387 protein-coding genes, 2 rRNA genes, 2 pseudogenes and 1 riboswitch (1 of these 392 cut by a window edge) are annotated in these 457,252 nt (G+C 73.1%); of the genes and pseudogenes, 208 read left to right on the top strand and 183 right to left on the bottom strand.

Annotated features, from left to right (window positions below; genetic code table 11):
- Positions 1 to 364, top strand: partial view of an MFS transporter gene (locus tag AC060L_RS01955; RefSeq protein WP_483796612.1) — the final stretch only. Its footprint begins 1,379 nt before the window's first position; 364 of the gene's 1,743 nt are visible here — the last part of the coding sequence; its start codon lies beyond the left edge, outside the window; it ends in the stop codon at positions 362 to 364.
- Positions 354 to 914 (top strand): cysteine hydrolase family protein, encoded by a 561-nt coding sequence (locus AC060L_RS01950; protein WP_483796548.1) that lies wholly within the window; start codon positions 354 to 356, stop codon positions 912 to 914. Before AC060L_RS01955 ends, AC060L_RS01950 begins: the two co-directional genes overlap by 11 nt.
- A gap of 58 nt (positions 915 to 972) precedes the next feature.
- On the opposite strand, the gene AC060L_RS01945 is transcribed toward AC060L_RS01950, so the two are convergent.
- Positions 973 to 1,578 (bottom strand): hypothetical protein, encoded by a 606-nt coding sequence (locus tag AC060L_RS01945; protein WP_483796547.1) that lies wholly within the window; start codon positions 1,576 to 1,578, stop codon positions 973 to 975.
- Positions 1,575 to 3,083: an alkaline phosphatase family protein gene (locus AC060L_RS01940; protein WP_483796545.1), complete on the bottom strand. Its 1,509-nt coding sequence runs from the start codon at positions 3,081 to 3,083 to the stop codon at positions 1,575 to 1,577. Before AC060L_RS01940 ends, AC060L_RS01945 begins: the two co-directional genes overlap by 4 nt.
- 187 nt (positions 3,084 to 3,270) lie before the next feature.
- Here AC060L_RS01940 and AC060L_RS01935 point away from each other — a divergent pair, with 187 nt between their 5' ends.
- Positions 3,271 to 3,780, top strand: coding sequence for a hypothetical protein (locus tag AC060L_RS01935; RefSeq protein ID WP_483796544.1), 510 nt, complete (start codon positions 3,271 to 3,273; stop codon positions 3,778 to 3,780).
- 52 nt (positions 3,781 to 3,832) lie between these two features.
- On the opposite strand, the gene AC060L_RS01930 is transcribed toward AC060L_RS01935, so the two are convergent.
- Complete coding sequence (locus AC060L_RS01930) at positions 3,833 to 5,281, bottom strand: MFS transporter (RefSeq protein ID WP_483796543.1); 1,449 nt, start codon at positions 5,279 to 5,281, stop codon at positions 3,833 to 3,835.
- A 170-nt stretch (positions 5,282 to 5,451) separates the two neighbouring features.
- Here AC060L_RS01930 and AC060L_RS01925 point away from each other — a divergent pair, with 170 nt between their 5' ends.
- The 4 genes from AC060L_RS01925 to AC060L_RS01910 are packed head-to-tail and all read left to right on the top strand — an operon-like array spanning position 5,452 to position 8,654.
- Positions 5,452 to 6,285 (top strand): alpha/beta fold hydrolase, encoded by an 834-nt coding sequence (locus AC060L_RS01925; protein WP_483796542.1) that lies wholly within the window; start codon positions 5,452 to 5,454, stop codon positions 6,283 to 6,285.
- Between the two features lie 59 nt (positions 6,286 to 6,344).
- Positions 6,345 to 6,875, top strand: a complete 531-nt coding sequence (locus AC060L_RS01920) for a MarR family winged helix-turn-helix transcriptional regulator (RefSeq protein ID WP_483796541.1) — start codon at positions 6,345 to 6,347, stop codon at positions 6,873 to 6,875.
- Positions 6,868 to 7,788 (top strand): S41 family peptidase, encoded by a 921-nt coding sequence (locus AC060L_RS01915; RefSeq protein WP_483796539.1) that lies wholly within the window; start codon positions 6,868 to 6,870, stop codon positions 7,786 to 7,788. Before AC060L_RS01920 ends, AC060L_RS01915 begins: the two co-directional genes overlap by 8 nt.
- Entirely contained in the window at positions 7,785 to 8,654 is an 870-nt protein-coding gene (locus AC060L_RS01910) for an MOSC domain-containing protein (protein WP_483796537.1), read from the top strand. The genes AC060L_RS01915 and AC060L_RS01910 overlap by 4 nt, the downstream gene beginning before the upstream one ends.
- A gap of 102 nt (positions 8,655 to 8,756) precedes the next feature.
- Here AC060L_RS01910 and AC060L_RS01905 read toward each other — a convergent pair whose 3' ends face one another.
- The gene (locus AC060L_RS01905) at positions 8,757 to 9,470 is read right to left on the bottom strand and encodes a LysM peptidoglycan-binding domain-containing protein (RefSeq protein WP_483796535.1); all 714 of its coding nucleotides are present in this window, start codon (positions 9,468 to 9,470) and stop codon (positions 8,757 to 8,759) included.
- A gap of 838 nt (positions 9,471 to 10,308) precedes the next feature.
- Here AC060L_RS01905 and AC060L_RS01900 point away from each other — a divergent pair.
- From AC060L_RS01900 to AC060L_RS01880, 5 genes are all read left to right on the top strand, one after another.
- Positions 10,309 to 12,645 carry a sensor histidine kinase gene (locus AC060L_RS01900; RefSeq protein ID WP_483796533.1) on the top strand — a complete coding sequence of 779 codons (2,337 nt, stop codon included), beginning with the start codon at positions 10,309 to 10,311 and terminating at the stop codon, positions 12,643 to 12,645.
- Positions 12,642 to 13,067, top strand: a complete 426-nt coding sequence (locus tag AC060L_RS01895; RefSeq protein WP_483796531.1) for a roadblock/LC7 domain-containing protein — start codon at positions 12,642 to 12,644, stop codon at positions 13,065 to 13,067. Before AC060L_RS01900 ends, AC060L_RS01895 begins: the two co-directional genes overlap by 4 nt.
- 75 nt (positions 13,068 to 13,142) lie before the next feature.
- Complete coding sequence (locus AC060L_RS01890; RefSeq protein WP_483796529.1) at positions 13,143 to 14,342, top strand: ABC transporter substrate-binding protein; 1,200 nt, start codon at positions 13,143 to 13,145, stop codon at positions 14,340 to 14,342.
- A 148-nt stretch (positions 14,343 to 14,490) separates the two neighbouring features.
- On the top strand, positions 14,491 to 15,282 hold the full coding sequence (locus AC060L_RS01885) for a class I SAM-dependent methyltransferase (protein WP_483796528.1): 792 nt from the start codon (positions 14,491 to 14,493) through the stop codon (positions 15,280 to 15,282).
- Positions 15,283 to 15,382: 100 nt separating this feature from the next.
- The gene (locus tag AC060L_RS01880; protein WP_483796526.1) at positions 15,383 to 16,135 is read left to right on the top strand and encodes a PIG-L deacetylase family protein; all 753 of its coding nucleotides are present in this window, start codon (positions 15,383 to 15,385) and stop codon (positions 16,133 to 16,135) included.
- Positions 16,136 to 16,189: 54 nt separating this feature from the next.
- Here the strand turns inward: AC060L_RS01880 and AC060L_RS01875 are convergent, their stop codons facing one another.
- The gene (locus AC060L_RS01875) at positions 16,190 to 16,564 is read right to left on the bottom strand and encodes a hypothetical protein (RefSeq protein WP_483796524.1); all 375 of its coding nucleotides are present in this window, start codon (positions 16,562 to 16,564) and stop codon (positions 16,190 to 16,192) included.
- A 190-nt stretch (positions 16,565 to 16,754) separates the two neighbouring features.
- On the opposite strand from AC060L_RS01875, the gene AC060L_RS01870 reads away from it, so the two are divergent.
- Positions 16,755 to 17,990 carry an NAD(P)/FAD-dependent oxidoreductase gene (locus AC060L_RS01870; protein ID WP_483796522.1) on the top strand — a complete coding sequence of 412 codons (1,236 nt, stop codon included), beginning with the start codon at positions 16,755 to 16,757 and terminating at the stop codon, positions 17,988 to 17,990.
- An 18-nt stretch (positions 17,991 to 18,008) separates the two neighbouring features.
- On the opposite strand, the gene AC060L_RS01865 is transcribed toward AC060L_RS01870, so the two are convergent.
- The 4 genes from AC060L_RS01865 to AC060L_RS01850 form a co-directional block, all read right to left on the bottom strand.
- Positions 18,009 to 19,289, bottom strand: a complete 1,281-nt coding sequence (locus tag AC060L_RS01865; RefSeq protein ID WP_483796521.1) for a cytochrome P450 — start codon at positions 19,287 to 19,289, stop codon at positions 18,009 to 18,011.
- A 140-nt stretch (positions 19,290 to 19,429) separates the two neighbouring features.
- Complete coding sequence (locus tag AC060L_RS01860) at positions 19,430 to 21,055, bottom strand: CYTH and CHAD domain-containing protein (RefSeq protein ID WP_483796519.1); 1,626 nt, start codon at positions 21,053 to 21,055, stop codon at positions 19,430 to 19,432.
- A gap of 153 nt (positions 21,056 to 21,208) precedes the next feature.
- On the bottom strand, positions 21,209 to 22,114 hold the full coding sequence (locus tag AC060L_RS01855) for a lysozyme (protein WP_483796518.1): 906 nt from the start codon (positions 22,112 to 22,114) through the stop codon (positions 21,209 to 21,211).
- A gap of 276 nt (positions 22,115 to 22,390) precedes the next feature.
- Complete coding sequence (locus AC060L_RS01850; protein WP_483796516.1) at positions 22,391 to 22,879, bottom strand: MarR family winged helix-turn-helix transcriptional regulator; 489 nt, start codon at positions 22,877 to 22,879, stop codon at positions 22,391 to 22,393.
- A gap of 126 nt (positions 22,880 to 23,005) precedes the next feature.
- Between AC060L_RS01850 and AC060L_RS01845 the strand changes: the two genes are divergently transcribed.
- A complete protein-coding gene (locus tag AC060L_RS01845) occupies positions 23,006 to 23,701 on the top strand; it encodes a GTP cyclohydrolase II (protein WP_483796514.1) in 696 nt (231 codons plus the stop codon).
- 24 nt (positions 23,702 to 23,725) lie between these two features.
- On the opposite strand, the gene AC060L_RS01840 is transcribed toward AC060L_RS01845, so the two are convergent.
- Positions 23,726 to 24,091 (bottom strand): hypothetical protein, encoded by a 366-nt coding sequence (locus AC060L_RS01840; RefSeq protein WP_483796513.1) that lies wholly within the window; start codon positions 24,089 to 24,091, stop codon positions 23,726 to 23,728.
- Positions 24,092 to 24,297: 206 nt separating this feature from the next.
- Here AC060L_RS01840 and AC060L_RS01835 point away from each other — a divergent pair, with 206 nt between their 5' ends.
- Both AC060L_RS01835 and AC060L_RS01830 read left to right on the top strand, forming a co-directional pair.
- Positions 24,298 to 24,888 (top strand): hypothetical protein, encoded by a 591-nt coding sequence (locus tag AC060L_RS01835; RefSeq protein WP_483796512.1) that lies wholly within the window; start codon positions 24,298 to 24,300, stop codon positions 24,886 to 24,888.
- A 170-nt stretch (positions 24,889 to 25,058) separates the two neighbouring features.
- Positions 25,059 to 25,556, top strand: coding sequence for a VOC family protein (locus AC060L_RS01830; protein WP_483796511.1), 498 nt, complete (start codon positions 25,059 to 25,061; stop codon positions 25,554 to 25,556).
- Between the two features lie 81 nt (positions 25,557 to 25,637).
- Here AC060L_RS01830 and AC060L_RS01825 read toward each other — a convergent pair whose 3' ends face one another.
- Positions 25,638 to 26,459, bottom strand: coding sequence for a DUF2785 domain-containing protein (locus tag AC060L_RS01825; protein WP_483796509.1), 822 nt, complete (start codon positions 26,457 to 26,459; stop codon positions 25,638 to 25,640).
- A gap of 38 nt (positions 26,460 to 26,497) precedes the next feature.
- Positions 26,498 to 27,328, bottom strand: a complete 831-nt coding sequence (locus tag AC060L_RS01820) for a DNA-formamidopyrimidine glycosylase family protein (protein ID WP_483796508.1) — start codon at positions 27,326 to 27,328, stop codon at positions 26,498 to 26,500.
- 204 nt (positions 27,329 to 27,532) lie between these two features.
- Between AC060L_RS01820 and AC060L_RS01815 the strand changes: the two genes are divergently transcribed.
- Complete coding sequence (locus tag AC060L_RS01815; protein WP_483796507.1) at positions 27,533 to 28,942, top strand: NADP-dependent succinic semialdehyde dehydrogenase; 1,410 nt, start codon at positions 27,533 to 27,535, stop codon at positions 28,940 to 28,942.
- 69 nt (positions 28,943 to 29,011) lie between these two features.
- Here AC060L_RS01815 and AC060L_RS01810 read toward each other — a convergent pair whose 3' ends face one another.
- A complete protein-coding gene (locus tag AC060L_RS01810; protein ID WP_483796506.1) occupies positions 29,012 to 29,158 on the bottom strand; it encodes a hypothetical protein in 147 nt (48 codons plus the stop codon).
- 193 nt (positions 29,159 to 29,351) lie between these two features.
- On the bottom strand, positions 29,352 to 30,143 hold the full coding sequence (locus tag AC060L_RS01805; RefSeq protein ID WP_483796504.1) for a VOC family protein: 792 nt from the start codon (positions 30,141 to 30,143) through the stop codon (positions 29,352 to 29,354).
- Positions 30,144 to 30,577: 434 nt separating this feature from the next.
- Here AC060L_RS01805 and AC060L_RS01800 point away from each other — a divergent pair, with 434 nt between their 5' ends.
- The gene (locus AC060L_RS01800) at positions 30,578 to 31,621 is read left to right on the top strand and encodes an AI-2E family transporter (protein WP_483796502.1); all 1,044 of its coding nucleotides are present in this window, start codon (positions 30,578 to 30,580) and stop codon (positions 31,619 to 31,621) included.
- Between the two features lie 85 nt (positions 31,622 to 31,706).
- Here AC060L_RS01800 and AC060L_RS01795 read toward each other — a convergent pair whose 3' ends face one another.
- From AC060L_RS01795 to AC060L_RS01785, 3 genes are all read right to left on the bottom strand, one after another.
- The gene (locus tag AC060L_RS01795; protein WP_483796501.1) at positions 31,707 to 33,152 is read right to left on the bottom strand and encodes a class II fumarate hydratase; all 1,446 of its coding nucleotides are present in this window, start codon (positions 33,150 to 33,152) and stop codon (positions 31,707 to 31,709) included.
- Positions 33,153 to 33,301: 149 nt separating this feature from the next.
- Positions 33,302 to 33,730 carry a VOC family protein gene (locus AC060L_RS01790; RefSeq protein ID WP_483796499.1) on the bottom strand — a complete coding sequence of 143 codons (429 nt, stop codon included), beginning with the start codon at positions 33,728 to 33,730 and terminating at the stop codon, positions 33,302 to 33,304.
- Between the two features lie 199 nt (positions 33,731 to 33,929).
- Positions 33,930 to 34,814: a hypothetical protein gene (locus AC060L_RS01785; RefSeq protein WP_483796497.1), complete on the bottom strand. Its 885-nt coding sequence runs from the start codon at positions 34,812 to 34,814 to the stop codon at positions 33,930 to 33,932.
- Between AC060L_RS01785 and AC060L_RS01780 the strand changes: the two genes are divergently transcribed.
- Both AC060L_RS01780 and AC060L_RS01775 read left to right on the top strand, forming a co-directional pair.
- Entirely contained in the window at positions 34,813 to 35,040 is a 228-nt protein-coding gene (locus AC060L_RS01780) for a hypothetical protein (RefSeq protein WP_483796495.1), read from the top strand. The two genes, AC060L_RS01785 and AC060L_RS01780, sit on opposite strands and share 2 nt — an antisense overlap.
- A gap of 16 nt (positions 35,041 to 35,056) precedes the next feature.
- Positions 35,057 to 35,509, top strand: coding sequence for an SRPBCC family protein (locus AC060L_RS01775; protein ID WP_483796493.1), 453 nt, complete (start codon positions 35,057 to 35,059; stop codon positions 35,507 to 35,509).
- 180 nt (positions 35,510 to 35,689) lie between these two features.
- Here the strand turns inward: AC060L_RS01775 and AC060L_RS01770 are convergent, their stop codons facing one another.
- Entirely contained in the window at positions 35,690 to 37,615 is a 1,926-nt protein-coding gene (locus AC060L_RS01770) for a cholesterol oxidase substrate-binding domain-containing protein (protein ID WP_483796491.1), read from the bottom strand.
- 266 nt (positions 37,616 to 37,881) lie between these two features.
- Here AC060L_RS01770 and AC060L_RS01765 point away from each other — a divergent pair, with 266 nt between their 5' ends.
- The 3 genes from AC060L_RS01765 to AC060L_RS01755 all read left to right on the top strand — a co-directional run bounded on the left by AC060L_RS01765 (position 37,882) and on the right by AC060L_RS01755 (position 41,661).
- Positions 37,882 to 38,724 (top strand): alpha/beta fold hydrolase, encoded by an 843-nt coding sequence (locus AC060L_RS01765; RefSeq protein WP_483796489.1) that lies wholly within the window; start codon positions 37,882 to 37,884, stop codon positions 38,722 to 38,724.
- Between the two features lie 400 nt (positions 38,725 to 39,124).
- Entirely contained in the window at positions 39,125 to 40,450 is a 1,326-nt protein-coding gene (locus AC060L_RS01760; RefSeq protein WP_483796488.1) for a S8/S53 family peptidase, read from the top strand.
- Between the two features lie 143 nt (positions 40,451 to 40,593).
- Positions 40,594 to 41,661, top strand: a complete 1,068-nt coding sequence (locus AC060L_RS01755; RefSeq protein WP_483796487.1) for an NAD-dependent epimerase/dehydratase family protein — start codon at positions 40,594 to 40,596, stop codon at positions 41,659 to 41,661.
- A 72-nt stretch (positions 41,662 to 41,733) separates the two neighbouring features.
- On the opposite strand, the gene AC060L_RS01750 is transcribed toward AC060L_RS01755, so the two are convergent.
- Positions 41,734 to 42,906 (bottom strand): sensor histidine kinase, encoded by a 1,173-nt coding sequence (locus tag AC060L_RS01750; RefSeq protein WP_483796485.1) that lies wholly within the window; start codon positions 42,904 to 42,906, stop codon positions 41,734 to 41,736.
- On the bottom strand, positions 42,903 to 43,703 hold the full coding sequence (locus tag AC060L_RS01745) for a response regulator transcription factor (RefSeq protein ID WP_483796483.1): 801 nt from the start codon (positions 43,701 to 43,703) through the stop codon (positions 42,903 to 42,905). The genes AC060L_RS01750 and AC060L_RS01745 overlap by 4 nt, the downstream gene beginning before the upstream one ends.
- A 200-nt stretch (positions 43,704 to 43,903) precedes the next feature.
- On the opposite strand from AC060L_RS01745, the pseudogene AC060L_RS01740 reads away from it, so the two are divergent.
- From AC060L_RS01740 to AC060L_RS01725, 4 genes and pseudogenes are all read left to right on the top strand, one after another.
- A pseudogene (locus tag AC060L_RS01740) lies at positions 43,904 to 44,626 on the top strand (glycosyltransferase family 2 protein); the annotation flags it as partial.
- The gene (locus AC060L_RS01735) at positions 44,606 to 45,247 is read left to right on the top strand and encodes a TIGR04282 family arsenosugar biosynthesis glycosyltransferase (RefSeq protein ID WP_483796611.1); all 642 of its coding nucleotides are present in this window, start codon (positions 44,606 to 44,608) and stop codon (positions 45,245 to 45,247) included. The pseudogene AC060L_RS01740 and the gene AC060L_RS01735, both read left to right, overlap by 21 nt.
- Before the next feature lie 167 nt (positions 45,248 to 45,414).
- Positions 45,415 to 46,020, top strand: coding sequence for a methyltransferase domain-containing protein (locus tag AC060L_RS01730; RefSeq protein ID WP_483796481.1), 606 nt, complete (start codon positions 45,415 to 45,417; stop codon positions 46,018 to 46,020).
- 204 nt (positions 46,021 to 46,224) lie between these two features.
- Positions 46,225 to 46,443 carry a dodecin gene (locus AC060L_RS01725; RefSeq protein WP_483796479.1) on the top strand — a complete coding sequence of 73 codons (219 nt, stop codon included), beginning with the start codon at positions 46,225 to 46,227 and terminating at the stop codon, positions 46,441 to 46,443.
- On the opposite strand, the gene AC060L_RS01720 is transcribed toward AC060L_RS01725, so the two are convergent.
- Positions 46,406 to 47,830, bottom strand: a complete 1,425-nt coding sequence (locus AC060L_RS01720; protein WP_483796477.1) for a glycosyltransferase 87 family protein — start codon at positions 47,828 to 47,830, stop codon at positions 46,406 to 46,408. The two genes, AC060L_RS01725 and AC060L_RS01720, sit on opposite strands and share 38 nt — an antisense overlap.
- 34 nt (positions 47,831 to 47,864) lie before the next feature.
- Between AC060L_RS01720 and AC060L_RS01715 the strand changes: the two genes are divergently transcribed.
- The 3 genes from AC060L_RS01715 (at position 47,865) to AC060L_RS01705 (ending at position 49,762) form a co-directional block, all read left to right on the top strand.
- A complete protein-coding gene (locus AC060L_RS01715) occupies positions 47,865 to 48,065 on the top strand; it encodes a hypothetical protein (protein ID WP_483796475.1) in 201 nt (66 codons plus the stop codon).
- 120 nt (positions 48,066 to 48,185) lie between these two features.
- Positions 48,186 to 49,301, top strand: coding sequence for a molybdopterin-dependent oxidoreductase (locus AC060L_RS01710; protein WP_483796610.1), 1,116 nt, complete (start codon positions 48,186 to 48,188; stop codon positions 49,299 to 49,301).
- A 14-nt stretch (positions 49,302 to 49,315) separates the two neighbouring features.
- Positions 49,316 to 49,762: a hypothetical protein gene (locus AC060L_RS01705; RefSeq protein WP_483796473.1), complete on the top strand. Its 447-nt coding sequence runs from the start codon at positions 49,316 to 49,318 to the stop codon at positions 49,760 to 49,762.
- Positions 49,763 to 49,822: 60 nt separating this feature from the next.
- Here the strand turns inward: AC060L_RS01705 and AC060L_RS01700 are convergent, their stop codons facing one another.
- From AC060L_RS01700 to AC060L_RS01690, 3 genes are all read right to left on the bottom strand, one after another.
- Entirely contained in the window at positions 49,823 to 50,671 is an 849-nt protein-coding gene (locus AC060L_RS01700; protein WP_483796472.1) for an S-methyl-5'-thioadenosine phosphorylase, read from the bottom strand.
- 145 nt (positions 50,672 to 50,816) lie between these two features.
- Positions 50,817 to 51,359 carry a DUF4383 domain-containing protein gene (locus AC060L_RS01695; protein WP_483796471.1) on the bottom strand — a complete coding sequence of 181 codons (543 nt, stop codon included), beginning with the start codon at positions 51,357 to 51,359 and terminating at the stop codon, positions 50,817 to 50,819.
- Positions 51,360 to 51,580: 221 nt separating this feature from the next.
- Entirely contained in the window at positions 51,581 to 51,763 is a 183-nt protein-coding gene (locus tag AC060L_RS01690; protein WP_483796470.1) for a hypothetical protein, read from the bottom strand.
- 392 nt (positions 51,764 to 52,155) lie between these two features.
- Between AC060L_RS01690 and AC060L_RS01685 the strand changes: the two genes are divergently transcribed.
- Positions 52,156 to 55,971, top strand: coding sequence for an AfsR/SARP family transcriptional regulator (locus AC060L_RS01685; RefSeq protein WP_483796468.1), 3,816 nt, complete (start codon positions 52,156 to 52,158; stop codon positions 55,969 to 55,971).
- Between the two features lie 169 nt (positions 55,972 to 56,140).
- Positions 56,141 to 56,545: an RDD family protein gene (locus AC060L_RS01680; protein WP_483796467.1), complete on the top strand. Its 405-nt coding sequence runs from the start codon at positions 56,141 to 56,143 to the stop codon at positions 56,543 to 56,545.
- A gap of 27 nt (positions 56,546 to 56,572) precedes the next feature.
- Here the strand turns inward: AC060L_RS01680 and AC060L_RS01675 are convergent, their stop codons facing one another.
- Together AC060L_RS01675 and AC060L_RS01670 are read right to left on the bottom strand one after the other, a co-directional pair.
- A complete protein-coding gene (locus AC060L_RS01675) occupies positions 56,573 to 57,385 on the bottom strand; it encodes a class I SAM-dependent methyltransferase (RefSeq protein ID WP_483796466.1) in 813 nt (270 codons plus the stop codon).
- Positions 57,386 to 57,390: 5 nt separating this feature from the next.
- Positions 57,391 to 58,299, bottom strand: a complete 909-nt coding sequence (locus AC060L_RS01670; protein WP_483796464.1) for a LysR family transcriptional regulator — start codon at positions 58,297 to 58,299, stop codon at positions 57,391 to 57,393.
- A 73-nt stretch (positions 58,300 to 58,372) separates the two neighbouring features.
- On the opposite strand from AC060L_RS01670, the gene AC060L_RS01665 reads away from it, so the two are divergent.
- The gene (locus tag AC060L_RS01665; protein WP_483796462.1) at positions 58,373 to 58,759 is read left to right on the top strand and encodes a RidA family protein; all 387 of its coding nucleotides are present in this window, start codon (positions 58,373 to 58,375) and stop codon (positions 58,757 to 58,759) included.
- Positions 58,760 to 58,970: 211 nt separating this feature from the next.
- Positions 58,971 to 59,855: an alkaline phosphatase family protein gene (locus tag AC060L_RS01660; RefSeq protein ID WP_483796460.1), complete on the top strand. Its 885-nt coding sequence runs from the start codon at positions 58,971 to 58,973 to the stop codon at positions 59,853 to 59,855.
- Positions 59,856 to 59,943: 88 nt separating this feature from the next.
- Here the strand turns inward: AC060L_RS01660 and AC060L_RS01655 are convergent, their stop codons facing one another.
- Positions 59,944 to 60,519 (bottom strand): GNAT family N-acetyltransferase, encoded by a 576-nt coding sequence (locus AC060L_RS01655; RefSeq protein WP_483796458.1) that lies wholly within the window; start codon positions 60,517 to 60,519, stop codon positions 59,944 to 59,946.
- 341 nt (positions 60,520 to 60,860) lie between these two features.
- Here AC060L_RS01655 and AC060L_RS01650 point away from each other — a divergent pair, with 341 nt between their 5' ends.
- From AC060L_RS01650 to AC060L_RS01615, 8 genes are all read left to right on the top strand, one after another.
- On the top strand, positions 60,861 to 61,973 hold the full coding sequence (locus AC060L_RS01650; protein WP_483796456.1) for a hypothetical protein: 1,113 nt from the start codon (positions 60,861 to 60,863) through the stop codon (positions 61,971 to 61,973).
- 55 nt (positions 61,974 to 62,028) lie between these two features.
- A complete protein-coding gene (locus AC060L_RS01645; protein ID WP_483796454.1) occupies positions 62,029 to 63,531 on the top strand; it encodes a pyridoxal phosphate-dependent decarboxylase family protein in 1,503 nt (500 codons plus the stop codon).
- Between the two features lie 115 nt (positions 63,532 to 63,646).
- Positions 63,647 to 65,170 carry an N-acetyltransferase family protein gene (locus AC060L_RS01640; RefSeq protein ID WP_483796452.1) on the top strand — a complete coding sequence of 508 codons (1,524 nt, stop codon included), beginning with the start codon at positions 63,647 to 63,649 and terminating at the stop codon, positions 65,168 to 65,170.
- A 411-nt stretch (positions 65,171 to 65,581) separates the two neighbouring features.
- A complete protein-coding gene (locus AC060L_RS01635; RefSeq protein ID WP_483796450.1) occupies positions 65,582 to 66,850 on the top strand; it encodes a MurT ligase domain-containing protein in 1,269 nt (422 codons plus the stop codon).
- Positions 66,851 to 67,284: 434 nt separating this feature from the next.
- On the top strand, positions 67,285 to 68,016 hold the full coding sequence (locus AC060L_RS01630; protein ID WP_483796609.1) for a type 1 glutamine amidotransferase: 732 nt from the start codon (positions 67,285 to 67,287) through the stop codon (positions 68,014 to 68,016).
- 373 nt (positions 68,017 to 68,389) lie between these two features.
- On the top strand, positions 68,390 to 69,415 hold the full coding sequence (locus AC060L_RS01625) for a 6-phosphofructokinase (protein WP_483796448.1): 1,026 nt from the start codon (positions 68,390 to 68,392) through the stop codon (positions 69,413 to 69,415).
- Between the two features lie 243 nt (positions 69,416 to 69,658).
- The gene (locus tag AC060L_RS01620; RefSeq protein WP_483796607.1) at positions 69,659 to 70,624 is read left to right on the top strand and encodes a cytochrome c oxidase assembly protein; all 966 of its coding nucleotides are present in this window, start codon (positions 69,659 to 69,661) and stop codon (positions 70,622 to 70,624) included.
- A gap of 198 nt (positions 70,625 to 70,822) precedes the next feature.
- Positions 70,823 to 72,139: a hypothetical protein gene (locus tag AC060L_RS01615; RefSeq protein ID WP_483796446.1), complete on the top strand. Its 1,317-nt coding sequence runs from the start codon at positions 70,823 to 70,825 to the stop codon at positions 72,137 to 72,139.
- Here the strand turns inward: AC060L_RS01615 and AC060L_RS01610 are convergent.
- Positions 72,124 to 73,476 carry an MFS transporter gene (locus tag AC060L_RS01610; protein WP_483796445.1) on the bottom strand — a complete coding sequence of 451 codons (1,353 nt, stop codon included), beginning with the start codon at positions 73,474 to 73,476 and terminating at the stop codon, positions 72,124 to 72,126. The two genes, AC060L_RS01615 and AC060L_RS01610, sit on opposite strands and share 16 nt — an antisense overlap.
- A 65-nt stretch (positions 73,477 to 73,541) precedes the next feature.
- Between AC060L_RS01610 and AC060L_RS01605 the strand changes: the two genes are divergently transcribed.
- Both AC060L_RS01605 and AC060L_RS01600 read left to right on the top strand, forming a co-directional pair.
- Positions 73,542 to 74,102, top strand: coding sequence for a CGNR zinc finger domain-containing protein (locus AC060L_RS01605; protein WP_483796443.1), 561 nt, complete (start codon positions 73,542 to 73,544; stop codon positions 74,100 to 74,102).
- Between the two features lie 55 nt (positions 74,103 to 74,157).
- Positions 74,158 to 74,856: an alpha/beta fold hydrolase gene (locus tag AC060L_RS01600; RefSeq protein WP_483796441.1), complete on the top strand. Its 699-nt coding sequence runs from the start codon at positions 74,158 to 74,160 to the stop codon at positions 74,854 to 74,856.
- A 63-nt stretch (positions 74,857 to 74,919) separates the two neighbouring features.
- Here AC060L_RS01600 and AC060L_RS01595 read toward each other — a convergent pair whose 3' ends face one another.
- The 7 genes from AC060L_RS01595 to AC060L_RS01565 all read right to left on the bottom strand — a co-directional run bounded on the left by AC060L_RS01595 (position 74,920) and on the right by AC060L_RS01565 (position 81,223).
- On the bottom strand, positions 74,920 to 76,404 hold the full coding sequence (locus tag AC060L_RS01595; RefSeq protein WP_483796439.1) for an amidase: 1,485 nt from the start codon (positions 76,402 to 76,404) through the stop codon (positions 74,920 to 74,922).
- Positions 76,405 to 76,479: 75 nt separating this feature from the next.
- Positions 76,480 to 77,277, bottom strand: coding sequence for an urease accessory protein UreD (locus tag AC060L_RS01590; RefSeq protein ID WP_483796437.1), 798 nt, complete (start codon positions 77,275 to 77,277; stop codon positions 76,480 to 76,482).
- Positions 77,264 to 78,016: an urease accessory protein UreG gene (gene ureG / locus AC060L_RS01585; protein WP_483796606.1), complete on the bottom strand. Its 753-nt coding sequence runs from the start codon at positions 78,014 to 78,016 to the stop codon at positions 77,264 to 77,266. The genes AC060L_RS01590 and ureG overlap by 14 nt, the downstream gene beginning before the upstream one ends.
- Positions 78,017 to 78,044: 28 nt before the next feature.
- Positions 78,045 to 78,746, bottom strand: a complete 702-nt coding sequence (locus AC060L_RS01580) for an urease accessory protein UreF (protein ID WP_483796435.1) — start codon at positions 78,744 to 78,746, stop codon at positions 78,045 to 78,047.
- A complete protein-coding gene (locus tag AC060L_RS01575) occupies positions 78,743 to 80,572 on the bottom strand; it encodes an urease subunit alpha (protein WP_483796433.1) in 1,830 nt (609 codons plus the stop codon). The genes AC060L_RS01580 and AC060L_RS01575 overlap by 4 nt, the downstream gene beginning before the upstream one ends.
- Positions 80,565 to 80,924: an urease subunit beta gene (locus AC060L_RS01570; RefSeq protein ID WP_483796431.1), complete on the bottom strand. Its 360-nt coding sequence runs from the start codon at positions 80,922 to 80,924 to the stop codon at positions 80,565 to 80,567. The genes AC060L_RS01575 and AC060L_RS01570 overlap by 8 nt, the downstream gene beginning before the upstream one ends.
- Positions 80,921 to 81,223 carry an urease subunit gamma gene (locus tag AC060L_RS01565; protein ID WP_483796430.1) on the bottom strand — a complete coding sequence of 101 codons (303 nt, stop codon included), beginning with the start codon at positions 81,221 to 81,223 and terminating at the stop codon, positions 80,921 to 80,923. The genes AC060L_RS01570 and AC060L_RS01565 overlap by 4 nt, the downstream gene beginning before the upstream one ends.
- Before the next feature lie 297 nt (positions 81,224 to 81,520).
- Here AC060L_RS01565 and AC060L_RS01560 point away from each other — a divergent pair, with 297 nt between their 5' ends.
- Positions 81,521 to 82,312: a phosphoribosyltransferase gene (locus AC060L_RS01560; RefSeq protein ID WP_483796428.1), complete on the top strand. Its 792-nt coding sequence runs from the start codon at positions 81,521 to 81,523 to the stop codon at positions 82,310 to 82,312.
- Between the two features lie 168 nt (positions 82,313 to 82,480).
- The gene (locus AC060L_RS01555) at positions 82,481 to 83,935 is read left to right on the top strand and encodes a catalase (RefSeq protein ID WP_483796426.1); all 1,455 of its coding nucleotides are present in this window, start codon (positions 82,481 to 82,483) and stop codon (positions 83,933 to 83,935) included.
- 103 nt (positions 83,936 to 84,038) lie between these two features.
- On the opposite strand, the gene AC060L_RS01550 is transcribed toward AC060L_RS01555, so the two are convergent.
- The 5 genes from AC060L_RS01550 to AC060L_RS01530 all read right to left on the bottom strand — a co-directional run bounded on the left by AC060L_RS01550 (position 84,039) and on the right by AC060L_RS01530 (position 88,309).
- Positions 84,039 to 84,659, bottom strand: coding sequence for a TetR/AcrR family transcriptional regulator (locus tag AC060L_RS01550; protein WP_483796425.1), 621 nt, complete (start codon positions 84,657 to 84,659; stop codon positions 84,039 to 84,041).
- A 285-nt stretch (positions 84,660 to 84,944) separates the two neighbouring features.
- The gene (locus AC060L_RS01545; RefSeq protein ID WP_483796424.1) at positions 84,945 to 85,709 is read right to left on the bottom strand and encodes a GNAT family N-acetyltransferase; all 765 of its coding nucleotides are present in this window, start codon (positions 85,707 to 85,709) and stop codon (positions 84,945 to 84,947) included.
- A 72-nt stretch (positions 85,710 to 85,781) separates the two neighbouring features.
- Positions 85,782 to 86,438, bottom strand: coding sequence for an NAD(P)H-binding protein (locus AC060L_RS01540; RefSeq protein ID WP_483796422.1), 657 nt, complete (start codon positions 86,436 to 86,438; stop codon positions 85,782 to 85,784).
- A 77-nt stretch (positions 86,439 to 86,515) separates the two neighbouring features.
- Complete coding sequence (locus AC060L_RS01535) at positions 86,516 to 87,298, bottom strand: alpha/beta fold hydrolase (protein WP_483796420.1); 783 nt, start codon at positions 87,296 to 87,298, stop codon at positions 86,516 to 86,518.
- Between the two features lie 300 nt (positions 87,299 to 87,598).
- A complete protein-coding gene (locus AC060L_RS01530; protein WP_483796418.1) occupies positions 87,599 to 88,309 on the bottom strand; it encodes a class I SAM-dependent DNA methyltransferase in 711 nt (236 codons plus the stop codon).
- A 155-nt stretch (positions 88,310 to 88,464) separates the two neighbouring features.
- Here AC060L_RS01530 and AC060L_RS01525 point away from each other — a divergent pair, with 155 nt between their 5' ends.
- The 4 genes from AC060L_RS01525 (at position 88,465) to AC060L_RS01510 (ending at position 93,081) form a co-directional block, all read left to right on the top strand.
- Complete coding sequence (locus tag AC060L_RS01525; RefSeq protein ID WP_483796417.1) at positions 88,465 to 89,649, top strand: PP2C family protein-serine/threonine phosphatase; 1,185 nt, start codon at positions 88,465 to 88,467, stop codon at positions 89,647 to 89,649.
- Between the two features lie 115 nt (positions 89,650 to 89,764).
- On the top strand, positions 89,765 to 90,883 hold the full coding sequence (locus AC060L_RS01520) for a DegT/DnrJ/EryC1/StrS family aminotransferase (RefSeq protein WP_483796415.1): 1,119 nt from the start codon (positions 89,765 to 89,767) through the stop codon (positions 90,881 to 90,883).
- 26 nt (positions 90,884 to 90,909) lie between these two features.
- Entirely contained in the window at positions 90,910 to 91,875 is a 966-nt protein-coding gene (locus AC060L_RS01515; RefSeq protein WP_483796414.1) for an NAD-dependent epimerase/dehydratase family protein, read from the top strand.
- A 69-nt stretch (positions 91,876 to 91,944) separates the two neighbouring features.
- Positions 91,945 to 93,081, top strand: coding sequence for a glycosyltransferase family protein (locus tag AC060L_RS01510; protein ID WP_483796412.1), 1,137 nt, complete (start codon positions 91,945 to 91,947; stop codon positions 93,079 to 93,081).
- Here the strand turns inward: AC060L_RS01510 and AC060L_RS01505 are convergent.
- Both AC060L_RS01505 and AC060L_RS01500 read right to left on the bottom strand, forming a co-directional pair.
- Entirely contained in the window at positions 93,078 to 93,833 is a 756-nt protein-coding gene (locus AC060L_RS01505) for an SDR family NAD(P)-dependent oxidoreductase (RefSeq protein ID WP_483796411.1), read from the bottom strand. The genes AC060L_RS01510 and AC060L_RS01505 overlap by 4 nt on opposite strands.
- 8 nt (positions 93,834 to 93,841) lie before the next feature.
- On the bottom strand, positions 93,842 to 94,966 hold the full coding sequence (locus tag AC060L_RS01500) for a hypothetical protein (protein ID WP_483796409.1): 1,125 nt from the start codon (positions 94,964 to 94,966) through the stop codon (positions 93,842 to 93,844).
- A gap of 237 nt (positions 94,967 to 95,203) precedes the next feature.
- Here AC060L_RS01500 and AC060L_RS01495 point away from each other — a divergent pair, with 237 nt between their 5' ends.
- Positions 95,204 to 98,284: a LuxR C-terminal-related transcriptional regulator gene (locus AC060L_RS01495; protein WP_483796407.1), complete on the top strand. Its 3,081-nt coding sequence runs from the start codon at positions 95,204 to 95,206 to the stop codon at positions 98,282 to 98,284.
- A gap of 90 nt (positions 98,285 to 98,374) precedes the next feature.
- On the opposite strand, the gene AC060L_RS01490 is transcribed toward AC060L_RS01495, so the two are convergent.
- From AC060L_RS01490 to AC060L_RS01475, 4 genes are all read right to left on the bottom strand, one after another.
- Positions 98,375 to 99,034 (bottom strand): hypothetical protein, encoded by a 660-nt coding sequence (locus tag AC060L_RS01490; RefSeq protein ID WP_483796405.1) that lies wholly within the window; start codon positions 99,032 to 99,034, stop codon positions 98,375 to 98,377.
- A 65-nt stretch (positions 99,035 to 99,099) separates the two neighbouring features.
- A complete protein-coding gene (locus AC060L_RS01485) occupies positions 99,100 to 99,588 on the bottom strand; it encodes a hypothetical protein (RefSeq protein ID WP_483796404.1) in 489 nt (162 codons plus the stop codon).
- On the bottom strand, positions 99,585 to 100,331 hold the full coding sequence (locus tag AC060L_RS01480) for a septum formation family protein (RefSeq protein WP_483796402.1): 747 nt from the start codon (positions 100,329 to 100,331) through the stop codon (positions 99,585 to 99,587). The genes AC060L_RS01485 and AC060L_RS01480 overlap by 4 nt, the downstream gene beginning before the upstream one ends.
- A gap of 107 nt (positions 100,332 to 100,438) precedes the next feature.
- Positions 100,439 to 101,434, bottom strand: a complete 996-nt coding sequence (locus tag AC060L_RS01475) for a helix-turn-helix transcriptional regulator (RefSeq protein ID WP_483796400.1) — start codon at positions 101,432 to 101,434, stop codon at positions 100,439 to 100,441.
- 64 nt (positions 101,435 to 101,498) lie between these two features.
- Here AC060L_RS01475 and AC060L_RS01470 point away from each other — a divergent pair, with 64 nt between their 5' ends.
- Both AC060L_RS01470 and AC060L_RS01465 read left to right on the top strand, forming a co-directional pair.
- Positions 101,499 to 101,954, top strand: coding sequence for a hypothetical protein (locus AC060L_RS01470; protein WP_483796398.1), 456 nt, complete (start codon positions 101,499 to 101,501; stop codon positions 101,952 to 101,954).
- 254 nt (positions 101,955 to 102,208) lie between these two features.
- On the top strand, positions 102,209 to 102,619 hold the full coding sequence (locus AC060L_RS01465) for a VOC family protein (protein ID WP_483796396.1): 411 nt from the start codon (positions 102,209 to 102,211) through the stop codon (positions 102,617 to 102,619).
- A 105-nt stretch (positions 102,620 to 102,724) separates the two neighbouring features.
- On the opposite strand, the gene AC060L_RS01460 is transcribed toward AC060L_RS01465, so the two are convergent.
- Both AC060L_RS01460 and AC060L_RS01455 read right to left on the bottom strand, forming a co-directional pair.
- Positions 102,725 to 105,457 carry an FtsX-like permease family protein gene (locus AC060L_RS01460; RefSeq protein ID WP_483796605.1) on the bottom strand — a complete coding sequence of 911 codons (2,733 nt, stop codon included), beginning with the start codon at positions 105,455 to 105,457 and terminating at the stop codon, positions 102,725 to 102,727.
- A 47-nt stretch (positions 105,458 to 105,504) separates the two neighbouring features.
- Positions 105,505 to 106,293 (bottom strand): ABC transporter ATP-binding protein, encoded by a 789-nt coding sequence (locus AC060L_RS01455; RefSeq protein ID WP_483796394.1) that lies wholly within the window; start codon positions 106,291 to 106,293, stop codon positions 105,505 to 105,507.
- Positions 106,294 to 106,654: 361 nt separating this feature from the next.
- Here AC060L_RS01455 and AC060L_RS01450 point away from each other — a divergent pair, with 361 nt between their 5' ends.
- Complete coding sequence (locus tag AC060L_RS01450) at positions 106,655 to 107,368, top strand: SDR family oxidoreductase (protein ID WP_483796392.1); 714 nt, start codon at positions 106,655 to 106,657, stop codon at positions 107,366 to 107,368.
- Between the two features lie 586 nt (positions 107,369 to 107,954).
- Here AC060L_RS01450 and AC060L_RS01445 read toward each other — a convergent pair.
- Positions 107,955 to 110,174, bottom strand: a complete 2,220-nt coding sequence (locus AC060L_RS01445; RefSeq protein ID WP_483796390.1) for an NADP-dependent isocitrate dehydrogenase — start codon at positions 110,172 to 110,174, stop codon at positions 107,955 to 107,957.
- A 440-nt stretch (positions 110,175 to 110,614) separates the two neighbouring features.
- On the opposite strand from AC060L_RS01445, the gene AC060L_RS01440 reads away from it, so the two are divergent.
- The 5 genes from AC060L_RS01440 (at position 110,615) to lnt (ending at position 118,374) form a co-directional block, all read left to right on the top strand.
- Positions 110,615 to 111,190: a (2Fe-2S)-binding protein gene (locus AC060L_RS01440; RefSeq protein ID WP_483796389.1), complete on the top strand. Its 576-nt coding sequence runs from the start codon at positions 110,615 to 110,617 to the stop codon at positions 111,188 to 111,190.
- Positions 111,183 to 112,172 carry an FAD binding domain-containing protein gene (locus AC060L_RS01435; RefSeq protein ID WP_483796387.1) on the top strand — a complete coding sequence of 330 codons (990 nt, stop codon included), beginning with the start codon at positions 111,183 to 111,185 and terminating at the stop codon, positions 112,170 to 112,172. Before AC060L_RS01440 ends, AC060L_RS01435 begins: the two co-directional genes overlap by 8 nt.
- Positions 112,169 to 114,385 (top strand): xanthine dehydrogenase family protein molybdopterin-binding subunit, encoded by a 2,217-nt coding sequence (locus AC060L_RS01430; protein WP_483796385.1) that lies wholly within the window; start codon positions 112,169 to 112,171, stop codon positions 114,383 to 114,385. The genes AC060L_RS01435 and AC060L_RS01430 overlap by 4 nt, the downstream gene beginning before the upstream one ends.
- Before the next feature lie 450 nt (positions 114,386 to 114,835).
- The gene (tpx, locus tag AC060L_RS01425) at positions 114,836 to 115,405 is read left to right on the top strand and encodes a thiol peroxidase (protein ID WP_483796383.1); all 570 of its coding nucleotides are present in this window, start codon (positions 114,836 to 114,838) and stop codon (positions 115,403 to 115,405) included.
- Positions 115,406 to 115,455: 50 nt separating this feature from the next.
- Positions 115,456 to 118,374, top strand: a complete 2,919-nt coding sequence (lnt, locus tag AC060L_RS01420) for an apolipoprotein N-acyltransferase (protein WP_483796381.1) — start codon at positions 115,456 to 115,458, stop codon at positions 118,372 to 118,374.
- A 28-nt stretch (positions 118,375 to 118,402) separates the two neighbouring features.
- On the opposite strand, the gene AC060L_RS01415 is transcribed toward lnt, so the two are convergent.
- From AC060L_RS01415 to AC060L_RS01405, 3 genes are all read right to left on the bottom strand, one after another.
- Positions 118,403 to 119,023: a hypothetical protein gene (locus AC060L_RS01415; protein WP_483796379.1), complete on the bottom strand. Its 621-nt coding sequence runs from the start codon at positions 119,021 to 119,023 to the stop codon at positions 118,403 to 118,405.
- 125 nt (positions 119,024 to 119,148) lie between these two features.
- Positions 119,149 to 121,890 (bottom strand): SpoIIE family protein phosphatase, encoded by a 2,742-nt coding sequence (locus AC060L_RS01410; RefSeq protein WP_483796377.1) that lies wholly within the window; start codon positions 121,888 to 121,890, stop codon positions 119,149 to 119,151.
- Positions 121,891 to 122,033: 143 nt separating this feature from the next.
- The gene (locus AC060L_RS01405; protein WP_483796375.1) at positions 122,034 to 122,816 is read right to left on the bottom strand and encodes an SDR family NAD(P)-dependent oxidoreductase; all 783 of its coding nucleotides are present in this window, start codon (positions 122,814 to 122,816) and stop codon (positions 122,034 to 122,036) included.
- Positions 122,817 to 123,005: 189 nt separating this feature from the next.
- Here AC060L_RS01405 and AC060L_RS01400 point away from each other — a divergent pair, with 189 nt between their 5' ends.
- Together AC060L_RS01400 and AC060L_RS01395 are read left to right on the top strand one after the other, a co-directional pair.
- Positions 123,006 to 123,581 (top strand): TetR/AcrR family transcriptional regulator, encoded by a 576-nt coding sequence (locus tag AC060L_RS01400; protein WP_483796373.1) that lies wholly within the window; start codon positions 123,006 to 123,008, stop codon positions 123,579 to 123,581.
- 208 nt (positions 123,582 to 123,789) lie between these two features.
- On the top strand, positions 123,790 to 125,991 hold the full coding sequence (locus AC060L_RS01395) for an RICIN domain-containing protein (protein ID WP_483796371.1): 2,202 nt from the start codon (positions 123,790 to 123,792) through the stop codon (positions 125,989 to 125,991).
- A 50-nt stretch (positions 125,992 to 126,041) separates the two neighbouring features.
- On the opposite strand, the gene AC060L_RS01390 is transcribed toward AC060L_RS01395, so the two are convergent.
- Together AC060L_RS01390 and AC060L_RS01385 are read right to left on the bottom strand one after the other, a co-directional pair.
- A complete protein-coding gene (locus tag AC060L_RS01390; RefSeq protein ID WP_483796369.1) occupies positions 126,042 to 127,037 on the bottom strand; it encodes an MASE1 domain-containing protein in 996 nt (331 codons plus the stop codon).
- 87 nt (positions 127,038 to 127,124) lie between these two features.
- A complete protein-coding gene (locus tag AC060L_RS01385) occupies positions 127,125 to 127,973 on the bottom strand; it encodes a PP2C family protein-serine/threonine phosphatase (RefSeq protein WP_483796368.1) in 849 nt (282 codons plus the stop codon).
- Between the two features lie 344 nt (positions 127,974 to 128,317).
- On the opposite strand from AC060L_RS01385, the gene AC060L_RS01380 reads away from it, so the two are divergent.
- Positions 128,318 to 129,628, top strand: a complete 1,311-nt coding sequence (locus AC060L_RS01380) for a glycoside hydrolase family 3 N-terminal domain-containing protein (protein WP_483796367.1) — start codon at positions 128,318 to 128,320, stop codon at positions 129,626 to 129,628.
- A gap of 30 nt (positions 129,629 to 129,658) precedes the next feature.
- Here AC060L_RS01380 and AC060L_RS01375 read toward each other — a convergent pair whose 3' ends face one another.
- A complete protein-coding gene (locus AC060L_RS01375) occupies positions 129,659 to 130,144 on the bottom strand; it encodes a carboxymuconolactone decarboxylase family protein (RefSeq protein ID WP_483796365.1) in 486 nt (161 codons plus the stop codon).
- A gap of 47 nt (positions 130,145 to 130,191) precedes the next feature.
- Here AC060L_RS01375 and pdxR point away from each other — a divergent pair, with 47 nt between their 5' ends.
- The 5 genes from pdxR to AC060L_RS01350 all read left to right on the top strand — a co-directional run bounded on the left by pdxR (position 130,192) and on the right by AC060L_RS01350 (position 136,194).
- The gene (gene pdxR, locus AC060L_RS01370) at positions 130,192 to 131,670 is read left to right on the top strand and encodes a MocR-like pyridoxine biosynthesis transcription factor PdxR (RefSeq protein WP_483796364.1); all 1,479 of its coding nucleotides are present in this window, start codon (positions 130,192 to 130,194) and stop codon (positions 131,668 to 131,670) included.
- Between the two features lie 365 nt (positions 131,671 to 132,035).
- Positions 132,036 to 132,320 (top strand): hypothetical protein, encoded by a 285-nt coding sequence (locus tag AC060L_RS01365; protein ID WP_483796363.1) that lies wholly within the window; start codon positions 132,036 to 132,038, stop codon positions 132,318 to 132,320.
- Positions 132,321 to 132,420: 100 nt separating this feature from the next.
- On the top strand, positions 132,421 to 133,347 hold the full coding sequence (gene murQ, locus AC060L_RS01360; RefSeq protein WP_483796362.1) for an N-acetylmuramic acid 6-phosphate etherase: 927 nt from the start codon (positions 132,421 to 132,423) through the stop codon (positions 133,345 to 133,347).
- A 31-nt stretch (positions 133,348 to 133,378) separates the two neighbouring features.
- Positions 133,379 to 134,917, top strand: a complete 1,539-nt coding sequence (locus AC060L_RS01355) for a PTS transporter subunit EIIC (protein WP_483796360.1) — start codon at positions 133,379 to 133,381, stop codon at positions 134,915 to 134,917.
- Positions 134,917 to 136,194, top strand: coding sequence for a phenylacetate--CoA ligase family protein (locus AC060L_RS01350; protein WP_483796358.1), 1,278 nt, complete (start codon positions 134,917 to 134,919; stop codon positions 136,192 to 136,194). Before AC060L_RS01355 ends, AC060L_RS01350 begins: the two co-directional genes overlap by 1 nt.
- An 85-nt stretch (positions 136,195 to 136,279) precedes the next feature.
- Here the strand turns inward: AC060L_RS01350 and AC060L_RS01345 are convergent, their stop codons facing one another.
- The 4 genes from AC060L_RS01345 to AC060L_RS01330 all read right to left on the bottom strand — a co-directional run bounded on the left by AC060L_RS01345 (position 136,280) and on the right by AC060L_RS01330 (position 141,729).
- A complete protein-coding gene (locus AC060L_RS01345) occupies positions 136,280 to 138,814 on the bottom strand; it encodes an acyl-CoA reductase (protein ID WP_483796356.1) in 2,535 nt (844 codons plus the stop codon).
- Positions 138,811 to 139,989 (bottom strand): LuxE/PaaK family acyltransferase, encoded by a 1,179-nt coding sequence (locus AC060L_RS01340; RefSeq protein ID WP_483796354.1) that lies wholly within the window; start codon positions 139,987 to 139,989, stop codon positions 138,811 to 138,813. Before AC060L_RS01340 ends, AC060L_RS01345 begins: the two co-directional genes overlap by 4 nt.
- Complete coding sequence (locus AC060L_RS01335; RefSeq protein ID WP_483796353.1) at positions 139,986 to 141,143, bottom strand: GNAT family N-acetyltransferase; 1,158 nt, start codon at positions 141,141 to 141,143, stop codon at positions 139,986 to 139,988. The genes AC060L_RS01340 and AC060L_RS01335 overlap by 4 nt, the downstream gene beginning before the upstream one ends.
- Positions 141,144 to 141,516: 373 nt before the next feature.
- Positions 141,517 to 141,729 (bottom strand): cold-shock protein, encoded by a 213-nt coding sequence (locus AC060L_RS01330; protein ID WP_483796351.1) that lies wholly within the window; start codon positions 141,727 to 141,729, stop codon positions 141,517 to 141,519.
- A gap of 174 nt (positions 141,730 to 141,903) precedes the next feature.
- Between AC060L_RS01330 and AC060L_RS01325 the strand changes: the two genes are divergently transcribed.
- Positions 141,904 to 142,614: an HAD family hydrolase gene (locus AC060L_RS01325; RefSeq protein ID WP_483796350.1), complete on the top strand. Its 711-nt coding sequence runs from the start codon at positions 141,904 to 141,906 to the stop codon at positions 142,612 to 142,614.
- A gap of 37 nt (positions 142,615 to 142,651) precedes the next feature.
- Here the strand turns inward: AC060L_RS01325 and AC060L_RS01320 are convergent, their stop codons facing one another.
- From AC060L_RS01320 to gndA, 3 genes are all read right to left on the bottom strand, one after another.
- Complete coding sequence (locus tag AC060L_RS01320; protein WP_483796348.1) at positions 142,652 to 143,449, bottom strand: family 1 encapsulin nanocompartment shell protein; 798 nt, start codon at positions 143,447 to 143,449, stop codon at positions 142,652 to 142,654.
- The gene (locus tag AC060L_RS01315) at positions 143,446 to 144,552 is read right to left on the bottom strand and encodes a Dyp-type peroxidase (protein WP_483796347.1); all 1,107 of its coding nucleotides are present in this window, start codon (positions 144,550 to 144,552) and stop codon (positions 143,446 to 143,448) included. Before AC060L_RS01315 ends, AC060L_RS01320 begins: the two co-directional genes overlap by 4 nt.
- A gap of 77 nt (positions 144,553 to 144,629) precedes the next feature.
- Positions 144,630 to 146,072, bottom strand: coding sequence for an NADP-dependent phosphogluconate dehydrogenase (gene gndA / locus AC060L_RS01310; RefSeq protein WP_483796345.1), 1,443 nt, complete (start codon positions 146,070 to 146,072; stop codon positions 144,630 to 144,632).
- Positions 146,073 to 146,324: 252 nt separating this feature from the next.
- On the opposite strand from gndA, the gene AC060L_RS01305 reads away from it, so the two are divergent.
- Genes AC060L_RS01305 through AC060L_RS01295 form a run of 3 tightly spaced genes read left to right on the top strand, consistent with a single transcriptional unit; the run spans position 146,325 to position 149,970 of the window.
- Entirely contained in the window at positions 146,325 to 146,879 is a 555-nt protein-coding gene (locus AC060L_RS01305) for a PadR family transcriptional regulator (protein ID WP_483796344.1), read from the top strand.
- Positions 146,876 to 147,610, top strand: a complete 735-nt coding sequence (locus tag AC060L_RS01300) for an ABC transporter ATP-binding protein (protein WP_483796342.1) — start codon at positions 146,876 to 146,878, stop codon at positions 147,608 to 147,610. The genes AC060L_RS01305 and AC060L_RS01300 overlap by 4 nt, the downstream gene beginning before the upstream one ends.
- Complete coding sequence (locus tag AC060L_RS01295; protein WP_483796340.1) at positions 147,607 to 149,970, top strand: FtsX-like permease family protein; 2,364 nt, start codon at positions 147,607 to 147,609, stop codon at positions 149,968 to 149,970. The genes AC060L_RS01300 and AC060L_RS01295 overlap by 4 nt, the downstream gene beginning before the upstream one ends.
- A gap of 188 nt (positions 149,971 to 150,158) precedes the next feature.
- Here the strand turns inward: AC060L_RS01295 and AC060L_RS01290 are convergent, their stop codons facing one another.
- On the bottom strand, positions 150,159 to 150,425 hold the full coding sequence (locus tag AC060L_RS01290; protein ID WP_483796338.1) for a hypothetical protein: 267 nt from the start codon (positions 150,423 to 150,425) through the stop codon (positions 150,159 to 150,161).
- A gap of 328 nt (positions 150,426 to 150,753) precedes the next feature.
- Between AC060L_RS01290 and AC060L_RS01285 the strand changes: the two genes are divergently transcribed.
- From AC060L_RS01285 to AC060L_RS01270, 4 genes are all read left to right on the top strand, one after another.
- A complete protein-coding gene (locus tag AC060L_RS01285; RefSeq protein ID WP_483796336.1) occupies positions 150,754 to 151,803 on the top strand; it encodes a glycosyltransferase family 2 protein in 1,050 nt (349 codons plus the stop codon).
- 141 nt (positions 151,804 to 151,944) lie between these two features.
- Positions 151,945 to 152,229 carry a DUF427 domain-containing protein gene (locus AC060L_RS01280; protein WP_483796335.1) on the top strand — a complete coding sequence of 95 codons (285 nt, stop codon included), beginning with the start codon at positions 151,945 to 151,947 and terminating at the stop codon, positions 152,227 to 152,229.
- A gap of 34 nt (positions 152,230 to 152,263) precedes the next feature.
- Positions 152,264 to 153,025: a YoaK family protein gene (locus AC060L_RS01275; protein ID WP_483796333.1), complete on the top strand. Its 762-nt coding sequence runs from the start codon at positions 152,264 to 152,266 to the stop codon at positions 153,023 to 153,025.
- A gap of 149 nt (positions 153,026 to 153,174) precedes the next feature.
- Positions 153,175 to 153,960: an SGNH/GDSL hydrolase family protein gene (locus AC060L_RS01270; RefSeq protein WP_483796331.1), complete on the top strand. Its 786-nt coding sequence runs from the start codon at positions 153,175 to 153,177 to the stop codon at positions 153,958 to 153,960.
- A gap of 86 nt (positions 153,961 to 154,046) precedes the next feature.
- Here the strand turns inward: AC060L_RS01270 and AC060L_RS01265 are convergent, their stop codons facing one another.
- Together AC060L_RS01265 and AC060L_RS01260 are read right to left on the bottom strand one after the other, a co-directional pair.
- On the bottom strand, positions 154,047 to 154,334 hold the full coding sequence (locus AC060L_RS01265; RefSeq protein ID WP_483796330.1) for a hypothetical protein: 288 nt from the start codon (positions 154,332 to 154,334) through the stop codon (positions 154,047 to 154,049).
- Between the two features lie 54 nt (positions 154,335 to 154,388).
- Positions 154,389 to 154,547: a hypothetical protein gene (locus tag AC060L_RS01260; protein WP_483796329.1), complete on the bottom strand. Its 159-nt coding sequence runs from the start codon at positions 154,545 to 154,547 to the stop codon at positions 154,389 to 154,391.
- Positions 154,548 to 154,654: 107 nt separating this feature from the next.
- Here AC060L_RS01260 and AC060L_RS01255 point away from each other — a divergent pair, with 107 nt between their 5' ends.
- The 5 genes from AC060L_RS01255 to AC060L_RS01235 all read left to right on the top strand — a co-directional run bounded on the left by AC060L_RS01255 (position 154,655) and on the right by AC060L_RS01235 (position 161,622).
- A complete protein-coding gene (locus tag AC060L_RS01255) occupies positions 154,655 to 155,299 on the top strand; it encodes a TetR family transcriptional regulator (RefSeq protein ID WP_483796328.1) in 645 nt (214 codons plus the stop codon).
- A 194-nt stretch (positions 155,300 to 155,493) separates the two neighbouring features.
- Positions 155,494 to 155,838 carry a rodlet layer protein gene (locus tag AC060L_RS01250; RefSeq protein WP_483796326.1) on the top strand — a complete coding sequence of 115 codons (345 nt, stop codon included), beginning with the start codon at positions 155,494 to 155,496 and terminating at the stop codon, positions 155,836 to 155,838.
- A gap of 442 nt (positions 155,839 to 156,280) precedes the next feature.
- The gene (locus tag AC060L_RS01245) at positions 156,281 to 158,023 is read left to right on the top strand and encodes a glycosyltransferase family 2 protein (RefSeq protein WP_483796325.1); all 1,743 of its coding nucleotides are present in this window, start codon (positions 156,281 to 156,283) and stop codon (positions 158,021 to 158,023) included.
- A 15-nt stretch (positions 158,024 to 158,038) separates the two neighbouring features.
- Entirely contained in the window at positions 158,039 to 161,194 is a 3,156-nt protein-coding gene (locus tag AC060L_RS01240) for an acyltransferase family protein (RefSeq protein WP_483796324.1), read from the top strand.
- Positions 161,195 to 161,235: 41 nt separating this feature from the next.
- On the top strand, positions 161,236 to 161,622 hold the full coding sequence (locus AC060L_RS01235; RefSeq protein ID WP_483796603.1) for an MmcQ/YjbR family DNA-binding protein: 387 nt from the start codon (positions 161,236 to 161,238) through the stop codon (positions 161,620 to 161,622).
- Between the two features lie 129 nt (positions 161,623 to 161,751).
- Here AC060L_RS01235 and AC060L_RS01230 read toward each other — a convergent pair whose 3' ends face one another.
- The 5 genes from AC060L_RS01230 to AC060L_RS01210 all read right to left on the bottom strand — a co-directional run bounded on the left by AC060L_RS01230 (position 161,752) and on the right by AC060L_RS01210 (position 167,795).
- Positions 161,752 to 162,144, bottom strand: a complete 393-nt coding sequence (locus AC060L_RS01230; protein ID WP_483796322.1) for a transglycosylase family protein — start codon at positions 162,142 to 162,144, stop codon at positions 161,752 to 161,754.
- A gap of 496 nt (positions 162,145 to 162,640) precedes the next feature.
- Complete coding sequence (locus AC060L_RS01225; RefSeq protein WP_483796320.1) at positions 162,641 to 163,384, bottom strand: pyridoxine/pyridoxamine 5'-phosphate oxidase; 744 nt, start codon at positions 163,382 to 163,384, stop codon at positions 162,641 to 162,643.
- A 44-nt stretch (positions 163,385 to 163,428) separates the two neighbouring features.
- Positions 163,429 to 164,352: a pseudouridine synthase gene (locus AC060L_RS01220; RefSeq protein ID WP_483796319.1), complete on the bottom strand. Its 924-nt coding sequence runs from the start codon at positions 164,350 to 164,352 to the stop codon at positions 163,429 to 163,431.
- Between the two features lie 137 nt (positions 164,353 to 164,489).
- Positions 164,490 to 166,628, bottom strand: a complete 2,139-nt coding sequence (locus tag AC060L_RS01215) for a hypothetical protein (RefSeq protein ID WP_483796317.1) — start codon at positions 166,626 to 166,628, stop codon at positions 164,490 to 164,492.
- 396 nt (positions 166,629 to 167,024) lie between these two features.
- Positions 167,025 to 167,795 (bottom strand): SAM-dependent methyltransferase, encoded by a 771-nt coding sequence (locus AC060L_RS01210; RefSeq protein WP_483796315.1) that lies wholly within the window; start codon positions 167,793 to 167,795, stop codon positions 167,025 to 167,027.
- A 313-nt stretch (positions 167,796 to 168,108) separates the two neighbouring features.
- On the opposite strand from AC060L_RS01210, the gene AC060L_RS01205 reads away from it, so the two are divergent.
- Both AC060L_RS01205 and AC060L_RS01200 read left to right on the top strand, forming a co-directional pair.
- Complete coding sequence (locus AC060L_RS01205) at positions 168,109 to 169,515, top strand: serine hydrolase domain-containing protein (protein WP_483796314.1); 1,407 nt, start codon at positions 168,109 to 168,111, stop codon at positions 169,513 to 169,515.
- A gap of 336 nt (positions 169,516 to 169,851) precedes the next feature.
- A riboswitch (cyclic di-AMP (ydaO/yuaA leader) is annotated at positions 169,852 to 169,977 on the top strand.
- Between the two features lie 5 nt (positions 169,978 to 169,982).
- Positions 169,983 to 170,807: an aggregation-promoting factor C-terminal-like domain-containing protein gene (locus tag AC060L_RS01200; protein ID WP_483796312.1), complete on the top strand. Its 825-nt coding sequence runs from the start codon at positions 169,983 to 169,985 to the stop codon at positions 170,805 to 170,807.
- A gap of 197 nt (positions 170,808 to 171,004) precedes the next feature.
- Here AC060L_RS01200 and AC060L_RS01195 read toward each other — a convergent pair whose 3' ends face one another.
- Together AC060L_RS01195 and AC060L_RS01190 are read right to left on the bottom strand one after the other, a co-directional pair.
- The gene (locus tag AC060L_RS01195; RefSeq protein WP_483796310.1) at positions 171,005 to 171,520 is read right to left on the bottom strand and encodes a methylated-DNA--[protein]-cysteine S-methyltransferase; all 516 of its coding nucleotides are present in this window, start codon (positions 171,518 to 171,520) and stop codon (positions 171,005 to 171,007) included.
- A gap of 82 nt (positions 171,521 to 171,602) precedes the next feature.
- Positions 171,603 to 172,175 carry a GNAT family N-acetyltransferase gene (locus AC060L_RS01190; protein WP_483796309.1) on the bottom strand — a complete coding sequence of 191 codons (573 nt, stop codon included), beginning with the start codon at positions 172,173 to 172,175 and terminating at the stop codon, positions 171,603 to 171,605.
- Positions 172,176 to 172,305: 130 nt separating this feature from the next.
- Between AC060L_RS01190 and AC060L_RS01185 the strand changes: the two genes are divergently transcribed.
- Together AC060L_RS01185 and AC060L_RS01180 are read left to right on the top strand one after the other, a co-directional pair.
- Positions 172,306 to 173,067, top strand: coding sequence for a hypothetical protein (locus tag AC060L_RS01185; protein WP_483796307.1), 762 nt, complete (start codon positions 172,306 to 172,308; stop codon positions 173,065 to 173,067).
- A 108-nt stretch (positions 173,068 to 173,175) separates the two neighbouring features.
- Complete coding sequence (locus AC060L_RS01180; protein WP_483796305.1) at positions 173,176 to 173,544, top strand: hypothetical protein; 369 nt, start codon at positions 173,176 to 173,178, stop codon at positions 173,542 to 173,544.
- Here AC060L_RS01180 and AC060L_RS01175 read toward each other — a convergent pair.
- Entirely contained in the window at positions 173,531 to 173,989 is a 459-nt protein-coding gene (locus AC060L_RS01175) for a pyridoxamine 5'-phosphate oxidase family protein (protein ID WP_483796303.1), read from the bottom strand. The genes AC060L_RS01180 and AC060L_RS01175 overlap by 14 nt on opposite strands.
- Before the next feature lie 96 nt (positions 173,990 to 174,085).
- On the opposite strand from AC060L_RS01175, the gene AC060L_RS01170 reads away from it, so the two are divergent.
- Complete coding sequence (locus AC060L_RS01170) at positions 174,086 to 175,018, top strand: phosphatidylinositol-specific phospholipase C (protein ID WP_483796301.1); 933 nt, start codon at positions 174,086 to 174,088, stop codon at positions 175,016 to 175,018.
- A 34-nt stretch (positions 175,019 to 175,052) separates the two neighbouring features.
- Here AC060L_RS01170 and AC060L_RS01165 read toward each other — a convergent pair whose 3' ends face one another.
- The 4 genes from AC060L_RS01165 to AC060L_RS01150 all read right to left on the bottom strand — a co-directional run bounded on the left by AC060L_RS01165 (position 175,053) and on the right by AC060L_RS01150 (position 178,606).
- Complete coding sequence (locus AC060L_RS01165) at positions 175,053 to 176,420, bottom strand: MFS transporter (RefSeq protein WP_483796300.1); 1,368 nt, start codon at positions 176,418 to 176,420, stop codon at positions 175,053 to 175,055.
- Positions 176,417 to 177,007, bottom strand: coding sequence for a helix-turn-helix domain-containing protein (locus AC060L_RS01160; RefSeq protein WP_483796298.1), 591 nt, complete (start codon positions 177,005 to 177,007; stop codon positions 176,417 to 176,419). The genes AC060L_RS01165 and AC060L_RS01160 overlap by 4 nt, the downstream gene beginning before the upstream one ends.
- A 115-nt stretch (positions 177,008 to 177,122) precedes the next feature.
- Positions 177,123 to 178,013, bottom strand: coding sequence for a GNAT family N-acetyltransferase (locus AC060L_RS01155; RefSeq protein WP_483796296.1), 891 nt, complete (start codon positions 178,011 to 178,013; stop codon positions 177,123 to 177,125).
- A gap of 287 nt (positions 178,014 to 178,300) precedes the next feature.
- A complete protein-coding gene (locus AC060L_RS01150) occupies positions 178,301 to 178,606 on the bottom strand; it encodes an antibiotic biosynthesis monooxygenase family protein (protein WP_483796294.1) in 306 nt (101 codons plus the stop codon).
- Between the two features lie 463 nt (positions 178,607 to 179,069).
- On the opposite strand from AC060L_RS01150, the gene AC060L_RS01145 reads away from it, so the two are divergent.
- The 7 genes from AC060L_RS01145 (at position 179,070) to AC060L_RS01115 (ending at position 186,498) form a co-directional block, all read left to right on the top strand.
- Entirely contained in the window at positions 179,070 to 179,990 is a 921-nt protein-coding gene (locus AC060L_RS01145; RefSeq protein ID WP_483796293.1) for a DMT family transporter, read from the top strand.
- A gap of 162 nt (positions 179,991 to 180,152) precedes the next feature.
- Complete coding sequence (locus tag AC060L_RS01140; protein ID WP_483796292.1) at positions 180,153 to 181,079, top strand: nitrilase-related carbon-nitrogen hydrolase; 927 nt, start codon at positions 180,153 to 180,155, stop codon at positions 181,077 to 181,079.
- Between the two features lie 11 nt (positions 181,080 to 181,090).
- On the top strand, positions 181,091 to 182,467 hold the full coding sequence (locus tag AC060L_RS01135) for an aspartate aminotransferase family protein (protein ID WP_483796291.1): 1,377 nt from the start codon (positions 181,091 to 181,093) through the stop codon (positions 182,465 to 182,467).
- Positions 182,464 to 183,864, top strand: coding sequence for a dihydropyrimidinase (gene hydA, locus AC060L_RS01130; protein ID WP_483796290.1), 1,401 nt, complete (start codon positions 182,464 to 182,466; stop codon positions 183,862 to 183,864). Before AC060L_RS01135 ends, hydA begins: the two co-directional genes overlap by 4 nt.
- Before the next feature lie 38 nt (positions 183,865 to 183,902).
- A complete protein-coding gene (locus AC060L_RS01125; protein ID WP_483796288.1) occupies positions 183,903 to 184,913 on the top strand; it encodes a TIGR03842 family LLM class F420-dependent oxidoreductase in 1,011 nt (336 codons plus the stop codon).
- 299 nt (positions 184,914 to 185,212) lie between these two features.
- Positions 185,213 to 185,374: a YqaE/Pmp3 family membrane protein gene (locus AC060L_RS01120; protein ID WP_483796287.1), complete on the top strand. Its 162-nt coding sequence runs from the start codon at positions 185,213 to 185,215 to the stop codon at positions 185,372 to 185,374.
- Between the two features lie 5 nt (positions 185,375 to 185,379).
- A complete protein-coding gene (locus tag AC060L_RS01115) occupies positions 185,380 to 186,498 on the top strand; it encodes a carboxylate-amine ligase (protein WP_483796285.1) in 1,119 nt (372 codons plus the stop codon).
- Between the two features lie 68 nt (positions 186,499 to 186,566).
- Here the strand turns inward: AC060L_RS01115 and AC060L_RS01110 are convergent, their stop codons facing one another.
- The 5 genes from AC060L_RS01110 to AC060L_RS01090 all read right to left on the bottom strand — a co-directional run bounded on the left by AC060L_RS01110 (position 186,567) and on the right by AC060L_RS01090 (position 191,307).
- On the bottom strand, positions 186,567 to 186,776 hold the full coding sequence (locus AC060L_RS01110; RefSeq protein ID WP_483796283.1) for a hypothetical protein: 210 nt from the start codon (positions 186,774 to 186,776) through the stop codon (positions 186,567 to 186,569).
- A 323-nt stretch (positions 186,777 to 187,099) separates the two neighbouring features.
- The gene (locus AC060L_RS01105; protein ID WP_483796282.1) at positions 187,100 to 190,084 is read right to left on the bottom strand and encodes a winged helix-turn-helix domain-containing protein; all 2,985 of its coding nucleotides are present in this window, start codon (positions 190,082 to 190,084) and stop codon (positions 187,100 to 187,102) included.
- A 110-nt stretch (positions 190,085 to 190,194) separates the two neighbouring features.
- A complete protein-coding gene (locus AC060L_RS01100) occupies positions 190,195 to 190,617 on the bottom strand; it encodes a DUF202 domain-containing protein (RefSeq protein WP_483796280.1) in 423 nt (140 codons plus the stop codon).
- A 20-nt stretch (positions 190,618 to 190,637) separates the two neighbouring features.
- Positions 190,638 to 190,994: a YidH family protein gene (locus AC060L_RS01095; protein WP_483796279.1), complete on the bottom strand. Its 357-nt coding sequence runs from the start codon at positions 190,992 to 190,994 to the stop codon at positions 190,638 to 190,640.
- 55 nt (positions 190,995 to 191,049) lie between these two features.
- Entirely contained in the window at positions 191,050 to 191,307 is a 258-nt protein-coding gene (locus tag AC060L_RS01090; RefSeq protein ID WP_483796277.1) for a LapA family protein, read from the bottom strand.
- A 535-nt stretch (positions 191,308 to 191,842) separates the two neighbouring features.
- Between AC060L_RS01090 and AC060L_RS01085 the strand changes: the two are divergent.
- The 9 genes and pseudogenes from AC060L_RS01085 to AC060L_RS01045 form a co-directional block, all read left to right on the top strand.
- Positions 191,843 to 192,145 (top strand): annotated as a pseudogene (locus tag AC060L_RS01085) (sigma factor); the annotation flags it as partial.
- A 5-nt stretch (positions 192,146 to 192,150) separates the two neighbouring features.
- Entirely contained in the window at positions 192,151 to 192,918 is a 768-nt protein-coding gene (locus AC060L_RS01080; RefSeq protein ID WP_483796276.1) for an anti-sigma factor, read from the top strand.
- A gap of 187 nt (positions 192,919 to 193,105) precedes the next feature.
- A complete protein-coding gene (locus tag AC060L_RS01075; RefSeq protein ID WP_483796602.1) occupies positions 193,106 to 194,452 on the top strand; it encodes an NAD(P)/FAD-dependent oxidoreductase in 1,347 nt (448 codons plus the stop codon).
- Positions 194,453 to 194,496: 44 nt separating this feature from the next.
- A complete protein-coding gene (locus AC060L_RS01070; protein WP_483796600.1) occupies positions 194,497 to 195,897 on the top strand; it encodes a class I SAM-dependent methyltransferase in 1,401 nt (466 codons plus the stop codon).
- Positions 195,898 to 196,048: 151 nt separating this feature from the next.
- The gene (locus AC060L_RS01065) at positions 196,049 to 196,876 is read left to right on the top strand and encodes a ferritin-like domain-containing protein (RefSeq protein ID WP_483796274.1); all 828 of its coding nucleotides are present in this window, start codon (positions 196,049 to 196,051) and stop codon (positions 196,874 to 196,876) included.
- Entirely contained in the window at positions 196,873 to 197,715 is an 843-nt protein-coding gene (locus tag AC060L_RS01060; protein WP_483796273.1) for a ferritin-like domain-containing protein, read from the top strand. The genes AC060L_RS01065 and AC060L_RS01060 overlap by 4 nt, the downstream gene beginning before the upstream one ends.
- A gap of 577 nt (positions 197,716 to 198,292) precedes the next feature.
- Positions 198,293 to 198,640, top strand: a complete 348-nt coding sequence (locus AC060L_RS01055; protein WP_483796272.1) for a hypothetical protein — start codon at positions 198,293 to 198,295, stop codon at positions 198,638 to 198,640.
- A gap of 140 nt (positions 198,641 to 198,780) precedes the next feature.
- On the top strand, positions 198,781 to 200,238 hold the full coding sequence (locus AC060L_RS01050; RefSeq protein ID WP_483796270.1) for a DUF4331 domain-containing protein: 1,458 nt from the start codon (positions 198,781 to 198,783) through the stop codon (positions 200,236 to 200,238).
- Between the two features lie 61 nt (positions 200,239 to 200,299).
- Positions 200,300 to 200,662: a hypothetical protein gene (locus AC060L_RS01045; RefSeq protein ID WP_483796269.1), complete on the top strand. Its 363-nt coding sequence runs from the start codon at positions 200,300 to 200,302 to the stop codon at positions 200,660 to 200,662.
- Between the two features lie 36 nt (positions 200,663 to 200,698).
- Here AC060L_RS01045 and AC060L_RS01040 read toward each other — a convergent pair whose 3' ends face one another.
- Both AC060L_RS01040 and AC060L_RS01035 read right to left on the bottom strand, forming a co-directional pair.
- Positions 200,699 to 201,910, bottom strand: a complete 1,212-nt coding sequence (locus AC060L_RS01040; RefSeq protein WP_483796267.1) for an MFS transporter — start codon at positions 201,908 to 201,910, stop codon at positions 200,699 to 200,701.
- A gap of 140 nt (positions 201,911 to 202,050) precedes the next feature.
- Complete coding sequence (locus AC060L_RS01035; RefSeq protein ID WP_483796266.1) at positions 202,051 to 202,917, bottom strand: DUF3626 domain-containing protein; 867 nt, start codon at positions 202,915 to 202,917, stop codon at positions 202,051 to 202,053.
- A 126-nt stretch (positions 202,918 to 203,043) separates the two neighbouring features.
- On the opposite strand from AC060L_RS01035, the gene AC060L_RS01030 reads away from it, so the two are divergent.
- Positions 203,044 to 203,736, top strand: a complete 693-nt coding sequence (locus AC060L_RS01030; protein WP_483796264.1) for a hypothetical protein — start codon at positions 203,044 to 203,046, stop codon at positions 203,734 to 203,736.
- A 188-nt stretch (positions 203,737 to 203,924) separates the two neighbouring features.
- On the opposite strand, the gene AC060L_RS01025 is transcribed toward AC060L_RS01030, so the two are convergent.
- On the bottom strand, positions 203,925 to 204,584 hold the full coding sequence (locus AC060L_RS01025; RefSeq protein WP_483796263.1) for a Type 1 glutamine amidotransferase-like domain-containing protein: 660 nt from the start codon (positions 204,582 to 204,584) through the stop codon (positions 203,925 to 203,927).
- A 179-nt stretch (positions 204,585 to 204,763) separates the two neighbouring features.
- On the opposite strand from AC060L_RS01025, the gene AC060L_RS01020 reads away from it, so the two are divergent.
- Entirely contained in the window at positions 204,764 to 205,057 is a 294-nt protein-coding gene (locus AC060L_RS01020) for an MTH1187 family thiamine-binding protein (RefSeq protein ID WP_483796598.1), read from the top strand.
- Positions 205,058 to 205,097: 40 nt separating this feature from the next.
- On the opposite strand, the gene AC060L_RS01015 is transcribed toward AC060L_RS01020, so the two are convergent.
- Positions 205,098 to 205,997, bottom strand: a complete 900-nt coding sequence (locus AC060L_RS01015) for an amidohydrolase family protein (RefSeq protein WP_483796261.1) — start codon at positions 205,995 to 205,997, stop codon at positions 205,098 to 205,100.
- Positions 205,998 to 206,220: 223 nt separating this feature from the next.
- On the opposite strand from AC060L_RS01015, the gene AC060L_RS01010 reads away from it, so the two are divergent.
- Entirely contained in the window at positions 206,221 to 207,456 is a 1,236-nt protein-coding gene (locus AC060L_RS01010) for a beta-ketoacyl-[acyl-carrier-protein] synthase family protein (RefSeq protein WP_483796259.1), read from the top strand.
- Between the two features lie 112 nt (positions 207,457 to 207,568).
- The gene (locus AC060L_RS01005; RefSeq protein WP_483796258.1) at positions 207,569 to 208,705 is read left to right on the top strand and encodes a hypothetical protein; all 1,137 of its coding nucleotides are present in this window, start codon (positions 207,569 to 207,571) and stop codon (positions 208,703 to 208,705) included.
- Positions 208,706 to 208,764: 59 nt separating this feature from the next.
- Here the strand turns inward: AC060L_RS01005 and AC060L_RS01000 are convergent, their stop codons facing one another.
- Both AC060L_RS01000 and AC060L_RS00995 read right to left on the bottom strand, forming a co-directional pair.
- Complete coding sequence (locus AC060L_RS01000) at positions 208,765 to 209,055, bottom strand: hypothetical protein (RefSeq protein ID WP_483796256.1); 291 nt, start codon at positions 209,053 to 209,055, stop codon at positions 208,765 to 208,767.
- A 138-nt stretch (positions 209,056 to 209,193) separates the two neighbouring features.
- On the bottom strand, positions 209,194 to 209,712 hold the full coding sequence (locus AC060L_RS00995; RefSeq protein WP_483796255.1) for a GNAT family N-acetyltransferase: 519 nt from the start codon (positions 209,710 to 209,712) through the stop codon (positions 209,194 to 209,196).
- A gap of 213 nt (positions 209,713 to 209,925) precedes the next feature.
- On the opposite strand from AC060L_RS00995, the gene AC060L_RS00990 reads away from it, so the two are divergent.
- Both AC060L_RS00990 and AC060L_RS00985 read left to right on the top strand, forming a co-directional pair.
- Positions 209,926 to 210,342 carry a hypothetical protein gene (locus tag AC060L_RS00990; protein WP_483796254.1) on the top strand — a complete coding sequence of 139 codons (417 nt, stop codon included), beginning with the start codon at positions 209,926 to 209,928 and terminating at the stop codon, positions 210,340 to 210,342.
- Between the two features lie 289 nt (positions 210,343 to 210,631).
- Positions 210,632 to 213,355 carry an ATP-binding protein gene (locus AC060L_RS00985; RefSeq protein WP_483796253.1) on the top strand — a complete coding sequence of 908 codons (2,724 nt, stop codon included), beginning with the start codon at positions 210,632 to 210,634 and terminating at the stop codon, positions 213,353 to 213,355.
- 27 nt (positions 213,356 to 213,382) lie between these two features.
- On the opposite strand, the gene AC060L_RS00980 is transcribed toward AC060L_RS00985, so the two are convergent.
- Complete coding sequence (locus AC060L_RS00980; protein ID WP_483796252.1) at positions 213,383 to 214,621, bottom strand: MFS transporter; 1,239 nt, start codon at positions 214,619 to 214,621, stop codon at positions 213,383 to 213,385.
- 437 nt (positions 214,622 to 215,058) lie between these two features.
- Here AC060L_RS00980 and AC060L_RS00975 point away from each other — a divergent pair, with 437 nt between their 5' ends.
- Positions 215,059 to 216,216 (top strand): serine hydrolase domain-containing protein, encoded by a 1,158-nt coding sequence (locus AC060L_RS00975; protein ID WP_483796250.1) that lies wholly within the window; start codon positions 215,059 to 215,061, stop codon positions 216,214 to 216,216.
- Here the strand turns inward: AC060L_RS00975 and AC060L_RS00970 are convergent.
- Positions 216,204 to 219,599, bottom strand: a complete 3,396-nt coding sequence (locus tag AC060L_RS00970; RefSeq protein WP_483796249.1) for an AfsR/SARP family transcriptional regulator — start codon at positions 219,597 to 219,599, stop codon at positions 216,204 to 216,206. The genes AC060L_RS00975 and AC060L_RS00970 overlap by 13 nt on opposite strands.
- A gap of 161 nt (positions 219,600 to 219,760) precedes the next feature.
- On the opposite strand from AC060L_RS00970, the gene AC060L_RS00965 reads away from it, so the two are divergent.
- The 3 genes from AC060L_RS00965 (at position 219,761) to AC060L_RS00955 (ending at position 223,501) form a co-directional block, all read left to right on the top strand.
- Complete coding sequence (locus AC060L_RS00965) at positions 219,761 to 221,044, top strand: NAD(P)/FAD-dependent oxidoreductase (protein ID WP_483796248.1); 1,284 nt, start codon at positions 219,761 to 219,763, stop codon at positions 221,042 to 221,044.
- A gap of 130 nt (positions 221,045 to 221,174) precedes the next feature.
- A complete protein-coding gene (locus AC060L_RS00960; protein ID WP_483796247.1) occupies positions 221,175 to 222,281 on the top strand; it encodes a hypothetical protein in 1,107 nt (368 codons plus the stop codon).
- Positions 222,282 to 222,361: 80 nt separating this feature from the next.
- Complete coding sequence (locus AC060L_RS00955) at positions 222,362 to 223,501, top strand: hypothetical protein (protein WP_483796246.1); 1,140 nt, start codon at positions 222,362 to 222,364, stop codon at positions 223,499 to 223,501.
- 6 nt (positions 223,502 to 223,507) lie between these two features.
- Here the strand turns inward: AC060L_RS00955 and AC060L_RS00950 are convergent, their stop codons facing one another.
- The 14 genes from AC060L_RS00950 to AC060L_RS00885 form a co-directional block, all read right to left on the bottom strand.
- The gene (locus tag AC060L_RS00950; RefSeq protein ID WP_483796244.1) at positions 223,508 to 224,617 is read right to left on the bottom strand and encodes an NAD(P)/FAD-dependent oxidoreductase; all 1,110 of its coding nucleotides are present in this window, start codon (positions 224,615 to 224,617) and stop codon (positions 223,508 to 223,510) included.
- On the bottom strand, positions 224,614 to 225,945 hold the full coding sequence (locus AC060L_RS00945; RefSeq protein ID WP_483796243.1) for a metallopeptidase TldD-related protein: 1,332 nt from the start codon (positions 225,943 to 225,945) through the stop codon (positions 224,614 to 224,616). The genes AC060L_RS00950 and AC060L_RS00945 overlap by 4 nt, the downstream gene beginning before the upstream one ends.
- Positions 225,942 to 227,258: a TldD/PmbA family protein gene (locus AC060L_RS00940; RefSeq protein ID WP_483796241.1), complete on the bottom strand. Its 1,317-nt coding sequence runs from the start codon at positions 227,256 to 227,258 to the stop codon at positions 225,942 to 225,944. Before AC060L_RS00940 ends, AC060L_RS00945 begins: the two co-directional genes overlap by 4 nt.
- Positions 227,255 to 227,836 carry an NADPH-dependent FMN reductase gene (locus tag AC060L_RS00935; protein WP_483796239.1) on the bottom strand — a complete coding sequence of 194 codons (582 nt, stop codon included), beginning with the start codon at positions 227,834 to 227,836 and terminating at the stop codon, positions 227,255 to 227,257. The genes AC060L_RS00940 and AC060L_RS00935 overlap by 4 nt, the downstream gene beginning before the upstream one ends.
- Entirely contained in the window at positions 227,833 to 230,178 is a 2,346-nt protein-coding gene (locus AC060L_RS00930) for a hypothetical protein (RefSeq protein WP_483796238.1), read from the bottom strand. The genes AC060L_RS00935 and AC060L_RS00930 overlap by 4 nt, the downstream gene beginning before the upstream one ends.
- Positions 230,175 to 232,577: a hypothetical protein gene (locus AC060L_RS00925; RefSeq protein WP_483796236.1), complete on the bottom strand. Its 2,403-nt coding sequence runs from the start codon at positions 232,575 to 232,577 to the stop codon at positions 230,175 to 230,177. The genes AC060L_RS00930 and AC060L_RS00925 overlap by 4 nt, the downstream gene beginning before the upstream one ends.
- Positions 232,574 to 234,631 carry a hypothetical protein gene (locus AC060L_RS00920; RefSeq protein ID WP_483796234.1) on the bottom strand — a complete coding sequence of 686 codons (2,058 nt, stop codon included), beginning with the start codon at positions 234,629 to 234,631 and terminating at the stop codon, positions 232,574 to 232,576. The genes AC060L_RS00925 and AC060L_RS00920 overlap by 4 nt, the downstream gene beginning before the upstream one ends.
- Entirely contained in the window at positions 234,628 to 236,970 is a 2,343-nt protein-coding gene (locus AC060L_RS00915) for a lantibiotic dehydratase family protein (RefSeq protein ID WP_483796233.1), read from the bottom strand. Before AC060L_RS00915 ends, AC060L_RS00920 begins: the two co-directional genes overlap by 4 nt.
- A complete protein-coding gene (locus AC060L_RS00910; protein WP_483796231.1) occupies positions 236,967 to 239,273 on the bottom strand; it encodes a hypothetical protein in 2,307 nt (768 codons plus the stop codon). Before AC060L_RS00910 ends, AC060L_RS00915 begins: the two co-directional genes overlap by 4 nt.
- Positions 239,270 to 240,703 (bottom strand): hypothetical protein, encoded by a 1,434-nt coding sequence (locus tag AC060L_RS00905; RefSeq protein ID WP_483796229.1) that lies wholly within the window; start codon positions 240,701 to 240,703, stop codon positions 239,270 to 239,272. The genes AC060L_RS00910 and AC060L_RS00905 overlap by 4 nt, the downstream gene beginning before the upstream one ends.
- Positions 240,700 to 243,009 (bottom strand): lantibiotic dehydratase, encoded by a 2,310-nt coding sequence (locus AC060L_RS00900; RefSeq protein ID WP_483796227.1) that lies wholly within the window; start codon positions 243,007 to 243,009, stop codon positions 240,700 to 240,702. The genes AC060L_RS00905 and AC060L_RS00900 overlap by 4 nt, the downstream gene beginning before the upstream one ends.
- Complete coding sequence (locus AC060L_RS00895; RefSeq protein ID WP_483796225.1) at positions 243,009 to 245,480, bottom strand: lantibiotic dehydratase; 2,472 nt, start codon at positions 245,478 to 245,480, stop codon at positions 243,009 to 243,011. Before AC060L_RS00895 ends, AC060L_RS00900 begins: the two co-directional genes overlap by 1 nt.
- Positions 245,480 to 247,246, bottom strand: coding sequence for a hypothetical protein (locus AC060L_RS00890; RefSeq protein ID WP_483796223.1), 1,767 nt, complete (start codon positions 247,244 to 247,246; stop codon positions 245,480 to 245,482). The genes AC060L_RS00895 and AC060L_RS00890 overlap by 1 nt, the downstream gene beginning before the upstream one ends.
- A gap of 366 nt (positions 247,247 to 247,612) precedes the next feature.
- Positions 247,613 to 247,735, bottom strand: coding sequence for an ammosamide/lymphostin RiPP family protein (locus AC060L_RS00885; RefSeq protein ID WP_483796221.1), 123 nt, complete (start codon positions 247,733 to 247,735; stop codon positions 247,613 to 247,615).
- 135 nt (positions 247,736 to 247,870) lie between these two features.
- On the opposite strand from AC060L_RS00885, the gene AC060L_RS00880 reads away from it, so the two are divergent.
- A complete protein-coding gene (locus tag AC060L_RS00880; RefSeq protein WP_483796219.1) occupies positions 247,871 to 249,199 on the top strand; it encodes an MFS transporter in 1,329 nt (442 codons plus the stop codon).
- A gap of 276 nt (positions 249,200 to 249,475) precedes the next feature.
- Here AC060L_RS00880 and AC060L_RS00875 read toward each other — a convergent pair whose 3' ends face one another.
- The 3 genes from AC060L_RS00875 to AC060L_RS00865 all read right to left on the bottom strand — a co-directional run bounded on the left by AC060L_RS00875 (position 249,476) and on the right by AC060L_RS00865 (position 251,628).
- A complete protein-coding gene (locus tag AC060L_RS00875) occupies positions 249,476 to 249,973 on the bottom strand; it encodes a hypothetical protein (protein ID WP_483796217.1) in 498 nt (165 codons plus the stop codon).
- Between the two features lie 170 nt (positions 249,974 to 250,143).
- Positions 250,144 to 250,740 (bottom strand): NADPH-dependent F420 reductase, encoded by a 597-nt coding sequence (locus AC060L_RS00870; protein WP_483796216.1) that lies wholly within the window; start codon positions 250,738 to 250,740, stop codon positions 250,144 to 250,146.
- Between the two features lie 69 nt (positions 250,741 to 250,809).
- Complete coding sequence (locus AC060L_RS00865; protein WP_483796215.1) at positions 250,810 to 251,628, bottom strand: 3'(2'),5'-bisphosphate nucleotidase CysQ; 819 nt, start codon at positions 251,626 to 251,628, stop codon at positions 250,810 to 250,812.
- A gap of 140 nt (positions 251,629 to 251,768) precedes the next feature.
- Between AC060L_RS00865 and AC060L_RS00860 the strand changes: the two genes are divergently transcribed.
- On the top strand, positions 251,769 to 252,674 hold the full coding sequence (locus tag AC060L_RS00860; protein WP_483796213.1) for a LysR family transcriptional regulator: 906 nt from the start codon (positions 251,769 to 251,771) through the stop codon (positions 252,672 to 252,674).
- Positions 252,675 to 252,868: 194 nt separating this feature from the next.
- Here AC060L_RS00860 and AC060L_RS00855 read toward each other — a convergent pair whose 3' ends face one another.
- Together AC060L_RS00855 and AC060L_RS00850 are read right to left on the bottom strand one after the other, a co-directional pair.
- A complete protein-coding gene (locus tag AC060L_RS00855; protein WP_483796212.1) occupies positions 252,869 to 253,042 on the bottom strand; it encodes a family 1 glycosylhydrolase in 174 nt (57 codons plus the stop codon).
- A 226-nt stretch (positions 253,043 to 253,268) separates the two neighbouring features.
- Positions 253,269 to 253,499 (bottom strand): hypothetical protein, encoded by a 231-nt coding sequence (locus AC060L_RS00850; RefSeq protein ID WP_483796211.1) that lies wholly within the window; start codon positions 253,497 to 253,499, stop codon positions 253,269 to 253,271.
- A gap of 232 nt (positions 253,500 to 253,731) precedes the next feature.
- Between AC060L_RS00850 and AC060L_RS00845 the strand changes: the two genes are divergently transcribed.
- Positions 253,732 to 254,139 (top strand): effector-associated constant component EACC1, encoded by a 408-nt coding sequence (locus AC060L_RS00845; protein ID WP_483796209.1) that lies wholly within the window; start codon positions 253,732 to 253,734, stop codon positions 254,137 to 254,139.
- A gap of 8 nt (positions 254,140 to 254,147) precedes the next feature.
- Complete coding sequence (locus AC060L_RS00840; protein WP_483796208.1) at positions 254,148 to 258,020, top strand: caspase, EACC1-associated type; 3,873 nt, start codon at positions 254,148 to 254,150, stop codon at positions 258,018 to 258,020.
- 375 nt (positions 258,021 to 258,395) lie between these two features.
- Here AC060L_RS00840 and AC060L_RS00835 read toward each other — a convergent pair whose 3' ends face one another.
- Positions 258,396 to 259,754: a GH1 family beta-glucosidase gene (locus AC060L_RS00835; protein ID WP_483796206.1), complete on the bottom strand. Its 1,359-nt coding sequence runs from the start codon at positions 259,752 to 259,754 to the stop codon at positions 258,396 to 258,398.
- Positions 259,755 to 260,442: 688 nt separating this feature from the next.
- Between AC060L_RS00835 and AC060L_RS00830 the strand changes: the two genes are divergently transcribed.
- Together AC060L_RS00830 and AC060L_RS00825 are read left to right on the top strand one after the other, a co-directional pair.
- Complete coding sequence (locus AC060L_RS00830; protein WP_483796204.1) at positions 260,443 to 261,951, top strand: MFS transporter; 1,509 nt, start codon at positions 260,443 to 260,445, stop codon at positions 261,949 to 261,951.
- Complete coding sequence (locus AC060L_RS00825; RefSeq protein WP_483796202.1) at positions 261,948 to 262,511, top strand: TetR/AcrR family transcriptional regulator; 564 nt, start codon at positions 261,948 to 261,950, stop codon at positions 262,509 to 262,511. Before AC060L_RS00830 ends, AC060L_RS00825 begins: the two co-directional genes overlap by 4 nt.
- A 219-nt stretch (positions 262,512 to 262,730) precedes the next feature.
- On the opposite strand, the gene AC060L_RS00820 is transcribed toward AC060L_RS00825, so the two are convergent.
- The 9 genes from AC060L_RS00820 to AC060L_RS00780 form a co-directional block, all read right to left on the bottom strand.
- Complete coding sequence (locus AC060L_RS00820; RefSeq protein WP_483796200.1) at positions 262,731 to 263,834, bottom strand: lactonase family protein; 1,104 nt, start codon at positions 263,832 to 263,834, stop codon at positions 262,731 to 262,733.
- Positions 263,835 to 263,878: 44 nt separating this feature from the next.
- Positions 263,879 to 264,382, bottom strand: a complete 504-nt coding sequence (locus AC060L_RS00815; RefSeq protein ID WP_483796199.1) for an acyl-ACP desaturase — start codon at positions 264,380 to 264,382, stop codon at positions 263,879 to 263,881.
- On the bottom strand, positions 264,383 to 264,658 hold the full coding sequence (locus AC060L_RS00810; protein ID WP_483796197.1) for an acyl carrier protein: 276 nt from the start codon (positions 264,656 to 264,658) through the stop codon (positions 264,383 to 264,385).
- A gap of 56 nt (positions 264,659 to 264,714) precedes the next feature.
- Positions 264,715 to 265,938 (bottom strand): beta-ketoacyl-[acyl-carrier-protein] synthase family protein, encoded by a 1,224-nt coding sequence (locus AC060L_RS00805; RefSeq protein ID WP_483796195.1) that lies wholly within the window; start codon positions 265,936 to 265,938, stop codon positions 264,715 to 264,717.
- A complete protein-coding gene (locus AC060L_RS00800) occupies positions 265,935 to 266,231 on the bottom strand; it encodes an acyl carrier protein (RefSeq protein ID WP_483796194.1) in 297 nt (98 codons plus the stop codon). Before AC060L_RS00800 ends, AC060L_RS00805 begins: the two co-directional genes overlap by 4 nt.
- Before the next feature lie 50 nt (positions 266,232 to 266,281).
- On the bottom strand, positions 266,282 to 267,325 hold the full coding sequence (locus AC060L_RS00795) for a 3-oxoacyl-ACP synthase III family protein (protein WP_483796192.1): 1,044 nt from the start codon (positions 267,323 to 267,325) through the stop codon (positions 266,282 to 266,284).
- A gap of 149 nt (positions 267,326 to 267,474) precedes the next feature.
- Positions 267,475 to 268,521, bottom strand: a complete 1,047-nt coding sequence (locus AC060L_RS00790) for an NAD-dependent epimerase/dehydratase family protein (protein WP_483796190.1) — start codon at positions 268,519 to 268,521, stop codon at positions 267,475 to 267,477.
- Positions 268,518 to 270,116: an AMP-binding protein gene (locus AC060L_RS00785; RefSeq protein WP_483796189.1), complete on the bottom strand. Its 1,599-nt coding sequence runs from the start codon at positions 270,114 to 270,116 to the stop codon at positions 268,518 to 268,520. Before AC060L_RS00785 ends, AC060L_RS00790 begins: the two co-directional genes overlap by 4 nt.
- Positions 270,113 to 271,147, bottom strand: a complete 1,035-nt coding sequence (locus AC060L_RS00780; protein ID WP_483796187.1) for an alpha/beta fold hydrolase — start codon at positions 271,145 to 271,147, stop codon at positions 270,113 to 270,115. The genes AC060L_RS00785 and AC060L_RS00780 overlap by 4 nt, the downstream gene beginning before the upstream one ends.
- Before the next feature lie 325 nt (positions 271,148 to 271,472).
- Here AC060L_RS00780 and AC060L_RS00775 point away from each other — a divergent pair, with 325 nt between their 5' ends.
- Positions 271,473 to 272,870, top strand: coding sequence for a hypothetical protein (locus tag AC060L_RS00775; RefSeq protein ID WP_483796185.1), 1,398 nt, complete (start codon positions 271,473 to 271,475; stop codon positions 272,868 to 272,870).
- 78 nt (positions 272,871 to 272,948) lie between these two features.
- Here the strand turns inward: AC060L_RS00775 and AC060L_RS00770 are convergent, their stop codons facing one another.
- Positions 272,949 to 273,662: an AraC family transcriptional regulator gene (locus AC060L_RS00770; protein ID WP_483796183.1), complete on the bottom strand. Its 714-nt coding sequence runs from the start codon at positions 273,660 to 273,662 to the stop codon at positions 272,949 to 272,951.
- Positions 273,663 to 273,920: 258 nt separating this feature from the next.
- On the opposite strand from AC060L_RS00770, the gene AC060L_RS00765 reads away from it, so the two are divergent.
- The 4 genes from AC060L_RS00765 to AC060L_RS00750 all read left to right on the top strand — a co-directional run bounded on the left by AC060L_RS00765 (position 273,921) and on the right by AC060L_RS00750 (position 277,262).
- Complete coding sequence (locus tag AC060L_RS00765; RefSeq protein ID WP_483796181.1) at positions 273,921 to 274,589, top strand: alpha/beta fold hydrolase; 669 nt, start codon at positions 273,921 to 273,923, stop codon at positions 274,587 to 274,589.
- A 324-nt stretch (positions 274,590 to 274,913) separates the two neighbouring features.
- The gene (locus AC060L_RS00760) at positions 274,914 to 275,645 is read left to right on the top strand and encodes a TetR/AcrR family transcriptional regulator (protein WP_483796179.1); all 732 of its coding nucleotides are present in this window, start codon (positions 274,914 to 274,916) and stop codon (positions 275,643 to 275,645) included.
- A gap of 742 nt (positions 275,646 to 276,387) precedes the next feature.
- Entirely contained in the window at positions 276,388 to 276,531 is a 144-nt protein-coding gene (locus AC060L_RS00755) for a hypothetical protein (protein ID WP_483796177.1), read from the top strand.
- Positions 276,528 to 277,262, top strand: a complete 735-nt coding sequence (locus AC060L_RS00750) for a bestrophin-like domain (RefSeq protein ID WP_483796175.1) — start codon at positions 276,528 to 276,530, stop codon at positions 277,260 to 277,262. Before AC060L_RS00755 ends, AC060L_RS00750 begins: the two co-directional genes overlap by 4 nt.
- A gap of 69 nt (positions 277,263 to 277,331) precedes the next feature.
- Here the strand turns inward: AC060L_RS00750 and AC060L_RS00745 are convergent, their stop codons facing one another.
- Complete coding sequence (locus AC060L_RS00745) at positions 277,332 to 278,543, bottom strand: ROK family transcriptional regulator (RefSeq protein ID WP_483796597.1); 1,212 nt, start codon at positions 278,541 to 278,543, stop codon at positions 277,332 to 277,334.
- Between the two features lie 322 nt (positions 278,544 to 278,865).
- Between AC060L_RS00745 and AC060L_RS00740 the strand changes: the two genes are divergently transcribed.
- Together AC060L_RS00740 and AC060L_RS00735 are read left to right on the top strand one after the other, a co-directional pair.
- Positions 278,866 to 280,317, top strand: coding sequence for an APC family permease (locus AC060L_RS00740; RefSeq protein WP_483796173.1), 1,452 nt, complete (start codon positions 278,866 to 278,868; stop codon positions 280,315 to 280,317).
- Positions 280,318 to 280,453: 136 nt separating this feature from the next.
- Positions 280,454 to 281,536 carry a hypothetical protein gene (locus AC060L_RS00735; protein WP_483796172.1) on the top strand — a complete coding sequence of 361 codons (1,083 nt, stop codon included), beginning with the start codon at positions 280,454 to 280,456 and terminating at the stop codon, positions 281,534 to 281,536.
- A 74-nt stretch (positions 281,537 to 281,610) separates the two neighbouring features.
- Here the strand turns inward: AC060L_RS00735 and AC060L_RS00730 are convergent, their stop codons facing one another.
- Positions 281,611 to 282,945: an MFS transporter gene (locus AC060L_RS00730; RefSeq protein WP_483796170.1), complete on the bottom strand. Its 1,335-nt coding sequence runs from the start codon at positions 282,943 to 282,945 to the stop codon at positions 281,611 to 281,613.
- Between the two features lie 285 nt (positions 282,946 to 283,230).
- Positions 283,231 to 283,656, bottom strand: coding sequence for a MarR family winged helix-turn-helix transcriptional regulator (locus AC060L_RS00725; RefSeq protein WP_483796168.1), 426 nt, complete (start codon positions 283,654 to 283,656; stop codon positions 283,231 to 283,233).
- Between the two features lie 208 nt (positions 283,657 to 283,864).
- Between AC060L_RS00725 and AC060L_RS00720 the strand changes: the two genes are divergently transcribed.
- Positions 283,865 to 284,767 (top strand): SDR family NAD(P)-dependent oxidoreductase, encoded by a 903-nt coding sequence (locus AC060L_RS00720; RefSeq protein WP_483796167.1) that lies wholly within the window; start codon positions 283,865 to 283,867, stop codon positions 284,765 to 284,767.
- A gap of 109 nt (positions 284,768 to 284,876) precedes the next feature.
- Here AC060L_RS00720 and AC060L_RS00715 read toward each other — a convergent pair whose 3' ends face one another.
- Both AC060L_RS00715 and AC060L_RS00710 read right to left on the bottom strand, forming a co-directional pair.
- Positions 284,877 to 285,545: an O-methyltransferase gene (locus AC060L_RS00715; RefSeq protein WP_483796166.1), complete on the bottom strand. Its 669-nt coding sequence runs from the start codon at positions 285,543 to 285,545 to the stop codon at positions 284,877 to 284,879.
- A gap of 85 nt (positions 285,546 to 285,630) precedes the next feature.
- Positions 285,631 to 286,308 carry a DedA family protein gene (locus AC060L_RS00710; RefSeq protein ID WP_483796164.1) on the bottom strand — a complete coding sequence of 226 codons (678 nt, stop codon included), beginning with the start codon at positions 286,306 to 286,308 and terminating at the stop codon, positions 285,631 to 285,633.
- Between the two features lie 225 nt (positions 286,309 to 286,533).
- On the opposite strand from AC060L_RS00710, the gene AC060L_RS00705 reads away from it, so the two are divergent.
- The 6 genes from AC060L_RS00705 (at position 286,534) to AC060L_RS00680 (ending at position 291,747) form a co-directional block, all read left to right on the top strand.
- A complete protein-coding gene (locus AC060L_RS00705; protein WP_483796163.1) occupies positions 286,534 to 287,301 on the top strand; it encodes an SDR family NAD(P)-dependent oxidoreductase in 768 nt (255 codons plus the stop codon).
- 104 nt (positions 287,302 to 287,405) lie between these two features.
- The gene (locus AC060L_RS00700) at positions 287,406 to 288,137 is read left to right on the top strand and encodes a FadR/GntR family transcriptional regulator (protein WP_483796162.1); all 732 of its coding nucleotides are present in this window, start codon (positions 287,406 to 287,408) and stop codon (positions 288,135 to 288,137) included.
- A complete protein-coding gene (gene dgoD / locus AC060L_RS00695; protein WP_483796161.1) occupies positions 288,134 to 289,279 on the top strand; it encodes a galactonate dehydratase in 1,146 nt (381 codons plus the stop codon). Before AC060L_RS00700 ends, dgoD begins: the two co-directional genes overlap by 4 nt.
- A complete protein-coding gene (locus AC060L_RS00690) occupies positions 289,273 to 290,148 on the top strand; it encodes a hypothetical protein (RefSeq protein WP_483796159.1) in 876 nt (291 codons plus the stop codon). The genes dgoD and AC060L_RS00690 overlap by 7 nt, the downstream gene beginning before the upstream one ends.
- A gap of 16 nt (positions 290,149 to 290,164) precedes the next feature.
- Positions 290,165 to 290,785, top strand: a complete 621-nt coding sequence (locus AC060L_RS00685; protein WP_483796157.1) for a bifunctional 4-hydroxy-2-oxoglutarate aldolase/2-dehydro-3-deoxy-phosphogluconate aldolase — start codon at positions 290,165 to 290,167, stop codon at positions 290,783 to 290,785.
- Entirely contained in the window at positions 290,782 to 291,747 is a 966-nt protein-coding gene (locus AC060L_RS00680; RefSeq protein WP_483796155.1) for a sugar kinase, read from the top strand. The genes AC060L_RS00685 and AC060L_RS00680 overlap by 4 nt, the downstream gene beginning before the upstream one ends.
- 68 nt (positions 291,748 to 291,815) lie before the next feature.
- Here the strand turns inward: AC060L_RS00680 and AC060L_RS00675 are convergent, their stop codons facing one another.
- The 8 genes from AC060L_RS00675 to AC060L_RS00640 all read right to left on the bottom strand — a co-directional run bounded on the left by AC060L_RS00675 (position 291,816) and on the right by AC060L_RS00640 (position 299,858).
- Entirely contained in the window at positions 291,816 to 292,721 is a 906-nt protein-coding gene (locus tag AC060L_RS00675; RefSeq protein ID WP_483796153.1) for a class I SAM-dependent methyltransferase, read from the bottom strand.
- Between the two features lie 32 nt (positions 292,722 to 292,753).
- Complete coding sequence (locus AC060L_RS00670; protein ID WP_483796596.1) at positions 292,754 to 293,566, bottom strand: spermidine synthase; 813 nt, start codon at positions 293,564 to 293,566, stop codon at positions 292,754 to 292,756.
- A gap of 125 nt (positions 293,567 to 293,691) precedes the next feature.
- The gene (locus tag AC060L_RS00665) at positions 293,692 to 294,654 is read right to left on the bottom strand and encodes an alpha/beta hydrolase (RefSeq protein ID WP_483796152.1); all 963 of its coding nucleotides are present in this window, start codon (positions 294,652 to 294,654) and stop codon (positions 293,692 to 293,694) included.
- Positions 294,655 to 294,728: 74 nt separating this feature from the next.
- A complete protein-coding gene (locus tag AC060L_RS00660) occupies positions 294,729 to 295,820 on the bottom strand; it encodes an AI-2E family transporter (RefSeq protein WP_483796150.1) in 1,092 nt (363 codons plus the stop codon).
- Between the two features lie 122 nt (positions 295,821 to 295,942).
- Positions 295,943 to 297,172: a winged helix DNA-binding domain-containing protein gene (locus AC060L_RS00655; protein WP_483796148.1), complete on the bottom strand. Its 1,230-nt coding sequence runs from the start codon at positions 297,170 to 297,172 to the stop codon at positions 295,943 to 295,945.
- Complete coding sequence (locus tag AC060L_RS00650; RefSeq protein WP_483796147.1) at positions 297,172 to 297,909, bottom strand: glycerophosphodiester phosphodiesterase; 738 nt, start codon at positions 297,907 to 297,909, stop codon at positions 297,172 to 297,174. The genes AC060L_RS00655 and AC060L_RS00650 overlap by 1 nt, the downstream gene beginning before the upstream one ends.
- A 69-nt stretch (positions 297,910 to 297,978) precedes the next feature.
- A complete protein-coding gene (locus AC060L_RS00645) occupies positions 297,979 to 298,413 on the bottom strand; it encodes a TOBE domain-containing protein (RefSeq protein WP_483796145.1) in 435 nt (144 codons plus the stop codon).
- A 206-nt stretch (positions 298,414 to 298,619) separates the two neighbouring features.
- Positions 298,620 to 299,858: an ROK family transcriptional regulator gene (locus AC060L_RS00640; RefSeq protein ID WP_483796144.1), complete on the bottom strand. Its 1,239-nt coding sequence runs from the start codon at positions 299,856 to 299,858 to the stop codon at positions 298,620 to 298,622.
- Between the two features lie 107 nt (positions 299,859 to 299,965).
- On the opposite strand from AC060L_RS00640, the gene AC060L_RS00635 reads away from it, so the two are divergent.
- Both AC060L_RS00635 and AC060L_RS00630 read left to right on the top strand, forming a co-directional pair.
- The gene (locus AC060L_RS00635) at positions 299,966 to 301,261 is read left to right on the top strand and encodes an MFS transporter (RefSeq protein WP_483796143.1); all 1,296 of its coding nucleotides are present in this window, start codon (positions 299,966 to 299,968) and stop codon (positions 301,259 to 301,261) included.
- 58 nt (positions 301,262 to 301,319) lie between these two features.
- On the top strand, positions 301,320 to 302,042 hold the full coding sequence (locus AC060L_RS00630; protein WP_483796141.1) for a TVP38/TMEM64 family protein: 723 nt from the start codon (positions 301,320 to 301,322) through the stop codon (positions 302,040 to 302,042).
- A 10-nt stretch (positions 302,043 to 302,052) separates the two neighbouring features.
- On the opposite strand, the gene AC060L_RS00625 is transcribed toward AC060L_RS00630, so the two are convergent.
- Positions 302,053 to 302,787 carry an SDR family NAD(P)-dependent oxidoreductase gene (locus AC060L_RS00625; protein ID WP_483796140.1) on the bottom strand — a complete coding sequence of 245 codons (735 nt, stop codon included), beginning with the start codon at positions 302,785 to 302,787 and terminating at the stop codon, positions 302,053 to 302,055.
- Between the two features lie 123 nt (positions 302,788 to 302,910).
- Between AC060L_RS00625 and AC060L_RS00620 the strand changes: the two genes are divergently transcribed.
- The 4 genes from AC060L_RS00620 (at position 302,911) to AC060L_RS00605 (ending at position 306,407) form a co-directional block, all read left to right on the top strand.
- Positions 302,911 to 303,426, top strand: a complete 516-nt coding sequence (locus tag AC060L_RS00620; protein ID WP_483796138.1) for a DinB family protein — start codon at positions 302,911 to 302,913, stop codon at positions 303,424 to 303,426.
- A 263-nt stretch (positions 303,427 to 303,689) separates the two neighbouring features.
- Positions 303,690 to 304,088, top strand: coding sequence for a cell division protein SepF (locus tag AC060L_RS00615; RefSeq protein WP_483796136.1), 399 nt, complete (start codon positions 303,690 to 303,692; stop codon positions 304,086 to 304,088).
- Positions 304,089 to 304,272: 184 nt separating this feature from the next.
- Positions 304,273 to 304,824, top strand: coding sequence for a TetR/AcrR family transcriptional regulator (locus tag AC060L_RS00610; RefSeq protein ID WP_483796135.1), 552 nt, complete (start codon positions 304,273 to 304,275; stop codon positions 304,822 to 304,824).
- A complete protein-coding gene (locus AC060L_RS00605) occupies positions 304,821 to 306,407 on the top strand; it encodes an MFS transporter (protein ID WP_483796133.1) in 1,587 nt (528 codons plus the stop codon). Before AC060L_RS00610 ends, AC060L_RS00605 begins: the two co-directional genes overlap by 4 nt.
- Before the next feature lie 54 nt (positions 306,408 to 306,461).
- On the opposite strand, the gene AC060L_RS00600 is transcribed toward AC060L_RS00605, so the two are convergent.
- The 7 genes from AC060L_RS00600 to AC060L_RS00570 form a co-directional block, all read right to left on the bottom strand.
- Positions 306,462 to 308,942, bottom strand: a complete 2,481-nt coding sequence (locus AC060L_RS00600; RefSeq protein WP_483796132.1) for a SpoIIE family protein phosphatase — start codon at positions 308,940 to 308,942, stop codon at positions 306,462 to 306,464.
- Between the two features lie 144 nt (positions 308,943 to 309,086).
- Complete coding sequence (locus tag AC060L_RS00595) at positions 309,087 to 309,716, bottom strand: TetR/AcrR family transcriptional regulator (protein WP_483796131.1); 630 nt, start codon at positions 309,714 to 309,716, stop codon at positions 309,087 to 309,089.
- 120 nt (positions 309,717 to 309,836) lie between these two features.
- Positions 309,837 to 311,426 carry an AMP-binding protein gene (locus AC060L_RS00590; protein ID WP_483796130.1) on the bottom strand — a complete coding sequence of 530 codons (1,590 nt, stop codon included), beginning with the start codon at positions 311,424 to 311,426 and terminating at the stop codon, positions 309,837 to 309,839.
- A 116-nt stretch (positions 311,427 to 311,542) separates the two neighbouring features.
- Entirely contained in the window at positions 311,543 to 312,724 is a 1,182-nt protein-coding gene (locus tag AC060L_RS00585) for an acyl-CoA dehydrogenase family protein (RefSeq protein WP_483796129.1), read from the bottom strand.
- Positions 312,725 to 312,793: 69 nt separating this feature from the next.
- Positions 312,794 to 314,764 carry an acetyl/propionyl/methylcrotonyl-CoA carboxylase subunit alpha gene (locus AC060L_RS00580; RefSeq protein WP_483796128.1) on the bottom strand — a complete coding sequence of 657 codons (1,971 nt, stop codon included), beginning with the start codon at positions 314,762 to 314,764 and terminating at the stop codon, positions 312,794 to 312,796.
- A gap of 11 nt (positions 314,765 to 314,775) precedes the next feature.
- The gene (locus tag AC060L_RS00575; RefSeq protein ID WP_483796127.1) at positions 314,776 to 316,374 is read right to left on the bottom strand and encodes an acyl-CoA carboxylase subunit beta; all 1,599 of its coding nucleotides are present in this window, start codon (positions 316,372 to 316,374) and stop codon (positions 314,776 to 314,778) included.
- Positions 316,371 to 318,143 (bottom strand): acyclic terpene utilization AtuA family protein, encoded by a 1,773-nt coding sequence (locus AC060L_RS00570; protein WP_483796126.1) that lies wholly within the window; start codon positions 318,141 to 318,143, stop codon positions 316,371 to 316,373. The genes AC060L_RS00575 and AC060L_RS00570 overlap by 4 nt, the downstream gene beginning before the upstream one ends.
- Positions 318,144 to 318,553: 410 nt before the next feature.
- On the opposite strand from AC060L_RS00570, the gene AC060L_RS00565 reads away from it, so the two are divergent.
- Positions 318,554 to 319,240, top strand: coding sequence for an SMI1/KNR4 family protein (locus AC060L_RS00565; RefSeq protein WP_483796125.1), 687 nt, complete (start codon positions 318,554 to 318,556; stop codon positions 319,238 to 319,240).
- 346 nt (positions 319,241 to 319,586) lie between these two features.
- On the opposite strand, the gene AC060L_RS00560 is transcribed toward AC060L_RS00565, so the two are convergent.
- Positions 319,587 to 320,504, bottom strand: coding sequence for a hypothetical protein (locus tag AC060L_RS00560; protein ID WP_483796124.1), 918 nt, complete (start codon positions 320,502 to 320,504; stop codon positions 319,587 to 319,589).
- 93 nt (positions 320,505 to 320,597) lie between these two features.
- On the opposite strand from AC060L_RS00560, the gene AC060L_RS00555 reads away from it, so the two are divergent.
- Together AC060L_RS00555 and AC060L_RS00550 are read left to right on the top strand one after the other, a co-directional pair.
- Positions 320,598 to 321,329: a hypothetical protein gene (locus AC060L_RS00555; RefSeq protein ID WP_483796123.1), complete on the top strand. Its 732-nt coding sequence runs from the start codon at positions 320,598 to 320,600 to the stop codon at positions 321,327 to 321,329.
- 24 nt (positions 321,330 to 321,353) lie between these two features.
- A complete protein-coding gene (locus tag AC060L_RS00550; RefSeq protein ID WP_483796122.1) occupies positions 321,354 to 321,968 on the top strand; it encodes an SMI1/KNR4 family protein in 615 nt (204 codons plus the stop codon).
- Between the two features lie 495 nt (positions 321,969 to 322,463).
- On the opposite strand, the gene AC060L_RS00545 is transcribed toward AC060L_RS00550, so the two are convergent.
- The gene (locus tag AC060L_RS00545) at positions 322,464 to 323,315 is read right to left on the bottom strand and encodes a LysR family transcriptional regulator (protein WP_483796120.1); all 852 of its coding nucleotides are present in this window, start codon (positions 323,313 to 323,315) and stop codon (positions 322,464 to 322,466) included.
- Between the two features lie 94 nt (positions 323,316 to 323,409).
- On the opposite strand from AC060L_RS00545, the gene AC060L_RS00540 reads away from it, so the two are divergent.
- Positions 323,410 to 324,141, top strand: coding sequence for an SDR family oxidoreductase (locus tag AC060L_RS00540; protein WP_483796118.1), 732 nt, complete (start codon positions 323,410 to 323,412; stop codon positions 324,139 to 324,141).
- A 610-nt stretch (positions 324,142 to 324,751) separates the two neighbouring features.
- On the opposite strand, the gene AC060L_RS00535 is transcribed toward AC060L_RS00540, so the two are convergent.
- A complete protein-coding gene (locus AC060L_RS00535; RefSeq protein ID WP_483796116.1) occupies positions 324,752 to 325,576 on the bottom strand; it encodes a Clp protease N-terminal domain-containing protein in 825 nt (274 codons plus the stop codon).
- Positions 325,577 to 325,975: 399 nt separating this feature from the next.
- Here AC060L_RS00535 and AC060L_RS00530 point away from each other — a divergent pair, with 399 nt between their 5' ends.
- Positions 325,976 to 326,566, top strand: a complete 591-nt coding sequence (locus tag AC060L_RS00530; protein WP_483796114.1) for a hypothetical protein — start codon at positions 325,976 to 325,978, stop codon at positions 326,564 to 326,566.
- A 371-nt stretch (positions 326,567 to 326,937) separates the two neighbouring features.
- A complete protein-coding gene (locus AC060L_RS00525) occupies positions 326,938 to 328,605 on the top strand; it encodes an alpha/beta hydrolase (protein ID WP_483796113.1) in 1,668 nt (555 codons plus the stop codon).
- Between the two features lie 82 nt (positions 328,606 to 328,687).
- Here the strand turns inward: AC060L_RS00525 and def are convergent, their stop codons facing one another.
- A complete protein-coding gene (gene def, locus AC060L_RS00520) occupies positions 328,688 to 329,329 on the bottom strand; it encodes a peptide deformylase (protein ID WP_483796112.1) in 642 nt (213 codons plus the stop codon).
- Between the two features lie 178 nt (positions 329,330 to 329,507).
- Between def and AC060L_RS00515 the strand changes: the two genes are divergently transcribed.
- Complete coding sequence (locus AC060L_RS00515; RefSeq protein ID WP_483796111.1) at positions 329,508 to 330,203, top strand: winged helix-turn-helix domain-containing protein; 696 nt, start codon at positions 329,508 to 329,510, stop codon at positions 330,201 to 330,203.
- A gap of 159 nt (positions 330,204 to 330,362) precedes the next feature.
- On the opposite strand, the gene AC060L_RS00510 is transcribed toward AC060L_RS00515, so the two are convergent.
- The gene (locus AC060L_RS00510; protein ID WP_483796110.1) at positions 330,363 to 331,388 is read right to left on the bottom strand and encodes a BUD32 family EKC/KEOPS complex subunit; all 1,026 of its coding nucleotides are present in this window, start codon (positions 331,386 to 331,388) and stop codon (positions 330,363 to 330,365) included.
- On the bottom strand, positions 331,385 to 331,837 hold the full coding sequence (locus AC060L_RS00505) for a MarR family winged helix-turn-helix transcriptional regulator (RefSeq protein WP_483796109.1): 453 nt from the start codon (positions 331,835 to 331,837) through the stop codon (positions 331,385 to 331,387). Before AC060L_RS00505 ends, AC060L_RS00510 begins: the two co-directional genes overlap by 4 nt.
- 164 nt (positions 331,838 to 332,001) lie before the next feature.
- On the opposite strand from AC060L_RS00505, the gene AC060L_RS00500 reads away from it, so the two are divergent.
- Positions 332,002 to 333,270: an MFS transporter gene (locus AC060L_RS00500; RefSeq protein ID WP_483796108.1), complete on the top strand. Its 1,269-nt coding sequence runs from the start codon at positions 332,002 to 332,004 to the stop codon at positions 333,268 to 333,270.
- Here AC060L_RS00500 and AC060L_RS00495 read toward each other — a convergent pair.
- The 4 genes from AC060L_RS00495 to tdh all read right to left on the bottom strand — a co-directional run bounded on the left by AC060L_RS00495 (position 333,225) and on the right by tdh (position 337,562).
- Positions 333,225 to 334,124 carry a Gfo/Idh/MocA family protein gene (locus tag AC060L_RS00495; protein WP_483796593.1) on the bottom strand — a complete coding sequence of 300 codons (900 nt, stop codon included), beginning with the start codon at positions 334,122 to 334,124 and terminating at the stop codon, positions 333,225 to 333,227. The genes AC060L_RS00500 and AC060L_RS00495 overlap by 46 nt on opposite strands.
- A gap of 108 nt (positions 334,125 to 334,232) precedes the next feature.
- Entirely contained in the window at positions 334,233 to 335,141 is a 909-nt protein-coding gene (locus AC060L_RS00490; protein ID WP_483796107.1) for a LysR family transcriptional regulator, read from the bottom strand.
- 96 nt (positions 335,142 to 335,237) lie between these two features.
- Positions 335,238 to 336,431, bottom strand: a complete 1,194-nt coding sequence (locus tag AC060L_RS00485; protein WP_483796106.1) for a glycine C-acetyltransferase — start codon at positions 336,429 to 336,431, stop codon at positions 335,238 to 335,240.
- 99 nt (positions 336,432 to 336,530) lie between these two features.
- Positions 336,531 to 337,562: an L-threonine 3-dehydrogenase gene (gene tdh, locus AC060L_RS00480; protein ID WP_483796104.1), complete on the bottom strand. Its 1,032-nt coding sequence runs from the start codon at positions 337,560 to 337,562 to the stop codon at positions 336,531 to 336,533.
- Positions 337,563 to 337,908: 346 nt separating this feature from the next.
- On the opposite strand from tdh, the gene AC060L_RS00475 reads away from it, so the two are divergent.
- Together AC060L_RS00475 and AC060L_RS00470 are read left to right on the top strand one after the other, a co-directional pair.
- Positions 337,909 to 338,274, top strand: a complete 366-nt coding sequence (locus AC060L_RS00475) for a hypothetical protein (RefSeq protein ID WP_483796103.1) — start codon at positions 337,909 to 337,911, stop codon at positions 338,272 to 338,274.
- Between the two features lie 87 nt (positions 338,275 to 338,361).
- Positions 338,362 to 339,024: a GNAT family protein gene (locus AC060L_RS00470; RefSeq protein ID WP_483796101.1), complete on the top strand. Its 663-nt coding sequence runs from the start codon at positions 338,362 to 338,364 to the stop codon at positions 339,022 to 339,024.
- Between the two features lie 61 nt (positions 339,025 to 339,085).
- On the opposite strand, the gene AC060L_RS00465 is transcribed toward AC060L_RS00470, so the two are convergent.
- Positions 339,086 to 339,859, bottom strand: a complete 774-nt coding sequence (locus tag AC060L_RS00465; protein ID WP_483796100.1) for an enoyl-CoA hydratase/isomerase family protein — start codon at positions 339,857 to 339,859, stop codon at positions 339,086 to 339,088.
- 95 nt (positions 339,860 to 339,954) lie between these two features.
- Entirely contained in the window at positions 339,955 to 341,136 is a 1,182-nt protein-coding gene (locus AC060L_RS00460; RefSeq protein WP_483796099.1) for an 8-amino-7-oxononanoate synthase, read from the bottom strand.
- Between the two features lie 158 nt (positions 341,137 to 341,294).
- Between AC060L_RS00460 and AC060L_RS00455 the strand changes: the two genes are divergently transcribed.
- Entirely contained in the window at positions 341,295 to 343,811 is a 2,517-nt protein-coding gene (locus AC060L_RS00455) for a DEAD/DEAH box helicase (RefSeq protein ID WP_483796097.1), read from the top strand.
- Between the two features lie 91 nt (positions 343,812 to 343,902).
- On the opposite strand, the gene AC060L_RS00450 is transcribed toward AC060L_RS00455, so the two are convergent.
- A complete protein-coding gene (locus AC060L_RS00450; RefSeq protein ID WP_483796096.1) occupies positions 343,903 to 344,664 on the bottom strand; it encodes a hypothetical protein in 762 nt (253 codons plus the stop codon).
- A gap of 343 nt (positions 344,665 to 345,007) precedes the next feature.
- Between AC060L_RS00450 and bioB the strand changes: the two genes are divergently transcribed.
- The 4 genes from bioB (at position 345,008) to bioD (ending at position 348,831) form a co-directional block, all read left to right on the top strand.
- Positions 345,008 to 346,315, top strand: coding sequence for a biotin synthase BioB (gene bioB, locus AC060L_RS00445; protein ID WP_483796095.1), 1,308 nt, complete (start codon positions 345,008 to 345,010; stop codon positions 346,313 to 346,315).
- 64 nt (positions 346,316 to 346,379) lie between these two features.
- The gene (locus AC060L_RS00440; protein WP_483796093.1) at positions 346,380 to 347,675 is read left to right on the top strand and encodes an adenosylmethionine--8-amino-7-oxononanoate transaminase; all 1,296 of its coding nucleotides are present in this window, start codon (positions 346,380 to 346,382) and stop codon (positions 347,673 to 347,675) included.
- On the top strand, positions 347,672 to 348,073 hold the full coding sequence (locus AC060L_RS00435) for a hypothetical protein (protein ID WP_483796092.1): 402 nt from the start codon (positions 347,672 to 347,674) through the stop codon (positions 348,071 to 348,073). Before AC060L_RS00440 ends, AC060L_RS00435 begins: the two co-directional genes overlap by 4 nt.
- Positions 348,070 to 348,831 (top strand): dethiobiotin synthase, encoded by a 762-nt coding sequence (gene bioD / locus AC060L_RS00430; RefSeq protein WP_483796090.1) that lies wholly within the window; start codon positions 348,070 to 348,072, stop codon positions 348,829 to 348,831. The genes AC060L_RS00435 and bioD overlap by 4 nt, the downstream gene beginning before the upstream one ends.
- A gap of 46 nt (positions 348,832 to 348,877) precedes the next feature.
- Here the strand turns inward: bioD and AC060L_RS00425 are convergent, their stop codons facing one another.
- Both AC060L_RS00425 and AC060L_RS00420 read right to left on the bottom strand, forming a co-directional pair.
- Complete coding sequence (locus AC060L_RS00425) at positions 348,878 to 349,303, bottom strand: GNAT family N-acetyltransferase (protein ID WP_483796088.1); 426 nt, start codon at positions 349,301 to 349,303, stop codon at positions 348,878 to 348,880.
- A gap of 140 nt (positions 349,304 to 349,443) precedes the next feature.
- Positions 349,444 to 350,127 carry a class I SAM-dependent methyltransferase gene (locus AC060L_RS00420; protein ID WP_483796086.1) on the bottom strand — a complete coding sequence of 228 codons (684 nt, stop codon included), beginning with the start codon at positions 350,125 to 350,127 and terminating at the stop codon, positions 349,444 to 349,446.
- A 333-nt stretch (positions 350,128 to 350,460) separates the two neighbouring features.
- Here AC060L_RS00420 and AC060L_RS00415 point away from each other — a divergent pair, with 333 nt between their 5' ends.
- The gene (locus AC060L_RS00415) at positions 350,461 to 351,618 is read left to right on the top strand and encodes an ROK family protein (RefSeq protein ID WP_483796085.1); all 1,158 of its coding nucleotides are present in this window, start codon (positions 350,461 to 350,463) and stop codon (positions 351,616 to 351,618) included.
- A 49-nt stretch (positions 351,619 to 351,667) separates the two neighbouring features.
- The gene (locus tag AC060L_RS00410; protein ID WP_483796084.1) at positions 351,668 to 352,102 is read left to right on the top strand and encodes a hypothetical protein; all 435 of its coding nucleotides are present in this window, start codon (positions 351,668 to 351,670) and stop codon (positions 352,100 to 352,102) included.
- Positions 352,103 to 352,180: 78 nt separating this feature from the next.
- Here the strand turns inward: AC060L_RS00410 and AC060L_RS00405 are convergent, their stop codons facing one another.
- Positions 352,181 to 352,978: a GntR family transcriptional regulator gene (locus AC060L_RS00405; protein ID WP_483796083.1), complete on the bottom strand. Its 798-nt coding sequence runs from the start codon at positions 352,976 to 352,978 to the stop codon at positions 352,181 to 352,183.
- Positions 352,979 to 353,337: 359 nt separating this feature from the next.
- On the opposite strand from AC060L_RS00405, the gene AC060L_RS00400 reads away from it, so the two are divergent.
- Positions 353,338 to 354,138: an exodeoxyribonuclease III gene (locus tag AC060L_RS00400; RefSeq protein ID WP_483796082.1), complete on the top strand. Its 801-nt coding sequence runs from the start codon at positions 353,338 to 353,340 to the stop codon at positions 354,136 to 354,138.
- A gap of 87 nt (positions 354,139 to 354,225) precedes the next feature.
- Positions 354,226 to 354,552, top strand: coding sequence for a hypothetical protein (locus AC060L_RS00395; RefSeq protein ID WP_483796081.1), 327 nt, complete (start codon positions 354,226 to 354,228; stop codon positions 354,550 to 354,552).
- Positions 354,553 to 354,637: 85 nt separating this feature from the next.
- On the opposite strand, the gene AC060L_RS00390 is transcribed toward AC060L_RS00395, so the two are convergent.
- The 5 genes from AC060L_RS00390 to AC060L_RS00370 all read right to left on the bottom strand — a co-directional run bounded on the left by AC060L_RS00390 (position 354,638) and on the right by AC060L_RS00370 (position 364,719).
- The gene (locus AC060L_RS00390) at positions 354,638 to 361,210 is read right to left on the bottom strand and encodes an RHS repeat-associated core domain-containing protein (RefSeq protein WP_483796080.1); all 6,573 of its coding nucleotides are present in this window, start codon (positions 361,208 to 361,210) and stop codon (positions 354,638 to 354,640) included.
- Positions 361,211 to 361,354: 144 nt separating this feature from the next.
- Positions 361,355 to 362,308 carry a hypothetical protein gene (locus tag AC060L_RS00385; protein ID WP_483796079.1) on the bottom strand — a complete coding sequence of 318 codons (954 nt, stop codon included), beginning with the start codon at positions 362,306 to 362,308 and terminating at the stop codon, positions 361,355 to 361,357.
- 37 nt (positions 362,309 to 362,345) lie between these two features.
- On the bottom strand, positions 362,346 to 362,864 hold the full coding sequence (locus AC060L_RS00380; protein ID WP_483796077.1) for a hypothetical protein: 519 nt from the start codon (positions 362,862 to 362,864) through the stop codon (positions 362,346 to 362,348).
- A gap of 140 nt (positions 362,865 to 363,004) precedes the next feature.
- Positions 363,005 to 364,000, bottom strand: a complete 996-nt coding sequence (locus AC060L_RS00375) for an AraC family transcriptional regulator (protein ID WP_483796075.1) — start codon at positions 363,998 to 364,000, stop codon at positions 363,005 to 363,007.
- Positions 364,001 to 364,287: 287 nt separating this feature from the next.
- Positions 364,288 to 364,719 carry a MarR family winged helix-turn-helix transcriptional regulator gene (locus AC060L_RS00370; protein WP_483796073.1) on the bottom strand — a complete coding sequence of 144 codons (432 nt, stop codon included), beginning with the start codon at positions 364,717 to 364,719 and terminating at the stop codon, positions 364,288 to 364,290.
- 60 nt (positions 364,720 to 364,779) lie between these two features.
- Here AC060L_RS00370 and AC060L_RS00365 point away from each other — a divergent pair, with 60 nt between their 5' ends.
- Entirely contained in the window at positions 364,780 to 365,580 is an 801-nt protein-coding gene (locus tag AC060L_RS00365; RefSeq protein ID WP_483796071.1) for an alpha/beta fold hydrolase, read from the top strand.
- Between the two features lie 10 nt (positions 365,581 to 365,590).
- Here the strand turns inward: AC060L_RS00365 and AC060L_RS00360 are convergent, their stop codons facing one another.
- Complete coding sequence (locus tag AC060L_RS00360; protein WP_483796069.1) at positions 365,591 to 366,340, bottom strand: dienelactone hydrolase family protein; 750 nt, start codon at positions 366,338 to 366,340, stop codon at positions 365,591 to 365,593.
- 140 nt (positions 366,341 to 366,480) lie between these two features.
- Here AC060L_RS00360 and AC060L_RS00355 point away from each other — a divergent pair, with 140 nt between their 5' ends.
- On the top strand, positions 366,481 to 366,951 hold the full coding sequence (locus AC060L_RS00355) for a hypothetical protein (RefSeq protein ID WP_483796067.1): 471 nt from the start codon (positions 366,481 to 366,483) through the stop codon (positions 366,949 to 366,951).
- A gap of 174 nt (positions 366,952 to 367,125) precedes the next feature.
- Positions 367,126 to 369,171 (top strand): S53 family peptidase, encoded by a 2,046-nt coding sequence (locus AC060L_RS00350; RefSeq protein ID WP_483796065.1) that lies wholly within the window; start codon positions 367,126 to 367,128, stop codon positions 369,169 to 369,171.
- 28 nt (positions 369,172 to 369,199) lie between these two features.
- Here AC060L_RS00350 and AC060L_RS00345 read toward each other — a convergent pair whose 3' ends face one another.
- Entirely contained in the window at positions 369,200 to 370,189 is a 990-nt protein-coding gene (locus AC060L_RS00345; RefSeq protein WP_483796064.1) for an Lrp/AsnC family transcriptional regulator, read from the bottom strand.
- 143 nt (positions 370,190 to 370,332) lie between these two features.
- On the opposite strand from AC060L_RS00345, the gene AC060L_RS00340 reads away from it, so the two are divergent.
- The 3 genes from AC060L_RS00340 (at position 370,333) to AC060L_RS00330 (ending at position 376,395) form a co-directional block, all read left to right on the top strand.
- Positions 370,333 to 371,973 (top strand): FAD-dependent monooxygenase, encoded by a 1,641-nt coding sequence (locus AC060L_RS00340; RefSeq protein ID WP_483796062.1) that lies wholly within the window; start codon positions 370,333 to 370,335, stop codon positions 371,971 to 371,973.
- A gap of 336 nt (positions 371,974 to 372,309) precedes the next feature.
- Positions 372,310 to 375,195, top strand: a complete 2,886-nt coding sequence (locus AC060L_RS00335; RefSeq protein WP_483796061.1) for a glycoside hydrolase family 15 protein — start codon at positions 372,310 to 372,312, stop codon at positions 375,193 to 375,195.
- A 216-nt stretch (positions 375,196 to 375,411) separates the two neighbouring features.
- Positions 375,412 to 376,395: a phospholipase D-like domain-containing protein gene (locus AC060L_RS00330; protein WP_483796059.1), complete on the top strand. Its 984-nt coding sequence runs from the start codon at positions 375,412 to 375,414 to the stop codon at positions 376,393 to 376,395.
- 228 nt (positions 376,396 to 376,623) lie between these two features.
- Here AC060L_RS00330 and AC060L_RS00325 read toward each other — a convergent pair whose 3' ends face one another.
- The gene (locus AC060L_RS00325; RefSeq protein WP_483796057.1) at positions 376,624 to 377,628 is read right to left on the bottom strand and encodes a LysR family transcriptional regulator; all 1,005 of its coding nucleotides are present in this window, start codon (positions 377,626 to 377,628) and stop codon (positions 376,624 to 376,626) included.
- A 163-nt stretch (positions 377,629 to 377,791) separates the two neighbouring features.
- Between AC060L_RS00325 and AC060L_RS00320 the strand changes: the two genes are divergently transcribed.
- The 4 genes from AC060L_RS00320 (at position 377,792) to AC060L_RS00305 (ending at position 380,709) form a co-directional block, all read left to right on the top strand.
- Positions 377,792 to 378,091, top strand: a complete 300-nt coding sequence (locus tag AC060L_RS00320; RefSeq protein ID WP_483796055.1) for a muconolactone Delta-isomerase family protein — start codon at positions 377,792 to 377,794, stop codon at positions 378,089 to 378,091.
- A 91-nt stretch (positions 378,092 to 378,182) separates the two neighbouring features.
- Positions 378,183 to 378,788 carry an alpha/beta hydrolase fold domain-containing protein gene (locus AC060L_RS00315; RefSeq protein ID WP_483796054.1) on the top strand — a complete coding sequence of 202 codons (606 nt, stop codon included), beginning with the start codon at positions 378,183 to 378,185 and terminating at the stop codon, positions 378,786 to 378,788.
- Positions 378,785 to 379,636, top strand: coding sequence for a glycine betaine ABC transporter substrate-binding protein (locus AC060L_RS00310; protein WP_483796052.1), 852 nt, complete (start codon positions 378,785 to 378,787; stop codon positions 379,634 to 379,636). The genes AC060L_RS00315 and AC060L_RS00310 overlap by 4 nt, the downstream gene beginning before the upstream one ends.
- Positions 379,637 to 379,671: 35 nt before the next feature.
- On the top strand, positions 379,672 to 380,709 hold the full coding sequence (locus AC060L_RS00305; protein ID WP_483796050.1) for a zinc-binding alcohol dehydrogenase family protein: 1,038 nt from the start codon (positions 379,672 to 379,674) through the stop codon (positions 380,707 to 380,709).
- Between the two features lie 98 nt (positions 380,710 to 380,807).
- On the opposite strand, the gene AC060L_RS00300 is transcribed toward AC060L_RS00305, so the two are convergent.
- The 3 genes from AC060L_RS00300 to AC060L_RS00290 form a co-directional block, all read right to left on the bottom strand.
- Positions 380,808 to 382,427: a G1 family glutamic endopeptidase gene (locus AC060L_RS00300; protein ID WP_483796048.1), complete on the bottom strand. Its 1,620-nt coding sequence runs from the start codon at positions 382,425 to 382,427 to the stop codon at positions 380,808 to 380,810.
- A gap of 139 nt (positions 382,428 to 382,566) precedes the next feature.
- On the bottom strand, positions 382,567 to 383,244 hold the full coding sequence (locus AC060L_RS00295) for a response regulator (protein WP_483796046.1): 678 nt from the start codon (positions 383,242 to 383,244) through the stop codon (positions 382,567 to 382,569).
- A gap of 8 nt (positions 383,245 to 383,252) precedes the next feature.
- Positions 383,253 to 384,587 (bottom strand): sensor histidine kinase, encoded by a 1,335-nt coding sequence (locus AC060L_RS00290; protein WP_483796044.1) that lies wholly within the window; start codon positions 384,585 to 384,587, stop codon positions 383,253 to 383,255.
- A 249-nt stretch (positions 384,588 to 384,836) separates the two neighbouring features.
- On the opposite strand from AC060L_RS00290, the gene AC060L_RS00285 reads away from it, so the two are divergent.
- Complete coding sequence (locus AC060L_RS00285) at positions 384,837 to 385,415, top strand: DUF2306 domain-containing protein (RefSeq protein ID WP_483796043.1); 579 nt, start codon at positions 384,837 to 384,839, stop codon at positions 385,413 to 385,415.
- Between the two features lie 81 nt (positions 385,416 to 385,496).
- On the opposite strand, the gene AC060L_RS00280 is transcribed toward AC060L_RS00285, so the two are convergent.
- A complete protein-coding gene (locus AC060L_RS00280) occupies positions 385,497 to 386,942 on the bottom strand; it encodes a glyceraldehyde-3-phosphate dehydrogenase (RefSeq protein WP_483796041.1) in 1,446 nt (481 codons plus the stop codon).
- Between the two features lie 326 nt (positions 386,943 to 387,268).
- Between AC060L_RS00280 and AC060L_RS00275 the strand changes: the two genes are divergently transcribed.
- The 10 genes from AC060L_RS00275 (at position 387,269) to AC060L_RS00230 (ending at position 402,809) form a co-directional block, all read left to right on the top strand.
- Positions 387,269 to 390,103, top strand: coding sequence for a type 2 lanthipeptide synthetase LanM family protein (locus tag AC060L_RS00275; RefSeq protein WP_483796039.1), 2,835 nt, complete (start codon positions 387,269 to 387,271; stop codon positions 390,101 to 390,103).
- A gap of 50 nt (positions 390,104 to 390,153) precedes the next feature.
- Positions 390,154 to 390,354 carry a hypothetical protein gene (locus tag AC060L_RS00270; RefSeq protein WP_483796037.1) on the top strand — a complete coding sequence of 67 codons (201 nt, stop codon included), beginning with the start codon at positions 390,154 to 390,156 and terminating at the stop codon, positions 390,352 to 390,354.
- Positions 390,355 to 390,507: 153 nt separating this feature from the next.
- On the top strand, positions 390,508 to 393,453 hold the full coding sequence (locus tag AC060L_RS00265) for a helix-turn-helix transcriptional regulator (protein WP_483796035.1): 2,946 nt from the start codon (positions 390,508 to 390,510) through the stop codon (positions 393,451 to 393,453).
- Between the two features lie 320 nt (positions 393,454 to 393,773).
- Positions 393,774 to 396,554 (top strand): class IV lanthionine synthetase LanL, encoded by a 2,781-nt coding sequence (lanL, locus tag AC060L_RS00260; protein ID WP_483796033.1) that lies wholly within the window; start codon positions 393,774 to 393,776, stop codon positions 396,552 to 396,554.
- Entirely contained in the window at positions 396,548 to 398,443 is a 1,896-nt protein-coding gene (locus AC060L_RS00255; protein ID WP_483796031.1) for a S9 family peptidase, read from the top strand. Before lanL ends, AC060L_RS00255 begins: the two co-directional genes overlap by 7 nt.
- A gap of 107 nt (positions 398,444 to 398,550) precedes the next feature.
- Entirely contained in the window at positions 398,551 to 398,673 is a 123-nt protein-coding gene (locus tag AC060L_RS00250; protein ID WP_483796029.1) for an ALQxL family class IV lanthipeptide, read from the top strand.
- 50 nt (positions 398,674 to 398,723) lie between these two features.
- Positions 398,724 to 398,846 carry an ALQxL family class IV lanthipeptide gene (locus tag AC060L_RS00245; RefSeq protein WP_483796027.1) on the top strand — a complete coding sequence of 41 codons (123 nt, stop codon included), beginning with the start codon at positions 398,724 to 398,726 and terminating at the stop codon, positions 398,844 to 398,846.
- A 50-nt stretch (positions 398,847 to 398,896) separates the two neighbouring features.
- Positions 398,897 to 399,025: an ALQxL family class IV lanthipeptide gene (locus tag AC060L_RS00240; RefSeq protein ID WP_483796026.1), complete on the top strand. Its 129-nt coding sequence runs from the start codon at positions 398,897 to 398,899 to the stop codon at positions 399,023 to 399,025.
- A 215-nt stretch (positions 399,026 to 399,240) separates the two neighbouring features.
- The gene (locus AC060L_RS00235) at positions 399,241 to 401,040 is read left to right on the top strand and encodes an ABC transporter ATP-binding protein (RefSeq protein WP_483796024.1); all 1,800 of its coding nucleotides are present in this window, start codon (positions 399,241 to 399,243) and stop codon (positions 401,038 to 401,040) included.
- Positions 401,028 to 402,809, top strand: coding sequence for an ABC transporter ATP-binding protein (locus tag AC060L_RS00230; protein ID WP_483796022.1), 1,782 nt, complete (start codon positions 401,028 to 401,030; stop codon positions 402,807 to 402,809). Before AC060L_RS00235 ends, AC060L_RS00230 begins: the two co-directional genes overlap by 13 nt.
- Positions 402,810 to 402,843: 34 nt before the next feature.
- Here the strand turns inward: AC060L_RS00230 and AC060L_RS00225 are convergent, their stop codons facing one another.
- Positions 402,844 to 404,508, bottom strand: coding sequence for an APC family permease (locus AC060L_RS00225; RefSeq protein ID WP_483796021.1), 1,665 nt, complete (start codon positions 404,506 to 404,508; stop codon positions 402,844 to 402,846).
- 127 nt (positions 404,509 to 404,635) lie between these two features.
- On the opposite strand from AC060L_RS00225, the gene AC060L_RS00220 reads away from it, so the two are divergent.
- The gene (locus AC060L_RS00220; protein ID WP_483796019.1) at positions 404,636 to 404,821 is read left to right on the top strand and encodes a hypothetical protein; all 186 of its coding nucleotides are present in this window, start codon (positions 404,636 to 404,638) and stop codon (positions 404,819 to 404,821) included.
- Between the two features lie 241 nt (positions 404,822 to 405,062).
- On the opposite strand, the gene AC060L_RS00215 is transcribed toward AC060L_RS00220, so the two are convergent.
- Positions 405,063 to 405,482, bottom strand: a complete 420-nt coding sequence (locus tag AC060L_RS00215; protein ID WP_483796017.1) for an SsgA family sporulation/cell division regulator — start codon at positions 405,480 to 405,482, stop codon at positions 405,063 to 405,065.
- A gap of 262 nt (positions 405,483 to 405,744) precedes the next feature.
- Here AC060L_RS00215 and AC060L_RS00210 point away from each other — a divergent pair, with 262 nt between their 5' ends.
- From AC060L_RS00210 to AC060L_RS00200, 3 genes are all read left to right on the top strand, one after another.
- Entirely contained in the window at positions 405,745 to 406,878 is a 1,134-nt protein-coding gene (locus AC060L_RS00210; protein ID WP_483796016.1) for a carboxylate-amine ligase, read from the top strand.
- A 291-nt stretch (positions 406,879 to 407,169) separates the two neighbouring features.
- Positions 407,170 to 408,438, top strand: coding sequence for a S53 family peptidase (locus AC060L_RS00205; RefSeq protein ID WP_483796014.1), 1,269 nt, complete (start codon positions 407,170 to 407,172; stop codon positions 408,436 to 408,438).
- Between the two features lie 382 nt (positions 408,439 to 408,820).
- A complete protein-coding gene (locus AC060L_RS00200; protein WP_483796013.1) occupies positions 408,821 to 409,288 on the top strand; it encodes an SSI family serine proteinase inhibitor in 468 nt (155 codons plus the stop codon).
- A gap of 139 nt (positions 409,289 to 409,427) precedes the next feature.
- Here the strand turns inward: AC060L_RS00200 and AC060L_RS00195 are convergent, their stop codons facing one another.
- Positions 409,428 to 409,880 carry a MarR family winged helix-turn-helix transcriptional regulator gene (locus AC060L_RS00195; protein WP_483796011.1) on the bottom strand — a complete coding sequence of 151 codons (453 nt, stop codon included), beginning with the start codon at positions 409,878 to 409,880 and terminating at the stop codon, positions 409,428 to 409,430.
- Positions 409,881 to 410,033: 153 nt separating this feature from the next.
- Between AC060L_RS00195 and AC060L_RS00190 the strand changes: the two genes are divergently transcribed.
- The 7 genes from AC060L_RS00190 (at position 410,034) to AC060L_RS00160 (ending at position 419,602) form a co-directional block, all read left to right on the top strand.
- On the top strand, positions 410,034 to 411,554 hold the full coding sequence (locus tag AC060L_RS00190; RefSeq protein ID WP_483796009.1) for an MFS transporter: 1,521 nt from the start codon (positions 410,034 to 410,036) through the stop codon (positions 411,552 to 411,554).
- A 75-nt stretch (positions 411,555 to 411,629) separates the two neighbouring features.
- Positions 411,630 to 413,627 carry an aldehyde dehydrogenase family protein gene (locus AC060L_RS00185; RefSeq protein ID WP_483796008.1) on the top strand — a complete coding sequence of 666 codons (1,998 nt, stop codon included), beginning with the start codon at positions 411,630 to 411,632 and terminating at the stop codon, positions 413,625 to 413,627.
- Between the two features lie 51 nt (positions 413,628 to 413,678).
- Positions 413,679 to 414,008: a hypothetical protein gene (locus AC060L_RS00180; RefSeq protein ID WP_483796007.1), complete on the top strand. Its 330-nt coding sequence runs from the start codon at positions 413,679 to 413,681 to the stop codon at positions 414,006 to 414,008.
- Positions 414,009 to 414,180: 172 nt separating this feature from the next.
- On the top strand, positions 414,181 to 414,993 hold the full coding sequence (locus AC060L_RS00175) for a response regulator transcription factor (RefSeq protein ID WP_483796005.1): 813 nt from the start codon (positions 414,181 to 414,183) through the stop codon (positions 414,991 to 414,993).
- Positions 414,994 to 415,007: 14 nt separating this feature from the next.
- A complete protein-coding gene (locus AC060L_RS00170) occupies positions 415,008 to 416,534 on the top strand; it encodes a sensor histidine kinase (RefSeq protein WP_483796003.1) in 1,527 nt (508 codons plus the stop codon).
- Between the two features lie 391 nt (positions 416,535 to 416,925).
- Positions 416,926 to 417,270 (top strand): hypothetical protein, encoded by a 345-nt coding sequence (locus AC060L_RS00165; RefSeq protein ID WP_483796001.1) that lies wholly within the window; start codon positions 416,926 to 416,928, stop codon positions 417,268 to 417,270.
- Between the two features lie 118 nt (positions 417,271 to 417,388).
- Positions 417,389 to 419,602, top strand: a complete 2,214-nt coding sequence (locus AC060L_RS00160) for an ArnT family glycosyltransferase (RefSeq protein WP_483795999.1) — start codon at positions 417,389 to 417,391, stop codon at positions 419,600 to 419,602.
- A gap of 89 nt (positions 419,603 to 419,691) precedes the next feature.
- Here the strand turns inward: AC060L_RS00160 and AC060L_RS00155 are convergent, their stop codons facing one another.
- Positions 419,692 to 420,588: a hypothetical protein gene (locus tag AC060L_RS00155; protein ID WP_483795998.1), complete on the bottom strand. Its 897-nt coding sequence runs from the start codon at positions 420,586 to 420,588 to the stop codon at positions 419,692 to 419,694.
- Between the two features lie 137 nt (positions 420,589 to 420,725).
- Here AC060L_RS00155 and AC060L_RS00150 point away from each other — a divergent pair, with 137 nt between their 5' ends.
- Positions 420,726 to 421,982: a bifunctional glycosyltransferase family 2/GtrA family protein gene (locus AC060L_RS00150; protein WP_483795996.1), complete on the top strand. Its 1,257-nt coding sequence runs from the start codon at positions 420,726 to 420,728 to the stop codon at positions 421,980 to 421,982.
- A 109-nt stretch (positions 421,983 to 422,091) separates the two neighbouring features.
- A complete protein-coding gene (locus tag AC060L_RS00145) occupies positions 422,092 to 422,391 on the top strand; it encodes a hypothetical protein (RefSeq protein ID WP_483795994.1) in 300 nt (99 codons plus the stop codon).
- A 42-nt stretch (positions 422,392 to 422,433) separates the two neighbouring features.
- On the opposite strand, the gene AC060L_RS00140 is transcribed toward AC060L_RS00145, so the two are convergent.
- The 3 genes from AC060L_RS00140 to AC060L_RS00130 all read right to left on the bottom strand — a co-directional run bounded on the left by AC060L_RS00140 (position 422,434) and on the right by AC060L_RS00130 (position 429,289).
- A complete protein-coding gene (locus tag AC060L_RS00140) occupies positions 422,434 to 425,448 on the bottom strand; it encodes a helix-turn-helix transcriptional regulator (RefSeq protein ID WP_483795993.1) in 3,015 nt (1,004 codons plus the stop codon).
- Between the two features lie 297 nt (positions 425,449 to 425,745).
- Complete coding sequence (locus AC060L_RS00135; protein WP_483795991.1) at positions 425,746 to 425,967, bottom strand: hypothetical protein; 222 nt, start codon at positions 425,965 to 425,967, stop codon at positions 425,746 to 425,748.
- Between the two features lie 121 nt (positions 425,968 to 426,088).
- Positions 426,089 to 429,289 (bottom strand): type 2 lanthipeptide synthetase LanM family protein, encoded by a 3,201-nt coding sequence (locus tag AC060L_RS00130; protein ID WP_483795989.1) that lies wholly within the window; start codon positions 429,287 to 429,289, stop codon positions 426,089 to 426,091.
- Between the two features lie 113 nt (positions 429,290 to 429,402).
- Between AC060L_RS00130 and AC060L_RS00125 the strand changes: the two genes are divergently transcribed.
- From AC060L_RS00125 to AC060L_RS00085, 9 genes are all read left to right on the top strand, one after another.
- Complete coding sequence (locus tag AC060L_RS00125; RefSeq protein WP_483795988.1) at positions 429,403 to 430,224, top strand: AfsR/SARP family transcriptional regulator; 822 nt, start codon at positions 429,403 to 429,405, stop codon at positions 430,222 to 430,224.
- Positions 430,225 to 430,674: 450 nt separating this feature from the next.
- Positions 430,675 to 431,631, top strand: a complete 957-nt coding sequence (locus AC060L_RS00120) for a TauD/TfdA dioxygenase family protein (protein ID WP_483795986.1) — start codon at positions 430,675 to 430,677, stop codon at positions 431,629 to 431,631.
- Between the two features lie 189 nt (positions 431,632 to 431,820).
- Complete coding sequence (locus AC060L_RS00115; RefSeq protein ID WP_483795984.1) at positions 431,821 to 432,675, top strand: NRDE family protein; 855 nt, start codon at positions 431,821 to 431,823, stop codon at positions 432,673 to 432,675.
- 117 nt (positions 432,676 to 432,792) lie between these two features.
- Positions 432,793 to 433,332: a hypothetical protein gene (locus AC060L_RS00110; RefSeq protein WP_483795982.1), complete on the top strand. Its 540-nt coding sequence runs from the start codon at positions 432,793 to 432,795 to the stop codon at positions 433,330 to 433,332.
- A 572-nt stretch (positions 433,333 to 433,904) separates the two neighbouring features.
- Positions 433,905 to 434,771 (top strand): ABC transporter permease, encoded by an 867-nt coding sequence (locus tag AC060L_RS00105; protein WP_483795981.1) that lies wholly within the window; start codon positions 433,905 to 433,907, stop codon positions 434,769 to 434,771.
- A complete protein-coding gene (locus AC060L_RS00100; RefSeq protein ID WP_483795980.1) occupies positions 434,744 to 435,514 on the top strand; it encodes an ABC transporter ATP-binding protein in 771 nt (256 codons plus the stop codon). Before AC060L_RS00105 ends, AC060L_RS00100 begins: the two co-directional genes overlap by 28 nt.
- Before the next feature lie 46 nt (positions 435,515 to 435,560).
- Complete coding sequence (locus AC060L_RS00095) at positions 435,561 to 436,598, top strand: ABC transporter substrate-binding protein (protein WP_483795978.1); 1,038 nt, start codon at positions 435,561 to 435,563, stop codon at positions 436,596 to 436,598.
- Between the two features lie 18 nt (positions 436,599 to 436,616).
- Complete coding sequence (locus AC060L_RS00090) at positions 436,617 to 437,747, top strand: LLM class flavin-dependent oxidoreductase (RefSeq protein ID WP_483795976.1); 1,131 nt, start codon at positions 436,617 to 436,619, stop codon at positions 437,745 to 437,747.
- Positions 437,748 to 437,886: 139 nt separating this feature from the next.
- On the top strand, positions 437,887 to 439,578 hold the full coding sequence (locus AC060L_RS00085; protein WP_483795975.1) for a phospholipase D-like domain-containing protein: 1,692 nt from the start codon (positions 437,887 to 437,889) through the stop codon (positions 439,576 to 439,578).
- Between the two features lie 362 nt (positions 439,579 to 439,940).
- On the opposite strand, the gene AC060L_RS00080 is transcribed toward AC060L_RS00085, so the two are convergent.
- Complete coding sequence (locus AC060L_RS00080; protein ID WP_483796592.1) at positions 439,941 to 440,687, bottom strand: GntR family transcriptional regulator; 747 nt, start codon at positions 440,685 to 440,687, stop codon at positions 439,941 to 439,943.
- Between the two features lie 360 nt (positions 440,688 to 441,047).
- On the opposite strand from AC060L_RS00080, the gene AC060L_RS00075 reads away from it, so the two are divergent.
- Entirely contained in the window at positions 441,048 to 441,755 is a 708-nt protein-coding gene (locus AC060L_RS00075; RefSeq protein WP_483795973.1) for an RraA family protein, read from the top strand.
- A gap of 51 nt (positions 441,756 to 441,806) precedes the next feature.
- On the opposite strand, the gene AC060L_RS00070 is transcribed toward AC060L_RS00075, so the two are convergent.
- From AC060L_RS00070 to AC060L_RS00060, 3 genes are read right to left on the bottom strand one after another with little or no spacing between them, the layout of a single operon-like run.
- On the bottom strand, positions 441,807 to 443,132 hold the full coding sequence (locus AC060L_RS00070) for a cryptochrome/photolyase family protein (RefSeq protein WP_483795972.1): 1,326 nt from the start codon (positions 443,130 to 443,132) through the stop codon (positions 441,807 to 441,809).
- Positions 443,129 to 443,965: a DUF1295 domain-containing protein gene (locus tag AC060L_RS00065; protein ID WP_483795970.1), complete on the bottom strand. Its 837-nt coding sequence runs from the start codon at positions 443,963 to 443,965 to the stop codon at positions 443,129 to 443,131. Before AC060L_RS00065 ends, AC060L_RS00070 begins: the two co-directional genes overlap by 4 nt.
- Positions 443,962 to 444,771 (bottom strand): DUF1365 domain-containing protein, encoded by an 810-nt coding sequence (locus tag AC060L_RS00060; RefSeq protein ID WP_483796591.1) that lies wholly within the window; start codon positions 444,769 to 444,771, stop codon positions 443,962 to 443,964. The genes AC060L_RS00065 and AC060L_RS00060 overlap by 4 nt, the downstream gene beginning before the upstream one ends.
- A gap of 270 nt (positions 444,772 to 445,041) precedes the next feature.
- Between AC060L_RS00060 and AC060L_RS00055 the strand changes: the two genes are divergently transcribed.
- From AC060L_RS00055 to AC060L_RS00025, 7 genes are all read left to right on the top strand, one after another.
- Positions 445,042 to 445,590, top strand: coding sequence for a hypothetical protein (locus tag AC060L_RS00055; RefSeq protein ID WP_483795968.1), 549 nt, complete (start codon positions 445,042 to 445,044; stop codon positions 445,588 to 445,590).
- Between the two features lie 375 nt (positions 445,591 to 445,965).
- A complete protein-coding gene (locus AC060L_RS00050) occupies positions 445,966 to 446,160 on the top strand; it encodes a thiazolylpeptide-type bacteriocin (protein ID WP_483795966.1) in 195 nt (64 codons plus the stop codon).
- Positions 446,161 to 446,362: 202 nt separating this feature from the next.
- Entirely contained in the window at positions 446,363 to 449,047 is a 2,685-nt protein-coding gene (locus AC060L_RS00045; RefSeq protein WP_483795964.1) for a lantibiotic dehydratase, read from the top strand.
- 35 nt (positions 449,048 to 449,082) lie between these two features.
- Positions 449,083 to 450,312, top strand: a complete 1,230-nt coding sequence (locus AC060L_RS00040; RefSeq protein WP_483795963.1) for a hypothetical protein — start codon at positions 449,083 to 449,085, stop codon at positions 450,310 to 450,312.
- On the top strand, positions 450,309 to 452,192 hold the full coding sequence (locus AC060L_RS00035) for a hypothetical protein (RefSeq protein WP_483795962.1): 1,884 nt from the start codon (positions 450,309 to 450,311) through the stop codon (positions 452,190 to 452,192). Before AC060L_RS00040 ends, AC060L_RS00035 begins: the two co-directional genes overlap by 4 nt.
- Positions 452,189 to 454,183: a TOMM precursor leader peptide-binding protein gene (locus AC060L_RS00030; RefSeq protein ID WP_483795961.1), complete on the top strand. Its 1,995-nt coding sequence runs from the start codon at positions 452,189 to 452,191 to the stop codon at positions 454,181 to 454,183. The genes AC060L_RS00035 and AC060L_RS00030 overlap by 4 nt, the downstream gene beginning before the upstream one ends.
- Positions 454,184 to 454,252: 69 nt before the next feature.
- A complete protein-coding gene (locus AC060L_RS00025) occupies positions 454,253 to 454,921 on the top strand; it encodes a DUF1707 SHOCT-like domain-containing protein (protein ID WP_483795959.1) in 669 nt (222 codons plus the stop codon).
- Between the two features lie 16 nt (positions 454,922 to 454,937).
- Here AC060L_RS00025 and AC060L_RS00020 read toward each other — a convergent pair whose 3' ends face one another.
- Positions 454,938 to 455,675 (bottom strand): tyrosine-protein phosphatase, encoded by a 738-nt coding sequence (locus AC060L_RS00020; RefSeq protein WP_483795957.1) that lies wholly within the window; start codon positions 455,673 to 455,675, stop codon positions 454,938 to 454,940.
- A gap of 245 nt (positions 455,676 to 455,920) precedes the next feature.
- On the opposite strand from AC060L_RS00020, the gene AC060L_RS00015 reads away from it, so the two are divergent.
- Positions 455,921 to 456,865, top strand: coding sequence for a DUF5996 family protein (locus AC060L_RS00015; RefSeq protein WP_483795956.1), 945 nt, complete (start codon positions 455,921 to 455,923; stop codon positions 456,863 to 456,865).
- Between the two features lie 61 nt (positions 456,866 to 456,926).
- Here the strand turns inward: AC060L_RS00015 and rrf are convergent.
- Together rrf and AC060L_RS00005 are read right to left on the bottom strand one after the other, a co-directional pair.
- Positions 456,927 to 457,043, bottom strand: a 5S ribosomal RNA gene (rrf, locus tag AC060L_RS00010).
- A gap of 84 nt (positions 457,044 to 457,127) precedes the next feature.
- A 23S ribosomal RNA gene (locus AC060L_RS00005) occupies positions 457,128 to 457,252 on the bottom strand; the annotation flags it as partial.

The raw sequence follows: 457,252 nt of genomic DNA, 5'->3' as shown, positions 1-457,252 counted from the left end.
CTTCGCGACCTTCCTCGGCAACAACCCGGTGGGGCACCTGCTCGGCCCGAGCGGTGTGCTCGACACACTGCCGGCGGCCAACGCGCAGACACTGACCGGGACGCGCTTCTTCCCCGAGCTAGTCTCCGGGCCGTTCCACCACGGGCTGGTCACCGTGTTCGGCGCCGCCGCCGTGCTCGCCCTGATCGGCGCACTCGCCTCGGCGCTGCGCGGCAGCCGCCGGCCGGAGCCCGCCGCCGCCTCGCCGCAGACTGCGCGGACCGGGCCCGACGACCTCCACGACCCCCACCACCAGCACCAGCACCAGCACGCCGGATCGGACAAGCCGACCGGCTCTGTGAAAGGACAGCAGCATGTCGAATAGCGCCCTCCTCGTCATGGACGTCCAGCAGGGCATCGTGAGCCGCTTCGACGGCGACGCGGGCTACCTGCCCCGCCTGCGCGGCGCGATCGACGCCGCCCACGAGGCCGGCATCCCGGTGATCTACGTGGTGATCGGCTTCCGGGCCGGCTACCCGGAGGTCAGCCCGCGCAACAAGGCCTTCAGCGGCCTGTCGCAGACCGGCGCCTTCACCGACGGGCACCCCAGCAGCGAGATCCACCCGGACGTCGCGCCGCGGCCCGGCGACATCGTCGTCACCAAGAAGCGGGTCAGCGCGTTCGCGGGCAGCGACCTCGACCTGGTCCTGCGGGGCGGCGGGATCGACACCCTGGTCCTCACCGGCATCGCCACCAGCGGCGTCGTGCTCTCGACGCTGCGCGAGGCCGCCGACCAGGACTTCGGCCTCACTGTGCTCTCCGACGGCTGCCTCGACGGCGACCCCGAGGTGCACCGGGTGCTCACCGAGAAGGTGTTCCCCCGGCAGGCGGACGTGGTGACCGTGGACGAGTGGGTCATGTCCGTCAAGAAGTAACCACCCGCCACCCGAGTGAGTGGCAGAGCCTGGCGGCCCGTCGTCATTCGACGGGCCGTCAGTCCAGTTCCACCTCGAAGTCCCAGGTGGCCAGCGGCTTGCCGGAGACGTTCCAGCTGAGCGTCGCGTGCCCGGCCGCGAAGGTGCCCGCCAGGTGCAGCACCGCGTCGTGCCCCGGTGTGGCCGTGGCCGTGGTGCCGTCCGCGGTCAGCGGGATCCCGTGGCCGAGCTCGTCGGTGGCCGTCAGCGCGCTCGCGTCCAGCACCTGACTGCCCGCCGGAACCCTGAGCACCACGGTCATGGTGCCCGGCGAGGAGGTGGCCGGCTTGCCGCCCACCGGCGGCGCCGCGTTCACCAGGTCCGGACCGGTCGCGGTGATCTGACCCTGCTGCGGGCCGAGGTCCAGCGCGACCGGGTCGCCCATCGCGACCAGTTGCGCGTGCCCGGGCGCCGCCGTGACGGTGACCGGCGAGGCCGGCGCGGTCGGGATCGGCACCTTGCCCAGGTCCTGCGGCTTCGCCTGCTGACTGCCGCAGCCGGTCAGCCCGGCCGCCAGGCCGCTCGCCAGCAGCAGGGCGGAGAGCACGGCGGCGGGCCGCCGGAACGGACGGCCGAGGCCGTACCCACGAAGGGCACGGCCTCGGCTGCTGGAGCGGTCGATCACTTACCGGCTCCCGGCTTCAGGCTGTCCGTCGCCGCGGTCACACCGGTGAAGTCCGGCGTCAGCACGCTCGGCTGGTGCGGCGGCAGCGTGCTCTTGGCCAGGTAGACGCCGTTGCTGCCCATCGGGGCGGGCTGCATGGCCTTGCCGCTCGGGTTGTTGTAGACGTCCGGACCGAACGGGCGCAGGCCCGGGGCACCGGCGTAGCCGAGGTGGCCGTGGCCGTCGGAGCCGCCGTGGTAGATGCCGTAGAGGTCCTCCATGCTGCGCAGCCAGGAGTAGTGGTTGTACGGCTGGTCGCTGATCGTGCCCGGCTTGACGTAGCGGGAGATCAGCACCGAGCCGGTGATACCGCCACCGGGCGTGGTGTCCTGGCCGAAGGCCTGGTCACCGGGCTGCGGGGTGTTCGGGCCGGGCAGCTCGTTGCAGCACGCGACGATCGACTGCGCGGTGTCGGTCGGGGTGTTCAGCGCGGCGGTGGCGTTGCCGGTGTAGTCGGCCGTCGAGTTGCCGTACAGCTGGTACGGCGGGAAGGCCTCGTCGAAGGTGATGTCGATCATGCCATCGTCCTGGAACGCAGGCGAGGCCATGATCTGCGGGATCCACTTCTGCAGGAACAGGTCCGAGGCGTACAGGCCGCCCTGGTGGTTGTTCGGGTCACCGGACCCGTTGTCGCCCTTGCAGGTGGAGTCGTGCGCGTCGGAGCAGTTGTCCGGCGTGATCCAGGAGAAGGCCGGGGTGGTCTTCTCGCTCTTCAGGTCCTGGGCCAGGCCGCTGACCGCCGGGTGACCCGCGGTGGCCGGCAGGCCGTCGAGCGGGGCGACCTTCGCGCAGTCGCTCGGGTGGTCGATCAGCGAGTGGAACCAGGCGGTGGGGTTGTGCTTGGCCACGTACTGGTCCTGCGCGGTGGCACCGCCCGGGTTCGGCACACCCGCGCCGGACGGGTCGCCGGGGATCCCGCAGTTGTACGGGTCCTCACGGCCGGGCGTGTTGCCCATCTCCTGCATGTACGACTTCCAGCTGACCTTCTTGTCGTCCAGCTGGTTGAAGAGCGTGCCCACCGAGGACGGGTAGACGCAGCCGCTCGCCGCGTTGACCTGGCCGTCGTCGGCCGGCGTGCCGGGCGAGACGTTCTTGTACTGCGCGCAGTCCGCCTGCGTGTCGGGCGCCGGGGCCTGACCGCTGGCGAGGCTGATGTAGTTGTCCAGGCTGTAGTGCCCGGTGCCGTAGTACTGGCGCAGCAGCTCGCCGTACTGCGGCAGCGTCTTCCACAGGTAGCTGTTCTGGTTGAGCCCGGTGAACGCGGCCTCGTAGGACTTGTTCTCCAGCACGATCAGCCAGACGTGCTTGATCTTCGGCGTGTGGAAGTTGTGTGTGTCCGCTGCGGCGGTACCTGCACCGGTGACGCCGACCAGCCCGGTGACGGCGAGCGTCCCGGCGGTCAGCACGGCTGCCGCACGGCGCCGGCCCCCACTCATCCGGCCGAACCGGATTCCCCTGATAGTCATATGAGAGATGTTGACGGCTGATCTACTCGCGTTGCATCCTCGGCAGGCGAATTTGTGGTGAATCTCATGCGTCATCAGTTTACCGACGGGTGGACCCAGCTCCGTGGACGCACGAGTAATCACCCGATTGCTCTCAGTTGTCCGATCTCGCGGACAGCAGCCGTTCGGCAGCGGCACGATGGTGGGCATGGCTCACCTTGAGAACCAGGTCCTGCCACTGATCCAGGCATGCCGCGATCCGGCGATGCTCGTGGAGACGGAGCGGCTGAAGCACCCGGGCTGCCGCATCGTCAGCAGGACCATGCGCCGGGACATCGGCACCGGCGAGTGCGCGAACATCATGTACCTCGCCGCCGGTGCCGCGATCGCCGCCGCGACCGTCACCGAACTCTGCGCCCAGCACAAGGGCGTGTCGCCCGGGATGTTCCTCGACATCCTCGAATCCCAGCTGACCTCCGAGCACGAGAAACAGATGGTCACGGTTCCGCGCAGCTTCTTCGACAGCGGCGGCCCGCAGCCGTCCGAGCTGCTCGGCGAGGCGTGGGAGACGAGCCAGGAGGACTTCTTCGATCTCGTCGTCTCGCTCGGCGAGTTCTCCGGCACGCTGATCAACTCACTGGTCAAGTACGGCGCGTACACCGAGGCGGAGATCCTCGCGGACATCGAGGACGCCCTCGCCGGCTCCGACGAGCCGTAGCCCCGTAGCCCCATAACCCCGCAGTCCCGCAGTCCCGCAGTCCGTACGGCCGTCAGCGGCTCGGCGTTGCCGCGCCGCGCCGGCCGAGCGTGGTCGCGCAGGCGAGCGCCGCGAAGCCGAGCAGCACCAGCGCCGCCGCCCGCGCGCCGGCCGGCCCGCCGATCAGGTGCAGCGTCAGCGTCACGGCGGCGACGCCGACCGCGGTGCCCAGACCGCGGGTCATGTTCACCATGCCGCCCCCGGTGCCCGCCGCACTCGCCGGGATCGCCCGCATCACGAGCGTGTTGTTGGCCGGCGTGAAGACGCCCAGCGACAGGCCGAGCAGCGCCAGCGGGTACGGCAGCGTGCCCGGCCCGGCGGGCAGCGCGGCGAGCAGCGCGAGCGCCAGCACGCAGCCGAGCGCACCCCAGCGGCTGCGCCGGCGGTCCGTCCAGGAGCCGGGCAGCAGCCGGTCGGCCGTGGTGGCGGCGAACGCGAAGCCGAGCGGCAGCGCGGTCAGGACCAGGCCCGTGGTCAGCGGCGCGCTGCCGTGCCGGGCCAGCTCGACCGGCACCAGCACCAGCGGCCCGAACAGCACCAGGTAGCCGCAGAGCCCGGCGAGCAGTCCCGGGCCGAGCCGTTGGGCGCGCAGCAGCGCGAGGTCGATCAGCGGCGCGGCGCAGCGGCTCTGCCGGCGCATGAACGCCCAGCCGGCGCCGCCCGCGGCCGCCGCCAGCGGCAGCGCGGTCCAGGCGGGCAGGCCCAGCCCGGAGGCGATCGAGAGCGCGAGCAGCCCACCCGTGGTGGAGGCCGCCAGCAGCAGCACCCCGGCGGTGTCGATCCGCGAGACGCTCGCGCGCTGCTCGGTGCGGGGCAGCAGGTAGTGGCCGGCCACCAGCGCGACGATGCCTATCGGCACGTTCACGCCGAAGACCCAGCGCCAGCCGAGCGTCGCCACCAGCAGGCCGCCGACCGTCGGCCCGAGTGCGAGCCCGACCGCCTGACCGGCCGCCTGGATTCCCAGCGCGCTGCGCATCCGGTCGGGCGGTGCGCTCGTGGTGACCAGCGCGACGCTGTTGGCCTGCATCATCGCCGCGCCCACGGCCTGCACGACCCGGAACCCGACCAGCGCACCGAGCCCCGGCGCCAGCCCGCACGCGGCCGAGGCCACGGTGAAGACGGCGAAGCCGTAGAGGTACATCAGCTTGCGCCCGCGCACATCGGAGAGCCGGCCGACCGGCACCAGCAGCGCGACCAGCGCGAGCAGGTAGGAGAGCGAGACCCACTCGACCGCGGCCAGGCTGCTGCCGAACTCCGTGCGCAGCGGTTGATAGGTCAGCGTGACGATGCTGGCGTCCAGCTGCCCCATGAACGCGCCGAAGCAGACCGTCGCCACGGCGAGCCGCCAGGCGCCCGGGTACCTGCGGACGAGCTCCGGGCGCGGCCGCTCGGTGGTGAGCAGCGTGCGCACGCCCGTGCCGATCGGACGGTGGCGCTGCGACCGCTCCTCGCGCACCGGCATGCTGACCGTCTCCTCAGGTGGGCCGAATACTCGCCCACAGAGTACATCTGTCACAGACATAGTCGGTAGGGGATGCGTCCCGATCGGGAATACCCGTGCACTTCCCGCTGCGCCTTTGTATATTAGGCGACAACCTAGAGCCCCTAGGAAGCTGTGAAAGGCGGACCCTTATGCGAACCGGAACGCTCGACGTCCCCGGCGCGACCCTCTACTACGAGCTGCGCGGCGCCGGCCCCCTCCTGCTGCTGCTCCCGGGTGCCGGCGGTGACGCGGCGATCTTCGACTGCATCACCGGCACGCTCGCCGAGCACTTCACCGTGGCCGCCGTGGACCCGCGCGGCTACTCGCGCAGTCGGCTGGATCCACCCAGGCCGGTCGACCAGCGGGTCGAGGTGCAGGCCGACGACGCGCTGCGGCTGCTCGACCACCTCGCCCCGAACGGCGAAGCCTCGTACGTCTTCGGCGGCAGCTCCGGCGCGATCGTCGCGCTCGACCTGCTCGCCCGCCACCCCGAGCGGCTGGCCCGGGTCGTCGCCCACGAGCCGCCGTGCTTCGCGATCCTGCCGGACGCGGCGCAGCAGCGGGCGTTCATCGACGAGGTCTACCGGCTGTTCCGCGCCGAGGGGCTCGCGGCGGCGGCCGCGCACTTCGTCGCCGGCATCGGCGGCACGCTCACCGAGCCGTCCACCACCGCCGCCGAACTCCCGCCCCGCGCAACCGAGATGATGGCGCGGCTCATGGCGAACGCACCGCTCGCGATGGAGCACGAGGTGCGGCAGTTCACCGCGTACGTCCCCGACGAGGCAGCGCTCGCCGCTGCTGCGGACCGCCTGGTCCTGGCCGCCGGCCGTGAGACCCGCGGACACCTGCCCTACCGCCCGGCCGCACTGCTGGCGCAGCGGCTCGGCGTCGAACTGACCGAGTTCCCCGGCGCACACAGTGGATTCACCGACGCGCCGCGGGAGTTCGGGGAGCAGCTGGTCGCCGTGCTGACCGCCGAGTAGGGCCTGCCCGGCGTCCATGGGTGTTCCGAAAAATATAAAGGCGGTGTTACAGTCCCGCCGTGGTTGAAGATCAGCACCGACGCACCCTCGGCACCGGCCTGCGCCGGCTCAGCGAACTCCTGGACGGCCAGGTGGAGCGTTCCTACGCCGCCGCCGGGCTCGGCTTCCGGTCCGGCTACACCCCCGTGTTGCGGGCGCTGGCCGACATGCCGTCACTCTCCGTGCGGGAACTCGCCTTCGCGACCGGGACCTCCCACGCCGCAGCAAGCCAGACCGTGCGGCGGATGCGTGCGGACGGGTTGCTGGAGTCGGCACCAGGGAGCGACGGACGCGAACGACGCGTCCGCCCCACCGACGCGGCCCGCCGCCTGCTGCCGGCCGTCGAGCAGCAGTTTGCGCGGACCCAGCGCGCCGCCGAGGCGCTGGACGCGGAACTCGGCCTGTGCCTCAGCGAGGTGGTCAACCGGGCCATCGCCATCATCGAGCGCCGCCCGTTCCTGGACCACGCCGCGGAGCCCACGGCAGAGCTCGCCGAAAAGCCCCCTGCGGCCCCCACGCCGCCACCTACGACAGGACACCCCCGTGCATGAACCGATACTCCGGTTACTCGCCGACCGGATCGAAGAGCACTACGTCTTCCCCGAAGCGGCCGCCTCGATCGCCGAGCAGCTGCGCACCTGGCAGACCGGCGCGCCGGACCCGCAGGCGCTCGTCGCGGAGCTGAAACCCTTCCTGCGCGGCCACGACCGGCACCTGACCCTGCGGTGGCTGCCCGGCGAAGCGGACGCCGAAGGTCCGGCCCGCACCGGCCTGGACGATCCCCGGGCGCTGCGTCGGATGAACTACGGGTTCCGGCAGGTCGGCACGCCGGAGGACGGCGTCGCCCTGCTGGAGCTCTCGCTGATCTGCGACACCGACGACCCCGCCGCGCTGGCAACGGCGCAGGCGGCGATGACGATGACCGCAGGTGCCGACGCGGTGATCATCGATCTGCGCCAGGTGCCCGGTGGCTGGCCGTCCGGCGGCACCCTGCTGCTGGGCCACTTCCTGCCGCCGGAGCCCACCCACCTGCTGACCATGACCTCGCGCCGAGGGGAGCCGGAGCAGGACTGGACCCCGGCGGACAACGCGCTGGGCCACCGCCCGGACACCCCGCTCTTCCTGCTGATCGGCCCCGGCACCGCATCGGCCGGTGAGGCCTTCGCCTACACGGCCCAGAGCCTGGGACGCGCCACCGTCATCGGGCAGCCGAGCGCCGGCGCTGCGAACCCGGGCGACTTCTTCCCGCTGGCCGAGGGCTTCTCCGCGTTCATCCCGACCATGGCACCGGTCGATCCGCGCACCGGGACCAACTGGGAGGGCACCGGGGTGCAGCCCGACGTCACCGCCGCGCCGGACCATGCGCTGCCGACGGCCGTTCAGCTGGCCCGGCGCGCGGCAGCGGCAGCGGCAGCCGGAGTGGCGACGGGAGTGGGAACGGGAGTGGGAGCGGCGACCGGATGACCCTGAGTGCAACTGTGCGGACGATCCACCGCTACCCGGTGAAGTCGATGCTCGGTGAGCGGCTGACCGAGGGCGAGTTCACCACCCTCGGGCTGGCCGGCGACCGCGCCTTCGCGGTCCTCGACGCGGACGGCGCGGTCGGCAGCGCCAAGCACCCGCGCAAGTGGGGGCCGCTGCTGAGCTGTCGGGCCGAGCTGACCGCGTCCGGCACCGTCCGGGTCGTCCTGCCCGGTAGTGCCGAGCGGCAGGACCGTGCCACGCCGGCCGCCGGAACACCGGAGCTGGACCGACGGCTGTCGACCCTGCTCGGCCGCCCTGTGACGCTCAGCGACAAGCCACCGGAGGTCGGCCTGCTGGAGCGTCAGGTGCCCGACTACGAAGGCGGCCTGCCCGAGGCAATGGCCCCGACAGCCGTCACCGACGCCACCGGCGCCTCGATCACCTCGGGCCGCACCGCCGCCGGCACCTTCTTCGACTTCGGCATGGTGCACGTGGTCACCACCGGCACCCTGGACCAACTGCGCCGGCACCACCCGACGGGCGACCTCGACCCGTGCCGGTTCCGCCCCAACCTCGTGCTCGACACCGGCACGACGCCCGGCTACCTCGAAGACACCTGGCAGGGCGCCCGGCTGCGGATCGGCGAGGCGTTGTTCCAGGTCCAGGTGCCGACCCCGCGCTGCGTCGTGCCCACCCTGGCCCACGGCCGACTGCCCGCCGACCCGGCCCTGATGCGCACCGTCGCGCGTGAGCACCGGGTTCCGGTATTCACGCTGGGCAGGCTGGCCTGCGTCGGCCTCTATCTCACCGTGCTGGAGCCCGGGACGGTGCGGTCCGGCGACCCCGTCACGGTGACATCCCGCTAGGACCTGTCCGCGGACAGCCGCGAGTGGCCCCTCTCCGTCACCGGAAAGGGGCCACTCGCTCGTACTGGTTGTGCTCAGCTACTCAGACGTCCGGCGTCAGACTCAGATGCTCAGCAGCTGGCCCGGCATGATGACGTCCGGGTTGGCGCCGATGGTCTGGGCGTTGTCGGCGAAGAGCGCCTGCACGGTGGTGCCGTTGGCGGCGGCGATCGCGCTCAGCGTGTCACCGCTCTTCACCGTGTAGCTGCCGGTGTTCCCGGCGGCCGGCTTGCCGCTCTGCTGCTTCGGGGCGGCAGGCTGCACGGGGGCGGCCTGCTGCTGCGGCGCGGGCGCGCTCTGCTGCTGCGGGGCGGCCTTCGGGGCGGCAGGCGCGGTCGGAGCAGCGGAGGACGAGGAGGTGTCCACGGCCGCGGGCGCGCCACCGGCGGTCAGGCCGGCCTTGACCGAGCAGACGGGCCAGGCACCCGGACCCTGGTCGGCCAGCACCTTCTCGGCGACGGAGATCTGCTGCGCCTTGGTCGCCTGGTTGGCCTGCGCGGCGTACTGGGTGCCGCCGTACGCGGCCCAGGTGGACGGCGTGAACTGCAGCCCGCCGTAGAACCCGTTGCCGGAGTTGATGCTCCAGTTACCGGTGCTCTCGCACTGGGCAACCGCGTCCCAGGTGGACGTCGGCGCGGCGGAGGCCGTGGTGGCCGCGACGAGGCCCGCCACCGGCAGGGCGGCGATGACGCCACCCATGACCGCCATCCGAACGCGGTTGCGCTTCTTGCTGGTGGCAGTAGCGGTGGTGGCGGTGTTCTCGTTACGGAAAGTCAAGGTGCATCCCTTCGACAGACCCCGGGCAGGCAGGCGGAACCACACCCCGTGGAAGGAGTGCCGGTCGATCGCTTGCCGCATCCTGTGGACGGCCGGAGACGCAGGACGCGTTCCGTGCCGGCCCGGCCACCCGCAACACCGGACGCGCCGGTTCGAGCCGGTCTGCGCGGTGGGCACCGAGGCGGTGCGCTGGGGGTGAACCCGGGTGGTGCTCGCTGCACCGAGAACGAACTTAGGCAACGGCCGTCGCCGTCTCAACAGTTATGCGATCCCCCAGGTCAGACCGGGTTACCCAAGGAAACAAAAGCCAAAAATCGGGATATAACCACCGAAAACACGCCTTTCGCCCGCCTCGACCACCCCTTTCTGTGGTGGACGCCACCCCGACGACAGCCCACGCGCTCGACACAGAGTCACTGCCTCAGCTACCGAACGTGAGATTTCACCCCGCCAGTGGCCCCGACCACACCTGGACACCACAGCCCGCGGCACAGCACCCGAGCGGGATCGGCTCGGGTACGACCGACCCGCCCGCACCCCGCCCGCACCCGGCAGCGGCCCCAACCACGAAGCCAGGCAGGGCCGCTGACAGCGAATGAGTACGCTACGCTTCCGCCTGACCTCGCACGGGAAGATCCGTTCGTCTCTCGAACGCGTGCCCACACCCCGCCGTGCACACGATCCCGCGCACCCCGCCGCCCCCGCCCGCAGCCCCCACCCCGCGCCCCGATCCCGAGCAAGACCGCACCCAAGGCCCTGTGATGACCGATCGTCAGCCCCCACCCCCGTCCGCACGCGACGCACGTGCTCAGCTCCCCGCGTGCGGGGGCCCGGCCGGATGAGGATCACCCGCAAACTCGCGCTGCTCGCCACCGTCCCGCTGATCGCGGTGCTGGCCTTCGCCGCGCTCGCGCTGCGCAGCACCGCCGGGCAAGCGCTGGACGCCGCCCGGCTGAAGACGCTGGCCGCACTCGGCGCGCAGGCGGGCGACCTGAGCCGCCGGCTGCAGGACGAGCGCACCACGGCCGCGCTGCTGCTCTCCAGCGATCCCGGGGCGGACCGGACCAACACGTACCTGGAGCAGACCCGCGCGACCGACACCAGCGTGGCCCGCTACCGGGTCCTGCGCGACCGCCTGCAGCGGATGTCCGGGGACACCGACACCCTGCTCGGCACCGTGGACCACGCCCTCGCCCAACTGCCCGCGCTGCGCCAACAGGTGCAGTCGGGGCCGGGCGCCGAGCTCTCCGCGGTCACCTTCCAGTACCGGATCATCGTCGCCGACCTGCTCGACTACCGCGGCGACGTGGCCGAGGCCGGCGGCGCGTCCGCCGGGCTCGCCGACCGGATCAACAGCGCGGTGGCGCTGGCCCGGGCCGAGGAGTACGCGAGCCTGCAGGAGCTGGCCGTGCTGCGCGCCCAGGCCGCCGGCGGCCTGACGCCGGCCGCGCAGGACGCGATCGCCGCCGGCCGGACCGGCTACACCGAAGCGGTCCTGGAGTTCGACCGCACCGCCGCCCCCGAGTGGCAGAACTGGCTGGACGGCAACCTGAGCGGCGACGGAGTCGTCGACGCCCGCCGCCTGGAGGACGCGGTGGCCCGCTCCCGGCCGGGCGACCCGCTGCCCGCGCCGGGCGTCTGGACCGCCGCGATGGACCAGCGGGTCGACCGGCTGCAGCAGGTCGAGCAGCGGATCGACCAGGCGAACCTGGCCGAGGTCACCGCGCTCCGCGACCACCAGCGGCTCTGGACGCTCGGCGAGAGCCTCGCGGTGCTGCTCGTGGTCGCCGCCGCCATCCTGCTCGCGGTGCGGCTGGGCCGTCCGATGATCCGCGAGCTGCGCCGGCTGCGCGACGCCGCGCACGCGGTCGCGCACGAACGACTGCCCGCCGCCGTCGAGGCGTTGACCGCCCGTGGCGCGCTCGGCTCCGCGACCCCGGAGGAGTTCGCCGCCGCGGCGGGCGACCCGATCGAGATCCACGGCCGGGACGAGGTCGCCGAAGTCGGCGCCGCGTTCAACACGGTCAGCCGGGAGGCGGTGCGGATCGCCGCCGAGCAGGCAGCGCTGCGCGACCGGCTCGGCACCGTGCTGGTCGGCCTGGCCCGGCGCGGCGAGCGGCTGACCGGTGCGCTGATCCGCGCGCTGGACGCGGCCGAGCAGCACGAGCACGACCCGGCCCGGCTGGAGCGGCTCTTCGCGCTGGACCACCTGGCCAGCCGGATGGGCCGCAACAACCACAGCCTGCTGGTGCTCGGCGGCGAGGCCTCGGCCCGGGTCCGGGCCACCGACGCGCCGGTGGAAGACGTACTGCGGGCGGCGATCGGCCAGATCGAGCGCTACACCCGGGTGGACCTGGAGTCGCTCGACCCGGGGCTGCTGGTCGCCGGCAAGGCGGTGGACCACGTGGTGCACCTGTTCGCCGAACTGCTGGACAACGCGACCGCGTTCTCGCCGCCCGAGCACCGGGTCACCGTGCAGGCCCGGCTGCTGGCCGACCGGGTCGCCGTGCTGATCTGCGACGAGGGCCTGGGACTTGCGGCCGACCAGTGGGCGCCGGTCAACGCGCGGCTTGCCGCGCCGCCGCCGCTGGAGGTCACCGGCGTGCGGGCGATGGGCCTGGCGGTGGTCGGGCAGCTGGCCTCCTGGTACGGGATCCGGGTCGAACTCCGGCCCCGCCCCGAGGGCGGCACGATCGCCGAAGTGACGCTCCCGACGGGCGTGTTCACGCTCGCGAAGCCGGTACCCGCCGCTGCCGCACCCACCGCCGCCGCACCCACCACGGCCGCCGCCGCGCCGGTCGCCACGGTTCCGGTCCGCTCGCCCGCCGCGGACGCCCGGCCCACCATGGAGCCGTCCGCCACGCCCGGGACCACCGCCACCGGCCTGCCGAAGCGCCGGCCGCGCAGCGGTGACCGACCCGGGCTGCCGACCACGCCCGTCCAGTCCGAGAGCCACACCCACGCCGACACCCTGACCGCCGCCGACACCCTGGCCGCCGCCGACACCGAGCGGCGTGACCCGGCCCAGGTCTCCGCCGCGATGGCCGCCTACGCCCGCGGCATCGGTGCCAGCCGCACCGGCCGACCGGCCCCCACCGCAGCCCTGCTGAACCCGAGCCCCCGCGCGGCGCGTCCGACTGCACAGAAGTCCGAACAGAAGAAGGAAGACCAGTGACCTCGACCACCACCCCCGACCTCAACTGGCTGCTGAACGACTTCGCGGCCCGGGTCCCCGAGGTCACGCACGCCGTGGCGGTCTCCGCCGACGGCCTGCTGATCGCCGCCACCCGCGACGTCGAGACCGAGCGCGGTGACCAGTTGGCGGCCATCGCCTCCGGCCTGGTCAGCCTGCTGGCCGGCGCCGGCCGGCTGCTGGAGGCGGACCCGGTGGTCAGCAACCTCACCGAGCTGCGCGGTGGCTTCCTCTTCTCGATGGCGGTGAGCAGCGGCGCCTCGCTGCTGGTGCTGGCGAGCAAGAGCTGCGACATCGGCCAGGTCTCCTACGAGATGGCCGAGTTGATCAACCAGGTCGGCCCGGCCCTCGCCCCGGCTGCCCGCGCCGCGCTGCTGAACTCCGCCCGGACCAGCAGCTCCTGACGCCAGCCTCCGCTCGCTCAGCGACCAGCTCAGCGACCAGCCCGCCCGACCAGCTCGACCACCTGGAGTTCCGCCATGCCCCCGCGCTCCCGCAGGACGGGCCGCGCCGTCGCCGCCGTGCTGCTCGCCACCGCGCTCAGCACCGGCACGACCGCGTGCAGCAGCGCCGCCGACCCGGCCGTGGCAGCCGCCACGCCACTCAGGATCGGCCTGCTCGCCTCGCTCTCCGGGACGTACAAGGCCGTCGGCACCGACCTGCGGGACGGCTTCCAGCTCTATCTCGACACGCACGGCGGCCAGTTGGGCGGCCACCCGATCGACCTGCTGGTGGCCGACGAGGGCGACGGCGCGCCAACCGCACTGCCGGCCGCGACGAAGCTGGTCGAGCAGGACAAGGTGCTGGCGATGACCGGCATCGTCGGCGCCGGCTCGGTCGCGGCGGTCACCCCGCTGCTCACCGAGCACCGGATCCCGCTGGTCAGTTCGAACGGGCGCCCGGTGGTCAAGGACGTCAGCCGGCAGTGGAGCACCAGCTTCCTGTCGAACGAGCCCGGCGCCGCGATAGCCCAGTACGTCAAGGACACGGCGCAGGGCCCGGTCTTCGCCATCGGCCCGGACTACCAGGGCGGTTGGGACGAGCTGCAGGGCTTCACCGACGCCTTCGCCAAGGCCGGCGGCCAGCTCGCCAACCCGAACGGCAAGGCGCTCTTCACGCCGTTCCCGGCCACCACCGACTTCACGCCGTACCTGACCCAGATCCGGAACTCGCATGCGAAGGCGGTCTACTGCTTCTACGCGGGCAGCGCGGCGGCCGACTTCGTCAAGCAGTACGCACAGTCGGACGTCCGGGACGTCCCGCTCTACGCGGCCGGCTTCCTCACCGAGGGCGGCGTGCTGAACGCCCAGGGCGAGGCGGCCAAGGGCATCCGCTCGGTGCTCAACTACGCGCCCGACCTGGACAATGCGACCAACCGCACCTTCGTCGCCGGCTGGCAGAGCAAGCACCAGGGCCCGCCGACCACGTACGCGATGGCCTCCTACGACGCGGCCGCCGTGCTGGACAAGGCCATCGCCGCCGCCGGCCGGCACCCGACCCCGGACAGCGTCAACGACGCGATCGCCGGCCTCGGCCAGATCGACAGCCCGCGCGGCACCTGGCAGTTCGGCGCCACCACGCACTCACCGGTGCAGAAGTGGTACCTGCGCGAGGTGCAGAACGACGGCCGCACGCTCTCCAACCTGACCGTCCAGGACCTGGCCACCATCGGCGACTGAACCTGCCCACTGAACTTGCCCACCGAACCTGCCCCGGGCGCCTCGCGGAGCTCACCGAGTGGGCCCGGTCAACCGCCGTCCCACCCTTGTCCGCCTCCCGCTCACCTATTCTGACGATCCATCAGTCCTGCTAGCGCCGGAGGATCGAATGCCCGCCGCCCAGTACGCATTTGACAATCGTGCCGACAGCGCCGAAGACCAGTTCAGCACTCTCCAGGACTACTTCGACCCGGCGACCACCCGCAGGATCGACGCCCTCGGCCTGCGCCCGGGCGCCCGCTGCTGGGAGATCGGCGCCGGTGGCGGCTCGATCGCCCGGCTGCTGGCCGACCGGGTCGGCCCGCAGGGCGAGGTGATCGCGACCGACCTCGACCTGCTCCGCTTCACCGACCGGTCCCCCGCGAACCTGACCGCACTGCACCACGACGTGCGGACCGAGCAGCCGCCCGGCCGTGACTTCGACCTGATCCACGCCCGCCTGGTGCTGATCCACCTGCCCGAGCGCGAGCGGGTACTGGCCACCCTGGCCGATGCGCTGCGGCCGGGCGGTGTGCTGCTGATCGAGGAGTTCGACCGCAGCCCGCTGCACGTCCTGAGCGAGACCGACCCGGCCGAGACCGCACTCTTCACCCGGGTGATCGACGCCGTGCTCGCCGTGCTGACTGCCGCCGGCGCCGACCTCTCCTGGGCCCAGCGCGCGCACGCCGCGATGACCGGGCTGGGCCTGACCGAGGTGCTCAGCACCGTCCACGCCGAGAGCTGGTCCCCCGGCGGCGGTGCCCGGCTGCACGAGGCCAACGTGAGCCTGCTGCGCGATCGCCTGCTGGCCGGCGGTCTCACCGAGGCCGAGCTGACGGCCTTCTGCGAGCTGGTCCGGCGCCCCGACTTCCGGGCGCTCTCCTACACGCTGGTCTCGGTGTCGGGCCGCAAGCCTGCCTGACCCGGCGTCAATCGTGCGCCATAGTGGGCTGCGCGCAGCTGATCGACGCACAGATGATCGACGGACGCCCGATCGACCGAGCCAGCAGGAGGCCAGCCCGATGACCGAGCCGACTCAGCCCGAGCCGGAGCCGTACCAGCCGCTCGACGAGGACTGGGAGCGGGCACTCGCGGTGGTCGCGCACCCGGACGACATGGAGTACGGCGCGGCCGCCGCCGTGGCCCGCTGGACGGCGCAGGGCAAGCGCGTCGTCTACGCGATGGTGACCAGCGGCGAAGCCGGCATCGACGCGATGGACCCACGGGAGTGCAAGCCGATCCGGGAGGCCGAGCAGGTCGCCTCGGCGGCGCTGGTCGGCGTGGACACCGTGGAGTTCCTGCACCACCCGGACGGAGTAGTGGAGTACGGGCTGCCGCTGCGCCGCGACATCGCCCGCCTGGTCCGCCGCTACCGCCCGGAGATCGTGCTGACCGGCAACTTCCGGGACACCTACGGCGGCGTCTTCCCCAACCAGGCCGACCACATCGCGGCCGGCCGGGCCACGCTGGACGCGGTGCGCGACGCGGGCAACCGCTGGGTCTTCCGGGAGCTCACCGACGAGGGCCTGGAACCCTGGAACGGCGTCCGCCAGCTCTGGGCAGCCGGCTCGCCGGAGGCCCGGCACGCCGTGGACACCACCGACAGCTTCGCCACCGGCGTCGCCTCGCTGGAGGCCCACGCCGCGTACCTGGCCGGCCTCGGCGGTGCGATGGCAGACACCTCCGGCTTCCTGGAGTCGATGGCCCGCGCCGCCGGCACCCGCCTGGGCACCCGCTTCGCAGCGGCCTTCGAGGTGATCCAGCTGCACTTCTGAACGCCGTTGGTCCCCGCCTCCCACGAGACGGGGACCAACGGCCGACGGACGGACCTAATGTGGGGCCACGTGGTGGCCGTGCTCGACGGCCAGCCGGGCCGCGTAGGTGATCATCGCCACCACCGTGATGCCCCAGAAGATCGCGAACAGCACCAGCACCCAGGTCGTCTCCACCTGTGCACCGACCAGGCCCAGGCCCATCGAGGCCCCGATCAGCGTCAGCAGCGTGGACAGCCGCATGTGGTAGAACGCGTCCCAGCCGCCGCCGATCGTCGGCCCCGGCTGCTTCGCCGCCCGTGCCGCCCGTTGGACGCCGGTCGAACCGCCCGGCACCTTCCCCTCCCGGCCGGGCTCCGCCGTCTGCGCCGTCCGCTGGGTCCGCTCGGTCTGCCGGGCCTGCGGTGTCTGCGGTGTCTGCGGTGTCTCCATCGCTGGCCTCCTCCACGACCCGCCGGCCGCGCCGGCGTGGCAAGGGTGCCTCCATCCTCCCCCCGGACGCGTGTCGGCGCGCGCTTCCGCTGCCCCGGCCGCTCTGATGGACTGGTCGAGCACCTGCAGCGACTACCCGACCACGCACAGCCACAGCCACAGCCACAGCCACAGCCACCAAGGAGCGCGCATGGCAGCCCCCGCCCCGACCCACCCCTACGTCATCGTCGGCGCCGGCCTCGCCGGCGCCCAGGCCGCCCGGACCCTGCGCGAGGAGGGCTACCAGGGCGAGCTGCTGCTGATCGGCGAGGAGTCCGAACTCCCCTACGAGCGCCCGCCGCTGTCCAAGGGCTACCTGCTCGGCACCGAGCCGCGCGAGAAGATCTACGTGCAGCCCGAGGCCTGGTACCGCGAGCAGAACATCGGGCTGCGGCTCGGCAGCACGGTGACCGCACTCGATCCCGCCGCCCACCGGCTGACCCTCGCCGACGGCACCCACCTGCCGTACGCCAAGCTGCTGCTGACCACCGGCTCGGCCCCACGCCACCTGCCGGTGCCCGGCGCCGAGCTGGCCGGTGTGCACTACCTGCGCACCGTCGCCGACAGCGACCGGCTGCGCGCGCTCTTCGCCGGCGTCGGCCGGATCGCGGTGGTCGGCGCCGGCTGGATCGGCCTGGAGGCAACCGCCGCCGCACGGGCCGCCGGGGTCGAGGTGACCGTGCTCGAAGCACTCGACCTGCCGCTGCTGCGCGTGCTCGGCCCGGACGTCGCCCAGGTCTTCGCCGACCTGCACCGCGCGCACGGCGTGGACCTGCGGTTCGGCGTCCAGGTGGCGTCGTTCGCGGGCGAGGCCGGCACGGTGACCGGCGTCCGGCTGGCCGACGGCACCCTGGTGCCGGCCGAGGCCGTCCTCGTCGGCATCGGAGCCGTGCCGAACACCGGCCTGGCCGAAGCCGCCGGACTCGCCGTGCAGAACGGCATCACCACCGACGCCTCGCTCTGCACCTCCGACCCCGACATCTACGCGGCCGGCGACGTCGCCAACGCGCAGCACCCGCTGCTCGGCCGCCGGATCCGCGTCGAGCACTGGGCCAACGCGCTGCACCAGCCCCGCACCGCCGCCCGCGCGATGCTCGGCCAGGAGGCCGCGTACGACCGGCTGCCGTACTTCTTCACCGACCAGTACGACCTCGGCATGGAGTACACCGGCTACGCCGAGCCGGGCGACTACGACCGGGTGGTGCTGCGCGGCGACCCGGCGACCCGCGAGTTCATCGCGTTCTGGACCGCCGGCGGGCGGGTGCTGGCGGGGATGAACGTCAACATCTGGGACGTCACCGACCAGATCCGCGCGCTCGTCCGCTCCGGCCGTCCGGTGGACCTCACCGCCCTCGCCGACCCCGGCGTCCCGCTCGGCGATCTCTGAGGAACGCCCGGGTGACGGCTAGAACGTGAACCGCAGCGTCCGCACCCGGTTGTCGAAGCTGGACGGCACCAGCTCGGGCGCGCCCACCGAGCGGATGTCCGGCAGCCGGGTGAGGAGCTCGCGCAGCAACACCCGCATTTCCTGGCGGGCCAGTTGGGCGCCGAGGCAGAAGTGCGGCCCACCGCCGCCGAAGCCGAGCTGCGGGTTCGGGTGGCGGGTGATGTCGAAGGCGTCGGGGTCGGGGAAGACCGTCTCGTCCCGGTTGGCCGAGCCGAAGAAGAGCGCGACCTGCTCGCCGCGCGCCAGGTGTGTGCCGTTCAGCGTGTGGTCGGCGGCCAGCGTGCGGCGGAACTGGATGATCGGGGTGGCGTGGCGCAGGATCTCCTCGACCGCGCCGTCCAGGCGGCCGTCCAGGTCGGCCAGCAGCAGTTCGCGCTGCTCGGGGTGACTGGTCAGCAGGTGCAGGGCGTGCGCGAGCGCGTTGCGGGTGGTCTCCACACCGGCCACCAGCAGCAGCGAGAAGAACGCGCCGAGCTCACGGCCGGTCAGGCCGCGGCCCTCGACGTCGGCGGTGACCAGCGCGGAGATCAGGTCGTCGGTGGGCCGGCGCCGGCGCTCGCGCCCGAGCTCGGCGACCATCCCCTGCAACCGGGCCAGCGCGCGCAGCCCCTGGCCGGGGACCCGGATCCGCTCGCGCAGCGGGCGCGCGACCCCGGTGTGCGCGGCGGACTGGTCGATCTGCCGCAGGATCGCCGGGCGCAGCTCCGCCGGAATCCCCATCATCGTGCAGATCACCTCGAACGGGAGGACGGCGGCGACGGTCGAGACGAACTCGTCCGGCCGCCGGGCGAGCACCTCGTCGACGATCCGCTCGGCGGTGGCCCGGATGTCCTGCTCGACCCGGGCTAGCAGCCGTGGGGTGAAGGAGCGCGAGACGATCCGGCGCAGCTGGGCGTGGCGCGGGTCGTCCAGGTTGACCATCGAGTCGCCGAAGAGCAGCCGCACCCAGCGGGCCGGCGCCGGGGTGGTGGCGCCGGGCGCGCTGGTGAAGACCTGCGGGTTGCGGCTGGCGGCCACCACGTCGGCGTGCCGGACCAGGGCGTGGAACCCGCGGCCCCGGCCCAGCCGGCCGGCCGGCCGTTCGGCGAAGTACACCGGCGCGGGCAGCGCGCGCAGTTGGCGGAAGGCGGCGGCCTGGTCGGCGGCCGGCAGCCGCCAGAAGGCGGGATCGGCGAGATCGATCGGCTCGCCCCGGTCGAGCGAAGACTGCGGGATCCTCAGGTTCAGCTGCTCGGACACGGTTCCCCTGGCGACGTCTGACGGAGCGTGAGATAGCGGGCACGCAACGCTACCAGCTTTGCGGCCGCGCCGGGTGCGCCACCTGCACAGAAGATCGGCCGGTCAGCCGCTGATCCGCCCACCGGTCACCAGTCCGCCGGTCACCGCAGGCGGGTCAGGCGCTTGCCCCCGGCGCGGCGCCAGGCCGGCACGGCGGCGGCCAACGAGGCTGCAGCGGACGGTCGCTGGGCAGCGAAGAGCAGACCGTAGCCAAACGTTTCCGCACCAGCCGCGTGGGCCTCGCGAGCCAGCCCGGGCAACAACTGCTCCGCGACCACCGCGTCCTGGTACGCGCCCAGCGCCTCCTGCAGCGCGCGCATCCGGCGCGCGAGCTCGGCGCCGCCGGGGCCGACGAGTTCGGCGGTGTACCGGGCCCGCTTCGCCGCCTTCCGCGCCGCGTGCAGCGCCTCGTCGGAGTCCGGACCACCCGGCGTGAGTGCCAGCGCCGCCCGCATCCGCCGGCCGGTCCGCCGCTGCTCGCGCCGCAGCAGCCGCTCCAACTCCGCCACCCCGCGCGCCGCCGGACAGCGCAGCGGCGGCCGGGCGGCGACCGACTCCAGCTCCGCGAGCAGCGCGAAGTACCGGTCGCCGGCCATGACTTCGCGCAGCTCCCGGTACGCCGCCGCGTAGCGGCCGTGGAACTGCCGCTCGATCCGCCCCGCCAACTGCGCCGGCTCGGCCACCGGAGGGAGCCGTGCCGCCTGCGCCGCCAGCCGCTCCCCGATGCTCTCCGCGTCTCTCGCGGCTCCCAACACCGCCCCGAACCAGCGCAGTTCCTCGTTGAGCAGGCCGATCCGCGGTCGCTTCAGCAGTGCCCGGCAGCTCGTCAGCGCACTGCGCAGCCGGCGCGCACAGACGCGCATCCGGTGCACGGAGTCGGGTTCGTCGCGCCGCACCGCGCCGTCCAGCGCCAGCAGTTCGGCGCACCGAACTCGCAGGTACCCGGCCAGTGCCGCACCGGCGGTGCCGGCGGCAGGATCGGCGCCGGTCGGCCCAGCGGCGCTCGCCACCAGCCCGGAACCGCTGCGTCCAGCTGTCGGACGTCCAGCCGTCGGACGTCCGGCCGAGCCGGGCGCGACCGAGCCGGGCGCTTCCGCGTCGGACGCGGCCACCTCCGGCAAGCCGAGCTCGTCGGCCACCGCGGCGAGCAGCCGGCGTCGCCCCCGCCGCAGCCGCAGCTCGGTCTGCGACCAGCCGGCGAGCCGGTCCCGCCGCCGGGGCTCGCCGACGGGCCCCGGCGAGCGGACGAGCGGCTGTGCCAGCACCTCGTCCCGGTCCAGCTCGGCCAGCGTGCGCCCGCGCCGGTCGCGCAACAGCGAGCGCTCGCGGTGGGTGCTCAGCCGCAGCACCGGCCGCAGCTGCCGCCCGGCGGCGTACGCGCACACCCGGTCGGCGACCTCCTCCGGCACCTCGGAGCTCTCGGGCACCTCGGACCTCGCCGGCACCTCGGACCTGGCCGCCTGGGCCGGGAACCAGCTCTCGACACCGTCCGGACCGGTCAGCCGCCACCACTCGCCCGACTCGCCGACCCATCGGCCGAGCGTGAGCCCGTGCGTGCGCAGCCGCCGGCCCGCCGTGTCGTAACGGACCTCGGTCAGCTCCTCGGGCGGCCCGGTGACGACCTCCGCGACCTCCCCGGCGCCGGCTCGGGCGAGGGCCCGCGGGCGCAGCGGCCCGGACGGCAGGCCCTGGTACCTCCGCACGCGCACCCGCTTCGCACTGGCCATGAGACCAAGCTTCGCTCGCCGTGCGCCGTCGTGCACGCCACCGGCCGCCGCCCGCGCGGCAGCAGAACCGGGGCGGCGGGGCCGGGACCGCCACCGCGGCCCCGGCCCCGGCCCCGCCACCCCTGCCGCGGTGCTGACGACCGGCTCCAGCACTCAGCCCGTCGCGAGCGCCTGGAGCCGGGCCACCGAGCCGTTGAAGTAGTCCTGGTCACCGGGGAAGGTCCCGGAGTCGGCGTACTGCCAGAAGGTCTGGTAGGACCAGCCGTTCGGCAGCGTGCCGACCGAGCTGGAGTAGTGGGCGAGCCAGAGCGGGTTGGTCGCACCGAAGCCCGCGTTGTCACCGGTGCAGGTGGTCCACCAGTCGAGCGTGGTGTAGATCGTCGGGTAGCGGCCGGTGAGGCTCTCCACCGTGTTGCTGAAGTCCCTGATCCAGGCGGTCATCGCGCTCTGGCTGAGCCCGTAGCAGGTGGCGCCGTACGGGTTGTACTCGATGTCCAGCGCCGGCGGCAGCGTCTTGCCGTCCGCCGACCAGCCGCCGCCGTGGCCGACGAAGTAGTCGGCCTGGGTCGCCCCGCTGGACGCGTTCGGCAGCGCGAAGTGGTAGGCACCCCGGATCAGCCCGGCGTTGTAGCTGCCGTTGTACTGCTGCGCGAAGTCCGGGTTGGTGTAGCCGGTGCCCTCGGTCGCCTTGACGTACGCGAACTTGGCACCGGCCGCCGCCGTCGAGGACCAGTTGACGGCGCCCTGGTAGCTGGAGACGTCCAGGCCCGGCGTCTGGCCGACCAGCGGCTGGATCGGGCCGGCGCTGCCCCGGCCCTCGTGTGCGACGACGGTGGATCCGGCGTAGTCCCGGTCGGGGTGGCTGGGACGGAACCCCTGAGCAGCGGCGTCGGCCTGCGCCGGGGCGGCCGCGACGGCGCCGAGCAGCAGCGCGCCGAGCACGACGGCGATGCCGGCGGACGTGCGGCTGCGGCCGGCACTGGTGGGGGTGGTGGTGCTGATGAGGGTGGTGGTGCGAGCGGTACGAGATGAGCGGGCCGTGCGAGCAGTGCGGGACATGTTCGCTCCTTGTGGCTGGCCTGACAGGTCGAGGTACCACGCATCCGGAAACGCGAATGTCTGAGACGCATACCAATGATTGGCATGACAGCGCCGAGCGAGCGTAGCGGCCAACACCCTTGCCACGCTAGAGAGATGACGCCCACTCAGCAGTCCGAAGGCCCACCAGGACCCGCGTAGACCACGCTCGCCGCCCAGCGTTCACCCGACCCGGCCCCGACCGTTCACCGCGCCATCACACCCGCCGACCCCCGGGGCCCCTCGCCTCCGAAGCCCTTACTCCCGCAGTCGCCGGGCAACCGTGCCCAGCGCCTCGGCCAGCACGCCGAGCTGCTCCCGGTCCAGCACGTCGATCAGTGCCTCACGGACGGCCGCCACATGCCCGGGAGCCGCCTCCCGCAGCGCCGCCGCCCCCGGCTCGGTCAGATAGGCGAAGACCCCGCGCACATCACTCGGACAGGACCGCCGGCCGACCAGCCCGGCCTTCTCCAACTGCACGACCTGGTAGGTGAGCCCGCTCTTCGAGGTGACCAGCCGCTCGGCCAGGTCGGCCATCCGCAGCGCGCCGTCCTCGGCGGCCGAGAGGTGCACCAGGATCTCGTACTGGGTGTGCGACAGCCCCGCGTCATCCTTGAGCTGCTGCTCCAGGCGACGGGCCACCAGGTTGCTCGCCGCCAGGAAGCCGCGCCAGGCGGCCATCTCCTGCTCGTCCAACCACCGGGGGGAGTCGGCGCGGGACACTGCGGCTTCTGCGGGTTCTGCCATGGGGCCCAGCTTAACGCTGTTGTTCAAATTTGAAGAGCGGTGTACTGTCACCTTCTCACTGACTTCAAATTTGAACTACTTCGCCCGCCATCGCCTGCCAAGGCCCTCGGACGACCGGAGCCCGCCATGCCCACTGCGCCGCCCACCGCGCCCACCACGCTCCCCGTCACCACGCCCGCTGCCGCCGCGCCGCCACCCGCCCGGGTACGGACCACGGTGCGGGTGCCGCTGCGCTTCGGCGACGGCTACCGCGTCGACGCCGACTTCACCACCTTCCACGACCTCGCCGACGGCGCCGAGCACCTGGCACTCGCGCTCGGCAACCCGGACCCGGCCGGCACCCCGCTGGTCCGGCTGCACTCGGAGTGCCTGACCGGCGACGTCTTCGGCTCCGCCCGCTGCGACTGCGGCCCGCAGCTGCGCGAGGCCGCCGAGCGGATCGCCGAGCGCGGCGGCTACCTGCTCTACCTGCGCCAGGAAGGCCGCGGCATCGGGCTCTACAACAAGCTCGATGCGTACGCGCTGCAGGACAGCGGCCTGGACACCTACGCCGCGAACGCCGCGCTCGGCCTGCCCGAGGACGGCCGCGACTACACCGCCGCCGCCCAGATGCTGCACACGCTCGGTGCCGGCCGGATCGACCTGCTCAGCAACAACCCCGACAAGGCCGCCCAGCTCGCCGAGTTCGGCATCACCGTGCAGTCCCGGGTCCCGACCGGCGTGCACGCCTCCCCGAGCAACCTGCACTACCTGCGCACCAAGGCGCACGGCACCGCACTCACCCTCGGCCACGGCCTGGAGCTGCTGCCCGAAGGCGCCTGAGACTCGGCCACGACGGCAGCTCGCTCAGTCCCCGATGAACCAGAGGAAGCTGCCGGGGGTCGCCGCACAGGCCGTCAGCATCCGCGCGAGGTCGTGCACCGCCGCGGTCTGCGCATCGCCGGCGCAGCCGCGCAGCAGGCCGGGCACCTCCTGGAGCGCCGCCTCGGCCTCCGGGCCGTCGAAGAGCGTGTTGTCGTACGGGTCCACCCGGCAGAGCCTCCCCGATCCCCGCCAATCGAGTGAGCCGACCACCCGCGCGAGCGCCTCGCCGTGCTCGTACGACCCGCGCAGCAGCGTTCGCCTGGCGAGCTGCCAGTCGGACCGCACCGGCGGCCCGGAGTGCAGCTCCAGCTCGATTCCCACCATCGCCTCCACTGATCGACCACTCACGCCGGAAACTCCCACACCGGCCTCCCGGCCTCGTGAAGCCGGTCCGCCGGCGCGCTGATTTCCACGCGGGTCCCAGCGTAGGCACCGCCCCCCAGCTGCCGCAGCGCCACTACGGCAGCTGCCGGACCACACCCGCCCACGGGCATCCTGCGTCCTGCCGATCGTGTGATTTGATCACCCGCTGCGGAATCGACAAGGGGTGGGACATGCGGAACAGGCGGACCGGACGGACCGGGCGGCAGGGCAGGGTCGCGGAGGCGGCCGAGCTGGCCGGAGTCGGGCTGATCGCGCTGGCGGCCGGGGTGCTGGTGCTGCTCTGGCTCGGCCGGGCATTCGTGATCGACACCGGAATCACCGGGATCTCGGGTCAGGTCCGGGTCGAGCACTGCGAATCGCAACGCTCCGACAAGTCGGTTTCGTTCAGCTGCAGCGGCCTGCTCCTGCCACCCGCCGCACCGGAACGCAGCACCCGACTCGACGGCCTCTCCCATGACCACCGGGCCGGCGAGCTGGTCGCGGTGCGGTGCGCCGCCGACGCGACCGGCTGCCGCGCGGCGGGCAGCGGACCGGGCGCGGCCGATCTGATCGGGCTGAGCGTCGGCGTCATGCTGGTGGGGGCGGGACTGCTCGCGCTGCTCAAGTTCCTGCGGATCCCGCTCGGCGAGGGGTTCGCCAAGGTGCGCGATCCCCGACGGGCCAAGCTGGTGGTGTCCGCGCTGCTGACCTTCTGGGGAGCGGTCCTGCTCGTACTGTTCGGCAGCCTGGCCGTGCTGATCTTCGCCGGTTCGGGCGGCTGAGCGCGCGGCCGCCTCCGCCCCGCCCCACCCCCAGTCCCACCCACCGCCCGACCGTTGTTCAAATTCGAACCAAGCGGTACGCTGGCGCCAGGCGTTGTTCAAATTTGAACCCGGATGTGAAGCCGGTACGAACCCGAGCAGCAGCGCCCCGGCCCAAGGAGAGAACGAAGATGCCCGTACGCCGCCTCAACCACGCGGTGCTCTACATCCGCGACGTGGCCCGCTCGGTCGCGTTCTACACCGAGGTGCTCGGTTTCAAGGTGGATGTCGAGATTCCCGGACGCGCCGCCTTCCTCAGCGCGCAGGAGACCCAGAACGACCACGACCTCGGCCTCTTCACGGTCGGCGCCGACGCGCCCGGCCCGCAGCCCGGCCGGGTCGGCCTGTACCACCTGGCCTGGGAGGTCGGCAGCCTCGGCGAGCTGGCCGAGATCGGCCGCGAGCTGAGCCGGCGCGGCGCGCTGGTCGGCGCCACCGACCACCTGGTCTCGAAGTCCTTCTACGCGAAGGACCCGGACGGCAACGAGTTCGAGGTGATGTGGCGGGTGCCGCGCGAGGACTGGCCGGCCGATGACGAGTCCGGCATGCGGGCGCTCGACCTGGACGCCGCGATCGCGCGCTGGGGCACCGACCTGCTGACCGGCGCGGCGGCCGGTTCCGCGACCTGACGGCAGCCCCCGGGGAACACCGGGGCGCCCGAAGCCCCCGGGGTCACCCGACGAGCCGCGGCCGCACCGGCATCACCGGCATCACCCCAGGAACGGCGACACGATCGCCAGCACCTGCGCCAGCCGTTCGCGCACCGCGTCCCGGTGCGCGAGCGGTAGCGGCTCACCGTCGGCCTCAGCGGTGAGCCGCACACCCCGGTCCGCGTAGACGTAGAGCATCCAGAGCGTCCGCATGGTGTTGCTGGCGTGGCAGGGCACCGGGCCCGGCTCGCCGGCCCGGAAGTCGTCGGCCACCGCGTCCAGCCAGGCCACCGACTCGGCTGCCGTCAGCTCGGGCCTGGTCAGCGTGCGGGCGAGGGCGCGGGCGAGCCGGTCGTCCTCCATCGCGTCCCAGAGCTGTTCGGTCGGCGCCAGCATCCGCTTCGCGCCGAGGGCCAGCAGCACGCCCGGCTCGGCGGGCCCGTACCGGCCGAACGCGCCGAGCAGATCGGCGCCGTGCGCGACGGCGTGCAGCCACCCGAGCCGCTGGTCGTATCCGCGCAGATCGGTCTCGGCCGGATACCAGCGGGCGAACGCCTCCAGCCAGTGCGGCGCGTACGCGCCCGCCTTGACCAGCGCGGCCAGGATCAACGGCGCGAAGGTGCGGGCCTGGATCTGCGGATCCGTGAACCGCTCGGCCATCGCATCGCCCAGGGCCAGGCGCTGCGCGGGGGCGAGGCGCGGTATCAGCTCCAGCATCGCCGGGTAGGCCTGCTCGTCCCGGATCGCCGGATCGGGCGCGCGCAGCGCCGCACTGAGCTCGGCCACCCTGCGGTCAAGCTCGGGGTCGAGCGCAGCGGCGGCCGCAGGGGCGCCGGTCGCGGGACCATCAAGGGCAAGATCATCGGGAGCAAGATCATCCATAGTCGTGGACGCTACTCCCGGCGATGCCGCGGGTCACGTCATTTCCGGACACGCCGATCTCCGCGCTGCGGCGGCCCGGGCACCGGCCCCTGCTGACAGCGCGGGCACCAGTACGCGACCCGGTCCCGGCCGTCCGCGCTCGCCGGCACCGTCAGGATCCGGCTCCCACAGCGCCGGCACGGCCTGCCCGCCCGCCCGTACACCCAGTGGCTGCGGTCCGGACGGGGCTCGCCGGTGGTCACGTGACCGGGCCGCAGGCGGTTGACGTAGAGCAACCGCTGGGCCTTGGCCAGCACCCGCTCCGGCGCGGGCAGCTCGCCGAACGGGGTCCACGGCGTGACGCCGGCCAGGTAGCAGAGTTCGACGGCGTAGACGTTGCCGATGCCCGCGAGGTTGCGCTGATCCAGCAGCGCCTCGGCGGCCGGCCGGGCCGGCTCGGTCCGCAGGCGGCGCAGCGCCTCGGCCGCGTCCCAGTCCGGGCCGAGCAGGTCGGGACCGAGGTGACCGACGGCGTCCGCCTCCGCGGCCGTCGGCAGCAACTCGACCACCGGCAGGCGGTACCCGACGGCGGTCCGCTCGGCGGTGCCGAGCACCGCCCGGATCTGGTGGGCCGGCCCGCCGGTCCACCGCTCGCCCGGACCGAAGACCTGCCAGCGTCCGTCCATCCGCAGGTGAGTGTGGAGCGTCAGGCCGCCGCTGAGCCGGGCCAGCAGGTGCTTGCCGCGCGGCACGACCTCCAGCACCTGCCGCCCGGTCAGCTCGGCCGTGGCATGGGCCGGGACCCGCAGGTCCGCGGTGGTCAGCACCCGGCCGGCCAAGGCCTCGTGCAACTGCGCGGCGGTCCGGAAGACGGTGTCACCCTCGGGCATGCCTACAGGATGCACCCACCGGAGCCGGGCACCCGCAGCCCCGCACGCGAAGCCCGGCACGCGTGGCCGGGCGCCCGTGGCCGAAACACGCGCCACCGGGCACACCCACGCGCCACCGGGCCGGGGCGCGGTTAGGCTCGAATGAGCGGGCGTGCTGTGTGGCGCCCGCGGACTCCGTGGCCCGCGCTCCCGAGGAGACGACCGATGGCGATCGCTAGCGTGAACCCGGCGACCGGACAGACGCTCAGGACCTTCGAGCCGTACTCCCCCGAAGCCGTCGAGCAACGCCTGGCCCGGGCGGTGCAGACCTTCGCCGAGTACCGGCTGAGCGACTTCGGCCGCCGGACCCAGCTGATGCACCGGGCCGCCGAGCTGCTGGACGCGGACCAGGAGACCATCGCCCGGCTGATGACCACCGAGATGGGCAAACCGGTCACCGCCGCCCGGGCGGAGGCGGCCAAGTGCGCGAAGGCGATGCGCTGGTACGCCGACCGGGCGGCCCAGTTGCTCGCCGACGAGCACCCGGCGGCCTCGGACGTGGTGGACGCGGGTGCGGACAAGGCCTGGGTGCGCTACCGGCCGTTGGGCGTGGTGCTGGCGGTGATGCCGTGGAACTTCCCGCTCTGGCAGGTCGTCAGGTTCGCCGCGCCCGCGCTGATGGCGGGCAACGTCGGGCTGCTCAAGCACGCTTCGAACGTGCCGCAGACCGCCCTCTACCTGGAGGACCTGTTCCGCGGCGCCGGGTTCCCGAACGGCTGCTTCCAGACCCTGCTGATCGGCTCGGGCGACGTCGAACGGGTGCTGCGCGACCCGCGGGTGGCGGCCGCGACGCTGACCGGCAGCGAGGGCGCGGGTCGGGCGGTGGCCGCCGTGGCCGGGGACGAGGTCAAGAAGACCGTGCTGGAGCTCGGCGGCAGCGACGCGTTCGTCGTGCTGCCCTCGGCCGATGTGGCGGCCGCGGCCCGCACCGCCGTGACCGCGCGGGTGCAGAACAACGGGCAGTCCTGCATCGCGGCCAAGCGGTTCATCGTGCACACCGACGTCTACGACGAGTTCCTGGCCGCCTTCACGGCCGGCATGGCAGCGCTGCGGATCGGCGACCCGATGGACGAGGCGACCGAGATCGGGCCGCTGGCCACCGCGCAGGGCCGGGACGAGCTCGCGGAGCTGGTCGCGGACGCGCGGGCGCTGGGCGCCGGGGTGGAGTGCGGCGGCGAACTCCCGAAGGACCTTCCACCGGCCCTGGCCGAGGGCTGGTACTACCCGCCGACGGTGCTGACCGGGGTCACCCCGCGGATGCGGATCCACCACGAGGAGGCCTTCGGCCCGGTCGCCACTGTGTACCGGGCCGCCGACCTGGACGCCGCGGTCGAGCTGGCCAACGACACCCCGTTCGGGCTCAGCTCCAACGTGTGGACCCGTGACCAGGGCGAGCAGGAGCGCTTCGTCCGCGACATCCAGGCGGGCGGCGTCTTCTTCAACGGGATGACCGCCTCGCACCCGGCACTGCCGTTCGGCGGCGTGGGCCGGTCCGGCTACGGCCGGGAGCTCTCCGGGCACGGGATCCGCGAGTTCTGCAACGCGACCACGGTCTGGGTCGCCGCCGGACGGTGAGACGGCTGGTCGGTGGGACGACCGATCGGCGGGATGGCCGGTCGGTCGAGCGGTCAGTTCGCGCTGAGGTCAGTTCTCGCTGAGGACGGCGTACCACTCGGTGTCGCCGCGTTCGAACGGGTCGTTGGACTCGATCTCCTCGGTGACGGCCGCGCTGCGACTGACCTGCTCGCTCCAGATCGCTGACTCACCAGGACCGGTGTTGTCACGTTCCATTCTGGGCCTCCTTCGGCTCGTTGATCGTGCGGCCAGCGGTACCCGGACGAGTCGCACCCAAACCGAGCAGCGGCCTGACCCACCCGATCGGCCGACACTCTCCGGAATTTCGGTATGACTGTCCGACTTCGACGCCACACTCTGGGTACGCACGATCCTGACATGACAATCACCCGGCAGCGAGCTCGACGGCTCAGCCTTCGGCCGGACGGCTGAGCAGCGAGAACCGGCCGCCCTGCGGGTCGCGCAGGTGGGCCACCCGGCCGTACGGGCTGTCCTGCACCTCGCCGAGCACGTCGGCGCCGAGACGCTCGGCCAGCTCGACGGCGGCATCGGTGTCCGGCACCGAGAAATAGACGTTCCAGGTCGGCCGCGCCTCCGGGTCGGTGGCCACCGCGATCGCGGCCACCGTGCGGTTCTCGGTGCGCAGCACCACCCGGTCATGCTCGTAGCGGACCTCCAGCTGCGGCTTCTGCCGGGTGTCCCAGGCGAAGACCTCGCCGTAGAAGAGGGCCGAGTCGAAGGCGTCGAAGGTGCGCAGCTCGATCCAGACCGGCGCGCCCGGGAGCGAGAGGAAGCTGGGGCCGGTGCTCGTGTCCCCCTCCCAGATGCCGAACGGCGCGCCCGCGCGGTCGGAGGCGATGGCCAGCCGACCGGCGTCGAAGCTCAGCGGGCCGATCGCGACCGTGCCGCCGCGGGCCCGGACCCGTTCGGCGACCGCGTCGGCGTCCTCGGCGCCGAAGTGCGTGGTCCAGGCGACCGGGAGCTGCAGGTCGGCGGAGGCACTCAGACCGGCCACCGCCACGCCGCCGACCAGCGCGCGGACGTACGGTCCCCAGCGGTCCGGGCCCCGGCTGAAGGTCCAGCCGAGCAGCGGCCCGTAGAAAGCCTGCGCGGCGTCCAGGTCGCCGGCCGTCAGGGTCACCCAGCTCGGGATCGCCGGCACGCACCGCACCGCCGGGCCGGTCACCGCTGCCTCAGTCATCGCTGCGCCTCCTGCTGTGCTGCTGGTGTGTGCCGTCTGCTCCCGCCGGGAGCCAAGCGCTGTCACCCGACCCGGCTGCACGACCGAGGCACGCGGTTGGGGTGTGCGCCCGAGTGCGCGGCCGAGCCGCTCGGCCACGTCCGCGGGGCCCGGCGTGCCCGGATCCGACCGTACCCGCCGCACGCCCGGGTCGCACGGACGTCGCTGCACGGGCGCGGCAGCGAACTCCGTGCCATCGTGGACAGGCGGCCCTGACGCGTCATCGGCACCGACGCTCCGTCGGGTGACGGCCCCGGTGGTCGCGAAGCTGACGACCGGTCGGCTCGCGCATGGGCGATGGCTGTACCGGCAGCACGTTGTATGGGCAGCACGGAGGGGACGACGCGAGGGTGGCGGCACCGGTGTCCGAAGCACGGCTGAGCGAGGATCGGCCGGTGACCGCCCAGGACGGGCGGGTCCGCCGGTCATGGTTCCCGATCGGCTTCGGACTCTCCCTCGGCGCGCTGGTCGCGTACGTGATCGTGCACGCGGTGCTCCGGATCAGTGGTCTGCTCACGCTGGTCCTGCTCGCGCTCTTCCTGGCGATCAGCCTGGAGCCGATGGTCACCTGGCTGATCCGGCGCGGACTGCGCCGGCTCTGGGCGGTGACCGCACTGGTCCTGGTGGTGCTGGCCGCACTGACCGGCTTCGTGTCGCTCGTCATCCCACCGCTCAGTACCGAGATCAACGCCCTGCTCAAGGCGATCCCCGGCTGGCTGCAGCAGCTGCACGACCACCACTCCGCGCTGGGCCGCCTGGAGGACCGCTACCACCTGATCGACAAGGTGAAGCAGCAGCTCAGCGGGAGCAACACGGCGACCGTGGTGAACGGGCTGCTGGGCGCGGGCCAGATGGTGCTGAGCACGCTGACCGCACTCGTCGTGGTGACCACGCTGACGCTGTACTTCCTCGCCGGGCTGCCGACCATCAAGGCCTACGGCTACCGGTTCGTACCGGCCTCCCGGCGGCCGCGGGTGGCCGGGCTGGTCGAGGAGGTGGTGCTGCGCACCGGGCGGTTCATGCTGGCCAACCTCGCCACCTCGGGCGTCGCGGGCCTGGCCACGTTCCTCTGGCTCGAGGCCTGGAACGTGCCGTACCCGGCCGTCCTCGGCGTCTTCGTCGCACTGATGGACCTGGTGCCGGTGGTCGGCTCGACGATCGGCGGCGTGGTGGTCTCCCTGGTGGCGCTGGTCGTCTCGCTCCCGGTGGCGCTCGGCACCGCGGCCTTCTACATCGTCTTCCGGCTGGCCGAGGACTACCTGATCATGCCGCGCGCGATGAAGTACGCGGTCGCGGTGCACCCGGTGGTGACCGTCCTCGCGGTGCTGGTCGGAGCCGCGCTGCTCGGCATCATCGGTGCGCTGGTGGCAGTCCCGGTGGCGGTCGCGGTGGGGCTGCTGCTGGACGAGGTGGTGTTCCCCCGGCTGGCGCAGCGCTGATCCGGAGCACCGCCGATCCGGATCAGCACCCGCCGAGCGGCGGCCGCCCTGGTCAGAGGCGGGACAGGGCTGGATCAGGGGCGGGTCAGGGGTGCGTCATCCGCAGCACGTCCAGCGCCTCGTCCAGCTGGGCCTCGGTCAGCAGGCCACGGTCCAGATAGCCCCGGTCCAGCACCACCTGACGGATCGTCTTGGACTCCGCGAGGGCCTGCTTGGCCACCTTGGCGGCCTCCTCGTAGCCGATGTACCGGTTCAGTGGGGTGACCACGGACGGCGAGGACTCGGCGTACTCACGGGCCCGCTCGGCGTTGGCCGTGATGCCGGCGACCGTGCGGTCGGCCAGCAGGCGGGCCGCGTTGGCCAGCAGGGCGACCGACTCCAGGAGGTTGCGCGCGATGACCGGGAGCATCACGTTGAGCTCGAAGTTGCCGCTCGCGCCGGCCATCGCGACGGTCGCGTCATTGCCGACCACCTGGGCGGCGACCATCGCGACCACCTCGGGGATCACCGGATTGACCTTGCCGGGCATGATCGAGGAGCCGGGCTGCAGATCCGGCAGGTTGATCTCGCCGAGCCCGGTCCGCGGTCCGGAGGACATCCAGCGCAGGTCGTTGACGATCTTGGTGAAGCCGACCGCGATCGTCCGCAGCTGCCCACTCAGCTCGACCAGCGCGTCCCGTGCGCCCTGCGCCTCGAAGTGGTTGCGTGCCTCGGTGAGCGGCAGACCGGTGGCCCGGGCCAGCTCGGCGATGACGGCGGCGGAGAAGCCGGGCGGCGTGTTGATGCCGGTGCCGACCGCCGTGCCGCCCAGCGGCAGCTCGGCCACCCGGGGCAGCGTAGCGTGCAGCCGCTCCTGCCCGTAGCGGACCTGCGCCGCGTACCCACCGAACTCCTGGCCGAGGGTGACCGGGGTGGCGTCCATCAGGTGCGTCCGGCCGGCCTTGACCACGGTCGCGAACTCGTCCCGCTTGGCCTCCAGTGCGGTGGCGAGGTGCTCCAGCGCGGGCAGCAGGTCCTCGGTCACCGCGGCCGTGGCGGCGATGTGGATCGAGGAGGGGAAGACGTCGTTCGACGACTGGCTCGCGTTGACCTGGTCGTTCGGGTGGACCGAGCGGCCCAGCCGCTCACCGGCCAGTGTGGCGAGCACCTCGTTGGTGTTCATGTTGGAGGAGGTGCCGGAGCCGGTCTGGAAGACGTCCACCGGGAACTGATCGTCCCACCGGCCGTCGGCGACCTCCGCGGCAGCCGATCCGATCGCCTCGGCGACCGGCGGCTCGACGATCCCCAGCTCGGCATTGACCTTCGCGGCGGCGGCCTTGATCCTGGCCAGCGCCGCGATGTGCGCACGGCCCAGGCGCAGCCCGGAGACCGGGAAGTTCTGCACCGCGCGCTGGGTCTGCGCCTGCCACTTCGCGGCCGCGGGGACCCGCACCTCGCCCATCGAGTCGTGCTCGATCCGGAACGCGCCCTCACCCGCGGCGCCGCCTCCGTCGGCTCCGGCCGCCCCGCCCGGCGTCTGCTCGTCTCGCATCGCACCGCACCTCTCGTCGAACACTTCTGCCATCCGGCTTCATCAGTTCCGTCCAGCACAGCCCGGTCCGGCCACCAGGTATTTCCGCCGGACCGCATGATCACCCGTTCGAGCTATCAGCCCAGCCGACGCGACCGGCGGGCGGCGGCTCAGGAAGCGGCGGTCTTCGTCTTCCGGGGTTCGCCCCGGTAAGTGCCGAACGACCAGCGATTGCCCTCGGGGTCGCGGGCGGCGAAGTCGCGCGAACCGTAGTCCGTGTCGTGCAGCGGGGTGAGGATCTCGGCGCCGGCGGCCACCGCCCGGGCGTGCAGCGCGTCGGGATCGGCGGTCACCACGTAGGCGCCGAAGCTGCCCGGCCGCAGCGCCCAGTGGTCGTCGTCGGGATCCTCGCGGACCGAGCCGAGCATGATGCCGCCGCCCGCCGGCCAGCTGAGCTGTGCGTGGTCGACGGTCTCGCCCTCCCCGTAGACCACGGTCTCCTCGAAACCGAAGGCCTCCACCAGGAAGTGGATCAACGCCCGGGCATCACGTGCCCGCAGCGTCGGCCAGACCTGGGGCGCGGGAGCGGAATCGGTCATCGGGACCAGACCTCCTCGGTCGTGCTTCGGTGCTGCAGTGCTTCTGTGCTGCAGCGCGGTATCTCCAGCTTGCCGTCCGGGAGGCTGCTGCGCCTCGGACGTCCCGGCACCGGCGCGCCGCGTATCCGGTACCGCTCGACGGCCGGCACCCGTCGCAGGGGCAGGGCCGCGCCGGGTGCACGTGGCCCAGGAGCTGCGGCTACTGCAGGATGTTGACCGCCCGGGCGACCACCAGCACCACCGTCAGCAGCGATACCGCGGACTGCAGCATCATCAGCAGCTTCGCCCAGAGCGACAACGGCATGGTGTCGGTTGGGCTGAACGCGGTGGCGTTGGTGAAGGCCGTGTAGAGGTAGTCCAGGAAGCCCGGCTCCCACTCCGGCGGCGCGATGCCCTGCTGCTGCATCTGCGGGAAGAGGAAGTCGGGATACTCCGCCGTCCCATGGGCCCGGGCCACCGGGCCACCGCGGTCCCACTCCCAGTACCAGAGGGCGAAGGCGATGATGTTGGTCGCCCAGACCGCGCCGCCGGTGCCGAGCAGTGGCAGTGCGCCGGTGCTTCCGCTGCCGTGCACCAGGTCGTGCACCAGTTTCACCGCCGACCAGCCGTTGGCCAGGCTGATCGCCGCAACCAGGGCCAGGCTGAGCCAGCGCAGCAACCGCGAGCTGCGCTCCAGGCGTCGCGGGTTCATCGCCGTGAGCGCGATCAGCAGGCCGATCTCCAAAGACGGCAGCACCCATCGCGGGTGGATGCTGAGGCGGTCCGGCAGGAAGATCTGCAGAGCCACCGCGCAGAGGATGACCACGGTGACGGACCACCGCTCCTCGCCCTCGGTCTGGGTCTGCCAGACCGGCTTGGGCCGAGCGGCGGCGAGGCCGGGGGTGCCGGGATCGGTCTCCTGGGGCGCATCCAGCAGGGACTCGATCCGGTCGAGCCGGTGGCGCAGCATCTCGGCGAGTTCGTGCGCGCCAGGGGCGGGGCCGGGGGCAGGGGCAGCCTGGCCGCTGGCCGGCTCGCCGGCCGGCCTGCTCCGGTCAGCGGGCGGCGTGGCCGGCACCGGGTCATTCTGGTGATCGTCAGTCATGGCGGACATTCTGCTCGGCCGGTACCACAGCCCGGTCGCGCAGGGCCTGATCAGCACCGATCCGCTGCTGCGGGCCGGGCAGCGGCGGGCCCGGCGGACGGGCAAGAACGGCGCCGGGGCTCAGCCGGTGCCCCGGTCTCTCAAGGGCCGCTCACGGGCACGGCGGTTCGCCGTGCCCGGGCCGTCGGTGTATCGCACACTCGGCGCACTGGAAGAGCATGAGTAGAGCATCGGGAGAGCGCATGGGCCCCAAGCCGAGCTTCGTCTACGTCAGCTACCTCGAAAGCACCCCGGAGCAGGTCTGGCACGCACTGACCGAACCGGCGGCAACGGCCGCGTTCTGGGGCCACAGCAACGTCTCCAGCTGGGAGCCCGGTGCACCCTGGGAGCACCAGCGGACGGACGGTACGCGCACGGCCGACGTCGTCGGCACCGTCCTGGAGAGCGTTCGACCGAGCCGCCTGGTCAGCACCTGGGCGCTGCCCGGAGAGGAGCCGACCGGCGGTCCGAGCCGGGTGAGCTTCGACATCGAGGCCTATCAGGGCATCGTCCGTCTGACCGTCACCCACGAGAACCTGGCCGACGAGGCCGAGCGGGACGTGGCAGCACACGGGTGGGCGGCTGTCCTCTCCAACCTGAAGTCGTACCTGGAGACCGGGTCTCCGCTCCCGGTCAAGCCTTGGTCGATGCCGTAGTCGGCGATTGCCGCAGTCGCCGCGGTCGGCGCGCGGCGCTTTGAGATCACGGTCTGGAGTTGAGAAGGAGCGGTCGGGACCGGGGACCGGGACGCGAGTCGGTCCCCGGTGTCGCTGGGCGGGTGCGGGTGCGCCGCGTGGCCGATGGCCGGTGGCCGGTGGCCGGTGGCCGGTGGGGCGTCAGCGGAGCAGGGTGTCGAGGAACGGGTTTCCGAAGATCCGGTGGGGGTCGTAGCGGTTGAGGGTGGCGACGGCCTGGTCCCAGCCGGGGCCGCCGCCGGCGCGCTGGCTGTCGGGGATCACCCGGCCGATGACGTCGGGATCGGCCCAGGTGGCGTCGGCCGTGTAGGCCCAGCCCTTGGACCACTCGACGCGCAGCGCGGCCCGGGTGCCGTCGAAGGTGCTGAGCAGGTACTGCTCCAGATCGTGGCCGAAACTGTGCAGGCCGGGGGTGCCGGGCAGGGTGAGGACGTCGAACCAGACGGCCGTGTCCCACTCGGGGTGGTCGGGGCGGGGGCGGACGGCGGAGAGCAGCGGCGGGAGCGCGCCGGGGACGCCGCTGACCGAGGGGTCGTCCAGGCCGGTGACGCGGATCTCCACCGCACCGTTGATCGGGAACTGGCCGCGTGACTGGTAGGCCGTCAGCAGGTTCTGGTAACCGTTGGTGACCTGGTTGACCACCCACTGGACGTCGGACCGGCGGGCGAGCACCGCGTATCCGTTGGCCGTCATCCGCAGGGTGGTCGGGCGGACGTACTGGAGCAGCGTGCGGGACGGGCCCCAGAGGTCGGAGCGCAGGCCGTCGCCGAGCAGGTGGGTGACGGCGTCCAGGGTGAGCAGGTCGCGGAGCAGCGTGCCGGAGAGCAGCACGTCGGTGAGGTCCCCGGTCAGGCCGATCTTGGCGATCAGATACTGGAGTTGGCCGAAGACCGGGGCCAGCGCCCAGGATCCGCTGACCAGTTCGCCGGCCAGCGTCGCGACCGGTGTGGGGATGATGTCGGAGAACGGGTAGTTGTACGGCTGGTCGACCGCGCGGGCGGCGAAGGGCTGGTCCGGGGTGATGCTCCAGGACTTGAGCCAGGGGAAGTCGGTGAAGGCGAACCAGATCGCCTCCACCCGGCCGTCCCGCTCCAGGAAATCGGCGAAGGTGTTGCCGCTGTCGGCGCCCGGGGGCGCGAAGAGTTCGGTGGCGGGGATGTCCACCCGGCTGACGCAGCGCAGGTTCTGGTCGGCGCCGGCCCGCAGCACGGCCTCGGTGACGAAGGCCCGGCCGAGGTTCACCAGGAACGCGGCGGAGTCCGGCTCGGAACGGTCGAAGGTGCGCAGTGCGAACCGGCCGGCGGTGTCGTCCCAGACGACGGCGGTCAGGCTGGTGACCAGGTTGCTCACCGAGCCGTAGCCGTGGCCGGGCAGCGGGTTCTCCGCGGCGGCCGGCACGGCGGTGCCGTGGCCGCCGATCGCCAGCACGCCGCCGAGCGTGACATCGCCCGGTGCGGGACAGCTGGTGACGCCGAGCCCCTGGCCGGCCAGGTAGGAGAGGATCTGCTCCATGTCGGCACCGGCCTGGGCCCGCACGGTACCCGGCTGGCCGCCGGCACCGATCGCGGTGAGGTGGACGGTGGTGTCGACCAGCAGGACCTGGGTACTGGCCGGGGTTCCGTCGGCCACGGTGAGTGGGGACCAGGTGTGCCGGAAGCCCTGGGCCCGCAGGCGCCAGCCCTGGGAGTAGGCCCAGTTGGCGAGCGTCACGACGTCATCGGGGGTCTGCGGGGAGCAGGTCCAGAGCTGGTCGGCATGGATCTCGCCGGCCCAGTTCTCGAACGCCTGCCGATAGACCGCGATACCGGCGGGGAAGGCGGGCGGCGGCAGCACGCCGTCGGTGACACCGACGAGCGGCGATGCCGTGCCGGTCGAAGTCGTCTCGGCAACGGCGCGATCCGCAGCGATCGCTCCGCGCAGCAGCCACGCGGCGCCGCCGAGAGCCGCGGAGCCGGCCAGCAACCGACGCCGCGTCAGGCCCGCTCTTGCGTCCGCCACGGACCCGTCGGCGGCCGACCCATCGGCCGTCGCCCCGTCGGCCGGCCCGGTCGAGTACTCCTGTGCCATGTCGCCCTCCCTCGTCACACGCGCTGATCGTCACACGCCCTGAATGGCACCGAACGTAGAGCCGAATGGCTCGGACGCGCCCGAGAGTTCTCGATCATTCATCAGTTCGAGTGAACCGACGCCGCACGAGGAAATTTCCCGTGCAGAACGCGCTGCTTCTCCAGTCACCGGACCGCCCCCGAAGCCCGGCAGCCGAGCCGCCCGTGCTAACGATAAGCAGTCCACACCACACACCCCATAGTCCTGCTCGTCACAGGAGTTGACTCATGGTCACAGCGACCGCCACCGAACTCGCCGTCGGTCCTTACACCTTCGACGCACTCGCGGCCGGCCCCGCCGATGGCGAGCTGGTCCTGCTGCTGCACGGCTTCCCGGAATTCGCCGACTGCTGGCGGGCCGAGATCGAGGCGCTCGCGGCGGCCGGCTTCCGGGCGGTCGCCGTGGACCAGCGCGGCTACTCCCCCAAGGCGCGGCCGACCGAGGTCGCCGCGTACGCGGTGCCGGAGCTGATCGCCGACGTGCTCGGCTTCGCGGACGCACTGGAGGCCGAGCGGTTCCACCTGGTGGCACACGACTGGGGTGGCCTGGTCGCCTGGGCGCTGGCCTCGGCACACCCCGAGCGGCTGCTGACCCTCAGCGTGCTGGCCACCCCGCACCCGCGGGCCCTCGGGCGCGCGCTGGCCGGCGACGGCGACCAGCGGGAGCGCTCGCAGTACATCCAGGCCTTCCGCGAACCGGGTCACGTCGCCGAGCAGAAGCTGCTGGCGGACGACGCGGCCAAGCTCCGGGCCGTCTACCGGGGCGTGCTGTCGGGCGACTTGCTCGCGTCGAACGTGGAACGGCTGGCGGACGGCGCGCTGACCGGCGGGCTCAACTGGTACCGGGCGCTCGGCGAGAACCTGTCGATACCGGCCGGTGAGATCACCGCGCCGACGCTCTTCGCCTGGGGCACCGAGGACCAAGCCCTGGGGCGCGAGGCCGCCGAGCTGACGGCCGAGTACGTGACGGCGCCCTACCGCTTCGCGCCGCTGGAAGGCGCCACGCACTGGCTGCCGGAGGCGGATGCCGATCGGGTCATCCCGCTGCTGCTCGCGCACCTGACGGGCTGAGCCGGACCACCCCGAGCGCGGCCGCCCCCGCCGGCATCCAGGGCAGGGGCGACCCCGCCGCCGCACGGTCCTGCGACCGCTGTGACGCCTATTGACGCGGCCGGTCCCGCGATGTGAGTGTTGCACCGGCACACCGTCCATGCACACATCAACTGCCGTCCGCGCACAGCGAGTAGCCCGTGTGCCGGGCGATGCTGACGGCCCGTCGGCCTGCGGACCGCGGCGCCCACCCGGCGTGGCGTTCCCATCCGTGCCGGCTGCACTTCGAAGCGTACGAGCATCACGAGGTCGATGTTGACGTGTCCGCGCCAACATACGTCGAACGCGCCTGCCCGATGGACCGGCCGCGGTACCCGTACCGGGTCGGTCCGCCGTGCGGTCGGTGAGAGGAACCCTTTTGATGAACTTCCGTAAGGCCGCCGTGGCGGCGTTCGCGGTCGGCGTGTTGGCCACCGCCCCCATCCTGCTGCCCGCCACCGCAGCCCAGGCGCAGGGGCCGGCGAGCCCGCAGATCGGCTCGGCGGCGAGCCTGCCCAGCCCCCAGCTCGTCGGCCGGGGCACGGCCCAGGTCTGTGCGGGCATCGCGCGCGGCCGGTGCATGGCCCAGGTCGTCACCGTGGCTCCCGGTTCGGCCAAGGCGCTCGTGACCGGCACCCCGGCCGGGTACGGACCGGCGGACTTCGCCGCCGCCTACAACCTGCCGGCCGGCAACTCCGGCCCGGCCAACACCATCGCGATCCTCGACGAGGGCGCGTTCCCCACCCTCGAGGCCAACCTCAACGCCTACCGCGCGCAGTACGGTCTGCCCGCCTGCACCGCGGCCAACGGCTGCTTCAAGCAGGTCAACGAGCACGGCGGCGCGCCGCTGGCGGCGGGCACGACCGCCGCCGAGAAGAACTTCGACGAGCAGGTCGGCGTCGAGACCGCGCTGGACGTCGACATGGCATCGGCCGCCTGCCCGAGCTGCCACATCCTGGAGCTCACCGTCAACCGGGACATGACGACAAGTCAGGACCAGGCGGCCGAGGACTTCGGCGTGGCGATGAACACCGCGGCGTCGCTCGGTGCGTCGGCGGCCAGCGTCAGCTACCAGTTCGCCCCGGACGCGACGCTCGACCTCGGCCAGGCGGCCCGCGACTTCTACCACCCCGGCATGGCGATCACCGCCTCCTCCGGTGACGGCGGCTTCGAGGGCACCCCGTCGGGCTGGCCGCAGAACCTGCCCACCGTCACCTCGGTCGGCGGCACCGCGCTCTACCGCAGCCCCGGCGCCGGCCACAACGGCTACACCGAGGTCGCCTGGGACGGCTCCGGCAGCGGCTGCGCCGCCGAACTGCCGCCCGCGCTCGGTCAGCCGACCAGCGTCTCGGCCAACTGCGCCGGTCACCGCGCCGGTTCGGACATCTCCGCGGACGCCGACCCGACCACCGGCGCGGCCATCTACGACGACTACACCCCCTTCTCCGGTCAGGCCCAGACCTGGCTGACGGTGGGTGGCACCAGCCAGTCCAGCCCGTACATCGCCGGCGTGTACGCCCGCGGCGGCAACCTGGCCGACGTCGAGGGGCCCAACACGCTGTACGCCGACCCGTCCGCGGCGTTCAACGACGTCACGCTCGGCCAGAACGCCCCGGCGAACAGCGGCTGCACCGTGCTGTGCACCTCCGGCACCGGCTGGGACGGCCCGACCGGCCTGGGCACGCCCAACGGCCTGTCCGGCTTCTGACAGCGCGACGGTCGTCGTAGACGGCGTGGCATCGGCCCCGGGTCGATGCCACGCCGTCCGTCGGCCGCCGCGCTCCTTACGGAGTTCTGACAGCAGGCCGCAACCGCACCGGATGCCGTCTGCCCGCCGCTAGCGTCAGGGCCATGGAGATTCTGCTCACCGGCGGCGCCGGGTTCATCGGCTCGGCGATCGCGGACCGCCTGGTCCGGGCCGGGCACCGGGTGCGGGTGCTGGACGCGCTGCTGCCCGCCGTGCACCCGGACGGCCTGGCCGGCGTGACGCTGCCGGACGAGGTGGAGTTCACGCACGGCGACGTGCGCGACCGGGAGACGGTCGAGCGGGCGCTGCGCGGCGTGGACGCGGTCTGCCACCAGGCCGCCATGGTCGGGCTGGGCCAGGACCTGGCCGACGCGCCCGAGTACGTGAGCTGCAACGAACTGGGCACCGCCGTGCTGCTGGCGGCGATGGCCGGCGCGGGGGTGCGCCGCCTGGTGCTGGCCGGCTCGATGGTGGTCTACGGCGAAGGGCGCTACAGCTGCGCCGAGCACGGCGTCGTCGCGCCGGGTCCCCGGCTGGAACGGGAGTTGGCGGCCGGCCGGTTCGAACCGCCGTGCCCGCGGTGCGGCGCGGCGCTGCTCCCCGGGCTGGCGACCGAGCAGGCGCCGGCCGATCCGCGCAACGTGTACGCCACCAGCAAGCTGGCCCAGGAGCACCTGGCCGCCGCCTGGGCCCGGGCCTGCGGCGGCCGCGCGATCACGCTGCGCTACCACAACGTCTACGGGCCCCGCATGCCGCGCGACACCCCGTACGCGGGGGTCGCGTCGATCTTCCGCTCGGCGCTGGCCGCCGGGCACGCGCCACGGGTCTTCGAGGACGGTGCGCAGCGGCGCGACTTCGTCCACGTCGCGGACGTCGCGGCGGCGAACGTGCTCGCGCTGACCGCGCTGGACGAACGCCCGGACGGCAGCGCGCGGGTCTACAACACGGGCAGCGGCACGGTGCACACGGTCGGCGAGATGGCCCGCGAGCTGGCGGCGGCCTGCGCGGGCCCGGCGCCCGTGGTGACCGGCGAGTACCGGCTGGGCGACGTCCGGCACATCACCGCCGACTCGCAGCGGCTGCGCACCGAACTCGGCTGGCGCCCGGCGGTCCCGTTCGCCGCCGGGATGGCCGAGTTCGCCGCCGCACCACTGCGCGGGCGCGCGGGCTGACACCGCCTGGTCGCCCGGCCGGCCAGGCAACGTGGCGGCCGGGCAACCAGGCAAGCCCCCCGGCCGCGCGCACTACACCAGCGCGGACGCCGCCGGAAGCGCGATCTCGAAGCAGCAGCCGCCGTTGACGTTGTGCACCGAGGCCCGGCCGGCGTGCGCCTCGACGATGCCCCGCACGATCGCCAGCCCGAGGCCGGCCCCGGTGTCGCCGTGGTGCTGCACCGCTCCGCCGCCCCCGGCCTCCGCCCCGCGCGCCGGGCGCGGCGTGCGGGCGCTGCCGCCGCGCCAGCCCGTCTCGAAGACCCGAGCCAGGTCGCCCTCGGGGATCCCGCCGCAGCCGTCGGTCACCGAGAGCACCACCTCACCGGCCTCACGCCGAGCCGCCACCGCGACCACGCCGTCGGTCGGGGTCGAGCGGATCGCGTTGATCAGCAGGTTGCCGAGCACCCGGGTGATCTCCCGGCCGTCCACCTCCACCGGTGCGGGCTCCACCCGCTCCCCGGTCAGGTGCACGCCGCGCTCACGGGCCAGCGGGTAGGCGCCCGCTATCGCGTCGCCGACCAGGTCGTAGACCGAGACCCGGGACGGCGACAGGGTCAGCGCGCCGGCCTGGATCCGGGAGAGTTCGAAGAGGTCGTCCACCATGCCGGTGAGCCGGTCCACCTCGGTGCGGATCCGGCCGTGGTAGCGGTCCGGATCCTCGGCCACGCCGTCCTCCAGCGCCTCGGCCATCGCCCGCAGGCCGGCCAACGGCGTGCGCAGGTCGTGCGAGATCCATGCGATCAGCTCGCGCCGGGAGGACTCCAGCGCCTGCTCGCGCTCCCGCGACTCGGCCAGCCTGGCGCTGGTGGCGGCGAGTTCGGCGCTCAACTCGGCGAGCTCGGAGCCCAGCGGGCCGGTCGGCGCGGCGAAGCCGCCCTCGCTGCCGACCGTCCGGGCGGCCACGGTGAGCGCCCGGCTACCCGCGACCACCCGGCGGCCCAGCAGCGCGGCGGTGACCAGCGACACGACGGCGGCCATGCAGGTCACCGTGATCACGACGCCGAGGTCGTGGTGCGACAGGAACATCGCCTGCGCCACCGCGAGCGTGCCGGTCGTCATCGCGAGCACGGTCACGACGGCGACCACGAAGAGCGAGAGCGCGAGCGAGCGACGTTGCAGCAGCCGGACGGCCGGCCAGCCGAGCAGGCCGGCCGCGCCCGCACCGAGCGCCGCGAAGAGCGCGATCAGCAGCAGATCCTTCACGCGGACGCACCTCCGGCGGCAGCACCAGCGTCGGGCGCGTCAGCACCGGCCGGCCCCACCCCGGCGACCGGGTCGAAGCGGTAGCCGACGCCCCAGACCGTACTGATCAGCACCGGCGCGGCCGGATCGTCCTCGACCTTCTCGCGCAGCCGCCGCACGTGCACGGTCACCGTGGAGAGGTCGCCGAAGTCCCAGCCCCAGACCTTGTGCATCAGCTCGTCCCGCCCGAAGGCCGTGGCCGGATGCTTGGCGAAGAACGTGAGCAGGTCGAACTCTCGCTGGGTGAGCGCGAGTTCACGGTCACCACGGAAGGCCCGCCGGGCCTGCACGTGCAGCGTCAGATCGCCGACCCGCAGCGGCGCCTCGACGCCCGGCGCCGCGGCCGGGGCGCTCTGCCGGCGCAGCACGGCCTGGATCCGCAGCACCAGCTCGCGCGGGCTGAACGGCTTCGTCACGTAGTCGTCGGCGCCCAGCTCCAGGCCGAGGATCCGTTCGGACTCCTCACCCTTCGCGGTCAGCATCACCACGGCCGGACCGTCCCCGCCGCCGGGCCGCAGTCGCCGGCAGACCTCCAGGCCGTCCATCTCGGGCAGCATCAGGTCGAGCACCACCAGGTCGGGGCGCCCGGCGGCGGCGCGGGCCAGCGCCTCCAGCCCGTCGGCCGCCCGGTCCACGGCGTAGCCGGCCCGGAGCAGGTAGCTGCTGACCACCTCGGCGACCGTCGGGTCGTCATCGACCACCAGGATCCGGGCGGCGGGCCGGGCGGCGGGTCGGGCGGCGAGCGGATTTTCTGTCACGCTCCGAGGATAGGGACCCGACCTGAGTACGCGCGCCGGTGCGGGAGCGCCGTAGGACTTCCGTAAGAAGCCCGGGAGCGCCCCCCACGCACACACACACGCGCCACGGCAGCGGCTCCCGGTGACAGCCCGCGCCCGTACGACTTCCGTAAGGTGCCGTAGCGGTCCCGCGCGGGGTCCGGCTGCCTAGCGTGGAGCCCGTGACCTCTCACCTCCCCCCTCCTTCCGGCGACGTCCCTTCCGTCGACGTCGTCCTGCCGTGCCTGGACGAGGCGGCGGCGCTGCCCTGGGTCCTCGGCCGGATCCCGGCCGGCTGGCGGGCCATCGTCGTGGACAACGGCTCCCGCGACGGCTCGGCCGAGCTGGCCCGCGAGCTCGGCGCGACCGTGGTGCACGAGCCGCGCCGCGGCTTCGGCGCCGCCTGCCACGCCGGACTGCTCGCCGCGGACGCCGAACTGGTCTGCTTCCTGGACTGCGACGGCTCGCTCGACCCGGCCCAACTGCCGCGCGTGGTCGATCCGGTGCTCGCCGGCGCGGCCGACCTGGTGCTCGGACGGCGGCGGCCGACCGCGCGCGGCGCCTGGCCGCCGCACGCCCGGCTGGCCAATGCCGTGCTGGCCCGCCGGCTGCGCGCCCGCACCGGCGCCCCGCTGCACGACCTCGGCCCGATGCGCGCGGCCCGCCGCGAACGGCTGCTCGCCCTGGGCCTCGGCGACCGCCGCTCCGGCTACCCGCTCGAGATGGTGCTCACCGCGAACGCCGCCGGTCTGCGGATCGCCGAGGTGGACGTCGACTACCGGCCGCGCGCCGGGCGCTCCAAGGTGACCGGCACGCTGCGCGGCACCCGGCAGGCGGTCCACGACATGCGCGCGGTGCTCGCCGCGCCGCCGCCGACGCTGCTGGTGATCGCCAAGGCCCCGGTGCCGGGCCGGGTGAAGACCCGGCTGACCCCGCCGTACTCGCCCGAGCAGGCGGCCGCACTGGCCGAAGCCGCGCTCACCGACACGCTGCGCACGCTCGGCACCGTGCCCGCCGGACGCCGGCTGCTGGTGCTCGACGGCGCGCCGGGCGACTGGCTGCCGCCCGGCTGGCAGGTGGTGCCGCAGGTGGCCGGCGGCCTGGACGAACGGCTGGCGGCCGCCTTCGGGCACGCGCCCGCCGAGGCGCCGGCGCTGCTGGTCGGCATGGACACCCCGCAGCTGCGGGCCGAGACGCTCGCCGCACCGCTGGCGGCGGCTGCCCGCGGCGGCGCCGACGCGTGGTTCGGACCGGCCGCCGACGGCGGCTTCTGGGCCCTGGGGCTGGCCCGGCCGAGCGCCGAGCTGGCGCGCCGGGTGCTGCTCGGAGTGCCGATGTCCACCCCGCACACCGGCGCCGCGCTGCTGGCACGGCTGACCGACGCCGGCCTGAGGGTCCGTCAACTCCCGGAGCTGACCGATGTGGACGGCGCGGCTGACGCCGCCGCGGTCGCGCGGCTCGCGCCGGACGGCGCGTTCGCACGCTGCTGGCGGAGCCTCGGCGCAGCGGTCGAGGTCTCGGGGTGACGGCGGCGCCTCAGACAGCACAGCAGGCGGCACAGCAGGCAACACAGCGAACAGCGATCGGCGTCGCCCCCCGCGCGGAGCCGCGGATCGCGCCGCCCCGCTCGCCCCGACCAGCCCGATCACCCCGATCACCCCGGCCATGGACCGACGATCCGTTCGCGGAGGCGATGCGAACCGGGCGCGGGCCGCTCTGGCTGCGCCGCGCGGACGGCGAGCGGCACCTGCTGGAGGTCGAGCGGTGGTGCGCGCCGCCGGACGCCGCGGACCGCAGCCTGCTGCTGCGCTGCCTGGTGGCCGGGCGCCCGGCGCTGGACATCGGCTGCGGTCCCGGCCGGCTGGTGACCGAGTTGCTCGCGCTCGGTCTGCCCGCGCTCGGCGTCGATCTGACCGGCGCCGCCGTCGCCCGCACCCGGGAGGCCGGCGGGGCGGCGATCTGCCGCTCGGTCTTCGACCGGCTGCCCGGCGAGGGCCGCTGGGGCACCGCGCTGCTCGCGGACGGCAACCTGGGCATCGGCGGCGACCCGCGCGCGCTGCTGCGGCGGGTCGCCCAGTTGCTCGCGCCGGACGGCGTGCTGCTCGCCGAGGTGGAGCCGGGCCCGGTGGACGAGCGGGTGCAGGTCCGGGTGGAGGACGCCACGGGGTGGAGCGGACCGCCGTTCGCCTGGGCCCGGCTCGGCGCGGACGCGGCTACGGGCTGCGCGGCGGCGGCCGGCCTGCGCGAGCTGGAGCGGTGGGCGGTGGCGGGGCGCAGCTTCGTCGCCCTGGGCCGGTAACGCGCAAGGGGCGGGCCGACGGTCATCCGTCGGCCCGCCCCCCGGTGTTGGCCCGCCCCCCGGTGTTGCCCCACCTCGCCCAGCAACCCCAGCGCTCCGGCGAGCGGGCCCCGGGCCGATGCGTCACGGTGGTAGCAGCGCCGAATCCGACCGGCCCCGCCGGTCAGGCCCAGGATCTGTCCGGCCCAGTTCACGGGAGCAGTCATGACCGAGCACACCTACCGGGTGACCGAGATCGTCGGGTCCTCGCACGAGGGGACCGACGCCGCGATCCGCAACGCGCTGACCCGCGCCTCGCAGACCCTGCGCAACATCGACTGGTTCGAGGTCGTCCAGGTGCGCGGACACGTCGCGGACGGGCAGATCAAGCACTACCAGGTGACCGTCAAGATCGGCTTCCGGCTCGAAGACCTCCCCGCCTGAGCCTCACCGCCCAGGCCGACCGACCACCCTCGGCCGCTGCCCGACCGGCCGTCCAGCGCACCGCCGCCCCGGCCAGCACGAGGCCCAGCGCCACCGCGTACGCGGGCAGCTGGGCCTGCGTGCCGTACAGGTAGGCGACCTGCCCGGCCGCCGGGACGCCCAGCCACTCCCACCGGCCGTCCAGCCCGACCAGCGCCACCACGAGCAGCCCGTACCACGGGTAACCCGGCGTCAGCGCGAGCAGCGCGGTCCCGCTGACCAGCAGCGCGCCCCGCCACGGCCGGTCCGGGTCGCCCCGGCGCAGCACCACGAACACCGCGAGCAGCACCGCCAGCACCGCACCCGGCGCGGCCAGCCGGTCCGGCAGCAGGACCCGGACCAGGCCGAAGCGCTGCACGTCGCCGCTGCCGTCCTGCTGGTAGCCCTCCTCGTGCAGGTAGCCGGGCAGGAAGCCGAGCACCTTGGTACCCGAGAGCAGCAGGTACGGCAGGTAGCTCAGCAGGAACACCGCGGCGGCGGTGGCGAGCAGCCACACCTGCTCCCGGCGCGAACGCCGGTCCGCACGCCCGTCCGCGCGCCGGGCCAGCAGGCCCGACAGCGCCCCCGGTAGCACCAGCGCCGGAATCAGCTTGACCGCCGCCGCAGCGCCGAGCGCCGCACCGCCCGGCCGACGCCGGCCGCCCGCCGTCAGCGCCAGTCCGGCGACGGTGAGCAGCGCGCCGAGCGCGTCCACGTGTGCGTCGTTGACGGCCCAGACGGCCGTGCCCGGGAACCACCCCCACAGCGCCGCCCGGCGCCGCCGTTCGGGCGGCAGCACGACCAGCAGCAGCGCCGTCGTGCCGACCGCGAGCAGCGCGCCGCCGGCCTGCGCGGCGCGCACCCCGTGCCCGTGCTCGACCGCGTGCAGGCCGAGGAACCAGAACTCCGCCACCGGCGGGTAGATGGTCGGCACGGACGGCCGGTTGACGTGGCTGCAGAAGCCGCCGGCCGCCCGCCGCAGGTCCCAACCGACGCAGTCGCCGCCGGGCGGGAAGAGCGCGGGCGCCTGCGCGCGCAGCCCGGCCAGCTGCGGGGCGTCCGGCGGATACGCGTACGGCGAGTGGCCGGCCGCCTGCACCTGGCCGTCCCACAGATAGCGGTACGCGTCGTCGCTGGTGCGCGGCGCGACCAGCAGCGCGCTCGCCGCGACCGCGACCGCGCCCAGCAGCACCAGCGGGGCCACCCACCGGGTCGGGAGCGCCCGCAGTGCGAGCAGCGCGGCGGCGAAGAGCAGCAGGTCGCAGGGGTACCAGAAGGCGAGCGGCGCGCGGTGGCCGAGCGTGCCGCCGCCGGTGAACGTGACGGCCAGCGCGGCGGTGAGCGCGGCGAGCACGATCGGGCAGAGCACCCAGAGCAGCCGGCGCCACCGGAGACGAGCAGCGGTGACTGAGGCGGAAGACGTGACGGAGGGCGCCGCGGAGGACGCGGCAGCAGGAGCGGACACCTCGTCACCCTCCCACCGCGACGGCGCCCGGCACCCTCGCGACGGCACGCCGTACGACTTCCGTAAGCAGCTCGCCCAGCAGCTCGCCGCACGGCACGGCGCCCGGCACGGTCGGTGGCCCGACGTACGACTTCCGTAATCACGTCGCACCCCCGCAAAGCCGCCACGCGGCGGTCTGATGGTGGACGTGAAACCTCACCTCCCCAACCCGTTCCGCCCCGGCCTGCCGAAACTGCCGAAACTGTCGGAGCTGCCGAGACTGTCGGAGCTGCGCCCCCCGGTGACCGAGGACTCGTTCCGGTCCAAGCTGCACGAGCCGCGCACCGCCGTGGTGATCGGCCGCTGGCTCGGCGCTGCCCTGCTGATCTGCTTCGCCACCGGCCTGACCAGCCACCTGCTCCAGGACCCGCCGAGCTGGCTGCGCGACCACCTGCCCAGCCGCCCGGTGGACGGCTACCGGGTCACCCAGGGGCTGCACGTGATCAGCGGGATCGCCGCGATCCCGCTGCTCGGCGCGAAGTTGTGGACCGTGTACCCCCGGCTCTTCGAGTGGCCGCCGGTCCGTTCCGTGCTGCACGCGCTGGAGCGGCTCGGCATCCTGCTGCTGGTCACGTCGATGCTGCTGGAGCTCTTCACCGGGCTGCTCAACACGCTGCAGTGGTACGTGTGGCCGTTCCCGTTCCGCCAGACGCACTTCTGGCTCGCCTGGGTCGCGGTCGGCGGTCTGCTGCTGCACATCGCCGCCAAGGCGCCGCTGATCGCCGAGAACTGGCGCCGGATACGGCCGGGGCAGGCCGAGCGGCGCGGGTTCCTGACCGCCGTCACCGCCTCGGTCGCGCTCGTCACGCTGACCACCGCCGGGCAGAGCGTGCCGTGGCTGCGCCGGCTGGACCTGTTCGCCCCGCGCCGCCCGGACCTCGGCCCGCAGGGCCTGCCGGTCAACCGCACCGCCGCCGCGGCCGGCACCACCAGCACGCCCGCCGACTGGCGGCTCAAGGTCAGCGGGCCGCAGCCGTACGAGCTGAGCATGGCCGAGCTGCTCGCGATGGACCAGCACGAGGCCGAGCTGCCGATCGCCTGTGTGGAGGGCTGGAGCGCCTCGGCCCGCTGGCAGGGCGTGCGGATCAGGGACCTGGTCGCCCGGGCCGGCGCGCCGCCGAGCTCGCGGCTGCGGATCACCTCGCTGGAGGCCGGCGGGCCGTACCAGGTCACCGAGATGGAGGCGACCTACGCGCGCGACCCGCTCACGCTGCTGGCGCTGCGGGTGAACGGCGAGGTGCTGGCCCCCGACCACGGCTACCCGGCCCGGGTGATCGCCCCGGACCGCCCGGGCGTACTGCAGACCAAGTGGGTCAGCCGGCTGGAGGTGCTGTGATGCGGGGTCCTGTGATGCGACGTGCTGCGGTGCGCACGGTCCGGACGCTGCTCGCGCTGGCCGGAGTCGGCGTGATCGGCTTCGGGATCTACGGCCTACTGCACGACCCGTACGTCAACGACCCGCTCGACGTGCTGGTCTGGGCGGTCGGCGGCGCGGTGCTGCACGACGGGCTCTGGCTGCCGCTGGTCTGCCTGGTCGGCGCCGCACTGCCACGGGTCTCCTGGCACGTGCGCGGCGCGCTGATCGTCGCCGCCTCGGTGAGCGCCGTGGCCGTGCCCGCCGTGCTGCGGCACGGCCAGGGCAGCAACCCGACCGTGCTGGCCCTGCCCTATCTGCGCAACTGGCTGCTGACGCTGGCCGCGATCGCCGTGGTCACCGCCCTGGTCACCCCCCTCAGGTCACTGCTGCTCCGTCTCCGCAAGCGCCGCAGCCGTGGAGACGGGAGGCCTGAGACGTGAGAGCCGGGCCCGCCGCCGTCGTACCCAACGGCGGCGGGCCCGTAAGCAGAAGCAGTCCACTCAGAAGCCGTGCAGCCCGGTGGTCACCCCGTCCAGCGCATGCGAGCAGACGCAGTCCCGCTCGGTCGGCAGCGCCTCGACGGCCTTGAAGAGCACGCCGCGCAACCGGTCCACATTGCGCGCGAACACCTCCAGCACCTCGGCGTGGGTGACGCCCTCACCGGTCTCCACCCCTGCGTCCAGGTCGGTGACGAGCGCCAACGAGGTGTAGCAGAGCCCCAGTTCGCGGGCCAGCACGGCCTCGGGATGACCGGTCATGCCGACCACCGACCAGCCGTTCGCGCTGAACCAGCGGGACTCGGCCCGGGTGGAGAAGCGCGGGCCCTCGATCACCACCAGCGTGCCGCCGTCCACGGGTTGCCAGTCCGCCGAGCGGGCGGCGGCGAGCGCGGCGGCCCGCCCGGGCGGGCAGTACGGGTCGGCGGTGGAGACGTGCACCACCTCGGGAACGCTCCCGTCGGGCAGCGGCAGGCCGTCGTAGTACGTCTGGATCCGGCCGGACGTCCGGTCGATGAACTGGTCCGGGACGAGCAGCGTGCCGGGGCCGTACTCCGCGCGCAGGCCGCCGACCGCGCACGGGGCGATCACCTGGCCGACACCGAGCGCGTGCATCGCCCACAGGTTGGCGCGGTAGTTGATCCGGTGCGGCGGGATCCGGTGCTCACGGCCGTGCCGGGGCAGGAACGCGACCCGGCGACCGGCGATCTCACCGAGGAAGAGCGAGTCGCTCGGCGCTCCGTACGGCGTGCCGACGGTGATCTCGGTGACGTCGTCGAGCAGGGCGTAGAGACCGGAGCCTCCGATCACCCCGATCTCCGCTCGCTGGGCGTGCTCGGCGGTCGCGGTCATGGCGAAGCCCCTTCGTTCGGTGCCGGACGGTTCCATCTGGCACCTTACGAGGGGCTTCGCCCTCTTGCTCCCCTGCCGCTCCTTACCGAATCCTGTCGGTGGCGATCAATGATGATCAGTCATGACCAGTGGTGATTGTTGGTGCTCAGTGATGAACGGTCGGCCGCAGCACGGTCTTGAAGGCCGGCACGTGCCAGCGGCCCTGCAGCTCCTCTTCCTCGCTGAGGTCACCGCCGTGCCGCTGCTGCCAGTACGGGTTGTCGTGCGGCAGATGGCCGCTGACTCTGCCGTACATGCCGAAGGTGGCGATGAGCAGACCGAAGGCGAAGCTGAAGATCACATTGGCCATCCGGAACGCCAGGTGGTTCCAGCTGCTGTCGAGCGCGATCAGGCCGACGAAACCGGCCACGAAGAAGATCCCGCCCACCACCATGTTCAGGTTGGAGGCGAAGTTGCCGCCGACGACGGCGCCGATCATCAGGATCCCGCCGAAGACGATCGACAGGATGCCCAGCGAGCCGTTGCTCGAGATGCCCGCGATTTCCTTGCCGTCGGTGCTCAGATATCCGGGCGAACCGGCCAGCCCGAAGCAGCCCCAGATCAGCAGCAGCAGACCGCCGAGTCCGGCGCCGTACCGGTAGACCTGGGCCAGGCGGTGGTCAACGGGAAGTTCGTCCTTCAGTTTCATGACGGCCTCCACCGGAAGGAGTCGTGACCGGGGCGCGTGAACCGCGCTCCCAGTCCAAGCTACGCCCGCCCGGCACACCCGGCGCGGCGCTCCTGATCCGGCGCTCCCGGCCCGGCCACCGCCGGTCACCGAAGGACACGGAAGGCCACGGAAAGCCACCGCTCGCATGCGGCCCGGTGCCACGCCGGCCGGTGGGGGGCGGCCGACGCGGCACCGAGCGGTCAACGCGGGTACTCGTCGTCGTCGACGGGTACCTCGCGGCTCTGTTCGAAGGCGTCCCCCTCGTCCGCGGCCGAGGCCAGCGGGTGCTCGCCCAGCGGGTGCACCAGCTCGTCGGCGGGCGGCTCCGGGTCCTCCGGATCCAGCGAGTCGACCATGAATTCAGCAGCGGCGTTGTCGGTCATGACCTCACCCCAAACGGTTCCGGGGCCACGGCGGCCACTGCGGCCCCGCGATCCCCGTAACTCCTACCCGACAACACTTACCCGACCCAGCGGCTCCCACTCGGCACCCTCCCCCACGCGTCGGCGTGTTGCCCGGCCCGCGCGGTCCGGCGACCTGCCGGTAACCGGGCGGTGAGTGTCCGGTGAGCGGCTGCGGCGGGGCCTAGGTCCAGGCGGTGTCGCGACGCTTACTGATCATCTGACCGGTCATCAACTGCTCCTCCCTCGAACGACATACTGCGGACACGGAGACCGGCCGGTCGGTGCCTCCCCCCGTAGAGGCACCGACCCGGCCGGACTCGGTCGACCATGACCTTGCCGGAGCCCGCTCACGGGCGGGTAACATCCCGATAATGGACCTTCCACAGGCGCCCTCGGACCCCGCCTCAGCCGCGCTCCCGGCCCCGCTGACCCCGTTGCGGTTCGGCCTGCTGGGCCCGCTGACGGTCCATGACGCAACCACCGGGGCTCCGCTGGCCGTGCGCTCCCCCAAGGTCCGCGCGCTGCTCGCGGTGCTGCTGCTGGAGCCGAACCGGGCGCTCTCCCGGGACCGGCTGACCAGCGCGCTCTGGGGCGCCCGCCCGCCGGCCACCGCCGGCACCTCGCTCAACAACCACGTGGTCCAGCTGCGCCGGCTGCTCGGCCCGGACGGCGCGCAGCGGCTGCGCACCGTCCCGCCCGGCTACCTGCTGCGGGTCACCGAGGGTGAGCTGGACAGCGAGACGTTCGGCGGCCACCTGGCCGGCGCCCGATCCGCGCACCGCACGGCGGACTGGCAGACCGTCAGCAGGCGGACCGGCGAGGCGCTGGCACTGTGGCGCGGCACGCCGCTGGCCGACCTGCCGGGGCTCGCCGAGGAGGAGCTGCCGCTGCTCCAGGAGTTGCAGGAGCTGCGGTTGCAGGCGCTGGAGTGGCGCTTCGACGCCGAGCTGGAGCTGGGCCGCGCGCACGGCCTGATCCCGGAGCTCGGCCGGCTGGCCGCCGAGCACCCGCTGCGCGAGTCGTTCCACCGCCAGCTGATGCTCGCGCTGTACCGCACCGACCAGCGGGCCGAGGCGCTCGCGGTGTACCGGCGGCTGCGGCGGACGCTGATCGACGAGCTCGGCATCGAGCCGAGCGCCGGAGTGCGCGCCGCGCAGCAGCAGATCCTGCGGGCCGAGCCGCATACCGCCACCCCGCAGCCCGGCGCGGCGGCGCCGTCGGCCGCTCCGGCGACCCCGGCCGGCTTCGACCCGGCCGGGCAGCCGACGGCACCGCTGCCGGGCGGCGTGCTTCTCCCTGGCGTCCCGACGCAGGCCGGCCCGCCACTCGACAGCCCGGCGCCCGGCAATGCGGCGCCCGGCGCTACGGCGACGGGCAGCACCGCGCCCAGCGGTACGGCACCCGGCACTGCGGCACCCGGCAGCGCGTCCCCGGCGGACAGCCCGGTGCCGGCCGGTGCCGGGCTGCCGCGCGACGTCGCCGGCTTCACCGGCCGCGACGAGGACCTGCAACGCCTCCTCGCCGCCTGCCGCGCGGGCCTGGCGACCGGCACCGAGGTCGGCGTCCACGCGGTGGACGGGATGCCCGGCGTCGGCAAGAGCGCACTCGCACTGCACGCCGCGCACCGGCTGGCCGGCGAGTTCCCCGACGGCCAGATCTTCCTGCCGCTGCACGCGCACACCCCCGGCACCCCCGCCGTCGAGCCGGCCACCGCGCTCGCCGCGCTGCTGCTCACCGTCGGCGTCCCGCCGCAGCAGATACCGCCCGACCTGGACGCGCGGGCCGGTCTGTGGCGCAGCCGGCTGGCCGGCCGGCGGATGCTGCTGCTGCTCGACGACGCCCGCAGCAGCGAACAGGTGACCCCGCTGCTGCCCGGCGCCCCCGGCAGCCTGGTGCTGGTCACCAGCCGCCGCCGGCTGCCCGCGCTCGGCGACGCGCTGCCGATCACGCTGAACGTGCTGTCGCCGTACGAGGCCGCCGCGCTCTTCACCGCGAAGGCCGGCCGGCCCGACCTGGCCCCCGACGACCCGTCGGTGATCGAGGTGGTCCGGCTCTGCGGCTACCTGCCGCTGGCCGTCCACCTGACCGCCGCCCGGCTGCGGCACCGGCGGGCCTGGTCGGTCGCCGACCTGGTCCCCGACCTGGCCGCGGCGACCGGCCGGCTCTGCTCGCTGCGCGCCGAGGACGTCTCGGTGGCCGCCGCCTTCGACCTCTCCTATCGCGATCTGACGCCCGACCAGCGCGGCCTGTTCCGCCGGCTCGGGCTCTACTTCGGCGACGACTTCGACGCCCGCGCGGCGGCCGCGCTCGCCGGCACCGACCTGGCGACGGCGCGCCGGCTGCTGGAGGAGCTGGAGGACCACCACCTGGTGGACGAGCCGGTCCGCGGCCGTTACCGGATGCACGACCTGATCCGCGAGCACGCCCGTGCGCTCGGCGCCGAGGACGAGCCGGGCACCCGGGCCGCGGCCGTCACCCGGCTGCTCGACCACTACCTGGGCGCCGCGACGGTGGTCCGCCGGCAGCTGACCAGCCGGCGGGCGCTCGGCGGCGAGCCGGGCAGGCTGCCGGAGCTGCCCGAGCTGGGCACCCGCGAGGCGGCCTGCGGCTGGCTGCGGACCGAGCGCGGCAACCTGCACGCCGCCGTCGTCTACGCGGCCGCGCACGACTACCCGTACCACGCGGTCCGGCTGCCCGCCGCGCTGCACGACTTCCTGCGCACCGAGGGGCACTGGAACGAGGCCCGCGCGCTGCACCACATCGCGCTGGAGACCGCCGCGCGCACCGACGACCGGCTCGGCCAGGCCGAGGCGCTCACCCACCTGGGCACCTTCCAGCGGCTCACCGGCGAGCACGAGGTCGGCGCCGCGCACCTGCGCCAGGCGCTCGCGCTCTTCCGCGAGCTCGGCGAGCCGAGCGGCCAGGCCGCGGTGCTGACCCAGCTCGGCGCGATGGAGCGCACCTTCGGCGAGAACGCCGCCGCGCGCGAGTACTTCCGGCGGGCACTGGCGCTCGCCGTCGCCGCCTTCGACCAGCGGGCCGAGGCCGAGGCACGCAGTCAGCTGGGCATCCTGGGCCGGATCACCGGCGAGTACGCCGAGGCGACCGAGCAGGCGGCCCAAGGGCTGCAGCTGTTCCGCGCGCTGGGCGACCGCGCCGGCCAGACCGCCGCGCTCAGCGAGCTGAGCCTGATCCAGCAGCTGACCGGCGACTTCGCGGCCGCCGAGGAGAGCCTGCGCGGCGCGCTGACGCTCTGCCGGATGGGCAGCGACCGGCCCGGCGAGGCGTACGCGCTGGCCAACCTCGGCTCGCTGCAACAGCTCACCGGCGACTACGCGGCGGCCGAGGCGGCGCACCGCCAGGCGCTGGCGCTCTTCCGCGGCCTGGGCAACCGGATCGGGCACGCCAACGCGCTGATGGGCCTGGGCGCGGTCCGGCTGGTCACCGGCCAGTACCAGGCGGCGGAGCGCGACCTGCTGCGGGCCGGCGCGATGTACCAGGAGCTGGACGAGGCTCGCGGACGGATGAACATCGGCGCCTACCTCGGCGTGCTCCAGCAGGCCACCGGGCGGCACGCCGAGGCGGCGGCCAGCCTGCGGCACGCGCTCGGGCGCTACCGCGAGCAGGGCGACCGGCTCGGCGAGTCCCGGGTGCTGGCCTACCTGGGGGACGTGCTGATCTCGCGCGGCGAGTACCCGGCCGCCGAGGAGCACCTGCGGCAGGCGCTGGCGAACTGCCGCGAGCGCGGGGACCGGGTGGGCGAGGCGGAGGCCGGCAACATCCTCGGGCGGCTGCTGGTCCTCCGCGCGGCGGACGGCTCGGCGGACCGCCCCGCCGCCGCACCGGTGACCGGGACGGTCGGCGGAGCGGCGACCGGCTCGGTGACCGGGCTGGTGAGCGGGCCGGCCGGCGGCCCGGCGGACGCTTCGGCGGGCGGTCGGCTGGCGCAGGCGCGGGCGGTGTTCGCGTCGGCGCTGGAGACGGCGGTGGCGGCCGGCTCCCCGCTGGAGGAGGCACGGGCACTGGAGGGCCTGGGCGGCTGCGATCTCGCGGCCGGTGACACCGCTGCCGGTACCGAACGGCTGTCGGCGGCGCTGGCACTGGCCCAGCGGCTCGGCGTGCCGGACGCCGCCCGGATCCGCGGCCGGCTGACCGCCGCGCAGGCGGCGGACTCGCTGGCCTGCTGACCCGCCCGGCGCGGCCATCGGGCGGCCCACCGGGCGCGCAGGACGGGCTCGCAGGCCGGGCTCGCAGGGCGACCGGCGTCACCCCTGGGACCGGTGCGGCTTGCGCCCTGGCGGCGACCGGCGAGGCTGGTAGGGAGGTCCGCCCGCGACGCACCCCGAGGAGAGCGCGTTGAACAGCGCGTTGAACTACGCCCACTGGTCGGTGCGAGTGGTGTCCTTGCTGATCGACCTGCTCGCCTGCGGGGCGCCGAACATCATCGCGGGCGTCTTCGACCCCGACAACGCCGCGCTGCAGGTCGGCCTCGGCGCGGTCTCACTGCTGCTGCTCGGCTACAACCGCTGGTACCTGGCCGGGCGGACCGGGCAGAGCTGGGGCAAGCAGCTGATGAGCATCGATCTGGTCCGGCTGGACGGCAGCGAGCCGGTCGGCGTGCTCCGGTCGTTCCTGCGCGACCTCGCGCACCTGCTGGACACCCTGCCCTGTCTGCTGGGCTGGCTCTGGCCGATCTGGGACCGCCGGAAGCAGACCTTCGCGGACAAGCTCGCAGCCACCGCCGTCCTCGGCGCGCCCTGACCCGCGCCCTGGCCCGTGCCCCGTGCTTTACCGGGCCGTCGGCCGGGTCGCGATGACCACCTCGGTGCGGATCCGCTCCTCGAACCTGCCCGCCGGTTCGAACGCGCTCAGCGCGGCCCGCAGGTCTCGCTCGAACGGCTCCCGGTTCGCGCCGAGTTGGGCGGGGCTGCTGTAGCTGTAGGAGAACTGGAGGCCGACCAGCTGATCGAGGCTGCGGCTGATGGTCCGGTCCCACTGCGCGAACTCCATCCGGGAGAACGGCGATTCGGCCACCACCCGCTCGTGGCGCAGCTCGGGCTGGTAGACGTACAGCCCGGAGCCGGCCCGCCGCTGCGGGCCCAGGTAGCGGGACCGGACCTCGGCGATCACCGCTCCCCAGGACGGCGGCGCGATGTCCTCGTGGTCGGCGCCGACCGTGGTGAGCACCACGGCACCGCCGGGGGCGATCAGGGCGTCCAGATCGCGCAGGAGCCGGGCGCGGTCGGTCCAGTGGAACGAGGCACCGAGCACCGCGTGGTCGAGCGGTCCGAGCTCCGACGCGGCCAGCGTGGTGAAGTCGCCGAGCTGCCAGCGGATGTTCGACACCGCTGCCTCGTCGGCGAGTTGCCGCCCGACCGCGAGCATCTGCGGCTCCGGGTCGAGCGCGACGACCTCGCGCACCAGTCGGGCCAGCGGCAGCGCGAGCGCGCCCGTTCCGGTGCCCAGGTCCAGCACCCGCTGGCTGCCGTCCAGTTCGAGCCGCTCTCGGAGCAGCTCGAACAGCGCGGGGTGGTACGGCGGGCGGTACTTCGCGTAGTACGGAGCGGTGGAGGCGAAGAGTTCACTCGGTCGGTAGGCCATGGCCGTCACTCTGGCGAATCCGGCGTCCCACTGCCACGCGTTATCTCCAGGAACCGCCCGATCAGCGGGTTGTCGTCGGCGGCGCGCCAGCAGACCGCCACCGTGGTCCGGGTGTTCGGCACCACCCGGCGGTACGCGACGCCGCTGAGCCGGATCCGCCGGATGCTCGCCGGCGCGATCGAGACCCCGAGTCCGGCGCCGACCAGTGCGCTGACGGTCTGCCACTCCACCGCCCGCTGTCTGATCCGCGGCTCGAACCCGGCTGCCGCGCACAGCCCGAGGACCTGGTCGTGCAGCGCCGGGCCGAGCATCCGCGGCAGCAGCAGGAACGACTCCTCGGCCAGGTCGGCCAGTTGGACGACGCGCCGACCGGCGAGCGGATGGCCGGCCGGCAGCACCGCGACGAACTCCTCGGACAGCACCGGCGCGTGGGCCAGACCGGGCTCGGCGTGCGGCTCGCGCAACAGGCCGACGTCGATGGTGTGTTCGTGCAGCGCGGCGAGCTGCGGCGCAGTGGTCATCTCGACGAGCTCCAGCTCCACGCCTGGGAACCGGTCCCGGTACGCGCGCACCAGGCCGGGCAGGATGGTCAGCGCGAGCGAGGCCGAGAACCCGACCCGGAGCCGCCCGGCCGCACCGGCACCGGTCCGGCGGGCCGCGTCGAGTGCGGCGGACAGCCCGGTCAGCGCCTGCCGAACCGCCGGCAGCAGCTCCCGGCCGGCCGGCGTGAGCGCAACCGGCCCCGGGCCCCGGTGCAGCAGCGGGTACCCGACCCGGTCCTCCAGCCGCCGGATCTGCTGGCTCAGCGGCGGCTGCGCGATACCGAGCCGCTGCGCCGCCCGGCCGAAGTGCAACTCCTCGGCGAGCACCGCGAAGGCGTGCAGCTGCGACAGCGAGAGCTCCGGGCGATCCATACGCCCAGAGGTATCACACGATGCCGGAACGACTATTGGACGTATCGGAGCCGGCCCGCCTAGCGTTCGCCGCATGATCGAACGACGCGCCATCCTGAGCGGCTCCACCTTCGAGGAACAGATCGGCTACGCCCGCGCGGTGGTGGTCGGCGACCACGTTTACGTGTCCGGCACCACCGGGTTCGACTACGCGACCATGACGATCTCCGAGAGCGTGATCGAGCAGGCCGAGCAGTGCCTGCGGAACATCGAGTCGGCGCTGACCGAGGCCGGCGGCACGCTCTCCGACGTGGTCCGGGTGCGCTACCTGCTCCCGCGGCGCGAGGACTTCGAGCCCTGCTGGCCTGTCCTGCACGGCCGCTTCGCCGTGGTCCGCCCGGCCGCCACGATGATGGTCTGCGAGCTCGCCGACCCGCGCATGAAGATCGAGATCGAGGTGGACGCGGTCATGACGCGCTGAGTCCACGGCTCCAGCGCCGACGCAGGCGGGGAACGCCGTGCGGATCCCAGGCGAACACTCGGTGACGGGCGGCGGAATGTTGGATTCCGATATCAAGGCGGGTCCGGCGCAGCACCAGGTCAGCGGTTCTGGCCCGGCGGCCGGGCGATTAGGGTGCGCGTCAGGTTTTCCCCGCCTGACCGTATGACCGTACGACTGATCGGAGTCCCCTGTGTCCAGCATCTGGCCCGCCGGCCCGCGCCGTGTCCTGGTGGTCGGCATCGACGGTGTCCGCCTCGACCTGCTGCCCGAGCTGGCCACCCCGCGGCTGGACGAGGTGGCCGACGCCGGATTCCTCGCGCCGGTGCAGGTGGACGACGCGACACCGACCATGTCCGGCCCGTGCTGGGCGACCATCACGACCGGCGTGACGGTCGCCAAGCACGGCGTGCTCGGCAACCACCTCGGCGGAAACCGGCTGGACGTCTTCCCCGACTTCACCACCCGGCTGGCGGCCGTGCACCGGCGCCGGACCTTCGCGGTGGGCGGCTGGGAGCCGCTCTTCCTGGCCCGCCAGGGCGGCCCGCTGTTCGCCGCCCCGGGCCGGCTCTCCTACATCGCGCCGCTGGAGGACACCCCGCAGGCCTGGGAGGTCTGCGACGAGCGGGTGACGGCCGAGGCGGTCACCGTGCTGACCGGCGACGACGACCCGCAGGCCACCTTCGTCTACCTCGGCGCGGTGGACGAGACCGCGCACTTCCTGGGCTGCGGCGAGGAGTACCGCGAGTCGATCCGCACCGCCGACGCGCGGCTGGGCCGGCTGCTGGACGCCGTCCGCAGCCGCCCGACGTTCGCCGACGAGGAGTGGACGATCATCGTCGTCACCGACCACGGCCACGTCGACCAGGGCGGCCACGGCGGGCGCACCGAGCTGGAGCGCACCGCCTGGGTCGCCGCCTGCGGCCCGGACCTGCCGGCCGGCGCCCCCGTGCAGCCGGTCCGCCACGTGGACGTCGCCGCCCACGTGTACGCGGCCCTGGAGATCGTGCCGGACCCGCACTGGACCCTCGACGGCCGGCCGTTCACGCCGGCGGCGCAGCCGGTTCCGGTCGCCTAGAAGGGCGCCTGGAGAGCAGTCGAAAGGCCCGATACCCGGCACCGCATCGCGGTGCCGGGTATCGGGCCTTTCCAAGCCCGGACAGGCCCTAGAGCACCTTGACCAGCTTCTCGAAGGCCAGATCGGGCCGCTTCGGGATGCCGAAGCGCGAGTCGCCGTACGGGAACGGCGAGAGCTCCCCGGTGCGCCGGAAGCCGCGGCGCTCGTACCAGGCGATCAGGTCCGCGCGCTGGACGATCACCGTCATCTCCATCTCGCCGACGCCCCACTCCTCGCGCGCGAAGCGCTCCGCCTCGGCCAGCACCGCGCGGCCGACGCCGCCGCCCTGGAGCGTGGGCCGGACCGAGAACATGCCGAAGTAGGCGCTCGCCCCGCGCCGCTCCACCTGGCAGCAGGCCAGCAGCTCAGCCGTGCCCGCACCCGCACCCTCGCCGTCGCCGCCACGGCGCTCGGCGAGCAGCACCCGGCTGTCCGGCCGGGCGAGCGTCTCGGCGACCGACGCGGGGTCGGTGCGCTGCCCGTCCAGCAGGTCCGCCTCGGTGGTCCAGCCCACCCGGCTGGCGTCGCCGCGGTAGGCGGACTCCACCAGCTCGACCAGCGCCGCGACGTCCTGCTCGGTCGCAGGGCGGAAGAGCAGCTCGGGGGCGGGGACGGACGCTGTCATGCAGTACTCCAGATAATCCGAACGGGGGATAAGCAGGGGATAGCCGAAAAGGCCCTCCAGGAATCGTGCCACAGCGCCCCGCCGCACCCGCCACCCCGGCTCCCCCGCCGAACCGGCCCGCCCGCGCTGCGCCACCCGGTCTCCCGAAGCCCCCGAATGCCACGGCGGCACTCCCCGTATGGGTCAGCCCGGATCGGCAACGCCCCACGCTCGGGGAAGGATGAGCCCGTGCCCGCCCACTCCCACACCGCCCAACCCCACACCGTCCACTCCCACACCGACCGCAGCGACGCCGTCCACCTCGACGCCGTCCACCTCGACCACCGGGGGCTCTGACCAGCATGCACCCGCGCATCTTTGCGATCTTCACCGCATTCCTGCTCGGGGCGCTCGGCCTCGGCGCGGTCGCGGTCACCCAGTGGGTCCCGGTGGCTCCGGCGGCGGCCGGGTCCGGCGCCGGCGGTATCGCGGCCGGCCGTCCCGTCCGGGCCGGCGGCGCCGCCTCCGCCTCCCCGACCGGCGACCCGGCGGTCTGGACCCGGAGCACCCTGCGCAACAAGCTGATGTCCGAGATGGACGCCACCGACCCCGGCGTCGCGCTCGCCGACCTCGACAAGATCACCAAGGCGAAGCCGTACACCGTGCGCTTCTGCCACCCGATCGCGCACGAGCTGGGCCACGCCGCCGTCAAGCGGTACAACTACGACTTCGCCAAGGTGCTCTCGTTCCCCCACGACACCTGCGCCTCCGGCTACCTGCACGGCGCGGTCGAGGAGATGCTCGCCGCCTCCACCGACCCGGGCAACGACCTGCTCAAGCTCTGCCAGCCGCAGATGACCGGCCCCTGCGTGCACGGCACCGGCCACGGCACGATGTTCGTCACGAAGCAGAACGTCCCGGCCGCCCGCGACCTGTGCAGCAAGTACGGCTCGCAGAGCCGGATCATCACCTGCTCCGAGGGCCTCTTCATGCAGCTGTTCGGTCCGGACGAGGAGGACGAGAACGCCAAGGCGCAGCTGCCCGCCGACAAGCTGGCCACCGAGCCGCTCTACCCGTGCCCGGAGCAGCCGGCGCTCTTCCAGTCAGCCTGCTACTTCTACGCGCCGACGTTCTTCCTCTCCTCGCACGACTACCCCAACCACCCGGAGGTCTACGCCCAGGCGCTCAAGTGGTGCCTGAACGCGCAGGCCGGCGGCGGGGCCGGGGACTGCAGCCGGGGCGTCGGCTCGCGCACCATGAAGTACAACCTGGACCAGGAGGACTGGGTCGGGCAGCAGTGCGCGAGCGCGGCCGACAGCTGGCAGCGTAAGTCCTGCGTGGACGGGATGGTCAGCTACTACACGGTCAACTACACCGACCCGGGGGCCGCCGGCCGGCTCTGCGCCAAGCTGACCAACGAGGAGATCGCCCGCGACTGCCGCTCCTCGGCCCACCTCTCCGGCTCGCTGGACTAGATCCGGACCGGATGCAGCAGCGGGCCGGCAGCGCCACACCCGTACCATCGCCCCCATGCACCCCACCGCAGCCGATGCCGCAGCAGCCGCGGCCACGTCCGCAACCGCCGACCAGACGTTTCGCGCCGCCGCGCGGAGCGCCGCCGACCTGGTCGCCGACTACCTGGCGGCCGTCCCGGCCGGGCCGGTCTGGCAGCCGATGGACCCGGCCGCCCGCGAGCAGCTGCTGAACGCCCCGCTGCCGCGCACCGGCCGGGAGCTGGACGAGCTGCTCGGGGTGATCGCGGCCGACGTGATGCCGGCCCCGATGGGCAACGGGCATCCGCGCTTCTTCGGCTGGGTCAACTCGGCCCCGGCGCCGGCCGGCGTGCTGGCCACCCTCGCCGCTGCCGCGATGAACCCCAGCTCGGCCGGCGGCGACCACGCCGACGTGCACCTGGAGCGGGCCGTGGTGCGCTGGATAGCCGAGCTGGTCGGGTTCCCGCACCCGCCCGGCGGCGGGCTGCTGACCTCGGGCACCTCGATGGCCACCATCGTCTGCCTGGCCGCCGCGCGCGGCCGGGCCGCGGCCCGCGCGGGGTGGGACGTGCGGGCCGACGGCCTGTCCGGGATGCCGCCGCTGGTCGGCTACGTCACCGGGGAGACGCACTCCTGCGTCCGCAAGGCCGCCGAGCTGCTCGGCCTGGGCAGCCGCAACCTGCGGACCGTCCCGGCCGATGCCGACGGGCACCTGGACGTCGACGCGCTGCGCGCGGCGGTCGCCGAGGACCGGGCGGCCGGGCGGCTGCCGTCGTTCGTGGTCGCCTCGGCCGGGACCGTCAACACGGGCGCGGTGGACCCGTTCGAGCCGATCGCGGACCTCTGCGCCGACGAGGAGCTCTGGCTGCACGTGGACGGCGCGTACGGGGCGTTCGGCGTGCTGGACCCGGTCATCGCGCACCGCTACGCCGGTCTGGAACGGGCCGACTCGCTCGCGCTGGACCCGCACAAGTGGCTCGGCGTGCCGGTCGACTGCGGCTGCGCGCTGGTCCGCGACCCGGCGCTGCTGCGCGAGACCTTCTCGCTCGTCCCGTCCTACCTGCGCGACGAGGAGGCGGGCGGGCTCGGCTGGTTCTCCGAGTACGGCACCGAGCAGACCCGCCCGTTCCGCTCGCTCAAGGTCTGGGCGACCATCGCGCACCGCGGCCGCGACGGCCTCGCGGCCGACCTGGCGCAGTGCACCCGGCTGGCCCGCAGGCTCGGCGAACTCATCGAGGCCGACCCGGAGTTGGAGCTGCTGGCGCCGGTCGAGACGTCGATCGTGGCGTTCCGGGCCCGGCCGCGCACGCTGGACGGAGCCGGGCCCGACACGCTCAATGCGCTCAACGCGGCCCTGCCGCTCGCCGTGCAGCGGCGCGGGCAGGCCTTCGTCACCGGGACGGTGCTCGGCGGCCGCGAGGCGCTGCGCGCCTGCCTGCTGAACGCGACGACGACCGAGGCCGACTTGGCCGTACTCCTGGCCGAAGTCCGCGCGGCCGCAGCCGAGCTGACGGATCATCACGGTGATACCGGCCAGTAGCCAGGCCGATCGACGGCGCCCGGGTTGACCAGGACTGTTACTTACACAGAAGACATTTACCAGTCGGTCATAACTCATTCGTGATCGTGAAACACCAGGGCGTCATCGTGGAGTCATGACTCAGCTGCGCCGTGCCACCACCTCCCGCGTCACCACCTCCCGCATCACCGCCCAGGCCTCCCGGGCCGAGCGGCGCCGGGCCGGCACCGAGCGCTGGCGCCGCGAGACCGTCGAGCTGGCCGCCGTCTTCCTCGCCGTGGCCACCGCCGACCTGACCGCCAACGTGGTCGTGCACGGTCACGACGGCCCGGTGCTGCTGGTCGCCTCGGCCGCCGCACTGGTCGCGACGGCGGTGTTCCACGTCTGGTGGTCGCACCGCCACCCGCACGGGCCGCCGGGCCCCGAATCCCTACACGACAGCGGCCCGGCCCGGTCCGACGCGACCGGGGCGACGGGGGCGACCGACCCGGCCGACAGCCCCGCGACCGACGGTGCCGGTGCACAGACCCGGCTCTGGCGACTGCGCGCCACCGTCTCGGACGCCCCGGGCAGCCTGGCCGGCGTCTGCACCGCGCTCGCCGTCCTGCGGGTGAGCATCATCTCCCTGCAGACCCACCCCCTGCCGGACGCCACCGTCGACGAGTTCCTGCTGCGCGCCCCGCGCTCGCTCGCCCGCTCGGCACTGGCCGACGCGGTCGCCCGGGCCGGCGGCGCCGACGTCTGGACCGAGCCGGCCGACGCACACGATCTGGTGGACGTCCCCACCGACGTGCTCGCGCTGGCCACCCGCACCGCGCTGGACGCCGCCGAGCTGCCGGTCGCGCTGCGCCGGCTGTTCGGCCAGGTCACCATCCGCCAGTTCGCGCGCTCGGGGGCCGACGACAGCCGCCCGGCGCCCAGCCTGGAGGGTCACCTGATGCGGCTGCCCGCACCGGGCGGCGAGCTGATCGAACTCTCCCGGCCGCACCTGCCGTTCACCCCGACCGAGTTCGCCCGGGCCAAGGCCCTGGTCGAGCTCGACGCGGTGCTCGGGCCGCGGGTCCCGGCGGTCAGGGACCGGCTGCGGCTGCCCGCCGACCCGGGCACCGCCACCAGCGCCGGCACCGGCACCGGCAGCACGAGCTCTGCGGCCGGCGCCGAGCTGACGGTCCGCCGGGCGCACGCCGGCGACCAGGCGGCGGCGCTGGCCATGCACCGCCGCTGCTCGGCGGCCACCCTGCGCCGCCGCTACCACGGGCCGGTCGCGGACGCCGACCGTTACCTGCACCACCTGCTCGACCCCCGGCACGGACAGACGCTGGCCGTGCAGACCGCCGACGACCGGATCGTCGCGCTCGCCCACCTGATGTGGGACGGCGACAGCGCCGAGCTGGCCGTCCTGGTCGAGGACGGCTGGCAGCGCCGCGGCCTGGGCCTCGACCTGCTGCGCCGGATGGCCGCACTGGCCGCCGAGGCGGGCGTGGCGACCGTGTACGCCGTCACGCAGGCCGGCAACACCGCGCTGATCGGCGCGATGCAGCGACTGGCGATCCCGCTGGACTACCAGGTCGAGGACGGCACGCTGGTGATCACCGCCTACCTGGCCGGCGCCGCCGAGCAGCTGCCGACCCCGTGGCCGTCGGTGCCCGGCCGCTCCTGAGCCGCCCGCTGAGCCCGCTCGGGCGAGCCAGGACCAGACCGGACCAGAACCGAACCGGGAGCAGCCCGGGAGCCGTGCGGGAGCTGTCCCCGCACGGCTCCCGGGCTGCTCCTCGATTGCTCCTCGATTGCTCCTCGGCTGCTCCTCGGCTGCTCCCGGTCCGACCCGGACACCGCCCGGCCGGGCACCCGCGGCAGGCACCCGGCCGGGCTGACCGGAGGCCGTCAAAGTACTGTTTCCACTGGTCGCAGCGCCGTCGGAAGCGCCGTCAGAGGCCTGACCGGGCAACCGAGGATGGGGCCCGTGGCTCGGTGCTGCGGGACGGAGCCGTTAGGCTGGCCCCGTCCCCGCCGCCCGACGGCCCTGACTAGGCCAAAGGGAGGTCGCCCGTAAGAGGAGGAACCCCTGAGCATGCCAGGCACCGGATCGGAGGCCGCGGCCACCGGCGCGCGCGACTCCTCACTGCCCGCCCGCTCCAAGCTCGCCGTCACCGCGGGCAAGATGGCCGGCGCCGTCTCCCGCGCAGCCGGCCGCGGCAGCGGCTCGGTGATCGGCGGCAAGGTCGCCCTCAAGCTCGACCCCGACCTGCTCGCGCGGCTCGCCGACCACCTCGACGTCGTCCTGGTCTCCGCGACCAACGGCAAGACCACCACCACCAGGCTGATCGCCGAAGCACTCGGCGCGGCCGGCCCCGTCGTCTCCAACGCGCTGGGCGCCAACATGCCCGCCGGCATCACCGCGGCGCTGGCCGGCGGCTCCGACGCCCGCTACGGCGTGATCGAGGTGGACGAGAAGTACCTGGCCGGCGTCGCCCGGGACACCGCCCCGAAGGCCATAGCGCTGCTGAACCTCTCGCGCGACCAGCTCGACCGGGCCGCCGAGACCCGGATGCTGGCCGAGAAGTGGCGTGAGGGCCTCAAGGACACCCAGGCCGTGATCATCGCCAACGCGGACGACCCGCTGGTGACCTGGGCCGCCTCCTCCTGCCAGCGGGTGGTCTGGGTGGCCGCCGGTCAGGCCTGGAAGGAGGACGCCTGGTCCTGCCCGTCCTGCGGTGGGGTCATGCAGCGTCCGGGCGACGACTGGTACTGCCAGGAGTGCGGGTTCCGCCGTCCGCAGCCGCACTGGGCGCTCCAGGGCGCCCACGTGATCGACCCGAACGGTGCCGCCTGGCCGATCCAGCTCCAGCTGCCCGGCCGCGCCAACCTCGCGAACGCGACCAGCTCGGCCGCCGTCGCCGCCGTCTTCGGCGTGCCGCCGCAGGTCGCGCTGGAGCGCATGCAGTCGGTCGCCGCGGTCGCCGGGCGCTACGACGTGGTCAGCTACCAGGGCCGCGACGTGCGCCTGCTGCTGGCCAAGAACCCGGCCGGCTGGCTGGAGACCTTCTCGCTGATCGACGGCCCGCCGGCCCCGGTGATCCTCTCGGTGAACGCGATGGACGCCGACGGCACCGACACCTCCTGGCTCTGGGACGTGGACTACGAGCGGCTGCACGGCCACCCGATCTTCGTGATGGGCCAGCGCCGACTCGACCTCGCGGTCCGCCTGGAGGTCGCCGGTCTGCAGTTCCAGGTGGTGGAGACGCTGGACGAGGCGGTCCGGATGGCGCCGCCCGGCCGGATCGAGGCGATCGCGAACTACACCGCGTTCCAGCAGCTGCGCAAGGTGGTGGCGGGCTGATGGGCACTCCTCCCCCGCCGCCGGGCTACCAGCCGCAGCCCGGCTACCCGCAGGATCCGCGCCAGCAGCCCGGCTACCCCCAGCAGCCGCAGCAACCCGGCTACCCCCAGGGCCCCGGCCCCGGCCGGCCGCAGCAGCAGCCCGGCTACCCCCAGCAGCCGCAGCAGCCGGGCTATCCGCAGGGTCCGGGCCATCCGGGCCAGCAGCAGCCGCAGCAGCCCGGCTACCCCCAGGGCCCGGGCCCCGGTGGGCAGCCGCAGCCCGGCTACCCGCCGCAGGCACCGGGTCACCCGGGAGCGCCGTACCCCGGCGCCCAGCAGCCCGGCGCCGGTCAGCAGCCCCCGGCTGCCCACCAGCCGCCGCCTGCGCACCAGCCCCCCGCGGGGCACCGGCCGCAGCCCGACCAGCAGCCGTCGTACGGAAGGTCTTCGAGGATGAGCGACAGCAGCCTGCGGCTGGTCTGGGTGTACCCCGACCTGCTCAGCACCTACGGTGACCGGGGCAACGCCCTGGTGATCGAGCGCCGGGCCCGCCAGCGCGGGCTGAACGTCGAGCGGATCGACGTCCGGTCCGACCAGCGGGTGCCGACCAGCGGCGACATCTACCTGATCGGCGGCGGCGAGGACCGCCCGCAGCGGCTGGCCGCCGAGCGGCTCCGGGTGGACCCGGGCCTGCCGCGCGCGGTGGACAACGGCGCGATCGTCTTCTCGGTCTGCGCCGGCTACCAGATCCTCGGCCACGAGTTCATCAACGACCTCGGCGAGCGCGAGCCGGGTCTGGGCCTGCTGGACGTCTGGTCGGTGCGCGGCGAGGGCGCCCGCAGCGTCGGCGACGTGCTGGCCGAGCCCGACCAGCGGCTCGGCCTGCCGACGCTGACCGGGTTCGAGAACCACCAGGGCGTCACGCACCTCGGCCAGGGCGTGTCCCCGCTGGCCCAGGTCACCGCGGGCGGCGGCAACGGCGACGGCAACGGCACCGAGGGCGCCTGGCGGGACACCGTCTTCGGCACCTACCTGCACGGCCCGGTGATGGCGCGCAACCCCGCCGTCGCCGACCTGCTGATCAAGCTGGCACTGGACGTCAACGCGCTCCCGCCGGCCGACACCACCTGGTACGAGGCGCTGCGGGCCGAGCGGATCGCCGCCACCACCCGCCAGCCGGCCTGAGGCCCGGGGCCTGGGCCCTGGGCCGGCCAGGCCGCTTCCCGGTCAGGACCCGTCCTGACGAGCCGTCGGTGAATTCTCCCCGGCCGCCGGATGTCCAGCATTCGGCGGCCGGAGCTCCGACGGCGAGATAGCTGGACAATGAGAACCGTCGGATGCACACCCTCCTCGGCAACCGGCTGCACACCCGCGCGGGCGCGCCGAAGACGCCGCCCCGTGCCTGCTCCCGCCCGGCCGGAGGCGGGGGCCGCTATGATCAGCTTCGGGGTGAAATGCCCGAATTCTGACCCCGCCCTTCCAAGGTGGTAGTCCGGCCGTCCGGTTCTTCCCCCAGCCTGGCGGCTGGGCGGTGCCCCCAGGGGAGTTGCAAAAAGAAATGCGTATTGGTGTGCTGACCAGCGGCGGCGACTGCCCCGGTCTGAACGCTGTGATCCGCTCCGTGGTCCACCGGGGGGTGGTCGACCACGGCGACGAGATCATCGGTTTCCAGGACGGCTGGCGAGGTCTACTCGAAGGCGTCCACCGCCCGCTGACCCTCGACTCGGTCAGCGGCATCCTCGCCCAGGGCGGCACGATCCTGGGCTCCTCCCGGGTCCAGCCCAGCCACCTGCGGGACGGCGTGGCGCGGGCCAAGAAGCTCTGCGCGGACCTCGGCATCGACGCGGTCATCCCGATCGGCGGCGAAGGCACGCTGAAGGCCGCCAAGCTGATGAGCGACGGCGGCCTGCCGGTCGTCGGCGTGCCGAAGACCATCGACAACGACATCGCCTGCACCGACGTCACCTTCGGTTTCGACACCGCCGTCTCGGTCGCCACCGACGCGCTGGACCGCCTCAAGACCACCGCCGAGTCGCACCAGCGGGTGATGGTCGTCGAGGTGATGGGCCGTCACACCGGCTGGATCGCGCTGAACGCGGGCATGGCCGCCGGCGCGCACGCGATCGTGGTCCCGGAGCGCCCGTTCCACATCGACAAGCTCACCGCGGTGGTCCGCGAGCGGTTCGAGCGGGGCAAGAAGTTCGCCATCGTGGTCTGCGCCGAGGGTGCCAAGCCCGAGCCCGGCACCATGCACTGGGAGGAGGGCACCCGGGACATCTACGGCCACGAGCGGTTCACCGGCATCGCCACCCAGCTCTCCGGCGAGCTGGAGCACCGCCTGGGCAAGGAGGCCCGCCCGGTCATCCTCGGCCACACCCAGCGCGGCGGCACCCCGACCGCGTACGACCGGGTGCTCGCCACCCGGTTCGGCTGGCACGCCGTGGAGGCCGCGCACAAGGGCGCCTTCGGGCAGATCACCGCGCTGCAGGGCACCCAGATCAACCTGGTGCCGCTCGGCGAGGCGGTGGCCGACCTGAAGACCGTGCCCGCCGAGCGTTACACCGAGGCCGAGACGGTCATCTGACCGCCCGTCCGGCACCGTGCCGTGCCCCCGCCGATCCGGCCACGCCGATCCCGCGGGGGCACCGGTCTGCCGGGGCCGCCGCGCGACGGCCGGGGGCGCCCGCAGCGAGCGGGTAAGGCGCCCGTAGTCTGGAGCCCGACAGAAAACGGACGAACCGGACCCCGGGTGTTACGGGGCGCCGGACGCCACCGGACGCTACGGGCACAGAGGAAAGCGGGGCCGCCGATGGACGGCATGTCGGGGATGCACCACCACGGCGGAGACGGGTTGGGGCCGTTCTCGCTGAACACGGTGCTCACCTGGTCACCCGACTGGCCGTTCCTGCTGGCCTGTCTGGTCGCGCTGGGCCTGTACGGCGCGGGCGTCCTGCGGCTGGTGCGGCGCGGCGACAGCTGGCCGGTCGGCCGCAGCATCGCCTGGCTGCTCGGCGTGCTGACCGTGGTCGCGGTCACCTGCTCGGGCCTGAACGACTACGGCATGGTGCTGTTCAGCGCGCACATGATCCAGCACATGGTGCTGAGCATGCTGGTGCCGATCCTGCTGCTGCTCGGCGCGCCGATCACGCTCGCGCTGCGCTCGCTGCGCCCGGCCGGCAAGGGGCGCCCGCGCGGCCCGCGCGAGCTGCTCGTCGCACTGCTGCACAGCCGGTACGTCAAGGTGATCTCGCACCCCGCGTTCACCATCCCGCTCTTCATCGCGAGCCTCTACGGCCTCTACTTCACGCCGCTCTTCGACACGCTGATGCAGTCCCGGATCGGGCACATCGCGATGATGGTGCACTTCCTGGCGGCCGGCCTGCTCTTCTTCTGGCCGATCATGGGCGTGGACCCCGGACCGAACCGGCCGGGCCACGTGATGCGGATCATCGAGCTGTTCATGGGCATGCCGTTCCACGCGTTCTTCGGCGTGGCCGTGATGATGGCGACCAGCCCGCTGGTCACCACCTTCAACGCGGCGATGGCCCCGCCCGGGACCGACCTGATGGCCGACCAGAAGATGGCCGGCGGCATCACCTGGGCGTTCGGCGAGATCCCGACCGCAGTGGTGCTGATCGCGCTGGTCTTCCAGTGGTCCAAGTCCGAGCAGCGGCACGCGATCCGCAGCGACCGCGCGGCGGAACGGGACGGCGACGCCGAGCTGAACGCGTACAACGCCTACCTGGCCTCGCTGGACAAGCGCGGCAACCGGCCCGCCAACACCACCGGCTGACACCCCGGCCCCCGCCCACCGACGACCCCGCCCGCCACCCGGCCGGCGGGGTCGTCCGCTTTCCACCCGCCGACCCTCGCACCCGCACCCGCGCTCACACCCGGCCCGCGCGATCAGGCATACAGTTAAAGCACTCCCATCAACTCGAACATGTCCGTAACAGCAGGCGCGCTTCGATAACCGTGAGGAGTGGTTAGAGTGCTTTCAACTCCCGTCAATCTGATCGAGTCGTACTTCGGCGTTGAGCTTGACCGTCGCGGGATCAAACATCTGAGAGGAATTCCAGAAGGCCAGTGGATTGACTTCGCAAAGCAATACCAGGCCACGATGGACAAGTCCTTTGCGAAGGATTTTCTTGCAGTACCGGACGGAACCCCGGCTGCACTGCGTCTCTACTTCGAACCAGCCCTGAGGGACAACTGGGACGCGGCGGTGTATCACCTGTACGGGTCCGCCACACCCCTTCTCGGGATCAAGCCGGACCCGGAATCCGAAATCAGCCCGGCCATTGCATCCCAGATGCTGCAACCCTTGAAGAAGCACCTTCTGGTGGCCGACTCCGTCTTCATAAGAGACAGCTTCTATTACTGCTTCGACCGGCTCGCCGAATACGGCCATGAAACAGGATGGAGCAATTATGCGCCGTTTTATGTCACCCGACTCAAGGCTTGGCTCCCGCTACTCAAGGAGCTTCGCCCTCTCATCGAGTCGCAAGCTTTGATATTCACACCCTACTGGCTGACGCCTTCATTCCCCAACGTGACCTACACTGTCGATAAAATGAATTCTTTCAGACTCGGCATACGTCACTCCGAGCCCGAAACTCGCCCGCGCGCGAAAATCAGCTTCGAGAACTGGGATACGCCACCCCAGATAGTGGATGCGCCACATCGCCCCTGGGACTCAAGCTCGCACCCAGGGGGCATCGACAAGGATGCGGTCATCACCACCTGGCTCAATGCCAGGTTAATGGGTCTGAGCCCGGTCTTCCCTGATCTCGCTATGTACGATTTCAGTTCGCAGCTGTACTTCCGGGGCGAGGACGGCCAGAATGAGCCTCCCCAGTTGACGAGTGACCTGATATCATTCGACATTCTCCCACTGGGAAGAAAGAAGTCGGTTGGCATAAACGATCTGATGTCACTCCGAAAGAACGAAGAAGGCTTCGCGGCAGTTCGGAGCGCAGTCACGGCATGTCAGCAGGAGTTGAAAATAGCCCTGACGCCCGAGGCAACCCAGAAACAGGCACGTGAATTGTGCAGCGCAGTAATGAATGACTACCGAGCACAATATGGCGGCAAGGCCTGGAAAGCCGTGACCTTCCTCAATCAGAACATGGCCGCCCAAACTGCGCTCGGCATTATTGTAGGCGCAACACTGATCCCGACCGCAGGTATCAGTGCCGCTATAGGAGCGTTTGTACCGGCCCTCGTCTCGCCTGCCATCCTCGGCGCAGTGATGGACCGAAGCAATCCCGCCAGCCGAGCGCTCTCGCACCTTCAAGCCATCCTCTGAGGATCCCGGCACCTCCGGGGTCTCGGATCTTCTCCCGAGCGACGGCGCACAGATTCCAGGGTCCTGCTGGTGGCGTTCGGGCTCGCGTTCCTGTTGCCGCGTCGGGGGGATCGGAGCGCGGCGGAAGGCGCATGAGGACGGGAGCGCGTGGCAGGCCTTCGCGAGGCGAGTGCGAAGGCCGAGGTGGCCAGTAGCGCGAAGCCGGCGGCCGCTGCCATCGCGGCGGGGAGGGAGCGGGTGGCCAGCGGCCCGGCGAGGGCGGCGCCGAGCGCGAAGCCGCTGAGCTTCAGGCTGGCGCCGGTGGTGAAGATCTGGGCGCGCAGGCGGTCCGGCGCCTCGCGGTGCCGGATCGCGAAGAGCGCGAGGAGTTGCGGCCCCTCTGCGAGTCCGGCCAGCACGGCTGCCGCGAGGAGGGCGATCGGGCGGCAGCTCGCCGCGAGCAGCAGGGCGGCGGCCAGCAGCAGCGTGCTGCCGAGCAGGACGGTGTCCGGGCGCAGCGCGCGGGCGTGGCGCACGAGGAGGGCGTTGGCCGCGAGCCCGGCGGCCGCCAGCAGCGCGAGCAGGATCGGGCCGCGGTCGGCGGCGCCGAACGCGCGGGCGCCGAGCAGCGGGCTGCACGCGGTCAGCATGCCCTCGGCGACGCAGGCGAGCACCGAGGTCACCGTCGCCCGGGTCAGCGGGCGGGAGCGGCCGATCGCCCGGAATCCGGCCAGGAGATCGGTGGCGATCGAACCCGCCCTCGGGTGGGGTCGCCGGTCGGCTTCCGCGGGTGGCACCGGGGCGGCCGGCAGGGCGAGAGCGGCCGGCACGGCGAGGGCGATCAGGGCGACGGCGGCCGGCACCCCGGCCGTCGCTCCCGCTCCGGCCGCCACCAGGCCGGCCAGGGCTGGGCCGAGCAGGCTCGCGAGGTTGAAGGTCATCGCGTCCAGCGCGTTGGCACACGGCAGCGCGGCCGGGGTGACCAGCGCGGGCAGCTGCGAGGTCCAGCCGCCGGAGAGCGCCGGTCCGAGGAGACCCGCGAGGACGGCGAGGAGCAGCGCGACCGTGAGCGGCAGCCGTCCCAGGACCAGCAGGATGACCGCGAGCGCCGCCGCGTAGAGCCCGAGTGCCAACGCCAGCAGGCCGCCCGGCCTGGCGGACCGGTCGAGCAGCACCCCGAACACCGGCCCACCGAGCGCGGCCGCCGCGGTCAGGGCGGCGAGCAGCACGGTCGCCGAGCCGGCCGTTCCGGTGGCGGCGAGGCCGGCCAGCAGCAGCGCGGGTCCGGACATCTCGTCGCCGGTCCGAGCCATCGCCGCACCGGCCAGATAGCCCCGCAGGGCGTAACGCTTCTCCATCAGCAGCACGTTACGCAGGTAACTTAAACATTCGCCACAAGCGTTACATGCGCTACGTTGACCGCATGCTCCCCTCGAACCACGAGTGGTCCACCCGCCACTCGGTGCAGGCCCTCGCCCTGCGCACCGCAGCGCTGGTCAACGTGCTCACCGACGAGCAGCCCACGGCGGCCGTGGTCGCCGGGGTGCTGCGCGAGCACGGCGAGACCGGTCCGGTCGACCTCGGCGCCCAGGATCTCGCCGAGCTGCGCGCCGCCGCACTGCTGCTGCGCGAGGTCTTCGCCGCCGAGGACACGGACGGCGCGGCGGCCGCGCTCAACCGGCTGCTCCCGCGCAGCGGCGGGCGCCTGCGGCTCACCTCGCACGGGGGCGACAGCCCGTGGCACCCGCATCTGGACAGCGATGACGAAGCCCCCTGGGGCGAGTGGCTGCTCGCCTCCTCCTGCCTGGCGCTCACCGTGCTGGTCTGGGACCGCCAGCGGCCGCCCGGCGCGGTCTGCGCCTCCGACAGCTGCCACAACGTGTTCCTGACCCAGGGCGGCGGCCCGGCCCGCCGCTACTGCTCACGGCGCTGCGCGACCCGCGAGCGGGTCGCCGCCCACCGCCGGACCCACGGCCGGCCCTGAGGGCGGGCAGGGAATGTGGATGCGGTCGCAGGGACTGCTCCACTACGGTGCGGCCATGGCTGATTTCGTACTCGTCGCAGGCGCACGGCTCGGAGCATGGGCATGGGACGACGTGGTGCCGCAGCTGCGTGCGGCCGGCCATGGCGTTCACCCGTTGACGCTGTCCGGTCTCGCCGAGCGGCAGGGTGTGCCCGCCGGGCTGCAGACCCACGTGCAGGACATCGTCGACGAGATCGAGCGCCGGGATCTGCGCGATGTCGTCCTGGTGGGTCACAGCTACTCGGGCATCCCGGTGGGCCAGGCCGCCGAGCGGATCGGTGACCGGCTGGCCCGCGTGGTCTTCGTCGATTCCGATGTTCCGGTCGACGGCAAGTCGTTCCTCTCCGGGTGGCCGGACGGCGGGGCCGCGGTGCTGGCGTCGATCGCCGAGAACGGAGGATTCTGGCCGTCCCCGGCCGCAGCCCACTTCACCGGCCAGGGCCTCACCGACGAGCAGATCGAACGGCTCGTGGGCGGCTCGACGCCGCACCCGGGCGCCACGCTGACCGATCCCGCCGTGCTGGCCCGGCCGCTCGGCGGACTTCCGGCGACCTACATCCTCTGCCTGCTCGCCGGTGATGAGCCGGAGGACGCCGTGGCCGAGCTGCTGACCAGCGAGCACTGGCGGCTGGTCGAGATGGACACGGGCCACTGGCCGATGTTCTCCCAGCCGCACGAGCTGGCGCGGATCCTCCTCGACGCCGCCGCGGAGTGACCACCGGGCCGCCCTGCTGACGGGCGGCCCCGGCTAGGCCTCGACTCCCTCGGCTCCCTCGGCTCAGCCCTGGATCCGGCGCCAGGGCTGGTCCGCCTCCAGCGCGAACGCCAGCTCCAGCAGCGTGCGCTCGTCACCGTGCGCCGCCGAGAGGTGCACGCCGATCGGCAGGCCGTTCGCGGCCGCGCCGGTGGGCAGCGCGATCCCCGGGCCGCCGGCGATGTTGTTCAGCGGCGTGAACGCGACGTACCGGAGCAGCCGTTCCTGCAGCTCGTCGAACGGGACGTTCGGGCTGAGGTGGCCGATCAGCGGCGAGACGTGCGAGAGCACCGGGGAGAGGATCACGTCGTGCGTGCGGAACAGCGACGCGTACGCCTCCGTCGCCCGGCCCAGCCGGCGCAGCGTCCCGGGCGTGCGCAGCATGCTGCGCTGGAAGCTGCGGCGCAGGCCGGTGGTCAGCCCGTCCAGCCGCCCGGCCCGGAAGCTGCGGTCCACCTTGAGCCTGCCGGTGAGCGCGATCAGGAACGCCAGGTAGCCCCAGTAGAGCATGAAGTCCTCGGCGAACTGGGCGCCGAACGGCAGCGAGGCCTCGGTGACCTGATGGCCCATCGCCTCCAGCCGCAGCGCGGTCTGCCGGACGGCGTCGCGGGTCTCCGGGTCGGTCACCGCGATCGGCGAGTCCAGCACCAGGCCGATCCGCACCCGCCGGTCGGACGGCCCCTCGACCAGCCCGAGCGGCGGCAGCGAGGTGTTGCGCCGGTAGCGCTCGGCGGCCGCGAAGAAGGCGGCGCTGTCCCGGACCGAGCGGGTCAGCACGCCGTCGGTGATCAGGTCGATCGGCAGCTGCCGGCTCATGTCGTTGGGCAGCACCCGGCCCCGGCTCGGCTTGAGCCCGACCAGGCCGCAGCAGGCGGCGGGGATCCGGATCGAACCGCCGCCGTCGTTGGCGTGCGCGATCGGGACGGCGCCGGCGGCCACCAGCACGGCCGCGCCGCCGGAGGAGGCGCCCGGGGAGTGCTCCGGACTCCACGGGTTGCGCACCGGGTCGGCGGCGGCGAACTCGGTGGAGGCGTTCAGGCCGAACTCCGGCAGCCGGGTCTTGCCGAGCACGGTCAGGCCGGTGCTCAGGAACTGATCGGTGAAGCGCGAGTTCGCGGTGGCGGGGCGCGGGCGGTAGGCCGCGCTGCCCTGGCCGGTCGGCATGCCGCGCAGGTCGACGTTGTCCTTGAGGTACGTCGGCACGCCGTAGAGCGCGGCGCCGGCCGCGGATGAGAGCCGCGGGTTGCCGTGTGCCGGGAAGGCGACCGGGTTCAGCGAGGGCTGGATCCGCTCGGCACGGGCCGCGGCGGCTTGGGCCAGCTCGGCGGGGCTGACGGCGCGGGACCGGACCAGTGCGGCGAGGCCCACCGCGTCGTGCTCGCCGAGCGCGTCGTCACCGAAGGTGTGCACGCGCTGCTGCGCCGGCTCCGCGGCCCGGCCGGTGCGGTCGGCCCGGTCCGCGCGCTGTGCGCGCTCCGCCTGTTCTGCCTGCTCTGACTGCTCTGCCACGTGGACTCCCTGCCGGTGCGGCGCCCGCCGCGCGCGCGTTTGGTAGACGATCACCGCGATGAATCGCAGTCATGTTTACACAGCACCCTGCAAGTTACTAGACCGTAGCTCCAGCAGGCCGCGCAGTCGCCAGGCGTCGGAGGCAAGCGCCACCCGGAGGAAGGCATCCTCACCGGGAAGCTCCAGGTCGGCGCTGTCACCCTCCGGGTCCGCCGCCGCCTCGGGCGTCCGGTCCGCCGTCCGCTCCGCCGGGCGCTCGGGCAGGGGAACACCGACGCAGAGCAGGTGGCCCGCCGCGCGGTACGGGCCGAGCACGGCCGGGCCGTCCCAGCCGGGGGCGCCGGGGCCGAGGTCGGTCCGCTGGTCGAGGATCAGCCGGTCGGCCTGGCGGACGGTCAACCGGGAGTCGAGTCGGCCCGGGTGGCCGTGCACCGTCCAGTCGTGGTCCCGGCCCAGGACCTGCTCCTCGCGCAGGCGGAGCAGCCCGCCCCGGGCGAGCGTGACCCGGGTGGTCAGCCGCAGGTGGCTGCCGGCGGCCGCGATGACCGGTTCCGGGAGCCAGTCCAGGCAGGCGCCCTCGGCCACTGTGAGGTCCAGCCGGTAGTCGGCCGGGCCGTCCCCCGGCAGGCTGACGGTGGCTGCGACGCTGCCCACGGTCAGCCGCGCGCCGGGGCCGAGCTCCACGCTGACGGCGAGCCGGTCGCCACCGAGCGGCGCGGCCATGGTGCCGACCATCGCGACGTGCGCCGCCGCACTGCTGCCGCGCAACCGGCGCAGCGCGACCGGCCCGGCACCGGCCAGCACCGGCAGCGCGGTACCGCCGCGCCCGTCGGCGACGGCGACGATCCGCACCGCCGGGTCAGCCAAGGCCACGGCCGGGGTCGAGGGCGGGGGCGGGGGCGGGGGCGGGGGCGGGGGCGGGGGCGGGGGCGGGGGCGAAGGCGGGACTCGCGGCCTGCCAGGCCCGCAGCTGCTCGCGGACCCAGGCGGCCACCGGCGCCACCCCCTGCTCCACCGCCAACGAGCAGAAGACCGTCGGGAGTTCGCCGCGCTGCACCTTGGCATCGCGGGCCATCACCGCCAGGTCGGCGCCGACCAGCGGCGCCAGGTCGGTCTTGTTGACCACCAGCAGGTCGGAGGAGGAAACCCCGGGACCGCCCTTGCGCGGGATCTTGTCACCGCCGGAGACGTCGATCACGAAGATCTGCGCGTCCACCAGGCCCCGGCTGAAGGTCGCGGTGAGGTTGTCCCCGCCGGACTCGATCAGCACCAGGTCGAGCGGGCCGACCGAGGACTCCAGCTCCTCGACCGCCTCCAGGTTGGCCGAGATGTCGTCGCGGATCGCGGTGTGCGGACAGCAGCCGGTCTCCACGGCGGCGATCCGCTCCGGCGGCAGCACCGCGTTGCGCAGCAGGAACTCTGCGTCCTCGGTGGTGTAGATGTCATTGGTCACGACGGCCAGCGAGACTTGGTCGCGCAGCTCGCGGCAGAGCGCGGCCACGGTGGCCGTCTTGCCCGAGCCGACCGGCCCGCCGAGCCCGATCCGCAGCGCGCGCGGCCGGCCACCGGCGCCGACGCTGCCGGGCGCCGCCACCGCCACCCCTGCCGGCATCGGCGTGCCGAATTCATCGGTGCCATGGTCACGATGCAAAGAGCTTCACCTTCCAGGAGGCGTGCCGCTCGGCGTACAGATCGAGCAACGGCGCGCAGGCCGAGGGGAGTCGTGCCAGGTCGCCGGTGCGGGCAGCAGCCTGCGCCGTCGCGGTCACGCCGTCGATCGCCGGAGCCAGCCGGGCGAGCAGCCCGACCACCTGGTACGGGTCGAGCGCGAGCAGCCGAACGGCCGCCGTGGCAGGGGCGTTGACGGATTCGTAGGCCGCCGCCGCAGCCGCGTCGGCCGGTCCGAGGCCGGCGGCCAGGGCGGCGCGACCGAGCACCACGGGCTGATGCGCACCGCGCGGATACCGGGCCGCGAGCGCGTCCAGTGCCGGGTCCGGCCAGCAGGCCCGCGCCGCGCGCAGCAGTTGGCGACCGAGGCGGCGGCTGACGGCCCGCAGCACGGGCGACGGGATCCGGGCATCGGCGGCCTCGTCGAGCGCGTCGAGCTCCGCCCCGCCGCACCCGTCGGCGGCAGCCGCAGACGTTGCCACTGCCGCGGCCGCGGCCGCCGCGAGTCCGGCCGACGTCAGCCCGGCCGTGTGCAGCCGGCCGGCCAGAAACCGTTCCAGCGAAGGGATGTCGGTGACCAGACCACCCTTCACCGCCGCCTCCACCCCGCCCGAGTGTGCGTGCCCACCGGCCGGGAACCGGCCGTCGGCGAGCAGCAGCAGGGCGGCGCTCAAAAGAGGAAGTACCGTTGTGCGAGCGGGAGTTCCCTGGCCGGCTCGGGTCTGACCAGCTCGCCGTCGATGGTCACCCGGAAGCTGTCCGGCTCGACCCGGACGTCCGGGCGGGCCGAGTTGTTGACCATCTGCTCCTTGGCGACCGCCCGGGTGTTCCGGATCGCGGTGAACTCCTTGCCCAGACCGAGCTGTTCGGCCAGCCGCTCGGGCAGGCCGTCCTCGATCGCCACCGCCGAGGTGAAGTTGACCGAGTTGGCCGCCGGTGCGCGTCCGATGCCGCCGAACATCGGCCGTGGCAGCAGCGGTTGCGGTGTCGGAATGGACGCGTTGGCGTCGCCCATCTGTGCCCAGGCGATCTGACCGCCCTTGATCACCAGGTCCGGCTTCACCCCGAAGAAGGCCGGGTGCCAGAGCACCAGGTCGGCCAGCTTGCCGGGCTCGACCGAACCGATCTCGGCATCCAGCCCCTGCGCGATCGCCGGGTTGACGGTGTACTTGGCGACGTACCTGCGGGCCCGCCGGTTGTCCGCCCGGCCGTCGCCGGGCAGCGCGCCGCGCCGGGCCTTCATGCAGTGCGCGGTCTGCCAGGTGCGGCTGACGACTTCGCCGATCCGGCCCATCGCCTGGGAATCCGAACTGATGATCGAGATCGCGCCGAGGTCGTGCAGGATGTCCTCGGCGGCGATCGTGCTCGGCCGGATCCGGGACTCGGCGAAGGCCAGGTCCTCGGGGACGGACGGGTTCAGGTGGTGGCAGACCATCAGCATGTCGAGGTGCTCGTCGATCGTGTTGACAGTGTGCGGCCGGGTCGGATTGGTCGAGCTGGGCAGGATGTTGGGCTCGGCGACCACGGTGATGATGTCCGGCGCGTGCCCGCCGCCGGCGCCCTCGGTGTGGTAGGCGTGCACGCCGCGCCCGGCGATCGCGGCCAGCGTGTCGGCGACGAAGCCCGCCTCGTTCAAGGTGTCCGTGTGCAGTGCGAGTTGGACGCCGGTCTGGTCGCAGACCCGCAGGCAGGCATCGATCGCGGCGGGCGTGGCACCCCAGTCCTCATGGATCTTGAAGCCGACCGCGCCGCCGCGCAGCTGCGCGTGCAGGGCCGCCGGGTTGACCGTGTTGCCCTTGGCGGTCAGGCCGATGTTGACCGGCAGGCCGTCGAGCGCGGCGAACATCCGGGCCAGGTGCCAGGATCCCGGCGTGATGGTGGTCGCCTTGCTCCCCTCGGCCGGACCGGTGCCACCACCGACCAGCGTGGTGATGCCGGACGCCAGCGCCTCCTCGGCCAACTGCGGTGCGATGAAGTGCACATGGGCGTCGATCGCGCCCGCGGTGAGGATCCGCCCGTTGCCGGCGATCACCTCGGTCTCCGGGCCGATCACCAGCGCGGGGTGGATGCCGTCCATGGTCTCGGGGTTGCCGGCCCTGCCGATCGCGGCGATCCGGCCGTCCCGGATGCCGACGTCCGCCTTGACCACGCCCCAGTGGTCGAGCACCACGGCGCCGGTGATCACGGTGTCCGGCGCGCCGTCGGCCCGGGTGGTCCGCGACTGGCCCATCGACTCGCGGATCACCTTGCCGCCGCCGAAGACGGCCTCGTCGCCGCCCACGCAGTGGTCCTGCTCGACCTCGATCAACAGGTTGGTGTCGGCGAGCCGGATCCGGTCACCGGTCGTCGGACCGTACAGGTCGGCGTAGCGCTCCCGGGTGACGATCAACCGGCGGTCCGGACGCGCGAGGCCGGCTGACGCGGCCGCCGGGCCGGTGAGCGGGTCCGTCGTCGGGCCGGTGAGCGGGCCGGTGGGCGGGCCGGCCGTCGGGTCAGTCATCGAGGGCCCCGCCGGTCTCCCCGCGCAGCCCGTACACCTCACGGCGGCCGCCGATCGGCACCAGCGCGACCTCGATCGGCAGGCCCGGCTCGAACCGCACGGCGGTGCCCGCGGGAATGTTGAGCCGCAGGCCGCGAGCCGCCGCCCGGTCGAACTCCAGCCCCGGATTGGCCTCGGCGAAGTGGTAGTGCGAGCCGACCTGCACCGGGCGGTCGGCCGCGTTGCGCACCAGCAGCACCGTGACGGGCCGGCCGGCGTTGAGCACCAGGTCACCCTCGCCGTGCAGGATCTGCCCGGGGTGACCGAGCGGGCCGGCCGGCGACCCCTCGCTCGTCGGCTCGCCTGCGGTCACTGGATCGGCCCGTGCACGGTGACGAGTTTGGTGCCGTCCGGGAAGGTCGCCTCCACCTGGACGTCCGGGATCATCTCCGCGATCCCGTCCATCACGTCCGCGCGGGTGAGCACCAGCCGTCCGGACTCCATGAGTTCGGCCACCGTGCGGCCGTCCCGCGCGCCCTCCAGCAGGTGCGAGGTGATCAGCGCGACCGCCTCGGGGTGGTTGAGCCGCAGACCGCGGGCCCGGCGGGAGCGGGCCACATCGGCCGCGACGTGGATCAGCAGGCGTTCCTGCTCGTGCGGAGTGAGCCTCATCTGCGCGCACCTCGGGGGGAGTTCAGATGGTGCGGACACAGCGCTGCGCCGCGTGCGGAACTCCCGGCCGGAGCCGGCCCGCGCACACGGCGGCAGGCGGCCCGCACCCGGGAGGGCCGATCTCGTGGCCGTAACCGTAGCGGAACGGCGCCCCGGTGGGGAGGGCGCCGGTCCCGTGTCGCGGCGGCTGCACGGCGCAACCGGCGCGAACGACGGCGCGCGCTCACAGGTGTGACCCTGCCCGGGGCGAACAAACGCGCAGGCCCGCCGTTGGTGGCAGGCTGGAGGGGCTGGCAGGTGGTGATCACGATGACGGTTTACTACGAGAGCACGCCGCACCGCCGTACCTTCCGCGACCGGGCCGAGGCCGGGCGGCTGCTCGGCGAACGGGTGACCGGCTGGGCGTCGGACGACCCGATCGTGGTCGGCCTGCCACGCGGCGGCGTCCCGGTCGCGTACGAGGTGGCCCGGGTGCTGCGCGCCCCGCTGGACATCCTGGTGGTCCGCAAGATCGGCACGCCCGGCCAGCCGGAGCTGGCGCTGGGCGCCGTCGGCGAGGGCGGCATCCGGCTCTACAACCACGACATCATCGCCGCCCTCGGCATCGGCGCCGCTCAGCTGGAACGGCTCGCCGACGCCACGGCCGCCGAGGTGGCCGAGCGGACCGTCCGGCTGCGCGGCGATCTCCCGCCGCTGGAGCCGGCCGGGCGCGCGGTGGTGCTGGTGGACGACGGCATCGCCACCGGTGCCACGGTGCGGGCCGCGATGGCGGTGCTGCGGCGGCGCGAGGTGAGCGAACTGCTGCTCGCGGTGCCGGTGACCGCGCCGGAGGCGCTGCGGGTGCTCGGGCCGCTCGCGGACGACCTCGTCTGCCTCACTGCGCCCCCCGCCTTCCAGGCGGTCGGCGCGTACTACCTCGACTTCGACCAGACCTCCGACCACGAGGTCCGACGACTGCTGGCGCTCGCCCAGACCGAAGCTCAGTACAAAGCCCGGGGCGAGGCGCAGACCGGGGCGCAGACCAGCGTGCAGCCCGGGGAGCGCGAGAGCGCACCACCCCGGCGCGAAACGCACCAGGACACGCCCTAGCAACCGAGCCCGGGTAGCACAGCGTGCCCGTCCACGGCGTGTGCGGTTGTGGGCGCGGACACCCGGTGATTCAGTCGTATACGGCCCCGTCGGCGGCCCTGCGCGTGCCGCCCCCGAGCACGCGCAGTCTCCGCTGGTACCCCGTACCGCAAGGAGGCAGTTCCCGTCATGTCCGATTCAGCGGTCCCGCACACCACCAACAACGCGGGTGTCCCGGTCGAGAGCGACTCCGACTCGCTCACCGCGGGCCCGGTCGGCCCGATCCTCCTGCACGACCACTACCTGATCGAGAAGATGGCCCAGTTCAACCGCGAACGGGTCCCCGAGCGGGTGGTGCACGCCAAGGGCGGCGGCGCGTACGGCGTCTTCCAGGTGACGAACGACGTCAGCCGCTACACGAAGGCCGACCTGTTCCAGCCCGGCAAGAAGACCGACATGCTGATCCGGTTCTCGACCGTGGCCGGCGAGCTGGGCACCCCCGACACCTGGCGCGACCCGCGCGGCTTCGCTGTGAAGTTCTACACCGAGCAGGGCAACTACGACCTGGTCGGCAACAACACCCCGATCTTCTTCGTCCGCGACCCGATCAAGTTCCAGGACTTCATCCGCTCGCAGAAGCGCCGCCCGGACACCCACCTGCGCGACAACGACATGCAGTGGGACTTCTGGACCCTCTCCCCCGAGTCGGCGCACATGGTCACCTGGCTGATGGGCGACCGCGGGATCCCGAAGACCTGGCGCAACATGAACGGCTACGGCTCGCACACCTTCCTGTGGAGCAACGCCGAAGGCGGCAAGTACTGGGTGAAGTACCACTTCAAGACCGACCAGGGCGTCGAGCACCTCACCCAGGAGGAGGCCGACCACCTCGCCGGCAAGGACCCGGACGCCCACCTGCGCGACCTCTACCAGTCCATCGACGGCGGAAAGTACCCGTCCTGGACGCTGTACGTGCAGGTGATGGAGTTCGACGACGCCTGGAACTACCGGTTCAACCCGTTCGACCTCACCAAGGTCTGGCCGCACGGCGACTACCCGCTGATCGAGGTCGGCCGGATGACGCTGAACCGCAACCCCGAGAACTACCACGTGCACATCGAGCAGGCGGCCTTCGAGCCGTCGAACCTGGTGCCGGGCATCGGGGTCTCGCCGGACAAGATGCTGCTCGGGCGGATCTTCTCCTACCCCGACACGCACCGCTACCGGATCGGCCCGAACTACGCGCAGCTGCCGCCGAACCGCTCGCACGTGCCGGTCTACTCGTACGCGAAGGACGGCCCGATGCGCTTCGACGCCTCGCGGGCGCAGACGCCGTACGCGCCGAACTCGTACGGCGGACCGGCGGCCGACCCCGCGGTCTGGGGCGAACCGCTCGGCTGGGACGTCGCGGGCAAGATGGTCCGCGAGCCGTACCCGCTGCACGCCGAGGACGACGACTGGGGCCAGGCCGGCACCATGGTCCGCAAGGTGCTGGACGACGCGGCGCGTGACCGGCTGGTCTCCAACGTGGCCGGGCATCTGTCAAACGCGGTGTCGGACCCGGTGCTGGAACGCGCGTTCACGTACTGGCGCACGATCGACAAGGCGCTCGGCGACCGGATCGCGGCGGCGGTGCGCGCATAGCGTCCGCGGATCAGCGCACGCTCGCGTGCGAGAACGTGTGCCCGTCCCGGTCCGCCGGGGCGGGCACACGCCGTTTCGCCGTTCAGCGCTGCGCCAGGACGCCTCAGTGCGCCAGGACGGCCTGCACCACCTCGGCCGCGCGCTCCGGGGTGAGGCCGGCCGCGATCAGCGAGACGATCGTCGCGCGCGTCCCGTCGTCCTGCCAGCCACCGGAGTTGACGCTCTCCAGCAGCGCGAAGGTCAGGCTCTGCAGCGCGGTGGCCAGCACCGGCGCGGGCAGTTCGCGGTGGAAGGCGCCGGTGGCCTGACCCTGCGCCAGCACCTCGGTGCAGCGGGCGGAGGCGGGTGCGAGCAGCTCGGCGACCCGCGCCTCGCCGAGGTCGCGGCGGGCCAGCGCGAGCAGCATCCGGTAGCGGTCACCGACCGGCCACATCGCCAGCAGGTAGCGGGCGTACGCCTCCTCGGGCCCGCGGTCCGGCCCGTCGGATTCGGCCAGCGCCTCGTTGAGCGCCACCGAGGCCTCCACGCCGAGCGCGTCCAGCAGCGCGGCCCGGCCCGGGAAGTGCCCGTAGACGGTGCGGCGCACGACCCCGGCCGCGCGGGCGATCTCGTCCAGCGTGGCATCCGGGCGGGCGCCGAGCTCGCGCCGGGCGACTTCGAGGATGCGGGCCCGATTGGAGCGGGCGTGGCTTCGCCGGGGAGCAGCGTCGGCGCTATCCGTCATGACCGGGGCCTCTCTCGGGTGCTCGCAGGACTGTCAGGCACGGTGATCAGCTGTCGCGCAGCGTACACCGCCGGTCCCAACGAGCCATGGTTGCGCGTATGCGCAACTAGGGCCTGTCCGGCGGATCTTGCCGGGCGCACGACGCCGGGCATCCCGCCTGGACGCACGCCCGAATCGTCCAAGTACGTCCAGTACGAGGACGACTCGGGCGCACGCCCAGCCGGGCGCCCAACGCCGCGCGCTGATCCGACAAGATCCGCCGGACAGACCCTAGACGACCGGCCTTCAGACTTCGGCGGATCGCTCTTCGAGCCGGAGGCTGAGCTGAGCGCCCAAATCGCGGAAGCCCAGTGCCCGGGCCACCCTGCGGGAGGCCACCGGCCGTGCCCGCCACTGGGGCAGCAGACCGGCCGCGAGGGCATGGCCGACCGCGGCGGCCGCGGCGGCGCGGGCCAGCCCGCGGGAGCGGTGGGCCGGGTCGGTGAGCACGCTGAGGTGGGCCACGCCGCCGCGCCAGGTCCGGTAGCCGGCGGCGGCGAGCACCTCGGCACCGTCGAGCACCGCGAAGAGGGGCGAGCCGACCTCGTCCAGGCCGCTCTCCGCCAGCTCCTCCTCGCTCACCCGACCGAGCAGGGTCTGAGCGGCGGGATCGCCGACGGTCAGCTCCGCCAGCCGACACCCTGGCGAGTCGAGCGTCGCCGGGGTGAACTCGTCGGCGGCGAGATAGCCAAGGGTCGCCGGGCCGAGCACCTCGGCGATCGGCAGCAGGCCGCCGAGCCGCTCGGGATCGGCGAACGCGGCGGCAACGGGCAGTCCGGCGGCCGCGACCTCACCGGCGGCTCGGCGCAGGCGCTCGGCCGCCGCCTCATCGGGCGCGGTCACCAGCGCCGTCCCGCCGAGCACGACCGCACCCGCCCAACCAGGCGGACAGAGGCCCGAGTCGGGCGAGACGAGCACGGTGACCGCCTCGCGGGTGGCCGGGTAGTCGGTGGGTACGGCGGCCAGGCCGGCCCAGAAGCGCTGGGCCCGGCCGAGTAGATGATCAGTCATTCGCGCATCGTGGCACGGGGAGACAGCGCCGCTCCATCGACTTTCCCGGGCTCCCGGCCCAGGCGCCCGGCCTCAGGCCGCCGCGACCGCCTCCGCGATCGTCAGACCGCCCGCGATCAGCTCCACCGTCCGCCCCGGCAGCGGCGCGGGGTCCGCCAGCAGTGCGGCGAGCACCGCCGCCACGTCCGCGCGCGGGACGGCGCCACGGCCCGTCGAGTCGCCGAGCCGGACCAGTCCGGTGCCCGGCTCGTCGGTCAGCCGGCCCGGGCGCAGCACCGTCCAGTCCAGGCCGGTCCTGGCCCGCAGGTCGTCGTCGGCCGCGCCCTTGGCCCGCAGGTACGCGCCGAAGACCGGATCGGCCCCGTCCACCGCCCGCGCGTCGGCACCCATCGAGGAGAGCATCAGGTACCGCCGCACGCCGGCCCGCTCGGCCGCATCCGCGAGCAGCACGGCACCCGCCCGGTCCACCGTGTCCTTGCGGGCCGCGCCGCTGCCGGCCCCGGCTCCAGCGGCGAACACCACGGCGTCCGCACCCGCGAGCGTCTTGGCCACCGCGGCCACGTCCGCCGACTCCAGATCGAGCTCGACCGGCTCGGCACCCTGCTCACGCAGCTCGGCCGCGTGCTCGGCACGCCGGATCAGCCCGACCGGCCGATCCCCGCGCGCGGCGAGCAACCGTTCCAGCTGTAGCGCGATCTGACCGTGGCCGCCCGCAATGACGATACGCATGCCGCCGAGGCTACCCGGCGCCACTGACGACCGCTCAGGGACGCGCCGCCTAGCGCCCATCGCCCAGCGCTCAGTGCTCAGCGCTCGGCATCGAGGAAGTCCAGCACGAGCGCACTGGCGGTGGCCCGGAACTCCTCGAAGTACGCGTGCCGGGCGCCGGGCAGCAGTTCGAGCCGGGCGCCGGGGATCCGGTCCGCGAGCAGCGGCGCGTTGGCGGTCGGGTTGAGCAGGTCGTCGGTGCCGTGCAGCACCAGGGTCGGCGCGCTGATGGCGGGCAGGACGTCCCAGGCATCGTGTTGGCTGCTGGCGACCAGGTGGCGGCGCTGGGCGTACGGCGGCATACCGGGGTCGCCCACCGTCTGGTACGGGCCCGGATTGGCCGCCAACCAGCCCGGCGTGTACATGAGTTCGAGCAGTGCCCGGCGGGTCGCAACCGGGTCGGGGCCGATCAGCGACAGCCACACCTCGTCGTCCCGCTCGATCGCGTGCGGCCCGCCGGGCGAGGTGCAGCCGAGCACCAGCGCCCGGACCCGCTGCGGGTGCCGGGCGGCGAGCAGTTGGGCCGCCCGGCCGCCCATCGAGGTGCCGTAGACGTCGGCCCGATCGACGCCCAGGTCGTCGAGCACCGCGACCACGTCCTCGGCGAACCCCTCGGTGCTGTACGGCAGATCGGGTTTGTCGCTGGCGCCGGTGCCGCGGTAGTCGAGCGTGATGGTGCTGCGGGTGCCGTGGAAGTCCTCGCGAACGTGGTCCCACCAGTGGTGGTTGTTCGCCTGGCCCGAGAGCAGGACGAGCGGCGCGCCGTCCCCCTGCACCTGGTAGGCGATGCGGACCCCGTCGACGGTCGTGGCGTACGGCACAGCGGTTGTCCCTCCGATCCGATCCCGGCGTCCGCCGGCACTGCCACCCTACGATTCCTGCGCCCGGGGACAACGACCGGGGACGGCGACCGGTGGTCGCCTAGGGCCTGTCCGGGCGATCTTGTCGGATCAGCGCGCGGCTCCCCCAGCCTTCGGGCGCCACCCAGCCTTCGGCCGGGTGGCGCCCGGCTGGGCGTGCCGGCGGATCGTCCTCGTACTGGGCCGTACTTGGATGATTCGCCGGTGCGTCCAGGCGGGATGCCCGGCGTCGCGCGCCCGGCAAGATCGCCCGGACAGGCCCTAGCGGCGACGGCCGAGCAGCAGCCGGCAGCGCGGGCTGCCGTCCTCGCGTCGGCCCAGGCTCTCCAGCGGCGCCGTCGTCACAGTGAAGCCGGCCGCCGCCAGGTCCGCGCGGACCGCGTCCAGCGGGCAGGAGCGGTAGTACATGGTGAAGGGCGGGCGCCAGACCGCGTTGCGCACCCGCATCACCCCGTCGAACCCGGCCAGCGCCCAGTACCAGGGCGACGAGATGCGCGGCGGCGCCACGATCGGGAAGGCGAAGAGCCCGCCGGGCCGTAGCGCGCGGTGCACCCCGGCGAAGAGCGCGGGCCGTTCCGCGGGCAGGAAGTGGCCGAGCGCGCCGAAGCTGACCGCCAGGTCGAAGGCCCCGGCGAACGGCAGCGCCCGCGCGTCGGCCCGCACCCAGCGCGCGCCCGGGTGCGCGCCGCGCGCTTGGGCGAGCATCCCGGCACTGAAGTCCACCCCGGCGACCCGGCCGTCGCAGAGCGGTTCCAGGGCGAGCAGACCGGCGCCGGTACCGCAGCAGACGTCCAGCCCGTCGCCGAACGGCCCGAGCGGGCGCAGCGCCTCGGCGGTGGCGTCGAGCAGCCGGTCGGGAGTGCGGAACGGCGTCCGGTCGAACCTGGGCGCGAGCAGGTCGTAGCCGTGCTCGACCGAGGAGAGCGCCTGAACCGTCAGGTCGCGCAGCGAGGGTCCGTCAGCGGAGAACATCGGCCCAGCCTAGGCCCGCACCGGCGACGCCGAGCCGCCTTCCCGCACACCGGCCGACCACCCACCCGCCACCGGCTGGCGACGTGGAAGTGATCAACCAGGGCATACCGGGATAAACTTGCGCTGTTCGGACCCCGCGCGGAACGGGAACGCGCATGCCAACCACGTCGTCTGCCGCCGCCCGGTCCGGTGCCGCCGCGGGCTGGCCGTGGTACGTCATGGTGACCCCCGGCGTGCTGGTGGTCGCCGGACTGGTGTGGGACGCACTGGCACCGGCCGACTACTGGGGTGATCCGATGATCGCGGCGGCCTGCGTGGTCGCCGGCGCACTCTTCTCCCTGCGGTACACGATCGTGGTCTGCACGGCCATCGTCGCGGGGATCCTGGTGCTGACCGCCAGGGACGGCACCATGGGCCACACGGCCGGCTACCTGGAACTGGCCAACACCCTCTTCGCCGCCGCGATCGGCATCGGCGTCAACCGGGTCATCGCCCGGCACGGACGGCGGCTGGAGGTGGTGCGCTCGGTGGCCGAGGCCGCCCAGCACGCGGTGCTGCCCGACCCGCCCGAGCGGATCGGCCCGCTGACCGTCGCCGCCACCTACCGGGCCGCCCAGACCGAGGCGCTGATCGGCGGCGACGCGTACGCCGTCCAGCAGACGCCGTTCGGCACCCGGGTGCTGATCGCCGACGTCCGCGGCAAGGGCCTGGGCGCCGTGGGCGCCGTCTCGGTGCTGCTCGGCGCGTTCCGGGAGGCCGCCGAGGAGGCCGCCGGGCTGCCCGAGCTGGCCGACCGGCTGGAGCAGTCGCTGCAGCGGGCGGTCGCCGCCAGCGGCGAGGAGGAGTACCGGCTGGAGGGCTTCATCACCGCGCTGCTCGGCGAGATCCCCGCCGACACGGACCAGGTGCGGCTGCTCAACTGCGGCCACCCCGCGGCGTACCTCTTCACCGGCGGCCGGGTACTGCCGGCGCGGCCACCGCAAGTGCCACAGGTGCTGCCGCTGGAGCCGGGTGAGCCGGGGCTGCCGCTCGGCATGGGCCTGGGCCTGCCCCGGCCGGGCCCGGACTGCTGGCCGTTCACCGTCGGCGACACGCTGCTGCTGCTCACCGACGGCGTCACCGAGGCCCGCGACGCCGCGGGCGCCTTCTACGAGCCGCACCGCCGGCTGTCCGGGCGCGGCCCGTTCGAGCGGCCCCAGGAGCTGATCGACTCGCTGATCGAGGACGTCGAGCTGTGGACCGGCGGTCCGCGCGACGACGACATGGCCATCCTCGCGGTCACCCGGCACCGGCCGGCGAGCCCCGCGCTCCAGGTCGAGCCGCTTGCTCCGCTCGGGTAGCTTTTATGGCTATATGCCAGGTTTTTCCCTATCCGCTGGGTAAGCGTGAGCTGAGCCCCCGGCAACCGCCCGGGGCCGTGAGCTGTCCGCCGAGCGTCGGAGGTGCCGGGTGGGAGTGCCCGCAGCGCGAGTGGTCTTCGCGGAGGACGACCTGTCGGCAGCGGCCGACGCGGTCAAGGATGTGCTGGCCGGCGGCGCGCTGACGCTCGGGCCGTACACCGAGCGCTTCGAGGCGGCGTTCGCCGCCGCGCACGAGGTGCCGCACGCCGTCGCGGTCACCAGCGGCACGGCCGCGCTGGAGATCGCGCTGCGGACCGCCGAGGTGGCCGGCCGGGAGGTCGTGGTCCCGGCCAACACCTTCTACGCGACGGCGGCGGCGGTGCTGCACGCCGGCGCCAGGCCGGTCTTCGCCGACGTCGAGGCCGCGACCTTCGCGGTCACCCCTGCCTCCGTCGAGGCGGTGCTCACCCCCGCCACCGCCGCCGTCGTGCTGGTCCACGTCGGCGGGCTGATCACGCCCGAGGTGCACGCGCTGCGCCGGCTCTGCGACGCGCGCGGGATCGTGCTGATCGAGGACGCCGCGCATGCCCACGGCTCCAGCTTCGAGGGCCGGTTCGCCGGGACGTTCGGCACGGCCGGCGCGTTCTCGTTCTACCCCACCAAGGTGACCACCAGCGGTGAGGGCGGGATGCTGGTCACCGCCTCGGACCGGTGGCGCGACGAGGCGCGGATCTACCGGGACCAGGGCAAGGGCTCCTTCAGCACGAACCACCACGTCCGCGAGGGCTACTCCTGGCGCCTCAGCGAGGTCAACGCGGCGATCGGCGAGATCCACCTGCGCCGGCTCAAGGAGTTCGTCGAGACCCGCCGCGAGGTCGCCGCGCGCTACACGACCGCGCTCGCCGGCCTGCCCGGTCTGGAGCCGGTGCCGGAGCCGGCCGGCTGCCGGAGCAACTTCTACAAGTACATGGTGCTGCTGCCGCACGGGGTGGACCGCGCGCGGTTCAAGGCCGAGGTCTCCGACCGGTTCGGCGTACGGCTGCCCGGGGAGGTCTACGACCTGCCGCTGCACCACCAGCCGGTGCTCGCCGACTACGCGGACGGGCCGCTGCCGGTGGCCGAGGACGTCTGCGCCCGGCACATCTGCCTCCCGGTCCACTCGGACATGCGGGACGACGAGGTGGACCAGGTGCTCGCCGCGCTGTCCGCCGTGCACGCCGATCTGATCAACTGACCGATCATCCGAGCTGAGGGGCTGTCATGAGGGCTGTGGTCACCGGAGGATGCGGATTCATCGGTTCGCACGTCGTCGACCGGCTGCTGGCGGCCGGCCACGAGGTGGTCGTGATCGACAGCGCGCCGGCCGGCGCCGGGGCGTGCGGGAGCACGGTCGGCGGCCCCGGGGCCGGCACCGCGAGCCACGTCCGGGCCGACATCCTGGACGTGCCCAAACTGACCGCCGCGATGGAGGGCAGCGAGGTGGTGTTCCACCTCGCCGCGATGGCCGACGTGGACCAGGTCGCCCTCGATCCGGTCCGGTCCACCCGGCTGAACGTCGAGGGCACGGTCTGCGTGCTGGAGGCCGCGCGCCGCAGCGGCTGCGCGCGGGTCGTGCTGGCCAGCACCGTCTGGGTCTACGGCGCCGCGGCCGGCGAACCGGACGCGAGCGACGTCGAGCTGACCGAGGACGTCCCGTTCGACGTCCAGCGCGCCGGCCACCTCTACGTCGCCGGCAAGCTCGCCGCCGAGCTGGCGGCGCACAGCTACCACGACCTGTACGGCCAGCACTACACGATCCTGCGCTACGGGATCCCGTACGGACCGCGGATGCGCGACGAGCTGGTGATCGCCCGCTTCGTGCACGCCGCGCTGGCCGGCCGGCCGATCACCATCGCCGGGGACGGCAGTCAGACCCGCAACTGGGTCTACGTCGAGGACCTCGCGGAGGCGCACGTGCGCGCCCTCTCCCCCGCCGCGCAGGACCAGACCTTCGCGCTGGAGGGGGACACGCCGGTCTCGATCCGCGAGGTCGCCGACACGGTCGGCGAGCTGCTCGGGCCGCTCACCGTCGAGCACGCACCGGCCCGGGCCGGCGACTATGCGGCGCGGGCGATCTCCAACGCGAAGGCGAAGCGGCTGCTCGGCTGGTCGCCGAGCACCTCCTTCGCCGACGGCGTCAGCCGCTACATCGACTGGTACCGGTCGCTCGATCCGGAGCGCGGCTAGGGCTTGTCCGGTTCTGAGCGCGCTGACGCGACGTCCGGACGGGACGCGCCGTCCTGAGGGGAGGTCACCGTGCCGCACGCGCTGCTGCTCTCCGGCTCGCTCGGCCAGGGCCACGACGTGATGGCCCAGGCCTGCGCGGACTCGCTGCGCGACCGTGGCTGGACCACCGAGACGGTGGACGCGATGGGCCTGCTCGGCTCGGCGGGCGGCGCCGCCGGCGAGGCCGTGTTCCGCCGGATGCTCGCGGTGCCCGGCCTCTACGACGCCTTCCACTTCTCCGCGCTGCGGCCAGGCAGCCCGATCGCGATGCTCGCCGAGACGGCCGCCCGCACCCGGCTGGTGCCGAAGGTGCGCGAGCTGCTGGAGCGGCGGCCGGCCGAGCTGGTGGTCTCGGTCTTCCCGACCGCCGCGGCCGCCGTCAACCAGCTGCGCGAGGACTGGCCAGCCCTGCGCCACGTCGTCTTCTGCACCGATGTGACGCCGCACCGGCTCTGGGTCCAGGACGGTACCGACCTCTTCCTGGTCACCTCCGAGGTGGCGGCCTGCGCGGTGCGGCGCTACCGCCCGCAGGCCCGGACGGCGGTCGTCCCGCCACCGCTGCGGGCCGGCTTCTACCGCCCGCCGTCCCGCGCCCGGGCCCGGGCCGAACTGGGCGTTCCCGCGCGGGAGCAGTGCGTGCTGCTGATGTCCGGCGCCTGGGGGCTCGGGCCGGTCGCCGAGACGGCCCGGGCGCTGGCCGCCGCCGGGCCGCACGTGCTGGCCGTCGCGGGCCGCAACGCGCGGCTCGCCACCCGGCTGCGCGCGGCCGCGGGACGCGAGCCCCGGCTGCACGCGTTCGGCTACACCGAGCGGATCCCGACCCTGATGGCGGCCGCCGACCTGGTCGTCACCAGCTCCGGGGACACCTGCAGCGAGGCCCGCGCACTGGGCCGCCGCCTGCTGCTGCTGGACGTCGTACCGGGGCACGGTCGGGACAACCTCCAGCACGAACTGGAGCTCGGCCGGGCGGACGTGACCTCGGCGGAGCCGGCCGACGTGGTGCGGGGCGCGCTCGCAGCCCTCGCGGTCGAGGCTGACGGGGTCGGTGGGGTGGGTGGTGTGAGTGGTGTGGATGGGGTCGGGCAGCAGCCGGTGCCCTCGCGGGAGCCGTGGGAGCGCGCCTTCTCGACCGCCCTGGCCGGCCTCGCCCTCGCACACAGGCCCTAGCGGTCGAAGCGGTCGGCCAGCTGTCGGAACAGCGCCGGGGCCGTCCCGTGCAGCCACTCGGGCACCCGCAGCCAGCCGGGCACCATGCGCTCCTCCCGGCGGCCGGTCAGCAGGGCCAGGACGGCCTCGGCGATCCGCTCCGGCGGGACCGGGCGCGGGCGGTCCCGGTGGTACGGGGTGCCGCGGCGGCAGAAGTACGGCGTGTCCACCGCCCCCGGCAGCACCAGCCGGACTCGCACGCCGGTGCCGCGCAGCTCGTAGCGCACGCTCTCCGCGAACATGCACAGCGCCGCCTTGGTCGCCGAGTACGCGGCCTCCTCCCGCACGCCCACCCGGCCCGCGATCGAACCGGTCAGCAGCAGGCACCCGCTGCCGCGCTCGACCATCGCGGGCAGCAGCAGCCGGGCCAGCCGCAGCGGCGCGGTCAGGTTGAGCGTGACCATGTGGTCGAGCAGGTCGAGCGGCATCCCGGTGAACGGCCCGCGCCAGCCGACGCCCGCGTTGGCGATCAGCGCGTCCACCTGCCCGGTCACCCCGAGCGCGCGGTGGGCGAGCTCCGACGGGCCGTCCGGCTGTGCCAGGTCGCCGGGCAGCGCCGTGCCGCCGATCCGCTCGGCGAGCGCGGCGAGGCGGGCCGAGTCCGTTCCGGAGAGCAGCGGATGCCAGCCGGCGCGGGCCAGGCGCACCGCGGTCGCGGCCCCGATGCCGGAGGAAGCGCCGGTCACCAGGGCGACCGGCCTGCGGGTAGTCATCGGCGCGGTCACCGGCCCGGCCACGGCGACCAGCCCTCGCCGGCCTCCGCCGCCTCCGCCGCCCCTGCTGCTCCCGCTGCTCCCGCTGCTCCTGCTGCCTCCGCCGGACCGGCGTCAGCGGGCAGAGCGGATCGTCCTCGCTGCGGCAGTTCGTGCGTCATGGGCTCCGCCTCGTCGGTCCGGACCAGGTGCCGGCCCTCGCCTCGGCCGGTGTCGTCACGTCGCCACCGTCGCACGATCGGTGATCGTCCGCGCGCCGGTCCGGCCGCGCCAGGGCCGCCCGGTGGCGTGCTCGCGGGCGCGGGTGGCGTCAACTCGATCTCGCCGAACCGGGAAAGGACGAAGGCGCCGCCGATCGCGATCAGACAGCCCAGCACCGCCACCCAGGCGAACCCGGGCCGCGCGGAGTCCCCGAGCAGCGTCACCCCGACCACGCCCGGCCCGACCGTCTCGCCGACCACCACGGCGGCGGTCGCCACGGTGACCCGGCCGCGTTGCAGCGCCACGGCGTAGCAGAGGTAGCCGCCCAGGCCGGCCGTGATCAGCGCATAGCTCGCGACATCGGTGGCGAGCGCCGCGAGGGAGCTCGGGTGCAGCACCCGGACGCACACGTTGACCAGGCCGAACGCCAGACCGGCGAGCAGCCCGAGCGCCGCGGCCACCGGCTCGCCGCGCCGGTGCGCGAGCGGCAGCGTGAGCAGCAGCACCGCACCGCTCGCGGCCAGCAGCCCCAGGTTGAAGGCCGGTCCGACGGCTCGGTGGCCCTCGGCCCCCGCGCTCGCCGCCAGCATGACCAGGCCCACGACGACGGCGACGATCCCGGCGACGTCGGCCCGCCCCAGCCGTCCGCCGAGCATCCGCGCGGCCGCGATCGCGGTCACCGCCAGGCTCGCACTCGTCACCGTCTGCACCGCGAAGAGCGGCAGCCGGTGCAGCGCCACTACGACCAGGGCGAAGCCGAGGATGTCCAGCAGCGTGCCGCCGAGGAACCGCCGGGAGCGGGCCACCCGGGCGAGCAGCCGCAGGCCGGGGCGGTCCTCCTCGGGCAGCTCCCGGGCTGCCCGGGCCTGGATGACGGAGGCGAAGCCGTAGCAGAGCGTGGCGAGCAGAGCAGTGATGAATCCGAGCACCATGGTTCCCCCTCGGCGGGGCAGGACGGTCGGGCGGTCGGCGGCCCACGGCGGCTGATCGTTCCCCAGTCTTCACCTCGGACGGGGAAGCCGCAGCGCAACAGCGCCCGCACCGGCGCCGGCACCGCGCGCCCGGCGCCGTCCACGGATCTGACGGGCCACCACGCCCTCCGCCCGACCGGCTTCTTGACCCTCGGACCGTGTCGGGGTGTGTCGTCGGCGGCCGCTACCCTGCCGTTCATGTCTGACGATATGCGCGGGAGCGGCACGCTCCGCGCGGGTTCCACGGCGCAGGCGGACCGGTCGGCCGGCCTGCTCCGCTCTCCGGCCGACGCTGCCGCCTCCGTACTCCCAGCTGCCACGGCTCACCCGGCAACCGCGACGCCACCGTCGCTCGCCACGGTGCCGACCACCGACAGCAGGCCGGCGGCACTGAGAGCGGCGGCGCCAGGAGCGGCGGCGCTGGGAACAACGACCGGAGCACCGATCGGAGCAGCCGCCGGACCGGCGACCGGAACCCGGCGGCTGGTCGGGCGGGAGGCCGAGGTCGAGGCGCTGCTGGCGGCGCTCGCCAGGCTCAGGACGGGCGCCGGGCGAGCGATCGCGCTGGTCGGGGAGCCTGGCATCGGCAAGAGCGCACTGGCGTTCACCGCCGCGGCGCACGCGCGTGCCGCCGGCATCATGGTGCGCGCCGCGCAGGGCGAGTTCGCGATCGCACCCACACCGCTGGGCGGCCGCCCGCTGCTGGACGAGCACTGTGACCTGTCCCAGGCCGTGGCGCAGGGCAGCCCCGCCCTCGCCGCCCTGGACGACCTGCACCTGCTCGCCGCCGACCAGGTCGCGGGTCTGGAGCGGCTGATCCACACCGCCGCGACCGGTCCGCTGCTCTGTCTGCTGGCCTACCGCCGGCGCCAGCTCTCGCCCGAGCTCGCCGCCGTGCTCTCCCGCGCGGCGACGACGGGCCTGCTGGAGGTCTGGCACCTCGCACCGCTCTCCCGGGAACAGGCCGGGGAGCTCCTCGGCGGATCGGCCCCGGCCCCGGGCTGCGAGCCCGCCGATCTCGACAGGGTGCACCGCGAGAGCCTCGGCAATCCGCTGTACCTCAAGGTCCTCGGCGCCGGCAGCGAGGCACACGAGGAGGCCGGCACCGCGATCCTCGGCGAGCTGGCCGGCCTGGAACCCGCCGCGCTCACCGTGGTGCAGGCCGCCGCCGTGCTCGGCGAGCCGAGTCACCCGGACCTGCTGGCCGCCGTCGCAGGCCTGTCGCAGGCGCAGACCCTGACCGCCCTGGACACGCTCACCCGCCGCGACCTGGTGCGGGCGACCGGCACCACCGCGCAGCTGGCCCTGCGCCACCAGGCGGTCGGCGAGGTCGTCTACCGGCGGCTCCAGCCCAGTCTGCGGCTCGCCCTGCACCGCAGCGCCGCGGCGGCGCTGGCCACGTGGGCGGCGCCGATCGCGCGGCGCGCCCACCACATCGCCCGGGCCGCCGACCCGGAACAGGCCACGACCCTGATCGCAGCCGCCCGCGACACGCTGCACACCTCGCCCGTCCTCGCGACCGAGCACCTCCAGGCCGCGCTGTCCGTGCTGCACGAGGACGCCCCGCACTGGCACGAGGCGCAGGTGCTGCTCGCCCGTGCCCGGCTGCTGACCGGCGACGCGTCGGAGAGCCGGGCGCTGCTCGACGCGCTGCGCCCGGCCGCGCCCGGGCGCCCACCCCAGGACGCGAGCGCGCTGGCCGACGCGAGCCGGGCGGCCCGGCGGCTCGGCCTGTTCACCGAGGCCGGGGCCATCGCGCGCGCCGGGCTCGTGGTGCTCACCGACGGCAACTCGGCGACGGCTGCCGCGCTGCACGCCGAACTGGCCGAGTACACGTACGACCTTCGGGACTTCGCAACCTCCCGGCAGCACGCCGAGACGGGTGTGGCGATCGCTCGCCGCCACCACGACCGGCCCGGTGAGGCCAACGCCCTCGCCCAGGCCGCCCTCGCCCACCTGTTCACCGCCGACCACGCCGCGGCCGAGGCCATGACGGCCGAGGCGGCCGAACTCATCGACGCCACCTCCGACGCCACGCTGCTGACCAACCTGGAGGCGGTCTACCAGGTCGGGACGACCGAAGGCATGCTGGGCCGGCTGGCCGAGGCCGAACGGCATCTCGTCCGTGGGGTGGCGCTGTCCCGGCGCACCGGGCAGACGTACATCCAGCCCGCGCTGCTCATGACCCTGGCCAACACCCGGCTGCGGGCCGGGAAGCTGAGCCGCGCCCTGGAGACCTTCGACGAGGCCACCCGGCTCGCCGAGAGCGCCGGGAACCCCGCGACCCGGGCCTGCCTTGCGGCGCTCCGCGCCGAGACCCTGCTGTGGCGGAACAGCGCCGAGGACCTGCGGGAGGTGCTCGCGCAGGCCGAGCACGCGGCGCTGATCGCCGAGCGCCAGACGACGGCCTGGGCCGTCAGCATCCGCTGCTTCCTCACCGAGATCGTGCTGCTCACCGGCGATCCGGCCCGCGCCCGCTGGCAGCTGCTGGACACGGCCGGCGGACCGGAGCTGCCCCGGCTCGCGCTCTGGCGCAAGCCGCGGCACTGCGACACGTTGGCACAGGTAGCCGAGGCCGAGGGTGACCGGGCGTCGGCCGAGCACTGGGCGCAGCTCGCCGAGAGCAGCGTGGCGCAGCTGCCCTCGGTGAGCCGGCGCGGTTTCGCGCTGCGCGCGCGGATGCGGGCCCAGGCCATGAGCGGGGAGACCGAGCCGGCCCTGCGCAGCGCGCGGGCAGCGATCGCGGACTTCACCGCCGGCGGTGAACGCATCGAGGTGTGCCGGACACTGCTCGCGGCGACCACGCTCGCACTGGACGCCGGGCGGACCGACGGACCGACCGACGGGCGCGCCTCCGGGCAGACCGAGGGCCGGGCAGACAGCAGCGCAGACGGCCGGGCGGACGAGCTCGGCGGCTGGCTGGACCGGGCCGCCGTGCTGGCCGAGCAGTGCGGCTCGCTGCGGCTCGCCGAGGAGACCACCCAGCTGCGCGACCGGCTCACCGCGCAGGCCGCCGACAGCGGCCGTACCGGTCACACCGCTCCCACCGGCCCCGCCGTCACGCTCGGCCCGCCGACCGTGCTCACCACCCGTGAGCAGCAGATCGCCGAGCTCGCCAGCACCGGCCTGACCAGCAACGAGATCGCCGGCACGCTGTTCCTCAGCGTGCGGACGGTGGACAGCCACCTGGGCCGGATCTACCGCAAGCTCGGCGTGTCCAACCGTGCGAGCCTCACCCGGACCATGCTGGGGCCAGGCGAGGCACCGGGCGGCCGCTGAAGCCGGCACGGCCGCGGGCGGGCGCGGTGGCCGGGGAGGGACGCCCTCAGGCAGGCGTCCCTCCCCGGCCACCGACGTGCCTCAGCTGGCTCAGCCGCCCACTCGCCGTGCCAGGAAGGTCAGTTGGTCCCGCACCAGCACCGCCTGGTTGAGCGAGCCGGTGATGACGGGGTAGCCGCCGTGCCGCATCACGAACGCGATGTTCCGCCCGTCACCGACCAGGTGCACGCCGGAGTTCTCCAACGGGCCGAATCCCGCCAGCAGTTCGCCGAGCAGCTGAGCCATCGCCGGCGCGCCGGTCGCGATCCGGTAGGCCGCGTCGACGGCCGGCTGACCGGTGCCCGCTTCGGGAAGCTCCTGGAGCGGGGTGATGCTGCCGTGCCGAAGCCGACGCGAGGTCACCTCGAACGGCGGGAAGGGCCGGGCCGCCTGCACGGTCAGCCGGCAGCCGAACCGCTCCTCCCGCGTCACCGTCCCGATGCTGCGGCTCGTCTGCTCCTGGTACTCGTAGCGCAGTTCGACCGGCACTCCCTGCGGGCTGCCGCTCAGCACGACCCGCACGTCGAGCGGGTTCTTCGATGAATGGCCGCGCCGCATCTCGGGGTTGGCGATCCGGATGCCGAGGTTGGTCGCCGGGTCGCCCTCGACGACGGTGAGCCCGAGCTGGTGGGCGAGCTGTCCGGCCTGGTACTGGGCGTACTTGCGGCTGCTGCCGCGCGTCAGCAGCACTCCTCGGACGGCGAAGAACACCAGGGCCAGTGGAGCGAGCGCGTACAGGATGTCTTTCTGTTCAAGCCGATTGATGCTTCGGGCGGTCAGTGGTGTGGCGGCTGCCAGTCGGACACGGGCGCCGGCGCCGGGCCGCAGAGCAGGCGCGCGAGGCCTGCCGCGTCCTCGATCCGCTTGATGGTGAGCTGCCGCCCGCCCCGCAAGGTCACCTCCACCTCCTGGTGACCGTCGCCCATGACATTGACGTTGACCAGCTGGACCCGCCGGACCTCGGCCGGCAGGACGGTCAGCGTCCCGGTCAACCGCCGCCACACGAAGCCTCGTTCGTGGACCTCGACCACCTGCCGCCAGGCCAGGACGTACGGCGAGATGAGGAGCGTGCCCAGCACCAGCGCGTACAGCCCGTCCATCCGGGTCAGCGGACCGGTCGAGGACAGCACGCTGCCCAGCCCGGTGAGCCCGACCAGTCCGGCGAACAGGGCGAACCCGGCGATGTACTGGAGGTACGAGTTCCAGCGGAAGACTCCGCGGAACCGGGCGACGGGGGAACCCAGATCCGCTTCGGGCCCGTTCACTGCTTCAGGGCCGAACCGACGAGCTTGGTCTTGTTCCCGTTGTCCACGGCGCAGGTGACGAAGCGGTCGAGGTTGGCCCAGGAACCGGCCGTGGGGTGGAAATCGAAGATGCTCGCGTTGCCGCCCAGCTTGTCCTGGTCCAGGGTCAGCCCGCCGGCGATCTTCTGGCAGGCGTCCTGAGCCTCGGCTGTGATCTTCGAATCGTCGTAACCGGCGTCCGTCAGCACCGACGTGCCGATCACCTGGGCGTCGTGCGCCTGGTCGCACGGGATGGCCACGATCGAGGCCACGGGGGTGTTGTCGGCCGGCTCGTCGAAGCACTGACCCGTGGTCAGGGAGCCCACGGAGAGGGCGCCGCTCGCGGTGACCTTGCCGTTGCTGTCGACGCTCGCGGTCGGCTGGTGCGTGATGGTGAGGGAGACATAGGCGAGAAAGCCGCCCATCCCGACCACGAACACGCCCAGCGCGCCGAAAGTGATGAGCTGGAAGCGGCTGAACATGGCCTTCTTCTTCACCGGTATGTAGCCCGGCGGCGGCCCGGCCGGAGCCGGGTAGCCGGGCTGGGCCACGGCCTGGGCCTGGTACGCGGGCTGGGCCTGGTACGCGGGCTGGGCCTGGTACGCGGGTGGGAACTGCGCAGCCGGGTGATCCTGCGCGGGCGGCTGCCACTGGCCGTTCGCACCACTCGGATCGTTCAGCTCGTTCAGCTCGTTCGCGTTGTTCGGTTGGTATGGCGTAGCCATCGCCGTGCAGTCACCTCTCAGCATGCTCTCCTGTTGCACCGTCCACTCTGCCCGCCGTGAGCAGCACCAGCATCGGTAGAACTACGCTGTCGCCTACGCAAGTCCGCTCAGCGCACGTCCCCTCGACCAGCCGGTCCCGGGCGGCCGTAGAGCGCGGCGAGCTCGCCCGCCGTCTGCGCCAGGCGGTCGCGCAGCTCGGCGGGAGCGAGCACCTCCACCTCGGCCCCCAGGCGCAGGAACTCGCCGTGTGCGTGCTCGACCGACTCGATCGGGACGATCGCGCGGGTCCACCCGTTCGCCTCACCCGCCTCGCCCTCCTCGTCCGCGAGCGGGCGCGGCGACAGGTGGCCCGCGCGTTCGAGGCCGCGCGGCGAGAGCCGGACGGTCGCCTCGGCGGTGTGCAGGCGGGCGTGGAAGTCCGCGAGGTAGGCACGCCAGTGTGCCGTCAGGTCGAAGCCGGCCGGCGGCTCGAAGGTCTCCGGCAGGATCCGCACGGCCAGCATCTGGTCGACCCGGTAGGTCCGCAGGCCACCGCTGCCGCCCGCCACCAGGTACCAGCGCCCGGCCTTGAGCACCAGGCCGTACGGCTCCAGCCGCCGGTCCACCTCGGTCGGCTCCCGCCAGCGCCGGTAACGGACTTCGAGCACCCGGCGGTCCCACAGCGCCTCGGCGACGGTCGGCAGGAACGGCACCTCGTCCGGCTCGCCATACCAGCCGGGGGCATCGAGCAGGAACCGCTCCTGGATCCGCCCGGCCTGCTCGCGCAGCCCGTCCGGGAGCGCGGCGCGCAGCTTCAGCTGGGCGGCGGCCAGCACCGGCCCGAGGCCGAGGGCGGCGGCCGGGCCGGGCAGCGCGGCGAGGAAGACGGCCTGCGCCTCGTCGGCGGTGAGTCCGGTCAGCCGGGTGCGGTAGCCGTCGAGCAGGCGGTAGCCGCCCGCGTGGCCGGCGTCCCCGACCAGCGGCACGCCGGCCGCGCTCAGCGCCTCGACGTCGCGGTACACCGTGCGGACGGACACCTCCAGCTCGTCGGCGAGTTGCTGGGCGGTCTGCTGACCGCGGTTCTGGAGGAGCAGGAGGAGGGAGACGAGTCGGCTCGCGCGCATGCCGCCAAGTATCGGCAACTCCCCTGACAGAAGATGTCAGTGATGCCTCACTAGCGTCCCTCCCATGAACGACTTCGACTTCCTCCTCGGCACGTGGGACGTGCACAACCGCCGGCTGGCCAAGCTCTTCGTCGGCAGCGACGACTGGCAGGAGTTCCCCGGCCGCAGCATCGCCCGGTCGATCCTCGGCGGCACCGGCAACACGGACGAGATCAGCTTCCCCACCCTGGGCAGCCAGGGCATGACCCTGCGCCTGTTCGACCCGGAGCGCCAGGAGTGGTCGCTGTACTGGGCGAGCAGCCGCGACGGCCTGCTCCGCCCGCCGGTCGTCGGCCGGTTCACCGATGGCCGGGGCGACTTCTACGGCGACGACACCCACGAGGGCCGCCCGGTGAAGGCGCACTTCAGCTGGACGGACATCACCGGGGACTCGGCCCGCTGGGAGCAGGAGTTCTCCGCGGACGGGGGTCTGACCTGGGAGACCAACTGGACCATGGACCTGACCCGCGTCGCCGAGTAGCCACCCGGGTATGGCGCACCCGGCCGGGTACAGGGGTCCGGGCCGTGTGCGTCATCCCCGGGGTCTGACGACAGGCCCCGGGGCCGGGCGGTGACGACACGCCGCAGGAGCCGCGAAGGTGAACTCGTTCGTGGCATTACGGGGCGTTGCGCCACCGCCGATCGGCGGTCTGCCGAAAGGCTGCGGGCATGAGAGAAGAACGCACCATCAGTCCCGTGCCCGAGGGTTGCCCCCGGGTCTCGCCCCATCTGTTCGTGGCTGGAGCCGAGGCGGCGATCGAGTTCTACTGCAGCGTGTTCGGGGCCACCGAGCGGATGCGGATGCCCGAGCCCGACGGCCGGATCGGGCACGCCGAGCTGTGGATCGGCGACTCGCTGATCATGCTGGCCGAGGAGTTCCCCGAGCACGACGCGCTCGGCCCGAAGTCGGTGGGCGGCACGCCGGTGGCGATCAGCGTCCACGTGGACGACGTCGACGAGGTCTTCGAGCGCGCCGTCGCGGCCCGGTCCAGCGTGCTGCGTCCGGTGGTCGACGAGATCTACGGTGACCGGGTCGGCATGTTCGAGGACCCGTTCGGCCACCGGTGGATGGTGGCCACGCACGTCGAGGACGTGCCGCTGGAGGAGATCGCCCGACGCCTGGCGGCATCCCAACTGCCGGTCTGAATCGTCGGCTTGGCGATCGCTCGGACGAACGGCCCCGACCCGGGCGGCCTGTGGGCCGCCCGGGTCGGGTGGGGTGAACGCCACTCCTGACGGAGCGTCAGAATGTCAGCTCGCGCGCCGGGCCAGCGGGACCCGGGAGCTGGTGGTGACCGCCGCCGCGAGCCCCGCGAGCAGCGGCAGGACGAGCACCCCGATCACCATGAAGGCCCAAGGGGCCGTGATGTGGGTGTCGTTGGCATACGGGCCGGTGAAGGCGGCGTCCCGGGCCCGGCGCAGCGCGACCGCCGGGACGAATCCGCAGGCCGTCCCCAGCACCGCTCCGATGACGGCGATGCTGCCGCACTGGAAGCCGGAGAGCGTCCGGCGAATCCGCGGCGGTGCACCGACGGCGGCGAGCGTGGCCTGGTCATCCCGCGAGTCGGCGGCCGCCAGGCCGGTGGCGATGCCGGCGGCGCCGAGCACCACCAGGGCCGCGAAGCCGCTGAGGGCGAGCGTGGTCACGTCGCTCTTGGACTGGTAGCCGCGCTCGATGTCCAGCGAGGCGAGCGAGTCGATCCGGCCGACGGCGGCCGCGGCCCGCTGCTCGGCCTTGGCCGACGGCGGGGTGGCGGGCAGCCAGATCGAGGCCGTGGGGCTGGAGCTCAGGCCGACGCTCTTGACCGTGTCGGGGCTGATCAGGCCTGCGCCGTAGTAGGCGTCGGCGGGATTGTCGATCAGGACCGCGTCCACGCTGATCTCGCGATCGGAGACCTGCGGCACCTGACCCGGCTGCACCGGCCCGCCGCCGCTGGCGCCGCGCAGCACGAACGTGGCCTTGCCGTCCTTCACGAAGCCCGGGTTGAAGATGACGGCCTTGCCCGCGGCCAAGGCGGCCTCGGCCGTCGGGTCGTGCAGCGCGAAGAGGTTGTGCAGGACGCTCGCGTCGCCGGCCAGCACCCGGCCGCCGTAGGAGTCGGGACCGTTCGGATTCGCACCGGACCCGAGCCACTTGAAGTTGACGACGCTCTGGCACTGCGGGCAGAAGATGTAGTTCACCTGGGAGACGTCGGCGCGGTCGCCGAGACCGGGCAGCTCCTGCGTGACCGCGGCGCGCAGGCTCGGCAGCGTCGGGCCGTCGCCCACCACGCTCAGCATGACCGAGCCACTGGGCGCGTGGGCCCGGTACATGCTCCTCGCATCGGCGTCGGTGCTGCTCGTGTAGACGCTGACGGCGACGGCGCCGGACACGGCGGCGAGCACCGCGGCGATCGCGGGGGCGGTGCGCCCGCGGTGACGGGCCGAGTCGCGCAGCGCGAGCCGGGGGCCGAGCGGCAGGTGCCGGGCGAGCCGGCCGAGCAGGCCGACCAGCAGCGGGGTGCAGGCGAGCAGGCCGAGTTCGGCGGTCATCGAGCCACCGAGCACGGCGATCGTCTGCGCGTCGTACGCGCCGACCACCGGCAGCCCGGGCCGGCCGCTGCTCGCGCCGAGCAGCGCGATGACGGTCCCGGCGGCCACCATGACGACGCCCAGCGCCGCGAGCAGCCGGCTCGGCGGCTTGGTGGTGACCCGGCCGGTGAGCGCGGTGACCACGTCCACCCGGGCGGCCTGGATCGCCGGCAGGACGGCGGCGAGGACGGCGGTGGCGAGTCCGACCGCCGCGATGGCGAGCAGGTCGAGCGGGTGCAGGCTGAAGTGCCCGAAGCGGCTGCCGGCCCGCTGCTCGATCCACGGACGCAGCACGCCGACCGCGCCGGTGCCCAGGACGATGCCGGTGACCGCGCCGGTCACGCCGAGGACGACGCCCGCGCCGATGACCACCGCCCGCACGTGCCTCTGGTCGCCGCCGCCGGCGGCCAGCAGTGCGAGCTGCCGGCGGGAGCGGCGGGCACCGACGGCGAAGGCCGGGCCGGCGAGCAGCGCGGTCTCCAGCAGTGCCATCCCGGCGACCGTGGCCACCACGACCGTGGCCGAGGACCGCAGGGTGGACTGCGAGTAGATGATCTGGGTGCGGTAGTACGGGACCGCCGAGCGGGCGGGCGGATCGAGCGCCACGCTGCGCGAGGTGACGGTGAATCCGTACTTGTCGAGCTCCAGGACCTTCGTCCAGTCGAGCCGCGCTCCGGCGGGCAGCCGGACCAGCCAGGCCGCGGGATCGGCGGACGCGCCGCCGCCGGCCGCCGCGTCCTGCTGCTGCCCGGCGGTCTGCGGCAGGGCGGCCAGCGGAGCGATCAGCTCGCCCGGACGGCCGATGACCTCGACCTTCGAGAGGTCTCCGGGGTACTCGGCGACCGCGGTCAGCGTGTACGACCGGCCCTCCAGGCCCTTGAACGTGGTGGTGTCGCCGAGGGCCAGCCCCGAGGCGTCGAGGAACGCCTGCGTGACGGCCACCTGGTACGGGGCGTTCGGCGCGTGGCCCTTGACCACGTCGAGCCGGCCGGACCAGAGCGAGCCGGTCAGATCGGCCTCACTGGTCGCGGTGAGCAGCAGACCGGCGCGGGAGGTGGCGCTCGCCTGCGGCCCGGGGCGCACCGAGGTCAGCACGCTGCCGGGCGGCAGCAGCTCGGTGGCCAGCGCGGCCGGATCGGCGGCGGCCGCGGCGCTCCTGGTCTGTTCGGGCGTGGCCGGCTGGCCGATGGTGGGCCGCCTGACCTGGGTGCCGTCATCGGCGAACGGGGCCTGCACCACCGTGTTGCCGAGCGCGAACGCGGTGACCAGTGCGTCGGAGGTGCCCATCAGGCGCTCGACGCGCTCGTTCGGATCCAACTGGGCGCTGCGGTAGGCCACATCGGCCCCGGCGACGCCGAGCACGGGCAGCGCGATCATCGCGACGACGAGTGCGCTGCGCCCCTTGGCGCGCATCGCGTCGCGGCGGGCGATCCGCAGCGCCAGGCGCCAGGCGGAGAGCTTCACTTGGCCGCCTCGATCCGGCCGGCCACCCGGGTGGCGATGGCGAGCAGGTTCTCGGCGCTCTGCCGACCGGTCTCATCGACCAGCCGGCCGTCGCGCAGGAAGACCACCCGGTCCGCCCAGGCGGCGTGCCGGGCCTCGTGGGTGACCATCACGGCCGCCGCGCCCGCGTCGCAGCGGGTGCGCAGCACGGCCAGGACGGCTTCGCCGGTGGTGGAGTCGAGGGCGCCGGTGGGCTCGTCGGCCAGCACCAGGCGGCGCTCGCCGATCAGCGCGCGGGCGATCGCGACGCGCTGCTGCTGCCCACCGGACATGTCGTCGGGGAACCGGTCGGCGAGTTCGCCGATACCGATCTCCTCCAGCGCCGCGAGCGCCTCGCGCCGGGCGGTACGGGTTGCCGTGCCGTCCAGTTCGCGCGGCAGCATGATGTTCTCCGCCGCCGTCAGCGCGGGGATCAGGTTGTAGTCCTGGAACACGTACCCGATCGCCCGGCGCCGCACCGCCGCCAGCTCCTTGCGGGAGAGCTCGCCGAGCGAGCTGCCCTCGACCAGCACCCGGCCCTCGCTCGGGGTGTCGAGGCCGCCGGCCAGCGTCAGCAGCGTGGACTTGCCGGAGCCGGACGGGCCCATCACGGCCACGAACTCACCCGGGAACACCTGCAGATCGATCTCCCGCAGCGCATGCACCTCGGCGGCGCCCCGGCCGTGCACCCGGCTGGTCCGCTCCAGCTGCAGGACGGCTCGCGCTCCGCTCCCGCTCTGCGTCCTGGTCGGTTCTGTGAAGGACAAGGCTCCCCCTCAAGGGCTACATACTGGATATGCATACTTGGTATACAGCTCCGCGCAATCCGGCGCGGCTGCATACTGAGTATGTATACCGGGTATGCAGGCGCCGCTCAAGTCGGCACCGCGACTGACCTGCTCATCCCGCGCCGGAACAACCACACACAGAGCAACCACACGCAGCACGCGGGAGAACCAGCACAACCCTCACTCGTTCGGGGCTCGTTCGGGCGACCGACCCCCGCCGGACCCCATGAACCCGCTAGCGTCGCTCACGAAGTACGAACGCGCTCCGCCGAGCAGTAGCGGAGCGCTATTTGACGCTGCGTCACCTTCCAACGGATCCGCGACTACCCCGAGGACATCCATGCCCAACCCCACCCCCCTCGCCGACTCGCACGTCGTCGTCATCGGCGGCACCTCCGGCATCGGCCAGGCCGTCGCGCTGCATGCCCACGACGCCGGCGCGCGGGTGACCGTGGCGAGCCGCAAGCCCGACCGCGGCGGCCTCCCGGACTCGATCGCCGCCGAGGAGGTCGACCTCAACACCACCGAGAGCATCGAGAAGCTGTTCGACCGTCTCGGCTCCTTCGACCACCTCGTCCTCTCCGCGGGCCCCGGTGCGCAGGGCAGCGTGCGTCAGCTGACCTCGGTGCAGGCGCGCCAGTTCATGGACACCAAGTTCTGGGGCTACTACGACGCGATCCGGGCCGCTGCCGACCGGATCAGCCAGAGCGGGTCCATCACGCTGATCGGCGGCGGCGCGAGCCGCAAGCACGCGCCGGGCCGCCCGATGATGGCCGCCATCAACGCCGCCCTGGAGGCGTTCGGCAAGGCCAACGCGATCGACCTGGCGCCGATCCGGGTCAACGTGATCGCCCCCGGCCTGGTCGACTCCCCCGCCTACCAGCACATCCCGGACCACATCCGGGAGGGGATGTTCGCCAACTACGCGAACAACGTCCCCGCCGGCCGGGCCGGCCAGCCCGACGACATCGCGACCGCGGCCGTGCTGCTGATGACCAACACCTTCATCACCGGCACCATCCTCGACATCGACGGTGGCAACCAGATCTCCTGACCGGCAGATCTTCTGACCGGCGCCTCGTCAGCACAGCCATCGGCCCCGCCGCAGCCATCGCCGCGGCGGGGCCGACCTGCGCCGTGCTCCGCCGTCCTCGGCCGCTCTCCGCCGTCCTCCCCCGGCTGACGTGCGGTCACATCGCGGTCACCGGGCAGCCGTCCGGGTCCGCCCGAAGCGCCGCGCGCTCCCAGAGTGCGCCGACGGGACCCGGCGCACCGAAACGAGACCGGATCGAATCGGCACGCCCTGGCGTAGACAGCCGATCTTGTGGAAAGCCTCTGCATACCCGACGGATCGGGGCCATCGGCTCTGGGGCCCGGGACATCGGGTATAGGAACGTGGACACCGCATGTAACCGGCCGAGGAGGTGAACGCAATGACCCGGATCCGGATCACCAAGCGCCCTGCCCAGCCCCACCCGCGCCCACCCCTCGACCTGCGCACCCCGTCCGGCCGCCCGCTGCCGTACTAGCGGCGCAGCCGGGCCCCCGGCAGCCCCAGCAGCCCCGGAACGCGAAACGTCCCCGGTCCCGTCGAACGACGGGACCGGGGACGTTCACTCACTCAGGTTCGCTCAGTCGGCTCAGCCGAGCGTCGCGAGCGCCTCGTTCAGCGTCTTCGACGGACGCATCACCGCCGCCGCCTTGGCCGGCACCGGCTGGTAGTAGCCGCCGATCTCGACCGGCGAGCCCTGGACCGCGATCAGCTCGTCGACGATCGTCTGCTCCTGCTCGGCGAGCGCCTTGGCGAGCGGGCCGAACGCCGCGGCCAGCTGCGCGTCCGTGCCCTGCTGCGCCAGCTCCTGGGCCCAGTACATGGCCAGGTAGAAGTGGCTGCCACGGTTGTCGATGCCACCGAGGCGACGGCTCGGCGACTTGTCCTCGTTGAGGAACGTGCCGGTGGCCCGGTCCAGCGTGTCGGCCAGCACCTGGGCGCGCGCGTTGCCGGTGCTCTGCGCCAGGTGCTCGAAGCTGGCGGCCAGCGCGAAGAACTCGCCCAGGCTGTCCCAGCGCAGGTAGTTCTCCTTCAGCAGCTGCTGCACGTGCTTCGGCGCGGAACCGCCGGCGCCCGTCTCGAACAGACCGCCGCCGTTGATCAGCGGGACGACCGAGAGCATCTTGGCGCTGGTGCCCAGCTCCAGGATCGGGAACAGGTCGGTCAGGTAGTCGCGCAGCACGTTGCCGGTGACCGAGATGGTGTCCTCGCCACGGCGGATCCGCTCCAGCGAGAAGGCGGTCGCCTGCTCCGGCGACATGATCTCGATCTGCAGGCCCTCGGTGTCGTGCTCCGGGAGGTACGCCTTGACCTTGGCGATCAGGTTGGCGTCGTGCGCGCGGCCCTCGTCCAGCCAGAAGACGGCCGGGCTGCCGGTGGCGCGGGCGCGGGTGACCGCGAGCTTCACCCAGTCGCGGATCGGCACGTCCTTGGTCTGGCAGGCGCGGAAGACGTCGCCGGCCGCGACCGGCTGCTCGATGACGACGTTGCCGGCCGCATCGACGAGCCGGACCACACCGTCGGCGTGGATCTCGAAGGTCTTGTCGTGGCTGCCGTACTCCTCGGCGGCCTGGGCCATCAGACCGACGTTCGGGACCGAGCCCATGGTCGTCGGGTCGAACGCGCCGTGCGCGCGGCAGTCGTCGATGACGACCTGGTAGACGCCCGCGTAGCTGCTGTCCGGGATGACCGCCAGGGTGTCGGCCTCCTTGCCGTCCGGGCCCCACATGTGGCCGGAGGTGCGGATCATGGCCGGCATCGACGCGTCGACGATGACGTCGCTCGGCACGTGCAGGTTGGTGATGCCGCGGTCGGAGTCGACCATCGCGAGGGCCGGACCCTCGGCCAGCTCGGCCTCGAAGGACGCCTTGACGGCCGCACCGTCGATCAGCGCGTCCAGGCCGCCGAGGATGCCGCCGAGGCCGTTGTTCGGGTTCAGGCCGGCCGCGGCCAGCGCGTCGCCGTACTGCGCGAAGGTCTTCGGGAAGAACGCGCGCACCACGTGACCGAAGATGATCGGGTCGGAGACCTTCATCATGGTGGCCTTCAGGTGCACCGAGAACAGCACGCCCTCGGCCTTGGCCCGGGCGACCTGGGCGGTGAGGAACTCACGCAGCTCGGCGACGTGCATCACCGAGGCGTCGACGACCTCGCCGGCGAGCACCTTGACCGACTCGCGCAGCACCGTGGTGCTGCCGTCGGCGGCGGCCAGCTCGATCCGCAGCACGCCGTCCTCGGCGATGACCGCGGACTTCTCGGTGGAGCGGAAGTCGGCGGCGTCCATGTGGGCGACGTTCGTCTTCGACTCGGCCGACCAGGCGCCCATCCGGTGCGGGTGGGTCTTGGCGTAGTTCTTCACCGAGAGCGGGGCGCGGCGGTCGGAGTTGCCCTCGCGCAGGACCGGGTTGACGGCGCTGCCCTTGACCTTGTCGTAACGGGCCCGGACGTCCTTGTCCTCGTCGGTCTCCGGGCTGTCCGGGTAGTCCGGCAGCGCGTAGCCCTGCGCCTGGAGCTCGGCGATCGCGGCCTTGAGCTGCGGGATCGAGGCCGAGATGTTCGGCAGCTTGATGATGTTGGCGCCGGGGGTCTTCGCCAGCTCACCGAGCTCGGCGAGGGCGTCGTGGATGCGCTGGCCCTCCTCGAGACGCTCGGGGAAGCTCGCGATGATCCGGCCGGCCAGCGAGATGTCACGCGTCTCCACGCTGACGCCCGCCGTCGAGGCGTAGGCCTGGATCACCGGCAGGAGCGAATACGTCGCCAGGGCCGGGGCCTCGTCAGTGTGCGTATAGATGATGGTCGAGTCAGTCATCGGTGCTCCGCTTCACGTCTACAACGTCTCGACATCAAGATATCTTGTGATCGCCGCTCCCCGATACCAACCCCCACCCAGTGGCACACCCCGCTGCTCCGAACGGGTAGCGAGCGGGTGGCGGGCGGCTCGCCCCCGGCCGTGCGATCGGACCGGAAGGCTGCGGGCACCGGCCGAAAGCCGGGGGCACGCCGGTACGCCGAATAGGCATGAACCGGACAACAATGACCCCCTTCCGCTTACGCCGCGCGACCCCAAGCTGACTGCGCGTCAGCCCGAAAGACGCCCAACCCCACTTTGCCAGGCCCGACTTGACTCAACCCGAGCGACTCTATCCGGCCATGGTCGCGCTGCCGCACAGCTCCCCTAGCCTGTGCCACACACGCCGCTCGCACCGGCGAGCGGCGACATCCGGCCACGAAGCGGAACGGGGAGATTTCATGGGGGACGCCACGGTTGCCGTGACCCTGAAGGTCAACGGCCGTGACTACGACATCGACATCGAGCCGCGCGTCACGCTGCTCGACGCCCTGCGAGAGGTGATCGGCCTCACCGGCACCAAGAAGGGCTGCGACCGCGGTGAGTGCGGCGCCTGTACCGTCCACTCGGACGGCCGTCGGATCAACGCCTGCATGACCCTCGCGGTGATGCAGGAGGGCAACGCGCTGACCACCGTGGAGGGCCTGGCCGACGAGGGCCGCCTGCACCCGGTCCAGCAGGCGTTCGTGGAGAACGACGCGTTCCAGTGCGGTTACTGCACCCCCGGGCAGATCATGTCGGCCGTCGCCTGCGTCGCCGAGGGCCACACCGGCGACGACGACGAGATCCGCGAGTGGATGAGCGGCAACATCTGCCGCTGCGGCGCGTACGCCAACATCCTCAGCGCGGTGCGCTGCGCGGCCGCCGAGCGCGCGGCCTGCCACCAGGCGCTCAACGCCTCCGCCACGCGTGCCGCTGCCGTCGGCGCCGCCACGTCCACCGCTCCCGCGACTGCTCCGGAGTCCCACGATGCGTGATTTCGCGTACACCCGAGTGAGCGAGCCGGCCCGCGCCGTCGCGATGCTCGCCGAGCGGCCCGAGGCGACGCTGATCGCCGGCGGCACCGAACTGATCAACCTGCTGAAGGAACGGATCGCGCAGCCGGAGCTGCTGATCGACGTCTCGCACACCCCGCTCGACCAGATCGAGGTCACCCCGGAGGGCCTGCACCTCGGTGCGCTGGCCCGGATGAGCGACGTCGCCGCCCACCCGCTGGTGCGGGCCCAGTACCCGGTGATCTCCCGCTCGCTGGAGCTGTCCGCCTCCGCCCAGTTGCGCAACATGGCGACCATGGGCGGCAACCTGATGCAGCGCACCCGCTGCGTCTACTTCCGCGCCGACTACCAGCTGCCGTGCAACAAGCGCCTGCCCGGCAGCGGCTGCGCCGCGCTGACCGGTGCGCACCGCACCGCCTCGATCTTCGGCGGCAGCGAGCAGTGCATCGCCACCCACCCGTCCGACGTCGCGGTCGCCCTCGCCGCGCTGGACGCCGTGGTGCACGTGCAGGGGCCGACCGGCGTGCGCAGCATCGCCTTCACCGACTTCCACCGGCTCCCCGGCGACCAGCCGGAGCGGGACACCGTGCTGGAGCCGGACGAGATGATCATCGGCATCGACGTGCCGGCCGGCGCGTACACCACCCGCTCCGACTACCTCAAGGTGCGCGAGCGCGCTTCGTACGAGTTCGCGCTGGTCTCCGCCGCGGTCGCGGTCGAGCTGGACGAGCAGGGCACCGTCAAGGCCGCCCGGCTCGCGCTCGGCGGGGTCGCGCCGAAGCCGTGGCGACTGCGCCACGCCGAGGCCGCCCTGGTCGGCGGGCCGCTGGAGCCGGCCGCCATCCGGGCCGCGCTGGAGCCCGAGTGGAACGCGGCCACTCCGCTGGACGACAACGCATTCAAGATCGAACTGGCCGCGAGGACCATGGTCCGCGCACTGACGGGAACAGGAGAGGCCCGGTGACCACCGCATCCGCCCCTGGCAAGCCCCTGACCAGGTCCGACGCCATCGTGAAGGTCACCGGCGCGGCCCGCTACACCGCCGACCACCACCCCGAGGGCCTGACCTACGCGGTGCTGGTGACCTCGACCATCCCGGCCGGCCGGATCGAGGAGATCGACACCGCCGCCGCCGAGGCCGTGCCGGGCGTGATCCGGATCCTCACCTACGCGAACACCCCGCGGCTGAACCCGATCCCGCCGACCATGGTCTACCGGCAGGAGCTGATGCCGCTCCAGGACCAGCAGGTCCACTACGAGGGCGAGCCGATCGCCCTGGTGATCGCCGACCGGCTGGAGCGCGCGACGGAGGCCGCCGCGCTGGTCCACACCCGCTACACGGTCGAGCCCGCCATCACCGACTTCAAGGCCGCGCTGCCCGACGCGAAGCCGACCGACGGCTACTGGGGCGCCCCCGGCGCCACCGCCGCCGGCGACATGGCGGACGGCCTCTCCAAGGCGGAGATGATCGTCGAGCACGACTACGGCACCTCGACGCGTCACCACTCCCCCATGGAGATGTCCGCGACGGTGGCGCAGTGGAGCGACACCCCCGGCGGCGGCGAGCTGCTGCTGTGGGATGCCACCCAGTCCACGCACGAGGCCCGCGACGTGGTCGCGCACGCGCTCGGCATGGATCCGGACTCGGTGCGGGTCCTCTCGGAGTTCACCGGCGGCGCGTTCGGCGCCAAGGGCTTCCCGTGGCCGCACGAGATCATCGCGGCGATGGCCGCCCGCGAGATCCGCGGCGCCGTCAAGCTGGTGCTGACCCGGGCGCAGAGCTTCACCTCGCACGGCTACCAGCCGCCGACCCGCCAGCGGATCACGCTCACCGCCACCCTGGACGGCCGGCTGACCGCGCTGCAGCACGACGCCACCAACCAGACCTCGAGCTACGCCGTCTACACCGAGATGTGCTGCGAGGTCACCCGCAGCCTGTACGCCACTCCGGCGCTGGTCACCAACCACTTCACCACCCCGGTCAACATGCAGCTGCCCACCCCGATGCGGGCGCCGAACGAGGGCCTGGGCATGTTCGCCCTGGAGTCGGCGATGGACGAGCTCGCCTACGAGCTCGACATCGACCCGGTGGAACTGCGACTGCGCAACTTCGCCGAGCTGGACCCGACCAACGGCAAGCCGTTCTCGGCCAACGCGCTGAAGGAGTGCTACGCCGAGGGCGCCCGGCGGTTCGGCTGGGAGAAGCGCCAGATGGCGCCGCGCTCGATGCGCGAGGGCAACGACCTGATCGGCTGGGGGATGGCCGCCTGCGCGATGCGCGCCTACCGGCTGCCGGCCGCCGCCCGGGTGGACCTGCACGCCGACGGGAGCGTCACGGTCGCCTCCAGCGCCCCGGAGATCGGCGCCGGCGTGCGCACCGTGATGCCGCAGATCGCCGCCGAGGTGCTCGGCTGCTCGCCCGACCGGGTGACCCCGCTGATGGGCGACAGCTCGCTGCCGCGCAGCCCGATGACGGTCGGCTCCGCGATCACGCTGAGCGTCGGCTCCGCGGTGCACGAGGCCGCGAACGACCTGCGTGAGCGCCTCGCCGAGCTGCTCTGCGGCGACCCCGACCAGGGCGGACGGATCTCGCTGGAGGGCGACGAGGTGGTGCTCGCCCGCGGCCCGCGGGCGAAGCTGAGCGAGCTGCTGGAGCGCGAGGGGCTGACCGAGCTGAGCTCGACCGGGACGTTCCTGCCGAACTTCGATCCGCCGCACTCGATGATGAGCTTCGGCTCGGTCTTCGTCGAGGTCCGGGTGGACGAGGCGCTCGGCCTGACCCGGGTCTCCCGGGTGGTCGGCACCTACGCCGCCGGCCGGATCATCAACCCGCTGACCGCGCGCAGCCAGATGATCGGCGCGATCACCTTCGGCATCGGCGCCGCGCTGCTGGAGCAGTCCCCCGTGGACACCACGCTGGGCCGGTACCTCTCCAAGAACCTGGCCGGCTACCTGCTCCCGGTCAACGCGGACATCCCCGAGCTGGACGTCGCCTTCATCGACGAGTACGACACCGACGCCAGCTCTATCGGCTCCCGCGGCATCGGCGAACTCGGCGCGATCGGCCTGCCCGCCGCAATCACCAACGCCGTCTACCACGCGACCGGCAACCGCCTGCGCAGCATCCCGATCGCCCCGGAGGAGGTGCTGGACCTGACCGCCCGCGGCCGGGTCTGAGCCCGCAGCCTGCCGGAGGGTGGCCGCTGACGTCCCGTCAGCGGCCACCGCCGCACCCAGGACCGGTTCGGCGGCGGTTGCCCAGGGGCGGGCGGGCCCTTGCGGCGGGGCCCCGGCCGCCGGCGATGCGGTCGGGGCCCCGGCTGCGCCGTCAACGCACCGGGCGCCAGATCTCGGGCAGCCGGTCGCCTCTTATCAGCCGCTCGCCTCTTGGCGGCACCAGCCAGGCGAGCAGTTTCCTCAGCAACATCACGTAACTCCTTTCTTTCGTCGCGGTCATGCCACGACCATGCCTACACCAGGTAGCCGGGTGAATCCACCCCGTGACGTGTTCCCGCCGTGAACCGGCCTGCGATTGGCCGAGGAGGCGTGCTTGCCACGCCCGACATCGCCCGAACAGCGCAGCGTCACCGGCTTCCGACGCAGCGTCAGCTGCCGTACCGTCTGAGCATGCGGCTAGGAGCACACACGACGGAGACCGTGCCGGAGCGCACCGGTGAGGCGTTCGAGCTGGGCGAGCGGCTCACGGTGGTCGGCGACCGCCTGTCGGTCGGGTCGGCGGCGCCCGCCTTCACGCTGGACTGGCTGGCCGAGGCGGACGGCGCGATCAGCCAGGTCCGGCTCGGCGACACCAGCGGCTCGGTGCGGCTGCTCAACGTGATCAACTCGATCGACACCCCGGTCTGCCGGGTGGAGACCCGCTCCTGGGAGGACCGGCTGGCCGAGCGGGTCACCGACGGTCAGGTGCAGCTCTACACGGTCAGCATGGACCTGCCGTTCGCGCTCGCGGCCCGCGGCGGGGCCGACGGCAGTGGCGGCGGCCACCTGCTGCTCTCCGCGCACCGCAGCGCGGCCTTCGGGCGGGACTACGGCGTGCTGCTCAAGGAGTGGCGGCTGCTGCAGCGCGCCGTCTTCGTGATCGACCGACACGACCGGCTCGCCCACGTCGAGTACGTCGCGGACCAGATGCGCGAGCCGGACTACGACGCCGCCCTGGCCGCGCTCGACCGACTGCCCTAGTGGACCCGGCCGGACGGGCCGGTGCGCCGGCGCGGGGCGAGGATGGGGGCATGGTCGAGCGAGCGGGGCCCGGCTCCGTACGGCAGGATCTGGCCGGCCCGCTGCGTGGGCTGCTGACCGGCCAGTGCCTGGGCCAGGGCGCCGACGGACTGGCCCAGATCGCGTTCGCCCAGTTCGTCCTCTTCGACGTGGGCCGCAGCGCCACGCCCGGGCGGATCGCGCTCGTGCTCGCGGTGACGCTGCTGCCGTTCAGCGTGATCGGCCCGTTCGCCGGCGTGCTGCTCGACCGGTTCGACCGGCGCCGCGCGCTGGTCGTGGTCTCGGTGCTGCGCGCACTGCTGGTGGTGGCCGGGGCGGTGATCGTGTCGCAGCGCTGGACGGCGGCGGCCTACGTCGCCGTCCTGCTGCTGCTCTCCTCCTCGCGGCTGGTGCTCAACGCGAAGGGCGCCGCGCTGCCGCGCACGGTGCCGCGCGAGCGGCTGGTCCCGGCGAACGCGCTCTCCGCGCTGACCGGCTCCGCCTCGGCGTTCATCGGCGCGGTCGGCGGCTCGCAGTTCGTCGGCCGCTCCACGGCGGCCGGCTTCCTCGGCGCGGGCGTGCTGTACGCGGCGGCGGCGCTGGTCTTCGGCCGGCTGCCGTACCTCGGCGGGCACACCGGCGGTCCGGTGCTGCCGCGGCTGCGCCGCACCGCCGCCGACCTCGCCGACGGCGTCCGGGTGGTGCTGCGGACCCGGGCGATCCGGCGGCCGCTGGCGGCGGTCGGGGTGCACCGGCTGCTGCTCGGCGCGGGCTTCGTGGTGCTGGTGCTGGTCGCCGACTCGCAGTACCAGCTCAAGGCGTCCGGCTACGGGATCGCGCTCGCCGCCACCGGCCTGGCCACCTTCGCGGCGAGCGCGGCAGCGCCGCCGCTGGCCGCGCGGTACGGCGCGCTGGCGCTGGTGCCGACCGCGTTCCTGCCGGCCGCCGCGGCCGCGTACGTCGGCGGGCTGGCGCCCTCGCTCTGGGTGCTGGTGCCGTGCGTGGGGCTGGCGGCGTTCGCGTTCCAGGTGCTCAAGGTCTGCGCGGACGCACTGGTCGGCGGCGCCTCGCCGGACGCGGCGCGCGGCCGGGTGTTCTCGCTCTACGACATGCTCTACAACGTCTCGTTCGTGCTCGCCGGGCTCGCGATGGTGCCGTGGTGGCACCCGGGGCGGGAGCGGGCGCTGCTCTGGTGGGTGGCGGCCGGGTTCACGGCGGCGTGGGCGGTGCTGCGGCTCACCGAGCCCGGCGGCGTCCGGCTGCGGCTGTGGCCGGGATCGGGGCCGGGGCTGCCGCGCGGCGGTCGGGCCGGCTGGGGCCGGCGCGGCAGGCAGGCGCGGCGGGCCGAGCGTAAGGCGCTCCGGGCGGCACGCCGCGCCGCACGCTCGGGACCGCCGCCGTGGCACGGCCGGGCCGCTGCCTTCACGGCGGGCGTGCTGCCCGCGCTCGCCTTTCCCGGGCCCGCCTGGTGGTGGCTGGCGTGGTTCGCCCTGGTTCCGCTGATGCTGGTGATCCGCCTCGCGCCGACCCGGCGGGAGGGGGTGCTGCGCGCGTGGTGGGGCCTCGGCGCGTTCGAGGCGGTCACCCAGTACTGGCTGGTGCCCAACATCGGACCGGCGCTGGCGATCGTCGCCGCGCTGATCGGCGCGCTCTGGCTGCCGTGGGGCTGGGCGGTGCACCGCTACCTGGCACCCGCACCCTCACCCTCACCGGCACCCTCACCGGCAGCCCCCGCTCCCCCGCCCGGCCCGGCGGCCTCGCTGCGCGCCATCTGGGCCCGCGCGGTGCCGCCCGGCCGGCCCGACGGCGGCCGGCGCGCCGCGGCCGCGCTGCTGGTGGTGCCGAGCGCCTGGATCTGCGCGGAGGCCGTCCGGTCCTGGCAGAGCCTCGGCGGTCCCTGGGTGCTGCTCGGCGCCTCCCAGTGGAACCGGCCCGCAGAGCTCGCCTCCGCCGCGATCGGCGGCGTCTGGTTCACCGGATTCCTGATCGCGGTGGTCAACACCGCGCTGGTGGTGCTGCTGACCCGCCGCCGGCCCGGCCCGCGGGCGGCCGTGCTCGCCACGGCGGCGGCCGCACTGGCCGTCGGCCCGCTCTGGTCCGCGCTGCGCCCGGCGCTGCCGGTCACCGGGACGGTCCGGATCGGCCTCGTGCAGCCCGGTGTCTACGCCGACAACGACGAACGCCAGGCCTGGGAGCAGGCGGCCACCGCCGGGCTCGCGCCGCTGCACCCGGCGCTCGTCGTCTGGGGCGAGAGCAGCCTCGGCGAGGACGTCACCCCCGCCCGGCTCGCCGCCCTCCAGCCACTCGCCCAGCAGCTGGACGCCGGGCTGCTGGTCAACGGCGACGCCGTCGCATCGGACGACTCCGGCATCTACAAGCGGTCGGTGCTGATCGAACCGGGCGGACCGAGCAGCAGCTACGACAAGATCCGCCTGGTGCCGTTCGGCGAGTACATCCCGCTGCGCTCCGCGCTCGGCTGGCTCACCAGCTTCAGCAAGGCGGCGCCGACCAACCTGCTGCGCGGCGACCACACCACGGTGATGCACAGCGGATCGCTCGCGTTCGGCCCGCTGATCTGCTTCGAGTCCGCGTTCCCCGACATGGCGCGCACCGTGGTCGCGCACGGCGCGCAGCTGCTCGTGTACCAGTCCGCCACCTCGACGTTCCAGGGCAGTTGGGCGCAGCCGCAGCACGCCTCGCTGGTCGCCGTCCGGGCCGTCGAGACCGGACGGCCCGCGGTGCAGGTGAGCCTCACCGGTGACAGCGTGGCGTACGACGCGCACGGCCACCCGCTCGCCTGGCGGGACGCCGACTACCGGGGGGCGTTCGTCGTCGATGTCCCGCTGACCACCGGCAGCACGCCGTACCAGCGGGCCGGTGACTGGATGGTCGCGGTCGCCTTCAGCGCGCTGGCCGGCGCGGCGGCGCTGTCCGGGCTCGACCGCCGCTGAGACCCTGCTGAGGGGGCTCAGGGACGGCTCAGGAGGGATTGGTCCGGCGGTCCAGCAGCACCACCTCGAACTCCTCCAGGCTGCGCAGCACCACACCCGCCCGCGGCACGCCGACGGCCCGCACCGCCGCATGCGGGCCGCGCGAGGCCGCCAGCGCGGCCACGTCGGCGAACATGGTGCCCGCCATCGCATGCCCGGTGCCGCGGTCGAGCAGCAGCGAGGCACCGAGGAACCCGGGCAGCGCCCGGAGCCCCGGCAGCACGAACTCCCGGAACGTGTCGGTCAGTTGGTCGGCACTGGCCGGGTCGAAGTCGAGCCGGGTGAGCCGCCAGCGGGCGCCGGGACCGGGCGGGGTCTGCGGCGGCTCGAAGACCGCCGCCTCCATGCTGTCGGTCGTCACCGTGGCGGCGAACGGCGCCAGCAGCTCGGAGCGCCGCGCCTGCAACTGCGTGTTGCTGGCCCGCTCCGCCTGCCGGCCGTCCCACCAGGACGACATCAGGATCTTGCCGAGCTCCCGGTCGGCGAAGAGCGCGAAGCCGCGGTAGCCGGCCTGGGGCAACAGCGCCGGCACCGACTCGCGGACCAGCGCCTCGACGGCCCGGCTCATCCTGGCCGGGTCACCGGTCGCGTAGGTGGTGCGGATCTGCATGGGGTGCTCCCGTCTCGGATGACACGTGACAGCTCAATCCGACGGTCGGATGACCAGCCGGGCAACGTGGACAGTCCGTTCGGTCGACGCGTAGGGCCTGTCGGGGTGAAGGTCGCCGCCGACGGTCAGCCCAGCGCCTGCTCGGCCCAGATCACCTTGCCCTGCGCCGTGTACCTGGTGCCCCAGCGCTCGGCGAACTGGGCGACCAGGAAGAGCCCGCGCCCGCCCTCGTCCAGGCTCGCCGCGTAGCGCAGGTGCGGCGCGGTGCTGCTGCAGTCGGACACCTCGCAGATCAGCGTGCGGTCACGGAGCAGCCGGACCCGGATCGGCTCGGTCGCGTACCGGATCGCGTTGGTGATCAGCTCGCTCAGGATCAGCTCCGTGGTGAACGCCAGCTCGTCCAGCTCCCAGTGCGCGAGCTGACGGCTGACCGCGGCGCGGACCTCGGAGACCGCCGCCGGGTCCGAGGGCACCTCCCAGTGCGCGACCTGGTCGGCGCCGAGCACCCGGGTCCGGGCGACCAGCAGCGCGACGTCGTCCACCGGGTGCGCCGGCAGCAGTGCGCCCAGCACCGCCTCGCAGGTCTCCTCGGGGTCCGGGCGGGCCTGGCCGAGCGCCCGGCGCAGCATCTCCAGGCCGACGTCGATGTCCCGCTCGCGGGACTCGACCAGCCCGTCGGTGTAGAGCACCAGCCGGCTGCCCTCCGGCAGCCGCAGCTCCACCGCGGTGAACGGCAGCCCGCCGAGGCCGAGCGGCGGCCCCGCGGGCACGTCCGGGAACTCGACGGTGCCGTCCGGGTGCACCACGGCGGCCGGCGGGTGCCCCGCCCTGGCCATGGTGCAGATCCGGGAGACCGGATCGTAGATCGCGCACAGGCAGCTGGCGCCGATCACGGCGTCGCCGGCGCCGGAGGCCGTCTGGTCCTGGTCGAGCCGGTTGACCAGGTCGTCCAGGTGCCCGAGCAGCTCGTCCGGCGGCAGGTCGAGGGTGGAGAAGTTGTGCACGGCGGTCCGCAGCCGGCCCATCGTGGCGGCGGCGTGCAGACCGTGGCCGACCACGTCGCCGACCACCAGCGCGACCCGCGCGCCGGACATCGGGATCACGTCGAACCAGTCGCCGCTCACCCCGGCCTTGGCCGGCAGGTACCGGTGCGCGACCTCCAGCGCGTTCTGCTCGGGCAGACCGTGCGGCAGCAGACTTCGCTGCAGCGCGACCGCCATCGCGTGCTCGCGGGTGAAGCGGCGGGCGTTGTCGATGCTCACGGCGGCCCGGGCGACCAGCTCGCGGGCGAGCGAGAGGTCCTCCTCGTCGAAGCGCTCGGGTCGCTCGGAGCGCCAGAACTTCGCGACCCCGAGCAGCACCCCGCGCGCGCTCAGCGGCACCCGGACCACCGAGTGGATGCCGTGCTCCAGCAGCCCCGCGGCCCGCTCCGGGTCCTGGGCCAGCCACTCGGTGGAGCCGCTCAGGTCCGGGTCGTAGGCCGCCTCGCCGCTCTCCACGCTCCACCGCCACGGCGTGTCGGGGAGCAGCGTGACGGTCTCGCCGACCGGGTAGAACGGCGGGTGGTCGCTGATGCCGGCCACCGCGACCCGGCGCATCTGCGCGTGGTCGCCGGGCACCGGCTCCTCGCCGCGGAAGACCGCCTCCAGCAGGTCGACGGTGACGAAGTCGGCGAACCGCGGCACCGCGACCTGGGCCAGCTCCTCCGCGGTGCGGGTGACGTCGAGCGTGGTGCCGATCGCGACGGTCGCGTCGTACAGCAGCTTGAGCCGGCGGCGGGCCGCGACGGCCTTGCCGGAGACCGCGTGCAGCTCGGTGGAGTCGCGCAGCGTGGCGACGCTGCCGGGCGGGCCGCCGTCGCGGTCGGTCGGCCGGACGTTGACGACCAGCAGCCGGTCGCCGGTCATCAGCACCTCGTCGCTGAGGCCGCGGCCGCCGGAGAGCATCTCGACCGCCGCCGGGTCCAGCCCGAGTCCGCTCACCGGGCGTCCCTCGGCGTCGGGGGGCAGGTCGAGCAGCCGGCGCGCCTCGTCGTTGGCGAGCAGCAGCCGCCCGTCCGCGCCGATGATCAGCACGCCCTCGCGGACGGCGTGCAGCACGGCGTCGTGGTGCTCGTACATCCTGGTCATCTCGACCGGGCCGAGGCCGTGCGTCTGGTGCAGCAGCCGCCGGCTGGCCAGCGCGGCACCGGCGGTCGCCAGCAGCAGCGCGCCGGCCGCGGTGCCGAAGATCAGCGGCAGCTGGCGGTCGACCACGCCGCTCACCTTGCTGATGGTGATCCCGGCGGAGACCGCGCCGACGATGTGGTGGCTGTCGTCGTAGACCGGCACGACCGCCTGCACCAGGCGGCCGATCGTCCCGTTCACCTCCTGCGTGACCACCTGGCCCTCCAGGGCCGGCTGGTAGACGCCGACGAACTTCTTGCCGATCCGGTCCGGCAGGGGGTGCGTGTAGCGGATCCCGTCGGTGTTCAGCACCACGATGAAGTCGACGCCGGACGCCATCCGGGCCGCCTCGGCCTTCGGCTGGAGGATCGCCGTCGGGTCCGGCGACTGGATCGCGGCGGCGGTGCCCGGCGCGTTCGCGAAGGTCTGCGCGACGGCCACCGACCGGTTCCGCGCCTCGTTCGTGCTGTCCTTCTGCGACTGCAGGACGAGCGCCAGCACGGCCGCGACCACCAGCAGCAGCACCACGACCACCTGGAGCAGGAACACCTGCCCGGCCACGCTGCGCAGACCCCTGGGCCACCGAACGCGACGCTCCGGGCGCGCCACGGCCCCCGGCGGCGACTCCTGTCCGCCCCGCGGACTCCCCCGGCCGCTGCCGAGCAGCCGAGCGGCCGAGGAGCGGACCTTCAACCGGGCCATGCGCCCTGTCTACGCCGATTGCCACCGAGGGGCCACTGGGCGCGCTGCGGGGGTGGGAAAGTCGGCCGGACCGGCCGGGTCGGCATGCGCCCGCTCGGCACCGGCCTGCTCGGCACCGGCCTGCTCGACACCGGCCTGGGCCGTCAGGACGGGTCCAGCACCGTGCGCGTCACCCGGGCGGCGATCGCGGCGACCAGCGAGCGCGGCCGGCGCGGCGCGAGGTGCGCGCCGGGCCAGTTGCCCACGCCGGGCGTGACGTAGGAGCGGTCGCGGGCCAGCGCGCGCAGCGCCGTGCGGACCACCATGGCCGGTTCCGCCATCCGGCCCACGGCCGCGCGCCGGGTGCCGATCACGTCGAAGAACCCGGTCTCCACCGGGCCCGGGCAGACCGCCAGCACCCGGACGCCCCGGCGCCGGACCTCCTGGCGCAGCGCCAGCGAGAAGTTCAGCACGAAGGTCTTCGAGGCGCCGTAGACCGAGAAGTACGGCGTCGGCTGGAACGCGGCCGCGGAGGCCACGTTCAGCACCGCGCCGCGCCCGCGGGCCAGCATGCCCGGCAGCAGCTCGTGCGTCAGGTCCACCGGCGCGAGCACGTTCACCGCGAGCTGCTCGCGGTCGCGCTCGGCCGGGTTCTGCTCGAAGCGGCCGCAGGTGCCGAAGCCGGCGTTGTTCACCAGCACGTCCACCTGGACGCCGAGGCCGGCGAGCCGCTCGCCGATCCGCGCGGCCGCGCCCTCGACCGAGAGGTCCTGCACCAGCACGTGCGCCGCCACGCCGTGGCGGGTGCGCAGCCGTTCGGCGAGCGCGGTCAGCCGCTCCTCGGAGCGGGCCACCAGCACCAGGTCGTGCCCCTGGGCCGCGAGCTGCTCGGCGAACTCCGCCCCCAGACCTGACGATGCCCCCGTGATCAGAGCCGTGCCGCTCATCTGTTCCACCTCGTCCATCTCGTCGATCTCATCGATCTCGTCCGTCCGGGCCGGTCCGGCCGCGTTCCGCTCAACTGTTGCAGGAGAGTAGCAGTTCTGCAGTTAACCGCAACACTGCTGTTGCAGTTATGGGCCGAGCCGCAGCACGGCTGTATCGTTCGGGGGACAACCGAAGAGACCGGAGGCAGCATGTCCACCCCCGCCCAGCGCCCCCTGCGGGCTGACGCCGAGCGCAGCATCCGGGCCATCCTGCAAGCCGCCGAACGGGTGCTCGCGCAGGATCCGGGCGCCTCGATGGAGCAGATCGCCGAAGCCTCCGGCGTCGCCCGCACCACCGTCCACCGCCGCTTCGCCAGCCGTCAGGCGCTGATCGAGGCACTCAGCGGCACGGCCGCCGAGCAGCTCGCCCAGGCGATCGAGGACAGCCACCCGGAGACCGCGCCGCCGCTGGTCGTGATGCACCGCGCCACGGCCAACGTGCTGCGGCTCAAGCACGTCTGGCGGTTCGCCCTCAGCCAGCCGCACGCGCAGGACGGCGCGGCCGGCGCGGCCTGGCAGGCGATCGACGACCGCTGCACCCGGCTGCTGGAGCGGGCCAGGGACGACGGCCTGATCGACCGGAACTCCGACCTCGACTGGCTGCGCCGGGTCTACTACGCCCTGCTCGGCGAGGCCGCGCACCACCCGTCGGCCTCGGACGCGAACGCCGACGCGGACGCCACCCGGATCGTCGACACCTTCCTGCACGGAGCCGCGCCGCGCTGAGCCGCCCCCACTGAGCCGCCCTCGCTGACCCGCCCTCACTGACCCGCCGTCAGGGCGGCCTGCGCGCAGCGCCGTCGCCGAATCCGCCGGAGCCATTGACAGAGCCTCAGCCCCACGCTGTCATATGTTCTACTCCGTTTGATTCTGTCGGAATATGATGACTCATCTCCGATGGCGACGGCCCCCACCCACCCCACCCGGAGGACTGTTGCGCGTCTTCTCCCGCCCCCTCGGGCGGCTCACCGGCCCAGCGCTCGCGCTGACGCTCGCCGTCGCCGCCGCCGGCCCGCTCGCACTCCCGGGCACCGCCCACGCCCAGGCCAACGGCGCGGCCCTCACCCCGCCCATGGGATGGAGCAGCTGGAGCTTCATCCGCCAGAACCCGACCGAGGCGAACATCGAGGCGCAGGCGGCCGCGATGTCGAGCAGCGGCCTGGTCTCGCACGGCTACAAGTACGTCAACATCGACGACTTCTGGTACCTCAACCCGGCCAACACCGTTGATCCGTACGGCCGCTGGGCCACCGACCCGGCGCACTTCCCGCACGGCATGGGCGCCGTCGGCAGCTATGTGCACAACCTCGGCGAGAAGTTCGGGATGTACCTGACCCCGGGCATCCCGGTCGCCGCGTACAACCAGAACACTCCGATCCAGGGCACGAGCTTCCACGCCCGGGACATCGTCTCCAACACCACGAGCTACGAGACGAACTACAACTTCGGCAGCGGCTCGATGTACTACATCGACTACGCGAAGAACCCGGCCGCCGCCCAGGCCTACCTCAACTCCTGGGCCGACCAGCTGGCTTCCTACGGGATCGACTACCTCAAGATCGACGGCGTCGGCGACTGGGACATCCCGGACATCCAGCACTGGTCGCAGGCGCTCAACCAGACCGGCCGCACCATCCACCTCGAACTCTCCAACGCGCTCGACGTCAACAACGGCTCGACCTGGCAGAGTTACGCGAACGGCTGGCGGATCGACGGCGACGTGGAGTGCTACTGCAGCTCGTCGTCCTACCCGCTGACCGACTGGAACAACGTCGCGAGCCGGTTCAGCGAGGTCCCCAAGTGGACCAAGTTCGCCGGCTCCGGCGGCTGGAACGACCTCGACTCGGTGGAGGTCGGCAACGGCTCCAACGACGGGCTGACGCCGGACGAGCGGCAGAGCCAGCTCACGCTGTGGGCGATCTCCGGCGCCCCGCTGCTGCTGGGCACCGACCTGACCAACCTGGACGCCGCCGACACCGCGCTGCTGAGCAACGACGAGGTGATCGGTGTCGACCAGGCCGGCCACCCGGCCCGCCCGGTGGACCAGTTGACGCAGCAGCAGGTCTGGTCCGCGCCCAACCCGGACGGCAGCTACACGGTCGCGCTCTTCAACCTCGGCTCCTCGGCCGCGACCGTCACCGCGCGCTGGTCCGACCTCGGCTTCGGCGGCACGGCCTCGGTCCGCGACCTGTGGAGCCACACCGACCTCGGCAGCGCCACCGACACCTACAGCGCGACGCTCAACCCGCACGCCAGCCGCCTGTTCAAGGTCACCCCGGCCGCCGGCTCGCACCACACCGCCATGCGCTACAACCTGGTCAACGCCTCGACCGGCCAGTACCTGGACGTCAGCGGCGGTGGCACCGGCGAGGGCACCGGTCTGGTGCAGGCCGCGGCCGACGGCGGGACCGACCAGCAGTGGCAGCTGATCCCGACCGGTGACGGCTACTACAAGATCGACAACGTCGACAGCGGCCTGCTCGCCAACATCCCCGGCGCGAGCAGCACCAGCGGCACCCAGCTGGTCCAGTACCACGACGACGCCTCGGCGAACTCGCAGTGGAAGTTCACCCCGACCGGCAGCGGCTCGTACACCGTCGGCGCGCGCTCGGACGGCCAGAACATGGACGTCGCCGGCGGCACGGTGGTCCAGGCGACCGCCGGCAGCGCCGCGAGCCAGCAGTGGAAGCTGGTCCCGGTGCCCGTGCCCGGCACCCGCTACAAGCTGGTCAACGGCGCGAGCGGCGGCCGGATGGACGTCAACAACGACTCCACCGCGGACAGCGCCTCGATCGTGCAGTGGCAGGACAACGGCGCGGCCGACCAGCTCTGGACGTTCAACGCGCAGAGCGGCGGCGCGTACACCATCGCCAACGCGAACAGCGGCAAGCTGCTCAACATCCCCGGCCCGACCACCTGGAGCGGCACCCAGCTGATCCAGTACCACGACGACGGCAACAGCAACTCCCGCTGGACGCTGGTCGATGCGGGCCCCAACCAGGTCCAGCTCAAGAGCGTCTACGACGGCGACCTGATCGACCTGAACAACAGCTCGCTCAGCAACGGCGGTTCGGTGCTGCAGTGGCCGACCGACGGCGGCGCGAACCAGCTCTGGAGCCTGGTGCCGACGTCCTGACGAACGGCTTGGGCCCGCCTGCGGCGGCAGGCGGGCCCGAGCGCCAGGCTCTAAGGGCTGTCGTCATCGCCGGGCAGCCAGCGCCGCACCACATCTCCCGGCGCGAGCCGGGCGACCACCTCGGCCAGCCCGGCGCAGGCCTCCTCGATCCGCTGGTACGTGTTGCGCCGCTCCGCGACCACCGCCGCCAGCAGCAGCGCGGTGAGCGCCGCCGAGCCGTTCAGCGCCTGCAGGATCACCATCAGCGCGAGCAGGCCGTGGTGCGCGAACGGCCCGCCGTGATCGGTGGCCGCGACCACGGTGAGCACCGAGACCAGCAGCACGCACGGCGCCCCGCCGGCCAGCTGGAACCGCAGCGCGGCCCAGATCAGCAGCGGGAAGACCAGGAAGAGCAGGTCCAGCACGGTGTGGGTGACCGCGATGGTGACCGCCGCCGTGCCGACCAGCAGCACGGCCAGCTCCGCCCACTGGGCGGGTGCGAGGTCCCGGGGGCGCTGAGTCGCCTCCGGCCGCAGCACCAGCAGGAACGAGGTGACGACCAGCACGCCCATCGCGTCCCCGGTCCACCAGGCCGACCAGGTGGACCAGAAGCCGTCGGCCGGAACCGAGCCGTCCGCGAGCAGCGCGCAGCTGCCGATCGTCGCGCTGATCAGCATGCCGCCGAGCGCGCCGAGGAAGACCAGCGCCAGCCCGTCGCGCAGCCGGTCCAGCTCGATGTTGAACCCGGCCCGGCGCAGCATCAGGTACGCGAAGAGCGGGGCCAGGGTGTTGCCGGCGATGATGGCGAACGAGGCCGGGTGCAACGGCCCGATCGTCACGATCACCAGGAACGCGCCGAACGCGATGCCCGGCCAGACGCCGATCCCGAACACCAGCAGCGCGGCCACCGCGATCCCGGTCGGCGGCCAGAGCGGCGTGACCTTCGCACCGCCGACCACCACCTGTTGCAGCAGACCCGCCCGGCCGGCCAGCAGATAGGCGGCGGCCACCGCGAGCGAGCGCAGCAGTAGCGTGCCCCACCGCCGGACCTGCTCGTTTCGCACCACACCCGCCATCACACAACGCCCCGTCCGCTCATCGGGCCGTGACACGCCCAGGACGGGGGCCGGACAGGTCCTGGGCGCCGCGGGCGTTCACCCGTCGCCGACCGCCTCGTCCGCCACCGCCGAGTCGTAGCGCAGCGCCAGTACCGCGGCGTCGTCGACGTGCCCGGTCAGGTCGGCCACCTTGATCACCTCGCCCGCCAGCTCGCCCGGCTCGGATCCCACCCCGGCCCGCACCACCCGGGTCACCTCGGCCAGTCCCGCCTCCAGCTCGAACGACGGCCCCTCCACCACCCCGTCGGTCAGCAGCACGAACGCCCCGGCGCGCGGCAGCCGCAGCCGTACCACCGGGAACTGCGCCCCCGGCAGCACGCCGAGCGGCAGCCCGCCCTCGTCATCGGTGACGCCGCTGTCACCCTCCGCCGTCGCCCAGACGGCCGGCACGTGGCCGGCCCGCGCGTAGGACAGCTCCCAGCCGATCGGGTCGAACCAGACGAAGGTGCAGGTCGCGAAGAGGCCGGTGTTGTCCATCGACCAGAGCAGCTCATTGGCCCGCCCGAGCACCTGGCCCGGATCCTCGGCCGATCCGGCCACCGCCCGCAGGCCTATCCGGACCTGGCCCATGAAGGCGGCCGCCTCCACGTCGTGCCCCTGGACGTCGCCGATCGAGAACCCCATCGCGCCGCCCGGCAGCCGGAACCCGTCGAACCAGTCCCCGCCGACGGCCAGCCCGTTCCGTGCGGGCGCGTAGCGGGCCGCGCTCGCCACGCCGGGCAGCTGCGGCAGCTCGGTGGGCAGCAGGCCGCGCTGGAGCGCCTCGGCCAGCTCAACCCGGGCCTGCTGGAAACGTGCCTGTTCCAGCGCCTGGGCGGTCAGTCTGCCGAGCTCGCCGAGCAGGTCGTCGGCGCTCGCCGGTTTGGCGGGACGGTGTCTGGTCATCGGCCCTCCGTTGTGAACCGGGCATCGGGCCGCTGTCATCATATTTCCGCCGCGCGAGGCCCGCTTGATCGGCATACCCGCCGCGGTCCGCCGAATCCCCCGGCGGGCCCGCGACAGCAGGCCCGGCGCCCCTTCACCAACGGCCCGGCACCAGCGCCCCGGCGTCTTGCCGCACCCGTGGAGCACGCGAGCGCGACCGGCGCATTGGGGGGAGCTTGCGGCGCGGTTACCGGGACGAGCGCCATCAGGAAGGAAGATGGTATGAAATATCCCCCAGAATCTGTACAACCAGACTCTGTAGAACCAGACCCTGTAGAACCAGAACCCCTAAAAGGAGGGCGGCCATGCCGGCTGCCGCACGCCGGCTCATCGCCGCGCTGGTCCTGCTGACCGCCGCCTGCGCCGCCACCCCGGCGCCGACGGCCCGCAGCTCGGCCGGTAGCTCTGCCGGCTCGGCCGGCGCCCCCGGCTCGGCCCGCGCTGCGAGCCCGGCAGGATCCGCGGCAGCAGCGGGCTCCACCGCCCCGGGCCGCACGCCGACCGACGCCTCGCCGCCGAACGCGACACCGACGCCGTCGCCGACCGCTCCGTCGAGCCCCACCCCGGCTGCCGCGCCCGAGCCGACCCCCGGCACGGCCTACTCGGACCTCCAGCTCGCCGGTCAGCGGGTCGTCTACTCCTACGCCGGGCCCACCCCGCCCCAGTCGCTGCTGGATGCGATCCGGGCCGGGCAGGCCGCCGGAGTGATCTTCTTCGGCGGCAACACCGCCGACCCGGTCCAGTTCCGCGCCGCGGTGGCCGAGCTGCGCGCCGCCCAGCAGCAGAGCCCGGTGCAGCAGCCGCTGCTGCTGATGACCGACCAGGAGGGCGGCCTGATCCGCCGGCTGCCGGGCGCGCCCGAGCTCTCGGAACGCCAGGTCGGCCAGGCCGCCGACCCGGTCTCCGCCGCCGCCCAGGCCGGTACCGCGGCCGGCCGGAACCTGGCGAGCTACGGGCTGAACGTCAACCTCGGGCCGGTCCTCGACGTGTACGACCACCCCGACAACTTCATCGACCACACGCAGCGCTCGTACAGCCAGGACCCGAGCTTGGCAGGCACCCTCGGCGGCGCGTTCGTCACCGCCCAGCAGGCCACCGGCGTCGCCGCCACCGCCAAGCACTTCCCCGGTCTGGGCACCGCCCCCGCCGGGTCGAACACCGACGCCGGACCGGTCACGCTCGACGCCCCGCTCCCCCGCCTGGCCGCCATCGACGAGGCCCCCTACCCCGCCGCGATCGCCGCCGGCGTCCGGCTGGTCATGCTCAGCTGGGCCGTCTACCCCGCGCTCGACCCGGACCATCCGGCCGGCCTCTCCAGCCGGATCGTGCAGGGCGAGCTGCGCGAGCGGCTGGGCTTTCACGGCGTGACCATCACCGACGCGCTGGAGGCCGGCGCGCTCGGCCCGGTGCCGCCGTCCGCACAGGAGACCGGTCAGCACGCGGTCGCCGCGGCCGCCGCCGGCATGGACCTGCTGCTCTGCTCGGCCCAGGACGCCGGCCAGGGGGCGAGCGCCGCCAGTGCCCTCGCCGACGCGCTGACCAGCGGTCAACTGAATCGCGCCGACTTCACCGCGGCCGACCAGCGGGTCACCGCGCTCCGCGCCGGCCTGCACTGAGAGCCGGGCACACCGGGCCTGCCGGTCGGGTCAGTGGCCCGCCCGCTCGTCCGTGCCCGGCACCTTGGCGGTGCTCAGCGCGACCCGGTTCCACGTGTTGATGGTGAAGATCAGCGCCAGCAGCTGCGCCAGCTCCGCCTCCTCGAAGTGCTCGGCCGCCGCCTGGTAGACCGCGTCCGGCACCCCGCCGGTCGCCACCAGGGTGACCGCCTCGGTCAGCGCCAGCGCGGCCCGCTCCTTCGCCGTGAAGAAGTGCGCCGCCTCCCGCCACAGCGCCACCAGGTGCAGTCGCTCCTCGCTCTCACCGGCCTTGCGGGCGTCCGAGGTGTGCATGTGCAGGCAGTAGGCACAGCCGTTGAGCTGGGAGGAACGGATCTGGACGAGTTCCACCAGCGCCGGGTCGAGCCCCTCGCGGGCGGCGGCGTCGAAGGCGAGCAGGGCCCGGAACGCCTTCGGGGCGGTCTTGGCGAAGTCAACGCGGGCGGTGCGGGCAGCGATGGTGTTCTCGTTCGTCATGACCACGAATCTACGCACCCGGGCGACCTTGGATAGGGTGCAATTCCATGGCGGAAAACTGGGTCAATGAGGCCCGCCGGATCGGCCGTGACCTGCACCTCGACCTCTCCGGCCCCGGCGGCCGGCGCACCGTGCTGACCCGGGCGCTGCGCGAGGCGGTGCGGGCCGGACGGCTCGCACCGGGCAGTCGGCTGCCGCCCTACCGGTCGCTGGCCGCCGATCTCGGGCTGGCCCGCAACACGGTCGCCGAGGCGTACGCCGAGCTGGTGGCCGAGGGCTGGCTGACGGCCCGCCAGGGTTCGGGCACCCGCGTCGCGGACCGCCCCACCGCCACCGCGGCCACCACCACCGCCACCACCGCAGCCGCCACCACCACCGCACCCCCGGCCGGCGCGGCGGTGGTGGCAATCGCCGCGCCGCCCGTCCACGATCTGCGGCAGGGCACCCCCACCGCCGCCGCCTTTCCCCGGGCCGCCTGGCTCGCCTCCGCCCGCCGGGCGATCGGCGCGGCGCCGCACGAGGCGTTCGGCCCCGGCGACCCGCGCGGCCGGCCCGAGCTGCGGCGAGCGCTGGCCGACTACCTGGCCCGGGCGCGCGACGTCCGGACCGACCCCGAGCGGATCGTCGTCTGCTCCGGCTTCGCCCACGCGCTGCGCCTGCTGTTCGGCGGCGGCGTGCTGCGCGGGCCGCTCGCCGTCGAGTCGTACGGCCTGCCGTTCCACCGCGAACTGCTCGCCACGCACGCCGTCCGGACCCACCCGCTGGCCGTGGACGAGGACGGTGCCCGCACCCACGAGCTCGCCGCGGCCTCCGGCGTCCAGGTGGCGCTGCTGACCCCCGCCCACCAGTTCCCGACCGGCGTCCCGCTGCTGCCCGAGCGGCGGGCGGCCGCGGTCGGCTGGGCCCGCGAGCACCGCGCGCTGATCCTGGAGGACGACTACGACGGGGAGTTCAGGTACGACCGGCGGCCGGTGGCCGCGCTCCAGGGGCTCGACCCGGACCGGGTGGTCCACCTCGGCTCGGTCAGCAAGAGCCTCTCGCCGGCGATCCGGCTGGGCTGGCTGGTGCTGCCCGAGCGGCTGGTCGAGCCGGTGCTGGCCGCCAAGGGCGCCCGGGAGGCCTGGTCGAGCGTGACCGATCAGCTCACGCTCGCCGATCTGATCGAATCCGGCGGCTACGACCGGCACGTGCGCCGGATGCGCCAGCTCTACCGGCGGCGGCGCGACCAGTTGCTCGCCGTGCTCGCCGACCGCGCCCCGCACATCACGCCCGGCGGAATCGCGGCCGGACTCCACGCAGTGCTGCGCCTTCCGCCGGGCACCGAACCCGCCGTGCTGGCGGCCGCCGCGCAGATCGGCCTGGCGCTCGACGGGCTCGGCGCGTTCCGCCACCCCGGCGCGAGCGGCTCCACGCCGGGCGGTGGTGGTCCGGACGGGCTGGTGGTCGGCTACGCGACACCCGCCGACCACGCGTACGGCGCGGCCCTGGAGGCGCTCTGCCGGGTCCTGCCGCCGCCCGGGCCGTGACCCGGCTGCGCAACGCGGCTCCGCCGGTCGCGCGGGCCGCGCCGCCGACCGGCGCGGTTGTGCCCGCGCTGTGGCCGCACCGGCACGGCACGCCCACCGGAGTGTCATTGCGCGGGCTTGCCGCAGCCGCCCGCTACTACTTGACTAGGGTCTGGCTGACAATTCGCGTCGGATCAGCGCGCGGCGTTGGGCGCCCGGCTGGGCGTGCCGGCGGATCGTCCTCGTACTGGGTCGTACTTGGATGATCCGCCGGTGCGTCCAGCCGGGATGCCCGGCGTCGCGCGCCCGGCGGGAATTGTCAGCCAGACCCTAGGGTCACCGGCGCACGCGCTCGACACTTCACCCGAATCTGCGGAGGCGGCACGATGGCTGAGGAACCGACCAGTTGGGCAGCTTGGACCACCAAGCACGTCCATTCCGGACCAGGCGGTGTGCTGACCGCCGAGGGCCCCAGCATCGGGGGCGATCTGACCGTGCACACCACCTGGACCGGCGACGAGGCGGTGCTGACCGTGCAGTACACGGACGCGCTGGACTGGTTCACCATGAGCGGCAGTCCACTGCCGGTCAGTGACGAGCACAGCGCCCGCACGCTGCACCAGCAGGCCGTCGAGGCGGTCAAGGCCGGTGGCGGCGCCCGGCTCGGCTGAACCCGGCCGGTAGCGGGACCGGGCCGACCGGCTGGTCGGCCCGGTCCCGTCGCCGGGCATCCCTCGACCCACCTGACGTACGCACTCTGACGGCTGGCGGATGAACCCTGACACCGACCTGCGAGCCCGGCTCGGGCAGCTGACCACCGAGGCGCACCGCCCCGAACTGGCCCGGATCGACGAGCTGCCCACGCTGGAGATCGCCCGGCTGATGAACGCCGAGGACCAGCTGGTCCCGGCCGCCGTGGCCGCCCAACTGCCGTGCATCGCCGCCGCGATCGACGCCGTCGCCGAACGGATGGCGCGTGGCGGCCGGCTGGTCCATGTCGGCGCGGGGACCGCCGGACGGCTCGGGGTCCTCGACGCGAGCGAGTGCCCGCCGACCTTCAACACCGCGCCCGGCCAGGTGCTCGGCCTGATCGCCGGCGGGCCGGACGCGCTGCGCAGCGCCGTCGAGGGGGCCGAGGACGACCGGCAGGCCGCGGTGGCCGACCTGGACCGGATCGGGCTCACCGCGCTGGACAGCGTGGTCGGCGTCTCCGCCTCCGGCCGCACGCCGTACCCGCTGGCGGCCGTCGAGCGGGCCCGGGCGCTCGGCGCGCTCACCATCGGCCTCTCCTGCAACGCGGGTTCCGCGCTCGCGGCGGCGGCCGAGCACGGGATCGAGGTGGTGGTCGGCCCCGAGCTGCTGACCGGCTCGACCAGGCTCAAGGCCGGCACCGCGCAGAAGCTCGTGCTCAACCTGATCTCCACGGTCGTCATGATCCGGCTCGGCAAGACGTACGGGAACCTGATGGTGGACCTGCGGGCGACCAACGAGAAGCTGCGGGCCCGGGCCCGGCGGATCCTCGCGCTCGCCACCGGCGCCGACGACGCGACGATCGAGCGTGCGCTGGCCGCCACCGGCGGCGAGGTGAAGGACGCCGTGCTGGTGATCCTCCACCGGATCGACGCCGGTGCGGCCGCCGAGCTGCTGGCCCGCCACCACGGCCGGCTGCGCGATGCGCTGGCCGAGAGCAATCCGTGACAGATCATCAGGACTTCAGGAATCGAGCACCATGCCCGAGGACCAGAACCGCGAGGACCAGAACCGTGCCACCGCCGCCGCAATCCTGTCGCTGGTGGGCGGGCCGGCGAACATCACCGGCGTCGCCCACTGCATGACCCGGCTGCGCCTGGGGCTGCGCGGGCGCGGCGCCGTGCGAACCGCCGAACTGCGCGCGCTGCCGGGCGTGCTGGGCCTGGTCGAGGACGATACCTACCAGATCGTGCTCGGCCCCGGGGCCGTCGCGCGGGTCACCGCGGAGCTGGAGCGGCTGATCGAGGCCGGCGGCTCGCCGTCCGGCGAACCGTCGAGCGACGCGCTGAGTGAAGCGCCGAGCGAACCTCCCAGCGATGCCGAGCAGTTGGCCGAGCACGGCGCAGCGCTGCGGGCGGCCCGGCAGCAGCGGAACGCGACGCCGGTCAAACGCATGCTGCGCCGGATCGCCGATATCTTCGTGCCGCTGATCCCCGCCCTGATCGGCTGCGGCGTGGTGTCGGGGATCAACGGCCTGCTGGCCAACCTGGGTTGGGCTCCGGCCCTGGTCCCGGTGCTCGGTGCGATCAGCGCGGGGTTCCTGTCGGTGCTCGCCGTCTTCGTCGGCTACAACACCGCGCGCGAGTTCGGCGGCACCCCGATCCTCGGCGGCGCCGTCGCGGCGGTGATCGTCTACCCGGGCGTGGCGAACGTCTCCGTCTTCGGTGCGAAGCTCTCGCCCGGCGAGGGCGGCGTGCTCGGCGCGCTGGCCGCCGCACTGCTCGCGGTGCGGATCGAGCGGCTCTGCCGGCGGCTGGTCCCGCCCGCGCTGGACGTGCTGGTCACGCCGACGCTGACCGTGCTGCTGACCGGTCTGGTCACGCTGCTCGGCCTGATGCGGCTGGCGGGCGCGCTCGCGGGCGGGATCGGCAGCGCGGCGAGCTGGCTACTGTCGCACGGCGGGGCGTTCGCCGGGCTGCTGCTCGGCGGGCTCTTCCTGCCCCTGGTGATGCTCGGCCTGCACCAGGCGCTGATCCCGATCCACACCACGCTGATCGAGCAGCAGGGCTACACGCTGCTGCTGCCGATCCTGGCGACGGCCGGCGCCGGGCAGGTCGGCTGCGCGATCGCGGTCCACCTCAGACTGCGCCGCAACAGCTCGATCCGCGCCACCATCAGGTCTGCTCTGCCCGCCGGGCTGCTCGGCGTCGGCGAGCCGCTGATCTACGGCGTCTCGCTGCCGCTCGGCCGTCCGTTCGTCACCGCCTGCCTGGGCGGCGCCGCGGGCGGCGCGTTCATCGGCCTGTGCAACCAGCTCGGCACCGCCGTCGGCTCGACCGCCATCGGGCCCTCGGGGTGGGCGCTCTTCCCACTGCTCAAGGGCAACCACGGACTCGGCGCCGCTGTCGCGGTCTACGCGGGCGGGCTGCTGACGGGCTATCTGGCCGGCTTCCTGGCCACCTACTTCTTCGGCTTCACCCGGCCGATGCTGGCCGACCTCAACCGCGAGCAAGATCCGATGGAGGGCACGATCGACGATAAGATCATCATCTTGGATCGAGCAGCGAAAGTTGAATAATGACCGACTCCTTGACGAATCCTCAGATAGCCGAGCTCGTCCGCCACGCCCGGACGCACTCCCCCTTCTACCGCGAGCTCTACGCGGATCTGCCCGAGGAGGTCACCGATCTCACCGCCCTGCCGCTGATCGAGCACACGGCGTTCTGGGCCGTGCACGGGATCACCGAGAGCCAGGTGCTGACCGGCCCGCACACCGACGGGATCGTCTTCAAGACCGGTGGCACCACCGGCGCGCCACGGGTCTCCTTCTACACCCGCGAGGAGTGGCGGCAGATGGCCCGCGTCTTCGGCGGCGGGCTGCCGGCCGCCGGCCTGCGGGCGGGCGACCGGGTGGCGAACCTGTTCTACGCCGGCGAGCTGTACTCCAGCTTCGTCTTCACGCTCAACCTGCTCCAGGACGCGCCGGTGCCGACCGTGCAGCTGCCGATCGGCGGCGCCGCCTCGCTGTCGTACGTGATCGGCACGCTGCGCGACTTCGCGGCGACCGTGCTCGCCGCGCCGCCCACCTCGCTCTGCCGGCTGGCCCAGGAGGTCATCGACACGGTCGGTGAACTGCCCGGGATCCGGCTGGCGCTCTTCAGCGGCGAGGCGTTCTACCCCGACCAGATCGCGCTGATGGCGAAGGCGTTCCCCAACTGCACCGTCCGCTCGATCGGTTACGCGAGCGTGGACGCGGGTGTGCTGGCCGGGCCGGTGGCCGGTGAGCCGGACAACCGGGTGCACGAGGTGTTCACCGCCGAAAAGGTGGTGGAGCTGCTGGACCCCGAGACCGGCGAGCCGATCGAGGAGCCCGGGCGGCCGGGCCGTGTGGTGGCCACCGACCTGGTGCGGCGGCTGATGCCGATGATCCGCTACCCCGTCGGGGACCTGGCCGAGTGGGTGGACTTCCCTGCCCGCCGGTTCCGGCTCCTCGGCCGCTCCGAGGAGGGGGCCCGGGTCGGACCGGTCACCGTCTATCTGGAGGACCTGCGCGAGCTGGCGACGGCCGCTGATCGGCAGGGGCGGATCGGCGGCGTGCAGGTCGTGCTGCGGCACCGCGACGGGCTGGACGAGCTGGTGCTGCGCCTCGCCGACACCGCGGCAGCCGGCGACGGCCGCGAGGCGCTGGAGGCCGCGATGGCCGAGCAACTGGCCGCCACCCGGCCGATGTTCGCCGACCACGTGGCACGGGCGCTGATCCACCCGCTGGCCGTCGAGTGGGTCGGCCCGAACGGGCTGAGCGTCAACCCGCGTACCGGCAAGGCGATCCGCCTGCTGGACGAGCGGATGGGCTGACCGAACGGGACGGCCCCAAAGAGGAGTGAGGGTGGGGTGACGGCAGTCGCCGTCACCCCACCCTTCGTCAGCGGCCGCGCGCCCGTCAGAGGTTGCGCACCCGCAGGTCGATCACCTCGCGGAGCTTGCCGCTGCCCGCCGTGCGCTCGAAGGCGTCCGACGGCAGCGACTCGACCCGCAGCTCCACCAGCCGGTCCCGCTCGACGGCCGCGAGCAGATCGGCGTAGCCGTCCAGGAACGCCCGAGTGACCTCGACCAGGTCGAACTCCACCTCGTCAGAACGTTCCAGACGCACCGTCAGCGACTCGCCGGCCGTCTCGTCCTCGGCCAGCACGATCTGCAGCGCGCCGCGGTGGCCCAGCACCTCCTCCGCCACCGTGGTGAACCGCCGGTAGTTGAGGAAGTGGCTGCCGCTGCGGAAGATGTCGCCGAACCGGCCGAGCAGCTCGAACCGCGGGGTGCGCCGACCGCAGTCGCACTCCCCCGGCACCCAGCGGCCGAGGTCGCCGATCTCGTAGCGGTCGAGCCGCTGGCCGCGGCGGGTGTGCGCGGTGAAGACCAGTCGGCCCGGCTCACCGGCCGGCGCCGGGCGGTCCGCGTCCCGGTCCAGGATCTCCAGGGTCTGCAGGCCGCTGAACAGGTGGTGCACCCGGGCCGGGGCGTTCGCGCACTGGTAGCCGAGCGGGCCCGCGTCCACGCTGCCGTAGGCCGCCGAGCGGATCAGCTCCACGCCGAACTCCTCTCGCAGCCAGTCCTGCTGGGCCTGGGGGAAGTGCTCGCCGCCGAAGAAGACCTTGCGCACCCCGCGGTAGCCGCGCAGCTCCTCGGCGCCCTCGGTGAAGACCCGCAGCAGGTAGTTCGGCATGCCGAAGAGCGTGTCCACCCGGTGCGAGACGATCGACCGGGCGACCAGCAGGTGGTCGTCCTGCGCGGCCATCGGGAACTGCACCGCCTGCAGCGTCTCCAGCACCGAGAAGAAGCTGTTGTAGCCGCCGTAGAGCAGCCCGCCGAAGAACAAGTTCATTGCTCGGTCGGTGCGCGGGTCGAAGCCCGCCGCGAGCAGGCCCTCGGCGCCGGAGCGCATGTGCTCGTGGTAGTCGTCCCAGGCGAACGCGGAGAGCTTGGGCGCGCCCGAGCTGCCGCCGCTGCGGAAGAAGACCTCGGCCCGGCTCAGATCGCCCTGCAACTGCTCGAACTCGGTCTTCGCGGTCACAGCGACCTCGGGCACCGCCAGCTCGCGCACGCCCACCAGGTCGTCCAGGCAGGCGTCACCGGTGAACCGCTCGTCCAGCTGGACGTCCACCCGGCGGCTGTAGCGCTGCAGCGCGTAGACGCCGTCGTGCGGCTCGCCGTCGTAGGAGCCGAGCATGCCACCGGGCACGGTGACCCGCTGGGCGCCGGCGGCCAGCACCAGCGTGGCCAGCGCGGCCGTGTCGGGCCGGTCGGCGCCGATGCCGACGGTCTGCAGGTACCGGCGCATCGGGCGCAGCACCTCGACGATCCGGGTGCGCGGCAGCGGCTTGACCCAGACCGTGCGGTGCAGCGGCGAGGCGCGCAGTGCGCTGCGCAGGTCGGCGAGCACGTGCCAGCTGCCGTCGGGCGCCGCGTGCACCCGGGTCAGGCCCAGGTGCTGCTCCAGACCGGCCACCAGCACGGTGTTGCTGATCTCCGCGCTCTCCAGCAACTCCGGCTCGCGCGGGTCGAGTTCGGCGACCGCCTCGGCCAGCACGGCGGCGAAACGGTCGGCGAAGGCGAAGACCTGCTCCTGGTCCTCGGTGTCCAGGTAGACCACCTGCGGGCTGGAGCAGGCCTGTTGCTCCAGGCGGCAGACGTCGTCGGCGATCGCCCGCAGCGCTGCGGGCTCGGCCCAGGAGTGCTCGGTGAGGTAGGCGAACGAGAGCTTGGGGCCCCAGTCGACCAGCCGGCAGCCGGCCGGCACCAGCGCGGCCACCCCGGCCAGCGCCTCCTCGCCGCCCCAGGCGGCGACCGCGTCGGCGTGCGCGCAGAGCCGGGCCAGCCAGTCGGTCCGGCTGTGCGGGAAGGCCAGCGCGATCACCCGGTCGGCGATCGCGCCGGTCGGGTCGAGCGCCGCGAGCTCGGCCAGCAGCAGCTGGGCGAACCGCGAACTCGCGCTGGTCTTGGCCGCGTTCACGTTCCCGGCGAGCAGCCCTTCGATCACGCTGAGCGCCCCGGCCGCGGGCGCGTTGCCCGGCGTCACGTGCACCAGCAGCCCGACCGGCAGCCAGCCCTCGAAGATCTCCCGGCGGAAGTCGAAGCGGGCGAGCCGGCCCGGATCGCTGCCACCGAGCTCGCGCATCAGCTTGGACTCCAGCGCCTCGCGCTCCAGCGCCTCGGCCACGTCGCGCAGGGTCCGCTCGGCCTCCGCGGCCGGGATCCGGTCGGCCGTCAGCTCCTCGGCGAGCAGCTTGGCGGCCCGGCTCGACGGATCGCGCAGCGCGGCGGAGAGCCGGTCGCAGGCGGCCAGCACGGTGAGCGGGCTGAGCCGGGGCCCGGTGAGGACGGCGTGCAGCCGCTCGTCGAGCTGGTCGAGCCGGCGGTCCGCCTCGGCGTCGGAGACGAACTCGCCCTGCCAGTAGTGGATGAGCTGGTCGGTGGTCACGAGTTCCCCTTGAGCATCTCGGCGGCGGCGATGGCGCAGCTGCGGTTGCGGCTGAGTCCGGCCCGCCCGTGCACGGCGAACCAGGGCGTGGGCAGGCCGCAGCCACACTCCTCGGGCGAGTGCTGCGACACCAGGTCGCCCATGAGCACCGACTGGGCCGGCACCGAGGTGATGTACGGCGAGACGAACTGGGCGTAGCCGCGCTCGCCGTAGGGCAGCGGGCGCAGCGGGCGCACGTCGCGCACCAGCATCCGGGACCAGGTCGGCACGTGCAGGCGGTGGTTGGTGCACTCCATGTAGAGCACCGAGTGCTCCACCGCGCCGTAGCCGTCCCGGATCCGCTCGTCCGGGATGCCCAGCTGCTCGTGGATCCGCCGGTACAGCTCCGGCTTGGCGACCTGCTTGTCGGCGTGGCCCTTCCAGCCGCCGCCGAAGACCACCAGCGACTTGGGGTGCAACTCGACCGGCGGCAGGCCGAGGTCGCGCATCCGGTCGAGCGTGAAGGAGAGGAAGGCCGGGAACCCGAGGATCCGCACCGGTGCGCCCTCCTCGGCGTAGCGCAGCAGCGCGCGCACGCAGCCGAACGGGTCGAACTCGTGGCCGCTGCCGGTGTGCTTGAGCGCGTACTCGACCGAGCGGACCGGCGCGAACTCGCACAGGTACTCGTCCGTGAACGAGGTGCCCAGGTTGAGTCCGGGGCGCGGCTGGTAGTTGGAGAGCAGGTAGTTGACCGGCTCCTCCTCACCGAGCCAGCCGTAGGAGTCGAAGACCCGGGCGACCATCCGCTGCCCGTTGCGCAGCGTCCACTCGTCGAAGAACATCTGCGACTTCTGACCGGTGGTGCCCGAGGACGTCACGTGCAGCTTGACGTCCTGCTCGGGTATCGAGACCACCTCGTGCGCCTTGAAGAAGTTGGCGTGCACGAAGGGCAGTCGGGCGAGCTCGGCGACGTCCGCCGAGTCGAGCGGGCGCCGCGACGCCTCGCTGTCCGCCCAGAGCTTCGCGAAGAACGGCGAGCGGGCGGCGTGCCAGGCGTTGGACTCGTTCATCGCCTCGGCGAACAGCCGGTCGGTCTCGGCGCCGACGGTGTACGGCTCGGCGAGGTCGCAGAGCCGCTGCACGTGCGCCAGTGCCTCCGGGTCCGGAACCTGGACCGGGTCAAGGTAGTTCGTCACTGGAACACCCCATGCGTGTTGAGGTACTGCTGCTTCCACAGCTCGATGTACTGCTCGGTGAACGGCTGGAAGGCCGCGTCGATGGACAGGCCGCGGAAGTCCAGCGGCTGCAGGCTGCGGGCCATCACCACGTAGTCGCGGTAGCCGGCGCCCTGCCGGCGCATCGCCGGGTAGGCCGCGGCGGGCAGGAAGCCGTGCGCGAGCAGCAGCCGCAGGTCCTGGTAGTGGTCGAGCGGTAGCAGCGTCTCGATGTGCGAGGCGCCGTACTCGGCGAGCCGGGCGATCAGCTCCTCGAACTCGTCTGCCAGCGCGGCGAGTCCGGCGTTGGCGCCGATCAGTGCGCAGTAGCCGTCGGAGCGGCCGAGCTGGGCGAAGACCTCGTGCCGGCCGTCCGCCGAGGAGAGCATCACATTCGGCGCATGGAACGGGTAGAAGCGCTGCTCCGGGTCGGGCAGCGTCTCGCTGATCCGCCGCAGCACGAAGCGCGGCGCATCGACGAACTCGAACTCCGCTGCGGCGGTGCGGGTTTTGCGGACCGGCAGCGGCTCGGGGTCGATCTCGGGCAGCGGCTGGCCGGGCAGGCCGATCGCCGTGTCCAGTGCCTTCACCAGGCCCGCCAGCGCGGCCGGCACCCGGTCCACCGGCAGCCGCTGCTCCAGTACGCCGGGGCGGTGCTTGGCCAGCAGCACCATGGTCTCGTGCCGATCGGCCTTGCGCAGGTTCGGGAAGATGCCCAGGCCGCGGAACCCGGCGCTCAGACAGACCCGCTGCGGCGCGGTCGAGTTGGTGCGCGCGGTCGCGTAGACGGAGTCGGCGGCGTGCTCCCCGCTCAGCAGCAACTCGCTGAGCCGGCGCACCGCCTGGTGGGCGAGCCCGCTGCCACGGGCGTCCGGATGGATGGCCAGGCCCTGGAGCTTGCCGAGCCGGTCCTGCGGATCGACCGAGCCGATGATGGAGCCGACTATGCGCCCGCCGCTGCCGCCGTCCGATTCCCGGGCGACCAGCCAGGTGGTGCGCGGCGAGGCGATCTCGCGCGCCATCACCTCCGGATCGGTGCCGATCGGCAGCGCATAGCTGCTCCCGTAGACCTGCCGATAGAGCGACAACAGCCCGTTGATGTCGCCCGGTTGAACGGCAGTGAACTGATGGGTCAAAAATACCTCCCCAGATCACCGATGCGCGCACGGATCAACGCGGCGCATCACAGAGCTCTCCTCACGATCGGATGCGTCGACCCGGGTGGGGGTGGGGCGCATGCGGAAATCCGCGTAGGGCGGATGCCGTGCCGTATTCGCCGCCGGAATGGGGGTACCCGGCGGTCTTTCGGCCAAAAGGAGGAGACGGCCGCGGGATGCCGCGGCCATCTCCTTCACCCTAGCGCGCGCCGATGGGGCTGATCGTCCGTCAACTCCACCACCAGCTCGAATGATGGTCGAATGCGATCGAGATCACAGGACGTCGGCGGACGACTACGGCGTGCACACAGGTATTCAGCCGGGGTTGCGCTACTTTCCGGCCGAATACGCTTCAGGCCTCCACCATCACCTCGTCGGCCTGCATGCCCTTCTGCCCCTGCACCGCCACGAAGGTCACCTTCTGACCCTCCACCAGGGACTTGAATCCGTCCCCCTGAACGGCCCGGAAGTGCACGAACAGATCGGGCCCGCTCTCGGGCGTGATGAAGCCGTAGCCCTTCTCGTCGTTGAACCACTTCACGGTGCCGTGCTGCCGTTCTGCCATAGCTGCCCCTCGATCAGGTCAGGTCGCGTCATGTCGCAGCGGTCGCCCGGCGACCGCCAACCGGATCCTGCCACAATGCGGGCTCTGCGTGCACGAGGAGCTACACAGCGTGATGGCGTCGGGTCCCGGAAAACCGTGTGACGGACCGTCAGTCCGCTCCCTAGGGTGCGCCGTATGCGACACAGCCAGCGACAGGTCCTCGTCTTCGACGCCGACGACACCCTGTGGGAGAACAACATCCGCTTCGAGCGTGCGATCGACGCCTTCCTCGACGAGGTGGTCCCGGCCGCCACGGACCGCACCGCTGCGGACCGCACCGCCGCCCGGGCGCTGCTCGACCGGGTCGAGGCGGCCAACGCCCGCACCCACGGCTACGGCGCCCAGGTCTTCCTACGCAGCCTCGGCGACGCCTTCGAGGAACTGCGCGGCCGCCGGGCCGACAGCGCCGAGCAGCGCCGTTTCGCGGCGCTGGCCGGCTCGATCAGCAGCCGGGAGGTCGAGCTGATCCCTGGCGTGCCGCAGACGCTGGCCGCGCTGGCCACCCGGCACGAACTCCTGTTGCTCACCAAGGGCGCCGAGGCCGAGCAGCAGGCGAAGATCGACTCCTCCGGCCTGGCCAGGCACTTCAGGTCCGTGCACATCGTGCCCGAGAAGGACGTCGCGGCCTACCGCCGGCTGCTCGGCGACCACGGCCTGCCGGCGGAGCGCACCTGGATGATCGGCAACTCCCCGAAGTCCGACATCCTCCCCGCCCGGCAGGCGGGGCTGAACGCGGTGTTCATCCCCAACCCGCACACCTGGTCACTGGAGGACGCCGAACTCGACCCGGCGGACGGCGGTGTGCTGCACCTCGGCGCCTTCACCGAGCTGGCCGAGCACTTCTGAGTCCGGCGATCCGAGTCCGGCAGTCCGGCAGTCCGCCTCAGACCGTCAGCGCCACCGCCGCCTCCGGGGAGTACAGCGAGAAGGTCAGCGACTCCTGGAGGTAGAGCCGGACGCTGTCGGCGTCGTGCGACTGGTAGCCGATCGACAGGTCCTGGCCCAGGTGGAGCTCGAAGTCGCCGCCCCGGGTGGAGAGGACCAGGGCGCCCGGCAACGCGGGCGCCCAGACGATGTCGCCGGTGACCACGCGGGCCAGGTGCTGGCGGACCGGGTAGCCGTGGTTGGACGTCTCGTTGACGGCGGTGTAGGCGTCGGCGCCGAGCAGCAGGGTGTACGGCCCGTCGACGCCCGCCAGGCGCAGCGTGGTCAGCGCGCGGCTGACCGCGTCGGGGTAGCCCGTGACGTCGGCCGGCAGCGCTATCGGCGCGTTGCCGACGCCGCCGCGCAGGCCGGTGATGCCGGCGGCCGGCCAGCCCTCGAAGATCGCGGTGTCCTCGGCCAGCGCGATGGTCCGGGCGGCGTCCTTGACCGGCTGCCAGTCGGAGTCCTTGGAGCCGCGCTCGACGTCGTCGACCGCCTGACGGTCCAGCGTGAACGGGACCCGCAGCTCGACCACCGGCCGCGCCTCGCGGGCGTGCGTCTCGGTGCCGGGCACCAGCGGCTGGATCGCCCGGCGGTGCCCGGAGCCGACCGCCGCGAGCTCGGGGCCGGCCGGGCCGTCCAGGTCGACCACCCGGCGCCCGGCCACGTGCAGGGTGAAGGTGCGCCGGGCCTCCTCCTCGATCTGTGCCCACGCTTCGGTGGAGATCGGGGCCAGGTCGCGGTGCAGGTTGTTCATCGCGGGGTGCTCCTTCGCAGGCTGCCGATGCCCAGCGAGCCGTCCGAGGAGGCCCGGAGCGGCGGGGCGGCGTCGGCGGGATGGTGGTCGGGGGTCTGGGGCTCGGTTGTCCGGGGCTCGGTCGTCCGGGGCTGGGCCCGCTCGGCGGCGTCCGGCAGGGCCGGCGGGTTCTCCAGGAACTCGGCGGGCGGCACGACGAAGAGCCCGCCGGTGACCGCCGTCGAGAAGTCCAGCAGCCGGTCGTGGCTGCCGCGCGGGCTGCCGAGGAACATGTTCTCCAGCATCTCCTCGGTGACCGCCGGGGTCCGGCAGTAGCCGATGAAGTAGGTGCCGAACTCGCGGCTGCCGAACGAGCCGAACGGCATGTTCATCCGCAGGATCTGCCGCTCGGTGCCGTCCGCCGCCGGCTCCAGGGTGGTCAGCGCGACGTGCGAGTCGGCGGGCTTTCGGCTGTCCGGCAGCTCGATGTCGTCGAGTTTGGTGCGGCCCACCGCGTACTCCTGGGCCTCGACCGGCAGCGCGTTCCAGCCCTCCAGGTCGTGCAGGTACTTCTGCACCACCACGTAGCTGCCGCCGGCGAACGCCGGGTCCTCCGCGCCGATCAGCGCCGCCTCGTCCGCCTCGCCGTCCACCGGGTTCTCGGTGCCGTCGACGAAGCCGAGCAGGTCGCGCTCCTCGAAGTACTTGAAGCCGTGCGTCTCGTCGGCCACCTCGACGGCCGGGCCGAGCCTGCGCATCAGCTGGCCGGCCAGCTCGAAGCAGACGTCCATCCGGGAGGCCCGCAGGTGCAGCAGCAGGTCGCCGGGGGTGGCGGGCGCGGTGTGCCGGGCGCCGCGCAGCTCCCTGAACGGGTGCAGCTCGGCCGGGCGCGGCCCGCTGAAGAGCCGGTCCCAGAGCTGCGAGCCGATGCCCAGCACACAGGCCAGCCCGGCGGACGGCACCCGGAAACCGACCGAGCGCTGCAGGCCGGCCAGTTGGGGCAGCAGCTCGCGCACCGCTGGCTCGCCACCCGGGCGCACGGTGAGCACCAGGAAGAGCGCCGCGCTGGTCAGCGGGGTCCGCACCGGCTGCGGCCGGGCCGCGCCCGGGGACTGCTGCTCCACTTGTTCCGCTCCGTTCGCCCGGTCCGCCCCGACCGCCGCTATGTGATCCGCGTGATCCGCTGTCGGCCGATCCACCGTCATCGCTCCTCTTCGCCCTGGTCGCCGGCCCAGCGGGTGTGGAACACCCCGTCGCGGTCCACCCGCCGGTAGGTGTGCGCCCCGAAGTAGTCCCGCTGCCCCTGGATCAGCGCGGCTGGCAGCCGGTTCGCGCGCAGCGCGTCGTAGTACGCGAGCGCGGTCGCGAAGCCCGGTGCCGGGACGCCGAGTTGCGCTGCCGTCGAGACGACCCGCCGCCAGGACGACTGCGCCCGGCCGAGCGCCGCGCTGAAGTACTCGTCGGTGAGCAGGCTCACCGGCTCGCGGTCACCCCGGTAGGCCTGCTCGATCCGGCTGAGGAAGGCCGCCCGGATGATGCAGCCGCCGCGCCAGATCGAGGCCATCGCACCGGGCGCGATCCCCCAGCCGTACTCGGCGCTGCCGGCCTGGATCTGCTGGAAGCCCTGCGCGTACGCGACGATCTTGGACGCGTACAGCGCCTGCTCGACGTCCTCGGCGAACCGGTCGGAGGCCGCGCTGTCCAGCCAGGTCTCGGTCGGTCCCGGCAGGCCGGCGCAGGCCTCGCGCAGCTCGGCGCTGCCGGAGAGCGAGCGGGCGAAGACGGCCTCGGCGATCCCGCTCACCGGCACGCCGAGCTCCAGCGCGATCTGCACCGTCCAGCGCCCGGTGCCCTTCTGCTCGGCGCGGTCCTGGACGACGTCGACGAACGGGCGCCCGGTCGCCTCGTCCTGGTGGCCGAGCACCTCGGCGGTGATCTCGATCAGGTAGGACTCCAGCCGGCCGGCGTTCCAGCCCCGGAAGATCTCGGCGATCTCGGCCGGCTGGCGCCCGGCGCCGTGCCGCAGCAGGTCGTAGGCCTCGGCGATCAGCTGCATGTCGGCGTACTCGATGCCGTTGTGCACCATCTTGACGAAGTGTCCGGCGCCGTCGGGGCCGACGTGCGTGCAGCACGGCTCGCCGTCGACCTTCGCCGAGATCGACTCCAGCAGCGGGCCGAGCGACTCGTAGGCCTCGGCCGTGCCGCCGGGCATGATGCTCGGCCCCTCCAGCGCGCCCTGTTCGCCGCCGGAGATGCCGGTGCCGACGAAGTGCAGGCCGTGCGCGCGCAGCGCCGCCTCGCGCCGCCGGGTGTCCTGGAAGTGCGCGTTGCCGCCGTCCACCACGATGTCGCCGGGCTCCAGCAGCGGCACCAGCTCGTCGATCACGGCGTCGGTCGGCTCACCGGCCTTGACCATCACGACGATCCGCCGGGGCCGGTCCAGCGCGGCGACGAACTGCGCCATCGTCTCGGTCGGCACGAAGGCGCCCTCGTGGCCGAACTCGGCCATCAGCGCACTGGTCCGGGCCGGGGTCCGGTTGTGCAGGGCGACCCGGTGCCCGTGCCGGGCGAAGTTGCGGGCCAGGTTGCGGCCCATGACGGCCAGTCCGGTGACGCCGATGTCGGCGGTCTTGTGCACGGGCATGTACGGGGAGCTCCAGACGCTGGTCGGTGACGGTCCCCACCCTGCCGTGCTCGCGGGGGTGAAGCACTGCGGCGCGCCCGCCGGACGGGCTACAGCGTCCGTACGGCGGGCGTACCTCGTCAGAAGCGGTCCCCTCGAACGTGACGTCCGGTCAGCCTCTGCTGAGCCGCCGTCAGGGTGCCGCCGGGCAAAGGGCGGGGAGCTGGACGACGGTATGCACTATGTGTATACCTGCTGTGTATAGTCGCTCGCATGTCACTGGGTCACACCATCCTCGGGCTCCTGGAGTCCCACCCGCGCCACGGCTACGACCTCAAGCGCGCCTACGACGAGAGCTTCGGCCAAACCCGCGCCCTGCACTACGGCCAGGTCTACGCGACGCTCTCCCGGCTGTTGAAGAACGGCCTGGTCGAAGTGGACGGCACCGAGCCGGGCGAGGGCCCCGAGCGCAAGCGCTACGTCATCACGGACGCCGGCATCACCGACGTCACGCAGTGGCTGGCCGCGCCGGAGAGCCCCGCGAGCCACCTGCAGAGCACGCTCTACACCAAGGTCGTGCTGGCACTGATGACCGGCCGTTCGGCCCGCACGCTGCTGGACGCCCAGCGCACCGAACACCTGGGCTACATGCGCGAGCTGACCCGCCGCAAGCTGACCGGCGACCTCGCCGACCAGCTGCTCTGCGACCACGCGCTGTTCCACCTGGAGGCCGACCTGCGCTGGCTGGAGCTGACCGCCGACCGGCTGGACGAGCTGGCCGAGAAGATCCGGACGGACCGGACGGACCGGACGGAGGGGTCCCGATGACGCTCTCGCACCTCGACGAGTCGGCCGCCGACCCGCACCCGGCATCCGGCCCGCACCCGGCCGCGGCGACCGGCGCCCTGCTCGCCGGCATCGACCTGCACAAGGCCTTCGGCCCCAGCACCGCGCTGACCGGCGCCTCACTGCACGTGGCGCCCGGCGAGCTGGTCGCCGTGATGGGCGCCTCCGGCTCCGGCAAGTCCACCCTGCTGCAGTGCCTGGCCGGGATCATCCGCCCCGACCGCGGCAGCGTCAGCTACCGCGGCCAGGACCTGGCCGGCCTCGGCGACTCCGCGCGCAGCGCGCTGCGCCGCACCGACTTCGGCTTCGTCTTCCAGTTCGGCCAGCTGGTGCCCGAACTCTCCTGCCTGGAGAACGTGGCGCTGCCGCTGCGCCTGAACGGGCTGCGCCGCCGCGAGGCCGAGCGGCTCGCCGCGCAGTGGCTGGAGCGGCTCGACGTCGCCGAGGCGGCCGGCCGGCGGCCCGGCGAGCTCTCCGGCGGGCAGAACCAGCGCGCCGCGATCGCCCGGGCGCTGGCCACCGAGCCCGCCGTGGTCTTCGCCGACGAGCCGACCGGCGCGCTGGACTCGCTGAACGGCGAGAAGGTGATGCGGCTGCTCTGCTCGGCCGCCCGGGAGGCGGGCGCCGCGGTCGTGCTGGTCACCCACGACCTGCGGATCGCGGCGTACGCGGACCGCGAGGTGCTGGTGCGCGACGGGCGGACCGGCTCGTGACCCGCACTACCGAGACCCGTACCGCCACGACCCGCAGCACCGGGACACGTACCACCGCTGTGGCCCGCTGGGCGATCGACCTCGCGCTCGGCCTGCGGATGTCGCTGCGCGGCGGGCGCGCCAACCTGCTGCGCACCGTCCTCACCGCGTTCGGCGTCGGGGTCGGGGTCGCCACGCTGCTGCTGGCCGCCTCGTTCCCGACCATCCGGCACCACCGGGACGACCGGCTGCGCGAGCAGTCCGGCGCGCTGATCTCCGCCCCGCACGCCGACCGCTCCTCGCACAGCCTGCTGATCACCGACGCGAGCACGGTCTTCCACGGCCGCGAGGTGGTCGGCCGGGCCGTCCGGCCCGAGGGGCCCGACGCACCGCTGCCGCCCGGCCTGAGCCACTACCCGGCTCCCGGCGAGCTCGCGGTCTCCCCCGCACTCGGTGCACTGCTGCGCTCGTCCGGCGGCGCGCTGCTGCGCGAGCGGCTGCCGCAGCCGATCACCGGCACGATCGGCCCGGCCGGGCTGCCCGGCCCCGCCAACTACGCGTTCTACCTCGGCAGCGACAACCTGAGCGCCGACGACCCGATGACGGTGCGGCTCGACCACTTCGACGAGCAACTGCTGCCCAAGCCGCTCGACCCGGTGCTGCTGCTGCTCACCGCGGCGGGCGTGGTGATCCTGCTCGCCCCGGTCGCGGTCTTCATCGGCGCCGCGCTCCGGTTCGGCAGCGAGGCCCGCGACCGGCGGCTCGCCGCGCTGCGGCTGGTCGGTGCCGACCGGGCCACCACCGCCCGGATCGCGGCCGGTGAATCGCTCGGCAGCGCCCTGCTCGGTCTGGGCATCGGCGTGGCGGTCTTCCTGATCGGCCGGCAGCTGATCGAGCACGTCAGCGTGGCGGGCCTGAGCGTCTTCACCGACGACGTCCAGCCGCAGCCGGTGCTGGCTGCGGCCGCGCTCGCCGCCGTCCCGGTGCTCGCGGTGCTGGTCACGCTGGTGACGCTGCGGCGGGCCGGCGTCGAGCCGCTCGGCGTGGTGCGCGGCGCGCGCACCCGGCCGCGGCGGATCTGGTGGCGGGTCGCGCTGCCGCTGGCCGGCACGGCGCTGCTGCTCGACGAACGCGACCGGTACTCCGGGATCAGCGGCGGGCCGAGCTTCGCCGTACTGACCGTCGGACTGCTCTGCCTGCTGGCCGGCACCACGCTGCTGCTGCCCGGCGTGCTGGAGCTGGCCACCCGGGCGCTCGGCGACGGTCCGCCCTCCTGGCAGCTGGCCGTCCGCCGGATCCGCTTCGATCCCGAGACCGCGGCGCGCCCGCTCGCCGGGGTGGTGGTCACCGTGGCGGGCGCGATCGCGCTGCAGACGCTGCTCGGCGGGCTGAACGCCGACCGGTCGCCGCAGTTCACGCCGGGCCACCGGCCCGACCCGGCCGTCATGATCGCCGAGTTCCCCGCCGGCGCGCCCCGGGTCTCGGCCATCGCGGACCGGCTGCGGCACGCACCGGACGTGCTCGACGCGACCGGCTACACCGCGCTGTACGCGTTCGACGGTCTGACCGGCACACCGATACTGGTCGGCGACTGCGCCACGCTGCGCACGCTCGCCGAGGTCACCGACTGCGCGGACGGCGACATCTTCGTCGGGCGCGGGCTCGACGTCGGCGCCGGCGCCACCGCACGGCCGGCCGGCACGCTGAAGGTGGAGAACAGCCGGCAGACCACCACGCCCTGGCAGGCCCCGGCCGCCCGCGCGGTCGTCGACCTGCTGCCGGACCCGACGGGCCTCCCGGCGCGCACCACGGTGCTGGCCACACCGGGTGCGGTACCGGCCGAGCTGCTGCGCGGGCGGACCGCGCAGGTCCGGCTGCGGGCCGACGTCACCGCCCGCGACGTCGAGGAGCAACTGCGCACCAGCGTCGCGCTGATCGACCCGCACGCCGGCCTCACCCGGCCGACGGACGATCAGCCCGACAACACGTTCGCCGGCATCCGCCGCGCGCTGACGGCCGGCACGGTCGCCGTACTGGCCCTGATCGGCGCCGGCATGCTGATCGGCACGGTGGAACAGCTCCGCGACCGCCGAAGGACCCTGGCCGTGCTGACGGCCTTCGGCACCAGCCGCCGGACGCTCGCGCTGTCTCTGCTGCTGCAGAGCGCCATCCCGGTGCTGCTCGGCCTCGCAGTGGCCGTCGTGGTCGGCACCGGCCTCGCGGCCGCACTGCTGAACCTCGCGCACCTGTCGCTGGACTTCCCGTGGAGCGAGATCGCACTGCTCGCCGGCGCCGGCGGTGCGGTGGTCCTGCTGCTGACCACGCTGAGCCTGGTGGAGCTCTGGCGCGGGGTGCGGGCGACGGCACTGCGATACGAGTAGCACCGGGATACGAGGAGTCAGCCTTCCGCGATCGTTAAATGGCAAAGGGCGAGCAAAGTACGACACCCGTGCGGACCCCCGCTGACCTGCGGGGGTCGAACGGCGGGGGTTACCTCAGGTAGCAGGTGCCGTGCGTGACAGAAAGTCAGCCATACCGACTTTCAGCGCACCTGACGGACCGGCACGCATCAGACGTATCGGGCCGCCTCGATCGGTGACGTCGGTGACGGCGCCGACGCCGGCACCGGTGGCGCCTCGCGCGCCGCGTGGCGCGCTCCCCCTCGACCGCCCCGTCGGCCGCCACGGCCGCCGGTCGGGCGGGGGCGGCCGGTGCGGGTGCGGCCGGGCCCCCGGGCGGCGCGGTGGCGGCGGGCCGCCGCCCGGGCCGGGTCGGTGACGCTCAGCAGCAGGGCCAGCAGCGGCGGGACCGTCAGCAGCAGCAGATTGAGGGTCACAGAGGAGCACCTTCCGGTCGTGAGCGAACGGCTTGACTGGAGTGTCGCCCGCCCGACGCGCCGGCAACCGCGCATCACACGGCCGCCCGGCCGGATCACCCGGCGGGCCGATGCACCGCTCCGGCAGGCGGCCGCACTGCGCTCCCATCCGGGTGACCACCCGTAACCCGGCGCCCGCGCTACGCGCGTCGATCACGCGCCCACTGTGCTGGCAAATCGCCCAACAGGTGAGGATTTGGTGATCGGTCAGACCCATTCACCCGGAAGAACCCGAATAGTCCGTTCTCTTCCCTTGCTGGGTACCTGTCACCGACCTACCTTCACGCTCATGCCGCAACCCCTGCTCAGCGTCATCCTCCCCGCCTTTGACCAGCAAGAACAGCTCGCCGCCTGCCTGGACTCGATCCTGGACCAGTCCTTCGGCGGCTTCGAGGTCATCGTCGTCGCGGACCGCTCCCCCAGCTCCCCGAACGAGATCGGGCCCGCCGCCGCGGACCCGCGCGTGACGGTGCTGCGGCTCGACGCCGCCGTCGGGATCGGGCGCAGCCGTAACGCGGGCGCCGCCCGGGCCAGTGGGCGGTACCTGCTCTTCCTCGACAGCGACCACCTGGTGCTGCCCGGCGCCTTCCTCACCATGGCCGACCGCCTGCGCGAACTCGGCGAGCTGGCCAAGCTGCACGAGCCCGAACCCGGCAGCGGACAGCCGCAGGAGCCCGACGTGCTGCTCTTCGGCCACAACCGGCTGCACGCGGGCCGGGTCTGGCCCGGCGTGGCCGAGCGGTTCCTGGCCCGGACCGGCACCGAGGGTGCGTTCGGACTGCTCGACCACCCCGAGCTGTTCGAGCTGCCCGTGCACTCCTGGGACCGGCTGATCAGCCGCCGGCTCTGGGAGGCCGAGGCACTGGCGTTCCCGGACGGGCGGTACGAGGAGATCCCGACCGTCCACCAGGCGATGCTGACGGCCCGCCGGATAGCCGTCCTGGACCAGGAGCTGGTGCAGCTGCGCCGGCGCCAGACGGTCCACCCGGCCGGCTCGCCGGGCGCCAGCGAGTTCGACCTGTTCGACCAGTACGAGCACAGCCACGAGCTGCTCGAACGGCACCCGGAGCCGGCCGCGCTGCGGCCGTACCTGTTCGTCCGGATGATCCGCCACTACCTCTTCGTGCTGGACCTCGCGGGGTGCGTCAGCCGGGCCGAGCGCCCGCAGTTCTTCCACCGGGCCGTCGACCACTACCGGCGCCTGCAGCCGGACGGGTTCCGCAAGCCATCGGGCCGCGAGGGCGTCAAGTTCTCGCTGCTCGCGGGCGGCGCGTACAGCGCATTCGAGGTCGCCAAGCTCTCGCAGATCGCCCGGACGGCCATCTCCTCGCGCGGCTGACCACGGCCGGGCCGGGGGCGTCGAGCGGGTGGGCCTGGCGGGGTCCGGCGGGCGGTGCGGCCTGACCGGACCGGCTCGCCGTAGGCTGGGTACTCCTGACACGAGAGTCCCCCGGCACAACCCGAGGCGAGGAGTGGCCCGATGCCCACCGCACACTGGAACGGCCGAGTGATCGCCGAGAGCGACGACACCGTCGTGGTCGAGCGGAACCACTACTTCCCGCTGGACGCCGTCCGGGCGGAGTACCTGGCGCCGTCCGAGACCACCTCGATCTGCCCGTGGAAGGGCACCGCGAGCTACTACTCGCTGATCGTGGACGGCGAGCACAACCCGGACGCGGTCTGGTACTACCCCGACCCGAAGCCGGAGGCCGAGCAGGTGCGCGACCGGGTCGCGTTCTGGCACGGCGTGGAGGTCCGGGACTAGGTCCCCACCGGCTGCGTCTCGTGAGCGGCGTCTCATGAGCAACGCGATGAGCGGGGGCCGGGCGCTGCTGCGCGGCGTCCGGCACACCCTGCTGCCCGCCCGCGGCGACCGGCACGGCCCGCTGCCGCCGCTGCTGCTCACGCTGACCGTGCTGAGCGGAATCATCGACGCCGTCAGCTACCTGGTACTCGGTCACGTCTTCGTGGCGAACATGACCGGAAACGTCGTCTTCCTCGGCTTCGCGCTCGCCGGGGCCTCGGGGTTCTCGATCAGCCGCTCGGCGGTCGCGCTGGCCGCCTTCGCGGCCGGCTCGTACCTGGGCGGACGGATCGTCAGAGCGCAGACGCACCGGGCCCGGGCACTGCTGCGCGGGGTGTTCGTCGAGATGCTGCTGCTCACCTTCGCGGCCGTGCTGGTGGCGGTCACCGAGACGAGCGGTGACACCCGGCACCAGCTGGCCACGGCCGCGACGGCGGCCGCGATGGGCCTGCAGAACGCGGTCGTGCAGACGCTCCGGGTGCCCGATCTGACCACCACCGTGATGACCCGGACGATCGCCGGCCTGTTCGCCGAACACGGCAGCAGCGGCGTACTCACCGAGGCGGCCGGGCGCCGGCTGCTCTCGGTGCTGGCACTCGCCGTCGGCGCGCTGGCCGGCGCCTCGCTCGCGCTGCACGTGAGCCGGACGCTGGCGGCCGCGGCGCCCGCCGTGCTCGCCACCGCGGTGGCGCTCGTGCTGCTGCGCCACGCCCGGTCGACGGCGGACTGGACCCGCGTCAACGGCGCTCCCGGCTGAACCGGGCCGGCTGACCGCGTGGACGCGTGGAGCTCCGTGCGTGCCCCCACCACCTGCCTATTCCCAGCATCCGGGTGGCCAACGTCACGCTGCGCCACCCCACACCTACGGTGGCGTAGGTCACTTGAGGCAGTGAAGTATTTCGTTCCATGGCTGACCATCTGGAGACCGTTGACCCCATCAGCTCCTACGTGGCCCTCGGCGACAGCTTCACCGAGGGTCTGAACGACCCGAACCCGGACGGCACCTTTGCCGGCTGGGCCGACCGCCTCGCCACGCTCCTCGCGGACCGCCTGCCCGACGCGGAGTTCCGCTACGCGAACCTCGCGGTGCGCGGGCGGCTGCTCGACCAGATCGTCGCCGAGCAGGTGCCTCAGGTCCGCGCGATCGAGCCGGACCTGGTGACCTTCATCGCCGGTGGCAACGACATCCTGCGGCCGGGCAGCGACCCGGACGAGGTCGCCGAACGGTTCGAACGCGCCGTCCTGGAGCTGCGCGAGTCGACCAGGACGGTGCTGATCGCCACCGGGTTCGACACCCGTGGCATCCCGGTACTGCGCCACCTGCGCGGCAAGATCGCCACCTACAACGTGCACCTGCGGGCGATCGCCGACCGCAACGACTGCGTGGTGGCCGACCTCTGGTCGCTGCGCGCCCTTCAGGCCCGGCCGGCCTGGAGCGAGGACCGGCTGCACCTCTCCTCCGAGGGGCACCAGCGGGTCGCGCTACTGGCCGCTCGCGCGCTCGGTCTGCCGACCGCCGAGGACCCGGCCGAGCCGTGGCCGGGGCTCACCGAGCACACGCCGGCCGAGGCACGGCGGGAGAACCTGCAGTGGGCCCGCGACTACCTGCTGCCGTGGGTCGGTCGGCGGCTGCGCGGCGAGTCCTCGGGCGACAACGTCGAGGCGAAGCGCCCGGACCTGCTGCCGCTGTAGCCGCTCGGGTCGGAACGACGGAACGGGTCCGGGGTGCGGCGATCGCCGCGCCCCGGACCCGTCCGTCCGTCCGTTCTGACGAAGCGTCAGCCCCAGATCCGCAGCAGCGTGCCGTGGCTGGACAGGATGGTGAACGCGAGCACGCCCAAGTCGGCGGCACCGAGCGCGAGCCCGAGCAGCGCGCGGCCGCGCCGGGCGGTGCCGCGGACCAGCGCGACCGTGCCGAGGACGAGCGCGCACGGTCCGAGGACGACGTTGAAGAGCAACAGGCCGATCAGGCCCAGCACGAACGAGGCGACGGCCATCCCGTCCGCCTCGCCGGTGCGCTGCGCGACACGGGCCGTGGGCTGCTGAGGGTGTGTCATGGCGTCCATTCGAACTCCCCTTCCGAGTGGCTGAGTCTGTGGCTGTGGCTGTGGCTGTGCGGGTCAGTGCTGGCGGCGGACCCGGGCCAGGTACTCACGGGCACCGAAGGCGAGCAGCCAGGCCGCGATGCCGGCGGCAGCGGCGAGGAAGACCGGCATCGTGGTGTGGGCGGCGGCGCCCAGCAGCAGGCCCAGCACGGCGAGTGCGACGAGGAAGATCATCTCAGCGGCCTTTCGGGACAGCCTCGGACAAGTTCAGCTAACAAGTGTTCGCTGACATCTCCAGAGTACGCTGGCGCGATTCAGCAAACAGTTGTTTACTGAATGACGTGAGTCACACTTCCCCCGCCACCGGCGTCCGGCAGGCCCAGAAGGAGCAGAGCCGCCGCGCACTGCTCGACGCCGGCCTGCGGCTGCTCGAACACCAGAACCTCAGCGGCCTCGGCGTCCGCGAGGTCACCCGGGCCGCCGGACTGTCACCGGCCGGCTTCTACCGGCACTTCCGCGATCTGGACGAGCTGGGCGTGGTCCTGGTGACCGAGTCGCTGCAGAGCCTGCACGCGATGATCCGCACGGTGCTGGCCGAGCAGGCCGAGCCGGACGCGACGATCGACCACGCCATCGCGGTGGTCGCCCGGCACGTCCGCGAACACCGGGCGCACGTGCGGTTCCTGGCCCGCGAGCGGCACGGCGGCGTACGCGCCGTTCGCGCCGCGATCACCGCCGAGCTGGACGCGTTCACCGGCGAGACCGCCGCCGCGCTCGCCACCCAGCCGCAGAGCGCCGGCTGGAGCGAGCAGGACCTGCGGATGCTGGGCGCGCTCTACGTCGAGCACCTGGTCGCCACCGCCATCGCGCTGCTGGAGGCGCCGCCGGAGTCCCGCAGCGCCCAGCAGCGGATCGTCGCGCTGGCTCGCGACCAGCTGCGCCTGATCAGCCTCGGCCGCCGCCACTGGCCCACCGACGCTCACTGACCGATCAGCTCGCTCACCGATCGGTTCACTGACCGATCGTCAGCGGTGCGCCCGCCCGCCACGCCGGACGGGTGAGAGCGCAGCTCAGGCAGTGTCCTGGCAGCCGGCGGTGCGTTGAACGCAGCGTCGGTTCACAAGCCGGCGGCGCGGCGCGGGGTGCGGCGCAGGCCGGTCACTGTCGAAAGGAAAGACCCATGCTCAAGAAGGCTCTGGCGGGCGCCGGTATCGCGATCGCCTCGATGGCCGCGATGGCCACACCCGCGATGGCGATCGGCGACGCCGACGGTTCGGCGGCCTCGATCTCCGGCAACGGCGGCACCAACGCGACCGGCACCGCGGGCGACCACAGCCCGAACTACCACACGCTGGACAACGCGAACATCTGCCTGCCCGAGGTGCACCACGTGCAGGTCGGCATCCTGGTCCCGGTCCAGGTGGACGTGCCGATCGCCAACCAGCAGCAGCACCAGATCTGCAACGTCGGCCAGACCACCCAGGCGAACGGCGACGGCGCGCTGCTCTCGCACGCGATCGGCTGACCCGGCCGCTCCGAGCGCGGGGGCCTGTCGTCAGACCCCCTTCGTCGCCCGCAGGGCGGCTTGGCGGCGTCAGGTGCGTTCCCCCAGCCTTCGGCCGGGAGGTGCCCCCATTCGGCGTGCCGGGCGCAGGCCCTCGTACTGGACGTACTTGGGCCTGTGCCCGGTGCGGCGAGAGTGCGTGCATGGCGTCGCCGAGCAGAAGGGGGTCTGACGACAGGCCCCCACTCACCGTCCGGCCCCGCGGAGTCGCTCCGCGGGGCCGGCGCGTTTTCCCCGAGCATGAGCATGGACCCCGAGCCCCGAACCCCCGACCCCGGCCGGCCTCGTGCCGTTGCGCCAGTGTTCACCCGCGGGCGCCCGGGCGCCACCCCGCTGAAATAAGTGGTCTATACCAATCGGTTACAGTGTCCTCGGAAGCTGTCACAACGGCTGTGGGGGCCATATGACTGTTCATCATCTTCCCGCGCCACCGAACGACCAGGAGCTCTACTGGTACTTCGGTCCACAACGCCGATGGGTACTGATCTGCACATCTCTCGCCTTCGTCCTGACCGCGGCGACCATGCTCACCTTCGCGCTGCGCACACCCGCCCTCTGGGCGTTCCTCGCGGTCCTGGCGCTCAACCTGCTCGCACTCGCGCTCTCCTCGGTCAACAGCCTGCGCCAGCGCCGGCTCACCCGGCGCTCGCACGAGGTGCTGATCCGGGCCTGGCAGCCGACCCAGGTGCCGAGCGTCGACCTCTACCTGCCGACCTGCGGCGAGCCGCTCGACGTCCTCGCCAACGCCTACCGCGCGGTGGCCGCCGTCAACTGGCCCGGAGAGCTCACGATCTGGGTGCTCGATGATGCCGATCGCAGCGAAGTCGCCGACCTTGCAGCCGAGTTCGGCTATCGCTACACGGTCAGGCCGGATCGCGGAAAGCTGAAGAAGGCCGGCAACCTCAACCACGCGCTGACCCTGAGCAGCGGCGAGTACATCGGCATCCTGGACGCCGACTTCGCGCCGCGCGCGGACTTCCTGCAGCACCTGCTGCCGTACTTCGCCGACCCCGAGGTCGGGATCGTGCAGAGCCCGCAGTGCTTCGACACCGACGGCTCGATGAACTGGATCGAGCGCGCGGCCGGCTCCGCGCAGGAGTGGTTCTTCCGCTGGATCCAGCCCTCCCGGGACGCCAGTGACGCGGCCATCTGCTGCGGCAGCAACGCCGTCTACCGGCGCAGCGCGATCGACGCGGCCGGCGGCTTCGCCCGGCTCGACCACAGCGAGGACATGTACACCGGACTCGCCCTCTACGAGCGGGGGTTCCGCACGCTGTACGTCCCGGTGCTGGTCGCCAAGGGCACCTCGCCGGACAGCCTGGCCTCCTTCGTCAACCAGCAGTACCGCTGGGCGATGGGCAACCTGCACCTGCTCGGCGGCCGCGACCTCAAGCGGATGCGGGCGCCCTGGCGGATGCGGCTCTGCTTCTACGAAGGCATCGTCGGCTACCTGACGATGGCCGTGAACGTCTTCGCCGCGCCGCTGCCGCCGCTGGTGATGATGTACTGCTACCCCGGCCAGATCCGGCCCTGGCACGTGCTCCCGCTGCTCGCCCCGCTCTGGCTCTGGCACGTGCTGCTGCCACGGGTCAGCCGCACCCGCTGGCGCAGCGAAGTGGTCCGGGCGAACGTGCTGATCAGCATCGCGGCAGCCGCGGCCTTCCTCGACACCGTGCGCGGTCGCAGCGCGGCCTGGGTGCCGACCGGCGCCGGACGGGCCAAGCCGGGCGGGCTGGCCCGCCGGGTGGTGCTGGTCGCGCTGATGTGGACCACGGGCTCGATCGCGGCGGCGGCCGGCGGACTCGCGCTGGACGTCGCCGGGCACGGCTGGGCGCCGAACTGGGGACTCGGGCTCTACCTGCTGGTGCAGTGCCAGCTCGGGCTGCCGCTGATCCGGGACCTGATCGCACAGCTGCGTCCGCAGCCCCGGCGGCGCACCGCCGCGCTGCCAAAGGGTGCAGCGACGGGGGGTGCAGCGACGGCGGGTGTAGCGACGGGGGGTGCAGCGGTGGGGGGTACCGCTGTCGCCGGTGCGGGAGTGCTGCCCCGGCGCTGGCCGGAGGCGCTGGCCGTGACGGCCGCCCTCGCCCTGACCGCCCTGCTCGCCACCGGCTGGGTCAGCCCGATGCTGCCCTGGCTGCGCTGAAAGGCCGCGACTGCGATGCCCCTGAGTACTACTGCGGAACTGCCCGCCCAGCCGGTGGTCATACCCGGCCCTCCCCCTGCGCGCCCGAGCGCGCCCGCCCGCGCCGCCGGCTTCCGGCCCGACATCGAGGGGCTGCGCGCGGTCGCGCTGCTCGCGGTGCTCGGTTTCCACGCGGGTGTGCCACACCTGGCCGGCGGTTTCGTCGGCGTGGACGTCTTCTTCGTGATCTCGGGCTACCTGATCACCGGTCAGCTGCTGCGCGAGGCGGTCCGCACCGGCCGGATCCGGCTGGCCGAGTTCTACTCCCGGCGGGCCCGGCGGCTGCTGCCCTCGGCCGCGCTGGTGCTGGCGGTGGTGTCGATCGCCGGTGTCTGGTTCACGGCGCCGCTGCGCCGGGCCGACCTGGAGCACGACGTCCTCGCGGCGGCGCTCTCCGCCGCGAACTGGCGCTTCATCGCCGAGCAGACCGACTACCTGGCGGCGGGCCGTGACCCCAGCCCGCTGCTGCACTTCTGGTCGCTCGCGGTAGAGGAGCAGTTCTACCTGCTCTGGGCACCGGCGCTGGCCCTGCTGACCTGGCTGACCGGCCGGCTGCTGGCGAAGCGCGCGCAGGCCGGGCACCCGCACACCGGGCACTCGGCGGCGGACAACCGGCTGCGGCGTGGCCCCTCGGTGCGGGTGCTCGCCATGGCCGTCACCGGCGCCGTCACGGTGGCCTCCTTCGCGCTCGCGCTGCGCTGGACGCACGGTTCGGTCTCGCTCGCCTATCTCGGCACGCCGTCCCGGGTCTGGCAGTTCGGCGTCGGTGCGCTGCTCGCGATGCTGCCCTGGCACCGGCTGTCCGGTCCGCGCCCGCTGCGGGCGCTGCTGGGCTGGTCCGGAGCGGCGGCGATCGCCTGGTCGGTGCTCGACTTCGACGCGAGCACCCGCTACCCCGGCTACGCGGCGCTGCTGCCCACGTTCGGGGCGGCAGCCGTGATCCTGGCCGGTATCCCGAGCCGCCCGGACGGCCACCCGGCGGCGGATGACAAGCCGGACTACGGTCCGGGCCGGTTGCTGGCCACCCGGGTGCCGCGCGCGATCGGCAGGCTCTCCTACAACCTCTACCTGTGGCACTGGCCGGTGCTGGTGCTGGCCGAGGCGCGGCTGGGCACGCTCGGCTGGCCGGCCAAGCTCGCGCTGACCGCGGCCGCCGCGCTCCCCGCCGCCGGTAGCCTGCGCTGGGTCGAGCGGCCGTTGCGCCGCAACCCGGTGGTCACCGAACTGCCCAGGCGGGGGCTCTCGTTGGGGATCGGCATGGTGATCGTCCCGGTCGTGCTGGCGCTCGTGGTGGGCACCGGCACGCTGCGGCTGCTCGGCACCGGCACGCCGGTGGACCTGGCCGGCCTGCCGCCGGGCGCGCCGACCGGCAACTCGCTGCTGATGCCCACCGCGAACGGAACTGCCGCCGCAGCCACCGGAGTGGTGGTGCCGACCGCCGCGCAGGCCCGAAAGGACTTCCCGCCGGACGGCGCCTGCGAGGTGCCGCCGACCGCCGTCAGCAGCCCGCCGTGCCTCTTCGGCGACACCGCCGGCCCGGACCGGATCGTGCTGCTCGGCGACTCGCACGCCGGTCAGTGGTTCTCCGCGATGCTCGCGATCGCGGCCGAACGGCACTGGGCGCTGGAGGAGTTGGTCAAGCAGGGCTGCCCGCTGCCGCAACTGACGGTGACCAATCCGCAGTTGGGCCGCGAGTATCGCGAGTGCGACAGCTGGCGGGCGGACAGTCTGGCCCGGCTGCAACACGAGCCCAAACCGCGCCTGATCGTGATCGGCTCGCTCAACCGCTACACCGCCGACACCCAACTGCTCACCCGGGCCTGGGATCAGACCCTCGCCCCGCTGCGCGCGCTCGGCGTGCCGATCGTCTATCTGAAGGACACCCCGGTCCCCGGCCAGGACGTCCCCGCCTGCGTCTCCGGCCACACCGGCGACCCGGCTGCCTGCGACTTCGCCCGCGCCGCCGCACAGTGGCCGGATCCGCTGGCCGACCAGATCTCGGCAGGTCACAGTGCGGCGGGACACGGCTCGGGCGTGCAGTCGGTCGAGGTCAACTCAGTGCTCTGCCCTGGCTCCGGGCGGGACTGCCCTGCGGTGCTGCAACGGATCCTGCTCTACCGCGACGACGCGCACCTGACCAACACCGCCGTCGTGGTCCTCACCCCACGCATCGAACGGCTGCTGCTGGATGCCGGGTTGATCCCCGCGCGGGCGGCGACGGGCGCCAGCGGAAGCAGCGGCAGCGGCAGCGGCAGCGGCAGCAACAACGCAGGCAGTGGCGCCGGCGCCGGCACTGGCACGACCGGCGCGGGCTGGACCCAGCTGCTGCGCGACGACTTCGACGGCCCGGCCGGCACCCGGCCGTCCGGCGCGCTCTGGCAGTACGACACCGGCACCTGCTACCCGGGCTGCCCGGCCGCCCAGTGGGGCACCGGTGAGGTCGAGACGATGACCGACTCGACCGCGAACGTCCAGCTGGACGGCCACGGCGCACTGGACATCACGCCGACCGTCCGGGACGGCCAATGGAGTTCGGGCCGCCTGGAGTCCAAGCGCTCGGACTTCGCGCCACCGCCCGGCGGCGTGCTGCGGATCGAGGCGTCGATCGCACTCCCCGACGTCACCGGCCCGGCCGCAGCCGGCTACTGGCCGGCGTTCTGGACGCTCGGCGCGGGCCTGCGCGACGGCTTCACCGGCTGGCCCGGCGTCGGCGAGCTGGACGTGATGGAGAACGTCAACGGCCGCGACGCGGTCTTCGGCACCATGCACTGCGGTACCGCGCAGGGCGGTCCGTGCCAGGAGCCGCAGGGCCTCGGCTCGGGTGAACACCCTTGCGCGGGCTGCCGGTCCGGCTTCCACACGTACGCCGTCGAGGTGGACTACTCGACCTCGCCCGAAGAGGTCCGCTGGTACCTGGACGGCACCGAGTACCACCGGGTGACGGCGGCTCAGATGGACCCGGCGACCTGGGACCGCGCCGTCCACCACGGCCAGTTCCTGGTGCTGGACGTCGCGGTCGGCGGCGGGCTGCCCGCGGCCTTCGGCGGCACGGCCGGTCCGGGCACCGAACCCGGGCATCCGATGCGGGTGCGGTACGTGTCGGTGCAGAGCCGCCCGGGCGGTGGTCGATAGCGGCGGCGGTCAGTGGCGACCGGCAGACTGTCCGCATGACGATGACACCCGATGAGCTCAAGGCCGCCTGTCTCGACCTGAACGGCGCCGAGGAGACGTTCCCGTTCGGTCCCGAGACCTCGGTCTTCAAGGTGGGCGGGAAGGTGTTCGCGCTGAGTTCGCTGGACGGGCGGCCGTTGCGGGTCAACCTGAAGTGCGACCCCGACCTCGCGGTGCGGCTGCGTGAGGAGCACCCGGCGATCATCCCCGGCTGGCACATGAACAAGCGCCACTGGAACACGGTCGTGCTGGACGGCTCGCTGCCGGACGGCCTGGTCCGCGAGCTGATCGAGGACTCCTACGACCTGATCGTCTCGCGGCTGCCGCGCCGGCAACAGCTCGTCCTCGACTGGCCGGGCCTGCGCGGCGACGCGGACGGCGGCGCCTGAGCAGCGCCGGTCGGCCATAGGCCGCCAGAAAAGCCGCATGCCGTGCTCCCCCCTGTCAGAAGGGGAGCACGGCATGCGGCTTCATGGCGGCCCATGGCGGTGGGCGCCGGCCTTGATCGGCGGCCAGGACTACTTGGTCAGGCCGGCCTTGACGGAGCAGATCGGCCAGGCACCCGGGCCCTGCTCGGCCAGCACCTTCTCGCCGATCGCGATCTGCTGGTCCTTGGTGGCCTGCCAGGCCTGCGGGGCGTACGAGGTGCCACCGAAGGCGGCCCAGGTGGAGGGCGTGAACTGCAGGCCGCCGGAGAAGCCGTTGCCGGAGTTGATGGCCCAGTTACCGGTGGCCTCGCACTGCGCGACCGCGTCCCAGGTGGACGCCGGCGCGGCAGAGGCCGTGGTGGCCGCGACGAGGCCCGCCACCGGCAGGGCGGCGATGACGCCACCCATGACCGCCATCCGAACGCGGTTGCGCTTCTTGGGGGCGGTAGCAGTGGTGGCGGTGTTCTCGTTACGGAAAGTCAATGTGAATCCCTTCGACGAACCCCGGGCGGGCGCACGGAACCACACCCCCGGAGGGGTCGGAGATCCGAATTGCCGCGTCCTGCGGACGGCCGGGCGCGCATCCGACGCGCCACTGACTGCTCCTGGCCACTCCCACTCCCCCGGCGACCTGTTCGAGTCGGTCACGCGGTGGGCACCGGTGCGGTGCGCTGGGGGTGAACCCGGGTTGTGCTCGCTGCACTGAGAACGAAGTTAGGCAACCACCGAGCGGATATCAATGATTCTTGAATCGACCCAGGTCAGGGGCTGTTACCTGCGGGAACAAGTGGGATAGAACCGGACAAAACCACCGAAAACCAGCCAGTGGGGCCGCCTCGCCTGGGGTTCGATGTGGTGCACGCCACCGGAACCGACGCTGAAATCATCGACGGAGGGTGAGCAGCCGCGCCCGGAACGTCAGTTTTCAGGGCGCCAGTGGCCGCGGCCACACGTCGCGGCCAGGTGTCAGGGCCAGGTGTCAGGGCCAGAGCAGTCCGCGCTCCCAGCGGCCCGGGCCCCCGTCGCCGTCGCTGTCCCCGTCGCTGCCCCCGTCGCCGCCGGCGTCCGTGCTGCGCCGGTACGCCAGCCGGACGTGCTCGCGGCCGGCGTCCCCCTGCCAGAACTCGACCTGCTCGGCCCGCACCACCCAGTGCGTGTACCCGTCCGGGACCAGTGCCGGATCCGCCGCCAGCTCGCCCGCCGCCGTCTGCCAGGCAGCCTGGAACTGCGCCGACCCGGTCAGCGGCTCGCTCTGCCGCCCGACCAGTGCGGCGGTCCGCGAAGCCGGGCTGAGCAGCCGGAAGACGGCGGCGGCCCGGTCCGCCACGCCCGTGGCGACCCGACCGCGCACCCGGACCTGGCGGCCGAGCGCGGGCCAGTAGAAGGTGAGCGAGGCCCACGGCACCGCGGCGAGCTGGCGGCCCTTGGGGCTGTCCAGGTCACCGGCGAACCACCACGCATCGGCCGCCGGGTCCACGTCGCGCAGCACCACGATCCGGGCGTCGGGGTGCCCGTCGGCGTCGATGGTGCCGAGCGTGACCACCTGCGCGTCCGGGACGTCCGCGCGCAGGGCCGCCAGCAGCCACGTCACGAAGAGCTCGCCGGGCCGCTCGGGGGCGTCGGCGACGTCGAACGGCGGCAGCGGACGCGCCATCGGCGGGCGGGAGATCAGCAGCTCGCGCAGCTCGGCCAGGTGCCGCTGGGCGTCGTCGGAGGCGGTCATGCGGACACCCTCCCATGCCGCCGGGCACCGCCGAGCAGCGAGGGTTAGGCCTGCCAGGCCGCCAGCGTGCGACGGGAGCGGAAGCGGCGCTCCTCCCCCGTGACCGGGTCGGTGAACGCCAGACCCGCCGCCAGCAGCTGGAGCGGGTCGCGGAAGTCGTCCGGCGCCGGCTCCGGCAGCACCTCGGGGTAGACCGGGTCGCCCAGGATCGGCAGCCCGAGGCCGCTCATGTGCAGCCGCAGCTGATGGGTGCGCCCGGTGTGCGGGGTCAGCCGGTAGCGGCCCAGTCCGGCGCGCTGCTCCAGCAGCTCGATCCGGCTCTGCGCGTTCGGCGGACCGTCCTCCTCGCGGGCCGCGATCACCCCGCGCTCCTTGACGATCCGGCTGCTCACCGTGCGCGGCAGCGCCAGCGCCGGGTCGTGCCGGGAGATCGCCTCGTACTCCTTGCGTATGCCGCGGTCGCGGAAGAGCGTCTGGTACGCGCCGCGGTCGGCCGGGCGGGCCACGAACATCACCAGCCCGGCGGTGAGCCGGTCCAGCCGGTGCGCCGGGCTGAGCTCGGGCAGCGCCAGGTCGTGCCGCAGCCGGGAGAGCGCGGTCTGCACGACATGGCTGCCGCGCGGCGTGGTGGCCAGGAAGTGCGGCTTGTCGACGACCACCAGGTGCTCGTCCCGGTGGACCAGCTCGATCGGGAACGGAACCGGCACCTCGGCCGGCAGGTCGCGGTGGAACCAGACGCTGGTGCCGGCGCGATACGGCGTGCCGGTGCCGACCGGGCCGTCCGGTCCGATGATCTCGCCACCGCGCAGCATCTCGTCCAACCGGTCCGCGACCCCGTCAGGCAGCCGGTGCGCGAGGTAGGCGGCCACCGTCGGCCAGGTGTCCTCGGCGGGCAGCCGCAGCCGCACCGGGTCGACCCCGTGCCGCTGGGGCAGGGGCGCGGCGACAGGCTTCGGGCGGCGTCTCATCCGCGCCATCCTAGTTCGGCAATGGCCGGTGCCCCGCAGCTCCTGGGGGCGAGCTGCGGGGCACCGGGGTTCAGGGGAGGCGGTCTCCGGGCGCAGCGGAGGCCGACTTCGGAGGCGGCCGAGGCCGCCGGGGTGGGTCAGTTCAGCAGCGTCCAGCTCTGCGTGGTGCTCGCGCCGTTCGCCGGGTTCTGCACGACGGCCGAGCCGAGCGCGCTGCCGGCGGAGTCGAGGACGGCACCGGTCGCCACGTTCGTGATCACCAGCGCGCCGGCCGCGTTCTGGCCGACCCGCCACTTCTCCGCCGAGTTGTTCGGGTCGAAGCTCGCGGCGAGGGTGACCGGCGAGCCCGCGCCACCGCCGCCGGTGAGCACGCTGTTCACCTGGGTCGCGGTGTTGCAGTTGTCGAAGATCCGGACCGTGCCGTCGCCGTTGGCGGCGAACTGCCACTGCTCGGAGGTGTGGGTCGGGTCGAAGGCGTTGATGTCGGCCGGGCCGTTGATCGCGGCGGTGCAGTGGCCCTGCACCTCCAGCCCGTAGCCGCTCGCGCCGCCGTTGGAGAGGCCGTGGAACTTGCCGTCACCGATCACGGCCGGCGTGGTCGTCGCGCCGGAGGCGATCCGGTACATCACGACGCCGTGCGGCGCGACGCTCGCGCTGAACGAGCCGCTGAGCGTGCTGGTGCCCTTGCTCCAGAGGTCCTCGGCCTGGTAGCTGCTGCCGCTCAGGCCCAGCGCGCTCAGGCTGGTGCCGACCGTCTGGGTGTTGTTCGGGTCCTGGTTGACCAGCAGCACCACGGTGTCGCCGTTGGCGAGCTGACGGCGCAGCACGAACGGGGCGGTCTGCGAGTTCGGGGCGCTGCCGACGAGCGTGGCGGGCTTGGCGAGCGTGTCCTGGTCGACCGCGATGACGTCGCTGTTCTTGTAGATGGCCAGCGAGTTCGCGCTCAGGCCGGTGGACCAGGTGGCGCCGTTGTACGTCTGCTGCGACTCGGCGGCGGTGCGGAAGTCGGCGCCGGAGATGAGCGGCGAGGCCATCATCGACAGGATCGACATCTCGGTCTGCGACTCGGTGTCGGTGAACGGCTTGTGGCAGGAGCAGGTGTCGGTGACGCCGTAGTCGCCGTAGACGTCGTTCCAGCCGGCGAACATCATGTCCATGTCGTTCCAGCTGCCCGGCCGGACGTTGCCGGGGTACTGCAGCGCGGTCTGCAGCACGCCGCCGTAGAGCACGCCGTTCAGGTCGCTGTTGCGGTCCCCGCCGATCCGGCAGAGGTTCGCGACCTGGCCGCACCAGACGCCGGTGGGCGCGTAGCCCGGCGCGTCGTACTGCGGGGTGCCGGCCGCGGCGATCACCGAGTCGGTGCGGGCCGGGTCGTTCGCGTTCAGCAGGTACGGGACGCCGGTGTGCACGGGCTGCGCCGAGACGCTCAGCGCGACCTTCGGCCGGCCCTGCGCGGCGGAGGCGGCGTCCAGCGCCTTCTGGAAGGTCTGCACCCGGGCGTACATCGACTGGGTGAGCTCCTTGCCCTCACCCTGGGTGCCGTAGTTGTGGCCGTCCGAGCCGGTGATCGCCGGGCCGTACGGGCAGTCGTCGTACTTCACGTAGTCGACGCCCCAGGAGACGAAGTCGCTCGCGTCGGTGCTCTCGTGGCCCAGGCTGCCGGGGTGGCCCTGGCAGGTCGTGTACGTGTCGGTGCTGTAGAGACCGAACTTCATGCCCTTGCCGTGCGCGTACCACGCGAGGTACTGGATCCCGTTCATCGTCTGGCCGTTGACGGTCTGCGACGGGAAGTGGTTCGGGTCGGGGACCAGGTGACCGGTGGTCGGGTCGTTGCCGGTGCCGTCGGTGCCGCTGACCGGGTTGCCGTTGTTGTCGTACAGCTGCATCGAGCCGTAGGCGGTCTTCGCGAAGTTGCTCGTCTGGCCGCTGCGGTACGGGACCGACCAGCCGTCGTCGATGGTGACGGTGTTGTAGCCGGCCGCGACCAGGCCGTTGGACGACATGTAGTTGATGGTGTCGATCATCTGCTGCTCGGTCACGCCCGTGCCGAGGGAGTTCCAGGAGTTCCAGCCCATCGGCGGGGTCAGCGCGAGGCCGTTGTTCAGCGGCGGGGTGGTCGCGGTGGTGGCCGCGACGCCCTGCTGAGCGCCTGTCAGGACCATGGCCGACAGCACGGCCGAGGAGAGCGCGAGCGCGCCGAAGCGCCGCAGCGCGGGACGCCGCACCGTCGCACGCAGCTCGGCTGCGCGCGGCGAAACCAACCAGGAATCAACCATTCCAAACACCTTCTGTGAGGGAGCGGCTGGCAGCCCGTCACCGTACGCGCAGAATCCCGGCCGGAGACCGGGGCGAACGGGTGATTGGGGGCGGCTCACCAGCCGTATGTTGAGAAGTATTTGGTTCTGTTGAAATATGTCAACAGCTGCCACAAAGATCGCCGAAAAGAGACGGAAGCGAGACCTTCGACGCCCTCCGGCGCAGGTCGCGCGGCCGGACGGGCGCTGAACGAACAGGACCCTGAACGCGCAGGGCCCCGGGGGGGGGGGGGGAGAGAATACGAGTGGGGGGGAAGACAAGAACCCACGGGAAGAACCCCGAAACCAGCGTTCCCTTTCCCCAAAGGCAAAATCCCCGGCGCCCCGGGGCCCACACCGTACTCGGCGAACGGAGGCTCAGACCTTGCGGCCCACCCCGGCGTACATCCAGCGCGTGGTGCCCTCGGTCGGCCCGTCCGGGCGCCAGAGCGGCACGAACTCCACCCCGGGCTCCAGCAGCTCCCAGCCCGCCATCAGCTCGGCGACCTGCTCGCGGGTGCGCAGCCGGATGCCGGTGTCGGTCTTGTCCCAGGTCGCGGCGACCGCCGCCGCTCGCTCCGGGTTCCCCTCGTGGGTGCTGTGCGAGAGCAGCAGGTAACTGCCCGGCACGACGCGCTCCAGGACCTGGCGCACTGCCCGGTGCGCCTGCTCGTCCGTGGTGAAGTGCAGCACCGCGACCAGCAGCACGGCGACCGGCTGCGAGAAGTCGATCAGGTCGAGCAGCTCCGGGCGCTGGAAGAGCTCCTCCAACTCACGGACGTCACCGGTGAGCACCGTGGTGGCGTGGTTGTCGGCCAGCAGCGCGCGGCCGTGCGTGAGCACGATCGGATCGTTGTCGACGTAGACCACCCGGGCGTCCGGTGCGACCGAGTGCGCCACCTCGTGCACGTTGCCCGGCGAGGGCAGGCCCGCACCGATGTCGACGAACTGGCGAACCCCGGCCTGCGCGGCGAGCCGCACCGCGCGCTGCAGGAAGGCCCGGTTCTCCCGCGCCGCCTGCGGGATGTCGGCGGAGGCACTGATCGCGCTCTCGGCGGCGACCCGGTCGGGGCCGAAGTTGTCCTTGCCACCGAGCCAGTAGTCATAGATCCGGGCGGGATGCGGCCGGTCCGCCTGAAGGGCCGTCATGTCACGTGCGCTCTCGGGCTGCTGCACCGTCTCCCCCTCGCTCCTCGGCCGACGACTCGGCGGCCCCGGGCAGCATAGCGGGACGAATCGTTCCACTTGACCAGCGGGTATCCGGGCCGGACGAACAGCGGGCAGCGCCACTGGACGGACAGCGCACAGCCCGGCCGAGCGAACCGCGGGCAGCCCGGCCGAACGGCAACCGGGGCTCGGGCGTTGGCGTCCTTTAATGGCGAGCTCCGGCGGGTGCCCCCGGGTAAAGTCAAGCAGTCCGGCCGCATTCCCGCCGTGCGGCCCGTCTCGATTGCGAGATCAGATGCCCCACCTGCCCCCGGAGTTGCTGCCCGCCACCCGCCGCGCCCTGCTGCACCGGCTGGCCGTCGGCCAGTCGGAGGGGCGCGCGCCGTCCATGGTGGGGGCGGTGGTCCGCGGCGGTCATCCGGTGTGGACCGGCGCCCGCAGCATGATCGTCGGGCACGAGCCCACCGCCGACGTCCAGTACCGCATCGGCTCGATCTCCAAGACCTTCGTCGCCGTGCTGGTCCTGCAACTGCGCGACGAGGGCCTGCTGGACCTCTCCGACCCGCTGGAGCAGCACCTGCCCGGCACCGCCGCCGGCCGGGCGAGCATCCGCGAACTGCTCAGCCACAGCGCCGGACTGGCAGCCGAGACCCCGGGCCCCTGGTGGGAGCGGACCGCCGGCACGCTGCGCCCCGAGCTCTCCGACCTGCTGGAGGAGCAGCCGTTCCGGCACCCGGCCGGCGAGCGCTTCCACTACTCCAACCCCGGCTACGCGCTGCTCGGCGCGCTGGTCGAGCGGCTGCGCGGCGAGCCCTGGACCGAGGTGCTGCGGCGCGAGGTGCTGGAGCCGCTCGGCATGACCCGCACCACGCCGCTGCCGCAGGCCCCGCACGTGGACGGCTTCGCGGTGCACCCCTGGGCCGACGTGATGCTGCCCGAGCCGCTCACCGACACCGGCGCGATGGCGCCGGCCGGTCAGCTCTGGTCGACCGCCGCCGACCTCTGCCGCTGGGCCGCCTTCCTGGCCGGCAGTGCCGACGCGACCGGTGGTGACGGCGGCTCCGGCGAGAAGGTGCTGGCCGCCGAGACGCTCGCCGAGATGCGCCGGCCCGTCGCCGCGCCGGAGGACGCCGACCTGGGCTCCTCGTACGGCCTCGGCGTGCAGCTGATCCGCGACGGCGGCCGGCTGCTGGTCGGCCACGGCGGCTCGATGCCCGGCTTCCTCGCCGGGCTCTGGTTCAGCGAGCAGGACGATGTGGCCGCCATCACCCTCGCCAACACCACCGCCGGCCGGGGCATCGGCGCGGTCGCCAAGGACCTGGTCGCGATCACCGCCGAGTACGAGCCCGCGCTCCCCGCGCCCTGGCGCCCGTTCACCGACGCCGATCCGGAGCTGCTCGCGCTGACCGGTCCCTGGTACTGGGGCCCCTCCGCGCTCGGGCTGCACCTGCGGGCCGGCCGCGCGCTGGAGCTCACCGCGCTCGGCGGCCCGGCCCGCACCTCGCGGTTCGTGCCCGAGCCGGACGGCACCTGGACCGGACTGGACGGCTACTACGCGGGCGAGACGCTGCGCGTGGTGCGCCGCGCCGACGGCACGGTCAGCCACCTGGACCTCGGCAGCTTCGTGCTGACCCGCACTCCGTACGACCCCACCGCGGACGTGCCCGGTGGCGTCGATCCGACGGGCTGGCACGCGGGCTGACGATCGATCGGGCGGCCCGCCCGGCGACGGGCGGGCCCACCGATCACGCGGGTGCGGGTGAGCCGATCACGCGGGCGCGGGCCCACCGATCACGCGGGTGCGGCCGGTCCGATCATGCGGACGCAATCGTTATGGATCACTGTTGTGGATCTTTCGGACATTACGGCCCCGACATGAGACAGCTCACACCGACTTGTGCTAGGACCTTCGTCCCGCTTACGGTCCTACTCGTTCGTCTCCACACGAGACGGACCCCACTCTCCGGAACGCCGAGTCCTGCCGCCGGAACGAGTGGGCACGTGCACCCATCAGCACCACGGCAGGGGCGGGGGAACCACAGGTAAGTCGCCCTACCCGGACCTGTCCGGGCGGGGCTTGGGGTGAAGCCGCGCTCTTTTGCGCGGCCGGGCAACTCCAGCCCGAATCCGACAGCTCACCTCGCAGGCGTGGGAGAGGAAAAGCACTTCATGCTGTCCGTCAACGGTCGCATCAGCCTGCCCACTCGCAGCACCATCAAGCGCATCATCGCGGCCTCCGTGGTCGCCGGTGTCGGTGCCGGCCTTCCGGTGATCGCCGCGACCGGCGCCTCCGCCGCGCCGCTCCACCACTCCTACCCGGCGCACCACGCCGCGAGCCACACCGCCCCGGTCGCGGCTCCCGCTGCCGCCCCGGCCGCCGCCGCGCCGCAGGCCGCCGCCCCGCAGGCTCCGGCCGCCCCGGCCGGCTACACCGTGGTCAGCGGTGACACCCTGTCCAAGATCGCCGACACGCACAACGTGCAGGGCGGCTGGCAGAAGCTCTACAGCATCAACAAGTCCGTGCTCACCAAGGGCCCCGACTCGATCTTCCCGGGCCAGCAGCTGACCCTCGGTGGCGCGGCCCACGCCGCCCAGGCCCCGGCCCAGCAGGCTCCCGCCGCGCCGGCTCCGGCCGCCCCGGCCGCTCCCGCCGCCGCGAGCACCCCGGTCACCACGACCGCGCTCGCCGCCCCGGTCGCGAACACCCCGGCCGGCCTGCAGGCGCTCGCCGCCTCGATCGTCCCGGCCGACCAGCTGGCCTCGTTCGACCAGATCATCACCCACGAGAGCGGCTGGAACGTCACCGCCACCAACCCGAGCTCCGGCGCCTACGGCCTGCCCCAGGCCCTGCCCGGCAACAAGATGGCCTCGGCCGGTTCCGACTGGCAGACCAACCCGGCCACCCAGATCAAGTGGGCGCTGGACTACATGAACACCACCTACGGCAGCCCGAACGCCGCGTGGGTCTTCTGGCAGGCGCACCAGGCGTACTGATCGGGCTACTTCGAGCCGATCAGCTGATCAACCGATCCGCTGATCACTCGATCGCCAGATCAATCGCCTGATCGTCGAGGCTTGTCAGCTGCTTGTCCGACAGCTGACGGGTCGCCCGACGAGCACCACCGAAGGGCCCGGTTCACGTTGCGGTGCGTGAACCGGGCCCTCAGTGCGTCCCGGGGGCCGGTGCGTCGCTAGGCCAGCGTCGCCGGGCGGGCGCCCTCGTGGGCCAGCAGGTACTCCTTGCGCTCCAGCCCGCCCGCGTACCCGGTGAGCGAACCGTTCGCGCCGATCACCCGGTGGCAGGGGCGCAGGATCAGCAGCGGGTTCGCCCCGATCGCGGTGCCGACCGCACGCACCGCCGCGCGCGGCGCGCCGATCTGCTCGGCGAGCTTGCCGTAGCTGGTCGTGCTGCCGTACGGGACGGTGTCGATCGCGTGCCAGACCCGCTCCTGGAACTCGGTGCCGTGGGTGCGGAATTCGACGTCGAAGTCCTTCAGGTCCCCGGCGAAGTAAGCGCGCAGCTGCTCGGTGATCGCGGCGAAGGCGGCCGGCTCGGCCGGCTGCTCCGGGGCGACGGCGGCGCCCTTCTGCCCGGTCATCGACAGCGAACAGAGCGCGAGCCCGCCGGGCGCCGTCGCGGACGGCTCGCCGACCAGCAGCAGCTCGCCGAGCGGGCTGTCGATCGTGGTGTGCACGGTGCTGGTCATCGCCGGGACCTCTTCTCTCATACTGCTCTGCTCGTACTGCTTTGCTCGTGTTGCGGGGCACCCCTACTACTGTGCCGTGTGTCTACCCTGCCGCCTCGCGCGCAGTGGATCCGGCGGATTTCGGACATGACGCTGCGGCGGCGCGCTCCATCCGGATATTGGGCAGCCGATCGCGCCAGAGCAGCCGTTCCCCGGTGGGCCGGAAGCCGTGGTCCGCGTAGAACCGGACGGCGCGCCCGTTGTACTCCGTCACCCAGAGGCGGACCACGCTGTCGCCCGCCCAGTCGAGGAACTCGCTCATCAGACGGCGGCCGAGGCCGTGCCCCTGGGCGGCCGCGAGCAGGTACATCGGGCCGAGCGTGCAGCTGCCGTCCTCGACGCGCCGCCCGTGGACGAGACCGAGCATCCCGGCGCCGTCGCCGCCCGCCCGGACCACCCGGCAGAACGCCTGCTCGGGCCGGCTCAGCGCCTGCTCCACCGCATCACGATGGCCGGCGACACCTGCGGGCGTGCCGAGCTCGGCACGCTGCTCGATGATCCACTGCTCGGTGATCCCCGCCTCGGCGTTCGGGTACGTCTCCAGCCAGCAGGCCAGCAGCAGGGCGCTCAGCGCGGGTGCGTCCGCGAGCGCGGGTCGAGTGATCACGGGATTCATCTGATCATCCTCGCGCGAGCGACCTGTCTTCATCATTTGTTTATCGTTCAATCATGTACCGTCGAATGGGGAGGTTCGAATTCGAAGCAACCGCACCGCACACCGCAACCGTCGAGCAGGAGATCCCCAGATGGCCAGGCAGAGCAACGGCAAGCAGCCGCAGAACCCCGCCGACCGACGCGCCAAGGCGGCCGCCGCCCGGCAGGCACAGCTGCGCGACGAGCGCCGGCAGCGGCTGCTGATCCGCTCGGCGATCGGCCTCACGGGCCTGATCCTGGTCGGCGGCGTGGTGGCCGCCGTGGCCACCACGGGCGGCGGCAGCGGCTCGAAGGCCGGCAGCACCACCACCTCGGCTTCGGCGAGCGCGTCGATCCCCGCCCAGCCGCGCACCACGGCCGACGGCCGCACCGGCACCCCGCCATGGGACACCCCGGCCGACCCTGCGGCCGCCGTCGCCGCCGCCGGGCTGCCGATGCTCTCGGCTGAGGGCACGGTCGAGCACATCCACGCCCACCTGGACGTCTACGCCGACGGCAAGCCGGTCACCGTCCCCGCCCTGATCGGCATCGACGAGAGCGCGCAGCAGATCAGCCCGCTGCACACCCACGACACCTCGGGGATCATCCACATCGAGTCACCGGTCAAGGCCGACTTCACGCTCGGCCAGTTCTTGACCGAGTGGCAGGTCTCGGTCGGCGCCGACCACCTCGGCGGCCTGCACACCGACGCCACCCACACACTGACCGCGTACGTGAACGGCAAGCCGGTCACCGGCGACCCGGCCGCGATCGTGCTGGGCGCGCACGACGAGATCGCCCTGGTCTACGGCACGGCGAGCGAGAACGCACAGGTCAGCGTCGCGAGCTCGTACAACTGGCCGGCCGGGCTCTGACCGCCGCACGGTGACGAGACGCGTCTTGACGGCCGGTCAAACCTGCGGTCCAGCAGGGCTTGAGCGAAGGTTCAGGGATTGTCAGTGCGGCGGCCTAGGGTGACCAATGTGTTCACCGCTACCGCTCCTGTCCCCGTTCCCGCCCGCGCCCGTGCCGCGGCTTCCGCGCTCGCCGTCCCCGCCGATCTGATCGCGCTGCAGCGGGCGGTGCTCGCCGCCGACCGCGCGGTCGGCGACTACGCGCTGGCCGTCCGGGACCGGCGGCAGGCTGCCTTTCCCGAGCCCGGGCAGGCCGTGCAGCGCTGCACCTGGGAGGCCGGGGAGCAGGCGGAGTTCGACCGGCGCTGGGCGGCGTACGTCCGGGCGGGCGCGGCGGTGCGGTCGCACCCGGTGCTGGTCCGGGCGCGGGTACTGGGCGCCGAGGCGTCCGTGCTCGGCGCGGTGCGGACGGCGGCGGCCGCCTTCACGCAGGGGTAGTGGGAGCAGCCGGGGCGGCGGGTGAGGTGCCGCGCCCGAGTGTGCGGGTGACGGTGATCTCGATGACCACCCGCTCCGGGTTGGGCCGCGGCGCGCGGTACCGCCGTGTGTACCGCTGCTCGGCGTCGGCCACCGAGGCCGGGTCGGTGCGCAGCACGGCCACGCCCTCCAGGGTGGCCCAGCGCCCGCCGTCCACCTGGCAGAGCGCCACCCGGGCGCCGGCCTCCCCCGCCGCCGCGACGTTGCGGGCCTTGCGGCTGCCACCGCTGGTGATCACCCGGGCGATCCCGGTCTCGGGGTCGTAGGTCGCCCCGACCGGGACCACGTGCGGGGTGCCGTCCGGCCGCTGGGTGGTCAGGGTGCAGATGTGGCGTTCGGCCCAGAAGGCGAGGAAGGCTTCGCTCAGCACGGGAACGCCGGCGGGGCCCTGCGGGGTGGTGGTCATCGGACCAGCCTACGATCCTCCCGCGGCCTACCCCGACGGCGCCCACGCCCCAATAATGGCCATGCCAACCGGCCCGGCCAACAAGGGGAGTTCACCGTGGAACTGACGAATCATCGGATAAGCCGACGGGCCTTCGCCCGTACCGCCCTCGCCCTGGGTGTGACCACCGCCGTCGTCGGCCTGGGCGGACAGCAGGGCTGGGCCGCCACCAGAGCGGCGACCGGAGCCGACGTCCCGGCCGGCTCCGACTGGCTCGCCGCGCTCCCCGACAGCGCACAGCTCGCCCGCCTCACGCTGCCCGGCACGCATGACACCTGCTCGCTCTACGGCGGTCCGCTCACGCAGTGCCAGACGCTCTCGGTCACCGACCAACTGGCCGCCGGCATCCGGTTCCTGGACATCCGCTGCCGCGCGATCAACGGCGTCTTCGCGATCCACCACGGCCCGGTCTTCCAGAACATCTTCTTCGGTGACGTGCTCAACGAGTGCCAGGCCTTCCTCGCCCAGCACCCCGGCGAGACGGTGCTGATGCGGGTCAAGCAGGAGTACTCGACGGTCTCCGACGCCGACTTCGCCGCGCTCTTCGCGACCTACCAGTCCCGCTGGCCCGGCCTCTTCTGGTCGGACGACCGGGTGCCGCAACTCGGCGAGGTGCGCGGCCGGGTGGTGCTGCTCGCGGACAGCTCGGGGCTGCCGGGCATCGGCTGGGCCGGGCCGCTGATGGACCTGGAGGACGACTACCAGATCGACACCATCTTCGACATCGCCTCGCGCAAGTGGCCGGAGGTCTCGGCCCACCTGGACGCGGCCCGGGCGAGCACCGACCCGCAGCGGCTCTTCATCACCTTCACCTCCTCCTCCGGCTGGGGCCTGTGGCCGCCGCAGGCGGCGGAGGCGATGGCACCGCGGCTCTCCGGCTACCTGTCGGCGCTGGACCACTCGACCCGCCCGGTGCTCGGGACGGTCCCGATGGACTACGTCACGAGCACTTCACCGGCCGCGCTCTACGCGCTGAACTTCGGCGGCTGACGGGACGGACCGGCGCGGCAGTCCTGTACGAGCGCTACGCGCTCGGCGACGCTTCGGCGGCGTGTGGGGTGGCGGCGGGCGCCGCCCCACGTCCGCGCAGCCGGTCCATCTCGCGCCACTCCGGCCGCAGCCCGGCCAGGTTGGTGGTGACGAAGTACGCCGCGCCCGCCGCCAGCAGGGCCGGCACCAGGCCGACCGCGCCCACCGCAAGGCCGGCGAGCAGCCCGCCGAGCGGTATCCCGGCCCAGACCAGCGCGTCGCCCAGGGCACCGACCCGCCCGAGCAACTCGCGCGGCACCCGCTCGAACGCGATCGCACCGATGATCGGATTGAGGAACCCGCCGCCGAGACCGCCCGTCGCGAAGACCGCGACCACCAGCCAGAGCGGCGCATGCGCGGCGAGCACCAGGAACCGCGGTGCGCCGGCCAGCAGGAATCCGAGGAAGAAGACCGGCCGTCGGCGCAGCCGGTGCGCCACCGCAGCCGCGATCAGGCTGCCGACGACGCCGGCGATCCCGCCGACCGCGCCGACCAGCCCGAGCACGGCCGGGCCGCCGCCGGACGTCCGGGCCCAGACCGGCAGCAGCACCGAGCCGAAGGCCGCGTCCAGCAGGTTGGTCACGGCCACCATGACGGTGATCGCGAGCAGTAGCGGCTCGCCGCGTACGAAGGCCAGGGCCTCGCCGAAGCTTCGCCAGTAGCCGACCGAGGGCTGGCGGGCGACGGCCGGCGCCCGGGTGTCGGCCAGGTGCCCGATCGCGCGCGGCAGGCCGAGGCCGACCAGCACGGCGCCCAGCGCGAACGCGCCGGCGTTGACCGCCAGCCCCGCCATCGGCCCGCAGAGCGCCACCAGCGCGCCGCCCGCCATCGGGCCTGCCGTGGAGGCGAGCCGCTCGGTCACCCCGGCCAGCCCGGTGGCCCGCTCCAGCGGCAGGCCACTGTGCTCGGCCGCCGCCGGGACCATCACGTGCTTGGCCGAGTCCCCCGGCCCGCGCACCGCGCCGAGCACGGCGACGATGACCAGCAGCCGGCTGAAGGTGAGCAGGTGGCAGGCGTGCAGCAGCGGGAGCAGTCCGGCCACCGCCGTGCTGGCGAGATCGGTGGTCCAGGAGATCCGGCGCGGCCCGAGCCGGTCGATCAGTGGTCCGGTGAGCGCCTTGACGAGGACGTACGGCGCCAGCTCGCAGCAGGTGACCAGGCCCGTCCGGGTCGCGCTGCCGGTGGTTGCCAGTACGAACCAGGGAAGCGCGATCGCGGAGACCCGGGTGCCGGTGAGTGAGACGCCGAGTGCGGTCAGGAGGGTGGCGAACGGGCGTATTCGACGAGTCGGCGCCGGTGCGGCGGGCGGGGACGGTGGGGACGGTGGGGACGGTGGGGACGGTGGGGATAGTACGGCCGTCATGCGTCGTCCCCGAGCTCGGGCAGCAGCTGCAGGATCAGGCCGACCCGCTCTGCCCTCGGGTCCGTGCTCTCGACGGCACGGAATCGCTCGATGACGGCGATCAGTTCCTCGTCCAGCTGCCGCGTCTGCTCTGGGGTGAGCCGCAGCGCCCAGTCGCTCATGTCCGCGACCTCTCGCCACTGCTGCGGCATGGTCGGGAGCTCGTTGATCGCCCGCTGGGTGCGCAGCGCGTACGTGGCGGCGACCGACTGGACGTAGGCCATCGCGGCTTCGGGCTCGGTCTCCATCAGGCTGCTGTCGCCGAACGTGGTCGTCTCGTGCAGCGCCTGCCACCACCGCTCACGCGCGTTGCCGCGCTCGGTGTCCTCCGCGACGAAACCGGCGGCCGCGAGCTGGCGCAGGTGGTAACTGGTCGCGCCGGAGGTCAGCGCCATCCGCTCGGCGAGCCGGGTGGCGGTGGACGGGCCGTGCTGACGCAGCAGGCCGAGCAGGCGGACCCGGACGGGGTGGGCAAGCGCGCGCAGGCCCTTGGCGTCCAGCGCGATGCGGGAGGGGTCCGGCACTGGCCGGGGATCGGTTTCGGACATGGCAGGAGCGTAGACCGCAAAGGGTTCTTTGCAAAAGACTCTTTGCGAAGAAACCTTTGCGGTCTTTGCGGTCTACGGCCGGCCTGGGGTCGGACGACAGGCGCCGGCGCCCCGGTCAGCCCAGGGCCACCATCACCTGGTTGAACAGGCGCGCGCGGTCCCCCGGCAGGTCGGCGCCGTGGATCATCAGGGTCATGGTGCCGCCGAACGCGAAGCCGTGGTGCTCGGCCCAGTCGATCAGCGCGGGGTGGCGGTCCTCCAGGTCCAGCCGGAGCGGACCGTCGGTGGCCGCCGCCAGGTCGGCGATCAGCGCGAGCGCCGTCGCGGTGTCCGGCGCGACGACCGGGCCGATGATGCTGTCCTCCGCGTTGCGCCAGACGCCGCCGAAGGCGACCGGCGAGCCCGCCAGGCCGTCGGAGTCCGACGGGCCGTCGATGACCGCGAAGCGCGAGGCGAATGTCTGCAGGTGGGTCAGCAGCTCCGGGCGCGGGGCGCCGAAGACGTCGGCGTCCAGTGCGAGCAGCGCGGGCAGGTCCTCGGCCCGGGCCAGGCGGGGCGCGCCGGGTCGGCCCGCGGCGGCCGGCGCGGCGCCGGACCAGCCGGTGCTGACGTACCGGTGGCAGCCGCCGAGCGCGCGGAAACCGAGCGCCTCGTACAGCGGCCGGCCGGCCGCGGTGGCGGTGAGCGCGACCGTCTCGCCCGGCGAGTGGGTCATCGCGTGCGTCATCAGGCGCCGGCCGAGGCCCTGGCGCTCGTAACGCGCGGCGACCAGCATCATGCCGATCGCGGTGATCCGCGTCCCGTACCGGGTGGCCACCACGCAGCCGGCCAGCCCGTCGCCGTCGGGCGCGTCCAGGCCGTACACCTCGCCGACCTCGAAGAGCAGGCCCCACTTCGCCGGATCCAGCGGCCAGCCGCGGTCCACCGAGAGGGTCAGGCAAGCGTCCAGGTCGGCCGGGGTGAGGCGACGGAGCAGGGTGGGCGGAGCTGATCGGACGTCGGTCATGCAGGGCACCTCACGCGCTGGCCGGATGCGGACGGCATTGACCGTAACGGGGGCCGGTCGGGGGCGCCACGGATTTCCGGGGGTGGGGCGGAAGGCGGGCGGCGAGACGACGGGACGGCGGGAGGGAGAAGGGCCGGGCGGACGGCGGCAGGCGACCAGGCACCGGACGGCGGACCACCGGACGGCAGGCGGCAGGCGGCAGGCGGCAGGCGGCAGGCGGCAGGCGGCAGGCGGCAGGCGGCAGGCGGGAACGGATCGAGCGGCGGCCGGGTGGCGGGGGTGGTGGCTCAGTCGGTGCTGAGGACCGTGAAGTGCGCGACCTGCGGCGGGTGGTCCAGGTAGCTGAGCTCCTGCTCCGACCAGACCGGGCGGATCGCCCACAGCGGTCCGGCATACCCGCGCAGCGACTCCTCGTCGCGCCAGCGGGTGACCATGAGGACCCGATGGGTGTTGTCCGGCAGCGAGCGCAGCAGCTCACCGCCGAGGTAGCCGTCCAAGCCGTCCAGCTTCGGCAGTACCTCGGACCTCAGCAACGCGCAGAACTCGGCGGCCATCTTCGGCGCGACCCGCGCCTCCCAGATCCGGACGATCATGGCTGCCTCCTTCTGCCCCCTCCATTATCCGATCACCGAGCCCGCTCCGGCCCGCCCGGCGCCACCGCCGCAGCCGGGCGCGACCGCAAAGGAGCGGCGGTCGGCGGCGGTGCGGCGGTCGGCGGCGGTGCGGCGGTGCGGCGGTGCGGCGGCGGCAACGTGCCAGGTATCGCGGGCGGGCGGCCGGGCGCCAGCGTTGGCCGGGCGGCCGGGCGCTGCGGCTGCGATGGGGAGAGCGGCAGCGGCAGCGGCACGGCAGCGCGTGGTGGCCAAGCGCAGCGGCCACGAGCAGGCTGCCGGCGGGCCGTGCGGGTGCTCGGCTGGTGGCCGACACGCGGGGTTGCAGGCCCGGTGGCAGGGTGGGCGGGCGGGGTTAGGCTGGCAGCCCGGTTCCGTGCCGAGCCCGTGCCTCACCCCGGCGGGGTGGCAGCGCGGATGACCACACGACGGCTGGTGATCCTGCTTGGCGGTCTTCCTGCTGGCGATCAGCGCGGCCTGCTGCCTGGGCCTCGGCTTCGTGCTCCAGCAGCACGCGGCCCAGCGTGCGCCGCGTGCCGACCTGCTGCGCTGGCGGCTGCTGCTCGATCTGCTCAAGATGCGGGAGTGGCTGGCCGGCCTGGTCGCGATGGTGACCGGTCTGGTGCTCAGCGCGGCCGCGCTCAGCAAGGGATCGGTCTCGGCGGTGGAGCCGCTGCTGACCACGAACCTGGTCTTCGCGATGGCCCTGGCCAGTGTGCTGACCAAGCAGCGGCTCGGCCGGCGCGGTTGGGGCGGGGTGCTGCTGATCGGGTTCGGCGTGACCGTGTTCATCGTGGCGGGCAGTCCGCAGAGCGGTGGCGCACCGCCGGGCGAGCTGCGGCACTGGCTGGTCTTCGGCGTGGTGGCCGGGCTGGCGCTGCTGCTGGTCTCGCTGGCCCGCCGGCTGCCGATCTTCGAGGAGGCGACGCTGCTCGCGCTCGCGGCCGGCCTGCTCTACGGGCTGCAGGACGCGCTGACCCGGGAGACGGCGAGCCGGATCGATCAGGGCGGGGTCACGCTGGCGCTGCACCACTGGGAGCCGTACGCCGTCGTCGGGCTGGGCGCGTTCGGACTGCTGCTGGTGCAGAGCGCGTTCGAGCTGGCGCCGCTGCGGATGTCGCTGCCCGCGCTCACCGCGGCGCAGCCGCTGGCCGGGATCGTCTGCGCGGTCGGGTTCCTCGGCGACCGGCTCCGGGTCACGCCGGCCGCGCTGGCCTGGGAGGTGATCGGGCTGCTCGCGATGGTGGTCGGGGTGATCGTGCTCGGCCGGCATCCGGCGATGCCGGGCACCTCGAAGTCGGACGGGTCGAAGTCGGACGGGTCGGACGGAACTGTCCCGCTGTCAGGGGAAAACGATGACGGATGACAGAGTGTCGGATTCGACCGCCCCCGGGCTGGGGAGTCTCAAGGACATCACGCGCCTCCCCCGTCCGCCCGTCGCGCCGTCACCCTCACCCGGTCGCCGCAGTGACGCGCGGCCGCACCGGTCGTTGGCCTTGTCAGCCCTCACTGATCCAGGAGCGGTCTCATGACCCAAGCCCAGCGCACGAGCCAAGCCCAGCCCACGCCGCCGGCCCAGCCGCAGCAGTCGCCGGCCCAGCCGGAGCCGTCGCCGTCCCGGATCGTCCGCGCCGCGCTGGTGCAGACCCGGTGGACCGGCGACCAGGAGTCGATGATCGCGCTGCACGAGCGGTACGCCCGTGAGGCCGCCGCGCAGGGGGCCCGGATCATCGGGTTCCAGGAGGTCTTCAACGCGCCGTACTTCTGCCAGGTGCAGGAGCCCGAGCACTACCGCTGGGCCGAACCGGTCCCGGACGGCCCGACCGTCAGCCGGATGCGCGCGCTCGCCGCCGAACTGGGCCTGGTGATCGTGGTGCCGGTGTACGAGGAGGAGCAGCCCGGCGTGTACTACAACACCGCGGCCGTGATCGATGCCGACGGCAGCTACCTGGGCAAGTACCGCAAGCACCACATCCCGCAGGTCAAGGGCTTCTGGGAGAAGTACTACTTCAAGCCCGGCAACCTGGGCTGGCCGGTCTTCGACACCGCGGTCGGCAAGGTCGGCGTCTACATCTGCTACGACCGGCACTTCCCCGAGGGCTGGCGGGCGCTCGGTCTGGCCGGCGCGCAGATCGTCTACAACCCCTCCGCGACCAGCCGGGGCCTGTCGGCGTACCTGTGGCAGCTGGAGCAGCCGGCCGCGGCGGTCGCGAACGAGTACTTCGTGGCGGCGATCAACCGGGTCGGCACCGAGGAGTACGGCGACAACGACTTCTACGGGACGTCCTACTTCGTCGACCCGCGCGGGCAGTTCGTCGGCGAGCCGGCCTCCGACAAGGAGGAGGAGCTGGTGGTCCGCGACCTCGACCTCGGGCTGATCGAAGAGGTCCGCCAGCAGTGGGCGTTCTACCGCGACCGGCGCCCGGAGGCGTACGGTCCGCTGACCGAGGCCTGAGAGAGGGCGATATGACGAGTACTCAGAAGAGCCTGATCGATCCCGCCAAGCTGCGCGAGCGTCACCGGGCGGTGCTGCCCGGCTGGCTCGCCGTCTACTACAACGAGCCGATCGAGCTCACCCACGGCGAGGGCCGGTACGTCTGGGACTCCGCCGGGAAGCGCTATCTCGACTTCTTCGGCGGCATCCTGACCACCATGACCGCGCACGCGCTGCCCGAGGTGGCCGAGGCGGTGGCCGGGCAGGCCGGCCGGATCCTGCACAGCTCGACCCTCTACCTCTCCAGCGCCATGGTCGAACTCGCCGAGCAGATCGCCGAATTGTCGGGGATCCCGGACGCCAAGGTGTTCTTCGCGACCTCCGGCACCGAGGCGAACGACACCGCGCTGCTGCTCGCCACCACCTACCGCCGCTCCAACCAGGTGCTCGCGCTGCGCAACAGCTACCACGGCCGCTCGTTCTCCACCGTCGGGATCACCGGCAACTCCGCCTGGTCGCCGACCAGTCTCTCGCCCCTGCAGACGCTGTACGTGCACGGCGGAGTCCGTGACACCGGCCACTACGCGCATCTGACGGACGATCAGTTCATCGACGCCTGCACCGCCGACCTGGAGGACATGCTGGGCCAGGCCCAGGGCACGGTCGCCGCGCTGATCGCCGAACCGATCCAGGGCGTCGGCGGCTTCACCCACGGACCGGACGGGCTGCTCGCCGCCTTCAAGCGGGTGCTCGACCGGCACGGCATCCTGTGGATCAGCGACGAGGTGCAGACCGGCTGGGGGCGCACCGGCGACCACTTCTGGGGCTGGCAGGCGCACGGCCAGGCCGGGCCGCCGGACATCCTGACCTTCGCCAAGGGGATCGCCAACGGCATGTCGATGGGCGGGGTGGTGGCCCGCGCCGAGGTGATGGACTGCCTGGGCGCCAACTCGATCTCCACCTTCGGCGGCAGCCCGGTCACCACCGCGGCCGCGCTCGCCAACCTGCGCCACCTGCTGGACCACGACCTCCAGGGCAACGCCCGACGGATCGGCGCGGTGCTGCACGACCGGCTCGCCGACGCCTCGCCGGAGCTGCCCGTCGTGCGCGAGCTGCGCGGCCGCGGCCTGATGATCGGTCTCGCGCTGACCGACGCCGCCGCTGCCACGGCGACCCTCGAACACGCCCGTGAGCTCGGCCTGTTGATCGGCAAGGGCGGCCGGAACGGGGACGCGCTGCGGATCGCGCCGCCGCTCTCGCTCACCGAGGCGGAGGCGCACGAGGGCGCCGACCTGCTGATCCAGGCGCTGCGCCGGGCCGGTGACGAGCGGGCAGCGGAAGCAGCCGAGCAGGGAGCGGACGCAGACCAGCAGGGCACGGACGCAGACGAGCAGGGAGCGAGCGCATGAGCCGGATCCTGATCCGCGGCGGCCTGGTGATCACCGCCGCCGAGGAGATGCTCGCCGACGTGCTGATCGAGGATCAGCAGATCGTCGCACTCGCCGCCACCGGCAGTGCCACGGCCGCGAGTTGGCAGGCCGAGACGGTGCTCGACGCGACCGGCCGGTACGTGCTGCCGGGCGGCGTCGACGCGCACACGCACATGGAGCTGCCGTTCGGCGGCACCAGCGCCTCGGACACCTTCGAGACCGGCACCCGGGCCGCCGCCTGGGGCGGCACCACGACGATCGTGGACTTCGCGGTGCAGCCGGTCGGCGGTGCGCTGCGCGAGGGTCTGGACGCCTGGCACGCCAAGGCCGAGGGCAACTGCGCGATCGACTACGGCTTCCACACCATCGTCTCGGACGTCACCGAGCCGGTGCTGAAGGAGCTGGAACTGCTCACCGAGTCCGGCGAGTCCACCTCGTTCAAGCTCTTCATGGCCTACCCCGGCGTCTTCTACAGCGACGACGGCCGCATCCTGCGCGCGATGCAGCGCGGCGCGGCGAGCGGCGGGCTGATCATGATGCACGCCGAGAACGGATTGGCGATCGACGTGCTGGTCGAGCAGGCACTGGCGGCCGGGCACACCGATCCGCGCTACCACGGCGAAGTGCGGCGGGAGTTGCTGGAGGCCGAGGCGACACACCGGGCGATCAAGCTGGCCCAGGTGGCCGGCGCACCGCTGTACGTCGTGCACGTCTCGGCGGCCGCCGCGCTGGCCGAGCTCACCACCGCCCGGGACCAGGGCCTGCCGGTCTTCGGCGAGACCTGTCCGCAGTACCTCTTCCTCTCCACCGACAACCTGGCCGAGCCGGGCTTCGAGGGCGCCAAGTACGTCTGCTCCACGCCGCTGCGCCCGCGCGAGCACCAGGACGTGCTCTGGCGCGGCCTGCGCACCAACGACCTCCAGGTGGTCTCCACCGACCACTGCCCGTTCTGCTTCGTCGGCCAGAAGGAGCTGGGCCGCGGCGACTTCTCGAAGATCCCGAACGGCCTGCCGGGCGTGGAGAACCGGATGGACCTGCTGCACCAGGCGGTGGTCGAGGGCAGGATCTCGCTGCGCCGCTGGATCGAGATCGCCTGCGCCACCCCGGCCCGGATGTTCGGCCTCTACCCGCGCAAGGGCACCATCGCGCCGGGCGCCGACGCCGACGTGGTGATCTACGACCCGGCCGCCGTCCAGACGATCTCGGCGGCCACCCACCACATGAACGTCGACTACTCGGCCTACGAAGGCCGGCAGGTGACCGGCCAGGTCCGCACGGTCCTCTCGCGCGGCACGGTGGTGCTGGACGAGGGACGCTGGGTGGGCCGGGCGGGGCACGGGCAGTTCCTGAAGCGGGACACCTGCCAGTACCTCTGAACAGCACCTCTGACCGCATAGCGAAACGGTGGTTACTCATGGACATCGGACTCGTCCTGCAGACCGATCCGCCCGGCCGGCTCCTGGTCGAGCGGATGCGCCGCGCCGAGTCGGCCGGATTCAGCCACGGCTGGACCTTCGACTCCTGCGTGCTCTGGCAGGAACCGTTCGTGATCTACAGTCAGATCCTCTCCCAGACCGAGAGGTTGACGGTCGGCCCGATGGTCACCAACCCGTCCACCCGGACCTGGGAGGTGACCGCCTCGCTCTTCGCCACGCTCAACGAGATGTTCGGCAACCGGACCGTCTGCGGCATCGGGCGCGGCGACTCCGCGATGCGGGTGGCCGGCCGCCACCCGGCCACGCTGGCCCGGCTCAGCGAGGCGATGCACGTGATCAAGGAGCTCGCCGAGGGCCGCACCGCCGAGCTGGACGGCACCGAGGTGCAGCTGCCCTGGGTGCGGGAGAGCCGGCTGCCGATCTGGATGGGCGCGTACGGCCCGAAGGCGCTCGCGCTGACTGGCCGTCAGGCCGACGGCTTCATCCTGCAGTTGGCCGATCCCTACCTGACCGAGTTCATGATCAGGGCGGTCCGGAAGGCGGCCGCCGAGGCCGGACGCGACCCGGCCTCGGTCACCATCTGCGTGGCCGCGCCCGCGTACGTCACGGCGGACGACTCCCCGGAGGCACTCGCGCACGCGCGCGAGCAGTGCCGCTGGTTCGGCGGCATGGTGGGCAACCACGTGGCCGACCTGGTGACGCACTACGGCGAGCACTCGGACCTGGTCCCGGAGGCGCTGACCGACTACATCAAGGGCCGCGAGGGCTACGACTACTCCCACCACGGCCGGGCCGGCAACCCGGACACGGCCTTCGTGCCGGACGAGATCGTCGACCGCTTCTGCCTGATCGGCCCGCCCGCGGCGCAGCTCGCGAAGCTCGAAAAGCTGCGCGAGCTGGGGGTTGACCAGTTCGCGGTCTACGCGATGCACGACGCGATCGAGGCGACCATCGACGCCTACGGCTCCGCCGTCATCCCACACCTGTGACCGGCCGCGCCGCTCGGGTCGCAGGTCGATCCTGACCGCCCGCCCCGAGCGGCGACTGCCCATGCGCCACGAGGCCCGTGACGCCGCGGTCGAGGTGTACCGGTTCTGGCAGGAACGCAACGGCGGCGAGCGCCGCGTGGCCGGCGCTCCCACCGCGGGCTGAGCGGCGCCCGGCGCGATCGGGACGGCACCAGTGCGGACAGTGCGCACCGCGGGGGTGCTCGGCGGCGGTCCGCAGTGGGAGGATGAAGGAACGTCCTGGAATCAAAGCGCCGGAACACGAGAAAGTGGGCACGGCCATGGTCAAGGTCCTTCTCGTCCTGCTCTGCTTCATCCTGCCGTGGCTCGCGGTACTGATCAAGGACGGCCCGAGCATCAAGGTGCTCTGGGCGTTCCTGCTCCAGTTGCTGGGCCACGTACCGGGAGTGATCTACGGCATCTACCAGGTCGTGAAGGACTGACGCACGTGCCGTCGAGAGCCGCGGAACCCCCGACCGTCGGAGTCGAGGAGGAGTACCTGCTGCTCGACCCCGAGAGCGGTCTTCCGCTGCCCCTGGTCGAGCCGGTGCGCAAGGCGGCCGGGCTGCACCCCGCGGTCGACCACGCCGAGTTGCAGAACGAGCTGCTCCAGGCACAGGTGGAGATCGCCACCCCGGTCTGTCGTGAGCTGGCCGAGGTCGGTGGCCACCTGCTGCGCCTGCGCCACGCGCTGGCCGCCGCCGCAGAGGGGGCCGGCTGCCGGCTGGCCGCCTGTGGCACCGCGCCCTACGCGCGGGCCACTCCGCCGGCGATCACCGACGCACCGCGCTACCACTCGATCAGCCGGGCCGTCTCGCGGCTGGCGGACGAAGCTCTGATCAACGGCATGCACGTGCACGTGGCCATCCCGGATCCGCAGGCCGGCATCGCGGTGCTCAACCGGCTGCGCGGCTGGCTGCCGGTCCTGACCGCGCTGTCCGCCAACTCCCCACTCTGGTACGGCTCCGACACCGGCTACGCGAGCTGGCGCACCGTGGTCTTCGGCCGCTGGCCGATCAGCGGCATTCCGCCGCATTTCGCGGACGCCGAGGACTACGAGCGCCGGATCGTCCACCTGCTCGATGCCAAGCTGATCCGCGACCGCGGGCAACTGTACTGGCAGGCCCGCCTGTCGGCGCGCTTCCCGACCATCGAGCTGCGCGCGATGGACGTCCAGCTGCGGGCGGACGAAGCGGTGATGCTGGCCGGACTGGTCCGCGCGCTGGTGGTCACCATGCTGCGAGAGCACGACGGCGGACACCCGCTGCCCGACCGGGCACCGGAAAGCCTGGAAGGGGCCGGCTGGCACGCGGCCCGGTACGGGCTGTCCGGCACCCTGCACGAACCCCGCAGCGGACTGTCCCGCCCGGCCGGCGATCTGGTCGGCGACATGCTGGCCTACCTCGCGCCGGTGCTGGACGAACTCGGCGACACCCGGGCCGTGGTTCCACTGGTCCACCGCCTGCTCCGGGAGGGCAACGGAGCCGAGCGCCAGCGGCGGCGACTGACAGAGGACGGCCGGTCCGGGCTGATCGCGATGATCGCGCAGGAGAGCGCGGCAGGCTGAGCTGAGCTGAAGGTCAGATTCCGGTCGTCTCGGCGGCCACCCCCGGCGGGTGAAACCGGCGCGGGCGGTCAGCGGTCGTCGTCGGGCAGCTGGCGCATCTCGACGACCCGCAGCCCGAGGGACTGGAAGCGGGCGAGCAGGCCGTACAGCTGGGCGTCGTCGGTGACCGGGCCGAAGAGCACCGTCTGGTTCGACAGCACGAAGCTCTCCAGCCCGGGGAACGCCTCGCGAAGCGTCATCTCCGACATGACCCCGGCGACCCGGATCTCGTACCGCATGAGCAGGCTTCTCTCGCTACCTGGGGCCGTGTCCGGGCGATCCTGCCGGATCAGCGCGCGGCTCCCCCGCCTTCGGCCGGGTGCCCCGACGGAGCCCGGACAGCGTAGCCAGGGCGGCCGCCCGACCGGACAGGCCCTGCTGCCCATGCTGCTCGGTTGCGCGCCGGATGCCATCACCCGGCCGAGGTGACGTTGCCCGGGGCCAGCCGTCATGCCTCCTTCGTTCGCCCACAGAGCGGCTCGGCAGCGCCAGGTGCGGCGAGAGTGCGTGCATGGCGTGCGTGGCCGAGCAGAAGGAGGTGACGGGACCCGGCCTGTCCGGCTCAGAGCAGCTTCAGCTGCCGGGCGCGGCGCACGGCTTCGCCGCGGCGGCTGGCGGAGAGCTTGCGGTTGATGCTCTTCAGGTGGGTCTTGACCGTGTTGACGGACAGGCACAGGTCGGCCGCGATCTCTCCGGTGGACATCAGCTGGGCCACCCGCTCCAGCACTTGGCGCTCGCGATCGCTGAGCGGCTCGACGGGCGCGACGGGCGCGACGGGCGCGACGGGCGGTCCGGTCGGCCCACCGGTGGGCCGGGCTTCGAGGCTTGCCCCCGACGGCGCCCCGGACGGCGTCCCCGCTGCCGTAGCTGCTGCCCGCCTTGGCGGTGCGGCCACCAGTTCGAGCGGCAGCCAGCCGTGGCCACGCGCGAGCGCCGGGCGGTCGCGCAACAGCCGGCGCAGCCACGGGCCGGCCTCCCGGAAGGGACGGCGCAGGTGCTCGGGGCGGGCGGCGGCGAGGGCTCGGGCGAGCAGTCGGCTCGCTGCGGGCTCGTCGCCCAGCACGTCGGCGAGCTGCGCTCTGGCCAGCAGCGCCGGGACGGCCACCGCAGGGCCGGCACCGGTGTCCGGCGGGAGCGCGTCCAGGATCCGCAGCGCCGCCCGGCCATACCCGGCGGCCAGCTCGGCCCGCGCCGAGGCGACGGCGCTCTCGGGGCCGGTGCCGCGCAGCCGCTCCAGGTCCCGCGCGGCGCGCCGGGGGTCGCCGGCCGCCAGGTGCGCGGCGGAGCGGGCCAGCGCGATCCGCTCGGCTGCCCATGGTGCGCAGGCGCCATCGGCCGTGTAGGCCCCGCCGAGTGCATCGAGCACGTCGAGCGCCGCGCCCGGGTTCCCCTCGGCGAGCAGCAGGCGGGAGCTGAGGATGGCGAGACCGGCGATCAGGATCGGGTCGTGCCGTGCGGCAGCGGACGCGGACGCGGCGGAGGCGGCGGACGCAGCGGACGCAGCGGACGCAACCGCCCGGCCGAGGGCCGTCCGTGCGCTCGGCAGGTCGTCGCGATCGATCGCGACGGCGGCCAGCACGAGCTGTCCGATCCCGGTGTGCGAGGACGGCGCCAGGCCGCACCGCTCGGCCTCGGTGAGCGCCTGCCGAGCGCGTTCGGCCGCCCGGCCCGGCCAGCCGGACAGGTAGTCGATCAACGCGAGCTCGCTGAGCGATTCATGCCTCGGCATGGCGCTCGCGGGGCCTTCGCCGACCTGCAGGGCCAGGGTCAGCGCGGTTCGGGCGGCAGCGAACCGGCCTGCCCGGAGCAGCGCGGAGCCGAGGTTGCCGTGCAGCAGCGCGGGCAGCTCCGGGTGCGCCGCGAACCACTCGGGCGGGATCGACGCGCGCAGCCGCTCGGCGGTCGCGGCGGCGGCCTCGGCCTGCTCGGCCCGCCCGAGCAACCGGGCCGCGACCACGTGCAGGAACGCCGCGCTCAGCCGGGCGGCAGGCGCATCGCCAGGCGCATCGGCTGAGGCGTCGTCCGGGGCATCCTCCAGGGCATCGGCAGGTGCATCGCCCGGCGCATCGGCGCGCGCATCGGCCGACGCACCGCCGGGGCCGTCTCGGGCGAGCCACTCGTCGGCGTGGCGCAGCTGCGCCAGCCCCCTGCGGACGTCGCACCGGGCCAGCGAGCGCGCGGCGCGGACCAGCTCCGGGGCCGGACCGGCGGCCTCGGCGGCCATGCCCGCGAAGAACCGGTCCAGCCGTGCGGAGCCGAGGCCGGTGAAGAGCTGTCCGATGGCCAGATCATCGACGAACCGCTCCGCCGCGTACTCCCAGTCGCCGGCCGCGGCGGCGTGCGGCAGCGCCTCGGCGAGCCGGCCGGCCTCGCTCAGCCACCGGGCCGCGCGGCGGTGCAGCTCGACGTCCAGCCCCGGGTGCCGGGCGTGCAGGTGGACTTGGAGGATCTCGGCGAACAGCGCGTGGTGCCGGTACCAGGAGTGCCCGATCGGCTCGATGAACGCGTTCGCGTGCTGTAACTCGTCCAGGATCCGCTCGGCGTCGCGCCGCCCGGTGAGCGCGTTCGCCAGCTCGGGGTGGGTCCGCTGCAGGATGCTGGTCCGGAGCAGCAGGTCCTGTGTCTCGACGGACTGCGTGTCGAGCACCTCCGCGAGCAGGTAGTCGGCGATCGTGCTGCGGCCCGCCTCGAACTCCTTGAGGAACAGCTCCGGGTCGGCCGCCTGCTGGATCGCGAGCGCGCTCAGCCGCAGCCCGGCGGCCCAGCCCTCGGCGTGCTCGGTCAGCGCCCGGACGCTGTCGGCCGCCAGCGAGAGCCGGTGCCGGCCCAGCAGCACCGCGGCCTCCTCGGTGGTGAAGGCGAGCTCGGCGCCACGGATCTCGGTGATCCGGCCGGCGGCGCGATAGCGGTGCAGCGGGAGCAGCGGCTCCGTTCGGCTGATGACGAGCAGCCGCAGGCCCGGACCGGCGTGCCGCAGCAGGCCGTGCAGCCCGGCGGCCACCTCGGCGGCGCCGACCCGCTCGAACTCGTCGAGCACCAGCAGGACCGGCTCGGGCCGCCGGGCCAGGTGCGCCGCGAGGCGGGCCAGCAGCGAGGGGTCCACCTGGTCGGCGCGGACCGGACGGCCGATGTCGGCGGGCAGCTCGATGCCGTGGTGGCGCAGCGCCTCCAGCACGTAGGCCCAGAAGACGCCCGGCGCGTTGTCCTCGCGCTCGACGGTCAGCCAGGCCACCGGGCCGCGACCGGCCGCCCCCGTCGCCCCGGTCGCCCCGGTCGCCCCGGTCGCCCGGAGCCAGTCCGCCACGAGCAGCGTCTTTCCGGCGCCCGCCGCGCCGTTGACGAGCAGCAGCGGGCTGCCCAGGCCGGCCGACAGGCGCTCGGTGAGGCGGGGCCGGTGCACGAAGGTGTCCGGGAGCGTCGGCACGGTGAAACGGGCGGCGAGCACCGGGTCACCGTTCGGGATCAGCACGCGCGGCGGGGGTGGCGCGTCCGTCGCCGCGCCACCGGCTGCGGCGGTCGGCGGCAGGTCGGCCGAGCTGTGGGCCATCGTGCCTGCTCAGGGGTAGGAGGCCCGGGGTGCACTGGTGCGCGCGTCGGGCGTTGCCCTTCGAGCTTCGCGCGCCACCCGGGCGGCGGCAAGCCGGTCGGGCGGGGCGATCAGGCAGGCGGGACGAGCGCCGGGGAGCGCGCTGCGGAGCCGTCCTCGTGCCGGGTGAGCCCGTGGCCGTGGCCGTCGGCCGTGAGGCAGACGCCGAGCGCGACCAGGGCCGTCGCGACGATCGTCAGGGCGATGAAGCCCAGCGCACGAGGGCGTGCGTGAGGGCGTGCGCGTGCGCTGCGGAGCGGCGGCCCGTCCGCCCGGCTCCCCGGCTGCACGGCCAGGACGCCGAACGCCATGACGACCAGCGGAATGCCGGCGATCGGATCGAGCTTCAGCACCCCGACGCTCACGGCGGCGAAGGACACGGTGGTGCGCAGCCAGGCCAGCCGGGTGCGCTCGGCGGCGAGGCCCGGATCGAGGTCCTCCAGCTCCTCCGGAATCCGCGCGGACGGCTCCCCCGGCGTCGGCTCCCCCGACATCGGCTCCCCCGGCGGGCCGGTCATCCCCGGTCGCCCGGGGCGACGACCACCAGCGCGGCGGCGAGCAGGCATTCGGCCGCCACCACCACGGTCAGCAGCTGCGGCAGCCGGGTGCGCGGCAGCGGCCTGCCGCGCCGCAGCGCACGCTGCGCGCACGTCCAGTCGAGGTAGCCGACCACCGCGACGACCGCGCCGAGCACGATCAGCGGCACGCCCAGCGCCCGGCGCCCCCAGTCGATACCCGGGAACGGCGGCAGCAGCTGACTGATCGCCAGCCCGGCCGCCACCAGGGCCAGCGCGGTACGGCTCCAGGCCAGGAACGTACGTTCGTTGGCGAGCGTGAAGCGCGGGTCCGGCTCGCTCTCGTCATCCGCCATCCCGTCAGTCAACCAGGCTGCGGCGGGCGGGCGGAGCTACGAATCGCAGCGCGGTTCAACCGCGGCGCCGCGCGACGAACCAGCCGGTGGCCGCGCCGATCGCCCAGGCGATCAGCAGGGCCGCCCAGAGCGGCATCGTGACCACCGGGATGATCAGCCGGATCCGCACGCTCGCCGTGTTCTCCGCGATGAGGACGACCGCGACGGCCACCAGCACCAGCGTCACGAACCGGCGGCCGCGCCACCACTGCTGCTCCTTGCTGCCAGGTGGCTTCCCGCTGCCCTGCGGCTTCTCGGTGTCGTACTCCGTCATCACCGCGCTCCTTCGGCCTCGGCCTCGGCCCTCGCCCGGCGCCCGTGGCGGGCGCCACCGGACCCGTTCCGGCGACCGGAACAGGCCGGACCCTCACCCGCACGGGGTGACCCGCCCGCGCGCGGCCGGACGCGTTCCGATGCTCGCCTCGGGCGCACGCGCCTGCTCTGCCGGGCCGGGACGGGAGCGCAGCGCCCTGGCGTACCAGGCACCGCACTGGGCCCCCAGCCGGGAGCCGGGGCACCGTGCGGGCAGACGCTCAGTCCTACCGTCAAGGCTACGACGCTGCTCAGCGGCCTCACCGCGAGCAGGTGTCCTCGACGGCGATCGGCCGGCCACCCGGGCCGGGCCGGGCCGGGCCGGGCCGGGCCGGGCCGGGCCGGGCCGGGCCGCAGCTTCGCGATCTTCCGGCCAATCCGCGGTACCCGGCGCTCCGAATGGAGGTCGTCCGCGCGCTTCACCGCGCGTTCCCGCCCGCGTTCCTCCAGGAGGTCTCCATGCGTACCTGCCGTCCGGGCCTTGGGAGGGCGGGCCGGTGAACGCCGTGGTGCACCTGGCGGCCCCGCAACGGCGGGGGCCGGATCTGCGGGAGCTGATCACCAAGGTGGCCTTCGGGGACCAAGACGCCTTCGGTCACCTGTACGAGGCGGTGGCCGGGCCGGTGTTCGGGCTGGTCCGGCTGGTCCGGCGGGTGCTGCGGGACCCGGCGCAGTCGGACGAGGTGACGCAGGAGGTGATGCTGGAGCTCTGGCGCACCGCCGCCCGCTACCAGCCGGAGCGCGGCGAGGTGATGCCGTGGGTGCTGACCATGGCGCACCGGCGCGCGGTGGACCGGGTGACGCCATGACGGTCACGGCCGATCTGCACACGCTGACCGGTGCCTACGCGGCGCACGCCCTCGACGAGGCGGAGTGCGCGGCGTTCGAGCGGCATCTGCGACAGTGCGAGTCCTGCGCGCTGGAGGTCCGGGGGTTCGAGGCGACGCTGGCGCGGTTCGGCGCGGGGGAGGCCGTGTCACCGCCCCCGGGGCTGAAGGCGCGGGTGCTGGCGGCGACGTCCACCGTGCGCCAACTGGCACCGCTGACCACGACCGTCGACCCGGCGACCGGCCGGCGCGTCCGGCGCGGCCGACTGGCCCGGCGCTGGGCGAGGTTCGCGCTCGCGGCCTCGGTCGCCGCGGCGGCGGGGCTGGGCGGCCTCGCGATCCAGCAGCAGCAGGACGCGCACCACGCGACCGTACGGGCCGAGCAGTTGCAGCAGCAGCAAGCCCGACTGGCCGAGCTGCTCGCGGCGCCCGACGCCCGGACCGCGACGGCGCACCTCGGCTCGGGCAACGGTACGAGCACCGGCACGGTCGTCTGGTCGCAGGATCGGGGCGAGGCGGGCTTCCTGGCCACCGGGCTGCCGAAGCTCTCCCCGGGCACCACCTACGAGTTGTGGTTCGACGACGCCGGCACGATGCGTCCGGCCGGTCTGCTGCCCGCCTCGTCCGGGGCGCTGCTGCTGGACGGGCGGATCCGGCACGCGGCGGGCGTCGGCGTGACGGTCGAACCGGCCGGCGGCTCGCAACACCCGAGTGGGCAGCCGCTGATGCTGGTGCCGTTCAGCTGACGCCGGGTCGCCCCGGATCCGGACAGCGCCCATTCCCCGAGCGCATGCCCCGTGCCCGTTCCCCGTTCGAAGCAATCCGCCCGGCGCCGCGCTCCGAACCGCCAGTGAACGCCGAGAGGCACGGCCCGAACCGCAGGCCGGCCAGGCGTGACGGATCGTGACGGATCAGAGGAGCGCACTCGTGTCCATGTCTGGAACCGCCTGGCACACCCCGGCGGGCCCTGCTCGCCGGTCGGCCGGAGCTCATCGCAGAGTGGCCGTGATCGGCGCCGGGGTGGCAGGCCTGACCGCCGCGTTCCAGCTCCAGCGATCGGGAGTCGCGGTGGAGCTGTTCGAGGCGGACGGCCGACTCGGCGGGCACGCGCACACGCAGCAGGTCGTCGGCGCGGACGGCCGCGCGGTGGCGCTGGACACCGGATTCCTGGTACACAACGAACGCACCTACCCGCGGCTGATCGAGCTGTTCCGGGAGCTCGGCGTCGAGACCCGGGCGAGCGAGATGAGCATGTCGGTCCGGTGCGAGGGCTGCGGCCTGGAGTACGCGGGTGCCCGCGGCCCGGCCGGACTGCTCGCCCAGCCGGGCGCGGTGCTGCGCGGACGCTACCTGCGGCTGCTCGCGGAGGTGCCGCGCTTCCACCGGTCGGCGCGCCGGCTGCTGGCCGATCCGGCGGCCGGCGATCCCACTCTGCGGGCGTTCCTGACGGCCGGCGGCTTCTCCCGGTACTTCGTCGCCCACTTCATGACCCCGGTGGTCTCCGCGGTCTGGTCCTGCGCACCGGATCTCGCCGGCGACTACCCGGCCCGCTACCTGTTCGCGTTCCTCGCCAACCACGGCATGCTCGGCGTCACCGGCTCGCCGGCCTGGCGGACGGTGGTGGGCGGCTCGCGGACGTACGTGGAGCGGATCGCCGAGCGGCTGACCGCCGTCCACCGCGCCGCGCCGGTGCGGGCCGTGCGGCGGCACACCGACGGCGTGTCGGTGGTCACCACGGACGGCCGACACACCGAGGCCGACGGCGTGGTGATCGCCACCCACGCCGACCAGGCGCTGCGGCTGCTCGCCGACCCGACCCGCGCCGAGCGCGAGGTGCTCGGCGCGTTCCGCTACTCGCGCAACCCGACCGTGCTGCACCGCGACGCCTCCCGGCTGCCGCGCGCACCCCGGGCCCGCGCCTCGTGGAACTACCGGATGGCCAGTTGCGCCGACACGGCCGAGAGCGTGCAGGTCAGTTACCACCTGAACCGGCTGCTCGGCCTGGACACCGCCGAGCAGTACCTGGTGACGCTGGGCGAGGACCCGGCCCGGCCGATCGCGGCCGAACACGTGGTCTCCCGCACGGTCTACGAACACCCGGTCTACACCCGCGAGAGCGTCGCCGCCCAGGCCAGGCTTCCCGAACTCGCCACCGCCCGAACGGCGTTCGCGGGCGCCTACCACGGCTGGGGGTTCCACGAGGACGGCTGCCGGTCCGGCCTCCAGGCCGCGCACGCGCTGCTCGGGCTCGGGCTCGGGCTCGGGACGGTCGCGCCGTGACCGCCCCGGCGGCCACGGCAGTGCCGGACCAGGCGGTGGACCCGATGCACTGGCCCGACGTCGCCCGGGTGCCCTGCGTCCCACTGCGCGCGGGCGTGGCGGCCCGGCTGCTGCGCCGGATCGCCCGCCGTCGCGGGCTACGGATCGAACTGCCGGACGGGCGGCGGCTAGGGCCTGTCCGGACGATCTTGTCGGATCAGCGCGCGGCGTTGGGCGCCCGGCTGGGCGTGCCGGCGGATCGTCCTCGTACTGGGCCGTACTTGGATGATTCGCCGGTGCGTCCAGGCGGGATGCCCGGCGTCGCGCGCCCGGCAAGATCGTCCGGACAGGCCCTAGTGCCCGGCCCGGACGGCGTCCCGGTGCTGCGCCTGCACCGACCCGACGCGTTCTTCCACCGGATCGGCGAGAGCGGGCTGATCGGCTTCGGCGAGTCCTACCAGGCCGGCGACTGGGACTCCCCCGACCTGGTCGCGCTGCTCACCGAACTGGCCACCGCGCCCGAGACCCTGGTGCCGACCGGCGCGCAGTGGCTGCGCCGGCTGTACGTCCGGCGGCCGCCTGCCGCGGAGTTGAGCACCACCGACAACGCGCGGACCAACATCCGCCGCCACTACGACCTGTCCAACGAGCTGTTCGCGCTCTTCCTCGACGCCACCATGACGTACTCCGCAGCCGTCTTCCCGACCGACGGCGAGCACCGGCCCGTCGGCAGCTGGGAGAACCTGGCCGACGCCCAGCACCGCAAGATCGACCGGCTGCTCGACCTGGCCCATGTCGGGCCGGGCAGCCGGGTGCTGGAGATCGGCACCGGCTGGGGCGAACTCGCGTTGCGGGCCGCCGCGCGCGGCGCCCGGGTGGTCAGCCTCACGCTCTCCGAGGAGCAACTGGCGCTGGCCCGCCGCCGGATCCACGAGGCCGGCCACGCGGACCGCGCCGAGGTCCGGCTGTGCGACTACCGCGCGGCCGAGGGCGAGTACGACGCGGTGGTCAGCGTGGAGATGATCGAGGCGGTCGGCCGCCCGTTCTGGCCGGCCTACTTCCGGACCATCGACCGGGTGCTCGCCCCCGGCGGGCGGGTCGCGGTGCAGGCGATCACCATGCCGCACGAGCGGATGCTCGCGAGCAGCGCGACCTACACCTGGATCCTCAAGTACATCTTCCCCGGCGGTCAGATCCCGTCCGTCCGGGCCGTCCGGGAGACCGCCGCCCGGCACACCGGCCTGCGCGTCGCGGCCTGCCACGGCTACGGCCCGCACTACGCCGAGACGCTGCGACTGTGGCGCGAGCGGTTCACCGGACAGCACGCGGCGGTCGCCGAACTCGGCTTCGACCAGGTCTTCCGGCGGATGTGGGAGCTCTATCTCGCCTACTCCGAGGCGGGTTTCCGCACCGGCTACCTCGACGTCCAGCAGATCCTCCTCACCCGCCCGGAGCCGAGCCGATGACCCGGATCCCGATCCCGATCCTGACCGTCCGTCACTCTCCCGGGTGAACAACGGAATTGCCCGGCCGATCGGCCAATCCGCCCCACCCGCCACACCGAATGCACCGCGTACGGGCTCGCGGCAACGGCGGGCTCCCGACCCGAGACGGGACATGATGGCCACAGAGCACATCGACACCCGGCTGCTCGAAGAACTCACCGAGCAGTCAGAGGACTTGAACAGCGATGCGCTGCGCATCACGCACCGCGCGCTGATCGACTTCGGACAGGCGAACGAGCCGGGCCGGCGCCGCTGGTGGCAGCGCGGCGGCCTGCTGGCGGGCGCCGCCGGGATGGCCGCGCTGCTCGGCGGCGCCCGCGCGTTCGCCGACTCGGCCTCGCCGTCGGCGTCCGCAGCCGGAACCGGCTCGATGGCGGACGACATCATGGCGCTGCAGACCGCCGCGTCGATCGAGAACCTGGCGGTGAGCGTCTACCAGACCGCCGCCGGGCTGCCGTTCATCAAGAACGGCAACGCGACGGTGGCGGCGTTCATCGCGAAGACCACCACGCAACACCAGGCGCACGCGCAGGCGTTCAACGCCGCCGCCACCCAGGCCGGCGGCCAGGCGCAGACCGGACCGGACCCGAAGTACAAGGCGGTCGTCGATCAGGCGCTGCCGACCATCCAGGGCCCGGCGGACGTGGTCAAGCTGGCCATCACGCTGGAGGACGTCGCCGCGCAGACGTACATCAGGAACGTCACCCAGGTCTCCAATGCCGACCTGCGCAAGCTCTTCGCCTCCGTGGCGCCGGTGGAGGCACAGCACCGGGCGACGCTGCTCGCGGTGCAGGCGCTGCTCGCGGGCAACGCGGCCGGCCTGATCACGATCCCGGTGGACCCGGCGAAGCTGCCCGCGGCGGCCGGCAGCGTCGGGTTCCCCGACTCCTTCTACCGGACCGACAGCGCTTCGCCGATCACCGAAGGGGCCGTGAAGTGACAACCTCCAAGGGCGACTGGGAACTTCCCATCAGCGAGGCTCAACTCACCCGTCTCACCCGGGACCTGCGGGAGGCCCACGAGGACACGCTGCCCGCGATGCGGGCGAACGCGCTGGACCTCACCGAGGAGATCCGCGCCCGCCGGGCCGGTGCGCCGCGCGACCGCGGGCGGCGCGGCTTCCTGCTCGGCGCGGGCGGCGCCGCGGTCGCGCTGACGCTGGCGGCGTGTTCCAGCAGCAGCAAGTCGAGCAGCAACACCTCCTCCTCGTCCGGCGCTGCCGGCTCGCCGGTCGCGGCCGGCGGCGCTAGCGCGTCCGCCGGGGCGAGCAGTCAGTACACCGGCGACCTGAAGGTCGTCGCGCTGGCCACCGCGCTGGAGAACCAGGCCGTCGGCGCCTACCAGGCGGCGCTCGACGCGGCCAAGGGCGGCAAGCTCGGCGCGGTGCCGCCGGCCGTGGCCACCTTCGTGACCACCGCGATGGCCCAGCACGCCGACCACGCGAAGGCGTGGAACGCGGTCCTCACCAGTGCGGGCAAGCCGGCCATCACCGACGTGCCGCTGTCCAACCAGCCCGCCACCCTGGCCGCGCTGGGCAAGGCCGCCAGTGTCGCCGACGTCGCCAAGCTGGCGCTGACGCTGGAGGAGCAGGCCGCGCAGACCTACCTGTTCGCGACCTACAACGTGACCAGCCCGGCCGGGATCGCGACCGCCGCGAGCATCGCGCCGGTCGAGGCGATGCACGCCGCGATCCTCAACTACGCACTCGGCCAGTACCCCGTGCCGGACGACTTCCTGCCGACGGACAAGGCCGCGAGCCCGGCCCTGTTGACGGTCTGAACGTCTGACCGTCCGAAACATCCGACCGTCTGCAGGTCTGAACGTCTGAACGTCTGAACGCGGTCCGACCGGCCGCCCCGAGCCGGTGCGTACCCGGGCGCGAAATGTCGACTCCCCCCGCGCCCGGGTACGCACCTCCATGTCCGTGCTCCACTGGCACATTCCAAAAAACACCCCGATTTCCAGGCACGCCGAAAGAGCCGGGGTGACGGCCGACATCCCGGCTGCTGCTGATTCGTCGCCCGCCGCCTACCGGATGGGTCCACCGACCGGCCAAGGTGCAGGTTCGCTCGGACGGGCGAGTACAGCGCCGCTGACCTGCAACGCAGTTGAGCCGACCGAGCGGCAGCCGGCGGCAGCCGGATGCGTGTCGCCTTGACTCGACATTCCGCCGCCATTTCACTTCCGGTGACCGCCCACCAGTTCCTGCGGCAACGGCCGTCACTTTTCACCACACCTCCCGCCTGGCACGAAGTCGATGTGGATGCCGTCCGGATCGGGGTCGGCCACTTTTCATCTGCGGCAGGTCAGGCTGAGCGGGCGGCGCGCCGTCCATTCCATCTTCGGAGGAACTTTTATGTCCCTGGACACTCCCGCGGCTGACACACCGTCCGACGGCCTCTCCCGTCGTGGCCTGATGCGCCAGGCGGCCGCCGTCGGCGCCGCCGGGCTCGCCGTGACCCTGGCCTCCGGTGCGCTCGCCGGCCCCGCCGACGCCGCCACCCGCACCGCCCCCCGCGACGAGCCCGGTGCGGACGCCGGCGCGGACGACACCGCACCCGCACCGGACACCCAGCACAGCGAGCCGATGATCGTGCACCTCCGCGACGCCCGCACCGGCGCGCTGGACCTGTTCAGCGGCGAGCGCCACCAGCGCGTCCAGGACCCGAAGCTGGCCGCCGCGCTGGTCCGTGCGCTGGGCTGAAGCTGAGCTGGGCTGAACCCGAGCCGGGCCGAACCTGCACCGTGCTCAGCACCGGCCGGCCCCGGTGGCAGCACCGCCCGGGCCGGCCGTCCGACCTCCTCCTGCCCGCCCCTCACCACCAACTCCCCTGCGAGGTTCCCGTGTCGTCCCACCGCGAAGCCCCCGAGATCTCCAAGGACCCGGTCGCCGACAGCACCGACGTCTACGCCTTCGTCAGCCCCGACGCGTGCGACACCGTCACGCTGATCGCCAACTACATCCCGCTGCAGGGCCCGGCCGGCGGCCCGAACTTCTACGAGTTCGGCGAGGACGTCCTCTACGCGATCCACATCGACAACGACAACGACGGCCGCGCGGACGTCAGCTACGAGTTCCGGTTCAAGGTCACGGTCCGCAATCCCGACTCGTTCCTGTACAACACCGGGGCGATCAACTCGCTGACCGACACCACCTGGAACCGGGTCCAGACGTACAGCATCACCCGGGTCGAGGCCGACGACCGCCGCCACGTCCTCGCCGAGGACCTGCTCTGCCCGCCGTGCAACATCGGCCCGATCTCGACGCCGAACTACACCTCGCTGGCGAACATGGCCGTGCACCAGCTGGCCGGCGGCCGCCAGGTCTTCGCCGGGCAGCGGGCCGAGGGCTTCTACGTGGACCTCGGCTCGATCTTCGACCTCGGCACGCTGCGCCCGTTCCAGCAGCTGCACGTCATGCCCGCCTTCACGCACCCGGCACCCGGCGTCAACACGACCAAGGCGCTGAACGTCCACAGCATCGCGCTCCAGGTGCCGATCACCGATCTGACCAGGCGCGGCCACAAGCCCACCGACGTGACGGACCCGTTCGCCACCATCGGCGTGTGGACCACCGCCTCGCGCCACCGGGCCCGGATCGTCAACCCCGGCGAGCGCGACACCAAGTCCGGCCCGTTCGTCCAGGTCTCCCGGCTCGGCAACCCGCTCGTCAACGAGGTCATCATCCCGATGGGGAAGAAGGACCAGTGGAACTCGCTGCCGCCGTCCGATGACAAGAACTTCGCCCAGTACGTCGCCCAGCCCGAGCTGGCCAGGCTCCTCCCGGCCCTCTACCCGGGAGTCTTCCCGAACCTGGCCGCCTACACGAAGGACCGCGCGGACCTGCTCGCGATCCTGCTCACCGGCATCCCGACCGGTGTCGTTCCCGGCTTCCAGAACTACACCGGCAGCACCCAGGCCGACATGCTGCGCCTGAACGTGGCCGTCCCGCCGAGCGCCAACCCGAACATCCTCGGTCTGGTCGGCGGCGACGCGGCCGGGTTCCCGAACGGCCGCCGCGTCTTCGACGACGTCGTGACGATCGAACTGCGGGCGATCGCGGGCCTCACGCTGCCGCTGGTCGACCCGAGCTTCACGCCGGACGCCGCGACCAGCGTGATCACCGACGGGCTCACCCCCGCCGACGTCAAGAACCCGTACCTCACCAGCTTCCCGTATCTCGGCGTCCCGTACGACGGCTACGACAACCCGCCCAACTACCCGCCATCCAGGGTCTGGGGGGGGGGGGGCACCAGGGTGCCCGCACCGCACCGGCGACACGTCAGCCGCCTGACTCGCTGACCTGCTGACCTGCTGACCTGCCGACCTGCCGACCTGCCGACCCGCGACCGAAACCGGACCCATGACCGACCAGCACACCCACCCGCATCCCCACCCGCACGCCCACGCTCACGCTCACGCGCCGCTGCCCGCCCCGTCCCGGGAGGGCAGCGTCGTGCTGGAGATCGGCGGCACGCTCGGCGCGCTGATCATCCACACCGGCCCGGCCGAGGACGGCCTGGAGATCGAGGTCAGCCTGACCGACGGCGACGGCACCCGCACGCACGCGGCCGTCCGCCCCCGCCATCTGGCCGCGCGCACCGTCTACTGCGCGGTGATCTCCCCGCTGCCCGAGGGTGACTACACGCTGTGGCGCACGGCGGACACCCCGGAGGCTTCGGTGACCGTCCGCGGCGGCGGGGTCACCGAACACCGCTGGTCGTAGACCCGCCGTCGCGGGTGCCTGCGCACGTTCAGGCAATCAGGTCCGGGTGCGCGGCAGGCTGGCCAGCACGCTCAGCACCAGCGCCGCCACCACCGCCGCGAAGACCACGCCGGCCGTGCGCAGCCCGGTGACCGTGATCAGCACGCCCACGCCGATCGCGGGGAGCGCCAGCATCGCGTAGAGCACCGCGAACAGCGCCGAGAACGCCTGCCCCCGGACCGCCGCCGCGACCTGCCCGGTGATCAGCGCGATGCCGTCGCCGAGCGCCAGACCGGTCGCGAGCCCGACGGTCACCGCGGCGAGGAGCAGCGGTGCGAGCGAGGCGGTCAGCATCGCGGTCGCGATCAGCGCGGCGGCCACCAGCAGGCCCAGGCAGGCGACCGGCAGCACCGGCCGCGGCGTCAGCGCCTTGGCCAGCAGCTGCCCGGCGCCCGTGCACAGGAAGGCGATCGCGACGGTCGCTCCGGAGAGCGCCGGGGTGTTCAGCTTCAGCACCTCGCCGAAGAACAGGCCGGTGGTCGCGGTCAGCACGCCGAGCACCGCGAAGCCGGACCCGGCCGCCAGCGCGCAGCGCACGAAACCCGCGCGGATGCCGGGCGGGACCCGCGGCAGCGAGAGCACGAGCAGCCGGCCGCCGGCGCGGCGGGCGACGGTCTCCGGCACGCCGGCCAGGAGCAGCAGCACGACCAGGACGAGCACCGCGTCCACGATCCAGACCAACCGGAGCGGATCGGGCGCCCACTGCGCCAGTGCCCCGGCGAGCAGCGGGCCGCCGGCCAGCCCGCCCATGTTCGCGGCGAGCGCGATCCGGCCGGCCGCGACCTGCCGGCCGGGTGGCGCGAGCTCGGTGAGGTGCGCGGTGGCCGCACCGGTGACCAGCGCGGCGGAGAGGCCGGAGAGCACCCGGCCGAAGAGCAGCACCCCGAGGCCGTCCGCGGCCAGGAAGACGCCGGCGGCGGCACCGGCCAGCAGCAGGGCGGCGGCGATCACCGGTCGGCGGCCCACCCGGTCGGAGAGCGAGCCGAAGCAGAGCAGCCCGGCGACCACGCCCAGCGCGTACACGGCGAAGGCGACCGTGACCATCAGCGACGAGAAGCCGAAGGCCTTCTCGTAGCGTGGGTAGAGCGGGGTGGGGATCGTGGTGCCGACCATGGTCGCCCAGAATGCGGCGGCGACGACGGCGGTCGCGGCGCCGGGGCGGCTGCGGGCCCGACGGTTGCGGGTGGCTGCGCTGTCGATCGTGGTCATCGATGCTCCGCCGGGGGGTGTGGGGGCGGGGTGCGGGGGCGGGGGTACGGGGTGTGGGTTCGGGGTGTGGTCTCTCCAGGCTCTCCCGCGTGCCGGGGCGCTGTCGATTCGGCGTGACCGTCAGCCTCGTCCGAATCACGTCACTGAACGGTTCCGCCGAACCGGGCCAGGTAGTGCCAGACCCGCTTGAGTGACTGCTCGTCGTACCGCCCGCTGCGGGCCGCCGCGCCGATGATCAGCGGGTCGAGCTGGCCGTCCTCGGCGATCAGGGCGCCGAGCTCGACGAACTCCTGCCCCCGGTACTGCGGATGCCGCCGGAGTTCGGCCACGGTCAGCCGGAATCCGCCGTGCCACTCCAGCGGGCAGGGCAGCGCGCGAGCCGCCTCCTCGACGGCCGTGCCCCGGTAGGCCGGATCGAGCACCAGCGCCTCGACGTGCTCGGCCAGCAGCACCGGGCCGTGCACCTGCGCCTCGACGTAGTCGTCCAGCGCGTCCCGGTCGTCGGCGGCGGCCAGTTCGATCAGCGGCATCGCGGTCGCCACGCCGAAGTCCTCGGGTTCGGTGAAGCTGTCCGGGTAGCAGAAGGTGGACCGGGCGAGCGCCTCGGCCCGGAGCCGGAAGTGCGCGGATCCGAACCGCGGCGCGGCGCCGACCGGCTTGCGGCGGAAGTTCAGCGCACCGTAGACCGGGCGTTCGTGCGCCGGCTCGTGGTCGTAGGCGCCGCCGAACAGCCGGCTCTCCCAGCGCCAGCGGTCGCCGCCCGGGTGCGCGGTCAGGCCGCCGTTGCTCGTCCCGGTCTCGAACTGCGAGCGGTAGACACCGTCCTGGGCGAGCGCCGCGAGGATCGCACGGCCGCCGCTGCCGCGGTCCGGGTGGAAGTTGAGCGTCACCCGCAGGTCCGCGGCGAGCGGCGCGCCGGTGGATCGCGCGGTGATGTGGCCGATCGCCCGCTGCTGCGGGGTGGCGCTGGCCTCTGCTGCTTCAGCTGCCTGCGCCGTCTCTGTCATCCCAGTCGTCTCCATCGACGCATTGTGGCGGACGCGTGATCATGCGGGCACCTGGATAACGGCCACCCCTGCCGCCGCCTTTCCGCTGGTGCGCGCCCTTCGGCGGGCTGGCTCGTTGAGCCGTGCGTGGACGATGACTCCCGCCGGTTGCCCGGCCCGGCCGTACCCCGACCATCCGGCAGGCGGTCGCCGCGGCCGGCCCGGCCCGCGTTGCCGGCGCTGCTCGCACTGCTCGCACTGCCGCTGGCGGCCTGCTCCAACCAGCCGCTGCCGGCCCGGTTGAGTGAGCCCCCCGCCGCGGCACCCGCCTCCCCGAGCGCCTCGGCCTCACCCGGCGCGACCCAGGCCCGGCCGGGCGACGGTGGCCTCCAGGGCCTGCACCGCCAACTCGGCGAGCTGAGCCCGGCACCGACGGACACCGCATCCGGCTCCGCACCGGCGACGCCGTCCCCGGACACCCCCGGCCCGCAACCGGCGGCCTCCATGACCGGCCCGCCGCCCACCGACGCCAACGGCAGCAGCGGCAGCGGCAGTAGCAGCGCCGAAGCACCGGCCCCACCACCACGCTCACCGAGCCCGACCCGCTCACGGCCACCCCGGCCGGTGCCGCCACGAGCCCCGGCCCCCGCCCCCGAGGCCTCCCCCAGGCCGCCCGGGCCGGGCTCCGGCCCCAAGCCGGGGCCCGGGACGCCCGACCCGGCCTCGGCGCCGACCGGCACCACCGGCACCATGGGCGTCTGCGCAGCCGCCGAGGCGTACGGCCAGTGGCCGGCGGGCTCCGAACAGGACCGGATCTGCCGCAGCGTCTACGGCGGCTAGGGCCTGTCCGGGCGATCTTGTCGGATCAGCGCGCGGCGTTGGGCGCCCGGCTGGGCGTGCGCCCGGATCGTCCTCGTACTGGGCCGTACTTGGATGATTCGGGCGTGCGTCGTGGGGGCACCTCCCGGCCGAAGGCTGGGGGAGGGATGCCCGGCGTCGCGCGCCCGGCAAGATCGCCCGGACAGGCCCTAGGCAGTGAGCAGCTTCCAGTGCCCCTCGGAGACGACCTCGACGGCTCCGTCGACGACCTTGATGGCCGTCTCATCGTCGATCGCGTACCCCGGGCAGGGCAGCTTGGTGGCCCAGTCGACCGCGTGGGCCGTCGAGTTCTCCGGGCAGAGGGGATGGTCCAGGTGTGGGAACACCGCGAAATCGACCATTCCCAGGCCCTCGTCGCCGCCCGTCGGCGGCCGCCACTCGACGAACTCCTCGCCCACGTGGGGAGCCATCACCATGCTCCCAGCACTGACGCCCACGCAGACCACGTCCAGCGAGGGCAGCAGCTCGGCCAGCCCGGACTCGCGCATCCAGTGGTTGAGGTACAGCGAGTCGCCGCCGGACAGCAGCAGGGCGTCGGCCTCCTCCACCCAGGGGAGCCAGCGCTCCCGCCCGACACTGGGCAGCGCCGTGAGCTCCAGCACGCCCAGGGACTTCCAGCCCACCTCCGCCAGGCGCGTCCTGGCCTGCCCGGAGATCACCCGCCACGCCGCGGCCGGACCGCTCATCGGATACACCGCGGTGGGGATGACGAGCGCGTTCGCCTCGGAGACCGGCTTGCCGAGGAGCTCGACCAGCGCGCTGTGGATGCTCGCGTTCTCGATGCCTGCCGAGGTGAGAAGAAGCTTCATGGACCGGCCCTTTCGTGATCGTCGCTGCGCTCGACAGCCCTGTGGCCTGTCACGCTAACGCGCCGTACCGACAACGCCCTTGGAGGACCCGGGCGACGATCAGGATCGGATGTGGCAGCATGCGGATGATCGCCGGAAGCGCACCACGCAACGCCACACCCACCACACCGGAGGACCAGATGATCGCCGCGTTCAGCGTCACCCCGCTCGGCATCGGTGAGGACGTCGCCGAGGCCGTCGCCGCCGCCGTCCGGGTGGTCCGGGCCAGCGGGCTGCCCAACCGGACCGATGCGATGTTCACCTCGATCGAGGGTGAGTGGGACGAGGTGATGCCAGTGATCAAGGCGGCCATCGATGCCGTCAAGCCGTTCGCCAACCGGGTCAGCACCGTCATCAAGATCGACGACCGCGCCGGCGTCACCGACGGCCTGACCCGCAAGATGGCCTCCCTGGAGCGCCACCTGGCCGAGTGAAGCGCCGCCGGACGAGCCCAACAGGCCCTGCCGGAGGGCCCTAGCGGAGACCGAAGAGGCGCGCCGCGTTGTCGTGGCAGACCGCGCGCAGCCAGTTGTCGCCGAGGTCGAGGCGGGCCAGCGAGTCCAGCGCGTGGGCGTAGCCGTACGGGATGTTGGGGTAGTCGGTGCCGAGCAGGATCCGCTCGCGCAGGTCGCCGAGCCGGGGCAGCAGGTCGCGCGGGAACGGGGCGAGCCGCTCGGTGAAGTCGGTGAACGCCATCGTGGTGTCCAGGTGCACGGCCGGGTGGCGGTCCGCCAGGTCGAGGAACTCCGCGTACTCGGGCAGGCCGAGGTGCGCGACGATCAGCGGCAGGTCCGGGTGCCGGGCCAGCACCTCGCCGATCGGGCCCGGTCCGGTGAACTTGCCGGGTGCCGGGCCGGAGCCGCAGTGTGTGACGACCGGGACGCCGCGTTCGGCGAGCAGTGCCCAGACGCCGTCCAGCAGCGGGTCGCGCGGGTCGTAGCCGCCGACCTGCAGGTGTGCCTTGAAGACCCGGGCACCGGCCGCGATCGCCTCGGCGACGTACCGGTCCGCGCCGGGCTCGGGGTAGAACGTCGCGGTGTGCAGGCAGTCCGGCGTGCGGGCGGCGAAGCCGGCGGCCCAGCCGTTCAGCCACTCGGCCATCCCAGGCTTGTGCGGGTAGAGCATGCTGGTGAACGCCCGGACGCCGAAGCCGCGCAGCACCGCCAGCCGCCGCTCCTCGTCCTCGCGGTAGGCGATGGTCCAGGCCTGGCCGAGCTCCGGGCCGACCGCGTCGAAGTACGCCCAGACCTTGGCGAGCACGTTCTCCGGCATGAAGTGGGTGTGCACGTCGATCAGCCCGGGCAGCCCGAGGCGCTGCCAGAACGCCGTGATCGCGTCCGCCTCGCGTCCCGCTTCGCCGGTCACCGCTGCCATCCGAACCACTCCCGCCGCCCTTCACGACCCGGTGGCCGTCTCGCGTCACCCTAACCGCCTGGCGAAACGCCTTGTGGAGATCCAACAGACTTTCGTCGGTAAAGTCTGCGCCGCCAGGCATCAGCTTCAGCCCAATCCCGTTGCCACAGTGGTGTGCAGGGACGACCTGGACCGCTCACCGGTCCGGCGTCCACTGGATGTCCAGCACAAGGGGGTTTCACTGATGACCATGCGTCAGACCGATCCGGCGCCCGGCGCCGCCGTCACCGGCCTCGGTGCCAGCACGCCGCTCGGCGGCGACGTCGCCACCACCTGGGCCGCGATGCTGGCCGGGGAGTCGGGCATCAGCGCGTTGCACGAGGAGTGGGCGGCGCAGCTGCCGGTGCGGATCGCCGCCCGGCTCAAGGTCGAGCCGGCGACGGTGCTCGACCGGGTGCAGGCCCGCAAGCTCGACCGCTGCGAGCAGCTCGCGCTGATCGCCGCGCGCGAGGCCTGGGCGGATGCGGGCAGCCCGGAGGTGGCCCCCGAGCGGCTCGCCGTGGTGATCGGCACCGGGACCGGCGGGGTGCTGACCACGCTGGCCCAGGACGATGTGCTGGAGACCTCCGGGGTCCGCAAGGTCTCGCCGCACACCGTGCCGATGCTGATGCCGAACGGGCCTGCGGCCTGCGTCAGCATCGAGTTCAACGCCCGGGCCGGCGCACACACGCCGGTCAGCGCCTGCGCGTCGGGCGCGGAGGCGATCGCGCTCGGCCTCGACCTGATCCGGCTCGGCCGGGCCGACGTGGTGATCGCCGGTGGCACCGAGGCCTGCATCCACCCGATCACCATCGCCGGTTTCGCCCAGGCCAAGGCGCACTCGACCCGCAACGACGCACCGCAGGCGGCCTCCCGTCCGTTCGACACCGCGCGGGACGGCTTCGTCTTCGGCGAGGGCGCGGCGCTGGTGGTGCTGGAGCGCGCCGAGTTCGCTGCGGCGCGCGGCGCGCGGGTGCACGCGGCGCTGGCCGGGACCGGCCTCAGCTCGGACGCGCACCACATCACCGCCGGCAGCCCGGAGGGGCAGGTGCGGGCGATGCGGCTGGCACTGGAGTCGGCCGGACTGGCCCCGCAGGACATCGACCTGGTGCACGCGCACGCGACCTCGACGCCGGTCGGCGACCTGGTCGAGGCGGAGTCGGTCGGCGAGGCGATCGGCACCCACCCGGCGGTGACCGCGACGAAGTCGATGACCGGCCACCTGTTCGGCGCGGCCGGGGCGGTCGGCGCGATCGTCAGCGTGCTGGCGCTGCGGGACGGCATCGTGCCGGCCACCGCGAACCTGAGCGAGCTCGACCCGCGGGTCAAGCTCGACGTGGTCGCCGGTGCACCGCGCCGCGGCGCGTACCGGGCGGCGCTGACGAACGCCTTCGGGTTCGGCGGGCACAACGTCTCGCTGATCTTCACGGCAGTGGACTGAGGCAGCGCCGGACAGGCCCTAGGGGGGTCGATGGGCTGATCCGGTGTCAGGGCCCGGCCGGCGCGGCGGCAACGCTCGCGGGCCGGGCCCGGCGCCGCTCATAGTGGGGGCCATGGACCACGCCGAGCAGGTCACCGGCACCGACCACGCAGACCGTGCGGAGCCCGCCGAGACCGCCGAGGCCGTCAGCCGGCGGGCCGTGCTGGCGGCAGCCGTCGGCGCGGCCTGCCTGACCGCGTGCAGCAGCGGGCATCCGGCCGCGAACGGGAGCAGCGCTCCGCCGAGCGGCGCACCGACCGCCGGCGCGCCGACGCCGACGCCGACCTCCCCGTCCCTCCCCGCATCCGCGTCCGCGTCCGCATCCGTCCCGGCTTCCGCGGCCACCGGCTCGTCCCTCTCCCCCGGCGCCGGCCTGCCGGCCACCACGCCGTGGCTCCCCGGTCCGGGCGAGATCCAGCCGGACGTCAAACTCCGCGCCGCCCAGCTGATCGAGGCGATCGGCGCCTGGCCGACCGGCGGTGCGGGCAGCGCCGCCGCGCAGGGCCGGGTCGCCACGCTCGGCGGCGTGGACCCGGCGCTCGTCGGCCAGGCCGGGCCGCTGCTGAGCGGCGCCGACGAGGCGGCGCTGCAGGTGATCTACGCCCAGTACGGCGGCATCCTCGCCGACTCGGCCAGCGTCCTGGTGGTCTGCGACCAGTGGACCCGCAGCGGGACAGCGCCGCCGGCCGCCGGCGGCACCACCGTGGACGTCCGGCTCAGCGCCGCCACACCGCGCTGGACCGTCACCGCTCTGCACCCCGCCGCGCCCGGCCCCGCCGCCACCGGCCTCTCCGCCGCCGCCGACCAGGTGCTCGGCGAGCAGCGGATCACGCTGCCCCCGGCGGCGGCGGCCGACGTCCGCAGCGGGCTGGTGCACGACAGCGTGCTGCACGCGATGCTGACGCTCGCGCAGACGTACACGATCACGGTGAGCGTGATCCGCTCCGGCCATCCGCTGGACGTCTTCGGCACCACCCGCCCGAGCGACCACCCGCTCGGGCGCGCCTTCGACGTCTGGCAGATCAACGGCTTCGCCGTGGTGGACCCGGCGACGTCGCACTCCCTGGTGGACGGCTTCATGCGCGCCGCCGCAGCCGCCGGGTCGTACAACGTCGGCGGCCCGCGCCAGCTGTCCGGCGGCCTGACGCCGAACCAGTTCTTCACGGACGACACGCACCACGACCACGTCCACGTCGGCTTCACCGGCTGATCCGGACGGGAGACTCGAAAGCCAGGTGGCCGCTCCGTCATACGTCAGTCGTCCGTACGTCAGTCGTCGCGCTTGCGGCGACCGCGCGGCGGCGGCGCGTCCAGGATCTCCGGCTCGGCGAGGAAGAGCAGCAGGTGGCCGCAGTCCCGGCAGGCCAGTCCCTCCACCTCGGTGCGGCGAGCGAAGAGCCTGCGCGGCACGAACGCCTTGACCAGCAGGCCGTAACCGTCCCCCCGGCCGGACACCTGCACCTCGCACAGCGACCCCGCACAGAGCGGGCAGGCCGCGGGGGCCTGATAGGTGGACCCGTCTCCCGGCATCGACTCGATGCCCGTATCCATACGGCTCAACAGCCACCCCCGTAGTCAGAACTCCCGTCCGTGCAAGGCAGACTAGACCCGTCCGGTGCACCGGCCGCGCCGGGGTGGCGCCCAGCCGTGCAGGGGATCGCAGCGGATCGCAGGGCCTCGCAGAGCTTCGCGCCGTCCTCAGACCAGTTCCTCAGCCAGCAGGTCCAGCAGCAGCCCGTCGTGCCACTCGCCGTCCGGACCGCGCTCATAGCGGCGCAGCACGCCGACCGGCCGGAATCCGACCTTCCGGTAGCAGCGGATCGCGGCGGCGTTGTCGGCGGCCGGGTCGATCACCAGCCGGTGGTGGCCGCGCACGGTGATCAGGTACCGCGCCAGCGTGCGCACCGCGTCACTGCCCAGCCCACGGCCGTGCAGGGCGGGGTCGAGGTAGATGTCGATGCCCGCGTGCCGGTAGTCCGGCTCGTTCTGCTCGGTCCACTGGATCGCGCCGGCCACCCGGCCGTCGTAGAGGATCGCCAGCGAGCGCGAGTCGGGCTCGGCGAGATCCTCGGCGACGGATTCCGCCAGGTCGGGGCCGCCGCGCCAGCGGGCCAGCACCTCGGGTGTGGCCCGGATCGCGGCGAGTGCCGGGATGTCCTCGGTGGTGGCGGGGCGCAGCACCACCAGGGCGCCGCGCAGCGTCGGGTCGTCCGCCATCGAAGTTCACGCTCCTTCGGGCCGTCGGTTCCGGGCCGCCCGGCACGATCGGCCGGACGGGCCCGAGGGCCGGTCACCCGCGGGCGCGCGGCCAGTCGGGACGCTAGCACGGGCTTGGGGCCAGGGCCTGCGCTGACGATGCCGATACCGCTGCCCCTGCCATGTCGCTCCGGGGCGCGGCAGCGGCGCGGAAACCGCGCTAGCGTGCCCGTCATGCACCACGAACCACCGGCGGGCGCCCGTCCGCCGGCCGGGTCACCCGGCCTCCAGTCCGTCGCCGCGGCGGGAGCGGTCTACACCTGTCAGGACGTCCGGCCGCACGCCGCGCTCGACGGGCTGCCGATCTCGTACATCGCGGCCGACCTGTGGCACGCGCTCACCGCCCTGGCCATCGCCCCCACGGCGGCGGACGCGACCGCGCTGGCGCTGCTGCGCGGCATCGCCGCCGAGGCCACCGACGCGGCACTGGCGCCCGGCAACGAAGGCGCGCCCCGGCGGGACCTCTGGGTGAGCGCGCCGGCGTACATCGGCGGTGCGCGCCGGGTGATCTGGTTCCAGCGCTCGCATCCGGGCGGCCCGATCACCGCGTTCTTCGCACCGGCACCCGAGCCCGGCCCCGGGACGGTCTGAAGGCCGGGGGCCGTCTGAGGCCCGCGGGCCCGCTCGGCTCCCGAAGCTTGGCAGGTGGGGCAGCGCGTTCCCCGGCGCCGCGCTGCCCCACCGACGGGCAGCGCGTGCTGCCCGGAGCATCATCCTGGGCCCCGCCACCCGGACGACTCCATGACGCTGACCGGACGTAAGCCTGGCACTTCCCTGACGATCACCCGCCGCCGGCGCTCCGGTACAGTCCAGCGCGGCACCGCGCGGCGCTGCGCGGCACCCCGTGGTACGGCGTAACGGGTGGGACTGGAGGGAACAGATGACCGGATTCGGCAGGACCTTGCGCGAACACCGGCTCCAGGTCGGCTGGACCCAGGAGGAGCTGGCGGAGCGGTCCGGAGTGTCGGCGCGCTCGATCAGTGTGCTGGAGGGCGACGGCCGGCGGCCACGGCTCTCGTCCGTGTCCCGGCTGGCGCAGGCACTCGGCCTCGATCCCGGGGCCCGGGAGCGACTGCTCGCGGCCGCCCGGGCGGCGGGACAGGAGGCTGGGCAGGCCGCGCAGGAGACCGCCGGTGCGCCGGCCGCCGTCCCACCCGCGGGCCGACCCGCAGGCCGCGCGGCGGGCCCGACCGGACCGGCCGTCCCGAGGCTGCTGCCGTACTCGGTGGCCGACTTCACCGGCCGTGACCGCGAGTTGGCCCAGCTGCGCGCGCTGGTCGAGCTGCGCGGGCGGCTGCCCGGCGGGGCCGTGGTCATCTCCGCCATCGACGGCATGGCCGGCATCGGCAAGACCACGCTGGCCGTCCATGCCGGACACGCCATGGCGGAGCACTTCCCCGACGGACAGCTCTTCGTCGATCTGCACGGTTTCACGCCCGGGCGCCGTCCGGTGTCCGCGACGGTCGCGCTCGGGAGCCTGCTGCGGGCCGTCGGCATCGCCGACGACAGCCTGCCGGACCCGCTCGACGAGCGCGCCCAGCTCTGGCGCACCGTCGCGGCCGAGCGCCGGCTGCTGGTGGTGCTGGACAACGCCGCGGACGCCGCGCAGGTGCGCCCGCTGATCCCGTCGAGTCCGGACTGCCTGGTGCTGGTCACCTCGCGCCGCCGGCTGCCCGCGCTGGCGGGGGCCGCCGCGCTCTCGCTGGACCTGCTGGAGCCGGCGGAGGCCGTCCGGCTGTTCAGCGAGATCGTCGGCCACGACCGGGTGTCCGGCCACCGGGAGGCGCTCGAGGCCATCGTCGCCGCCTGCGGACGGCTTCCGCTGGCCATCCGGATCGCCGCCGCCCGGATGGCGCACCGGCGCTCCTGGACGCCCGAGCACCTGCTCGCCCGGCTGCGCGACCGGACCGCGCTGCTGACCGAGCCGCCCGGACAGGACCCCGGCGTCGCGGCGGCCTTCTCGGTCTCGTACGACACGCTCGCGCCCGACCAGCAGCGCCTGCTCCGCCTGGTCGCCCGGCACCCCGGCGACGACTTCACCGCGGACGCCGCAGCCGCCATGGCAGGGGTCCCCGTCGCCACCGCCGACCGGCTCCTCGACGAGCTGTACGACCACCACCTGCTGCTGGAGGGGGCCGCCGGGCGGTACGCATTGCACGACCTGGTGCGCGCGTACGCCCACCAGCTGTCGCAGGACAGCGCCGAGGACGCCGCGCTGGACGCCGCCGAGGATCCCGCCGGCCGCGATGCCGCGCTGGCCCGGCTGCTGGTGCACTACAAGGCGACGGCCGCCGGCGCGCTGGACCTGCTGCTGCCGCACGAGAAGCACCACCGGCCCGCCATCGACACGGCGGGCGTCGGCACCCGGATCGACTTCGGCACCGCGGCGCAGGCCGCGGAGTGGATCCGGGCCGAACTCGCCAACCTGCTGGCCGTCGCCCGGACCGCGGCCGCCGAGGACCGGCACCGGGACGTCTGCGACCTCTCCGCGCTGCTCGGGCGCTACCTCGACGGCCAGGGCCGTTACGACGACGGAGTCACCCTGCACACCCTCGCGCTCGACGCCGCCACGGCCGCCGGGGAGCTTGCCGGCCAGGCCTCGGCGCTGACCCTCCTCGGCCGGGTGTCCACCCGGCGGGCCCAGTACCCGCAGGCGCGGTCCTTCTACGGGCGGGCGCTCACACTGCACCGTGACCTGGGGAACCTGTCGGGTCAGGCCGGTGTGCTGGGCAATCTGGGCGTCGTCGAGCTGGCCACGACGGGCAAGGAACAGGCGCTGGCGCGCTACCGGGAGGCCATGCCGCTGTTCGAGGCCTGCGAGGACCGCGCCGGACAGGCCCTCGTCCTCGGCAACATCGCCGTCATCCACGGCCGCAACGGCCGCCTGGAGGAGGCCATCGCGCACCACGGCCAGGCCCTCGCGCTGTTCCGCGAGGTCGGCGACCTGAGCGGCGTCGGGCGCACCCTGGGCAACCTCGGGCAGCTCTACTCGCGCACCCATCGCTACGAGTTGGCCCTCACCCACCTCCACGAGGCGCTGGCCACCCACCTCGACATCGGCGACCGGGCCGGGGAGAGCCACAACCGGGCCGAGCTGGCCGTCGTGCAGACGGCCACGGCCCGCTTCGACGACGCGCGTGAACAGCTCGCCGAAGCCCTCGCGTTCTTCCAGGAGAGCGGCCACCGCAGCGGCGAGGGGGCGACGCTGCGCCAGCTGGGGACCCTCTACGGACACTGGGGTCGCCACGAGCTCGCCCGGCAGCACTTCCGGCGGGCGCAGCAGATCGGCGCGGAGATCGGCGACCGGCTCTGCGAATCCGGCAGCCTGATCGGCCTCGGGCGCACCGCCCTGGCGACCGGACGGCCCGACGAGGCGCTGACGTACTACCAGCGGTCGCTCGGCTTCGCCCCCGACGACGACCCGGACAACGAGGCGCTCGCCCACCGGGGCATCGGCGAGGTCTATCAGGCCCTGGGCCGGGCGGACCTGGCCCAGGAGCACTGGGCGCAGGCGCACCGTATCTTCCTTTCGCTGGGCGTGCCGGAGGCCGACGAGGTCCGCCTGCTGCTGACCGGGCCGGCCGCGGACGGCCGGCTGGACTGACCGTCCGGGTCCCTGGGCCTTGGCGGCTCAGGCCACGCCGCGGATGCGGTGCACCAGCACACCGGCGAGCAGGGTGACGACGGCGGTGACGGTGTAGAGGCCGCCGTACCCGCCGAGGTGGGCCACCACCGGGGCGGCGAGGGCCGGAGCCAGCACCTGGGGGCCGGAGTTGGCGATGTTGATCACGCCGAGGTCCTTGGCCCGGTCGGCGGCGGCCGGCAGCACCTGGGTGACCAGCGCCTGGTCGACGGCGAGGTAGATCCCGTACCCGGCACCCAGCACCGCCGCCGCGAGGACGGTGGCGGGCCAGCTGTGCACCAGGGCCAGCAGCAGCGCGGCCGCCGCCATCACGGCGCAGGAGACCACGACCAGCGCCCGCCTGCGGCCCGTACGGTCGGAGATCATCCCCGACGGGATCGCGGTGAGCAGCGCGGCGAGCGTGTAGACGGCGGTGAGGATCAGCACGCCGCTGTCGGGCGACGGGTAGTGCACGGCGTCGGTGAGGTAGTAGAGCAGGTACAGCGTGCCGATCGCGTTGCCGAGATTGATCAGGAACCGGGTGAGCCAAGCCCAGCCGAAGTCGGGGTACCGCCGCGGGCTCACCCAGTAGCCGGCCAGCAGCGCCTGGAGCTCGAACGGGGCGCGTGCCTCGGGCGCCAGCACCGGGTCGGGCGAGCTCAGCACGAACGGCAGCGCGAGGGCGACGGTGACGACGGCGGTCAGCGCGTAGCCCGCGACCACGCTGTCGGCGAGCGCGGTCACCAGCACCGCCCCGACCAGCAGTCCGAGCGACTGACTGATCCCGGTCCACCCGGATACCAACGCCCGCTGACTCAGAGGGACTTGGTCGGCGACCGGGGCGGTGACGCCGGCCAGCATGACGTTCAGCCCCGCCTGTGCGACCGCCCATCCGGCGATGATGCCCGGGAGTCCGTGCTGATCGGCCGTCAGCACGAGCCCACCGGCGCCGAGCAGTGCCCCGGCCAGGATCCACGGACGACGGCGCCCGAACCGGGACGTCGTGCGGTCCGAGATCGCACCGGCCAGCGGATTGACGAGCATGGCGACCAGCGCCCCCGTGCCCGTCACCCAGGAGAGCAGCGCGGCCTTGTGGGCGGCATCGAGCTGCTCCAGCTGCATCGGCAGCAGGATCTGGATCGGCGTGAAGAAGCCGAGAAAGACCCCGAGGTTCGCCGCACCGAGCGAGGCCGTCCAGCGCCACGGGACGCGAGCCTGCGGTTCGGACAGCGCAGCGGCGGCACTCATCTCTCACGTCTCTCACGCCGGCGGGTGATCGGTTCGGTGGCAGAGCGGTGCCATCGGTCCAGCATTGTCCGGCCCCCTCGATGAAGATGAGTGATCCTCATGTTAATCACGTGCCGTCAGAACACCAGATGCGTGACAGTGATCCGTTCGCCCGCCCGCACAGCGGCCTGCCAGCGCGCTGTGCGCGCGCTGCCAGCGCCCGGCCGGAAGCTGGGTCCGTCCAGCCACCCAGCAACCGGAGGAACGGGTCCATGTCACCGGATACTTCTTCAGACACCTCTTCGTCGGCTCGCGCACTGTGGTCGCGTCGCCTGCGACTGGCGCCGGCCGTGCTGACGGCATCGGCGCTGACCGTGGGGCTGGCCGTGGGACCGGCCGCTGCCTCGACGCCGCGTGGAGCCGATCCGCAGATGGCTCAACTGGCTCAACTGCGGCAATTGGCACAGCAAGTGGTGGATGCCGGCGCGCCCGGGGTGGTCGTGCGGGTGGACGACGGCCACGGTCGGCCCGTCGAGATCGCCGAACAGGCTCCCTGGGCTGCGAAGGACCAACAGCTCAAGGTGGGAGACGAGTTCCGGATGGGCTCCAACACCAAGACCATGATGGCCACGATCGTCCTGCAACTGGTCGCCGAGGGCAGGCTCGCGCTGACCGACCCGGTCGAGAAGTGGCTGCCGGGCCAGGTCCCGAACGGCCAGGCGATCACCCTGCGGATGCTGCTGAACCACACCAGCGGGCTGTTCGACTACACCGAGGACCCGGCCCTCGTGCCGTCGATCCTCGGCAAGGACCCGCACCGGTGGACCTCGGCCGAGCTGCTCGCCGTGGGCGTGGAGCACCCGCCGCTGTTCGCCCCGGGCGCCCAATTCTCCTACAGCAACACCGACTACGCCGCGGTCGGCGCCGTGCTGGAGCAGGCCACCGGGGCAAGCCTCGCCGACCTGATCCGGGACCGGATCGCCCGGCCGCTCGGCCTGAAGCACACCTACCTCGCCACGGACGGCAGTTGGCACGGCCGGTACGCCCGCGGCTACGAACCGGATCCGGCCCACATGCCGGCCGCGGTGCCCACCGCGTTCCAGGACGTCGCCGGTGTGCAGCGCGACGGCCACGTGAACGTCTCCGGCAACGACCCGAGTTGGGGCGGGGCCGCCGGGGCCGTGGTGTCCACCGCGCGGGACTGGTCCCGCTTCTACACCGCGCTGATGTCCGGCAAGCTGCTGCCCGCAGCGCAGTTGGCAGAGTTGCGCAGCACCGTCCCGATGGACCCGAGCAATCCGGTGAACGGGCCCGGTTCCGGCCTGGGCATCGAGACGGGCACCACCCCCTGCGGCACCATCTGGGCGCACGACGGTGGGATCACCGGCTACTCCAGCGTCAACGTCACTGACAGCGCCGGCAGTCGCACCGCGACCGTCCTCGTCCCGACGGATTTCCTGTTCGAGTTCGGAGCCGATCCGAAGCTCATCGCGGCGGACCAGGCACTTCAGACCGCGACCATCTGCGCCATGTTCGGGAAACCGGTTCCGGCCACCCCGGCCGCTCTGGCCGCCTCGCCCGCCCCGACCGCTCCGGCCAGGGCTCAAGCCCGCTGATCGGAGCTGCCCGGCTGATCCCCGGGTGCGGTGATGATCGCGGACAGCAGGTCTGTGGCCTCGGTCCGCGACATCGCCGCACCGGTGGCGCGCGCCGCCGCGAACCCGGCGGCTCCCAGGGCGGCAGTGGCCCGCTGGGTGATCAGGCGAACGTCGGCGTCGGCGAGGTCGTCCGAGCCCCGCAACACGTCGGCGGCCCCGAGCAACTGCGCGGCCTTCCCCGGCCGGTCGCGGCACAGCTCGATGCCGGCGACCACGACCGCGACCGTGCCGGTGACCGCGGAGTTCCAGGTCAGCACCAGGTGCACCGCCGGATGGTCGAGCCGGCGCACCGCTTCGTCCGGGCGGCCCTCCGCTGCGTCCAGCCGGGCGAGCACCCCCAGCAGCAGAGCGGTGAGCTGCGACGGCAGCGGCCGGCCACCGGGAGCCCCGGTCAGCGCGACCTGCGCGTGGGCGCGGGCCGGGCCCAGCCGTCCGGCCCGCCACTCCAACTGGGCCAGGCCCAGGCCCACCAGAGCCCACGGCTCGGCCGATCCGCTCTGCCCGCTCTGCCCGTCCTCCCCGCTCTGCTCACTCTGCGCCACCTGGTCGAGCAGGCCCACCAGGTGCCGCCGCGCGCCGTCCACGTCCCCGGCGTGAGCGTGCATCAGGGCGGCCTGCACCTCGTTCTCGATCGTGTACTCCTGCATGCCGAGCTCCTGGAAGTACCGGGTGGCCCGCTCGTTCATCGCCAGCGCGTCGGCCAGTTCGCCGGACCGCTGCCGGATCGACCCGAGGGTGCTCAGTGCGGTCGCCAGGCCCCACCGCTCGCCGAGCTCCTCGAAGCCGGCCAGCGCGCGGGTGAGGAAGCCGGTCGCCTCGGCGACGTCGCCGATGTGCAGGGTCAGCAGGCCCTGCACCAGCAGTCCGAACGGGCGGCTCGAGGGCTCCCTCAGCCCGCTGTCCGGCGTGGTCAGGGTCGGGTCTGTCGCGACGTGCTGATCCCGCGACTCCGGTCCGGCGATCGTGGCGGCCAGTCGGGCCAGCTCCAGCAGCGGGTGGACGCCGGGATCGATGCCCGCCATCGCCTCTTCGATCCGGTCGAAGGCGGCCGTCCTGTCCTCCGGCCGGCTGATGGACTCCGCGCCGACCGCCTGCGTGGCGATCACCAGCGCGCGGGCCACCGGATCGACCGGCCCGGGAACCTCCAGCACCCGGCCGAGCAGGTCCAGCGACTCCGGCGGGTAGCCCCGCATGGACCAGAACCAGCAGAGTGAGGCGCCGAACCGCACCGCCGTCCCGGCGTCCCCGGACTCGATCGCCCAGCGGATCGCGGCCAGCAGGTTGTCCCGCTCGGCCGACAACCGGGCCAGCCAGCGCAGTTGGTCGCGGGTGCGCAGCTGCGGCTCCGCGGTCTCGGCCAGTGCGAGGAAGAACGCGCCATGCCGCTTGCGGGCCGCGCCGACCTCTGCGCGCCCGGCGAGCTGCTCCAGGCCGTACTCCCGGATGGTCTCCAGCATCCGGTAGCGCGGCTCACGCGGCTCGACGCCCCCGAGCGGATGCAGCAAGGACTTGTCCACCAGCGCCGCCAGCAGCTCGCCGACCTCAGCGGTCTCAACACCGCTGCCGCTGCCGTCGCCGACGCCGTCGCCCCCGCCGCACCGGACGTCGAACCCGCCGACCGCACGCGCCGCGTCCTCCGTGAAGCTGCCGGGCACCACCGACAGCCGTTCCAGCAGCGCCCGCTCGTCGGCGTCCAGCAGGTCCCAGCTCCAGGCCACCGCGGCGCGCAGGGTCTGGTGCCGGGGCAGCGCGGTGCGGCTCCCCCGGGTGAGCAGCCGGAACCGATCGTCCAGCCGGGCCGCGACCACCTCGACCGGCAGGCTGCGCAACCGCGCCGCGGCCAGTTCGATCGCCAGCGGCAGGCCGTCCAGGCGGCGGCAGATCTCGATCGCCGCCGCCGGCGACTCGCCCGCCGCGCCGAAGCCGGGACACACCGCGGCGGCCCGGTCGTGGAAGAGCCGGATCGCCGCACTGGCGCGGGCCTGCTCGACCGTCGAGCCCGGTTCGGGCAGTTCCAGCGGGAGCACCGGGTGCAGGGTCTCGCCGTCGATCCGCAGCGCCTCACGGCTGGTGGCCAGCACCCGCAGCCGGGGGCACCGACCGAGCAGCGTCTCGACCAGGGCCGCGGCCGCCTCGACGAGGTGCTCGCAGTTGTCCAGCACCAGCACCACGTCGTCGTCCGCCAGCACCTCGGCCAGCCGGTCCAGAAGCTCATCGGCGCCGCCGGTTCCGCCGCCCCTGGGCGCGCCGGCCTCGCGCTCCCGCAGGGCGCCTAGCACCGCGCGGGGCAGGTCCTCCGCGCCGACCGGGGCCAGGGCGACGAACCACACCCCGCCGGACGGGCCGAGCTGCCGGCCGCTGGTGGTGGCCAGCCGCGTCTTGCCGACGCCTCCGGGCCCGACCAGGGTGACCAGCCGGGCCTGCCCGAGCAGCCCGACCACCCGGCGGACGTCGTCCTCGCGGCCCACGAAGCTGTTCAGCGGCGCGTCCAGCTTGCCGGTCAGCCAGGACCGGCGGAGCGCCTGGGGCGGCTGGGTCGGCTGGTGCTGCTGAGGCGGCTGGGTCTCCTGGGGCCGGGGCGGCGGGAGCTCGCCACGCAGCACCGCCAGATGGGCCGCCTGCAGTTGCGGCCCGGGGTCGCTGCCGAAGGTGTCGGCCAGCCGGTCGCGAATCCGCTGGTAGGTGGCCAACGCCTCGGCGCCCCGGCCGCCGATGGCCAGCGCCCGGACCAGCTGGGCATGCAGCCGTTCGTGCAGCGCGTGCTCCGCCGTCAGCGATTCGAGCTCGGCAATGAGATCGGTGATGGGATCGGAGATGAGATCGGAGCCGGCTCCCAGCGCGAGGTCGGCCTCGATCCGGTCCCCCAGGGCGGCCAGCCGGGCCCGTTCGAGCCGCTCTGCCTCGGCACCGGCGAACGCCGCCTCACGCACGTCCGCCAGAGCGGGCCCGCGCCACAGCCCCAGAGCCTCCCGCAAGACAGCACCGGCCTCGGCCGATCGACCCTGCTCATGCAACCGCCGTCCCGAGCGGGCCAGTTGCTCGAACCGGACGGCGTCCACCGCACCCGCCTCGACGGCCAGCCGGTACCCGGCCGGGCCGAGGGTGAGCAGCCCGGGGTCACCCAGCACACCCCGCAACCGGGACACCAGCGACTGCAACGCGTTCGCCTGGTCGGCCGGCGGCGACTCCCCCCACAGCGCCTCGCCCAGCACCTCCGGCCGGACGGCCCGCCCGCCGTCCACCACCAGCCGCGCCAGCAGCGCCCGCAACCGCGAGCCGCCGATCGCCACCGGCCCCGCACCAACGTCCAGCACCAAGGGTCCGAGCAGGCCGACACGCACCCGCTGATTCTCGCAGCACCACCTGTCGGCCCGTCATATCGGGGCCGACTCTTGACAACTGCTCATGTTCCTGACAGCACTGACACTGCAGTGAACTGCGCGGCACAAGACCGCACCACTGCCACGAACGGCACCACATTCCGAAGGGGGCGATCAGCGGCATGACCAAGCCTGAGAGCGCGGGAGACGACTACGACGTCGTCATCAGCGGAGCCAGCCTCGCCGGCAGCGCCGCAGCGATCCTGCTCGCCCGACGCGGCGTCCGCGTCGCGCTGCTGGAACGCCGTTCGGACCCGGATGCGTACAAGGTGCTCTGCACCCACTCCCTCACGGCCAACGCCTACCCCGTGCTGGACGAACTCGGCCTGATACCCGCTCTCGAGGAGGCGGGAGCCGTCCGCAACGACGCCCGCTGGTACACCCGTTGGGGATGGATCGAGCCGAAGGCGGCGCCGGCGGGCCCCGCGCTGCCGTACGCCTACAACGTCCGGCGCAGCGTCCTCGACCCGATGATCAGGTCCCGCGCGGCGCAGACGCCCGGTGTCGAGCTGCTCCTCGGCCACCAGGTGACCGGGCTGGTCCGGGAGGCCGGGCGAACCGTGGGGGTGCAGGCGTCGACGCCTGAGGGCGAGCGTGTGATCCGGGCCCGCCTGGTGGTCGGCGCCGATGGCAAGGACTCGGCCGTGGCGAAGTTCGCCGGCGTGCCTGACCGGGTGTACGAGAACGCGCGGTTCGGCTATCTCGCGCACTTCCGCGATCTTCCGCTGCACGGCGGAATCGGCCAGACCTGGTTCCTGGAGCCCGACATGGCGTACGCGTTCCCCAACGACGACGGGGTGACGGTCATCGCGGTGCTGCCGGACAAGAAGCGGCTGCCGGCCTTCCGGGACGACCTGGAGGGCAGCTTCTCCGCGTTCGTCCGCGCCCTGCCCGAGGCACCGCCCATCGACTCCGCCGAGCGCATCACGAAGATCATCGGCGCGGTCAACTACCCGCTGCACAGCCGCACTCCGACCGCACCGGGCATCGCGCTGATCGGCGACGCCGCCCTGACCAGCGACCCCCTGTGGGGCGTGGGGTGCGGGTGGGCGCTGCAGTCCGCGCAATGGCTGACGGCGGCGGTCGCCCCGGCCGCAACCGGTCGGGGCGACCTCGACAGGTCGCTCGCGGCGTACGCACGCAACCACCAGCGCCGGCTGCGCGGTCACCAGTACCTGGCCGCCGACTTCGCCAAGTCCCGCCCCTTCAACCCCGGGGAGCGGCTGATGTTCTCGGCGGCGGCGCGCGACGAGGCGATGGCGCGGCACATGCATCTCTTCGCATCCCGCCTGATCGGCCCGCTGCGGTTCCTGAACCCCGTGGCACTGGCCAAGGCTTCGGCCGTCAACATCAAGCACCGCCGGGCATCCGTGCCACCCGCGCAGCCGTCCCGCGCGGGGTCATGACCGGCCCCCTCCACTGTTCGATCACCCAGTCACCGACACTTCACGCTATGTCAGGTGCCAGTAGTCCGCGCGCCCGTGCCAGGACTTCAATCGGGTCCGACCCCGATCGGCCCGACACGGAGGATGCGGCGTGAATCTTCACACAGCGACGAAGCAAGCAACGGACGCCCCGCCCCGCCGGCTTGCCGCCGCAGGGAAGGTGCTGCTCATCGGCGCCCTCCTGGTCCTGGCGGCGCCGGGCGCCGCGTACGCCAACACCGTGAGCGTCACGGTGGAGACCCCCGGGGCCACCCTCGGCCCCACCGCCATCGACTCCTCCGTCTCGACCAGCGCCGCCTGCACCAGCGGCCTCGTCTCCGGCGGCGGGATCGACCAGGCCATCGGGACGGGCACGGGGGTGAACGGCAACCACGTGCTGGGCACCGAGCCCAGTTCCAACGGCAGCACCGAGTACACCGGCTCGACCGGAGTCGTCGGCACCGACGTGGCGTACTGGATCGCGAAGGGCGGCAGCGGAGGCCAGATCAACTCCTCGTTCTCCACGACGCCTTACGCGATGTGCCTGACCAGCAACCTCATCGACCACACCCAGGTCGTCATGAACAAGGTCAACGCGCCCACCACCGCGACGACGGTGGGCCTCGTGACGGCGACCTGCCCGGCCAACACCGTCCTGCTCGGCGGCGGCGCCCTCGTCACGCCGGGCAACACCGGCAACTTCAAGGCGATCGCCGGCTTCCCCACCTTCGACAACGCCGCCCACGACTTCGGCCAGAAGGCCGCGGCCGACGGCGAGACCGACCCCGACTCCTGGACCGCCGTGGGCTGGGACAACAGCACGAACAGCAGTAACGAGACCTATGCCTACGCGATCTGCAGCGGCAACGGCATCAACGTCAGCGGCGTCACCGTGAAGGTCCGCTTCGGTGAGGTGAGCGGCCCGAACACCGGGAGCACCGGCCAGAACACCACCGTCAGTTGTGGCAGCGGGGACGGGAACCTGGTCAGCGGGGGCGCCGCCGTCAGCGGGGGCAGCGTGACCACCACCGACTTCACCGGACCGGGCTCGGCCGGCGACCACCTCAACGGGAGCTTCCCCAGCGACTCCAGCGGCAATCCCGTCGGCAACGGCAGCACCACTGCGGCGTCCTGGACGGCCTTCGCGCACACCGGCGGAACGGGGTCGGCGACCACCCACACCGACGTCTGGGCGCTCTGCGCCAACGACGGCGTCTGACACCGCGGCCGCCACCCGATCGCCGCCCCACCGCCACCGCCACCGCCACCACCACCGATCCATCAGAAAGGCAGAAGTCGTTGACGAAGAGGTTCCTTCGGGCCGCCGTCCTGGGCAGGGCGCTCGTGCCGGGCGCCCTGCTCGTCCTTGCGGTGCCGTCGCTCGCCTACGCCGGCACCGCGACCGTCACCGTCAGCTCCCCCGGAGCCACCATGGGCCCCGCCACCCCCTTCACGGGTGTCTCGTCCCACGCGGACTGCGAGCGCGGTCTCGTCTCCGGCGGCGGGGTCGACCAGACCACCGGCGATGACCGGTCGGGTAACGGCAACCACGTGATGGGCAGCGCGCCCAGTGCGGACGGTGTCACCGAGTTCACCGGCTCCCCCGGCGTCGTCGGACAGGACGTCACGCACTGGCTCGCGTTCGGCGGCAGCGGGAGCAACTCCAGCCTGGCCTTCTCCACCACGCCCTACGCCATATGCCTCGCCAGCCACCGGATCAGGCACACCCAGGTCGTCATGAACAAGGCCACCGGCCCCTCCGCCTCGCTGTCGGCGAAGCTCGTCGTGGCGACCTGCCCCAAGGGCACGGTCCTGATCGGCGGCGGCGCCCGCACCACACCCGCCAGCGTCGGAAGCCTCAAGCCGGTCGCCAGCTTCCCCACCTTCGACGACGCCGCCCACGACTTCGGCCAGAAGGCGGCAGCCGACGGCGAGACCAACCCCGACTCCTGGACCGCCGTCGGGGGCATCGGCGGCGGACGCGACAGCGGCAACACCACCTACGCCTACGCGATCTGCACCGGAGACCACGTCAAGACCAAGGACCTCACCACGCAGGTCCGTTTCAGCGAGGTCAGCGGCCCCACCACGGCCGGCACGTTCCAGCCGGCCACGGCCACCTGTGCCTCCCCCACCGGGGACCGCCGCCACGGGAACGGGCGCGACGCGTGGCAACTGGTCAGCGGGGGCGCCGCCGCCAGCGGCGGCAACGTGACGACGACCGACTTCACCAGGGCCGGCTCCGGCGGAACCCACCTCACCGGCAGCTACCCCAGCAACCCCGCCGGCACCCCGGCAGCTGACGGAACCACCGCACCCGCCTCCTGGACGGCCACCGTCCACGCCGGCGGCTCGCCCTCCCCGAACACGTACACCGACGTCTGGGCACTCTGCCTGAACACCCACCACGGGAACGGAGAGGGGAACGGAGAGCGGTAGTCACGGCTACCCGGTGGCCCCCGACGGGCTCAGGTCCCGGTCGGGGGCGAACTCGGCCGGCCCGGCGCCGGCGTGACCGGCCAGGCTCTCCGCCAGGAGCCGGCCGGTGTGGTGACCGGTGAGGATGCCCTGTCCGCCGTGGGCGGTACCGACCAGGACGCGGCTGGTCGACGGGTACCCCCCGAGGACGAGCCGACCGTCGTGGGTGGCCGACCGCAGCCCCGCCCAGGAGTGGACCGGCCGGGCCCGGGCGAGCAACGGGAAGTCCCGCACCAGCCGGGACAGCAGGAAGGCGACCCCGGCGGTGGTGACGTGCTCGGCGAAGCCGGCCTGCTCCTCCGTGGCGCCCGTGCACAGTGCCCCAGCCCGCCACGGGCACAGGTAGGTCCGCCCGGAGATGACGTGATCGATCCGGATCTCCGGGTCCTGCAACTCGATCATCTGACCGCGCAGCGGATGGACGGACAGGCTCGGCAGGCCGGGCAGACTGCCCGACCAGGCACCGGCCGCCACCACCAGCCGGTCCGCCGCCGCGCTGCCACGGGAGGTGGTCACGTGCACGGCGTCCGGGACCTCCCGGACCGCCAGGACCTGCTCCCCGAAGGAGAGGGTGGCCCCGGCCCGGCGGGCTGCGTCGGCCAGGGCGCCGAGGTAGCGCGCGGTGTCGACCACATAGCCGGCCTCGGTGCGGAAGCCGCCGACGAAGGGGCCCCGCCGGAAGACCGGCTCCAGCGCGGTGAGCCCGTCCAGGTCCAGCCACTCCCCCAGGGCGGACGGATCCGACCTGGTGGTGACCAGCAGTTGCTCCCGCTCCGCCTCGCTGCGGACCGGCCGGATGACTCCTCGGCCCCGGCGGATGCCCGGTGAGTCCGGGGCGAACGCCTCGACGTCCGCGTCCAGGACCTTCCGGGCGACGGCGACGAAGTCGTGCATGACCGGGTCCGCGAACAAGCGCAGAGAGGGGATCGCCACGCCCGCCGCCGCCCGGGAACCGGCGCCGCCCTCCTGGTGGGCGTCCACCACGTGGACCCGAGCGCCGCGCAGGCCAAGCTCCAGGGCGGTGGACAGACCCACGACACCGGCACCGACGACCAGGACGTCGTAGGCGGCGGTCACGGCAGTTCCTCGAAGTGCAGGCTCGGCGTGGACGCTCCGTCGGCGAGCGGCAGGATCTCGGCGTCCGTGCCGGTCCCGCGCAGCAGGCGCAGATACGTGAGCAGGTCGCAGTGGAACTCGAACGGGGCGATCCGGTGCACCCGCCGACCGTCGCGGACCGTCCAGCCCGCCACGATCATCTCGATCCGGCCGGCCCTCGGCATGGTGACGAGGTTCTCCAGTCGGCAGTCGAGGTCGATGTGATCCTCGGGCATGGCACCCCGGCCGGCGGCGACCCTCAGCGCGATCGGCCGGGGCATCGGCTGGGCCTCGACGCCCATCCGGATTCCCCGGCCGTTGGGTGCGTGGCCCAGCCAGCGGGCCGTGTCCCAGGAGTGCAGGAACCCCACCAGCCTTCCCTCATCGACGAGTTGCACCGGTCCGGCGGGCTGGCCCTCGTCGTCGAAGGTCATCGGCGGGCCGTCCGGGTGAGCATCCGGGACGTCGTCCACGTGCAGACAGGACGGGAACAGCCGGCGCCCGACCGCCCGTTCCAGCCCCGGCGTCGACAACGCCGTGCTGCCGGAGAGCAGCCAGCTCAGACCAGCCACCAAGGGGGCGGCGACCTGGGGCCGCAGCACCACGGGCAGCCCGGACGGCGGCGGGCCACCCGGACCGTCCAGGGTCCGCAGCGCGGTGCTGATCCGGCGTACCAGCGGATCGACACCGGGGTCCGCCGTGATCCGCTGGGCCTCAGCCGCCTCCAGCACGGCCCCGTGCGGTGTCTCGCAACGCACCAGCACCCGGGTCTGCTCGTGGTAGTGCGAGCGCCGCAGCCCGGAGCGGGTGGCGGTGGCGGTGATCCACTGGTACTGCTGGGCCAGCACCACCTGGACGTCGGCGCCGGCCGACCGCAGGCGCGCGGCCGTCTCGTGGACGAGCCGCTCCGAGGCCGCGGTGTCCAGGGGACGCGGCCGGCCGCGCGGAGCGTGGCCGGGCGTCCGCTCGGGGGCGGGCCGGACGGCGGCCCGGTGCGGGCCGGCCGTGTGCGCCGCCTCGCGGAGGAGCAGACCGACGTCGTCGGTGCCGGACACCGTGCGGCTGGCGGCACCGAAGCTGTCGCCGCGCCAGAGCCGGCATGCGGCGCCGAACGCGCCGCCCGCGGCGGCGGTGACGCGCCTGGTCGCCGGGACCAGCTGGGCCACGGCCTCGCGGGCGTCGTGGATCCACAGCTCGACCTCGTCGGCCTGCGGTACGTCGTGCACGACGGTGCAGGCCTCGTCGACGGCCTGCCAGGAGAGCGGGTAAGAGGGCGTGGAACGGTCGTACGGCGTCGGTGTCGTCGTCACCCTGAACTCCTCGTGCTCCGGGACGGGCGGGACCGGGACAGGCTGTGCGTGTCGAGTCCGTCGATCCGGACGGTGGGTTGTTCGAAACCGACGATGAGCGGCCCCTGGTCGAGCTTTCCGCAGCCGCCACCGCCGACGAAGGTCCGGGAGTCGGAGCCGATCGCGGTGACGGCGCGCAGCGCGGACAGCCCGTCCCCGTCGATGACCACGTCGGTCAGCCGCCCGACGGCCTCGCCGTCGCGCAGCAGCAGGCCCTCCAGCGCGAGGAAACTGAACGCGCCGGTGCCCTGGTGCACGTGCCGGACCCGCATGCGTTCGATGTGCACGGCCTCGCCCGGCAGGCGCAGCACTTCGTCGGCGCTGAAGGGGCCGTCGAGGACCCGGGTGTGCGCCTGCCGCGGGACGGCGGGATAGAGGTAGGACATCCGGCGTCCGTGGCCGTTCGGCCGTTCGCCGGCCTGGGCCGCGCTGGCGGCGCTGTGCGGTGTGCCACCGACGGTGCCACGGTCGAGCAGGGGTACCGCGACCGCCAGGTTGCCCTCGTCGTCGACGCGGTAGCCGAACACGGCGTTCGGGGCGCCTGGGTCGTCCAGCACGGTCACCCACTCCGGGCAGACCGCCTTACCGCGCAGGCGTCCCAGATAGGAGGTGCCGCTCTCGACCACGTCGGCCTCCAGCGGGTGGCCGCAGATCTCGTGGAAGAACAGCGCGCAGCCTCCGGGAGCAAGCAGGACCGGTCGCCTGCGGCGGTCCAGGGTCACGGTCGACAGGCGGGTGGCCTCGGCCAGGGCCCGGTCCAGTTCCTCCAGCAGTCGGGTGGCCAGGTCGTCGAGGCCGTCCGGCGCGGCCACGGCGGAGTCGCGGCGCACCGTCACCGGGCCGTCCGGGCCGTCGTGGGTGGCCTGGAGGTTGACGGTGCGGAAGGCCCGCCGGTCAGTGGTGAGACCGCCGTCCGGTCCGGCGACGACCTGCTGGACGTGGTCGCGCAGGCTGACGACCAATCGGGGGAAGCGTGCCTGGGTGGCGGCCGTGCGCAGTCTGTCGGCCAGGTCGTGCAGGTCCTGTTCGGCGCGGTACGCGACGGGCCAGGGCTCGGCCAGCGGCCGGACGGCGGCGGCCACCTCGCGGGGCAGGGCGGGGCCCGCTCCGGTGGGGGCCGGCAGTGCCCGGTACTGCCAGTCCTCGCGGCCCGGGGTGGGGCCGTCGGCACCGGTGAAGCCGAGTCCCCGGTAGCGCCCGCGGTTGAGTTCCCGGCGGTCGCCGGTGTCCAGCAGATGGAGCGTTTCGCGCCGCTCGGCGAAGTAGGTGCTCATGCCGGCACGTCCGGGTCGTCGAGGCCGAGCCGGGCGTGGGCGGCCAGTTCGCGGACCATCCGGGTCAGCCGTTCGGCCAGGGGCGGGTCGGTGAAGGTGCCGTCCTCCCCCAGGAAGCCGGGGCCGGTGACGATGGTGGTCGGGACCGTGGTGGCGCGCAGGGCGCGGCAGAAGTGGTCCATCGCGCCGATCGCCTGCGCGCCACCGATCGGGGTGCCGCCGACGGCCATCAGCGCGGCCGCCCTCCCGGTAAGCCACGGGTGCTCGTCGTCGCCCAGGGCCTGGAGGTAATCGACGGCGTTCTTGAGGGCTCCGGAGATCGTGCCGTGGTAGACCGGGGAGGAGAGGATCAGCAGGTCCGCCTGCCGGGCCCGGGTGAGGAGTTCCGCCACCACCGGCGGTGGGTCGAGGAGCAGCGACTCCCGGAAGAGCGGGAGGTCCTTGGCCGCGAGCGCGTACAGCTGCGGCCTCATGCCGAGGCTCCGGGCCTCGATCAACGCCTTGCGCAGGAGAGCTTCGGCCCAGGAGCCCTTGCGGGTGCTCCCGCCCAGGCCGAGCACTGTGAGCTGTCGGGTCATCGTTCCACCGTTCCGGGCTGGTCCGTCGTCTGTTCGGTGCGGCGCCGACGGCGTGCGGAGAATCGGATCTCGCACAGGTGCCGGCCGTGTTCACTGCGCTGCCAGGTGCCCTCGGGGGTGGGCAGCATCTCGGTGACCCGTACCGGCCGGTCCTTGGCCTCCGCCAGCAGGAGTTCCACCAGGTGGGGGCTGGCCAGGTCGACGTGGATGGGTTTGCGTTCGCCCACCACGGCGGCGAACAGCCGCCGTGGCACGCCGAGGGCCCGCAGGGCGTCCACGGTCTGGCGGTAGCGCTCGGCCGGGCGGGCACCGTCGGCCGGGCAGATCACGCCGGGTTCCAGCTGCCACGCCGCACGCTGCACGACGACGTCGCCGATCGTGATCCTCGGGGTCAGCTCGCCGAGCGAGACCCGTGGCAACGCGCAGCTGGGCGGGCCGAGGGGGCTCTGGGTGGCCGCCTCGGCGTCGCCGAGCAGCGGGATCAGGCGTTGCCCGGTGGCTCGCTGGACCAGGTCGCCGTCCGGGTGGACGTCGATCTCCTCGGGCTGCAGGCGGCCCTGACCGGGCGCCGCCGGACCACTCAGTTCCAGGGTGCGGGGCAGGAGTTCGAGGTAGCAGAGCTTGCCGAACCGGGCGCTGGTCGCCACGTGGACGAGTTCCCCGGGCCGACCGGCGTCTCCGAGCCACTGCCGGGTGGCCCGGGCCAGCGCGCCGCGGTCGTCGATGAAACAGCACAGGTTGCCCAGCCCCTGGAAACCCCAGTGGAACTCACCGACGACGACGGGCGCCCGGCCGCTCTCCACCTCGGCCCGGTCGGCGCTGTCGAAGTGCAGGTCGGGTGCGATCAGCAGCGGGGCACGGACCTCGTCCAGATCGGGCAGGATGCCGCGTACGTCGGCGGGGTCGAGCACTACCTCGGTCGACACCCCGTCCCAGGCGGCCAGGACCAGGCCCTCGAACCGCCGGCCGACGCCGGTCCGGGCCAGTGGAACGGGCTCGCTGAACGGGATCCTCCGGAGGACCTCGGGCAGCGGGACGGCGCCCACCGCCGGCCCGAACTGCCGCTGCCAGGCGTGGCCGAACCGTTCCCGGGCCAGTTGCCATGCCTCGACACCGGCGGCGGCGGCGAGCTCCAGGACCGGGTCGAGCCGGTCGGCCAGCCGGGCCGCACCGGCCTCGGTGAAGCGGACCCGGAAGCCCGGGTCGTGGTCCTCCTCGTACAGCACGACGCGGTCCGCGTACAGCTGCCCCTTGCCGCGGCGTTCCGTGTCGATGCCGTGCTCGGTCAGCAGGGCGTCGGTGCGGGCCACGGCTGCGGTCTTGCCCTCGGCGTCGGCGTCGGCGAACTCGGCCGCCGTGGTCGTGAGGAGCGCGGCCAGGGCGGTGAGCTCGGGGTCGCCGAGGTCCGTCGCAGCGGTGCGGAGCAGGCGCAGCGCGTCCGGTTCGGAGGTGGGGGCGAGCAGCCGACCGGCCCAGAGCAGGTTCCTGCGGTGCAGGGTCCGCAGGGTGCCGGGGGCGATCTCGGCGGACCGGCCGACGGCCGCCAGGACGGCCCGCCGCACCGGAGAGTCCTCGGGCAGCAGGCCGGCGGCCGGGCCGATGCGCCATCCGAGCCGGTCCGGGGCGAGGCGGTCCAGGGCACGGTCGAGGAGCGCCTGGACAGCCCAGAAGGCGAGGTGGCCGCGCCGGACGGGTGGGGTGCCGGCCCAAGGGACGGCCTGGCCGACTTCCGCGTGGGCGATCGGCCCGGCGAAGGCGTTGGTCTCGCACTTTGCTGCCAGGCGCTGGAGGAAGGCGGCAGCCTTGCGTTCGTTCTGGTTCGGTGCGGGGCCGGTCGGGGGCCGTTTCAGCAGGGTGGCGACGGTGGTGCCGAGGATCTCGGGGGTGAGCAGCACCAGCGCCTCCCGGACCCGGGGAGTGCGGAGGGTGGCGTCGAGGTGACGTCGGGCCTGGTCGAGCGTCTGCGGATAACGCGCGTCGAGGGCGGCCCGGTGGGTGTCGCGGGCCAGGCAGGTCGCCGACCACCACAGGGCGAACTCCTCAGGGCCGTCGAAACCGGTCATTCCCTCGGGCAGCACGGGTGGTTCGGCCGGTGCCCGGCGCCGCTTGACCGCCCGGTTGGCGGCTCGGGCCGCCCGGAGCTGGTCGGCGTCCTCCAGCCGGGGAGCCTGCTGGGAGGCGCGCTCGAAGACGGCGGCCACGGTGTCCAGGGCGGACCGCTCGGCCCGGCCCGCGTCGGCGAGATCGAGCAGCGCCGGATCGGCCAGCGGCGCCAGCAGCTCGGTGGGGAATCCGGTGGGGCGCACCACGGCGAGTGGCAGGAGCTCCCAGGAACGGGTCATGCCGTCAGCCCCTCGAAGTCGATCAGGCAGGCGATGCGCAGCTCGGCGACCTGGGGCTCGCCGTCGGGCCGCCACCACAGCGCGTCCAGGTCGGGCAGGCACTCGGAGATCCGGACGGTGCCGGGCCCCAGCCGGGCCAGGTCGTCGACGGCCACCGGGTCGTCCAGGTCCACGAAGACCGGTTTGGTCTCGGCGGGGTGGCGCACGAAGATCCGCCGGGGAAGTCCGAGGGCGTGGCGGGCTCGCTGCCAGCCGCTCCAGTGCGGATAGCCGGGCACGGCGCCCTCGGGGCACGACAGCTGCCAGCTCGCCCTCGTCACCACCACCTCCTCGATCAGCACCCGGGGCGATCCGTTCGGACCGGCGAGATCGACCGGGACGACGCAGGGCAGCGACAGGGCGCGGTGCAGGGTGCTCGCCAGGTCTCCCGGGTAGAGCCGGCGGCGGGTGCCGCCGACCTCGACGGCCGTGCCGTCCGCGCTCACGGTGGCCTCGGCCACGGGCGCCACCAGGTCGTCGGGGCGGCCCGAGACCCCGCTGAGTTCGAGGGCCAGGCCGGGGAGCTCGGGGGTGATGTGCATGCTGCGGCGCCGGGAGACCACGCCCGCCATCGTGCCGGGGTCGAGCAGGCGTGCCACTTCGCCGCAGAAGTCCCGGTGGAGCCGGTCCGGGTCGGTGTGCACCCGGGCCGACGACCCGCCGAACACCGAGCTGGAGTCGTCGTGCACCTCGCCCAGCACCCAGGTCGCCGTCGCCGGGGTGGACCCGACGGCGAGCAGGTCGAGTCCGGGCAGGGCGGCCGACGGCGCCAGGTCCGCCGTGGAGATCCGCGACCAGAACGGCGCACAGGCTTCGGCCACGGCGGCCGAGGTCAACCGGACGGCGCCGTCGGGGCCCGCCGGGGTGCGGCCGACCAGGTCCACCAAGGCCCGGCGCAGCTCCTCACGGCGGGGGCTCGCGGTGGACAGCTCGGTGGTCGCGGCCCGGGCCAGCGGCACCGGACGGCCGCCGAACGCGGCCCGCACCGTGTCCCGGGCGTCCATCCGCGCCAGCAGGGCCGCCAGGTAGAGCGGCTCCAACACGGCGGCCACGGCGGCGCCCAGCCCGGCAAGCACGGGCGTACCGAGACGGACGCCCTCGCTGTACGGGCTGGAGCGTTCCTCGTGCCAGAACGACCGGTCCGCGTAGTGCTCCCCGCCCCGGCGGGCGTGCGCCAGCCCGGCCGCCTCCAGTTCTCCGGCTGCCTCGGCGAGCAGGGTCTCCCGGGCCGGCCAGGGGGTCGCCGCCACCCGCTCCAGGCGTCCCAGCAGGGTGCCGGCCACGCCTGGCTCGGGCAGCGCCTCGACCAGGGCGTGCAGGGCCCGCCGCTCGGTGGAGGCGACCAGGGGGCCCCCGCGGACGGCTGGCCTGATCACTGCGAACGCGCTGCGCAGCTCCTCGGCCGACAGCGCGGCCGCCCGCGCCGACTCCCGGAGCGGGCGCCACCCGACCAGGGCCGTCCAGAGCGCGGCGGCCTGCGGGGTGAGTGGGATCCGCCGGTCGTCGGCGGTGCGCACCAGCGCGCCGTCCGCCACTCGCCACAGCGGGTCCCGGCCCACCGGGACGTCCACTCCCCGGGGGGCGCAGTGTTTCGCCAGCTCCCGTACCAGCCACGCACTGGCGTCGACGGCGGTGCGCTCGGCGGTCGGCGGGTCGAGCCGCAACGCGACGTCGAGGTCCGGGGTGAGCAGGGCGAAGCAGGACGGCCCGAAGAACGAGACGGTCTCGCAGCGGGTGGCCAGTCGGCGCAGGTAGCGGTGGGCAGTCAGCAGGTCGTGGCGGCTTCTGGCCGACTGCGGCCCGGTGCCGTGCACCGCACCGCCCGGCCGGAACAGCCGCTCGGCGAACCCGGCGCTGGACTGGCTGATCGCCTGGTGCACCCGGGGCTCTCCCAGGCGGGTCCTGACCTGCCCGAACACCGTGTCGGCGGCGGCCAGGTAGGCCTCCCGAGCGGCGTGCTCGGCGGCATCCGCACCGGCGACGGCGGTGGCCCAGTCCTTCGCCCAGCCGCCCTGGCCCAGGACATCGAGCAGTGCGGTGGTCTGCTCGGGCAGCACCTCGCCCCTGCCGACCAGCCGGGACGACCGGACGATCCGGTTGCGGTCGGCGCGCTCCAGCCCGGGGAACCGGTCCTTCAGGGCGGGGAAGACCGCCGTCCGGAACTCCTCCCGGCAGGCTGCCAGCCGTTGCTCGGCCCGGACGGCGGCACGCGCCCCGGCGGCCGCCCCGGGCGGGGGTGCCGGCAGCAGGCGGGCGGCGGGGAAGCCACTGCTGCGCAGCTGGAGCTCGCGGTACAGGCGGGCGGTGAGCCGACCGGCCGGGACCCACACCCCGACCTCGACTGCGGTGGTTTCGTTCATGCCTGTCCCCTGACGACGGCGGAGATCCGCAGCTCCGCGCAGAAGCGGTCCCGTCCCCGTTCCAGCCAGAGCCGGTCGGGCCCCGGGTCCATCGGGCTCACCAGCAAGTCCTCCCCCGGCGCGGTCCAGTGCGCCAGCAGGTCCACCAGCAGCGGATTGCGGAAGTCGACGTAGAACGGCTTCGGCTGGCCGGCGACCCGGACGAACACCCGCTCCGGCAGGCTGTGGACGGCCCGCCAGCGCCTCGCCTCGACGAACAGGGTGGCCGGCGACCGGCTGAACGCGGGCCGCGCCAGCCGCCACCGCTCGCGCTGCACGACGACCCCGCCGACCGACAGGGCGGGTGTGTACGGCGCCGGACGCAGCGTCGGCATCAGCCCGGTGTGCGGGGACAGCGCCAGGTACAGCGGGTTGGACGGGTCACCGGGCACCAGGGTGCGGGCCTCGCCGTCCGGCAGGACCAGCCACGGGATGCCGTCCTCCCAGCGGACGCCGACGCGGCCGAAGGCGACCGGGTCAGGCTGTGCGGCGGTCGCGCCGACCTCGATCGACCTGGTGGGGAGTTCGGCGAGGAACGCCTTGCCCTGCGAGCGGGGTGCGACGAACTGCACGAGCCGCCGGGGCAGGTCCCCCGTCCCGGTGAACCACTCGCGCATGCCGCTGTCCGGCCAGAAGTGCTCGAACAGGCCGAAGGTCTGGAGGTTGCTGTGCAGTTCGCCCAGCACCAGCCGGGCGTCGTGGGTCGTGCCGTCGGCTCCGGTGGCCAGCATCAGATCGGGCGAGAGCAGTGACAGCTCCGGACCGGGCCACTTCCGCAGGACGTCCAGCAGCCGCTCGGGGTCGAGGTCACCGCCTTGGTGCGGCCAGAGGTCGGCCAGCTGGTCGCGCAGCTGCCGGGCTCCGGCCGGTTCGGCGCCGATGTTGGCGAGGCTGCCGATCCGCCGCATCACGTCCACCAGCCGGGCCGAGCCGTCCTCTCCGCCGGCCCGCAGTGCCGCCGAGGCCCCGAGGAACCGTTGATGGCCGTAGACCGCGGCGAGTCGGCAGACCGGGTCGAGTCCGGCCCGCAGCCGGTCGAGCAGGCCGCCGCCGACGGTGTACTCCCCGGCGGCACCGCGCGCCTCCTGGTAGAGCACCTCGCGGTCGCTGTAGAACGCGCCGCGGGGCCGGTCCGGCAGCGGGCCCACCAGGGCTTCCGCCCGGCGGCGTACCTCCTCGGCCAGGACCGGCCGCACCTCGGCGGGCGCCTCGGCGACCTGCCGGGCAAGCGTGTGCAGGTCCGTCAGCCGGGCCGCCCAGTCGGCACCGGGGGGACCGAGGTCCGTCAGCACGATGATCAGCGCAGCCAGTGGATCGGTGCCGGCGGCGGGCACCGGCAGCGCGGGGACGACCAGCCGGGCCCGGCGCAGCCTGGGCAGCGCCGCGCCGCCGCCCGCCGCGGGCAGCAGAGCCAGTTCGGCGGCCTCGGCCGGGCTGATCCGCACCCGGCGGTCACCGATCAGCAGGTGGTCGCCGTCCAGCCCGACCGCGTCGCTGAGCCGGTACGGCAGGTGGTGGGCGAGGTCCGCGTCCTGCCGGATCGCGGTGGTGAGCAGGTCCACCACCCACCAGCTCACCAGTCCGGCCCGTTCGGCGGGCTCGCCGGTGCGGGCAGGCGGCAGGCCCAGGTCGAGCAGGCCGCCGAAGCGGACTAGGTCCATCGGGCCGTACCCGTTGGCGGTGTCGTTCTTGGTGGCCAGCCGTTGCAGCAGGGCGACCACGCTGCGAGCCCGTTTGCGCCGGCGGCGCGTGGCCCCCTCGGCGAGCGGCACCACGGCGTTGGCGTGGATGTCGGGGTTGGAGACCGCGGCCGCGTCACGGAACACCGGGTCGTGGCAGACAGCGGCGAGCCGTCGGTCGGCCAGGTCGATCGCGTCCTGCGCCAGGCGCAGGGCCTCCTCCCCGTCGGCCCGGTCCAGGCCCGCGACCAGGTCGGGGTCGATCAGCCGGTCGACGATCGCGGCCGGGACGCCGGCGCTGCGAAGGATCGCCACCGGGCTCAGTTCGACGGTCATCGCGGGCTCCGCACCAGAACCGCCATCCGGATCTCGCTGGTGAAGGCGCCCTGCGCGCAGTGCAGGGCGAGTTCGTCGGGGTCGGGCAGCATCTCGCTGACCACCGCGTCGGCGCGGCCGGCGACCAGGTGGCCCAGCATGTCGCAGTAGGCGACGGATTCCAGGTCGACGAAGACGGGCTTGGGTTCGCCGTCGGGCTTGACGTAGACGAACCTCGGCAGTCCGAGCCGCTCCCGCAGCCGGTGGGCCGCCATCAGGGCCGCGGTCGGGGTGCGGGCCGTCGAGAGCGTGGCCAGCTCCGCCGGCCCCACCCGCCAAACCTCCCGGAGCCAGACCATCCCGTCGACGCTGACCCGGGGGCGGTGGTGGCGCAGTGCCGCACCGCGCGGGCCCCACAGGACGAGTCCGCCGAAAGCGCGGGCCGGCGGGCTGACCGGGCCGGTCGGCATCAGGACGAGCCTGGTGCCGTCCGGGCCGTGCAGGGTCATGCCGTCCCGGTCGGCCACCACGTCGTGCAAGCCGAGGACCTGGTGGCGCGGCAGGCTGGAGCGGCCCATCCGCTCCAGCGCCAGCCCCGGGTACTCCAGGGTGTACGTCTTCCCGGTGAGGCGGGGTTCGACGAGAGTGATCGGGGTGCCGGTGCCGGCCAGTTCGCGGGCCCACCCGCCGATGACCTCGCGCAGTGCGGTGCGCTGCCCGGCGGGCAGCGCACGGGCGAGCCACGACCAGGGCTGGATGCCGTGGTGGATCTCGCCGACCACGATCCGCTCGGTGCCGTCGGCCGTCCGGCGGACCATCAGGTCCGGCGAGCAGACGAACGGCTCGGCCGGCAGCACGTCGGCGAACAGGCCGGCCAGCCGGTCGGCACCCAGGTCCACCCTGCTGTGCTGCTCGGGCACGACCGCGTCCAGCCGCTGCCACAGGGCGTCCGCAGCAGCGCTGCCGTCCCGGTAGTCGGGCTGCGGGTACCGGCTCAGGGCCTCCAGGAGGTCGTAGAGCCGGGCCTTCGGGGGGAGCGCGGCAGCCTCCCAGTGGCGGCGCAGCCACTCCCGGGCGTCGCCTCGCACCTGATCGGCGTACGCGGCGTGCACGCGCAGGACGGTCTCCAGCGGCCCGGCCGATCGGGCCAGCGCCCGGCGGTCGAGGCTCAGTCCGCGCAGACCGCCCTCGCACTCCTCGTGGACCGTGTGACGGTCGGCGTAGAGCGAGCCCTCCTCGCGGGGCCGGGAGGTGATGCCGTAGTCGGCCAGCACGGCATCGACGCCCGCGCAGGCGTCCTTGCGGGCGGGCCAGGGCGCCCGGTGGACCCGGTCGACGGCGGCGGCCACCGTGTCGAGGCGGGCGAGCCAGCGGGGTGCGGTCTCGGGCGCGGCTGCGGCGGTGTCGGCGACGGCGGCCCGCAGGTCCGCCAGCTCGTCGAGTGAGGTGGCGGGCGGGGCGAGCCGGACGGAGAGCAGACCGGCCCGGGTCAGTGCGGCCACCGGCGCGCGCAGCCGCTCCGGCAGCTCCGCCGGGACGACACCGCCGGAGCGCAGGGCAGCCGTCAGCGGCCCGGGCAGCGCGATCTCCCGGTCGGCCGCCCGCAGGCCGCCGTTGTGGACCAGGACCAGCGGGTGCGGCTCCAGCCTGACGCCCGGCTGCGCCGCCAGGTCCGCGCCGATGCGGCGGGCGAGCTCGTCGATGACGTGCCGGGCGAGGAAGGTGTCGCGTTCGCCGTGCCGGGGCGAGGTGGGGTCGAAGGTGACCAGGGCGGTGCCGTCCCCTTCGGTCACGGCGCCGTACTGGAACGGGCCGAAGAACGAGGTGGTCTCGTTCTTGGTGGCCAGCCGTTGCAGGTAGCGCAGGGCCAGCCGCCGGGTGCCGGGGGTGCCGGGCCGGCCCAGCGCGTACCCCGCCAGGGCGCCTGCGGCGCCACGGCTGGAGAACCAGACCGCCTCGGCGACCGCCGGGGCCCGGTGCCGCTCCCGCAGGTACCGGTCGGCGCCGGCGAGCTCGGCCTCGCCGGCCCGCCCGACGCGCGCGCCCAGTTCGGCCAGTTCGGCGACCAGCGCGTTCCAGCGGGTGACCAGGGCACCGGCCGCGGGGCCGACCTGACCGAGTCCGTCGACGGGTGCCCGCGAATGCAGCCGGCGCCGCAGGCGTCGCCGTTCGGGCCGTTCGACCGGTTCGCTCGCCAGGACCGTCAGCAGCGCGCGCTCCAGCCGTTCGAGCCGCCGTTCGAGGTCGCGCAGCAGCACCACGTCGGCATGGGTGCCGCCGCTGCCGGGGAGCAGCGCCTCGGCAGCGGGGAACCCCGCACCGCGCAGGACGAACAGGGGGAGGACTTCCAGCTCGCTCATCCGGCGGTCACGCTCCCGTTCGTCGTGGCATCCGTGCGGGTCGCCTGCATCCGCAGCTCACAGGTGTAGCGGCGCCCCTGCTCGTCCCGCAGCCAGAGCGCGTCCGGCCCCGGGGACATCTCCTCGAACTGGACCCGTTCGCCCGCCGAGGTGACGTGGGCGAGCAGCTCCGCGCCGAGCGGTGAGCGGGTGTCCAGCAGATAGGGCTTGCGGCGGCGCTCCGACCGGATGTAGACGAAGCGCGGCAGCCCACGGGCGGCGGCCAGGCGACGCAGCGCCAGGTAGCGGGCCGCCGGGTCGAGGCCCGCGATGTCGGGCATCGCGACGAACCACCGTGCCCGCTGGTAGACGGCGTTCCCGAGCTGCACGACGGCCGTGCGCTCGGCGGCCGGCGGCTCGATCCTGGCGTGCACGAGCTGCGGGGCGGAGAGTGCGGCCAGCGGCGGGTAGGCGGCCAGGTCGGCGAGCGGCAGGTAGAGCAGGCGCTCGCGCCCGGCGGGGTCGACCAGGACGATCCGCCCGTCCGCCCGGTGGACGTGGCAGTCGGCGGCGCGGACCAGCCGGTGGTCGGCGGCGTCCTCCGCGCGCAGCGGCCGCAGCGCGATCCGGTCCCCGGGGAACACGTAGAAGCCCTTGTTGCGCCGGCTGACGTCCAGGCCGGCCAGACCCTGGCGGGCGCCACTCTCGGCCACCCAGCGCGCGGCGGCCGCGCCGAACGCGCCCGGGTCGGGGTGGGCGACCGACAGCCAGCTCTCCAGCAGCAGGTGGTGGTGCACCCGGGCGATGACGACCTCGAACCGGCCCGCGTCCAGCGCTGCGGTGTCGGCGGCCGCCAGGCAGATGTCGGGCAGCGCGTAGGCCGGACCGGCCGGGGCCGGTGCGACCAGCTCGCGGCGGCGGGCCGGGTCGCCGACCTCGGCGGGGTCCACGGGCAACGCGGCGTTCGGGTCGAACGTGCTGCCCGGGTCCGCCACTGGGCGCATCGCCTCGCCGTACGCGTCGAAGGTCAGCCGGTCGGGGCCGGGCCAGCGCCCGAGCAGGTGCTCCCGGTGCCGGCTGCGGACCAGCGCGCCGTAGTCGGCGCAGAAGTCCAGGGCCTCCTGGACGGCGTCGGTGAGGCGGGCGGCCGTCTGCGCGCCGAGCGCGAGGGCGAACGGCGAGGACGCTTCCTCGTAGACCACGAACCGGTCGGTGTAGAGGCCGCCGTCCCGGCGCGCGGCCCGGCCGGCCACAGCGGTGAAGGTCTGCTCCAGTCGGTGGAACACCTCCGTCCGCTCCGGGAACGGGGCCGCCGCCAGCTCGTCCCGCAGCGCCGCCAGGCCGGCCAGCCGGTGCTGCCAGCGGGCGGCGTCCGGGTCGGCTCCCCCGAGCTCGGCGACCGCGTCCCGCAGCCGTTCGAAGGCGTCCTGGCGGCCCCCGGGATAGCTGGGCCCCAGCTCGACCGTGTTGTCCGCCAGCGCCCCCCTGAGGGCCCGGACCAACTGCCCCACGCCGGTGCCGAGCTCGGCGGCGAGCCGCCCGACCGGCACGGTGCCCTCGCGCAGCAGCAGCCGGGCGAGCCGGTCGGGGAGCTCACCGCCGGTCCCGGTGGCCGACCGGGCCCGCAGGCGGTCCGGGTCGACCACGGACACCGGGAGCAGGGGCAGCACCGCGCTGTCCCGCCGGATGGCGCGGGCCAGGGCGGTGACCGCCCACTGCGCGAAGAACACCAGGCGCCGTACGGGCACGTCACGGCGCAGCGTGCAGCCGTTCTCCTGCTCCTCGTCGACGGTGCCGTAGGCGAGCGGGCCGAAGAAGCTGGTCGTCTCGTTCTTCCCGCACAGCCGCTGGAGGTAGGTGTACACCTGCCTCTGGAGGCGGCGCTGCGCGGCGTTCGTACCGCGTTCGGACGCGGCGGTGTAGCGGCGCCACATGTTCTCCCACATGTCCGGGTTGGACACGAACACCGCCTCCTGGACCAGCGGCTCACAGGCTGCGGCGTGCAGCCGGTCCTCGATCCGGGCGTAGCCGTCCCGGTGGACCTGCCGGTACTGCCGCAGCGCTTCGGACCAGGCGTCGAGTGCGTGCCGCAGCCGGCCCTCGGGCACAGCCGGCGCGGCGGCGAGCGTGTGCAGCGCGGCCTCCACCAGCCGGACCCGGGCCAGTGGTTGGCCGTCGAGTGCGTCCTGCACCACGGCCTCGGCTGCGACCAGGCCGGTGGCGGACCGCTCCAGTTCGGGGTCGTCGCCGAGGCCCTCGAACCAGTCGAAGGGCATACCGGTGTGGCGCAGGACGAACTCGCGTCCCAGCTTCCAGCCGCTCACGAGACGCTCACCTGCCGTGCGCCGGTCGTGTCGGCTCCGGAGCCGGCCAGGGCCCCGACCGAGGAGAGCAGGGCCAGGGTCCGTTCCAAGGCGCGGCCCTCGGGGAGCACCTCGGTCAGGCGCTGCCCGCAGCGCAGCGCCGCCAGTCGGCGCCCGAGACGGGGGTCGAGGGTGTGAGTGCGGCGGGTCCGCAGGTCTACCAGCAAGGTTCGGTCGGCCAGGTCGACCACGGTGACGCCCGGTGCGAGGCCGGCCGCGGCCGGTTCCTCCTCCTGTGCGGCGGCCAGGTACGCCCCGGCCACCCGGCCCACCACCGGGGGGTGGCGCTCGGCGAGCAGCGCTGCGATCCCGGGCAGGGCCGGCTCGGGCCGCAGGCCGTCGAACCGGGGAGCGCGCGGCAGGTCCAACTCCGGTGTGCCCGGGCGCAGTGGTACCGGCCGGCCGGCCCAGCTCGCCGTGTCACCGTGCACGGCCGAAGGGGCCAGGTGGAAGGGCCGAGCGCCGACAACCCGCCAAGGCAGGTCCGCCCGCGCCAGCCACGCGGCGGTCGAAGCCAGCTGCTCCTGCGTCGCCCCGGGGGCGCCGATCCACAGTTCGACCAGGACTGCGGCCCCCGCGCCGGTCAGGGCCAGGACCGCCGCCCGCAGCTCTCCGGCGGTGAAGCTGACGCCGTCGGCGGTACGGACCACGTCGTCGTCAGCCGCCACCAAGGCGATGATCGCGACGGCGCAGTCGGACGGCACAGCGGCGGCTTCGGCTGCGGCCACCAGCTCGGCTCCGCTGAGCATGTCTGCCCAGGGCCGGCCGGGTGGGCGGGTGAGCCAGCTCGGTCCGTCCTCGCCGATCGTTGCGAACGCGCCGGTGGTCACCAGGTGGCTGCCGGCCGGCAGGTGCCGCTGCAGCGTCCGCCACTGCCGCCGGGCGAACGCGCCGTCCAGCGCCAGTGGCCGGCCGGCGGCTGCAGCCAGTGCGAACAGCGCGGGCAGTTGCTGGTCCCGGTCGATGAGCAGGGTGGCCTGCCCCGCCGTGACCAGCCGCCCGGCCGCTTGCAGTTCGGGTTCGAACGGGAGGCCGGCCCGTACGGCCCGGGCGATGTCCGCGGCCGACTCCGTGCTGCCGACGGCCAGCGAGAGGTCGCCGAGGCTCAGCGCGACCGGCCGGTCGGCCCGGGTACCGGCCAGCGTGAGGACCAGGTCGAGGGCGAGGAGTCGGCTGACCGGGCCGTGGTCCTCGGTCAGGAACCGTTCCGCGGCCGCGGCCAGGGCCCGCTCGCCGTCCCCGGCCGGGCCCGCCGCCGCCCTCAGCCGGGCCCGCTCCGCCGGTGCGGTCAACCGCTCGACGGCGGCCCGTTGCAGTTCGACGACCCGGTGGCCCGGTGCCCGGTGGCGGAGCGTGGCATCGCTGTGCGGGAGGATGATCAAGTGGGTCATGAGGCCGTGCTCCTCGGCGACGTCTGGGGCGGGCTGGAGGGGCGGGCGAAGACGCAGCGCAGTTCCGCGGTGTGGCGTCCGGAGCCCTCCGTCAGCCACAGGCCGTCCGGGCCGGGCAGCATCTCGCTGACCCGGACCGCGGCGTCCGGGGCCGAGTTGGCGGTGGCCTTGCGGCAGGCCCTGGCCAGGGCCCGGGTGAGTGCGGGGCTTGCCACGTCGGCGAACAGGGGTTTGCGCACCCCCGGCAGGTGGACGAAGACCTGCTCCGGGAGGCCGTACTCGGTCCAGCACCGTCGGGCGGCGAGCACCGCCGCAGCCGTGGCGGGCGGGCCGAGGGCGGCCAAGGCCGGCAGCGGCACTGTCCAGCTCTCCCGCTGGACCACCGCCGCCCCCCAGCGCAGGCGCGGTGTGTGGGCGCCGAGGACGATCCCGGGCGCCCGCAGCCGCAGCGGGGCGAAGGCTGTCTGCACCAGGGTGTCCAGCTCGCCGTTGTGCAGGGCCACCTCGCCACCGAGGGGTGTGCTCCGCAGGCGTACGCGGGTGCCGTCGGACTCCACCACGAGGTCGCGCAGGTCGGCCAGCCAGGGGCTGCCCTGCCCGGAGGTGCCGCCCAGTTCGACCACGGGGCCCGGGAGTTCGAGGGGCGGGATGCCGGTCTGCCGCCTGGCGAGCACGCTGACCGCGGGCACCGGCCCGAAGGCTCCGGCGACCGCGACGTCCCTGGCCGTGCGGACGCGTTCGGCGTCCGGGTGGAACTGGAGGGCCCAGTCCGTCAGCAGGACGGTGTCGTGGACGTCGCCTAGCACCACCTCGTACCGTCCGGCCCGCCAGGCGGCCGTGTCCGTGGCGGCGATCAGCAGGTCGACCGAGCAGACCGCCCCAGACCGTGCCAGCGGGGTCCGCCCTACCAGGTCGGAGAGGGCTGCGGACGCCGCGAGGTCGACCTCGGCTGCCTCCGGGTCGGTGACCGCCGCGCGGAGGGCGGCGGTCAGCTCGGCGTCCTCGGGGTGCGGCCAACCGTCGGCCGCCGCGACCAGTTTCCACAGCGGGAGCTCGCGCGCTCCGAGCCGGCCGGCCAGCGCGTGCCGCGCCAGCTCCCGGCGGCGGTGGGCGAGCGCGGCGAGGAAGTCCAGGGCCGGGAACACCCGGTGCCGGAGGTCCCTGACCGCCGCACCGCCGAGGCGCAGCTCCACCGTCCCCGCGCACTCCTCGCGCAGCGGCAGCCGGTCGGTGTAGAAGGCGCCGGTCCGGTGGCTGCCCCGGCCCGCGCCGGGTGCCGTCCGCAGCGCCCGGTCGAGGAACAGCTGGTGCCGGCGGGCCTTGCCGTCGGCGTCGTCCGCGCAGAAGCCGTCACGGAGCTCCACCAGCGCGGCGAGCTCGGCAGCCAGCGGGCCCGTGCCGGGTATCCCCGCGAGGCGGTGGACCAGAAAGCCCAGCGGGTCCGCCGTGGTGGCCGGCGGGTCGATCTGGTGGGCGACCAGGCCGGCCCGCACCAGGGTGTTCGCCGCCTCGGTGGCCTGGCCCGGGGTCACGGACAGCCGGTCGGCCAGCGCACCCAGGGTGTGCCGGGCGTCGACGAGGGCGAGCAGCCGGGCCGGGAGGGCCTGCGGGTCGCCGGTCCACCGGGCGACGCCCGGGTTGCGGGGCCGCAGGACCAGCCAGGGGCTGACCGGCTCGGCGAACGCGACCGCCTCGGCCAGCGCGGCGACCACCCACGAACCGACGTGGGCGCGGCGGGCCCGCAGGGTGGCCGGTCCGAGCGAGGAGAGGGTGATCCCGTCCGGGGCGTGCTCGTCGAGGGTGGCGTAGTTGATCGGGCCGAAGAAGCTCACCGTCTCGTTCTTGGTGCAGACCCGCTGCAGGAAGGTGGCGATCTGGTGGGTGAGCTGCGCGGTGTGCCCCCGGTGTGCCAGGTCGGCGAGGATCCTCGGGTTGGACACCGCGAGCGCCTCCCGCAGGCGGTCGTCCCGCACCAGGTCCGCGACGCCAACGGCGGCGGCCTCCTCCTCGGCGGCCACCCGGTCCAGGGCCCGGCGGGCCGCGCGCAGTGCGGTGACGGCGGCCACCCAGGGCGGGCTGGCCTTCTCTTCCGGCCCCAGCCGGACGCCGCCGGCCGCGACGACATCCCGCAGCCGGGCGAGCCGGGCCGGCTCCCAGCCCGCCGCGGCCGCCAAGGCCAGCAGCTCGCGCTCGGCGGCGGTCACGGCGGCGGCGGCCCGCGCGGCGGCGGGCAGCCGTAGCCGCTCCACGAGTTCGTAGGGGAAACCTGTCGATCGCAGGATCGCGTCGGGGACCATCGACCACATCAGGCGTCCCTCCGCCCGATCATGGCCAGCCGGAACTCGGACGTGTGCCGACCCGCCCGGCGCTCCAGCCACAACTGGTCCGGCGCCGGCAGCATCTCCTCCACGACGAGGTCGCCGCCCGCGAAGACCCGGAGCACGGACACCGCGAGCGGCGAGGACAGGTCGAGGCAGACCGGCTTCGGCTCGTCGGCGGGCTTGACGAAGACGTGCCGGGGGAGGCCCAGCCGGGCCCGCAGGCCGGCGACGGCGCCCACCGACTGCGGACCGTCGGCCGCCCGCCGCAGTTCCTCCAGCTCCCCGGCCGACAGCCACCAGCGGGCCCGCTGAACCACCACGTCGCCGATCGAGACGCGCGGGCGGCGCCCGTCGAAGCGGACCGGCGGCGGCTCGACCTGCGGCGGCGCGAACGCCCTCAGGTGGGGGTGGTCGTTCTCGCCGGTGTAGAGCACGAGTTGGCCGCCCGGCCCGTGCAGCTCCGGCCCCGACGGGCCGGTGACCACCCGGAGATCGGCGACCGCGACGCAGCGTTCGCGCTCGCGCGTGGCCAGCCCGCTGATCTCGACGAACCGGCCGGGGAACGCCTCGGAGACCAGGCCCTTGTGCTGGCGACGACGCAGCACGGTGGCGATCCGCTCGGGCCCGCCCCAGGGGGTCAGGTCGCGGGCCAGGTCCGCCTGGAGGGCTTCGGCGTCAGGGGCGAAGAGCCCTTGGGAGCCCCAGGCGAAGACGTACGGGTGCATCTCGCCGAGCACCAGCAGCTCGCCGTCGCCGACCCTGGCCAGCATGAGGTCCGGTGAGACGAACCGGGCCGGGGACGGCCCGTCGTCGCCCGGCCCGACCGAGGCGGTCAGGGTCCGGAGGTCGGCGGGGGTGAGCCGGGCCCGGTCGCCGTCGGTCGCGGCCAGCACCAGCGCGGCCAGCCGCTCCTCGAAGGCCCGCTCGGCGGCGAGCTGCGGCGAGGCGGCAGCGTCGGCCGTGGCTGTGGCCGCGGCCAGCCGGTCGGCGAACTCCAGGTAGGGCAGCTCTCCCCCCGCCGTGGCGAGCACCCGCGCGGCGGTGGCCCGGACGCTCCGGTACCGCAGGGCCCCGTACCCTGCGCACAGGTCGAGGTACGGTGCGAGGTCCCCGCTCCACCGCTCGGCGACCTCGGCCCCGATCGTCAGCGGTGCGTCCCCTTCGCACTCCTCGTAGGCGACGAGCCGGTCCGCGTACATCTGCCCGCCGTTGCGCCGGGCAGCAACGCCGGTGAGCCGGCCGAAGCGGCTCTCCAGGGCTCCGAAGGCGCTCTCGCGCGCCGGGGCGCCGGAGGCGTTCGCGTACCGGCGCAGGCTGTCCCGCAGGGCGTCGAGTTCGGCCAGCCAGGGTGAGTGCGGGTCGGCGGCCGCGAGCAGGGCGTGCAGGTCGTCGAGCGGCTGGGGGCGGGCCGACGCGGGTTCGAGGTCCGCCAGCAGCAGGCCGGCTCCGGTCAGCCGCTCGACCCGGTCCCGGACGTCGTGGTCCGGCAGGCCCCGCTCGGCCGCGATCCGGCGGGCGAGGGTGTCGGCGGTGTCAGCGCCGTCGGCGGCGGTCAGGATCGCCCGGTCCAGTGCGCCGAGCCGCCGGACCCGGCCGTTGGGGTCGCGGACGCCGTCGTCCAGGACGGCGACCAAGGGGGTCCGGCGGACCGGGATCAGGCCCGTGAGGCGCGGGTCGGCGGCTATCACGCGCGCGAGCTCGGCCGTCGCCCAGAACGCCAGGAAAGCGTCGTTGCGGCGCACGCCGCTGTCCGTCTCCGGCCCGCCGAGGTAGCCCCGCTGCTCGGGGGTGAACCGGCCGTGCGTCAGCGGGCCGAAGAAGCTGGTGGTCTCGTTCTTGGCGGCCAGGCGCTGCAGGTAGAGGTAGGCGGTGCGCAGGAACTTCCGGTCCCGGGCGCGGGCCGGGCCCTCGCCGTCCGGCGTCCGCACGGCGGCCAGGCGGGCGGCGTGCTCGGCGAACGACGGGGACAGCTGGGCCAGGGCCTCCCTGACCCGGTCGTGGCCGAGCCACAGCAGCAGCCGTTCCTCCTCGGCCCGGGCACTGTGCGAGAGCGTCGCGGTGACCCTCTTCCGGGCCGACTCCGCCTCACGGGCGGCGACGAGGAACCGCTCCAAGGCCGCGCCCAGGTCCTCGGCCCAGCCGGACAGGGCGGCGCAGCGCAGCGCGGCGTCGGTGCCCCGGCGCCGGCCCAACGCGCTCCGGCAACGGGAGAGCGGGCGCAGCAGGGTGCCGTCATCCCCCGCCCGGCGCAGGCGCTCCACCTCGGCCGGGATCTCCCGGCTCAGCAGCAGCTGCCGTTCGGACTCCAGCCGGCGGACGGCGTCGACCAGGTCCTCGACCGCCGGCCCGGTCGGGTCGTCGTCGGGGGCCGCGAGCAGGCCGAACGGGAAGCCGGCCCGGCGCAGGAGGAAGTGCGGCAGCAGCGTCCAGGTGGCCGCGTCGGTACCCGCTCCCATCAGCCGAGGTTCACGTGGTCGAAGGGACGGTTCAGCTTGGTGCGGGGGCGCGGGAGCAGGCTCGCGCACCGGGCCCGGTCACCCGAGGTGATCGCCGCGGCGAGTTCGGTGCCCCGCTCGGGGTAGGTCACCGAGGAGGCCGCCACTGCGGCGAGCCCGAGCTCGGGATCCCGGCCTTCGGCCAGATCGCGTCCCACCCGGGCCAGCGCGTGGCCGTAAGGGTCGGCGAGGTCGCGGGCCGCTTCGGCAGCGGTGCCATACCAGTGCGCGGCCCGGTCGGGGGAATCCGGCAGGAACAGCCCGCCGAGCTCGGTGGCGATCGCGGCCTGGTGGAAGGTGTCGGACAGGCTGTCCCCGGCGGCGTACGCGGCCTCCAGAGCGGTGGTGCCCTCCTCCTGGCGCCCTGCGGCGAGGGCCAGTCCGCCGTGCCGGTAGGCGTGGTGCTTGGTGAACATGGGCCCCCAGGCGGAGCCGACCACGGTGTACTTCTGCCAGGTGGTGAGGGCGCTGTCCACCTTCCCGGCGCGCTCCTGGAGCACGCTGATGTTGGAGATCAGGTTGATCTTCAGATGGACCGAGCTGGAGTCGGATCCGCCGGCGACACAGGCCAGCGCCGCCTTCTCGTCCACCAGCGCCTCACCGAGCCGCCCCTGCGAGAAGGCACACAGCGCCCGGACGTTGTGCAGCCAGCCGCGTTCCCGGCGCACCTGGTCGCTGTCGGTCGGGTGCCGGTCGAGCAGTTCCATGCCTGACGTGGCCCGCCGGGCGCCGGCCGCCGGGTCGCGCAGCATCTTGACCTCGGTGAGTGCCGTGTACAGGGCAGCCTGTGCCCGGAGCTCCACCGAGTGCCGCTCGTCGTCGACGATGCGGGTGAACTCGTCCAGGGCACGTCGGTTGTCGCCGCGGAAGCTGTGCACCATCCCCAGCACCTTGTGGAAGAAGGCGCGGACGTCGGCCGGGCCTCGCAGCAGACCGAGTTCGAACTCGACCGCGTCGGCCAGCGACGATCGCACGCGGTCGCGCCGCAGGACGGCGTCGATCACCGCTCCGTCGAGGCGGGTGCCCGGTCCGCACAGGTCGAGGCCGACCAGCGCGCTGCGGGCCATCACCTCGTAGTCGGCCCGGAAGAAGCCACGCCTGGCGGACTCCACCGCGAAGGCGATCCGGTCTACCGCGGCTCCGTCCTCGTCCAACACCGCTGCGAACAGCAGGGATTCGGGGGTTGCCACGGGTTCGACCGACTGGCTGCCTGCCGTCGGACCGCCCTCGGCCACGACCGGGAGCCGGAGCCGCTCGGCAAGTTGCCGCGGTTCCGGCGACGGCATCCCGGCCCCGGCCAGCGCCTCGCCCAGCGGGCCGCGGCGCTCGATCCCGGAAAGCGCGAGCCGGTCGAGCGCACCGCGCCAGGTCAGGTGCTCGGCCAGCCGGGCCAGGGCGCGCAGGGATGGTGTGTCCCAGGAACCGATGCGGCCGAGCCGCAGTCGCACGTCCTCCTCCACCAGGGTGTCGGCGACCGCGCGGCAGGCCGCCTCGATGACGCGGAAGACCTGCTCGGACTCCCGATGCAGCCGTCGCTCGGACGGGCTCAGCGCGATGTCGGCGATCCCGCGCGGATCACCCTCGTCCCAGGCCGGGACCAGTACCCGGGCCTCCACGGGCGACCTCGCGCAGAGCCGGCTCCGGATCCCGGTCGCCCGGTCTTCGAGCGCCGTCACCACGGCGCGCAGGCCGTCGAACGCCACCGGGGCCGGACAGGACACACTCATGTCCAGGACATTCAGCATTCAGCAATGACCCATCGCAGAAGTTTGCGTTCAGCGGTTCGCCGGAAACCCGGGGCGCAAGGCAGAGCAGGGCATGGCAATGCCCTCCGCACGGTCGGCCGGGAATGCACGTCGGCAAAGGCGGAGAATCTGCGGGACAGTTCGTTCACGCCAATTCGCGGACGGGCCTGGCGAAGCAATGAGAAAAGGTGGGGAAACTGAATTCAACCCAATGGTGCGAGAGGCCCCGCCGCCCGAGCCCGGGATGGCGCAGACAACGCCACACCGAGCACGGTCCGTGCGGCGGAACCTCTCATTCCCCCGTGAGAGCGTTAGCGCCGTACCGATCTTCCGTCAGCTGGCCCGACGTCAGGCCAGGGCGAGCGGAGCGATCTTGTTCTCGATCTCGTCGAGACTGAACTCGATGTCGTCGAGGTCGTCCAGCGCGTCGAATTCGTCCAGGCCATCGGCCTGCTCGGCCACGTTCTCCATAATGGGAACCCCCGATTCCGTGAATTGATTCATGCGCATGCGGTCCGGTCGCAGCGTAGTCAGACTAACCTTGCAATTACTGGGCTGCAAGGGTCCGTACAGACGCAGTGCAATGGATCAGGAGTGTTACCGCCCATGCGGATCTTGTCCACTATTGGTAAAAATCTGGCGTACCGAAGCTTCTGGGGTGCCCGTACGTCCTCCTACATCGGTGATTTCATCACCCTGACCACCGTCGTTCTCTACCTCCAGGGCACCGGGGCCGGCCCGGGCCGACTGGCCATCGCCCTGGCCGCCCGCGCGCTCCCGCAGGCCCTCGGTCCGCTCGCCGGTTCCGTTGCCGACCTGGTGGACGCCCGCAAGCTGATGATCGGGTGCGACCTCGGGCGACTGCTGCTGATCGGCTTCCTCGCCATCGCCCTCCCGCCCTTCCCCGTACTGGTCACCGTGCTGGCCGTCACGTCCCTGCTCTCCACCTTCTTCCTGCCGGCCGGGAAGAGCACCGTCCCGAAGATCGTGCCGCGTGACCAACTGGGCTCCGCCAACGCATTCCTGGGGATGTCGCACAACGTCAGCCTCGCCGTCGGCCCGGCTGTCGGTGCACTGCTGTTCGCGCACAGCGGCCCGCAGACGGCCTTCACCATCGACGCCCTCTCCTTCGCCGTCTCCGCTCTCCTGCTTCTGCGCCTGCCGCCGCTGCCCGGCGCAGCCACCGGCGCCACCGGCAGCACCGCTCCCGCCATGACCGGCGACGGCCGACCGGCGGGCGGAACCCTCGCCGCCTCCCGGGCAGGTGCCCGACGGGTGATCGTCGATATGGCGGAGGGCCTGGCCTACGTGGCCCGGCACCGCACCGCCCGGATCCTCGCGGTCGCCCTGTTCCTCGGCATCTCACTGGCCGGGCTGGACAACGTGGCCCTGGTCTTCCTGTTCCGGACCGAACTCCGCACGGGAGCCGAGGCCGTCGGGCTGGCCTCCAGCCTTTACGGAGCAGCCATGATCGTCGCGCCGCTCCTGCTGCTCCGCGCCACCGGTCGCACCCCCCTGGGCGGCTTCTTCGCCGCCGGCCTGGCAGCCAGTGGCCTCGGCCTGCTGCTGACCGGCGTGTCGCCCACCGCGGCCGTGGCCGTCGCCTGCTACGCGATCGCCGGCGTCGGCAACGGGCTGGAGAACGTGGCCTGCGACACCCTCCTCGGCCGGACCATCCCCGAGCAGCTGCTCGGCAGGGTCTTCGGCGCGATCTACGGCCCGATCTTCCTCGCCGAGACCGTCGCGGCGGGCCTGGGCAGCGCCCTGCTGGTCGTCATGTCCCCCCGCAGCGTCTTCGTGGCGGCCGGCTGCGGACTGCTCGTACTCTGCATCGGCGTCAGGATCGCGCTCTCCCCCGGCACCCGGTCGGCACCGTCCGCGACCGGCCACCCCGACACCGACAGCAGCCGCCCGCACGAGCCCGACCCGGCCTGACGCCGCGGGGCTCCACCGGGCGGGCACCCGGCACCGGCGGTCACCGTCGGCGCCGCCCTCCTGGCGCGGTCGGCACCGTACGACTGACGCCGCGGCCGGGGGTCCGGCGTTCTGTCATACCCGTATGCGGGACCACCGTAGTCGGGCCGGCACCTCAGAATCCTGCGCCGCGTGTCTGTGCGGCCGGGACGTCAGCGGGAAGTCCGTCAGCGGGAAGTCCCAGTGCCGCAGGCTCGTCGTGCCCGGGGCAGCTCAACTGGTGCGCCAAGTCGTCGGCTACTGCGGGCAGCCCTCGGCGTTCCGGCTCGGATCGGCCTCGGCATCCCGGCGGTCCAGAGCCTCTGCGGTCGCGGGGTACTTGGCGCGGAGCCGGTCCCGGAGGGACTGGGCAGGCTTGCCGGCTGCCGATCCCGCGTCTGGTTGCGCCCCCGGGCCGGGGACCACGACTCCGGGGGCACGCAGCTGCGTCAGCTCCGCTTCCAGCTCGGCGACACGGGCCTCGAGTCGCTGCACGTCTCGGGTCGCATCCTTGTATCCCTCCTGGTTGCGCCTGGCGAGGTGTGTGAGGGTGTCCACCCGGTCCGCGAAGGCGTCGCGTTCGGCTGCGATCGACTGCACGACCTGGCCGGCGATGACTGCGGCAATCCAGTCGACCCATTCGTTGATGCGCTCGGTGCCCGGGTCGCCGATCAGCTCGACATCCTGCAGGCCTTTGAGCATGGCCGGGCGGATGGTGTCGGCGATGCGCTGCTGCGGGCCGGGCTGCTCGGTCACAGCTGCTCCTCGATGACGATTCGGACGGCTTCGCCGACCGCTCTGGTGCGGCTGGTGTCGGGGAACCGATCCTCCCACGCGCCGGCTGTCCATTCGACGCGAGCCGGCGAGCGAGCCTGCGCGGCCGTGCAGTCCACGCTCTTCCTTGCCCGCCCAACGGCGGTCCGGGGTCAGCGAGTGATCGAGATCGCGAAGGGGACGAATCCGCTGGAGCGGATCACGTGGGGTACGAACAGGATCGCGGCCTCCGTGGCGCGGGCGGTCCGAATCCCGCCGAGGTCGGTGATCCACTCCTCGTGCCAGCCGAGGTCGGTGAGGAGTTCGCGGACGGCCTGCTTGGCCCCGGGGTCCTCGCCGGAGACGAACACCGTGGGCGTCTGGGTGAGCGTGGCCGGCGCGGTCATCACCGGGAAGAGCATGGTGTTGAGTGTCTTGACGACGTGTGTTTCGGGGAGCGCTTCCTGGAGTTGCTCGGCGAGACTCGAACCGGGGTAGAGCAGGTCGGCGGGCAGTCCGTCCGGTCCGTCGATGGTGGCGTTGGAGACGTCGACGAGGATCTTGTCGCGAAGTTCGTCGCGCAGGGCGGCGAGTCGGTCCAGGGAGCCGGCGCCCGGGGTGGCGTTGATGACGATCCGGGCTGTTCGGGCGGCGTCGGCGGCGGCGCCCGGCGCGCGGTCCGCCACGGTCACCTCATATCCTGCCCGGGTGAGGGCGGTGGCCAGGTTGCCGCCGACGCGGCCGTTTCCGAGAACGGCGATCGTGGTCATGATGATCTGGTCCTTCCGTGCGTGCGGGTTGTGGTGCGGAGTCAGCGGTGCGCAGTCAGCGGTGCGCAGTCAGCGTGAAAGCGTGGCGACGGCCTCGGCGTGGACGCCGGGCGCGGCGGCCAGGAAGCTTTCGCTCTGCGGGGTCCAGGGGCGGCCCTCGGCGTCGGAGATCCGTCCGCCGGCCTCGGTGACGAGGAGCGCGCCGGGCAGCAGGTCCGCTCGGGCGCCGGCGAACTGCCAGAAGGCGTCGAGCCGGCCGGCGGCCACGTTCAGCAGGTGCAGGGTCGCGGGCACGGCGACGCGGACGACGAGTGCGTCGAAGAGCATCGCGGTGATCGAGGAGCCGACGCGCCGCACGACCTTCTCGTCCTCGTCGGGCCGGGCCTGGCTGGTGGCCACGATGCTCAGGCCGAGGTCCGCGGTCCCGGAGACGTTCAGCGGCCGGCCGTCGAGGTGGGCTCCCGCGCCGGTGAGCGCGGTGTAGGTCTCGCCGGTCAACGGCAGGTGGACCACGGTGAGCACCGGCTGGTTGTCCCGCACGAGGGTGGCGGTCACCGCCCACTCCGGCAGGGCGTGCAGGTGGTTGACGTTGCCTTCGGCCGGATCCACGACCCACCACTCGCCGGGCGGCAGCGCCCCGCCGTCCAGCTCGTCCTCCACCCAGCCGGCGTCCGGGCGCAGGCTCGTGAGGCGGGGACGCAGGATGCCGAGGGCCCTGTCGTCGTTGGCGGCGAGCGCGCTCATCAGCTCTTCGCGGGTCCGGTAGGGGACCCCCTCGCCGTACCGCTCGCGCAGTGCCGAACCGGCCTCACGCACGGCGACCGCGGTCCGGTCGAGCAGCTCGGCGTCGGAGACGGTGGCGTCAGTGCTCTGAAGCGTTTCGGACATGGTGGAACTCCCGTCTGAGAAAGGGGCGTTGAAGAGGATTTCGGGCCAGGACGCGCGTTCCGTCCTGCGCCGTGGTGACGACGCTATCCACCCCCTCCGTTAACATCAAATGCATGTCAAGCATGGCTGGGATTACTCCCATGCAACTGGATCTGAATCTGCTCACCGCGCTCGACGCGCTGCTGGAGGAGGGCAGCGTGGCCGGGGCGGCAGCACGACTGCACGTCACCGCCCCCGCGATGAGCCGGAGTCTGGGCCGGATCCGGCGCACGACCGGGGACCAGATCCTGGTGCGCACCGGCCGCACCATGACCCCGACGCCCTATGCGATCGCCGTCCGGGCGCAGGTGCACGAGCTGCTGCACCAGGTCCGGGGCGTGCTGGCCCCGAGCCGTGAACTCGATCCGGCGACGCTGGAACGCACCTTCACCCTCCGCTGGCACGATTCCCTGGTCGCCATGAGTGGCCCCGCGCTGCTCGCGGCCGTACGCGGACAGGCCCCGGGCGTGCGACTGCGCTTCGTCGCGGAATCGAGCACCGACACCCCCGAACTGCGCCGCGGCGAGGTCGATCTGGAGGCGAACGCCAACCGCCCGGGCGCACCCGACATCCGCGCCGAGCAGGTGGGCGAGACCCGCCTCGTCGCCGTCCTGAGGCAGGGACACCCCCTCACCCGCGCCCGCACCGTCACCGCGCAGCAGTACGCCGCCGCCGAACACGTCACCGTCTCGCGACGCGGAAACCTCGGCAACGCCGTCGACGACGCCCTCGCTCGGCTCGGCCTCACCCGCCGCGTGGTGGCGGCCGCCCCCACCGAAGCGGCCGCGCTGCAGTTCGCGCGCGACACCGACCTCCTGATCACCGTCCCCGAAATCACCACACGCACCGCGGCCGCCGACCTCGGCCTGGCCGTACTCCCCCTGCCGCTCGAACTCCCCTCGGCACCGGTGTACCTGTCATGGCACCAGCGCTACGACACCGACCACGCCCACACCTGGCTGCGCGCACTGGCGCGAACCGCACTGGCCACCCGCGGAGCGTCGTAGCCGACGCCGTACGGCCGCGCGCCGCACCTGTCCGGCACGACCGTCCGGGCGCGGCCGGGCCCTCCCACTCCGAGCGCCTCGAACACCCTGCCTTCTGCGGAAACTCTGAGGCGCAGCTGCTGCTGGCCGCGTCATCCAGATGGCCTCTCGGCCTATGCCAAGAGGCCATCCATCCCACAGCACCTGGAGGCCAACTACCTTGGGCGGTATTCCCGCTGGGTGGCGATCAGGTCGCGGTACCAGGCATAGGAGGCCTTCGGGGTGCGGCGCTGGGTCTCGAAGTCGACGTGCACCAGGCCGAATCTCTGACTGAACCCCTCGGCCCGCTGCCGGTACAGCCGCAGGCATCGTCGGCACTGGTAGCCCAAGGGGCACGGGCCTCATCGGCCGGCGGCCACCCGCACGGCTACCGTACCAGCGGCCGGTTCCGGGTAGCTCCGAGTCCGCCGCGAGTGCACCCGGAACCGCGAAGCACGGCTGCGGCTCCACAAGGGCGACGACACCCTTTCGGTACGGCCAAGGCTTCCGCCATGGACACCAGCCAGCGTGTGGACACCACCACTCAGGCCGATGTCCCGGTTCTGCCAACCGCCATCAGGACCGCCGGTGGCGCATTCGCAGAGCTGAACACACTCGGGGCAGTTCTCTTCTGTCACCGCCAGCCCACTCGCCGTCGCCGAAGTTGGCCGCCACACGATCGGAGTGGTCCTCATGTCCGGGTGCCAGGGCACCGAGCAGGCCGAGGAGGACGAGCAGTTCGCGCTGCACCGCGGGCGTGAACAGCTCCCGTTCCTCGTCGTCCGACTTCACCTCGATCCCGCCCACCGCCGAGCTCGATACAGCCGCACAGGATGTCGGCTCGAGGCACCCCAGCACGCCCGGGGAAACGGCGCACAACCCGCGCACACACCAAACACTTCCGCGCGCCCGTACGCCCGCGCCGTTCACGTCAATCGCCGTCCTGTTTCCGCCAAAGGGCGGATCCGTAGACATGGTCCTGTACTACGCTCGTCACTCCGCGTGCGAATCGACACGCGGACTGTTGCGAGGGGGAGTCGTGGAAGAGCTTCAGGAAGCACAACACCGGATCGAGTTCCTGGACAGCGACCCGCTGCGGGCACGGCGAGAGGCCCGCGAGCTGACCGCAGCGCTCTCCACTCGCGCAATCGAGGCAACTCTCCGCCTTCCCGGCGCCCAGCCTGCGGCCGCCACCGACAAGGGATCCGACGTGGCGGAGTTGGTCGGGGTACTGATCTCCGGTGGTTCCCTCGTCGTCTCAGTCGTGCAGACCTGGCTCTCGCGCGTTCCCAACCGCACGATCAGCATCACGCGGCGTTCGGACGGTGCGACGCTCACAGTCTCAGGCAGGCAGGCGCGCGAAGACGCAACCCTCCTGGAGAGCTTCCTCGCCGAGGGCTCCGCAGGTCGGGAGGAACAGGACGACTCCGCCGAGTCCGAAAGCTGAGCCCGCGCATGGACAACGACCGCTACGCACTCCTCCTTGGTGTCTCGACCTACGAGAGCGACTCCTACCACGACCTCCCCTCCGTCCGGGCCGACCTGCACTACATGCGCGCCGTGTTGGAGAGCACGGAGATCGGGATGTACAACGAGTGCGCCGTGGTGGCCGAGCCCACCCGGGCAGAAATGCTGCGCGCACTCGAGGACTTCCTGGCAGAACGCCAACAGAGCGAGACGGCGCTGGTTTACTTCAGCGGCCATGGGGAGTTCTGCGAGGAGGACAACCAGCTCTACTTCCTCACGCAGGACTCCGACCGCTCGAACCTCCCGGGAACGGCAGTCTCCGCCGAATTCCTGGAGCAGACCCTTCAGGAGTGCCGGGCCGCCTCGAAGATCGTCCTGCTGGACTGCTGCTCCAGCGGCTCCGTGGTTCAGGGGTGGACCGCCAAGGGCGCCGAACCGGACCACTCCCCCGACGGAGCGGAGCAACCGTACTCGGGCGTTGCCCGCAGCACCCTCCTGCACCCGACCGGGGTGTACTTCATCACTGCCTCAGACGCACTTCAGGCAGCCTCGGCCATGGCACCGCCCGGTTCGACGCTCGGGACGTCCCGCTTCACGGGTGAGATCGTCGAAGGACTGCGCAACGGGCGTATCAAGGACGGTGGGTGGATCAGCCCGGATGACCTCTTCACCTACCTCACCCAACAGATGGCGCGCAGTGGCGTGCCCGAGGAGCAACGCCCCACCAAGTCCACAATCCGTGCCACCCGGAACCTCCCGTTCGCCCGCTCAGTGGCCCAGCCCGTCTTCTTGCCGCCCGCGCCCGGGCAAAGTCCGCAGGGAGAGGCCCCCTCGTCCTCCCTGCTCAAGGCGCGGCTCCGGGCAACAGCCGAGGAGAGTGCTGGTGCCGATTGGCAACGGCTCATCGGCTACTACGTCGGCTGCATCGCCGCCGAGGCGGCCTCGGAAATGCTCCCCCAACGTGACGGCGGCGAAGGGAGCAGCTACTTCCTGCTCGGCTCCGGTGCGGAACTGATCCAAAGCGGCCTGGAGCGCTCTTTCCGCGCACCCCGGATCCCGGAGCGCAGGGATGGCCGGGAGAACGAGTTCTGGTACGGGTACCCAGCGATCTCCCTGCCGACCGAGGAGAGCGCCAACCGCGGCCGGCTATCCGTGCGTGTGGCGCCCCTCCTGCTCCAGCAGATGGAACTCGCCCCGGACGAGGAGGGTCGATCCACGCTCCGGCCAAGCGGTGTGCCGTCCTTGCACAGCGGGCTCCTCACACAGCTCATGACCGTGGAGGAGGCCGCAGAACTCGTTGCCCGCTGGCAGCCCGCCTGGCAGGAGGGCAACGGGGCCCAGATGCTCCGGGCCGTCCGCGAGCTGCTGGCGGAACTCAGGCTGCCGGAGCTCGAGCCTTTGGATCTGTCTGCGCTGACTCGGGAAGGCGTTGTCACCACACTTCGCCCCGGTGCCCATAACACCGCCATGTTGCTGGTGACGTCGGGCTCCAACCAGATGACCCAGGGACTCGTGGGCAATCTGGACTACATGGCCGCTCACCCGCACTTGATCCGCGGTACGGCTCTGGAATCCCTGCTGTCCGGTCAGCGCCTCGACTCCACGACTGGCGGACCCGTCACCGTGGTGGCCTCCGGCCCGTGCAACGAGAGCCAGGAGGCGGTGATCCGCTCGGCCATGGAAAACGCTGTCACCGTTGCCACCGGTCCGCCAGGTACCGGGAAGAGCGAGGTGGTGACTGCACTCGTCGAGACGTGTGCCCAGGCGGGGCAGTCGGTCCTCGTGGCCTCTACGAACAACGAGGCGGTCAACGTTGTCGCGACCCGTTGCGAGGACATCGCGCCCGGCCTGTTGATCCGTACCGGGAACTCCAAGGCGCTGCAGGAGGAGGCCACGAAGCTGGAGCGGCTCCTCCGCGAAACCCCCCGACCGCCCGGACGGAGTTCGGCCACTGTCGCGGGTGAACTCCGCATAGTCGCTACCCGACTCGGCGACCAGCGCCGGTCAATGGGGCGACACGTACTGAAGGAACTCCAGCTAACGGAGCTCCATCGCCTGCGTGAGTCCCACGCGAAGTCGCTCGATGTACCCGGCAGTGTCCTCTCAGCCGCGTGGGCGAACGATGATGAGGCTCTCCAGCGATGGGAAGACCGGGCACGCAGCGCCCTTCGAGCACGGTGGGTGGCTCCTGGCTGGCGCCGATCACGCGCAACGGCCGCCTTCGTCAAGGCTGCTACTGCGGGCACCGGCTCACCGTGGCCGATCTCCGTAACCGGAGACCGTGAAATCCTGACCAGGCTGGCCGACTTCACCGTGATCGAAGCCGAGTTGAGGGGTCTTCTGTCACAAGTGAACGCTGCAGACGACCAGACCATGGCAGCGGGGTTGTCGACCATCGCCAGCCGGCTCTCCGCACTGTCCGTCGAGGCTTCGCAGTCCAAGTCCTCAGAAGCCCTCCGTGCGGCGCGGGAGGCGATGGACGAGCGGCTTCAGGCACTTCGCCAACGGAAGTCCTTCCAGAAGAGCCAGAAGCAACTGCTGAGGCATATCAAGGGTTGGGCCATCAGCACGCACTCGGTGCGCCAGTTGGAGCAGTCGCCGAAGCTCTTCGACCTGGTCATCATCGACGAGGCCAGCCAGTGTTCCGTCCCATCAATCCTCCCGCTACTGTTGCGTGCCAAGCGGGCACTGATCATCGGCGATCCCATGCAACTCGGGCACATCGCCTCGATCTCACCCCGACAGGAGAGGGTTGCCAGGGAGCGGGCTGGTCTGAGCGCCGCCTGGTTGGAGGAACACCGGCTCTCCTACCGGACGCACTCCTCGTACGACGCCGCCCGCTCGGGAGCGTCGTCGACTCTGCTACTCGATGAACACTATCGCTGTCACCCCGAGATCGCGGATGTCGTGAACGGCTACTGCTATGCGGGGCGGCTGAAAGTACTCACCGATGTCCGGGCCCAGCTGCCGGCCGTGGACCTGACGGGGAGCCCTGGTCCCGGAGCCGTACTGTCGTGGGTCGACGTACCCACCGGGGAATCCGCCCGGGGCGGGCGCGGGGGCTCCTGGTGCAACACCATGGAAGCGTCGGCCGTCGAACGAGTGGTGGCCGAGCTGTTGAGCCGTCTGCCTGCCGATGCAAAGATCGGCGTCGTCACGCCCTTCCGGGCCCAGAAGGAATTCCTGGAGCGGAGACTGCGCGACGACCGCGTCCTGGTCGGAACGGTCCACGCCTTCCAAGGCGGCCAGCGCGACGTCATGGTCCTCACCCTTGTCGCCACCGACAACGCGCCGAAGACCACAATCCACTGGGTGGCGAGCCAGATGAACCTCTGGAACGTTGCCATCACCCGTTCCAAGTCTCAGCTGATCACGGTCGGCCACCGTGCGTTCTGGCAACAGCACCCCGGGCTGCCAGCCGAGTTGGCGAGCCGGTCGGTTCCGGTGGACCTCGACCGAACCACCGGGGCGACTCTGCTCGATCACGTGCCCATTTCCTCGGCCGCGATGTCCGCAAGGCGCACTGACCTCGCCGACCGGCTCCAGGCCCACCTCGACGACCACGGGATCCATACTGTGGAACGTTCGTCTCTCGTCGGGGGCACGACCGTCGACTTCGTGGTCACGACACGCGACCCGGACTCGGGAAATGACGAGAACGTCGTGCTGGTCATCGACGAAGGCCCGCGAGACGACGAGGAGCCGGGGCGCCACCTGCGTCTCACACAGGCTCGCTGCGATCTTCTCGTAGGACTGCCTTCGGGTGGGGTCGGGGCCAAATCGGCGCCAGTCAGTCGGAGCATCCGCATTCCGGCATGGCGCATCCTGGCCGGAAAAGGTGTACCAGGTCTCACCAGTTGAGCATGCAGGATCCCTCGGAATCAACGCGCCTGGTCGGCGAACGACGGCCAGGCGCCCCTCCGTTCAGCCGCGTAGCAGTCCACCGGTGGACCTCACTTCCTCGGCACAGCATGCCCCAGGCCGCTTCACGCTGCACGAGTCTCTCGGCGCGGAACTCCTACCGGGTGGGCACGCACTGGTGAGCGCCCCCGGATTCGCAAGACCCCCGTCCCGCACGTCCAACCCGCGGCTGAACCGCTGGCGATGGGCTGCGGACTTGTCGAACACCCTGTCTTCTGCGCAGTGTCTGGGCAGACCTACTACGGGCCGCGCCCTCCAGATGGCCCCTCGGCCGATACCAGGAGGCCATGCATCCTGCAGCCTCCGTGAGGCCAACTACCTTGAATGATAAGCACGGTGAGTAGCAATCAGGCCCCGGTACCAGCCGTACGACGCCTTCGGAGTGCGGCGCTGGGTCTCGAAGTCGACGTGCACCAGCCCGAACCTTTGATGGAACCCCTCCGCCCACTCGAAATTGTCGATCAGGGACCAGGTGAAGTAGCCGCGGACGTCCACGCCTTCGGCGACCGCTGCCGCGAGGGCGTCGAGGTGGCCGGCCAGGTAGTCGATGCGGGGCTGGTCGTCGATGGTGCCGTCCGGGGCGGGCTCGTCGGCGACCGAGCAGCCGTTCTCGGTGATGGTGATCGGGGGCAGCGCGGCGCCGTAGCGATCGCGTAGGGCGAGCAGGAGTTCGCGCAGGCCGTCCGGAACGACCGGCCAGCCGAAGGCCGTTCGCGGGACACCCTCGATCTCGGCCTCGGCGAAGGGGAGTTCGCCGGGCTCGGCCGGGGCGGCGATCCGGGTCGGGTTGTAGTAGTTGAGGCCGAGGCCGTCCAGCCCGGGGACGGCGATGAGCTCCAGGTCGCCGGCGCGGACGCTGCCGCCGAGGTCCTCGCTGACGCCGAACGCGCTCAGGTCCGGGTAGCGACCCAGCAGCAGCGGGTCGGTGAACAGCCGGTTGTGCAGCGCGTCATACGCGGCGGCGGCCGCCAGGTCGGCTGGGGAGTCGCTCGCCGGCCAGACCGGGGTGAGGTTGTTGGCGATCAGCACCTCGTGCCCCCGCTCGTGCAGCGCCGCGGCCGCCAGCCCGTGCCCGAGGAGTTGGTGGTGGGCAGCCGGTAGCGCATCGAGCATCAGCGTGCGGCCCGGCGCATGGATCCCGAGCGCGTAGCCGAACACCATGTGCACGAAAGGCTCGTTGAGCGTGATCCAGGCCGGGATCCGGTCACCGAGCCGGTCCGCGACGATCTCGGCGTACTCGGCGAAGCGGTAGGCGGTGTCCCGCGCCAGCCAGCCGCCGCCGTCCTCCAGGGCCTGCGGCAGGTCCCAGTGGAACAGGGTCGGCAGAGGGGTGATGCCGGCGCCGAGCAGGCCGTCCACCAGCCGGTCGTAGAAGTCGAGCCCGCCGACGTTGGGCGCACCGGCGCCGGTGGGCTGGATCCTGGGCCAGGCGATCGAGAAGCGGTAGCCGTCCAGCCCCAGGCCCCGCATCAACTCCACGTCCTCAGGCCAGCGGTGGTAGTGGTCGCAGGCCACCGCCCCGGTGGACCCGTCCCGCACTGCACCGGGCCGGGCGGCGAACACATCCCAGATCGAAGGCCCACGCCCGTCCTCGTCGACCGCCCCCTCGACCTGGTAGGCAGCGGTCGAAACACCCCAGCGGAAGCCCGCCGGAAGATCAAGACGGTTCACCATGCCCTGGCCCCTTTCTGAAACGCGAGGAACCCTCATGTTAACGGAATAGGACTCAACCACCAGAGACAGCACGGCGATTCAGGGACCGGATGTGCGACAGAGCTCTCGTCGGCACGCCACCTGCCAGATCCGGCAGGGGCCGCAGGCACGGCAGAGCGGCGTACTCAGATCGGACGCGACGGGCCGGGGCCGCACCGGCAGCTGATCGGGCAACCTCCGGGCGCGGACGTCCCCTGCCCCGCCCGCGATCACCTCTCCCAGAGCGCGAGCGTCCGCCCTGCCTCCGTGGAGGTCTGGCGACGGGCCACTCGCTGCCGGCCGGCTCTTGTCTTGCACAGGGGTCCACACCGCAGCCGCGCCTGGATCAGCCTCTCCCCCGGAGTCATGGCCGCCCTCCACCGCCAAGCACACATCCAGATGGCCGCCCCCGGCAGCCCATTCGAGGGCCTCGTCTTCGCCCGCCCCGGCGGCCGACTTCTCTCCCCCCATGAGCGGCCTTCACGAGCAACCCCTTGCCCGCCTGTCGCTGCAGGTTTTGCCCGGCCACCCAAGGCATGTCATCATTTGAAGACATCAATCGATGACATCAGATGATGACATCTCCTGGCCGCCAGCCGCGGAGATGCCGGGGGCCGCCTCCCAGCCAACCGGTCCAGCTACTCGATCTCCCACGAAGGAGGGCGCGCCCATGCAGACGCCGACGGGCACCTCGATGCGACGTGAGCGGGCTCTGGTGCCCGTCCTGGTGTTCCTCAGCGCCGTGGTGGCGGTGATCAGCAGTCTCGGCGCGCCGATGATCCCCACCATCGCGGCGGTCGACCACGTCTCGCTCTCCGAGGCCCAGTGGTCGCTGACCATAACGATGCTCGTCGGGGCGGTCGCCACCCCGGTGCTCGGCCGTCTGGGAGACGGGCCGCACCGCCGTACGGTCACCCTCACCGCCGCCGCCGTGGTGGTGGTCGGCAGCGTGCTGGCCGCGCTGCCGCTCGGCTTCGGCTGGCTCGTCGCAGGGCGCGCGCTGCAGGGCGTCGGGCTCGGGCTGACCCCGCTGGCCATCGCCACCGCGCGGGACAGCCTGTCCGGCGCGGCCTCCCGCTCGACGGTCGCGCTCCTCTCCGTCGCCACCGTCGCCGGCATCGGCCTCGGCTACCCGATCACCGGCCTGATCGCCGAGGCCTTCGGCATCCACGCGGGCTTCTGGTTCGGCGCCGTGATCAGCGCCCTGGCCCTGCTGCTGGCCGCCCTGGTCCTGCCCTCGACGGCAGAGCGCGAGCGGCGCCCGCTGGACGCGCTCGGCGCCGTCCTGCTCGGCCTGGCCCTGGTCGGACTGCTGCTCGTGCTCAGCGAGGGCGAGACCTGGGGCTGGGGCAGCGGCCGGCTGTGGACGGTGACGGCCGCCTCCCTCCTGCTGCTGGTCGGCTGGGTGTGGCACGAGCTGCGCACCGCCCACCCGCTGGTCGACCTGCGCGCGCTGCGCAACCCCGTCGTCCTGACCGCGGACGTGGCCGGCCTGGTCGCGGGCACCGGAATGTACCTGCTGATGTCGATGGTGATCCGCTACGTCCAGACCCCGACCGGCACCGGCTACGGTCTCGGTGCCTCGGTCGTGGTCGCCGGCCTCGTACTCCTGCCGTTCTCAGCGGCCAGCCTGCTCTCCAGCAAGGTCGTCCCCGGCCTCGCCCGGCGCACCTCCTCCACCCTGGTGCTCCCGCTGGGCTGTGCGCTCGCGCTGGTCTCGACGCTGCTCTTCCTGCTCGCCCGCGACCACCTTTGGGAGCACCTGGTGGTGATGGGGATCGCCGGCCTGGGCGTCGGCTGCACCTTCGCCGTGATGCCGGGGCTGATCGTCAAGGCGGTGCCCGCCCACGAGGTCGGCAGTGCGGTCAGCTTCAACCAGGTGCTGCGCTACGTCGGCTACTCCACCGGCAGCGCGCTGTGCGGCGCCGTACTCCAGGCCCACACCGCGCCAGGCCACCAGTTGCCCGCCGACAGCGGTTACCGGGACGCGGCACTGATCGGCTGCGCGGTGTGGGTGGTGATCGGTCTGGCTACGATCGTCCTGCCGCGGCTCGGTGCCGCGACCGCCGCCCGCGGGGGCGCGCGCGTGGACGAGGAGCTGATCGTGGAAGAGAGCATCGCCGACGGAGTGGCCGGTGGCGGCGAGGTGCCCGCCCTGCGCGCCGGGGCCGTACGGTGACCGCAGAGCCCCGGCGCCGCGACGCCGCCCGAAGCCGCGAAGTCCTGATCCAGGCGGCGACGGAACTCTTCGCCGAGCGCGGCTTCGAACGCACCACCATCCGCGAGATCGGTGAACGGGCCGGCGTGGACCCGGCGCTGATCGCCCGGTACTTCGGCGGCAAGACCCAGCTCTACCTGGCCACCGTCCGTGACGAGCTGGGCGACACGGCACCGGCCGACCTACTACAGGAGGATCGGCTGCGCAGCCTGCTGGAGCGGTTCACCCAGCGCGGCCCCGGCCCGACCTTCCAGGCCGCGGTGCTGCCCGGCGACAACACCGAGGTACAGCAGGCAGCCCGCACCTACCTCCACGAACGACTGGTCCAACCCCTGCACGACCGCTTCACCGCCGAACAGGCGGACCGGCCGCAGCTACGAGCCGAACTGGCGGCAGCGGCCTTCATCGGCATCGTCCTGGCCCGCGCCGGGGGCGCGTTCGACGAACTCACCGCGACCGACCCCGAGGAACTGCTCCCCCTCCTGCACGACCTCCTCGCCGCCAGCCGACCCACCCAGTAGACCCGTCCGCCGCCGCCGGCCCGACCGGCCCACAAGCCGAGCCGGACGGTCGTCTCACGATCACACCGGCCCCGCCCGGGTGCTGCGCCGGTGGCGGGTCTACCGGCTCGGCGCCGGCACCGGATAGCGATCAGGGGGACTGGCTGTCGCCAGCCCACAACGGCATGTTGCCTCACGCCTGCATTGATGATCTCGCTGCGACAGCCTGGAGTTCGATCATCAGGTCCTGTTCACGACCGCGATGCCCACAGCGCTCGCCGGCAGTACCGACGGGCTGTCAACAACCTGCGCGCCGCCGGCGCCGAAGCGTACGGCCTGCAGGCGGTTGTCCGTCGCGTCGCGGACGTAGAGGACGTCGCCGCGGCCGAGTGCCTCGTCGGTCGGGTGGCCGCCTACGGTGGCGGCGATCGGGGCGGTCAGGGTCAGGGCGCCGCTGCGGACCGAGTAGGTGGAGATCGTCCCGGTGGCGGCGTTGGCCACGTAGGCGGTACCGGTGGCGTGCGAGACCACCAACCAGCAGGCAGCGCCGCCGCCGTCCGGCAGGTAGGCGAGTTGGCGGGCCGTGCCGGAGGCGACCGAGTACGTGGTGACCGCGCTGGCCGCCGCGTCGGAGACCACCGCGTCACCCCGGTTGTCGAAGTCGAAGCCGAACGGTACGGCGGCCGCCGAGGCGGTGCGGGAGGCGGCGGAGGCCATGCCGTGGCGGTCCACGGTGAAGGTGTCGAGGGAGTTGCTGCCCTTCTCGGTGACGACCAGGCGGCTGCCGTCGGGCGAGAAGGCGACCTCGGCCGCCCCGGCCGCGCCCGCGGACAGGACCTGGGTCGAACCGGCCAGCGGCGCGAGCACGCCGTGGTGCAGGCGGAAGCCGGCTATCGTGCCGCTGCCGGCGTTGAGGACGTAGACCAGGTCGCCGTGCACGGTCACGCTCACCGGGCGGGTGCCACCGGAGGCCACCGTGGAGAGGGCGGTCAGGGTGCCATCCTCGGCAACCCGCAGCGCGGTCACGGAGTTCGAACCCGCGTTGACGGCGAGCAGGACCCGGCCGTGCTCGGCGGGCACGACCGCGCCCTGCGAGCCGAGGCCCGCGTCCGAGCCGAGATCTCCGGTCGGATAGGAGCCGGCCGGGGTCAGCACACCGTCGAGGTCGTGGAAGGCCAGCACGGTGTTGCCCGCCGCCGCGTTGGACAGCGTGTACACGGTGGCCGCGCGGCCGGTCGACGCGGACGCGACTCCAGGGGCTCCGGCGACCGCCAGGGCGCCGCCCAGCACGGCGGCGACGGCCAGGGCAGCACGGACGCGAAGGTTCCTCGCAGTGATACTCACGCCAAACTCCTCGGGAGGAAGGGGATTTCGTGATGCCCACACTGCTACCCGCCGGGCTGTCGTGGGAGCCCGAAAGCATGACCGAAAGAACCCCGTAATGACTGCCCGTCAGCACGCGCGGGCCCGGCCCGGCCGAGGTTCTGCTCGGGATCCCAGGGCGGGCCATCCGTCCCTGCGGTGGCGCAGGACCGTGCCACGCGCTCGCGCAGGTCGGCGAGCCGCTGCTTCTTCGCCGCGAGGGACTCCATGTGCAGGCCGATCCGGTCGCGGGCGGCCTCCCCTGCGGGCCCGAGGTCCCCGCGTTCCATGAGGCGCAGGGCGCGGAGCATCGGGACGAGCACGCGGTCGTGGTGGACGGCGACGTCGTAGAGGCCCGAGAGGACGAAGCGGGCGGCCTGGGTTCGGAAGGCCGGCATGCCGTGGCCGGGGAGCCGGAACGTGTCGATGACGTCGGCGAAGGCACGGGCCATCAGGTCCGGGTTCACCTCGAATGCGGCGGCGCACAGGGTCCGGTAGGCGCGGCCGGCGGCGAGCTGCCGCCCGATCACCTATCCAGCGGGCGCCGACACCGCCGCAGAAGCGCCCAGGAGCCGCAGTGCGTCGTCCAGCGTGCTGTTGGCGGACAGACTCCCGAGTCGCTCCAGCAGCTGGTGACCGGTGCGCTCCTGGAGCATCACGACCCATTCCATCAGCGCCAACGAGTCGAGCCCCAGGTCGGCGAAGGTCGCCATCGGTCCGATCTCCTCGCGCGGCACCTTGAAGTGGGAGCACAGCACGTCGACGAGGAGCGTCTCGTCGAGTTCGGGGGTCGTCTCATCGTGCATGGCTGTCTCTCCTCGCTCGGTCTCCGCTGTCCGCGGGAGGCGGTTGTCTCTGTGGGTCAGGACCTGGTCAGGACGAGGACGGCGTTGTGGCCGCCGAAGCCGTAGGAGTTGCTGGCGACGGCGTCGATCCGGACGGGCCGGGCCTTCTTGCTGACGACGTCGAGGTCGATGTCGGGATCGATCCGGTGCAGGTTGGCGGTGGGTGGAACGATCTGGTGCCGCAGGCTCAGGACGCTCAGCGCGGCCTCGATCGCCCCGGCCGCGCCGAGCGCGTGCCCGGTGGTGCCCTTGGCGGAGGTGACGACGGGCGGGTGACCTCGGAAGATGCGCTGGAGCGTGGCGCCTTCGATGCGGTCGTTCATCGGCGTGCCGGTGCCGTGGGCGTTGACGTGGTCGATGTCGGTGAGCTGCAGGCCGGCGTCGGCCAGAGCGGCGGTGAAGGCCCGTTCGATGCCGATGCCGTCGGGGTGCGGAACGGCGTAGTGGTGGCCGTCGGTGGAGGCGCCGTACCCGGCGAGGTGGGCGAGGGCCGGGGCGCGCCGGGCTCGGGCGTGCGCCGCCCGTTCGAGGACGAGGACTCCGGCGCCTTCGGCGAGGACGAAGCCGTCCCGGTCGGCGTCGAACGGGCGGCTCGCACCGCTCGGGTCGTGCAGCCGGGTGGACAGCGCCCCCATCTGGGAGAAGCTGAGCGAGGTGAGCGGGTGACACGGGGCCTCGGCGCCGCCGGCCAGGGCGATGTCACAACGACCGGAAGCCAGCAGGTCCTTGGCGAGCCCGATCGCGGTGGCCCCGGAGGCGCACGCGGTGGTGACGGCCATGCTGGGACCGTACGCGCGGAGCGCGATGCCGATCTCCGCGGCGGCGGCGTTGGTGGTCGAGCGGGGGATGGTGAGGGGGGAGATCGTCGTGTAGTCGTGGTCGATGAGCTTGCGGGAGGCGGTGAGGATGCTGTCGCGGCTTTCACTGCCGACCCCGATGACGACCGCGACGCGGGTGCCGTCCCAGGTGGCCGGATCCAGCTTCGCGTGGGCCACGGCTTCGCGGGCGGCTGCCAGCGCGAGGTGGACGAAGCGGTCCATGCGCCAGGCGTCGCGGCCGTGCAGTGTCCTGGCGTCGAAGTCGGGAACCCGGCAGCTGATCGGCACGGTGACGTCGCCCAGCTCCGGGTCGATGGCGGCCGTGGGGCGGCCCGCGCAGACCGCGTCCCAGGTGGTGGTGGCGTCCAGGCCGCCGGCGGTCAGCAGTCCCAGTCCGGTGACCGCGATGTGGTCGGCGCTCATGCGCTGATGACGATGTCGGCGCGCGCGGCAGCACCCGGGCTGTTGCCGCCTGCCGGTAGCTGAGCTGCTTCGACGGCCGCCACCGCCTGGGCGATCGTGGTGTCAGCGGACCTCAGCATGTCGTCGGTGGGCAGGCGGAGGCCGAGTTCGTCCTGCAGCACGCACAGCAGCTCGACCGCGCCGAGCGAGTCGAGGCCCAGTTCTGCGAAGGTCGCGTCGGGGGTGATGTCAACCTCGGGGATGTTGAAGTGGTGGGCGAGCTTGGCCTTGACGGGCTCGAAGAGTGTCGTCATGTCTCTCCTTGACGGGTGCGCGGGGTCGTGAAGTGCCAGTGGGTGAGGGCTCAGAGCCTGATGATCACCATCCCGGCGCTGCATCCGGCGGCCAACCCGACCAGGCCGATCAGATCTCCTGGCCCGGCCTGGCCGCTCTCCAGGGCGCGGGCCAGCTGGAACGGCACGGACGCCGAGGCGAGGTTGCCGTGCTCGCCGACGATGACGGCCAGCCTGTCGCCCGGGAGGCCGATGGCCGGGCCGCAGATGAACTCGATGTCCGCCAGCGAGACCTGGTGGACACCGATGAACGCGAAGTCCTCGAAGGTGAGGCCCAAGTCACCGATCAGCGGCAGAACTTGACGTGGCGTCAGCTGCGTCAGGCTGTCCCGCATGCGGGTGTTCGTCATCTGGAACCAGATCCTCTGCGCATCGGCCGGCCGGCGGGCGGCGATGGTCCCACCGCTGCTGACGGTGAGCGATGACCAGGCCGTGGAATCGGCGGCGAAGCGGCTCGCGATGACCCCCGTTGCCAGCAACGGGTCGTCGTGGTCGGCCTCTTGTGCGGTGAGGAGCAGCGCGCATCCGGCGTCCGAGAAGCCGAGGGACGGCATGACCCGCACGAAGGTCTGTGCGTCGGGCAGGTGCAGCGGCGTGAAGGTCGAGGGGGCCTCGCCGCAGGTGATCAGAACGGTCCGGTACTGCCCGGTGGCGATGAGCGCGTTGGCGGTCTCGACCGCGTTGAGGACGCTGTTGCAGGCGTTCTTCACGTCGAAGACCGGGCAGGTCAAGCCGAGGCCGGCGGCCACGATGTGGCAGGTCGCCGGCTCGGCCAGGTCCTGGGAGGCCGCAGCGAAGATCATCAGGTCGATCTCCGCAGGGTCCGTGCCGTGGTCGGCCAGGAGCTTGCGGGCCGCGGCCACGGCCAGGTCGGAGGCCTGCTCGTCGTCACCGATCAGGTGGACGCCCTGCACGCCGGTGAGCTGCGTGACCAGTCCCGGCGGCGGGGCGAAGGGGCCAGCGGCCCCGATTTGGGCCTCGCGCTGCGCCATCGTGACGTACCGCTCGGGCAGGTGGGTCGATACGCCCGCGAGGCGGGCCCGGACGTGTGACATGCGCTGAAAGCTAGCGGCGCGGCTCGCGGGTGCCGTGCCAACGCGGCCGTGCCGCGCGGATCTTGGTTCATTCGGGTGCAAGCCCGAGCAGGCGTCCCTGCTCGGCACACCGCTGTGGGAGCGGATCACCCGAAGCCGGCAGACAGTGCTCACCCGGTCCGGGCCGGCAGTAGGAGTCTCGCGGATTCCGGCAGCCCGTCGCCCCCGGCGAGCTCGGTCAGGCCTTCGGCCATCGACACCGGCGGGGCGAAGCCGAGGTCGGTGCGGACGGCGGTGAGGTCGAACCAGTGCGGGTGGGTGAGTTCGGCCGCCAGAAAGCGGCTCAGCGCGTGCGTGTCGGTCGAGCGTGACAGCCGGGCGCCCACGTCCCGCGCCACGGCCACCGCGTGGACGAGCGGGCTCGGCAGCGCCTGCCAGCGGGCCGTCACGCCGGCGGCGGCCAGGAGCAGCAGCGCCAGACTGCCCAGCGGCAGCGGCTCGCCCTGCGCGACGAAGTAGGCCCGGCCGCCGAGCTGGTGGCCGGCGTGAAGGCGGTCGAGCGCCAGCAGGTGCGCGTGCGCGGCCGTGCGCAGATGGGTGCTGTCGACCAACGCGGCACCGTCGCCCGGCATGAACAGCCGTCCCCGGCGGACGCAGCGGACGAGCGCCGGGGTGAAGTGCGGGTCGCCGGGGCCCCAGATCAGGTGGGGCCGCAGCGAGACGGTGGTCAGTGACGGGCCGTCGGCCGCCAGGACGGCCTGCTCCGCCTTCGCCTTGGACATCGGGTAGGCGGCCAAGTGCCGTCGCGGGTAGGGGACGCGTTCGTCCACCCCTTCCAGCCCGCCCGGGCGGAAGACGACGCTCGCCGTCGACGTGTAGACCAGCGAGGGCACTGCCCGCAGGCGGCAGGCGGCGATCACGTTCAGCGTTCCGGTGACATTGGCCCTCCAGTACGGGCGCAGGGGGCCGCTGCAACCGGCGAGCGCCGCGTTGTGGACCACGGCGTCGCAGCCGTTCGCCGCGCGGGCGAGCACCGCGAGGTCGGCGGTGTCGCCCAGGTCGCCTTGGTACTGGCGCACGCCCAGCTCGGCCAGTTCGGCGCTCGGCCGACGGCTGATCGAGACGGTCTGCGTGCCGCGGGCGACCAGCTGACGGCAGATCTCCCGCCCGAGGAAGCCGCTGCCACCGGTGACCAGCACCTTGCCTGGGCCGGTCACGACGCCTTCCCGAGGCGTCGCACGGCCCAGGAGGCCAGCTGCACCCGGTCGATCTTGGAGTTGTGCCGGATATCGGTGGGGAAGCCCGGGTGGATCAGGACCGCCTCGACACGGTGCCCGCCGGCCACCATCGCGAGCGCCTCGTGAAGCAGCCGCAGAGCAGCTTGACGGTTGCGGTGGCCGGGCGTCAGTTCGGCGCAGAGCACGGCGCGCTGGCTCCCGACCGGCCCGATCCCGACCAGTGCGGTGCGCCGCACCGTCGGTACCCGACCGGTCGCCACCTCGATGTCCTCGGTGCACAAGATGAATCCGTCCCCGAGGACCCGGTGGGCCTTGCGACCGTGGAACCAGAGCCGGCCCTGGTCGTCGAGGCGGCCCAGATCCCCGGTGCGGTGCAGCAGCCCGCAGTCGGTGGCCAGCTTGGCGGCGGCGGTCGCCTGCGGTCGCGCGTGATAGCCGGTGCTGACGTTGGGACCGGCGACGGCGATCTCGCCCAGCCCGGTGGCATCCGCCTCCAGCACCCGCACGCTCAAGCCGGGCAACGGCCGCCCGACACAGCTGCCGGCTCCGGCGCCCGCCGCGTGCAGGGCCCGCAGCCGGGCACTGCTCACCGCGCTGACCGGCAGGCACTCGGTGGCCCCGTAGACGCTCAGCACCTCGGCATCCGGGGGCAGGACGCTGTGCAGGAGGTCGGCGAGGCGCCGGCGCAGCGGAGCGCCGAACGACAGCACCCGCTTCACCGACTCCAGGACGAGACCGCTGCGCGCGCAGTGTGCGGCCAGCAGCCCCAGGACCGCCGGGGAGGCGGCCACCGTCGACACCCGGTGGTCGAGCAGCGGGCGCAGCAGGCGCCGCGGGGGTGTGCGGGCCGGCGTGCGGTGGCTCACGGCGGGCGCGATGGTGGTCAGGCCGAGGGCCGGGCCGAACAGCACGAACGGGAGGAAGCCGGAGAGCAACGGGCCCCGGCCGGCTCCGGCCAGCAGGGGCTCCAGGGCCGCCAACTGCCCGGCCAGGGTGGAGTGGTGGTACTCCACGCCCTTGGGCCGGCCGGTGGATCCGGAGGTGAACGCGATGAGCGCGAGATCGCCCGAAGCCGGCGCCGGCAGCAACGTCCGCGTGGCACGCGCCTGCTCAGTCGGCCGTCCGATCGGCAGTGGAGCAGCCCACACCACCGGCCGCACCGCCCTGGTCGCCAGGGCGATCCGCACGTGGCCCTTCGCCCAGCCCAGCACCCGGCGGGCGAGGAGCGCCGCCGGTTGCCCGACGAACACCTCGGGCGCCACCTCCTCCAGGCACGCCCGAAGGTCCGCGCGCGGCAGACCGGGGTCGATCAGCACGGGGACGGCGCCGAGCCTGAGCAGCGCACAGATCACCACGGCCAGCTCGAACGGGTCCTGGGTCATCACGACGGCCCGCTGCCCCCGTTCCACACCCTCGTCACGCAGGGCATCGGCGGTCCGTAGTACTGCGTCCAGCAGCTCGGCGAAGCTGACGGGCCGCCCGGTTCCGTCGCGTCGCCCGCAGACGAGCGCGACGTCCTGCACCCGCTCGTCGGCCAGCCGCTCCAGTCGCGCCGAGAGGTCGACCGTGTTCACGGCTGCTCCGTCCGGTGGAGGAAGTCAATGATGTGCCCGGCGAGTTCGTCGGCCGCGTCCTCCGTCACGAAGTGGCCGGCGGCCGGGTAACGGTGAACGGCGGCGTGCGGGTACCGGCGCTGCCACTCGTCCGCGAGCACGGAAGTGAACACCGGGTCCTTCATCCCCCATCCGACGAACAGCGGCACGGTCATCAAGTCGGCAGAACCGTCGGGCAGATTCAGCTCCCGCCACACCGGGTCATCCACACCGTCGCGCGGAATGCACCGGATGAAGTCGACCACCGCCCGCCGGTCCTGCCTCCTGGCGTAGGGCAGCAGGTAGGCACGGCGCACCTCGGCCGGAAGCCGGCGCCTGCACCCGACCCGCAGTGCGATGCGGGCGAACAGGTTCGTGGCGTGCACCAGTGAGGCCAGCGGGCCGAGGTCGCGGATCCACCGCAGGTACGCCGGAACGCGGTAGCCCTCCGGGGGCCGGAAGCCGATCGTGTTCAGCACCACCAGCCGCTCCACGACGCCGGGGTTGCGCAGCGCCCACGCGATCCCGAGCGGCCCGCCCCAGTCGTGCAGCACCAGCGTCCACCCACGGGCGGGCAGCCCCCGCTCGGTGACCAGGTGCCCGTACAGGGCCTGCAGATCGCCCAGTTGTGCGCGCAGGCGCTCGGCCGGCTCCGCCGGCGGTGCCGGCCGGGCAGACAGGCCCATGCCGGTCAGATCGGGGGCGATGCACCGGAACTCCGACGACAGGACGGGCAGCAGGCGTCGCCACATGTAGCTCCACGACGGATTGCCGTGCACGAACAGCACCGGCGCACCGGCACCGGCACCGACGTCGACATAGTGCTGGTCCGTCTCGGGAACCCTGCAGCGGTGCGGCACGCCCGGGTAGCCCGGCAGCGCTGACGACTGCGCTCCCGTCCGCATCACAGACGCACCGCCGCGCCCGGTCTGCCGCCACCGGCGTGAAAGGGAGGCTCGGGCCGCCGACGAACAACGGTAGACATATCTGCACGCTAACGAGTCCGGCGCCACATGCGCAGTCGGCCATCGACGGCGCCACGCGGATTACCCACGCGAGGCGCATTCGTCCTACCGGCCGGACCTCCGCCCACTCGGCGTCCGACATGTCCGTCGGGTAGCGGCGCTCGCGCACCCCGTGGTCGCTCCCGGCACCCGGTGCGGAAGCGAAGGGCGTGGCCCTTTGCGCCTGCTGCGCGCCCTGGTGGAGGCCGAACAGGACTGCTATCAAGGGGTGGTGGCGCCCGGAACAGCCCGCACCGCCGGGTTCGTCCGGGATCGTCCCCGGGAACGCGTGCATCTCGCGGCTCCGGTGGAGGCATTTCAGGGGGGATCTCTCATGTGGCACTACAGCACCGCCGGACCACTGACCTACACGCCGTCGAAGCCGTTCGAGGCGCACTCAGCCCTGCCGGACGCGGCCGCCGGAGTGGGGCACACCTTCCTCACTCCGGCCGGGTTGCCCAATATCGCCCCCGTGGCGTCCCCACAGCTGTGGGTCTCGCAGAACGGGCTGTTCGCGATCGAGGACGCCGACCTCACCCAGCGCCAGCCCAAGCACTTCTACGCCGACTTCAAGGCGCTCACGAAGTGGAACCAGGCCCTCGCCGGCCAGGGCTCGCTCTTCCAGTTCTTCTTCGATCCGCCCGGCACCGTGACCTTCACCCTGCCGCACGCGACGAAAGAGACCACGTTGATGCGGGTCCGGGCCGCCAACCTCGATGCCCGTCGGGCCGGCAACGACATGACGACCACCGAGAACTGCGACGTGGCCGTCACGGAGGTCATCGGGTCGCTGCTCGCCCCACTGCCCAGTCTCGGGGAGAAGGTTCCGCTCGGGGACGGCACACCCACGCAGCAGATGTTCGCCGAGTACCACGTCGCGAAGTACCTGCTCGCCACCCAAGCCGTGGGCAACCTGACGCTCGCCCCGGTCGCCACGCTGAACGCCGAACGGGACTCCATCGCCCACGACTTCGGTCAGGACATCCAGGCCCTCACCCTGGGCACTGCGCCCCCGCACACACCGACCATGGCCGCGAGGCTGGCATCGGTCCGGGTGAACCAGTTCGCCCGTCCCACCGCGGTCGGCCAGGCCCTCTACACCGGCTCGCTCGGCAACAAGCATCCCGCGGTCCCGCCGCCCGGCTGGCAGATCCAGGACTACAGCAACACCCGCAACATCAGCGATCCCGCCGACATCAACCGGGTGCTGTGGGGATTCCACTGGGGCGGTGTCATCGCCACCGACGGAACGGACTACCTGACGCTGGAGAACTACGCCCGCAACGGCGAGAACAGCGCAGGACACGGCGGCGGCCTCTTCTACTTCCAGGCGTACTCGGCCGACCCCGGCCGCAGCTGGCACGAGCAGTGGGCACTGCCGGCCCCGCACACCAAGGCGTTCGCCAACGCGATCTCGTTCGCCGTGGAACCGCACGGCACGAACGGACTGCGCTACTTCAACGCCGGTTCCAGGGACAACCAGGCCGCCGTCGCAGCCGCCAACAACAACACCGCGCTTCAAGCCGCGCTGCTCGACGGACTGAACTACGCCACCGTGCACCTCAACGCGGCCACGATCCGTGACCAGTTCGCCGACAAGGCCCGGCTGGCGGGCTGGATCGCCGCGCTCAACGCCCGCCTCACCGATCCCCTGCCCGGCTGGATCAGCAGCACCAGCCGGTCCCTGGCCATGCACGTCCATGCCGAACTGTCTCGGGTCAAGTCAGCCTGAGCCGGGCTTGATTCATTCCGCACCAGGGAACTCTGCCAGCGCAGACCACCTTCCCGAACACCAGGGACAGGAAGGTGGTCAAGGGAGCGACGACTGCCGGCGACCGGTTCGGTAGCGGCCGGGGGTCGTTCCGATGATGTTGGTGAACGCCGCGATGAAGCTGCTCGGGTTGGCCCATCCGCAGGCGGCGGCGGTCTGGGTGGTGTCGTGGCCCTCGGCGAGGAGCACGAGTGCGTGGTGGACGCGCAGTTGGGTGCGCCACTCGTAGAAGGTCATGCCGAGTTCGTCGCGGAACAGTCGGCTGAGGGTGCGGGTGCTGGCTCCGATCGTCCGCCCGAGTTCGGCCAGCGTGGCGTTGTCCGCAGGCGTCTCGTGCAGCATCCGGGCAACGGCCTGCAGCCGGTCGTCCCGCGGCTCCGGCAGGTGCAGCGGTTGTTCGGGTGCTTCGCGGAGTTCGTCGACGAGGACGCGGAGGAGGCGCGAGCGCGCCGAGCGACTGTAGCCGGGCGCGGCGGGGTCGTAGTTGCGGGGGCCGGTCAGGGCGAGCAGGACCTCGCGGGCGAGGTCGGAGGCCAGGAACACGGCGGGGTGGTCGCGGACGAGCCGGGCGAGGGATGGCGCGAGGAAGAGGATCCGCATGTCGGTGTCGCCGTGGGCGCGGTGGTAGTGCGTGAACCCGGCGGGGGTCCAGGCGACCCGGTTGGCGGGGACGATCAACGTGCCCTGCTCACTGTGAAGTGCCAGGACGCCGCTGGCTGCGTACACCAGGTGGCCCCGGGCGTGCGACTGCACCGTACTCGTTTCGCCGGAGGGCCACAGGTGGCGCCCTCCGGAGGGCCAGATGTGTGAGGTCGGACCGGCGATCGGGCGAGGTTGGCGGCGAAGAGGCATCAGTTGGCATCGTAGCGGTAGCAGGCCACACCTTGATCCGGTGAAACTTCCTTCATACGCAGTGGCCTTCGGTCGCGCCGAGCGCCCGACCGAACCACATGAGACGGCCACTTGAGCCAGTTGAGCCGCTTGAGCCGCTTGAGAGAGAAGGAGAAGCACATGGCGACGTTCGTCCTCGTGCCGGGCGCCTGGAAGGGCTCCTGGTCGTTCGAGGCGGTGGTCCCGCTGCTGGAGCGTGCCGGCCACACCGTTCACGCCCTGACCCTGACCGGTCTGCGGCCGGACGACGACGCCGCGACAATCGCGAGCGCCAACCTCGACACGCACGCCGACGACGTGGTGCGCCACCTCGATCGTCACCACATCACCAACGCGACGCTGGTCGGCCACAGCTACGCCGGGATGGTGATCGCCGCCGCCGCCGACCGCGCCGACGGCCGGATCTCACGCCTCGTGCATCTCGACGCCTACGTGCCGCGCGACGGCGAGTCGTGCTGGTCATCGACGAACGACCACTTCCGGGGAGTCTTCGCCGCCGGCGCTGCGGCCACCGGCTACACCGTCCGGCCGCCGGACGGCGGCGATCCCCGCCGCCGTCCCCACCCGCTCGCCGCGTTCCTGCAGACGGTCCGGCTCACCGGCGCACACGACCTGGTCCCCCGCCGGGAGTTCGTCTACTGCTCGGGCTGGGAACACCGGACGCCGTTCGCCGAACTCCGCACCCGGCTCCAGGCCGATCCCGCCTGGCAGGTCCACGAGCTCCCCACCGGACACGACGCCATGCACGAGGCTCCGGAGGCGGTCGCCGCCCTACTGCTCCACGAGTGAACGGGACGTCTGGCGGGCGGCGTTGACCTCGGGGTTCTCCCACCAGCGGTCGTCGCCGACAGCTTCTTGCCGAGGTCGCGCTCGCCGGCGAAGCTGACGACCAGCATGGTGCGCGCAGCGCCGTCCTGGGAGAGGGGGACGATGCGGTGCATCGTGGGCCCGAACCGTGGGTGTCTGCCTTACCCGGGCCCCACTCCCCCGCCGATCCGGGCTCCACCCCGAGCGCGAGCAACATGAGGACTGCTCAGAATAGTGAGTCGCCGCCGAGCGCCGGATGCGGCACAGTGGTAGTGGCAGCACAACGGCAGGAGCGGGAGCGACCAGATGGGCGAGCGGACTGCGAAGAACGGGTCCGGCGCGGCGGCCGACGCCGCGCTCGGCGGTACACCCGGCGGTGCATCCGGCAGCGCATCCGGCAGCGCACGCGATCCGGTGGAGCCGGAGTTGCGGCGACGCCCCGTGCAACAGCGCAGCCAGGAGCGGCTGGAGCGGATCCTGGACGCCTGCGCCGAGTTGCTGGACGAGATCGGCGCGGCCGCGCTGACCACGAAGGCGATCGCCGCCCGGGCGAACGTCCCGATCGGCACGCTGTACCAGTTCTTCACCGGCAAGCAGAGCCTGCTGGCAGCGCTGGCCCGGCGAAACCTCCAGCGCTACCTCGACCGGCTGAACCGGCGACTGGCGGCGGAGTCCCCGCAGGACATCGGCGGCTTCGTCGATCTCGCGGTCGAGGAGTTCGTCGCGATGAAGCGGGCCGTGGCCGGCTTCGGCGCGCTCGACTTCGGCCTGACCGGACCGACTCCGCCGAGCCTCGACGATGTCGAGCACCTGCTCGACCTGACGCTGGACAACAACAGCGCGGTGGCCGGCCTGCTGCACCGGCTCACCTTCGAGCACATCTCCGCCGACGGCCGCCGCCCGGGACCACTGGCCCTGCGGGTGGCCCTGGAGTGCGCGGACGCGGTGCTCAAACTGGCCTTCCAGCAGGACCGGGACGGCGATCCGGCCCTGATCGCCGAGTGCAAGGTGGTACTGCGGCGCTACCTCGCGGGGTGACGTCTGCCCTCGGCGAGGCGCAGAACATGAGTTCGCCGCACGTACGGCGGGTCGAGGAACGGCCACTCGGTCGGGTCACATCGGTTACTTTCTACGCAATCTGACGACCAGACAGTCCGGTGGCTGAATTATCGTCCTGGGCATGCACGGCGAAGAAGGCGGCCCGCACGGGCCGCATCATGAGCACTCCCCTGGGCTGCCCGAGCCCTCACCGGCCTGGCCGGCGATCCCGCACCCGCCACATCCACCAGATCTGCCGCAGCCCCCTCAGCTGCCGCACCCGCCGGTACCACCCGTGCCGCCGCCTCCTCCGGTACCGCCAGAACCCCCCGAGCCGCACTGGCCACCGTGGCCGCACCACTGCCATCCGCCGGTCCCGCCGCCCCCACCGTGCCCACCACCGCCACCGTGCCCGCCGCCTCCACCACCGCCACCACCTCCTCCGCCACCGCCTCCGGGCCCGCCGCGGCCGACTCCGCCGCCACCGCCGCCCCACGCTCCCCCACCCCCGCCGCGCCCTGCACCGCCGCCGCCACCCCCACCCCCGGCGCCATCACCGCCCGCACCGCCGCCGCCACCCCCGCCGAAGCCCACCCCGGCACCCGTCAAACCGGTCGTCCACCACATCGCGGCCCTGCCCGTCGCCCCCGCGCCGAAGAAGGCGACACCCCCGCCGCCGCCCCCCACCGCACCACGGCTGCCGCTCCCGCCGCCGCCGAGCCAGCTGCACGCCACCACCGCCGTGCCCACCCGTCCGCCGGACGACAGCCTGACGGTCCCGGTCGGCGACCCGCAGGGCACCTTCATCCTGGTCGCCGTCTCCATCCCGGCCGTTCTCGCGGCGGCCGTCACCTTCGTCAACCACTCACTCGGGAGGCACCGTTGAGCCTGGGAATCGTCATCGCCGTGCTGCTCGGCGCCGCGCTGGCCGTGGGCATCCTGGCCGTCTTCGGCCGGACCGCCCGGTCCCGCGAGGGCGCGTTCTCCGGAGGCGCGCTCAGCTTCCTGGGATCGGCGTCGCTCTCCTCCTTCATCCTGGTCGCGGCGTTCCTGATCGCCGGCTCCTGGTCGAACCTCAACACCGCGCGCGGCCACACCTGGGACGAGGCGCGCGCCCTCAACGCGGCCTACACGGACGCCGATCCGACGACCCGGCCACTGCTGCGCAGCTACGTCACCGACGTGATCGGCCCGGACTTCCAGGCGATGACCCACGGCGACGCCGCCCCCGCCGCCTGGGCGGGCCTCGACGCCGTCCGCACGCACGTGCAGTCACTCCCGAACTCGGACCAGCGCACCACCATGCTCTCGGACCTGGACGACATCTACACCAAGCGCCAGATCCGGCTCGCGGACGCCACCGCCTCGCTGCCCGAACCGCTCTACCCCGCCCTGGTCGGCACCGGCCTGCTGGTCCTGCTCTACGCGCCGATCGCCGGCCTCACCTTCCAGCGGCGCGAGGCGATCGCGCTCGGCCTGGTCGGCTCGGTGGTCGGCTTCGGCATCTACCTGGTGCTGCACATGACGCACCCCTACACCGGCCCGATGCACGTGACCCCGGTCGCCTACCAGCAGAGCCTGGAACGTTTCAGCCAGCTCTCCCAACAGCAAATCTGACGGTCCGTCAGACAGCTTCCGGGAAGCGGGCGATCCCGACCGAAGCCGGTGCCCGGATCCGACGTGGTGTCAGGTCCGGGCGACCGCAGCCGAGCGCCGCTCGAAGACCTCCGGCCGCGCGGTGCGCAGCGCCGTGGCCAGCGCGCCGATCAGCACCGCGTCCTCCCCGAGCAGGCTCGGCGCCAGTCGCGGACGCAACGGGGTCAGATCGTGCAACGCCTCCTCGACCCGCCCCAGCAGCAGATCGGCGCTGGTGCCGACGCCACCGCCGAGGACCACCAGGTCCGGATCGAGCACCGACGACACCACCGCCACCGCGTAGGCGAGTTGCTCCGCCTCGTGCTGGACGACGGCGAGTGCGGCCGGGTCACCGGCCCGGGCCGCGTCGAACACGGCCTTCGCGTCCGTGACGTCGTGCAGCCCCAACTCCCGTGCGGTGCGCAGCACCGACTCCGCCGAGACGGCCGACTCCAGCATCCCGGGCTGCTGCTCGCCGCCCCCACCTGACCCGCCGGGCCGGGCGAGCGCACCCCTGCCCGACATCGGCAGGAACCCGATCTCGCCGGCCGCCCCGTGCGCACCGCGCTGCAGCCTGCCGCCGGCCACCACGCCCATCCCCAGGCCGGTCCCGATCAGCAGGTAGACGAACACCCGGCTGCCGGCGCCCGCGCCCTGCGCGTACTCACCCAGGGCCGCCAGGTTCGCGTCGTTGTGCACGCTGATCGCGGTGGCCAGGCCGGCCCGGATCCGGTCGAAGAGCCCGCGCCGCCCCCAGCCCGGCAGGTTCGCGGCGTACCGGACCCGCTGTTCGCTCTCGTCCCAGACGCCGGGCGTCCCGATCGCCGCGTGCACCACGTCGGCGGGCGTCAGCCCTGCCTCCGCGATCGCGATCCGGGCGGCGTCGGTCACTGCGTCGGCCACCGCATCGGCGGTCCGGGCCCGGTTCGGGACGTCCTGGCGGGTGACGATCCGCCCGGACAGGTCGGCGACCGCGACCCGCAGCCAGGCCCGGCCGATGTCGATGCCCAGCACATGGCCGGCGGTCGGGTCGGGCTCGTAGAGCACGGCTACGCGGCCACGCTCCGGCGCCAGCAGACCCGCCTCCCGGGCCAGCCCGGCGAGCTCCAGGGTGGCCAGTGCGGCGGACACCGTGGGCTTGGACAAGCCGGTGTCCCTGGCGAGTTGGGCCCGCGACGCGGGGCCTTCGGTGCGCAGCCGCTCCAGCAGCAGCCACTCGTTGTTGCTGCGCAGCCGCTGCCGGTTCCACGGCTGTTCCGTCATCGCCTGGGTGCCCTTCCCTGCCTGTGTGATCACTCCGGTGATCATGCGTGCCGGCGCCACTCTATGCGTCGGCCGTGAGACGGCTGTAATCCCTTCGCACTCCGTTGGCGCCAGCTCTTGACGCTGATAGTTAGGTTCTTTAACTTAATCACACCTCGACGCCTTCGCGTGCCGTCTTGGCCCGACTCGCGCGATCGGCCCCACCCGCCTCCACTCGGCTCCACCCGGTCCACTCGGCTCCGCCATGCCCCTCGCTCTGCTCCTCGCGCTGCTCCTCGCTCTGCCCCTCGCTCCGCCACTCCCCCGCACGGAGGTCCCACCGGTGTCCGCAGGTCTCACCCGAAGAATCGGCCTCTTCCAGGCCACCGCCATCAACATGAGCCAGATGTGCGGCATCGGACCGTTCGTCACGATCCCGCTGATGGTCGCCGCCTTCGGCGGCCCGCAGGCGGTGATCGGCTGGATCGCCGGAGCAGTGCTGGCACTGGTCGATGGGCTGGTGTGGGCCGAACTCGGCGCCTCGCTCCCCGGCTCCGGCGGCTCGTACGTCTACCTGCGCGAGGCCTTCCAGTACCGCACCGGCCGGCTGATGCCGTTCCTGTTCGTCTGGACGGCGATGATCTTCATCCCGCTGATCATGTCCACCGGCGTGGTCGGCTTCGTCCAGTACCTCGGCTACCTGTGGCCGTCGATGAGCAAGGGCGAGGGCGACCTGGTCGGGCTGGCCCTGGTCGTCGTGGTGGTCCTGCTGCTCTGGCGCAAGGTGGACAGCATCGCCCGGATCACCACCGTGATGTGGTGCGTGATGATCGCCTCGGTCGCCGCGGTGATCCTCGCCTCCTACACGCACTTCAGCCCGTCCCGCGCCTTCACCTGGCCGGCGCACGCGATCGAGGTGACGCACGGCCAGTTCTGGCTCGGCTTCGCCGCCGGTCTGACCATCGGGATCTACGACTATCTCGGCTACAACACGTCCGCCTACCTCGGCGCCGAGGTCAAGGACCCCGGCCGGGTGATGCCCAAGTCGATCATCTACTCGATCATCGGCATCATGGGCATCTACCTGCTGCTGCAGATCGGCGTGCTCGGCGTCGTCAACTGGAAGGACATGCTCGACACGAAGTCGGTCGCCTCCCAGTCGGTCGCCTCCGCCGTCATGGAGAAGACCTGGGGCAAGGGCGCGGCCGACGTGGTCACCGTGCTGATCCTGATCACGGCGCTCGCCTCGGTCTTCACCGGGCTGCTGGGCGGCTCCCGGGTGCCCTACGACGCGGCGCGTGACGGCGTCTTCTTCCGCACCTTCGGCAAGCTGCACCCCAAGCACCAGTTCCCGGTGGCCGGCCTGGTCACCATGGGTGTGGTCACAGCGGCCGGCTTCTACCTGAGCCGGCACGTCGGCGCGAGCGCCACCCACCCGCCGCTGACCATCCTGATCGACCTGCTCACCACCGTCATGGTGCTGGTCCAGGCGCTCTCCCAGATCGTCGCGGTGACCGTGCTGCGGCGCCGCCAGCCACGGCTGCCGCGGCCGTACCGGATGTGGCTCTACCCCGCCCCGAGCATCGTGGCGGCGGTCGGCTGGCTGGCGATCTACGGCTACGCCGACCGCAATTCGCCCGGCTTCCACCCGATCGAGTGGTCACTGGCCTGGGTGGTGCTCGGCTGCCTGGCCTTCCTGGTCTGGTCGAAGGTCGAGCGGACCTGGCCGTTCGGACCGCGCGAGATCCGGGAGGAGTACCTCCCGCCGGCACCGGCCGACTCCATCGCGGCCTGACCCGGCCCTCGATCCCGTCTACCGGGCGGCGACACCGCGGCGCAAAAGTCCGCCGAGCTGACGTCCTGTTCCTCTGATTGCCCGCCTGTTGGCCCAAACAGGCGGGCAACCGGTGTGATGATCGACAATGACCCCCATGAGGCTGATCACCGGGCTGGCCGGCGTCCTACTACTCGTGCTCACCGTGGCCAACATCCTGCGCACCCTGGTGGTGCCGCGGGGGATCCACTCGTCACTGACCATGACGCTGTGGCGGTCCACCCGCGCGGTGCTGCGGCTCTTCGCCGCGCCGTTCGGCACGTACCGCGCGCACGACCGGACCCAGGCGTGGCTCGCCCCGATCATGCTGATGGGGATGCTCTTCTGCTGGCTCGTCGCACTGCTCGGCGCGTTCACCCTGTTGCTGTACAGCACCTCCAGCTTCGGCTGGGGCGTCGCGTTCCGCGAGGCCGGATCCAGCCTCTTCACGCTCGGCTTCGCGAGCGGCGACCGGCTTCGGCTCTCCGCGCTGGACTTCCTGGCCGCGGCCAGCGGACCACTGGTGATCGCGCTCCAGATCGCCTACCTGCCCACCCTCTACGGCACCTACAACCGCCGCGAGGTCGAGGTCACGCTGCTCCAGTCGCGCGCCGGCGAACCGGCCTGGGGGCCGGAGCTGCTCGCCCGGCAGTCGCTGGTGGACACCGAGACCGCGCTTCCGGAGCTCTACCGCGACTGGGAACGGCTGGCCGCCGAGCTCGGCGAGAGCCACTCCAACTACCCGGTGCTGCTCGCCTTCCGCTCCCCGCAGCCCTACCGCAACTGGATCGTCGGGCTGGTCGCGGTCCTGGACGCCGCCGCGATCCAGCTCGCCGTCAACCCGCGCACCGCGCCGCCGGAAGCCCGCCTGGTGTTGCGCGCCGGGTTCACGGCCCTGCGCGACATCGCCAGGGTGATCGAGCTCCCGCATGACGCCGACCCCGACCCCAACAGCCCGATCCGGCTGAGCTACGCCGAGTTCGATGCCGCCGTCACCATGATCAGCGCCGCCGGCTTCGAGACCGAGCGGCCCACGGTGCTCGCCTGGCCGCACTTCCACGGCTGGCGGGTCAACTACGAGCAGATCGCGTACGAGCTGTGCCGGCGGGCCGATGCCGTCCCGGCGCTGTGGACCGGCCCGCGCGACTTCGCGGCCGCCCCGATCCCGCCCCGCCGCCCGACCGACCGCCGCCCGGGCTGACCCCGACGTGGCTGATCACTGACGGGGCTGATCGCCACCGGGCCTTCGCTGCGGCCGGTGGCGCACCCCTGCAGTCAGGACGACGCAACGGACTCGCGCTCAGCCGAGCCGGTCAGCGCGGCACCCACCCGCAGCGAGTCCAGGCGCTTCAGGCAGGCGCGCCGCTGGACGAGCGAGAGCACCACGACCACCACGCCGAGGACCAGCCAGCCGGTCGCTCCGGCCGTGAGCACCACGCCGGTCAGCAGCAGCGGGCCGACGGACCTCTGCACCGACTGGGACATGCCGGCCACCCCCAGGTAGGAGGCCTGCGCCCGCTGCGGGGCGAGGCTGACCGCCAGCTCCCAGGAGCTCACCGAGCGCATCAGCTCCGCCAGCGTGACCAGCACCGCGGCGACCAGCAGCGCCGTCACGGACGTCCAGATCCCGCCGCCGGTACTGGCCGCCAGCACCCCACAGCACACGAGCATCGTCACGCCCCACAGCGCCACCGCCGTCGCAGCGCGGCGCGGGCCGTCCGCCTTCGCCGACACGCGCAGTTGCAGCAGGACGACCAGCACGGTGTTCACCACCAGGAACGCCGGGACGAAGGCGTGCGGCGCACGGGTGTGGTTCACCAGCCAGAGCGGGAGCCCGACGTTGAGGACCGAGTCGTCCAGGTTCATCGGGATGTCCAGCAGGACGAAGAGCAGGTAGCCGCGGTCGCGCCACGGGCTGGGCAGCGGCCCCGCATCCGGCGCGTTCAGGGCGCCTGGCACGCCTGGCGTGGCGACCGCTTCTGCCGCGCGCGCCACCACACGTCCGCCGCCGCTCGGCTCCCGGACCCGCCAGACCAGCACGGCGGCGAGCACGTAGGAGAGGGCGTTGGCCAGGATCAGCGCCCGATAGGCGTCCCTGGTCCCGACCGCCAGACCGATCGCCGCGATCCCCGCGCCGAGCGCGTAACCGGCGTTGGCCACGCTGCGGAACAGAGCCTGGTACGTGGCACGCCGCTCGCCCGCCACCCGGGTGGCGAAGAGCATCTCCAGCGTCTTGGCCGCCCGATCGCCCAGGAAGGTGGCGGCGACCACCGGCAAGAGCGCGCCGAAGCCCTGGCACACCATCAGCAGGCCCATCGTGGCCAACCGCAGCAGGTGACAGCCGATCAGCAACCAGCGCACCGGCAGCCACTCGGCCAGCCGCCCCGCCAGCGGCGAACCGACGACACCCGCCACCGCGCCGACACCCAGCAGCAGCCCGAGGTGCCGGGCATCCAGGTGGCTGACGAAGGTGAAGTACAGCACCGAGGCCGCCGCCCACACACCGGATCCCGTGCGGTCCAACGCCTGCGCGAGCAGCATGATCCGCGCATCCCGCCCACCCGGCGGCCGCCGCAGCTGCGCCACCAGACCGTTCTCGTCCCACTGCATGCGCCAGGCCCCCGTTCGATTCGAAGATCGGGAGCAGCCTGGCCCAGATTAATCTCGATGTCAAGATACTTGATATCAACAGATCCGTAGACAGAGATCCGCCTGTGCAGCCCCAGGACTCAGGGGTGAACGACACCGCGGCACTGACGAGCGCACCGCGTGGGCCCGTTCCCCCGCACGCGAACCTCGCTCGGCCCAGCCCCCTTGCCACCCCGCGAGCATCGGGATCCACCCCGCCGCCGGCGAGCGAGCGACGGGCTAGCGACGGGCAACGGGCAACGGGCGCTAGTCCTCCTGAACGACCGCCACGCAGCGGGCCAGTAGCGCGCGGAGGGTGTCCCGCTCCGCCGGCGTGAAGGCCTGCGCCAGCCGACGCTCCAGCCGCACCGCGTGCCCGTCGGCGATCCGGACGGCCTCCTGGCCGTCCGGCGTGAGGCGCGTCTCCAGCATCTTCTGGTGCCAGGGGTGGGCGGTGCGGCTGATCAGCCCGATCTCCTCGAGGTTCTTCAGCAACGCGGCCATCGCCTGCGGGGTCACCAGGCAGGCACGGGCGAGGGCGGCGCCCGAGATGCCCGGGTTGTCCGCGAGCACCAGGAGGGCGGCGTACTGCGGCACGCTCAGCCCGGAGCCGCGCAGCGCGGCGGACTTCGCGGCCATCACGGCCTGCTCGGCCCGCTTGATGTCGAACCCGAGCCGCTCTTCAGCGGGCATCCCCTGCATTCCGGCCAGCGCATCCATGACACGGAACTCTACCGGCATGGACATCGATACGAGCATGGATCTCGATATCAGCCTGGATCCGAGACATACCCCTAATCATGCTTCGAGCACTGATCTCAGTACATGCACTGACCATGACACGGGCATGGATCTAGATCAACTGTTGCCCATGTATCAAGTCTTTGATACAACTCAAGGCATGACCACTACTCAGTCCTCAGCACGCCGAACCATCCTGATCACCGGGTCCACCAGTGGCATGGGCCACGCCCTGGCACTGGAGCTGGCCCGCGCGAACCCCGCGCACACCCTCCTTCTGCACGGCCGCGATGCCACCCGGCTGGCCGCCGTCACCGCAGAGGTCCGCGGCCTCGGTGCCGAAGCACGCGGATACCTGGCCGACCTGGCCGACCTCGACCAGGTCCACGACCTGGCCGATCGCATCACCGATGCCGAACCGAGGCTCGACGTCCTGGTCAACAACGCGGTGGTGGTCACCAGCGCGCAGCCGAAGGTGCGCCAGCTCAGCGTGCAGGGGCACGACCTCCTGCTGGCCGTCAATTACCTGGCACCGTATGCGCTGACGCGCGGGCTGCTGCCGCTGCTCAGCGCGAGTGCGGCAGCCCCGGCCACGCACACCACCAGCGAAGCGTCAGAGCCGGTCACCGCGCCGAGCCGAGTGGTCAATGTCGCGTCGATGGGACAGTCCCCGATCGACTTCACCGACGTGATGATGGAGCGGGAGTACGACGCGCTGGAGGCCTACTGCCGGAGCAAGCTCGCCTTGATCATGTCCAGCTTCGATCTGGCCGCCGAGCTGACTGCCGCCGGCCAGCGCGTCACGGTCAACGCGCTGCACCCCGCGCACCTGATGGACACGCCGGGAGTGCGCGCGCTGCACGCCTACGGGCTCGAGCCCGCGGTCGGCGTCGAGGAGGGCGTCCGCCCGACCGTCCGGCTGATCACCGATCCGGCGCTGGCCGAGGTCACCGGGCGGTACTTCGACCAGTTCACCGACAGCCGGGCTCATGAGCAGGCCTACGACCGCGCCGCCCGCGAGCAGTTGGCAGAGCTGACGCAGCGCCTGACCTCCCGCCGCTGAGCCGGCTCAGACGGAGTGCCGCAGCCGCACGTGAAAGGCCGGAGCGCAGACCGATCGCGCTCCAGCCGATCGCGCTCCGGCCGGCCGTGCCCGGTACTCCGGGCACGGGTCAGCTCATCACGCGGATCAGTGTGAAGCCGTCGTACCCCTTGCTGCCCACCGTCTGCACCGCCGTCGCGGTGACCCGCGGCTCGGCCGCGATCATCTCGTGCATCCGGCGGACCCCGATGACCGCCGGATCGGTGCTGTCCTCGTCCGCCACCGCGCCACCGCGCACCACGTTGTCGACGATGATCAGCGAGCCGGGCCGGGTGAGCCGCAGCGCCCACTCGAAGTACTCGGGGTTGCTCGGCTTGTCCGCGTCGATGAAGACCAGGTCGAACGGCTCGGCGCCGTCGTCCACCAGCTCGGCGAGGCTGTCGGCGGCCCGGCCGGTGCGGACCTCGGCGACCTTCTCCAGTCCCGCCTCGTGCAGGTTCGCCCGAGCGACGGCCGCGTGCGCCGGGGACAGCTCCAGCGAGACCAGCCGGCCGTCGGCGGGCAGTGCGCGACCCAGCCAGATCGCGCTGTAGCCGCCGAGCGAGCCGACCTCCAGGATCCGGCGGGCCCCGGCCGTCAGGGCGAGCAGGTGGAGCAGCTTGCCCTGGCTCGGCGAGACCGCGATCTGCGGCAGACCGGCCTTGACACTGGTCGCCAGCGCGGCGACGAGCGCAGGGTCCTCGCCGACCAGAACACCGTCCAGGTACTCGTCCACCGCGGTCCACTGCTGCTGGTTCATCGAAGCCTCCGCTGTCGCTCTGGTCGTATCCGTCCCGATCCTAAGGGGCGGTGACACGGCGTCAGCAGCGCAGGCGGCTCGCTCGTCAGGACTGCGCAGCGCCCTCCGCCGCGCGCTCCCCGGCCTCGTGGCCGGCCTGACCGCCGTGACCGACCTCCGCGGCATGCGCACGGCCGGCACGGCGCTTGATCACCAGGGCCGTCACGGCCCCGGCGACGACGGCCAGCCCCAGGGCGACCCAGGAGAAGCTGGAGAAGTACTTCTCCACCGCCTTGCCCGCGTAGTACGCGGCGACCGTCGTGCCACCCGCCCAGATCACGCCGCCGAGCACGTTGGCGATCAGGAACTTCCAGTACGGCATCCGGAGCGCACCGGCCAGCGGGCCGGCGAAGATCCGCAGCAGAGCGACGAACCGGCCGAAGAAGACGGCCCACATGCCCCACTTCTGGAACGAGCGCTCGGCCGTGCTCAGATGCTCCGGGCCGAAGTGCTTCGGGAACTTGCGGCCCAGCTTCTCGAAGAGCGGCTTGCCGCCCTTGCGGCCGATCGAGTACCCGATCGAGTCGCCGATGATCGCACCGGCCATCGCGCAGACGGCGATCAGGACCGGGTTGATGGTCCCCTTGGAGGCCATCACTCCAGCCGTGATCAGTGCAATCTCACCAGGGAGCGGGATGCCCAGGCTCTCCACGCCGATGATCAGGGCGACCAGGGCATAGACCGCTCCAGGCGGCACACTCTGGATCCACTCGTCGATGTGCAAGGCCGGTACCTCCAGGGCACGGGTCGATCTGGCTGTGAGGGCAGCCTAGCCTGCCACTTCCCAGCCGAACGCTTTACCCTCCCTTTAGAGTTCCCGGGCCCTCGGCGACCCGCCTCTCACCCCTGCCCGGCACGTCCCCGACCGAGGTCTTGCGGTGACCAATGGTGACCTACAGTGACCGGCCGAGATATTTGCATAATTAATCACAAGCATTACGGTAGCGACGTGACCGAGCAGACCTGTCGAAGATTCCAGGGCCGCGTCGCCCTGATCACCGGTGCCGCCGGCGGCATCGGCGCCGCCACAGCGAGGCGGCTGGCCGCCGAGGGGGCGGCCGTGATCGCCATCGACATCGCCGACGCGGACGGCCGGGCCGTCGTGGCGGCGATCACGAGTGAAGGCGGCCAAGCCGAGTACCGGCACGGAGACGTGACCTCCGCGGCGATGTGGGACGAGCTGGCCGCGCACGTGCGCAGCCGCTACGGACGACTGGACGTGCTGCACAGCAACGCCTACGCCGTCGTCGTCAAACCCGCCCACGAGCTGACCGAAGTCGAGTGGGACACCCAGCTCACGGTCACGCTCAAGGCATCCTGGCTCGCGATCCGCGCCTTCGCCGGGATCCTGCAGGACAGTGCGGGCTCGGTGGTGCTCACCTCCTCCGTGCACGCGCTGGTCGGCCTGCCGGGCCACCCGGCCTACGCCGCCGCGAAGGGCGCCCTGTGCGCGATGGGTCGCCAGCTCGCCGTCGAGTACGGCCCCCGGGTCCGCGTGAACACCGTCGTGCCCGGCCCGATCATGACCGCCGCCTGGGACCGGGTGGACGAGGCCGGACGGGCCGGCAGCGTCGCCGAGACCGTCGCCAAGCGCTTCGGCCGCCCCGAGGAGGTCGCGGCAGCCGTGGCGTTCCTCGCCTCCTCGGACGCCTCCTACGTCACCGGCGTGAACCTGGTGGTGGACGGCGGCTGGTCCGTCGTCAAGGCCTCCTCGTAAACAGGCAGACCAAGCAAGCCCAGACCCAGCAAGCCCAGACCCAGCAAGCCCAAACCACGCAAGCCCAGACCACGCAAGCCCAGACCAAGGAAGGGGCAGCCGCCATGAACCCACCGGTACGAGGCCTGCACGGACAGGCCATCGAAGTCATCGGCGAGCGGATCATCCACGGTACCTACGCCCCGGGCGCCTTGATCCACCCCGACCAGATCGAGCAGGAACTCGGCGTCAGCAAGACCGTCGTCCGCGAGGCGTTGCGGGTCCTGGCGTCCAAAGGACTGATCGACTCCCGCCAGAAGCGCGGAACCTTCGTCAGACCGCGCTCCGACTGGAACCTCCTGGACAGCGACCTGCTGCGCTGGCAGGGCCGGGGCATCCCCGACGGGGCCTTCCTCGACAACCTCGGCGAGGTCCGGGGCATCGTCGAGCCCGCCGGGGCCCGCCTGGCCGCCGAGCGACGTGATGAGGCCGACCTCGCCGCACTGGAGGACGCCCTCGACCGGATGGCGGCCGCGGGCAGCGACGCCCAGGCCATGGTCGAAGCCGACCTCGCCTTCCACCGCGCACTGCTGGCCGCCGCCCACAACGAGCTCCTCACCCGGATGGAAGTGGTGATCGAGGCCGGCCTGCGGGTGCGCGACCAGATCGTGCACGGCGCCGACCACTGGGCCGATGCCGTCCCCGCCCACCGGGCCGTCCTCGACGCCGTACGCGCGCGGGAACCGGAGGCGGCCGCCCGCGCCGTCCACGCCCTGCTCGCCCAGGCCGCCACCGATCTCCACGACGTGATGGACGACAACCTGATGGACGACGCCGACCGCGGAGCGACCGGATGAAGATCACGTCACTGGAGACCTACCTCGTCGCCCCGCGCTGGCTGTTCCTGCGCATCGCCACCGACGAGGGGATCACCGGCTGGGGCGAGCCGATCGTCGAAGGCCGCGCCGAGACCGTGCAGGCCGCCGTCCGCGAAATCGCCGAGTACCTGGTCGGCGAGGATCCGCTGCGCATCGAGCACCACTGGCAGACCCTCACCAAGGGCGGCTTCTACCGCGGCGGCCCGGTGCTCTCCAGCGCGGTCGCCGGTATCGATCAGGCCCTGTGGGACATCGCCGGCAAGGTCCACGGCGTTCCCGTCCACCAGTTGCTCGGCGGCCACGTCCGCGACCGGGTGCGCATGTACGCGTGGATCGGTGGCGACCGCCCCGCCGACGTCGCCGAACTCGCCCAGGCCCAGGTCGAGGCCGGCTTCACCGCCGTCAAGATGAACGGCTCGGCGCAGCTGCGCCCGATCGACACCCCGGCCCAGACCCAGGCCGTCATCGACCGGGTGGCCGCCGTCCGCGAGGTGCTCGGCGACGAGCGCGACGTGGCCGTCGACTTCCACGGGCGGATGTCCACCGCCATGTCCCGGCGGCTGCTGCCCCTGCTGGAGCCGTTCCACCCGATGTTCGTCGAGGAACCCGTCCTCCCCGAGCACTCCCGCGACCTGCGCCGCCTGGTCGATTCGACCTCCGTCCCGCTGGCCACGGGTGAGCGTCTCTACTCCCGCACCGACTTCCGCGACGTGCTCGCCACCGGCATCGCCGTGGCGCAGCCCGACGTCTCGCACGCCGGCGGCATCTCCGAGGTGCGGCGCATCGCGTCCCTCGCCGAGGCCCACGACGTCACCATGGCCCCGCACTGCCCCCTGGGGCCGATAGCCCTCGCAGCCAGCCTCCAACTCGCTTTCGCCATACCGAACTTCCTCATCCAGGAACAGAGCCTCGGGATCCACTACAACCGCGGCAACGACCTCCTGGACTACCTGCTCGACCCCGAGCCGTTCCGCTTCACCGACGGCCACGCCAACCGGCCCACCGGTCCGGGCCTCGGCATCGAGATCGACGAGAGCGCCGTGCGCCGAGCCGCCGAAAGCGGGCACCGCTGGCGCAACCCCGTCTGGCACCACCAGGACGGCTCGTTCGCGGAATGGTGAGCACCCCGCCCAGAGCCGTCCCCCTCACCGTCCGCACCGACCTGACGCACGGCGGCCGGTGGACCTCCCTGCGGGCCGGCGAGCACGAATGGCTCTGGCACCGCCCCGATCCGGCCCGCGCCACCGTCCGCCCGGGCGACGCCTTCGTCGACGCCGGCGGCCTGGAGGAGTGCATCCCCACCGTGCGTGGCACGCCCGACCATGGCGACGCCTGGTCCCGGCCCTGGCAACGCGACGGCGACACCGACGTCCTGCACGGCCCCGACTTCGTGCTGCGCCGACGCGTCGAGACCGGACCGGTCGCGCTGCGCGCCGGCTACGAGCTGCACGCCGACCCCGGGTACCGGTTCTTGTGGGCGGCACACGCGCTGCTGGACGTCACACCCGACGCGCACCTGACCGCGCCCGATGCCACCACGACCCGGCTCTTCCCGGAAGCGGCCGAGCTGCTGGACCGGCCCTGGCCCAGCGGCGCCCGCCACCTCACCGGACCGTGGCCGACACCGCACGGCCTGCGCCTGGACCGGCTCGGCCCTGACGACGGCACCGCGGTCGGCGCGATCCTCACCGACTGCGCGAGCGTGACGGTCACCGACGGCCCCGACACGCTCTCCATGTCCCTGCGCACCGACACCGATCTCCCCGACACCTACCTCCCCGACGCCGACCTGCCCGTCTCCGTCGCCCTCTGGCGCAACCTCCGCGGCTTCCCGGCAGCGGCTCCCTACCGCAGCATCGGCGTCGAGCCCATGCTCGGATCCGTCTTCGACCTCGCCGAGGCCGGGCCCCGCGACGCCGCGACGGTGCCACCCGGCGGCACGCTGCGCTGGGAGCTCACGATCACCGCGACCACCACCCGCACCCCCTGACCGACAAGGGCCTCCCGTGAACCTGACCGACCTGACCGAACTGCCGTACCGGACACTGGCCATCGTGCGCGGCACCGACCGCGACGCGGCGCTGCGCACCGTCCTCACTCTCGCCGAGGAGGGCATCACCGCCGCCGAGGTGTCCCTCACCACCCCGGGCGCCCTGTGGGTCATCGAACAGGCCCGCCGCGAACTCGGCCCCCGCGCAACCCTCGGCGCGGGCACCGTCCTGACCCGCGAGGACGCCGCCCGCGCCCGCGACGCCGGCGCGAGCTTCCTCGTCACACCCGGCCTGCGCCACCTCTCCTCCGAACTCCCGCTGCTGATCGGCGCGCTGACACCCAGCGAGGTGATCACCGCGAGCGAGAGCGGAGCCCTCGCCGTCAAACTCTTCCCGGCCTCGCTGGGCGGTCCCGGTTACCTGAGGGCACTGCGAGACCCCCTCCCCGCCGTGCCGTTCGTCCCCGTCGGCGGCATCGACGCCGCCTCGGCCCTCGCCTACCTCGCCGCCGGCGCGGTCGCCGTGGGCGTCGGTTCACCCCTGGTCGGCGACGCCGCCGCCGGCGGTGACCTGCTCGCACTGCGCGAGCGCGTCGCCAGCTGGCGCACCGCCCTCACCGAGGAGATCGCGGCATGACCGGCACGGCACCGCTCGATGTCGTGACCGTCGGGGAGACCATGGCCGCCCTGCGGGCCACCGGCCCGGTCAGGCTCGGAGCGCCGATGCAGCTGTCCGTCGCGGGCGCCGAGGCCAACGTGGCGATCGGCCTGGCCAGGCTCGGCCACCGGACGGGTTGGGTCGGCCGGGTCGGCGACGACGAGTTCGGCGCCCTCGTCCTGCGCACACTGCGCGCGGAGCAGGTCGACGTCAGCCACGCGCAGCTCGACACGGACGGCCGGCCCACCGGCCTGCTGGCCCGCGAGGACCGGATCGCCGGCCTGGTCCGGGTCGCCTACTACCGCGCCGGGTCGGCCGGATCGGCCCTGCGGACCGCCGATGTGCTGCCCGCCCTGAGCCCCGGTGTCCGGATCCTCCACCTGACCGGGATCACCCCCGCCCTGGGCCCCGGCGCCGCCGAAGCCGTCCGCGCGGCAGCCGTCAGAGCAGGGGAACTCGGCATCACCGTCTGCCTCGACGTCAACTACCGGGCCCGTCTCTGGTCATCGGCCGAGGCGAGGAAGGCGCTGCTGCCACTGGCCCGGATGGCCGACGTGCTGGTCGCCTCCGCCGACGAACTGCACCTGGTCTCCGAGGACCCGTCCCTGCCCGAACCCGACGCGGTCGCCGCGCTGCTCGCCCAGGGGCGCAGCGACGTGGTGATCACCCGCGGCGGCGACGGCGCGAACGTCAGCACCGTCCGCGGCACCGTCCGCGTACCGGCCCGCAAGGTCCCCGTCGTCGATGTCGTCGGCGCCGGCGACGCGTTCGTCGCGGGCTACCTCTCCGGCCTGCTGGACGGCCTCGACGTCGAGGACCGCCTCCACCGGGCCACCACCACCGGCGCCTTCGCCGTCACCACCTGCGGCGACTGGGAGGGCCTGCCCACCCGCCGCGACCTCGTCCTCCTCGACGAGCCCGCCGGCACCACCCTTCGCTAGGGCCTGCCGTCAGGAGGGACACAGGAGGGACAGGAGCAGGACGCGAAGCCGCCGGCAGCCGCAAGGGATCACGCGGCGGGCGGCCCACCGCGCTCTCGACGCGGACCGCCTCCGTCGAAGTCCAGGACAGTGACCGAGGGCAGCCGCGCGGCGAGCGGCGGGACAGCCGGCACCAACGGGAGCAGCGCGCCGAACAGCCCGCGGCCGCCGAACGGAAAGACGTCACGGACCTCCACCACCCCCGGATGCGCGGTACGGAGCTTGGGACGCTCCCGAGCGTCCATCCCCCACGGCATCGGCGGCATGCGATAGCCGCCGTGCTCGGCCATCCGGCCGCTCCGGGTCAGCCTGGCGAACCAGCGCGGGACGGCGTCGAAGACCAGCGAACCGCCGGGGAACCGCTCGGCGCAGAGCCCGATCAGCGCACGCACCTCGGCGGGCTGGAGGTACATCAGCAGCCCCTGCGCGGTGATCAGCACGCCCTGCTCGGGGTCCACCTCGTCCGCCCAGCGCGGGTCGGTGGCCGAGCAGGCCAGCAGGCGCTGGCGCGGGCCCGGCGGCAGCAGACGCTGACGCACCGCCAGCGACTCGGGCAGGTCGACGCTGAGCCACTGGGCGCGGCCGTTGTCCACCCGCCAGTACTGCGTCTCCAGCCCGTCGCCGAGGCAGACCACGGTGCCGCGTGGCTTCCGGTTCAGGAAGTCGGCCACCTCGCGGTCGAAGCAGGTCGCCCGCAGCCCCTGGATCAGCGCCGGCCGGTCGCCGGCCGGTCCGAACCGCTCGGCGAACGGGAAGTCGATCCGATCGACCAGTTCCACGGCCTTCGGATCGCGCAGCACTCCGTCGGGGCGGCGTGCCTCGGCCGCACGGTGGTAGAGCGTCCACAGTGCGGTCTCAGGGACGTCGGTGAGGTTGACCGGGACGGACCGGCGGTCCTCAGCCGCGGACGTGGGCACTGGCACGGGTACGGGCATGCATGGACTCCTCTGATCAGCAGCTCATCGACTCAGCCGATGCTGAACGCGCCCTCCGGCGGCGTCGGCGAGGGCCGGGCTTCGGCGTCCGTGACCGGCCGGGCGTCGCCGACCAGCCGGCGCAGCTCCGGGCCGTCCACCAGCCGGGCCGGGAACGGGTCACCGGCCAGCTGCCGGGCCAGCTTCTCGACCGGCAGCGGCCGGTCGGAGCCGATCAGCAGCAGGTTGCCGAACCGCCGCCCGCGCAGCACGGACGGCTCGGCGACCAGGCAGGTGTGGGCGAACACCGACCGGACGGTCGCCGCCTGCTCCCGCGCGAAGGCGAGCGGCGCGCTGTCCGCGAGGTTCGCCGCGTAGCAGCCGCCGGGTCGCAGCGCGGCGGCCGCGAGCCGGACGAACTCGGCCGAGGTCAGATGCGCCGGCGTGCGCGAGCCACGGAAGACGTCGGCGATCACCAGGTCGAGCGAACCCGATGCCGACCCGCCGTCCGCCTCGGACGAGGCCTCGGACAGCACCTCGCGCGCGTCCCCGACGGTCACCGAGATCTCCGTCTCGGGCCACGGCAGCACCTCGCGGACCAGTGCGACCAGCGGCCCGTCCGCCTCGGCCACCCGCTGTCGGCTGCCGGGCCTGGTGGCCACCAGGTAGCGCGGCAGCGTGAGCGCGCCGCCGCCCAGGTGCAGCACGTCCAGCGGTCGGCCGGCCGGTGCCACCGTGTCGGCCAGATGACCGAGTCGCCGGGTGTACTCGAACTCCAGGTGGGTCGGATCGCGCAGATCGACGTAGGACTGCGGGGTGCCGTCCAGGGTGAGCAGCCAGCCGCCGGGGCAGTCCAGATCGGGCATCAGCTTCGCCGTGCCGAAAGCGGTCTCCCGCAGCACCGGGCGCGGCTCGTCCCCACCATCGCCCGCACCGCGACCGCCCACGCCGGCGCCACCCACACCGGTGCCGCCCGCCGCACCCCCAGCGGTCACTGGTACGCCTTCAGCCAGCGCCCGAGCTCGGCGAAGACCTGCTCGCGCGCCGCCGGTCCGGAGAGCACCAGGTCGTGCATCCCGCCGTCGATCCGCACCGTGGTCACGTGCCGGCCCAGCCGCGGGCCGAGCGCGGCGATGTCGTCCGCGCGCAGCACGGCGTCGCTGTGCTGCAGTGCCGGGTCCCACTTGGTGGTGGAGATGCTGGAGGTGGACGCCATCAGCAGCACCGGAACGTCGATTCGCAGCCCGCGCCGCACCTCGCGGTGGCCGCGCTGGATCGCGGCGAGCCAGCCGGCGTACAGCGGGAAGCCCTCGGCGGGCTTGAGGCTGAGGTCGAAGTCCCAGCTGCCCCGGTGGTCACGGTGCAGGCTGTGCACGTAATGCGGGTTGAGCGGCGCGGGCAGCTTGCGGGTCGCCGCGAGCCGGCCGAGCGCGCCGACGGCGGGGGCGCCGAGCGTGCGCACCGCGGGAGCGGCGGGCATCGAGAGGAACGGGCTGTTCAGGAAGAGCCCGTCCACCACGCCGCGCCCGGCTCGTCGGGACGCCCACAGCGCCGCGACCAGGCCACCGGTGGAGTGACCGTTGACCAGCAGCTGGGTGTGGCCGTCCAGCTCACGGATGATCCGGACGGCCTCGTCCAGCTCCTCGTCGTAGGCCGCCAGGTCGCGGATGAAGTTCGGCGACTGGTGCGGGCGCAGCGAACGGCCGTACTTGCGCAGGTCGAGCGCGTAGAACGAGTAGCCGAGGGCCGCGAAGTAGTCCGCCAGATGGGTCTGGAAGAAGTAGTCCACATAGCCGTGGACGTACAGCACCGCACGGCGCGGGCCCTCGCCCGCCTGCTCCTGCGGCGCGAGGCGGCGGACCAGCGTCGCGCCGACCGGCCCCTCGTCGTCCGGGCGCAGCGGCAGCTCGACGGACTCGTAGGGCTCACCCAGAATGTCGGTTCGGAATTCCACAGCGCCGACTGTACTGGGTCGTCCCCGACCAAGGAGCCGTCAGCTGTCAGCCGTCGGGCACCAGCTGTCAGGCGTCAGCCGTCAGCCGCGACGGCCGGCCCCTCGCGGCCGCGGCGGCCGGGCGTGCCGCGCAGCACGTTCACCACGCCGAGCGCCGCCGCGCAGAGCGGCACGGCGAGCAGCGCGCCGAGGATCCCCGCCACGCCCGAGCCGGCCACCACGGCGATCATGATGGTCGCCGGGTGCAGTTCGACCGTCCGGCTCTGGATCACCGGTTGCAGGATGTTGCCCTCCACCATCTGCACGGCCAGCACCACACCGAGCGTCCAGAGCGCCTTGCCGAGCCCGCCGTCGGCCAGTGCGACCAGCACCGCGACCGTCCCGCTCAGGAACGCCCCCACGAACGGGATGTAAGCACCCATGAAGACCAGCGCGCCGAGACCCGGCGCGCCCGGCACGCCGAGCACCAGGAGGCCGATGGTGATGAAGGTGGCGTCGATCAGCGCGATCAGCGTGGTGCCGCGCATGAAGCCGGCCATCGCGTCGAAGGCCTGCCGGCCGCAGGCGACGGCCAGTTCGGCCCGCTCGCCTGGCACGAAGGAGCGGACCATGTCGGCCGTGCGGTGGCCGTCCCGCAGGAAGAAGAAGACCAGCGCGAGCGTCAGGATCGAGCCGGTCACCAGCTGGGTGGCCAGACCGAGGCCGGAGACCACGCCGTTGGCGAGTTCCGCGGCGAACGAGCTGCCGGCCCCCGAGGCGTGCTTGAGGGTGTCCTGCAGGCTCTTGCCGAGCGGGCCGAGCCGCTCGGCGAGCTGGTCGCCGGCCTGCTGGAGCGCGTGTGCGATCTGCGGGGCGCTGTGCACCAGCGAGTTGACCAGGAGCGCGAGCACGCCACTGACCGCCAGCACCAGCACCACACAGGTCAGGCCGGACGCCGCGCCCCGGCCAAGACCGCGGCCGGCCAGCCACGGCATCACGGGGTAGAGCAGCGCGGTGGCGAGCAGCGCGAGGATCACCGGGACGGTCGCGGCGCGCAGCTCGACGAGCGCGAAGACGACGAGCGAGGCGACGGTGATGAAGAGGATCACCGCGACGGACCACGCGGCGGCGGTCCGGACGGCCGGTGGCAGAAGTGGCCCGGCCGCCCTGGCTCGCCCGTCCGGCATCACGCTCTCCGTTCCGCCTTCCGCCACCCCGTCCCCCTGCCGCCCACTGATGACATATCAGCACATTTGCGCATGAACGCAGCGATCCCGAGGGCCGCTGGGCGTGGCGAAGCCGAACTGGATCACTCCGTCGCCGACACCGCCACCGCCACCTCGCGCCGGGCCGCCTCCGGCGCGGCGAACTCCAGCAGCCGTTCTCCCTCCGCCACGGCCCGCGCCCGGACCTCGCGGTCCAGCGCCGCGAACGGCCTCAGCTCGAACCGGGCCACCCCCGACCGCTCCCGGACGACCTGCCAGCTCCCCGCGACCAGGCCGTCCACCAGCAGCGAGCCGAGCACGATGCCGTTCTGGGTCATCACCAGCGGCCGGTACTCCTCCGGCAGCACCCGGGTGCGGTCGGCGTGCGAGAGCAGCAGGTTGTCGAACGGCGCGACCAGGCGGACCGGGACGGCGGTGTCGGCCGGCGGGCGCGGAGCGTCGGGCAGGTCGTAGAGGGTGCGGCCGTGCTCGTCGCGGAACTCGGCGAGCTGCGGGCGCAACCGCTTCAGCACGGCGGCCAGCCGGGTCAGCCCGAACCACTTCTGGACGTCGGCGACGGTGGCGGGCCCGAAGGCGGCGAGGTAGCGCAGGACCAGGCGGTCGCGCTGCCCGTCCAGCTCGGCGGGGTCGGTGAGGTCGGCGAGCGGGCGGCCGAGCCAGTGTTCGGCGGTGGTGTGCGCGGCCGCGCCGCCGGTCCGCCACAGGCCGCGCGGCGGCACCTGGACGAGCGCGAGACGGGCCCGCAGCAACTGGGCGAGCGCGGCGGGATCGCGGTCGGGGTGCCGGGCGGCGAGCAGCGTGCCGAGCTCCTGGAAGGTGCGCGGACGTTCCTCGACCAGCTCACGGCCGAGCTCGACCAGCCCGTCGAGCTCGGCCGGCGTCAGGCCGGCCAGGCGCTTGCCGAACGCGCCGCGCAGACCCTGCTCCAGCACCGGCTGGAAGAGCGGACGCAGCGTCCGGCAGTCCTCGGCGGTGACGAGGTGGATCGTGCCGCGCTGGAGACCGAGCCGGACCACCGCACGGCGCTCGACGAGCTCGCTCAGCTGCTCGGGACGAAAGCCCGGCAACCGGGACCAGAGGCCGTAGTACGGCGGGTCGGTCGCCTGCGCCTGGAGGCCGACCAGATGCGCCGTCAGCCGCTCGACCGCCAGGCCGCCGGCCGCACCGGGCCCAGCGGGCCCGGCGCGACCGGCAGGACCGGCGGGCTCCGTCGGCGCACCAGGCTCAGCCGGGGCGAGCAGCTGCTGGCGGGCGAGCAGGGCCCGGTTGAGCGCGCGAGCCGACAGCGCGCGAGCCGACGGCGCCCGGGCCATCAGCGCCGGCCTCGCTCCGCGTCCAGCGTCGCGCGCAGCGTGGCGATCCGGTTCGAGGTGATCGAGAGCGCGCCGGCGTCGAGCATCCGGCGCATGGTGCGGCGCAGGTCCACCGTCCACGTGCTGACCAGCAGGCCCTCGCCCAGCGCCCGCTCGACCAGGGCGCGGTCCACCAGGCCGAACGGCGGGTTGAGGTAGCTCGGCCGCAGGTCGTCCAGCAGCACCCGGACCGGCAGCTCGGGGCGCTTCCAGGTGAGCGCGATCGGCACGTCCGGAGCCAGCTCGCGGATCGCGAACATCGCGTCCACCGGGCCGCAGAAGTACACCTGCTGCTCGGCACCGAGCGCGGTGACGGACTGCCAGGCGGCCGCCGCCGGCCCGGGATCGTCCAGGTCGATCAGCAGCCGCGCGGCCGGGGTCTCGGCGACCAGCTTGAGCGCCTCGTCGAGGGTCGGGATCCGCTCGCCGCCGGCGAACGGCTGGGCGTCGAGCCGCTCGGCGGTCAGCGCACCGAGCGGGCGGTCCAGGTCCCAGAGGCGCTTGAGCGTGGGGTCGTGCAGCAGCACCGGCACGCCGTCCCGGGTGAGGCGGACGTCCACCTCGACGGCGTCGGCGCCGGCGGCGAGCGCGGAGGCGATGGAGGGCAGGGTGTTCTCGCGGAACCGGTACGGGTCGCCGCGGTGGGCGACGGCCTGCGGGCGCGGGAGGTCGGCGGGGACGTGCTGCTGCTCGGTCATGGCGATTCCGTCGAGGTCGCGGTGTGGTGCAGGACAGGGGGCGGCGCAGGGGCGGGCGGCGCGGGGCGCTCAGGGCCGTTCGATCATCACATTCGTCGACTTGATGACCGCGGTCGCCGGTGCGCCGGGGACCAGTTCCAGCTCCTCGGCCGACTCACGGCTGATCAGCGAGACCACCCGGAACGGTCCGGCCTGGACCTCCACCTGCGCGGCGACGTCGCCGAGCACCACGTGCGTGACGATCCCGGGGAACCGGTTGCGCGCCGAGGACGGTCGACCCTCGGCCTCCGCCACGCCCGGCTTGGCCAGCTCGCGGGCGAACGCGGCGAGTTGCTCGCCCGGGATGATCCGGTGCCCGTGCTCGTCCCGATCGGCTGCCAGGCGACCGGCGTCAACCCAGCGGCGCATCGTGTCGGCGCTGACGCCGAGCATCGACGCGGCCTCACCGATGCGGTAACGGTACTGGCTGACCGGCCGGTCCGGCCGGTCCATGGCGCCGCTCATCGCACTCCTCGGCTCTCGCCCTGATCCGGGGCTCCTGGCCCGGGACAGGTGGTGTCCTGCTACTGACCTGATCTTGCTGCTGTCGCCCATCCTGCCGCATCGTCAGGCCCGCTCGGCACAGTGGCAGCCGACGACCGGCGCATCGTCGGGTACTGGCCGCAGCGCGGGGCCACCGAACGCGCGGCCGGCCACCAGCCACGCCCGGTTCACAGACCGCCGAACAGGTCCCGGCAGACCGCGTCGAGCGCGGTCAGCACCGCACCGCTGAGCACCGCGCCGCCGCCCGCCGTACCGGCCCGGACCTCGGTGCGCAGCGGCGAGAGCGCGGCCAGCCGAGCGGCCACCCGGTCGGCCAGCGCGGCCCCGCCGGCCCGGCCGACCTCGCCGCCGAGCACCACGCACCCCGGGTCGAGGATCACGCAGACGGCGGAGGCCCCGAGCGCCACCCGGGCCGCCAGCGCGTCCAGGAACGGCTCGCCCGCCGGCCCGGCCGCGACCGCCGCGAGCACGGCGGCCTCGGCGGCGGCCGCCGACCCGGCCACGGTCTCGCCGTCGTGGAACCCGTGCGTCCGCGCCAGCTCGCAGACCGCCGCGCTGCCCGCCAGACTGTGGAAACCACCGTCGCAGCCGCCCGCGCCGGGCAGCCCGCCGGTGCCGGGCACCGGCAGGAACCCGATCTCGCCGGTGCCGCCGGAGACCCCGCGGCGCAGCCGCCCGTCCAGCATCACCGCGGCGCCGGTGCCGTGGCCCAGCCAGAGGAGCACGAAGGTGTCCCGGTCCACGGCGGCGCCCAGCCGGTGCTCGGCGATGCCGGCCAGGTTGACCTCGTTCTCCAGGATCACCTCGGCGTCCAGCCCGTCACGCAGCACGGTGACCAGCTCGGCATGCCAACGCGGCAGCCAGCCACCGGGGTTGAAGGTGCCGGTGGCTGGGTCCACCAGGCCGGGCGCGCCGACCGCGACGGTGTGCAGCTCGCGCACCCCCGCCTCGGCGGCGGTCTCCAGCAGCGTGCGCAGCACCCGGTGCGCCGGGTCGGCCTGCCCGGCGGCCGCATCGGAATCGCCGGCCTCGGCGGACTCGGCCGCGAACGGCCCGGCGTCGATGGCGAGTGCGGCGCTGGCCAGCGTCCGGCCGGTCAGGTCGGCGACGGTGAGCGTCACGCTGCCGGTCCGCACGTCGATCCCGGCCAGGTGGGCGCGGTCGGCGCGCAGCGCGTACACCCGGGCGTTCGGGCCGCGGCGCTGCTCGCCGCGCTCCCCCACGATGTGCACCAGGCCGCTGTGCTGCAGGCGTTCCAGCAGGTCGGAGACGGTGGGGCGGGACAGGCCGGTCAGCGCGCGCAGCTCGGTGGCGGTCAGCGGACCCTGTGCCAGCAGCAGGTCGAGGGCCAGCCGGTCATTGATGGCACGGGCGGTGCTAGGGGTGGCCGTGCGCGCGGTGGTCATGAGGCCGCATCCTTTCAGATATTTCTATCAGGATTCCTTCCTGATAATTTATCCCAAGGAGCCGCAGCCGCAGTCCGCCGTGACCGCTTTCGGGAGGGGACCCGTCCATGCCGTCCGCACCAGCCACGCCGCCCGCACCGCCCGGCCCGCCCCAACCGCCCGGCGCCGCCCAGCTCCGCCGGGCCAGGCTCAGCACCGCCCTGGTCTTCGCCGTGCACGGCGCGGCCGCCGGCAGCTTCGCCACCCGGATCCCGGCGATCCGGGACCAGCTGCACCTGAGCCCGGGCGGGCTGGGCCTCGCCCTGGTGATGCCCGCGATCGGCGCCTCGCTCGCGATGCCGCTGGCCGGGCGGGTCGTCCACCGGCTCGGGGGCCGGGCGGCGCTGCGGCTGCTGCTCGGGGTCTACTGCGCCATGCTGGCGCTGCCGGCCCTCGCTCCGGGCCTGCCCTGGCTCTGCCTGACGCTGCTCGCCTTCGGCGCGACGGCCGGGATGACGGATGTGGCGATGAACGCCGAAGGGGTGGAGGTCGAACAGCGGCTGGGCCGCTCCATCATGTCCGGCCTGCACGGGATGTGGAGCGTCGGCGGGCTGGTCGCCGCCGCCTTCGGCGCGCTGGCGGCCCACCTGCACCTCGCCGCCCGGACCCACCTGGCACTCGCCGCGCTGGTGCTGCTGCTCGTCGGCCAGCTGGTCTGCCGCCGGCTGCTGGACGTGCGGCCCGAGCCGGCGGCCGAGGCACCGCCGCGTTACGCGAGGCCGCCGCGCTCGGCGGTGCTGATCGGGCTGGTCGGCTTCTGCGCGGTCTTCGCGGAGGGCGCCGGGATGGACTGGTCGGGCGTCTACCTGCGCGACATCACGCACGCCCCCGCCGGCACCGCCGCGATGGCCTACACCGCCTTCGCGGCCACCATGGCCGCGGCCCGGCTCGTCGGTGACGCGGTGGTGCGCCGGCTCGGCGCCGTCCGCAGCGTCCGGACGGGCGGTGCGGTGGCCGCCGCCGGGGGCCTGCTGGTGATCACCGCGCAGAGTCCGGCGCTGGCGATCCCGGGCTTCGCACTGCTCGGAACGGGCATCGCGATCGTGGTGCCGCTCGCCTTCGCGGCCGCCGGCCACGCCGGGCCGAACCCCAGCCAGGCGATCGCGGGCGTCGCGACGGTGGTGTACACCTCGGGGCTGGTGGCGCCGGCGGTGGTCGGCGGGATCGCCCAGGGCAGCTCGCTGCGGGTGTCGTTCGGGCTGGTCACGCTGCTGGTCGCGACGCTGACGGTGACGGCGAGCGCACTGCGCACAGCCGGCCGGACCAGCGCGGCCGGCGCTGCTGCCGCGCCACAGCAGGAACAGCAGGAACAGCAGGACGGGGAGCGAGGCAGGAAGCAGGAGCAGGAGCGCACAGAGGCGTGAGACGGCGGCCCGAGTCCGCGACGCCCAGGACGCCCGCGCACTGCATTACCCTCGGCGAATGCCCTCTCCCGCTGCCCTGCGCCGTGCCCTGCTCTCCCCGTGGGCGCGGGTCGCGCTGCTCGCCGTGATCCTCGCGGCGGCCGCCGGCTCGGCCGCACTCTGGGATCCGCGCCAGCTGGCCACGGCGGTACCGGGAGCCTGGCGGGCGCCGGCGTTCGTGGCACTGTTCGCGTTCGGCACGCTCGCGTTCCTGCCGAAGCCGGCGCTCAACGTCGCGGCCGGGCTGCTGTTCGGCGCCGAGCGCGGGGTGCCGCTCGCGGTGCTGGGGACGACGGCCGGGGCCGCGCTCGCCTTCGCGCTGGGGCGCGGTCTCGGGCAGGACGCCCTGCGGCCGCTGCTGCGCGGGCGGGTGCTGACCGCGCTGGACCAACGACTGACCGAGCAGGGACTGCGCAGCGTCCTGCTGCTGCGACTGGTGCCCGGCGTGCCGTTCCAGGCGGTCAATCTGGGGGCGGCGCTCTCCGGCGTCCGAACCGGTCCGTACCTGCTGGCCACCGTGCTGGGCGTGCTGCCCGGCACGGCGGCCTACGTGATCGCGGGCGCTTCGGCGGGCTCGCCCGGCTCGCCGGCCTTCCTGGCGGCGACGGCGGTGATCGTGCTGATGGCGCTGCTCAGCGCGGCCGCGATGTGGCGCTCCCGGCAGCGTCCGGCCGGCACCACACCCGTGCCCGCAGCCACTTCCACGCCGACGGCCACGCCCACGCCCAGCGGGACGGCGTGAGCGCAGGCGCTCACATCCCGCCCGCCACCCGCAGGATCGCGCCCGTCGCGTAGGAGGCGTCCGGCGAGAGCAGCCAGGCGACCGCACCCGCGATCTCCTCGGGCTCGCCGGCCCGCCGCAGCGGAATGATCGGAGCGACCCGGGCCGGCCGGTCCGGCTCGCCGCCGCCCGCGTGGAACTCGGTGTGGATGGTGCCCGGCGAGACGGTGTTGACCCGGATGCCGGCCGGGCCGAGCTCCTTGGCCAGGCCGATGGTCAGCGCGTCGGTGGCGGCCTTGGTCGCCGCGTAGTGCACGTACTCGCCGGGGCTGCCCAGCGTCGCCGCGGCCGAGGAGACGTTGACGATCGCGCCACCGCGGGTCAGGTCGCGGGCGGCGCGGCGGGCGCAGAGGAGGTAGCCGACCAGGTTGACGTCGACCACCCGGCGCAGGTCCGCCGGGCTCTGCTCGGCGAGCGGGCCCTGCTTGCTGGTCACCCCGGCGTTGTTGACCAGACCGGTGATCGGGCCGAGCCGCTCGGCGGCGGTGTCGAAGAAGTGGTCCACATCGGCCTCGACAGTGGTGTCGAGCCGGACGGCGATCGCGGCGCCCCCGGCCGCGCGCACCTGCTCGGCCACCTGCTCGGCGGCGTCCGCGTCACTGCGGTAACCGATCGCCAGATCGTGGCCGTCGGCGGCCAGCCGACGGCAGACTGCCGCACCGATCCCCCGGCTGCCACCGGTCACCAGCGTGACGGGTCGTGACATGTCCTGCTCCTTCTCCCCATCGAGCGCCCTGCCCATCGAGCGCCCCCCATCGAGCACCGCGTCCGCAGCATAGCCGCGCAATCCACTGGCCCGGCTGCCCGGCGCTGCGCCAGGATGACCACCATGACCGACACCACGACCGAGCGCCTCGACCCGCCGTTCACCGCCGGCGAGACCGCCATGCTGCTCGCCTGGCTCGACTACCACCGCTCCACGCTCGCCCAGAAGACCGCAGGTCTGACGGACGAGCAGCTGAAGCTGCGCTCGGTCGCGCCGTCCGCGCTCTCGCTGCTCGGCCTGGTCCGGCACATGGCCGAGGTGGAGGAGTACTGGTTCCAGACGATCCTGCACGGCCACGAGCCGCGCGGGCACTACTGGACCAAGGAGGACCCGGACGGCGACTTCAACGGCGTCGACGAGGCGGACGCCGCCGAGGGCTTCGCGACCTGGCGCGCCCGGATCGAGCTGGCCCGCCGGGCGGTCGAGGGGCTGTCACTGGACACGATCGGCCAGGCGCAGCGCCATGGTCAGGATGTGACACTCCGATGGATCCTCGTTCACATGATCGAGGAGTACGCGCGCCACAACGGCCACGCCGATCTGCTGCGCGAGACGATCGACGGCGACACCGGCATGTGACTGACACTACGTCAACTGTGAATTGACCGAACGGCATCCGGGTGAGGTGCGGCCGCAGCCCGCAACCATCCGCTCACCTGCGACGTCAGGTCTGAGTGAGAATCGGCATCTGCCTCCGGCAGGCGCCACCACCCGAACGGCGCGCCAGGGCGGGCGCCGATGCGGTGATCAGTGCGATACTCGGACAGTTCCGGCGAGTGGATGACGCGTCAGATGACTGCGCGGCACACGGGACCAGACGGGACAGGACAGGGAGGCGCGGCATGGGAGCACTTCGCGACGAGCACCACAACGGGTGGCTGATGCCCTCCGGCAACTACCCCGCCGCGGTGTACGACGAGGACGAGGCCTGGGGATCCGCGGACACCGTGCCGATGCTGCCGAACCCGGCCAAGATCGCCTCGGTGAAGCCGACCGGCTTCGAGTCCGCCCGGACGGTCGGCGAGCACATCCGGTCGGGCACTCCGGTGGTGATGGACCTGACCGAGATGGACGACGGCGAGGCCAAGCGGATGGTCGACTTCGCCTCCGGACTCGTCTTCGGCACCCGCGGCGGCATCGAGCGGATCGCCCGCCGGGTCTTCCTGCTCACTCCGCCGGAGGTCGAGGTCATGGTGATCGACCGGCCACTGGACGACAGCGGGTTCTACAACCAGAGCTGATCACGACCGCATTCGATCACGCGCGCCGACAGCGGTCGGAGCCGAACGAGCAGGACCCCGAGCCGGGGGTGGCACCCGCCACCTCCGGCTTTTTGGCGCCTCCGGCCCGTCGCCCTGGGCGCTCAGACGTGGCAGCAAAATCTCACCTGAGACATTCATGTCTCAGGTGAGCTACCATATTCTCATGGCAATCGATCGCGACTCCGTCCTCCAGGCCGCCGTCGGCGTGCTCTCCCGGCAGCCGACCGCCCATCTGGACGAGATCGCCCGCGCCGCCGGAATCAGCCGCGCCTCGCTGCACCGGATCTTCCCCGGCCGCGAATCGCTGCTCCGCGAGGTCGGCCTGCTGGGCCTGCGCCGCTACAACGCCGCGCTGGACACCGCCGCGATCGAGCAGGGCGACGCCGCCGAGGCGCTGCGCCGACTGGCCGGGCTGCTGGTCCCGGACGCCGCGCTCTGCGCGTTCCTGGCCGGCGAGAACCAGCTGTTCGACGACCCCGAGCTGTGCGCCCTCTGGGAGGAGCAGGACGCCCGGGTCCGCGCGTTCTTCCTGCGCGGCCAGCAGGAGGGGGCGTTCCGGATCGAGCTGCCGGCCGGCTGGCTCAGCGAGGCGTTCTTCGACCTGCTGGCCGGCGTCGGCTGGGCCGTCCAGGACGGCCGCCTCGCCCCCCGCGACAGCGCCTTCGCCCTCATCGAGCTCTTCCTCGGCGGAGCCCTCAGGAGACCTGCCCCATGAGTAACACCCCGGTGAGCAATCCGTCTTCGACCAGTGCCACCACCGCACGCGACGCCGCAGCAACCACCACCACCGTCACCTCCGTCCCCGCCGGATCGCGCCGGCGCTGGGCCGGTCTGGCCGTGCTCGTCCTCGCCGTCACGCTCGTGGTGGTGGACGCGACCGTCCTGGTGCTGGCCATCCCGTCGATCAGCGAGACGCTGGCGCCGAGCGCGACCCAGCTGCTCTGGATCGGCGACATCTACTCCTTCGTGCTGGCCGGACTGCTGGTCAGCATGGGCTCGCTCAGTGACCGGGTGGGCCGCAAGCGGCTGCTGCTGATCGGCGCCGCCTCGTTCGGTGCCGCCTCGCTGCTGGCCGCCTACGCGGCGAGTCCTGGCTGGCTGATAGCCGCCCGCGCGCTGCTCGGCGTCGCCGGGGCGACGATCATGCCGTCCACGCTGTCGCTGATCCGGGGACTCTTCCCGGACGACCGGGAGCGGGCCACCGCGATCGGGATCTGGAGCGCGGCGGCCACCGCCGGCGCCGCCGCCGGACCGCTGGTCGGCGGGATCCTGCTGGAGCACTTCTGGTGGGGCTCGGTCTTCCTGCTCAACCTGCCGGTGGTCGCGCTGCTGCTGGTGCTCGGCGGCTGGCTGCTGCCGGAGTCCAAGGACCCGAAGCCGGGACGCTGGGACCCGGCGAGCGTGCTGCTCTCGCTGGTCGGGCTGATATCCGTGGTCTACGCGATCAAGGAAGCGGCCGCGCACGGCGTGCTGCGCTGGGACGTGCCGGTGACCGCCGTGCTCGGCGCGACGGCGCTGCTGCTCTTCGTCCGCCGCCAGCTCCGGCTGACCGCTCCGCTGCTCGACGTGCGGCTGTTCGCCGACCGCCGGTTCACCGCGGCCACGCTGAGCGCGCTGATCGCGGTCCTCGGGCTGGGCGGCGTGATCTTCTTCATCTCGCAGTACCTCCAGCTGGTGCGCGGCTTCTCGCCGCTGACCGCCGGACTGGCCGAGATGCCGGCCTTCGCCGGTGCGGCGGTCGCCTCGATGCTGACCGCGCGGCTGGCCCGGGCGACCGGCGCCCGCGCCGCACTGACCGGCGGGATGATCCTCCTGGGGCTCTCGCTCGGCGCACTCGGCTGGATCCAGCAGGACACCACGTACCTGGTGCTGGCCGTGATCTTCACCGCGGTCGGCGCGGCCGAGGGGCTGGTCTACACGCTCGCCTCCGACCTGGTGCTGACCGCCGCGCCCGCCGAGAAGGCCGGCGCCGCCTCGGCCGTCTCCGAGACGGCGTACGAGCTCGGCACCGCGCTCGGTATCGCACTCTTCGGCTCGGTGCTGACGGCCGTGTACACCGGCCGGATGGCGCTGCCCGCCGGGCTGGATCCCGCGGTCGCCGCGAAGGCGAAGCAGTCGCTCGGCTCGGCCGTGGAGGCGGCGTCCGGCCTGCCCGGTCCGACCGGCGAGGCGCTGGCCCACGCGGCCCGCACGGCCTTCGTCCACGGCCTCGGCCTGGCGGCGCTGCTGGCCGCCGGCCTGGTACTGCTGGGCACGGTGCTCGCCTGGCGGCTGCTCGGGGACCGACGGCCGTCCTGACGCCAGGGCGGCCGCGGGTCAGCTGGCGGCTGCGGGTCAGCCGGCGGCGGCGGGTCAGCTGCCCAGCGGGAGCTCGAGCTCGGCCCAGACCACCTTGCCGTCCCGGGTCGGGCGGCTGCCCCAGCGGTGGGCGAGCTCGTTCACCAGGTACATCCCGCGCCCACCCTCGTCCTCCGAGCCGGCCGGGCGCAGCCGCGGCGTCTGCCGGCCCGAGTCGGCGACCTCGACGGTGAGCGCCCGGTCGCGGTAGAGCCGCAGCCGGCGCGGCTCCTCAGCGTGCACCAGCGCGTTCGTCACCAGCTCGCTGACCAGCAGCTCGGCGAAGTCCGCCAGCGGCGAGAGCCCCCAGGCGGCCAGCGTGCTGCGGGTGAAGCGGCGGGCCAGCGCCGGGATCGGGCCGTCGCCGGTGAGCGGCAGGGTGGCGATCCGGTCGCTCGGCACCGGCAGCGCCCGGGCCATGATCATCGCGACGTCGTCCTCGGTGCCGTCGCGCACGAGGGCCGAGACGACGGCGTCGCAGTGCGCCTCCAGGGTCCGGCCGCGCGCGGCCAGTGTGCGCCGCAGCTCGTCGATACCGTCGTCGATGTCCGCGCCGCGGCGCTCGACCAGGCCGTCCGTGTACAGGGCGATGATGGCGCCCTCCGGCAGCGTGAACTCGGTGTTCTCGAACGCCACCCCGCCGACGCCGAGCGGCACCCCGGGCGGCACGTCCAGCGAGCGGGCGTCGCCGTCCGGCCCCATCACGACCGGCGGCAGGTGGCCCGCGCAGGCGAGCGTGCAGCTGCGGTCCACCGGGTCGTACACCGCGCAGACGCAGGTCGCGAACTGGCCCTCGCCGATGCCGGTCGCGGTCTCGTCCAGCCGGGCCAGCACCTGCGCGGGCGGCATGTCGAGGGTGGCCAGGGTGCGGGCGACGGTGCGCAGCTGCCCCATCGTCGCGGCGGCCCGGATGCCGTGGCCCATCACGTCGCCGACCACCAGCGCGACCCGGCCGCAGGAGAGCGGCACCACGTCGAACCAGTCGCCGCCGACCTCGCTGACCACGCTGCTCGGCAGGTACCGGTAGGCGATCTCCAGGCCCAGCGTGCGGTGGATCTCCTGCGGCAGCAGGCTGCGCTGCAGTGTCAGCGCGGTGTCCCGCTCGCGGCGGTAGAGCCGCGCGTTGTCGATCGAGACGGCGGTGCGGGCGACCAGCTCCTCGGCCATCCGGACGTCCGCCTCGGAGAACGGCTCCGGATTGCGGGTGCGGACGAACTCGGCGCCGCCGAGCACCATGCCGCGGGCCATCACCGGCACCAGCAGGTACGAGTGGATGCCCGCGGCGAGCCCCGGCTCGACCCGTTCCTCACGGGCGGCCAGCTTGCGCATCGTCGGCTCGTCCATATGGGGGACGGCCAGCGTCCGCCCGCTGCGCAGGCTCTGGGTGTAGATCCGGTTCGACTCGTAGGCCGTGGTCTCGCCGACCGCGTCGGCCACCGTGGTCAGCCCCGAGTCGTGCGCCTCGCCGGAGGCGACCGCGCGCAGCAGCACACCCTGGTCGGGCGCGAGCAGCCCCGGCTCCTCGCCCTGGAGCACTGGGTCGAGCAGGTCGACGGTGGCGAAGTCGGCGAAGTTCGGCACCACGGCGGAGATCAGCTCCTCCGCGGTGCGCTGCATGTCCAGCGTGGTCCCGATCCGCGCGGTCGCCTCGGCGAGCAGCGTGAGCCGCTCCTGCGCACGGGTGGCCCGGGCCTCGGCCCGGAACCGCTCGGTCACGTCGATGATCGAGGAGCTCACCCCGAGCACCCGGCCCGAGGGGTCGGCGAGCCGGAAGTAGGACGTGGACCAGGCACGGTCGCGGCGCGGGTCGCCGGGGGTGCGGCCGTACGAACGGGCGTCGAGCACCGGGCGGCCGGTGGTCAGCACCTCGCGCATCACGGCCTCGATCTCGGCGTTGTTGAGGCCGGGGAGCACGGCGTCCACCCGTCGGCCCAGGTGCGCCTCGACCGGCAGGCCGTTGATCTCGGCCAGCGCCGGGTTGAGCCGGACGTAGCGCAGCTCGGCGTCGTAGACGGCCATCCCGATCGGCGACTGCGTGAAGAAGCCGTCGAGCACCGCGAGGTCGGCCTCCACCTGCCGGACCGCCCGGATGTCCGAGCCGGTGGCGAGCACCATCGGGCGCCCGTCCGGGCCGGTGATGCCGTAGGTGCGGAACTCCAGCTCGACCTCGTGGCCGTCCCGGTGCCGGATCGGGAAGACACCGGACCAGCGGCGGCCGGTCATGATGTGCTCGTAGAGCTCCAGCACCGCCGCACGGTGCTCCGGGACGGCCAGCCGGGGGGCGGCGTGGTGGCCGACGATCTCGTCGGCGCGCCAGCCGAGCAGCCGTTCGGCGTCCTCGCTCCAGTGCAGCACGACGCCGTCGGCGTCCAGCAGCGCGGTGGCGAGCGGCACCAGGCGATGACCGTCCAACTGGGCAGGGACGATCTCGGGTGCGCTCCCGCTGCTGGCGTCGGCGGCTCCCTCGGCCTGGGGGCCCGGCTCTGGTGCGTGCATGGTCTGGCAACCACCCCGGCGGCTCGTTCCCGGTCTGACGAGTCCAGCCTGCCTGCTCGGCGGCGGCGCGGCGACCGCTGGTGACCTCCGGTGACCCGATGTCAACGGCGGGGGCGTGCTTCCGGTGGTGCTGCGGATGCCGTTCTAATCGTGGTTCTGGTCGTGCTCGTGCTCGCGCAGGGCCGCGTCGAGCATCCGGGACCACTGGCGGAGCACGCCCGCCCGGCGCGGCGCGTCGTCGGTCAGCAGGTTGGCCAGGCCGAGGCCACGGGCCAGGTCGAGGGTGGCCTGGACGGTCTCCCGCACGCCCGTCGCGCCTTCGTCCACGCCGAGGAACTCCAGCGCGGCCCGGTGCGACTCGCGGCCGACCCGGTTCTCCAGCTGGACGATCCGCTCACGCAGCGGCTCCTCGGTGGCCGCGGCGACCCACAGGTGCAGCGCGGCGCGGAACAGCGGCCCGGTGTAGAGGCGGACGATCAGCTCGACCACCGCCTCGGTCCGCGCCGGGCCGGGCGGTGGCAGCTCACCGGCACCGGCGCGGACGGCGGCCAGCCGCTCGGCAGCAACGTGGTCGACGGCCGCGGTGAAGAGGTCCTCGCGGGTCGGGAAGTGGTGCTGGGCGGCGCCCCTGGTCACTCCGGCGCGCTCGGCCACCACGGTGACGGTGCTGCCGTTCCAGCCGAGTTCGGCGAGGCACTCGACCGCCGCCTCCAGCAGCCGGCGTCTGGTGGCGCGGCTGCGGTCCTGCTGCGGGGTGCGGGCGGCGGTGGTCATCGGCGGTGCGCTCCGGATCGGTGGGGGGTGGCGGGGTCCGGGGCTCCGGCCCCGCCACCGTCTGCTGGCATCCTCGCAGACGGTGGCGGGGTCACGGACCGGCGGGCGAACGCCCAGCGGTCAGCGGCCGCGCAGCTCGCGGCGCAGGATCTTGCCGCTGGCGGACTTCGGCACCGCGGTCAGGAAGTCCACCGCGCGGACCTTCTTGTACGGCGCGACCCGGGCCGCGACGAAGTCGATCACCTCGGTCTCGGTGAGCGTGCTGCCGGGCGAGCGGACCACGAACGCCTTGGGCCGCTCGGTGCCGTCCTGGTCCGTCACCCCGACCACGGCGGCGTCCGCGATCTGCGGATGCGTCAGCAGCAGCGCCTCCAGCTCGGCGGGCGCGACCTGGTAGCCCTTGTACTTGATCAGCTCCTTCACCCGGTCGACGATGTGCAGGTAACCGCGCTCGTCCATCCGCCCGACGTCGCCGGTGTGCAGCCAGCCGTCGGCGTCGATCATCGCGTGGGTGTCGCCCGGGCGGCCGAAGTACCCCTTCATCACCTGCGGCCCGCGGATCAGGATCTCGCCGGTCTCACCGACGCCGAGGTCCGGGTCCGAGCCGTCCACCGCGGCGACCCGCAGCTCGGTGGAGGCGACCAGCTTGCCGACCGTGCCCGGCGACGGCTCGGCGGCGTCCAGCGGCACGAGGTGGGTGGCCGGCGAGAGCTCGGTCATCCCGTAGCCCTGGTGGACGGTGGGCAGGCCGAGCCGGGTGGCGCAGGCGGCGGCCAGCTCGGCGTCGAGCGGGGCGGCGGAGCTGAGGATCCAGCGGACCGAGGAGAGGTCGAACTGCGCCACCAGCGGGTGCTTGGCCAGCGCCAGCACGATCGGCGGGGCCACCAGCAGGCCCTCGATCCGGTGCTCCTGGATGGTGCGCAGGAACTGCTCCAGATCGAAGCGCGGCAGCACGACCACGGTCGCGCCGGACCGCAGCGGGCGGTGCAGAAGCCCAGCCATGCCGTAAATGTGAAAAAACGGGAGAATTGCGATCAATCGCTCGCCGACCGGGGTCGGCTGGACCGCGTCGACCTGGCCGAGGTTGGTCGCGATCGAGCGGTGGGTGAGCATCACGCCCTTGGGCAGTCCGGTCGTGCCGCTGGAGTACGGGAGCACGGCGAGGTCGGTGCCCGGGTCTATCGCGACCTGCGGCTCGGGGCCGGTGGCGGCGCGCAGGTCCGCGAGCGTGCGGTACTCGTGTTCTGCTGCGTCAGTGCCCTTGTCCAGCAGGATGATCTCGCGGATCTCGCTGCCGTCCTTCGCCAGTTCGGCGGCAGCGGCGACCGCGACCGGGAGCAACGCGGTGCAGCTGAAGATCCAGCGGGCGCCGCTGTCGCGCAGCTGGGCGGCGAACTCCTCGGGGGTGGCGAGCGAGGAGACCGTGGTCACCGTCGCACCGGCCTTGCTGCAGGCGTAGAAGGCGACCGGGTAGGCGATCGAGTTGGGGCTGTGCAGCGCCACCACGTCCCCCTTGGCCAGGCCGGACTCGGCCAGGCCCGCGGCCGTCCGGCCGACGGCGGCGACCAGCTCGGCGTAACCGAGCGTCTCGCCGGTCAGGCCGTCGATCAGCGCGGGCGCGTCGCCGAACCGGCCGGCGCCGGCCAGTACCGCCTCGTGCAGCGGCAGATCGACGGTGGGGACATCGGGGTACTCGCTGCGGAACACCATGGCGACTCCTACGGGGTGGGAGAGTGCTGGCCGGTGGGCCATGCCGGGGTTGGTACCCGGGTGCCGGGGCGGGCACGCCCCGGCAGCACCGCCAACCCGACGGCCCCGGCGCTCCGTCAGTACGAGCGGGGCAGGCCCAGGGTGTGCTGGGCGACGTAGTTGAGGATCATCTCCCGGCTGACCGGTGCCACCCGGCCGACCCGGGTCGCGGCGATCAGCGCGGCCAGCCCGTACTCCTGGGTCAGGCCGTTGCCGCCGAGGGTCTGCACGGCCTGGTCCACGGTGCGGGTGGCCGCCTCGCCGGAGGCGTACTTGGCCATGTTCGCCGCCTCGCCGGCCGCGAGATCGTCGCCCGCGTCGTAGAGGTGGGCGGCCTTGCGCATCATCAGCCGGGCCAGCTCGATCTCGATCGCGCACTGGGCCAGCGGGTGGGACAGGCCCTGGTGGGCGCCGATCGGGGTGTCCCAGACGGTGCGGGTCTTCGCGTACTCCACGGCCGTGTTGAGCGCCTGGCGGGCGACTCCGAGGGAGAACGCGGCCGTCATGATCCGCTCGGGGTTGAGGCCCGCGAATAGCTGGAGCAGACCGGCGCTCTCGTCACCGACCAGCGCGTCCGCCGGCAGCCGCACGTCGTCCAGGAAGACCTGGAACTGCCGCTCCGGCGAGACGAGTTCCATCGGGATCGGGCGGTACTCGAAGCCCGGGGTGTCACGCGGCACGATGAACAGTGCCGGGCGGAGCTTGCCAGTGCGGGCGTCGGCGGTGCGGCCGACCACGAGCACGGCGTCCGAACCGTCGATGCCGGAGATGAAGACCTTGCGGCCGTTCAGGATCCAGTCCGAACCGTCGCGGTGCGCGATGGTGGAGAGCCGGTGCGAGTTCGAGCCGGCGTCCGGCTCGGTGATCGCGAAGGCCATCCGGCGGCTGCCGTCGGAGAGTGCCGGCAGCCAGCCCCGCTTCTGCTCCTCGGTGCCGAAGCGGGCGATGATGGTCCCGCAGATCGCCGGGGAGACCACCAGCATCAGCAGCGGGCAGCCGACCGTGCCCAACTCCTCCAGGACTATCGAGAGTTCGGTGACGCCCGCGCCACCGCCGCCGTACTCCTCCGGGAGGTTCACCCCGAGGAACCCCAACTTGCCGGCCTCCGACCAGAGTTCGTCGGTGTGTTCGCCGGCCCGGGCCTTGGCGAGGAAGTAGGTCGAGCCGAAGCGGCGGCCGAGGTCGCCGACGGCCTTGCGCAGCGCGATCCGCTCCGGGGTCTCGATCAGCGGGCTCTCGGTGGTGCTCGGTGCGGACATGTCCGGGGTCCTTCCGATCGGTTCTTCCGGGTGTTCTGGGGTTGTTCGGGGTTGCTCGGGGTTGCTCGCTCAGGCCGGCTCGACGACCGGCTCGACGACCGCGAGCAGTGCGCCCAGCTCGACCTGTTGGCCGGCTCCGGTGCGCAGCTCGGTGAGCGTGCCGTCCACGGGGGCGGTCACCTGGTGTTCCATCTTCATCGCCTCCAGCCAGAGCAGCGGCTGACCGGCCGTCACCCGGTCGCCGACCGCCGCCCCGAGCCGGACCACCGTGCCGGGCATCGGCGCCAGCAGCGCGCCGGCCGCCCGCTGCTCGACCGGCTCCGGGAAGCGCGGCAGCGCCGTGAGGGTGAAGGATCCCGACGGAGTGTCGATCTCGACCCGCGAACCGTCCTCGCCATAGGTCGCGATCCGGAAGCTGCTGCGCCGCAGGCCGTCCAGCTCCAGGACGACCTCTGCGGCGTCGGCCGAGATCAGCCGCACGCCCGGGTGGTCATCGGCCCGCAGGCCGTTCCTGGTCAGGCGGTAGCGGACCTCCAATTCGGTTCCGTCGGCAGCCTGGTAGCGCTTCTGCTGGGGCTGCGACGGCAGGTTGCGCCAGCCCGAGGGCAGCGCGGCCGGGCGGGCCGCCGCGTCGGCGAGCGCTGCGGCGAGCGCGGCCAGCGGCAGTTCGCGCTTCTCCCGGTCGCCGTCCCCGCTGCCGTCACCGCTGCTGGTGCCGGTGCCGAGCAGGTCGGCCGCGTGCTCGATCAGGAACCCGGTGTGCACCCGCCCGTCCAGGAACGCCGGGTGGCGCAGCGCACGGACCAGCAACTCCCGGTTGGTGACCAGTCCGTGGATCCGGCTGCGGGTCAGCGCGGCGGCCAGCAGCCGGGCGGCCGCGGCCCGGGTCGGCGCCCAGGCGATCACCTTGGCGAGCATCGCGTCGTAGTGGATGCCGACCGTGCTGCCGTCCTCGACACCGGAGTCCACCCGCAGGTCGGGCAGGTCGGTCGGGAACTCGATCCGGTGCAGCGTGCCGGTCTGCGGCTGCCATCCGGCGGCCGGGTCCTCGGCGTACAGCCGGGCCTCGATCGCGTGACCGCGAGCGGCAGGCGGCTCGGCCGGGAGCTGCTCGCCCTCCGCCACTGCGAGTTGGAGTGCCACCAGATCGAGCCCGGTGACCGCCTCGGTGACCGGGTGCTCGACCTGGAGGCGGGTGTTCATCTCCAGGAAGAAGATGCGGCCGTCCGGCGCGAGCAGGAACTCCGCCGTGCCGGCGCCGGTGTAGCCGATCGCGCGGGCTGCCGCGGTTGCGGCGTCGGCGAGCTCGGCGCGCACGCCGGCGTCCAGCCCCGGCGCCGGCGTCTCCTCGATCACCTTCTGGTGCCGGCGCTGCAGCGAGCAGTCGCGCTCGCCGAGCGACCAGACGGTGCCGTGCGCGTCGGCCAGCAGCTGCACCTCGACGTGCCGACCGGTCGGCAGGTACGGCTCGCAGAACACCTCGGGCGAGCCGAAGGCGGCTGCGGCCTCGGCCGCTGCCGCGGCCATCTCGCCCGGCAGGTCGGCCAGTCGGCGGACCACGCGCATGCCGCGTCCGCCACCGCCGGCGGCCGCCTTGACCAGCAGCGGCAGGTCGGCCTCGGTCGCGGCCGCCGGGTCCACCGGCGCGAGCACCGGCACGCCGGCCGCGGCCATCAGCTTCTTGGCCGCCGTCTTGGAGCCCATCGCGGCCATCGCCTCGGGCGACGGGCCGACCCAGATCAGCCCGGCCGCGAGCACCGCGCGGGCGAACTCCGGCTCCTCGGAGAGGAATCCGTAGCCCGGGTGGACGGCGTCCGCACCGGCGGACCGGGCGGCCGCGATCAGCAGGTCGGCGCGCAGGTAGGTGTCGGCGGGTGCGGCGCCGGGCAGCCGGACGGCCGTGTCGGCCTCCCGCACGTGCGGCGCCTGCGCGTCCGCGTCGGAGTACACCGCCACTGTGGCGATGCCCAGTTGGCGGCAGGTGCGGGCGATCCGGCGGGCGATCTCACCGCGGTTGGCGATCAGCAGACTGGTGATCATCTGAGGCTCTCTCACATTCGGAAGACGCCGTAGCCGCGCGCGCCCTGGACCGGTGCGCTGTGGATCGCGGAGAGGCAGAGGCCGAGTACGGTTCGGGTGTCACGCGGGTCGATCACCCCGTCGTCGTAGAGCCGACCGGAGAGGAAGGCCGGCAGCGACTCCGCCTCGATCTGCTGCTCCACCATGGCGCGGATCGCCGCGTCCGCGTCCTCGTCGTACGGCTGCCCCTTCGCCGCGGCGGACTGGCGGGCCACGATGGAGAGCACGCCGGCGAGTTGCTGCGGACCCATGACCGCCGACTTGGCACTCGGCCAGGCGAACAGGAAGCGCGGGTCGTACGCCCGGCCGCACATGCCGTAGTGGCCGGCGCCGTACGAGGCGCCCATCAGGACCGAGATGTGCGGGACGGTGCTGTTCGCGACCGCGTTGATCATCATCGCGCCGTGCTTGATGATGCCGCCCTGCTCGTAGTCCTTGCCGACCATGTAGCCGGTGGTGTTGTGCAGGAAGAGCAGCGGAATGTCGCGCTGGTTGGCCAGTTGGATGAACTGGGTGGCCTTCTGCGACTCCGCGCTGAACAGCACGCCCTGCGCGTTCGCCAGGATCCCGACCGGGAAGCCGTGCACGGTGGCCCAGCCGGTGGTCAGGCTGGTGCCGTAGCGCGGCTTGAACTCGTCGAAGTCGGAGGCGTCGACGATCCGGGCGATCACCTCGCGCGGGTCGAACGGGACCTTCAGGTCGCCGGGGACGACGCCGAGCAGTTCGTCCTCGTCGTACTTCGGCGCCGCGGCGGTGACGTCCGGGCCCGGACCGGCCTTGCGCCACTGCAACCGCTGCACGATGCGGCGGGCGGTCGCGATGGCGCCCGGCTCGTCGACCGCGAAGTAGTCGGCCAGGCCGGAGACCCGGGCGTGCATGTCGGCGCCGCCGAGCGACTCGTCGTCCGACTCCTCACCGGTGGCCATCTTGACCAGCGGCGGCCCGCCCAGGAAGACCTTGGCGCGCTCCTTCACCATCACGGTGTGGTCGGACATCCCGGGGACGTACGCGCCGCCCGCCGTCGAGTTGCCGAAGACCACGGCGACGGTGGGGATTCCGGCCGCCGAGAGCCGGGTGAGGTCGCGGAAGAGCGCACCGCCCGGGATGAAGATCTCCTTCTGGCTCGGCAGGTCGGCGCCGCCGGACTCGACCAGGTTGATCAGCGGGAGCCGGTTGCGCAGCGCGATCTCGTTCGCCCGCAGGGCCTTGCGCAGCGTCCACGGATTGCTCGAACCGCCGCGCACGGTCGGGTCGTTGGCGGTGATCACGCACTCCGTCCCGGCGACCGTACCGATGCCGGTGACCATCGAGGCGCCGACCGGGTAGTCGCTGCCCCAGGCCGCGAGCGGCGAGAGCTCCAGGAACGGCGTGTCCTGGTCGAGCAGCAGCTCGATCCGCTCGCGGGCGAGCAACTTGCCGCGCGCCCGGTGCCGTTCGACGTACTTCGGCCCGCCGCCGGCCAGCGCCTTGGCGTGCTCGGCGTCCAGGGCGTCGAGCTTGTCGAGCATGGCGGCGCGGTGCGCCCGGAACTCGGCGGAGTGCGGATCGAGGCGAGTGGGGAGGACGGTCACAGCAGGGCCTCCGGGATGTCGAGATGGCGCGAACGGAGCCACTCCCCCAGCGCCTTGGCCTGCGGGTCGAACCGGGCCTGGGCGGCCACGCCCTCACCGAGCAGGCCCGTGATGACGAAGTTGACGGCTCGCAGGTTCGGCAGCAGGTGGCGGGTGATGGGCAGGTCGGCCGTCTCGGGCAGCAGTTCGCGCAGCCGGTCGACCGTGAGCGTGTGCGCGAGCCAGTGCCAGGCCTGGTCCGTGCGGACCCAGAGTCCGAGGTTGGCGTCGCCGCCCTTGTCGCCGCTGCGGGCCCCGGCGACCAGACCGAGCGGGGCCCGGCGGGCGGGGGTGGGCGCGGGCAGTCGCGCGGGGTCGGGATCGAACTCGATGACGAGCGAGGAGCGGTAGGCACTCTCCAGGCCGTCGGCGCCCGCCTGCGCGATCGGGCGCCGGGTGCCGTCCGGGAGGACGGCCCAGTGCTCGACCACCTTGGCGTCCACGTACACCGCCTCGAAGACGCCGCAGGGCGCACCGGGGCCGGGCGGCGCGGTCAGGTGGAAGCCCGGGTAGCCGGAGAGTCCGAGCTCGACCGCGGTGGAGCTGATGGCCCGTCCGACCTTCGCCTGGTCCGGGTCCTTGACGGTGAGCTGGAGCAGGGCGCTCGCCTGCTGTTCGGTCGCGGCGTCGGCATGGTCGGTGCGAGCCAGCGTCCAGCGCAGCTCGGCCGGTCGCTGCTGCTCGGGGAGCGCCTGCTCGAACTGGGTGCGGACCAGCTCGGCCTTCGCCTCGATCTCCAGGCCGGTGAGCACGAAGACCACCTCGTTGCGCCAGCCGCCGATCCGGTTGAGGCCGACCTTCAGCGTGTAGGGCGGCGCCTCGCCGCGCACCGCGCCGATCCGGACCCGGTCGGGACCCTGCTGCTCCAGCCGGACACTGTCCAGCCGGGCCGTCACGTCCGGCCCGAGGTAGCGCGGTCCGCCGGTCTCGTACAGGAGTTGGGCAGTGACCGTGTCCACGGTCACCGCACCGCCGGTGCCGGGGTGCTTGGTGATCACGCTGCTGCCGTCGGCGTGGATCTCGGCGATCGGGAAGCCGGGGCGCCCGAGATCCGGGATCTCGGTGAAGAAGGAGAAGTTGCCGCCGGTCGCCTGCGCGCCGCACTCCAGCACGTGCCCGGCGACCACCGCCCCGGCCAGCGCGTCGAAGTCGTCCCGCCGCCAACCGAAGTGGGCCGCCGCCGGACCGGCGACCAGCGCGGCATCGGTCACCCGCCCGGTCACCACCAGATCGGCGCCCGCCCCCAGGCACTCGGCGATGCCCCAGGCACCGAGGTAGGCATTGGCGGCGAGCAGGTCGCGACGCTCGGTGAACTCCCCGGCCCGGTCCAGCAGATCGTCACCCGTGACGTGCGCGACCCGAAGCGGAATCCCCTGCGCCGCAGCCAACTCGGCGGCCGCCTCGGCCAGTCGGGCCGGGTTGAGACCACCGGCATTGACCACCAGCCGCACCCCCCGCTCCACCGCGAGCCCCAGGCACTCCTCCAGCTGCCGCAGGAACCCCTTCGCGTAGCCGAGCTTCGGATCCTTCAACCGGTCACGGGCGAGGATCAGCATCGTCAGCTCGGCCAGGTAGTCCCCGGTGAGCACGTCCAACGGCCCCCCGGTCAGCATCTCGCGCATGGCGGAGAAGCGGTCACCATAGAAACCGGACGCATTCCCGATGCGCAACGGAGCGACAACGGGCGACGCCCCGACGGCAGCGGACGGCACAGGCTGGATTTCGGGCATGCAAGCGCTCTCTCGGAGTGGCGAAGCGCGCCGGCGGACGACCGGCTGACGATTGCTCAGGTGGCGAGTGCGGCGACGCCGGCAGCAGTCCCGGCACCGAGGGAAGCGTGGCAGCGCGGAGCAGAAAAAGCAATCATGCATGCTTGTTCTTTGCCATCGACCGCCCCACGGTCTGCATCGTGTGACCGGAAGTCGTAGTTGGCGATTGGAAGTCACAGTTGGTGACGACACAGTCCAACTACAGATAGTGACCATGTGGCTCGGCAGGCTAACTGTCGTGTCAGCACAGCATCTGTCGTCCAGGGTGTGACTGGGCACGGCGGCTGGCGCCGTTGAGAGGCTCGGCAATGACCGCACTCGCCTCGGAACCGGTCGTCCGGATTGTCGGGCGTGCCTCATAGGCTCGGCCCATGACTGGTCAGACCTGGGTTGGCGTTCGGGAGCGTGTGTGCGCGCTGGGAGTGAGTCCGGCCGGTGCCGGCGTGTTCGGTTCTCGGGGGCACCGGTTCGCCTTGGCCGAGCCGCTGACCTCGGCCGAGGTTGCTGACCTCGAAGCCCAGATAGGTGTTGTCCTGCCCGAGGAGTACCGCGAGTTCCTCCTCCAGGTCGGAGCTGGCGGCGCCGGTCCGGCGTATGGCGTCTTCCCCGTCCGACGGATCCAGGGCCGCTGGCGTTGGGAGGGAGATGGCGCCGACCTCGCGGACCTGTCCAGGTTGAGCGTGCCCTTCCCCCGGCAGGGCCCGGACCCGGAGCACGTGAGGGCGCTTCTGGAAGAACGGCCGGAGGAGGAGGACTTCGAGGAGATCGAAGACTTCGACGACGCCATCGAGTCCTGGGACGAGCGCTGGGAACCCGTGATGTTCTCACCGGACCGCACGGTCGGCGCTGTCGTGATCTCGCACCTGGGCTGCGCCGCCCGCCAGTGGCTGATCGTCAGCGGTCCCGAGCAGGGGCGGATCTGGTCCGACAACCGGGTAGACGACGAGGACCTCACTCCGCTGCTGGACGAGCGCGGCGAGCCGACGACCTTTGCTCGGTGGTATCTGACGTGGCTCGATGAGAGTGAACGTCAACAGCAGCAGGCCGCCCCTTCGTAGCGTTTTGCTTGCCGAAGATCGCCAGCCGCCAGATACCTCGCCGATTCAGCGACAGTTGTCGTGCTGACCTGAACGGAGAACCGCACGTCAAGTACCACTTTGGCGACAACTAGCGTGCTGAGTCACACTGTGACCCAACACGCTGACCGTCTCAGCACGACAATCGTCGTTGTCCCGCCGATGCCTCGGAATCGGGTTCCGCCCGCCGGACAACCCCATCGCGCACTCTACGAGGCAGGGAACGCAATCGGGGCGGGCTGCCACCGTTCCGCTGCACGCTATGGCGACCGCGACTGGTGGCGGCAAAGCTCGCGCGCTGACTCTTGAGCCCTGCGGCGCTGGCCACTCAGCTGGAGGGAGACAGACCCAAGTCTGCAAGCCAGCGCTCACGCAGGATACGGATCTCGGCGGAAGCGAACGCCCAGTCCAGCAGGCCCGGCTCGCGGTTCCCCTGGTACGAGCCGAGGAGGGGCAGCCGGGCCAGCTGACCAGTGTGCCGCAGCTCCCTGAGTGTCTGCTCATCGTCAGGGTGGCCGAAAACGGCCCTCGCGTTCACCTGGTCCCACGACGCCCCGTTGACGAACCTAAGCGCCTTCGGGTTGAGCCGACGCACCGCGCACGGTCCGGCTTCGTAGTCATCGCCCTCCCAAGCTGCATCAACGGCCATCAGAACGGCGACGTTTCCCGACAGCGGGAACAGCACACTGCGCACTCCGAACTCCAAGTCGAGGAAAGAGGTGTAGCCCTTGTCGTTGATCAGGAAGCGCGGCGCGTGGCTGCCCCGGCGGACCACCGCGAACCGGGCCCGGCTCATCAACTGCCGCGACTCACGGTGAGTGATCTGCCGCTGCTCCTGGATCACGTCCCGGGGCACCCCGGCCCCGAGGTACGCGGTACCGACACGGTCAAAGTCGGGATGGCGGATGGACTGCGCCTGGATGTGCAGCAGTATCGCCTCCCAATGCTGCACGGTGAATCCGTCCGACTCCAGCGCGACGGCCGCGATCGGCAGTGCCCCCTCATACTGCTCCCAGAGCTTGTCGGCGAAGTCGGCCGGCAGCGACGGAGTCGGTCGCTCGACGTCGTACACGCCAAACTCGGCCGCGACCCTCTCTGCCGGGAGCGGCCCAACCACGGTCGCTGAGTCCCGCCGCCGCATGCACACGTCGGCACAACGGCCACCGTTGCGGCGGGGGTTCGGAATGCCGAACCCCCCGATGAAAGCGGCCGGCAGATAGTGAGGGAGGGGACGCGCAGCACTCATGGCGGGACTGTACGCTCCGCCGCCGGCAACGGCCGACGGATTGTCCCGGCAACTACGACACTGCTCGTCAGTAGCGTGTCATAGGGTCCGCTCATGATCGCGCGTCCCACTGGGCAGGCGGAGGGGCCGTACGACGCCGCTTTCCTGCCCCGCCAACAGATGAACCTCACCGCCGCCCACCAGCCGATTGCTGAGCCGGTAGCCAAGTTCGGCGGCCAGCCCGTCTGGCTGTCTGAACCGACCTGGCCATTGGACCCAACCACGGGTGATCCGCTGGTGTTCATCGGGCAGTTCCCGATCCCCGGTTCCGAGCTCCGGCTGGCCTATCTCTTCCTCCATGAGGAAGGCATCATCATGGGTGGTCTCGACCCGGAGGCCGGCGACGCGGTGCTGCTGGTCCAGCCGGACGGCCGCATCCCGTCCTTCGCGGTCATCGGGCCACCCGACACACGTGGGTGGACGCTGTGGCGCTGGGGGCCCGACGACACCGAGGTTCCCGTCGAGTGGGGCATTGATCGGCAGCCAGTACCGCCCGAGATCGACCGCTCGATCGACGAGCAGGCGGCCTTCGAGCAGAGCGTGCGGAGCGATGACCACGACGCCGAGATGCCTGATGGCGAGGACCTGCATGACTACTTCGGCGGCACTGCTTGCTTCCCCAACCACGAAGCGCGCGTCGACTCACCTTGGCAGTTCCTGTTCAAGATCAGCGACGGCGGTGAAGCCGAGGACGATCCGTACTTCCTCAACCTCGGCTACGGATACGGCTTCGCCTTCGTCAGCCCCGATCACCGCGAAGGCCGCTTCTTCTGGGAGTGCTCATAAAGTGGCAGCTCAGACCCCATTGCAATGACCTTGGAGCAGTTCATGTCCTCATTGGATGAGTTGCAAGCCCTCCTGGGCGCCCCCGCCCAGGAGGTGTCCGACACCGACATCTGGTATGACGTTGAACAGCACGTAGGCTCCACTCTGCCCAGCGACTTCAAGACCTTCCTGGATGCCTACGGCAGCGGGGTCATCTCCGGTGAACTCGTGGTCTTCCACCCGCGCGGATCGAGCCCGCTTCTGGAGCGCATGACCAAGACTCATCAGACGTTTTCCGAACGTCGACGCAGGGCCCTGGGCCGCGGCGACTCCCAGCACTTCCCCTACGGTTTCCATCCCGAGCCAGGTGGGCTGATCTCTTGGGGGTACGACCACAGCGGCGATGAGCACTTCTTCCTGCCGTGTGATTCGGACCCAGACCACTGGAAGGTCGTCAGCATGGTCCACGAGGAGGGCTGCGAGACCTTCGACGGCTCGTTCTCAAGCTTCGCCCTCACCTTCGTGAAGCGGCTCTTCGAGGTGGACCCGTACCACGGGGTCGATCCAGAAGCGCTGGAGTTCCTCGAACCGGAGGACATGGAGGAGCTTGCCGCCGACGGCGAGATCGGGCCCGTCCAGCCAAGCTTCGAACCGTTCTGAGCAGGGCTGCCTCGGGCACATAGCCGGTCAGCGTTGAGCTTTTCAGCTGTCACCGTTGCGGAAGCTGAGTCACTCGGACGGCTGATAGTCACTTGCAGGACGGTCTCCTTCGGGAATTCCGCCTCCACGCGGACCCTCCGGGTGCTGTCGTTCTCTCGTGAGCATGCGGACCGGCCCCAGCATCCGCTCCGATGAGTGTGATCTCGGCGCGCTGTTCAGCGCGTTCGAGTCCTTGGAGGAGCGGGAGTTACTACCGGCCCTGGACTTCGTGCGGGCGCGGGAGGTGCTGCCGCAGCCGCTCCGTCTGGACTTTGAGCACATCGGCAGCCGGGCCAGGCACATCCCGGACTTCCTCGACCTGATGTCCGACGGGACCGGGTGGCTATTCGATGTCCGCCCGGCGGGGCTGGTCCGGGACGAGGACGCTCTGAAGTTCGCCGCCACCCAGGAAGTCGCGGCGGCAGTCGGCTGGCGCTGCGGCCAGGCAGGTGGGAACTACCGGAGACGGGTCGCGGTCCGAACGAGGTCGGCGACGGCTCTGGAGCGGCTGTGCGGCGGCCAGGCGATCACGGTGGTGACGTTCGGCGCGTCCAGCACGGGCACGGCGGCGAGGTCACCCGGCAGCTGGGCTCGGGACGACTCCGGTGAGACCGCACACGCACGGCCGAGCGCGACGAGCTGCAGCAACTGCGCGTGGTCGCGGACCTGCGGGCCGGGGCCGGGCGGGTAGCTGCCGTCGGGGTCGGGCCAGCGTGGCAGGGGCAGGCCGGGCAAGCCGGTGATGTCGGCCATGTGCACATGGGTCCGGGCGGTGAGCGGATGCCCGGCGGGCAGGACCACCACCTGGCCCTCCGTGCCGAGTTCTTCGGTGTGGAACCCGGCCGTCGAGTCGAACGGCCGGTGCAGCAGCGCCACGTCGGCCCGGCCCTCGCGCAGAACTCGCTCCTGCTCGGCCGGGCCGCACAGGATGACGTCGACGGGGACGGCGCCGGGTTCGGCGGCGTACGTGTCCAGCAGTTTCGCCAGCAGTTCGCGGGACGCGCTGGCCTTCGTGACCAGGACCAGGCCGGGACGGCCGGTCGAGGGAAGGGCGGCGCGGCGGGTCCGGCGCTCGGCCGCTTCGACCGCGTCGAGGGCCGCCCGGCCCTCGGCCAGCAGCACCGACCCGGCTTCGGTCAGCGTGACGGTGCGGCTGGTCCGATCCAGCAGCGCTCCCCCGAGTCGGCGTTCGAGCTGCTGGATCGCCCGTGACAGCGGCGGCTGTGCGATCCCGAGCCGCTGCGCGGCGCGCCCGAAGTGCAACTCCTCGGCGACAGCGACGAAGTAGCGCAGTTCCCTGGTCTCCATCCGGCCACGGTACCCGGATCAATACCTGGAAGGTATCGTTGCCCACCCATTCGGTCTTGGACCCCAGCCGGGGTCCGGGAGCAGCATGGTGCTCATGAGCGAACGAACGATTGCGCTGGTCACCGGCGCGAACAAGGGAATCGGCTACGAGATCGCCGCAGGCCTGGGCGCCCTCGGCTGGAGCGTCGGCGTCGGCGCCCGCGACGATCAGCGCCGCAAGGCCGCGGTGGAGCGGCTGCGCGCGGCCGGCGTCGACGCGTTCGGCGTACCGCTGGACGTGACCGACGACGCGAGCGCGACCGCCGTCGCACAGCTGATCGAGGACCAGGCCGGGCGCCTCGACGTGCTCGTCAACAACGCCGCCATCGCCGGCGCCATGCCGCAGGAACCCACCCACGCCGACCTCGCCACCATCCGGACGGTCGTGGAGACCAACGTGATCGGCGTCATCCGCGTCACCAACGCGATGCTGCCGCTGCTGCGCCGCTCCGCCTCACCACGGATCGTGAACATGTCCAGCAGCGTCGGCTCCCTCACCCGCCAGTCAGGACCCGCCACCGAGCAGACGGCGGGCCCGGTGGCCGTGGCGTACGCGCCGTCGAAGACGTTCCTGAACGCCGTCACCCTCCAGTACGCCCGCGAGCTGAGCGGCACGAACATCCTGATCAACGCCGGCTGCCCCGGCTACGTCGCGACCGACCTCAACGGCTTCCGCGGCGTGCGCACCCCCGAACAGGGCGCGGCGATCGCCATCACACTCGCGACCCTGCCCGACGACGGCCCGACCGGCCGGTTCTTCGACGACGCCGGCGTCGTGCCCTGGTGATGCCGGGCGCACTCGCCGGGGGCCAGGCCGCTCCGCCCGCGCACCCGCGCGCCCCGGACAGGTTCACCGACTCCGGCGGCCGCCCCGGCCGATGCCGATGCCGATGAAGACCCTGTAACCATGGTGACGTGCCGGCGGGAGCGACATCGGAAAGAGCCGTGGGACCCCAAGTGGAACGGTCAGGGAGCTCGGGTGACTGGTCAGACGGCGGAGATCGCATCGCGGTGCGAGTGCGGCAGCATGGCGGTGCGACAGGTGAACCAGTTCATCCTTCACGATGAGTTGTGGTGGGACTCGGAGTTCTCTTGCGGGTCCTGCGGCGCCTACATGTGCGAACACGCCGGTCCGGGAGCAGCTCCGGATGATGTCCGGGAGGCGCTGCTCGCGGCTCACGGGCCCGTCAGGCTGCGGTTGGCCGGTCCGGCGCCCAGCCTCGTCCCGGCGCTGAAGGTCTTTCGGGAGGTCTCGGCGGCCTCGTTGTCGCGGGCTCGTGAGCTGGTCGGGGAACCGCATGTCGGGCAGCGCCGTTGGCGATGGGCCGGGGGTGCCGACGTCCGCTGTCGTCGGCACCGCCGGCCCGTCGCTGCCATCGTCAGGCCCGCAGCTGCGACTACTTCAATTGCTCCAGCTGCTCCAGCCGCTCGATGCGTTCGATCAGCGGCTTGATGATCGGCTGGAGCAGCGCCTGGACCTCGCGGCGGACGGCCTCGTGGGTGCCCTCCGCGGACTCCTTGGGCTGGACCTGGTGGTTCGTCTCGAACTGCGCGTACCCCGCGAGGGCCGCGGCCACCGCGCGGCGGGTGACCCGCTGGTCGGCGCCGAGCGAGCGCAGGACCTGGCCGCCCACACCACGCGGTTCGGCGATCAGGCCGAGCAGCAGGTGCTCGCAGCCCACGTAGTTGTGGCCGAAGCCCGTCCCCTCGGCCACGGCAAGCTCCAGTGCCTCGGCCGCCGGCGCGCTGAACCTGAGGCCACCGGTCACCGCTGTGGCGTGTGCGGCGTCGGCCCCCTCGGCTTCACGGGTGTCCGCCTCGCGGACGTCCGCCTCGGTGACGTCCGCCTCGGTGATCGAGCGCCCGAGCTCGTCGGCGAGCTCGGCACGGCCGATCTCCAGCGCGCCGAGCACCTGGAGCGCCAGGTTGCCGCCCTCCGCGAGCACGCCGCTGACCAGGTGGGCGGTGCCGACGTTCGGCGTCTGCTCCGCGCGGGCCTGCTCGATGGCGAGCCGGAGCACCGTCCGGGCCCGCGCGGTGAACCGGGTCAGCCGGGCCGTCGGATCCTCGACGTCCAACCCCTGGCGGGCCACCTCGCGGATGGCGGTGGCTCGGCGCACCGCCTGCTCCAGCGCCCGCTGGCAGATCGGCGAGGCCGAGATTCCGGCCTCGCGCACCGCCTCGGCGAGTTCGTCCGACAAGTACACGTTGATCTTGGGCATCACGCGCGCCTCCGTGCTCTGTGAGCCTCGGCTCGGATTCGGATAACCCCTTTGTAACCCCACTGGGGTCATATGGCAATGCCCCGGGTGATTCGCGCCACGAGGGGGACTTCCGGATGGGATCACCCCCCGAAGAACCTGGGAGCTTGCTGGGAGTCCATGGGAGTTCGTCGCCGCATCAGAAGCTCAGCGATCGGATCAATAGGGACATACGGCCATAAGATTCCCTCACGCCTGGCTACCGGAATGCCCGGATCGGTAACAGGCGATGGGAAGCTCCCAGGCAGACCCAGAGTTCCTAAACGACGGTGCGGTTCAGTCGAGGAGCCGTTGCTCCCGGTCCCCGCCGGGTCAACGGCACCACCGCTTTCCTCGCACCCGATACAGGAGGCACCGGTCTTGTTCCGGACCACCATCCGTTCCGCCGGCGTCGCCGCCCTGCTCGCCTCCGGTCTGCTGCTCACCGGCTGCTCCTCGTCGTCGACCACCGCCTCGTCCTCCACCGCCGCGTCCGCCTCCGCCTCGCCGTCGGCGGCCGCCTCGGGCAACCGCCAGCAGGCGATGGCCGCCTACACCAGCTGTCTGCAGCAGCACGGCGTCACGCTGCCGACCGGGCGGCCCTCCGGCCGGCCGAGCGGACGGCCGAGCGGCTCGCCCGGCGGTGGCGGCTACTTCGGCGGTGGCTCGCCCGACCCGGCTCGGCAGGCCGCCATGCAGGCGTGCGCCTCGCTGCGCCCGCAGGGCGGCCAGGGCCGTGGCGGCGGCGGCTTCAACAGCACCGCGATGCAGGCGTTCACCAGCTGCCTCAAGGACCACGGTGTGACGATCCCGGCGAACGGCGGGATGCGTGCGCTCAACACCGCCGACCCGGCGACCGCCGCCGCGTACAAGACCTGCGCGCCGCTGCTGCCTGCCAAGCCCTCGGGTGGCGCGTCGGACGCTCCGTCGGACGCCGCCTCGCCGGGCGCGACGGACAGCCCGACGTCCTGACGCACCGGGGCATGTCGGGGTTGGGGGCCGAGCAGTGGCCCCCAACCCCGCCCCGACCCCTGGCTCGCCTCGCTGGCGACCGTTCGGCGGAACAGCCGAGCCGGACACGGCACGGCACGGCACGGCACGGCACGGCACGGCACAACAGGATGCAGCGCGGATCGGCGCGGCCCCGGGTACACCACACCCGGCGCCGCGCCGATCTGCGTCGGGCGGGCGACGGCCGGGGCCCGTCCACCCGGGGGTGGAGGCTCGCCGGGGAACCCCCTCATGAAGCGGGTTAAACGGGTGGAGCGGGTGGAGAACCGGGGCGGGAAAGCTCCACCCACGGGCCGAAGCCAACGGCCTTGGGTCGGCCGTACTTTCGGACTGTGCCTCAGATCACTTACCTCACACGGGTTTTCCGCCACCGCCGCTTCGCGCAGCGACGCCGGATCGAACGCGGCGCCGCCCCACCACCGCGAGCTGCCTCGGTCGCCAGGACGGCCGCCGGTACGGCCGCCGGCGCGGGTGTTGGCGCGGGTGTTGGCGCGGCCGGCCGGGCCGCGCTGGCCGCCGTGCTGCTGCTCGCGGTGGCAGCCGCCGAGCCGACCACCGCGCAGGCGGCCGCGCCGGCCGCGTCCACCCGGTCCGCGCTCACCTGGGGCGCTTGCCCCGCTCCCACGCCCGGGTCGAACGGGACCACGACACCGCGCGACCCGCGCCAGGAGTGCGCGAGCCTGCGGGTGCCGCGCAACTACCGGCAGCCGGCGGCCGGTTCGATCGGCATCGAGATCTCCCGGATCCGGACGGCGGATCCGGCACACCGGCGCGGCGATCTGCTCGTGGTGCCGGGCGGTCCGGGCGGGTCCGGCCTGGACTATCCCAGCCGGATGGTCGGCCAACTGCCCTCAGCCGTGCTGGATTCCTACGATCTCATCGGCTTCGACGAACGCGGCGTCGGGAACAGCACGCCGGTGCACTGCGACCTCGGCGCCGCCGACCGGGCGGCCGCGGTGATCTACCCGTTCCCGGCCGCCGACGGCGACATCGCGGGCAATCTCGCGTACGCCCACCGGGTCGCCGACAGCTGCTCGGCAGCGAGCGGGAGCTACCTCGCCGACATCAGCACCGCCAACTCCGCGCGGGACATCGACCGGATCCGCGCCGCGCTCGGCGTCCCGCGGATCTCCTACCTGGGCAGCTCGTACGGCACCTACCTCGGCGAGGTCTACGCGACGCTCTTCGCCGCGCACACCGACCGCGTGGTGCTGGACAGCGTGGTTCCGCCGGGCGGCGAGGAGCAAGCACTCGGCTCGCTCGGGCTCGGCGCCGAGCAGACCTTCCCCGACCTGGCCGCCTGGCTCGCCGGCCAGAACGGGACGCTCCACCTGGGCGCCGACGTCTCCCAGGTACGCGCGACGTACTTCCGGCTGGCCGCGAAGCTGGACCGCACCCCGGTCGATCTCAGCGACGGGCGAACGCTCACCGGCAACGCGTTCCGCACCGTGACCTATGCCGCGCTGGTGGCCCCCGCGTACTACCCACTGGCCGCGCGGGCCTGGCAGTTGGCCGCGCAGGGCGGGAGCGGTGCTGCGACCGGCGCCGCTCCGACGGCAGGCGGCGCGGCAGCCGCCACACCCCCGCTGCCGAACGTGATCCCCGACAACTTCATCGCCGCGCAGGACGCCGTGATCTGCGGCGACACCGCATGGCCCCGGAACAGCTCCTACTACGCGGCACGCACGGCAGCCGACCGCATCCGCTATCCACTCACCAACGGCATGCCGGGCAACGTCTGGCCCTGCGCCTTCTGGCACTATCGGCCCGCCGAACCGCCGGTGCGGATCAACTCGTCGGGCCCGCGCAACATCCTCCTGCTCCAGAACCTGCGAGACCCGGACACCCCGTACTCCGGAGCCGAGCAGACCCTGCACGCCTTGGGTCACCGAGCCGTCATGACCACCATCGACGCCGCCGGGCACGGCGTGGACTTCAGCGACCCCCGGGTGCGGGAGCCGTTCAGCACCTTCCTGCTCACCGGGAGGCTGCCTGGCTGAGACGCAGCTCCCGCCCCGCGCTCCACCCGGCGCGCTCACCTACCCGGTGCTCCCACCCGCGGCCCTCACTCACGGCCCTCGCTCACGAGCCGGTCAGGGCCGCGGTGAGGGTGGCGCGGCGGCTCAGCACCTCGGCACGGCGCTTGGCCATCTCGCGCAGGGCCGACTTGCGGGTACGGGTGGAGAGGCGGTCCAGGTAGAGGCGGCCATAGAGATGATCGGTCTCGTGCTCGAGGCAGCGGGCGAAATAGCCGGTGCCCTCGATCACCAGCGGGTGCCCGTGCTGGTCCTGACCCCGGACCACGGCGCGGTCGGGGCGCGAGACGTCGCGGTAGGGACCGGGGACGGAGAGGCAGCCCTCACTCTCCTCGGCCAAGCGGCGGCCGGAGGGCGCAAGCTCGTCCAGGACGGGGTTGACGATGTGTCCGACGTGCCGGACGTCGTTCTCGTCCGTGCAGTCCCAGACGAAGACCCGCAGGTCGACGTCGATCTGGTTGGCAGCCAGGCCGACGCCTTCCGCGATGTACATGGTGGCGAACAGGTCGTCGATGAGGGCGGAAAGCTCGGCGCTGCCGAAGTCGGACTCCTCGACCTCCCGACACGGGCGGTGCAACACATCCTCGCCGACCTCGGTGATCCGGCGCACCCGGCCACGCAGTGTCTCCGGAGGCATCTGCGGATAGCCCGACACCGGCCGACCCTGGACGAGTGTCTGACGCGTCATGAGTTCCCCTTGTGGTTGGTGGGGTTCCCCACCCCGATGGCTTTGCAAAGCCTAGTGCTTTGCAAAGCCCACTGTGAAGCAGGGCCCACTCTGAAGAACGGCCCTCCCACACCGCGCGGACCCGTGGCGACCTGGGCACACTTGACGGCGGGTCGGCCCAGGCAGCACGCTCGACCAAGTGACCAGACGACTGCCGACCGCGACCACCAGCGCCCTGCCCGAGCATCCGGTGCGGGTCGCCCTGCTCGATCTGCTCGCGCGGGAGGGCAGCGTCACCTCCACCGAGGCGGCCCGGGAGCTCGGCTACAGCTCGGGGCTGTGCTCGTTCCACCTGCGGCAGCTGGCCCGGCACGGCCTGATCGAGGAGGCCCCCACCGAGGGCGGCCGCGCCCGCCCGTGGCAGCTGCGCTGGGGAACGGTCGAGCACCCGGGCTCGGCAACCCCTGGGCAACTGGCCAAGCCTCGGCGAGGCGGAACGAGCACGGGCACGGGCGCAGGCACGGGCGCTGGGATGTCGGCCACCGGTCTGCCGAACCGCGCGCAAGCCGGCGCACCCGCGTGGGGGCCCGTGGCCGGCGATGGGGTGTCCCGCACGCCGCTGTCGCGCGAGTTGGAGGATGCCAGCCATCAGCACTGGCTGTCCCACCGAGCCGGCGCACCGCAGGAGTGGCAGGCGGACGAGGCGTTCAGCACCGTGCTGCACCTGACGCCGAGCGAACTGGCCGATGCCGCCGCAGCCATCCGCGCGGTGCTGGCCGGCTACCAGCAGCTGGACCCGCGCCGCCCGGACGCACAGCCGGTGGCGGCGATCTCGCGCCTCTTCCCGCTCCTCCCCATCGAGCAGCCGGAGGATCACGCCGATCCGGACGACTGAGCCAGGGCGCCCAAGGCCAGGGAAGGCAGGGCGACCGGGCGCGCAGCAGGCGAGACAGGCGAGCTGAGTGAGGCAGGCGAGGTAGGCGAGCCCGCCAGGCGGCCAGGTTGCCGGGTGCACAGGGCAGCGAGCCGGGTCAGGCCGGTCAGGCCAGACCGGTCAGGCCAGGCCGGTGAGGCGTTCCAGGGCTGCGGCTGGGTACGGGGTCCGTTTGCTCTCGCCGAGCAGGAGGCCGAAGAAGTCGTCCACGGCCACTGCGGTTCGGGCGTGCCGGTCCAGCACCTCGGCGGCGCCTTCCGGGGCGGCGCCCGTCCCGTCGGCCCAGGCGCGGACGAACTCACGCCGCGTCACGCCGCGCCGGACGCGGTCCGCCAGGTGGAAGTTGACCAGGTGGGCGGCCGTGTAGGCGTGGTCGTAACTGCGGTGGCGGGTCAGGAAGTCCGCCTCCTCGCCCGACAACTCGAAGCGCGGACTGAGCGCGAGGCCGAAGTCCGCGAAGTACAGCCGCCGGCCGTCGGTCAGCACGTTGTCGAAGTGCGCGTCGAAGTGCACCACGCCGCGCTGCCGCAGGAAGTCGCTGCCGGCCTCGAGTTGCTCCGCGACCCACGGGAACGCCGACAGCTCCGCGCCCCGCAGCCATTCCCCGAGCGTCTGCGGTATGCGCTCCATGAAGAGGACGATGCTCGCCGATGCCCGGCAGAGGGCCGCCAGCCGCTCGGCGACGGCCGCCGAGCCCTCCCAGTGCCGGACCGCACCCGCCAGGTCGCCGAACGGGCCGAACACCGCGGCCGCAGTGGGCGCCGGACCGGGGAGCACGCGCCAGTGGTGCAGCAGCGGGAAGCCCTCATGGCCGCCGTCCAGCACCCACGCGTTCGCCTCCTGGTGCACGGCCAGCTCGCGCCAGGCGCCGAAGCCCGCCGATCCCGCGCCGTACTGGTAGTAGGTCGGCAGGCCGAACAGGTTCGCGGTGGAGTGCAGGTGCGCGGGGAGCAGTTCCAGCTCGGTCAGCGGGACCCGCTTGACGAAGACCGACAGGCCGTCGACGTCCAGCGCCGAGGTCGCCCCGCCGATGCCGGCGCCGAGCGTGACGGCGGCGTCCAGCCGCGCGGTCAGTTCGCGGTCGCTGAGAGCGCCGAGACGGGCGGCGAGCCGGGCATGCGCGGCAGTTCGGGCAGCCAGGCTCACTCGGCTGATCGCAGCCGCTCGACGGCCTGCACCAGCGGGGCCAGGTCCGGCCGGTCGGCGGCCTCGGCGAGAGCCTCGCGCAGTGCGGTGTCGTGCGTGGGACGAGCCTGGTCGAGCAGCGTGAGGCCGGCGGGCGTGACGTCGGTGTAGATGCCGCGGCGGTCGGTCGGGCAGAGGTAACGGGACAGCAGCGCGCGCTCCTCCAGCCGGGTGACGAGCCGGGTGGTGGCGCTCTGGCTCAGCACGACCGCCTCGGCCACCTGAGTCATCCTCAAGTGCCCGCCCTCCCCCGGGTGCTGGCGACTCAGCACGTCCAGCAGCGAGAACTCGCGCACGCTCAGCTCGTGCCGGGACTGCAGCACACGTTCGAGCTGCGCTTCGATCCGCCCGTGCAGCGTGGTGAGCGCGTTCCAGCCGGGGGCGGGGCTGTGCCCGTCCTGCTGCTCCATGCGTCACGTCCTTCCTCGGTCCGCCACCCGTGGGCGCGGGCCTGCCTGTGGGATCAAGGATAGCCCTCGCCCAAAATAGCCCGCGTTTGCAAGTATCAGGCGTCTGCAATTACTGTCGAAGCCAGCTACCCCCGCGCACATCGACCTCCCTGAGGACGGCCCCCATGCCTCTCGCACTGCTGGCGCTCGCCATCGGCGCCTTCGCCATCGGCACCACCGAATTCGTGGCCGCCGGCCTGCTCCCCCAGGTAGCCGCCGGCTTCCACGTCACGATCCCGACGGCCGGCCTGCTGGTCACCGGCTACGCACTCGGCGTCGTCGTCGGCGCGCCGTTGCTCACCGTGCTCGGCTCCCGCGTCCCGCGCAAGCGGATGCTGATGCTGCTGATGGGGGTCTTCGTGGCCGGCAACGCGCTCTCGGCGCTGGCCCCGACGTTCGCGCTCCTGGTCACCGGACGGGTGCTGGCCTCGCTCGCGCACGGCGCGTTCTTCGGGATCGGGTCGGTGGTCGCTGCCGGCCTGGTCGCACCGCAGCGGCGGGCCGCCGCGATCGCGCTGATGTTCACCGGGCTGACCGTGGCGAACGTGGTCGGCGTGCCGGCCGGCACCATGATCGGGCAGCAGTTCGGCTGGCGGAGCACCTTCGCGGTGGTGGCCGGGATCGGCCTGCTCGGCCTGGCCGGGATCGCGGCACTGGTCCCGGAACTGCCGCGGTCCGGCGGCCGGGTGACCGGTTCGGGCACAGGAGCGGCCGGCGAGCTGGCCGCGTTCCGCAACGTTCAGGTGGCGCTCGCGATGGCCATGACGGTGCTCGGCTTCGGCGGCGTGTTCGCCGCGATCACCTACGTCACGCCGATGATGACGAACGCCGCCGGTTTCTCCGACTCGGCCGTGACCTGGCTGCTCGCGCTGTTCGGCCTCGGCATGGTGGTGGGCAACCTGGTCGGCGGCCGGTTCGCCGACCGCGCGCTGATGCCGATGCTCTACGTCTCGCTCGCCGCACTGTCCGGCGTGCTCGCGCTCTTCACGCTGACCGCGCACGACAAGCTCGCCGCCGCCATCACGCTGCCGCTGATCGGCGCCTTCGGCTTCGCGACCGTGCCACCGCTGCAGAAGCGGGTGCTGGACCAGACGGCGCAGGCACCGACGCTGGCCTCGGCGGTCAACATCGGGGCGTTCAACCTGGGCAACGCGCTCGCCGCCTGGCTCGGCGGCCTGGTGCTCTCGGCCGGCTTCGGCTGGACCACGCCCAATCTGGTCGGCGCCGCGCTGGCCGCCGCCGCACTGGGCCTGGCCCTGCTCTCCGGCCGGCTGGAGCGACGCCAGGCCACTGCCGGCCGGGCGACGGCCACCGCCACAGCCACCGCCACCGCCGACAGCGCCGGCACTCAGCCGGCCGTGACCCGCTCCACGATCAGTTCGCACAGCTCGTGACTGCGCAGCGCGTCCTGGGCGCTGAGCGTGTGGCCGGAGCGCACGGCGTCCAGGAAGGCGAGCACGATCTGCTCGATGCCGCGCTGGCGGGCGACCGGCACCCAGTCACCGCGCCGCCGCACGGTCGGCTGGCCGCGGTGGTCGATCACCTCGGCGAGGTTGACCACCGCCCGCTTGGCGTCGCCGCCGGAGAGCTCCAGCACCTCTTCGGTCGAGCCGCTCATCCGGTTCATCACGCCGATCGCGGTGAAGCCGTCCCCGGCCAGCGTGAGCACCACGTGCTCCAGCAGGCCGGCGCGGCTGCGCGAGCGGACGTCGATGTGCTCGACCTCGCCGGGGACCAGGTATCGCAGCAGGTCCACGACGTGGATGAAGTCGTCGTAGACCAGCGTGCGGGCCTGCTCCGGCAGGCCCTCGCGGTTCTTCTGCATGATGATCAGATCGCGCGGACGTTCCTTCGCCTGCACGTATCCGGGTGCGTACCGGCGGTTGAAGCCGACCATCAGCGAGCGGCCCAGCCGCTCGGCGAGCTCGACCAGTTCGCGGGCCGGGGCCAGGTGGTAGTCGAGCGGCTTGTCCACGTAGACGTCGATGCCGGCGGTCAGCAGCCGTTCGGTGATCGCGACGTGGCTGTCGGTGGCGGTGTGCACGAAGGCCGCCCGGACGCCGCGGTCGATCAGCTCGCCGAGGTCGGTGGAGCGGCGGTCGGCGGCGATCCGATGGGTGTCGGCGATCCGGTCCAGCTTGGCCCGGTCACGGGTCATCAGGTGCAGGTCGAGGCCGGGCAGCGTGGTGAGGACCGGCAGATACGCCTTCTGCGCGATGTCGCCGAGGCCGATCACCGCAACCGGCAGGGGGGCATGGTCGGTCATCGGAGACTCCTGGTGAGGTGGACTCGACTGGCTGGTGGGCTCAACTGAATGGTGGGCTCGACTGAATGGTGGGCTGGTCGTTCGCAGCGCTCACAGCTCGGCGGCCGCCTCTTCGAGCGCCTGCAGCACCGGGCGGATCAGCGGGTGGTGCTCGGCTCCGCCGCGCACCGCCGCGAAGACCCTGCGGGTGGCCAGCTCGCTGTCCACCGCACGCACGGCCACCCGGGACAGGTCCACCCCACTCAGCCCCGAGCGCGGCACCAGCGCCACCCCGGCGCCCGCCGAGGCCAGCGCGACGACCGCGCGGAAGTCGTCCGAGGAGTGCTCCAGCCGCGGGGCGAAGCCCGCGTGCTCGCAGGCCAGCAGCACCACGTCGTGGCACGGGTTGCCGGGGTACGGGCCAATCCACGGTTCGGCGGCGAGCTCGGCCATCGCGACCGGACCGCTGCCCCGGGCCAGCCGGTGGCCGATCGGCAGCACGGCCTCGAACGGCTCGGCGTAGAGCGGGAACCGGGCGAGGCGCTGGTCGTCGGCGCGCGGCGCGCCGCGGTACTCGACGGCGAGTGCGAGGTCGGCCTGGCCGTCCAGCAGCATCGGAAGGCTGGCGTCGCCCTCGGCGTCCAGCACCCGCAGCCGCACTCCGGGGGCGCGGTCGGCCAGCGTGCTGATCGCCGGGGCCAGCACGAGCGCGATGCCGGTCGCGAAGGAGGCCACCGTGACCTGCCCGTGCGTGCCGGTCGCGTAGGCCGCCAGGTCCGCCTCGGCCCGCTCCAGCTGGGCGAGCACCGCGTCCGCGTGGCACACCAGGATCTCACCGGCGGCCGTGAGCCGTACGCCGCGCCCGTCCCGGGTGAGCAGCGCGTGGCCGGTCTCCTGCTCCAGCGCCGCGAGCTGCTGGGAGACCGCCGAGGGGGTCAGGTAGAGCGCGGCCGCCGCGGCGGTCACCGTCCGGTGGTCCGCCACGGCGCGCAGGGTCCGCAGGCGTCTGGCGTCGATCACCCACTCATTCTGCCAGCGCGGATGCGCTCCCGATCACGAGCGTGATCGGGAGCGCAAACAGCAGCACATCAGCAGCACATCCGGAGCGCGCGGGTGTCACGCGTCCAGCGCGGCCCGGGCGTCCACGAAGGCGGCGACGACCCGCTCGACGTCCTCGGTGGAGTGGGCGGCCGAGAGCTGCACCCGGATCCGCGCCGCGCCGTGCGGCACGACCGGGAACGAGAAGCCGATCACGTACACGCCGCGCTCCAGCAGCAGTTCGGCGAGCCGGCCGGCCTTCGCCGCGTCGCCGATCATCACCGGCGCGATCGGGTGCTCGCCGGGCAGGATCTCGAAGCCGGCCTCGGTCATCTTCGAGCGGAACAGCGCGGTGTTCGCGGCGAGCCGCTCGCGCAGCTCGTGCGAGGTCTCCAGCAGGTCGAGCACGGTCAGCGAGGCGGCCGCGATCACCGGGGCGAGCGAGTTGGAGAACAGGTACGGACGCGAGCGCTGGCGCAGCAGTGCGACGATCTCGCGACGGGCGGCGACGTAGCCGCCGGACGCACCACCGAGCGCCTTGCCGAGCGTGCCGGTGATGATGTCCACCCGGTCCATCACGCCGTGCAGCTCCGGCGTGCCGCGGCCGTTCGGGCCGACGAAGCCGACCGCGTGCGAGTCGTCGACCATCACCATCGCGTCGTAACGGTCCGCCAGGTCGCAGATCTCGCGCAGCGGGGCGATGTAGCCGTCCATCGAGAAGACGCCGTCGGTGACGATCAGGCGGCGCCGGGCGTCCTGGGTCTCCTTGAGCTGCTGCTCCAGCTCGGCCAGGTCGCGGTTGGCGTAGCGGTGCCGGCGGGCCTTGCACAGCCGGATGCCGTCGATGATGCTCGCGTGGTTCAGCGCGTCCGAGATGACCGCGTCCCGCTCGTCGAGCAGCGTCTCGAAGACGCCACCGTTCGCGTCGAAGCAGGACGAGTAGAGGATGGTGTCCTCCTGGCCGAGGAAGGCCGAGAGGCGCTGCTCCAGCTCCTTGTGCACGTCCTGGGTGCCGCAGATGAAGCGGACCGAGGCCATGCCGTAGCCCCAGCGGTCGAGCGCGTCCTTGGCGGCGGCGACCACGGCGGGGTGGTCGGCCAGGCCGAGGTAGTTGTTGGCGCAGAAGTTGAGCACCTCACCCGGGCGGCCGCCGGAGGTGACGGTGACGGCGGCGCTCTGCGGGCTGCCGATCACCCGCTCGGGCTTGAACAGGCCGGCCTCGGTGATCTCGTCGAGGGTGGTCTGGATGTCCTGGCGAACTGAGTCGAACACAACTCTCCTAAGCGGGTGTCAGCAAGGTGTCGGCGGGCGTCGGCGCGTACGGGCGGGTGCCGGCAGGTGCCGGCGCGTACGGGCAGGTGCCGGCGGGTGTCAGATGGTCGACCAGTCGAGGATGATCTTGCCGCAACGGCCGCCGGCCGCCTCGTCGAACGCGGCCTCGAAGTCCTGCGCGGCGTACCGGCCGGTGATCACCGGGGAGAGGTCCAGGCCGCCTTCGAGCAGCACCGACATCGCGTACCAGGTCTCGAACATCTCGCGCCCGTAGATGCCCTTCAGCGTGATCATCGAGGTGACGACCTTCGACCAGTCGATCGCGAACTCCTCGGCGGGCAGGCCCAGGATCGCGATCTTGCCGCCGTGCGTCATGTTGTCGATCATCGAGCGCAGCGCCTCGGGGCGGCCGGACATCTCCAGGCCCACGTCGAAGCCCTCGCGCATGCCGAGCTTGCGCTGGCCCTCCTCGATGCTGTGCGCCGAGACGTCCAGCGCGAGCGAGACGCCGACCTGACGGGCCAGGTCCAGGCGGTACTCGCTGACGTCGGTGATCATCACGTGCCGGGCGCCGGCGTGCTTGGCGACCGCGGCGGCCATGATGCCGATCGGTCCGGCGCCGGTGACCAGCACGTCCTCGCCGACCATCGGGAAGGAGAGCGCGGTGTGCACGGCGTTGCCGAACGGGTCGAAGATCGCCGCGACGTCCAGGTCGACCGGCACCCGGTGCACCCAGACGTTGGACGCGGGCAGCGCGACGTACTCGGCGAACGCGCCGTCCCGGTTGACGCCCAGGCCGATCGTGTTGCGGCACAGGTGCCGGCGGCCGGCCAGGCAGTTGCGGCACTTGCCGCAGACCAGGTGGCCCTCGCCGCTGACCAGGTCGCCCACGCTGACGTCGGCCACCGCCGGGCCGATCGCGACGACCTCGCCGACGAACTCGTGGCCGATCGTCATCGGGGTCTTGATGGTCTGCTGCGCCCAGCCGTCCCACTTGCGGATGTGCAGGTCGGTACCGCAGATACCGGTGCGCAGCACCTTGATCAGCACATCGCCGGGGCCGATCTCGGGCTCGGGGACTTCGGTCAGCCACAGTCCGGGCTCGGCCTGCTTCTTGACGAGTGCCTTCACGGCAACGGCTCCTGACACGACGGTGGGACGGGAGGGGAGGTGTAGCCCGGCAACGGCGCCATTCCGCGCCGGGCATGGAGCAATCTGCCTGATGGGAGGGGGTGCGGTCCATCGAGGAATTCTTAACGGCCGCCACAGCTGGGCTTCACGATCGTGCCCGAGCAGGGCTGGCCCGCCCTCGACGCCGTGCCGCTCCTCACTCTTTCGGGTGCTTCGGAACGGACCCTGGAACGTCGGCCGACACGCCCCCGCCTGGCGCAGGGTCCGGGCGGAGCGCGGGCGCGCACCCTACTCTCTCGATCGCACGACCAAGGCACATTAGCTGACAAACATGGAGGAATCACCCATGAAGTGCACGGTCAAGTGGGGTCTGGTGCTGCTCGCCGCCACCGGTATCGCGGCGGTGCCCGGCATCGCGTCGGCCGACGCGGTCTCCGGCGGCAACCACGGGACGGTCATCGTCGGCGACCACAACCAGGTCGCCGGCTACGACATCCTCAACGCCGGCCACGACAACACCGTCGGCTCGAACAACGCCTCCGGCAGCGGGACCACCGGCGGGGTCGCGGCCGGCGCCGGGATGGACGCCGTCGCGCAGGCGGCCGGCGGCAACTACGGGACGGTCATCGTCGGCGACGGCAACCAGGTCGCGGGCGACGACATCCTCAACGCGCTGAACGACAACACCGTCGGCTCCAACAACGGGTCCTGAACCAGGGCATGACGCCACCGAGCCCCACCCGCCGCAGGAATCGCGGTGGGTGGGGCTCGTTCGGGTGGGCTCGTTAAAGTGACGATCATGAGCGAACTGACCGGCGAACCGGCCCTGAAGAAGATCCTGGACGGCGCGGCGCGCGGCATATTCCCGCCCGCCGACGGCTCGGTGACCGTCGTCCCGCAGCCCGGCGAGCGAGAGGCCGGGGTGCTCGCACTGACCGCGCACGCCGTCGTCTTCACCGACCAGGACCCCGACTGGGTGCGCGAGACGATCGCGGCCTCCTGCGCCGACCCGTTCGCCGCGCCGCTCAGCCCGGCCTTCCTGGTCGCCTACGCACAGCGGACCGGCCGGATCGTCGGCAACACCGACATGATCACGGTGGCCGGACGGCTGCCCGGCGAGCCGCCGCTGCCGCTGGTCGAGATCGAGGACCACGAGCACCCGCGCGTGCAGCGCGCGCTGCGCTTCCGCGAGGACGTCCGGGTCTGGACCGCGCCCGGCGCGGTGCTGGTGCTCGGCCGGGGCGTGGCCGGGCGTTGGGAGGCGGCGATCGAGGTGGACGACGACGCGCGCGGGCGCGGGCTGGGCCGGGCGCTCGGGCTCAGCGCCCGTCACCTGGTGCCGGCCGGGGACGTGGTGTGGGCGCAGCAGGCGCCGGGGAACGCGACCAGCGTGCGGGCGTTCCAGGCGGCGGGGTACCGGCCGGTGGGGGCGGAGGTGCTGTTCAGCCGCAGCGCGGGGTGAACAGCACCTCCGGGGGTGAAGCAGGGGCTCAAGCAGGGGCTCAAGCAGGGTCAGGCCGGGCTCAGTTGAACTTCGCCTTGCCCGGGCCGTCCTCGACGAAGCTGCGCATCCCGGTGTCGCGGTCCTCGGTGGCGAAGAGGCCGGCGAAGAGCGAGCGCTCGATCGCCAGGCCGGTGTCCAGGTCCGTCTCCAGGCCGCGGTCCACCGCCTCCTTCGCCGCGCGCAGCGCCCAGGCCGGGCCGGCCGCCAGCTTGCCCGCCCAGGCGAGGGCGGCCTGGTAGACCTCCTCGGCCGGGACCACCTGGTCGACCAGGCCGATCCGCAGCGCCTCGTCAGCCTTCACCATGCGGCCGGTGAAGATCAGGTCCTTCGCCTTGGCCGGGCCGACCAGCCGGGAGAGCCGCTGGGTGCCGCCGGCGCCCGGGATCAGGCCGAGCAGGATCTCCGGCTGACCGAGCTTGGCGTTCTCGGCGGCGATCCGGATGTCCGCGCAGAGCGCCAGCTCGCAGCCGCCGCCGAGCGCGTAGCCGGTGACCGCGGCGACCACCGGCTTGGGGATCCGGGCCACCGCCGTGAACGCGCCCTGGAGCGCCCCGCCGCGCGCCACCATGTCGGTGTACGACATGCGCTGCATTTCCTTGATGTCGGCGCCGGCCGCGAAGACCTTCTCGCCGCCCCAGATCACCACGGCGCGCACGTCGTCGCGGGCGGCCGCCTCGTCGGCGACCTCGCGCAGCTGGTCCTGCATGGCGGCGTCGAGCGCGTTCATCGGCGGGCGGGCCAGACGGATCGTGCCGACGGCGTCCTCGACGTCCAGCGTGACGAACCGGGTCATGGTCGGGTCCTCCAGGGTTGACGGGTAGCGGGTTAACGGCCGTAAACCATGACCCTAGCGCCAGCCCCGCACTCCCGGCTGCCCCCCGTACTCCGTCAGCTCGCCGGGACCGTGGCCGCGATGGTGGCGACCGCGTGGGCGATCTGGGCCCGGGTCAGGTCGGCCCGGGCCGTCAGGCGCAGCCGGGAGTGGCCGTCCGGGACGGACGGCGGGCGGAAGCAGCCGACGGCGAGACCGGCGGTGCGGCAGGCGTCGCGCCAGGCGACGGCCTGTTCGGGGCCGGCGGCGCGGACCGAGACGACGGCCGCGTCCGGGGTGCTGGCGTGCAGGCCGGCGGCGGTGAGAGCGGCGGCGAGGGTCTGCGCGACCTCGCGGGCGCGCGCGGCGCGCTCGGGCTCGGCGCGCAGCAGGCGCAGTGCGCCGAGCGCGGCGCCGACGGCCGCGGGGGCCAGGCCGGTGTCGAAGATGAAGGAGCGGGCCGTCTCGGTGAGGTGCCTGATCACCCGGGCCGGGCCGAGCACCACACCGCCCTGCGAGCCGAGCGACTTCGACAGCGTGGCGGTGGCGACCACGTCCGGCGCGCCGGCCAGACCGGCGGCCGCCGCCGCACCGCGCCCGCCGGCGCCGAGCACGCCGAGCCCGTGCGCGTCGTCCACCAGCAGCGCGGCGCCGTGCGCGCGGGCGGCGGCGGCGAGCTCGGGCAGCGGCGCCGCGTTGCCGTCCACCGAGAAGACCGAGTCGGTCACGACCAGCGCGCGCGGCTGCGCCCGCTCGGCCAGCACCTGCCGGACGGCGGCCGGGTCGGCGTGCGGCGCCCGGTGGACGTCGCTGCGCGAGAGCCGGCAGCCGTCGATCAGCGAGGCGTGGTTGTAGGCGTCCGAGACGATGAGCGTGTCGGGGTCGGTCAGCGCGGTGAGCACGGCCAGGTTCGCGGTGTAGCCGGAGGAGAAGACCAGCGCCGCCTCCACGCCACAGAAGTCGGCCAGCTCGACTTCCAGCTCGGTGTGCAGCGCGGTGGTGCCGGTGACCAGCCGGGATCCGGTGGAGCCGCCGCCCCAGCGCAGCGCGGCGTCGGCCGCGGCGCGGGTCACCGCGGGGTGATGGGTCAGGCCCAGGTAGTCGTTGCTCGCGAGATCGAGCACCGGGTCCTCGGCGGGCCGGCTGCGCAGCGTGCGGGTCAGACCGGCCCGGGCGCGCAGCTCGGCGGCCTCGTCGAGCCAGTCGAAGACGGCGGCGGGAGCGGTCGGCCGGACCGACGCGGCGGCATCACGGATCATGACGGGCAGCCTGGCACGCACCGCGGGCCCCGGGCAACGTGCTCCGGCGCACACCCCACACCAAACCCCCGCACCAAACCCCCGCACCAAACCCGCGCACCAAACCCGCGGACCCCGGCCGCCGTGGGCGCACCGCGGCCGAACGGTAGGGTAGGCCGGTGACCCTCCTTGATCTGATGCCCAAGCCCGCAGACGCCGACGCGCTGTTCACCACCTTCGCCGCGTGGGCCGAGGAGCGGGGCATCACGCTCTACCCCGCGCAGGAGGAGGCGCTGATCGAGCTCTTCACCGGCGCGAACGTGATCCTGGCGACCCCGACCGGCTCCGGCAAGAGCCTGGTCGCGGCGGGCGCGCACTTCGCGGCGCTGGCGGAGGGCAAGCGGACCTTCTACACCGCGCCGATCAAGGCGCTGGTCTCGGAGAAGTTCTTCGACCTCTGCAAGATCTTCGGCACCGAGCAGGTCGGCATGATGACCGGCGACGCGAGCGTGAACCCGACCGCGCCGATCATCTGCTGCACCGCCGAGGTGCTCGCGAACATCGCGCTGCGCGACGGCGAGCGGGCCGACATCGGCCAGGTCGTGATGGACGAGTTCCACTTCTACGCCGAGCCGGACCGCGGCTGGGCCTGGCAGATCCCGATCCTGGAGCTGCCGCAGGCGCAGTTCCTGCTGATGTCGGCCACCCTCGGCGACGTCCGCCGGTTCGAGGAGGACCTGACCCGGCGCACCGGCAAGCCGACCACCGTGGTCCGCTCGGCCACCCGGCCCGTGCCGCTCTTCTACGAGTACAAGCGCACCACCATGCACGACACGCTGGAGGAGCTGCTGACGACGGGTCAGGCTCCGGTCTACGTCGTGCACTTCACGCAGAAGGAGGCGGTGGAGCGGGCGCAGTCGCTGATGAGCATCAACATGTGCTCGAAGGCGGAGAAGGACGCCATCGCCGACCTGATCGGCAAGTTCCGTTTCACCACCAAGTTCGGCCGCAACCTCTCCCGGTTCGTCCGGCACGGCATCGGCGTGCACCACGCCGGGATGCTGCCCAAGTACCGCCGACTGGTCGAACGCCTCGCCCAGGCAGGCCTGTTGAAGGTGATCTGCGGCACCGACACGCTCGGCGTCGGCGTCAACGTGCCGATCCGCACGGTGCTGTTCACCGCACTCTCGAAGTACGACGGCGTGAAGGTCCGCACGCTGCGCGCCCGTGAGTTCCACCAGATCGCCGGCCGCGCGGGCCGGGCCGGCTTCGACACCGTCGGCCAGGTGGTCGCGCAGGCGCCCGAGCACGTGGTGGAGAACGAGAAGGCGCTCGCCAAGGCGGGCGACGACCCGAAGAAGAAGCGCAAGGTGGTGCGCAAGAAGGCGCCGGAAGGTTTCGTCAGCTGGACCGAGGAGACCTTCGAGCGGCTGATCGCCGCCGACCCCGAGCCGCTGGTCTCCCGGTTCCGGGTCAGCCACGCGATGCTGCTCTCGGTGATCGGCCGCCCGGGCAACGCCTTCGAGGCGATGCGCAAGCTGCTGACCGACAACCACGAGGAGCGCCCGGCCCAGCGCCGGCACATCCGCTCGGCGATCGCGATCTACCGCTCGCTGCTCGCCGGCGGCGTGGTCGAGCGGCTGGCGGAGCCGGACGCCGAGGGCCGGATCGTGCGCCTCACCGTGGACCTGCAGGAGAACTTCGCGCTCAACCAGCCGCTCTCCACCTTCGCGCTGGCCGCCTTCGAGCTGCTCGACCAGGAGTCCCCGAGCTACGCGATGGACGTCGTCTCGGTGGTCGAGGCGACCCTGGACGACCCGCGCCAGATCCTGGCCGCGCAGCAGAACAAGGCGCGCGGCGAGGCGATCGGCCAGATGAAGGCCGACGGCATCGAGTACGAGGAGCGGATGGAGCGGCTCCAGGACATCACGTACCCGAGGCCGCTGGAAGAGCTGCTGAACCACGCCTACGAGGTCTACCGCGGCGCCCACCCGTGGATCGGCGACTACCAGCTGCAGCCGAAGTCCGTGGTGCGCGACCTGTTCGAGCGCGCGATGACGTTCACCGACTACGTCGGCCACTACGACCTGGCCCGCACCGAGGGCATCGTGCTGCGCTACCTCGCCGGTGCGTACAAGGCGCTGGAGCAGACCGTCCCCGAGGACATCAAGACCGACGACCTCAAGGACGTCATCGCCTGGCTCGGCGAGCTGGTCCGCCAGGTCGACTCCAGCCTGCTGGACGAGTGGGAGCAGCTCGCCAACCCGACCGAGGAGGAGGACGAGGAGCGCGAGCTGGAGTCCAAGCCGCTCCCCGTCACGGCGAACGCGCGGGCCTTCCGGGTGCTGGTGCGCAACGAGATGTTCCGCCGGGTCGAGCTGTGCGCGCTGGAGCACTACCGGGAACTCGAGGCGCTGGACGGCGAGTACGGCTGGGACGCGGACCGCTGGGCGGACGCGATGGACGCCTACTACGAGGAGCACGACGACCTCGGCACCGGTCCCGACGCGCGCGGTCCGAAGATGCTGCTGATCGAGGAGGACGAGGAGGAGGGCTCCTGGCGGGTGCGGCAGATCTTCGACGACCCGGCGGGCGACCACGACTGGGGCATCAGCGCCGAGGTCGACCTCTTCGGCTCCGACGAGGAGGGCCGGGCCGTGCTGCGGGTGACCGCGGTGAACCGGCTGGACGGCTGAGCCTCCGCCACCACGACCGCCCCTGACGGACCGTCAGGGGCGCGGGGAGCAAGCGGGTTGCTTCAGCCAGGGGTACTTCAGTAGGGGTACGTCAGGACCACATGAAGGCCGCTTCGGCCGTGTAGGCACCGGCCGCGGTGGCCTCGGCCAGGTCCGAGTCGGCGGGGTTCGCGGCGGGGTGCCCGTCGGCGAAGTGCGAAGTGGTCACCATGACGTAGTGCCGCACCATCGCGACCCGCGGAGCCGGGTCGCTCTTACCCCCGGGCGCGGGCGAGGCCGCGGCGGTCGCCGTACTCCCGTCCGGCAGCACGAACCTGAGCATCCCCGGCTGCCCCTGGAGCAGCGCCGCCGCCTTCGTCGCGGCCGCCTCGTCGGCGAACCGCAGCACCGTCACGCTGGTCAGCACCTTGAGGTCCTGGCGGGTGATGCTGACCGCCAGGTACCCCTGGCAGCCGGCGTCGCGCAGCACCGGCTTGCTCGGATCCTGCTGCGCCTCGCTGCAGTCGTTCCCCTGCCGGCCGCCGCCCGAGCGCTTGCCCTTGTAGGCGTCGAGCTCGATCGACTTGTCCTTCGGGAAGTACCGCTCGATCGCGAACGGGTTCGGGTCGGTCGCCGAGCTCGGCGCCGGGGTGCCGAACACCGCGGCACGCTCGTCCTTGCTGGACGGGCCGAGGCCGGGCAGCCAGTCGCCGGGGTTCGGCCGCGAGACCACCCAGCCGCCCCCGCCGAGCACCGCGAGCGCGGCGCACCAGACCAGCAGGCGCCGACGGCCGCCGCCCGAACCGCTTCTGACGTGCTCCGCGGTCTGTTCGGGGTCGGCGGATATCGAGCGCGTGTCGCCCTGCATGGTCATGGCGCAGATTCTAGGCGGGCGGCACGCCACGCAGGTCAGCGGGGTTGCGCCCCGGACCACCGTGGTGCGCGGGCGTGCTGACGGTGGGTCCGGGCCGGGCCGACGGTGGGTCAGCCGGCTCGTCCACCGACCGGGGCCCCGGCTCGGGCACCGGCTCGGGGCGTGCGCGACCGGTCCTTGGCGGGAGTGGATCGATCGGATGCGGACCGCCTGCCGGGAGGTCACCGGACCGCGGCCGGACGCCGCGACCTGCCCGACTGTGACAACTCGCACACCACTCGGGGGGATCTTCTGTCCGGTTCGCTCTGGCGCTGTTCAAGGTCGTGCGGGCAGGATCTGAACCATGGATCTGCTCGACACCCTCACCGCCAAGGGCCTGAACCGCGAGCTCCCCACCCGGGAGGAAGCGCTTTCCGTTCTCGCCACCACCGACGACGAGCTGCTGGACGTGGTCGCAGCCGCCGGGCGGGTGCGCCGACAGTGGTTCGGCCGTCGGGTGAAGCTCAACTACCTGGTCAACCTGAAGAGCGGGCTCTGCCCCGAGGACTGCTCGTACTGCTCGCAGCGGCTCGGCGCGGACACCGGCATCCTGAAGTACACCTGGCTCAAGCCCGACCAGGCCGCCGAGGCGGCCACCGCGGGCGTCAAGGGCGGCGCGAAGCGGGTCTGCCTGGTGGCCAGCGGCCGCGGCCCGACGGACCGTGACATCGACCGGGTCAGCTCCACGATCGCGGCGATCAAGGACCAGGAGCCGTCCGTCGAGATCTGTGCCTGTCTGGGCCTGCTCTCGGACAACCAGGCCGAGCGGCTGCGGGCGGCCGGTGTGGACGCCTACAACCACAACCTGAACACCTCCGAGGCCACCTACGGCGACATCACCAGCACCCACACCTACGCGGACCGGGTGGACACCGTGCAGAAGGCGCACGGCGCGGGCCTGTCGGCCTGCTCCGGCCTGATCGCGGGCATGGGTGAGAGCGACGAGGACCTGGTCGACGTGGTCTTCGCCCTGCGTGAGCTCGGCTCGGACTCGGTGCCGGTGAACTTCCTGATCCCGTTCGAGGGCACCCCGCTGGCGAAGATGTGGAACCTCACGCCGCAGCGCTGCCTGCGCATCCTGGCGATGGTGCGCTTCGTCCACCCGGACAGCGAGGTGCGGATCGCCGGCGGACGGGAGGTGCACCTGCGCAGCATGCAGCCGCTGGGCCTGCACATCGCGAACTCGATCTTCCTGGGTGACTACCTGACCAGCGAGGGGCAGGCCGGGCAGGCCGACCTCGACATGATCAAGGACGCGGGCTTCGAGGTCGAGGGCGCCGGCGAGCCGACGCTGCCCCGGCACCGCTCCGAGCTCACCGGCGGCTGCGGCAGCCACGGTGAGGCGGCCGGCTGTGGCGGCCACGGCGCGGCGGCCGGGACGGCCGACGAGTCGGCGGCGGCCGGCGGTTGCGGCGGTCACGGCGGTGGCGGCTGCGGGCCGTGCGGCGAGGCCGCGCCTGCCGCCGGCGAGGCGGAGGTCGAGGCCGGCGTCAAGGCTGAGGCCGAGGCGGGCGTCGAGGCGGCTGTCGAGGCGGAGCCGAACGGGCTGCGCTCCGACCTGGTCCGGGTGCGCCTGCGTGGCGCCGGCACCGAGCTCGCCCCGAACGCCTGAAACCCGCGCGCCTGAAATCCGCGCGCAGGACACCGCAGGACGAACACCCCAGCAAGGAAACCCCGTGACGGACACCCAGGCCCTGCTCGCCCTCGACCGCGCCCACGTCTGGCACCCGTACGGGCCGATGCCCGGCCGGACGGCGCCGTACGTCGTCGAGTCGGCCTCCGGAGTCCGGCTGCGGATGGCCGAACCCACCGGCGGACACCGTGAGTTGATCGACGGTATGTCCTCCTGGTGGGCGGCCGTGCACGGCTACAACCACCCGGTGCTCAACGAGGCGATCCGCGAGCAGCTGGGCCGGATGAGCCACGTGATGTTCGGCGGGCTCACCCACGAGCCCGCCGTCCGGCTGGCCGCCAAGCTGGTGGAGATCACGCCGGAGCCGCTGCAGCACGTCTTCCTGGCCGACTCCGGCTCGGTCGCGGTCGAGGTCGCGATGAAGATGTGCCTGCAGTACTGGCAGTCGGTCGGTCGGCCGGAGAAGCGCCGGCTGCTCACCTGGCGCGGCGGCTACCACGGCGACACGTTCCACCCGATGTCGGTCTGCGACCCCGAGGGCGGGATGCACCAGCTCTGGGGCGGCGTGCTGCCCCAGCAGCTCTTCGCCGCCGAGCCGCCGGCCGGTTTCGACGCCGAGCCGGACCAGGCGTACGCCGCCGGGCTGGCCGAGCTGGTCGAGCGGCACGCGGCCGAACTGGCCGCCGTGATCGTGGAGCCGGTGGTCCAGGGCGCGGGTGGCATGCGCTTCCACTCCCCCGCGTACCTGCGACTGCTGCGCGAACTGTGCGACCGGCACGGCGTGCTGCTGATCTTCGACGAGATCGCGACGAACTTCGGGCGGACCGGCGCGCTGTTCGCCACCGAGCACGCCGGCGTCTCGCCGGACGTGATGTGCCTGGGGAAGGCGCTCACCGGTGGTTACCTGACCATGGCGGCCACGATCTGCACGAGCGAGGTCGCCGACGGCATCAGCCGGGGCGAGATGCCGGTGCTCGCGCACGGTCCGACCTTCATGGGCAACCCGCTGGCGGCCGCGGTCGCGAACGCCTCGATCGAGCTGTTGCTCGGGCAGGACTGGCAGACCGAGGTCAAGCGGATCGAGGCCGGACTGCGGGACGGCCTGGCGGACACGGCCGCCGTGCCGGGCGTCGCGGACGTCCGGGTGCTCGGCGCGATCGGCGTCGTCCAGCTGGACCACCCGGTGGACGTGGTCGCGGCGACCGAGGCGGCGGCCCGGGAGGGCGTCTGGCTCCGGCCGTTCCGCGACCTGATCTACACCATGCCCCCGTTCGTGACCGACGACGAGGACGTGGCCCGGATCGCCGCGGCACTACGGGCAGCGGCGGTGGCCGGATGAGCACCCGGCGCGAGCCCGCTCGGCCGCAGGGCTGGGCGGAGCTCGCCGGGCGGGCCGCGATCGCCGGCCGCCGCCGCGGCCTGCGCGGAGCGGGCGCCGAGCAGCACGAGCCGACTCCGGGGGCTCGTGCGGCGGCCGCCGACCGCGAGGCCGCGGAGCAGGAGGCCGCCGCCCGGGCAGCGCAGCCGAGCAAGCCGCAGGGACTCAGCGCACTGGCGCGCAGGGCGCAGGAGAGCCTGGCAGTGCGACGCGCCCCGCAGGCCGGCACCACACAGGCAGGCAGCCCGCAAGCAAGCACCACTCAGACAAGCACCACACCGACGAGCACAACGCAGGCAGGCACCGGCCCGAAGGCCGACGGCCGGCACACCGCACTACCGAAAGAGATCGACACATGAGCCGCGTGCTGTTCGTGACCGGCACTGGCACCGAGATCGGCAAGACCGCCGTGACAGCCGCTGTGGCGACACTCGCCGTCCGGTCCGGGCTGCGCACCGCGGTGCTGAAGCCCGGCCAGACCGGCGTCACCCCCGGCGAGCCCGGGGACGCCGCCGAGGTCGCCCGCCTGGTCGGCGCACCGCTGACGGGGGCGCCACTGACCGGCGCGCCGCTGACCACCTGCGAGCTGGTCCGCTACCCCGAGCCGCTCTCCCCCGAGACGGCGGCCAAGCGCTCCGGGCTGCCCTATCTGACACTCTCTCAGTTCTGCGCCACGATCAGCGAGTTGACCGCAGAGCACGATCTGGTGCTGGTCGAGGGCGCCGGCGGCCTGCTGGTCCGCTACGACGCGGACGGGCTGACCCTCGCCGACCTGGCGCAGGCGGTGCACGGCGCCGAGCTGCTCGTGGTGGCGGCGGCCGGACTCGGTACGCTGAACAGCGTCACGCTGACCGCCGAGGCGCTGCGCTCGCGTGGACTGCGCAGCTGCGGCGTGGTGATCGGCAGTTGGCCGGCCGACCCCGACCTGGCCGCCCGCTGCAACCTGGCCGACCTGCCGACGGCGGCCGGCACACCGCTGCTCGGCGCGCTCCCGGCCGGGGTCTGCGCGGCCGAGCCGGGCGAGGCGTTCGCCGAGCTGGCGGCCGCCTCGCTGGCACCCGTCCTCGGCGGGAGCTGGGACGCGGCGGAGTTCGGCGCGGCGAACCAGCCGGGCTGACGCCCGCGACGGTGGCTCAGCGCACGGGCAGTCAGTGCACCGGCGGTCAGTGCACCAGTGGCTTGACCCAGCGGCGCCACTGCTCCTCGCGCCGGTAGCCGGCCGCGCGCCACGCCTGCCGGCCGAGCTCGTTGTTCTCCAGCACCATCGCGTCCGCGCGGCGGCCGCCGAGTGCGGCGAACCGCTGCTCGGCCGCCGCGAGCAGCGCCGCGCCGATGCCTTGGCGGCGCAGCCCCGGGTCCACCGCGAGCCGGTACAGCGAAGCGCGCCAGCCGTCCCAGCCGACGATCACCGTGCCGACGACGGCCCCCGCGCGTTCGGCGACGATCAGCGCCTCGGGGTCACGCTCGATCAGCCGCGCGACACCCGCCGGGTCGTCGCTGATGCTGGTCCCCTCGGCGGCGCGGGCCCAGAAGGCCAGCAGCTCGGGGATCTCGGAGGGGGCGGCCGGACGGATCAGAAGCTCGCTCATGCGGGCATTCCTAACAGGCGCGGCGGGGAGCGCGCCGGGAATTCCACCTGGCGGGCAGCCGGACCGATCGTCAGCCCGACGACGGCTGACGGCTGACGGCTGACGGCTGACGGCTGACAGATTCCGATATCTGTCAGCCGTCAGCGCGCGGCCAGGCACCAGACGGTGGTGCGCTTCACCGCGGTGTCCTCCAGGTCGGCGACCACCGGCACGTCGTACACCGCGAGTTCGGTGAAGCGCTCGCGGGGCAGGTACGCCCGGCCCGGGTCGCCCACCAGGACGAGCGCGCCGCGGGCGTGGGCGCGCTCCAGGAACGGCAGGAAGCGGGCCGCCATCGAGCGCTCGTAGAAGACGTCCCCGGCCAGCACCACCTCCGCCGGCCCGCCGTCGCCGTCCAGCAGGTCGGCGCACTCGGCGTCGATCGCAACGCCGTTCGCCGCGGCGTTGAGCCCGATCGCCGCCACCGCGTACGCGTCGATCTCGGCGGCCCGCACCGATCCCGCCCCGCGCAGTGCGGCCGCGACGCCGACCAGGCCGGAGCCGGCCGCCAGGTCGAGCACGGTCCGCCCGGCCACCACCTCCGGATGGTCCAGCACGTACCGGGCCACGCCCATCCCACCGGCCCAGGCGAAGGCCCAGAACGGCGGCGGCAGCCCGATCTCACCGCGATCGGACTCGGTCCGCTCCCACAGCTCGATCGCCTCCTGCGCCATGTGCAGGCGAATCTCGGGGATGAACGGAACCGCGCTCAGGCGGGTCTGGGAACGGACGAAGGCCGCGATCGGGCTGTCGACCTGGGGCTGAGTTGTCGAGGCGCCTGACATGGCGCACACCCTAGTCGACTCACCGGCCCGCGCTGACCAGCCGTCAACCCCTCCCGCTCCCGACCACCCTCCCGTACCGGCGTGCGAGGCCCGGCGAACGACCGACGGCCGGCCGGTGACCGCCGGTAGGTCAACGTTCGATACCAAACCGGTCATGAGCTGCACGAATGCTCGCGGCCCGGAGTACTCGCGGGTACGATCCGGCTGACGCCCTCCGGCGGGCGGCACCCCGCGTGGCGCTGCCGGACGGCCAGTCCTCGCGGGGCACCGGACGTCACCGCGCACTCGTCACCGCGCGCCAGTGCTGTCGCGCGCACGCGGAAAGGCAGCGTCTTGGCGGATCGGCTCACCGGAGGAGACTCCTCGCTGCTGCGTCGGATCAACGCCGCGGTCACCCTGCGCGCGCTGCGCGACGGGCAGTCGGTCACGCTGACCCAGCTGGTCGGGGACACCGGTCTGTCCCGGCCGACCGTGGAGGGCGTGATCGAGGGGCTGATCGAGTCCGGCCTGGTCGCCGAGGTCGAGCAGGTGCAGGAGAACGGCCGTCAGCGCGGTCGGCCGGCCCGCTGGTTCCGGTTCCGCGCCGAGGCCGGGCACATCCTCGGGATCGAGATCGGCGTGCACGGGATCCGGATCGTGCTCGCCGACCTGACCGGCCGCCGGCTCGCCAGCCACGACCGGCTCGTCGACGACTCGCTGGACGCCGAGGAGCGGCTCGGCGCCGTCCGCACCGCCGTCGCGGAGGTGCTGCGCAAGGCCGGCGTCTCCCGGGACAGCCTGTGGGCGGTCGGCGTCGGCAGCCCGGGGATCGTGGACAAGGACGGCACGATCAGACTCGGCACCGCGATGCCCGGCTGGACCGGTCTGGACCTCGGCGCCCGGCTGCGCCGCTCGTTCCGCTGCCCGGTACTGATCGAGAACGACGCCAACCTGGCCGCGATCGCCGAGCACTGGCAGGGCGCCGCGATCGGCATGGGCGACGTGGTCTTCGTGCTGGCCGGGCTGAGCCCGGGCGCCGGTTCGCTGATCAACGGACGGCTGCACCGCGGCTTCGGCGGCGCGGCCGGCGAGATCGGCGCGCTCCACCTGCTCGGCCAGCAGGCCACGCCGGAACGGCTGCTCTCCACCAGCGGCAAGCCGCTCGACCCGCTGGACGAGGCCGCGGTGGCCCGGGTGCTGACGCTGGCCCGCGAGGGCGACGAGGTGGCCCGGGTCGCGATGGACCGCTTCCTGCGCCGGCTGGTGCACGACGTCGCGGCGCTGGTGCTGGCGATCGACCCGCAGTTGGTGGTGGTCGGCGGCTGGGCGGCCGGACTGCACGACGTGCTGGAGCCACTGCGCGAGCAGCTCGCGCTGTACTGCCTGCGGGCTCCGGAGGTCGCGCTCTCCACCCTGGGCGAGGACGTGGTGGCGCTGGGCGCGCTGCGGCTCGCGCTGGACCAGGTCGAGGAGCAGCTGTTCGCCGTGGACCAGCCGGTCTCCCGCGGCTGAGGCTTAAAGAGCTGTCGGTGCCGGGCGGCCGGCCCGTATCGTGACCGCCATGATCACTGCGCGTACTGTCCCACTCGCCCGCCCGGTACACGGCGTGAAGGTGTTCTCCCGGCAGACGATCGGCGCCTGCGTGCCGAGCTACGGCAAGGTGGAGCTGGACTTCGAGCCGCTGCCCGCGGGCGCGCCGTCGTCCTGCGAGTTCGCCTGCGTCTCACAGCCGGAGGCGGAGCCGGCTTACGAGGCGGCGCTGGTGCGGGGCGTGCTGCGGGAGTTGGCGGCGCAGGACACCGATGATCCGGACGCCCGTCGCGGCGAGCCGGTGGCCGCCCGGGTCGTGGTGCGGGCGCTGGCCTGGCACTGGACCGACTCCTGCGACAACGTGTTCCTGCGCCTGGGCGCCCTCGCCGTCCGGGAGGCCGTGCGCTGCGCGGCCGAGGATCGCGAGCCGCAGGCGATCGAGACCCGGGTCAGGGTGTTCTTCTGACGGCGCCCGGGACGCCGGGTGGGTCCGGCCGGACCGCTCAAGGGTCGGCCGGACCCACCTGCCCCGCCTGATGCCGCGTCAGGCCGTACGGGTGGTGGCCTCGGCGGCGGCGACCGGGGTAACCTCCACCAGGCCGGTCTCGCCGAAGGTCAGCCGGCAGGTGTCGGCGCGGTAGGTGGCCACCGCGAGCGCGGCGAGCCGGCCGGCCGAGGCGTACTGGGTGGTGACCATCAGCACCGGCGTGCCCGGCGGGCGCCGCAGCAGGGCGGCCTCCTCGGCCTCGGCCACGCCGAGTTCCACCGCGCGCGACTCGCCGTCCACGGTGAGCCGCTCCAGTCGGCGCAGCACCGAGCGGGCCAGGTCCTCGCCCTCGGCCGGCACGGCCGCCGCGCCCGAGAGGCGGATCTCCGGCATCTGGCTCACGGCCCAGTCCGGCACGTGCAGCGACTCGGTGGCCACCGTCTGCCCCTGCGCGCGGCGGACCCGCCGCACGGTGTGCACCGTCTCGCCGGTCTCGATGCCGAGCGCCTGGGCGAGTTGCCTGCCGGCCGGGGCGGTGGTGCAGTCGATGGTCTGCCAGACCTGCTCCCGGCTGCCGCCGGGCCAGCCCTCCTCCCGCCGGCTGACCGGGACGCCCACCCGCGGTGCGGCGACCAGGGTGCCGATGCCGCGGCGGCGGACCAGTCGGCCCTCCAGCTCCAGCTGGTCGAGCGCCTGGCGCAGCGTCGCCCGGGCCACGCCGAAGCGGGCTGCCAGGTCACGCTCGTTCGGGATGACCTGGCCGATGGAGAACTCCGAGTCGATGGCACGCAGCAACACGGTGCGCAGGTGCCAGTACTTCGGCTCCGGTACCGCAGCGAGCTGGGCTGTCCCCACCGTGTCCTCCACCCTGGCCGGCTGTGGTCCGCTGGGAGGACCGCCGGCATTCTGGAAGGAGCGGGACGCCGTCGTCCGGACCGGCGGTTCTGCCAGGTCGGGGCGGCGGGCTTTATCCGTCCTTCTTTATTAAAGGTCTTTGCAGTAAGTGACCCTAGGCTCTCCGCCGGGAGATGGTCAAGACCAATGCCGAGCCTTGACGATGCCGTCGCAGACATTCATGCCGGGTTCACGATCCAGGTTTCACGACCCCCTCACGCCGCCGCGCCGCACCCGGCTTCGGCGGCCCCGACGACCCCGGCAGCCCCCACCAGCGCGGCAGCACCGGGGCCCGACAGCACCCGGGATAGGCTGCGCGGGTGACTGTGGTAACGACTGCGAATGTGAACGGAATCCGGGCCGCCGCCAAGAAGGGCTTCACCGAGTGGCTGGCCGCCACCGAGGCGGACGTCGTCTGCCTCCAGGAGGTACGCGCCGAGACCGGCCAACTCCCCCCAGAGCTGCGCGAGTTGTCCGGCTGGCACGCCTTCTGGGCGCCCGCGGCGGCGAAGGGCCGGGCCGGCGTCGCCATCCTCTCCCGGACCGAACCGCAGCGCAGCCAGATCGGCTTCGGGTCGGCAGAATTCGACAATTCGGGCAGATACCTGGAAATCGACCTGCCCGGCCTCACCGTCGCGAGCCTCTACCTCCCCTCCGGCGAGGTCGGCACCGAGCGCCAGGACGAGAAGGAACGCTTCATGGCGGAATTCCTCGTCCACCTCACCGACCTGCGCACCCGCGCCGCCGCCACCGGCCGCGAGGTCGTGGTCTGCGGCGACTGGAACATCGCCCACCAGGAGGCCGACCTCAAGAACTGGAAGGCCAACCAGAAGGCCGCCGGCTTCCTCCCCGAGGAACGCGCCTGGCTCACCCGCGTCCTCGACGAGGCCGGCTACGTGGACGTCGTCCGCCGCCTGCACCCCGACCAGACCGGCCCGTACACCTGGTGGTCCTACCGCGGCCGGGCGTTCGACAACGACTCGGGCTGGCGGATCGACTACCTGATGGCCAGTCAGAAGCTCGCGGCCACGTGCACCTCGGCCCACGTCGAACGCGCCGCCACCCACGCCGAGCGCTGGTCCGATCACGCACCCGTCACCGCGGTGTTCGATCTCGGGTAACCGGACGACAGCCCGCGGGCCATGGCGATGACTTTCCGAGCCCGACACGGTTGACGTCTACCCGGACCAGGGGCGCATGATTCCGGCATGAAGCTGAGTGGCGGGGCGAACGTTCCAGGACCTCTCGGCCGGGTGAACGCGACCTGGCCGTTGGCCTCGCTGTCGGTCGGGACCGGACTCGTCCGCCTGGAGGTCCGCCTGGTCAGCGCGATGGCTGGGCCGTTGGTGTGGGCGCCCGACCAGGTGGCCGAGGTTTTTCCGTGTCGTGGACTCCTGGGGACCGCCGGGGTGGGATTCCTGGTCGCCGACCGCACCTTCTACTTCTGGACCGGCAAGCGTTCCCGTGTACTGGAGGCCTGCCGAGAGCAGGGCTTCACCGTCTCCGAGGTGGTGCGACGGGTCAAGTACCGCTAAGCGGGTACGTCCCGCCCACCGGAAGGTGGACGGGACGTACCCGGGTCAGGCGCCACGCGGAGCAGTCGCTCCTACTGCGGCGGGTCTAAAGGTGGCAACCGAAGACCTTCGTGTAGCTCTTTCCGCCGTGGATCTCGGCCGGCAGGGGAATGGGAAGCGAGAGTTCGAGTCCCGTCCCGACATCGCCGTCCACGACGTGGACGTCGCGGTTCTGGCCGTCCTTCCCCCATGAGTAGTCGATCCCGCCGACCAACGCCTCGCCGACGCTGGCTCCGAAGGTGTTGAACGGGCCGGACAGGTCGTAGATCGTGTTGGCGTCGCTCACCTGGAGCCCCGCCACGGCCCCGATCGACGGAGTTCCGGCGCCGGCCGCCCCTGTGAGCGTCACGCCGACGTTGAAGTGACTGTCCGCCACCAGGCAGGCCTGGAAATGGACACCGGTGATGAACTGGACCCCGAAACCGCCGCAATGGCCAATGGTCCAGAGGCCGCTCGGGTCATCCGCGTTGAGCGGATCGTCGAGCGCGTACCCGTAAGCACTGCCGGTCCTCTGCACCAGCGGGTCAACGGTGACGAACTGGTAGGTCGCCGGATCGTAGTACCGGGCGCGGAGATAGATGAACCCGCTTTCGGAGTCGAGGTACTGACCGGTGTAGAGCAGCTGGGTGGTCGCGGATCCGGTGCTCGTGGCCACGGCACCGGTGGGGGTGTACGCGTAGCCGGCGACGAGGGCACCGGTGCTGTCGGTCAGCGCCCTCGTGGAGCCCTGGCGGTCGTGGAAGAACCACTGGGTTCCGCCGCCGCCGGTCTGCTCGACAGGCAGGTTCAACGGCCCGTAGAGGTAGCTGGTCGTTCCGTCGCTCAGCAGGTCGGGGACCGAGGCGGCGTCCCACACGAACGAGGTCGTGACGCCGCCCGTGGTCTTGGAGGCCCGCAGGCCCGCCCCGTCGTACCGGTAACTGGCGGACGTGCCACCGGCGTTCACCCCGGTGAGCTCCCCTGCCTGGTCATAGCCGTACACGGTGGAGGTCGCCCCGGTGGTGGCCCCGGTCCGGTCGCCCTGGCTGTCGTAGGTGTAGGTCGTCGCACTGCTCGGTGCGGCGGTGCACTGCGGGTTGCCCGGCGTGCTGACCGTCGTGCTCCAGCAGAGCTGGTGGGAGCTGTCGAACGACTGGGTGAGCGAACCGACCGCGGTCGGGTTGTCGGCCCCGTCATAGGCGAAGGCGGTGGCCGCCCCCGAAGTGGCCGACTTCAACTGCCCGAGTGCCGTGTACTGGTACGTCTGGTTGGATCCCGGGACGCCGGTCGGTGTCTCGGTGCCGAGCCGGCCCACGGCATCGTGTCCGTACACCAGGGTGGCCACGCTGCTCGTACCCTTCGTGAGTGCGTCCGACAACGGTAGGCCCGCGTCGTCGTACGTGGTGGTCGCCGTCAGCCCGTTGGGATAGGCGGTGGACGTCCAGCGGCTGTCGGCGTCGTACCCGAACGTGGCCGCGTTGGTGTTCCAGTCCGTGACCGAGGCCAGTCGGTTGTCCTTGTCGAACGACTGGGTGACCGTCTGGCCCGCACCACCCGGGTAGCTGATGCCGCTCCGGTTGCCGACCGGGTCGTAGGTGTAGCCGACGGTCGCACCGGCGCCGTTGACCTGCGAGGTCAGCTCGCCGAACACGTCGTAGCCGCGCTTGCTGGTGCCGGTGGCATCGGTCATGGTGACGGTGCGGCCGACGGCGTCGTAACCGGTGGTGGCGCCGGGGGTGGTGCCGTCGGAGTACGCCACCGAGGTCTGGTGGCCCGCCGGGTCATAGGTGTAGGTGGTGGTGCGGCCGGTCGGGTCGGTGGTGCTCTTCCGGTTGCCGATCGGGTCGAAGGCCGTGGTGGTGGTGCGGTTGCCGGGGTCCGTCCGGGTGGTCTGCCGCCCCTGGTTGTCGTAGCCGTACGTGGTGGTGGCGCCGGCGGCGTCGGTGGTCCCGGCGATGGTGCCGTCGGGGTTGTAGCCGGTGGTCAGCTGGGTCTGGTCGGCCCGGGTGGTCACCGTCTTCCGGTTGGCGGCGTCGTAGGTGTACGTCTCGGTGTGGCCGTTGGCATCGGTGTCCGAGATCTGGTTGCCGTTGGCGTCGTACGCCACGGAGGTGGTGTGCCCGAGCGGGTCGACGGTGCTGGTGCGGTTGCCGTAGGCGTCGTAGCCGAAGGTGGTGCAGCCCTTGGCCGGCGGGGTGCACCCGGGCGTGGTGCCGGCGGCGGTGCCGTCAGGGCTGACGGTCGAGGTGAGCAGGCCGCGCGCCGTGTCGTAGCCGTCCTTGGTGGTGTTGCCCAGTGGGTCGGTGGTGCTGGCGAGATCACCCGCGGTGTCGTACGACCTGGTGGTGGTGTTTCCGCGGGCATCCACGATACGGGTGACGTCGCCCGGGTGGGCGGGGTCGTCGTAGTAGGTGGCGCTGGTGCGCGGGGTGGCGGTTCCGTCGGCGGCCTGCTGGACGGTACCGGTCGGCAGGCCGGTGCCGGGGTCGTAGGTGTAGGTGGTGAGCAGGCCGCCGGCGTCGGTGGTGGAGATCAGGTTGTCGTTGGCGTCGTAGGCCTTGGCCGTGGTGAAGCCGCGCTGGTCGCTGGCCGAGATCTGGTTGCCGTGGTCGTCATAGGCGAAGGTCTGGACACCGCCGTTGGGGTCGGTGATGCCGGTGATGCCGAGGCTGATCGGGTCGTAGGAGTAGCTCCAGGTCCCCGCGTCCGGGGTGCCGTAGGCCTTGGTCTCGGTGGTCAGCAGGCCGTTCTGGTACGTGTCCAGCTTCTTGTGGCCGGCCGGGTCGGTGACCAGGGTCTGGCCGGCGACCAGGTTGTTGGTGGTGTCGGGGCCGTAGGTGAACTGCGTGGTGTTGCCGAGCTGGTCGGTCTGGGTCAGCACCCGCTCGCTGCCGTCGTAGGTCATCGAGACGACCGGCGCCGGCGTGGCGGTGCTGCCGAACTGGACCGGGCTGGTCATCGAGTTGAGCAGGTGCGTGGCCGTGTAGCCGTACTGCGCGTGGTCGTTGTCCTGGAGGGTGGGGGTGCGGGTGGTGCCCACGCCGTAGACGTCGGTCAGGTTGCCGTTCGCGTCGTAGCCGTAGCTGACCTGGCGGCCGGCGGTGTCGGTGAGCGCGGTGATGTGGCCGCCGGACCAGGTGAGCGTGTACGCCCGCCCGGCCGGGTCGGTGATGGTGGACAGGTTGCCGTTGCCGTCGTAGGCCAGCGTGGTCGCGTACGGCGGGGTCGCCTTGCTGCCCGCCAGGTCGCTCTCGGCGGTCAGGTGTCCGGTGGCGGCGTCGAAGGTGTAGATCTCCTTCGACTGGCGGGTGAAGGTGTAGTTCGTGCCGTTCTTCACCAGCGTCGCGTCGTACCGCGGCGCCGAAGGCGCGTACGTGCCGGAGGAGTTGACGAAGGTGACCTGGGAGCCGTCCTCCTGGTGCACGGTCACGTTCCCGGTCGTCGGGTCGGTGCTCGCGCTGAGGTTGTAGGAGTACGTCCAGCCCCAGCCGAACGGACCGTTGACGGCGAGCGAGCCGTTCGGGCCGCTCGGGTCGGCCAGCGCGGAGGCGTAGCTGCGGGTGAAGTTCAGCGCCATGCCGCGGCCGGGCGTGGTCAGGTCGGTGAACTGGTCACCGAAGTAACCGGTGCTGGTGTCGACCGGGTCGCCGGCGGTGCGCCGGGCGCAACCGCACTGGATGAAGGACGGGTTGCTGCCCTTCGGCGCGTCCTGCACGGTCGGCGGGCCGCCGATCGGCTGGCCGGGCGTGCCGCCCTGCGGGACGAACGCGACGGCGTCGTAGGCCACGTCGTACTTGCTGTAGTCGATGTTGCCGGAGCCGGACACGTCACTCTTGTTGGTGAGTTGGACGTTGCCGCCGTTCTGCATCGCGAAGGTGCCGATGGTGACCCACTGCTCGGAGCCCCAGTCCTGGTTCACCCGGATCTTCCACGGAGCCACCCCGCCACCGGGGTTGATCGTGTAGACCACGTTGGTCGCGGAGGCGCCGGTGGCCGGCAGGTGCAGTTTGATCTTGTAGTACTGCAGCGAGGGCAGGTTCGGCGTCCAGGTACCGGTGTTGATCTGGCTCGGGTCCGAGCCGTCGGCGGTGTGGTCGAACAGGATGTGGCCACCGAACCCGGAGCTGAGCTGGTGGGTGTCGATCGCGCCGAGCGGCGCGCCCGCGGCGTTCGTCCCGTAGCTGAAGGTGAACGTCCCGCCCTGGGTCCAGTTCGGGTTGGCGCAGCCGACCAGGTTCAGCGGTGGGTAGCTGTGCGACTCGGCGACGATGACCGGCGCGCCGTTGGACGTGGTGGGCACCTTGGAGCTGTCGAGGTTGCAGGTCGCCGGGTGCGGGTCGCTCTGGGTGGGTTCGATCGAGCCTGCGGCCTTGGTGTAGTCGCTGGTGGCGCAGGTGGTGGCGCAGTCGGGAATCCACGTGGTCGGGGTGTGCCAGAAGCACTCGCGGTCCGCGAGGGTGCAGTAGCTGATGTTGGGGTTGGCCTGGTTGATGTAGGTCGGGTCGCACTTGCTGTCAGCCGAGCAGAAGGTGCTGACCGCCGGGATCTGCAGCCAGGTCTTGCCGCCGTGATAGGTGGGCTTGGCGAAAGCCGGGGAGAAGGCGGTCCCGGTGGAGCGCAGGATCGGGCTGCCCATCCAGCCCATGATCCGCTCCTCGTACGGCCAGCTGCCCGGGTGGCGGGCGTCGTCGTACGTGGTGCTCAGGTACGGCGCGCGGTTCGGCGGGTAGTCCGGGTTCTCCGGGTTGTTGCCCCAGCCCAGGCCCCAGGTGCCGTCCGGGCCCGTACAGGTGGGGCTCGGTGTGCAGTTGGTGGTGTTGCCGTGGGCCGCGTCCGGCTGGATGCCGGAGTTGTAGGCCCAGGCGGCCAGGTACCAGTTCTCCAGGTAGCGCGGGTCACCGCCGTTGACCAGGATGCCCATGTCGTAGAGCTTGTTCCAGGTGTTCTCCAGGTTCTGCAGGCCGGCCGCGAGGTTCTCCTGGTAGTCGACGGCGATCTTCCACTGGCCGTGGACCGAGAAGGTGCCGTCGCCCGCCGACATGCCCGCGGTGAGCTGGCCGAGACCGTAGCCGCAGTCGGCCTTGGAGTAGTCGAGCTGGGTCACGGTGCCGCCGGCGCCGTAGTAGTCGCCGATCAGCGGGTCGCTGGCTATGCCGGGCACCGCGTGCCAGGACGCCTGGCTGAAGTTGCTCTCCTGGGAGACGATCGCCTCGTAGACCGAGCGCGGCACCGAGTCCCAGGTGTCACCAGCCGGATGCTTGAGCGGGATCCGGGGGAAGTCGCCGTTGGGCGCGTAGGCGACCAGGCCCAGGTTCGCGAAGTTCGCCGGGCGGGTGTACTGCGATCCGGTCAGCAGCCCCTGCTCGGCCATCTGCACCGCCCACTCGACCTGCGCGGCTGAGGGCTGCATCACCTGGCGGGTCTCGTCGAGACGAGGGACGGCGCACTTCGGCACCGTGGTGTTCGGGCCGGTCGCCTGCGGTGCCGCCAGACCCTGCGGAACCTGGGCCGCGGACGACGGCGCGGGCTGCGGAGCCTGGGCGAACGGCGCCGCCACCGGGCTGCCGGGCACCGGCCCCGGGACCACGGTCGCCGCGGAGGGCGAGTTGGTGGCCGCGCTGCGGTTGAGCGGTGCGCCGTCGGCGGTCGTGGCGATCGGCGGGGCGGCCGGATCGGCCTGCTGATCCGTCGAGCCGAGCAGGGCGCCGCCGTCCAGGGAAGCGCCGCTCGCGGCGGTCGACAGGCCCTTGTCCGGGACACCGAGCATTCCCGATCCCGCATCCAGCTTCGCCGTCCCCAGGACGACGGGCTTGCCGCCGCGCCCCTGGAGCAGCTGGACGGTGGTCTTGGGGCCTGAGCCGACCTCGGTGACCTTGCCGGACCGCTCGGTCAGCACGGTGGCCTTGTCGCCCTGGACGGTCACGAAGCCGACCCTCCCGTCGGCCATCGGCCGCAGGTCGAAAGCGGAGCCGGTGACGGTCGCGAGCTTGACCGGCTTGCCGATCGAGGTGCCGGTCTCCGGAATCCGGACGAGGTTCCCCCCGACGACGCCGACCGGGCCGTCCGCGGTGGGCACCACCGAGGTGACCTGGGCCGCCACCGTGGTGGTGTGCTGGATCGTCCCCGAGGCCAGATCCGTCGTGAGGACCTGGGTGCTCTGCTCGCCGGCCCCAGGACTGACCGTGAAGGAGGCGGTGTCACCAGTGCCGCAGCCCGGCGAGAAGTACCGCAGCGATACACCGGCGGCCACCGGCTTCACCACACCACTGCGCAGGTCCACCGAGTACGCGAAGGCACCGTGGTCGCGCGCCTCGGCCACGTCGACCGCCGAGTTCGGCAGGACGGTCACGGCAGCGAAGTTCCCGTCACCCGAGGTGCACTGGTACCCCGTCCACGAGTCGTCGTCGATCCCGGCGGGCCGCAGCAGGGCGATCTCGTGCCAGTTGTAGCCGGACCCGCCCTTGGCCACTGCCAAGTGGTAACCGCTGGAGTCACCCCAGCCGTTCAGCAGCACGTCGTCCGCCGGGCCGAGCGGCTTGGTCGACGGCGCCGCCCCCTTCGGCGGCGCGGTCGGCTTCGGGGCGGCGAAGGCGGGCGTGGTGTTCATGCCCAGGGTCAGGGAGAGGGAGAGCGCCAGCACCCCGGGTATTCCCAAGGTACGCCAACGACACAGTGTCCGTCTGAGCTCTGCTAGTTGCATGGTGAAGCAACACACCTTCCAGAAGCTGCGGTTCGGGCGGAATGATGATGCGGAGGGCCCGGCCGCAGCTCCTGCGCGCCGGGCTCAGGGACCGGCGAGTGCCTCGGTCGCCTTCTTGATGACGGCGTCGAGGGTGCGGCGGTCCGCCTCCAGAGCGGCTCGGTGCTGCTCGATGTACTGCTGCTGGAGCTGGACTTCGGCCTGGTGCCAGACCTCGGCCACCCGGTTCGCCTGCCGGCAGGTGACGTCAGCGGTGGCCGTGTCGATCTGGAGCCGCGAGACTCCGCCCTTCGGGTCGGGCCCGAAGCGCGGATCGTCGTTCGCATCCATGGGGGTCCGGTACGTGAAGCCCTTCTGCTTCATGCAGGTGGACCAACTCGCGAACACCGCAACGACGTTCGGGTCCTTCATGGACTCCGGGTACGACTGGTCGTTGAGGTCCTGGACGAGCTGCGAGATCCCGTGGGTGGCACTGCCGAGCACCTGCCGGGCCTGGCCGTAGCAGCCGCCGGGCGGAATCTGCTTGCCCGCCACCACCCCGGCCCGGGCGGCGGGACTGGCCTTGGCCAGCAGCTCCGGGGGGACGTCGGTGCCACCGAGCAGCACCTCCGTGTCGGCCGGGGTCGGCGGCAGCTTCGCCTGGGCCTGGAGCGCCGCGTTGTACCGGTCGTCCTGCGCGGCGTCGAGCTGGTAACCGCGCTGCTCGGCGAGCGCGAGGTCGTGGATGCCGTACCGCCGGTCCAGCATGTTCTTCGGGCCGTGCGGCGGCAGGTCCGGCTGGGTCTGCCACGCGACGCCGTAGTCGCGCATGCAGGCCGCGACCAGCTTGAGTTCGGCCTTGCCGATTGCCTTGTCCTGCTCGTCGGTGGGTTCGAAGGCCAGCAGCGGAAGGGTCCACGTCGACGGGTCGACGGTGGCCGCAGCGGCGCCGGCCGGGGCCGCGGTGGCCGGGATGGCGGTCGCCGCGGACGCCGGTGAGTCCACGCGTGTGGCCGAGCACCCCGCGAGTGCGAGCGCGAGCGCGAGAACGGCGAACACCGCCCCGCCGGCCCTTCCTCTGCTGGTCTCCACCGGCTTACCCGTAGTTCCGGAAGTCGATCGACCGGTTGTTGTTCTTGGTGATGTTCAGGTCACGACCCTGCTGCGGGAAGACCGAGTCGTAACCACCCGAGTAGTTGTGGCTGTAGTACACCGTGGCGGCGTAGTGGTCGTACCAGTTGTACGCGGAGGCCGAGTTGTTCGCGACCCATGCGCCGGAACCGTCACCGGTGCCGTCGCAGTAGGTCAGCGGCACGTAGGACATCCCGTCGGCGTAGTCGATGGACGTCATGTCGGCGATGTTGTGCCCGATGTTGACCCAGGCGCCCTGGAATCCGGTGTGGTAGTAGAAGCGGAAGCGGAACTGGTCGGTGCTTCCGGCACACCGGTCCAACGACTCCAGGGTGTCGGTACCGTCCGCCTGGTAGACGGTCGGGTCTCCCTCGGCCATCGCCGGGACCGCGAGGGCCAACGGGCCCGCGAAGGACAGGGCGACGGTGGCCACCGCACCGACAGCGGCGGCGCGCAGGCGGCGGCGCTTCGGAATGATCTTCATGGTCTTCCTTCAGGGAACTGGGCGAGACGGCCCGGAAAGGTGACGCGACGGGCCACAGCAGAGCCTTCCGGAGCCGTCGTCGCACGGCTATCCACTTCGGTGGGGCGCCGTCCGTGGTTTCTGGATAGCCAAGTCGAGCGTCAGGAGGTGCTGCGCAGAGTCGCGGAGGGCGACTTGCCGTAGGCCTCCCGGTAGTGCACGCTGAACCGGCCGAGGTGGGTGAACCCCCAGCGGAGGGCGATGTCCGTCACCGTCCCGCTCGCCCGACCGTCCGCCACGGTCACCAGGTCGCGGTGGGCGAGGTCGAGCCGCATCCGGCGGAGGAACGCGAGTGGGGTCGTGCCCAGATGCACCCGGAAACCCTCCCGGAGGCTGGGCAGGCTGATCCGGGCCGCCCGGGCGATGTCGGCCACCGACACCGCCTCGTGCGCATGCTCCTCGCAGAACGCCACGGCCCGACGTAGGGCGGTAGGGGCCGCCGCCAGGCCGGGGTCCGACGACTTCGCGTGGGCCTGCGAGCTGGGTTGGGCGTCCAACAGCGCGTCGACCAGGAGCTTCTCGAAGTGCCCCAAAGCCAGCGGCGAGTGCCGGGCCAGCGGCGAGGCGGCGAAGTCGTAGAAGCCCTGGGCCAGTTCGAGCCAGGCCCGCACCGCCGGATCTCGCCCGTCCAGGACCGGGCCGAACCGCAGCGGCGCGGCGGGCACCTCCCCCAGTCGGGCCTCCAACGCCACTTCGACCGAGCGGGCCGGAACGATGAGAATGCGGTTGCGGGCTGCGTCGTTCCAGGTCATCGAGACCCGCTGCCCGGGGCCGGCCACCCAGGGGGAGGGCGCCAGCGCCTTGCCGTCCAAGGTGACGACACCCGCACCGGAAACGGGGAGCTGGATGTTGTAGAAGTCGGGCAGCTCCCCTGGGGACACGCGGACTTCGGCGCCGTATCCGAGTTCGTACAGCGACACTCCGCCTTCGTGCAGGCAGTGGAAGCGCCCGTTCAGGCGCTGACCCGCCAGGACCGTCAGGCGATGCGGTGCGAACCGTTCGGCGACGGCGCCGTGCAGACTCTCGACACAGTCCCCGTCGTACAGCACCACAGCGCCACTCCCAGGAGCAGCGGGAAGGTAAGCGGTGTCGGTCATCGCTGGTATCCCCGGAGGTCGAGTGCGGAGACGAACCGCCCGATCTGTTCGCACGAACGTGCGCTCACTTTAACGGCTCGTAGCGGGGCAGGTGAAGCGCATTGGCGAAGTTGCCGCATGCCGTGACGTCGGGGTACGGGTCGGCGGGATCAGGAGGTGTGGACACGGCTCCTGATCCTGCCGGACGCGCTGATTGACGCGAACGACGCCGCACCCCCGTGGACACGGGTGCGGCGTCGTGACGTACGAAAACGGTGACCTCGTTGACCCCGGCGGCCGTCAGGCCCCTACCAGACGGGCCGGTCTGCGTTGAGGCGACGGAGGAGGTCGAGCAGGGTCGCGCGGTCGGCGGCGGGCAGCGGGGCGAAGCAGTCGGCGAGCACCTCGTCGGCGACGCCGTGGCCGGCCGCCAGGAGTCGTTCGCCGGCCGGTGTGAGGTGGTGTTCGATGCGCCGGCCGTGCCCCGGGCGGCGGTCCACCAGGCCCTGGGCGGTCAGGCGGCCGACGAGTGCTCCGAAGGCCTGCTCAGTCTGGAACGTCGCGGTGGCCAGCTCGCGAGCCGACGTGCCGGGTGTTCGGCCGATCGCGCGCAGCGCGTCCCACTGGGCCAGCGTGGTGCCGACGGCCGCGAGTGCGGTGTCGAGCGACCGGTGCTGACGGTACTGGGCCTGTTTGACCGCCCTGCCGAGTTCTTGCAGCTCTTGCAGCTCACCATGCATGGATCAAGTCTACGCGCTACTAAGCTAGCTTATATAAAGATCTTTAGTTACGATCGAGGCATGCCCACAGACGACAGCACATCCGTGTCCACCCAGCTGCCCCTCATCGCCTCCGAGGCAGGAACCGGCAGGCCGGTCCTGCTGCTGCACGGCGGCGGGGGCCCGGCCACGGTCGCCGGCCTCGCCCAGCACCTCTCGCGCACCGCGCACGCCATCACGCCGGTGCACCCCGGCTGGGACGGCACGGACCGCCCCAGCTGGCTCACCGGCATCGACGACCTGGCCATGACCTACCTGCACCTGCTACAGGACCGTCAACTGCGTGACGTCCTGGTCATCGGCTCCTCGCTCGGCGGCTGGATCGCCGCCGAGATGGCCGTCCGCGACAACGCCGGAGCGATCAGCGGCCTGGTGCTGATCAACGCCGTCGGCGTGCAGGTCGAGACGGAACCGATCACCGACTTCTTCGCACTCGACGCCCGCGCCGCCGCGGAGCACTCCTGGCACGACGCGGACCGGTACTACGTCGACCCCGCCGACCTGCCGGCCGCCGAACTCGCGCGCCGGCAGGGCAACATCGCCACCATGCGCAGCCTCGAAGGCGCCACCCGCATGTACGACCCCAAGCTGCTGCGGCGGCTCGGACGCGTCCAGGCGCCGGCCCTGGTGGTCTGGGGCGAGAGCGACCGCATCGTCACCCCCGCCTATGGCGCGGCCTACGCCGAGGCCCTCGGCAACGGCCGGCTGGAGGTCGTCCGCGAGGCCGGCCACCTGCCGCAGCTCGAACAGGCCGAGGCCACCATCGCCCTGATCGACGCCCACCTCCAGCGGACGGGCGCCCGGTCCGGCGAGGCCGGGTGAGGCCGGAGCCTCAGCCGCCGGCCAGGGTGCGGCCGAGGAGCGGGAGCAGGCGGTCCCAATGGAGTTGCAGCGCGGCGGGGTTGAAGGCGCTGGTGTCGGACATGGTGAAGCCGTGGACGGTATCGGGGTAGATCTCACAGGTGTAGCCGACGCCTGCGGCGTCCAGCGCCTGGCTGAGCCGGCCGATGTTCTCGGGGGACATGTCGCCCACGGCGAGACCGAGGTGGACCTGGGCGGTGATCTTGGGGGCGAGACGGTGCGGGCTGTCCGGCGCGTCGGTGGCCAGGGCGCTGGGGTGGAATCCGGCCACGGCGGCCACCCGGTCGGGGTGAGCGGCCGCGGTGCGCAGCGCCAGGCCGGCACCCATGCAGTAGCCGATCGCGGCGACCGGTCCGGGGCTGACCTCGGGCTGGGTGGCGAGGAAGGCGAGGTAGGCCTCGGCGTCGCGGAGGGCGCGTTCGGTGGTGTGCGCCTTGATCAGGGGCATCAGCTGCGCGAAGACCTCGGGCCGGATCTCGTCTCCGATGAACTCGGGAAGTTCGATCACCGGCGCCGGGCCGTGGCGGTAGTAGAGGTTGGGGACGAGCACGTAGTACCCGTGCTCGGCCAGGTCCCGGGCCATCTGCTCCAGCACGGGCCGCAGGCCGAAGGCGTCCTGGTACAGCAGCACTCCCGGGTGCCGCTCGCCACCGTCGGGGAAGGCGGCGAAAGCGTCGGCCTGACCGTCAGCGGTGGGAATCTGCAGCATCTTGGTGGGCAAGATCTTCCTCTCCTGGAGTTTGCTCAACTATCGCTCATTGCACGAACGTTCTCGGCGCGAGTGAAGGTACCCCGTCACTCCGGCCGACGCAATCCGCAGGGTCTCGGCGCCGAAGCCGCCGGTCGGGAAGGCAGGATGACGTGACGACACCTTCGAGGGACCCGATGCGGGACCCGGGAGCGAACGGCACTCCGTGGCAGCGGCCGGTGCGGTCCGCCGGCGTCAACGGCCACCACGTCGACCTCGGCAGGGTCGGCAGGGTCGGCCCGGCCCCAGCGGGGATGCCGCCGTGGCCGGTGGGGTTCGTCGTGACGCTGGTGCTGTTCACGCTGTTCGCCGGAGCGCTCGATCTGGTCTTCTCGTTCGGGATGCTGTTCGCCACGGACTCCTGCGGCAGCGGGAGCGAGGGCTTCGCGACGGTCTGCCGTCCGGCGGTCTGGGCCATGCTGCTGGCGTTGCCGTGGGCCGGGCTCGCCGGTGCGCTGCTGGCCGCGCTGCTGGGCGGGGCCCGGCTGCGGCGGCGGCAGCTCTCGCCCTGGCGGGCCGTGCCGGTCGCGGCGGCGGTGTACCTGGCGGCCTGTGGGGTGACCTGGCTGACGCTCTTCGGTTGAGGGGGAGGTGGCGGGACAAAAGGTGAAGGGAGAGGTTGCTGCGACCAAACCCGCTGGTCGATACGTCAGTTACGGGCGAGTGGCCACGCGTCGCCGGGTGTACCCGGTGGTGTGCGGGCCGCGGGGCCGTCCGCCATCGGGCGAGCCCGCTGATCACTGACGGAGTGTGAGATCTTGCCCCAGCAGTCCTCTTCCCCCGCCCGGCCCTTCGCCCCGGCCCCGCGACGGCTCCGAGTCGGCCGGCTCGCCGCCACCACGGCGGCCGCCGCGCTGGTCGTGACGGGCGTGGTCGCCCCGGCCGCCGACGCCGCGACCCCGGCGCGCACCGACCTGCGCACCGATCTTCCCTCGGCCCTCCCCGGCTGGTTCACGACCCCGGGCCAGGGGCAGCCGGTCGACACCGGCGCGGCCCCGGGCAACTGGACCCTGTCGCTGCGGGTCTACCTGACCGGCAAGGACCCGGTGGGCATGGTCAAGGCGGCGCAGCAGGTCTCCGACCCCACCGACCGAGGCTACGCCCACTATCTGACGCCTGCTCAGTTCGACCAGCGCTACGGCACGACGCCGGCCCAGACGGCGAAGGTCGGCAACTGGCTCGGCGGCTTCGGCATCCACGTCACCGACACCACCGCCCACTATCTGGCGGTCACCGCCACCGTGGACCAGGTGCAGCAGGCCTTCGCCACCACGATGCACGCGTACGCCCGGGGGGCCGGTCAGCCTCCCCAACTCGTCTTCCCGGCGAGCGGGATATCGGTCCCGGCCGCGCTCGGCCACGACGTCAGCACGGTGCTCGGGCTCGACGACACCGACCCCGGCATCCCGGACGGCGCCGCCACGACGGCCACCCACCGGGCCGCCGCCAAGGCCGACGCCAGGACCATGACCGCAGCTGCCCCGGCCCCCGCGGCGCCGCCGTGCTCGCAGTGGTGGGGCCAGAACAGCTCGCCGATCCCACCCGTAGACGGCCGCAGCACCGCCATCGACCAGGTCTGCGGCTACACCCCGCAGCAGCTGCGCGACGCCTACGGGGTGACGGGCAGCCCGTACACCGGCAAGGGCCGCACGGTGGCCGTGGTGCTGGACGGCGCGCTGCCCACCATGGAGGCCGACGCCGACAAGTTCTTCGCCGCCCACGGCCTGCCCGGCTTCGCACCGGGGCAGTACAGCGAGAACTTCGGCCCGACCTTCACCGCCAGCTGCCGCGGCTACGCCGACGCGCCGGAGGAGCCGCTGGACGTGGAGTCGCTCCACATCGCGGCCCCGGACGCCAAGGTGGTCTACGTCGGGGCCGACTGCAACGGGGGCGCCGGCGGTTCGCTGGCGTTCCTCGACGCCCACGCCCGGATCGTCGACCAGCACCTCGCCGACGCGGTGACCGACTCGTTCGCCACCAACGAGAGCCAGGACTCGCCCGCCACGGTGGCGGCCTGGGACCGGATGTTCCAGCAGGGCACGCTGGAGGGCATCGGCTTCAACTACGCCTCCGGCGACTACGGTGACGGCGCGGACCCGGGCGGCCCCGGGATGGTGAACTTCCCGGCCACCGACCAGTGGGCGACCTCCGTCGGCGGCACCACCCTGGAGATCGACAAGAACGGCAAGGTGGCCGGCGAACTCGGCTGGGGCGCCGACGCGGCGCAGATCAACCCGCAGGGCACCGGTTACCTCACCCCGCCGCCCGGACCGTTCATGATGGGCTCGGGCGGTGGCCGCAGCAACCTGATCGACGAGCCCTGGTACCAGAAGAACGTGGTCCCCTCGGCACTGGCGACCGCCAACGGCACCGCGCCGGCCCACCGTGAGCAGCCCGACATCTCCGCCGACGGCGACCGCGCCACCGGCTGGCTGGTCGGGTTCACCACCCCCGGCGGCGCCTACCACGAGGAGCTCGGCGGCGGCACCAGCGGCTCCTCCCCGCTGATCACCGGGCTGGAGGCGGACGCGGCCCAGGCCTCGGGCCACGCTCTCGGCTTCGCCAACCCGCTGCTCTACAAGCTGCGCAACACCCCGGCAATCCACGACGTGGTGCCCGCCCCGGCCGGCCAGGACCTCTCGGTGGTGACCAACCTGCCGAGTTGGGAGAACCCGGGTTCCTTCGACCTCTACCTGTCCACGCTCGACCAGGACAGCACGCTGAAGGCCGCGCCCGGCTACGACGCCGTCACCGGTGTCGGCTCGGCCAGCCCCGACTTCGTGCGCTACTTCGCCCGCCGCTGACGGGCCCGCGAGCCCGAGGCCGGGCCTGTCAGGGGGCCGGGCGACGGCTCACGGCCTTCTTCACCGTGCGGATGACCGGCGCGGTCTCGACCTGGCTGACGGCAGGCAGCGCGGCGACCCGGTCGGTCAGGTAGCCGTACAGCGCGCGCCGGTCGGGGCCGACGACGCTCGCGCACAGGTTGGTCGGGCCGGTGGTCGCCGCGGCGAAGGCGACCTCCGGGTGCCCGGCCAGCGCCTCCCCGGTCGCGCGCAGGTGGGCCGGGGCCACGGAGAGCCAGAGCAGGCTGCGCGCGGTGAGGCCGAACATCCCCAGGTCGAAGTCGAGGTCGAAGTACAGCACCCCGCTCTCCAGCAGCTCGGTCATCCGCCGCCGCACGGTGCTGGGCGACCAGCCGGTGGCCGCGGCCAGCTCGTCGTAGCCGGTGCGGCCGTCGGCGGCCAGGATCGCGAGCAGCCGCTGGTCGTGCGCGTCCAGCGGCTGTCCCGGGTGCACCGGCCCCGGTCGGTGCCGCAGGGGCACCGGCCGCAGCCGGGCGATCTGGTCCGCCGAGAGCGGCCCGTGCTTCGTGATCAGGCTCGCCGGTCCGCCGAAGAAGTGGTGCAGCACGCAGTGCGCGGTGATCCCCTCGACCCGAGGGGTGCGGGGCAGTCTGCTCAGCAGCAGCGCCTCGCTCTCCCGCTCGCTGCCGGCGTGCACCATGCAGACGATCTCGGTGCCGCCCGAGGTGAGGCTGATCCAGGACGTGTCGGCGCGCCGGGCCAGTGCTTCGGCGACCGCCGACGAGGCGTTCGGTCCGCAGCGCACCCGCAGGAACCAGACCACCTCGTCGAGCACCTGCGGGTCGGTCACGGCGGACACCCGGACCGCTCCCCGGGAGCGCAGTCGCGCGTAGCGGCGGGCGACCGTCTTGTCCGAGACGCCGAGGACCTCCGCGATCGTGCTGAACGGTGCCCGCCCGTCGATCTGCAGGGCGTGGACGAGTTGCCGGTCCACGTCGTCGTAGCTGTCGGATTCCACCTCCGCAAGCGTAGCCGCTCCGAAATCCACCACCTTCCGGCGCAGTTGTGGCCGGGCGTGCCACGCGAACGCAGGCTGGTCGGTGTGGGCGCGAGAACCTTCGGGCCCACACCGAAGCCGGGAAGGGATGGCAGGAAATGGACATGCGCACCGATGGTGTGGACACCGATGTTCTGGTGGTGGGGGCCGGCCCGACGGGGCTGATGCTCGCTCACGAGCTGTGGGTCGGCGGGGTGTCGGCCGTGGTCGTCGACCGGCTGCCCGAGCGCAGCGAGCTGTCCCGGGCCGGCGGGGTGCACCCGCGCACGATGGAGGTGCTGGACCAGCGCGGCCTGCTGGAGCCGCTGCTGGCCACCGGCGACTACCCCGTGAGCCCCGGGCACTTCGCCGGCATGCCGTTCGACCCGGGGGACTTGGAGGGCCTGAACGGCCGGCTGCCCGGACGGTTCATCCCGCAGACCGCGATCGAGGGGTTCCTGGACGGCTTGCTGACCGAGCAGGGCGCGGGTGTCCACTGGGCGAACGAGCTGGTCGCGCTGACGGCCGACGAGCACGGCGTGACCGCGACACTGCGCCACGACGGCGCCACCCGCACCGTGCGCTCGGCGTTCCTGGTCGCCGCGGACGGCGCGCACAGCACCGTCCGCTCGCTGCTGGGCATCGGGTTCCCCGGCAGCCCGGGCACCAACACCGCGACCGTCGCCGACGTGGTGCTGCGCGACAGCCGTCCCCCGCAGCCCGGGCCTGAGCAGTCCGGGCCTGGGCAGTCCGGGCCTGAGCAATCCGAGCCTCAGCAGGGCCGAGGCGGCGTCGGGCCGATGCACACGTTCACCGCCGAGGGGAACTGGGCGGCGCAGTTCCCGCTCCGCGGCGAGCTGCGCCGGCTCGCGCTCGGCGGACCGGCCCACTCGCTGCCAAGGGAGGTCCCGGTGACCGAGGACGAGATCCGCGCGGGGCTGCGCACCGTGTACGGGCCGGGGGCGGTGGAGCTGGTGGAGCTGCGGTACGCGTACCGGATCACCAACGCCGCCCGCCAGCCGGGGGCGGTGGAGCTGGTGGAGCTGCGGTACGCGTACCGGATCACCAACGCCGCCCGCCAGGTCGAGGACTACCGGCACGGCCGGGTGTTCCTGGCCGGCGACGCCGCCCACATCCACCTGCCGGTCGGCGGCCAGGGCATGAACACCGGGATCCAGGACGCGGTCAACCTCGGCTGGAAGCTCGCCGCCGCCGTGCGCGGGCGGGCGGCGGACGACCTGCTGGACACCTACCAGAGCGAGCGGCACGCCGTCGCGGCCCGGGTGCTGCAGACCGTCCGGGCGCAGAGCCTGCTGATGGACTGGGCCGGCACCGGCGGGCCGGAGCTGCAGGCGGCGCGCGAGCTGTTCGGCACGCTCTTCCGGCTCCCCGGGACCAAGCGCCACCTCGCCGGGCTGATGACCGGACTCGACATCCGCTACCCGATGCCCGGCGTGCCGGACCATCCGCTGCTGGGCTACCGCGCGCCGGACCTCGACCTGGCCACGCCGGCCGGCCCGGTCCGGCTCCATGAGCTGCTGCGTGCCGGTCAGGGGCTGCTGATCGATCCGACCGGCGGTCCGGGCCTCGCCGAGGTGGCGCTCCGCTGGAAGACGAGCGTCGCGCACGTCCCGACCACCACGGCAACGGACGCGCTGCTGGTCCGGCCCGACGGGTACGTCTGCTGGGCGGCGGCCGGACCGTTCCCGTCGGGGCAGCCGGAACAGCTGGAGAGCGCCCTGCGCCGCTGGTTCGGGCGGCGGTGAGCCACGGGCTCCGGCGGCGAGTGGATCCAACGGGATTCGAGTTCCGAAGTGTGACAAGCCGTCACAGCGGCGCAGCGCGCCTGACGTGGGCTCAAACCCCGGGCAGCTGAGTTCACTTCTTGAAGCCTAGGCCTTCCGGTTGAACATTTCTGCTTCGAGCATTGACAGCAGCCGGGCCCGGCGGGAGGCTCTGGCAGCGCCGAATCCGCCGGGGCATGACAGGCCCGGGCGGGCCGCCGCAGTCGTCAGGACTGCGGCGGCGGCCGCACGCCCGGGGGGACGTCGCCGGACCCGGGCCTGCCCCCACCCGTGTCGGCGACCGGAAGGCGCGCGTAGATGACCATGTCGATGGGTCGAAGAAGAGCGTGGCTGCGCAGGACGGCGCTGCTCACCGCCGGGGCGACGGTGGCGGCGGTCGCACTGGCCGGCTCCACGGTCGGCGCGGCGGCGGCGACCGCCCCGGGTGGGCCGGGGGTGAACGCGTTCTGGGACGAGCCGCAGGTCCAGGGCTTCGCGGACGCGCTCTCGGCGAACTCGAAGGTCTGGTACTCGCTGGGCGACGGCCAGTTGGAGAACGTGATGTACCCGCAGGTGGACTCCCCCGACACCTTCGGCCTCCAGTACTACGTCACCGACGGCTCGTCGTTCACCGACAACGAGGTGGCGAACACCAGCCACGCGATCTCGCTGGTGGACCCGACCTCGCTGGAGTGGCGGCAGACCAACACCGCCACCAACGGCCGGTACACGATCACCAAGACCTATGTCGCCGACCCGGCCCGCTCGGTCGTGCTGGTCAACACCACTTTCACCAACCTGAGTTCGGCGCCGCTCTACCTCTACGCGCAGTACAGCCCGGCGTTGGGCGACGACGGGATGGGCAACTCCGGCGGCACCGACGCGAGCGGCGACCTGACCGCGTCCAACGGCAGTGTGGCCAGCGCCATGGCGGCCTCGACCGGGTTCAGTGCGACGAGCACCGGCTACGCGGGCACCGCCGGCGACGGCGCCGGCCTGCTCGCTGCCGACCACAGTCTGTCGAACGGCTACAGCGGCGTCCCGTCCGCCGGGCACATCACCCAGACCGGTCAAGTGCCGGTCGCTGCCAGCGGATCGACCACCTTCACGCTCGCGCTCGGCTTCGACACCAGCACCGGCGCGGCCGTCTCCGACGCGGCGGCCTCGCTCTCGGGCGGCTTCGCCGCCGCCGAGACCTCGTTCCGGGGCGGCTGGCACAGCTGGATGAACGGCCTGAACGCCGCGCCGAGTTCGGTGACCGGCAATGCCAAGCTGCTCCAGCAGTACGAGGTCTCGCTGATGGAGGTGAAGGCCGACGAGGACAAGAACTACCCCGGCGGCTTCGTCGCCGCGCCGAACACCCCCTGGGGCGCGAGCGTCTCCGCCGACAGCGCCGGCCAGCACGGGTACCACCTGGTCTGGACGCGCGACGAGTTCCAGATGGCCACCGCCCTGCTCGCCGCCGGCGACCGCACCGACGCCAACGACGCGCTCACGTACATCCTCGACTACGAGGAGACCGCCAGTGGCTACGTGAAGCAGAACTCCTGGCTCAACGGCACCCAGGTCTGGGGCGGCACCCAGCTCGACCAGGTCGCCTTCCCCGCCATCCTGGCCTACCAGTTGGGCCGAACCGACGCGGCCACCTGGGCGAAGGTGAAGAGCCTCGCCGACTACCTGGTCGCCAACGGGCCGAAGACCGGCCAGGAGCGCTGGGAGGAGAACGGCGGCTACTCGCCCTCCACCATGGCCGCCGAGATCGCCGGCCTGGTCTGCGCCGCCAGCCTCGCCACCGCCAACGGCGACTCCGCCGACGCGACCGGCTACCTGAACGCCGCGGACGGGTTCCAGGCCGCCGTCGACGCCGACACGTACACCACCTCCGGCCCGATCGGGAACGGCTCGTACTACGTCCGGATCACTCCGAACGGCAACCCGAACGCCGCTGACACCGTCAACATCTCCAACGGCGGCGGCAGTTGGGATCAGCGTGCGATCGTGGACCAGGGCTTCCTGGAGCTGAGCCGGCTCGGCGTGAAGCCGGCGGGCTCCACGCAGCTCACCAACTCGCTGGCGGCCGTGGACTCGACCATCAGGACCGTGATCCCGGGATACGGCACGTACTTCGGCCGCTACAACCACGACGGCTACGGCGAGACGGCGACCGGTGCCGACTACACCGGCGCCGGCGTCGGCCGCCCGTGGCCGGTGCTCTCCGGGGAGCGCGGCGAGTACGACGTCCAGATCGGCAACACCGCGGACGCCACCGCCATGCTCAGCAGCATGGCCAACGCCGCCAACGCCGGCTACCAGATCTCCGAGCAGATCTGGCCCACCGCCTCCGCCGACGGCTTCACCCAGGGCCAGCCCGACAACTCCTCCACCCCGCTGATGTGGGCGATGGCCCAGTACGTCCGGCTCGCGATCGACATCTCGGCCGGCCGGACGGTCGAGACCCCGGCCGTCGTGGCCCAGCGCTACGCCAGCGGCGGCAGCGGGGGCGGGGGCGGCGGGGGCACCGTCACCGAGAAGGTCACGGTGACCGTCCCGGTGAACACCGACGCCTCCGGCCGGACCGTCTACCTCGACGGCAACCTGTCGGCGCTCGGCGAGGGCCAGTCCGACTGGGCGGCCAACGGCATCGCCATGACCAGGGTGGACGCGACGCACTGGACCGCCACCGTCAAGGCCGCCGCCAACGCCACCCTCTCCTACAAGTACGACCTGGGCGGCAACTGGAACGACGCGGAGGAGAGCACCGCCTGCGGCAGCATCGGCAACCGCTCGATGCCGGTGAACGGCAGCAGCGTCACCGACACGGTCGGGAACTGGCAGGGGCCCGGCACCTGCGGCTCGGCGGCGGCGGTCGTCACGGTGACGGTCCCCGCCGGCACCCCGAGCGCCGACACCGTCTACCTGTCCGGCGACTTCAGCGCGCTGGGCACCGGGATGCCGTCGGGCAACGACTGGAACGCGGCCCTCTACCCGATGACGAAGGTGGACGCGACGCACTGGGCGCTGACCGTCACCAGCGCCCCGGGCGCCACGCTCCAGTACAAGTACACGCTGGGGTCCTGGAGCAGCGTCGAGGAGAGCGGCAGCTGCGGCTACCTCGGCAACCGCACGTTCGCCTTCCAGGGCGCCGGCAGCAGCTACCCGGCCGGTGACACCGTCAGCGCCTGGCAGGGCGTCAACGGCTGCTGACCCCTGGCCTGTTGGCGTCGGCCATGCCATAGCCGTTCCCTGCGACCGTCCCGGATGGTCGCAGGGAACGGCTATGGCACAGTTGCAAAGGACTGCACATATAAGTACATGTCAAGTTAACCCGATGACACCTTTCCGCGATTCTACGCGCGTGGTGTTCTTCTCCCCGAGAGACGGCAGTCGCCTGACGCACAGCCACTTCACAGGGAGAGAACCATGCTCGGCAGCTCCATACGACGCGCAGCCATCGCCGTCACCGCCTGCGCGGCGGCCCTCGCCGTCGGCGTGCCGGCCCACGCCACCGGCACCTACTCGGCCTTCGCCTTCTCGCTCGGCAAGAGCCAGCCGACGATCTACAACTTCATCAACTCCGCGACCAAGTCGCTCGACATGACCATGTACGAGCTCAACGACACCACCGCGGTCAACGACCTGGTGAAGCTGAAGCAGTCCGGCGTCACCGTCCGGGTGATCCTGGACGGCCGAGAGACCTCGGTCAACAACTCGGCCTACAACACCCTCACCAACGCCGGTGTGGGCGTGGTCTGGTCGTCCTCCCAGTACGTCTACACCCACCAGAAGACCATCACCGTGGACGGCCGCGAGTCGCTCGTGCTCAGCGGCAACCTCACCGCGAAGTACTACCCGACCGGCCGTGACTACGGGGTCTTCGACAACGACACCAACGACGTCAACGCGATCGAGCAGGTCTTCGACGCCGACTACACCGGCTCGTCGGTCACCCCGAGCGACGGTGACAACCTGCTCTGGTCCCCCACCGACGCGCGCGACCGGCTGCTCTCCGTCATCAACGGCGCGACCACCACGCTGGACGTCGAGGAGGAGGAGTTCAGCGACCCGGCCGTGGTCGATGCGATCGCCGCCCAGGCGCAGAACGGCGTCACCGTGCGCGTGGTGGTCGAGAACCCGTCCTCCTACAGCTCGGAGATCTCGGAGATCGAGAACGCCGGTGGCACCGTGGTCGGTTACTCCTCCTCGACCGGCTTCTACATCCACGCCAAGGCGATCGTGGCCGACTACGGCCTGCCGACCGCCGCGGTCGAGGTCGGCTCGATGAACGTGACCACCAACTCCCTCGACAACAACCGCGAGTTGGGGATCATCCTGACCGACACCGGGGTCGAGTCGGTCGTCGAGAACGCCTTCAGCAGCGACTACGCGGGCGGCACCGCGGCCTGACGCCGCAGGAGTTGACCGCTAGGCCCTCTCTTTCGGATCTTGCCGGGCGCGCGACGCCGGGCATCCCTCCCCCAGCCTCCGGCCGGGAGGTGCCCCCACGGACGCACCGGCGAATCATCCAAGTACGACCCAGTACGAGGACGATCCGCCGGCACGCCCAGCCGGGCGCCCAACGACGCGCGCTGATCCGACAAGATCCGAAAGAGAGGGCCTGGACCGCGCCCGGGATCACCACGTCCCGTGCGCGGTCCTGTTGTTGGTGGAACAGGGCGCTGCGGCGCCGGCGGCTACGACCGGGGCCGGCCGGCCCCGGTCGTCGGGCAGGCGCAGCCGACGGCGGATGTGCGAGGGCATCAGGAGGGCCTGGTCGGTCAGGATCTCCAGGAAAGCGGCGGCGACCGGGTCGGGGCCGGTGCGGGTGTAGGCGGTGAGTCGGCGGCGGACCGGCGGCTCCGGGCGCAGCAGCGCACCGGCGAAGTGCGGCGGGATGGTGTTCGCGGGGACGAGGGTGGGGCCGAGTCCGGCCGCGGCGTAGTTGGCGGCGGCCGGGGCCTGTTCGGTCCGCACCGCGGTCCTGGGGTGGAAACCGGCGCCGGCGCACGCCTGGTCGAGGATGTCGGCGAGCCCGCTGTCGGGCGTGAAGTGCACCCACTCGCGATCCGCGAGGTCGGCCAGCCGGACCGTCGGCGTCCGGTCGGCCAAGGCGACAGGGTCGTCGGTGTGGGTGACGACCAGGAACTCCTCGGTGCCGATGTACCGGGTCGGGCCCTCCCAGTCGGTGGGCGGTGGCCCGAGCGCTATGTCGGCCTGACCGGCGGCCATCGCCGCGGTCAGGTCCTCGGCACGACGGTGTTCGAAGAGCCGGACCCGGACGCCCGGGTGGCGCTCCCGCCAGATCCCGAGCGCGGTGGGGAGCACGCCGAAGCTGATCGAGTAGAGCGTGGCGAGGTGGAGTTCCCCGGTGGCGACGCCGGCGGCACGACGGGCGGCCGTGGTGGCGCGCTCGGCATCGGCGAGGGCAGCGCGGGCGTGCGGGAGCATCGCGCGCCCCGCCGGGGTGAGCCGCACCGCGCGCGGCAGGCGCTCCAGCAGCGGACCGCCGACCTCCCGTTCCAGGGCCTGGAACTGGTGGGAGAGGCCGGGCTGGGTGATCCGCAGGCTCTCGGCGGCGCGGGTGAAGGAGCCCTCGTCCACGATCGCCACGAGGTACTCGAGCTGTCTCAGCGTTGCCATGCGCCCAGCATATGGGTTTGATAGAAACGATTCCTTGGACTGATGGATACCGCTTCTCGCAGGATGGGGCCATGCCTCGCGGCGGGGACCGACCGGCCCGCGCCGCCTCGTCCCGCGCCGCTTCGTCCCGCCGGCATCGTCCAGGAACCAAGGAGTCACCACCATGTCCGACAAGCCGAAGACCACCGTGCTCGCCACCTTCGCGGCCGCCCCGCACGCCACCGAGGAGGACTTCGCGAAGGTCATCGACGCCGAGCTGGCCCGCGCCAAGGAGCTGGTCGAGGCCGGTGCGATCGTGCACGGCTACCACCGCACCGACCTGGTGGGCGCGGCGCTGATCGTGGACGCCGAGACGGTCGAGGCCGCCCGCGAGATCCTCGCGACGCTGCCAGCGGTCGCGGCCGGCCTGGTCGAGACCGAGTCGATCATGCCACTCATCCCGCTCCAGCTGCCGCAGGGCTGACCCACCATCGTGGAGTCGGGTACGGGTACGGCGCCGTTCCCCCGGCCGCACCCGTGCCCGACTCCGCACCCCGGCGTCCGGAGCAGTCACCATGACCGACCCATCCAATCCCCCTCCCCCGCGGCCGCCGGTCCTCGACCCGGCCGCGCAGGCGCTGGCCGACCAGGCCTCGGCCGGGCCCGATCCGAGCCGGCTGCCGCTCGCCGAGCTCCGCGCCCGGCTGGACCGGGCCCAGTCGGGTCCGGTTGCTCGGCCCGAGGCCCGGATCGAGGACCTGACCGTGCCCGGTGGCCCGACCGGCACGGTCCGGGTCCGGATCGTCCGCCCTCCCGCGCCGACGGCCAGAGCCAAGGCCAAGGCCGACGCCGCATCGAGGGCAGAGCTGCTGCCGGTACTGCTGCACCTGCACGGCGGCGGCTGGGTTGCGGGCAGCACCACCAGCCACGACCGCCTGCTGCGCGAGCTCGCGGTGCAGGTCGGCACGGCCGAGGCCGACGTGCTGCGCGACGAGGGCGAGGCGTACGCCGCGAAGCTGCGCGCCGCGGGCGTGCCGGTGACCGCCGTGCGGTACCTGGGCACCGTGCACGCCTTCGTCGTCCTGGACGCGCTGCGCGACACCCCCGCCGCCCGCGCCGCCACCGCCCGGATCACCGCGTTCCTGCGGGACGCCCTGCACGCACGACAGGAGCCCTCTTGACCACCCGCTCGACCACCCGCGAGCCCGCAACCACCCGCGATCCCGCACGGACCGCCCGCGACAGCGCGCCGCCGCTGACCGTGGGCAACATCGCGCTCTCCTTCCACCGCGCCACCGCGGCCGTCGTCCGGCGCGTACTGGAGGCCCACGGCCACCGGGTCACCGGCATCGAGGCACGGCACGAACAGCTCTTCCGCCTGCAGGCCGGCGGCGAGGTGGACGTGCTCGTCTCCGCCTGGCTGCCCTCCAGCCACGACGCCTACCTCGCCGAATACCGCACGCAGGTACGGGTGCTGGCACCGCACTACGAGCCGTACTGCCTCTGGGCCGTGCCGCCGTACGTCCCGCTCGAAGCGGTCGGCGAGGTCGCCGACCTCGCCCGGCCCGAGGTGGCGGCGCGGATGACCCGCGCGATCGACGGCATCAACCCCGGTGCGGGCATCAGCCGCTTCTCCGCGCGGATGGTGACCGAGTACGGCCTCGACCGCGCGGGCTACACCTTCACCCCCGGCACCGAGCCCGGCTTCATCGCCCGCGTCGAGCGGGGGATCGCCGAGCGGGAGTGGTTCGTCGTCCCGCTCTGGCGCCCGCAGTACCTCAACCGCCTTCACGGCCTGCGGGCGATCGCCGAGCCCAAGGGGCTGCTGGGCACGGTCGACGCGGCCGGCCCGGTCGTCCGGCGTGACGCGCTGGACCGGATCCGTCCCGAGGCGCTGGCCCGGCTCGACACGCTGAACCTCGGGAACGAGGGCGTTGAGGAGCTGGACGCCATGATCAACGCTGACGGCCTGACCCCGTTGCAGGCCGCCGACCGCTACCTGGCGGGCCGCCCGAACCTGCTTGCGTGACACCGTCCCCGCTACCGTTCCATGAGGAGATCCCCATGAGCACGAACCACAGCAGCACGACCATGCGTGCTGTCGCCTACCGCAAGAGCCTGCCGATCGACGACCCGCAGAGCCTGCTGGACCTCGAACTGCCGGTGCCGCAGCCCGGCCCGCGCGACCTGCTCGTCCGGGTCGCGGCCATCGCCGTCAACCCGGTGGACTACAAGGTCCGCCAGAACGCCGACCCGAGCGACGAGCCCCGGGTGCTCGGCTGGGACGCGGCCGGGACGGTGGTCGCGGTCGGCACGGAGGTCGAACTCTTCTCGGTCGGTGATCAGGTCTACTACGCGGGCGCGCTGGACCGGCCCGGCGCGAACTCCGAGTTCCACACCGTGGACGAGCGGCTGGTCGGCCACAAGCCGGCCACTCTCTCCTTCACCGAGGCGGCGGCGCTGCCGCTGACCGCGCTCACCGCCTGGGAGGGCCTCTTCGACCGGATGGGCCTGCGTAACGGCGCGTTCGAGCGCAACGGCACGCTGCTGGTGACCGCCGCCGCAGGCGGCGTCGGCTCGATCGCCACCCAACTCGCCCGAGCGCTCACCGGGTTGACCGTGATCGGCACCGCCTCGCGGCCGGAGACCGTCGCCTTCGCGCGGCGGATGGGTGCCGAGCACGTGATCGACCACCGGCAGCCGCTCGTCGAGCAGTTGGCGGCGGTGGCACCGGGCGGCGTGGACTACGTCTTCGGCACGGCAGGCACCGACCGGAACCTCCCGGCCTACGCCGAGGCGCTGAACGCCTTCGGTCAGATCGTCGCGATCGACGACTTCGACTCGCTCGACATCGGCGTACTGAAGGCCAAGAGCGCCTCCTTCCACTGGGAGTTCATGTTCACCCGCTCGATGTTCCGGACCGCGGACCAGGCTATGCAGCACCGCATCCTCACCCAGGTCGGGCGGCTCGTGGACGCCGGCCGGCTGACCACCACCGCCACCCGGGACCTCGGCCCGGTCAACGCCGCCAACCTCCGCGAGGCGCACCGGATCCTGGAATCCGGCACGGCCATCGGCAAGATCACCCTCACCGGCTTCTGAGCGCCATCGCACCGCACCGCACCGCCCTGTTACCCGGCCGCCCGGAGCCCACGCTCCGGACGGCCGGGCAACAGGGCTGTCCGCCGGTCATTCGCCGGTCAGCCGACGACCGACGGGCTGGTGCCGGTGCCGGCCATGCCCAGGCCGGTGGGAAGGTTGCCGACCACCGGCTCGTAGAAAGCCAGTTGGAAGCCGGTCGTCTGGTAGGCAAGTCGGAAGGCAGCCCCCTCGCCGCTGATGCTCGGGCTGCTGTTGCCGACCGACGCGGGGCCGACGCCGTTGAACGATCCGGCGTAGCCGATCAGGCCGTTGCTCTGCTCGTAGGCCATCAGCATGCCCTTGGCCAGGAGAGCGATGCTCGGGCTGGTCCCACCGGCCAGCTGGATCCCCTGGTCGCTCGCGGCCACCTCCGAAGTCCCGACCCAGAGATGGCCGTTGGACCCCTGGAAGTCGTAGCTGTAGCTGTTCTCCGCGGTACTGCAGATGGCCGGGTTGGTACCGCCCCTGACGGCGGGGCCGGTGACGGCGCTGCCGGCCGGGCCGGTGAAGGCCAGTTGCCCCGTGTTGGCGACGTAGGCGATCTCGAATCCGCCACCGCTCAGCGCGGCGATGCCCGGCGTCGAGCTGCCGACCATCTGCAGGCCCAGATCCCGCACGCCCACCGCCGGGGTGAAGGTCAGCAGGTGTCCGTTGGAGCCCTCGAAGGCGACTTCCAGCGTGCCGTTCGCGTTGACCGCCAGGCTCGGGCTGCTGCCGCCGGCGAGTGCGAATCCGGTGTTGTAGTCGTAGTCCGTGCCGACGATCACCAGCGTCTTGTACGCCGTCATGATCGCCTCCTCCCAGCCGCCATCCGGCAGGACGGCCAGGCTGGGGCTGGTGTTGCGCAGGATCGTCTGGCCGATGTAACCGGTGCCGCCGGGCGTCCAGTTGTAGACCATCTGGTTCTTCGGGATGCCACCCTGGACGGCCGCCATCTCGGTGCCGGCCACGTCGGCGCCGGAGCCGTTGGAGACGCCGAAGCCGGAGCCGTTCGCGCTGAGCGCGGTGGGCGCGGCGACGATGCCGGACGAGTTGGTCAGACTGACCGCACTCGCGGCAGCCGGCACCGCCGCGTTGTCGAACGCCACCGCGCTGAAGCCGTTGTAGCCGAAGTCCGCCAGCGTCGCCCCTGCGGCGGTGCCCGCGCTCACCATGACCTCGGCGCTGTCGTCCAACAGGGCGGCGGACACGGCGTAGTCGTCGGTCCAGGCCTGGGTCACGTCGGTGACTCCCACCTGGTACCGGCCGGCCGAGATCAGCGAGACGGAGACCTCGATGTCGTCCTCGGGGATCACACTGCCGAAGGTGACCTTGACGTTGCCCGGCAGCGTGTAGAAGCCGTAGTAGTGCGCGTTCCCGCCGCTGCAGTCGACCTGCGTGCCGACCTGCACGGCGTTCGGGTCGTTCGACCCGGGGCCGTCCAGACCGGCCCAGAGGGCCACCGAGCCGTCGGAGCCGCAGTAGACCCAGGGCTGCACAAAGGACGCCTGCGCCTCGGTGGCGGTGCCCGAGCTGCCGGTCAGCTGGTAGCCGGCCGAGGTGCTGCTGTTGATGCCGTGCGGACGCAGCTCGGTGTGCCGGGGCGCGAGGTGGCGCGGTAACGCGCTCGCGGCGGCGGCGCCGCCGAAGAAGGTGCCCAACACCAGCACCAGGGTGGCGAACAGACGAAATGGGCGCACAGGGTGCTCCTCATCGTGAAGACCAGGGGTGCGCGACGGAGAGTTCCACACACCGCGCCCATCCGTACCCTCCCCATGCTCTCGGGAACCTCCGCATGATTCACCAATCCTGCTGCTGTTCGGTTCAGTTGACGATGCATCAGATACCGGTGGCCGGGGATTCCATCAGCCCGCCGCGGTAGGCGATGGCGACCGCCTGGGCGCGGTCGCGGGCCTCGGTCTTGGCCAGCACCCGCTTGATGTGCGTCTTCACGGTGGATTCGGCGAGGAAGAGCAGCTCGGCGATCTCCGCGTTGGACAGCCCCTCGGCGGCCAGCCGGAGCACCTCGCGCTCGCGCAGCGTGAGCCGGGCCAGGCCCGGTTCGGCCGGGCCTTGGTGCTGGCGGTGGCCCTGTGACGGGCCCTGGTGCTGGGAGACGACCTGGGCGAGCAGATCGCGGGTGACCGCGGGGTCCAGCAGCGCTTCTCCGGCGGCGAGGGTCCGGATCGCGTCGATCAGGCGCTCCGGCGAGGCGCGCTTGAGCAGGAAACCGGCCGCACCGGCGCGCAACGCACCCCACACGTAGTCGTCGTGGTGGAACGTCGTCAGCACCAGGACGCGCGTCGGCAGGCCTGCGGCGGCGATCCGGCGGGTCGCCTCGACGCCGTCGATGCCGGGCATCCGGACGTCCATCAGGACGACGTCCGGCACCACGGCGCGGCACAGCTCGACCGCCTGCAGGCCGTCGGCGGCCTGGCCCACCACGTCGAGGCCGTCCTCGCTGCCGAGCACGAGGGCGAGCCCGGCCCGCAGCAGATCGTCGTCATCGGCGATCACGACCCGGATCACCGCGGGATCGGGAGCCGGACGCGCAGGCAGAAGCCGCCGCGGTCGCCCCCTTCACCCCCGTCGTGCTCGACGGTGCCGCCGAACATGGCGACCCGTTCGGCGATCCCCAGCAGCCCCCGGCCCGGCAGGTACCCGTCGGCGGCGCCTCGTCCGTCGTCGCGGACCTCGATGTCGAGCACTTCTCCGCTCGCCCGGACCGTGACCTCGGCGGCGCCGGCCCGGCCGTGCTTCACGGTGTTGGTCAGGGCCTCCTGGACGATCCGGTAGGCGGACAGGTCGATGCTGCGCGGCAGCCGGCCGGCGGCGGGGTCGATCCGGGCGGTGACCCGGACGCCGGCCTGCGCCATCGGGCCGGTCAGCCGGGAGAGCTCGCCGAGCCCGGGCAGCGGACCCGGCGGGCCGGGTAGGTCGAGCGACACGGGCGGCTCGGCCGCAGGCGGCGGCGCGGTCGGGGCCGTGGCCGTGGCCGGCATCACTGGTGGGGCGATGGGCGAGGTCGGATCATCATGGCGCAGCAGGCCCAGCACCCGGTCCAGTTCGTCGAGTGCCTCGCGGCCGGTGCGCTCCAGGCCGGTGAGCAGCTCACGGGTCTGCGCCACCTCGCGGCTCTGCGCCTGGTCCCGGCCGAGCACCCGGCGGGCCGCGCCGGCCTGGACCAGCATCAGCGTGAGCGTGTGGCCGACCAGGTCGTGCAGCTCCCGCGCGATCCGGGCCCGCTCCTCGGCGGCGACGCGCTGGCGCAGCAGCAGGCGCGCGGTCTCCCGCTCCTCCTGCCGCCGCGCGCTCGTGTACCCGAGGGCCCAGGCGAGCAGCCAGACGAAGACGGCCCCGCCGGGGATCGCCGGGTAGCTGCGGGTGGCACCGGTGAAATAGGCGACCATGCCGAGCAGCACGATGACCGGGCCCAGCCGTGCGCGGTCCCGCGTGCCGTACAGGCCCAGCGAGTACAGACCGATCAGGTTCGCGTACGGCGAGACCGGGCTGGGCAGGACGGCCAGCGCCTCGGCCGACATCGCGGCGGAGCCGACCAGGTACGCCGCCAGCGGTGCCGTGCGCCGCACGGCGAGCGCACCGGCGATGACGGCGCTCAGCACCAGGGCGGGCGCCAGCCGGCCACCGATCTGCGCCGCCGCACCGATCCGCTCGGTGACCATCGCGACCAGGAACACGCCGGCCAGCGCACGGTCGATGACCACCGCACTCGGCCGGATGCCCCACGGCGGGCGCCATCGGACGTCGAGGCCGGGCAGCGCGCGCCGGTACCAGGCAGACGCAGCGGCAGCAGCGGAGGCGGGGACGGGTGCGGGCGTTCGGGTCGGGGACACGTTCACGTCCGCACGCTAGTCAGCCCGCGGGCACCACCGCATCACCCCGCAGGGGTACGACACCCGGACCCCTGCGGGGGTAAGGCACGCTCCCGGCCACCCGCTACCCCAGCCGCTACCCCACCGGGGGGACGGCGGACGCCCCCGTCCGGTGGACGCGGCACGGCGCCGCCGCTTCGTACCGTCCTCGGCATGAACTCATCGTCTGTCACGCCCACATGGCACTCCCGGATACGCCGGTCAGCGTGGGTCTCGATGACCGTCCTGGCCATCGGGACGGCGCTGGTCGCCGCCCGCTACTTCACCCTCGACCCCGCGACCTTCCTCAGCCGGCAGCGCGCGGTCTACCTCACCGAACTCACCCCGCTGCTGCTCCACGTGGGCGGCGGCATCCTGGCGCTGACCCTGGGGCCGTGGCAGTTCCTGCCCCGGCTGCGCAGCCGGCATCCGACCGCGCACCGGCTCATCGGCCGCGGCTACCTGCTGGGTGTGCTCGCGACCGGCGTCGGGGGCCTGGCGCTGGCGCCGAGGGGGCTGGCCGGTCCGATCGCGCCGCTCGGGTTCGCGATGCTCGCCGTGCTCCTGCTCGCGACGTCCACGGCGGCGTTCGTCACGATCCGGCGCGGCGCGGTGGCCCGGCACCGGTGCTGGATGATCAGGTCCTACGCGCTGATCTTCGCCGCGGTGACGTTCCGGCTCTGGCTGACGGTCCTCTCCGGAGCCGGCATCCCGTTCGAGCAGGCGTACCAGAGCGGCGCCTGGACCTCCTGGCTGATCGACCTGCTGGTGGCCGAGCAGCTCATCGTCCGGATCGGTCGGCGGCGCCCGAGCTGAAACGAACGAGTCGGCCCGCCCCACGCGAACGCGGGACGGGCCGACCGTCGGGACCGGATGACCGGCGTCAAACCGCCGGGATCAGGCCGCCGGCGCCGGGTAGGTCGGGTACTCGACCCCCGAGACGTACTGGACGACCCGGATGACCTGGCAGGAGTAGCCGAACTCGTTGTCGTACCACAGGTAGAGGATCGCGTTGTCGCCATCGACCTTGGTGGCACCGGCATCGACGATCGACGCGTGGCGCGAGCCGATGAAGTCGCTGGAGACCGCGTCGGGAGCGCTGATGAAGTCGATCTGGCGCTTCAGCGGCGAGGTCAGCGACACGTTGCGGAGGTAGTCGAGGACCTCCTCGCGGTTCGTCTCGCGGGCGAGCTGCAGGTTCAGGATCGCGATCGAGACGTCCGGCACCGGCACCCGGATCGAGCTGCCGGTGATCGGCGCCTTCAGCGAGGGCAGCGCCTTTGCGACGGCCGAGGCGGCGCCGGTCTCGGTGATGACCATGTTCAGCGCCGCCGAACGGCCACGGCGGTCGGAGCTGTGGTAGTTGTCCAGCAGGTTCTGGTCGTTGGTGTACGAGTGGACGGTCTCCACGTGGCCGCGCAGCACGCCGTACTCGTCCGCCATCGCCTTCAGCGGCGGGACGATCGCGTTGGTGGTGCAGGAGGCGCAGGACAGGATCTGCTCGTCCGGCTTGATCGTGTCGTGGTTCACACCGTGCACGATGTTGGGGACGTCGCCCTTGCCGGGCGCGGTCAGCACCACCTTGGCGATACCGGGCTGCAGGTGCTTCGACAGGCCCTCGCGGTCGCGCCAGCGGCCGGTGTTGTCGATCAGGATGGCGTCGTTGATCCCGTACGCCGTGTAGTCCACCGTGGTCGGGTCATCGGAGTAGATGACGGTGATCTCGTGACCATTGGCGATGATCTTGTTGTTCGCCTCGTCAACGGTGATCGTGCCGTTGAACTGGCCGTGGATCGAGTCGCGCCGCAGCAGCGAGGCGCGCTTGACGATGTCCTCGCCACCGCTGTTGCGCACGACGATGGCGCGCAGCCGCAGGCCGTTGCCCGAGCCGGCCTTCTCGATGAGCAGGCGGGCGAGCAGGCGGCCGATCCGGCCGAAGCCGTACAGCACGACGTCGCGGGCCTCGCGACGCTCCAGCTTGTTGGCGCCGGTGGCGCCGATGACCGCCCCTGCGGTGAACTCCTCGACCGAGAGGCCGCGGCCGTCGGTCTTGTACGTGGCGGCGAGCATGCCGATGTCGATCTGCGAGGGGCCGAGATCGAGCGTGGTGAGCGCCTGCAGGAACGGCAGGGTCTCGGTGACCGAGAGCTCCTCACCGGCGATCTGGCGGGCGAACCGATGAGTCTTGAGGATGCTGACCACCGACTTGTTCACCAGGGAGCGGCTGTGCAGCAGGACGGTGACGTCCCTCTCCCGGTGCAGTCGGCCGATGATCGGAATCATCGACTCCGCGATCTCCTCGCGGTTCATCCAGTTAGTGAACACGTCCTCATTGACAGTCACAAGTTCATCTTTCGAGCTGGTCGAGCTAGGGGCGATAGGCACATCTTAGCTTTCGGCCATCCCGGACCTTCAGTCGCCCCTGTGCGTTCGCTGAGTGATCACCGCAGGTGGGAGTCGCGAGGCCGGCTCGCCACGCCGTGCCGCCACGATCGACGGGTGCAGGAACCTTGTCGTGGGTGGGGCGGGCTGACAGGATCTGCTTCATGATCGCCGGGCACTCGAACGCAGGAGTCGCAGCCACGGACCCCTGGTGGCTACCGGGTGTCCGTCCGGCGGAACTGCCCTGCGCACAAAGGCCGCGGTGGGCCGAGTTCGCCGAGTCCGCCATGGCGTCGGCGCGTTCGGGACCGGAGCTGTCGGACCAGGCGTTTCCGGGGACGACCGGCTTCGCGGCGGTGCTCGCGCCGTTCGCCCGGCTGGCCGCCGAGAACCTGGCAACCTCCCTGCCGGACAGCCTGGTTGACCTGCCGGCCATTCGCGCGGCGCTGGTCGGGGAGCTGGCCGCGACACTGGGGCGACAGGCCGCCAGGACGCTGGTCCTCGAACTCGGCGTCGCTCGCGTGACCGGCCGACTCACCGGCGGCACACCGTCGGAACGCTTTCGCGGCTTCCTCCCGGCGGTCGGTTCCCGGGAGGGGCTGACCACGCTGTTCGGCGAGTACCCGGTCCTCGCCCGGCTGCTCGCACAGACCTGCCGGTTCGCCGCAGCCGCGCTCGCGGAACTCCTCGACCGGCTGGCCGCGGACCGGGCCGACATCGTCGCCACGCTGCTGTCCGGAACCGATCCCGGGCGACTGGTGCGGGTGCAGCGCAGCCTCGGCGACGGGCACCGGCGCGGGCGCAGCGTCGCGGTGCTGCACTTCGCCGACGGCTCCCGCGTGGTCTACAAGCCGCGATCACTGAGCGCGCACGGACATGTCGGCGACGTGGTCGCCTGGTTCAACGCCCAGCCGGGCACACCGGGGCTGCGACTTCCCGCGCTGCTGGAACGGGAGGGGTACGGCTGGGTCGAGTTCGTCGGCCGCCGCCCGTGCACCACGAAGGCGGAGCTGAACCGGTTCTACCTGCGCCAGGGCGCCTGGCTCGCGCTGCTGTACGCGCTGGACGGCACCGACCTGCACCTCGAGAACCTGATCGCCTGCGGCGACGAGCCGGTCCTGGTCGACCTGGAGACCGTGTTCCACCCGAGTGTGCCCGCCGAGCCGCAGGAGGATCCGGCGGCGCGCGCACTGGAGGCCTCGGTATACCGCACCGGCCTGCTGCCGCACCTGCTGCTCGGCGACGAGAACGCGGTCGACGTCTCCGGCCTGGGCGGCGACGCCGGACACCGCTCGCCGGTGGATGGCGTCTCCTGGGAGGGAGCCGGCACGGACGAGATGAGACTGGTGCGCCGGGCCGGGGAGACGGCCGCCGCCGCGAACCGGCCCAGGCTCGGCGGCGCCGATGCCGACCCGGCCGACCACCTCGAAGCGCTGGTCGCGGGCCTGCACGCCGGCTACCGCGCGATCCAGGCCGGACGAGGCCAACTCCTCGGACCCGACGGCCTGTTGAAACGGTTTGCCGAGGACGAGGTCCGGGTGGTGGCCCGCGCCACCCAGGCCTACACGACACTGCTCGACGAGTCGACCCACCCCGACGTGCTGCGCGACGCGGCGGACCGGGACGAACTTCTCGGCCTGCTCGGCACGGACGCGCTCGAAGCCGCCGGCTGGCCCGGACTGCTCGCCGAGGAGATCGCCGAACTGGGCGACGGCGACGTGCCGTTGTTCACCACCCGCGCCGACTCGGTGGACCTGTGGAGCGGCACCGGGCGCCGGATACCCGGCGTGCTCGACCGGCCGGGGCTGGACCGGGTCGCCGAGCGGATCCGGGCGATGGGCCCGGCCGATCTCGACGACCAGGAGTGGGTGCTGCGCGCCGCGATGGCGAGCAGGTCCACCACACCTGCCCACGGGGGCGACGCCCCACGGCCGCCCGCGCCCGCTCCGTCATCGCCTCCCCCGGCCGGGGCCGGGGGCGCGGCCGTCCCGGATCCGGAACGCCTGCTCGCCGCCGCCCGCCGGATCGGCGACGGCCTGCTCGCCCGGGCCCGGCGGAACGGCACCGGGACCAACTGGCTCGGGCTGGAACTCCTCGCGGACCGGTACTGGCGGGTCAGGCCGGCCGGCGCCGACCTGGGCAACGGGTATCCGGGCGTGGCCCTCTTCCTCGCGCAACTGGCCGCCGTCACGGGCGAGGAGCGCTACGCACAGGCGGCCCGCGACGCGCTCCGGCTGCTCCCAGCGCTACTGGAGCAGCTCGCGCAACGCCCCGAGGACCTCGGCGCAGTGGGTTCCGGCGGCTTCGCCGGCCTGGGCGGAATCGCCTACGCCCTCACCCAGGTCGGCGCCGCGTTGGACGACGCCGAGATCCGCGGCTTGATCGGACCGGCGGTGCTGCTCACCACCGCCGCGGCGAAGGCCGAGCAGGTGCCCGGGGTCCTCGACGGCACCGCCGGCGGTCTCGCGGCGCTGCTCGCCGTGCACGCGGCGACCGGCCTGGCCGACGCCTGGACGGGAGCGCGGACGTGTGCGGACCGGCTCGCCGCACAGCCACTGCCCACCACGCCGGGCTTCGGCACCGGGGCGGCGGGAGTCGGCTGGGCACTCCTGAGGTTCGCGACGGCCGGCGGCGGCGCCGCATACCGCCGAGCGGGGCTGGCCGCACTCGATGCGGCGGCCGGCTCGATGCCGGCGGCGGCACGGGCATACCCGTCCTGGTGCTCCGGGACGCCGGGCATCGCGCTGGCGGTGGCCGACAGCGGCTCGACGCCGCTGCCCGCAGCGCTCACCGCAAGCACCGCCCACACGCTCCGCTCGCTCTCCTCGCGCGATCCGCTGACCGACCAGAGCCTGTGCCACGGCGAGCTGGGCGTCCTCGAACTGCTCGCGATCACCGGCGAGCACCGCCTGCGCGAGCGCCGCACGGCCGCGCTCGCGGCGGCGATCGAACGCGACGGACCGCGCTGCGGCACGCCGGGCGGGCTGGCCGCTCCGGCCCTGCTGACCGGGCTCGCGGGAATCGGGCATGGCCTGCTACGGGCCGCCTTCCCCGAGCGGACTCCTTCGGCCCTGCTGCTGCAGCCGCCGAGTACGGCCCGGCGGTCTCCCCCGACGCCGTGATCCCCAGGCAAGACCCCCACGAAAGACGCCGCGAAAGGAAGTCCGACCCCATGGACAACACCGACCTGGTCCTCCAGTGGAAGCAGCCCGGCGCCCGCAAGGGTGGCAAGGGTGAGCCGCTCGACCACCCCGCCGGCGAGATCCGGCTCCGGACGGCGGGCGCGCTCGGCCGTCGGTCCGGCCTGCTCGCCGGCCCCGGCACCCTCCGGCTCTCCCAGGAGTGGGACACGATGTCCTTCACCAGGGCGTAGTACGGCGCGGGAGCGGGAGCGCCCGGCACAGGGGCGCTCCCGCTGCCACGCCCACTCCCACTCCCACGCCCGCTGCCACGCCCGTGACGGGAAGAGCCGGCAGAGTCGATCTTCCCTCTACCAAATCTTCACACCGGCCAGTAGCCTGCGGGTATGCGCACCACCTCGCTGGTCACCGTCGGCCGGGACGCCGAACTCGACCTGCTCCACAGCACGCTGACGGGCCTTCGGTCGCGGACGGGCCGGGCCGTCTTCCTGCTCGGCGAAGCCGGGATCGGCAAGTCCCGGCTGCTCGACGACTGCACGACGCAGGCCGCGCGGCTGGGCCTGCCGGTGCTGCGCGGCCGCGGCAGCCCGACCAGCGCGGGCACCCCGTTCCGGCCCCTGATCGAGGCGCTGGCCTCGCAGTTCCGCACCGCCGGAGCGCCGCAGGACCCGGAACTCGCGCCGTACCGCCCGACGCTGGCCCGGCTGGTGCCGGAATGGCGGCACGGCACCGCCGCCGGCTCCGCCGACGAGAGCGTGGTGGAACTCGCCGAAGCGCTGCTGCGCCTGCTCGCCGTGCTCGGCCGGGAGGCCGGCGTGCTGCTCGCGCTGGAGGACCTGCACGACGCCGACAGCGAGACGCTCGCCGTCATCGAGTACCTGATCGACAACGTCGCCGGGCTGCCGGTGCTGGTGCTCGCCACGCTGCGCCCCGGCGCCGGGGCCGCACTGGACGTCGCCCAGGAGGCCGACCGGCGCCGATCGGCCACCGTGCGCGCACTGCCCGCACTCACCGCCTCGGACGTCGGCGCGATCGCCGCAGCCTGCCTGGGCGTCGGTGTGGACGAGGTGCCCGCACCGGTGACCGCCCGACTGACCCGGGGCAGCGACGGAAACCCCTACCTCGTCGAGGAGCTACTCGCCGAGATGGTCCGCTCCGGGGCACTGTGCCCGGTGGACGGCGGGTGGCGGGTGGCCCGCGACCTCGCGGAGACCATCCCGGAGGCCGTGGTGCGCAGTTACGACCGGCGGATCGCCCTACTGGACCCCCCGGTGCGTGAGCTCCTGCTGCTCGCAGCGACCCTGGGCGCCCGGTTCGACGTCGGCACGGTGCAGCTGATCACCGGACACGCCGACCCGGTGCTCTTCGCCCAGCTGCGGGCCGGCGTCGAGGCGGGCCTGATCGTCCCCGCCCCCGCCGCCGTGCACCAGTACGCCTTCCGGCACGAGCTCACCGCCGAGGCGCTGCTGGCGAGCCGCCCGCCGGCCGAGCGCGCGGCGATCGCGCGGCAGGCGGCGGCAGCGATCGAGCGGGCCGACCCCGGGCTGTCCGGCGACCGCTGTCAGCTGATCGCGGGACTGCGGCTCACGGCCGGCGATCCGACCGGCGCGGCGCTGCTCTACGCCGAACAGGGCCGGCGGGCGCTGGCCGCCGGCGCGTCGGCGTCGGCCGTCCTGCTGTTGGAGCGGGCCGCGGGTCTCGCCGACCGGCAGGACCGCAGCGAGATCACGGAGTCGCTGGTGTACGCACTCGCCGAGGCCGGCCAACTCGACCGGGCGCTGGCCCTGGCGGACGGCCTGCCGCCCTCGGGGCAGGCCTCGCTGGGCCCGGCCCGGCGGCTCGCGCTGCACACCCGGCTCGCCTGGGTGGCCGTGATGGCCGAGCGCGGCCCGGAGACCGTGGCGCAGGTGGCGGCGGCGCGATCCCGGCTCGGCGAAACCGCCGGGCCGGAGCAGACCGCCGCGCTCGCCGTTGTCGAGGGACACCTGGTCCTGCTGCCGGGCCCCGCCGGACAGCCCGCCGACAGCGAACAACTGGCCGAGTCCGAACGGCTGGCCCGGCAGGCGGCCGAGATCGCCGAACGGGCCGACCTGCCGGTGGTCGCCTGCCAGGCCTGGCAGTTGCTCGCGCTGTTCGCCCGGGAGCGCGGCTTCGACGACGCGGACGCGTGCCTGGAGCGGATGCTCACCGTCGCCGAGTCCCACGACCTGCCGTTCTGGCGGGTGTCGGCGCTGATGCACCTGGGCGCCAACACGTTCCTGCGGACCGGCGACGCCCGTCGGCTCGAACAGGCCCAGGAGGCCGCCCGCGCAGTGGGCGCGATCCGGCTGACCCAGCGCACCGAGGCACTGCTGGCGATGAACGCGGTGCTCACCGGGACCGGGGAGACGAGCCGCGAGATCATCGATCGCTCGCTCGACGCAACCGCGCGGATGCGCAACCTCAGCACGCACCGCTACCTGCTGCTGACCTCGGCGACGCTGGCGGCCCACCGCGGCCGGCGGCACGAGATGGAACAGGCGCTGCTGGCCTTCGAGCAGTCCGGCGGCGGGCCGTCCGTCCTGACGCCGGTGGTCTTCGGGCTCTGCCGCGCGTTCTGCGCGCTGCTGGAGGAGGACCGCGCCCAGGCGGGCACCGAACTCGCCGCGGCGGCGGCCTGGGAGAGCGAGCACCCGAACGTCTTCTACCTCTCCGGCCGTTACGGGCTGCGCATGCTGCTGGACGCCCTCGCCGGGACCGGGGACCGCGCGGCCTACCAGGCGGTGGCCGCCGCGCCGGCTGCCGGACTGGTCTGGAACCGGCAGTTCCTGCTGCTCGCCGACGCGGTGCTGCTCGGGCGGGAGGGACGGGCCGAGCAGGCCGCGGCCGCGGTCGACCGGACCCGGCAGACGGCGGGCCTGTTCCCGATGGCCCACCACCTCGGGCTGCGGCTGGTGGCCGAGGCGGCCGTCGCCGACGGGTGGGGCGAACCGGTGGCCTGGCTGCGGACCGCCGAGGACTACTTCCACGGCCTCGACGTCCCGGCGGTGACCCGCGCCTGCCGCGCCCTCCTGCGGCGCAGCGGTGCGACGGTCGCGCAGCGCCGCAGCGGGCGGGACCAGGTGCCGGCTCCACTGCGCGCGCAAGGCGTCACCGCTCGCGAGTACGAGATCCTCGCGCTGCTCGTCGAGCGGCTGGGGAACCAGGAGATCGCCCGGCGGCTGTCCATCTCGCCGCGCACGGTGGAGAAGCACATGGCCACGCTGATCACCAAGACCGGCGGCCCGGACCGGGCGGCACTCAGCCGACTGGCATCCGAGTGCGCCGCCCGGCCCGACCAGCCGACTGCCTGACCTGACCGACCGCGATCCGGGTCACGCCCCGAGGCCCCGTCCCACCCCGTGCACGCTCGTCCACGAGCGCCACCGCCGGGGTCGGTGACGGGGCCTTCGCCATGGTCCCGAGCTGCGGCGCTTCGCCCGGCGCGGCCGCCCGAGCGGCGGAGCGGCACCCGCCGGGGGGCCTACGCGTGCACCGGCCGAATTCACCGGGTGCGGCGGCGGAAACCTACGCGTGCCACGCGGATGTCCGGCCCACTGATCCTCGGGAGGATCAGCACTGCCAACGGAGCAACGGTCCGCCGCCACTCCCCACCGCCGTAGGAGGCCCGCTGATGACAGGTACGAGCGCAACGCGCAGCGGGGCCCAGGAGGAGGACGCCGAGCTGCTCCCGGACGTCGTCCGGTCGGCCCTGCGCCGGAGCGGCGAAGCCGGCTGGACGGTTCGCCCCGGCGAGTTCTGGTGCCACGTCGGCCCGGAGTCCGCGGAGAACCACCGTGTGCCGGTGCAGGGTTGGAAGCTGCACGTCTCGGCCACCCCCCTGTCCGCACCCGTCGTGCTGGCCCGGGCCGCGGCTGTGCTGATCGCCGAGCGGGCCTCGTTCAAGTTCGCCGGCACCCCCGACCGCGTGACCGAGCTGGTCTCCGCGCGCTACGAGCGCGGCGGCGGCGGCAAGTTCATCACGGTGTACCCCGATGACGACGCGCAGTTCCGCCGGCTGGCGCAGGCGCTCCACCAGGCCACCCGTGGGCTGCCCGGGCCGGGCATCCTGTCCGACCGGCCGTACTGCCCCGGCAGCCTGGTGTACTACCGCTACGGCGTCTTCAGCGGCACGGTCCGGCTGACCAACGACGGCACCGTCGAATCGATGCTGCGCACGCCCGACGGCGGCCTGATCCGGGACCAGCGGCTGCCCGTGTTCCGACCGCCGGCATGGGCGAAGCCGGTGCTGCCACTGCCACTGCCGCAAGCACCGGCAGCACAGCCGGCGAGTCGGCCGGACGGCGTCCTGCTCGATGGACGGTACGTCGTGCGCAAGGCCATCCGGCACGCCTACAAGGGTGGCGTGTACGTCGGCACCGAGCTGACCACCGACCGGCAGGTCGTCATCAAGGAGGCCCGACGCCACGTCGGTTCGACGCTCGATGGCACCGACGCGGGCGACCTGCTGCTGCACGAGGCACGGGTGCACGAGGCCCTGGCGCCGCTGGGCATCTGCGCGCAGGCACTCGGGGTGTTCACCCAGGGCGGCAACCTGTACCTGGTCCAGGAGCGGATCGACGGGGAGAGCCTGCGCGCCTGGGTCCAGGCGAATCCGGCGCCGACGCGCGCCACGCTGCTCGATCTGGCCGGGCAACTGGTCGCACTGGTCGAGCAGGTGCACGCCGCGGGCCACGTGCTGCGGGATCTGAACCCGAACAACCTCATGCTCACCCCGGGCGGGGACCTGCGGCTGATCGACCTGGAGATGATCGTCCGGCCGGGAGAGCCGGTCCGGCGTGCGTATACCCCGGGGTACGCCGGGCCGGAGGTGGTGGGCGCAGAAGTCCACGGCCCGGCACCGGACTTCACCTCCGACCTGTTCAGCCTCGGCGCCGTCCTGTTCCACCTGCTGACCGGCGCCGAGACGGTCCTCGCGGCGGACCGGCCGGCGACCCGCCCGAGCGGCGAGCGGCTGGCCGTGCTGGTCACCCGGGTGCTGACCGGCAACCGGACGGCGGGTCCGTTCCTCCCCGCCGTGCTCGGCCTGCTGGTCGACGCCGCCGACCAGCGGTGGAGCCTGGCGCAGGTGCGGGACCTGCTCGCCTCGATGCGCACCGGCGAGCCGACCGCGCAGCAGGAGCAGCAGGAGCAGGAGCAGCAGGAGCCGGCGCCTGTCTCACCGCAGGTCGAGGAGCAGCTGCTGGCCGACGGCCTGAGCTACCTGCTCGACAGCATGACCCCGACCGACCGACCACGGCTGTGGCCCGCCGACGGGTTCTCCGCCCTCAACGACCCGGTCAACGTGCAGTACGGCGCGGCCGGGGTCCTGGCGGTACTCACCGCAGCCGGCGCCTTGCGACCGGACGATGCCCGGCTCAGGTCCGGGATCGCCGAGGCGGCCGGCTGGATCGCGGACCGCCTGCAGCAGGACGAACCGCCGCTGCCGGGGCTGTACTTCGGTCGCTCCGGCACCGCCTGGGCGCTGCTGGACGCGGCCCGGCTGCTGGGCGACGGCGAACTGGCCCACACCGCCGCCCGGTTGGCCCGCGCCGTACCGGTGCGCTGGCCCAACCCCGATGTCACGCACGGCGCGGCCGGCGCGGGTCTGGCCCAGCTGCACTTCTGGCAGGCCACCGGTGACCCGGACTTCCGGGACCGAACGATCGAGGCCGGCGAGGGGCTGCTGGCCGCCGCCGCCCAGGGCCGGGCCGGGGTGATCTGGTCGGTGCCGGTGGACTTCGACTCCGCGCTCGCCGGAGCCCGGCACCTCGGGTTCGGGCACGGCGTCGCCGGGATCGGTACCTTCCTGCTGCTGGCCGGTCTGGCCACCGGGCGGGACGACTTCGTGCAGTTGGCCCGGCGGGGCGGCGAGACCCTGGTGACGGCGGCGCGCACCGACGGCGGCACGGCCTGGTGGCCGGCGGACGACAAGGACGAGCACGCACCGTTCCAACTGCCCTACTGGTGCAGCGGATCCTCCGGCGTGGGAACGCTCCTGATCAGACTCTGGAGTGCCACGGCCGATCCGCGCTACCGGGACCTGGCCGAACAGGCCGCAGCCGAGGTGTACCGCAGGAGGTGGCAGCTCTCACCGGCCGCCTGCCACGGGCTGGCGGGCAACGCGGAGTTCCTGCTGGACCTGGCCGCGACGCTCGGCGAGCCGCGCTACCGGACCTGGGCGGCGGAGCTGGTGGACTGCGCACACGCGCGCAACGTGCTGCGCGACGGCCTGCTGCTGGTGCCCGACGAGTCGATGATCGACGTGACGGCCGGTTACAACGGCGGCCTCGCCGGCATGCTGGCCGCGCTGGTCCGGCTGCGGCACGGCGGCACTCGGCTCTGGCTGCCCGAGTCGCTCGCGCTCCCCGCGCCGACGGACCTGCTGGTCGGGGCGGAGGCCGGCGCGTGTTGACCCGGCCACCGGCACCGAGCCGCACACCTGCCGCGCCGGTCATACCGGGCACAGCCGCCACACCCGCGCCGCTCGCCCAGCCCGCGCAGCCCGTACCGTCCGGGGAGCCCGCACCGTCCGCGCAGCCCGTACCGTCCGCGGAGCCCGTCACCAGGAGAAGCTTCGCGTTCTCCGCAACGGCCGGATTCGCCGCCTGCCTGACGACGGGCCCGAACGGCGGCGTGATCCCCGAGCACTGGTCGTTCGACCGGCCCACACCCCGGCGCCGCTCCCTCGCTCTGGACGTGTCCCTGGCCACCCAGCCACTGCCCACCGAGGACGGCCGGCTCCTGCTGCTGCGCGGCGGCCCCGGCCGCCACGAACTCATCCTGGCCGATCCGGAGTCGGGGCGGGCCACCGGGCAACTCACCGTCGAGTGCCGGTCGCTGCGCCTGGTCGCCACCGTCGATCCGGGCGCCCTGGCGCTCGCCGTCGGCTCCGACGGCCCGGACAAGTCGGTGCTGTACCGGGTGCTCGACGGCCCGCTCCGGCTGGAGCCGGTCACGGCCCTGCCCGGCATGGTCGGCCGCTGCCTCCGGCTGGACCAGGACGGCCGGCTGCTCGCCGTCGCCCAGCGGCACGCCGGCCGCTCCCGCACGGTGCTCGTCGATCTCACCGACGGCAGCTTCCGGGACCTGCCGGGACCGATGGACGACGGCGGCGCGGTGCTGCTGCTGCTGGCAAGCCCGGCCTCCGGTCTGCTCCTGCTCGCGGCCGACACGCCGGACGGCACCCGGCTCGCGCTGAGCTCGCTCGCCGAGCCGACCGCCCTGCGCTTCCCCGAGCGGCTCAACGCCGTCGAGGGCGCCGTCCTGCCGCTGGCTCTCGACCCGGCCGGTGAGCGGCTGGCCCTGCGGGTGCTCCGCGGCGCCAGCGCCGAGCTGCTGGTCCACGACCTGCACGCGGACCGGCTCACCGAGCTGCCACTGGTCGCGGTGGCGGTGCACCCGACGGCCTGCTGGGGGCCCGACGGTCTGCTGGTACCGGTCTCCACCGCGGACCGCCCCACCGAGCTCGCGGTGCTCTCGCCCGAGGCCACCGCACCGTGGTCGCCCCGCGGCAGCCGTCCGGCGGGACGCGCGCATGTCGAGCGGTTCACCGGCCCCGCAGGGGAGTTCGAGGCCGTCTGCCGGGGCGACTGGCGGACCGGCCGCGCCGTACTGGTCGCCCTGCACGGCGGCCCCGAGGCGGCCTGGGACCTGGGCTACGACCCGCTGCTGCACCGGCTCGCCGTCGCGGGCATCGCCGTCGTCGCCCCGAACCAGCGCGGCGGCACCGGCTACGGACCCGCGCACGCCGAGGCCCTGCACGGCGCCTGGGGCGGTCCCGACCTCGCCGACATCCGTGCCCTGGTCAGGACGCTGGTCGCGGGACGACCCGAGTCGGCTCCGCCGCCGATGCTCTACGGCGTGAGCTACGGCGCGTACTTGGCGCTGCTCACGGCTGCGGCGGACCCCGATCTCTGGTCCCGCTGCGCGGTCGTCGCCCCCTTCCTCTCCGGAGCACGGCTGTACGAACAGGCTCATCCCCCGGTCCGCAGGCTGATCGAGCGGCTCGGCGGCCGGACCGTGGTGGAGGACGAGTTGGGCCCACGGGACCTGTGGACGCTCGCCGAACGGATTCGCGCCCAGCTGCTGATCGTCCACGGCACGGACGACCGGACGGTACCGGTCGACCAGGCCAGGCAACTGCGGCAGCGGCTGCTCGCCGCCGGCCGCGCCGAGGGCACCGACTTCCACTACGGCGAAGTACCCGGCGGCGGGCACTCCCCGCTGGACGACGTCGCGGGCGCACAACTGCGCGAGCGGCTGGTGGAGTTCCTCTCCCACCGCCCCGGCGTCGCGGGCTGACCGCGCGGCCTGGCCACGCGACCACACCGACTCACGGCCTGCGGGCCGTGCGACGCCGCCAACCCCGGCGTGACTCGTGACGAGTGTCAAGAGAGGAGGTGATCACGATGACTGTTGACGTCGACGCACTGCAGACCCTCGACACCGAGGAGGAGGCCACCGGCCTCGGTGTCTGCGCGAACACCTGCCGCAACACCTGCTGGCTCACCTGCTTTGTCACCGGCAGCTGATCCGCCCCGACCACGCCCCACACACGACACCACCGAAAGAAGTGATCACCATGACCGTTGACGTCGACGCGCTGCAGACCCTCGACACCGAGGAGGAGGCCACCGGCCTCACTGCCTGCTCGAACACCTGCCGCAACACCTGCTGGCTCACCTGCCTGGTCACCGGCAGCTGATCCGCCCCGACCACGCCCCACACACGACACCACCGAAGGAGGTGATCACCATGACCGTTGACGTCGACGCGCTGCAGACCCTCGACACCGAGGAGCAGGCCACCGGCCTCGACACCCCCTGCCAGGTCATTACCTGCCTGCAGACCTGCTGGTGGACCTGCGGGTTCACCGACAACTGATGCCCCCTGAGGATCAGCCCGGGTCCCCACCGGGGCCCGGGCTGATCCGACCGACACCTGCATGCAGAGCTGCCAGTTCACCTGCGGGTACACCGACAACTGACCCCCCGGGCGGCCGGGTCCCCAACGGACCCCGGCCGCCTGTTGCGAGTTCGCGGCAACCGCGCTGTGGCTCTGCTGTGACTTTTCTACCGGAGGAGCGGATGACAACGCCGATGAACACGGCCCCCCGTCTGCTGGCAGCGGCCGCCTTGCGGGCCCGGGGCTGGTTCGCGCTCGCCGTCCTGGGCTCGGTCGTGGACGCCGCGACGACGCTGGCCTTCCCCGCCCTGCTGGCCCGCGCGGTGGACCACGCGCTGGCGCACCGGCCGCTGACCGGAACGCTGCTGGTACTCGCCGCCGCGTTCGGTGCCTCGGTGGCCGCCGACGCGCTGCGCGCGCTGGCCGCGGGGACGAGCGGGGCGGTGGCGACCGGCTGGCTGCGCCGGAGCCTGGTCCGGCGGGTGCTGGACGCGGGCCTGCCGGGCCGGCGACGGCACGCGGCGGGCGACATCGCCAGCCGGCTGACGGGCAGTTGCGTCCAGGCCGGGCACGCCGGCGTCAGTGTGCTCGACACGGCCATCGCCACGGTCACCTCGATCGCCGGTGTGGTGTCCCTGTGGCTGATCGACTGGCGTCCTGCGGTGGCCTTCCTGCTCGGCCTGCCACCCGTCTTCCTCGTGGTGAGGCTCTTCTTCCGACGCAGTTCGTCAGCGTTCGCGCGGTACCAGGAGCTCCAGTCGCGGATCGCGGACCTGCTGGTCGAGGCGCTGAGCGGAGCCCGCACGATCCGGGCGAGCGGGACCGTGGCCGCGGAGACCGCGCGCGTGCTGGAGCCGCTCCCGGAGCTCTCCGAGACCGGCTATCTGACCTGGCGGCTGCAACGCACGACCTCCTGGCAGCTCGGCCTGCTGCTGCCCGCGATCGAGGTCGTCGTGCTCGCGGTGAGCGGATTCGGGGTGCTCGCCGGGCGGATCTCCCCGGGTCAGCTCGTCGCCGTCACGGGGTATGTCGCGATCGCTCTCGGCCTGTTCCAACAGCTTGACTCGATGGGTGAGTTGGCGGGTTCGGTGGCAGCCGGACGACGGATCGCCGAGGTGCTGGAGCAGCCGCTGCCCACCGTGGGACGGCGGACGCCGGCGGACGGCTCCGCGACGGGCTCCGCGACGGGCTGCACGGTCTCGTTCCGCGGCATCCGGCTGCGGGCCGAGGACCAGGTCCTGCTCGACGGCATCGACCTGGAGGTCCCGGCCGGCACGGCGCTGGCACTGGTCGGGGCGTCGGGCACGGGCAAGAGCAGCCTCGCCGCGCTGGTCGGGCGGCTGCAGGACCCCGACGCCGGAACGGTCCTGCTCGACGGCGTCCCCGTCACGGAGTTCACCGCGGACGCGCTGTCCCGCTGCGTGGCCTATGCGTTCGAACGCCCCGCGCTGCTCGGTGCCACGGTGCGCGACACGATCGCGCTCGCCCGTCCCGGCGCACCGGCCGCCACGATCGAGGAGGCCGCGCGGGCGGCCGGCGCCGACGACTTCGTCCGCCGGCTGCCCGACGGGTACGACACCCACCTCACGGATGCCCCGCTCTCCGGCGGAGAGGCGCAACGGCTCGGCCTGGCAAGGGCGTTCGCGCAAAATGGCCGGGTCGTCGTGCTCGACGACGCCACCTCCAGCCTGGACACCGCGACCGAGGCGAAGGTGGCGGCCGCGCTGCACGAGGCCTTCGGCACGCGGACCAGGATCGTGGTCGCCCACCGGGCATCCACGGCGGCCCGGGCGGACCTGGTGGCCTGGCTGGCGGACGGACGGGTCCGCGCGGTGGCCCCACACGCGCAGCTCTGGCGCGACGGGGAGTACCGGGCGCTGTTCGCGGCCGCGCCGGACAGCGTGGACAGCATGGACAGTGCGGCGCAGAGCGGCAGTGCGGAGCTCGGCAGTGCGGAACTCGGCGGTATGGAGGAGGAGACGTGTCCGATCTGAGTGCCACTCGACCGGGCTGGCGGTTGCTGGGCGACCACCTGCGCGCCCGGCGCGGCGCCGTCGCCGCGGTGCTGGCGTTGTCGGTGCTGGAGGCGCTGCCCGCCCTGCTCTCCGGGATCCTGGTCGCGCGGGCCCTGGACCACGGGTTCCTGGCCGGCCACGCCCTGAGCGGCCTGGCCTGGCTGGCGCTGCTGGGCGCGGTGCTGCTGCTGCGCGCCACAGTGACCCGCCAACTCCTGCCCAGGCTCGGCGCGCTGGTCGAACCGCTGCGGGACGCGCTGGTGACCGCGGTGGTCGCCGCCACGCTCCGGCGCGCGGTCGCCGGCCAGGCCGGGCCGGCTCGCCCCGACGGGGCGAGCGTGGCCAGGCTGACCGGCCAGGTGGAGACCGTACGGGCTCTGGTCTCCGCGCTGCTGCGCTCGGTCCGGCAGGTCGGCGTCTCACTGGTGATGGCGCTGGTCGGGCTCGCGGCGCTCGCCCCGGCAGTCGCGGCCATCGCCGCGCTGCCCGTCCTCCTCACGCTGGCGGCGTACGCGCCGCTGCTGCGCGTGCTGAGCCGGCGTCAGCGGGCACTGCTGCTCGCGGACGAGCGGATCGCCGCCGATGCCGCGCAGAGCCTGGCCGGCCTGCGCGACCTGGTGGCCGGTGGCGCCCGCGACCGAGCCGGCGAGCGGCTGAACGGGCTGATCGCCGACTGGGAGGCTTCGTCGCGCGCGGTCGCGCGGACCGGTGCGGTCAGCGGGCTGCTGGTCGCCGCGGGCGGCAAGCTGCCGGTCCTGACCGTGCTCGCGGCCAGTCCGTGGCTGCTGGCCGGCCACGGACTGAGCGTCGGCACACTGGTCGGCGCGATCGGTTACCTGGTCACCGGCATCGAGCCCGCGCTGCAGTCCACGGTGAACGTGCTCGGCTCCTGGGGCATTCAACTCGGCACGGTGCTCCATCGATTGGGCGAGGTCAACGCCCCGACCGAGCCCCGCACCAAGCCCCGCACCGCGGGCGCTCCGGCCGAGGACCCAAGCGGGTCCGAGCTGGCCGTCGAGCGACTGACCTTCGGCTACGGCCGGCACGCCGAGCCGGTCATCCGCGACCTCACGCTCACCGTGCCCGCCGGCACCCGGCTGGCCGTGGTCGGCCCCAGCGGCATCGGCAAGTCCACGCTGGCCGACCTGGTCGCCGGGCTGGTAAAGCCCGACGGCGGGCAGGTCCGGATCGGCGGCGTCCCGGTCGATCGGCTCGGCGAGGAGTGGCTGCGCCGGCACGTCGTGCTGATCCCGCAGGAGGCGTACGTCTTCACCGGAACGCTCCGGGAGAACCTCTGCTACCTGCGCCCCGACGCCTCGGACGGCGAACTCGCCCTGGCCGCGGAGTCGGTGGGCGCCGACCGGCTGATCGCCCGGCTCGGCGGACCGGACGCCCCACTCGGCCTCGGCGGGGCCGTCCTGTCGGCCGGCGAACGGCAACTCGTGGCACTGGTCCGGGCCTACGTCTCGGCGGCCCGCGTCGTGCTGCTCGACGAGGCGACCTGCCACCTCGACCCGGCCGCGGAGGCGCGGGCCGAGCTGGCCTTCGCACGGCGCGGCGGCACCGTGATCGTCATCGCGCACCGGATCAGCTCGGCCCTGCGCGCCGACCACGTGCTGCTGATGGACGGCGACCACACGCTGACCGGCACCCACCGGGAACTCCTCGCGGCCTCACCGCGCTACGCGGACCTCGTCGGCTACTGGACCGACTCGCAGCCGCACCTGGTAGGCGCCGCGGGCTCCTAGGTGTCCTGACCGCCCAGGTCCGCCCGGGCCGGCCCTAGGAGCCGAGGACGAGGTCCGAGGGGGCCGGCTCGTACTCGCCCGTCTGCTCGGCCGCGACGGCCGACCGGACCGTTTCGCCCGGCAGCGCCAGCCGGACCGCGGCGGCGTAGGCCAGCAGCGCGAAGACGGCGACGGTCAGCAGGTCCCACCAGTCGGGGAGCGTGCTGCTCCCGCCGTAGCGGCCGAACCTGCCGATCACGATCAGGCCGCCCAGCCACGGCCAGACCCAGGCCGAGGCGCGCCAGTGCAGCGCGGGGCGCTCCCCCGGCGGGAGGGTGCGGCGGGTGACGGCGAGCACGGCGAGGCCGAGCAGGAGGGCCAGGCCGAGCTTCCAACCGGCCTGGTAACCCGACCAGTAGATGATCAGGTTCGCGAAGACGAAGGCCAGCGGGGCGAGCAGCCGCCAGCACGGCAGGTGGTACGGGCGCGGCCGCTCGGGGTCGCGCAGCCGCAGCGCGTGCAGGCTGACCGGCGCGAACGCGTACATCAGGGCCGTCGCCGAGGTGATCAGCCCGACCAGCGACTGCCAGCTCGGGAACGGCAGGAAGGCGATCTCGCCGATCACGAAGGCGAGGACGATCGAGGCCACCGGCACGCCGCGCCGGCTCAGCCAGGAGACCCGGCGCGGCAGGGCCCGCTGGTGGCCCATCGCGTAGGAGAGCCGGGAGGCGGTCGCGACGTACACCAGGCCGGTGCCGGCCGGCGAGATCACCGCGTCGATGTACAGCACGGTGGCCAGCCAGCCGGCGCCGGCGGTCGTGGCGAGCGTGGCGTACGGCCCGAAGTCGCCCTTGCCGACCGGGTTGGCCCAGCCGTGCGCCAGGTGCCCGGGGTCGAGCGCCGCGATGAACGCGACCTCCAGCAGCAGGTAGACGATGGTGCCGACGATCATGGCCGCGATCACCGCGCGCGAGATGTCGCGTTGCGGGTTGCGGGCCTCGCCGCCCATCTGGATGGCCTGCTCGAAGCCCTGGAGCGCGAAGACCACGCCGGCCGGCAGCGCGGCGAAGATGCCGTGCGCGCCGTAGGGCGCGAAGCCGCCGCCGGCCGTGAAGTTGGACCCGTGGAAGCTGATCGACATCAGCACGACCACGGTCAGCAGCGGGACGATCGTCTTCCAGATCACCGCGACCGAGTTCGTCTCGGCCATCAGCTTCACGCCGACCAGGTTGATCACCGTGAAGAAGAGCATGAAGCAGCTCGCGATCACCAGCCCGACCGGCGTGAGCGTGCCGTTCGGGTGCAGGATCGTCACGTTGTCCCTGACCCAGCCGATGTGCGCGCTGTAGGAGAGCGTGGCCTCCACCTCGACCGGCGCGATGCTGACGGCCTGCACCCAGGCCATCCAGCCGGCGCCGAATCCGGCCAGCGGGCCGAACGCGAAGGCCGGGAACCGGGCCGTCCCGCCGGCCACCGGGTAGGCGGCGCCCAGTTCGGCGTGGACCAGCGCCAGGACGGCGAGCATCACGGCGGCGAGCACCCAGGAGACCAGCGAGGCCGGGCCGGCGATGGTGGCGGCGGTGAGAGCGCCGAGCAGCCAGCCGGAGCCGATGATCGAGCCCAGCGAGACGAACAGCAGCCCCCAGAAGCCGACATCGCGGCGGAAGTGGCCGGGTGAGGATGCGACAGCTGGATCCGGGCTGCCGGTGATCATTGCCATGGCGCCTGCCCCTTTGTTGGTTGGCCGGTCGCATACCCGCTACCCGCAAATCGGGCAATTCAGCTGCGATCACCCGAACGGCTCGCCGTACTCCCCCGCGGCAACGGCGTACGTCACGATGGCCACCATGAGCAGATGGGATCCAGAGCCCGAATACGCCCAGGACGCACGGCCGCTGACCGAGGTTCTGGCGAGCCTGCGGGACAGCGTGGCCGGGGCGCCGCACGACGTCCTCGGTCAGGCCCAACGTGCCGCCGACCTGCTGCATCTCGACGGCCTCGACCACGAGACCTGGCCGGCACCGGCCGGTTGAGCCCGGCGCCCGGCACCCGCGAGAGCGGGGTCGGGCAGGGCAGCGCGCAGCGCAGAGCAGCACAGGGCCGCGGCACCCGAGGGCAGGCGACCGTCCGAGGCAGTCCGGACGAAGGAGAGGGAGCACCGCTGCGCGCGCCGACCGTGCCGCCGCGCGCCGTCCCGCGCTCCCGCACGCGCCGGACAACTGCACCGGACAACTGCACAGCTCAACGCAGGGCGACCGTCCGGATGTTCACCCCTCAAGCCGGCGGCAGGGTGCCACGGATGAACTCGTTCAGCTCCGCCTCGCAGTCCTCCGCGCCGGTCGGCACCTCGGCGTAGCTGCGATCCAGGAAGGCGTGCAGCCCGGCGGCCGGCGCGCGGAGCAGCGCCGTCGCTCCGTCGCCGCCGCGCAGCCGCATCAGCACATGGCGATGGTCGGCCTCGGGTTCGAGCGTGACGTCGCCCTGCCCCGCCGGGACGTCCAGCCCCTCGGCCAGCAGCTCGCGGGCGAAGGTCCACCGCTCCGACGGCCTCAGCGGCACGGCGAAGTGGACGCTGACCGCCAGCGGGTCGTTCGCGGCGAAGGTCCAGGTGGAGTGCAGTGGCACACTCCCGAACTCCGGCACCAGCAGGTCCAGGCTCAGATCCGCCGTCACCAGTTCCGCCTGTGATCCCATCTCGACCAGCCCTCTTCAGCTCCGTCCGGCTGTCCTGTGCCGTGCGGCCCCCCGCCAGGGCCGGCAACCGTCCCGGTCGCCGAACCGGGCGGCGAGCGGAGTACGGCATGTTCCCATTGGCGGAAGCTTTATGCATCCGGCTCCGGATCACGCCGGCGCGCGCCACTGCCCGCCCCCGCCGGGACCGGGTGACGTCACCCGAGGCGCACCGATACTTCGCAAAAGCACAGTCGGCGCCACTTCAGCCCCTACGCTCCCTTGGGTGACCACGCGTGCAACCAGTTCCGCCGTCGGCGCCGGCCTGCCGACCGTCGGCGTGGAGGAGGAGTTCCTGCTCGTGGACCGGGCCACCCGGGCGCCCTGCGGCGCCGCGCCGGTGGTGGTGAAGCGGGCCCGGGACCTGCTGGCCGACCGGGTCGGGCGGGAGATCTTCACCGACATGGTGGAGACCAGGACCACGCCGGTCAACGACCTGCTCTCGCTGCGCCGGGAGCTGACCGAGCTACGGGCGGGCGTCGCCGCCGCGGCGGCGGAGACCGGGTGCCTGGCGGTCGCCTCGGGAACGGCTCCGCTGCCCGCGGTGGCGGAGCCGGAGCTCACCGAGGAGTCCCGGTACCAGCAGATCATGCTCGAGTACGGCCCACTGATGACCGAGGCCGGCGGCGCCGGGGTGTGCGGCTGCCACGTGCACGTGGAGGTCGCCGACCGGGAGGAGGCCGTGCGGCTCGCCAACCACCTGCGGCCCTGGCTGCCCACCCTGCAGGCGCTCGCCGCCAACTCGCCGTTCCACCTCGGCCGGGACACCGGTTACGCCAGCTGGCGCACGATGCGCTGGGCACACCTGCCCGGCACCGGCCCGACGCCGCTGTTCGCGAACGCGGCCGAGTACGACCAGTTGGTGGACCGGCTGGTGGACTCCGGCATGCTGCTGGACCGCGGCATGGTCTATTGGCACTGTCGGCCGAACGAGCACTACCCGACGCTGGAAGTCCGTGTCGCCGACGTCTGCATCGAGGTGGAGACCGTGCTGCTGCTGGCCGGGCTGCTGCGGGCGCTCAGCGCCGTCCTGCTCGCCGAGGTCCGGCGGGACGTCCCCGCGCCCGCCGTCCCGGACGCGCTGCTGCGGGCCGCGCACTGGCGGGCGGCCCGTGACGGCCTGGCGGGGCTCGGCGTCGATCCGGCAACCGGACGCCGGCGACCGGCCACCGAACTCTTCGGGCTCCTCCTCACCAAAGCCTCGCCCGCGCTGGCCGCGGCCGGCGAACTCCGGCTCGTGCGCGAGCTGTGGGCCGGCCTGTTGGCGGCCGGGGACGGCGCGGCCCGGCAGCGCGCGGCCTTCGCCCGCCGGGGGCAACTCGGTGACGTCGTGGACGAGTTGGCACTGCCGACCGGCTGACCCCGGCGCGATCGGCATAACACCCACGCGCACCAACATCCCCACAGAACCCCACAGACCTCCACAGTCACACACCGAGCGGCTCGCCTGAGTGGATCCTGTGTGTTTCCTGGGAGGGGCATTGTTGTCATGCCCACCCCGCCCTACTGTCGTGCCCAGCCGCTCAGTTGACCGGCCCCGACGCAGGCACAGCGTCGGCGGCCGCGCGCGGCCGGCCCGAGGGCACCCCACGCCCGCACGGCCTCCCCCACGTGGTGCCCGCACGGAGGAGCACGTCTTTTGCGTACCCCCATGAGCTCGAACGCCCGCCGCAGCCTGCTGGCCCTGACCGCCGCAACCGGCCTGGCCGTCACGGGACTCGGCTTCGGCAGCCAGGCCGCGACCGCCGCGACCGCCAACGCCCACCACAAGGTGACGTTCACCCGCTCCTGCGCGGTTCCGCAGCACGCCGGCTACATGGCCTGTAATGCGCTGCGGGTCACCGGCGGATCCACCGTCAAGACCCGGCTCGCGCACCCCGCGGCCGCCGCCCGCACCGCCAACGCGGCCGCGGCGGCTACGGTCTCCGGCTACGGCCCCGCCGACCTGCAGAGCGCGTACAACCTCGCCAGCGCGGCCGCCGGCAACGGCGCGGGCGAGACCGTCGCGATCGTCGACGCGCAGGACGACCCGAACGCCGAGTCCGACCTGGCCGCCTACCGCAGCCAGTTCGGCCTGCCCGCCTGCACCACCGACAACGGCTGCTTCAGCAAGGTGGACGAGAACGGCGGCACCAACTACCCCTCACCCGACTCCGGTTGGGCCGGCGAGATCTCGCTGGACGTCGACATGGTCAGCGCCACCTGCCCGAACTGCCACATCCTGCTGGTCGAGGCCGCCAGCGCGAGCACCCAGGACCTCGGCACGGCGGTGAACCAGGCGGTGTCGCTGGGCGCGCAGTTCGTCTCCAACAGCTACGGCGGCTCCGAGACCTCGGACGAGGCCTCGGCGGACAGCTCGTACTACAACCACCCGGGCGTCGCGATAACCGCCTCGGCGGGTGACAGCGCCTACGGTGTCGAGTACCCGGCGGCCTCCCCGTACGTCACCGCCGTCGGCGGCACCTCGCTGACCGCGGACTCCAGCGCGCGCGGCTGGAGCGAGTCGGTCTGGGGCACCAGCAGCACCGAGGGCACCGGTTCGGGCTGCTCGGCCTACGAGCCGAAGCCGAGCTGGCAGACGGACAGCGGCTGCGCCAACCGCACCGTGGCCGACGTCTCCGCGGTGGCCGACCCGGCGACCGGCGTCGCCGTCTACGACACCTACGGCGCCTCCGGCTGGCAGGTGTACGGCGGCACCAGCGCCTCCTCGCCGATCATCGCCAGCGTCTACGCCCTGGCCGGCGCGCCCGGCTCGAACACCACGCCCGCCTCGGACCTGTACGCCAACCCGGGCGCGCTGAACGACGTCACCACCGGCTCGAACGGCGACTGCGGCTCCTACCTGTGCACCGCCGGCCCGGGCTACGACGGCCCCACCGGCCTCGGCACCCCGAACGGCACCGCGGCTTTCACCGGCTGATCCTGACAGCAGCGGCTGCCTGAAATCCCCCACCCGGCCACCGGGTCGGTCCCCCCACGGACCGACCCGGTGGCCTGCCGTCGTTTCCCCGCGCACCGACAGGCCGTCACCCGATGTGCAAGAGCGTTCTACGCATGGTGTCCATCTCGGCCGTTCGGGCGTGGCCGACTCGCCATGGGCGGTGCTCCCGGCCCGGCCGCCGGGCGCTGACTGGTGCGTACGGGTGATGCAGGAGGGGCCAATGGGGTGGCGGGGAGGGCGCTTTCCGGCCGTCGCGAGCCGGGGGCGCGGTGGCCGTCCAGCGCCTGCCGATTGCGTCCATGACAAGTTTCTGTGGTGATACTGCCGAGTCCGTCCGGACAGTCGACCGAAGGAGTTCGATATGCGTACTCGCAGTGTCCTCATGGGAGTTCTCGGCACCATCGCGGCCGGGGCACTGGTGGCCGGGAGCGCGCTGCCCGCCGGCGCCGCGACGACGGCCCCGACGACGATCGGCGTGGCACCGGCGGGAGCGGCGGCGCCGGGCGACGACACCTGGCCCAGCGTGCTGGTGCTGACGGTGGCGGGCGTCGCCCCCAATCCCTCGACCGCACCGCGCACGGTGACGCTGAGCTGTAGCCCGACGGCGGCCGGGAACGACCCGGCGGCGCTCGGTGCGTGCGCCGATCTGGTCGCCGCCCAGGGTGACTTCGCCGCGCTGGCGCCGTCGCACTCGCTCTGCCCGCAGCTCTACCTGCCGGTCACCGCCATCGCCGAGGGCCTGTGGAACGGCCAGCCCACCTCGTACCAGCAGACGTTCACCAACGAGTGCGTGATGCTGCGGGCGACCGGGCAGGTCTTCGACTTCTGATCCCGACGCCCGACACCCCGCCCAGGATGACGCCCGGGCAGGCCGTTGAACGGCCTGCCCGGGCGTCATCCTGGGCGGGGTCGGCTCGCGGCAGCGAGCCACAGCAGCCACCGCATGCGCGGATCCCAGCGGCGAGGGCTCAGGCGGCCGGGGGTACCACCGGGAAGACCTTGGCCAGCAGCTCCTGGAGGCCGGACCGCTCCGCCTCGTCCAGCTGCTCCAGCCCGGTGAGGCCGGACATCATCTCGGCGCGGATCTGCCGGACGACCTCCTCGCCCTCCGCCGTCAGCAACATGACCTTGACCCGCCGGTCCGCCGGATCCGCCTCGCGGCGGACCAGCCCGCGCGCCTCCAGCCGGTCGGCGATCCCGGTGACGTTCGAGGCGTCGCAGGCGAGCAGCTCGGCGATGCTGCGCATCGACCGCGGCTCGCGCAGCAGGCTGAGCGTCTTGCCCTGCATCAGCGTGAGGCCGCGCTCGGCCGCGAGCGCGGCGAAGTGCCGGTAGTACGCCGCCGCGGCGGCGGCCAGCTGATCCATGAGCTGGGCGGGCGTGGGGGCAACCCGAGGCGGGGTGGGGACGGACTCACTCATGGGTCGAGTGTAGGCGAGATTGCTTGACATCCTCAACATTCCAGGTCTACGGTCGTTCCATTGCTTGAGGACATAAACCATCTAGGTCTTCAAGCCTCAGGCCCGGTCCGCGTCCCGCGCGGCGGGACCTCTCCCGGAAGGACCAGAACCCCGATGAGCCACGCCCCGACCCTCGCTCCGCCCAGCCCCGGCACCGGCCGGGAACGCGGCAGCACTCCCCTCATCCTGGCGCTCGGCCTGGCCGCGATGGTCGTGGCCATGGCGCAGACCCAGGTCGTCCCGATCCTCGCGCTGCTGCAGAAGCAGCTGCACACCGGCGCCGCGGGCGTCAGCTGGGTGACCACCGCCGCGCTGCTCTCGGCCGCCGTCTTCACCCCGCTGCTCGGCCGGGTCGGCGACCAGTTCGGCAAGAAGCGCACGCTGCTCGCCGTCCTCGCCGTGATGGTGGTCGGCTCGGTGATCGCCGCGACGACGACCTCACTGACCCTGCTGATCGTCGGCCGGGTGCTCCAGGGCTCCGCCACCGCGATCTTCCCGCTCGCCCTCTCGGTGATCCGCGACGAGGTCCGGCACGAGAAGCTGCACGGCGCGATGGCACTGGTCAGCGGCACGCTCGCGTTCGGCAGCGGCCTCTCGCTGGTCGCCACCGGGCTGCTCACCCAGGGCGCCCACCCGAACTACCACCTGGTCTTCTGGTTCTCCACCGCGCTGACCGTGCTCGCGCTGATCGCCGTCGCGATCATCGTCCCGAACGGCGGCAAGCCCACCGGCGGGCGGATCGACGTGCTCGGCGCCGCGACGCTGGCCGTCTTCCTGGTCCTGCTGCTGCTCGGCATCTCGCAGGGCCACGAGTGGGGCTGGTCCTCGGCCCGCACGCTCGGCTCGCTGGGCGGTTCGATCGTGGTCGCCGCGCTCTGGGTGCTGGTCGAGCGGAAGGTGGCCAACCCGCTGGTGGACATGCGGATGTTCGTCCACCGCCAGGTGCTCTTCACCAACCTGGCCGGGCTCTTCGTCGGCTTCGCCTCGTTCGCGCAGTTCATCGGGATCTCCTACCTGGTCCAGATGCCCGGTCGGCTCACCGGCTACGGCTTCACCGCCTCGGTGCTGCGGGCCTCGGTGGAGTACCTGCTGCCGAGCGCGCTGATCGCACTCGCCGCGGCCCCGGTCGGCGGCCGGCTGGTCCGGCGGATCGGCGCCCGCTCGACCCTCGGCGTCGGCGCCCTGATCGGCGTCGTCGGCTTCGCCTGGCTGGCCTGGGGCCACGGCGCCGAGGGCTCGGTGATCACGGCGGGCATGCTCACCGGCATCGCGATCTCCTTCGGCTACGCCGCGATGCCCGCGCTGATCGCGGCGAGCGTGCCGCTGGAGCAGACCGGCATCGCCAACGGCATCAACTCGATCTCCCGCTCGGTCGGCAGCTCGATCGCCAGCGCGGTGGTGACCTCGCTGCTCGCATCGAAGGTGATCATGTACCCGGTGATCGGCGCCGCACTGCCCGCGGAGAGCCAGTTCACGCTGAGCTTCGTCATCGCGGCCGGGGCACTGCTGCTCGCCGCCGCCGTCGCCTGGGCCGGACTGAGCCGCCACCACCGGCCACTGACCGCCGTCGCCGCCGGCTCCGGCTCCGACTCCGGCGCCGCCGAGACCCCCGAAGCGGCCCTCACCCGCTCCTGATCCCCGGCACGGATCCCCGATCACCGTTCCACCACCACTTCGCACCTCGCACCTCGTCAAGCCTGGAGCACCACCATGACCTCCGCCCTCTTCGTCGTCACCGGCGCCACCCACTGGACCCTGGCCGACGGCACCCAGCACCCCACCGGCTTCTGGGCCGAGGAACTCGCCGAGCCGCACCGGATCTTCCGTGAGGCGGGCTACGAGATCACCATCGCCACCCCGGGCGGCGTCGCCGCCCCCGTGGACAAGGGCAGCCTGAGCGCCGCGGCCAACGGTGGCCAGGAGCAGGCCGACCGGCTGGCCGGGTACCTCGACTCGATCGCCGACGAGCTGCGCAGCCCCGCCGCACTCGTGGACGTCGATCCGGACGACTACGACCTCGTCTTCTACCCCGGCGGCCACGGCCCGATGGAGGACCTCGCGGTGGATGCGGCCTCCGGCCGGATCCTGACCCGGGCGCTGGACTCCGGAAAGCCGCTCGGCGTGGTCTGCCACGCACCCGCCGCGCTGCTCGCGGCCGGTCGTGAGGACGGCAGCTGGCCGTTCGCCGGCTACCGGATGACCGCGTTCAGCAACGCCGAGGAGCAGGCGGTCGGCCTCGCCGCCGGGGCGAAGTGGCTGGTCCAGGACCGCCTGGTCGAGCTCGGCGCCGACTTCGCCGAGGCGGCGCCGTTCACCCCGCACACGGTCGTGGACCGCAACCTCTACACCGGCCAGAACCCGAGCTCCTCGGCCGCCCTGGCCCGGACGCTGGTCCAAGCCGTGTCCACCGACCCGGCCACCGTCGTCGCCCGGCTGCGCGGCACCTTCGACAGCGGCCGGACCAAGCCGCTCACCTGGCGGCTGAAGCAGCTGGCGGCGCTGCGCTCGCTGCTCACCGAGCAGTCCGAGGAGTTCCTGGCCGCGCTCCACGCCGACCTGGGCAAGAGCGCGACCGAGGCGTACCGCAGCGAGGTCGGCTTCACGCTGAACGAGCTGGACCACACGGTCGCCCACCTGACCGAGTGGCTGGCCCCGAAGCCGGCGGGCGTGCCCGGCGCCTTCCTGCCCGCCAAGGCCATGGTGGTCCGCGACCCGCTCGGCGTGGTGCTGATCATCGCGCCGTGGAACTACCCGCTCCAGCTCGCCCTCGCCCCGCTGGTCGGCGCACTGGCGGCCGGCAACACCGCCGTGGTCAAGCCGAGCGAGCTGACCCCGGCGACCTCCGCCGCGATCGCCCGGCTGCTGCCGCGCTACCTCGACCGGGAGGCCGTCGCGGTCGTCGAGGGCGCCGTGCCGGAGACCACCGCGCTGCTGGAGCAGCGTTTCGACCACATCTTCTACACCGGCAACGGCATGGTCGGGCGGATCGTCATGACGGCCGCCGCCAAGCACCTCACCCCGGTCACACTGGAGCTCGGTGGCAAGAGCCCGGTGGTCGTGGACACCGACGCCGACCTGGCGGTCACCGCGCAGCGGATCGCCCGCGGCAAGTTCCAGAACGCCGGTCAGACCTGCGTGGCCCCCGACTACGTGCTCGCCGTCGGCGAGACCGCCGGCCCGCTGGCCGAGCAGCTGACCGAGGCCGTGCGCGCGCTGTACGGGGAGGACCCGGCGGTCAGCCCGGAGTACGGACGGGTCGTCAACGAGCGCCACCACGACCGGCTCACCGCGCTCCTCGGCGACGGGCGGATCGTCACCGGCGGGGCCCACGACCGGGCGACCCGCTACCTCGCGCCGACCGTGCTGGCCGACGTCTCCCCCGAGGCGCCGGTGATGCAGGCGGAGATCTTCGGCCCGGTGCTGCCGATCATCGCGGTGCCCGACCTCGACGCGGCGATCGCCTTCATCAACGAGCGCGACAAGCCGCTCGCGCTCTACGCGTTCACCGAGTCGGCGCGGACGAAGCGGCGGCTCACCGAGGAGACCTCCTCCGGCGGCCTGGTCTTCGGCCTGACGGTCTCTCACCTGGCCGTGCCCGAGCTGCCGTTCGGTGGCGTGGGCGAGAGCGGCATGGGCCGGTACCACGGCGCCTACTCGATCGACACGTTCAGCCACCCGAAGGCCGTCTTCGACAAGCCGCTGGACTGAGCGGCCGAGGCCACCTGGCGTTCACCACTGGTTAACCTGTAGTGTTGGACGATGCCCTCCCGACAACAGAACCTGTTCAAGTCCGTCATCGCCACGCTCACGGCCGAGGATCTTCCGCTCGCCCTGGACGGCGATGGATGTGAAGGCGCGGTCGTCCGCAACGAGGGCCACGGGGTATCGGTTTCCTGGCAGTGCGGCGCCACCGGCCGGCAGCGCTCGCTGCGGTCGCAGGCCCGGCGCGGCGCTGCCGGCCACCGGATGAGCGGCGGCGCGGCGGTTCGCTCGCGCAGTTTCCAGTCCACGCTCCACCTCGCGGCAACGCTGGCCGACGCCGGCTACCAGAGCGACCACCTGGGAGACCGGGTGCTGGTCAGCGCCTGAGCCCCCCACCGCCAGGTGGGCCGGCCTGCCGACTGGTCAAACGCGAATGGCCTGTCATGCGATCTGGTGATCGCATGACAGGCCATTCGCGTTCCCCGGGTAGCCACGCTCGGCAGTCACGCTGGGCAGTCACGCTCAGGACATTCTCATGGACGCGGGGCACCGTGTCCCAATGACCGCGATGTTCCCCGCCTCCGCCCGTACCGCGTTCCCGGCCACGGGCACCGCACCGGCGCCCACGGCCGCCGCCGCACCCGCCGCGCCCGCCGTGCCGCTGACCCGTCCCGACGGCAGCCCGCTGCGGGTGCTGGTCGTGGACGACGAGGCGATGCTGGCCGACCTGCTCTCGATGGCGCTGCGCTACGAGGGCTGGCTGGCCGCCTCCGCCGCCGACGGCGCGTCCGCGGTGCGCACCGCCCGCGAGTTCCGCCCGGACGCGGTCGTCCTCGACGTCATGCTGCCCGACCTCAGCGGCCTGGACGTGCTGAGCCGGCTGCGCGCCGACCAGCCGGACGTGCCGGTGCTCTTCCTCACCGCGAAGGACGCCGTCGAGGACCGGATCGCCGGCCTGACGGCGGGCGGCGACGACTACGTCACCAAGCCGTTCAGCCTGGAGGAGGTGGTGGTCCGGCTGCGCGGGCTGCTGCGCCGCTCGGGCGCGGCCGCGGCGCGCTCGGAGTCCGTGCTGGTCGTCGGCGACCTCACGCTCGACGAGGACAGCCGCGAGGTGCACCGCGCCGGCGAGGCGATCCGGCTGACCGCCACCGAGTTCGAGCTGCTCCGCTATCTGATGCACAACCCGAGGCGGGTGCTGAGCAAGCCGCAGATCCTGAACCGGGTCTGGTCCTACGACTTCGACGGCCAGGGCAACGTGGTCGAGCTCTACATCTCCTACCTGCGCCGCAAGATCGACGCCGGGCGGGCGCCGATGATCCACACCATGCGCGGCGCCGGCTACGTCCTCAAGCCGGCCGACGCCTCCTGATGCGGCTCCCCGCGGTGAGGTGGCGCGGCCGGCGGGCCTGGCCGCTGCGGACCCGGCTGACGGTCTCCGCCACGGTGGTGATCGCGCTGGTCAGCGCGGTCATCGCGGTGGTCACCACAGTGGCGTTGCAGGCCTCGCTGCACAGCTCGCTGGACGGCCGGCTCACCGAGGTCGCGCGACACGCTCCCGGCGGCAACCCGCCGTTCGGGCCCCCGGGACAGACTCCACTCACCGGCCAGGCCCATGCCCAGGCGCAGGGACAGCTGCAAGGCGGCGATGATCTCGGCTTCGTGATGCCGGCCGGTCCGGCGGCCGTCGCCGTCCGGGTCTCGCACGGGACGGTGACCGGCACGGCGCGCAACGACGGCTCGCAGACGCTCGAAACGCTCTCACCGGCCCAGTCCGCAGCGCTCGCCGCGGTCCCGGCCGACGGGCGCCCGCACACGGTGCCGGTCACCGGCCTCGGCGACTACCGGGTGATCGCCCAGCCCGACCCGAGTACCGGGGGCGAGCAGGGCGACACGGTCGCCGTCGGCCTGCCGCTCGGCTCGGTGGAATCGACGGTCAACCAGCTCATCGCCATCGAGGCGGTCGTCGCGGCCGCCGGGCTGCTCACCGCGGCGTTCCTGTTCGCCGCCGTCACCCGCCTCGCGCTGCGCCCGCTGGACCGGGTGGCCGCCACCGCCGCGCACGTCTCCCGGCTGCCGCTGGACCGCGGCGAGGTCGCCGAACTGCACCGGGTGCCGACCGCGGACACCGACCCACGCACCGAGGCCGGGCAGGTCGGCGACGCGCTCAACCGCCTGCTCGACCACGTGGAGAGCGCGCTCGCGGCCCGGCACGCGAGCGAGACCCGGGTCCGCCAGTTCGTCGCGGACGCCAGCCACGAGCTGCGGACGCCGCTCGCCTCCATCGCCGGGTACGCCGAACTCACCCGCAGGGGCACCGAGACCGTCCCACCGCAGACCGCCTACGCGCTCAGCCGGGTGGAGTCGGAGGCGGCCAGGATGACCGCGCTCGTCGAGGACCTGCTGCTGCTCGCCCGGCTGGACGCGGGCCGCCCGCTGGAGCGCGAGCCGGTCGACCTCTCCCCGCTGGTCGTGGACGCCGTCCGCGACGCTCACGCCGCCGGGCCCGAACACCGCTGGACCGTGGACCTGCCCGACGCCCCCGCTATGGTCCGCGGCGACACCCACCGACTGCACCAGGTCCTGGGCAATCTCCTCACCAACGCCCGCCGGCACACCCCGCCGGGCACCCTGGTCTCGGTCTCGGTCTCCTCCCCCAACCCCTCTGCCGCCGCCCCGGGTTGGTACGTCCTGCGGGTCGCCGACGACGGCCCCGGCATCCCCGCCGAGTTCCAGCCCCGCCTCTTCGAGCGGTTCGCCCGCGGCGACGCCTCGCGCACCCGCACGGCCGGCAGCACCGGACTCGGGCTGGCCATCGTCGCCGCCGTCACCGCCTCCCACGGCGGCGAGGTCGAGGTCAGCAGCCGCCCCGGGCACACCGTCTTCACGGTCCGGCTCCCGGCCCTGCTCTGACGCTCCGTTCGCAGACGCCTTCCGACCGGCCACTTGCCCGGCAAGCGCGGCTGCGCCCACAATCTCCCGGAAGCCGGAAGCCGGAGGCCAAGCTGATGCAGACGCTGTTGCTGGAACACGAGCCGAGGCTTCGGCGCGCCAGTGCAGTGGGGACGTTTCTGCTCGTCGCCATCCTGCCGACCGTCCTGGCCGCGAACGTCCCCGCTCTCTCGATCACGGTGAAGGTCGCCATCGGGCTGTGCTGGACGAGCATCGGGGCCTGCCTCGGGGTCCGAGCCGAGCGGGCCGCCGTGTTCTGCCGGCCCGACGAGATACTCATCCGAGGGTTCATCCGCAGTCGGCGGATCCCCGTTCGTGATCTCATCGGCCTGCGGGGCCTGCACCTCTACTGGTGCGGCCCGCGCGGACGGCTTCGGCGGAGCAGGCTCGCGAGCTTCGCCACCAGCCACTACGCAAGCCCTCGGTCTACTCGCGCAATGCCTCCTACCTGCGGCGGCTCGATCAGTGGCTCGAACAGGCCGTGGGCAGCGGCCTGAAGCGCCGGGCCAAGAACGTCCACCATCTCGACGACGGCGCCCTGGCCAGGGAACTGCGACTCGCCACTGCCGCACAGCGGTGGCAGGACCGAGGCCGCCGACCGGTCCCCGGACCGCCCACGACCGATTGGCGCGGCCTCCGGACCAGCGCCGCGGCCGAGATGGCCAAGCGGGCCGAGGAGCGTGACGGCGCGAGCTGAACGATCGAACGGGCGCGGACTGACACGTGCCGCACAGGTTCGGCACATCGGAGGGACAGCGCGGTCGGGGAGGTTGGCAGGGCTGGAGAGAACCCGCCCTGCGCAAAGGACAGCGTCGATGACTGCGACTTTCCCCGACCCGACGACCCACCCGGGCCCGACGGCAGACCTGACGGCAGACCCGACGGCAGACCCGACGCCCGACGCCGCGGACCGGCCGCCCTGGCGGCGGCTGGTCCGCGGCCGGCCGCAGGACCCGGCCTGGGTGCGGCCGGCGCTGTTCGCGCTGCTGGCCGTGACGGCCGTGCTCTACCTGTGGGACCTGAGTGCCTCGGGCTGGGCGAACTCGTTCTACGCCGCGGCCGTCCAGGCGGGCAGCAGGAGTTGGAAGGCGTTCTTCTTCGGCTCCTCGGACGCCGCCAACTTCATCACCGTGGACAAGCCCCCGGGCTCGCTCTGGGTGATGGAGCTCTCCGCCCGGATCTTCGGCGTCAACTCCTGGGCGCTACTGGTCCCGCAGGCGCTGGAGGGCGTCGCCACGGTGGCCGTGCTGTACGCGGCGGTCCGGCGGCGCTTCTCCCCTGCGGCGGGCTTGATCGCGGGGGCGGTACTGGCGCTCACCCCGGTCGCGGCGCTGATGTTCCGCTTCGACAATCCGGACGCGTTGCTCGCCCTGCTGCTGACCCTCGCCGGGTATGCGGTGCTGCGCGCCCAAGAGCGGTCCCGCACCGGCTGGTTGGTGCTGGCCGGCGCCTGCATCGGCTTCGCGTTCCTGACCAAGACGCTTCAGGCGTTCCTCGTGCTGCCCGCGTTCACGCTGGTCTACCTGGTGTGCGCGCCGACCGGGCTGTGGCGGCGGATCCGCCAACTGCTGCTGGCCACGCTGGTGTTGCTGATCAGCGGCGGCTGGTGGGTGGCGATCGTCCAGCTGGTGCCCGCCCGCTACCGGCCGTACGTCGGCGGCTCGCAGCACAACAGCTTCCTGGAACTGACCTTCGGCTACAACGGGTTGGGACGGCTGAGCGGCAACGAGACCGGCAGCGTCGGCGGTGGGGGCGGAGGCGGCGGGCGACCCGGTGGTGGCGCGGGCGGCGGCACCGGGATGTGGGGCGCCACCGGGATCACCCGGCTCTTCAACGCGGAGATGGGCGGTCAGATCGCCTGGCTGCTGCCGGCCGCGCTGATCCTGCTGGTCGCCGGTCTCTGGGTGACCGGCCGTGCGCCGCGCACGGACCGGGCGCGGGCCGCGCTGCTGCTCTGGGGCGGGGCGCTGCTGACCACCTGCGCGGTCTTCAGTTTCATGGCCGGCATCTTCCACCCGTACTACAACATCGCTCTGGCGCCGTACCTCGCGGCGGTGGTCGGCATCGGCGCCACGCTGCTCTGGGACCGCCGCCGGCATCCGGCGGCCGCGGGCGTGCTGGGCGCCACGGTGGCGGTCACGGCGGTCTGGTCGTACGTCCTGCTGAACCGCAGCGCCGACTGGCACCCGTGGCTGCGCTACGCGGTGCTGGTGGTCGGGCTGGCCGCCGCGCTCGGGATCGCCATGGCCGGACGGCTGCCGGCGCGGGCCGGCCGGGCCTTCGCTGCCGCCGGCCTGGTCGCGGCGCTGGCCGGGCCGACCGGATACACCCTGCAGACGGTGACCACGGCCCACGGCGGCTCACTGCCGAGCGCCGGGCCGGCCGTGGCGGGCGGGATGGGTGGCCCTGGTGGAGCAGGCGGACCGGGCGGACCGGGCCGGCCGGGCGGCGGCTTCGGCGGGCGCGGCGGCTTCGGCGGACCGCCCGGCATGGGTCAGCAGGGCCAGGGGCAGGGGCAGGCCGGTGGCGCCCCGTCACCGGGACAGCTGCCCGGCGGTCCCGGTGGAACCGGCACCCCTGCGCAGGGCCAGGGTCAGGGACAGGGACAGCGCCAAGGGGGCTTCGGCGGTGGCGGCATGGGCGGCCTGCTCGACGGCAGCAAGCCCGGCGCCGCCATCACCGCACTGCTCAAGACGGACGCCGCGCGGTACACCTGGGTGGCCGCCGCGATCGGCTCGCAGAACGCCTCCGGCTACCAACTGGCCACCGGTGACCCGGTGATGGCGGTGGGCGGCTTCAACGGCAGCGATGCCGCACCGACCCTGGAGCAGTTCGAGAGCTACGTGCGCGCCGGCAGGATCCACTACTTCATCGGCGGCGGCACCGGCGCCCCGGGCGGCAGCGGGAGCGGCAGCTCGGACTCCGCGCAGATCTCCTCCTGGGTGTCCTCGAACTACACCGCCAGTACGGTGGACGGCGTGACCGTCTACGACCTGACCAAGAGCACCACTGCTGCCAGCACATCCTGACGCTCAGTCAGCAGACAGCAGACACCCCACGGACGGCCCACCCCAGACCCGGGGTGGGCCGTCCGGTCGATCCAGCGGACAACGAACGCTTACCCGAGGTCGTCAGCAGGGCGAACGCCGCCCGAGGTGGCACCGGTGAGCCGCCGAGCCGACGGACGCACCCGGACTCCCGCTGCGTGCGCCCGGTCCGCCCAGGCTCCGGGCGGGTCGCCGACCACGGTGACGCGCGCCCCTTGCCGCACGAACTGCGTGATCAGCGGCCATGCGAGGTCGGCCAGGATCCGCGCGTCCCCGTCGAGTGCGCCGGCCCATGCGTCGAGATCGATCGTGACCGCGCCCGGTGCCTGTTCGTCGGCCGCACCCGAAGCGGTACCCGGATCGGCCCCGCCACCGCTCCCCAGCAGCAGGCGCCGGTTGACCTCGAGGAAGTCAACAGGATGCCGCCTGCCGGTGCCGTCTCCGCTGCCGCTGCCGAGCGCTCCCGCAACGGCTCGGCCGGCGCTCCGGGTGACGCGGGCCAGGTCGTCGATGGTCGGCGCCATGAAGTACCCGTCGATGTCGCTGGCGAGGATTCGGCTGATCGGGCCCCGGAAGTCGGCGTCGTAGCTGTCGTCGGTGAACTCGGTGGCGAGAATGCGAGCCTGCGGGAACTGCCGGCGCAGGAGGCCGAGGAGCTCGGCACTGGCGGGCGGGATGAGCACGATGTCGGCGTCCGGTCCGGCGCAGCGGATGTCCTGGACGATGTGCCCGGGGCCGAGGCGCTGGGCAAGGGCTTCCTGGGCGGGCCCCTTGAGCGCGATGGCGGTGACGACGATGATCGGCCTGCTCTCCGTGGCCTCGCCGACGAGGGCCTGTCCGAGCGGTTCACCCCGGGGATCCTCCTGGCGCCTGGCGACCGGAAGGGCGGGCCCGTCGGACGTGGCGGGTGACACCGGGTCGAGGCGTTCGGGCACGCTCGCGTGATCTTGCTGCTCGTCAGAAGCCATGGCACACAAGACGCGCAGTGCCGCAGGCCGGTTCCGGAGAGCTGATCCCCGCCGTCTCCCGCCGTCACACGCGATCCGTATGCCCGTCCTAAGCAGGACACAGCCTGCGCACAGCAGCGCCGCCGACCGTGGTCCGCATGAGCCAATCGACAGCACTGACGGGACCGCCCGCCGAGGCGGCGGCCCGGGACGGATCCTCGCCGGGCAGCGCCCAGTTGGTCGAGATCGTGGTCCCCGTCCACAACGAGGAGCACGTTCTCGGGCAGAGCATCCGCAGGCTGCACGGCTACCTGGCCGACACGTTCCCGTACCGCTTCCGGATCACCATCGCCGACAACGCCAGCACCGACGCCACCTGGCAGGTCGCCACCGGACTCGCGGCCGAACTGCCGCAGCTGCGGGCCGTGCACCTCGACCTCAAGGGCCGGGGCCGGGCGCTGCGGCAGGTCTGGGGCAGCAGCGAGGCCGACGTGGTGAGCTACATGGACGTCGACCTGTCCACCGGGCTGGACGCGTTCCTGCCGCTGGTCGCGCCGCTGCTGTCCGGGCACAGCGATCTGGCCATCGGCAGCCGGCTGCACCGGGGTTCGGCGGTCGTGCGCGGACCGAAGCGGGAGATCATCTCCCGCACCTACAACGCGCTGCTGCGCACCACGCTGGCCGCGAGGTTCTCCGACGCCCAGTGCGGCTTCAAGGCCGGCCGCACCGACGTGGTGAAGGCGCTGCTGCGCGAGGTGGAGGACCAGACCTGGTTCTTCGACACCGAGCTGTTGCTGCTCGCCGAACGCAGCGGGCTGCGCATCCACGAAGTGCCGGTGGACTGGGTGGACGACCCGGACAGCCGGGTGGACATCCGCCGCACGGTGCTGGACGACCTCAAGGGCATGGCGCGGGTCGCCCGCCGCGCGGTCTCCGGGGCGGCCGGCCTGCCGGTGCCGCCGCGGGTTCGGCAGGCGAGGCTGCCGAGCGGCCTGAGTCGGCAGCTGTCCAGCTTCTCGGTGATCGGCGTGCTCAGCACACTCGCCTATCTGGCGCTGTACCTGGTGCTCCGCCAGGCCGTGCCCGTCGTACTGGCCAATGCGCTGGCCCTGGTCAGCACCGCGATCGTGAACACCGCCGCCAACCGGCGCTTCACGTTCGGGGTCACCGGCTCGCGCGACGCGCTGAAGCACCAGGTCGAAGGCGGCATCGCGATGGCGATCGGGCTGGTGCTGAGCACCGCCACTCTCGGCCTGGTCCGGCTGCTCGCGCCGCACGCCACGCCGGCTGCCGAACTGGCCGCGCTGGTCGGCGCGAACGCGCTCGCCACCGTGCTGCGCTTCACGCTGCTACGGGGGTGGGTCTTCAACCCGCGCCGGCGGCGCCCAGCGGACGACTCGGTGCCGCCGACCTGACCGGCAGGACTGGGGGCGTCCGCTGCGCAGTCCGCCACGGATGCGGCGCGCGCCACCCGGCGGTTGACTGGGACGAGGGGATCGAACCGCTGGAAGCGAGGTCGCCGCGATGGCAGTCGTGATGAGCATGCGCTGGGACGGGGTCACCACCGCGCAGTACGACGCGGTGCGCGCGGAACTGCACTGGGACGAGAATCCCCCTGCGGGTCTCCCCATGCACGTCGCCTGGTTCGACGGCAGCGCACTGCACGTGACCGATGTCTGGGAGTCGGAGCAGGCCTGGCAGACCTTCCTCGCCGAACGACTCGGCCCCGCGGTCGAGAGGGCCGGCCTGCCGGGGCGCCCCGACGCCAAGCTGCTGCCCCTGCACCGGCGCTACGTCGCGCCCGGCGTCACCGGCGCCGCCTAGGCCCTGTCCGGGCGCCTCTCGCCTCTCGCTTCCCGCCTCTCGTCACAGTCGCGCCGGGCTCACCGCCCCGGCCCCCGCCCCCGCCCCCGCCACGTGCTCCGCGGCGTAGTCGCAGAGCGCGGCCCGGTGGCTCAGGCCGGTCTTGGTCAGCAGGCTCGCCACGTGCTTCTCGACGGTGCGCGGCGAGATGTACAGCCGCCCGGCGATGTCCTGGTTGCCCAGTCGCGGGCCGAGCAGCAGGAACACCTCGTACTCACGCACCGTGAGCCCCTGCCGGCGCAGCTCCGGCGGCACCCGCTCGGTGCCCGAGCGGCGCTGCGGGACGGTCGCACCGGCTCGGCGCAGCAGGTCGCGGCAGGCGCTCGCGACGGCCGGCACGCCGGCGCCGTGGAAGTACTCTTCGGCGGTGCGCAGCCAGGGCACCGGGTCGCCCCAGCCGTCGGTCAGCGCGGCCTCGGCGACGAGGCGCAGGCCGAGGTGGCGGGCCATCAGGAACGGGGCCGCCGCTTGGCGGCCCTGCTCGAACGCCTGCAGCGCCTGCTCGCCCTGGCCGGCCCGGCCCAGGTGGACGGCGTGCGCGAGGCGTTCGAACTGCCGGTTCCAGAGCAGGCGGGCCCCGGGGTCGGCGGCGTCCCGGGCGTGTTCGGCCGGCCCGGCGAGCCCGGCCAGCGCGCGCAGCAGCGGGCGCAGGCCGTGCCGGCCGTTGAAGTAGAAGACGGTCGGGTTCTCGTCCTCCCAGGCGCGTGCGTTGTCCAGCTCGGTCATCGCCTGGTCGCGGTCCTCCTCCAGGAGGGAGCACATCGCCCGGCAGTTGCCGAAGACCAGCGGCATCTTGAGCGAGCGGTTGCCGTCCCAGCGGTAGAACTCGGCCAGCTCCTGCTCCATCTCGCGGCGCCGGCCCTGGTGGGCGGCGAGCGCGGCCCGGGTCAGCAGCACGTACTGGTGGTTGTCGACGTGGCGCAGCCGGGCGGTCGCGCCCGCGCTGCGGTCGGTCAGCTCCTTCGCCGTCGCGTACTCGCCGCGGAAGACGGCCTGGCTGGCCATCGTCGCCTCCGCGGTGTGGCCGAGCGCGATCGCGCCGAGCTCGACGGCCGCCCGGTGGGCCCGGCTCAGCTGCTCGCTGGTGCCGTTGCTCATGAACTCGTTGGCGCCCAGGCGCAGCAGCGCGTCCAGCCGCCAGGTGGTCAGCCCGTGCTTGGTGGCGAGCACGAGGATCCGTTCCAGGCAGGCGTTGGCGTGGTCGAAACCGTGTCGGCGCTGGAGCAGTGCGAGCAGCTGGAGCGCCTGGCAGGCGACCACGGGCAGGCCGGCCTCCTCGGCGCTGTCGGCGGCGCGGCGGGCGAGCCGCTCGGCCCGGCTGGTCCGGTCGGCGCCGTCCTCGCCGCCGTCCTCGCCGATGCCGGTGAGCGCGAGGTTCGCCTCGACCACGTCGATCGCGGGGGTGATCGCGGTGCTGTCGAAGCGGCCGAGCAGCCCGCGGACCAGGGCCACCCGGGAGGCCGCCTCCTCGTGGCGCAGCGCGGAGACGGCGCCCCAGGCGAGCCGGGTGTGCAGCGCGGCGGAGCGGGCGTCGTCGAGTGCGCCGGGGCCGGTCAGCGGCAGTGTCTCGGCCAGCTTGAGCGCCCGGTCCAGCCGGCCGGTCTCGACCAGCGTGTAGACCAGGCTCTCCAGGACCGAGGTGGCGTCCTCGCCGGGCCCGGAGTCGGCCATCAGATCGTGTGCGCGCTCCAGCAGCGAGACGGCCGAGTTGACCGCGCCGTCGCCCAGCGCGGCGCGGCCGGCCTGGGCGAAGAGCAGTGCGGCCCGGCGCGGGTCGCCGGCGGCCAGCCGCAGCACCGCGACCTGCTGGCACCAGTCGCCGGGCAGCCCGGGGTAGGCCCGCTCGACGGCGTCCGCCGCGCGCTGGGCGATCACGGCGCGCTCGCCCGGCAGCAGGCCGGCCAGCAGCGCCTCGGTGGTGAGCGCGTGCCGGAACTCGTACCAGTCGGCGACCGGGCCGCTGGGCGAGATCAGCTGGGCGTCGATCCCGGCCCGCAGGTGGATCAGCAGCGTGCGGTCGTCGAGGCCGGTCACCAGCTTGAGGACGGGCAGCGCGAACCGGCGCCCGAGCACGGCGGCGGAGTGCAGCAGCTCGCGGCCGTCCGGGCTGAGCCGGGCGGCCCGCTGCGCGACGCTGTGCACGACGGTGGCGGGGACGTCGATGGTGAGGTCGCCGCTGACCCGCCAGCCGTCCGCACCGCCGCGCAGCACGTTCGCGGTGACCATGCCGCTGAGCAGTTCCTCCACCACGAACGGGTTGCCCTCGGAGTCGTGGACGAGCTTCTCGGTGACCGAATCGGGCAGCTGGCCGGTCCCCGCGCCCAGGCAGGACTCGGCGACGATCCGCACCTCATCGGCGGTCAACGCGCGTAGATCCGTCATCGTCGCGGACCGGCGACGACCGGCCGCGCGGCCCAGGTCGCCGGCCGGCCCGGCGCCCGACCGCAGTGTGATCAGCAGGAAGACCGGCAGCCCGGCGATGTTGTCGACCAGGTACTCGATCACCGAGAGCGTCTCGGCGTCGGCGTCGTGCAGGTCCTCGACGACCAGCAGGCAGCCCGGCTGCCGGCCGGTGGCCGGATCCGGGCGGGCCGTCGTGGTCCGGCCGACGGCGGCCAGCAGGCGCAGCACGGCCTCGGCCGTCTCGACCAGGGACGTACCGCCGTCCGGCGTGTGACTGCCCCGCCACTCGGGCACCAGCCCGGCCAGCGCGGAGCGGTACGGCGCGAGCTCAGGGTCCTGCGGTGGCCCGCCGATCCGGAAGAGCGAGAGCAGCGCCTCCGCGATCGGCCGGAACGGCATGGCGGCGCCCGTGGTGCTGCTGCGCCCGCGGAGCACCGCCATGCCGCCGGCGAACGCGCGGTAGGCGCATTCACCGGCGAGCCGGGACTTGCCGATGCCCGCGTCACCGAACAGGAAGACCGCCTGGCCATCGCCCTGCCGGGCGGCGGCCAGACACCTGTCGAGGAGCGCGAGTTCTTCGTCGCGCCCGACCAGCACTGGCGATGTGGTGAGCATGGCCGGAGGCTACCCTCCAGGCCTCGGATCCGCCATGGTGACGGGCGCTCCTCGGCGGCTCACTTGACGGTTCATCAGTTGCGCAAGCGCTAGGGTCTGTCGTCAAACCCCCTTCTGCTCGGCGACGCCATGCACGCACTCTCGCCGCACCGGGCACAGACCCAAGTACGTCCAGTACGAGGGCCTGCACCCGGCACGCCGAATGGGGGCACCTCCCGGCCGAAGGCTGGGGGAACGCACCTGACGCCGCCAAGCCGCCCTCCGGGCGACGAAGGGAGTTTGACGACAGACCCTAGGTCACAGGCTCATCGGGCCGGAGACGCTGGTCCCCATGCCCATGGTGTGGCCGGCGAAGCCGTGCACGCCGCGCGCCGGGCCGCCCAGGCCGGCCAGCAGCGCCGCCCGGCGGCCTGAGGAGGACGGGCCTTCCACGGCGATCTCGCCGGCCGGGTGCGCGGTGGCCGCGCCCGACCTGGCCTCGGGGTCCTTCCAGTAGCGGACCAGCTCTTCGTGGTTCATGACTTCCTCCTGTGTGGGACCGCGCGGCGGGGGTCGTGCCGCGTTCTCGGCCGTGCGCCGTGCAACTGCTGTTCACTGTGGTGGTGACACACGGTCGGGTTTGGGTTGAGGACAACTACGGTCAGGCATGGGGAGATTGCAGGAGCAGCACCGAGGGTATCCGGGCGCCGAAACCGAGCCGGAGCAGTCCGTGCCCGATGCCGGCCAGCCCGTTGAGCAGTCCGGGGCTGCTGACCCGGTTCGGGGTGCCGCAGCGCGGACCGAACCGGTCGAGTGAGGCGAGCAGCGTGCCCGCCCGGGCGGCGGCCGGCCCGGCCATCGCCCGGCCGTCGGCCGAGGCCGCCAGCAGCAGCTCGGCCGTGCCCAGCTCGCCGTGGCAGAGGCTGTGGTTCGGCAGCGGGCTGCGGCCGGCCAGCTCGGCGACGGTCTGCTCCGCGAAGGCGGCGGCGCCGGTCAGCGGGCCGGCCGCCGCGCTGTCCGCGATCGCCAGCGCGATGCCCGCCGCCCCGGTACACCAGGCGGCGTCCTGCGGACCGTCCTCACCGGCCGCGAGCCGGGCGGCGACCGCCCGCTCCAGGTGCTGCCGGCCGGCCGCGGCGTACTGCGTGCCGCCGCCCGCCGCGGCGAACCGCAGCAGCGCCCAGCCGATGCCGGCCGCGCCCTCACCGAAGCCGCGCCGCCCGGGGTCGGCGACCGGCAGTTCGACGTCCGGCAGGTCGGCGAGCAGCCGGGCGCACTCGGCCGCCGCCTCGCGCGCCTCGCGCAGCCCGGTCGCCCGGTAGACCGAGAGCATCGCCGGCAGGCAGCCGGCCAGACCGGTCAGCACGCCCGGTTCGGCGTGCTGCGCGAGCTCGGCGGAGAGCGCCCGGGCGGTCAGCTGGACGGCCTGCTCGGTCCAGCCGGCGATCTCCGGCGCGTCCAGCAGGCCCGCGAGGTGGCTGAGCGCGTAGCCGATGCCGCCGAGCCCGTCGAAGCCGCCGACGCCGACGGCCGCCAGGTGCTCCGGCTCCGCGGCGAGCGCGGCCAGCACCTCGGGCACCGGCCGCAGCGCGCGGCGGGCCACCGCGGCGTACCGCTCGATCCCGGTCACCGAGGCGAGCTGGGCCAGGAACAGCGCCGTCCCGCAGTAGCCGTTGGCCAGCCCGGCACCCTGCGGCAGCACCGCCCAGCGGCGCTCCTCGATCGGTTCGAGGGCGAGCCAGTTGACCCGCCGGCCGTCGTCGTGCGCGCCGGCCAGGATCTGGTCGGCGATCCCGCAGGCGGCGGCGAGCAGCCGCTCGGGGTCGGGGACGGTGCCCTCCGGGCGGCCGTCCGGCCCGGCGCCGGTCCAGTGCGGGTCACAGCTGCTGCGGGTGGCGAGCGAGGCCCGGATCACCCACTCCTGGTCGTAGCGGTCGGTGCGGCTCATCGCGCGCAGCTGGTCGGTCACCCGGTCCAGGCCGGTGCCGGCGAAGTCCGCGGCCAGCGGCACGCCGCCGATCGCCGGCCGGTCCGCGGTCGGGCTGCTGGTGACCAGCGGGATGTCACCGGCCCACAGCTCGTCGAGCTCGGCGGCGACCAGCGGCCAGCGGGCCGGGTCACCGGCCGACTCGCGCCACAGCAGGTCGAGCAGCCGGTCGCGGTCCAGCGCGTCGCGCAACACGTCCGGGTGGGTGGACTCGTCCAGCAGCGTCGAGTAGCGCTGGGTGTCCCGGGCGACGACCCTGGTCCGGTCGGCCGCGAACCGGGCCAGCAGGCCGTCCGGGCAGGTCAGTTCGGCCCGGTGCGCGCAGAGCACCTCGTAACCGGCCCGGAACCCGGCCAGCAGCGGCTCGGTGTACGTGCACGGGTCGGCGTCCTCGCCGTTCAGCCGGGGCCGGTTGTCGGCGCCGTGGAACACCTTGGGGGCGCGCACCAGCAGCATCTCGTCGGTGCCGGGCGCCTGCCAGCTCGCCACGTCCACCGGCAGCAGCCTGCCCTTGTCGCCGCCGAGCCCGGAGACGTCCAGCGTGCCGCGCTCGCCGATCCGCAGGTGCGGCAGCAGCGCGATCCGGTAGACCGAGCGGTCCAGCGCGCGCAGCGCCGGGTCGTCGCCGACCGTGCCCGGCAGCGCCAGGGCCGGGTGGAACAGCGTCTCCAGGTCCACCAGCACCGGCTGGTCGGCGCAGGCGATCAGGTTCTCGTAGTGGATGTCGGTGCCGCCGAGCGCGTGCAGCAGTGCGAGCAGCGCGCCGGTGCGGTAGTAGAAGCTGTCGAGCTGGGCGTCCCAGGCGCACGGCGCGGCGGCGGCGAATTCCAGCCAGCCGTAACCGGGGCGCTCCAGCACGCCCAGGATGCGCAGGTCGAGCCCGGTCATCCGCTCGTTCAGCCAGCGGACGGCGGCGTTGAAGTGCCCGTGCACCGCGAGCGGGCGCGGCTTGTAGACCAGCCGGGCGCCGGAGGCGAAGCGCAGCAGGGCGACCGCCCGGCCCCGGCCGTGGCTGTCCCCGGCGGCCAGCTCGATCTCGACCAGCCGTCCCGGGTCCTCGGCCCGCAGCAGGGCGACCACCAGGTCGGCCCGGTCGTCCGAGAACCGCTCCAGCAGCTCGCCCCAGGCCGCGACGGCCTGCTCGGCGGCCTGGGCGAGCAGTCTGGCCAGCACCGGGTACTCGGTGAGCAGCGCGGTGAGTCCGGCCCGCTGCCGGGTCCGGCGGACGAAGTCGGCGAACCGCTGCTCGGGGGTCTCGCCGTCCAGGCGCCCGGAGACCCGCAGCACGTTGAGCTCCAGCACCAGGGTGCGGCGGGCGAGTTGGACCAGCCGGGTGCTCAGCCGGCGGCTGAAACAGTCCTGCAGCGCGGCCAGGTCGGCGAACCGGTCCAGCCCGGCGAGCTCGGCCGCCGTGCGCAGTCGCCCGACGGCGTCCTCGGCGAACGGCGCGAGGATCGCGGCGAAGCCCTCGTCCCAGTTCCACTGCTCCCCCGCAGTGGTGAGCCGGGCGGGGGCCGCGGCCAGGACGCGTTCCGCCGAGGCGGCCCAGTCCGGCCTGCCCAGCCGGGCCGCGAGCGCCGCCGGCGGCTCGTCGAGCAGCGCCCGCAGGCCCTGCTCGTCGAGGCCGACCTCGCCGAGGCGGGCGGCGAACAGGCCCTCCTGCGCGAAGTCGTCCCGCCAACGGCCCAGCCGGCGGTCCGCCCGGCCCTCCGATCCGGGCGTCCCGCCGGCACGACCGGGCGGCGGCCCGTGCCGGAGCCGTTCGGTCAGCGCCACACCACCGGTCCACCAGGGCGCTCCCTGCTGGCTCGTACTCTCGGCCGTCCCCGCCTCGGTCATGTCGGAGACAATGCCACCGCGGTCGGTGCGGGACATGGGGGCCGGCCCCCATATTCCGGGTGCCCGGCGGTCCGCTCCTGGTCGGGCCGGGAGAATCCGGGGGCCGGACCCCCTGGGAAGGGCGCCATCAGCACTCCAAGCTCGAACACATGAACGCGAACACGGCGGAGTTGCGGATCAATGTGCTGGGCCCGGTGCGGGCGACGGTCTCGGGTGCCCGGGCGGCCCTCGGCGGACGGCGGCAGAAGGCCGTCCTGGTGGTGCTGCTGCTGGCCCGGGGGAACATCATCTCCGAAGAGCAGATCATCGATGCGGTCTGGGAGGACCAGCCGCCGGACAAGCCGCGGCAGGCGCTGCACACGTACGTCGCCGGCCTGCGGCGGGCGCTGGAGCCGGACCGGCTGCCCCGGCAGGAGGCCATGGTGCTGGTGCGGCACAGTGCGGGCTACGCACTGACCGTCGAGCCGGCGGCGGTGGACGCGCACCGGTTCGCCGCGCTGGCCGCGGCGGCGAGCACCGCGTCGAACGCCGACCGGCCCGCGCAGGCGCTGGCCCAGGCCGAACAGGCGCTGGAGCTGTGGCACGGTCCGCCGTTCGCCGAGCTGGCCACCGCCCGGTTCCTGCGGGCCGAGATCGGCCGGCTGGAGGAGTGGCGCTCGCTGGCGCGCGAGGTGCGGGTGACGGCCGGCCTGGAGCTGGGCGATCACCGGGGCTGCCTGGTCGAGAGCGAGGTGCTGACCCGTGACTACCCGCTGCGGGAGTCGGCCTGGGCGCTGCGCGCGCTCGCGCTGTACCGCTCCGGGCGGCCGGCCGAGGCGCTCGCCACGCTCGCGACGGCGCGCCGGACGCTGCGCGAGGTGCTCGGCGCCGATCCCGGGCCCGAACTGGCCGGGCTGACCAGCCGGGTGCTCGCGCACGATCCGGCGCTGCACTGGCAGGGGGGCCGGTCGCGCCACCCGGCGGCGAGCTGAGCCGAGCTGACGAGCTGAGCTGACGTGAGATGACGTGAGATGACGTGAGATGAGATGGCCTGACGGGCGGCCACCGAGGGGCCCGGAGCGGAGGCGGCAACATGGCTTCATGTTGCCGCAACACCCGTTCCCAGCAGGCGAGATGGCGATTGACACGGCAGCCGGGGAGTCCGCACGATGATGCCCGCACCCGCTCGCGGCCGAGGGAGGAGACCGACCACCATGGGCTGTGTCGTCCGCTCTTCCTGTTGCCGCCGCCGCTGTACGCGCTGACCGCTGCGCCGCTGTACGCGCTGACGTCTGCGCTCGCGCCTCCGCCGCGTCGGCCACTCGGGCCCGGTGGGCCTCGTGAACCCCGTGGGCCGCGTGGGCCTCGTGATGCCCGCTCCCGGCCGCCGCGCGCCGTCGCGCCCCCTCCCTCCCGCCCCGCACGAATCCCGAGGAATCGCCATGACCACTGCCATCACCGAGCTCGGCACCACCCCGGCCGCCGGCCGGATCGGCGCGATCGTCCACGACGTCCGGCTCGGCGGCGATCTGCCGGCCGGAACCGTCGCCGCCCTCGAAGCCGCGCTGTACCGGCACAAGGTGCTCTTCTTCCGCGGTCAGCAGCACCTGGACGACGCCGAGCACGAGGCCTTCGCCCGCCTGCTCGGCCACCCGGTCGGCCACCCGACCGTGCCGAGTGCCGACGGCCGCTACATCTTCGAGCTGGACGCCACCAAGGGCGTGCGGGCGAACAACTGGCACACCGACGTGACCTTCGTGCCGTCCTACCCGAAGGCCTCGATCCTGCGCGCGCTGGCGCTCCCGGCCGCCGGCGGCAGCACGGTGTGGGCCAACACCGCCGCCGCCTACCAGGACCTGCCGGAGCCGCTGAAGGTGCTCGCCGAGCAGCTGCGCGCCGTCCACACCAATGACTACGACTACGCGGCCAGCCTCGCGCTGCGCCCGGAGCTGGCGGAGAACGCGGAGGTCGCCGAGCTGTTCCGCAAGGTCTTCGTCTCCACGGCGTTCAAGACCGAGCACCCGCTGGTCCGGGTGCATCCGGTGACCGGCGAGAAGAACCTGCTGCTCGGCGCGTTCGCCCAGCGGATCCTGGGCGTCCCCGGCCCGGACAGCCGGGCCCTGATCGCGCTGTTCCAGCGCTACGTCGAGCGGCCGGAGAACACCGTGCGCTGGGACTGGCAGGTCGGCGACGTGGCGATCTGGGACAACCGGGCGACCCAGCACTACGCCGTGAACGACTACGGCGACGAGCCGCGGCTGGTCCGCCGGATCACGCTGGACGGCGACCTGCCGGTCGGCGTGGACGGCGTCCCGAGCCGGCTGCTGGAGCCGGCCGACCCGCCGGCGGTGGCCGGCCTGGTCCCGGCTGCGGAACTGGCGGTGGCGCCCGAGCTCTGACGCTCCGTCACCGCCGGGTCGGCCGCGGATCGCGCATGGCCGATGATCGTTGACCACCCTCGGCGGCCAACGCCGGCCCACTCGCAAGTGCGATTATCGTTCGTGCGAAAATCCTCCCTCGGTGCCCCTCGGCCCACCCGCCGAGGCGGCCCGCTGACGGCAACGCCGCAACGGGGGGAGAATTTCGTCATGTGTACCGCGCTCATCAGCGTGGATCCGCTGTCCACCACACCGGTCCTGGTGCTCGCCGCACGGGACGAGTACACCGACCGGCGCTGGCTGCCACCTGCCCGGTACTGGCCCGACCGGCCGGCCCTGGTCGGCGGCCGCGATCTGCTGGCCGGCGGCAGCTGGCTCGCGGTCCAGCCGGGTGCCGACCAGGCCGGCAGCGACCCGACCGTGCCCCGGATGGCGTGCCTGCTCAACGGCTTCGGCCCACTGGCCGCCCCGGCATCCCGGCGCTCCCGCGGCGAGCTGCCGCTGATCGGCGCGGCCGAGGGCGGCATCGACCGGCTCGACCTGGAGCACTACGACCCGTTCCACCTGATATGCGCGTCACCGACCGAGGTCCGCGTCCTCAGCTGGACCGGCGGCCGACTGCGCGAACAGACACTCGCCCCCGGGCTGCACGTCGTGGTCAACGACGGCCTGGAGGGCCACGCCGACCAGCGCACCACCTCCCAGCGGGCCGGCAGGATGATGGCCGCCCGGCTGGCGCACTTCCGATCCCGGCTGGCGAGCGCCGTCCGCCCCGAGCCCACCACCGGCGCCGACGCCACCGGCCCGACCGCCCTGGCCTGGGGCCAGTGGCTGCCGCTCGCCGACGGTGACGGCCTGCAGCCCGACGACGACGCCGCCCTCATCCAGCACCGCGACTTCGGTGACGGCCGGATCTGGGGCACCACCTCGGTCTCACTGATCGCGCTCGGGCCCACCGGACTGCGCTACGACTTCAATCCGGTCCCCGGCAACGGCTCCACCTGGCACCGGGTGGACACCGCGCGCCTGGCGAGCGGAGACGGGTCCCCCACCACCGCGCCCTGAGCGCGCTCCGCAGCACCCGGCCGGCAGGCACCCGGCCGGTCAGCCATCGGCCGGTCAGCTATCGGTTGGGAAACGAGTGCACCGAACCGCTGATGCGCCGGCGACTCGCGCCCGAGCATGATCCGCATGGATTCCACGGGACTTGTCACCGCGCTCTCGGCGGTACTGGCGGGCGCGGCAGTGATCGCGGCCGCCGTCATCACCTCGAATCGCCTCTTCCAGCAGGAGGCGCGCCGCTTGCGGGCCGAACGCGAGCAGTGGCGCGCGGACTCCCGCCGCCAGGCGTACGCGAGTCTTCTGGTGGCGGCGTCCGCGGTGGCCAATCACTGGTGGGCGCTGGCCGACGTCCTGCGCCATCAGCCCTTCGATCCGGCCACGGCGGAAGAGCGCTACCAGCGCGTGCTGGTCAGCTGGGACGACTACACCGGCGCCGCGGCCGTTGCCCGGATGCACGGCCCGGCCGAAGTGGTCCAGGCGGTCGATGCCCTGCGGGCCTACCTCTCCGGCTTCGATCACCGATCGAACGATCTCTACTGGTCCGTGCGGGCGGGCCGGAAGGGTGATTTCGAGGCGTTCGACCGCGATGCGAAGGCTTTCAGCGACGCCCGGCACGAGTTCGGACGGATCGCCGGATCCGTCCTGGACGGCCACGTCTGACCGAGCCCACGTCTGACCGCTGCGCACAGCGCACCGCCGCCCGGGGGCGGCAGCGGCGCGCTGTGCGCAGCGGCAATCGTGGGGAGCAGCGATCGTGGACGGCGGCGATGTCGCTGGTACCGATCCAAGCAGCACGATGTTGCCGCACTATTGCAATCACCGTACGAGCCAAGGATCTTCGGCCAGCTCGGGGCCACTATGCGGACGTGGTTGACGGCAGGCGCCGCGCCCGGCTAGCTTCCCCGACATGCAGCAGCAGCCCATCGCCCTGACGACTCGCGGTCACATCGACCTTCTGCGAGTCTGTTCGGCTGCCTGTCGCTGCTGCTGAGGGCCGCCACCGCCCTTTCGCCTCCCCTGCGCCCGTCTGACCGGCTGTAACAGCCGCTGATCCGGGCGCCCTGGGGCACACCGCCACAGTCACGGCGCTCCCGCGCGTCGACATACGCCCATCCGCCTGCTCGCCTGCCCGCCTGCGCGCTCGCCGCCTGGCCGTCACGTGCCATGCCGCTGTGGGTCGCCGTACCCTCCGCTGCCCTCGTCCGGGTCCCGCTCAGCCCGAGGAGACTCCCGTGTCCGTCGAGTTCGACACACCCTCACCACCCGTCACCAGCAGTACCGCCACCACCGCCGCCCCCTCGCTGGTCGCCGTCGCCCCTCGCAGCACCCGGCGCCACCGGCTGCCCCGCCCGCTGCGCCGCTCGCTCGCACCCCTCGCGCTGCTCGCGCTCTGGCAGTTGCTCGGCTCCACCGGGGCGCTCTCCGCCCAGACGCTGGCGCCGCCCGCCACCGTCCTCGCCAAGGCCGGCGCGATGATCGCGGACGGCACGCTGCCGTCCGCGATGGCCGTCTCGCTGCAACGCGTGCTCTACGGTCTGCTGCTCGGCGCGGTGGTCGGCATCGGCCTCGCGCTCGTCTCCGGCCTGTTCCGACTGGGCGAGGACCTGGTCGACCCGGTCGTGCAGATGCTGCGGACCGTGCCGTTCATCGGCCTGATCCCGCTGCTGATCATCTGGATCGGCATCGGCGAGGCACCGAAGGTGGCGCTGATCGCGATGGGCGTCGGCTTCAACCTCTACCTGAACGTGCACGCCGGTATCCGCAGCGTCGACAACGCGCTGATCGAGGCCGGCGAGACGCTCGGGCTGAACCGCTGGGGGCAGATCCGGCACATCATCCTGCCCGGTGCGCTGCCCGGCCTGATGACGGGCCTGCGGTACGCGCTCACCGTGTCCTGGCTGGCCCTGGTCTTCGGCGAGACGATCAACGCCGACAACGGCATCGGGTTCCTGATGAACCAGGCCCGCGAGTTCTTCCAGACCGACGTGATCGTGGTCTGCCTGCTGGTCTACGCCGCGCTCGGCCTGATCGCCGACCTCATCGTCCGTGCGCTGGAAAGGATTCTGCTGTCATGGCGACCGACCTTCAGCGGCAGCTGAGCACGCCCGAACGCACCGCCCCCAACCACACCGCGCCCGACCACGCCGGTGCCGCCGTCCTGGTCCGCGGCCTGCGCAAGGCCTACGGTTCGGAGACCGTCCTGGCCGACCTCGAACTCCGGCTTGAACCGGGCCAGTTCACCGTGCTGCTGGGCGCCAGTGGCTGCGGCAAGAGCACGCTGCTGCGGATCCTGGCCGGCCTGGACCGGGAGATCAGCGGCGAGGTCCTGGTGCCGCGCCGGCGCGCCGTGGCCTTCCAGGCACCGCGACTGCTGCCCTGGAAGAGGCTCTGGCGCAACGTGGTGCTGGGCCTGCCGGGGCGGCCCGACCGGGCGCTCGCCGAACGGGTGCTGGCCGAGGTGGGCCTGTCACACCGGGCCGACGCCTGGCCGAAGACGCTCTCCGGCGGCGAGGCGCAGCGCGCGGCGCTGGCTCGGGCACTCGTCCGCGAGCCCGAACTGCTGCTGCTGGACGAGCCGTTCGGCGCACTCGACGCGCTCACCCGGCTGCACGCGCAGCGGCTGGTCGGCGAGCTGTGGCAGCGGCGCAGCTGCGCCGTCCTGCTGGTCACGCACGATGTCGAGGAGGCCGCGCTGCTCGCGGACCGGGTGCTCGTGATGCGCGAGGGCCGGATCGTCCACGACCGGCGGATGGAGCTGCCCCGCCCCCGCGAGGCCGCCGACCCGGCCGTCCTCGCACTGCGCACCGCGCTGCTCGCCGAGCTCGGCGTCAGCACCTCCTGACGTCTCCAGATACCTCCCAACTCCCTTGCCAGAAACGGATCCCGTCATGCCCCTCCCCCGTCGCGGCGTCCTCGCCGCCGTCCTCGCACCGGCGCTGCTCACGGCGCTGGCCGGCTGCGGCTCCGCCGGTGCGAAGTCCGCAGGCTCCGGAACCAGCGCCGGAACCGACAGCGATGCCCGGACCCTGCACGTCGGCGACCAGGCCGGCTCCGGCGCGCAGGCGCTGCTCGATGCCTCCGGCCAGTCCAAGGACCTTCCCTACAGAATCAGTTGGTCCACCTTCAGCTCCGGGCCGCCGATGCTGGAGGCGATCGGCGCCGGCTCGGTGGACCTCGGCGCGGTCGGCGACACGCCACCGGTCTTCGCCGGCGCCGCCAAGCGCCCACTGAAGGTGGTCGGCGCCGCCCGCTCGTCCGGCGTCGGCGACGCGGTGCTGGTGCCCAAGGGCTCGCCGGTGGCCGACATCGCCGGTCTCAAGGGCCGGACGATCGCGGTCGCCCAGGGCAGCGCCTCGCACTACACCGTCGTCGCGCTGCTGCTGAAGGCCGGTCTGTCGCCGTCCGACGTGCACCTCAGCTACCTCCAACCGGCCGATGCGCTGGCCGCGTTCAACTCGGGCAAGATCGACGCCTGGGCGATCTGGGACCCGTACACCGCGATCGTCCAGAAGTCCGGCGCACGCGTCCTCGCGACCGGCCAGGGCGTCACGGCCGGCCTGTCGTTCAGCGTCGCCTCCGACCGAGCGCTCGCCGATCCCGCACGCAGCAAGCTGATCGACGACTACCTCAGGCGGCAGCGCGCCGCCCAGCAGTGGGCGACCGCGCATCCCGAGCAGTGGGCGCAGCTGTGGTCCAAGCAGACCGGGATCCCGTCCGACATCGCGCTGATCTCGGTGAAGCGCACCCAGGCGACGGCCTTCGCGGTCGCCCTGGACGACAACGCCGTCCGGTCCGAGCAGCAGATCGCCGACGCGTTCGCCGCCCAGAAGCTGATCCCGGGCTCGTTCGACTTCGCCACCTTCACCGACCGCCGCTTCAACGACGGCCTGCCCGCCTCCACCACACCGCTGCCGACCACCTCTTGACCCGGGAGAACCCCACCGATGAACGTGCACCTGCACTGGTTCCTGCCGACCGGCGGCGACGGCCGCGGCCTGGTCGACCGCCACGCCTACGCGAGCAACCTGGCCGACCGGGCCGCGAGCGCGGCGCCGGGCCGCGCCGCCGCCACCGTCCGCCGCCCCGACATCGAGTACCTGACCCAGATCGCCCAGGCCGCCGACCGGCTGGGCTTCGAGGCGGTGCTCACCCCGACCGGCACGTGGTGCGAGGACGCCTGGCTGACCACCGCGTTCCTCGCCCGGGAGACCGAGCGGCTGAAGTTCCTGGTGGCCTTCCGGCCCGGCGTGATCTCGCCGACGCTGGCGGCCCAGATGGCCGCGACCTATCAACGCGCCTCCGGCGGGCGGCTGCTGCTGAACGTGGTGACCGGCGGCGACTCGACCGAGCAGGCCCGGTTCGGCGACCACCTCGACCATGACAGCCGGTACGCCCGCACCGACGAGTTCCTGACCGTGGTCCGCGGCGCCTGGACCGGCACACCGTTCGACTTCGAGGGCGCGCACTACCGGGTGACCGGGGCCCATGTGCCGGTCCCGCCGGCGCCGGCGCCGCCGATCTTCTTCGGCGGATCCTCGGCCGCCGCCGGGCCGGTCGCCGCCCGGCACGCCGACGTCTACCTGACCTGGGGCGAGCCGCCCGCCCAGGTCAAGGAGAAGATCGACTGGATCCGCGGACTCGCCGAGGCCGAGGGCCGCGAGGTCGCGTTCGGCATCCGGCTGCACACCCTCTCGCGCGACTCCTCCCGGCACGCCTGGCGGGAGGCCGACCGGCTGCTGGACGACATCGGCGAGGCGGAGATCGCCCAGGCCCAGCAACTGCTGGGGCGCAGCGAGTCGGTCGGCCAGCAGCGGATGCTCGCGCTGCACCAGGGCTCGCGCGAGAAGCTGGAGATCTACCCGAACCTCTGGGCCGGCGTCGGCCTGGTCCGGGGTGGGGCCGGCACCGCACTCGTCGGCAGCCACGAGGAGGTGGCCGACCTGATCGAGGAGTACCACGCGCTGGGGATCGACCACTTCGTGCTCTCCGGCTACCCGCACCTGGAGGAGGCGTACTGGTTCGGCGAGGGGGTGCGACCGGTGCTCCGCGCCCGTGGCCTGCTCGGAGAGGTCTGACTACTGGGGAGGTCTGACGGATCTTTGACGGTGCTATGACGGTTCTGTGATGCACATCTGACGGAACGGCAAGTTACTGTAAGGTAGTTTTAAGAGTTGAGCGGATGAACAGACCGCCAACTCTCCAAAGGACTTCCTCTTGTTCCGTCAGCAGTCCCCCCGCCAGCAGTCCGCGCGTTTCGGCCGGCTCACGCGCCTCGCTCTGGCCACCACCGTCCTCTCGGCCCTGTCGGCCACCCCGGCACTCGCCGACGCGCCCGCGATACCCACCGCGCCCGCCACCGCGGGCAGCGGCGCCGGCGGCGTCCAGGGCAGCGCCACCCCGCACCTGGACGCCGTCGAGCAGACGCTGCGGCAGGTCTCCCCCGGCCTGGAGGGGACCGTCTGGCAGCGCACCGCCGGCAACGCGCTCGACGCACCGGCCGACAACCCCGCCGGCTGGCTGCTCCAGACGCCCGCCTGCTGGGGCGACCCGAGCTGCACCAACCGGCCCGGCACCCAGCAGCTGCTGGCGAAGATGACCGACAACATCGCCAAGGCGACCCGCACGGTCGACATCTCCACCCTCGCCCCGTTCCCGAACGGCGGCTTCGAGGACGCGATCGTGGCCGGCCTGAAGGCCTCGGTGGCGAACGGGAACAAGCTCCAGGTGCGGATCCTGGTCGGCGCCGCCCCGCTCTACAACATCACCTCGCTGCCCACCTCCTACCGCGACGAGCTGGTCGGCAAGCTCGGCGACGCGGCGGGCAGCGTCACGCTGAACATCGCCTCGATGACCACCGCCAAGACCTCGTTCTCCTGGAACCACTCCAAGCTGCTGGTGGTCGACGGCCAGAGCGTGATCACCGGCGGCATCAACAACTGGAAGGCCGACTACCTCGACACCACCCACCCGGTCTCGGACGTCGACCTCGCGCTGACCGGTCCGGCCGCGAGCTCGGCCGGCCACTACCTGGACACGCTGTGGAGCTGGACCTGCGGGCACACCGGCGTCTTCTCCGCGGCCTGGTTCGCCTCCTCCAACGGCGCGTCCTGCCAGCCGACGCTGGAGCAGGACGTCAACCCCGCGCCCGCCGCGGCGACCGGGGGCATCCCGGTGCTCGCGATCGGCGGCCTCGGCGTCGGGATCCAGGACTCCGACCCGTCCTCCAGCTACCAGTTCACGCCCACCACCGCCGCCGACACCAGCTGCGGGCCGGTCAACCTGCACGACAACACCAACGGCGACCGCGACTACGCCACCGTGAACCCGGAGGAGAGCGCGCTGCGCACCCTGGTCGCGAGTGCGACCAGCCACATCGAGATCTCCCAGCAGGACCTCAACGGCACCTGCCCGCCGCTGCCGCGCTACGACGTGCGGCTCTACGACACGCTCGCCGCGAAGCTCGCCGCCGGCGTCAAGGTGCGGATCGTGGTCAGCGACCCGGCCAACCGGGGCGCGGTCGGCAGTGGCGGCTACTCGCAGATCAAGTCGCTCTCGGAGGTCAGCGACACGCTGCTGAACCACCTGACCGCCGTCACCGGCAGCAGCGCGGCCGCGCACACGGCGATGTGCCAGAACCTCCAGCTCGCGTCCTTCCGCGCCGCCGCCAGCCCCACCTGGGCGGACGGCCACCCGTACGCGCTGCACCACAAGCTGGTCTCGGTGGACGGCTCGGCCTTCTTCATCGGCTCCAAGAACCTCTACCCGGCCTACCTGCAGGACTTCGGCTACATCGTCGAAGACCCCACCGCCGCCGGGCAGTTGGACGCCAACCTGCTGGCCCCCGAGTGGCAGTACTCGCAGGCCGCCGCGACCTTCGACTACAGCCGCGGGATCTGCGGCAGCTGAGCCGCGGCGCGGTCGGCGCAGTGGGAGTTGTATCCGGGGAGCTCCGTCGGCGCCGTTGACGAGCGGTGCTCCCCGGGGGTGTGCGCAAGGCACTCTCGGCAGACGACGGGCACGGACCACTCGGATCCGCGGCGACGCCGGTGCCGGCCAGGGGCCGGGGTCGGGGGATGACTCGGCCCCGACTGCCCTCCTCGCCCTGGAAGCGGGTCAGGGACGAGCGGGGAGGACTGCGTTGACCCGCAGATGATGTCTGACAAGTCGCCGAGCGTCAACTGCTCCGCCGCGCTGCCACTCGGGCGCCCGCTCAGGTTCCGCTCAGGTGCTGCTCAGGTGCCCGCTCGGGTGCCCGCCCCGACGCCCGCTCAGGTGCTCTGCCAGAGCGGCAGCGCGGGCGCCCCCACCGGGAGCAGGTGCTTCGCGGCCAGCAGCGGCACCCGGCCGGCCCGCACGGTCTGCGTGATCAGGATCGCGGGCGTGTCGGCCGGCCGCTCGAACTGCTCACCGCGCTGCTCGCCCAGGATGCTGGCCGCGACCGTGCTCGCGCTGCGCAGCCGCAGGCCACGGCCGTGCCGCAGCACGGTGTGCAGCATGCTCCGGCTCGCCTCCCGCGCCCCCGCCACGGCCTCGGCCAGCCCCGGCACCGCCGCGTCGAGCGTGCGGTCGGCCGCCGACCACTCCTGGGCGAGGCAGACCGGCAGGCCGTCCAGCTCGATCAGGCTCTCCCAGAACCAGGCCCGGCCGTCGACCGGCAGCAGCAGCCGGGCCAGCGAGAACTCGGTCGGCGCCTCCCGCACCCGGCGCACCGGCACCGTCCGGGCCGGCTGCCCGGCGCCGAGCAACTCCTCCATCGGCAGCAGCCGCTCGAAGCCGCGCTGCCGCGGCTGCTCGCGCACCGTGCGCCCGACCCCGCGCCGCACGTCGATGACGCCGTCCTCCTGCAGCAGGATCAGCGCCTCGCGCAGCGCGGGCCGGCTCACCCCGAGGTCGGCGGCCAGCCTCGGCTCGGACGGCAGTTGTGAACCGGGCGGGTAGACGCCCCGCTGGATCGCCTCGATCAGCCGCTCGTAGAGCGCCACCACCGGCCGCTGCCGGCCGGGCTCGCCCGTCATCGTCGAGTTCCCCTCCTCCACGCGGAAAGACTCCTGGTCGTCCCGGCCAGGCTACCGGCTGGTAGATCACTTGTCAGACAAGTGCGGCCGCCTCAGCGATCCCCACTCCCCGCGGCGGCGCCCGGGGCCTGTCGTCAGACCCCCTTCGTCGCCCGCAGGGCGGCTTGGCGGCGTCAGGTGCGTGCTCTCGGCGTGCCGGGCATGGGCCCTCGTACTGGGTCGTACTTGGGTCTGTGCCCGGTGCGGCGAGAGTGCGTGCATGGCGTCGCCGAGCAGAAGGGGGTCTGACGACAGGCCCTGGCGGAGAATGAGCCGACCGGCGCAGACCGGCGCAGACCGAAGGCGGAAGGACGCACGAGGATGGACCAGCACGAGCTTCACAAGCGGTTCGAGACCCTGACCACCGCGCATCTGGCGGACGCGTGCCTGCGCGCCGGCGTCCCGGTGCGCTGCGGGCCGAGCGGACTGCGCGCCGTCGGGCCGGGCAACCGGCTGGCCGGCCGGGTCGCGCCGGCCCGGCACGTGGGCAGCGTCGACGTCTTCCTGGAGGCGTTCGAGACCGCCGCCGCCGGCGACGTGCTGGTGGTCGACAACGGCGGACGGCTCGACGAGGCGTGCGTCGGCGACCTGGTGGTGCTGGAGGCCCAGGGTGCCGGGCTGACCGGCGTGGTGATCTGGGGCCTGCACCGCGACACCGCCGACATCCGGGCGATCGGCCTGCCGGTGTTCAGCCTCGGCGCGCTGCCGACCGGCCCGCAGCGGCTCGACCCGCGCCCTGACTCCGTGCTGACCTGGGCCTCGATCGGCGAGTGGACGGTCGATCGGCAGGACCTGGTGCTCGCCGACGAGGACGGCGTGCTCTTCCTGCCGGCCGACCGCGCCGCCGAGCTCCTCACGCTCGCGGAGGGGATCCGCGACACCGAGCGCCGCCAGGCCGAGCGGATCCGCGCGGGCGTCTCGCTGCGTGGCCAGGTCGGCTTCGAGGGGTACCTGGCGGCGCGGCGCGAGACTCCGGAGCTGACCTTCCGCGAGCACCTGCGCACGGTCGGCGGCGCGATCGAGGAGTAGCGCCCGCGCGGCTCAAGGGGTCGGCGCGGCGCGGAGCGGATGGCGGCTGCGTCAGTCCAGCCCGCGCCCGGCCCGGAGCCGGGCCGAGAGCGCCTGCGGATCGACGATCGGCGCCGGGTAGTGCGGCCGGTCGGCGAGCAGCCACGGCCGGTGCACGCTCCGCCCCGGCAGGTGCGCCAACTCCGGCACCCAGCGCCGCACGTACGCGCCGTCCGGGTCGAAGCGGTCGGCCTGGACCAGCGGGTTGAGCACCCGGTTGGGCCGGGTGTCGGTCCCGGTCCCCGCCACCCACTGCCAGTTCAGCTGGTTGTTCGCGACGTCCCCGTCGACCAGCAGGGAGAGGAAGTGCCTGGCCCCGATCCGCCAGTCCTGGTAGAGCGTCTTGCACAGGAAGCTCGCGGTCAGCAGCCGGGCCCGGTTGTGCATCCACCCCTGCCGGGCGAGCTGGCGCAGCCCGGCGTCCACGATCGGGAACCCCGTCCGGCCCTCCCGCCAGGCCTGCGCCTCCTCCTCGTCGCGCACCCAGCGGTCGCCCTTGCCGCGGTAGTCCTGCCAGGCCACCCGCGGTGCGGCCGCGAGCACTTGGTGGTGGAAGTCCCGCCAGGCCAGCTGCCGGACGAACGCCTCGGCACCCGCGCCGCCGTGCCGTTCGGCCAGCGCGACCAGCTCCGTCGCCGACAGGCAGCCGAAGTGCAGGTAGGGCGAGAGATGTGACGTCGCGTCAGCCGACAGATCGTCATGGAGGTCCGCGTAGCCATCCAGTTCGAACGAGCGCCAGAGCTTGCGCGCCACCGTCTCACCGCCGGCCGGCAGCTCCGGCGAGCTAGGCCGGACCTCGGGAACCGGCTCGCCGCGCAGGCCGTCCGGCACCCGCAGCGCACGTGGCGCGGCCAGCGGCGCCCGGTGCCCGGCCCGTTGCCAGGCGCGGAAGTACGGCGTGAAGACGGCGTAGTGGTCCTTGCCGGCCGGCGTCACCGCACCGGGCGCCGCGACGGTGAGCGAGCCGTCGTGCACCACCAGCCGGTCGCCGAGCCGCTCGCGCAGCGACGCCTCCCGCCGCTGGGCGAAGCCGCTCGCCCCGGCGGCCAGGTGCACCGAGCCGGCGCCGGTCCGCTCGACCAGTTCGGCGACCGTGTCGACGCTCGGACCGCGCCGGACCACCAGCCGGGCGCCGATCCGCCCGAGCGAGGCGTCCAGGTCGGCCAGGCAGTCGGCCAGGAAGGCCAGCCGGTTCGGGACCGCGAAGCCGGTGGCTGCGAGCTCCGGGTCGAGGACGAAGAGCGGGACCACGGCCTCGGCGCTGCTGCGGGCGGCGTGCAGCGCCGGGTTGTCGTGCAGGCGGAGGTCCTGGGTGAACAGGACGACGGCGACGGTCATCGGCGGTTCGGGTGCCTTTCGGGGGACGGACGGCGGGACGGACGGCGGCGTGGCGGCAGCGGCAGGAACCCGCTGGTGCGCTGCGCGTACTCGGCCCACCCGGGCTTCGCTGCGGACAGTTCGCGCTCCAGCATCGGCTTCCCGCTGCCACGGACCAGGAGATACGTCATCAGCAGCGGGCTGAGCACCCAGGCCCACCCGCTCGGCGTGTCGGCGACGAGCAGGAACAGGCCCCACCAGACGCAGGCGTCGCCGAAGTAGTTGGGGTGCCGCGTGTAGCGGCGCAGGCCGCTCTCCAGCAGCAGCCCGCGGTTCGACGGGTCGGCCTTGAACCGGGCCAGCTGCCAGTCCCCGACCGCCTCGAAACCGAGGCCGAGCGCCCACAGCGCGGTGGCCGCCCAGGCCGTCGCGCCGAGCGGGCGGGCCTGGTACTGCGCGGCCTGCACGGGCAGCGAGACGAACCAGACCAGGCCCGCCTGCGACAGGTAGATCACGGTCAGCGCGTACCGCGCCCGCTGCTCGGGCGGTCTGCGGGCCAGCATCCTCGCGTACCGCGGGTCCTCCGGCAGGCCGCGGGCCCGCCACCACAGGTGGGCCGCCAGCCGCACGCCCCAGACGGTGACCAGCGCGGTGACCAGCAGCCGCCGCTGCGGATCGCCGTGCCCGGCCGACAGGCCGTAGCCGGTCAGCGCGACCGCCACGAAGGCCAGCCCCCAGGCCACGTCCACGCCCCGGTGCCGGCCGCTGCGCTGCCCGACGGCGAACGCGGCGAGCAGCACGGCGAGCACCACGCCGAGCGTGACGACCGTGTTGACGCCGAACGCGGCGCTCATCGGGCCTCCCCTGACCGGCCCGGGCAGCGCTCCGGACACCGGCCCGGGCGGCGGCGGCCCGCAAGGCGGCCCGCAAGGCGGCCCGGACTGCGGCCCGGACTGCGTGGCTCGACCGGCAGGCCGCGCAGCCACAGCCGGATCCCCTGGAGGCGGATGTGCAGCGGGACCGCCCAGGTGGCGAACGGGTGCCGGACGGCGGCCCGCAGCAGCTGGAACGCACCGGCCGGCAGTCGCCGCCCGTGCACGGCGGCGGTGAACTCGGTCCGGCCCGCCCGCTCCAGGCTGATCCCGAGCGCCAGCCGCTCGCCCGGCTCGGGCAGCGTCATCCGGTAGCGGCCGTCCACCGGGAAGAACGGGGAGACGTAGAACTCCTTCGGCACCGTCGCCCGGCCGTGCCGGTCCGGGTGGAGCAGGTAGCGGTGCTGCCCGCCGTAGGTGTTGTGCACCTCGGCGACCGTGCAGACGAGCAGGCCCGCGCGGTCGTGGCACCAGTAGACGGTGAGCGGGTTGAAGACGTGACCGAGCGAGCGGGCCTGGGCGAGCATCAGCACCCGGCCGGCGACCGGCTCGACACCGGCCTCGGCCAGGAAGCGGTCGATGTCCTGCCGGAGCGTCAGCCCCGGGGCCGCTTGGTGGTCGGCCGCCCGGAACCGGGCCAGTGGGCGCAGCAGGCCGGGCAGCAGCGGCAGTTCGTCGAGGTCGACCAGCCAGAGGTAGGTGCGGTGCTGGAAGCGGTGCCGCAGGGGCGCGGTCCGCAGATGGGTGATCCGGGTCTCGTAGAGCTCCGCGCCCCACGGGCCGGACAGCGCCCTGCTCGCCGTCCCGGCCCGGACTGCGGTCCCGGCCGTGGCTGCGGCCGTCGCCGCACTCGACTCCGGCGCCGCGCCCGACACCGACTCCGGCTCCGACTCCGCCACGGCAACCCTCCGATCCGCCCCGGCCGCGCCGCGAGCGCAGGCCGGTGGTGCTCGCTCCTTCCCCTGCTTCGGAGCGCTCGGACGAACGGATTGCCCGGAACCCGATCACACCCGGCGTCGGCACTTGCCTTTGGCGAGCGATCGAGTAATGCTGATTACATGATTACATCAGAGGAGCGGGAAGCAGTCCGAGGCTGGTTCACCGGCCGTCTCCCGGAGGACCTGTTCACCGAGCTCGTCGAGGTGTCGGTCGACCGCGAGGAGATCACCGTCATCGGCCGGATCCCGGCCCCCGAGTTCGGCGAGAAGACCTCCGAGGCCGAGCGCGGCGCGGCCGTCGAAGGCCGGATCTCGGAGTTCCGCGAGCGGACCCGGGACGCCCGGATCGCCGTCGCCCGCGAGGCCGAGCACCGCTACGACCGCAAGGTGTCCTGGGGCGTCGAGTGCGACGGCGTCCGGGCGCTCTACACGAACGTCTCCGCACCCGTGATGACCCGCCTCCGCCAGCCCGAGCGCCAGGTGCTCGACACCCTGGTCGAGGCCGGCGTCGCGCGCAGCCGCAGCGAGGCACTGGCCTGGTGCGTGCGCCTGGTGCAGCAGCACTCCGACAGCTGGCTGACCGAGCTGCGCGACTCGCTGGAGACGGTGCGCCGCCTCCGCGCGCAGGGCCCGGACCGGGTGACGACCGACCCGGCGTCGGCCGAATAGGACCGACCGGCAGGGGATATCGACACCTCAGCTGACGCTCTCTGACAACCGGCCCCACTGATGGCGGCCTCCGGTGCCCTGGCACCGGAGGCCGCCATTCGCGCGTTCGCACCCGGCGTGACCTGCGACCTCGCTTCGCGCCCCGCCCGACCGGCCAGTCGGCGGCGGCTCCGACGACCTCGCAGAGTGCGCCGGCGCGGGCCGACGGCACTTGGTCGCCACCGGCGCGGCGGTACATTCGATATCAGCTGAGGTGGACGTTAGCTGATTCACCGCCAGCAAGCATGAGGATGCATCGCACCACGCTGTTCCGCGGACAGCTCGGCCGTGCCGAGGCAACCCCTCGGCCTCCGTCCCCGACCAAGGGAGACCACCATGTCCGACATCACCGCGATCCAGGCCCTCGACCTCACCGACCTGGACCTCGATCTGAGCGACCTGACGGTAACCGCACTGCGCGACGCCGTCGCCCTGCCGGAGAACGGCGCGACCACGCAGAACTGCTCCTGCATGGCATCGTCCTCGTGCATCCCGCCGAACACCGAGTACCCGCACCCGCAGGCTCTGTGACGTCGGCCGACTCGGCTTCCCCATCGGATGAGTGACGGCAGGTCACTCATCCGATGACGAGGAGGGGTTCGGGACCGCCCCAGCCGGGGGCGGTCCCGGACCTGGCGCCGGTGGTGACGGCCGCTGCCACTGCCGCCGCCACCACGCGCGCCGCTAGCACCCCACTGCCGCAACCAGACCGGCCGGACCCGGAAGGAACTCCATGCCGCACCCCACCGGGCCCACGGCCGGCGACCGCTACACCCACACCGTCCACTCCGCTCCGTACGCGCTGGTCCGCGCGACGCTGCTGCGCTACCCGGCGCAGCACCCGTCGGCTGCCGCCTTCCGCTCCGAACTGGCCCGCCTGGTCGGCGTCGAGGAGCGCACCGCCGCCCTGCTGCCCGAGCTCGGCGACGCACTCTACGCCAGTCGCGAGGGCCATTCGGAGGCCTTCCACCGCGAGGTCGTGCTGCCGCTGCGCCGCGCGCTGCACAACGGGCGCCAGGTGCGCCCGGCGCTGCTCGCCCGGCTCGGCGACCTGCCCGAACGGGTCCCTACCGTCGCCGCCTGGCTCGACCTGCGGTCCCGGCGCGAGGCCCTGCTGGCGCGCACCGCCGAGACGGCCGATGCCGCGCTGACCGCCGAACGCGAGGCGCTCGCCGAGCTCTGCCGGCAGCCCGCACTCGCTCGCGCGGTCGCGCTGACCAGCGCCGACCTGCTGCGCGCGATCGAGCGGGCCGGCAGCGGCACGGCCGACCGCAAGGCGCGCAAGGAGGAGCCGACCGTCCTGCGCTACGCGCTGCGGGCGAGCACCAAGACCAGCCCGCTCTCCTGGTTCACCGCCGTCGGCTGGGGCCCGCTGACCGATCCCGACCCGGCGGAGGTGGCGGACGGCGAGGCGGACGGTGAGAGGGGCGAGCACGGCGGTCGAGCGCGGCACGAGGCCGGCTGGCCCGCCACCGCCGCGCCGCGCTCGACCGTCCAAGCCAACCGCACCCTGGTCAGCGAGCTCACCGCCGCGCTGCTGGACTCCCCGCGCCGGCGGGCCGCCCTGCCGCACCGGATGACCAGCACCGCCCGGATCGCCGACGGCCGAGCCGGCTACCTGCGCGATCGCGCGGTGTTCAGCGGCGGACGCCTGCTGGCGGTGGCCGAGGACGAGGTCGCACTGCCCGCTTCGGCCGCGCTGGAGCACGTCGCCCGGCAGTGCCGCGCCGCAGACTCGCCGGCCGAGCTGGTCCGGCTGCTGGACGGCCGGCTCACCGTGCCCGGCGGCCGCCCCGCGCTCGCCGCCTACCTGGAGCGCCTGGTCGGCACCGGGCTGCTGCTGCCGGGCGAACCGGTGGATCCCCAGCACCTCGAACCACTCGCCGAGTTGGCGCGGTGGCTGCGCCGCTGGCCACAGGATGCCGCCCTGGCCGACCGGATCGCCCAAGTCGGCCGCACCACCGGGACGTTCGCGACCTGCGAGGCGGCCCAGCGGCCGGCCCTGCTGGCCGGGCTGGCGGCCGACTGGACCGGGCTGCTGGCCGACGCCGGGCGCCCGGCACCGACCGGCACTCCGCTGGCCGTCCTCACCGAGGACGTGGTGACGGACGAGCCGCTGCCCCTGGACGGCGCCCTGGACCGCGGCGACCACCAGGCACTGCACGAACTCAACGCGCTCACCGAGCTGTTCGACCTCGCCCACCCGATGCGCCGGATCGCGCGCGAGCTCTTCGTGGCCCGCTACGGCGTCGGCGGCAGCTGCCCGCACCCGTGGGACTTCGGCCCGCAGCTCGCGCAGGCCTGGGCGGAGACCGGCCGCCTGGCCGCGACCGGCTTCCGCGATCCGGCCGCAGACCGTTACGGGCTCGGGGAGTTGGCCGAACTCTGGGCCACGCTGCGGGCGACCGTCCACACGGCCGGGACGGACTCCAGGCACGAGCTGGTCCTCCCCGCCGGCACGGTTGCCGAGGCGGCCGCCCTGCTGCCCGCCTGGATGCTCCAACGGCCCACCAGCTACGCCTACTTCGCGCAGCGCGACGCGGCCTCGGGGCTGCTCTGCGTCAACCATGTGCACGGTGGCTGGGGCCGGTTCAGCAGCCGGTTCCTCGCGACGCTCGACCCGGCCGCCGCCGCAGCGGTCGCCGAACAGCTCCGCCGCGGCTTGGGGCCCGGCGCCCGAGCCGTCCAGATCCGGCCGGTCGGCGGCTTCAACGCCAACCTCCATCCACGCCTGGTCGCGGACGAGTTGGGGACCGACCGGCGCTGGGCCGGGATCGAGGAGGCCGACGTCGAGCTGGTGCACGACGAGGCGAGCGACCAGATCCGGGTGCGACTGAGCAGGAGCGGCGAGCTGCTCGACGTGCTCTACAGCGGCTTCCTGGCCCCGATCATGCTGCCGCACCGGCTCGGCCCGTTCCTCAACGACCACCCCGAGGGCGTCGTCGACTTCCGCGCCCTCGTACCGTCCACCCGATCGGCCGCCCCGGGTGGCCCGGTCATCCGCACCCCGCGACTGCGCCACCGGCACCTGGTGCTACACCGGGCCCGCTGGGCACTGGCCGCCGGGACCGTCGAGGCGCTGCGCGCCGATCTGGCGGTCGACGGTCCGATCCCAGTGGCGGCCGTCGCCCGCTGGCGCGCCCGGCTCGGCCTCCCCGAACAGCTCTTCCTGCATCCGGCCGCGGCCGTCCCGGTCGGTCGGCCGACCGAGGACTACCTGAACCAACTGCGCCGGCCCAAACCGCAGCTGGTCGATCTCGGCAACGCCCTGCACCTGCACGCCCTGGGCCGCTGGTTCGCCCGCCACCCGGCCGGCGTGGTGCTGGAGGAGGCGCTGCCCGCCCCGGGCGGACGCGACCGGGCCGGCCGGGCGGTCGAGCTCGTGCTGGAGACGTACCGTGCCGGGCAGTCGAGTTGACCCCGACGGCCCCACACGACCAGGAGGCGACCACCGTGCCCGATCCCGTCACAGATCCCGTCACAGATCCCGTCACCGACCCCACCACCCGTCCGCAGGGCGCCGCCGCCGACGCCCGTGACGCGGGCGCGCGTGACCTGGTCGTCTACTACCGCGACCCGGTCAAGGCTCCGCTGCTGCGCGGTGCCGTCCTGCCGCTCGCCCGGCGCTACGCGGCCCAGGGCCTCGCCGTCCACGTCGAACGGCACTGGCTGCACGGCCCGCACCTGCGGCTTCGGCTCGACGGCCGCCCCGCCCAAGCGGACGCCGAGGCCGCCGCTGCCAACGCCACCGCCGAGGGCGTGCGCGAACTGCGCGACTGGGTCGGCCGCCACCCCTCCCGCCACGAACTGACCGATGATCAGCTGCTCGACCAAGCAGCCGAGGCGGGCCGGGCCGAGCTGATCCCGCCGCCCTACGGCCCGCTGGTGGCCGACAACACGGTCCGGATCGAGCCCGTCGACCGCGGCCCGCTCCGGGCCCTGATCGGCGACGACGGCGCCGCCCTGCGCGACGACCTGCTGCGGCTCGGCCTGCCCGCGCTGGAGGCCGGCGTCGGCTTCCTGGGCGAGCACGGCGACAGCCAGCAGGCCCGGCTCCGGCTCGCGGTGACCGCGCTCGCCGCGCATGCCGGCACGTTCCCCGGTGGAGTCGCCGGCGGCCACTGGTCCTTCCTCTCCCACCTGGAGGACCACCTGCTGCACGCGGACCCGGACGGCAGCCTGCGAGCCGCCTTCGAGGACCGCTGGCAGCGCGCCGGCGACTCGGTCACCGCCCTGGTCGGACGCGTCGGCGGCGGAGGCGGCAGCGGCTGGGAGCAGACCTGGTCGCACTGGTCCGCCGGCGCTTGGCGGCTCACCTCGGACCGGCTGGCGGCCGGCGCCGACCTGCACGGCTCGCCGCTGGAGTACCGGACCCGGGCCGCCGCCACCGGCGACCCGGCCGTACTGGAACGCTGGGACGCCGATCTGCGCACCCGCTACAGCGAGTTCCACCAGCTGCTGCGCCGCTCCGACCCCGATGGCCGGATGTTCTCCCAGCCGGCGTACCTCACCTACCGGGCGGGCACCAACGTCCTCTACCGGATGCTGGCGATCTGCGACGTCCTGCCGCTGGAGCGCTACCTGGCCGCCTACCTGGTGGTCCGCGCGGTACCGGCGCTCACCGGCGTGGACTGGCGCGAGCAGGTGCAGGAGGTCATCGACGTGGTGGAGCAGCCGTCATGACACCGGACGGCACGGACACGGCCCAGCTTGACGACCCGGTTGACGGCCTGCGGCTGCGCCCCGGAGTCGCCGTCACCCCGCTGCGCGACGGCCTGCACCTGCGCGGCCGGCGGACCGCCGTCACGCTGGAGGGCAGCTCGGCGCTCCCGACCCTCTGGCGCGCGCTGGCACCGGCACTGCGCAGCGGCGATCACACGGCCCTGGCCCGGCAGGCGCCCGCCGGCTCGCCGCTCCGGACCGCGCTGACCACGGTGATCGGCCAACTCGACGCGCACGGACTGCTGGTGGCGGACGTGCTGCGCGCACCGGCGGACGGCGCACCGGCCGCCGCACGCTGGCTGGACGCCACCGTGGACCGGCCCGTCACGGCCGCAGCGGCGCTGGCGGGCGCCGACCCGGTGGTGCGGGCCGCCGACCCGCCCGGCCCGCTCGCCCGGGCTGCCGCCCGCGCGCTGGCCCGCAGCGGACCGGCGCCCCGCGTCGAGGCGGCCGAACCCGCCGACGGCTTGCTGCTGCTCACCGCGCGGACCGCCGACGGCCGCACGCTCGCGGTCGCGGCGGGCTTCGGCGGCGCAGCCGACGCAGGACCGACCAGCGGGCCCACGTCCGGCTTCGTCACCCCACACGGCAGCCCGGCACAGGCCCGCGCCGACGCCGCCGCGCTGACCCGCCGCCTGCGGCCGGCAGCCGAACCCGCCGCCGATGCCCCGCCGGCGCGGCCCACCGCTAGGCTCGCCCTGGCCGCACTGCTCGGCGCAGCCGCCGCCCACCGCCTGCTCTGCGCCGTCGCCGAGCTGCCGGACCCCGCCCGCGAGGGCGACGACCAGCGGATCCCGGCCGAGCTGCCCGCCGTACTCGTTGCCGATGCGAATCCCCCGCGCGCCGAGTACCACAGCTGGCTCGGCGCGGCCCTGCCCGGGCACCGACCGGCCACGGCGCCCCCACGAACCCTGAGCGAGGCCTTGCTGCGGCTGACCGCGCTCGGTGACGAGCGCCTCGGTGTGCTCGAACAGCCACAGACCGGGCGGCTGCCGCAGTTGCCCGCCGCTCTGGTCAGCTGTCCCGTGCCGGGTGCGGTGCTGGTCACCGGGTCCGTCCGCACCGATCTGGCCCGACTGGAGGCCGTCTGCCGAGCCGCCGAACTCCAGCTGGCCGCCGAGCAGCCCACCAACTCGCTCACAGACCCGCCCATCGAGCAGCCCACCGTGGGGGCCGATCCCGGGCACGCCCGGGGCCGGGCACTGCGCGCCGCGCTGCTGCGACGAGTCCCGCTGCCACCGCCCGCCGCCACAGCCACCACAGCCGCGAGTGCCTCGGCCACCGCCTGGGCGGCACACCCGCAGGCCCGGTACTGGTGGACCACGCTCACCCGCCGCCTCGGCGTGCCAGCCCGCCTCTCCCTCCACCAACTCGCTCCGGCCGTCCACCTCGCCGTCGTCCGCGACCGGTCCACCGGAACCGTGCTGGGCACCGCGGTAGAGGCGACGACGGCCGACGCCGCCGCGTTCGCCGCACTCGCGGCAACCGCACAGCTGCTGGCCCGACAGGCATCGGCGACAGACCCGCTGACCGAGCGCCAGGAGAGTGCGCCGAACGGAGCCTCGGCCACGCTCGCCACCGCCACGCTCACCACCACCGCCTTGGCCCCGCTGACCGGACCGCAGCACGCAGGCTGGACCACCAGCTGGCTCGCCGCACTGGCCACCCGCGAACCCGCCCTGCAGAGCGCACTCGAGCAGCTGACCGGTCTGCGAACCGTGCCCTGGCAGGCACCCGAACCGTCACCCGCACACCCGCAGCAGACCGCGACAGCGCTGGCCGCCTGCGGCTTCACGGTGCTGCACACCGCCCCCGCCGCCACCGCCGGAGCCCACCGATGACCGCGCCGCCCCAACTCCAGCCCGCGCAGCACACCTTCGCCGAGCAGCTGGCCGCCGACCTCGCGGAGCTCGGCCTGCCGCTGCTCGACCCGGCCACCGCCGTGCGCACCAACACCGACACCGGAGCTGACATCGAGAGCGGCCCGGCCGTCGTGCTGCTGACGGACTGGACGCTCGGCACTGCCGAGGAACTGAGCCGATACGCCCTGCGCCACCCGGTGCGGCTGCTCCCGCTACGGCTGGACGGCGCCCTCGCCGTGCTCGGCCCCGTGCTGCGACCGGGCGCGGCGGCCTGTCTGTGCTGCACCGAGTACCAGCGCCTGGCCACCACCGGCGGCCGGGTACCGCTCCAGAGCCCGCGGCTCGCGCTCGCCGGCGTCGCGCCCCCGGCCCTGCTGGAGCCGCTGGCCCTGCTGGCCGCCGACCTACTCGCCACCGACCCGGGCACCCCACCCTCCGCCGCCCAATTCCCCGCCGCCCCGGACCCGGCCGCCACAGCCACGGTGTACGTCCTGCACACCGGTCGCGCAACCTGGTCCAGTCACCAGGTCCGCCCGATCGGCGGCTGCCCGGTCTGCCGGCCGCTGCCGCCGGACACCGCCCGCGCGGCCCGGCTGCCCACCGGCTCGCGCCCGCTCGCCGACCCGGCCGTGCTGCGCGAGCCCAACTCCCGTACCACCCAGGCCGAGTTGCGCGCCGTCCTGCACGACGAGCGGTTCGGCCCGGTCCGCCGGCTGGTGCGCGCGGAGGGCTCGGCGGGCGCGATCACCAGCGCGCTGCTCAGCGACAGCCGACAGGACGGCGCGGCGGGCCACGGACGCGCCGTCGACTTCGACGGCAGCGAGCGGGTGGCCCTGTTCGAGGGTGTGGAACGGCTGTTGGGGATGCGCCCGTACGGCCACCGGACCGTGCTGCGGTCCGGCTTCGCCGCACTCGGTGCCCGCCGCGCGCTGGACCCCGAGCGGCTCGGCCTGCCCGACCCCGGCTACGACGGGCACCCCGCCTCCTCGACCGTCCCCTACCACCCCCGGCTCGAACTCGACTGGGTGCACGGCTGGTCGCTCACCCGGCGCCGGTCGCTGGCCGTCCCCGAACACGTCGCCTACTGGGACCTACCCCCGACGCCCGACCGGCCCCGGGTGGTCTACGAGTCCTCGAACGGCTGCGGGCTCGGCAACAGCCCCCAGGAGGCGGCCCTCTACGGCCTGTTCGAGGTCGCCGAGCGCGACGCCTTTCTGATGGCCTGGTACGCGGCGACCCCACTGCCCTGGCTCCCGCTGCCCACCGACGATCCCGAGGTCGGCCGCCTGGCCGACCGCGCCGAGCTGGCCGGCTACCGGCTCAGACTGCTGGACGCCACCAACGACCTCGGCATCCCGGCCGTGCTGGCGCTCTGCCGGCTGCGCGGCGAGCACCCGCTGCTGCCCCGCACCCTGCTGGCCGCCGGCGCGCACCACGACCCGCGCGCCGCGATCCGCTCGGCGGTGGCGGAGGTGGTGACCAACGTCCACGAGGCGATCCAGCGGCTGCACTCCACCGACCGGCCGCTCGACCCCGGGCGTCTGCTGCCGATGCTGGCCCGGCCGGAGCTGGTCCGGTCGCTGGACGACCACACCGGTCTCAACGGCCTGCCACAGGCACAGTCCCGGCTGGACTTCCTGTTCGCCGACACCCCGCGCTCCGGGCTGACCGCCCGGCCGGCCGAGCCGGTCACCGACCTCGCCGCCCTGCTGGAGCGGACCGTGCGGCGGCTGGCGGGCCTCGGCCTGGAGGTGATCGTGGTCAACCAGGACGAGGCCGGCCTGCGCGAGCGGCTCGGGCTGCACTGCGCGAAGGTGATCGTTCCCGGCAGCCTGCCGATGACCTTCGGCCACGTCCACCACCGCACCCGCGGCCTGCCCCGGCTGCTGACCGTGCCGCACCGGCTGGGCCGCACCGCCCGCCCGCTGCGCCCCGAAGAGCTGCGCCTGCACCCGCACCCGTTCCCCTGACGGCCCGTGACGGTCCAGGGCAGCGTTCCGGTGTGACCGGTGCGGCGCGCATGGATTATGGTGCCGAGCATGAGCCTGCCGATCTCCCCCGAACCGAAGGACCCCAAGGAGCTGCGGGTCTCGTACGAAGACCGTGAACAGGTCGCCGAGGCGCTGCGGATCGCCGCCGGGGACGGCCGGCTGAGCCTCGAGGAGCTCGACGAGCGCCTGGAGGCGGCCCTCGCCGCCCGTACCTACGCCGACTTCGAGCCGCTGCTGGCCGACCTGCCCGGTCCCGGTGCGGCGGCCCTGGCCGGCCGGCCGATCGCCGGCCCGCCCGCCCCGGCGGCGCCGCCGAAGGAGGTCGTGCAGGTCAAGCGGCTTGGCGGCAACGTGCGTTACGAGGGTGCCTGGGCCGTGCCGAAGCGGCTGGAGCTGGAGGTGCACGGCGGCAACGTGGTCCTCGACTTCACGCACGCCACCGTCGCGACCCCGGTGACCGAGGTGAGCGTGCTCGTCCGCGGCGGCAACCTGCGACTGATCGTGCCGGCGGGCTACGCCGTGGACCTCGACGAGATCGAGATCCACGGCGGCAACGCACGCGACCGCACCACGAAGGACGGGCCGGTGGACGGTCCGATCGTCCACCGCATCGTTCTCACCGGCCAACTCCTCGGCGGGAACGTGAAGGTCCGCCGGTCGCGCGAGCGCCACCGGCGAGGCCCGCTGCGCCGAATGCTGGGCCGGTCGGACTCCTGACGCACCGGCCCGTGCGTCACCGAGCCGTCGGCACCAGCAGCCGCTCGCGCAGCGCCGCGACCAGTTCCCCGTCCACTCCGAGCCACTCGGCGGCGTAGCCGCGCACCGAGCCGTAGCGGGCGGTCAGGTCGGCCAGCACGAGCCGCATCAGCTCGGCCGGGGCCCGGCCGTATCCCGGCCAGCGCAGCGTCCGGTCGGGGTAGTTGGCGTGCCAGTCGGCGACCAGGCGCTCGGTGGCCAGCTCGGTCAGCGCGAAGTCCGCGACGATGTCCTCCTCGTCCACCCCGACCAGGGCGAGGACGAGCATCGCCAGCAGGCCGGTGCGGTCCTTGCCGGAGTGGCAGTGGAAGACCAGTGGAGCGCTGTCCCCGGCGATCAGCTCCAGCCCGGCCCGGATCTCCTCGACACCGTCGTGGGCGACCTCGGAGTACTTCTCGGCCAGGAAGCGCGCCGGGTCGACGTCCGGATCCAGGCCCGCCTGGTCGTACGGCCGGTGTTCGATACTCAGATTGTGGTAGGCAAGCCCCAGTTGCCGCGGAACACGGCCACTGCGCTCGATCTCCCAGGGATACCGGAGGTCGATCACGGTCCGGATACCCAGCGCGCGGAACCGGTCCAGGTCCTCCCCCTGCAGCTTGGCCAGCGAGTCGGAGCGAAACAGCCTGCCCCAGGCCACCGTTCGGCCGTCGGCGGCCTGATAACCGCCCAGATCCCGGAAGTTGTGCAGGCGCTCGAACGCGATGTGTCTCGTCATCCGGCTCACCCTACTGCCCGCCGCCGGGCACCCGACCTCAGGTGCCCGGCCGGTCGGACGTCCACGATCCACGAACGGAGCCGCCGCGCCGAGCCGAGCCGCTCGCGGCAGACGCCACGGGACCACACCCCGGAACCCGCTGCGGATGCGAGCGCGCCGAAGGCCGCCTAGCGTCGGAACCCGCGGCCACTCTGCGGCCGCGCGGCAATCCGTGCACCGCAGCACGACGAACGTAGGGGTTCGGCATGGACCTGTTTCCCCCGATTCCGCTGTCGGAGTGGCGGGACTCCAAGGAGACGCTGCACCGGTTCACCCAGATCGTCGGCAAGATCCGGCTGGCGGGCAGCGTGCGGCGCAACCACTGGTGGAACGTCCCGTTCCACCTCACCGGGCGCGGCATCACGACCCGCCCGATGGGCGGGGCCGCCGGAGGTCCGGTCTTCACCATCGAGTTCGACTTCGTCGCCCACCGGCTGACCGTCGCCTCACTGGACGGCCGGAGCGTTTCGTTCCCGCTCATCGGGCAGTCCGTCTCGTCGTTCTACCGCAGCACGCTCGACGCCCCCGGCGCCATCGGCGCGACGGTGACCATCGCGCGCCCCCACCCGTTCGACCTACCCGACGCCGGCCGGCCGTTCGCCGACGACACGGAACACGCCTCCTACGATCCGTTCTGGGTGAACCGGTACTGGCAGGTGCTCAGCCAGGTCAACCTGGTGCTGGAGGAGTTCTCCGCCGGCTTCGAAGGAAAGATCAGCCCGGTGCACCACTTCTGGCACACCTTCGACATCGCGGTCACCCGGTTCTCCGACCGCGTCATCGATCTGGGCGCGGGAGTCGACCCGGTGACCCGCGAGGCCTACTCGCGCGAGGTCATCAGCTCCGGCTTCTGGTTCGGCGACGAGAAGGTCCCCCGACCGACCTTCTACTCCTACGCCGCGCCGGAACCCGCCGGCCTGGCCGACCGCCCGCTACAGCCCGTGGCAGCACGCTGGGTCGAACAGCGCGGCAGCCACCTCGCCATCCTCGACTACGAGGAGGTCCGCGGCAGCGCGGACCCCCGAGGCACCGTCCTCGGCTTCTACGACTCCGTGTACCGCTCGGCGGCAGACCTCGCCGGCTGGGATCTGGAGCGTCGCGCCTGCCCCGGCGGCGTCACCGACCCGCTGGCCCCACGGACCGGTCGGTGACGGACGGGAAACGCGAAAAAGCCCCTGGCCATTGCTGGCCAGGGGCTTTCCCTGAATGATTGTTCGGCGGCGTCCTACTCTCCCACAGGGTCCCCCCTGCAGTACCATCGGCGCTGTAAGGCTTAGCTTCCGGGTTCGGAATGTAACCGGGCGTTTCCCTCACGCTATGACCACCGAAACACTATGAAACTGTCAACCGCACCACACCGTGACCTTGGTGTGGGGTCGTTGTTTCAGAACAACACAGTGGACGCGAGCAACTGAGGACAAGCCCTCGGCCTATTAGTACCGGTCAGCTCCACCCCTTACAGGGCTTCCACATCCGGCCTATCAACCCAGTCGTCTACTGGGAGCCTTACCCTCTCAAGGAGGTGGGAATACTCATCT

The organism is Kitasatospora sp. NEAU-69 (assembly GCF_057158765.1).
This window is presented reverse-complemented; position numbering and strand designations above follow the sequence as displayed.

Coding starts and splice junctions, on each gene's coding strand:
- AC060L_RS01950 (WP_483796548.1), top strand. CDS start 354: ATGTCGAATAGCGCCCTCCTCGTCATGGACGTCCAGCAGGGCATCGTG.
- AC060L_RS01940 (WP_483796545.1), bottom strand. CDS start 3,083: ATGACTATCAGGGGAATCCGGTTCGGCCGGATGAGTGGGGGCCGGCGC.
- AC060L_RS01935 (WP_483796544.1), top strand. CDS start 3,271: ATGGCTCACCTTGAGAACCAGGTCCTGCCACTGATCCAGGCATGCCGC.
- AC060L_RS01930 (WP_483796543.1), bottom strand. CDS start 5,281: ATGCCGGTGCGCGAGGAGCGGTCGCAGCGCCACCGTCCGATCGGCACG.
- AC060L_RS01925 (WP_483796542.1), top strand. CDS start 5,452: ATGCGAACCGGAACGCTCGACGTCCCCGGCGCGACCCTCTACTACGAG.
- AC060L_RS01910 (WP_483796537.1), top strand. CDS start 7,785: ATGACCCTGAGTGCAACTGTGCGGACGATCCACCGCTACCCGGTGAAG.
- AC060L_RS01900 (WP_483796533.1), top strand. CDS start 10,309: ATGAGGATCACCCGCAAACTCGCGCTGCTCGCCACCGTCCCGCTGATC.
- AC060L_RS01890 (WP_483796529.1), top strand. CDS start 13,143: ATGCCCCCGCGCTCCCGCAGGACGGGCCGCGCCGTCGCCGCCGTGCTG.
- AC060L_RS01885 (WP_483796528.1), top strand. CDS start 14,491: ATGCCCGCCGCCCAGTACGCATTTGACAATCGTGCCGACAGCGCCGAA.
- AC060L_RS01880 (WP_483796526.1), top strand. CDS start 15,383: ATGACCGAGCCGACTCAGCCCGAGCCGGAGCCGTACCAGCCGCTCGAC.
- AC060L_RS01875 (WP_483796524.1), bottom strand. CDS start 16,564: ATGGAGACACCGCAGACACCGCAGACACCGCAGGCCCGGCAGACCGAG.
- AC060L_RS01870 (WP_483796522.1), top strand. CDS start 16,755: ATGGCAGCCCCCGCCCCGACCCACCCCTACGTCATCGTCGGCGCCGGC.
- AC060L_RS01860 (WP_483796519.1), bottom strand. CDS start 21,055: ATGGCCAGTGCGAAGCGGGTGCGCGTGCGGAGGTACCAGGGCCTGCCG.
- AC060L_RS01855 (WP_483796518.1), bottom strand. CDS start 22,114: ATGTCCCGCACTGCTCGCACGGCCCGCTCATCTCGTACCGCTCGCACC.
- AC060L_RS01850 (WP_483796516.1), bottom strand. CDS start 22,879: ATGGCAGAACCCGCAGAAGCCGCAGTGTCCCGCGCCGACTCCCCCCGG.
- AC060L_RS01845 (WP_483796514.1), top strand. CDS start 23,006: ATGCCCACTGCGCCGCCCACCGCGCCCACCACGCTCCCCGTCACCACG.
- AC060L_RS01835 (WP_483796512.1), top strand. CDS start 24,298: ATGCGGAACAGGCGGACCGGACGGACCGGGCGGCAGGGCAGGGTCGCG.
- AC060L_RS01830 (WP_483796511.1), top strand. CDS start 25,059: ATGCCCGTACGCCGCCTCAACCACGCGGTGCTCTACATCCGCGACGTG.
- AC060L_RS01825 (WP_483796509.1), bottom strand. CDS start 26,459: ATGGATGATCTTGCTCCCGATGATCTTGCCCTTGATGGTCCCGCGACC.
- AC060L_RS01820 (WP_483796508.1), bottom strand. CDS start 27,328: ATGCCCGAGGGTGACACCGTCTTCCGGACCGCCGCGCAGTTGCACGAG.
- AC060L_RS01815 (WP_483796507.1), top strand. CDS start 27,533: ATGGCGATCGCTAGCGTGAACCCGGCGACCGGACAGACGCTCAGGACC.
- AC060L_RS01810 (WP_483796506.1), bottom strand. CDS start 29,158: ATGGAACGTGACAACACCGGTCCTGGTGAGTCAGCGATCTGGAGCGAG.
- AC060L_RS01805 (WP_483796504.1), bottom strand. CDS start 30,143: ATGACTGAGGCAGCGGTGACCGGCCCGGCGGTGCGGTGCGTGCCGGCG.
- AC060L_RS01795 (WP_483796501.1), bottom strand. CDS start 33,152: ATGCGAGACGAGCAGACGCCGGGCGGGGCGGCCGGAGCCGACGGAGGC.
- AC060L_RS01790 (WP_483796499.1), bottom strand. CDS start 33,730: ATGACCGATTCCGCTCCCGCGCCCCAGGTCTGGCCGACGCTGCGGGCA.
- AC060L_RS01780 (WP_483796495.1), top strand. CDS start 34,813: ATGGCGGACATTCTGCTCGGCCGGTACCACAGCCCGGTCGCGCAGGGC.
- AC060L_RS01785 (WP_483796497.1), bottom strand. CDS start 34,814: ATGACTGACGATCACCAGAATGACCCGGTGCCGGCCACGCCGCCCGCT.
- AC060L_RS01775 (WP_483796493.1), top strand. CDS start 35,057: ATGGGCCCCAAGCCGAGCTTCGTCTACGTCAGCTACCTCGAAAGCACC.
- AC060L_RS01770 (WP_483796491.1), bottom strand. CDS start 37,615: ATGGCACAGGAGTACTCGACCGGGCCGGCCGACGGGGCGACGGCCGAT.
- AC060L_RS01765 (WP_483796489.1), top strand. CDS start 37,882: ATGGTCACAGCGACCGCCACCGAACTCGCCGTCGGTCCTTACACCTTC.
- AC060L_RS01760 (WP_483796488.1), top strand. CDS start 39,125: ATGAACTTCCGTAAGGCCGCCGTGGCGGCGTTCGCGGTCGGCGTGTTG.
- AC060L_RS01755 (WP_483796487.1), top strand. CDS start 40,594: ATGGAGATTCTGCTCACCGGCGGCGCCGGGTTCATCGGCTCGGCGATC.
- AC060L_RS01730 (WP_483796481.1), top strand. CDS start 45,415: ATGCGAACCGGGCGCGGGCCGCTCTGGCTGCGCCGCGCGGACGGCGAG.
- AC060L_RS01725 (WP_483796479.1), top strand. CDS start 46,225: ATGACCGAGCACACCTACCGGGTGACCGAGATCGTCGGGTCCTCGCAC.
- AC060L_RS01705 (WP_483796473.1), top strand. CDS start 49,316: ATGCGACGTGCTGCGGTGCGCACGGTCCGGACGCTGCTCGCGCTGGCC.
- AC060L_RS01700 (WP_483796472.1), bottom strand. CDS start 50,671: ATGACCGCGACCGCCGAGCACGCCCAGCGAGCGGAGATCGGGGTGATC.
- AC060L_RS01695 (WP_483796471.1), bottom strand. CDS start 51,359: ATGAAACTGAAGGACGAACTTCCCGTTGACCACCGCCTGGCCCAGGTC.
- AC060L_RS01690 (WP_483796470.1), bottom strand. CDS start 51,763: ATGACCGACAACGCCGCTGCTGAATTCATGGTCGACTCGCTGGATCCG.
- AC060L_RS01685 (WP_483796468.1), top strand. CDS start 52,156: ATGGACCTTCCACAGGCGCCCTCGGACCCCGCCTCAGCCGCGCTCCCG.
- AC060L_RS01675 (WP_483796466.1), bottom strand. CDS start 57,385: ATGGCCTACCGACCGAGTGAACTCTTCGCCTCCACCGCTCCGTACTAC.
- AC060L_RS01670 (WP_483796464.1), bottom strand. CDS start 58,299: ATGGATCGCCCGGAGCTCTCGCTGTCGCAGCTGCACGCCTTCGCGGTG.
- AC060L_RS01665 (WP_483796462.1), top strand. CDS start 58,373: ATGATCGAACGACGCGCCATCCTGAGCGGCTCCACCTTCGAGGAACAG.
- AC060L_RS01655 (WP_483796458.1), bottom strand. CDS start 60,519: ATGACAGCGTCCGTCCCCGCCCCCGAGCTGCTCTTCCGCCCTGCGACC.
- AC060L_RS01650 (WP_483796456.1), top strand. CDS start 60,861: ATGCACCCGCGCATCTTTGCGATCTTCACCGCATTCCTGCTCGGGGCG.
- AC060L_RS01645 (WP_483796454.1), top strand. CDS start 62,029: ATGCACCCCACCGCAGCCGATGCCGCAGCAGCCGCGGCCACGTCCGCA.
- AC060L_RS01640 (WP_483796452.1), top strand. CDS start 63,647: ATGACTCAGCTGCGCCGTGCCACCACCTCCCGCGTCACCACCTCCCGC.
- AC060L_RS01635 (WP_483796450.1), top strand. CDS start 65,582: ATGCCAGGCACCGGATCGGAGGCCGCGGCCACCGGCGCGCGCGACTCC.
- AC060L_RS01630 (WP_483796609.1), top strand. CDS start 67,285: ATGAGCGACAGCAGCCTGCGGCTGGTCTGGGTGTACCCCGACCTGCTC.
- AC060L_RS01625 (WP_483796448.1), top strand. CDS start 68,390: ATGCGTATTGGTGTGCTGACCAGCGGCGGCGACTGCCCCGGTCTGAAC.
- AC060L_RS01620 (WP_483796607.1), top strand. CDS start 69,659: ATGCACCACCACGGCGGAGACGGGTTGGGGCCGTTCTCGCTGAACACG.
- AC060L_RS01610 (WP_483796445.1), bottom strand. CDS start 73,476: ATGGAGAAGCGTTACGCCCTGCGGGGCTATCTGGCCGGTGCGGCGATG.
- AC060L_RS01605 (WP_483796443.1), top strand. CDS start 73,542: ATGCTCCCCTCGAACCACGAGTGGTCCACCCGCCACTCGGTGCAGGCC.
- AC060L_RS01600 (WP_483796441.1), top strand. CDS start 74,158: ATGGCTGATTTCGTACTCGTCGCAGGCGCACGGCTCGGAGCATGGGCA.
- ureG (WP_483796606.1), bottom strand. CDS start 78,016: ATGCCGGCAGGGGTGGCGGTGGCGGCGCCCGGCAGCGTCGGCGCCGGT.
- AC060L_RS01575 (WP_483796433.1), bottom strand. CDS start 80,572: ATGACTGACCCGACGGCCGGCCCGCCCACCGGCCCGCTCACCGGCCCG.
- AC060L_RS01565 (WP_483796430.1), bottom strand. CDS start 81,223: ATGAGGCTCACTCCGCACGAGCAGGAACGCCTGCTGATCCACGTCGCG.
- AC060L_RS01555 (WP_483796426.1), top strand. CDS start 82,481: ATGTCCGATTCAGCGGTCCCGCACACCACCAACAACGCGGGTGTCCCG.
- AC060L_RS01550 (WP_483796425.1), bottom strand. CDS start 84,659: ATGACGGATAGCGCCGACGCTGCTCCCCGGCGAAGCCACGCCCGCTCC.
- AC060L_RS01545 (WP_483796424.1), bottom strand. CDS start 85,709: ATGACTGATCATCTACTCGGCCGGGCCCAGCGCTTCTGGGCCGGCCTG.
- AC060L_RS01540 (WP_483796422.1), bottom strand. CDS start 86,438: ATGCGTATCGTCATTGCGGGCGGCCACGGTCAGATCGCGCTACAGCTG.
- AC060L_RS01530 (WP_483796418.1), bottom strand. CDS start 88,309: ATGTTCTCCGCTGACGGACCCTCGCTGCGCGACCTGACGGTTCAGGCG.
- AC060L_RS01525 (WP_483796417.1), top strand. CDS start 88,465: ATGCCAACCACGTCGTCTGCCGCCGCCCGGTCCGGTGCCGCCGCGGGC.
- AC060L_RS01515 (WP_483796414.1), top strand. CDS start 90,910: ATGAGGGCTGTGGTCACCGGAGGATGCGGATTCATCGGTTCGCACGTC.
- AC060L_RS01505 (WP_483796411.1), bottom strand. CDS start 93,833: ATGACTACCCGCAGGCCGGTCGCCCTGGTGACCGGCGCTTCCTCCGGC.
- AC060L_RS01500 (WP_483796409.1), bottom strand. CDS start 94,966: ATGGTGCTCGGATTCATCACTGCTCTGCTCGCCACGCTCTGCTACGGC.
- AC060L_RS01495 (WP_483796407.1), top strand. CDS start 95,204: ATGTCTGACGATATGCGCGGGAGCGGCACGCTCCGCGCGGGTTCCACG.
- AC060L_RS01480 (WP_483796402.1), bottom strand. CDS start 100,331: ATGGCTACGCCATACCAACCGAACAACGCGAACGAGCTGAACGAGCTG.
- AC060L_RS01475 (WP_483796400.1), bottom strand. CDS start 101,434: ATGCGCGCGAGCCGACTCGTCTCCCTCCTCCTGCTCCTCCAGAACCGC.
- AC060L_RS01470 (WP_483796398.1), top strand. CDS start 101,499: ATGAACGACTTCGACTTCCTCCTCGGCACGTGGGACGTGCACAACCGC.
- AC060L_RS01460 (WP_483796605.1), bottom strand. CDS start 105,457: ATGCGCGCCAAGGGGCGCAGCGCACTCGTCGTCGCGATGATCGCGCTG.
- AC060L_RS01450 (WP_483796392.1), top strand. CDS start 106,655: ATGCCCAACCCCACCCCCCTCGCCGACTCGCACGTCGTCGTCATCGGC.
- AC060L_RS01445 (WP_483796390.1), bottom strand. CDS start 110,174: ATGACTGACTCGACCATCATCTATACGCACACTGACGAGGCCCCGGCC.
- AC060L_RS01440 (WP_483796389.1), top strand. CDS start 110,615: ATGGGGGACGCCACGGTTGCCGTGACCCTGAAGGTCAACGGCCGTGAC.
- AC060L_RS01435 (WP_483796387.1), top strand. CDS start 111,183: ATGCGTGATTTCGCGTACACCCGAGTGAGCGAGCCGGCCCGCGCCGTC.
- tpx (WP_483796383.1), top strand. CDS start 114,836: ATGCGGCTAGGAGCACACACGACGGAGACCGTGCCGGAGCGCACCGGT.
- lnt (WP_483796381.1), top strand. CDS start 115,456: ATGGTCGAGCGAGCGGGGCCCGGCTCCGTACGGCAGGATCTGGCCGGC.
- AC060L_RS01415 (WP_483796379.1), bottom strand. CDS start 119,023: ATGCAGATCCGCACCACCTACGCGACCGGTGACCCGGCCAGGATGAGC.
- AC060L_RS01410 (WP_483796377.1), bottom strand. CDS start 121,890: ATGGCCCGGTTGAAGGTCCGCTCCTCGGCCGCTCGGCTGCTCGGCAGC.
- AC060L_RS01405 (WP_483796375.1), bottom strand. CDS start 122,816: ATGAGCGGCACGGCTCTGATCACGGGGGCATCGTCAGGTCTGGGGGCG.
- AC060L_RS01400 (WP_483796373.1), top strand. CDS start 123,006: ATGTCCACCCCCGCCCAGCGCCCCCTGCGGGCTGACGCCGAGCGCAGC.
- AC060L_RS01385 (WP_483796368.1), bottom strand. CDS start 127,973: ATGACCAGACACCGTCCCGCCAAACCGGCGAGCGCCGACGACCTGCTC.
- AC060L_RS01380 (WP_483796367.1), top strand. CDS start 128,318: ATGCCGGCTGCCGCACGCCGGCTCATCGCCGCGCTGGTCCTGCTGACC.
- AC060L_RS01375 (WP_483796365.1), bottom strand. CDS start 130,144: ATGACGAACGAGAACACCATCGCTGCCCGCACCGCCCGCGTTGACTTC.
- pdxR (WP_483796364.1), top strand. CDS start 130,192: ATGGCGGAAAACTGGGTCAATGAGGCCCGCCGGATCGGCCGTGACCTG.
- AC060L_RS01365 (WP_483796363.1), top strand. CDS start 132,036: ATGGCTGAGGAACCGACCAGTTGGGCAGCTTGGACCACCAAGCACGTC.
- murQ (WP_483796362.1), top strand. CDS start 132,421: ATGAACCCTGACACCGACCTGCGAGCCCGGCTCGGGCAGCTGACCACC.
- AC060L_RS01355 (WP_483796360.1), top strand. CDS start 133,379: ATGCCCGAGGACCAGAACCGCGAGGACCAGAACCGTGCCACCGCCGCC.
- AC060L_RS01350 (WP_483796358.1), top strand. CDS start 134,917: ATGACCGACTCCTTGACGAATCCTCAGATAGCCGAGCTCGTCCGCCAC.
- AC060L_RS01330 (WP_483796351.1), bottom strand. CDS start 141,729: ATGGCAGAACGGCAGCACGGCACCGTGAAGTGGTTCAACGACGAGAAG.
- AC060L_RS01325 (WP_483796350.1), top strand. CDS start 141,904: ATGCGACACAGCCAGCGACAGGTCCTCGTCTTCGACGCCGACGACACC.
- AC060L_RS01320 (WP_483796348.1), bottom strand. CDS start 143,449: ATGAACAACCTGCACCGCGACCTGGCCCCGATCTCCACCGAAGCGTGG.
- gndA (WP_483796345.1), bottom strand. CDS start 146,072: ATGCCCGTGCACAAGACCGCCGACATCGGCGTCACCGGACTGGCCGTC.
- AC060L_RS01305 (WP_483796344.1), top strand. CDS start 146,325: ATGTCACTGGGTCACACCATCCTCGGGCTCCTGGAGTCCCACCCGCGC.
- AC060L_RS01300 (WP_483796342.1), top strand. CDS start 146,876: ATGACGCTCTCGCACCTCGACGAGTCGGCCGCCGACCCGCACCCGGCA.
- AC060L_RS01285 (WP_483796336.1), top strand. CDS start 150,754: ATGCCGCAACCCCTGCTCAGCGTCATCCTCCCCGCCTTTGACCAGCAA.
- AC060L_RS01280 (WP_483796335.1), top strand. CDS start 151,945: ATGCCCACCGCACACTGGAACGGCCGAGTGATCGCCGAGAGCGACGAC.
- AC060L_RS01275 (WP_483796333.1), top strand. CDS start 152,264: ATGAGCAACGCGATGAGCGGGGGCCGGGCGCTGCTGCGCGGCGTCCGG.
- AC060L_RS01270 (WP_483796331.1), top strand. CDS start 153,175: ATGGCTGACCATCTGGAGACCGTTGACCCCATCAGCTCCTACGTGGCC.
- AC060L_RS01265 (WP_483796330.1), bottom strand. CDS start 154,334: ATGGACGCCATGACACACCCTCAGCAGCCCACGGCCCGTGTCGCGCAG.
- AC060L_RS01260 (WP_483796329.1), bottom strand. CDS start 154,547: ATGATCTTCCTCGTCGCACTCGCCGTGCTGGGCCTGCTGCTGGGCGCC.
- AC060L_RS01250 (WP_483796326.1), top strand. CDS start 155,494: ATGCTCAAGAAGGCTCTGGCGGGCGCCGGTATCGCGATCGCCTCGATG.
- AC060L_RS01245 (WP_483796325.1), top strand. CDS start 156,281: ATGACTGTTCATCATCTTCCCGCGCCACCGAACGACCAGGAGCTCTAC.
- AC060L_RS01240 (WP_483796324.1), top strand. CDS start 158,039: ATGCCCCTGAGTACTACTGCGGAACTGCCCGCCCAGCCGGTGGTCATA.
- AC060L_RS01235 (WP_483796603.1), top strand. CDS start 161,236: ATGACACCCGATGAGCTCAAGGCCGCCTGTCTCGACCTGAACGGCGCC.
- AC060L_RS01225 (WP_483796320.1), bottom strand. CDS start 163,384: ATGACCGCCTCCGACGACGCCCAGCGGCACCTGGCCGAGCTGCGCGAG.
- AC060L_RS01220 (WP_483796319.1), bottom strand. CDS start 164,352: ATGAGACGCCGCCCGAAGCCTGTCGCCGCGCCCCTGCCCCAGCGGCAC.
- AC060L_RS01215 (WP_483796317.1), bottom strand. CDS start 166,628: ATGGTTGATTCCTGGTTGGTTTCGCCGCGCGCAGCCGAGCTGCGTGCG.
- AC060L_RS01210 (WP_483796315.1), bottom strand. CDS start 167,795: ATGACGGCCCTTCAGGCGGACCGGCCGCATCCCGCCCGGATCTATGAC.
- AC060L_RS01205 (WP_483796314.1), top strand. CDS start 168,109: ATGCCCCACCTGCCCCCGGAGTTGCTGCCCGCCACCCGCCGCGCCCTG.
- AC060L_RS01200 (WP_483796312.1), top strand. CDS start 169,983: ATGCTGTCCGTCAACGGTCGCATCAGCCTGCCCACTCGCAGCACCATC.
- AC060L_RS01195 (WP_483796310.1), bottom strand. CDS start 171,520: ATGACCAGCACCGTGCACACCACGATCGACAGCCCGCTCGGCGAGCTG.
- AC060L_RS01190 (WP_483796309.1), bottom strand. CDS start 172,175: ATGAATCCCGTGATCACTCGACCCGCGCTCGCGGACGCACCCGCGCTG.
- AC060L_RS01185 (WP_483796307.1), top strand. CDS start 172,306: ATGGCCAGGCAGAGCAACGGCAAGCAGCCGCAGAACCCCGCCGACCGA.
- AC060L_RS01175 (WP_483796303.1), bottom strand. CDS start 173,989: ATGACCACCACCCCGCAGGGCCCCGCCGGCGTTCCCGTGCTGAGCGAA.
- AC060L_RS01165 (WP_483796300.1), bottom strand. CDS start 176,420: ATGACGGCCGTACTATCCCCACCGTCCCCACCGTCCCCACCGTCCCCA.
- AC060L_RS01160 (WP_483796298.1), bottom strand. CDS start 177,007: ATGTCCGAAACCGATCCCCGGCCAGTGCCGGACCCCTCCCGCATCGCG.
- AC060L_RS01155 (WP_483796296.1), bottom strand. CDS start 178,013: ATGACCGACGTCCGATCAGCTCCGCCCACCCTGCTCCGTCGCCTCACC.
- AC060L_RS01150 (WP_483796294.1), bottom strand. CDS start 178,606: ATGATCGTCCGGATCTGGGAGGCGCGGGTCGCGCCGAAGATGGCCGCC.
- AC060L_RS01140 (WP_483796292.1), top strand. CDS start 180,153: ATGACCCAAGCCCAGCGCACGAGCCAAGCCCAGCCCACGCCGCCGGCC.
- AC060L_RS01135 (WP_483796291.1), top strand. CDS start 181,091: ATGACGAGTACTCAGAAGAGCCTGATCGATCCCGCCAAGCTGCGCGAG.
- hydA (WP_483796290.1), top strand. CDS start 182,464: ATGAGCCGGATCCTGATCCGCGGCGGCCTGGTGATCACCGCCGCCGAG.
- AC060L_RS01125 (WP_483796288.1), top strand. CDS start 183,903: ATGGACATCGGACTCGTCCTGCAGACCGATCCGCCCGGCCGGCTCCTG.
- AC060L_RS01120 (WP_483796287.1), top strand. CDS start 185,213: ATGGTCAAGGTCCTTCTCGTCCTGCTCTGCTTCATCCTGCCGTGGCTC.
- AC060L_RS01110 (WP_483796283.1), bottom strand. CDS start 186,776: ATGCGGTACGAGATCCGGGTCGCCGGGGTCATGTCGGAGATGACGCTT.
- AC060L_RS01105 (WP_483796282.1), bottom strand. CDS start 190,084: ATGGCCCACAGCTCGGCCGACCTGCCGCCGACCGCCGCAGCCGGTGGC.
- AC060L_RS01100 (WP_483796280.1), bottom strand. CDS start 190,617: ATGTCGGGGGAGCCGACGCCGGGGGAGCCGTCCGCGCGGATTCCGGAG.
- AC060L_RS01095 (WP_483796279.1), bottom strand. CDS start 190,994: ATGGCGGATGACGAGAGCGAGCCGGACCCGCGCTTCACGCTCGCCAAC.
- AC060L_RS01090 (WP_483796277.1), bottom strand. CDS start 191,307: ATGACGGAGTACGACACCGAGAAGCCGCAGGGCAGCGGGAAGCCACCT.
- AC060L_RS01080 (WP_483796276.1), top strand. CDS start 192,151: ATGACGGTCACGGCCGATCTGCACACGCTGACCGGTGCCTACGCGGCG.
- AC060L_RS01075 (WP_483796602.1), top strand. CDS start 193,106: ATGTCTGGAACCGCCTGGCACACCCCGGCGGGCCCTGCTCGCCGGTCG.
- AC060L_RS01070 (WP_483796600.1), top strand. CDS start 194,497: ATGCACTGGCCCGACGTCGCCCGGGTGCCCTGCGTCCCACTGCGCGCG.
- AC060L_RS01065 (WP_483796274.1), top strand. CDS start 196,049: ATGATGGCCACAGAGCACATCGACACCCGGCTGCTCGAAGAACTCACC.
- AC060L_RS01055 (WP_483796272.1), top strand. CDS start 198,293: ATGTCCCTGGACACTCCCGCGGCTGACACACCGTCCGACGGCCTCTCC.
- AC060L_RS01045 (WP_483796269.1), top strand. CDS start 200,300: ATGACCGACCAGCACACCCACCCGCATCCCCACCCGCACGCCCACGCT.
- AC060L_RS01040 (WP_483796267.1), bottom strand. CDS start 201,910: ATGACCACGATCGACAGCGCAGCCACCCGCAACCGTCGGGCCCGCAGC.
- AC060L_RS01035 (WP_483796266.1), bottom strand. CDS start 202,917: ATGACAGAGACGGCGCAGGCAGCTGAAGCAGCAGAGGCCAGCGCCACC.
- AC060L_RS01025 (WP_483796263.1), bottom strand. CDS start 204,584: ATGAAGCTTCTTCTCACCTCGGCAGGCATCGAGAACGCGAGCATCCAC.
- AC060L_RS01020 (WP_483796598.1), top strand. CDS start 204,764: ATGATCGCCGCGTTCAGCGTCACCCCGCTCGGCATCGGTGAGGACGTC.
- AC060L_RS01015 (WP_483796261.1), bottom strand. CDS start 205,997: ATGGCAGCGGTGACCGGCGAAGCGGGACGCGAGGCGGACGCGATCACG.
- AC060L_RS01010 (WP_483796259.1), top strand. CDS start 206,221: ATGACCATGCGTCAGACCGATCCGGCGCCCGGCGCCGCCGTCACCGGC.
- AC060L_RS01005 (WP_483796258.1), top strand. CDS start 207,569: ATGGACCACGCCGAGCAGGTCACCGGCACCGACCACGCAGACCGTGCG.
- AC060L_RS00995 (WP_483796255.1), bottom strand. CDS start 209,712: ATGGCGGACGACCCGACGCTGCGCGGCGCCCTGGTGGTGCTGCGCCCC.
- AC060L_RS00990 (WP_483796254.1), top strand. CDS start 209,926: ATGCACCACGAACCACCGGCGGGCGCCCGTCCGCCGGCCGGGTCACCC.
- AC060L_RS00985 (WP_483796253.1), top strand. CDS start 210,632: ATGACCGGATTCGGCAGGACCTTGCGCGAACACCGGCTCCAGGTCGGC.
- AC060L_RS00980 (WP_483796252.1), bottom strand. CDS start 214,621: ATGAGTGCCGCCGCTGCGCTGTCCGAACCGCAGGCTCGCGTCCCGTGG.
- AC060L_RS00965 (WP_483796248.1), top strand. CDS start 219,761: ATGACCAAGCCTGAGAGCGCGGGAGACGACTACGACGTCGTCATCAGC.
- AC060L_RS00940 (WP_483796241.1), bottom strand. CDS start 227,258: ATGAGCACCTACTTCGCCGAGCGGCGCGAAACGCTCCATCTGCTGGAC.
- AC060L_RS00935 (WP_483796239.1), bottom strand. CDS start 227,836: ATGACCCGACAGCTCACAGTGCTCGGCCTGGGCGGGAGCACCCGCAAG.
- AC060L_RS00930 (WP_483796238.1), bottom strand. CDS start 230,178: ATGACCCGTTCCTGGGAGCTCCTGCCACTCGCCGTGGTGCGCCCCACC.
- AC060L_RS00925 (WP_483796236.1), bottom strand. CDS start 232,577: ATGAACGAAACCACCGCAGTCGAGGTCGGGGTGTGGGTCCCGGCCGGT.
- AC060L_RS00920 (WP_483796234.1), bottom strand. CDS start 234,631: ATGACCGTCGAACTGAGCCCGGTGGCGATCCTTCGCAGCGCCGGCGTC.
- AC060L_RS00915 (WP_483796233.1), bottom strand. CDS start 236,970: ATGAGCGAGCTGGAAGTCCTCCCCCTGTTCGTCCTGCGCGGTGCGGGG.
- AC060L_RS00905 (WP_483796229.1), bottom strand. CDS start 240,703: ATGACCCACTTGATCATCCTCCCGCACAGCGATGCCACGCTCCGCCAC.
- AC060L_RS00900 (WP_483796227.1), bottom strand. CDS start 243,009: ATGTGGTCGATGGTCCCCGACGCGATCCTGCGATCGACAGGTTTCCCC.
- AC060L_RS00895 (WP_483796225.1), bottom strand. CDS start 245,480: ATGGGAGCGGGTACCGACGCGGCCACCTGGACGCTGCTGCCGCACTTC.
- AC060L_RS00890 (WP_483796223.1), bottom strand. CDS start 247,246: ATGAGTGTGTCCTGTCCGGCCCCGGTGGCGTTCGACGGCCTGCGCGCC.
- AC060L_RS00885 (WP_483796221.1), bottom strand. CDS start 247,735: ATGGAGAACGTGGCCGAGCAGGCCGATGGCCTGGACGAATTCGACGCG.
- AC060L_RS00880 (WP_483796219.1), top strand. CDS start 247,871: ATGCGGATCTTGTCCACTATTGGTAAAAATCTGGCGTACCGAAGCTTC.
- AC060L_RS00870 (WP_483796216.1), bottom strand. CDS start 250,740: ATGACCACGATCGCCGTTCTCGGAAACGGCCGCGTCGGCGGCAACCTG.
- AC060L_RS00865 (WP_483796215.1), bottom strand. CDS start 251,628: ATGTCCGAAACGCTTCAGAGCACTGACGCCACCGTCTCCGACGCCGAG.
- AC060L_RS00860 (WP_483796213.1), top strand. CDS start 251,769: ATGCAACTGGATCTGAATCTGCTCACCGCGCTCGACGCGCTGCTGGAG.
- AC060L_RS00840 (WP_483796208.1), top strand. CDS start 254,148: ATGGACAACGACCGCTACGCACTCCTCCTTGGTGTCTCGACCTACGAG.
- AC060L_RS00835 (WP_483796206.1), bottom strand. CDS start 259,754: ATGGTGAACCGTCTTGATCTTCCGGCGGGCTTCCGCTGGGGTGTTTCG.
- AC060L_RS00830 (WP_483796204.1), top strand. CDS start 260,443: ATGCAGACGCCGACGGGCACCTCGATGCGACGTGAGCGGGCTCTGGTG.
- AC060L_RS00810 (WP_483796197.1), bottom strand. CDS start 264,658: ATGCACGATGAGACGACCCCCGAACTCGACGAGACGCTCCTCGTCGAC.
- AC060L_RS00805 (WP_483796195.1), bottom strand. CDS start 265,938: ATGAGCGCCGACCACATCGCGGTCACCGGACTGGGACTGCTGACCGCC.
- AC060L_RS00800 (WP_483796194.1), bottom strand. CDS start 266,231: ATGACGACACTCTTCGAGCCCGTCAAGGCCAAGCTCGCCCACCACTTC.
- AC060L_RS00795 (WP_483796192.1), bottom strand. CDS start 267,325: ATGTCACACGTCCGGGCCCGCCTCGCGGGCGTATCGACCCACCTGCCC.
- AC060L_RS00775 (WP_483796185.1), top strand. CDS start 271,473: ATGTGGCACTACAGCACCGCCGGACCACTGACCTACACGCCGTCGAAG.
- AC060L_RS00765 (WP_483796181.1), top strand. CDS start 273,921: ATGGCGACGTTCGTCCTCGTGCCGGGCGCCTGGAAGGGCTCCTGGTCG.
- AC060L_RS00760 (WP_483796179.1), top strand. CDS start 274,914: ATGGGCGAGCGGACTGCGAAGAACGGGTCCGGCGCGGCGGCCGACGCC.
- AC060L_RS00745 (WP_483796597.1), bottom strand. CDS start 278,543: ATGACGGAACAGCCGTGGAACCGGCAGCGGCTGCGCAGCAACAACGAG.
- AC060L_RS00735 (WP_483796172.1), top strand. CDS start 280,454: ATGAGGCTGATCACCGGGCTGGCCGGCGTCCTACTACTCGTGCTCACC.
- AC060L_RS00730 (WP_483796170.1), bottom strand. CDS start 282,945: ATGCAGTGGGACGAGAACGGTCTGGTGGCGCAGCTGCGGCGGCCGCCG.
- AC060L_RS00725 (WP_483796168.1), bottom strand. CDS start 283,656: ATGCCCGCTGAAGAGCGGCTCGGGTTCGACATCAAGCGGGCCGAGCAG.
- AC060L_RS00720 (WP_483796167.1), top strand. CDS start 283,865: ATGACCACTACTCAGTCCTCAGCACGCCGAACCATCCTGATCACCGGG.
- AC060L_RS00715 (WP_483796166.1), bottom strand. CDS start 285,545: ATGAACCAGCAGCAGTGGACCGCGGTGGACGAGTACCTGGACGGTGTT.
- AC060L_RS00700 (WP_483796162.1), top strand. CDS start 287,406: ATGAACCCACCGGTACGAGGCCTGCACGGACAGGCCATCGAAGTCATC.
- dgoD (WP_483796161.1), top strand. CDS start 288,134: ATGAAGATCACGTCACTGGAGACCTACCTCGTCGCCCCGCGCTGGCTG.
- AC060L_RS00690 (WP_483796159.1), top strand. CDS start 289,273: ATGGTGAGCACCCCGCCCAGAGCCGTCCCCCTCACCGTCCGCACCGAC.
- AC060L_RS00680 (WP_483796155.1), top strand. CDS start 290,782: ATGACCGGCACGGCACCGCTCGATGTCGTGACCGTCGGGGAGACCATG.
- AC060L_RS00675 (WP_483796153.1), bottom strand. CDS start 292,721: ATGCCCGTACCCGTGCCAGTGCCCACGTCCGCGGCTGAGGACCGCCGG.
- AC060L_RS00670 (WP_483796596.1), bottom strand. CDS start 293,566: ATGCCCGATCTGGACTGCCCCGGCGGCTGGCTGCTCACCCTGGACGGC.
- AC060L_RS00660 (WP_483796150.1), bottom strand. CDS start 295,820: ATGCCGGACGGGCGAGCCAGGGCGGCCGGGCCACTTCTGCCACCGGCC.
- AC060L_RS00655 (WP_483796148.1), bottom strand. CDS start 297,172: ATGGCCCGGGCGCCGTCGGCTCGCGCGCTGTCGGCTCGCGCGCTCAAC.
- AC060L_RS00650 (WP_483796147.1), bottom strand. CDS start 297,909: ATGACCGAGCAGCAGCACGTCCCCGCCGACCTCCCGCGCCCGCAGGCC.
- AC060L_RS00645 (WP_483796145.1), bottom strand. CDS start 298,413: ATGAGCGGCGCCATGGACCGGCCGGACCGGCCGGTCAGCCAGTACCGT.
- AC060L_RS00640 (WP_483796144.1), bottom strand. CDS start 299,858: ATGACCACCGCGCGCACGGCCACCCCTAGCACCGCCCGTGCCATCAAT.
- AC060L_RS00635 (WP_483796143.1), top strand. CDS start 299,966: ATGCCGTCCGCACCAGCCACGCCGCCCGCACCGCCCGGCCCGCCCCAA.
- AC060L_RS00630 (WP_483796141.1), top strand. CDS start 301,320: ATGCCCTCTCCCGCTGCCCTGCGCCGTGCCCTGCTCTCCCCGTGGGCG.
- AC060L_RS00625 (WP_483796140.1), bottom strand. CDS start 302,787: ATGTCACGACCCGTCACGCTGGTGACCGGTGGCAGCCGGGGGATCGGT.
- AC060L_RS00620 (WP_483796138.1), top strand. CDS start 302,911: ATGACCGACACCACGACCGAGCGCCTCGACCCGCCGTTCACCGCCGGC.
- AC060L_RS00615 (WP_483796136.1), top strand. CDS start 303,690: ATGGGAGCACTTCGCGACGAGCACCACAACGGGTGGCTGATGCCCTCC.
- AC060L_RS00610 (WP_483796135.1), top strand. CDS start 304,273: ATGGCAATCGATCGCGACTCCGTCCTCCAGGCCGCCGTCGGCGTGCTC.
- AC060L_RS00605 (WP_483796133.1), top strand. CDS start 304,821: ATGAGTAACACCCCGGTGAGCAATCCGTCTTCGACCAGTGCCACCACC.
- AC060L_RS00600 (WP_483796132.1), bottom strand. CDS start 308,942: ATGCACGCACCAGAGCCGGGCCCCCAGGCCGAGGGAGCCGCCGACGCC.
- AC060L_RS00595 (WP_483796131.1), bottom strand. CDS start 309,716: ATGACCACCGCCGCCCGCACCCCGCAGCAGGACCGCAGCCGCGCCACC.
- AC060L_RS00590 (WP_483796130.1), bottom strand. CDS start 311,426: ATGGTGTTCCGCAGCGAGTACCCCGATGTCCCCACCGTCGATCTGCCG.
- AC060L_RS00585 (WP_483796129.1), bottom strand. CDS start 312,724: ATGTCCGCACCGAGCACCACCGAGAGCCCGCTGATCGAGACCCCGGAG.
- AC060L_RS00580 (WP_483796128.1), bottom strand. CDS start 314,764: ATGATCACCAGTCTGCTGATCGCCAACCGCGGTGAGATCGCCCGCCGG.
- AC060L_RS00570 (WP_483796126.1), bottom strand. CDS start 318,143: ATGCCCGAAATCCAGCCTGTGCCGTCCGCTGCCGTCGGGGCGTCGCCC.
- AC060L_RS00565 (WP_483796125.1), top strand. CDS start 318,554: ATGACTGGTCAGACCTGGGTTGGCGTTCGGGAGCGTGTGTGCGCGCTG.
- AC060L_RS00560 (WP_483796124.1), bottom strand. CDS start 320,504: ATGAGTGCTGCGCGTCCCCTCCCTCACTATCTGCCGGCCGCTTTCATC.
- AC060L_RS00555 (WP_483796123.1), top strand. CDS start 320,598: ATGATCGCGCGTCCCACTGGGCAGGCGGAGGGGCCGTACGACGCCGCT.
- AC060L_RS00550 (WP_483796122.1), top strand. CDS start 321,354: ATGACCTTGGAGCAGTTCATGTCCTCATTGGATGAGTTGCAAGCCCTC.
- AC060L_RS00545 (WP_483796120.1), bottom strand. CDS start 323,315: ATGGAGACCAGGGAACTGCGCTACTTCGTCGCTGTCGCCGAGGAGTTG.
- AC060L_RS00540 (WP_483796118.1), top strand. CDS start 323,410: ATGAGCGAACGAACGATTGCGCTGGTCACCGGCGCGAACAAGGGAATC.
- AC060L_RS00535 (WP_483796116.1), bottom strand. CDS start 325,576: ATGCCCAAGATCAACGTGTACTTGTCGGACGAACTCGCCGAGGCGGTG.
- def (WP_483796112.1), bottom strand. CDS start 329,329: ATGACGCGTCAGACACTCGTCCAGGGTCGGCCGGTGTCGGGCTATCCG.
- AC060L_RS00505 (WP_483796109.1), bottom strand. CDS start 331,837: ATGGAGCAGCAGGACGGGCACAGCCCCGCCCCCGGCTGGAACGCGCTC.
- AC060L_RS00500 (WP_483796108.1), top strand. CDS start 332,002: ATGCCTCTCGCACTGCTGGCGCTCGCCATCGGCGCCTTCGCCATCGGC.
- AC060L_RS00475 (WP_483796103.1), top strand. CDS start 337,909: ATGAAGTGCACGGTCAAGTGGGGTCTGGTGCTGCTCGCCGCCACCGGT.
- AC060L_RS00470 (WP_483796101.1), top strand. CDS start 338,362: ATGAGCGAACTGACCGGCGAACCGGCCCTGAAGAAGATCCTGGACGGC.
- AC060L_RS00465 (WP_483796100.1), bottom strand. CDS start 339,859: ATGACCCGGTTCGTCACGCTGGACGTCGAGGACGCCGTCGGCACGATC.
- AC060L_RS00460 (WP_483796099.1), bottom strand. CDS start 341,136: ATGATCCGTGATGCCGCCGCGTCGGTCCGGCCGACCGCTCCCGCCGCC.
- AC060L_RS00450 (WP_483796096.1), bottom strand. CDS start 344,664: ATGACCATGCAGGGCGACACGCGCTCGATATCCGCCGACCCCGAACAG.
- bioB (WP_483796095.1), top strand. CDS start 345,008: ATGGATCTGCTCGACACCCTCACCGCCAAGGGCCTGAACCGCGAGCTC.
- AC060L_RS00435 (WP_483796092.1), top strand. CDS start 347,672: ATGAGCACCCGGCGCGAGCCCGCTCGGCCGCAGGGCTGGGCGGAGCTC.
- bioD (WP_483796090.1), top strand. CDS start 348,070: ATGAGCCGCGTGCTGTTCGTGACCGGCACTGGCACCGAGATCGGCAAG.
- AC060L_RS00425 (WP_483796088.1), bottom strand. CDS start 349,303: ATGAGCGAGCTTCTGATCCGTCCGGCCGCCCCCTCCGAGATCCCCGAG.
- AC060L_RS00420 (WP_483796086.1), bottom strand. CDS start 350,127: ATGTCAGGCGCCTCGACAACTCAGCCCCAGGTCGACAGCCCGATCGCG.
- AC060L_RS00410 (WP_483796084.1), top strand. CDS start 351,668: ATGATCACTGCGCGTACTGTCCCACTCGCCCGCCCGGTACACGGCGTG.
- AC060L_RS00395 (WP_483796081.1), top strand. CDS start 354,226: ATGAAGCTGAGTGGCGGGGCGAACGTTCCAGGACCTCTCGGCCGGGTG.
- AC060L_RS00380 (WP_483796077.1), bottom strand. CDS start 362,864: ATGAAGATCATTCCGAAGCGCCGCCGCCTGCGCGCCGCCGCTGTCGGT.
- AC060L_RS00375 (WP_483796075.1), bottom strand. CDS start 364,000: ATGACCGACACCGCTTACCTTCCCGCTGCTCCTGGGAGTGGCGCTGTG.
- AC060L_RS00370 (WP_483796073.1), bottom strand. CDS start 364,719: ATGCATGGTGAGCTGCAAGAGCTGCAAGAACTCGGCAGGGCGGTCAAA.
- AC060L_RS00365 (WP_483796071.1), top strand. CDS start 364,780: ATGCCCACAGACGACAGCACATCCGTGTCCACCCAGCTGCCCCTCATC.
- AC060L_RS00340 (WP_483796062.1), top strand. CDS start 370,333: ATGCGCACCGATGGTGTGGACACCGATGTTCTGGTGGTGGGGGCCGGC.
- AC060L_RS00335 (WP_483796061.1), top strand. CDS start 372,310: ATGACCATGTCGATGGGTCGAAGAAGAGCGTGGCTGCGCAGGACGGCG.
- AC060L_RS00330 (WP_483796059.1), top strand. CDS start 375,412: ATGCTCGGCAGCTCCATACGACGCGCAGCCATCGCCGTCACCGCCTGC.
- AC060L_RS00325 (WP_483796057.1), bottom strand. CDS start 377,628: ATGGCAACGCTGAGACAGCTCGAGTACCTCGTGGCGATCGTGGACGAG.
- AC060L_RS00320 (WP_483796055.1), top strand. CDS start 377,792: ATGTCCGACAAGCCGAAGACCACCGTGCTCGCCACCTTCGCGGCCGCC.
- AC060L_RS00315 (WP_483796054.1), top strand. CDS start 378,183: ATGACCGACCCATCCAATCCCCCTCCCCCGCGGCCGCCGGTCCTCGAC.
- AC060L_RS00305 (WP_483796050.1), top strand. CDS start 379,672: ATGAGCACGAACCACAGCAGCACGACCATGCGTGCTGTCGCCTACCGC.
- AC060L_RS00285 (WP_483796043.1), top strand. CDS start 384,837: ATGACCGTCCTGGCCATCGGGACGGCGCTGGTCGCCGCCCGCTACTTC.
- AC060L_RS00275 (WP_483796039.1), top strand. CDS start 387,269: ATGGCGTCGGCGCGTTCGGGACCGGAGCTGTCGGACCAGGCGTTTCCG.
- AC060L_RS00270 (WP_483796037.1), top strand. CDS start 390,154: ATGGACAACACCGACCTGGTCCTCCAGTGGAAGCAGCCCGGCGCCCGC.
- AC060L_RS00265 (WP_483796035.1), top strand. CDS start 390,508: ATGCGCACCACCTCGCTGGTCACCGTCGGCCGGGACGCCGAACTCGAC.
- lanL (WP_483796033.1), top strand. CDS start 393,774: ATGACAGGTACGAGCGCAACGCGCAGCGGGGCCCAGGAGGAGGACGCC.
- AC060L_RS00250 (WP_483796029.1), top strand. CDS start 398,551: ATGACTGTTGACGTCGACGCACTGCAGACCCTCGACACCGAGGAGGAG.
- AC060L_RS00245 (WP_483796027.1), top strand. CDS start 398,724: ATGACCGTTGACGTCGACGCGCTGCAGACCCTCGACACCGAGGAGGAG.
- AC060L_RS00240 (WP_483796026.1), top strand. CDS start 398,897: ATGACCGTTGACGTCGACGCGCTGCAGACCCTCGACACCGAGGAGCAG.
- AC060L_RS00235 (WP_483796024.1), top strand. CDS start 399,241: ATGAACACGGCCCCCCGTCTGCTGGCAGCGGCCGCCTTGCGGGCCCGG.
- AC060L_RS00225 (WP_483796021.1), bottom strand. CDS start 404,508: ATGGCAATGATCACCGGCAGCCCGGATCCAGCTGTCGCATCCTCACCC.
- AC060L_RS00220 (WP_483796019.1), top strand. CDS start 404,636: ATGAGCAGATGGGATCCAGAGCCCGAATACGCCCAGGACGCACGGCCG.
- AC060L_RS00215 (WP_483796017.1), bottom strand. CDS start 405,482: ATGGGATCACAGGCGGAACTGGTGACGGCGGATCTGAGCCTGGACCTG.
- AC060L_RS00205 (WP_483796014.1), top strand. CDS start 407,170: ATGAGCTCGAACGCCCGCCGCAGCCTGCTGGCCCTGACCGCCGCAACC.
- AC060L_RS00200 (WP_483796013.1), top strand. CDS start 408,821: ATGCGTACTCGCAGTGTCCTCATGGGAGTTCTCGGCACCATCGCGGCC.
- AC060L_RS00195 (WP_483796011.1), bottom strand. CDS start 409,880: ATGAGTGAGTCCGTCCCCACCCCGCCTCGGGTTGCCCCCACGCCCGCC.
- AC060L_RS00190 (WP_483796009.1), top strand. CDS start 410,034: ATGAGCCACGCCCCGACCCTCGCTCCGCCCAGCCCCGGCACCGGCCGG.
- AC060L_RS00185 (WP_483796008.1), top strand. CDS start 411,630: ATGACCTCCGCCCTCTTCGTCGTCACCGGCGCCACCCACTGGACCCTG.
- AC060L_RS00180 (WP_483796007.1), top strand. CDS start 413,679: ATGCCCTCCCGACAACAGAACCTGTTCAAGTCCGTCATCGCCACGCTC.
- AC060L_RS00175 (WP_483796005.1), top strand. CDS start 414,181: ATGACCGCGATGTTCCCCGCCTCCGCCCGTACCGCGTTCCCGGCCACG.
- AC060L_RS00160 (WP_483795999.1), top strand. CDS start 417,389: ATGACTGCGACTTTCCCCGACCCGACGACCCACCCGGGCCCGACGGCA.
- AC060L_RS00155 (WP_483795998.1), bottom strand. CDS start 420,588: ATGGCTTCTGACGAGCAGCAAGATCACGCGAGCGTGCCCGAACGCCTC.
- AC060L_RS00150 (WP_483795996.1), top strand. CDS start 420,726: ATGAGCCAATCGACAGCACTGACGGGACCGCCCGCCGAGGCGGCGGCC.
- AC060L_RS00145 (WP_483795994.1), top strand. CDS start 422,092: ATGGCAGTCGTGATGAGCATGCGCTGGGACGGGGTCACCACCGCGCAG.
- AC060L_RS00140 (WP_483795993.1), bottom strand. CDS start 425,448: ATGCTCACCACATCGCCAGTGCTGGTCGGGCGCGACGAAGAACTCGCG.
- AC060L_RS00135 (WP_483795991.1), bottom strand. CDS start 425,967: ATGAACCACGAAGAGCTGGTCCGCTACTGGAAGGACCCCGAGGCCAGG.
- AC060L_RS00130 (WP_483795989.1), bottom strand. CDS start 429,289: ATGTCCCGCACCGACCGCGGTGGCATTGTCTCCGACATGACCGAGGCG.
- AC060L_RS00125 (WP_483795988.1), top strand. CDS start 429,403: ATGAACGCGAACACGGCGGAGTTGCGGATCAATGTGCTGGGCCCGGTG.
- AC060L_RS00120 (WP_483795986.1), top strand. CDS start 430,675: ATGACCACTGCCATCACCGAGCTCGGCACCACCCCGGCCGCCGGCCGG.
- AC060L_RS00115 (WP_483795984.1), top strand. CDS start 431,821: ATGTGTACCGCGCTCATCAGCGTGGATCCGCTGTCCACCACACCGGTC.
- AC060L_RS00110 (WP_483795982.1), top strand. CDS start 432,793: ATGATCCGCATGGATTCCACGGGACTTGTCACCGCGCTCTCGGCGGTA.
- AC060L_RS00100 (WP_483795980.1), top strand. CDS start 434,744: ATGGCGACCGACCTTCAGCGGCAGCTGAGCACGCCCGAACGCACCGCC.
- AC060L_RS00095 (WP_483795978.1), top strand. CDS start 435,561: ATGCCCCTCCCCCGTCGCGGCGTCCTCGCCGCCGTCCTCGCACCGGCG.
- AC060L_RS00090 (WP_483795976.1), top strand. CDS start 436,617: ATGAACGTGCACCTGCACTGGTTCCTGCCGACCGGCGGCGACGGCCGC.
- AC060L_RS00080 (WP_483796592.1), bottom strand. CDS start 440,687: ATGACGGGCGAGCCCGGCCGGCAGCGGCCGGTGGTGGCGCTCTACGAG.
- AC060L_RS00075 (WP_483795973.1), top strand. CDS start 441,048: ATGGACCAGCACGAGCTTCACAAGCGGTTCGAGACCCTGACCACCGCG.
- AC060L_RS00070 (WP_483795972.1), bottom strand. CDS start 443,132: ATGACCGTCGCCGTCGTCCTGTTCACCCAGGACCTCCGCCTGCACGAC.
- AC060L_RS00065 (WP_483795970.1), bottom strand. CDS start 443,965: ATGAGCGCCGCGTTCGGCGTCAACACGGTCGTCACGCTCGGCGTGGTG.
- AC060L_RS00055 (WP_483795968.1), top strand. CDS start 445,042: ATGATTACATCAGAGGAGCGGGAAGCAGTCCGAGGCTGGTTCACCGGC.
- AC060L_RS00050 (WP_483795966.1), top strand. CDS start 445,966: ATGTCCGACATCACCGCGATCCAGGCCCTCGACCTCACCGACCTGGAC.
- AC060L_RS00045 (WP_483795964.1), top strand. CDS start 446,363: ATGCCGCACCCCACCGGGCCCACGGCCGGCGACCGCTACACCCACACC.
- AC060L_RS00035 (WP_483795962.1), top strand. CDS start 450,309: ATGACACCGGACGGCACGGACACGGCCCAGCTTGACGACCCGGTTGAC.
- AC060L_RS00030 (WP_483795961.1), top strand. CDS start 452,189: ATGACCGCGCCGCCCCAACTCCAGCCCGCGCAGCACACCTTCGCCGAG.
- AC060L_RS00025 (WP_483795959.1), top strand. CDS start 454,253: ATGAGCCTGCCGATCTCCCCCGAACCGAAGGACCCCAAGGAGCTGCGG.
- AC060L_RS00020 (WP_483795957.1), bottom strand. CDS start 455,675: ATGACGAGACACATCGCGTTCGAGCGCCTGCACAACTTCCGGGATCTG.
- AC060L_RS00015 (WP_483795956.1), top strand. CDS start 455,921: ATGGACCTGTTTCCCCCGATTCCGCTGTCGGAGTGGCGGGACTCCAAG.